Source organism: Algiphilus aromaticivorans DG1253 (assembly GCF_000733765.1).
Taxonomy (GTDB): Bacteria; Pseudomonadota; Gammaproteobacteria; order Nevskiales; family Nevskiaceae; genus Algiphilus; species Algiphilus aromaticivorans.
Window position 1 is genome coordinate 2787089 of record NZ_JPOG01000001.1, and the last position, 380412, is coordinate 3167500.

Sequence of the window (380412 nt, forward strand, 5' to 3'; positions counted from 1 at the left end):
GTGACACACGTCGAAGAGGGTTTCGACTTCCTAGGTTGGCATGCCCGATGGCTCCGCGAGGGACTGACGGTCGTGCCCGCCAAGCGCAATCGCGCAGTGTTCTACGGCAAGGTTCGGGACTCAGCACGAACTATGCGGACGGCTAAGCAGGAAGATTTAATCTCCCGGCTGAACCAGATCCTCCGGGGCTGGGCTCAGTACCATCAACCCGTAGCAGTTCGCGACACGTTCCGGCAGCTGGATCACCAGATCTGGTACGCCTTATGGCGCTGGGCGAAGCGGCGACACCCCAATAAGGGCCGCAGATGGATCAAGAAGCGGTATTTCTCGACCATCCACGGCCGTGACTGGAGGTTCGCCGTCGATGACCGTCAGCTTGTTCTTCTGTCCGCATTCCATTACCGAATGCACAAGAAGATCAAAGCTGAGGCCAACCCCTACCTGCCGCAATGGGAGTCTTATCTGCTCAGCCGACTCGGCTGGAGGATGGGCCAAACTCTGCGCGGCAAAGGGAAACTGCAGTGGTTGTGGAAACAGCAGGAGGGGCGCTGCCCCATCTGTCGCGCACCGATCACTCCGGACACTGGATGGCATCTACATCACAAGGTCCGGCGGGTCGATGGCGGCACGGACGATACGTCCAACCTGCTGCTACTCCACCCCACTTGCCATCGGCAGGTGCACTCGCGCTGGAACGGCGAAAGCACCGATGCGCTGAACGGGGAACCGGAAGGTTCTCACGCCGCCGCCCTTCTCAAAGAGCTGGGTTAGTGGCTGCTTGAGCCCAGTGCGCGGAAACGTGCACGCTGGGTTCTTAGGGGGGAGGGCGACCGCGAGGTCGCCCTCCTACCCGACTTACGACGAGGGTTCGATTCCCTTCACCCGCTCCAGATTCGGCCCGCGGCACCCGTCCTCAGGGGCAGGCCGCCGCCTCACCCTCCAGCCGGAAAGCAGAAGACACCCCCTCGTAGGCCCCGCCCGGCTCCGCTACACCACTGTGGCGGAGCCGGTAGCGCCCCGCCGGAGCATCCGCCGGTACATGCCAGACCGCTTCCAGCGTCGACGGCCCCGTCGGTGGCACGTCCAGTGGTAGCGGCACCGCAGCTGCGGGCTCCCAGCGGAAGCGCAGCTCCGGGTCGCGATCACGCGCAACGGTTTCCCAACTGCCGTCGGCGGCCTCGCGCTCGACAAGGACATAGCTGCCGCCCAGCCGCAACTCGTTGCGCGGATGTCCGGCCTGGAAGCGGGCGCGCACGATCTCTCCGCGCCCGGCCACCTCGGGAACGTCGGCCACCACGCTGCCGAAACCCTCACCCGCCGGCAGATCGGAGGCCACATAAGACGGCCGGCGCAGCACCGGCACCGGGCGCGGGAAATCCGGCCCGGCCGCGATATCGTCACCGTCGCGCATCGACAGCGCCAGCCGGCGCGTCTCCTGCTGCACGGCAGCGAGGCTCCAGGGGCCGTAGACCGTTGAGGCCCCCTCGTACTGCTGACTGGCGTATTCAGCGCGGGTCGTCAGATAGTGCGTGTAGTCATTGACCAGCCCGGCGACGACGACGCTGTCGACGCCGACCGGGGCCAGTGTTTCCAGCATCAGCCGGCGCAGGCGACGCCCGGACATGGTGGTCACTTCCCAGGGCAGCCCGAGGATGGCCAGATTGCCGACGCGCAAGATCTGGAAGGGCTCCACCGGCGTCTCGAAGTTGAGGCTGGGCCCCAGAAGCTCAAGAATGCGCTCCGGCAGGCCACCCGCAGACTCGCCGAGGTTGAGCGGCAGCAGCACCGGCTTCTCGGCGTGACAGCCCATGCCCAGCAACGGCAGCTGGTCGAGGTTGCAGAGCAGCAGCGCCGACACCGTCTCCAGCGGCAGCGCCAGCTCTGTCAGGCCGGCGAAATCCTCGGCGACGGCTTCCAGCAGAGCCGGGTCGGCATCGCACGACAGGCCCTCATCACTGATCGGCCCCGGCCCATCCTCGGCACCGGCCGGGAAGGAGACACCGAGAGCAGCGTTGCAGGTGCGCTTGTCGGCGCTGTCGAGTTCGGGCGGGTGTTCCAGCGCCGCGAGCACCGCCTCGTCGGTGACGGCAACATCGTTCATGCGCACGTGCGTAAAGCGGTAGTCGACCGGCCCGCGCAGCGGCGCGCCGCCGGCCTCCCACAGCTCTATGGCGCGCGCCAGATGCTTGGTGCCGGAGATGGCGGTCGACTCGTACACGGTCTCGCCGCCACCGCGCGCCGGGTCCGGATGCGGGAATTCCTCGATGAAGATGTTGGGCGAGGCATCGCCCGAATCAGCCTGGGCGAAGGCCGCAACGAAGGGCGCCTCGGCATCCGGCACGGCGGGACCGGCCCCCATCAGACGCTCGAAGCCCAGCGCTGCGAAACCCTTCATGTCCGGGCTGACGAGATCGGCTTCCGGTCCGACGATGGTCGGATGCACCGCGAACCAGTTGATGATGCCGGCAGGTGCGCCGTCGGCGCGGTGCAGGTTGAGCTGCAGCATGCGCTTGTTGACGTCGACCTCCTCGCCGCGCTGGTTGACGAAGGCAGCGCGCTCGGCCGCGCTGTTGCGCGCATAGGCGGGCTTGGAGCGGTTGATGTTGGTATCGCGCAGCGCACCGTCGGCCAGGTGGATGGGCGCGGGCTCCGGATGCGCTTCGATGTCGTCGTGCGCACGGCCGATGGCTGCCACGATGCCGTCGACGATGGTCTCGTGCACCAGCGCGTCATAGCCGAGATGCAGCGCATTGCCGGCCTCGACGTGCGCGTAGCCGGCCGGGCCGTTGTGCGTGTGTGTGGCCGAGAGCATGACGTTCTCGGCACCGTAGTGCGCGGCCAGCTCGGCATCGGCGGCCAGGGCGTCGAGCACGCCGCTGCGCAGCGAGCCCCACATCAGGCCGATATCGGCCGAGACGAAGACCGCGCGCTTGCCGTTGCAGGGTGAAGCGAAGACGAAAGCGCGTGCGAACTGGCGCTGATGAATGCCGCGCATGACCTGCGTCGGGTCCTCCCAGCCGGCACCACTCTTGTTCGCCGCCGGGCCGGTGATGTCCTGCAGGCCGCGACCGACGCGGAAGCGCGCGTTCTCGCGGCAGGCGCCGTCGGCCTCGCCGACCGGCGCCGGCGGCGAGACGTCCAGCGGCGCGCCGGGCGCGTCGCGCCCCGCTCCGACTTCACTCAGCGGGTTGTCCAGCACGCAGCGCACGGCAGTGCTGTCCAAGGACTCACCAACGCCGGGTACGTCACTGCCGCCGCAAGCGGCGAGGACAACAGCCGCCAGCGCGGCGATAGTAGCTTTGCGTAAATGGCTCATTTCTTTGGGGTCCGGACTATCGGGTGAGTCTATGCGGCGCGCCACGCAATGACAGTCGTCCTTATGCAGGAGCCTGTCAGCTTTCTGCCATGTTGTGCGGGCAGAATCTGAACAGCGCTGCGTAGTTGCCCGTGCGGCACCGTTATCGGCTAGGATGCGGAGTAGATAGAGGCCCCACGCCATGTCGTTACCATCGATACTGAAACTCGATGTCGGCGGCTTGCCGGTCGGCTGGATCGACTGGCAGACGGCCGCCACGCTCTATGCCCGCAACCGCGTTTGCTGGGAGACGGGTGAGGAGCGTTTTGTCATTCGCGGCGGCATCAATGCCGAGGGCGTGCAGTCGCGCCTCGAGATCGGTTCCATCGTCGCGGTCGCCGACCGCTCGCACCGCTTCGAGCGCGGCATACCGCTGCTCAACAATCGCACCCTCTTCCAGCGGGACGAGAATCTCTGCCTGTATTGCGGCAGGCAGTTCCCGCCCGGCCAGCTGACGCGCGACCACGTCGTGCCCGTCTCGCGCGGCGGCGACAACGTCTGGGAGAACTGCGTCACCGCCTGCCGGCGCTGCAATCAGGCCAAGGACGATCGCACGCCCGAACAGGCCGGCATGAAGCTGCTGGCGGTACCCTTTACGCCGAATCTGGCCGAATACCTGATCCTGCAGAATCGACGCATCCTCGCCGATCAGATGGACTTCCTGCGCACTTTCGCACGCCGCGCGCGCGATGCGCGCGGCCACTGACACCGGCTCCCGTCAGTCGCCGGCGCGACGCAGCGCCTCCAGGTCGCGGTCGAAATCGGCCAACGTGTCAGGCAGTACTGCGCCGATCTGCTCCAGCGCACGTTTGTAGCCACTGGCGGCCGCTCCACCAGCAAATATCGGCACGCCGGGCTGGAGCTGCGCGCGCAGCCGCAGCAACTGGGCCGGCAAGCGCGTGTCGTCGGCCGGGTAGGCAATGGACAGCGCCACCGCCCGTGCCCGCGTCAGATCGGCGGCGAAGGCGATCTCGTCGGCCGGCAACATGGGGCCGAGATACATCACCCGCCAGCCGGCGCGCGCGGCGATCACCGCCGCCATCAGAGCGCCCAGCTCGTGCGTCTGCGACGACGGTGTGGTCACGAGCAGGGCAGGCCCATCGCTGAGCGTGGAAGCCTGCGCCAGCACCTCACCGAGAAAGGAGCGCAGGTGCGCCGAGGCAAAATGCTCGTGGCAGGCGCGCATGCGCCCCATGCGCCAGCGCTCGCCGATGGCCGTCATCAGTGGCTGAATGACTTCCTCCATGACCACCGGCGTCGACTGCACCGCCGTCGCACGCTCCATGACCTGCACGAAGCCGGGCCCGTCCAGTCGCGCCACCGCGTCCATGGACAGCTTCACCAATTGCTCGACCGTGGGCGCCTCCAGCTCCGGCGGCTGCGCGACGCTGCGCGTACTCGGAATACCCTCATCCTTGAGCAGCTGCGACAGCTTCTCGTCGGGCAGATCGGCCACGTCACCGATGCGCCAGCCGGCCTCGGTGACGCGACGCAGCAGGCTCAGGCGATTGATCTCGGCGTCGGAGTACAGCCGCCGCGAGGTACCGGAACGCTTGGGCGCTACCGCCTGGTAGCGCTTCTCCCAGGCGCGGATGACATGCGTCGACAAACCACTCCGGCGCGCGGCGACTTGAATGGGGTGCTGGGGATGCTGAAGCTCTTCTTCCGTCATGACTGCGGGCTCTGTCTGACCAAATCGTTCGTTGCGAAATGTACCGACGGTGTTAGGGTTTCGTCGAAACTTTTCCGCTTTGTATCGGATACGTCCAGCTTCTTGTCAAATCCTAGTCGCGAGAGGAAGCGGCGACTGACCAGGATTGCTGACACCCTCCGAACTCACGCCATGCCACTGACTTGGATGCTCGGGCTCGGGGGGGGGATGCCGAGGGCAGCCGGAAAAGCCGGCGAGCTGCAATTGGCGGCATCAGTTATCCCTGCGCAGCTGGCCTGAAGCGCCGCCCGCGTGGCGGTAATCGCACGCGTTGGCACTGATCGGGCCCTTCGGCCTGCTTGATTCCATTGGTGCCGGGATCGCGCACCCTGGCCTGCACACCCCGGAGTGCCGGCTGCAGCGCCAGACCCTCAGCGCGGGCGCTTCGCGAAGGTTCGTTCCCCCGCGCCGGCTACTAGTACTCCACGATGCTCACAGCAACGCGTTGATAAGCGGCACGCTGGCCAGCGACAGAACGATGCCGACGCCGACGATGCGATTGGCCAACGCCGGCGCCAGGCCGTGCTGTTGCGCGAGAATGCCGGCGGTGATCATCGGCGCCATCGCCGCCTGCAACACGGCGACATCGGCTACCGGCGCGCTCACGCCGCGCCAGGCCAGCACGGCCCAGACCAGCGCCGGCGCCGCCAGCATCTTCCAGCTCAAACCGGCCGCCATACGCCCGACATCGCCCCAGGAGGCGCGCAACTGCAGCTGCAGGCCTACCGAGAACAGTGCCAGCGGCGTCAGTGTGTCTCCGAGCCGCGCCAGCACCGGTATCAGCAGTTCGGGAATATCCAGCGCCAATGCACGCAATACGACTGCCAGTGCGAGCGCGATAAAGGCCGGAAAAAACAGCACGCGTCGTGCAATGGCCGCCGGCGCCACGCGCGTGCCGGCGTACCAGGCCGCCACGACCAGCCCGAAGGTCGACAGCAGCAGGAAGGTGCCGAGCTGATCCGCGACCACGGCCACGCCCAGAGCCTCATCGCCACGAAGCGCCTCGATCAAGGGATAACCGACGAAGGCGGTGTTGCCCAAACCGCAAGTCAGCACCAGCGCACCAGTCTCGCCACGCGTCCAGCCGCAGAGCCGACCCATGCCCACCATCGTCAGCCAGGCACCGAAGAAGACCAGCCACATCGCCGCCGCCGGCCAGAGCAGTTCCACGGTCCAGCTCAGCGCCGTGACCTTCAGCACGATCAGCGGCGGCAGCGCAATGTTCATCACCCACCAGTTCAATCCCGCGACCAGACCCGGCGGATGCGGCAGGCGCACCACCAGGGCGCCGGCGCCGATGCAGACCACGACCAGAAGCAGCTCACTCACGACGCCGCCCGCAGCCAGTCGCCGAAAACCTTGCGCGCCGCGCACTCGGCAGCCGGCGCCCAGCGCTGCGTCTCGGCGCGCAAGGCGCACGTGTCGATGCCTTCGCGCTGCAGCTGACCGTGGTGGCCAATCAGCCAGTCCTCTATGGCCGACGCCGGCACCTCCAGATGGAATTGCAGCGCAAGCACCGGCTTGCCCGGCAGATCGAAGGCCTGGCAGGGGATCGCCTCGGTGGTCGCGAGCGCACGCGCGCCTTTCGGCAACGCGAAGGTATCCCCATGCCAGTGCAGCACCGACTGCGCACCGATGGCTGCCAGCGGGCCGCCGCCTTCGACAAGCTGCAGCGGCCACCAGCCAATGTGCTGTGCGCCGCTTTCGCGCACCGGCGCGTCCAGCGCCGCAGCCATGAGCTGCGCGCCCAGACAGATACCCAGCGTCGGCAGCCCGGCCGCCAATCGTGGGCGCAGCCCGTTGATGGATTCGGCAACACAGGGATGCGCCTCGCTGTCGCCGACACCGATGGGACCGCCGAGCAGCACCACCGGCTCCGGTGTCAGCCAGGGAAAAGCAGAGGCCGCGAGCGCCGGCGCGCGGTGATAGCTGTGCGCGAAGCCGAGCCCTCGCGCGACCTCGGCAATAACGCCGAGATCCTCGAAAGCGACATGGCGGATGGCATGCAGGCGCCGCATACGCGCCTCAGGTAGCCCGCCGGCGCGCCAATCGCCTGGCATGTCGAGAACATTCAGACATGTTCTTAGTCCAATATGATGCGGTGCAACAAGCAGGAAGGTGCCACAGCAGCCTCCGAGGCCCATGGCGACGGCATCTGACGCACATGGCCGCGCCGGAGGCTTTCGCGCGCAGCGGCATTAGATCATGCCATCGGCGCTTTGGGGGATTTACTTGCGAGCCATTCCCATATAATAGATCCAAACGGAATCACCACCAGGATTCACTGATGCAAAAGTTTCTTAACGAGCGTGTTCTGAGCGTCCAACACTGGAGCGAGGGCCTGTTCAGCTTCACGACAACCCGCGACCCGAGCCTGCGCTTCGAAAACGGCCAGTTCATCATGGTCGGCCTGCAGGTGGACGGCAAGCCGCTGATGCGCGCCTACTCGGTAGCCAGCGCCAACTGGGAGGAAACGCTGGAGTTCTTCAGCATCAAGGTGCCCGACGGCCCGCTGACTTCGCGCCTGCAGCATCTTCAGCCGGGCGACGAAGTCCTGCTGAGCAAGAAGCCCACGGGCACACTGCTGATCGACGACCTGCACCCTGGCAAGCGCCTCTACCTGCTGGCCACCGGTACGGGGCTGGCGCCCTATCTCGCCATCATCAAGGACCCGCGCACTTACGAGCGCTTCGACACCGTGATCCTCTGCCACGGCACGCGCCGCGTCGCCGATCTCGCCTACCGCGAGTATCTGGAGAACGAACTGCCGCAGCACGAACTGCTCGGCGAAACCATCCGCGAGCAGTTCCGTTACTTCCCCACCGTCACGCGCGAGGACTTCCAGCACCAGGGTCGCCTCACGCAGCTGCTGACCGACGGCACGATTCCCGAGGAGTTCGGCCTGCCGCCGCTCGACCCGTCCGAGGATCGCATCATGCTCTGCGGCAGCCCGGCCATGCTCGACGAGTTCCGCACGATCCTCGACGAGCGTGGCTTCCGCGCCTCGCAGCACATCGGCGATCCGGGCGACTACGTCTTCGAGCGCGCCTTCGCCGAGCACTAGTAAGGCTTGCCGACCTGGCGGCGTTCCCGCAGTCTCGGGGAATGCCACCGCGAACACCCGACTCCGCCGCCACACGACCTGCCCCGCCGGCCCTGCCCACGATGCTGCGGCTGGCTCGCCAGCAGCTGCGGCGACGATTGCGACGTGTCCACAACACCCAACCCGCCCCCGGCGCGTTCCGTCAGCGTCTGAGCAAGGCCGTCGAGAAGCTCGGCGACGAGGTGCACGCACTGCACTGGGCGGAGCTGCCCGCCGGCAGCGCGCGCTGGACGACGGTAACCACTCTGCCCGCAGGTAGCGAAGTCACACTGCTCGCCGCGGGCGAAGCGCGCCTGTCGCGCCTGCTCCGCATCGGCGCCGGCCCGAAGGCCGCGCTTTGGTACCGAATGGACGGCGGCGACGCGCACAAGATTGCCGAGAACGGCCATAGCCTGAAGCTCGATCACGACACCCGGATTGAGCTGATCGCCACCATACCCGGCGAGTTCGCCACAAAGGAAGGCGAGTTCGGCCCTGAAGTGCCGCGCGCCAAGGTCAGCGGAAAGCTGCTCGCGGCAGTGGTGGTCTGGCGCCGCGATGCCGAGACCGGCTTGCGCGCGGCACTGGCACACGAGCAGAGACTCTTCGCCGTCGCGGCAGCCCGCCCCGAGCGCGCCACACCCCCGGGCAACTGGCGCTACCTGTGGCGCCTTGGCGAAGGGCGCATCTATGGTCCATGCGACGAGGCACCCGAGGCGCTCTGCTGCCATACCGAAGCCGACGTCGGCATCCTCCAGCATCCGGTGTCGCTGCCGCTGGACGATAACCTGCGCCTGCGCTGGCAATGGCTAGCCGAACAGCTGCCCTCGACGCTGCCCGAGCACACCCAACCGACCCACGACTATCTCTCCATCGCCGTCGAGTTCGACAACGGCCTGGATCTGACCTATATGTGGAGTTCCGGGCTGGCCATCGACACCGTCTTCCAATGCCCGCTGAGTTGGTGGGACCAGCGCGAGACGCACTGGGTTATCCGCAACGACCCGAAGGAGCTCGGCCAATGGCTGAGCGAGGAGCGCCATCTGCTCGCCGACTACCACGCGGCCATCGGCGGCACGCCGCCGGAGCGCGTGGTGAGCGTATGGCTGATCGCGAACTCGCTCTTCCAGCGCGGCGTAGGCGCCTGTCGCTACCGCGACATCGCGCTGGTCGACGGCACCGACGCCGTCACGCCGGTACCCATCGGCTAGTTATTGCAAATAGAAATCGTTCTCATTATTGTGAGGTTCCGTCCTATGGAGCCTTGCCCATGTATTTCCTCTGCCGCCATCACCGCGAGAGCCTGATCCGCGACCACGACGCCGATCAGCTTCTGACACTGTGGTTCGAATGGATGAGCAACGGCGGCCTGCACTACGCGCTGGACAGCCTGCGCCAGGCCATCCCCTACATCGGCTGCGCCTTCGAACTGATGAGCGAGGCGCTGGGTCGGGAACGCGTCGCCGCGCGCGAGGCCGTGACCCGGCTGACGCTGTCCGGCATCTACCTGGCTGACAGCTTCGAGCGCTACGGCGACGCCGAGAAGGCCCGCTTCAGCCTCAGCCGCACCTTCCAGCAACTCGGCGGCCAGCTCGACGGCGAAGCCGGCCCCTGGGCCGAACAGTGCATGCAGCTGCTGCTGCGCCCCGAACGGCACGCCGGCTTCTTCCAGAGCTATCTCAACCTACCCATCGCCGGACGCGAGGATGCCGCCACTCGGCTGCACTGAGGGCGCCTCAGATTCAACGCTGCGCCAGCGCCTCCACCATCCAGAAACGATCACGCCCCCAGGTACTGAAATCGCCCCAGCGATAGCTGGGTACGCCCCACAGCCCGGCCTCGAAGAGGGCGCTGCGATTGATCTCGGCGGCCTCCAGGTCCATGCCGGCGGCGAGCTTTTCGGCCACGCGTGTCCAGGCGATCCCCGCCCGCTCGCAGACCTGACGCAGGCCGTCGTCGGTGGCCACGTCGATGGCCTCGGCCCAGACCGCGCGGCTGGCCGACACCAGGAAATCGAGCTGCTGCTCGACCCCCTTGGCGAGCTGGAAGACGGTCAGGCAGCGTTCGGCGCCTGCGCCAATGGGATCGGCGATGCGACCGAAGGGCAGGCCCAGGCGATCGGCCTCGCGCTTGACGTCGCGCACTATGTAGAGCCGCTTGCGCGATGGCACCTTCATGCCGCGCATGGCCATGGGCAACACCGGCCGCACGGCCAGCGGCGCGCCCAGCCGTGGCAGCGCCTCACGAAGCGCCTCTGCCGCCAGATAGGAATAGGGGCTACGGAAGCTGAAGAAGAACTCGATGGGCGCCTCGCCTTGCGGCGGCGCAGGCAGGCGGGCTTTTGTCGCGTCGAAGCCCAGCAACGGTGCCTCGCCTTCGAGGGCGCCGCGGGCGCACAAGGCCGCTTCCAGCGGCGCCATGCGATCCACACCCCAGAACCAGTCGCCGGCGAGCTGCCACATGCCGGGCAGATAGTGGCCGAGCCGCGCGCGGCGCTGGCCGTTGGCGGCTAGCAGGCGCTGGGTCTCTGCCTCACCCAGCCGTTCGCCAGTTGGCAGCGGCTGGCCGCGGAAGAGGGCGTCCGCTACCACCGCCTCGCGCTCGGCGAAGGCGCGCGGCTCAGCAATGCCGGCGAGCAGACGGGCAGCCTCGAAGCAGGCTTGTGGCGGCGGCATAGTGGCCGCCTCCGGAAAGTCCAGACCGTAGGCCAGCGCAATGCGCTCGGCATCGCGCAAGGCGAAGCCGCGCTGCTTGTCGGCTTCCGGGTAGAGCTCGGCCTCCGGCTCGCCAACCACGCGCACCGTCAGCGGCAAGCGCACGCGCTCAGCCAGTCGTGGCAGACACCGCGCGGCCAGATGTGAATGCGGGTCGCCGGGCTCGTAGTACAGCTCCAGCGTCGGCGGCCGGCCCAGCAGCGGATCGAGGCCGCGCGCACGCAGCCGCTGCAGCGGGCCGGGGCCTTGCACGAGCCGCTGGGCGACGGCCGCGCGCAGCCTTGTCCTTAGCGCGCTCATGCCGACACCCCCTGCGCGTCGATGGCCTCGAGGCAGCCCGCGGTCTCCAGCCAGGGCGCGATGCGCTGGCGGCTGCCTGCATCCAGGCCGGCGAAGGCCTCGCGCAGCGCGCTCAGGCACTTCACCTGATAGCGGAAGGGCGCCTGCGCGTAGCGTCGCCCGCGCAGCTGCACGGCCATTTCCTCCTCGCCGGCCTCCCAGGCACGGGCATTGGCCGCCAGGAAGGGCAGATAGTCGCGGCCCACCAAACCCAGCAGCGCAGCGATGGCTGGGGCGGGCTTTGCCCCGGACTCACGCCAGTCGCCTTCCACGCCGGAGGCATCGTCCATCGCGCGCAGCCAGACGTCCAGTCGCGGCGCCTTTTCGCGCAGGACCGCCTGCGGCGTCGGATCGGTGGCCAGCATCTTGAGCTGGCCGTAGAGCGCGAAGTCGGCCAGCGACGGCCGGCTGCCGAAGAGGAAGGCGGCGCCGTTGAGATGCGGCTCCAGCGCCGCGAGCAGATCGGCAAAGCTTTCCTCGATGATCGGCGCGTTGTCGGACGTGCAGCCCACCAGCGCCATGCGCCCCTGCTGGCGCTCACGCATATAGGCCATGGCCTGCGCACGGCGGTTGGCGTCGGCGCCCGGCTGGTGTTCGTCGACGATCCAGGCCTGCGCGAAGTCGGCGTCGGCCGCGTAGTACCAGCGGTAGTGGAACATGATCTTCGTGACCCACTCGTCGGCGAAGTCCTCGATCAGATGACAGAGAAAGGCGTCGGCGGAATCGGCCGGCACCACCGAGCGCGCGCCGTGGCGCGCCTCCAGCGCGTGCGCAAGCGGTGTCGAGTCGACGCGGTAGTCGGTCTCCTCCGGGAAGCGCAGCATCGGCACGATCTGCGGCTTGACGTGCGCGATCTCGGCCTCCACCGCCACCGTGCGCGGCACCCAGACGTGGGAAATGCGCCGGTAACGCAGCAGCGCGCGCAGCTTGTTGGAATAGGGCGAGGGCGTGCTGCCGATGAGGCGGTAGGGCGCGGTCATGCCGTCTCCTTCTTCGAAAAGGCTCAGTTCGAGGGGCGCAGATAGATGGGCGAGGACCAGGCGCGCTGGGCGGCAGGCGCCAGGCAGTCGTCCTCGGCGGGCGTGCGCGGGTCGCCGTAGCAGGGGTCGACCGCCACGCATTCGCCCGCGGCATTTGTCTCGCAGCGCAGGTTGGCGGCGTTGATGGTGGCCTGCTCGGCCTGCAGCGCGCGCACGTAGTAGATCGTCTCGCGGCCGGCCTCCGCATATTCCGGGTCGCTGAAGCGCACGGTGCAGCCCGTGCCGTCGCCGGGGCAGTCCAGCACCTTCCACGGGTCCTCGATCAGCTCGCCGACGGGTTCGTCGGGGTCGGTCTGTGGCCGAATGCGCACGACCTCGATGGCGGTGATGGGGTACCTGGTGTCGCCGGGGTGGTAGCACTCGCCCCCCGACAGCTTCTGCAATCGCTCGGCGCCGAGGCGCGCCACGACATCCTCCGGGCAGCCGTCGCGCTGCTCGAAGGCACCGAGCGCGCGCACCTCGAACTCGGGAACATCTCCGCGTCGCAGGATGCTGCCCATCGGCTGGCGCGCATCCGCCTCGATCAAGTCGAACCAGAGCAGGATGCGCGGTCCCGACGTGGCGTAGACCTCGCGCCGGTTGATGGCGTCCCAGATCGCCTCGCGGTCGCGCCCGATGCTGTGCACGGCCATCAGCCCGCCCGTGTAGAAGAAGGAAGCCTGGCGCTCGGACTCGTTGACCTGCAGGAAGTTGTAGGCGGCGTTGCCCGGGTCGAAGGCGCGCGAGCCGCCCTCGGCCGCGTCGGTACGCGCGGCGTCGACGAAGACCTTCTGCGCCAGCGGATTGTGCGCGCCGTAGGTGTCGGTGACGCTTTGGCGGTCGACCTCCTTGAAGCCATGGCCGGGGCGCGCGTTGTGGTCGTCGCTGGAGCCGACGAAGCCGAAGCGCAGCCCGAAGGGGTCGCCGTCCTCATCAGATTCGTCGAAGTTGCGCTTGGCGAGGATGTACTGCACGGAGCCACCCGGCCGGTGATTCAGCGGGGGCTGGAAGCAGTCGCGGCACTGACCGGCGTCCAGCCAGTCGGCCGCGTCTGTGCCCGGTACGACCAGATGCCCGGCACGGCCGGCCTGCACGTAGCGCTTCTGCGCGCGGGTGACTTCGGCCTCGCATTCGGCCGATTCTGGGGCATCGCAACGGCTGCGCACGATCTGCCCGGCGCGGCGGCAGCTCGGCAGATAATCATCGGTAGCCTCCGGACAGGCCAGCTCGCCGTCAGCGACGCGCGTGGCGGCACGCCAATCGCGGTAGGGCTCGGCGTTGCCGTGGCCGGAATAGACCTCGATGAGCTTCTGGCGCTCGGCGTCGGCGTGCTCGGGCACGATCTGCTTGTCCCAGTCATAGGCCGGCGGGGTGTAGAAGCCCCAGGTGGTGCCGTGCGGCACCACCTGCACCGGGAGATCCCAGTCGGCCAGCTTCGCCAGCAGCACCTCCGGCGTAGCGGCCAGCTCCATGCAGTCGGCGGGCAGCTCACGTACCGGCACGCCGTCTTCACAGGGCGACACCGCGCGCAGCTCGGCGGACTTGCGGCGCTGGTCGAACTGCCGCTGCCGGCTGCCGGGGCTCACCAGATAGGGCCCGATGTACTTCTCGAAGGCGGAGAGACTGTCCTGGCGCATGGCGTCGAAGGCGACACCGGCGGCAGCGATCGGCCGGGTCGGCGTACGGTCTTCGTCGTCGTGCAGCAGGAAGATGTTGCGGTGGCCGTAGTGCGTCTCGGCAGTATTGCCCATCTGCGTCCATTCCCAGCCGAGGAAGGTCACTAGATCGGGGTTCGCCGGGTCACCGGCGGCGGCATTGCAGGCGCGCACTGTGTCGCGGATCAGCTGCCAGTGCCGCGGCGTCAGGCTCTCGGCGTGGTCGGTGTGCGCCCAGAAGTCGAGCTGCGCGACGAAGCGCGCGTAATCGCAGGCGTCGGCCGGCGGGTGGACACCCTCGCCACCCAGCACGGGCAGGCTCCAGGCGAAGGCGTCCATCGAGAAGGTGGTGTGCGCGTGCACGTCGCCGAAGAGGATCTGTTTGGTAGCCGGCGCATCCAGCGTCTCGCGCGCTGATCGCTGCCGGGCTTCGGCCTCCGCCACGCCGACGTGCTGCGCTGCCGTGATGGTGCCGGCCTGTTCGGGCTCGCCGCGACTGTCGATGGCGATGAAGCCGAACGCGCCGCCCAGCAGCGCCCCCACGACCAGCAGCGCAATAATGAATCCCCGCATCGCGCACCTCCCCGTTTTGTTCTATATTTTTTACATCATGTCATATTCTAAGGCCATGTCGCCGTCCTGCTTCCGCGCAGCGCGATGACCGCAAGCACGAACAGCCCCCGCATGACACGCTGGCTGATCGTCGGGCTGATCACCGGCCTGGCCATCGCCATGATGGGCCTGATCCGGGAGCAAGCGCCAGCCCCGCTCCCCGAGGACCTCATAGCGCGCGCCGCCGGCCAGGACATCACGCGCACCGACTACGAAGCCGCACTGCGCGCTGTCGCCGCCGACAAGCGCGGGCCATTGACCGCGGCGGACCGGCGGCGCGTGCGCGAGCAGCTGGTCAACGAGGCCCTGCTCGTCGCCCACGGGCGCGATCTCGGCCTGGTCGAGCGCGTGCCGCGGCTGCGCGACACGCTGGTCGACGAGGTACTGGACAGCCTGCGCGCCGAGGCCGAGTCGGAGCCGGTCCTTGAGGCAACGCTGCGCGCCTACTACGCCGACAACCGCGCGCGCTTTGCCGGCCCCGATCTGCTGCAGCTGGATGCGTTGCGCTTCCCCGACGAGGCGAGCGCACGGGCTGCTTCCGAAGCGCTGTCCGAGGGCAGCGACATGGCCACGGTCGCGCGGCGCGAGGGGGGCACGCGCCTGCCCCTGCCCGACGGCCCGCTGCCGGCCGCCAAACTGCGCGACTACGTCGGCGCCAGCGCCGCCGAAGCCGCGACGCGGCTCGAAACCGGCAAGCCGAAGCAGATCGTCACCGAGGCCGGCACCCATCTGCTGCTGCGCCTGGAGGCGCGCCAGCCGGCCCCGGAGCCGGCCTTTGCCGACATCGCCGACAGCCTGCGTCAGGCCATCGTCCGCGATCGCGCCGAGGCGCTGATGGCCGAGCGGCTGGCTGCGCTGCGCGAGCGCTACCCGGTGCAGCGCAGCGATGACCCGGACTAGGCGGCTCGCCGGCGCGCTGCTGCTGAGCCTGCTGGCCGGCGCGGCCGAGGCCCACACGCGCAGCGTCTCGCACGGCTTCTGGGAGGTCACCGGCAGCAGCGTCGAGGCGCGGGTGGTCATCCCGCTGCTGGAGATCACGCGCATGGGCATCCGGCCGGAGACCCCGACAGGCCGCGCCCGCGCCGGCGAAGCGTTGATGGCGGCGCTGCGCGTGCACGACGCCGAAGGCGTCTGTGCATCGAGCGCCCGCCTGCCACCCGAGGTGCGCGACGGCAATCTCATCCACCACTGGCGCGTCGATTGCGCGTCGCCGCCGCGCATGCTGGCGAGTGGCCTCTTCGCGGGTAGTGCCATCGCGCATACCCACTTCGCCCGCCTGCAAGCCAACGGCGAAGAACCGGTAAGCGCCGTGCTGAGCCCGCGCCAGCCAGAGTGGCGGTGGCAGGCCAGCGCAAGCACCGCACCCGGCAGCTTCGGTGCCTTCGTCGCCCATGGCGTCAGCCACATCCTCACCGGCTGGGATCATCTGCTCTTCCTGCTCGTGCTGGTGGTACTGGCGCGCTCGCTGAAGGAGGTGGTCGTGCTGGCCACCGGCTTCACCCTCGGTCACAGCGCCACGCTGGCGCTGGCCGTGCTCGACATCGCCCGCCCCGCCGCGCCGGCCATCGAGGCCTTCATCGCGCTGTCCATCGTGCTGATAGCGCTGGAGAACGGCGTGCGTCTGGACACACGCAGCCGCGGCTTCGCGCTCGCCGCCGCGACGGGGCTGCTGGGGCTGGCCGCGCTGTCGCCGGTGATGGCGCCGACGGTGGTGGCCGGCCTGGCGCTGGCCGGGCTGTGCTACACGGCGCTTCTGGCGCGCGACGCGCCGGGGCTGCCCCTGCGGCTGGCGCTGACCGCAGCCTTCGGACTCTTCCACGGCTTCGGCTTCGCCGGTGAGCTCACGGCGCTGGATCTGGGGCCGGCGCTGCTGCTGCCCGCCCTGCTCGGCTTCAATCTGGGCGTCGAGGCGGGCCAGCTGCTGATGCTCACCGCCATCTGGCCGCTGCTTCTGCTGCTGCGCCGCGCGCGCCTGCCGGCTGCGGCTGCTGCCAGCAGCATGGCCGCCGGCATCGGTGTCTACTGGTTCGTGCTCCGCCTCTTCGGCTGAGCCTCAGCGCCCCGCCGCGCCGCTGGCATTCAGGACCGGCCCGAGCAGGCCGCCGGGCGCGCGTTCGGCCTGTTCGGCGGCGCAAGCCGCGAATATCTCTGCGGCATCGCCCCCGGCGGCCTCGAAGGTCGCGCGGCTGCAGTAGGTCGCCTGCGGGAAGTAGTCGCCCATCACCGCGTCCGGATCGGTCCCGCGCGGCACGTTGTGGATGGCCTCGGCGAAATCGTCGGCGGGCAGCATGTGCCGGTAGATCAGGATGCCGTCCTTGTAGATGCCGCCCCAGGGCAGCCAGGCGATACCGGCATCGGCCACCGCGTTCCCGGGCCGGTCGGCGGCATCCGACACCGCCACGGTGAAGAAGCCTTCCGCGTCGAGTGGCGCGTCGCGGTCGATGACGCAATCGACGAAACGCTGGGTGGCGAACTCGTTCTGACAGACCGACCAGTAACGCAGGTTGGGCCGCGCACCGCTGCTCGCCGCCCGCGCATCGCCGGGAAAGGTGGGCGCACGGGCGCGCAGCAGATAGATATCGCCGAAGGCACGATCGAAGCCCGTGGAGGTGTAGGCGTTGTGCACATTGCTGAGAAAGCCGCCGCCTCCTGCGGTCTGCTCGGGGAGCGCATCCGTCAGCGGCAGCTCGGCCGGCAGCAGGTTGCCCAGGACGGCCAGCGCGGTATCGGGCAGCCCGTAGAAGACGCGCGTGCTGGGCGGAGAGGTCGCCAGCGGCAGATTCAGCCCGAGGGCCTGATCCACGGCATCTGGGTAGTCGGCGCCGACGATGAGATCGTTGAGCGGCACGCCCGGCAAGAGCCCGAAGGCATTGGGCAGCGGCGCCTCCTCGCAAGCGCCCAGCGGCAACAGCTCGTTGCTGCCATCCGTGGTCTCCAGCGCAAGCTGAGGCAGTCCGACACCGCCCTTGAAGTCCTCGAAGTCGGCCGGCACATAGGTGCGGTAGAGCATGGCCGTCAGCGGATTGGGCAGCCCCGGGCCGAGATCGACCTGGCCGGAATAGATGCTGTTCGGCGCCGGCTGATCGGGCCGTCCGGTGAATTCGACGAAGGCCGTATAGCCCGCACCGGGTCCCGCGTCGGGATTGCGGAATGGGTTGCGGCCGGCCTCATCGGGGGCGATCTCGACGTCGGCAATGGCGTCGATGGGGCGCAGCAGCGGGTCGTAGACGTTGAAGGAGAAGTAGCGCGCATCCGGATAGCGCCCGTCGATGCGCAGCCGGGTGCCCGGAATGTTCGGCACCAGCGCGAGCCAGTAGCGCGCGCCGGCATCCGGAAAGGCGACATTCGTCGTCTCGATGTCCGATACCGCCAACCAGCTGCAGCCGAGACCGGCGCGCGGCTCGGTGCCGTCGGGCGGTGCCGAGGCGACAGGCGCGCCGTCGCCAGCAGTAACGGCGCTTCCGTTGCCGCAAGCGCTCAGCAACAGCGCCGCGGACAGCATCAGCGCAGCGCGCGCGATGGCAGTGAACATGCTCGCCTCCTCGTGTTTTCTTACATTCTGCCCAATTCGGACGTCGCCGGGAGCGGCCCGTGTCGACAGCGCGCTGTTCCGCCCCTTAAGCTCGCGCCATGCCACGCCAATCCTCAGAATCCGCGCGGGCCGCCGCCGGCGCGGGCCGCAAGCGCTCCTATCTTCGCCGCGGTGAGCGCAAGCAGATGCTGCTCGACGTTGCCGCCGGCGTCGTCGAGGCACAGGGCTGGACGGCGCTCAGCATGAGCGCGCTGGCGACGGCTGCCGGTGTCAGCCGGCAGCTCGTCTATCACTACTTCCCGAATCTCGAGACGCTGATCGCCAAGACGGCGTGGCACATCTTCAACGACACCATCGAGGGCACGCGCGCCTCCATCGCGGCACACCCGGGCAATCTGCGCGAAGCGGCCGAAAGCGCCGAGGCGGTGACGCTGGATCTGCCACCGGGCCGCGGTGACGCGCTCTGGCAGCTCATAGCCGGAACGGCCGGCGCTACGCCCGAGTTGGAGCGCATCCGCCGCGGCATTCGCCAGCTGGTCGCGGAAACCTGGCAGCCCTCGATGGAGAGCGAGCTCGGTCTTGAAGGCGAGGACGCCCGCGCCGGCAGCTGGATGATGGTCATGGCCTTCTGGGGCATGCGCCAGCTGGTACGCGACGGCGACCTCAGCCGCGAACGCGGCACGGCCATCTTCAATGCGCTGCTCGATCGTCTGACGCGGACGCCCGAAAGCTAGCGCGCTCAGTTCCGCGGTTGGCCGAGCAAGGCCACGCGCAGCGACTGGCGGTGCCGGCCGGCCGTCACCGGCAGCGGGGATGTCGCCGCCGTGCCGGGATCGATCGCCCCGTCGGCGTGCAATGCCCCCAAACCGCCGTGCGGCGCGAACAGCCTTTCGACGCGCTCGCGCGCATCGACATCGAGCGCGGCGAAGCGCTGCTGCAGCGCATGGCGGCAGGCAACGCGATAGTGATGCGTGACGGTGCCGCGAAGAGCAATGCTCGCTCCCTGCCAATCGAAGCGCCGCCGCCCATCGCGGAAGGCCAGCGCATTGGCGTGCAGATAGGGTAGGTAGTCGCCGGCGATGCGCGCCCACAACCGCTGCCATTCCGGCGCATCGGGCCACTGCCAGCGCGGCGAGTGTTCCGGTTGCGGTGTCTTCCACAAGCGCGCCAGCCATTCGGCGACTGCCGGCGCGCGCCGGCGCATGACCTCGGCCGGGTCCGGGTCGTTGCCGAAGTGCCGGAACATCGGCCCGCAGTAACCGAAGTCGGCGACGCTCGGCGTATCGCCGAGCAGGAAGGGCTGGCGCCGGAGCACCGCCTCCAGCAGATCCAGCTCCTCAAGATAGAGATCGCGCACGACCTGGGCATTGCCGCGATCCATACCATCGCCCCACAACCAGGTACGGCGCTGGCGCCAGGCGAAGAAGCGCGCAAAGGCTGCCTTCGGTACGCCCGGCAGGTCGACGCTCTCGGCGATGCGCCGGCCCAGCGCCAGGCGCGAGGGCATCGGCTCCCAACGCCACCACATCGCCGGGCGCCACAGCCATTCGTCGGCGTAATCCTCGATCAGCGCAGAGACAAAGGCTAGCGCCGGATCCGCCGGCTGGAAGCAGGGCGTCGGGTGCTGGACTTCCAGCCAGGCGATGGTCGGCGTGGTGTCGAAGAGCCAGCGGCCGTCGTGCAGCGCGACGGCCGGCACCTTCTTCACCCCGGTGGCGGCATGGATCCGCGCAAAGGCGCGCGCGTCGACCTCCACCGGCTCGTAGGCGATTCCCTTGGCGCGCAGATAGCACTCCAGCTTGCCGCTGAAGTAGGAGATGTCCATCTTGTAGACGGTATACGGCGCGCGCCCGCTCATTACGCCAGCTCGGCGCGCAAGCCCTTGCGCTGCAACGGCGGGCCCCAGTCGCGCGACAGCGCATCGGCCGCACCCTGGCTCGCCAGCCACGCATCGACCTGCCCGCGGGCGGTGTCGTCGAGGCTGCGATAGGCCGCCTGTACCCGTTGCATCATCCACAGCGCGTAGGGCATGGCGCCGCGTTCAAAGCTGGTCTCGCCCATCGGGAAACGCACCGCTTCCATCATGCGCGGCAAGCGCCCGCGCTCTATAGGCGGCCGTTCAGCGTACGCAGCCACCTGGTCGCGAATGCCCTCGAGCATGGGTAGAAGCTCCCGGAAGACGGAGGCGACGACCGGTGCCAATGTTTCCGGCAGCGCGTCATCGGCGAGCAACGCGCCACTGCCGGCTTCGCCGCCGTGCGCACGCGCGATCCAGGCCGCCAGCTCCGGGCGAGGAGCGATCAGTTCGCGCTTCGGCCACGGGTCGCGGCCGAGATGCGCATAGAGCGGGCCGGCCAGCGCGAAATCCGCAAGCGTCGGCCGCCCACCTAGAAGATAGTCGTGGCGCGTGAAATGCGCCTCAAGCGCGTCGAGCATGGCCTCGGTCCAGGCTTCCATGATCGGCTGCTGTGCAGGGGTGACACCGACGCCGGGCAGATAGCTCTTCAGCAATCTCGCCGAGCGCTGCGCCACACGCCGGCCGATGAAGGCCGGCGCCCAAGGCAGCAGCGCGCGACCGGCTTCGGTGAGGAAGAGCCGCTCGTTCTCGGGATAGGACCAGCGGTAGTGCATCGCCGGCGGAATCCAGTACTCGTCGGCCCACAGCTCGATCATCATCGCCGCCATCTGCTGCACCGGAGTGTCCGGCATGACGGGGAGCTCGGGGTGGCGACGCTCCAGCTGCTCGATGATCGCGGTAGTGTCCTGCAACCATTCGCCCTCGGGCGTCACCACCACCGGCATGGCCGTGGCGCCCGTCTTCTTCGGGAAGCGCTTCAGCAGCGTCCAGGCGTTCACCGCCACATCGTCGAAGGGGATGCCCTTGTAGCGCAGATAGGCGCGCGCCTTGCCGCTGAAGTAGGAGAGATGCCAACCGTAGAGGCGATAGGTGTTTTTCATGCTGTTACCGGAGGTTGTTCATGCCTTGATGCTTGGCTCCATTGGGGAGCGTCCCGCCCTCTTGCTCCGCGAAGCGGCTCGCAGAGGATGGCCTAAGAACCGTTTCGCTCGCGGGTTCCGCGCCTCGTAGCGACAGCGCTATCAGATGCAGCCGCGCGACTGGCGCGGGGTACTTTGGTTCCGGCCAAAGTACCCAAAGCCATGGTGCCCGCCGGGTGGCCTGCTCCAGCTTCGCCGAAGCAGGTACCCGAGGCGGGCGCCGTGCTCGGAGCACGCGCGAACAGGCCATCCCTGGCCTGGTCGCGCTCGCTCGGCATCCTTGCCTCGCGACTCCTGCGCGCGACGCCCGCCTCGGCCACCCTAAAAGGGCACGGATCGCACTGGCTCGCCGCTTCGCGGCGTCGCCATCGGGTGATCGCCGTGCAAAAAAGCGGCGCGCCCTGCGGGATTCATTTGCAGCATCGACAAGCATCACGAATCAGAAGGCAATCAGCGAATCAAAGAGGATCCCATCGTCTTCGGCCGGCAGATGCACCCATAGCCCGTCGGCACCAACCTCTACCCGCCCGTCGTAGGCATCGGCGACGCCTTCGAGGAACAGGCTCTCCAGCATCCGGCTCGGCAGCTGCGGAACGATGTGGTAGTAGACCAGCGCACCGACACCGGCCTGCTGCGCGATCTCGGCGGCCTCCACCGGGCTGGTGTGGTAGTCGAGGATGTCGCGCGTGATGGTCGCGAAACGGGCGTTGCCGGCCGCCTCGGCGGCCTCGGTAAGCACACCGACCAGCCCCGGATGTAGCGCCTCGTGCAGCAGTACATCGACGCCCTCGGCGAAGGCCGCCACCGTCGGCGAAGCCGTGGTGTCGCCGCTGATCACCACCGAGCGGCCGCGGTAGTCGAAGCGGTAGCCCACCGCCGGCTCGACCGGATCGTGGCTCACCGGAAAGGCCATCACGCGCAGCCCGTCGGCCGCGTAGACCTCGCGACCCGCCGCCTCCGGCATCGCGAAGGGCTGCGCAGTGGCGCCGGCTCCCGACGGCGGCACGACCGCCGTCCCGTGATGCGCGACGCGGTAGCCGAAGTCGTGGGCGTAGGCGGCGTTGAAGCCGTCGACGATGGGGGTCACGCCCTCGGGCGCGATCACGGGCAGCGGCGCGTCGCGCCCGCCGCCGGCCCAGCGCTGCAGCATCAACTCGCCGAGGCCGTCGATGTGATCGGAATGGAAGTGCGTCAGCAGCAGCGCGTCGATGGCGCCGGCCGGCACCTGCATCGGCCCGAGGTTGCGCGGGCTGCCCGAGCCGACATCCACCACCAGCAACGTCTCGCCGGCCTGTACCAGCACACAGGGGCCGGCGCGGCCGGGGTCGGGCAGGGGTGCGCCGGCGCCGCAGAGCGCGACGTTGAGGCCGCCGGCCATTTTCGCCAGACCCTCGCCCGCGAGCGCAGCCATGGCCTGGCGCTTCATGACGCCGCGCAGCAGCTGGTCGCCGAAGAAGTGAAGGCCGATCCCGGCGATCAGCGCCAGCCCCAGGATGCCGATGAGCAGCTTCTTGATCATGCGGGTTCTCCCTATATCAGCGATTCGCCGCGGCGCCGGCACGCGCCAGCGAGCGACGGAACAGCGCCGGCGCCCAGCGCTTGCCGAGATAGCCGGCGCGCGCGTCGCGGCCCACCACCAGCAGCGGACGGTCGGCAGCCGCGGCCGCCAACGCGCGGCGCGCTACCGTCTCGGGTGTGAGCTTATTGCGCGCGAACCACCGCGCGATGCCCTTGCGCGTGCGCGGGCTGTCCATGCGGCCGAAGAGCGCCAGCTTGTCCGCAATGGGCGTCTGCACGAAACCCGGGCAGACCGCCGTCACACCGATACCCAGGGCGGACAGCTCGGCGCGCAGACTCTCGCTGAGCGCCACCACCGCCGCCTTGGTGGCGCCGTAGGCGCTCATGCCGGGGAAGCCGACCAGACCGGCGGCCGAGGCAATGTTGAGGATGTGGCCGCCGCCCCCACCGGCCTCGGCGCGGGCGCGCATCGCCGGCAACAGCGTCTGCAGCACGCCCACCAGACCGAGGACGTTGAGCGCGTGCAGACGTTGCCATTCGGCCAGCGGCGTCTCTTCCAGCAACCCGGCGCTGACGATGCCGGCGCTGGTGACGACGAGATCGGCCGCCTCGCCCATCGCCGCTACCGCCGGCACCAGCCGCGCGCGATCGGCTTCCTGCGTGACATCGGCTGCGAGCACCGCCACCTCGGCTGCCCCCCGAGTGCGCAGCGACTGCGCCGCACGCTCGAGTGCGACCGGATCGCGCGCCACCAGCAGCAGGCGCGCACCCTGCGCCGCCAGCCGCTCGGCAATGCTGTAGCCGATGCCGCTGGAACCGCCCGTGATGACACAGAGCTTGCCCCCGAACGTCCCCGTCATCCCTCGTCTCCGAAAGCGGCCTCGGCGCGGGTCTCCGCCCTACTGGTACCGCGGAATCGGTAGCTTGCAATTATTTTTTACATGTTGTCAAATATAGGGCGTGCGCCTATGCTACTGCGCGTTTACATAACGTCCAATTTCCGGAATAGTGCTGGCAAGGGGAATGGCGGCTTGGCCGCACATGTGCCGGGAAACGGCCGGAGGAGACACAATGAGGCAATTGGGGGAGATCGCCGCGCGCCGTTGGAGCGTCCGGCTGCTACTCGGAACAGGGCTGCTGGCTGTGTCCGGCGCGGCACCGGCCGTGGACTGGCGGCTCGGCGAGGCAGAGTTCCGCCTGCAGGGACGCGTCGCCCTCGGCGCCACCTGGCGCACCAGCGACCGCGACGAACGGCTGCTCGCCAAGCTCAATGTGCCCGGTCAGGAGACGCTCTGCGACGCCGACGACTGTATCTCGCTCGCCGGCGACCCGGAGCCCAACCAGCGTCTGGTCGATGCCCGCGGCGGCTACAACGTCAACGGCGACGACGGCAACCTCAACTACGCGCAGGGCGACATCGCCTACGCCACCGCGCAGTACGAACCCGTCCTGACACTCGACTGGGGCCGGCTGGCGGCCCGCGTCTCCGGACTGGCCTTCTTCGACCCGGTCAACAGCAACTTCGACACTTTCAACCAGAACACGCTCTATCAGCCAAGGCACGTGCCGCGGCGCCACGATCTGGAAGCCGACCTGGGCAGCCGCTTCCGGCTTCTGGAAGCCTTCGTCAGTTTCCCGGTGCAGCTGTTCGGCAAGCCGCTGGGCCTGGCCATCGGGCAGCAGACGCTGCGCTGGGGCGAGAGCACCTTCCTGGTCTTCTCGAGCCTGAACCAGGTCAACCCGGTCAGCGCGCAGCTGCTGCGCCAGCCCGGCACGCGTCTGCGCAACGCCTTCGTGCCAGTACCGCTGTTCACGGCCGACTGGGAGCTCAGCCGCACCCTCGTGCTCGGTGGCTTCTATCAGCTCGATTGGGAGCCATCCGAACCCGATGTCGCCGGCTCTCTGCTGTCGATCAGCGATGGCGCCGGCGCCGGCCGCGGCCCAACCCACATCACCCTCGGGATCGGCCAGTACCCGGAGGACCCGAACCGGCAGTTCCGGCCGGCCGGCCTGGCGGGGACCTTCTCCAGCGCCACACGCACCACCTATCTGCGCGACGAGCGCTTCGGCTACCCGCGCGACTCGGGCCAGTTCGGCCTGCGCGCCGAGTACTACGCCGACTGGCTCAACGGTGGGACCGAGCTGACCGCCTACGGCATGAACTATCACAGCCGCCTGCCCTATCTCAGCGGCTTCGCGGCGGAGGAAAGCTGTCTTCGCGATCTCGATGCCGTCGACCCGCAGGGTCTGGCCGGCCTGCTGCCGCAGCTCGTCGGGACGCTGCCGGGCGGGCTGGACGGCGTCATCGACGAGACGCGCTTCGCGCAGGCGCTGATTGCCTGCGGCGGCTTCAACGGCAGCCTCAACGTCGTCAACGGCACCCTGCTGGAGGAACTCGCAGCGGCCGTGCCCGGAACCCCGGAGATCGGCGGCGAACCGACCCCGGTGGACACGTTCCAGCCCTTCGTCGACTACCCGGAGGACATCCGCCTCTTCGGCGTCAGCGGCACCACCAACATCGGCAGCTGGTCGGTGGCCGGCGAGATCGCCTACAGCCCGAACCAGCCCGTGCAGGTCCACACGCGCGACGTCGTCTTCGCGGGTCTGAATCCTGCCTTCCCGGCCGAGGACATCGGCGTGGCGACCGACACCGGTGCCGTGCTGACGATCCCCGGGGCGCGCGCGGCCGTACCCGACTACCTGCAGACCCGCTACCGCGACCAGCCGCTCGAAGGCGGCCAACGCTTCAACGGCTACGAGCGGCTGCAGGTCGGGCAGGCGAGCTTCACCGCGATCCGCGTCTTCTCCAGCAGCAACTACATCCGCGCCGACCAGATCCTGCTGCTGGTCGAGGCCGGCGCCACCGGCATCTTCGACCTGCCGCCACTGAGCGAGCTGCAGATCGAGGGGGCCGGCGCCACCAACACGCACTTCAGCCCCGGCGCGGACGGCAGCGGCAGCGGCGGCGAGCCGGACACGCGTCGGGCCAACCCCGAACAGGCCAACCCGAACATCTTCGCCGACGACTTCGCCTGGGGCTATCGCCTGCTGCTGGAGCCCAGCTATCTCAACGCGCTGTTCGGCTGGAGCATCTTCCCGCGCCTGCGCTTCGATCACGACGTGCACGGGACCTCGGCCTCGCCCATCCAGAACTTCGTTGCCGACCGCATCGAGATCACCGCAGGCTTCGCCACGCGCTTCACGCCGAATACGACGCTGACGATGGAGCAGACCGTCTATGCCGGCGCCGGCGATCGCAACCTTCGGCAGGACCGCGATCATTTCACCGCCGTGCTGACCTATGCCTTCTGAGGATGCCGCGCACGCCGGAATCCGCCGCCTGACCCGAGAACCGCTGCTCGTCTTCCTGCTGCTCGGCGCGCTGATATTCGCCGTCGACCGGATGGGGGTGGGGGCCGAAGCCGACACCATTGCCGTCTCCGAGGCGCGGCTGGGCAGCCTGCGCGCGGATTTCGCCGCCCGTGAAGGGCGCGCGCCCGACGCAGGTGAACTGGACACCCTGGTGGCGGACTGGGTCACCGAGGAGGCCCTCTACCGCCGCGCGCGCGAGCTGGGTCTGCATCGCAACGACCCGCTGATCCGCCGCCAGCTCGTGCGCAAGATGCGCTATCTCATCGAGGACGCCACGCCCCTGACCGAGCCGAGCCAGGCCGAGGCGGCAGCCTGGCTGGCCAAGCACCCGGAACGCTTCGGGACGCCGCCCCGCGTCAGCTTCGACCACGTCTTCATCGCGCGCGGCAGCAACGCCGAGGCGCGCGCCCGCGCCGCGCTCGCGCTCCTGCGCGACGGCGCGTCAGCCACCAACGGAATGGGCGATCCCTTCCCCGGCGGCGCGCGCGTCGACGACGCCACGCCACAGCAGCTCGCGCGCGACTTCGGTAGCGGTTTCGCCACCGAGCTCGGCGCCCTGGAGCGCCATCGCTGGAGTGGTCCGGTGGCTACGCGACTGGGCTGGCATCTGCTGCGCGTGACCGAACGCACGCCCTTCCAGGCGGCGACCGTGGAATCGGCCGGCGAGCGGCTGCGCGCCGACTACCGCAGCCATCAGCGCGAGCGCGCCAATGCCGAAGCCATCGAGACGCTTCGCGAAGGCTTCCGGGTCGAGCGAGCAGATCGGCAATGACCTGGCGCGCCCTCCTTCTGAGCTTCATGGTGCTAGCCCCGCCTGCGGCTGCGCACGAGCTACCCGTGGCCAGCGTGCAGCTGCAGTTGCAGGATACCCATCGGCTGAGTGTGGCGACCAAGGATCCGCTGCGCGGGGGCGAGCTGGTGGCGCCCATCGGACTGCGCTTCCAGCCCGACTGCGCCCGTACCGCCGCACCGCAAGTCGAGCGCACGGCGACGGCCGTTCTGCGCCGCTGGCAGCTGGAGTGCAGCCGGCCGCTCACCGAGACCCGCCTGACCGTCGAAGGTCTGGACCGCCAGCGGCCCGAAGCGATGCTGCACATCAGCCGCGCCAACGGTGACACGGAGTACACGCGCGTGGATCGCCTCGCTCCCGGCCTGGCGCTCGCCGGCGGCAAGGAAGCCGTCGGGCTGGACGCCTACTTCGGCATCGGCGTCGAGCACATCCTGCTCGGGCCGGACCATCTGCTCTTCGTGCTCGGGCTGATGCTGCTCATCGCCGCCACCGGCCGCGGCGCCGGCGCACTGCTGGCGACGGTGACGGCCTTCACGGTCGCGCACAGCCTCACGCTGGGGCTGGCGACGATAGGAGACATCACTCTGCCCAGGGGGGCCGTCGAGGCCGTCATTTCGCTGTCGATTCTGCTGCTGGCCGTCGAGCTGGCACGGCTGCGGCCGGGTGCGCCGCCGGCGACGCTGACGCAGCGCTTTCCCTGGCTCGTGGCCTTCGGCTTCGGGCTGCTGCACGGCTTCGGCTTCGCCGGTGCGCTCGCCGAGATCGGCCTGCCGCCGGACGCGCAATGGCGCGCACTGCTGCTCTTCAACCTCGGCGTCGAAGCCGGCCAGCTCGGCGTCATCGCGCTGCTCGTGCTGGGCGCGCGACTGCTGCACGCCACCACCCTGCTGGCCCGCGTCACGCGGCTGGCAACCACCGCCATCGGCGCCGTCGCCGCCTTCTGGCTGCTCGACCGCCTGCAACCCGTCGTCGGTCTGTGAGGACACCCGCCATGCCCATCAAGCCGCTGCTGCTCCTGCTCCCTCTGCTCCTGCTCGCCGCCTGCGGTGGCAACGCACCAGGCGCGGAAGCACCAGCGGAGGAACCGATCGTCGACGTACCGGTACCGGAGGACCCGTGCACGGACTTCCGCGCCGGTCACCGCAACGCCTACTTCGGCGATCTGCACACGCACACCAATCTGTCCATCGACGCCTTCTTCTTCAATTCGCTCAACGGCCCGCGCGAGGCGCTGCGCTTCGCCCAGGGCGAAGCCATCAGCCTGCCCGCCGGCGACGACCCGGATACGCCGGCGCGCAGCGTACAGCTGGACCGTCCGCTGGACTTCGCCGCGGTCACCGACCACGCCGAATCGCTGGGCAACTTCTTCAACCTCTGCACGGCCTTCGGCAACGCGCCGGCCGACTCGAACCCCGCCTGCGTCCTGCTCGGCAACCAGATCCGCGCCAATGTGCGCAGCTTCGTGGCCGGCGACACCAACGCGCTGCTGGCGCTGTTGCAGGGCGTGACCGCCGAACTGCCGACCACGCGCTCGGCCTGGCGCGACACCCAGCGCATCAACAACGAGGAATACGCGCCCTGCCGCTTCTCGACGATGCACGCCTACGAGTACACACCCAACGCCTTCGGGCAGGCGCTGCACCGGAATATCTTCTTCCGCAATGACACGGTGCCGGACAATGTCTTCAGCGCGGTAGGGGTGCTGAGCAGCTTTGCGCAGGACAACGCCAACATCGAGTGGGCGCTCTTCGACCACCTGCAGGCCGAATGCGTCGATGTCGACGGCTGCGAGGTCTTCACCATCGCACACAACCCGAACACCAGCGACGGCCGCTTCTTCCGGCCCATCGACCCGGCCACCGGCCTGCCACCGGCGCGCGACAACCAGCCGCTGAGCCACGCCGACGCCGAGCTGCGCGGCCGCCTCGAGCGCGGCTTCGAGGTCAGTCAGCACAAGGGCAACTCCGAGTGCGCGGTGGGCGTGACCTCGGATCTGCTGCAGGGCGAGGAGAGCCGCTGCGACTTCGAGAACTTCAAGACGGTCTGCACCGGCAGCATCGACGACCCGGCCGAGTGCGCGGACTTCTGTACCGGGGCCGACGACGATCCGGCCTTCTGCCAGCATCGCGATTCGCTCTATCTCGTGCAGAACTGCGACACGGTCGCCCCGGATGGGTCGGCCCCAGAGAACTGCACGACCTCCGGCGACTATCTGGTCGATGCGCTGACGCAGGGCCTGGCCATCCAGGACCGGCTCGACGGCATCAACCCCTACCGCATGGGGCTGAGCGCGTCCACCGACAACCACAACGGCACGCCCGGGAATGTGCGCGAGGAAGGCTTTACCGGCCACGGCGGCATTCTCGACGACGAGCCGGCCGAACAGCTCGGCGAGTGGCAGTGCCTGGAAGCCGGCGCGCTCGACAATGCCGACCCCGCCGATCCCGACAACTGCCCAGGCCGGCTCTTCGCCGATGTTTCCCGCCCCTTCAACCCGGGCGGGCTTGCCGGCGTCTGGGCGCCGCAGAACACGCGCGACGCGCTCTGGCAGGCCATCCGTCGCGGCGAGACCTGGGGCACCTCCGGCCCGCGCCTGCGCATGCGCATGCTCGCCGGATGGGAGAGCTTCCCCGCCGACATCGCCCAGCGCCTGGCCGAGGGTCAGGACCCCGATGCCTTCGCCGAACTGCCGGGCGTCGCCATGGGCGCCGACCTGCCGCCGCGCACGGGCGACGCGCCGCGCATCGCGGCCTGGGCCATGCAGGATCCGGAGGGGCATCCGCTGCAGGCGCTGCAGATCGTCAAGGGCTGGGTCGACGCCAGCGGCGAGCAGCGCATCCGCGTTTTCACGATCGCCGAAACCGGCGACACCGTGCGCGAACCGGCGCGGGATTCCTGCGCCGTCTTCGCCGGCGACCACCCGGCGCAACTGGCCGGGATCTGGCAGGACCCGGCGTTCGATCCCAACCATCACGCCTTCTACTACCTGCGCGCGCTGGTCGTGCCCAGCTGCCGCTACAACACCCACCTCTGCCTGACGAAGGACGTGGACTGCGGGCTGCTGAACCCGGACAACGGCATCTTCCCGGAGGCGACCGGACTGCAGGGCTTCGAGGGCTGTTGCCGCATTACCGAGGCGGAAACACCGGACGGCCCGCGCTTTGCCGGCAGCCCGGTCTTCCAGACGGTGGAGGAGCGCGGCTGGGGCTCGCCGGTCTGGTACAACGCGCCGCGTTGATTGACCTCGGAGGTCATTGTCGTGACGGGCGGCACGCCGAAGACTGGGGTCAGCCAGCCATCCGGAAACGAATATGACCCTGAATGTCGCCGCAACGCGCACGCGCGAGCCCCTCTTTGCCATCGGCCTCGCGCTGCTGCTCAGCCACGAGCTCGACGCGGTGAAGCACGCCGAATGGCAGGTGCTGCCACTGCTGCGTTGGCTGGATGACGCGAACGGCTATCCCGTCTTCGTGCTGGCCCACGTACCGCTGTTCGCGGTGATGCTCTGGGCGCTGGCGCATCGCTCGTCAGCCGTGCGCCGCAACACCCGCTTCGGCCTGGCTGCCTTCATGGTCATCCACGCCGGGCTGCATTGGGCCTTTCACGAGGACCCGCACTATCACTTCACGGGCTGGCTATCGCACGGCCTGGTCGGTGGCGCCGCGATCTTCGGCGCGCTCTATCTGGCGGCGGTGCTGGCAGCGAGACCTTCCAGCAGGGCCTGACTTTCGGCGTCGGCCGGGAAGAAGAGCTCCAGCCGCAGTTCGTCGGTCGTCACATCCAGGGGCGTGCCGAAGCTCGCCAGCATCGTGAACAGGCGCAGATCGGTTCCGCCCAATCGCAGATGCGTGGGCACCACCGGCAGGCGCGCGTCCTGCAGATCGATGCGGCGATAGGCTCGCGGCAGCTCGGGATAGGCCAGCACGGCGTCGAGCACGGGCTGGACTTCGGGATACTCCAGCGCCTCGCGCGCGGTGCGCGCCAGCACCAGCGGCGCCAGATCGTCGAGATTGACGATCATCGAGGCCAGCCCCTCCGGATGCAGCGTCAGCTGCAGGATGTTGCGTGGGCCGTCGCCGCAGACGCGCTGCCACATGGCATCGACATCGCCGGCCAGTCCCAGCAGCGCCTGCATGGCACGGTTGGCCTCCAGCAGATTCCAGGCGCGATCGACGACGACACCGGGATAGGGTTCCTGCTGGCGCAGCATGTGCTGCAGCGCCTCGCGCACCGGCCGCATGTCGGCGGCCTCGATGCTGCGCTGTGCGTACTCGCCCACGAAGCCGGCCGCATGCAGCAGGCGATTGCGCTCGCGCATGCTCAGATCCAGCGCCACGGCGAGCTGCAGGACCATTTCGCGGCTGGGCCGCGAGCGGCCGGACTCCAGACAGCTCAGATGCCGCTGCGAGACCTCGGCCTGCAGCGCGAGATCGAGCTGCGACAGCCGGCGCATCGCGCGGGCACGGCGCAACAGCATGCCGAAGGGCGGATGGTCGGAAACAGCTTCCATGGCATGCAGTGTGGCACGACGCGCCCGTGGCTCCGATGACCTCGGAGGTCATTGCGGGGGGCGTGTGCCATCCGCCTAATCGAATTCGTCAACCCCGAACCAGGACACCCCATGATGCCCACCGAGCTGCTCGCCGTCCTTGCTGCCCTGCTCTTCGCCATCGCCGCCATCACAATTGCACTGCGCGACTGTGAAAGCGCGCAACGAATCTGGCTGCTGCCGGCAGCGCTGTCTGCAGCGCTGCTCGGCTTCTCCCTGATCACCGTCGCCAGCGAAGGCCCCGTCGCGCTGTGGGAGGCCCATTCCAGGGATCTGTGGGCCAATCAGATCTGGTTCGACCTGCTGCTGGCCATCGGCACGGCCTGGGCGCTGATCGTGCCGCGCGCCCGCGCCCTGGGCATGCGCCCCCTGCCCTGGCTCGCTCTCATCGTCGGCACGGGCAGCGTCGGCCTGCTCGCGATGGCCGCGAGAATGCTCTACCTGCAGAACTCGACCGACAGAGCATAAGGAGACGCTAGCCGAAGATCACCATGCACTGCGTGCCGCGGGCCACCGCGTAGCCATCCGGAGCGAAAAGCGTCACGGTCTGCTGGGTATACCCGTCGTGGGCGGCGTCGAGCTTGACGTCAATGACCCAGTCGGCAAGCGGCTGATCATCAAAACGGTGCCCGGTGAAATTGAGCATCCAGGTCATCGTGCTGCCAGGCGTGAAGCGCTTCAGCCAGCTCAGCCCCACCGGCGGCGGGAAGTCGGTCATCGCCAGCAACTGTGGCAGGCCGGTGCGCTCGGCGTCGTCGTGCAGACTGATGCGATAGACGTGCTCGGTATCCGGCGTGCCGGAGCCTGGGAAGTGCCCCTTGAGGATGCGGGCGGAGAACTGCTTCAGGAAGGCTGGCATGCCCTCGAGAAAGGGCATCGCGTGACCTGCGCCACTGTCGATATCCGGCTGAACGAAATCGTGCGCAACCTCGGACTCCCGCGCGCGCCCGAAAATACCGACGAAGAGCGCCAGCACCGCCTCGCCGTCGGTGATGCGCGCCTCGACCTGCCGGGTATTGCCGCCGGCGCGCAGCAGCCGTGCCTCGATACGCATCGTGCCGGCCGGCACCGGCGAGCACAGGGTGGCCTGCAGGGTACGCATGGGCAACCCGTCGCTGTGCGGCAGCATCGCTTCGACGGCCAGTGCGGCCTGAATGCCGCCGTAGGCGCTGCGGCCCTGCAGCCAGTCTTCACTGACCTCGGCGGTCAGGCTGCCGTCGTCGTGGCGTCGGCAAGTGCCCAGCAGCGCACTGACTTTCTGGCGGACCGAACCTCCCGCCTTCTTGCTTTCTTCCATTAGCGATCCCTTGTCGAGTGCATGGCGTGCAATACCGGCGGCACCCACGTCCGCGCAAAGTTTACGCATTTCGACAGCCGCAACCCGACTCCCGCGCTAGGTCGTGGCTCGGCCAGGACGCGCTACGATCGTATTGTCTGATCTAGTTATCCACAGCGACCGGGAGATTCACCAGGGTGGAATGGTTACTGGAGCTGGAGCCTTTGGTCCGGCTGGGCGTGCTGCTCGGCGTGCTTGCGCCGATGGCTGCCTGGGAGATCCTGCGTCCACGCCGAAAGCTCCAGGTCGGCAAGGCATACCGCTGGGCGAACAACTGGGGCATCGTCGTTGTCGATACGCTGCTGACGCGGCTGCTCTTCCCGGCCGGACTGGTGGGAATCGGCCTTCTCGTCGAGAGCCGATCCTGGGGACCGCTGCAGGTGGTGGACCTGCCTGCCTGGATGATCGTGATCCTGTCGATCGTCTTCCTGGATTTACTGGTCTGGGCACAGCACGTCATGTTCCACGCCGTGCCTGCGCTGTGGCGCCTGCATCGCATGCACCACGCCGATCTCGACTTCGACCTGACCACGGGCCTGCGCTTCCATCCGCTGGAGATCCTGCTCTCCTTCGGCATCAAGGCGGGCGGCATCGTGATGATCGGCGCGCCGGCCGTCGCCGTGCTGCTCTTCGAGATCGTCCTGAGCTCGACCGCCCTGTTCAATCATTCCAACGTGAGCCTGCCGAAGCCCATCGACCGAATACTGCGGCTTTTCATCGTCACCCCCGATTTCCACCGCGTGCACCACTCCTGGCACCCGAACGAAACAAACTCCAACTTCGGCTTCAACCTCTCCTGGTGGGATCGACTGCTCGGCTCCTATCAAGACCAGCCGCGCGATGGTCACGACAATATGACCATCGGCCTCAACCTGTTCCGGAGCCCGCGCTGGGAGCGGCTGGATCGCATGCTGATCCAGCCCTTCGTGGGGCCGGCCGATAGCTACCCGATCAACCTCCGCGCGGAGGACCGGGAGGCGGAACGCGATGCATCGGATGATGCTGAAAAGCGCGACCGCTGAACGATGGCACCACGGCCGCAACCGATCGTGGTCGTTGGCGTGATGCGCGAAGCCGTCCGCTATTCGACCGTCACCGACTTGGCCAGATTGCGTGGCTGATCGACGTCGGTGCCCTTGAGCACCGCGACGTGATACGCAAGCAGCTGCAGGGGGATGGTGTAGATCAGCGGATGATTCAGGCTGCCAGCCACGGGCATGGCCATCATCTCGGTATAGGCGTCGCGCTCGAAACCGCCGGCGGCGTCAGCGAAGACGATGAGACGCCCGCCGCGAGCGCGGACTTCCTGCAGATTCGAGCGCAGCTTCTCCAGCAGGCCGGTGTCGGGCGCGACCGCAATGACAGGCATTTCCTCGTCGACCAGCGCCAGCGGCCCGTGCTTGAGCTCCCCTGCAGCGTAGGCCTCGGCGTGGATGTAGGAGATTTCCTTGAGCTTGAGCGCGCCCTCGAGGGCCACGGGAAACAGCGTGTTGCGGCCCAGGAAGAGTGCGTGATGCTTGTCCACCAGTCGCTCGGCAAGCTGCCGGATGGCCTCGTCGTTTTCCAGCACCTCCTCGACCGCGCGCGGCGTAGCTTCGAGCTGCGCGACCAGATCGGCTTCCGTAGCAGCATCCATACCGCGGCGACGCGCCATCAGCAGCATGACCAGCGCCAGCGCGGTGAGCTGGGTGGTGAAGGCCTTGGTCGAGGCGACGCTGCGCTCGGGGCCGGCGTGGGTCATCAGCACCAGGTCGGACTCGCGCACCAGGCTGGATTCCGGCGCATTGCAGATGGCCAGCGCGCCGGCCAGCTCAAAGTCGCGCGCGTGGCGCAGCGCTTCCAGCGTATCGGCCGTCTCGCCGGACTGCGAGATGGTGATGAAGAGCGTGCCGGGCTCGATCAGCGGCTCGCGGTAACGGAACTCGCTGGCCAGCTCGACGCGGCAGGGCACGCGTGCGATCTGCTCGAACCAGTAGGCAGCGACCTGGCCGGCGTGGGCCGAGGTGCCGCAGGCGACGATGTGCACGCGCTGCACGCTGTCGAGAATGCGACCGGTATCCGGACCCAGGATGGCGTCGAGCACGCGGCCGTCGCCGATGCGGCCTTCCAGAGTGTGTGCGATGGCGGTGGGTTGCTCGTGGATTTCCTTGAGCATGAAGTGGCGATACTCGCCCTTCTCCACCGCCGCGGCCGATTGCGTCGACTGATGCACGGGTCGCACGACGTCCTGTCCGTCGTGCAGCACGCGGTAGCCCTGCGGCGACAGCTCGGCGATATCGCCTTCCTCGAGGTAGACGAAGCGGTTGGTTACCGGCAGCAGTGCCAGCGCGTCGGAGGCGCAGAAATGCTCACCGATGCCGACGCCGATGGCCAACGGCGAGCCTTTGCGCGCGATCACGAGCCGGTCCGGCGCGCGCGCGCTGCAGACGGCCAGCGCGAAGGCGCCAGTCAGCTGTGCGACTGCGGCTTGCAGCGCGCCGAGCAAATCGTCGGCGCCAGCCAGTTCGCGGTGCAACAGATGCGCAACGACCTCGGTGTCCGTGTCGCTGAGAAAGGCGTAGCCTGCGGCGACTAGTTCCTGCTTCAGCGCGGCGTGATTCTCGATGATGCCGTTATGCACCACTGCCACATCGCCGGAGACATGCGGATGCGCGTTGTGCTCGGCCGGCGCACCGTGGGTGGCCCAACGCGTATGCGCAATGCCGCAGCGGCCGTCATGGCCGGCACTCTGCGCGGCCTGCACCAGCGCCTCGACCTTGCCCTGTGCGCGCACTAGCCGCAGCTGATGTTCCGCGTCGACGACCGCGAAACCGGCCGAATCATAGCCGCGATACTCCAGCCGTCGCAGCCCCTCGATAAGCACTTCCCGGATATCCCGCTGCGCCGTGGCGCCGACAATGCCGCACATCTGAGCGTCTCCTTGAGTGCACCGGGCGCGCCGGCAGCGCGCCGCTGGCCTACTTCCGCTGCTTGCCGGCGTCGCCCTTGGTGGGGCGCTTCCAGCCGACGATGGACTTCTGCTCGCGCGATCGTGCCACGGTCAGGGCGTCGTCCGGCGCATCGCGCGTCAGTACCGAGCCGGCGGCAATGGTGGCGCGATCGCCGACGCGCACGGGTGCAACCAGCGCGCTGTTGCTGCCGATGAAGGCATCGGCGCCGATCTCGGTTCGGTGCTTGTTGGCGCCGTCGTAGTTGCAGGTGATCGTGCCGGCGCCGATGTTGGCGCCGGCGCCCACCGTGGCGTCGCCGAGATAGCTCAGGTGGTTGGCCTTGGCGCCGGGGCCGAGCTGCGCCTGCTTGATCTCGACAAAGTTGCCGACGCGGCTGCCGGCGCCCAGCTCGGTGCCGTTGCGCAGCCGCGCGTAGGGTCCGACGACGGCACCCTCGCCGATGACTGCGCCCTCGATGTCGCAATGCGGCTCGACGCGCGCGCCCGCAGCAATCTCGCTGTCCTTGATCCGACAGAAGGGGCCGATGCGCACGCCGTCACCGAGCCGCACCCGGCCCTCGACGATGACATCCGGCGCAATGACGACATCGCTGCCAACTTCCAGGCTGCCGCGCAGATCGAAACGCGCCGGGTCCTCCAGCGTGGCGCCGGCGTGCATCAGGCTTTCGGCGGCGCGCTTCTGGAAGACACGCTCGGCGCGGGAAAGCTGGACGCGGTCGTTGACGCCCTCGACTTCGGCAGCCTCGCCGGCCGTCACCACGGCCAGCGGCTGCCCGGCTTCCGCGGCCATGGCGACGATATCGGTGAGGTAGTACTCACCCTTGGCGTTGGCGTTATCGACCCGTGCCAGCCAGGCACGAAGATCATCCGCCGGCGCACAGACGAAACCGGTATTGATTTCGTCAATGGCGCGTTGCTCGGGGGTGGCTTCCTTGTCCTCGACGATGGCGGCCAGCCTGCCTGCCGCGTCGCGCAGCAATCGTCCATATCCGCTGGGATCGACCAGGCGCGTACCCAGCAGCGCACCGTGCTCGCCGGCCGCCTCCAGCAACGCGCCGAGCGTGGCGGCGCTGACCAGCGGCACGTCGCCGTACATAACAAGTACCTGTGCGTCATCGGGAATGGCCGGCATGGCCTGCATGACAGCGTGTGCGGTACCGAGCTGCTCGGTCTGCTCGACCCAGCGCAGCGGCAGCCGCTCGCGCTCGGCGGTGGCCTGCCGGACGCGCTCACCGCCGTGGCCATGCACGACGTGGCACTCCACGGCGCCCAAGGCCTCGGCGGTGTCGAGCACACGCTCCAGCATGGGACGGCCACCAACGGGATGCAGCACCTTGGGCAGCGCACTCTTCATGCGCGTGCCCTGCCCGGCAGCCAGAACGACGATGTGCAGCGCGCGGCTCATGCGACAGATCTTACGACGAGCGGGCGCGCCGGCGCGCGTGGCGCTAGTGGCCTTCCTTCAGCTTGCGCACGAACTCCAGACGCGCAGTAGCCTCGACCAGTTCGGCCTGAGCGCGGGCGAGATCCGATTCCTCGGAAGCCCCCTCCATCGCCTTCTCAGCCGCCTTCTTGGCTTCAGCGGCCGCTGCCTCGTCGGCATCCTCGCCGCGCAGAGCGGTGTCGGCAAGCACGGTGACGCGATCGGGCTGGACCTCCAGTACGCCGCCGCCCACGAAGAAGCGCAGATGCTCGCCTTCGGGCGTTTCCACACGCATCTCGCCGGGCTTGATCGCGGTCAGCAGCGGCGCGTGGCGCGGCGCGATGCCGACCTCGCCCTGCGCCGCCGGCACTACCACCATCACGGCCTTGCCGGAGTGGATCTCGCCTTCGGTGGCGACGATGTCGAGCTGAATCTCTGCCATGAGCTAGCGTTCTCCGGGGGCCTCAGGCGGCCTTGGCTTCGAGCTTCTTGGCCTTCTCGATGGCTTCGTCGATGGTGCCGACCATGTAGAAGGCCTGCTCGGGAAGATGATCGTACTCGCCATCGACGATGCCACGGAAGGCGCGAATCGTCTCGGCCAGCGAGACGTAGACGCCCGGCGAACCGGTGAAGACCTCGGCGACGTGGAAGGGCTGCGACAGGAAGCGCTGGATCTTGCGCGCCCGCGACACGGCCAGCTTGTCGTCCTCGGAGAGCTCGTCCATGCCCAGAATGGCGATGATGTCCTTGAGCTCCTTGTAGCGCTGCAGCACACCCTGCACGTCGCGGGTGCACTGGTAGTGCTCCTCGCCGATGACGTTCGGGTCGAGCTGGCGCGAGGTCGAGTCCAGTGGATCCACGGCCGGGTAGATGCCAAGGCTCGCGATATCGCGCGACAGCACGACGGTGGCGTCGAGGTGCGCAAAAGTGGTCGCGGGCGACGGGTCGGTGAGGTCGTCGGCCGGCACGTATACGGCCTGGATCGAGGTGATCGAGCCGGTCTTGGTGGAGGTAATGCGCTCCTGCAGCAGGCCCATTTCCTCGGCCAGCGTCGGCTGGTAGCCCACCGCCGACGGCATGCGGCCGAGCAGCGCGGAGACCTCAGTGCCGGCCAGCGTGTAGCGATAGATGTTGTCGACGAAGAACAGCACGTCGCGGCCTTCGTCGCGGAAGTACTCGGCCATGGTCAGGCCGGTGAGCGCCACGCGCAGGCGGTTGCCCGGCGGCTCGTTCATCTGGCCGTAGACCATCGCCACCTTCGACTCTTCCATGTTGTCGAGCTTGATGACGCCGGCTTCCGACATCTCGTGATAGAAGTCGTTGCCCTCACGCGTACGCTCACCGACGCCGGCAAAGACCGACAGACCGGAATGTGCCTTGGCGATGTTGTTGATGAGCTCGAGCATGTTGACGGTCTTGCCGACACCGGCACCGCCGAAGAGGCCGACCTTGCCGCCCTTGGCAAAGGGGCAGAGCAGGTCGATGACCTTGATGCCCGTTTCCAGCAGCTCGGTGGCGCCGGACTGGTCCTCGTAGCTCGGCGGCGCGCGATGGATCTCCCAGCGGTCCTCCGAGGCGACCTCGCCCAGCTCGTCCTGCGGCTCGCCGAGCACGTTCATGATGCGGCCAAGCGTCTTCTTGCCGACCGGCACCGAAATGCCCTTGCCGCTGTTCGAGACGGAGAGCCCGCGCTTGATGCCCTCGCTGACGCCCATGGCGATGCAGCGCACGATGCCGTCGCCGAGCTGCTGCTGGACTTCCAGCGTCAGACCCGCCTCATCGACCAGCAGTGCGTCGAAGATATTCGGGATGGCGTCGCGCGGAAACTCTACGTCGATGACCGCGCCGATGACCTGTACGACCTTTCCAGAGCTCATCTTGATTCGTCCTGTAGCTTGACTGTTGCGTTTGGGTGGGCGGGATCGACTATTCGATCGCCGCGGCGCCGCCGACGATTTCGGCCAGCTCCTTGGTGATGTTGGCCTGACGCGCCTTGTTGTAGGCGAGCTGCAGGTCGTCGATGATCTTGCCGGCGTTATCCGTCGCCGCCTTCATCGCCACCATGCGTGCCGACTGCTCGCTGGCCACGTTCTCGATGACCGCCTCGTAAACGATGGACTCGACGTAGCGCTGCACGACCGTGTCCAGCAGCTCGGGGGCACTCGGCTCGTAGAGATAATCCCAGCCGTAACCGCCCTCGGTGGTCTCCGCTTCTTCCGGCGCCTTGGCCGGCAGCAGCTGCACGCGCGTCGGCTTCTGGGTCATCGTGTTGACGAACTCCGAGGACACCAGATACACGCGATCGGTCTCGCCGGCTTCGTAAGCCTCGGTGACCGCGTTGATGACGCCGAGCATCTCCGCGACAGTGGGCTTGTCGCCCAGGCCGCTGGTCGAGGCCAGCACCTTGCCGCCGATGCGACGGAAGTAGCCGACGCCCTTGCTGCCGATCAGCGCGAAGTTCACCTCGACGCCGTTGTCTCGATGCTCCTTCATCTCGCCCAGCACGCGGCGGAAGATGTTGACGTTCAGACCGCCACAGAGGCCGCGGTCGGAGGTGATCAGCAGATAGGTCACGCGCTTGACGTCGCGCTCCGCCATCAGCGGATGCGTGTAGTCGGAGGAGACCGCCGCCACGCGCTGCATCGTCTCCATCATCTTCTGCGCGTAGGGCCGCGCCTGCGCCATGCGCTCCTGCGCCTTGCGCATCTTCGACATGGCGACTTTTTCCATCGCACGCGTGATCTTCTGCGTGTTCTGGACGCTCTTGATCTTGCCGCGGATTTCCTTGGCTGCGGACACTTAGCGGGCCTCCATGGGAAGGGGGAGCTTCATCGGAGAATGGCTCAGACCGAGGCCTGCTGGACGTAGGCGTCCATGGCCTTGGTGAGCTCCGACTTCAGCTCGTCGTTCCAGTCGCCCTCGTTGAGCTTGGCGATGAGATCGCTGTGGCTGTTGCTGAGGAACTGATGCAGACCGGCTTCCCAGGCCAGGATCTTCTCGACGTCGACCTTGTCGAGATAGCCCTCTTCGACGGCGAAGAGCGAGCTGGCCATTAGGCCCACCGACAGCGGCGAGTATTCCTTCTGCTTCATCAGCTCGGTGACGCGCTGACCGCGATCGAGCTGGGCACGCGTCGCCGGATCGAGGTCCGAGGCGAACTGGGCGAAGGCCGCGAGCTCGCGGTACTGCGCCAGCGCCAGGCGGACACCGCCGCCGAGCTTCTTGATGACCTTGGTCTGCGCCGAGCCACCGACGCGCGACACCGAGATGCCGGCGTTCATGGCCGGACGGATGCCGGCGTTGAAGAGGTCGGTCTCGAGGAAGATCTGGCCGTCGGTGATGGAGATCACGTTGGTCGGCACGAAGGCGGAGACGTCGCCCGCTTGGGTTTCGATGATCGGCAGTGCCGTCAGCGAGCCGGTCTTGCCGGTGATCTTGCCGTCGGAGATCTTCTCGACGTAGTCCGCCGACACGCGCGCGGCGCGCTCCAGCAAACGGGAATGGAGATAGAAGACGTCGCCCGGGAAGGCTTCGCGGCCCGGCGGGCGGCGCAGCAGCAGCGACACCTGACGGTAGGCGACGGCCTGCTTGGAGAGGTCGTCATAGATGATCAGCGCGTCCTGGCCGTGATCCATGAAGTACTCGCCCATCGAGCAGCCGGCGTAGGGCGCGATGAACTGCAGCGCGGGCGACTCGGCGGCGGCGGCGGCGACCACGATGGTGTGGTCCATCGCACCGTGCTCTTCCAGCTTGCGCACGACGTTGGCGATCGAGCTGTTCTTCTGCCCGATGGCGACGTAGATGCACTTAACGCCGGAGTCTTTCTGGTTGATGATCGTGTCGATCGCCATCGCGGTCTTGCCGGTCTGGCGGTCGCCGATGATCAGCTCGCGCTGGCCACGACCGACGGGGACCATCGAGTCGACCGCCTTGTAGCCGGTCTGCACCGGCTGATCGACGCTCTGGCGCCAGATCACGCCCGGGGCGACCTTCTCGACCGGCGCCGTCTCGGTGGCGTCGATGGCGCCCTTGCCGTCGATCGGACGACCCAGCGCGTCGACGACGCGGCCGAGCAGCGATTCGCCCACCGGCACCTCGAGAATGCGCTGCGTCGACTTGACGGTGTCGCCTTCCGAGAGGTGCTTGTAGTCGCCGAGCACCACGGCGCCCACCGAATCGCGCTCCAGGTTCAGCGCCAGCCCGTAGGTGGCCTCGCCGTCGACACCCGGGAACTCGAGCATCTCGCCGAGCACGGCTTCGGAGAGGCCGTGGATGCGGACGATGCCGTCCTGCAGCGAGACGATCGTGCCGGTGTTGCGCGCTTCCGCCGAGGCTTCGAAGTTCTCGATGCGCGCCTTGATCAGGTCACTGATCTCGGATGGATTGAGTTGCATGGTTTGGGAATCCTCGGATAAATGCGGTTTAGGCGGTCAGCGCGTGACGCAGCTGATCCAGCTGGCTGCTGGCGGTCGCGTCGATGACCTGGTCGCCGGCACGGATGCGGGCGCCGGCGAGCAGCTCGGCGTCGACATCCCAGCGGACGTCGGCGCGGAGGCTCAGGTGGCGCTCGATGGCTTCGACCAGCTTGGCGCGCTGCGACTCGTCCACTTCGGTGGCCGTGGTCACGGTGACTTCGGCCGTGCCCTCGTGCTCGCGACGCAGCGCCTCGAAAGCTTCGAAGATGGCGGGCAATAGCCCCAGGCGGCGGTTGACGGCGAGCAGGCGCACGAAGTTGCGGCCGGCGCCGTCATCAATGCCGGCGGCTTCGCTAACGACATCGGTGAGCTGCTGTCGTGCCACGCCCGGCATGCCAAAAAGTGCGCGCGCATCGGCCATGCCGGCCAGCGTCGCGAGCGCTTGCAGGCGCTCGCGCCAAGCGGCCAGCGTGCCGGCATCGCGCGCCAGTTCGAAGACGGCGCGGGCGTAGGGGCGGGCGGAAGTGGCGGAGTCGCTCATGGCAGGGCCCTAGAGCTGACCGGCGACTTCGTCGAGCACTTCGGCGTGCTTGGAAGCGTCGATCTCACGCTTGACCACGCGCGCCGCGCCCAGCACGGCAAGCTCGCCGACGCGCTTGCGCAGCGCCTCACGGGCCTTTTCCGCCTCGCGCTCGGCCTCTTCCTCGGCCGACTTGCGGATGCGCTCGGCTTCGGTGCGCGCCTTGGACTGCGCGTCCTCGACGATCTGGCTCGCCTGACGGTTGGCGGCGGACAGAATCTCCTGCGCCTGCGCACGGGCCTGTGCCAGCTCCTCGTCGCGCTTGGTCTGCGCCTCGGCGAGAGCCTTCTGTCCCTTGTCAGCGGCAGCCAGACCGTCGGCGATACGCGCCTCGCGCTCGCTCATGGCCTTATGGATCGGCGGCCACACGAACTTGAGTGTGAACCAGACGAACACCGCAAAGGTGATCATCTGGACAATCAGCGTCGCATTAACTCCCACGGCCTAAGCCTCCGTGTTGCTGGATCGGATTACAGCTCGCACGCGGATAGCGCTTAGCCCATCTGGCCGAGCAGCGGATTCGCGAAGAGCATGAGCAGCGCCATGGCGACGCCGATGATCGCAACCGCGTCGAGCAGGCCGGCGATGATGAACATGCGGGTCTGCAGCATGCCGGCCATCTCGGGCTGACGCGCCGCACCCTCGAGGAACTTGCCGCCGAGCAGGCCGAAGCCGATGCCGGTGCCAAGCGCGGCCAGGCCGAAGATCAGGCCGATGGCGAGCGCGGTGTTGCCGATGATGAGTTCCATTGTGATCTCCAGGGTGTGATGTCGAAGTGGACGAAGGGGAAAGGGTGCCGGCCGACCGTCAGTGCTCGTCGTGGCTTTCGTAAGCCATGCCGAGATAGACGATCGTCAGCGTCATGAAGATGAAGGCCTGCAGCGGAATGACCAGGATATGGAAAACCGCCCAGGCGAACTGCAGCGCCATGTGGCCGAGGATCGACGCCCAGCCACCGACGCTGGTCAGCATCTCGGACATCGAGTTGCCCAGCGTGAACAGCGCGATGAGGATGAAGATCAGCTCGCCCGCATAGAGGTTGCCGAAGAGTCGCAGCGCCAGCGACAGCGGCTTGGCGAGCAGCTCGACCACATTAAGAATGATGTTGAAGGGCAGCAGCCATACACCGAAGGGATGGGTCAGCATCTCCTTGATGAAGCCGCCGAAACCCTTACCGGCGACGCTGTAGTAGAGGATCAGCAGGAAGACGCTCAGCGACAGCGCGAAGGTCGCGCTCATGTCGGCCGAGGGCACGATCTTGAGGTACTCGACGCCGCCGGCGGCGAAGATTGCCGGGAACAGGTCTACCGGGATGATGTCCATGATATTCCACAGCAGCACCCAGACGAAGATGGTCAGCGCCAGTGGCGCGATCAGCTGCGACTTGCCCGGGAAGGACTCGCGCACGGCGTTGTCGACGAAGTTGACCAGCAGTTCCAGAAAGGAGAGGAAGCCGCTGGGCTTGTCGGTCGTCGCCGCGAGGGCCGCGCGGCGGAAAAAGTAGAGGAAGCCCACGCCGAGCAGGATCGAAAAGAGGATCGTGTCGAGGTTGAGCGTCCAGAAGCCCTCGCCCACCGTCCAGTGCGTCAGATGGTGGGAGATGTAGCTTTCGGAGGTCGGCGCGTCTGCCTGGGCTGCCATCGCTTGCGTCAAGCTCCCTGATCTTTCGGATGTTCCGGGTCACCCCAGCGGAGCGCCCACAAAAATACCAACGACGTTGCGGCAAAGCTCGCGATCACCGGCAGGTAGGCCGTCGCGAACCAGCGCATGGCGATAACCAGCAGCGCCAGCACCAGTGCAATCTTCAGGGCTTCGGCAGCCAGAAAGCCGCGCAGCATCCCTGCAGCGTCATCCCGCGGCCGCAGAAACATCCGCGCCGCGAAGAAGCCATTGCCCGCCACTGCGATCGCCGCCCCGGTCAGCGCAGCCAAGCCGCTGTGGGCGCCCCCGCCGATACCCCATATCAGGGCGAGGAGGCTTCCCACTACGGCCTGTGCGGCCACCAGCCGCACCGGAATCGACAACTGCCCCCAACTCTGCATGGCGTCGATCATCTCTTCCGGCGCGAGACGGAAGCACTCGGCTTCCACCGCGAAAATCGCGGCGCGCAGTCTACCCGGACGGATAGGCGCGGGTCAACGAATTTGTGCCGCAGCGCAGCAAAACCGCGCCAACTCAGCGTGACAACCGCTCCAGCAATGCTTCCAGCTCGGCGCGATCACGAAAATTGATTGTAACCCGGCCACGCCCCTTGTCGGAGGCCCTGATCGACACCGGCAGCCCAACCTGCTCGGCCAGGCTGTCGGCCAGTCCGTCAATAGCCGGATCCGGCGCCGGCGCCGGGCTGCGCGCCGGCTTGTCACCGCTGGCGACCAGCGCCTCGGTCTGGCGCACCGACAGGCCGCGGCGGATGACCTGCTCGGCCAGCGGCATGCGCCGCTCCTCAGCCGCACCCAGCAGCGCGCGGGCGTGCCCGAAACTGAGTTCGCCGTCGCGCAGCATCTGCTGTACTTCGGCCGGCAGATCGAATAGCCGCAGCAGATTACTGATCGCAGCGCGCGAGCGTCCCACGGCCTCGGCGGCCTGGGCGTGGGTCAGCTCGCATTCCTGGATCAGACGCCGGATGGCGTCGCCCTCCTCCAGCGGGTTGAGATCCGCGCGCTGAATGTTCTCGACCAGCGCCACAGCCATGGCGCCCTGCTCGTCAATCTCGCGCACGATGACCGGCACTTCCGGCAGACCCGCGGCCTTGGCCGCGCGCCAGCGACGCTCGCCGGCGATGATCTCGAAGCGGCCCTGCCCCTGCGGCCGCACCAGCAGCGGCTGGATGATGCCCTGGGTGCGGATCGACTCGGCGAGCTGCGCCAGCGCGTCTTCATCGAAGTGTTGACGCGGCTGGTGACGCCCGGGGCGCAGCGCGTCCAGGCGCACGCTCTTCAGCGCGGCACGCGCGTCCTCGGACAGCTGCTCGACATCCTGGTGACCTTCGGGCGTGCTACCGAGCAGCGCATCCAGCCCGCGGCCGAGGCCTCTCTTCTTAGTGCTCATACTTCCTGTTGGTCTATGCAGCTCAGGCCGCGCTGCGGCTGTAGCCATGACGACGCAACATCTCGCCGGCCAGCGCCAGATAGGCGCGCGCGCCAGTGGATTGGGCATCGTAGACGAGCGCCGGCACGCCGTGGCTGGGCGCCTCGGCCAGCCGCACGTTGCGCGGCACGATGGTGCGGTAGACGCGGTCACCGAAGTGCTGGGTGAGCTGCGCCGAGACATCGTTGGCAAGGTTGTTGCGCGGATCGAACATCGTGCGCAGCAGACCGTCGATGGCCAGATCCTGGTTGATGACCTTGCGGATACGCTCGATGGTATCCATCAGCGCCGTCAGCCCTTCCAACGCGTAGTACTCGCACTGCATGGGCACCAGCACGCCGTCGGCGGCCACCAGCGCGTTGACCGTCAGCTTGGACAGCGCCGGCGGGCAGTCGAGGAAGATGTACTCATAGTCGTCGCGGATATCGGCCAGCGCCGACTTCAGCGCGAAGTCACCCACCGCCTGGTCGCGCAGCCGCACCTCGGCCTCGGTGAGGTCGCTGTTGGCCGGCAGCAGATCCAGCGCCAGCTTGTCGATGCGGATGGTCGCGCGCCGGGCGTCGCATTCCTCCAGCAGCACATCACGCACGGTGGGCTCGCAATCGTCCTTGTCGACACCGACCCCCATGGTGGCGTTGCCCTGAGCGTCGAGATCGACCAGCAGCACGCGCCGCCCGGCCGAGGCCAACGAAGCCGCGAGATTGACCGCGGTGGTGGTCTTGCCCACCCCGCCCTTCTGGTTGGCGACGGCGATCGTGCGGGTCATACCGCCCCCGCGGGCCGCGCCACCACGAGGTGGCGCGCCTCGTCGAGGCCGGGAACCTGCAGCGCTGTGATCTGCATGATGCGCACCCCCTGTTTACGGGCTTGGGCGACTTCCGGATCGGCCAGCTTACCCTTCATAGCCAGCCAGTAGCCATCAGCAGCCAGTGCCGCATGCGTGGAAGCGAAAAAGTCAGCCAGCTGACTGTAGGCGCGCGAGATGATGGCCGTGAAGGGGCGCTCGGGACGGTAGCGCTCGGCGCGCTCCTGCACGGTGGCGACATTGGCGAGCCCCAGATCGCGCGCAGCGAAGCGCATGAAGCGCGCCTTCTTGCCGTTGGAATCGAGCACCGTCACCGACCAGTCCGGCCGCGCCATCGCCAGCAGCAGGCCGGGCAGGCCGGCGCCGGCGCCGACGTCGAGCAGGCGCAGATCCTTGGGCAGCGCCAGCGCGTCCAGAACCGGCAGTACCGCCAGGCAGTCGAGCACATGGCGCGTGACCATCTGCTCGGGGTCACGCACGGAGGTCAGGTTGTAGGCGCGATTCCAGCGCGCCAGCAGCGCGATGTAGTCTGCCAGCGGAGCGGCCAGGGCCTGATCGAGCCCGAACTTGCCGAGCCCGCGCGCCAGCGCGTCAGCAATACCCCTTGTCTGCTTGGGCACGGCTTGCGCTAGACCACGAAGAAGTCGGGAGAATCGGGCACCGAGGTCGCCTCTAGCCGCTTGTGGTCGCCGCAACGGTGGACGATCTGCTCACGCTGTTGCTGTGTAGCCTTCAGTGCGAACTCGCCCCGGACCTCATGCGCCATGATCGTCGCCTCGAACATGCTCTTTTGCTCGCGCCAGTGCCGCTGGCAGCGCCGCGCATTGACATGAGATGGGTACACCAGCTGCCCCATCTGGCTCGTATCGCGGCCGACACGTGCCTGGCGGCCCTGCTGCGATGCGGCGCGAATCATGGCGCGGAAAACTGTGCACACATACAAGTGTACCGCCATGTTGCACCCGGAACAGTGGGGCGGGCGGAGCGCGGCGGATAGCGGCCGTTAGACCGCTAGTAGATTCCCCGTCTCTCCGGTGCCTCCAGGCGGCCGGCATCCACGAGCAGGTTGATCGTGGCCAGCGCATCGCCCGAGAGCGCGTCCATGCCATTGACCGCCTCGATGAAGCGGGTGCGTTCGGCGTCACTGACCAGATCCTTGGTGTAGTCCGCGAGCTTGGCTTCGTAGTCGGGGCGCTGCCACGGGGTGTCGCCACCGGGGTGGGCATTGGCGCGGGTCTTCTCGTCCGCCACCTCGGAGCCATCGGCGAGCGTCACGATCATGCGGCCGCCGTAGGCCTGCACGTTCGGGTCCTGGTCGTGGTAGAGGTCTTCCCAGCGCTGGTCGAACTGCGTTTCGATGCGGGCCATCAGCGCGCGTAGCTCGTCCTTTTCCGCCTGGGTCATCTGGTAGGCGCGGTCCTTGTGGAATTCGCCGGTCTGAATGCAGCGCGCGATGGCGAACATGATGCTGTGATCCAGCGTGCCGCGCGGCGAATCCGGGTCGATCTTCTGCGGGTCCTGCGCGTCGGTGCCGATCACGTGATGGGTGTGGTGGCTGGTCTCCAGCACGATCTTCTCGATCCGGTCGAGATCCACGCCGTCGCCCTTCTTCGGCAGTTGATCCCGCAGCTGCAGCGCGAGGTCGATGATCGCCTGACCCTGGTATTCGAAGGCGTGCTGCTTGGGATAGGTCTTCAGGATGTTGCGCAGCGGATCGACGCCCGCCTCCACCAGCGCGATCTTGTAGACGGCGTTCTCGTCGTCGCGGCCGTTCAGGAAGCGACGAATGATGCTGTCGACGCCTTCGTACACCGGATTGGGCCCCTTGAGCCCATGCATGGCGTGGTTCACGGCCTTGATGGCGATCTCCGCCGAGAAGCCGGGCACGAATTCCTTCTGCGCACCGATGTCGCCCTTGCGGGACTGGCGCGAGGAAATGGCGTTGTGCACGGCGAAGTTGATGGCGTGATAGGCCTGCTCGGTGCTCAGCTCCAACATGGAAGCGATGCCCGCAGCCGTGCCTGCGGCAATGTGGGTCATGTGATCGACCTTGTGCTTGTGCAGGCAGATGCCGGTGCCGTCGCCGGTGCCGACCAGCGCCACGTGCACCTCGTAGGCCACCACGATGCCGCGCAGGATGTCGGCGCCGTTCACGGCCAGATGCTGGCCGACCGCGATGATCGGGGAAATGTTGTCGTCCGGGTGCGAATACTCCGCCGCCAGGTAGCAGTCGTCGTTGTCCAGGAAGCGCACGGCCACTGCATTGGCAAAGGCAGCCGGCACGGGCGCAAAGCGATCCTTCAGCCCCCAGATGGTGGCCTTGCCGGTGCCCTTGGAAGCCTGCGCGTCGGCGCGCGCGACCTTGACCGCCATTTCATTCGCGGCACCCAGGGCGATCGCGGCGTTGTCGATGATCCGGTTCTTGGCCATCGCCACCGCGTCGGCGTCCTGCGGGGCATCCTTCGCCCGGGTCGCAAGCTCAGCCAGCTTCCATGCCAGTTGCTCCTCGCGGGCCAGGGCGCCGCTGGTTTTCTCTGCCTGAACGGAGTGGATCGTCGCGGTCATGTCGTAGCTCCTTCCTTTCAAAAATCCGGCCGACCCCAGAAGGAGACAGCGCCTGCGTCGGAACGCGATTTTATACGGTGTGGCGTGTCTCCCGGTTCCCGGCCCTTCTATCCTGGACCCTTTTCCAGGAATCGATAGGCTCGCGGAACCACAGCTCGGCAAGCTGCTAGATAACGGCCCTCGGATCGGCCCGGGCGGCGCCTCGGATATCGTCGCTGCTCATGGGCTGCCGCCTGTTACTGGTTGTGACCGGGGGTGAAATCCGCGCGCAGAATCCGCAAAGGCACGCGTCGCCCTTCGCCCGATTGGCCTAGGCGGCGGCCCCCAGCGCCGCGAGCAGCCGCTCGTGCACGCCGCCGAAATCGCCGTTGCTCATCACCAGCAGCACATCGCCATCGGCGGCGCCTGCGCTGACACGCGCAACCATCGCGTCGAGATCGCGCAGCACGGTGACGCGTTCCCCCAGCGAGGCCAGCGCGGCATCGGCATCCCAGTCGATGTCGGGCCGCAGATAGACGTAGCTATGGTCGGCATCGGCCAGCGAATCCGCCAGCGCGGCGGCGTGCGCGCCCATGCGCATGGTATTCGAGCGCGGCTCCAGCACCGCGATGATGCGCCCGGCGTCCAGGCCTTTGGCGGCGGCCAGCGTGGCGGCCACCGCCGTCGGGTGATGCGCAAAGTCGTCGTAGACCGCCACCCCGCGAGCGCGGCCGCGCAGCTCCATACGCCGACGCACCCCGCGGAAAGCAGCCAGCGCGGCCAGCGCATCTTCCGGATCGACGCCGACATCGGCCGCCGCTGCTACCGCCGCCACGGCATTGCTGCGGTTGTGCTCGCCGGGTTGAGTCAGCGCTAGCTCGCCGATGCAGCGCTGCGCTTGCCAGAGCCGGCCGTCGTCGTCGATGCGCCAGGGCTGCTCGGCGCCGAAGGCGATACTGGGCGTCCAGCAACCGGCCTCCAGCACGCGCGCCAAGCTGGCGTCGTCGCCGTTGACGATGAGCTGCCCATTGGCCGGCACCGTGCGCAGCAGGTGCGAGAACTGGCGCTCGATGGCACGCAGATCGTCGAAGATGTCGGCATGGTCGTATTCGAGGTTGTTCAACACCAGCGTGCGCGGCCGGTAGTGCAGGAACTTGGAGCGCTTGTCGAAGAAAGCCGTGTCGTACTCGTCGGCCTCGATAACGAACTCCGTGCCGCTGCCCAACGCCGCCGAGACGCCGAGATCCGCCGCCAACCCGCCCACCAGCCAGCCCGGGTCGCGGCCGCAGGCGCGAAGGATGTGGGCGAGCATGGCGCTGGTCGTGGTCTTGCCGTGGGTGCCGGCCACGGCCAGCACGTGGCGGCCGCGCAGCACGTGCTCGGCGAGCCACTGCGGACCGGAAACCAGCGGCTTGTCCTCGGAGAGCAGCCATTCGACGACGTCGTGGCCGCGCGTCATGACATTGCCGACGATGATGGCGTCGGGCTCCGGATCGCGCAGATGCGCCACCTCGTAGCCGGGCATGACTTCGATACCCAGCGCCTCCAGCTGCGTCGACATCGGCGGCCAAGCGTTGGCATCTGAGCCGGTAACGCGGTGACCGGCCTCGCGCGCCAGCGCGGCGATGCCGGCCATGAAGGTGCCGCAGATGCCGAGGATATGGACGTGCACTGGGGCCGTGGCCTAGCCCTGCGGGGCCAGCAGCATGCCGACGCCGCCGGCGACGATGTAGACCGTCAGCGCCAGACCCAGCGCGCAGGCGATGGCGAGCGCGTTACGGGCCTCCATCGCATTGCGGAAGATCCAGACCGAGACGGCAATGCTCCAGGCGGACAGGGCCACCGTCCCGGCCAGCGCCAGCCCCGGCACGTCCACCTGGGCTTCCGGATCCTTGGCGATGGCCTCCATGGCGGGAATCATCGGCAGCAGCAGGGGCACCAGCAGCAGCGAGAAGATGGCGTTGGTCATCAGCAGTGCGCTGGCTGTCTGCGGCGCGCGCTCGGGCGTGCCGCGCATGTTCAGCACGCCGGTGGTGAAGGCCCAGACCACCACCACCGCCACCACCGATTGCGCGATGGCCGCCAGCAGCGGCAGCGTCAGCTGGAACTGCACGGCTTGAACCACCACGGCCAGCATCACCGCATGGGCCACCGCCTGCGTTGCGGCGGGGAGATCCTGGGGGCCGGCACGGAAGATACAGATGCGCCAGGCGGTAGACAGCACGTTGAGCAGCATGAAATGGCCGGGCCTCGGCAGTGAATGCCCGGTATTCTACTCACCATGCAGCCGCAGCTAATCGCCGACGACGCCGCCCTTACCGCCCTGCTTCAGCGCCTGTCGAGCTCGGACTGGGTGACCGTCGATACCGAGTTCGTGCGCGAGCGCACCTATTTCGCCCAGCTCTGCCTGGTGCAGATCGGCAACGCCGAGGAGGTCGCCTGCGTCGATGCACTGACGGTGAACATGGCGCCACTGTGGGCGTTCCTGGCCGAGCCGGCGCGTATCAAGGTGATGCATTCGGCCTCGCAGGACATGGAGATCTTCGTCCAGCACACCGGCGACTGCCCGCGGCCGCTGTTCGACACACAGGTTGCCGCAGCCATGCTCGGCCTGGGCGATCAGATCAGCTACGCCGCGCTGGTCGAGCAGCGGCTGGGCGTGACGCTCGACAAGTCGCAGTCGCGCACGGACTGGTCGGCGCGACCGCTGAAGCCGGCCCAACTCGATTACGCCGCCGACGACGTGCGGCAACTGGGCAGGCTGTACCCCGAGTTGCGCGACGCACTGGAAGCCGCCGGACGCAGCGAATGGCTGCGCGAAGACTGTGAATCGATCTGCGAACCGGCCCGTTACCGGCCCAACCCCGATGGCGCCTGGCAGCGTCTGAAGGGACTGGGCCGGCTGGCGCCGGACTCTCAGCACGCCGCGGCGGCGCTGGCGCACTGGCGCGAGGAGCGCGCCCTGGCCAGCGACCGCCCGCGCCGCTGGGTGCTCGACGACGAGACGCTGCTCGCCATTGCCGCCGCCATGCCCACCGACGAGGCGCAGCTGCGTGCGCTCGAAGGCATCGCCCCGCGCAGTCTGGATCACTGGGGAAAGACCTGGCTGGAGCGCATCGCACAGGCGCCGAGAGAACTCGAACCACTAGTGGAAGATCTGCGCCCGGATGCCGCGCACAAGGCGCTGGTCAAGAAACTCGGACAGACCGTGCGCAGCCGCGCGGAGACGCTGGGGGTGCCGCCCAGCCTGCTGGCGGCGCGCGCCGGGCTGGAGCGGCTGGCGCGCGAGGGCGCGGGCAGCGCCATTCCGGCGCTGCAGGGCTGGCGCCGTCAGCAGGTGGGCGAGGCCCTGCTCGCCACCCTCGACAGCGCCTGAGGCAGGCCCTCAGGCGTTAACAGCCTGCTCGATGCGGCCGTAGATGTCCTCGATGTCACCGACACCCTTGACGGTGACGAGCAGGTCGCGCTCCTCGTAATACTTGAGCAGCGGATGCGTCTGGTCGCGGAAGACCTTCATGCGATTGCGGATGGTCTCCTCGGTATCGTCGGCACGACCGCGCTCCAGCAGACGCTTGACGATCTCTTCCTCGTCGGCCTCCAGGTGCACAACGCGATCCAGCGGCTTGCCCAACGCGATCAACAGCTCGTCCAGCGCCTCGGCCTGGGGCCGGCTGCGCGGAAAGCCGTCAAGAATGTAGCCGTTGGCGGCGTCCGGCTCATTGAGCCGCTCGCGGATCATGCCGATGACGACCTCGTCAGCCACCAGCTCGCCGGCATCCATCGCCGCCTTGGCCTTAAGGCCGAGCTCGCTGCCGGCGGCCACGGCCGCGCGCAGCAAATCGCCGGTAGAAACCTGGGGAATGCCGAGGCGCTCCATCAGCAGCGCACCCTGGGTACCCTTCCCGGAGCCGGGCGCACCCAGCAGAACAAGTCGTTTGCTCATAGTGAAGCGTTACTCGAGGGATCGTGTGGGCCGGGGCCCGGGGGCGAGCGCCACGCGGGCGACCGTAGAGCGGCGCAACGTTAATGCCGGCTAGCGGCGAGGTCAATGTTGCAGTGCGTCGTAAGGCAGCGCTTTTTTGTACCATAGCGCCCCATCGCCGCGACCCGACACGCCCGGAACGTCTACCGCATGGCCGAGCAACGCAACGCTTTCTACGCGCAGTCCGGCGGCGTCACCGCCGTCATCAACGCTTCCGCCGCCGGGGTCATCGAGGCCGCCCGCGAGCATCCCGAGGCCATCGGCACGGTCTACGCCGGCGCCAACGGCATCCTCGGTGCGCTGCACGAGGAACTGATCGATACCAGCACGCTGAGCGCCGATGACCTGCAAGCGCTCAAGCGCACGCCGGCCGGCGCCTTCGGCTCCTGCCGCCACAAGCTCAAGGGCTTCGACCGCAATCTCGCCGAGTACGAGCGCCTGATTGAGGTCTTCAAGGCCTTCGATATCGGCTACTTCTTCTACAACGGCGGCGGCGACTCGGCCGACACCTGCGACAAGATCAGCCAGCTCGGTGAGCGCATGGGCTACCCCATCCGTGCGGTTCACGTGCCCAAGACCATGGACAACGACCTGCCCGAGACCGACTGCTGCCCCGGCTTCGGCTCGGTGGCCAAGTACACCGCCGTGTCCATCGCCGAAGCCAGCCTGGACATCGCCTCCATGGCGCGCAGCTCCACCAAGGTCTTCATCCTGGAGGTGATGGGCCGCCACGCCGGCTGGACCGCCGCGGCCGGCGGCCTGGCCGCGCGCGAAGCCGACGACGGCCCGCAGATCCTGCTCTTTCCGGAGGTCGCCTTCGATCCCGAGCGCTTTCTCGCCAAGGTGCGCGAAACCGTCGAACGCGTCGGCTGGTGCACCATCGTCGCCTCCGAGGGCATCACCAACCCGGACGGCAGCCTCTTCGCCGAAGCCGGCGGCACCGACGCCTTCGGCCACAAGCAGCTGGGCGGCGTCGCGCCGCGACTGGCCGACATGATCAAAGCCGAGCTCGGCTACAAGCATCACCATGCCGTAGCCGACTACCTGATGCGCGCGGCGCGCCACATCGCCTCGGCCACCGACCTCGAACAGAGCTACGCAGTCGGCCGCGCGGCCGTAGAGAAAGCCGTGGCCGGACGCAGCGGCATCATGGTGACCATCGACCGCGAATCCGACAGCCCCTACCGCTGGAGCATCGGCGAAGCGTCGCTGGAAGCAGTCGCCAACAACGAGCGCATGATGCCGCGTGAGTTCATCAGCGAGGACGGCTTTCACATCACCGAGGCCGCCCGCCGCTATCTGCAGCCGCTGATCGCCGGAGAGGCCTATCCGGCCTATCGTGACGGCCTGCCCGACTATTTCCGCTTCAAGCCACAGCTGGTCGCTCCCCGCACCGGCCGGCGCTACGAAGCGGCCTGAATCATCCCGCGCGTGCACGCGCACGGCATTCCACTCTCAAGGGAGCAAGCACAATGAGTTTCAAGGACCTCGACCCGGGCAAGAAGGCGCCCGATGAATTCCTAGTCGTCATCGAGATCGCCGCCAACGCCGGCCCGGTCAAGTACGAAGTCGACAAGGACACCGGCCTGCTGATCGTCGACCGCTTCATGAACGTCGCCATGCACTACCCGGCCAACTACGGCTACGTGCCCGGCACGCTCTACGACGACGGCGACCCGGTCGACGTACTGGTGCTGACGCCGCATGACATCATCCCGGGCAGCGCCATCAAATGCCGCGCGGTGGCCGTGCTCGATACCGAGGACGAATCCGGCATGGACGCCAAGATCCTGGCCGTGCCGACCGACAAGGTCTCCACCGGCTACTACAAGGACATGAAGGACCTCGCCGACGTGCCGGAGCGCCTGCAGAACGAGATCCGCCACTTCTTCGAGCGCTACAAAGACCTCGAGGAAGGCAAGTGGGTCAAGATCTCCGGCTGGCGCGATGCCGCCGCGGCCAAGGGCGAGATCAGCAAGTCCATCGAGGCTTACAAGAAGAGCTGATGCGACCCGGGCGGCGGCGCATGGCTGCCGCCGCCTTCATCCCACGAGCAGGAGCGCCGCCATGAACGAGATCATCGAGGACCGCCCGACGCCGGGCAGCGAAGGCGGCGACCACGGCAACGAGGGCGAGCGCAACGTCGTCATCATCGCCTACATCCTGCACGCCTGCGCCGTCTTCACTGGCCTGACCGCCATCGTCGGCGTCATCATCAATCACCTCAAGGTCAACGACACCGACAGCGCCTTCATCCGTAGCCATCACCGCTGGATGCTGCGCACCTTCTGGTGGGGTCTGCTCTGGTCGTTGATCTGCGGCGTGCTGACACTGATCTTCATCGGCTTGATCGGCTACGCCATCCTCGCCATCTGGTGGATCTACCGCATCGTGCGCGGCCTGCTCGCCTTCGCCGAGCGGCGACAACTTCCGCTGCCGGACTGACGTGCACGGCGTAACCGCCGGCTATCTGCTGGCTGGCAGCCTGGCAGTGCTGGTCTTCTTCGGCATGGGCTGGCTCGTGCTGCCCCTGCTGCCGCTGTTACTGATCTGGCACGCGCTGCGCAGCCTGGGCGATCGCGGCGACATCGCGCACAGCCACGAAGCCTTTCTGCTGAGAAGCCATCTGCTGCTGGCGCTACTCCTGGTGCTGCTCTACGCGCTGCCGCTGGGCTGGGTGCTGAGCGCAATGGACCCGGATTCCGAGCTGGCCGCAGTGCTCGGCACGCGCGACCCGACGACTATCACGCACTGGCTGAAGCTGTGGCTAGCCGACCAGCTGCGCGAGCCCTCCGGCGCCTTCGCCTTACAGATGGCTTCCGGCTTCTTCTGGTTCACTTCGCATGCGCTGATCAGCATGGCGGTCGGCATCTACACCATGGTCCGCCTGCTGCGCCGCTTCCTGCGCTGGAGCGACCGCAAGCCCGCCTAGGCCTTGAGCGCAGCCAGTACTTCGGCCAGCTGATCCTCGACGGGCAGCATCCCGCTCACCACCAGCGTGCCCGCCTCGGCCGGTGCGAAGCGCGCCGCAACCTGCCGCACGAGCTTCGGCGTACGTTCCTTGGAGCTGTGCGCCTGGGCGCGTACACGCTGCTGCGCCGTGCGCAGGCTCACGCGCAGCTCCACCCCTAGCCAGCGTGCCCCGTAGGCCGCCGCCATACCCGCGGCGATGCGCCGATTCCCCACGGAAGCGAAGGTCATGCCATCGATGATGGCTCCCTGACCACCGGCAAGCATCGCGCGCAGCGCCTGCCAGAGCGCGGCGTTAGCCGCCGGCTTCTCGTCGACGCCGGACACATGCGCCGGGAACATCGCCGCGCGCATGGCGTCGCGGTCCAGTACCACCAAGCCGGTACGCGCTGCCAATTCTGCGGCCAGAGTCGACTTGCCGCTGCCAGGCAGCCCCATCAAAGCAACGACAGCAAAGAGCGGCGTCATCGTGTCACTGCCCTTCCAGTGGCCACAGCCACGCCGCGCCGCGCACGCCGGAGCTGTCGCCAAAGCGCGCCGGCACCAGCTTGGTATCCACCCGGTCCGAGAACACCCACTCCGTCCACAGCGCCGGGACGTGCCGGTACATCCGATCAATGCCGGACAGGCCGCCGCCGACGACGATCACCTCTGGATCGAGAATATTAACGATGCTGGCCAGCGCCCGCGCCAGCCGGTCCTCCCAACGCGCCAGCGTCGCCATGGCCTGATGATCGCCGGCCTCGGCCGCCGCGCAGATCGCCTGAGCATTCTCTGCCTGGCCACCACTGCGCTCGTGATCGGCGAGCAGACCTGGGCCGCAGCACCAGGTCTCGATGGAGCCATAGCGACCATCCCAGCCCTTCGGGCCCGGCACCTCATTCCATTCCGGTCGCGGCCAGGGCAAGGGGTTATGCCCCCACTCGCCAGCGATGGCGTTGGGCCCGGCCAGCAGCCGACCGTCGACAACAACGCCGCCGCCAACACCGGTACCGAGAATCACGCCGAAGACCGTGCCCCCACCAGCCGCTGCACCGTCCGTAGCCTCCGACAGCGCGAAGCAGTCCGCGTCGTTGGCAATGCGCACCTCGCGCCCCAGCGCCGCCATCAGGTCTTCGCGCAGCATCTGGTCATTCAGGCAGACGGAATTCGAGTTCTTCATCCGCCCCGTTGCCCGCGACACCGCCCCCGGCGTACCGGCCCCCACCGGCACGCCCGTCAAGCCCTGCTCACGCTCCACGGCCGTCACCATCTCCCGAACCTGCCGGATGATCGCGCCATAGTCACCAACCGGCGTCGCCTCCCGCCGCCGCGCAACGAACTCGCCCTCCGCATCGAGCAATGCGACCTCGATCTTCGTGCCGCCGAGATCGACGCCGATGCGGTAGGTGGAAGACATTGCAGAGACCATTAAAGAGGGGGCTTAGGAAGAGCGAACGTAATTCGTATCCTACTGGCGTCAGCGTCAGAACAGCTGACGAAGACTCCGTTCAACCCAGCGTGCGCGGGAGTTACTCAGCCCTGGAAGGCGCTGGCATCTAGCCACCATCAAGGGCGCGACCAAGCGACAAGAAGCCTGGTTGCAGAGCTTTCGACGCAGCGCCAAGCCCTGCATGGAGCGCAAGCGACATCGCGCGAGAGGAAGAGCGCGATCTGCTCAAGGATGAATAGGTCAGTGCCCGGGCAGGGACCTCCAGCGCACCCTGCTTTCGCGAGCGGCCGAAGCCGCGGCAGCCGTCGGAGGCTATTTACGGCACGTCTCGGACACCGAACCCGCAGCATACGCCTGCAGGAGAACGGATCCAACGACCGGTACATAGCTTCGCGCCCGCGGACGCGGGACCCAAAGCATATTGAAACAAGGCAACCAGCGCTTGAGTTCCTGCCGCCCGAAGAGCCATAAAATCCGACGACCAAGCACGTCTGCTGCGCACTCGCGGCGGCAATCATCTTTACGGCCCACTTGATCATGAGCACACTCGATCACCGTCTCACGCAAGAAACGACCGCGCATCATGGCCGAACGATCGCGCCGGGACGCGAACGAACCCCGATAGACGAAATTGCGATGCATGAATATGCCAAAACGCAGCCGCGGCCGGGCGACACCCTGATCGGGGGCGCGGTTATCGCCGCTTTTCTGGGGGTGCTGGCAATTTTTCTCGATGAAATCGGCGAGCCGTCATTCGCTTTCACCCTCGCAGCTGTTCTCGCGATCGCGGGCGCTGTGCGCCGAATCAGGCATTCCCCTCGGGACCCCAAGTAGCCCAAACGCTAAGCCGGAGAAAACGAAACGGTCGCCTCGCACCAACATTCGTATCCGCGCGCCTCACGACCAGCTCATCCCCGCGCCTGCGGGGAACACCTCTACGCCGAGCGCATCCACTACGACCCGGCCGGTTCATCCCCGCGCCTGCGGGGAACACTCAACATCGGCCACATCGTCGGCACGATCCTCCGGTTCATCCCCGCGCCTGCGGGGAACACCGAATAGACGACGCCGTCATCGTCGGTGGAGACGGTTCATCCCCGCGCCTGCGGGGAACACGCCGCACCGCCGAGGCTGTTTTCCAGCTGCACCGGTTCATCCCCGCGCCTGCGGGGAACACGAGCGCACGAAGGCCTTTCGCCGGCGAAAGGTCGGTTCATCCCCGCGCCTGCGGGGAACACACGGGCTCTGGCAAGAGCCTCATACTCGCCGACGGTTCATCCCCGCGCCTGCGGGGAACACCCGTGACGCAGGCCGCCAAGGGAGAGTTCGAGCGGTTCATCCCCGCGCCTGCGGGGAACACTGGCGGCTGCCGGTCGCGGGCCACAGCGCGATCGGTTCATCCCCGCGCCTGCGGGGAACACCCGTGACGCAGGCCGCCAAGGGAGAGTTCGAGCGGTTCATCCCCGCGCCTGCGGGGAACACTGGCGGCTGCCGGTCGCGGGCCACAGCGCGATCGGTTCATCCCCGCGCCTGCGGGGAACACTCGCCCAGGCGCCGCCAGATGTCCGGCATAGCCGGTTCATCCCCGCGCCTGCGGGGAACACATGCCGCCGGACCCAATGGAGACGACGGGGCACGGTTCATCCCCGCGCCTGCGGGGAACACTCAAGCCGCAGCAAAAGATAAAAGCTATTACCCGGTTCATCCCCGCGCCTGCGGGGAACACACGACACTAGCAACGTGCCCGTTTTGCGCCAGCGGTTCATCCCCGCGCCTGCGGGGAACACCCAGGCGGCGATACTCGGCGGCCAGGCGTGCGAGTTCGGTTCATCCCCGCGCCTGCGGGGAACACTGTAGTCGCGGCGCTCGGCGTGGTGGTCCTGGCGGTTCATCCCCGCGCCTGCGGGGAACACATCATTTCCGGGGGCCGGGGCGTCACCCACGCCGGTTCATCCCCGCGCCTGCGGGGAACACCAGTACTGATCGCGGAAGCGATCGGCGAGCTGCGGTTCATCCCCGCGCCTGCGGGGAACACAGTTTTTCCAGCTGGTCGAGGAGCATCGCGTGCGGTTCATCCCCGCGCCTGCGGGGAACACTACGACCGAGATGACACAAATCGGCGAGGAATCGGTTCATCCCCGCGCCTGCGGGGAACACCTCGATGATGCGGGACCAATAGCCATCCTGGCCGGTTCATCCCCGCGCCTGCGGGGAACACGGCGTTGGCGTGGCCGGATTTGCGGCGGATGGCGGTTCATCCCCGCGCCTGCGGGGAACACGTGATCGACGAGGTTTCTTTGTACGCCGGGCTTCGGTTCATCCCCGCGCCTGCGGGGAACACGGCTGGGTCGAGGTCAGCCGCAGCCCCGATCCCGGTTCATCCCCGCGCCTGCGGGGAACACGGCTGTTCGCTGGACGATCCCAAGTCGGTGACCGGTTCATCCCCGCGCCTGCGGGGAACACGTCTACGGCGAGATCGCGCACATCATCGCTTACGGTTCATCCCCGCGCCTGCGGGGAACACACCTGGTCAGGCGTTCGGCCGTCGAGCGCGTCCGGTTCATCCCCGCGCCTGCGGGGAACACCCGGCCGAGGTCGTCGTCATGATTGATTCGGTCGGTTCATCCCCGCGCCTGCGGGGAACACGCGTCAGGGTCATCGGTGACGTGGTGAGTGATCGGTTCATCCCCGCGCCTGCGGGGAACACCTCCTCCGGTGCGACACAGATTTTGCGTCGCTCGGTTCATCCCCGCGCCTGCGGGGAACACTCGATTCCAGCATCCACGACGTGGGCGGCGATCGGTTCATCCCCGCGCCTGCGGGGAACACGTGCGAGCCGTCGTTCTTCCGGACCTGGTGCGCGGTTCATCCCCGCGCCTGCGGGGAACACCAGGCACCAGGCCCGGAACAAATCCCAGATGTCGGTTCATCCCCGCGCCTGCGGGGAACACTCGGATTCCCGGTTACCGATATCGCCGACGCTCGGTTCATCCCCGCGCCTGCGGGGAACACGGTGAAGCGCGTGAGGCTGCCCGGGGTGCGGTCGGTTCATCCCCGCGCCTGCGGGGAACACGCCCTGCAGGCAGTTGAGCAGCACGAACAGGGCGGTTCATCCCCGCGCCTGCGGGGAACACTCGCGCGCGACGATGGCCGCATCCAGGTTCTCCGGTTCATCCCCGCGCCTGCGGGGAACACCCGACGCCCTCGGGGATCATCGTCGGGTCGACCGGTTCATCCCCGCGCCTGCGGGGAACACGTCTGGACCCGCTGCTGCGCGAAACCGAGGTGCGGTTCATCCCCGCGCCTGCGGGGAACACGCGCGGCGCGGCTGGCGGCAACTAAAGCCGTCCGGTTCATCCCCGCGCCTGCGGGGAACACGACGACCGGCCGACGCCGTTCAACCACAACGACGGTTCATCCCCGCGCCTGCGGGGAACACTTCTGCGCCTCGCGCGTCAGCTGGTGCTTGGTCGGTTCATCCCCGCGCCTGCGGGGAACACATGGTGAACGCCCTGCGCGTTGCGGCGCAGCGCGGTTCATCCCCGCGCCTGCGGGGAACACGCGGCTGATGTCGCCCAGGGTCTGCTCGAAGGCGGTTCATCCCCGCGCCTGCGGGGAACACCCAACGCCATCGGGGATCATCGTCGGGTCGACCGGTTCATCCCCGCGCCTGCGGGGAACACACGAGTCAGACTACCCGCTGCAGGGCATCCGTCGGTTCATCCCCGCGCCTGCGGGGAACACAAGATGCGCGTATCGCAGCGTCGTGCGGATATCGGTTCATCCCCGCGCCTGCGGGGAACACCCATCGACGCCCACCACCGGGACGATGCCGCCCGGTTCATCCCCGCGCCTGCGGGGAACACAGACCCGCTCCCAGCCGAGGGGGGATCTCGCGCGGTTCATCCCCGCGCCTGCGGGGAACACGCCGAGCGGAAACTCGCGCGTAGCGCCGAAGGCGGTTCATCCCCGCGCCTGCGGGGAACACACCTGCCGGCTCCATTCCAGCTCGCACAGCGTCGGTTCATCCCCGCGCCTGCGGGGAACACATCCGGTTGCCGGCGATGATGTCGGGCCGGCACGGTTCATCCCCGCGCCTGCGGGGAACACCTGCGCAATAGCCTCGCGCCAGTCGGTCGGGCCGGTTCATCCCCGCGCCTGCGGGGAACACCAGGTGAAGGGCGAGATCAGCGTCATCGACAACGGTTCATCCCCGCGCCTGCGGGGAACACGCGCTGCTCAAGGACGTGCTGCCCGGCCAGACCGGTTCATCCCCGCGCCTGCGGGGAACACTGAAGCCCGCCTCGAGCGGGCTCCTCATTCTTCGGTTCATCCCCGCGCCTGCGGGGAACACCGGGTCGCGGCCTTCCAGGACCTGCATCAGCGCGGTTCATCCCCGCGCCTGCGGGGAACACCAGAAGGAAGTCTCCCGGATAAAGGCTGCGCGCGGTTCATCCCCGCGCCTGCGGGGAACACACGCCGACGGCGGTCGCTGCTGGCACGCCGGACGGTTCATCCCCGCGCCTGCGGGGAACACCTCGGCTTCCAGCTGCCCGCGACCCGCGACGGCGGTTCATCCCCGCGCCTGCGGGGAACACTCTTCGCGTAACCGCCTGATCCATAAGGGCAGAAACTTGAAGGAAAATTCTACCGGCGATTTAGGCGACGTGCCGCCGGCAAGTATCCGGGTTGTTAAAGATCGCTGCGCCCCTCGCGAGGCAGAGCCGCTTCGGGCAGGAATTCAACCAGCGACACACCGTCGAACTGAACCGGCACCCGCCGATTCTCACCGAGTGTCTGAAAGCTGAAGCCAGCATCGTTGCCCGAATCGCGCCAGACGATGACCGCATTGCCTTCCTCGATCATCTCTTCCACTTGTTCCCAAAGATACTCGCGCACCTTCTTACCGTATTCCCCCACGTAAACCCCCGCACGTACTTCGAGCAGCCAGACAGCCAATCGACCGCGCAGTCGCGGCGGGGCATTCTCGAGGACGATGACGATCATTGGCTGCGGTGCCCGGGGTCGCCCAGGCTCTCCGGATTGGCGATGGCGGGGCCGACTTGCTCTGCGTGCGCTTCTGGCGGCTTGATCTCACCCGCCGCGAGAATGTTCTCGATGTCCGGGATGATGCGTTGCAACACCTTCGATTTTCGGAACACATCTCGGCATTGCAGACGCACATCCCGCTCCGGCTCGCGCCCGCGCTTCGCGGCCACCGAGAACGCAATGGGCACAACGGTTTCGAACTTGTAGAGGTCGGCGACGTCGTAAACGAAACTCAGCGGCTTGCCGGTATGGATGAAGCCGATAGCGGGGGCGTAGCCGGCCGCCAGCACAGCCGCTTCCGAAACGCCATAAAGGCAGGAGGTCGCCGCGGAGAGGCAGCGGTTGACGATGTCCGTGCCCTGCCAATTGTCGACGTCGTAGTCGCGGCCCGACCATTGCACCCCGAACTGCTTCGCGAGCTGCTTGTACATCTCGCGGACGCGTACCCCTTCGATCCCGCGCAACTGGTCGACGCTGCGGCGAGCCGGCGGCTCCTCCCCGAAGCGACGACGATACATCTCACGGACGACCTTGAGGCGAAGATCATCATCGAGCGCCAGCTTCGCCTGATAGAGCAAGCGGTCCGCACGCGCGCCACCGGGCTGCCCGGCCGAGTAGAGCCGAACGCCGCCTTCGCCGATCCACACGAGAAGCGTGCCCACCTGAGCGGCCAGCCGCACGGCCGCATGAGAAATACGCGTACCGATTTCCAGCATCAGGCAGGCAACGCCACCGACCGGGATGTGGGTGCGGACGCCATTCTTGTCGACGACTACAAAAGCGCCATCCAGCACGTCGAGCTGCCCCTTCTCGACGAAGAGAATCGACATTCGTTCCTTCATGGGAAGTGGCTTGAGGGGCATCCAACCTGATGAACTCGCCATCACAGCTCTCCGCAGATACGCAGCGTTTCACGGACCAGCGCGGTCCCCAGGAAGTAACCGCTCCCGCGCAGCTTGCGGACTATCGGAGCCACCTCGTCCAGCGAGCCGTGTCGTTTGGCCATTACGAGCACCCCCAATGTCCCGATCACGAGCACTTCGCAGTTGCGCGCGATTGATCTCGCCGCACGGTCATCCATCAATACCCATGCATCGCGCCGCAGCGCGACGCTGATAGCGGCACGCTCGCCCGCACCTAGCGGGAGGTCGGCCAGCCAAGGGTGCGTAGCGCTGGCGCATAGGCTGAAAGCAGCCTCCGTCTTGATGGCCTTGCGCAATGCTTTCGCGTCTTCGCGCGAAGGATGGTGCTGGCTCTCCTTCCAGACCACGCGCGGCACGAGGACTTGACCAAAACCGTTCGCCAACCACGCAAGCCCGTCGACCCGGGCAAGCGCCAGCAACGGCCCGGTGTCGGCAACAAGCAGCCGCTCAGTCGAGGCCAAGCCCCGTGAGCTCCTCGCGCAACTCGTCAACCGGGTAACCGGCTGCCGGTACGCGATGCCGAGCCATAAGATCCAGGAAATCGCTGCGGCTCATGCCGGCCAGCTCGGCGGCCACGCCTTGGCTGATGGTTCCGTCCCGGACAAGCTGCAAAGCAAGAGCCGTCCTGACGCCACCGGTAAGCAGACTCTCACTGAAGGGCACGGCGACAAAGAGCGGATTGCCCCGCTTGGATACCAGCGAGAGTTTGCCGGCTTCGGCGCCGCGCACCAGCTCACCGGTGCGCTCGCGTAAATCACGGATCGTGAAGTTTTCCATGTGCTTGTGCCTCAGCATGTGCCATCAAAAGATAGCACTTTGACTCAGGCCGGGCGCACCAGCAACAGGCCACAACCGAACGCTTTCGCGTGGCCGATACCCTGCAGAAGCGCCATCCGGAATCGCTCTACATCCTGCACTTCAAGCTCTCCTGAGAAATCCACCGTGCTGAGCTGAATGGCTTTACCGTTGGCCCGCTTTGGGGCTTTCTCAGCCACCCGGTTGTAGTTGTCTACGCGCAGACTGCCATCGATCACCGCGAATCCCGCCTGCTGGGCGCGACTACGCAACCACTGCCCGCAGACATTCGTGACCAGCTCATACAGTGGCGGCTTGTCCTCGTCGACCCAATCCTTCCAGCGTGCAAGTCCGCGCGCATCCAGCATCTCGCGCTTGGCGTGCATAACGACATCATCGCGGCGCGACTTGCCCTCGCGTTTATGCGTAACAACGGGATTCGCACGCAGCTCGAAACGAAGGCATGCGCCCTCCGCCACTTTCGGGTCGTACTCGCGCGACTGCACGTCCCAGCCGTCCATCGCGGGCGAAGGCCGGCGCGCGGAAACCACGTGATAACGGGGCATGCCATCGACATCAGAGCTGCGGAACAGGAAATCGCGCGGCGTGCCTTCCGGCGCTTCGAAGAATTGCCACAGCCATTGATGCTCGCGGTAGGGCCCTGTCGCGCGACTTGCCGCGGCATCGCGCTCGCGGCCCGGCTTTGGCGTGATCATACTGAAGTACATTTCAGCCCTCCGCTTCCAGAAAGGCGACATGCTCCACTCGATCGCCAAATTGCCATTTCCCGCGTGAGATGAGCCGGTCCTTGCGCATTGCCGTCAGGCTGGATTCGTCGACGCCAGCGTCAATGCTCTCGTCCCAGACGAGCCGTGACAGAGCGGGCAAAGCTTCCACTGGTGCATTGCCCCAGCGATCACGATTCGCTTCTCGCGCTTGGTCATGCTCTGCGGCGTATCCCGTGAAGGCTTCCATCGCCGAATCAGCCTGCAGCACCCTGGGGCACAGCGGAGCGTCGAGCGGACAGGATTTGCGGCCGAGATACAGCACGAACCGAGGTTGCGCTAGCGCGCTGCTCAGCTGATCCAGGGAATACGGCGCCTCGGCCTTCTCCTGAAGGGCGACCAACCAGCCGGCATTCTCGCGATAGTCGCGTTTGGAGATGATCGTGGTGAGCGCCGTTCGCGCGTGGGCGAGTTCATCGCGCCGTGTCGCATGAGGGCGCCCCTTCATCCGGGATTGGCTAGGCATCTGCACCGTGTGGTAATCGCGCATCAGTGTCCCGGTGGACAGGACACCGATCGCCAATCCGTAACCCTGCGCCAATCGATGGTGCTCAGCCTCCTGTTCGCGGCGAAGGCCAAGCGCAGCAGCCAGGAGTCCGAATACGCCGGATGCGCTGGGATAGATATCCGTACCGCGATAGTCGCCTACAGCCGTAGCACCCCAGGCGGCCAGCGACCCCTGCAGTTGGAAAACAAGGAAGGCCATGGCTTCAGCACCGCGCGACGAAGTCGACAAGCTCCTGCAGCGACCCCTCGCCACGCTCGACGTTCATGACGCGGTGTTCTTCCGCACAGCTGCCATAAACCTTGTCGAAATTGTCGCGACGGGTCTCCAGTGCCTGGACCGCGAGATCGAAGGTCCCTTTCTCTTCATTCCCGCGCACCGGCTTAAGGAAGGCCTGTGACAGTGACCGCGGCTGCTGGTCCCCGCACTCCGCCATGACATAGCTCGCATAGGCGCGGGAGGCATAGCTGTTCTGCATGCCGGTCGGCGAGATCTTGGTGACGGCGTGGAGCAAGGCTTGTAGCGCTTTCTCGGTGAGCGCATCGTCGCCATCCAGGTTTTCCGCCAGAAGCTCGCGATTGATGCACAGATAGAGGTAGAAGACGCCGGCACCATAGCCCCGCTCGCCAATATGACCGGCCCCCTTGTCCTCCAGCCCCTCGTTGAGGTCATCCACGGCGCTGAAGTAATCATCCTCCACCGCGCTCTTGTGGACGGTGAAGGCGTGTGCCACCTGCACCGCAGCGTCCATGTTGTGAGATGGCTCATCAGCCAGCATGCGGCCGAACATGGCGATGTCGACGGCGTGCTGCGGCCGGCGCAGGAGCTTCAGCTCATCATCGCTTGGCGCACTGCCACGCCCGGCGCAGGATTTCACGAGCGCGTCGATCGCATCGCGCTCGCCCGGGCTGACATGGGCGAGCTGCTCGATCTCGAGATCGTTCTGTGGATTCTCCTTGGACTCCTTCTTGCGCTTGCCGAAGCGTTCGGCAATCTTTTGCGCCCAGGCATGCGCATCCTTTTCCGATACGCCACGCTCCACGAGCGCCTCGTAGACGCGGATGCCCGCTTCTTTGGTGCGTGTGCCCAGCACGGTGGACACCTTGCCCCAGCGAACCACCGGCTCGCCCGCCGGATATGCCGATGCACCAAGCGCCTCACCGAAGACCTCTGAGGTGCGCCAGGCGCGCTTCAGGCTCTGGGAAGAAATGCGCAGACGCAATGCATCGCCGACCAGGGCGGTCTTCGGCCGACCGGTATCGTCGCGGTTGAGATTGGATGGCGGGTATTGCGTAAGGATATGCAACTGAATAAAGCGAGACATGAGGACTTCTCCCTTGATGGCATCGAATGGGATCGAATGGCGGAAGCCGAGCTACTCGGGCCAGTGGTAGCCGTAGGCCCAGGCCTTCCTGACGCCATCTCCCCAGAACAGAAGATCGTGGGCGAGGGCGATGACGTTCATCTTGTGATCAGTAAGCGGCAGGGCTCGACGCAGGCCGATGAAAAGGCTGTCGATATCCGGTGATTCCAGCAAGCGGACGAAGCGCAGCTTGCTGACGGCGGGTTGGTCATCACCGGCTGCACGCACGCTGAGGCGTTCGGGGACGCTGTCTCCGGGGCTATCGAATTTGACATGCGCAAGCAAACCGACTGCCGCCGCCAGCCGATCTCGCGAATGCACTGAACCGAATGACTCGTCGTAGTCCAGCAGACGGCGATAGCAGCGCTGATAGGGTGCGCTGATGCTGACCGCAGTGATGTCTGGCGCGCGCCGGAGAATCGCGCGATCCGCACGCCTATCGTCCAGCTCCTGCCACCATTCGAGTAGCGCCGCTCCGGCACCGTATTCACGCTTGAGACTTTTCATCCCTTCCCCCTCAGGCCGATGCGGACTCATGTTCTTGATAGGGGGCCTTGTCAGGCCCGGCGTCATTCTTCGGCAGCGCCAGGGCATCGCGCAGCTTGCGCCCATGAAGGCTCTGACGAAGACGTCGGTACGCGGCCGCCACGCGTTGTGGGTGCTGGCGCTCGACAGCACCCGCGCCGACAAAGCACTCATCGAACAGCGATGTGGCGGCATGCACCAGCGCCTGATGGAGTCGCCGCTTTAGAGCACCCGAATCGGCTTCCTTAGCCTGCCGCTCCGCCGTGATGACCGCCTGCAGGACGCCGTAGAAGCTGGCTTCGGTGGCCGACCAGAAGCTGGCATCGACCACACTGAGATCGCCACGCGCCTCGTGACCGAACCAGGCTTCCTTCACCGCGGTGCGCAGAAAATAGGCGGCCAGCTCGGCGCCGGACAGCCAATGCGAGACTTCGTTCTGAATGCGCTTGAGCGCGCCGGCTTCGCATTCGAGCAGGCCGTAAAGCGGCAGGGTGCTGTCGTACCAGCAACGCGCCTTCATGTTGTCCATGTCGAACCCGAAGGCACGCAGATGCAGCGGCGCGTGTCCAAGGGCCCGCGCCCGGCCCGACTCGAGCTGCGCACCGACGACCCTTGCCGCGCGCTGCCGCTTCTTCTCATCCTCGGTCCCCAGCACCCAGGCCAGCCAGTGGCGATACCCGAGCCCACCCGGCTGCGGGTGCATGGGCAGCCATCCCTCCTTGCTCTCGTAGTAGGGGGAAAGCGGATGCTCCCACGGGCCCTTGTAATTTAGCCCGTAGTTCTTCGTCACATACTGCGTAATGCACTGCTCCGACGAGCGCCCGCACACATCACAGTCACCGTGCTCCACTGCCGAAAAGTCGAGCCGAATGCGCCGCGGCATAGCCCAAAAGACGTGGGCAGGATGCACATCGATGGGTGCCAACGCGCCCCCATCCTTCTGCAGACTGGTCTGCGCGCTCATCCAGGGGAAGGTATAGAAGGACTCCGTCTTTTCCGGGTTTCCACCAGCCTCCAGAAAACGCGAGCGCTCCTGCACATTCAGCCAGAGGTCGTGCCACAGACTGCGCGCGGGCTGGCAAACCACCAGGGTCGTCAGCGGTCCGCCTCCGCGAAGCCCGGTGCGGTGCCCCGCCCCACCCGACGGTGCATTGATCTGTAGCGTGAGCAACGCGGCCGCAGCACAGCAAGGACACATGCCGGCAATCTGCCCGCGCTTGATGAAATGATCTCCATTGTCCTTCAGCGTCTTTCCGCCGGGCGCTTCGATCAACAGGGCCGCAATATCGTTGACCGTGCCTTGATCCGTTGTCAGCGTGCGATCCTGCATGAAGCGCGCGGCGTCGCCATCGAGCTCGAACGCCGCCTGCACGGGAGCGAACCAACTCTGCAGCGTGTCTGCATCCGGCGGCTCGCGAAAGCGCTTCGCCCAGTCGCGCGACGTCTCGATTGGCGCCGTCGTCTGCAGCAAGCCGATCGCGAACTGGAGAAGCGCCGCATTGAAATCCGCGCGTGGCGCATCAAAGCTGGCGACATCCGGATCGGCCAATTGGGCCGGACTGACCCAGTCGCGCGCACCGGACGAGCTGCGTTGCACCGGTAGCCATCTGTCAGAAAGCAAATTCACCAATCACCTCCATCCGGGATTAGACGACTGGGCGGGGGTGGAAGCCGCCGCACCCTTCCGTTTCTCAACGGCCAACGGACTTTTGGAAGGCCCGCAGTTGCCGAAAGGCGTGAAGAGCTGTCGAGCAGGTAACTTACCCCTATTTCATATCTAGTGTCAAAGTGGAAAGGTTCTCTGATATTATCCGACTTCGTCAGCAAACCGCGTTCCCCTGCGACAGGGGATGAACCGTGGAATGGTTCGCTGCCTGCCATGGAATGGCCTAGTTCCCCGCATGCGCGGGGATGTAAGGAGCCGGGGCTCACGACCCCGGCTCCACTTCATTCAAGCCAGTGAAGCTGCTGTAAAGCCATGTTCGATGACTTTCGCGCCCACGCCCCGTTATTCCAACTGCTTCCGCAACCCAGCCATCCTCGCGCTCTTCCAGCGGAAGCACGACGCTCCATCGCCCCTTGTCCGGCAGCTCTTCCAGAAGCGCCTCCAGCGCCCGCTTGCGCTCGGGATCGTTCGGCTCCGGGGTGCTGGCAATCAGACGCTCGGCCACGCGCAGGCTGCTGTAAGCCCAGGCGTGGCGCCGCGGGAAGTTGCCTTCCGCCCAGGGGATGAAGCGGCCGTCCGACCATCGCACCAGCACGACGGTATTGCTTGCCTCGCCCAGACGGGAGGGCGTCTTCGCCTCATCCCACCAATCAATCCCGCCACGGGCATACCCTCTTTCAAGCTTCACGGTGTTCTGCTGCGCCTGTGAGGCATCTGCAGAAACAGCCCCGGCGACCTTAAGCGCCTGGGCAGCCAGACCTTCCGGCAGTGCATCGTCATCCGCTCCGAAGACATCCTCGATAAAGCGCCGCGCATCCTCCGGCATCGTCATATGCCCCTGCCGCAAACGCTGAGCGGTGCGCCACAGATGACCATGGTGGGGATAGACCAGTGCCGATTTTGGGAAGGCCTCCTTGAACCAGTCTTCGCCTGGTTCCTCGTGCCATTCCGGTCCGTGCACCCACAAGCAGGGAACGCCGCGTTGATCATGGGCGGCTGCATCCAACAAGCGACGGCCGTGCGCATCGCGGACATGGCGATGCATGCGACCAGCGCGTTGGATGATGCGATCAATGGGTGCCAGATCGCTGATCAGCAGGTCCCAGTCGGCGTCCAGGCTCTGCTCCGCGACCTGCGTGGCGATCACCACGCGACCGGCGCGTTCCGACGTGCCGCTGTCCTTTCCGAAATTGTCGAGAATCTGCTGCTCGATCGCCAGGCGATCCTGCAAAGCGAAGCGGGCGTGGAAGAGCGTGACGGCGCTCTCCGGCACATACGCAGTGACCAGCGCTTGGGCTTCCAACGCATCGGCTACGGTGTTTCGTATCCAACACACGCAACGCCCCATTGCTACCGCCTCTCGAATCGCGTCAACGACCGCTTCCCGGCGCGGCTCGTAGCGCACATCGATACGACGACGCACAACGTCCCGGGTCGCCACCGCAGCTTCTTCCAGCAAAGCCGGCGCAACCCCCACCCAGGACGTCACCAATGGATAAGCATCGGAGTCGCCAAGCGGCGCGACCGACTCCCTGCCACGGGCGAAAGCCTTGAGCAGGGCCTGCTTCATGCGTCTGGGCATCGTTGCGGACAACAGGATGACACTGCCCCCGACACGCGCGTGAAACTCCAGAAGGGTTTCCAGCACCCGCTGCATGTAGGCGTCGCAGGCATGCACCTCGTCGACGATCAAGACCTTGCGGAACAGCCCGAGCAGGCGCAGTGACTGATGGCGGCTGTGCAACACGGCCAGCAGGGCCTGATCAATCGTCCCCACGCCGGCAGATGCAAGAAGCGCCCGCTTGTTGTGATCCGCGAGCCACGCTGTGCAGCGGGCGGACGCGGTTTGATCCTTCTCGTCACGATCGGGTCCACCCGGATCATTGGGCAGCACGGTGCCAGCGAAGGCCTCTACGAGATTGCGCTGACCGTGGGCGAGAACCAGGCTCGGGCGCCCGGCGAATAGCGTGCGGTAGACCTCCGCGATTCGCCCGTACATCGCATTGGCCGTGGCCATCGTGGGCAGACCGATGAAGAAGCCATCCGCCTCGCCCGCGGCCATGAGACGGTAGGCAAGCATCACGGCGGCCTCGGTCTTCCCTGCCCCGGTGACATCTTCGAGCATGTGGATCTGCGGCCCTTCGGCAAGCTCAACCGACATGGCCCAGTGCTGCAGCGGCGAGGGCATATCGATGCCAGGGAACAATTCGCTGAAAGAGCGCCCTGCCCGAGCAGCCTCCGGCAGAACGCCGGCCGAGTCCAGGGCCAGCTTCGCTCGATCCTGGGCACAGGACCAGTATTCATCCAGCGGACACGCGTCGTCGCAGTAGGGGAAGAAGTCGGTGTTCGAGCCCAGCCAATCCGACAGCACGGCAATACCGGCGACCCACCAGCTCACGGCACGGCTGACTTGCTCGAAGCCGTCGGGATCGGCTGCCGTCACGGCCTCAACGACGGAGGGAACGAGGAAGCGCTCGCGAGCCGCTTCCACGAATGCAAAGACCGCCTCAAGGTCATCGTGCCGGTCGAAATGCGATTCCCAGCTCTCGTGCGTATCACGCGGCGGCTGGCCGTGATGACCGGTGACGGCACGCGCCCAGGCATCGCAACCATCCAGTAGATCAATGCTCCTGGAGCCGAACCACCCCTCAGCCTCGATGCGGCTTGCGAGCGGCTCTTTCCAGAATAGAAAGCCGAGCGTGTCGTGCCGGGTCCCGTAAACTTTCGCGGCATTCGGCTCCCGCTTCCGCAACGTCAGGAACAGTTCCGGCTTCTGCGACTGGAAGGCCTCCGAGAATTTCCCCAAATCGTGAACCGCAAGCCAGAACGCCAGCCAGTTCTCCACAGTATTCGCATTCCATCCGAGCGCCTGTTCCAGGAGTTCTCGAACACTTCGAGCACGCCGCAAGTACTCCACCCCCACGGCGGCTACATCAAGGCTGTGGAATGGCAGCGGGTGGAACTGAGCGCCCTCATCGCCGTCAGGCCTCGCTTTCCCCCAGTAGCGGTAGAAGCCGGGAGACTCCTTGCTGATGTCGGCTTTTCCGGATTCCGCTTGTCTCATGGCCCCTCCCGCTGATTCCGCTTGTCGCGGGCACACAGACTGAGGCACGTCACCCGTGCTCGATATATGGATTCGCCCGCGAAAGCGCTCCTGTCACTGCCACCCTACCGGCAAAGAGGCTCATGAGGTGAGCCTGGAACGCAGGTTCTCGCCGCAACCTCCAAGGCCCCATCGATCAAGATTCGGGGCCTCCCAATCCCACGGCCTAGAAGATCAGGTGCTCGAGGCTTCTTCCATGGACAGCAGCAGATGGACCCGCCCGGTCGCTGTGAGCTTGTCGCGGTCTTCGCCCTGCCAGCAGTCGACGCGCACGGCGGCAATGCGACGGCCCTGGCGCAGGACTTGGCAGGCGGCGTGCAGCGGCTCGAGGCGGGCGGAGCGGAGGTAGTCCAGCGAGAAGTCGATGGGCTTGGGGAAGCGGTCCTGGGCTTCGTCGACGAGCACGGTCACCAGCGCGGCGGCCTCCATGAGCGCGGCCACTGCGCCGCCGTGGATGGCCGGCAGGCGCTTGTTGCCGATATGGTTGTCGCGCGGTGGCAGCGTGTAGATGGGGCCGTCGGCACCCGTTTCGGCGGCGATGCCGAGATGCGCCGTGTAGGGGATCACGTCGAGCATGCCCTGGTAATCGCGCTCGCGGCGAAGCCGCTCCAGCCCCTTGCTCGTCTGGCTCATGCGACTTGCTCCTTCTTCGCCGGCGGGCGCATGAAGCTGGCCGTGACCATTGCCGCCGCGTCCTCGGCGCCTTCGGCGCGGATATCGCAATGCACGAAGCCGACTTCGCGCGTATGGCGATGGCAGTGCGCGCGCACGACCAGCGTGTGCTCGACTGACACCGGCCGCAAATAGTCGATGCGCAGATCCAACGTCGCCACGGCGGTGAGCTCGTTGATGGCAGAGACATAGGCCACGCCCGAGGCAGCATCCGCCAGCGTGAGCAGCACGCTGGGGAAGTAGAGCTGCCGCTCGGGGTCACCGCACAAGGCGGGCTTGCCCGGCAGCCGCAGGGTCGCGACGCCACGTTCGATATCGACGACCTCGATACCGAGATCGGCGTTGTGCGGGACTGCCGCGACAAAGCGTCGCGCCATTTCCAGATAGGGGTTCTGCGTCATGGAGCCGCCATCCGCTGGCTGAGCATAAGTCAGCATTATCGCAGCGCCGCGCGTTGCAGTGCCCCGCTTGCCATGCGCCAATCAGCGGCGTATCAATGGGGCAGCTTCGGTAGCTGCATAGGAGACATGCCATGAACACGCACAGCCTGCCCGCCGGTAGCCTGACCCCATCGTGGGGAGTCCCGATGCTGCGCCCTCTGCATTGGCTGTGGCGCGGCGCCGCGGACATGCGGCACAGCCTTGGTACGAGCCTGATCTACGGCCTTATCGTCACCGCCATCGGCGCGCTCATTCTTGCGCTTGGCAACCATCCCAGCTTCATCGCCGCGACCATCACGGGCTTTCTGCTGGTGGGACCAGCGCTGGGAACGGGCCTGTGCGAGCTATCCCGGCGGCGCGAGCAGGGGGAAGCCATGGGCTTCGAGGCTTCGCTGTCACCGCTTGCGCGCCGGCGCAGCGCGCTGCTGGGGCTGGCGAGCGTACTCGTCGCCCTCAGCGCCGTTTGGTTCCTGCTGTCGACGCTACTGCTGCAAGGTGTCTTCGGCGCGCAGGTGCCGGTCACCTTCGGCGCGCTGTGAGGCGACGCGATGGCGCAGGCCAGCAGTGAGCAGCTCATCGCTTACGTCGCCAGCGGCGGCGCACTGGCAGCTCTCGTCTTCGTGCTATCAGTGGTCGCGGTGCCGCTGATCATTGATCGAGAGAGCACCACGACTGGCGAGGCCATGAGCGCGAGTCTTTCCGCCTGCATGCAGAACCTGCCGGCGGCAATCGTCTGGGCGGCGCTCATCACCGCACTGGTTGCAGTAGGCTTCGCGACCATGCTAATCGGCATGCTGGTGATCTTTCCGCTGCTGGGCCACGCCACCTGGCACGCCTATCGCGACCTTTCTCGCTAACCTGGCGGGAAACGAAAAGCCCCGCATCAGCGGGGCTTTTCGGATTCAGCAGCTGCTTCGCTTCTAGAAGCTGAAGCCGGCGCCAATACGCAGATCGTCAAGATCAAGGTCGTTGCCGCTGTCGCTCAGTCGCGTGACGCGGTAGTCGGCGAAGATGCTGACGCTCTCGTTTGCCAGAAAACGCAGGCCCACGAGGAATTCGGGGCCATCGGCATCATCGATCGATATGAAGCCGACGCTGCCGTGCACCATGAACTGGGGCGTCAGCATCGCTTCGGCGCCACCATGGATGCCGAAACCGCTTTCGTCATCGGAATCCAGAAAGGGGCCGTCCAGCTCGACCTGGATGAATTCGGCACGCCCGATCAGGTTCAACGCTGGGTTCACGGCCGATGTGAAGCCGACGCCGGCGCGAAGCTGATCAATCTCGAGCTCGGAATCATCAAGCTCGACCGCTTGATACTCGCCAGTGAAGAACAGCTGATCGGCGAAACGGGCGCGGCCTTTTACGCCAAAGCCGTCGCCGTCGTCATCGGCGGAAGCTCCGCCTTCACTGATCTCGAACTCGGCGCTCGGGATGTAATAGCCGTCGATGTAGCCCAGAGATGCCGACTGCGCCGGTGCCAGATAGGCGAGCGATGCAATGCCGCATGCCACGGCAGCGGCGAAAGATTGTTGCTTCATGCCTTCTCCCTTATTGGTAGCTTGGATGTCCCGCACCGGAATATTGCACCATCCAGGTGCAGACCGGAAGAGACTGGAAGCGCCTCAGCTGGGCGGCGCCACGCGCGCCGGAGGACCATACGCGTTTTCGCCCTCGCTGCCTTTCAGCACCATCATGACCAGCAGGATGATGCCGCCCACCAGCGGGATGAAGCCGATGAGGATCCACCAGCCGCTGCGGCCAGTGTCGTGCAAGCGCCGGATGGTGACGCCGATACCCGGCAGCAGCACCGCCAGCGTGTAGATCAACCCGAGCAGTCCCATGCCACCAAACATGTCGAAGGTGCCGATGACGGCATCGAGCACAGCCAGCGCAATGGCGATCAGCAGATTGAACAGAAAGAACATCCAGTACTCGCTGCGCCCTGCCCGACCGTCGAATACGGCGTAATCCTTGAGAACCGCCAGATACCAGCCCATTGCTACTCTCCCTAGTGCTTTGGCGCCAAAGCTATCCCGCGTGCTTCAGTGCGCCCATCCCCAAGACGCGGTACAGCCGGGGCGGTTCATGAGTCGCGAAATCAGCGAGCGGAAACCAGTGCATCCGCCGGAATCGCAGGCACGACGATGCTCGACGGCGTGTCGCCACCGCTGTGAACGCTGATGATGCCAAGCAGCTGATCGAGCAGGTCGGGCACCGGGGGCAGGCCGTGCGGAAAGTCGCTGGGACCGACAGTCACACGCAGGCGATGACCTTCGGGAATCACGAAGCTGGTCGGAAAGACCTCGACGTTGACCGGCACGATATTGCCGATGCCCGGGACATCCCGCGCCTCGCGCGTGAAGATATGCCAGGGCTGGATCATCTCGCCGTCCAGATAGCGCGCGCGCTCGGGGTCGACAGCGCGCATGGAGGCATTGAGCAGACCGTGGCTCAGCTCGCGCGAGGCACCGCTTTCGTCGACCAGGGTCACCCGCACATTGACGCCGGTATCGGGCGCAGAACTGCTCACCCAGAGATCGGCCTGAATCGGGCCGTTGACGACGTAGTCCTCCGCCATCGGCGGGGTCGTGTAGGTCACCTCGATGATCTCGTTGAGGCGATTATCCTGAGCACAGGGCGGAGTCACCAGGCCGAGGATGCCGGCAGTCCACTGCGAGGCGCTGGAGGAACAGAGCCCGTTGACCGGCAGCTGCAGCGTACGATCGATGCCGCTGTCCGCCGGAAGCTGTCTCGACAGCGTGCCGCCCGCCTGCAGATACCAGCGCTCGGCGCGCGCTTTCGGATGCGGCCAGCCGGTGGCCACCGACCAGCGCTCAGCACCCCAGTAGTACTGCGTGACTTCGGGCTGCGCCTTGGCACCGCTGGGCATGTCGCGCAGATAGTGGTCGAACCATTGCAGCGCCATCTGATCCATGCTGGGCAGGCCGGCCGCTTCGAGGCCAGCGCCGGAGGAACCGTCGAGGTGCTCCCACGGCCCGATCAGCAGCTTGGCGTCGGCGTTGCGCTGAATGGCCTCATAGAGCATCGGCTCGCCACGCTGGAAAATGTCCTTCAGCCCGCCGATGATGAAGGTCGGCGTGCGGATCCGGTCCGCCACCTCGATGGGTGAACGCGTGCGCCAGAAAGGCCCGTCCTGTGCGATCTCTCCGCCGAGCAAAGCCTGCGCGAGAATGGGCACCTGGAAGCTAGTGAGCGCCGCCAGCAGATTCTGCACCGCAGAGTTGACGTAGAGGCCCGGGTCCTGCACCAGGTCCGGCGTCGGCACGATGCTGAGTGCAGTGACCAGCCCCATCCACAGCGGGATGAAACCGACGTTGGTCTGCCCGCCACTGAAGACGATGTCACGGTAGGCATCGCCCATGGGTACGATCGCGAAGACCGCCTCGTGCGCAGGATGCTGCTGCGCCGCCGTGAACAACTGGGTGATACCCATGAAAGAGGCGCCCCAGGTGCCAACGCGGCCGTTGCTCCAGGGCTGAGTCGCCACCCAGTCCATAACCTCGGCATAGTCGGCCTGCTCGTTCTCACCAAAGGCTTCCCAGGCACCCTCCGAGCTGCCGGTGCCGCGCACATCGACCGAAACATGCGCATAACCGCGCTGCACGAGGTAGTCGTTGAAGGCGGGGATGACCGGCAGGCCGCGGTTGTAGCCGGTCTGCGTCAGCAGCACAGGGAAGGGGCCCTCGGCGGGCTCGCCGTCGGGACCGGCGGGCAGGCGCACCGCCGTGGCCAGGCGAATACCGTCGCGCAGCGTGATGGCCTGCGCCGGCAGCGTGGCCGAGCCGGCGTACTCGGCGGGCCGCTCATAGGGCGTCCATTTCGCGGCAACCTGCGCACTACCGTCGGGTGATGCGCTCTCGCCGCAGGCGCTGAGCAATCCTGCCGCGAGCAGCACGACAAGCAGGTGGCGTCCCTTCCACAGCAATGGCCTCATGCCAAGTCTCCGTCCAATTAGTTATTTACTGACAGCGGATTCTAGCCCGCCCCCACAAAATATTGACCCGCAATAAAAAACGCCGGCGACCGAAGCCGCCGGCAAGACCCCCAACACTAGTCTTGTAGCGGGCACGCGCTCAGCGCGCCTCACGTATCTGGATGACCTGCTGGAAAGTCGGCCGATTGGTCCAGTGGATGGCAGGCACTGGCAGGAAGGTGAGCGGCACATGCTCGACCGCATCGCACTCTTCCACCGTGCCACAGTCGCCCCCCTTGGCATAGGAATCGAGCTGACTGCCGTCCCAGCTGTCCATCGCCGCAATGCCGCCGAGATCGGTCAGCGCTGCGTCCAGAGCACTCAGCACGGCCTGCCGACACGCACCAGCGTCCTCGCTGCCGGCGCAGCGCAACGCGCGATAGGGCGTGTGCCCGGGCTTGTCCAGTGCCGTTTCCAGCAGCCGCTTCATGTGCTCGTACCAGCCGGACTGAAAAGCCGAGCCCTGTGCACGCGGCGCGTCATAACGGCCCTGCAGCACCGTCGGCAGGCCCTCGAACTGCGGCAGCATGGTGTCGATCAGCCGCTGATACCAGGCATCCATCAGCACCACTGCGGCGCGGTGATCGTAGGCGCCATCGTTGTCACGATCGCGGCGATAGGCGCCCAGGCCTTCGCCGCCGTCGATCCAGCTGCGCGAACCGTCGGCGATCCAGTCGCCCATCAGCGCGACGACCTGCTGCTGCGTCTCGCTCAGCTCTCCAGTCTGCATCAGATCCAGCAACAGCGGCAGCACGGTCTGACCGCGCAGATCGACAAAGGCGGCATCGGCCAGAATCTCGGTCAGCGTACCGATGTCGTGCTTGCGGCCAGCCGCGCGGAACGCTTCGAGGCGCTCGACCAGCAGGTCGATGCGATGCGTCGGCCCGTAGCTGCCATTGGCGTCGGATGCCCACCAGCCATCGGCCGGCGCATTGTTCCACTGCGCGATGAAGGGCTGGTTGAGTACCTGCGGATGCTCTTCCATCGACAGATAGCCGTCGAACTCGAAGTAGCCATCGCGCAGCGGATCGTTCTGCGCCACCGGCGTCGCAGGGTTCGGGAAGCTGATACCACCCTCGGAAGCCTTGCCACCGAAAGCATCGAAGAAACCGGCGTTGAAGGGCACGCTGGCGCTATCAAGCTGGCCCTGCCACTCGAAGCGGCCGTCGCCCCATACCGGCAACTCGGGATGATGCGCCGGGTCGCGCTTCGGATACAGCCCGCTGTGGAAAACGCCGGCATCCTGCGAATCGACGTACATCCAGTTGAAGGAGCCCGTCACGCTGTTGAAAAGCTTCCGGAAGCTGTCGAAATCCTCGACGATATTGCTGGTGGCCAGCGCAAAGGTCGGTGCGGTCTCCAACTCGCCGAAAAAGGTGGCTCGCTGCAGCGAGAGCGCGACGGGCTCGCCGCGCACGGTGGCAGTGGCGAAGACCGGCCCGTAGTGCGTGCGGGCGACTGAGCGCACCACGCGCTGCGGCGCCGGCGGGCCACCCAGGGCCACCGAGGCCACGGTGGGCAGCGCCGTCCATTCGTCGACGCGCTTGAAGAGTTCGCGGCACTGCATGCCCTGCCCGTCGCCGGCATCGACCAAGTAGCCGTCGGCAACCAGCATCCCCTGCTCGTCGGTCTCGCGCGTGGCAGGCGTGCCGTCGACGTTACAGAGCTTGGAAACGCGCACGTCGACCAGGTCGGAATTGCCCGAAGTCGCGCTCCAGGCAAAGTCGGCGCCGCGGCCGATGTTGATATAGGGCAGATCGCCGAAGACGACGCCGCGGCCGTTGAAATCCAGCGGCCCCGGGTTGTCGCCACCCGACTTGATGGCGACCTCCCACAGCAGCTGCGGCGCGAAGTAGCTCGCCTGCGGACCGAAGACGGCGATGGGCGCGCCCTCGCGCGTCTCCGACGCCGGAACGACCACGCCATTGGACATGGTCTCGGGCAGCGGCAGACCGGCAGCGGCCAGATGCTGGCGCGCGCTTTCACCCGGCTCGATTCCGCCGTTGAGCAGACGCGACTGCGAGGATCGCTGCCGCCCGTCACGCATGGGAGGATCGATGCGCGCGATCCGCGTGGCGGCGCCACCTTGACCCTCAGCACCGAGCATCAGGCAAGTCTCCAGCGCCGTGCTGCCGTCAATGAAGCAATCCAGAAGATCCTCCGCCAGAGGTAGATTCGGCAGCAACGGGAGGCTGGAGATGGCGTCGCCGCCGACACCACCGAGAACATTGCCGACCACCGCGCCCAGGGTCTCACCGCCGGATGCCGCGGCCGTGAGCAGGCTGGGCCGCGTCTCGAAGCTACCCGGGTCGAAGATGGCCGCGCCAGCCGGCAGATCCTGCGGGCACGCCTCGCTGACGCTGGCCGGTGACTGCGTAGCGAACTCGCGCGCGTTCACTGTCTTGTGCGCATACGGGTCCATGGCGTGACGCAGGTCGCGCCACAGCTCACAGGCGGCGGCCGGCACGGCGCCGCTATCCGGTCCGAAGCTGCCGTCTAGGGCCTGCAGCAGGCGCAGGTTCTGGTGCTCGCCGCCGCCGCCGATGGCGAAGATCGACTGGATCAGCGTCGCCGAGGCAACGATGTCGGTACGCGTCCAGTCGCGCGGTGGAAAGGCTGGCGGCACGCTGGGCAGATCGCCCACCTGCAGTGCCAGCGTGGCGTACTCGGGCGGGATATCCCCGGCACCGGCGCCGTTGAGCGTATCCAGATAGGCGTTGATGCCGGCGACCATATTGTCGACGTCCTGCACGACGAGATCGCCGAGCGACCCGAACTTGGAGCGCGCGCGCTCGACCATGGCCTCCAGCTCTTCCTCGCTATAGCCGGCGAAGTTGGCGAGATCCGCGTCGAAACCGAGCGTATCCGGCGCCGCGCCGAGGAACTCCGAGAAACGGCCGCGACCGATGGCGCGCAGCGCGTCGTGCAGCCAGAGCCGATCCTGCGCCGAGGCATAGCCGAAGCCGTACATGGCGTCAGCGCGCGTATCGCCCTCGACAAAGGGCACGCCCCAGCCATCGCGACGGATCGTCACCACGCCACCAGCGGACGTGTTCAGGGTCAGGCTCTCGGTAACCTGCTGCGGCTCCAGTCCGGCGTCCTTGTAGTAATTGCAGGCCTGATCGGAAACCGGCTCATGAGCGTCGATATCGACCGGCGGCTCGCAGGGCGCTGCCTTGAGATCTTCCTGCGCATAGGCGAGATTGCCGTAAAGCTCGAGCTGGTCGGCGAAATTGTCCGGATAGGACAGTACCGACCCGACCGGCGCGCCCACGCCGCCGGCGGAATTGCCGTTGTTGCCGGGCGGCACGGCACTCAGGAAGACGCTGCCTTCCGGCGAGGCACGATCACCGCCACCCGGAGCACCTGGGCCTCCCGGACCGCCGTCGTCAACCGTGTCGGGGGGATGGCTGCCACCACAGGCGGCGAGCAGAACAACGACAATAGCGGCGAGGCCGCGACTCACACGGGGGTGCATGCTGTCTCCTCTCTCCCTTGCTGCGCGATGCGATGCCGCGCCATGCCTCGACTATCCCCCATTCGGAAAGCCCGTGCCATCGTAAAAATGCAGGACATCACCACCCTCGCCGACCTGCCCGCCTCGGCCATGACCGATTTCCTCGCGCGCCACGGCATCGCGCTGGCGCGTGTCGCCGATGACGCCGAGATTCCGGCCAGCTACTGGGGCGCCCCGGAAGCCGGCGTCATCGGCACGACGCTCTACGCGCGCGCCGACACGCCAGTGCATTCGCTGCTGCATACGGCTGCCCATGTGCTGTGCATGGACGAGGCGCGCCGCGCAAGGCTGCACACCGACTGCGGCGGCAGCGATCTGGAGGAGGCCGCTGTCTGCTATCTGCAGGCTCTGCTCGCCGACACGCTCGCAGACTATTCGCGCGAGCGGCTCTTCGCCGACATGGATGCCTGGGGCTACAGCTTCCGCCTGGGCAGTGCCCGGGCCTGGTTCGAGCAGGATGCCGAAGACGCGCGCGCGCACCTGACGACGCTGCCGCTGAACGCCTCGGCGCGCACTCTGCTTCCCGCGGATTGAGAGGCCACGCTAGCCGGCCGCGCTCGCTCCGTCGTTGACCGAATCCAGATAGTGCCAAGCGCGGTTGCGGCCGGAGCTCTTCACGCGATAGAGCGCCGCATCGGCCTCCTCGATCATCAGGTCGATATTCGTCACCGGTTGCTCGCTGGGCAGAAGCGTCGTGGCACCAGCGCTGATGGTCAGCATCCCCAGCGGGGCGCGCGCGTGCGGAATGGCCGCATCCTGCACACAGCGGCACATGGCCTCCGCCACCTGTAGCGCGCCCGCAGCGTCGGTGTTCTGCAGCAGCACGGCGAACTCTTCGCCACCGAAACGCGCCGCCAGGTCTACGCCCCGGCGAGCGCTGTCCTTCAGGCATTGTGCGACGGCCTTCAACGCCTCGTCGCCGGCGCTGTGGCCATAGCAATCGTTATAGGGCTTGAAGTGATCGATATCGACGATGAGCAGCGACAGCGCCTGATTCTCGCGGCGCGCGCGCGCCAGCTCCTGCTCGAAGCGCTCCAGAAAGAAGCGGCGGTTGCGCAGCCCCGTGAGCACATCGTGGTAGGCCAGATAGGTCAGGCGCTCGTGACTCTCGACCAGGGCCTGCTCGCTGCGCACCTGTTCGTCGACATCGAGGATGGCGCCCACCACCTCGCGGATGGCGCCGTCCTCGGCGCGCACCACATGGCCGCGCACGTTGAACCAGCGGTAGTCGCCGTCGCGACGCCGAAGACGCGCCGTCACGTCGAAGAGTGAATCGGCCGCGAGCTGACTGGCCGCAGTTTCCGCGAAGCCCTCGCGATCGTCGGGATGCAGGAGGCCCAGAACCATGGAAGGCGCGTCCGCATCGGCCTTGTCCCAGCCGATCAACTCGCGGAAACGCGGTGATCCCCAGCTCTGCTGCGCACCCTCCAGGCGCCACCCCCAGGCGCCGACCTGCATGCTGTGCAGTACCAGCTGCAGGTATTCCTCACTGGAGCGCAAGGCCTGGGCGGCGACGGCTTCCCGCCCGAAGCGGCGTAGCGCGCGTGCGTAGAAGGCCAGGCTGTGCAGGAGGACGATGAAGACGGCATTGCCAAAGACGAGCCAGAGCAGCATGGCCGGCATGCCGTCGCGGCCGAGATCCAGGCCCGTGTGCCAATAGGCCCCCGAGACGACGACAGCCAGCTGGGCAACGTAGATGACCCACAGCCGCCGCAATCCCTCTCGGCTCGGCTGCAGCATGATCAAGCCGAGGTAGACGAAGAAGGTGAAGCCGAAGATGGGGCGGAAGGCGCTGAGTTGCTCATCCGCCATCGGCGGTCCCCAGACACTGAACATCAGTGGGGCCGTGTAGGCGGCCAGGATCAACGCGGACAGAGCATCCGACAGTCGCTTTCGCTCAAGCTCGCTAAGCGGTTTCAGCGCACGAAGGCCGACCAGGGCGCAGAGCAAGGCGACGACCAGCATGACAGCAGCCTCCAGCCGGTTACCCGTGCCGTAGGTCTGCAGAATGATGATGCCCGAGGCCGCGCTGACGCAGGCGAAAAGCGCGCTAAGCACCTGTGTGCGCTGTCGATGCGCCGCGATGTCGACAATGGCCGCGCGCAGCAAGGGCTGCTGCTCTTCCATGCGCTCCCCCGTGTATCCCCCGCACATCCCCGATTCCAGGCGCCGTTCCGTGGCGATGCGCCTGTCACGCGGGCGACCCGTCCGGCAGGACGCCTTCTACGGGAATGAAGTTACTGTCAGGTCACGCACCAGGTCAATTCCGGGCCGCCGCGACGCGGCGATGACTAGCCGCCCTTGGCTTGCGCAGCCACTGCCTCGGCGGCTTTCTTGGCGGCTTCCGGATCGCCCAGATAACGCGAATCGCGCACGCGCAGATCATCCTCCAGCTCGAAGAGCAGCGGAATGCCGGTGGGGATGTTGACCTCGGTGATGGCGTCGTCGGGCACGTCGAGCAGGTACTTGTAGAGCGCGCGCAGCGAGTTGCCGTGGGCGGTAACCAGCAGCGTGCGGCCAGCGGTCAGCTCGGGCGCCAGATGATCGTGCCAGTAGGGCAGCACGCGCTCCAGCGTCGTGGCCAGCGACTCGGTGGCGGGCAGCACGCGCGTGTCCAGGCCGGCATAACGCCGGTCGAAGCGCGGGTGGCCCTTGTCGTCGGCATCCATCGGCGGCGGCGGGATGTCGTAACTGCGCCGCCAGATCTTGACCTGATCCTCGCCGTGACGCGCGGTGGTTTCGGCCTTGTCGAGCCCCTGCAGCGCGCCGTAGTGGCGCTCGTTCAGCCGCCAGCTCTTCTGCACCGGAAGCCAGAGCTGGTCCATGGCATCGAGGGCGGTGTTGAGCGTACGGATGGCGCGCAGCAGCACGGAGGTGTGCGCTGCATCGAAATGCAGGCCCTCGTCGGCCATCAGCCGGCCGGCGGCCTCGGCCTCGGTTCTTCCTTGCTCGGTGAGATCGACATCCACCCAGCCGGTGAAGCGGTTCTCCAGGTTCCACTGGCTCTGGCCGTGGCGCAGCAGCACTAGCTTGCGAGTCATGTTGCTCCTTGGTCCTTCGAAGGGGAATCAGTTGCCGGCGTGGCGATTCTTTAGCCGCACATAGTGCGCGGCGGAGTAGCGCAGCGACTCACGCTCGTCATCGGTGAGCGGCCGGGCGGCCTTCGCCGGTGCACCGCGATAGAGCCAGCCACCTTCCAGATGCTTGCCCGGTGGCACCAGGCTGCCGGCGGCGAGATAGACTTCGTCGTCGAGAACGGCGCCGTCGAGCACCAGCGAGCCCATGCCGATGAGGCAGCGGTCACCGACCGTGCAGGCGTGCAGCGTGACGCCGTGCCCCACTGTCACATCCTCGCCCACCACTAGCGGGATGCCGCCAGGGCTATAGGGGCCGTCATGGGTCACGTGCAGCGTGCTGTTGTCCTGGATATTGCTGCGCGCGCCCACCGTGATGCGATTGACGTCGCCGCGCAGCACAGCCATCGGCCAGACCGAGGCGTCCTCGCCGAGCTGCACTTCGCCGCTGACGTGCGCTTGCTCGTCCACCCAGGCGCCCGCGGCGAGCTCGGGATGGCGGCCCTCAAAGGCGCGGATCATTCCTTCAGCTCGGTCGGCTCGTTCAGCGAGCGCGGCCTGCTGCGCTCCATCGGCGCCGGCGCGCTCGGGGTGGTGGTGGATGTGCCGGCCCGCTCGTCGACGAAATCGGCGATGTGATCAAGCACGTCGACACTGCCGCGGAACGGCCGCGACAAGGCGGTGATCGTGCAGGCGTGACTGCCCACACCGGGCGCGCAGCGGATGCGCTCGTAGAACACCGTGCTGACCGGCGCGCCGGCCTCGCGCAGCGCCTTGGCGAGATTCTCGGCGTTGTCGATCCAGACGGTCTCATCGTCCTTGGCGTGAATCAACAGCGTCGGCGGCGCGCCCGGACGCGCAAATTTGACCGGCTGCGACATGTCGTAGCGATCCTGCGGCCCGAAGATCTCGGCGAGGTCGGCGTCGCGGATGGGCAGGAAATCGTAGGCACCCGCCAACCCGATGAAGCCGGCCAGCGGCTCGCGCACGCCGGCATCGCGCAGGTAGCGGTCGTCCAGGGCCAACAGCGCCGCCATGTGCCCGCCGGAGGAATGCCCCATGACGAAGAGTTGACGGGGGTCGCCGCCGTACTGGCTGATGTTGTCGCGCGTCCAGCGAACGGCCTGCGCAGCGTCATCCATGAAGCCGGGCATACGCACCTCGGGATGCTTGCGGTAGTCGGCCACTACCGTGACGATGCCGCGCGTGCTCAGTGCCTCGCCGACAAACTTGTATTCCTCCTTGCTGCCGGCCGTCCAGCGCCCGCCGTGGAAGAAGACGACCACCGGCGCGCGCTCGTCGAGGCCGCGCGGACTGTAGATATCCAGGCGCCGTCCTTTACCGCTGGCATAGGCGATATTCGCAGCGGCTTCGTAGTTGCGGTCGGGGGTGACGGCGTTGATGACGTCCAACCCCGAGCAGCCGGCGAGAAGCAGGGCCGACAGCAACAGCGGTATCAATCGCATGGGCGTCTCGTGCAGAACAGTACGGATTAGGGACAGAATCATACCTTCCGCGACCCGGGGCTGAATCGGCTCCGGACGCAAGCAGGGGGAAGAAGAATGATCGGATGGGTGATATTCGGGGTCATCGCGGTGGTGGTGATCGGCTACACCATCGTCATCTACAACGGGCTGGTGCGCCTCAAGCACGCCGTGTCGCAGGCCTGGTCGAACATTGACGTGCTGCTGCGCCAGCGCCACGACGAACTGCCCAAGCTGGTCGAGAGCTGTCGCCAGTACATGCAGTTCGAGTCCGAGACACTGACGCAAGTGACCGAGGCGAGAAACCAGGCCGACCGCGCGCGGCGCGAGGGTGACGTCGCCGGTGTCGGTGGCGCTGAGAATCTCATGCGCGCCGGTCTCGGCAAGATCATGGCCACTGTCGAGGCCTACCCGGAGCTCAAGGCGAACGAGAGCTTCCGGCAGCTGCTCGACCGCATCAGCGGACTGGAGGACGCCATTGCCGACCGGCGCGAGTTCTACAACGCCGCCGTCAACGCCAATAACGTCCGCATCGAGCAGTTCCCGGATGTGCTCGTCGCGCGCGCTCTGGGCTTCGAGCCGGCCGAGCTGCTGGTCTTCTCCGAGGAGATGACCGCCGACGTCGACGTGCGCGACCTCTTCGCCGCAGGCTGAGGCCGTGGCCGAGCTACTGGCGCCGCTGCAGCAATGGGCAGCACGCGTCGACGCGGATGCCTTCTGGTGGATCTGCGCACTGCTGGCGGCGGCGGCGCTGGCTGGCGGCTGGCTCGGCTTCCGTCGGCTGCGACGCGCGCGACTCGTCGAAGACACGCCCACACAGCGCCTGCGATCCGCCTCGCAGGGCTACGCTGAGTTCGAAGGCACCGCGCGCTGGATGCCCGGCCCGAAGACGATGTCCCCGCTGACGCGCACGCCCTGCGTCTGGTGGTACTACCGCGTCGAGCAGCGCCGCCGCAGCGGCAAGGATTCGCGCTGGCACCGAATCGAAGGCGGCACCAGCGATGCCCTCTTCCTGCTCGACGACGGCACTGGCGAATGCGTCATCGACCCGGAAGGCGCGCAGGTCTATCCGGATCTGCGCCGCCAGTGGCGCGGCGGCACCCGCCGGCCGCTGCGCACCCCCAAACCGAACAGTGGCTGGCTCGGGAAACTGGAATTCGGCAACTATCGCTACACCGAGCGCCTGGTCAGTACCGGCGCACCGCTGCACGCCCTCGGCCAGTTCAGTACCGTCCGCGCCGCGCGCGCCGAGGACGATCAGAGCGCCGTACGCGAGCTACTCGCCGAATGGAAGCGCGACCGCGAGGCCCTACTGGCTCGCTTCGACGCCAACGACGACGGCGAGATCGACCTCGACGAATGGGAGACGGCGCGCGCCAAGGCGCTGGAAACGGTGCGCCGCCAGCACGCGGAAACGCTCGCCCAGCCCGACACGCATGTGCTGCGCAAGCCCGGCGACGGGCGTGCCTTTTTGCTATCCACCTGGCCGCAGGACAAGTTAGCGCGCCACAAGCGCATCTCCGCCGCGCTGATGATCACGGGTGCGGTGATCGCGGTCGTTCTGCTGGCCATCTTCCTGGAAGCGCGCCTGACGCTGAACTAGCGTCGAGGCACGGAACCCCGGGCCGCGGCGGCTGCCTACAATGCCGCCATGACGAATAACTCCGACAACGCCCACAATCCCCTGCTCGCCATCGCCGACGCCAGCGATGCCCTCCCCGACTTCGCCGCCATCCGTGCCGAGCACGCCGAGCCAGCACTGGACGCCGTGCTGGCCGACAACCGCGCGCGCATCCAGCAACTGCTCAAAGACGGCACCGACACCTGGGAGACACTGGCCGAACCGCTCGAGACACTGGAGGAGCGCGTACACCGCGTCTTCGGCCCGGTCGCCCACCTCTTCATGGTGTGCTCCACCCCCGAGTGGCGCGCCGCCTACAACGCCTGCCTACCCAAGCTCACTGACTACGCCATGGAACTGGGCCAGTCGCGCCCACTGTTCGAGGCCTGGCAGCGGCTGCGGGATTCCGCCGACTTCGAGCGCCTCGACACAGCGCGCCGCGCCACCGTCGTCCACAACCTGCGCGACTACCATCTCGCCGGTGTGGCCCTCGACGACGCGCCGCGCGCACGTTTCCGCGAGCTGTCGATGCAGCTCTCCGAGCAGGCCACCCGCTTCGAGGAGAACGTCCTCGATTGCACCCAGGCTTGGCATCTGCAGCTGCCCGACGCCAGCCGGCTGAACGGCATGAGCGAAGACGCCATTGCCGCCGCAGCCGCGCGCGCCAGCGACAAGGGAGAGACCGGCTATCGGCTGACGCTGGACTTCCCCAGCTTCGACGCCGTCATCCGCCACGCCGACGATCGCGCCCTGCGCGAGCAGCTCTATACGGCCTGGAGCACGCGCGCCTCCGAGCAGGGACCGCACGACCCGGCCAAGGACAACGGCCCGCTGATGGCGGACATCCTCGCGGCACGGCACGAACAGTCGCAGCTGCTGGGCTACGCCAACTACGCCGAGCTGTCGCTGGCCAAGAAGATGGCCGACAGCCCCGACACCGTCGAGGCCTTCCTGCAGGATCTGGCGACGCGCGCCCGGCCACGCGCCGAGGCGGAGCTGGCGCGCCTGAAGGACTGCGCTCGCGCCCATGGCGGCCCGGAAGAACTCGCGCCCTGGGATCTGCCCTACTACAGCGAAAAGCTGCGCGAGGCCGAGCTGGGCATTTCCGATGCCGCACTTCGCCCCTACTTCCCGCTGAGCGCAGTGCTGGAAGGGCTGTTCACCCTCATGGAATCGCTCTACGGCGTGCGCGCCGAGATCGCCTCCGGCGTGCCGCGCTGGCACGAGGACGTCACGGCCTACCGACTCTTTGAAGCGGACGGTGCGGCCGTGGGCCTGTTCTACCTCGACCCCTACGCGCGCGAGCACAAGCGCGGCGGCGCCTGGATGAACGACGGCCGCTCGCGCCGACGCCACCAGGGCGGGCTGCAGACGCCAGTGGCCTATCTGGTGGGCAATTTCACCCCGCCACTGAAAGGGCGCGAGCCGCTGCTGACACACACCGAAGTCCTGACCCTCTTCCACGAAGCCGGTCACGGCCTGCACCACCTGCTGACGCGCATCGACGTGGCGGCCGTGTCGGGTATCAGCAATGTCGCCTGGGACGCTGTCGAGCTGCCCAGCCAGTTCATGGAGAACTTCTGCTTCGACCGTGCCTTCGTCAAGCGCATGAGCCGCCACATCGACACCGGCGAGCCGCTGCCCGACGCGTTGCTGGAGAAGCTGCAGGCCGACCGGCGCTTCGGCGCTGGCCTCGCCACACTGCGCCAGGTCGAGTTCTCCCTCTTCGATCTGCGCCTGCATCGCGACTTCGACCCGGCGCGCGGCGCGCGCGTGCAGGAAACGCTGGAGGCGGTGCGCGACGAAGTCGCGCTGCTTAAACCGCCTGAGTGGAACCGCTTCGCCAACAGCTTCTCGCACATCTTCGCGGGTGGCTACGCGGCCGGCTACTACAGTTACAAGTGGGCCGAGGTGCTATCGGCCGATGCCTTCGAAGCCTTCGCCGAGGCCGGCACGCTGGATGCCGCCACCGGCCAGCGCTTCCGCGAGACCATCCTTGCCAGAGGCGGCAGCGCCGACGCCGGCCAGCTCTTCCGCGACTTCCGTGGCCGCGATCCGGAGCTGGCACCGCTGCTGCGCCAGGATGGCCTGCTCGACGCGGCCTGAGCGGGTTCCGCCCGGTTCTCAGGGCTCGGCAAAGACGACGCAATCGCGCCCGGCCGCCTTGGCGCGGTAGAGAGCGTCGTCGGCGCGCTTGACGGTGGCCTCCATCCCCTCTCCGGCGCGATGCAGGGCCATGCCAACGGAAACCGTGATCCGGCCGCCCTCACCCAGCTCCGGGAAACGCAATTCCGACACCGCCGCACGCAAACGCTCGGCGGTTGCGCGCGCAGCGGCTTCGGTGGTCTCCGGAATGATGACCAGGAATTCCTCGCCGCCGAAGCGGCCGACGAAATCGCCGTCACGGATCAGCGACTGCAGGGTTTCGCTGATACGACAGAGCACATCATCGCCGAGCTGATGCCCCCAGGTATCGTTGATGCGCTTGAAGTGGTCGGCGTCGATCACGCCTACGGCGAGCGCGTTCTGTTGCTGGAGGCGCCGCTCGAAGCGGCTGTGCTCGCGTGCGAGCTGCTCCATGATGGCGCGACGGTTCGGCAGGCGCGTGAGCGGATCGCGGCTGACCAGATCCTCCATCTTCGCCATGGCTTCGCGCAGCTCGCCGTTACGCCGCCTGAGCGTGCTGCGCAGGCCGGCGATGAAGCTGCCCAGCAGGGCCACGATGGCCAGCACCGCGACATAGGCGAAGACGATGACCACCTCCACCTGCAGATCAATGCGCTGAGGGGCCCATTGGTAAAGGGCCGCCAGCACGGCGAGATAGCCCAGCACGATGAAGCCACCGACGTGCAGCATGGCCCGCCGGTCGAGCGCGAACATGCCGAAGAGCAGCGCGCTGGTGGCCATCAGCAGGAAAGCCGTGCGCGCCTGCGGATCGGTCACGTGGTACATGATGTAGACGGTGGGCAGGGCGGGAAGCACGATCTGCGCCGCCGTCATGCTGGGGTCGCGCAGGCGCAGATTGAAACCGCTCTTCAGCGCCGCGACGAGGGCGCAGTCGATGGTCAGCCACGCGACCGCAAAAGCCAGCGCATGTACACCCGGCAGCATGCCGAAGCCGTAGAGGCCCAGCACGATCAGCAGCGTGCAGGACTGGTTCGCAAAGCCCCAGCGCATGCGCTGCAGCCGCAGCCGCTGCGCTTCGGCGATGGCGTCTCGCGTCGCTACGGTTGCCATTTCATTGCTCCCTCCCCGCGGCCCGGAGAACCGGACCTGCTTCTTCTTATGCGTGGCGCCCGACGTGCGGCGCTGCCGCGGCGCATGCCGGAAGATGCCAGTCCACAAGATGGCACGAAACGGGGGCCGGCAACAGCCGTGGCCGTCAGCTGCGCGCGCGTATCGCTGCCCTTATGGCCGGCAGCAGCCGCGCGTTGCGGGCCGCCGGCACGGTCTCGTCGAGGTGCGCCCGCAGCGTTTCCGCAGCCGGCGGTGCGCGCAGCAAGCGGCGCGCTTCGGGCAGACGCGCGGCGTGGAAAAGCGCAACCGTGAGCGCCATTCCCGCGGCCACGATGGCCAGCGTCGGCAGCGGCCCGGGGTCGCTCTGCAAGTTCTGGAGCGCGGGCAGTGCAGCGGTCAGGATCGCGGCTGCCACCAACAGCCAGCAGCCGGCCGCCGCAGCGATGCGCGCGCTCAAGCCGGCGCCAGCACCGTGGGCCAGGCGCCGCAACTCGGCAGCGGACAGGCTATCCAGCCGCCAGGCCAGCGCCTCGTCGACGTCGCGCGCCGACGGTGGCCGCAGATGCGCACCGGTGATCGGATCGGTGGCGGCCTCGCCGCGCGCATGCGCCGCCACGCCCTCGCGCACGACGGCGTGGCGCGCCTCGGTCAAGGGATACCACCACATGATGGACAGCCCGATAGCGTTGAGCGCCGCGGGTACCAGCGCGTGCATCGTACGGATGGTATCGACGACGGTCTCGGACTGGCTCTCGGCATTCGGGACGTAGCCCATGCCGCCGAGAACGGCCAGCGGCAGCGCCGCGCCCGGTACCAGCGCGAACTTGGGAATGATGCTCCACAGCGCGGCGTACTGGGCCTCGCGCCGGGCGCCGGTGAGCAGCTCGTCGTAGTCGACGACATCGGCGTGCATGGCACCACCGATGAAGAGCCACACGGCCGACTGCAAGCCCACCAGCATATGCAGGAAGAGCACGTTGCGCTCGTCGCCCGGGCCGGCAAAGTAGAGCGCCGCACCACCGACCACGGCAATGGCGGAGGCACAAAGCCAGACAAAGCGCTTGCCTTTGTGCTGAGCCACGATCAGCCACACCGGCAGCGCCAGCAGGCCGGAGAGCAGATAGGCGAGCAGGAAGTAGCCCACCCATTCGGCCTCGGCCTGCAGAACGTGCTCGGTGTAGAAGGGCAGCAGCGTCGCCGGGATGGCAATGGGGATGGCGGTGATGACGTGCGAGACGAACATGACGCGGAAGGGGCGGTTGCGCAGCGCCCGCCGCACGCCCGGCACCAGCGGCGTGCGTCCGCGCCGCTGGAACTCGGGTCGCTCGCGGATGCAGGCGACGAAGACGATATTGGCTAGCAGATAGGCTCCGGCGTAGATCGCGCTCTGCCAGCGCATCTGCGCGCGCGCATCCTCGATGCCTGCCGCGCCGAGGAAGTTGGGCATGAGCGCGCCAACAACGGTTCCGATGGCGACAAAGCCGGCGATGGCGGCGAACAGATCCTGGCGCCGGCCCTGATCCTGGGTCAGTTCCATGGCCAGCGCCTGGCGCGGCACGCTGGCGATCGTCAGGAAAAGGAAGGACAGCAGCAGCGCCGATACCGCCCAGCCCGCCAGACCGACTTCCGGCAGGACCTTGGGCGGATTGAGCAGCAGCACGAACATCGCCGCGTTGCCGAGTACGCCGACGACGATAAAGGGCATGCGCCGACCGAAGCGGCTGCGCGTGCGATCCGATATCCAGCCCATCAAAGGGTCGGTGATGGCGTCGAAGGCGCGACCGGCGGCGATGGCCACGGCCATGATCCCGGCCGGCAGCGCGACGACATCGACGTAGAACTTGGTCAGATACACGGCGATGAGCAGGGCCATCGCCGCGCTGACCGCGCCGGGAAGGCCGAAGGCGACACGCGTGCCGCTATAGGGCTCGGGCGCGCTCATGACTCAGCGTGCCTCCGTGCGCTCCGTCGTGTTGCGCTTGTCGCGCGTTCCGGTGCTCATGGCCCGTCATCGGCACCGGTCCGGGCCACGATCTCGGCACGGATGGCGCGCAGCTGCGCACGCACGGCCTCCGAATGCTCCGGCCCGATGCGCAGCAGGATCTTCTGCCCGGGTGAAAGCCGCTCCAGCTCCGGATCGAGGAAAGTGAAGAGCACGCGCGGCTGGCGCAGCGCGTAGCTTTCCCGCGCCGGCGGTGCCTCCAGCAGGTGATCGATTATCGCGATGACGCGATCGTTGAAGTAATCCTCTTCTTCGCCCAGCGCCGCGTAGGCCTCCTGCAGCAGCGGGTAGTAGCGGATGTAGAGATCCACCAGCGTGCTCGCGTCGGGAGTCGTGAAAACCCGAACATAAGCGTCGTAGCGTCGATGGTTGGCCGGCTTCCAGCGGAAGCGCCCCTCGTCGACACGCGCGACTTCGGGTACACCCTCGGCGTGTCGCATGGGCCACTTGCTCAATGGCGCCATGCTGCCGTCGAGACTGTTAAAGGTCACGACGAAGCGTTCGATCAGGCGCTCCGGCAACAGTAACGACTCCAGAGGCTCAGCCCCCGACAGCGCGCTCGCCTCCTCGCGCACCGATTCGTCGGAGGCTTCCAGCTCGGGCAGCGGCTTGCTTTCCACTGCCTCGGATTCCGACTCGGAGGGTTCCTCCAGCAACGGGTAGCGCGGCGGCGCCCGGCGCCCATCACCCTCCTCGTCGGCGCTTTCCGCCTCCGAGTCGGTGTAGTCGACGATCGTGACCGGCCCCGAGGCACTGTCATCGTCATCGCCCCCGTAGAACAGCCAGGCCAAACCGGCAATCAGCGCCAGCCCCGCGAGCAGCCCGATCCAGACAGCGCGGCTCACGCTACAGCCTCCCGGCGTGCCTGGGCCTGGAGCTCATCGATGAAGCGGTCCTTCTCGGCCCAGATATCGCTCACCCAGGCCTGAACGCGCTTGCGGAATTCGGCGTCTGCGGCGTAGTCGCCATAGAGAAAGTCCTCCGGCACGCGGATCTCGCGAACGCGCACGATGACGCGCTTCATGCGGCCCTCGAAAAACTGCCAGAAGCCACAGGCACCCTCCGGATAGACGATGGTCACGTCCAGGACCGACGCCAGCTTGCCGCCCATGGCCTGCAGAGCAAATACCAGCCCGCCGCTCTTCGGGCGCAGCAGGTGCCGATAAGGGCTTTCCTGTGCATCGTGCTTGGCGCGCGTGAAGCGCGTGCCTTCGAGGAAGTTGAGGATCATTACGGGCTGGTCACCATACTTGGTGCAGGCGCGCTTGGTGGCCTCAAGGTCCTGCGTCGCCAAAGCCGGATTGGCGGCAATGGCCTCGCGCGAGTGCCGTTGCATGAATGGGTAGTCCAGTGCCCACCAGACGGGGCCAAGAATCGGCACCCAGATGAGCTGCTTCTTGAGAAAGAACTTGAAGAAGGGAGCGTCGCGCGCGAAGGCCTTCATCAGTACGTAGATATCGTTCCAAGTCTGGTGATTCGAAGTCACCAGATATTGCCCGCGCATGTCCAGCTTTTCGACTCCCTCGATGTCCCACTGAGTCCCCAGCATGAAATCACCAATGAGCACATTCGTGCGGGCCCAGCGCTGCGCGGGCCCCGACATGATGATCGACACCCGATCACGCCCGCGCCCTGCCGGCGTGACAAGCTTGACCAGGATCATGGCGTAGACGGGAATGGCCCAGAGCACCAGATTGGCCACGAAGAGCAGGAACATCACGAGAGCGCGGATGGGGCGTGGCAGGAAGCGCAGCATGGATCGTCCGGTTGTCGATTCTGAGAATGGGGGGGGGCTGAGGCTATTCCGCGGCCGGCGGCCAGGAGGTGAGCAACGCCCCCTCGGGATCGCGGGCGTCGATACGGGCACGACCGGACAGCTCTTCCGGCAGGACGACCACCGCACAGGCTGAGGCACCGCGGGCCTCCGGGTCACCGCTAAGTCGACTCACGCGCAGCATTAGGTAATCGCCGCGCTTGACGGCTTCTCGCGCCACCGCCAGCCCACCGGCTTCCGCGTCCATCGCAACCACCGCGTGGCGCTTGCCGGCGACCCGATTCTTGGCCAGATGAGGGCGACCGTTTGACTCGGCCCAGCGCAGCAACCCCTCTGCCTCGGCGAAGACCAACAGCGAGGCTTTGTCGGCGGCCATGCCACAGTCGCTTGTGCCGGCAATTTGCTGGACGGTGATCACACGCGGCGTATCATCGCCCCACAATGGGGGCAAGCCGGAGCAGGCGCTGAGCACGCCCGCCAGCAACACCGGCAGCATCGGTCCACGGATCGCGCTCGACATGAGGTGGCTTCTTGTTGAACGAAAGGAAGAACGCATGATGCCAAATCCCGGGCCGCGGGCGCGCCCTTCCTGACCATCCGTTCACCCCGTAACGCTTCCGTCGCTCCAGGCGGGCGACAATATGGGCTCTGCGCCCGCAATCCGGACTCTCGATGCAACTCGCCACCTGGAACCTCAACTCGCTGCGCGTGCGTCTGCCGCACCTTCTGGACTGGCTGGCCGAACAGTCCGACAGCGTCGTCGGACTGCAGGAGCTCAAGATGGCCGACGAGGAGTTCCCCTTCGAGGCGCTGCGCGACGCGGGCTGGCAGGCCGTAACCAACGGCCAGAAGACCTACAACGGCGTCGCCCTGCTCGCCCGCAGGCCGCTGGAGGACGTCCAGCGTGATATCCCGGGCTTCGACGACCCGCAGAAGCGGGTCATCGCCGGCACGGTCGACGATCTGCGTGTCGTCTCCGTCTATGTCCCCAACGGCCAGTCGGTGGACTCGCAGAAGTATCACTACAAGCTGGACTGGCTGCAGCGCTTCGCCGCTTACCTCGCCGAGGAAGCCGAGCGCCACCCGCGGCTCGCCGTCGTGGGCGACTTCAACGTTGCGCCCTTGCCCGAGGACACGCACGACCCGGAGGCCTGGGAAGGGCACATTCTCTGCTCCGGCCCCGAGCGCGAAGCGCTGCGCGGCGCGATGGAAGCCGCCGGCCTTAGCGATGCCTTCGAGCGCGTGCCGACGCCCGAGCAGCGCTATACATGGTGGGATTACCGCGCCGCCGGATTCCGCCGCAACCTCGGTCTGCGCATCGACCACGTTTTGCTCTCGGCGCCGCTGAGCGAGCGCGTTGAAAGCTGGCGCGTCGATCTCGAGCCCCGGCGCCTCGAGCGCCCCTCCGACCACGCGCCGGTGGCTGTCACGCTCGCCTAGGCGAGCTGAGCCGGCTTGCGCGGCCCCGGCACCAGCTGAATCTTTGTGGGTCGGTCTGATGGAAGCCCGACCCACGGTGATGCAGGATTCCGGAGCATGACGGGCCCGAGCGACCGTCAGCCCTCACGGCTCTCCAATACGCAAGCCCACGCACAAGCTCAGGGTGATGAACGCGGTCGCACCACCTTGGCATCGCCGATCCCGCGCGGATCCGAGGCCGCCTCCAGCCGATTGCGGCGGGTATCCCAGTGGATCGCCTGCATGTTGCCGAAGCGCCGGGAGCTCGGCTCCAGCTCATGACCGCGCGCGCGCAGCTTCGTGCGCTGCTCGGCGGTAAGCGCCTCCGGCTCGAAGCTGATGCGATCGGGCAGGAACTGATGATGAAAACGCGGCGCCGCCACTGCCTGCTCCACGTTGAGGCCGTTGGTGTGCGCCAGCACCGACAACAGCACCATGGTGATGATGCGACTGCCACCCGGCGTGCCGGTAATGAAGACACCGCGCGGACCATCGACGAAGGTCGGCGTCATGCTCGACAAAGGCCGCTTGTGCGGCTGCACGGCGTTGGCTTCGGTGTGCACCAGCCCGTAGGCGTTGGGCACCAGCGGCGCGGTCGCGAAATCGTCCATCTCGTTGTTGAGTATCACGCCGGTCTCGGCTGGCATGTAGCCGGAGCCGAACCAGGTGTTGATGGACAAGGTCGCCGCCACGCGGTTGCCGTCATCGTCGATGATCGAGAAATGAGTCGTGTTCTCGCCCTTGGCGCGGTTCTCCTGCAGGCCTGCGATCTCCATCGTCTCGCTGGGCGTCGCCATGCGGCCGATGCCGGCCGCGAGCGTGTTGGCGTACTCCTGACTCATAAGCCGCCCGACCGGTACATCGACGAAGTCGCTGTCGCCGAGATAGACGGCGCGATCCCGATAGGCGCGACGCATCGCTTCGACAAGCTCGTGGCGAGCCGCAGTATCGTCGCCGCTGGGCCACTTCAGCGCGTCCAGCATGCCGAAGATCTGCGCCAGCGTGATGCCGCCGGCCGACGGCAGCGGTGCCGTAGTGATGCGATAGCCACGGTAGTCGATGCGCACCGGCTCGCGCTCCTTGACCCGGTAGCGCGCAAGATCGGCAAGCGACCAGATGCCGCCGTCACGGAAGACGCCCCCCTGCAACCTCTCGGCGAGTTCGCCCCGGTAGAACCCCTCGGAGCCGTGCTCGGCGATGGTCATGAGCGTACCGCCTAGGTCGTTCTGCACGAGACGGTCACCGGCAACCGGCAGTCCACCGTCCGGCAGGAATACGGCTTCGGCAGCCTCCGAGAAACGATGCGCCGAGGCGGCGATGCGCGCGGCCAGCTTGGCGTCTACCGGAAATCCCTCGGTAGCCAGCCGGACCGCCGGCGCGAGATTCTCGGCGAGGCTGTTGCGCCCGAACAGCTGGGTGATGTGCTCCAGTGCCGCCGGCGTACCAGGGATGCCCGCGGCCAGCGGTCCGTCGCGCGAAAGACTGGGCACCGGCTTGCCGTCGCGATCCAGATACATGTCACCGGTTGCGGCGCCCGGTGCGGTCTCACGGGCATCGACGAAGAAATCCTTCCCGTCACCAGCCCGATGCAGCAGATAGAAACCGCCACCACCCAGCCCTGATCCGTAAGGCTCGACGACCGCCAGCGCCGCCGTAACCGCCACGGCGGCGTCGAAAGCATTGCCGCCGCGCTCCAGGACCTTCAGCCCCGCTCGCGTCGCCAATGGATGGGCGCTGGCCACAGCATGGCCCGGCACATCCGGCAGCGAAGCGGCGCCGGCCGGCAGACCCAACAGCAGCAACATGGCGGCGAGCAGCGCTCGCCCGGGAAATCGCTTCATCTCCACAGCTCCAATCGATATACGGGATGGACCAACCATGCGCTCAGCCATGTGCTTTCCCATCAGGGGCAGTCAGGCGCCGGAACTTGAGGAGCAGTTCCTCGCGCGACTCTACGTTCTCGGGATCGAGCGGGATGCAGTCAACCGGGCAGAGCATGCGGCACTGCGGCTCATCGAAATGTCCCACGCATTCGGTGCACAGCGCCGGATCAATCTCGTAGATCTCCTCACCCTGGTAGATCGCCTCGTTCGGGCAGGCGGGCTCGCAGACGTCGCAGTTGATGCAGGCGTCGGTGATCTTCAGCGCCATCGCGCCTCCACCAAGCTAGCTCTTGCGGCCGAAGCGCGCCAGCAGCTCCGGCAGTACCGGCGCGGGGACGAACTTCTCCACCGGCGCGCCCATGCCGGTCAGCTCACGCACCAGCGATGAGGACAGATGCGCGTATGCCGGGGCCGGCGCCAGCATTACGGTGTCCAGCTCGGGAAAGAGATCGCGGTTCATGATAGCCATCTGCTTTTCGTAATCGACGTCCGTGCCGTTGCGCACGCCGCGTACGAGCACGGTGACGCCGTTGTCGCGCGCGAAGTCCACGACCAGCCCGTCGAAGGGCTGCACGCTGACGTTATCCAGGCCGGCTTCAGTAATAGAGGCCTCTATCAGCGCCACGCGTTCGTCGATGGAGAAGCGCGGATTCTTGGAAGGGTTCAGGCCCACCGCCACGATCAGCTTCGGAAACATCACCGACGCGCGCGCGATGATGTCCATATGCCCGAAGGTTACCGGATCGAAGGTGCCGCTGTAGGCTGCCGTCACGGACTTCATGCCAAATCTCCTGTCGATGGGGGCTCGCCGGAGGCAAGGCTCGCGAGGCCGAAGCTTACCTGAGACGCCGTCGATTCCCGGTGCCAGTCCAACGCGACGCCGAAGTCCGGCCTGGCGGAGCGCGGCCATTCGATATAGATGCGGTGTTCCGGCGCCATCCAGGCCCCCAGCCGTGGCAGCAGCGTCGCCCAGATGTCGGCGTTGTAGGGCGGATCGACGAAGGCGATATCGTAGCCGGCCTCCGCCGGCGGTCGCGTCAGGAAGAGTGCGGCGTCGGCCTGCGCCACCCGTGCCGAGGCGGCAGGAGCCAGCAGCGCCAGCGCGGCCTCGATGGCCGCTGCGGCGCGCCGGTCGCGCTCGACGAAGCAGACCTCGGCGGCGCCGCGCGACAGCGCCTCCAGACCCATGGCGCCGCTGCCGGCACAGACGTCGAGCACGCGCGCACCGCGGATGCGCGGCGCCAACCAGTCGAAGGTCTTCTGCCGAACGCGATCCGGCGTCGGGCGCACGGCTTCATGCGCAAAGCGGATACGGCGCGAACGCCAGTGACCGCCGATGATGCGCAGCTCACCGCGCGGGCGCTGTGCCATTCCGGCCCTAATCCGTTGCGGTGCCGCCGACGGTGAGTCCGCCGATGCGCAGCGTCGGCTGGCCCACGCCCACCGGAACGCCCTGGCCTTCCTTTCCGCAGACGCCGATGCCGGGGTCGAGCATGAGGTCGTTGCCCAGCATGTCGACCTGCGACAGCGCCTCCGGCCCGTTGCCGATGAGTGTGGCGCCCTTGACCGGGGTCGTCACCCTGCCGCCCTCGATGAGATAGGCCTCGGAAGTCGAGAAGACGAAGTTACCGGAAGTGATATCGACCTGGCCGCCGTTGAAGTTGACCGCGTAGAGGCCCTTGTCGACCGAGGCGATGATCTCGCCGGGATCGTGCGGGCCGGGCATGAGATAAGTATTGGTCATGCGCGGCATGGGCAGATGCGCGTAGGACTCGCGACGGCCATTGCCGGTGGCGGGCATGCCCATCAGGCGCGCATTGATGCTGTCCTGCATGTAGCCGCGCAGAATGCCGTTCTCGATCAGAACATTGCGCCGAGTGGGCTCGCCCTCGTCGTCGACAGTCAGGGAGCCGCGACGGTGCGGGATGCAGCCCTCGTCGACCACCGTGCAGAGTTCCGAGGCCACCTTCTCGCCGATCTTTCCGCTGTAGACCGAGCTGCCCTTGCGGTTGAAATCGCCCTCCAGCCCGTGACCCACGGCCTCGTGCAGCAGGATGCCGGGCCAGCCGGCACCCAGCACCACCGGCATGCTGCCGGCGGGTGCAGCCTCCGCGCGCAAAAGCACGCAGGCGATGCGCACCGCTTCGCGGGCGTAGGCCTCGGGCTTGTCGCCGTCGAGGAAGAAGGCGTAGCCGCTGCGCCCGCCACCGCCGGCCGAGGCCTGCTCGCGGCGGCCCTTCTCCTCCACCGTGACGCTGACATTGAGCCGCACCATGGGTCGGATATCGGATGTCAGCAGGCCGTCGCTGCGCGCGATCAGCACGGTCTTCAGCGTACCCGTCAGCGAGACCTGCACCTGCTGAACGCGCGGGTCGGCTACGCGCGCGGCGGCGTCAGCCCGGCGCAACAGCTCCAGCTTGTCGTCGGTGGACAGACTGTCCAGCGGACTGTCCACGCTGTACAGCGGCTGGTGCCGGCGCGGCTCGGGCACGGCCACCCGCCCCTGCTGACCCTGATTGGCGATGGCGCGCGCCTGACCGGCGGCGTCCATCAGCATGGGGGCGGTGATCTCGTCGCTGTAGGCCAGCCCGGCCTTGTCGCCTGAGATGGCACGCACGCCGACGCCGCGCTCACTGCTGTGGCTACCGCGCCGGACGATGCCGTCCTCGAAGAGCCAGGATTCGGACTGACCGTCGGAGAAGTAGAGATCGGCGGCGTCGATGCCGGGCTTCATCAGCGCGCCCAGCGCGCGCTCGATATCAGCCGGGCCGAGCGAACCCGGCGCCAGCAGCCGGCTCTCGGCGAGGGAATAGGTATCGGACATGCCCTCAGTGTACCGGCTAGCTATCGGCTCCCGCGGCGAATGACGGAAAAGGGGTCAGCCACAGATTGCGCAGATTCTTTTCAGTTCGGCAGCGATGTCGCGAAGCGACGAGCCGTTTTTGGAACGTGCCCTTTGAGGGCGGCCGGGCCGGGCGGCGCGCGCAGGGTCCGCGAGGCAGGGATGCCGAGCGAGCGCGACCAGGCCAGGGATGGCCTGTTCGCGCGCGTCCCGAGCACGGCGCTCGGCCCGGGAACCTGCCGCGGCGCAGCCGCGGCAGGCCGCCCGGCGGGCACACTGGCTTTGGTTACTTTGGCCGAAACCAAAGTAACCCGCGCCGGTCGAGCGGCGACGTCCGGTAGCGCCACTGCTATAAGGCGCGGAACCCGCAAGCACAAAGGGTTCTAATGGGGCCGTTGGCTGAAGCATGAAGATAACCAGAAAGTAATATTTTGAGAGTCCGTGCAATCTGTGGCTATCAGACAAAACGCCGATGCGTCAGCGCCGGGAAGCGACGCCGCAGCGCCGCCTGCGCGGCGAGATCCAGCTCCGCCACTGCCAGGCCGGGCGCGTTGTTGCATTCGGCCAGCAGTTCGCCCCAGGGCCCGACGATGCGGCTGTGCCCCCACGTCGCCCGCCCGTCGGCATGGGTGCCGCACTGGTTGGGGGCCAGCACGAAGCACTGGTTCTCGATGGCGCGCGCGGCCAGCAGCGGCGCCCAGTGATCGCGGCCGGTGGCCTGGGTAAAGGCCGACGGCACGGCCAGCCAGAGCGCGCCTTCTTCGACCTGCCGGCGATAGAGCTCGGGAAAGCGCAGGTCGTAGCAAACCGACAGCCCACCGCGGCCCCCAGGCCCGTCGCTGAGCACTGCGCGCGCCGGCCCCGGCGCGATGGTCGCGGACTCCCGGTAACTGCGGCCATCGGCGCCCTCGACATCGAAGAGATGCGCCTTGTCGTAACGGGCGCGCGGCCGCCCTTGATCGTCGTAGACGATACAGGCGGCGATGATGCGATGCGGCTCCTCCGGGTCGGCCAGCGCGATGGTGCCGGCAATCAGCCACATGCCGTGGCGCCGCGCCAACTCGGCGCAGGCCCCTTGGATCGGGCCCGAGCCCGGCCTCTCGGCGATGGCGAGCTTGTCGACGGCGCGCGCGCCCATGTAGGCGAAGTTCTCGGGCAGCGCCAGCAGGCGCACGCCTTCGCCGGCGGCGTCGGCGGCCGCCGCGCGCAGCGTCGCCAGATTGGCGTCGACATCATTGGCGCTGCACATCTGCAGCACGGCGGCGCGCACTCGGCTCATCGTCGCGTTTCCCTGTCAGTGGTGGCGATATTCTCGGGAATGATGCGCGGGTCGCTCCAGTCCCCCACCAGCCGGTACTCGATGCGCGTGGCCGCTTCGATGGGCGTCTCGAAGAGCTCGCGCGCCAGCAGCGCAATGCCGACGCCGATGGGCCCGCCGAGAACCGCACCGCCAAGCGTCATGCCGCCGGACAGGTCGGGGTAGATACTGATGCGCTGATCGTAGTCGCGCGCGGCCAACCCGACGCGGCCGCGCACGTCCACGCGCAGCGAGGGCCCTTCCAGGCTCAGATCCTCGGTGCGTGCGTCGCCGCCGCCGAGACGGAAGCTGCCTCCCAGGCGATCGAAGGCCAGTCCGCCCTCGGTGACGTCGCGGAAATCCAGTCCCAGGCGACGCGGCAGTGCAAAGAAATTGAAAAGCCCCAGCATGCGTCCGGCACCGGGCTCGACTGCCGCCAAGGTGCCCTCGGTGGCCTCCACCGACAGCCTGCCTTCAGCGCCCGCGAGCTGCGCCAGGCGCTCCATTTCCGACCAGCGCAGGCTGGCGCTGGCGCGAAAATTCCTGGCCGAGAGCGTACGGGCATAGCCCAGCGCACTGAGCAGCGGATCGATGCGCGCGGTACGCAGCTCGGCCTCCAGCTGCATGCGCGTGGCAGCGTCAGGCGCCGCATCGGGCCGCTGCCAGACACCGCTGCCTTCCAGATCAAGCACACCGTCAGCCACCCGCAGCCGCGACAGGCGCAGCCCGCCTTCGGTCGCCTCCAGCCGCATATCAAGCTGACCGAGGCGCAGATCGTCGAGCAGCAGATCGGCAACCAGCAGATCCGCCGACGGCAGCTGCGCGGGGTCGAGCGTTGCGCGCGTCATCGCATCCCTCTCACCCTCCGCGGCATCAGACGCAGCGTTGGCGGTCTCCGCGCGGGAACGACGCAGCCGCAAGCGCTCGAAGCGCCCCTCGAAATGCTTGCGGGCGTCGCCACTGATGCGCAGCTCGCCGCGCGAAGCGCCGTCGACCCACAGCTTCTGGCCCTCACCGTCATCCATCAGCCGCAGCGCGATGTCGGGGACCGCGAAGGCGCCAATGCGCAGCGCGTCGGTGGTCAGATCCAGTCCCTTCAGTCCCGTGACCTGCTCGGGACCGGCCATTGCCGGGTCTCCTCCGTCGGCCGCCGCAGCCTCGATATCGTGGCCCAGCGCCATCCACTCCGGCAACGGCAGCGCGTCGGCGTGCCCGCTCACATGCAGGCCGTCACCATCGCCATCGCCTTCCGGCATGCGGCCGGGGCCGAGATGCAGCTGCGTGTGGCGGCCATCGAGACGCAGCGCCAGGCGTCCCGGAAGGCGCAGCGCCATGCGCGCAACGCGCCCTTCGGCGAGTTGTGCGTCAACCCGGATCGGGTCGCGCACCGAATCCGGCCGCAGATCCAGTGGCGCCGGCAGATCCGCCGCCAGCCCGCGGCTATCGAGGGTCAGCGCCAGCTCGTTGAAGCCGTCGGTGGGGGCCAACGCCAGATCCATCGACAGCGGTACATCACCGCTCAGTCGCGGACGCAACCAACTCGGCAGCAGCCGCACCAGGCTTTGCGGATCGTCCATGTTGATTCGGCTTTCAGCCATCAGGTGTGGCACGCCATCGTGCGTATCCAGCCGCGCGCTGACATCGCGTCCGTGCAGCCGAGCCTCCAGCACCTCGGCGGCCACCGCCTCGTTGACGAAGTGGATGCGGCCCCGGATGTCGCGGAAGGTCGCGTCGATGGCTTCGACATCCAGCTCGGCACCGGCGAGGGTCACACTGCCTTCGGCCGTGGTGGCGGGCCGGTTCTTGAGCGGCAGGGTCAAGGCGAAATCAAGCGCCGCCTCGCCGCGCCCTCGCGTGCGCTCGGTCAGGCCTCTGAGGCGGCCAGCCAGCGGACTGTCGCGCAGCATCGCGTACCAATCATCCAGCGCCGCGCTGTGGCTCGCCTCGGCGCGCAGCACAGCCTCGCGAAAGTCGGTAATACCGACCCGCACATCGCGCAGCTGCAGCCCCGCCATCGTGGCGCGCTTGGCCGTGACGGCCATGCCGTCGGTGTCGATGGCTACGCTACCGGAGACAGCTTCGGCACGCGGCCAGTCGGGATGAAAGCGCATGGCGGCGTCCTCGACAACGAGGTCGATGGAGAGCTGGGTATCCGGCGCCTTCCACAGCTCCGGCGCCAGCCGCGCAGCGAAGTGGAGTCGGCCTTCCGGCACACGCGCTTGCTCGATGGCGCGTGCCAGATAATCGCGCAGCTCCGGCTTCCACTTGCGCGGCATGAAGGGCTTGGCGTGCTCGACGTCGTCGGCCCTCAGCGCCATGTCCAACTCCAGCGTGGGCGCGCCCTCGGGCAGGAAACGCAGCGCCCCCCCGCCCTCGGCACGCAGGCTGTCGATGGCCAGCGCGACGTCATCGAAGCGCAGCGTCCGGCTGCCGTCCTCCTCAATCTGCCAGACCAGCGCACCGGCAGCGCGGTCCATGCGCAGCGGCGCAAAGAGATGGGCGTTCAGCTCCACCGTGAGCGGCTGCTCTTCGAGCTGCAGGCGTCCTGTGGCGCCGTCACCGTTGACGCGTCCAGACAACCCCGCAACGCCATACGTCTCCCCATGCAAGGCGACATTCTCCAGACGCGCCTCAATGGTTTCCAGCACGGGATCGTTCCCTCCCCAGCTCAGCCGAAGCTGCGTCAGCGCCCCCTCCAGTCGAGGCCACTGCGCGCCGCCGGCGGCGCGCAGCACGGGCGAGACTACAGCCAGCTCCAAGCGTCGCGCGTGCAGACTGCCTCCGCCGGCCTCGGGCCGATAGCTCAGCTGCAGCCCCTCGCTTTGCGACTCGCCGGCGAGAGTCAGACGCTGGAGAGCGACGTCGAGTTGATCGTCGGCCAGATGTGCGTTGAGCACACCGTGCAGATCCTCAAGCCGATCATCCCCGCCGGCGCCGACGACATGCCTGGCGCGGGCATCCAGGCTCAGGATCCAACTGCCGTCATTGCCACGACCCTGGCTGCGCAACTCGGCACGCAAGCGGCCACCCTCTATGCGCCCCGAGGGGGCATCGGGGTATAGACGGCCGAGGCTGGTGGCGAGATCGTGCGAGCCGTCGAAGGCCAGCTGCCAGCTGTGTCGCCAGCTCGCCGGATCGGCCGGCTCACCGGAGACGACGCCATTGGCCGTCAGGCGGCCGCTGCGTTCGGCGTCGTGCAGGGTTGCACGCAGGCGCCAGCCGCCGCGCTCCGGGAGTAGCCGCGCCTCCTGCAGATGCGCACTGACTGGCAAGGCGCTGTGCAGGGGCAGCGCGGTGATCCCGAAGTCGCGCACGGTGATCGCCTCGAAGCGTGCGGCCAGGCGCTGCAGCGCCAACGGGTCGAAGCCGTCGCCGTCACCGCCACTGCCGAAGCGCCAGCCACTCTCGTCTTCCTGCAGACGTAGCTCGGAACCGGCCAGCTGCAGCCGGTTCAGCCGCAGGGCGCCCTCCAGCAGACCGCCCGGTGCCACCCCCAGCCGGGCGCGCGCCACACGCAGCTTGGCGTCGCCGGTGTCGCCCATCATCAGCTGCACATCGCGTAGTGCCAGTAGCGGCCGGAAACCCTGCCAGACGATGCGTGCCTCACCGATACGCGCCGGGGCGCCGGTCGCGTCTGCGAGCCGCGCCTCGATCATGGGACGCTGGGCAAGCAGCCAGGCGTTGGCCGCGGCCTGCAAGGCCACGGATACCGTCACGCCGATGAGCAGCGCCCATGCCGCCGTCACCCGCATGCGGCCGCGCTGGCGCCTGGCCGGAGTGCGCCGCATGGCTACAGCGGCACCACGTCGAATGCGTCCTGTAGATAGGCCGTCTCGGGCTGCAGGCGCACCGGCCGCGCCAGCTGCTCCTCCAGCTCGGCCATGCCCATGGACAGCTCGTCGCGCAGCTGCTCGACCACCTGCGGCGCGGCGATGACGAGAAAGCCCTGGGCCTCGAACTGGCGCGCCGAGCGCTGGATCTCGCGGAAGATCTCGTAGCAGACCGTGTCCACGGTCTTGATGTAACCGCGCCCCTCGCAGGCCGGACAAGGCTCGCAGAGGATATGGCCCAGCGATTCGCGCGTGCGCTTGCGCGTCATCTCCACCAGCCCCAGCGGCGACACCGGGCAGATCACCGAGCGTGCCGGGTCGCGCGCCAGGCAGCGCTCCAGCAAACGCGTGATCTGCTCGCGATGCGCGACATCCTGCATGTCGATGAAGTCGATGATAATGATGCCGCCGAGATTGCGCAGCCTTAACTGACGCGCAATGGCCTGCGCAGCCTCCAGGTTGGTCTTGAGCGCCGTTTCCTCAAGGTTGCGGTAACCGGTGTACGCGCCGGTATTGACGTCGATCGTCGTCATCGCCTCGGTCTGGTCGATGACCAGATGCCCGCCCGACTTCAACGGCACGCGCCGATCCAGTGCGCGGTTGAGATCGTCCTCGACGCCGAAGAGGTCGAAGATAGGCGCGGCGCCGTCGTAGTGCTCGATGATGTCGACGGCCTGCGGGATGAAGGTGCCGGTGAAGCTCTTCAGCCGCGCGCACTCCTCGGCGCTGTCGACGCGCACGCGGTCGACGTCCACGCCCAGCAGATCGCGCAGGATGCGCATCGCCAGCGGCAGATCGCCGTGTACCAGCGTGCGCGGCTCGGCGCGCGCGGCCTCGCCACTGACTACTTGCCACAGCTTGTGCAGGAAGGCCAGGTCCTGCGCCAGCTGCTCTTCCGTGGCGCCCTCGCCGGCGGTGCGTACGATGACGCCGAAGCGCGGATCACTGTTTGCCACCAGATCGGTGACCAGGGCACGCAACCGCTCACGCTCGGCGTCATCCTCGATGCGCGCGGACACGCCCACATGCTGGTCCGAGGGCAGCAGCACCAGATAGCGCGAGGGAATGGATGGCAGCGTCGTCAGCCGTGCGCCCTTGCTGCCCAGCGGATCCTTGAGCACCTGCACCAGTACCTTCTGGCCCTCGGTCAGCAGGCTCGATATCTGCGGCGGCGCGGCGTCGCCGGTGTCGTTCAGGCGCACCATGTCCGAGGCGTGCAGAAAGCCGGTGCGCTCCAGTCCGATGTCGACGAAGGCCGCCTGCATGCCGGGCAGCACACGCTGTACCTGGCCGACGTAGAGGTTCCCCACGAGCCCGTGTCGCAGGGCGCGCTGGACGTAGGCCTCCTGCACGACACCGCTTTCCACCAGCGCCACGCGCGTCTCCTGCGGCGCGATATTGACGAGAATTTCGGTGCTCAAAGCTGGGGGACCCCCGGGTGCACATCGAAGCGGGCCAGCAGCTCGATGGCCTCCACCAGCGGCAGGCCGATGACCGCGCTCACCGAGCCCTCCACGCTGCGCACCCAGCGCGCGGCATAGCCCTGGATGGCGTAGGCGCCAGCCTTGTCGGCCGGATCGCCGCTGGCCCAATAGGCCTCGGCGTCGCGCGGGGCGATCTCGGAGAAATGGATGGTGGTGATGGTCTGCACAATCTCCGGCGCGCCACCGTCAGCGGCCGCGGCCACCGCGCTGTGCACGCGATGGCTTCGCGCCGAAAGCGCTGCCAACATGGCCAGGGCATCGTCACGATCGCGCGGCTTGCCCAGCATGCGGCCGTCCAGCTCGACGTCGGTATCAGCGGCCAACACCACGGCCTCGGGATAGCGGGCTGCGGCGGCGCGCGCCTTGTCGCGCGCCATGCGCAGCGCGAAGTCAGCACCGGCCTCGCCGGCACGCGGCGTCTCCTCGATGTCGGGATCGCAGCTGTCGAAGACGAAGCCGATGTCGGCGAGCATGGCGCGGCGCCGGGGCGAGCGCGAGGCGAGAATCAGCGGGCGATGGACGGGCAAGGGGGCGACAGCCGGCGTCGAGAACGAAGCGGCATTGTCACACCGGCCGGCAGCGCTGTCAGCGTCGACCGCTCAGCCGGTGTCTTCGGGCAGGCGTCCGGCCTCTTCGCCCCACAGCTCGCGCAGGCGCGCATCGCGCCCACAGTTGAAGCGGTAGAACTTGTAACGCAGCGGATTCTTCTCGGCGTAGTCCTGGTGGTAAGCCTCCGCTTCAAAGAAGGGCGTCGCCGGCTCGATCTCGGTATGCACCTCGTCGAAACGCGCCGCGATCGGCTCCCGGCTCGCTTCGGCGATAGCGCGCTCCTCCTCGTTGCGGTAGTAGATGCCGCTGCGGTACTGGCTGCCGCGATCGCAGAACTGCCGATCCTCGACCGTCGGATCGATGTTGCGCCAATGAAAAGCCACCAACTCGCGATAACTGACCGTCTGCGGGTCGTAGTGCACGCGCACCGCCTCGGTATGGCCGGTACCGCCGCGGCTGACCTGCTTGTAGCTCGGGTCAGGAACATCGCCACCCATGTAGCCGGAGACGGCCTCGCTGACACCATCGAGCTTCTCGAAATCGGCTTCGGTGCACCAGAAGCAGCCGCCGGCGAAGTAGGCGACCGCTTCCTCCGCGCTCGCCGCACCGGGCAGCGCCAGCACCGCGGCAAGCAGAAGTGCGCGCATCATCCGGCTGCCGGTAGGCGTGCCTCGGGTAGCGCCTCGCCCCCCGGCACGAAGCGCAGCGCCAGACCATTGTTGCAGTAGCGCTTGCCCGTCGGCTTCGGCCCGTCGTCGAAGACATGACCCTGATGCCCGCCACAGCGCGCGCAGTGATACTCGGTGCGCGGCAGGATCATCTTGAAGTCGCGCTTGGTTTCTACGGCTTCCGGTAGCGTGTCGTAAAAGCTCGGCCAGCCCGTGCCACTGTCGTACTTGTGGTGACTGGCGAAAAGCGGAAGAAAGCAAGCCGCGCAAAGGAAGGTGCCCTCGCGCTTTTCATTATCGAGCGGCGAGCTGCCCGCTCGCTCGGTGCCCTCCTCGATGAGGATGGCGTAGGCATCGGGCTCGAGAACCTCGCGCCAGTATTGCTTTTCATCCTTGCTGAAGGCACCGACTCGCATGCTGATCACTCCCAAAGGCAGGGTCGCGGCGAGGGCCGCGATTAGATGGCGTCTTTCCATGGTGCGCTCCGGCGGATGGCAGAACTATGTGGACCGCCAAGACGCGGCCACGTTCTGCCTACTACGCGCATCCCGGACTCACGGACGCGCAAGATGGACGATCAGACACGCCCAGCCAACGATCAAGGCGACCCCGCCCAGCGGCGTGACCGCGCCCAGCACGCGAATGCCGGAGAGCGCCAGCACATAGAGGCTGCCCGAGAAGACCAGAACGCCCAGCGTGAATGCCACTCCTGAAGCCGTCAGCCAGGCACCGGCCGCCTGCCGGGCCAGCAGCCCGACCGCCAACAGCGCCAGCGCGTGCCAGAACTGGTATTCCACGGCCGTGCGATAGATGGCGAGCATTTCTTCGGACAGCTGCCCGCGCAGGGCATGCGCCCCGAAAGCACCCGCGACCACGCCGAGCAGACCATAGATCGCACCGATCAGCATCCAGGGACTGCTCACGCGGGCCTCCGTAGCAGCAGCGCCATTGCCAGCACCGCGCCGACCCATTCGATGGCGATGAAGGCGATGGCAAAGACCGGCGGCGTGCCGTCGACGAACACCGACAGCGTGCGGCCGACGGCCAAGCCACCGAGGAATGCGAGCAGCACGGCCAGGCCCGTGCGCTGCCATTCGGCGCGCACCGCCCCCAGCGCGAAGAGCAGCCCGATGCCCAGATGCATGCCGCCGTAGTTGGCACGCACCTCGCCGAGCCAACCCGGTGTGGCCAGCTCCAGCCCATAGGGCGCCAGATGGCCGACCGGGTTGAGCAGCCCGTTAAGGCCGAGCGCCACGAACATCACCGCCGTGATGCCCAGCAGCCAGCGCGCAGCCATGTTCAGCGCGCCTCGACGACGGAAAAGCGAATACCGATCGCATCCAGGCGCTCGCGCAGGGCATCGCCCATGGCCGCGGCCGGCGTCAGCTGGCCGGCACGCGCGGGCAGCTTGTCGAAGGCCGTGCACAGAATCGACTCGCCGAGCATGCGCGAAGTCTCGCCGTAGCCGGGATCGCCGCCGGTGACGTCGACGATCACAGAACGACCGCCGCCCTCGCCAAAGAAGCGCACGCGGAACCAGCCCTTGCGGCGCTGCGCCTCATTCGGCCCCTGGCCGGATTGCTTGCGCTTCATGAGCCAGTTGCGCGCCGGCGGAAGCTGTGCGGCTGCCATCAGCATGCCGGCACCGCCGGCCAGCTTCAGGACATTGCGCAGCTCGCGCACCTGCACATAGTGCCCGTACTGGAAGCTCGGTCCGTAGGCCTCGAGCATCCGTGCCGAGCGCATGACGATCTGCGGATCGACGCTGGGGAAGGGCAATACCCAAGTATCCAGACGCTTGTCGAAACGCGGCCGCATGGGGCGGCTGCCGACGCTGCGCGCGCTGGTTATCGTCTCGCGGCGACGGCGCTCGCGATGCGCGGCCGCGGCCTGCCGCAGCCGCGAAAAGGCCAGCAGCGCCGAGTGATAGGTGCCCGCCGAGAAGGTGCCACCGGCGCGCACGAAGCCCTCGACGCGCTTGGGTGCATCGTCCGGCAACTGCTGCACGGTGTAGAGGGCGCCGAGGTCGTGCGGAATGCTGTCGAAGCCGCAGCAGTGAATCAGCTTGGCACCGGAGTCCAGCGCGCTGCGGTGGTAGCGCAGCCACATGGTGTCAACGAATTCCGGCTCGCCGGTGATGTCGAGATAATGCGTGCCGGCCTGCGCACAGGCCGCAACCACGGACTCGCCGTGCACGACGTAGGGGCCGACCGTAGTAGCGAGCACGCGTGTGCTGCGCGCCAACTCCCGCATGCTGCCTGCGTCGCTGATGTCGGCCTCAACCACTTCCACCGCCTCGGCGGTCGGATTGACGCGCGCCAGATGCCGGCGCACGGCTTCGAGCTTGTCGCGGTTGCGCCCGGCGATGGCCCAGCGCGCGCCTTCGGGTGCGCGTTCGGCAAGATACTCCGCTGTCAGCCCGCCGGTGAAACCGGTGGCGCCCAGCAGCACGAAGTCATAGCGGCGCCGAACTCCGGAAGACTTGCGGGCTGTTGCCTTCTTCGCGGCAGACTTCTTCGCTGGCGCCTGCTTAGCCACCGACTTGCGGGCGGGCGACTTCTTGGCGGCGGCTTTTCGTGACGCCGTCTTCTTTGCAGCAGTCTTGCTGGCCGCCGCGCGCTTGCCGGCCGCTTTCTTGGCGGTGGTGCGCTTACGCGCCGGCGCGGTAGTGCTCTTGGGATCGTCCTCGGACATGAATCGCCTTTACGGGGTTGAAATGCGGGTCGGAACGCGCAGCCTACTCCGGGCGGCGCTGCAGCGGCTTGTAGATGTCGACCTTCAACGCTTCGCGCAGATCCTCGACGCGCTCGCGATTGGCACCGAAATCGTAGTAGCCGATGCGGCTCGCCGAGCGCAGCTGAACGATACCGGGCTCGTCGCAGAACCAGAGCTCGACATCATCGGTGTAGCGCATGATCGAGGAAGTGTAGGTCGCGTGCACATAGCAATCGGAGTTGGTCACGATCTCCGTGCGCGGCTGCGCCTTGATGTGCGCCACGGCCTTCTCGCGCGCTGCACGCGCGCTGCCCGAGTAGCGCAGCGGCTCGACGCGCCGCTCGGGATCGCCGGCCTGCGAGGAGACGCAACGTGGCGGGCCGTCGCAGTCGGCGAGATCGCCGCCGGACTGCTGCAGGCGCGCACTCCCCGCCCCGCAGGCCTGAAGAAGAAATGCGAGCAGCGCGAGACTAGTCGCTACGAGACAGCGTACGGATGTCGATGACGATGGCGTTATCAAGGGTGTACTCCCTGGGCAGATGCCGCGGACCGAAATCGTAGCGCCATCGCTGCCGATACACAGCCCGCTGCCCACGTTGCAGCTGTCTGCCGGTGGGATGATCGCGCCGCGAGGTGAGCAGCCGACCCACGACCTGCCGCGCATTCGGCTCGCCGCAGAGGGCGATCAACCGGTAAGCGGACCAGCCGAGGCGGGCCGCGTCGGGGCCGCAATCGGGCCGCTCCGGCGCACGGAAACCGTAGCCCTGGGTGTCGACGGTGATGACGCGGCCACCGCGCAAACGCAGTTGGCGCAGCAGACGCGAGCCGCCCTCGTTGTAGAACCAGACGGCACCCGCTGGCAGCGGCGGGGCGGCCGGCCAGGCCTCAATGTAGTCGGGCTCACCGCAACGACTGCGCACGCGCTCCGCGTCGTCGCCTCGATTCACAATGCCATTCGCACACCGCATACTCGACGGTTCAGCCTCGTTCGCAACCAGCAGGCCAGCCAGCAGCAGGCCGCGCATGCCGGCGGTACGGAACTTTTGTCGCCTGCCGCTGCTCAATAGGCGCGCCAGCGACAAGCTCTTCATGGACGGACCTGAAGCCGCATGACTGCACCCCAACATCGGACTCGTCTCCTCGCCGCACTTCTCGGGCTGCTAGCGGCTGGCACCAGTGTGGCGGCACCGGTGTTCACCGACAACGCCGAAGCCGAACTGCACGCGCGCAACACTCACGCCGTTCCCGGTGAGTCCTTCCGGGTCGCGTTGCGCCTGCGGCCGCAACCCGGCTGGCACACGTACTGGCGCAACCCCGGTGACTCCGGCCTGCCGACGCAGATCGACTGGCAGTTGACGGAGGGCGTGACTGCCAGCAACATCCAGTGGCAACCGCCCGGCACCTACCGGCTGGCCGATGTCGTCAACTACGGCTACGGCGAGCAGACGCTGCACATCGTCGATATGCAACTGCCCGCAGACTGGCCGCCCGGCCAAGCGCTGCGCCTCGACGCCGACGCGGAGTGGCTGATTTGCTCGGACATCTGCGTGCCGGAATCGGCTTCGCTCAGCCTGGAGCTGCCCACCGCCGCCGAGCCCGCCGCGCCCGATCCGGTGTGGGCACCCGATTTCGAGGCGGCCGAGGCGAGTCTTCCCGAAGCCGTCGACTGGCCCGCGACCATGGTGCGCGTCGACGAGGCCATCCGCCTGCAGGTACAGCTGCCCGCCGGGCTACAGCCCCCGGATGGCTTCACGGCCTTCCCCATCACCGAGGATTTCATCCATCACTCGGCGCCGCAGCAGCTGCAGCGCCGCGGCGACACGCTCTGGCTGACGCAGCCGCAGAGCCCCTACTTCGAGACGATGCCGGAGGCCTCGCGCTGGGTGTTGGTCGCCCACGACGGCAACGGCAGCACGCGCGCCTTCCGTCTGGAGGCGGTCGCCGGGGAGGTACCGGCACCTCCCGAAGGGGCCGAGAATGTTGCATCCGGCGAGTACGACGCCCCAGGGGTGAGCGCATTGCCGGAAGGGTCCGAGGCGCCGGCATCCGACCCCCGGGCACCCGACACCGACAAGGCTGGCCTTCCCGCTATGCTCGTCGCCGCCTTCCTCGGCGGCCTCATCCTGAATCTCATGCCCTGCGTCTTTCCGGTGCTCGCCATCAAGGCGCTCGGCATCGTCAGCGCCCAGGGCGAAAGCCGTGCGCACCAGCGACTGCATGGCCTCGTCTACACGGCTGGCGTGATGCTGAGCTGCCTCGCCGCAGCCGGCCTGCTGCTCGGACTGCGCGCCGGCGGCGAGGCGTTGGGCTGGGGCTTCCAGTTGCAGTCGCCGATCTTCGTCGGCGCGCTGGCCTATCTCTTCTTCGCCTTCGGGCTGTCGCTGTCCGGCGTCTTCACGCTGGGCACGCGCATCATGGGCCTGGGCCAGGGGCTGACGCAGCAGCAGGGCTTGGGCGGCTCCTTCGCCACCGGCGTGCTGGCGGTTGTCGTGGCCAGCCCCTGCACGGCGCCGCTGATGGGCGCCGCGCTGGGCTTCGCCGTCACCCAGCCGACGAGCGTGGCGCTGGCGGTTTTCGCCATGCTCGGGCTGGGGCTCGCCTCACCCTTCCTGCTGATGGGGCTGTTCCCGACCCTCGCGCGCTGGCTGCCGCGGCCCGGCGCCTGGATGGAGCACTTCAAGCAGGCCATGGCCTTCCCGCTCTATCTGTCGGTCGTCTGGCTGCTGTGGGTGCTGTCGCGGCAGGCGGGCAGCGAGGCGCTGGCTGCCGTACTCACCGGCATGGTGCTCATCGCCTTCGCCGCCTGGCTGTGGCACCGGCCACAGAAACCGCTGCTGGCCTTGCGTACCGCAGCGCTGCTGGGCGCCGCAGCACTGCTGGCGCTGCCCGTCATGCGACCACCGACCGAGCGTGCGGATGCCACCGAGATTACCGAGAACGCCTGGTCTCCCGAGCGCGTTGCCGAGCTGCGCGCCGAAGGCAGAACAGTCTTCGTCAACTTCACGGCGGACTGGTGCATCACCTGCCTGGCCAATGAGCGTTCGGTGCTGTCGCGCGAGGTGGTGCAGCAAGCCTTCGCGCGCGAGGACGTGCACTATCTCAAGGCAGACTGGACACGCAGTGACCCCACCATCACCAAGGCCCTCGGCGAGTTCGGGCGCAACGGCGTGCCGCTCTACATCGTCTATCGCGACGGCGGTGAACCGGAGGTGCTGCCGCAGCTGCTGACGCGCGACATCGTGCTCGGCGCCCTCGGAGAGCCCTGAGATCTCTCAGAGCAGCCGCAAGGGCGTCACCGGCTCAGGCAGCCCTTTCAGCATCAGCGGCGCGCTCAACGGCTCCAGGCGCAGCCCCTTGGGCCGGGAACCAACGCTTTCCGGAGCCAGCAGCACCTCGCCATCAGCCGCCTGCGCGCAAAGTCGGGCCGCCAGATTCACCGGCGTGCCCACCGCGGTGTACTCGCGCCGGGCACCTTCACCGATTAACCCGGCGGTGACAAGGCCGCTGGCCACACCGACTCCGACCCCCAGCGCCATGCCCTGCGCGCGCCATTCCGCGCTGAGACGGGCGCCGGTCTCGCGCAGGGCGCGTGCCATATCCAGGGCGTGGCGACGATGCTGCGGATCGGGCACCGGCGCGCCGACGAGAATAAGCACGCCGTCTCCCGCCTGGTCCTTGACGGTGCCGCCGAAGCGCGCCGCTACGCGACCTACTTCGGCGTAGTAGCGGCGCAGCACAACGAGCACGGCCTGCGAGTCGCTGTCGGCGGTGACGGCCGTGAAGCCGCGCAGATCCACTGCCACCACGCTGACGTCCAGGCGCGCCGGAGCCGTGGCGCCCTCAAGCCCCTGACGCCGGACCATCTCGGCGACCTGCGGAGACAGGAACTGCGCCATGAACTCGCCGCGCCGCCCCTGCTCGACATGGTATTGCACCGCCCCGATCAGGAAGACGAGCGCGCCCAGCAGAAGACTCACGACCGCCATCTCTTCGGGCAGAGCAAAGCTGGCACCGAACAGCGGAATCGCCAGCAGCATTGCCACCACGCGCCGCTGCTCGATGATGTCCGGTCGGCGGTTGAGCAGCAGACAGAGACCGGAGACACCGGTGAGCACGGCGACCAGCACCGGCACGGCGAAGAGCCAGAACATCGGATCGTCGAGGGCTACGCCCTCCGTCAACGCATTCAAGAATTCGTGGCGGCGCGCTTCCGGAGCGATCGTGCCGGCGACACCGTAGGCAATGCCGGCAGCCTGCCCCCATCGCACCAGGGTGTCGCCGCTACGGGTTTCCAGCGTGGCGGAGGGCACAGTGCGCCGGACATGCAGGATCCATTGCAGCAGGGCGACGATACCCAGCGCATCGACCAGCGCGAAGCCGCGTTCGAAGGTCGCGGGAAGCTGCAGATGCAGCGGCACCAGCGCGTGCAGAAAGAGCGAAGCACCGATCGCACCGAAGGCCAGCGCCAGCGCGCGGCTGCTGGGCGTCGCCCGGTCGGCGACATAGAAGCTGAGCCCCATGCCGGCGCAGACCAGTGCCACCAGCAGGAAGGGCAGCACGTTGCCGTCCGCCATCGTCATCCCTCGTGTCGATCGCTTGCACTATAGCGATTTGCGGAGCGCTAGACTTGAAGACTCTTCCGCTCCAACACGGCCTCGATGCGCTTCCTCCTCCCGCGGCCCCTTGCCGCCTGCCTGTTCGCACTCGCACTTCCGGTGGCTGCGGAAGAGGCGGCCTCGACACAGCAGCAGACGCCGGCGAGCAGTGATGGAAATGGCGTCCTCGGCTTCAGCGTGCGCAGCGAGGAATGGACGCTGATCGGCAATGCACGCGGGCTCTCGCTGCACAAGCCGATCATGATCTTCCCGGCCACCTACAGCCCGGACTACAGCGGCGAGGAAACGGAGTTCATCTTCCAGTTCAGCGCCAAACATCAGCTGCTGGGCACCAGCCTGTACTTCGGCTACACGCAGAAGTCCTTCTGGCAGCTCTACAACGGGGAGGACTCGCGCCCCTTCCGCGCAACCAACTACAACCCCGAGCTCTTCTACCGCTGGCAACCGGAATGGGCAAGACTGCCGGAGCTGGGTTTGGATTTCGGCTTGGAGCACGAATCCAACGGCCGCCCGCTGCCCACTTCGCGCTCCTGGAACCGACTCTACGCCGGCGTCTTCATGCCGCGTGGCAAGTCGCTCTATTACATCAAGGGCTGGTGGCGCATCCCCGAGCGCGACAGGCGCGGCCCCGACGACGCCGGTGGCGACGACAACCCCGATATCCAGGATTTCCTGGGCTACGGGGAACTTCACTACGCCCGCCAGATCGGCAAACAGCAGCAGCTCGCGCTTATGCTTCGAGGCAACCCCGCCACCGGCAAGGGGGCGGTATCGCTGAGCTGGAGCCGTCCGAACGCCTCCGGCAATTTCTTCTACGCCGTGCGCCTCTGGCACGGCTACGGCGAAAGCCTGATCGACTACGACCGCAGCATCACGCGGCTGAGCATCGGCGTCATGCTGTCGCGCTGAGCTGCGCCCCTGGCGCGCGCCGGCGCAGCGGCTCCACTCCACCGCTCATGCCGGCCACGCGCCGCGGGAAAGCGTCAGGCCGCTGCGGACCGGACGCTGCCGAGCTGCTCGCAGGTGGCGCGATATTCGGCAAGAAGCCGCTGGCAAAGCTCGCCGGCTGCCGGAATATCCCGGATCTGACCCGCACCCTGACCGGCGGACCAGATGTCCTTCCAGGCCTTGCCCGCGGAAAGCTCGGTGCCGAAGTCCACGCCCCCTTCCTTGGGCGCGAGGTTGTCCGGATCCATACCGGCTTTCTCGATGGATGCGCGCAGGAAATTCGCCGGCACGCCGCTGATGTTGGGTGTGTAGACGATGTCGGCGGCGTTGGCCTCGAGCAGCATCTGCTTGTAGGAATCGGGCGCATTGGCTTCCTGAGTGGCAATGAAGCGCGTACCCATATAGGCGAAATCCGCACCCAGCGCCATCGCAGCGGCGACGCCGTCGCCGCTGCTGATGCAGCCCGACAGCACGATGTAGCCATCGAAGACGCGCCGGATCTCGGGCACCAACGCGAAGGGGTTGACGGTGCCGGCGTGGCCACCGGCACCGGCCGCAACCGGGATGATGCCGTCGACGCCGGCCTTGGCGGCTTTCTCCGCGTGACGGGCGTTGACGACATCGTGGAAGACGAGGCCACCGTAACTGTGCACGGCCTCGACCACGTCAGCCGCCGCACCCAGCGAGGTGATCACCAGCGGCACCTGATAGCGCACCACCTGCTCCAGGTCGGCCTGCAGGCGCGGATTCGACTTGTGCACGATGAGGTTGACCGCGTAGGGCGCGTCCTTGTCGGTCAGGTTTCCGTGCATCGTCTCCAGCCATTCCACGAAGCCTTCGGTAGTGCGCTGGTTCAGCGCCGGAAAGCTGCCGATGACACCGGCGCGACAGCAGGCGGTGGTCAGCTCCGGATTGGAAACGAGGAACATCGGGGCGGCGATGATCGGTCCGCGGACGCGGCCTTCCCACTGCTTCGGCATTGCCATGTATGGGCTCCCTTAGTCGAGGATGGAGCGGGCGATGACCTCCTTCATGATCTCGGAGGCACCCGCAAAGATGCGATTGATGCGCTCGTCCTGGTACATGCGGCAGATGGGGGCCTCGTCCATGAAACCGGCGCCGCTATGCAGCTGCACGCCTTCATCCACCGCCCGACCATAGACTTCGCTGGCGAAGAGCTTGGCACGGGCGGCATGCTCGGCGCAGAGCTGGCCATCGTTGCGCAGTCCCACGCAGCGGTCGACGAAGGCCTGCGCAGCGAGCTTGAAGCCCGAGTTCTGCATCTTGCTCAGCGGCTTGCCGAAGACCCTGCGCTCGCGCACGAAATCGCGCGTGGGATCGACCGCCAACCGCACGGCGGGCACATTGCCGGCCGCCGACAGCAGGCGCTCCTTGGCCGGCGCGTGCGTCCGGTGATGGAAGCCGCGGTTGATCGCGCCGAGGACGTTCTCCTGAACTGAGCAAGCGCGAGCACCGACGATGACACCAGCCACATTGAAGCGCCTCTGTCACCGCTCACGCACCTCCTCCGGGAACGCCCTGGACAATCGAGCGATCATCAATCAATTTCGATACTTACAACCGTGAACCATTGAGTCCCGCGCTATGCTTCGCGGATGGAAGACGCGCTCAATCCGCTGGCCGTAGCACGACGCCCAACGCAGAAGCGTGCCCGGGAGCGGTTTGCCAACATCCTTGACGAAGCCGGGGCCGTGCTCATCGAGAAGGGACTATCCGGCTTCTCCATTCCGACCATCGCCGAGCGCCTCGGCTACACCCGCGGCAGCGTCTACGCCTATTTCCCGACGCCCTACGCGGTGCTCAACGAGCTCACTCGGCGCTACCTGGGCGAGCTTGAGGCCGAGTTCTTCTCCCACGCCGAGGCGTTGCGCCACGTCAGTTGGCGAGCTGGCATCGCCATGGTTGTCGACCAGGCGGTGAGCTTCCACAACGCCAATCCTGCAGCCTGCCTGCTGTTGCTCGGCGGTGCGGTCACCGACGACAGCTACCGCGCACAGGAACTCACCAATAAGCGCCTGGGCGACCTCGCCGGCCGAGTCTGGACGTCCAAACGTGTGCTTCCCGCGGCTCCGCCGGACGTCATGACCCTGTCCGTGGACATCGGCGTCGCCTGCTTTCGCCGCTCCTTCTTCGAGCACGGCGAGATCACGCCGCCCTATCGGGATGCCGCAATCGCGGCGATGATCGGTTTTCTCGCCCCTTACGCCGAGACACACGACGCAAACGAGTCGTGACTAGCGCAAGAGTATTGACGCTCACGGAGCGAACGCCGGTGGCCCGGCTGTGTCACCGCACAGCGATATCGCGCTGCTCGGCAAGAACTTGATGCACTGGATGATGGCCGACAGGAAGTGCGCGAGGCCGCGCGGAGAGTGGTCAACCTATCCGCCCCAGGCTTCCGCCCGCTGCGATCATCACCAACCAAGAAGGCGCTTCCTTCCGCGACACGCTAAGCACCAAGGCTACTCGCACGCTCCACACGATTGCGGCCCTCGCGCTTGGCGCGGTACATCGCCTCGTCGGCGGCTGCGATCAATTCGCGCAGTACTTCGCCGTCGTTCGGCTGGATAGCCACCCCCAGCGAGACCGTGATGGGCTCCTGCGACGGCTCCAGTCGCGCTTCAGCAACCGCGGCGCGGATGCGCTCGGCGCATTCGAGCGCTGCGTCTTGATCGGTATCGGGCAACAGGATGACGAACTCTTCGCCGCCGTAGCGACAGGGCAGGTCGGAAGCACGCAGTTGCGCGCGCATGATCTCGGCGAGCTCGCAGAGCACGCGATCACCCGCTTCATGGCCGTGGGTGTCGTTGATGTCCTTGAAACAGTCGACGTCGGCTGTGAGCACGGCGAGCGGGCGCGCGTGCCGCTGCGCCTCGGCCACCATGCGTACACCCACGGTATCGAGATAGCGGCGATTGAAGAGCTGGGTCAGCGCGTCGGAGGTGGCCTGCGCTTCCAGCGTGCGGCGAAGCCGCATATTGGTGATGGCCATGCCCAGGTTATGACTGACGCGGCCGAGCAGGAACTCGGCTTCCTCCCCCTCGCCGCCGGCTTCGTCCTCCGCGGTCATCGGCATGCGGCATTCCAGCCAGCCGAGATGCCCTTCACCGGAGCTGATGGGGGCATAGAACACCATCGGCGCGGACATCCCGCCGCCCATTCGCCAACGCCGCGGCTCGGCGCTGCGGGACGGCAGCCCATCGGGGGCACGATCCTGCAGAGCAGGAATCGCCGTTCCCCACTGCGCGTGCGTTCCATGCTTCCCCTCAGCTTCGATGCAGACGAGGCCACTGGAATCGGCGTAGATCTCGGGCAGATAGGTCGCCACCACTTCCGCCAACTGCGATTCGTCGCGACAGCCCGGAAGGTGATCGAGCATGCGACCAAGCGCCTGCAGCCGAGCGCTGCGCTGGCGCCAGCGCACGTTCGATACCTGCAGCTGCTCCGTACGCTCGGCGACCTCCGCTTCGAGCCGGCTCGCCGCCTCTTCGAGCGTGCGCTGGGCTGCCCGACGGTCGCTGATATCGGCGATGGCGGCAATGACGTACTCACCGTGCTCCAAGGGCAGCGGATTGAGGCCGATCTCCACCGGCACCGTGCTGCGGTCGGCGCGCACCGCAACCAGGTCGCGGCCACCCCCCATGATACGGCTCGACGGCTGCTCGAAATAGCCCTCGAGCAAGCCCTGATGATGGTCGCGCGCGCTTTCCGGCAGCAGGCGCTCCAGCGATGCGCCGGTAAGCGTCTCGACGGAATAGCCGAGCAGTTGCGACGCCTGCTTGTTGAGCTTGGCGATACGCCCGTCGCGACCGACCAGCAGCAGCGCCGTAGGCACCGCGTCGAAGGTGGCTTGCTGTGCGCGCTCGGCCTGCCGGCGCTGAGTGATGTCCAGCGCCGAGGTCACCAGATAACGCAGCCGGCCGGCTTGATCGAAGAGGGGACCGATGCTGCAGTCCACCCACATCGTGCCTTTGGCCGTGCACACGCGCAGATCGAGACGACGCGTCTCGCCAGCGGCCGCGGCGCGCGTGGCCACGGCGACGCGCTCGCGCATGTCTTCGCCATCCAGCCAGCCGGGCGCCTCGATGCGCTGCCCCAGCAGCCTCTCGCGGGCCTTGCCGAAGACTTCGACCACCGATCGGTTGACTTCCAGAATCGTCCCGTCCGGCCGCAGCAGCGACACGAACATCTGCGGCCCCAGACCGTCGAGCACGGCCTGCACGAGTTCGGCCTGCCGGCGCTGACGGTCAAGCGACGCACGAAGACCGATCCCCACCTGCCGGCGAAGCTCGACCGCGATCGCCAACAGCACGACCACAACGCAGGCCAGTACTTCGATGATCAGCGCCTGACCATCGCCGCCTCCCAGACCGGCCAGCCAGGCCGGGTCGCGCGGCATCACAATCAGCATGCCGAACACCGCCAGCGCGCAGACCAAGCCTACACGCGCGCCCCCCACCACGACGGCGTAGGCAACCGACATCGACATCGCCGTCATCAGCATGACGCTGCCGAAGAGGGAGTAGATGATGGCAGCCGTGGTCAGCGCCAGCACTGCCATGAGCGTCACATTGCGCACTGCCGCGCCGAGATTCAGAGCAAAGCCGGGCGGCGGATCGAGGCCCAGGTCCTCGACCGCACCGCCCGCAAGGGGCTCCGCCTGCTCCCTGCGTCCAATCATGGTGCGCGTATCCCCGTGGGGACGATGCGTTTCGTCATCTTCATTGCAGCCCTCAGCACCGTGCCGCGGTCAGCCGGGTCAAAAGGGGTCCCGTCACAGGCCGGCCTACAACCGCAACCAATGTGACAGGCATCGTATTCCGGCGGTGTTCCAGCAGCACAGACGTCCGTCATCAGCCGACCAACGCGCACTCATCCGACCAGAAGGCGGACAATCGGAAGCCCACCGCTCAATCCTCCCGCCTCGCATCCGCTCGCAGATACAAGGACGCAGTCGGACGAATCCCTCCGCACCGTTCAGAGAGTAGCGGCACGAGCGGCGTGGAAGGGGCCGCGCCGCAGCGCGGGGATCCTGGAGCAGCGAGCCGATGAGCAGGGGCCCCGCGCCGCGGGGATGCGACCGGCGAGACTACGCCGTCGCGAGTCGCTGCCCCTACAACCTAGCCTTCCCGCTTCGCGTTGGCCCGAAGGCGCAGCGCGTTGAGGCGGATGAAGCCCTCTGCATCTTTCTGGTCGTAGGCTCCCTCGTCATCCTCGAAGGTGGATAGCTTGGCGTCGAAGAGCGAGGCGCTGGAGCTACGGCCTTCAACGATGACATTGCCCTTGTAGAGCTTCAGCCGCACGCGCCCGCCGACGTGGCGCTGCGAGTCGTCGATGGCAGCCTGCAGCATGCGCCGCTCCGGGCTCCACCAGTAGCCGTTGTAGATCAGCTCGGCGTAGCGCGGCATCAGCTCGTCCTTCAGATGCGCGGCGTCGCGGTCCAGCGTCAGCGACTCGATGGCACGGTGCGCCTTGAGCAGGATGGTGCCGCCGGGGGTCTCGTAGCAGCCGCGCGACTTGATGCCGACGTAGCGATTCTCGACGAGGTCGAGGCGGCCGATGCCGTGGCGCCCGCCCAGCTCGTTGAGATGGTCCAGCAGCTCGTGCGGCCCCATGGTCTGGCCGTTCAACGCCACCGGATCGCCGCTCTCGAAATCAAGGGTGATGATCTCGGGCGCATCCGGCGCTTCCTCCGGCGATACGGTCCAGCGCCACATCTCAGCCTCGGGCGTGAAGTCCGGATCCTCCAGACCCTCGCCCTCGTAGGAGATATGCAGCGCATTGGCATCCATCGAATAGGGAGAGCCACCGCCGGCCTTCTTCTCGACGACGATATTGTGCTCGGCGGCATAGGCCAGCAGGCGTTCGCGCGAATTCAGATCCCATTCGCGCCACGGCGCGATGATCCGCAGATCCGGCGCCAGCGCGGCCACGCCCAGCTCGAAGCGCACCTGATCGTTGCCCTTGCCGGTGGCGCCGTGGGCGATGGCGTCGGCGCCGGTCTCGCGGGCGATATCGGCCAGACGCTTGGCGATCAGCGGGCGCGCGATGGAGGTGCCGAGCAGATACTCGCCCTCGTAGACGGCGTTGGCGCGGAACATCGGGAAGACGTAGTCGCGCACGAATTCCTCGCGCAGATCGTCGACGTAGATCTCGCGCACGCCCAGCGCCTCGGCCTTGCCGCGCACGTGCGAGAGATCCTCCTTCTGGCCGAGATCGGCCGTGAAGGTAACGACCTCGCAGCCGTAGGTATCGGCCAGCCACTTGAGAATGACAGATGTATCGAGGCCGCCGGAATAGGCCAGCACTACCTTGCGGACGCCGCTCATGGAATTGTTCGGGGACGGGGTGGAACCCCGCATTATAGAGGCGGTGCTAGAGTCTCGGCCCGACAACCGCCGGCCGCAGCACCATGCCTTCTCCCGACAACCGCGTCATCGCCCAGCGCTTCCGCGGCTTCCTGCCCGTCGTGATCGATGTCGAGACGGGCGGCTTCGATTCCGGCAAGGACGCCCTGCTGGAGATCGGCGCGGTCATTCTTTCCGTCGAGCCGGACGGCCGCGTCGTCCAGCGCGAATCGCTCTCGGTGCACGTGCAGCCCTTTGCAGGCGCCAATATCGAAGCCGCCGCGCTGGCCGTCAACGGCATCCGCGTCGACAATCCGCTGCGCATGGCCGTTCCCGAGCGTGAGGCCCTGGACCGCATCTTCCGACCGATCCGGCGCGCCGTGTCGGAGCTGGGCTGCCGACGCGCCATCCTGGTCGGGCACAACGCGCATTTCGATCTGGGCTTCATCAACGCCGCCATCGCACGCACCGGCTACAAGCGCAGCCCCTTCCACCCCTTCTCGGTCTTCGACACGGTAACCCTGGCGGGTGCCGCGCTGGGACAGACCGTGCTGGCACGCGCGCTGGAGGCCGCCGGCCTCGATTACGACGCCGAAGAAGCGCATTCAGCGCTCTACGACGCCGAGCGCACCGCCGAACTCTTCTGCCAGATCGTCAACCGCTTCAGCTCCGCATTCGCCGAAACCACGATGGGGAACTAGACGCACCGCGTTTCGGCAAGCGCCTCCCTCCGGACGCGGAGCCGGCGAAGCGCCCAGGCAACGCTGGCGCCGACCGTGACGAGCGCCGTTGTCACGATCAACAGCACGGCGTGCTCGCTGATCACATGCAGCACGGTATCGACGAGCACGGCCATCCGCCCGCCCTCCACCCCGTGCCGTAAAGCCTGTTCCGGCACGACGTGAGCCGACGCGACGGACACGGCGAGCATCGCGCTGCAGGCCATCATCCGGGCCACCAAGCCACTAAAACTCATTGCAGGACTCCCCTGTCTGATTCGCGCTTTTCCCGCTGCGCAGCGGGAAAGCACCGGCGATGCGCCGAGGTTGGGCGGGCTCGCGAGCCCGGCGTCTGGACGCGCGCGGACCAGCCTGCCCGCACCGTCACGGCTGCGATATGGGGTATTTGACGTAGGGCGTCGAAGACGCCCCGGCGGCAGACTGGGTCGGTAATCGCCGGATGCCATGGCACGGATCTTGGTTCCGGCGGAAGCACCCGCCCCGCGCGGGCCTGAAGCTCCCGAACGCCGCCATGGACAACGCCCTGCCCATCGAAGTCGCCACCAGGACCGTGCCTCCGCCGCAGCGCGCGGACGGCCGGCTGCGTCTGGGCTTCGGGCGCGACAGCGCGGGCATCAGCCGACTGCGCCACTGCTACCAGCACGCGCCCTGCCGGGTGCTCTTCCCGCACGGTGCCCCCGACGAGCCGCCGCAGGCCGTGCTGCTCACGACCACCGGCGGCCTGACCGGCGGCGACCGCCTCGACATCGCGCTCGATGTCGACCCCGGCGCCCACGCCACGCTGAGCACCCAGGCGGCGGAGAAAATCTACCGCGCCGCGCCGGACGAGTCCGCCACCGAGGTCCGCGTCGCACTCAAGGTGGGCGCCGACGCCTGGGCCGAATGGCTCGCGCAGGAGACGATTCTCTTCGAGGGCGCGCGACTTCGCCGTAGCTTCGACGCCGATCTCGCCGCCGGTGGTCGGCTGCTGGCGGTCGAGAGTGCGGTCTTCGGCCGCGGCGCCATGGGCGAGCGCATGCGCCACGGCCTGCTCTTCGACCACTGGCGCATCCGCCGCGAGGGCCGCCTGATCTGGGCCGACGCGCAGCGTCTGACCGACACCGATCTGGCGGTGGAGCGACCGGCATTCGGCCTGGGCGAGGCCCGGGCGATGGCGACGCTGGTCTATGTCGGCGACGACGCCGCCGAGCTGCTGGCGCCGATGCGCGCCCTGCTCGACGAGGCGTCGCCGGAAGCCGCCGCGACCTGCCTCGGCGAGGTGCTGATCATCCGCCTGCTCGCCGCCGATCCGGCCGCCATGCGCCGCTGCATCGTGAGCACGGCCGCGGCCCTGCGTCATGCCGCGGCCGGGCTGGCGCCCGTCCTTCCCCGCGTCTGGCACTGCTGAACTCCTTACCACCCGCAACCCGCCTTAATGACCAACTCGCCACAATCACCCGCCCTTTCCCCGCCGCCGGCTCCGCCCTCTCCCGCGAGCGGGAGTGGGGCTTTGGTGCTACTTCGGGGCCGGAGTTGCCGCGCATGAATCTCACACCGCGCGAAAAGGACAAGCTCCTGGTGGCCATGGCCGCGATGGTGGCGCGCCGTCGACTGGAGCGGGGCTGCAAGCTCAACCATCCCGAGGCTGTTGCGCTGATCACGGACAGTGTCGTCGAGGGTGCGCGCGACGGCCGCAGCGTGGCCGATCTGATGCAGCGCGGCGCCGAGATCATCGGCCGTGACCAGGTCATGGAGGGCGTGCCCGAAATGATCCACGACATCCAGGTCGAGGCCACGTTCCCGGACGGTACCAAGCTGGTGACCGTCCACAACCCCATTCGGTGACCGACATGATCCCCGGCGAGATCCTGACGCAGGACGGCGATATCAAGCTCAACGCCGAGCGGCCCACAGCCACGCTGGCGGTGGCCAACAGCGGCGACCGGCCGATCCAGGTCGGCAGTCACTACCACTTCGCCGAGGCGAATCCGGCGCTGGACTTCGACCGCACCGCGGCGCAAGGCATGCGCCTCGACATCCCGGCCGGATCGGCAGTGCGCTTCGAGCCCGGGCAGACGCGCGAGGTCGGGCTGGTGGCCTACGCGGGCGCGCGCCGTGTCACTGGCTTCCGGGGCGCGGTCATGGGCGCGCTGGACGCGCCGGAGGCGCGCTGACATGGCCTTCGCGATCGATCGCCGCAGCTACGCGGACATGTACGGCCCCACCGTCGGCGACCGCGTGCGGCTGGCCGATACCGGCCTCTTCATCCGCGTCGAGGAGGACCGCACGATCTACGGCGAGGAGGTCAAATTCGGGGGCGGCAAGGTCATCCGCGACGGCATGGGCCAGAGCCAGGTGACGCGCGCCGAGGGCAGCGCCGACACCGTCATCACCAATGCGCTGATCCTGGACCACTGGGGCGTGATCAAGGCCGACGTCGGCATCCGCGACGGCCGCATCAAGACCATCGGCAAGGCCGGCAACCCGGACACCCAGCCCAGCGTCGACATCGTCATCGGACCCGGCACCGAGATCATCGCCGGCGAGGGCATGATCCTCACCGCCGGCGCGGTGGACCCGCACATCCACTTCATCTGTCCGCAGCAGATCGAGCACGCGCTGTGCGCGGGTGTGACCACCATGCTCGGTGGCGGCACGGGCCCGGCGCACGGCACGCTGGCCACCACCTGCACGCCGGGGGCTTGGCACATCAGCCGCATGCTGCAGGCCGCGGAGGCCTGGCCGATGAATCTCGGCTTCTTCGGCAAGGGCAACAGCAGCCGGCCGGAGGCGCTGGCCGAGCAGGTGCGCGCCGGCGCCTGCGGCCTGAAGCTGCACGAAGACTGGGGCTCGACACCGGCAGCCATCGACTGCTGCCTGGGCGTGGCGGATGCCATGGACGTCCAGGCCATCCTGCATTCGGACACGCTCAACGAGGCCGGCTTCGTCGAGAGCACCATCGCCGCCTTCAAGGGCCGGACCATCCACGCCTTCCATACCGAGGGCGCCGGTGGCGGCCACGCCCCCGACATCATCCGCGTCTGCGGTCTGCCCAATGTGCTGCCGTCGAGCACCAACCCGACGCGCCCCTACACCGTCAACACGGTGGACGAGCATCTCGACATGCTGATGGTCTGCCACCACCTCGACCCGCGCATTCCCGAGGACGTCGCCTTCGCCGAGAGCCGCATCCGCAAGGAGACCATCGCCGCCGAGGACATCCTGCATGACCTCGGGGCCTTCTCGATGATGGCTTCCGACAGCCAGGCCATGGGGCGCGTCGGCGAGACGATCATCCGCTGCTGGCAGACCGCCGACAAGATGAAGCGCCAGCGCGGCAGCCTTCCGGGAGACGACGGCGAGGCGGACAACCTGCGCGCACGCCGCTACATCGCCAAGTACACCATCAATCCCGCCATCGCTCACGGCCTTTCGGAGCACGTCGGCTCGGTGGAAGTCGGCAAACTGGCGGATCTGGTGCTGTGGTCGCCGGCCTTCTTCGGCGTCAAGCCGGAACTGGTCATCAAGGGCGGCAGCATCGCGGTCGCGCAGATGGGCGACCCGAACGCCAGCATCGCCACGCCGCAGCCTGTGCACCAGCAGCCCATGTTCGGCGCGCACGGCCGCGCCAACACGCTGTCCGCGCTGCATTTCGTCAGCGCCGCAGCGGTTGCGAACGGCATCGGCGAGCAGCTCGGCCTGAGCCGCCCGTTGGCGGCGGTGGCAAACACCCGCTCCATCGGCAAGAAGGACATGCGGCTCAACGACGCCATGCCCGACATCGCCGTGGACCCCGAAACCTACGAAGTGCGCGCCGACGGCGAGCTGCTGATCTGCGAGCCGGCCGAGGTGCTGCCCATGGCGCAGCGCTACTTCCTGTTCTGAGCATGGCCACCGACATCCGCGCCACACGTGTTCTGCCCGCCGGCGAATGGCCGGCCGGGACCGCCGCCGACCAGCTGACGCTGGACTACGAGCAGCGTCACCGCCGGCGCTTCCGCTACTGCGCCGAAAGCGGCACCGCCTTCCTGCTCGACCTGCCGCGGGCGGTCGTCATCGGCGACGGCGACGGCCTGCTGCTGGAGGACGGCCGCCGCATCCTCGTGCGCGCCGCGGCGGAAAGCCTGCTGCGCGTCACGGCCGCCGACACCGCGACGCTGATGCGGCTGGCCTGGCACATCGGCAACCGGCATCTGCCGGCCGTGCTCACCGCCGATCACATCCTGATCCGCGACGACGCGGTCATCGCGGCCATGCTGCGCGGGCTTGGCGCCGGACTGGCTTCGACAATGGCGCCCTTCACGCCGGAGCGCGGCGCCTACGCCGGCACGCCCGCCCCGCATCACCATCATCACGACCATGCCTGAGGCACAGCTCCACCGGCTGCTGGCCTGGACCTCGCCGGCCTATCCGACGGGCGCCTTCAGCTACAGCCACGGCCTGGAGTGGGCCGTGGAGTCCGGCGCGGTGCGCGATGCCGGCGGGCTGACGGCCTATGTCGACGCCGTCATGCGCCGCGGCGGCGGATGGGTGGACGCGGTGCTCTTCGCGCACGCCTGGGAAGCCGCCGGCGAGCCGGCGCAGCTGGACGCCATCGCCGAGCTGGGAGCGGCCTTCCGCGGCAGCGCCGAGACCGCGCTGGAGTCCCACCAGCAGGGCCGCGCTTTCCTGCAGATCACCCGGCGCGCCTGGCCCCATCCCTGGCTCGAAGCCTTTGCCGAGCGCCAGGGCACCCATCCGGTGGCGCACGCCGTGGTCATGGCGCTGGCCTGCGCCGCCCACGGCGTGGCGCTGGTGGCGGCGCTCAACGCCTATCTGCACGCGCTGGCGGCGAATCTCGTCTCGGCCGGCGTGCGCCTGGTGCCGCTCGGCCAGACCGACGGCCAGATCGCCACCGCCACCCTTAGCGCAGACATCGGCGCCATCGCCGAGGCCGCGCTCGCCACCGGGCTCGACGAGCTCGGCACCGCTGCACCCGGCCTGGAGCTTTGCGCCATGCACCACGAAACCCAGTACACGAGGCTCTTCCGATCATGAACCTGCCGCTTCCCTCCAATGACCCCGGCAACGGGCCGCTGCGCGTCGGCATTGGTGGCCCTGTCGGCTCCGGCAAGACCGCGCTGACCGAGCGGCTGTGCCGCCTGCTGTTTCCGCGCGTGAACCTCGCCGCCATCACCAACGACATCTACACCCGCGAGGATGCCGAGTTCCTGACGCGCTCGGGCGTGCTGCCGGCCGAGCGCATCATGGGTGTGGAGACGGGCGGCTGCCCGCACACGGCCATCCGCGAGGACGCCAGCATCAATATGGCCGCCGTCGCCGATCTGCAGACGCGATTTCAAGGCCTGGAGCTGATCTTCATCGAAAGCGGCGGCGACAACCTCGCGGCCACCTTCAGCCCCGAGCTGGCCGACATCACCATCTACGTCATCGACGTCTCGGCCGGCGACAAGATTCCGCGCAAGGGTGGCCCCGGCATCACGCGCTCGGATCTTCTGGTCATCAACAAGATCGATCTGGCGCCGCTGGTCGGCGCCTCGCTGGATGTCATGCAGCGCGACGCGCTGCGCATGCGGGGCGATCGGCCCTTCGTTTTCAGTAATCTGAAGGAGGATCTGGGCCTGCAGGAGATCGCGGACTTCATCATCCGCGCCGGTGGGTTGACGGTGGCGCATTCGACGTAAAGGCGTCGGCGTGGAAAGGGAGAGCCACAGATTGCACAGAAGGACACCGACTACCCTTCGTAGAACCACAGATTGCACGGATGCGCGCGGATCGTCCTGTGAGGTCGCGCGGCGCCGCGAAGCGACGCGCTGTGCGGTGCCGACGCAAGGCGCCGCAGCATCATGACCGTCGCCCGACAGCGCATCGTCCGCGAGCGCCGGCAGTACAACAAGTGGGCCAACAGCCAGACGCTGGAGGACTACGCGCTGCGCTTCACCGCGCAGAAGGCGCGGCGCTGGTCGGCGGGACGCATCGCGCAGACGGCGCTGGGCTCCATCGCCTTTCTCGCCTGCGAGGCCATCGGCGGCACGCTGACGCTGGTCTTCGGCTTTCCGAACGCCGCACTGGCCATCGTGCTGGTCTGCGCGCTGATGTTCTTCATCGGGCTACCCATCGCCTATTACGCCGCGCGCTACGGGCTGGATATCGACCTGCTCACGCGCGGCGCCGGCTTCGGCTACATGGGCTCAACGATCACCTCGCTGATCTACGCCTCCTTCACCTTCCTGCTGCTGGCGCTGGAGGCCAGCATCATGTCGGTGGCGCTGCAGGTGGTCTTCGGCATCCCGCTGTGGCTGGGGCATCTGGTGAGCGCGCTGCTGGTCATCCCCATCGCCATCTACGGCATCCGCTTCATCAGCCGCATGCAGATCGCCACGCAGCCGGTCTGGCTGCTGCTGCAGATCGCGCCGCTGCTCTATCTCGCCTTCTACGCCGGTCCCGAACTGGCCGCCTGGAGCGCGTTCACCGGCGAGCGCGGCGATGGCGGTGTCGACCTGCTCGGACTGGCCTCGGCCGCCTCGATCCTGCTGGCGCTGCTGCCGCAGATCGGCGAGCAGGCCGACTACCTGCGCTTCCTGCCGGCGCCCGAGCGCAGCGGCAGGCTGCGCTGGTGGAGCGCGCTGCTGCTGTCCGGCCCCGGCTGGGTGCTTCCGGGCGGGCTGAAGCTGATGGCGGGCTCCTTCCTCGCCTACCTCGCGGTGTCGCACGGTGTGCCGGTCGCGCAGGCGCACGAGCCCACCGAGATGTTCCTGGTGGCCTTCGAGCGCATGCTCGGTCACCCGGGCCTGGCGCTGCTGCTCACCGGCGTCTTCGTCGTGGTCTGCCAGCTCAAGATCAATGTCACCAACGGCTACGCCGGTTCCATCGCCTGGTCGAACTTCTTCTCGCGGCTGACGCACGCGCACCCCGGCCGCGTCGTGTGGCTGGTCTTCAACGTAGTGCTGGCGCTGCTGCTGATGCTGGTCGGGCTGCTGACCGTCATCGAGAATATCCTGGTGCTCTACGCCAATCTGGCGGTCGCCTGGATCGGCGCGCTGGCCGCCGATCTGGTGATCAACAAGCCGCTCGGCTACAGCCCCAGGGGCATCGAGTTCAAGCGCGCGCATCTCTACGACATCAATCCGGTGGGCGTGGGCGCGCTGGCGCTGTCCATCGTGTTCTCGACGCTGGCCCTGACCGGCGTCTTCGGGCCCCTGGCCAGGGCGCTTTCTCCCTTCATCGGCCTGGGCGTGGCCTTCGTCGCGGCGCCGCTGATCGCCATCGCCACGAAAGGGCGCTACTACATCGCGCGCGAGCCGGAAGCCATGGACAGCCGGGACGGCGAGATCCGCTGCGTCATCTGCGAGAACCGTTTCGAGACGCCGGATGTGGCGCTCTGCCCGGCCTACGCCGGGCCGATCTGCTCGCTGTGCTGCACGCTGGAAACGCGCTGCAACGACCTCTGCAAGACCGACAGCCGCTTCAACGAGCAGGTCACGGCCGCGCTGCGGCGGCTGCTGCCGGAGCGCGCCGCGCGCTCGGTGCACAGCAGCACCGGGCATTTCCTCGGCATTCTGCTGCTCTTCGTCTTTGCCACCGGCTGCCTGCTGTCGATGATCTACATGCAGTACGCGGCCGTGGTGCCGGCGGCGCAGCAGACCATCGGCACGACGCTGTGGATCGTCTTCTTCAGCCTGCTCGTGCCCTTCGGCATCGCCGCCTGGCTGATGGTGCTCGCCCACGAGAGCCGCCGCGCCGCAGAGACCGAGACCGAGCGGCAGACTGGCATGCTCATGGAGGAGATCGCTGCTCACGAGCGCACCGATGCCGCGCTGCAGAAAGCCAAGGAAGCCGCCGAAGCCGCCAACGAAGCCAAGAGCCGATATGTCGTCGGAATCAGCCACGAGATTCGCTCGCCGCTGAACGCCATCTTCGGCTATGCCCAGCTGCTGGAGCGCGACGCGGCGGTCGGCGGCGGCAACGCCGTGAAGGTGATCCGGCGCAGCGCCGAGCATCTGTCGAACCTCGTCGAGGGGCTGCTCGATATCTCGCGCATCGAGAGCGGCCTGCTGCGCCTGAGCCGCGACACGGTGCCGCTGATCGAGCTGCTGGATCAGATCGTCGCGATGTTCCGCGTGCAGGCCGAGGACAAGGGCCTCGTCTTTCACTACGAGCGTCCCGAGACACTCCCCGAGTACGTGCATACCGACCAGAAGCGGCTGCGGCAGATCCTCATCAATCTGCTCTCCAACGCCATCAAGTACACCGAGTCCGGTGAGGTCGGCCTGCGCCTGCACTACCCGAGCAGCCAGATCGCCGAGTTCCGCATTCGCGACTCCGGCGTCGGCATCCGCGAGTCGGATCTCGACACCATCTTCGAGCCCTTCGAGCGCGGCAGCATGCCGGCTTCGGGCGGGTTGCCCGGCGCCGGGCTGGGCCTGGCCATCACCAAGGTGCTGGTGCAGATCATGGGCGGCGAGATCCGGGTCAAGAGCCGGCCGGGGGAGGGCAGCAGCTTCAGCGTGCGCCTGTTGCTGCCAGCAGCCACCGAAGCCAATCCGGAGCGCATCGCCCACCGGCGCGTCGTCGGCTACGCCGGTCCGCGCCGACGCATCCTGCTGGTCGACGACAACGTTGCCCACCGCGATCTGCTGCGCGAGATGCTGGTACCGCTCGATTTCCTTGTCGAGGAGGCAGCCGACGGTGCCAGCGGGCTTCGGCTGGCCACCGCGCAACCACCCGATCTCGTCGTGCTCGACATCGCCATGCCCGGCATGAACGGCTGGGAGGTCGCCCGCGCGCTGCGTGCGCAGCCGGCGCCGCCACGCATCCTGATGGTTTCGGCCAACGCCAACGACGGCAGCAACGGCGGTGCATCAGGCAGCGTGCACGACGGCTTCGTCATGAAGCCGGTGGATATCGACTTCCTGCTCGAGCGCATCGCCGAGCTTCTGGGCCTGGAGTGGCGCTATGAGGCGCAGGCGCTGCCGCAGCCGACCGCCGCGCCCGCCCCCGAGACCGAATGCGCGCCGCGCCCCTATCTCGACGCGCTGGAGCAACTCGGCCGCATCGGCTATGTACGCGGCATCGAAACCAAGCTGCGCGAGATGGAAGAGGCCGAGCCGGGCAGCGTCCGGCTGGCCGCCCGGCTGCGCGGCCTCATCGGCAACTACGACCTGAAGGGTTTCCTCCGGGTCGTGGCGGAGGCGAAACGCCGTGACTGAGCGGGCGCGCCGTCGCGACATCGTGCTGGTGGTGGACGACGCCCCGGACACCTTGCGTTTTCTTACCGACACGCTGGAGGGTGCCGGCGTGACGGTACTGATCGCCACCGACGGCGAGAGCTGCCTGGCGCTGGTCGACGAAGTGACGCCCCACCTGATCCTGATGGACGCGATGATGCCGGGCCTCGACGGCTTTCAAACCTGCCGACGACTCAAGCAGGAGAAGGGGCTGCAGCACGTGCCGGTGATCTTCATGACCGGCCTCAGCGACACCGAACATGTTCTGGAGGGCCTGCAGGCCGGCGGCGTGGACTACGTCGCCAAGCCCATCGTCGTCGAGGAACTGCTCGCACGCATCCGCGTCCACCTGGCCAACGCGCGGGTGACCAGCGGCAGTCAGATGGCGCTGGACGCAACCGGCCGCTTCCTGCTCGCCATCGACGGAAAAGGAATGCCGCTTTGGTGCACGCCGCGCGCCGAGCAGCTGCTCGCCGAAGTCTTCGGCGGCGAGGCCCCCGAAGCGTCGCTGCTGCCCCCCGAGGTCAGCGATCGGCTGCGTCGCATATGTACCGACGAGCCGGCCATGCAGAGCGCCTTCTTCTTCAACGTCGGCGAGCGGCGCCTGGAGCTGACCTTCATCAGCGCCACCGGCCCCGACGAGTTTCTGTTCCGCCTCGACGACCGCAGCCCGGGCCGTGAGGAGGCACTGCTGCAGGAACAGCTGGGTCTGACCCGGCGCGAGGCCGATGTTCTGCTGTGGATCAGCCGCGGCAAGGCCAACCGCGATATCAGCGCCATCCTCGACATCAGCCCGCGCACGGTGAACAAGCACCTGGAGCAGATCTTCGAGAAGCTGGGCGTGGATAACCGCGCCTCGGCCGCCGCGCGCGCCGTGCGGGCGCTTTCCTGAGCCGGCAGCGCCAACGCGCTACGTCAAATACCCCATACCTCGCTACCACCCCGCCGCCTAGTCTCGTTGTCGAGGGTGGATACCGCCTGCCGGCCACCGGCTGAGCGGCCCGCAAGAGGTCGTCCACCCCGCGCGACGGAGGAGAAGGCGCGGCCGGAGTTTCCGGTCGCTGGATGAATGCTTTCAGGGGGAAATCAATATGGGAATCATCGCAAGGGGAGGTCGACCAGACCAGACCACGCCCGAACTGAATCTTGGCTACGTCATCGAGGCCTTCGACGCGCGTGTCGCGCTGTTCTAAATCGATACCGGCTTCGACGAGCCGGCAGGCCCGGACTTCACGCAGATCGGACTCGGCCTGCAGATCCAGATGTAAACCGCGCTCCGCGCCGTTCCGTCAATCACTTCTTGGAGAGACTTTCATGACCCACATCAAACCCCTGCGCCTGCTCGGCGCAGCCCTTACCGCTCTCGGCCTGACCATGGGCAGCGCCCACGCCGACGACGACACCATCAAGGTCGGCGTGCTGCATTCGCTGTCCGGCACCATGGCCATCAGCGAGACCACGCTGAAGGACACCGTCCTCATGCTCATCGAGCAGCAGAACGCCAAGGGCGGCCTGCTCGGCAAGAAACTGGAGCCGGTAGTGGTCGACCCGGCCTCCGACTGGCCGCTCTTCGCCGAGAAGGCGCGCGAGCTGCTGGAGCAGGAGAAGGTGGACGTCATCTTCGGCTGCTGGACTTCGGTGTCACGCAAATCGGTGCTGCCGGTGGTCGAGGAGCTCAACGGGCTGCTCTTCTATCCGGTGCAGTACGAGGGCGAGGAGTCCTCGCGCAACGTCATCTACACCGGTGCGGCGCCCAACCAGCAGGCCATCCCGGCGGTGAACTACCTGATGAACGACGTCGGCGTCGAGCGCTGGGTGCTGGCCGGCACGGACTACGTCTACCCGCGCACGACCAACAAGATCCTCGAGCAATACCTCAAGGACAAGGGCGTGGCCGACGCCGACATCATGATCAACTACACGCCCTTCGGTCACTCCGACTGGCAGAGCATCGTCTCCGAGATCAAGGCCTTCGGCTCCACCGGCAAGATGACGGCGGTGGTGTCCACCATCAACGGCGATGCCAACGTGCCCTTCTACAAGGAACTGGGCAACCAGCAGATCGCTGCCGAGGACATCCCCGTGGTCGCCTTCTCGGTCGGTGAAGAGGAGCTGTCCGGCATCGACACCGGCCCGCTGATCGGCCATCTCTCGGCCTGGAACTACTTCCAGAGCGTCGACACCGACGCCAATGAAGCCTTCATCGAGAACTGGCGCGCATTCACCGGCGACCCGAAGCGGGTAACCAACGACCCGATGGAAGCGCACTACATCGGCTTCAACCTGTGGGCGAAGGCGGTCGAGGCGGCTGAGACCACCGAGGTCGACGCCGTGCTCGAAGCCCTGCCCGGCCAGAGCGTGCCCAATCTCACCGGTGGCACGGCCGAGCTGCTGCCAAACCACCACATCACCAAGCCCGTCTACATCGGCGAGATCGAGGACGACGGCCAGTACGCGGTGGTGTGGGAAACCGAGGAAGAAGTCCCCGGCGACGCCTGGTCCGACTATCTCCCGGAGAGCGCGAAGATCAAGGCCGACTGGGTCGAGCTCAAGTGCGGCAACTACGACACCGAGACCGGCGAGTGCTCGGGCACCGAGTACTGATGCCGGCCTGAAGCGAGCCCGGAGCCGGCGCGATACCGGCTCCGGGTTTTCCCGCCTGCGGGAGCCCACCAATGACCGAGGCCCGATTCATGACCGCTACTGGCCCCCTGGCCCGTCTGCTCGTGCTGCTGTCCCTGCTGATGGCGACGGCGACCGCGCTGGCCGCCGAAGGCGAGACCATGCCGGAGATGTCCGACGCGACCTTCGGCGAGGCCGAGGCGCGCTTTGCCGAGCGGGTCGAGGCGTTGGCCGACGCCAACTTCCGGGAGAAGCGCGAGATCGTCGACGCGCTGGCGGCGGAGGCGCATCCCCGAGCGCGGGCGCTGCTCACCGCCTTCGGCGACAAGCGACTCTTCTACCGCGAGGCCGACGGCCGCGTCTTCATTGCTCTTGAGGAGGGTGACGGCAGCCTGCGGCTGCAGGACGCGATCACCCACGAGGAGATCGGCGAAGTCGCCGACGACGGCTTCGATGATGTGCGCACCAACACGGCGCTGCGCAAGCAGATCCGCGGCGCGCTGGCGCGCCTGGATCTGAACGCCGCGGACCCGGCCACACGCATGGCAGCCGTCGCCGAGCTCAGCGGCGAACTCGACGACGCCAACGTTGCAGCACTGCGCAAGCGGCGCGCACTTGAGGAGGATCCGGAGATCCTGAAGCGCGTGGAGGTGGCCGTGGCACTGGCCGACCTCGCCTCCGAGGACCCCGCGCGACGGATGGAAGCCCTGCAGACGATCAGTGGCGAGCAGAGCCGCGTCGCCTACAACCGCATCAAGCTGCTGTTGCGCGACGACCTCGACGGCAACCCGGTGGAACCGGACCCGCGCATCCGCGAGGCCGCGGCGAGCTATGTCGCGCGCATCGATTCGCTGCGCGCCTTCTACGACGGGCTGGAGACCATTTTCTTCGGCCTGAGCCTGGGATCGGTGCTGGTGCTGGCGGCAATCGGACTGGCCATCACCTTCGGCGTCATGGGCGTGATCAACATGGCGCACGGCGAGCTGATCATGCTCGGCGCCTACACCACCTATGTCGTGCAGCTGCTGCTGCCCAACCACATCGGCCTGGCGCTGGTGCTCGCCATCCCGGCCGCCTTCGTCGTCTCGGGCCTGGTGGGCATCGCCATCGAGCGCGGCATCGTGCAGTTTCTCTACGGGCGGCCGCTGGAAACGCTGCTGGCCACCTTCGGCCTGAGCCTGGTGCTGCAGCAAACGGTGCGCTCGATCTTCTCGCCGTTGAACCGCTCCGTCACGGCACCGGAGTGGATGAGCGGGCTGATCCACTTCAACGATTTCTTCTCGCTGACGGCCAACCGGCTCTACATCGTCGGCTTCACCCTCGTCGTCTTTGCGCTGCTGATGCTGGTCATGCAGCGCACCTCGCTCGGTCTGAAGGTGCGGGCGGTGGCGCAGAACCGGCAGATGGCGCGCGCCATGGGCATCCGTACCCAGCGCGTCGACGCGCTGACCTTCGGGCTGGGCGCCGGCATCGCCGGCATCGCCGGCGTGGCGCTGTCGCAGCTGACCAATGTCGGTCCCAACCTGGGGCAGAGCTACATCATCGACTCCTTCATGGTCGTGGTCTTCGGCGGGGTCGGCAATCTCTGGGGCACGCTCGTGGGCGGGATGACGCTGGGCGTGCTCAACAAATTCCTCGAGCCATGGAGCGGCGCCGTGCTGGCCAAGATCCTGGTGCTGGTCTTCCTCATCCTCTTCATCCAGCGGCGCCCGCGCGGTCTCTTCCCGCAGAAGGGCCGCTCGGCGGAGGGCCAGTGATGCGTGCCGGCAAGGGCCCCCTTCTCGGCCGCCTGCTCGGCGACCGCGGCACCTGGATCTTCCTGGCGCTGCTCGCCGCACTGACCCTGATCGTGCCCGTGTGCAATCTGGCGCTGTCGCCGGAGCATCCGCTGTACGTATCGGGCTATCTGGTGGCGCTGCTGGGCAAGTATCTGACCTACGCGCTGCTGGCCGTGGCCATCGATCTGATCTGGGGCTACTGCGGCATTCTCAGCCTCGGGCACACGGCCTTCTTCGCGCTCGGCGGCTACGCCATGGGCATGTACCTGATGCGCCAGATCGGCGACCGTGGCGTCTACGGCCACCCCACGCTGCCCGACTTCATGGTCTTCCTCGACTGGGAGAAGCTGCCCTGGTACTGGTACGGCTTCGACCAGTTCTGGTTCGCCGCCCTGATGGTGCTGCTGGCGCCGGGCGCGCTGGCGCTGGTCTTCGGCTGGCTGGCCTTCCGCTCCCGCGTTACGGGCGTCTACTTCGCGATCATCACGCAGGCGCTGACCTACGCGCTGATGCTGGCCTTCTTCCGCAACGAGATGGGCTTCGGCGGCAACAACGGCCTGACCGACTTCAAGGAACTGCTCGGCTTCGACCTGCAGGCGCGCGGCACGCGCGCCGGCCTCTTCGTGGCCTCCGCCGTGGCGCTGGGCATCGGCTTCGTCATCGGCCGCTTCATCGTCACTTCGCGCGCCGGCCGCGTGCTGGAGGCAATCCGCGACGCCGAGAACCGCACGCGCTTCACCGGCTATCGCGTGGAGCTGTACAAGGTCTGGATCTTCACCGTCTCGGCGATGATGGCCGGTGTCGCGGGCGCCCTCTACGTGCCGCAGGTGGGCATCATCAATCCGGGCGAGTTCTCGCCCATCGCCTCCATCGAGGCGGTCGTCTGGGTGGCGGTGGGCGGCCGCGGCACACTCTACGGCGCCGCGCTCGGCGCCGGTCTGGTCAATTTCGCCAAGACCTGGTTCACGGCGAGCTTCCCGGAAGTCTGGCTCTACGCGCTGGGCACCCTCTTCGTCGTCGTCACCCTCTTCCTGCCGAAAGGCGTCATCGGCCTGCTCGGCTATCTGCGCCGGAGGCGCCCATGAAGCTGCCCGCTCCCCTCGACGCCTTTGCGGATCGCTCGCGCGTCTTCGACTTCGTGCAACGGCCGGCGGCGGCGCGCGCCGACCTGCGTCACGGCACGGTGCTCTACGTCGAGGACGTCACCGTGAGCTTCGACGGCTTCAAGGCTCTCAATGCGCTGACGCTCTACGTGAACGCCGGCGAGCTGCGCTGCATCATCGGCCCCAACGGCGCCGGCAAGACCACGATGATGGATGTCATCACCGGCAAGACCCGGCCTGACGCCGGCAGCGCCTGGTTCGGGCAGAACATGAATCTGCTGGCCATGGACGAGCCGCAGATCGCGCAGGCCGGTATCGGCCGCAAATTCCAGAAGCCCACCGTCTTCGAGAGCCACAGCGTCTTCGAAAACCTGGAGCTGGCCATGGCCGGGCCGCGCGGCGTCTGGCGCGTGCTCTTCGCACAGCTCAGCGGCGAGCAGCGCGATCACATCGACGAAACGCTGGCGCTGATCGGGCTGACTGCCGAAGGCGCCACCGTCGCCGGCGCCCTCTCGCACGGCCAGAAGCAGTGGCTGGAGATCGGCATGCTGCTGATGCAGGAGCCGGAGCTGCTGCTGGTGGACGAGCCCGTAGCCGGCATGACCCCGCAGGAGGTCGAACGCACGGCCGAGCTGCTGCTGCAGCTGGCGGGCAAGCGCTCGGTGGTCGTCGTCGAGCACGACATGGCCTTCGTGCGCTCCATCGCGAGCACCGTAACCGTGCTGCACGAGGGCAGCGTGCTCGCCGAAGGCCCGATGGCGGAGGTCCAGAACGACCCACGCGTGATCGAGGTGTATCTCGGTGAATAGCAAGGACAGCCTGAGCATCCGAGGCTTGAACCAGTTCTACGGCGGCAGCCACACGCTGTGGGACGTCGACATGACCGTGCCCGAGGGCGCCATCACCTGTCTGATGGGTCGCAACGGCATGGGCAAGACGACGCTGCTGAAATGCGTCATGGGCCTGCTCGCCGCACGCGGCGAGATTCGCTTCGGCGATACCGAGCTGACGAAGCTCGCCGCCGACCGGCGTGCCGGCATCGGCATCGGCTATGTGCCGCAGGGCCGGGAAATCTTCCCGCAGCTCACGGTGGCCGAGAACCTGCAGCTGGGCGTCTATGTGCGCCGCGACCGATCCACGCAGGCGCTGGAGCGCGTCTACGAGCTCTTCCCGGTACTCAAGCAGATGCGCGGCCGGCGCGGCGGTGATCTTTCCGGCGGTCAGCAGCAGCAGCTCGCCATCGGTCGCACGCTGGTCTTCGAGCCGCGCCTGCTCATCCTCGACGAGCCCTGCGAGGGCATTCAGCCGAACATCGTCGCCGAGATCGGCGACACGCTGCTCAAGCTGAACCGCGACGAGGGTCTGACCGTGCTGCTGGTCGAGCAGAAGCTGCCCTTCGCCCGCCGGGTCGCGGATGCCTTCCGCATTCTCGAAAAGGGGCGCCTGGTCGCGGAGGGCGCCATCGACGCGCTGTCCGACGAGCTGGTCAGCAAGCATTTGAGCGTCTAGGACGCGGCAGCCGCCACAAAAGCTTCATGCAGCTGTCACGAGTGGTCAACGGCGGCTTCATATGGTGCGCGCAATCCTGCATCCGGTTGCCCGCATGTCCGCACAGATCGCACCAGTCGATGCCCGCCGGGAACGCTTCTCGGTCTCCCTCGCCGCCAACGCCGCCGCCGTGGCCGAATCGCAGCGGCTGCGTTATCGCGTCTTCGCCGAGGAAATGGGCGCGCAGATCGACGACGGCGGCAGCGGCTTGGACCGCGACCGCTACGACGACCACTGCCGGCATCTGCTCGTGCGCGACACGACGACCGATGCCGTCGTCGCCAGCACGCGGCTGCTCGACGATCACCAGGCCGCGGATGCCGGCGGCTTCTATTCCTCGGGCGAGTTCGAGCTGGGCATGATCCACGCACTGCCGGGACGCGTGCTCGAGCTTGGCCGTACCTGCGTAGACGCCGATTACCGCAACGGCGCCACCATCGCTGCGCTGTGGCAGGGCGTGGCCGCGCTGATCACCGGCGAGGGCTATGACTACCTCTTCGGCTGCGCCAGCATCGGGCTGGACGACGGCGGCGCTCGCGCGCACGCCATGCTGACCACCATCCGCGAGCGCCACATGGCGTCACCGCATCAGCGCGTGCGGCCCTACCGCCCGCTGCCGCGCGCCGATGTCGACGCGGAGTCCCTGGCCGCTACATCCGTGCGCATGCCACCCCTGCTCAAGGCCTATCTCAGCCTGGGCGCGCGCGCCTGCGGCGAGCCCTACTGGGATCCGGACTTCCAGTGCGCGGATGTCTTCATGCTGCTCGACGTACGCGAGCTGAACCCGCGCTACGCGCGCCACTTCCTGAAGACGGACAAGCCCGGCAGCCGGCGCCTGGCCGCCTGAGGTGCGGCACCCGGCCGCGCTTGCCCGCGGCGTATGGCGGGCGCTCTGCATCGTGGTGCTGCTCGGTGTGGCGGGCTTCATGGCGCTGGCAGTGGCCGTCAGCCCGCGGCCACTGCCTCCCGAGCCCCTGACCGCCTGGTGGATGCGCCAGCTGCTGGGCGTGCTGCGGGTGCGGGTGCGCTGCTCCGGCTCACCCGCCGCGCCCGACGGGCTCGTCGTGGCCAATCACGTCTCCTGGCTCGACATCGCCGTCATCGCCGGCCTGCTGCCGGGGCGCTTCGTGGCCAAGAGCGAAGTGCGCGACTGGCCGCTGATCGGCGCGCTTGCCGCCGCGGCCGGCAGCTATTTCATCCGGCGGGGCAGCAATGCCACCCAGGCCCTGACGGACCGCATGGAGCCACGCCTGCGCGCCGGGGGCCGCATCGTGCTGTTCCCGGAAGGCACAACGACCGCCGGCGACAGCGTGCGCCGATTCCACCCGCGGCTGTTCGCGGCTGCGGCCAACGTTTCCGCGGTGATCCAGCCCCTGGCACTGCGCTATGGGCGGGCCCCGGACGGACGCAATGTCGCCCCCTTCGTCGGTGACGATGCCTTCCTGCCGCATCTATTGCAGCTGCTCGGGCTTCCCGGCCTGGAGGTCCAGGTCATGCTGGCACCCGCTTTCATCGCGAAGGAGGAGCGCGGCGCTCTCGCCCGAAGAGCGCGCGCGGCCGTGGCCGACGCGCTCGCAGAAACGCCTTCGGAGCCGTTCGCCCCCGCCGTCGCGTATGGCCGCGAGGTTGTCACCATTGCAGGACAGGGCATGCCGCCGCCGCGCGGAGCGCGTTAAACTACTCGGCTCATTTGCCAGGCGAGGCCCGTTGTGAGCTCAGCCGTCGAAACACCGCGCCGGCGCAGCGCCCCCATGGCGCCCGGCACCAAGATGAATGCCGCCGACAAGATGGCGCGCATCCCGGTCAAGATCGAGGCCACCACCCAGGCCGAGCGCAAGCCGAGCTGGATCCGGGCGCGCATGGGCAACGCCGCCGAAGTCGCGCGCATCAAGTCGCTGCTGCGCGAGCAGAAGCTGCATTCGGTCTGCGAGGAGGCCTCCTGCCCCAATCTGGGCGAGTGCTTCTCCAAGGGCACCGCCACCTTCATGATCATGGGTGACATCTGCACGCGGCGCTGCCCCTTCTGCGATGTCTCGCACGGCCGCCCCGAGCCGCTGGATCCGGAAGAGCCGCCGCATCTGGCCGATACCATCGCGCGGCTGAAGCTGAACTATGTCGTCATCACCAGCGTCGACCGCGACGACCTGCGCGACGGCGGTGCCGGCCACTTCGCCGCCTGCATCGACGCCATCCGCGCGCGCACCCCCGACACCCGCATCGAGGTGCTGGTGCCCGACTTCCGCGGCCGCATGGATCCGGCCATGGCGATCTTCAACGACCACCCGCCGGATGTCTTCAACCACAACCTGGAGACCGTGCCGCGGCTCTACCGCCAGGCGCGACCGGGCTCGGACTACGAATGGTCGCTGGACCTGCTGGAGCGCTTCAAGGGCGTGCACCCGGAAGTGCCGACCAAATCCGGCCTGATGCTGGGCCTGGGCGAGGAGATCGCCGAGGTCGAGCAGGTCATGCAGGATCTGCGCGACCACGGCTGCGACATGCTGACGCTGGGCCAGTATCTGCAGCCCTCAAAGCATCACCACCCGGTGGCGCGCTACGTGCACCCCGACGAGTTCGCCGAGCTGAAGCGCAAGGGCGAGGCCATGGGCTTCGCGCACGTCGCCAGCGGGCCGATGGTGCGCAGCTCCTATCACGCCGACGAACAAGCCGAGGGCTTGCTGCACAGCGTCTGAGCGCGGTCTTCCGGCTGTCACAGGGCTGTGCCACACAGGCAAGCGGATCGCCGAGGCAGCTTCCTTCGATGTTCAGCCTGGCCGCTAAAGGACGGAGGCACCCTGCGTCGTTTGCAGATACTGGCGCCAGCCACCGATATCGCTGATTTCGGTGGCTGCGTCGAGGACGTGCGACTCGCAGAGAAAGCCGTTGACGACGTCGCCCGACTCGAGTTCGACGCTGCCGATGGTGAGCGGTGCCGGGATGCGGTCGACAAAGCCGCCGAAAGCCGCGCTGGGAACCGCCCACACTTCGACTTCGATGCCCGTCCCCGCGGCATCGCGCACCATGCCAGGGCGCGCCGGCTCGAAGCCGTGGAGATGATAGAGCCGATAGCGGGGTGCGGTGCGCATCCGCCGCTGCAGATTGGCCCCAATGCCCGTCAGCTGATGATTGAGGGGCAGCCCCTCCATGTGCGCACCGCAGACTGCCAGCAACACGCTGTCCGGCGGGCGCACGCCAAGGGCGCCTTCCCCGGCAGACGATCCCACCGAAGGCGGCATCATCCGGTCCGAAGCACCCAGCGGCGTGCCGCCGGCCCGATGCAAGGCGGTGGCGATAGGGTACAAAACCTGCTCGTGGAAAGCCGGCGCGCTGAGTGTCACGCCGAAGGGCTGGCCGCATTCCAGAAAGCCCACCGGCACCGCGTAGGCGCAGAGATCGAGCAGATTCATGAAGTTCGTGTAATAGCCCAGGCGACTGTTGTAGGCGACGGGTTCGGCGGCGATCTCGTCGCGGCGATAGGTCGTCGGCACCGTCGGCGTCAGCAGGCAGTCGACGTCGCTCCAGAGCGCCGCAATGTCTCGCTGCAACCGCTTCAGGCGGTAGTAGGACGCGAAAGCATCGGCCGCCGAAATGCCCTGCCCGCGCGCGATGATCTCGGCCGTGGGTGACATCACCGAATCCGGATGCGCTGCCAGGAAGTCGCGCACCGACAGATAACGCTCCGCGATCCACGGGCCCTCGTAGAGCAGACACGACGCCTCTCGGAAGGCGCCGAAATCGATCTCGCGTGCCTCGCCACCGAGCGTTTCCAGACGGGCGACGGCGTCGCGGAAGCAAGCCTTCGCGCCAGCGTCTCCGAAGAACTCCAGATCGGCCTGGCGTGGCACCGCAAAGCGAAAGCTGCGCAACTGCTCCGGCCAGCGCGGAGCCTGCGGCGGCGACAGACGCCGTGCGAAGGGGTCCGCCTCATCGTATTCGGCCACGATGCGGAATACCGTTGCGGCGTCCTCGCCACTCAGCGCGAAGATCGAGACGCAGTCCAGCGAGCGACAGGCCGGGAAGACGCCGCGGTTGCTGACCGCGCCGCGCGAAGGCTTAAGGCCGACAAGGTTGTTCAAGGCCGCCGGCACACGGCCGGAGCCGGCCGTGTCCGTGCCCAGTGCGAAAGTCGCTGCGCCGCAGGCGACGGCGACGGCGGAGCCGGCACTGGAGCCACCGGCGATGTAATCCGGATTGCGCGGATTGCTGCAGGCCCCATAGGGCGAGCGCGTGCCCACAAGGCCGGTCGCGAACTGGTCGAGATTGGTCTTGCCGACCAATAGCGCGCCCGCCTCCATGGCCTTTTCCACAGCGCGCGCACTATGCTCAGGGGTATAAGCGAAATCGGGGCAACCCGCCGTGGTCGGCAGACCGGCCACGTCGATATTGTCCTTGACGACGAAGGGCACACCGAAGAGGGGTGGCAAGGGCGCATCGCCGCGCGCACCCAGCCAGGCATCCAGCTCCCTGGCACGCGCCAGCAGCTGCGCCTCCGGCACCCGATGGATCCATGCATTGCAGCCCGCGGCCCGTTCCGCTGCCACGAGGATCTCGCCCATCACGCCTTCGACGCTGAGCGCGCCGCTGGCATAGCCAATCTGCAGCTCGCCCATCAGCCGTGGGCATTGCCCTTCGTCGTTGTCCGCCAAGCCTGTTTCTCCCTGCCTTGCGCGCCGGATCCGCCGGGTGACGCGCTTCGAGTGGATTGCTCACCCGCCCGGAGGCAGCGTGATCGCTAGGCCGGAGCCCCTCTACGGGCCGGGCTGCATGGACGATTGCCGTCTGCCGGAGCGGCTATCCCAAAGCAAGCAAGAGCGGTGCCAATTGTATACATCCTTGTACGCGATCGGCGCAGAATGCCCCGAGGCCGCGCTTGCGCCGGGGAGAGAATCGGTGGATCGGCTGCCGGCTCGCTACATCGAGGCCTGCGGGCGCGCAAGCTGGCGCAGCGTGAGCGACTTCGCAAACTCCTCGCTGCGGGTGATGTGCGTGGTCATCAGGGCCTTGGCGCCTTCGAGATCGCGACGCAGCAGCTGCTGCACGATCTCGTGGTGCTCGGCATAGGTCCGGTCGATACGGTCGCTGTTGGTGAAATCGAGACGGCGGATGACGCGGATCTGGCTGTTGACCTGCTGCAGATAGTGCGCGAGTGCCTTGTTGCCGCCGCCCTCGGCGAGCGCGATATGAAAGCACTCGTCGCGCGCCTCCATCTTCTCCGAGTTGTCGGTACGACCTTTCTGCTCGACAGGATCCCAATCCTCAGCCAGCGCTTCCAACTCCGCATCGCCCATCTCGGCGCAGGCAACCTCCAGGGACAGCATCTCCAGCGCGATGCGCACGCGATAGTGCTGGGTGAGCTCGTCGATATCGATGTTGCGCACGAAACAGCCCTGCTTGGGCATGATCACGATGTGCCCCTCGTAGGCGAGGCGCTGCAACGCTTCCCGAATCGGCGTGCGGCTGACGGAGAAGCGCTCGGCGAGCTCTGTTTCGGTGATGCGGCTACCCGGGTAGAGCTCGAAGTTGAGAATCATCTCCCGGAGCTTCTCGAAGACCTCACCGTTGGTCGACTGCTTGCTTCTGGCCACTGCGTCTCCCTATGTTTCCCCGCGGGCCACACCGCGTCTTGTTACCGGATGTTTGTATCCATGACTGTATGCAGAGAGTAGCACCCGCGACTCGGCACGCAATACACGTATTTCCGGGACACCCGCATCTCCGACGCCCAGACTTGTGCCGAGGCGCCGGGCACGACAAAATGTGCACTACGTTGTATGCATTGAGCGCCCCACAATGAATCGCCCAGCGGCCGGCGCCGCCACGACTCCGCATCCCATGGCTACCGAGGCCGCCTGCCGCGTCCTTGCCGACGGCGGCACAGCCGCCGAAGCGCTGGTTGCGGCCGGCTCGGTGCTGGCGGTTGTTTATCCGCACATGGGTGGCCTGGGCGGCGATGCGGTCTGGATGCTGGTCGACGCCGACGGCGAAACGACCGTGATATCCGGCATCGGCCAGTCGGCTGCGGATATTCCGCAGGGGCCGGTACCGCTGCGCGGCCCCGGTTCGACGCTGACCGCCGCGGCTAGCGTCGACGCCTGGGAGCAGGCCTTCACGCACAGCCTCGAGCGCTGGGGTGGAAGCATGGACTGGGCCGCGCTGCTGGCGCCGGCAATCGCGCATGCCCGGGAAGGCACGCCGGTGAGCGCCTCGCAGCACTACTGGCACGGGCAGCGGCGCGAGATCCTGCGCGATCAGCCCGGATTCGCGGCCGTCTTCGAACCCGGCGGGCGCGTCCCGGAGGCCGGCACGCGCCTGGCCCAGCCACAGCTGGCGCGGACGCTGGAGATCCTCGCGCAACAGGGCGCGAGCAGCTTCCGCGAAGGCGAACTGGCGCGGCGGCTCGCCGATGGCCTCGCGCAGGCCGGCTCGCCCTTGCGTGCCACCGATCTGGCCGCCTGCCGGGCGCGCGTCGAGCAGCCCCTCGTCCTGCGCTATCGCGAAGGTGAGCTACTGGCGCCGCCGCCACCGAGCCAGGGTGCCGCTCTGCTCCAGATCATGGGCCTCTTCGAGCGCGTCACCGACGGCCCGGCGCCACCGGAGCGGGCAGCCAATTTCCATCTGCTGGCGGCCTGCGTCGCACAGGCCCTGGCCGAGCGCGATACGCGCCTCGGCGACCCGACGACATGGGACACGCCCGAAGCGATGGCCGCTTCGATGCTCGACGGCCCCTGGCTCGATACGCTGGCCGCCACCATCGGCGGTCACGCCGCCGACGCTTCCCCCAGCGCGATGCCGCAGGCCGACACGGTATGGCTGGCCGCTGCCGATCATCATGGCCACGCGGCCTGCCTGAGTCAGAGCCTGTACTTCGATTTCGGCAGCGGTGTCGTGGCCGGCGACACGGGCGTGCTCTGGCACAACCGCGGCGCCGCCTTCTCGGCGGAAGCGGCCTCCCCGAATGCGCTCGCGCCCGGTCGCCGGCCGCTGCACACGCTGGCGCCGGCAGCCTTTCGCCGTAAGGGTCGACTGGCGCTGCTGGCAGGAACGCAGGGGGGCAACGGCCAGGCACAGACCGTGGCGCAGCTACTCTGGCGCGTGCTCGATCTGGATCAGCCACCGGCCTACGCGCTGAGCCGCCCGCGTTTCCTGCTCGGCCCGGGCTTCGAGGACACGCGTGCCACGCTCAAGCTCGAGGCGGACTTCGGTGAAGCGCTTATCGGCGAGCTCGCGCGCCGTGGCCATCCCGTCGAGACCGTCGCCCCCCGTCATCGCATGATGGGCGAAGCGGGCCTGCTGCAGATTACCGGCGCCGGCCCGCGCGCCGCTCACGACCCACGCGGCTGCGGCACCGCCGCCCCCGCCTGAAGGACGCACCACACATGCCCGTCGAGCTTCTCTACCCCCTCATCGGTGTCGCCACCGGCCTCGTCGCCGGCCTGCTCGGCGTCGGTGGCGGCATCCTCACGGTGCCCGTGCTTGCTGCGCTCTTCGCGCTGCAAGGCTTGGCGCCGGCCCACACCATGCATCTGGCGGTCGCGACCTCGCTGTCGGTCATCATCTTCACGGCCGCCTCCTCGGCGCGCTCGCATCATGCCCGCGGCGCCGTGCTCTGGCCGATCGTCCGGCGCATGGTGCCAGGACTGATCATCGGCGCCATCGCCGGCTCGCTGCTCGCCGATATGGCGTCCACCACCGTGCTGGCGCGACTCTTCGGCGTCGCCAGTCTGCTGGTCGCCTTCCAGATGTTTCTCAACCGCCAGCCGCCGCCGGCGCGCAGCCTTCCCGGCACGCCGGGGCTGTTCGGCATATCGACGGCCATCGGTACCATCTCGGCATTGATCGGCATCGGCGGTGGCAGCCTGACCGTGCCCTACCTGGTCTGGTGCAACACACCGCCGGCGAAAGCCGTGGGCACCTCGTCGGCCTTCGGCGTACCCATCGCCGCCTTCGCCACGGCGGGCTACGTCGCCGCCGGCTGGGGCGAGCCGGCGCTGCCGGAATGGACCGCCGGCTATGTCTACCTGCCGGCACTGCTCGGCATCGGCTTGGTCAGCGTGCTCACTGCCCCGCTTGGCGCACGTCTTGCACACGGTATGCCGGCGGCCACGCTCAAACGCTGCTTCGCCGTCTTTCTCACCCTCGTGGGCCTGCGCATGCTCGTCGGCTGATCCGCGCACCCTTCATTCACTCTCCATCAGGAGATCCGACATGACAGAAAGCGAAGGCACCCCCTGCAACTATCGCGACATACCCACGGTCGAGGCCACACCCGAGAACATCGCCGACTACGGCGTCATGTTCGGCGAGCGCGCCCACAAGGCCGGCTTGCCCATTCCCTTCTACAAGGGCAGCGTCGAGGAAGGCGCCAATCTGGACTTTCAGTACCGCGGACGGGCGGTGGTGCGCATGGCGCGCATCCACCACCGCGCCCCCGAGATCATCTGGCTGGAACGCCATATGCACATGACCCAGCTCTTCGTCGGCCTCGGCGCCGCCCCTTACGCCATGGTGCTGGGCAAGCCCAACCATGACAGCGGCGCCGACAAGCCCGATCTCGACAACGTGGTCGCCTTCCGCATGCCGCCGGGGCACGGCGTCATGATCCACGCCGGCACCTGGCATGACTTCCCGATGGCCATCGACGAGTCGGTCATGGTGCTGACCATGAACTCCTCGGAGGTGGTCGAGACGCTGGCGGCGACACCGGAGCCGATGGAGCTTGACGACGGCGACGTCTACAAGATCGACGTCCGCGCGCGCACCGGCACGGTGCCGAAGGTGTCCTTCTAGCAATGCAGGTGCACGCGCAGCGCTTCTATACCCAGAGCCCCGCGGATGTCGCCGGACTTGAGGCGGCCATCGTCGCCGGCACGATCCCACCCCGGGACATCGTCGCGATCATCGGCAAGACCGAAGGCAATGGCGGCACCAATGACTTCACGCGCGAGCTGGCGACCGTGGCGCTGGCGCAGGTCTTCGCCCGCCACACCGGCGAGACGCGCGCCGAGATCGAGGATCGCCTGGTGCTCTCCTTTTCGGGCGGAACCGAGGGCGTGACCGCGCCGCACATGCTGGTGCTCTGGCGCAGCGGTGAGTCGCTGGCCTCGCCACGACCGGAGAAACGCCTGGCCATGGCGGTGGGCTACACCCGCGCCTTCTCGGCAACCGAGACCGGGCGCACCGCCATGGTTAGCGAGACCGCGCGCGTCGTCGGTGAGCTGATGCGCGAGGCGCGCATTGAGGCGCCCGAGGATGTGCATCTTGTCCAGGTCAAGGGCGCGATTCCGGCCTTCACACCGGAGGAGGCCGATGCCGCTGCGGCCGCCGGCGCGCCGCTGAGGAGCGACATGGTGCACTCGCGCGGTGCCTCGGCGCTGGGTGTGGGCGTGGCGCTGGGCGAAATCGACGCCGGCGCGGTGACCGATGCAGCCATCTGTCATGACTGGTCCCTGCATTCGGGCGTAGCCAGCACCTCCGCCAAGCCCGGCCTGCAGCGCAGCGAGATCGTTCTCTTCGGCAATTCCCGCTGGTGGGAAGGCGATCTGCACATCGCCCACGGCGTCATGCAGGACATCATCGACACGCCCGCCATCCATGGCGTGCTCGCCGAGCTGGGCCTGCCCTGCGAAGGACAGCTGACGCCCGATCAGACCGAGCGCGTACTGGGCATCTTCGCCAAGTCCGACGCCGACTATCGCCACCGTATCCGGGGCAGGCGACACACGATGATCACTGACGACGACATCAGCGACATGCGCTATTCGCGCTGCGTGGTGGCGTCGCTGCTCGCCGGCGTCACCGGCGAAACGGCCGTCTACGTCTCGACCCGGGCAGAGCATCACGGCCCGCCCGGAGGTGGCCCGGTGGCCATCATCGCGCGCCGCGACCAGGGCAGCTGATCGCGCCCTCACGTGCCGAACAGCGGCGCGGCCTCAGCCGATACCACTCCGGGGCATGGCGCAACGCCCCGCGGAGACCATCCCGCTCGCGCATTCTTGCTTCCCGCTCCCTGCCGCGACCACTCTGAATAAGGGCCGCGCAAGAGCGTCCGCAGTGCTCCCGCCAACGGGCAAGCCGTTTCGTACCGGTTCCCGGCACGCCCCTTGCGTAAGTATGGCCGATGTATACAACGTTGTAGAGATCCATCGGGGCGCCTGCGCCCCATCGTGCCAACGGGAGCCCCTTCGTGAACCGCATCGCCCGCTACTTCGAGTTCGAAGCGCTCGGCACCAACTTCCGCCGCGAGTGCCTCGCCGGGCTGACGACCTTCTTGGCGATGGCCTACATCCTCTTCGTCAATCCGGCGGTGCTGTCGCTTAGCGATGTGGGTGGCGATGCCGCCGCGCTCGGCATGCCGCGCGACGCGGTCTTTACGACCACCGCCCTGGCCGCGGCCTTCGGCTGCTTGATGATGGGCATCGTCGCGCGCTACCCCATCGCGCTGGCGCCGGGCATGGGCCTCAACGCCTTCTTCGCCTACACCGTCGTACTCAGCATGGGCATCCCTTGGCAGACGGCGCTGTGCGGCACGATGATCAGCGGCATCGTCTTCCTCATCCTGTCGGTGACCGGCGCCCGCGAGCGCGTGGTCAACGCCATTCCGCTGGAGCTCAAGCACGCGGTGGCGGCCGGCGTGGGACTGTTCATCGCCTTCATCGGCCTGAAGAACGCCGGCATCATCGTCGACAACGAGGTACTGCTGGTCAGCCTCGGACCCTTCGAGAACGGCGCCACGCTGCTCGCGATATTCGGCGTCATGGTCACCGTCGTCCTGCTGTCGCTGGGCATTCGCAGCGGTATCTTCCTGGGCATGGTGGCCACCGCCGTGGTCGGCCTGCTGAGCGGTCAGATCGGGCTGCCCGATCGCGTCGTGGGAGCGGTACCCGGCATCGGCGAAACCTTCGGCGTTGCCTTCACGCGCTTCGACGAACTGCTGAGCTGGGACATGGGCGTGGTCGTTCTGACCATGCTCTTCGTCGATTTCTTCGATACCACCGGCACCATCATGGCGGTCGCCAACCAGGCCGGCCTAACGCGCGACAACCGCCTGCCGCGGGCCGGACGCGCGCTTTCCATGGATGCCACGGCCACCCTGTTCAGCGGCATCATCGGCACCTCCTCGACCACCTCCTACATCGAGTCGGCCTCGGGCGTCGCGGCCGGCGGACGCAGTGGCTTCACGGCCGTGGTGGTCGGCCTGCTCTTCCTGGCGGCGCTGTGGTTCTCGCCGCTGCTGGCCGTGGTGACCGCGGCCGTCACCGCGCCGGCGCTGATCGTCGTCGGCGGCCTGATGGTGGCCTCGCTGAAGGACATCCAGTGGGACCGCTTCGAGATCGCCCTTCCCGCCTTCCTGACCATGCTGATGATGCCGCTGACCTTCAGCGTGGCTACCGGCATCGCCATCGGTTTCATGATGTACGCGGTCAGCATGCTGGCCGCCGGGCGCGGCCGCGAAGTGCATCCCGTCATGTACGTGCTGGCGGTGACCTTCCTGCTCTATCTCGCCTTCCTGCAGTAGACCGCCCCTCCTCCCTATCCCGACCCAAGGACTTTCCGCATGCCTGCCTTTCGCACAGTCGCCCGCGCCACCCTCTTGCTCGCTCTCGGCCTGTCGGCCGCCACCGTGACCGCCGCCGACAAGCGCAAGGTCATCCTCGACGACGACGGCTTCGGCATCGCCGAATGGATGGTCGTGCTGGCGCCGGATGTCGAGGTGCTGGGCGTGACCCAGGCCACCGGCAACGACTGGGTGAAGGTGGGGGTCGCCAACTCGCTGCGCGCCCTGGAGCGCGCCGGGCGCACCGACATCCCCGTGATCCCCGGCGCGACCTACCCGCTGCTCAACACCGAGAAGCGCACCGAGCTGTGGGAGCAGCTCTACGGCCGTCTGGTCTGGAAGGGCGCCTGGCACAAGGAATGGGTCGAGCCCACCGAACAGAGCCTGCCCGAATACCACGGCCCCGACGAAATGCCCGAGACGCTGCCCTGGGGCAAGCCGGAGACCGAAGCCGCCGACGAGATCGCCGCCAATTTCATGATCCGCAAGGTGCGCGAGCACCCGGGCGAAGTCACGATCATCGCCATGGGGCCGCTCACCAATCTGGCGCTCGCGCAGCGGCTCGATCCCGAGTTCGCCGGACTGGCGAAGGAGCTGATCTACATGGGCGGCAGCCTCAACCCGCAGCAGGAACTGGACAGCGTCGCCGCCGAGCAGTTCGCGCGCGAGTTCGTGCACTCGCCGCGCCGCGAGTTCAACATCCGCTTCGACCCGGAAGCCGCGGCCGTGGCCCTGCGCGCCCCCTGGAGAAAGATCGTCATGGTGCCGGTGGACCCTTCCACGGCCACTGAGCTCACGCCCGCCCTGCGCGACCGCATCTCGGCAGCCGACACGCCCGTCGGCGAGGCCCTGGCCGGAACCGAGACCGGCTTCCCGCTCTGGGACATCATCGCCACCGGCGTCTGGCTGGATCCGGCGCTGATCACCGGGTCCGAGGACGCCTTCGTCGACATCAACACGCAATTCGGCCCCTCCTACGGCGACATGATCTCCTGGGCGCCGGGTTACGAGCCGGGCCTCGACGAGCAGCGCCAGCAGGCCGTGCTCAAGATCGACGTCACCGGTCTGGAGGATCTGATGGCGGAACTGCTGACGCGCCCGACGCCGGGCGGAAAGTAACCGGCCGGCGCCGCATGGTGCGTTGTCGCACCAGCGCGGCACATTCTGCCCGGAGATTGTGCATACTTCGTTGCATACAATAGGCCGGGTCGCCGTTGCCGCGGCACGGAACTTGCGGCGAATGGAGGAAGACCGCGCGCACAATCTCCGCCCAGGCAATACCCCGCACGATGACCGCAGACCCGACAGCCACCATCCGCTTCCGCCTCGACGGCGAGACCGTCGCGGTACAGGACCTGCCCGCCACCACGACGGTGCTGGAATGGCTGCGCGAGCACGCCGGTCGCTGTGGCACGAAGGAAGGCTGCGCCGAGGGCGACTGTGGCGCCTGCACGGTGGTGCTCGGCAGCCGCGACGGCGAGGGCGTTCGCTACGAGGCCGTCAACAGCTGCATCCGCTTTCTGCCCACCATCGACGGCAAGGAGCTGGTGACCGTGGAAAGCCTGCAGGCCCCCGATGGCAGCCTGCATCCCGTACAGCAGGCCATGGTCGATCACCACGGCTCGCAGTGCGGCTTCTGCACGCCCGGCTTCGTGATGTCGATGCTCGCCCTCTATCTGAACGACCCGGCGCCGACGCGCGAGACGGTGCTGCAGAGCCTCGCCGGCAATCTCTGCCGCTGCACCGGCTACCGGCCGATCATCGAGGCGGCCCGCAGCATGGATGCCTACCCGACACCGACGCACTGGTCGCGCGCCGAGGCGGCGGCAACCGAGCGGGTCGCCGATCTCGCGACGCTGGCACGCGACGAGGGCCTGCGCCTGCCCGACCTCCACGCACCGCGCACGCTCGACGAGCTCGCCGAGGCCTATGCCGCAGCCCCCGACTCGCTGCTGCTGGCCGGCGCCACCGACATCGGGCTGTGGGTCACCAAGGAACTGCGCGAGCTGCCGCCGATGATCTATCTCGGCGAGGTCGCCGAGCTGCAGCGCATCGACAACGGGCCAGACGGCTTGCGCATCGGCGCGGCCGTGCCGCTTTCCCGCGCCTGGCCCGCCATCGTCGCGCAGCATCCGGCGCTGGCCGAGCTAGCGCAGCGCTTCGCCTCGCCACCGGTCTGCAACTCCGGGACGCTGATCGGCAATATCGCCAACGGCTCGCCCATCGGCGATTCCATGCCGGCCCTCATCGCCTGCGGCGCCGAGCTGACGCTGCGCCATGGTGCGCAGCGCCGACGCCTGGCGCTGGAGGCGCTCTATCTCGGCTACCAGCAGAAGGATCTGGCGCCGGGCGAATTCATCGAAGCCGTGCATCTCCCCCCCCCCACCGAGGATCAGCATCTGGCCTGCTACAAGCTCGCCAAGCGCTTCGACCAGGACATCTCGGGCCTGTGCGCGGCCATCCGCCTGACCGAGGCCGATGGCTGCGTCACCGAGGCGCGCATCGCCTTCGGCGGCATGGCAGCGACGCCGGCCCGGGCGCGAAACACCGAAGCCGCGCTGGAGGGCCGCGCCCTGAGCGCGACGAGCATCGACGCCGCCGCGGCGGCGCTGGCGCAGGACTTCACGCCGCTGTCGGATATGCGCGCCAGCAGCGACTACCGCCTGCGCGCGGCCGGCAATCTGCTGCGTCGCTACCATCTGGAGCGGACGCAGGCAGCAGACTGTCTGCGCGTGACGGAGGTCGAGGCCTGATGGCGGCGGACACCACCGCACCCGCCACCGTCACCGCGACGGCCGCGCGCCACGAGAGCGCGCATCTGCACGTCAGCGGCGGCGCGCGCTACTGCGACGACATTCCGCTGCCGGCCGACACGCTGCACGCGGTCTTCGGGGTCAGCGACTGCGCGCACGGCCGCCTCGACGCACTCGATCTGGAGGCCGTGCGCGCCGCACCCGGCGTGGCGGCGGTCATCACCGCCGGCGACATCCCCGGCGACAACAACTACGGCGGCGTCGTCAAGGACGACCCGCTGCTCGTCGAGGCCGAGATCGGCTACGCGGGCCAGCCGCTCTTTGCGGTGGCCGCCACCAGCTACCGGCAGGCGCGCCGTGCCGCCGCCCTCGCCCGCCCGTCGGTAACGCCCCTGCCCGCCATTCTCGGCATCCGCGAGGCCATCGCCGCGGAGAGCTTCGTCGCCCCCACGCGCCGGCTGACGCGCGGGCAGCCGGAAGCCGCCATGGCCGCCGCACCGAATCGCCTGGCGGGCAGCGTCAGCATCGGCGGCCAGGACCACTTCTATCTGGAGGGCCAGATCGCCGCCGCGCTACCGCAGGAGGACGGCGGCATGCTCGTCTACAGCTCGACGCAGCACCCCAGCGAGGTGCAGCACATCGTCGCGCACGCCCTGGGCGTGGCCTCCCACGATGTGGTCGTGCAGTGCCGCCGCATGGGCGGCGGCTTCGGCGGCAAGGAGAGCCAGCCGGCGCTGCTCGCCGCCGTGGCCGCCGTGCTGGCGCGCCGCACGGGCCGCCCGGTGAAGCTGCGCCTGGACCGCGACGCAGACATGATCATGACCGGCAAGCGCCACGACTTCCTGGCCGACTACGAGGTCGGCTTCGACGACGACGGCCGCATGAGCGGACTGGCCATCATGCTGGCGTCGCGCTGCGGCTACTCGGCCGACCTGTCGCTGCCGGTGAACGATCGCGCCGTCTGCCATCTGGACAACGCCTATTTCCTCGAGCACGTCGCCATCGTCTCGCACCGCTGCCGCACACACACGGTGTCGAACACAGCCTTCCGGGGCTTCGGCGGCCCGCAGGGCATGATGGTCATCGAGCGCATCCTCGACGACATCGCCCGCCACCTGGGGCACGACCCCCGCGACGTGCGCCGCGCCAATCTCTACGGCAGCGACGGCACGCGCGACACCACACCCTACGGCCAGACCGTCGAGGACAATGTGCTGCCCCGGCTCTTCGACGAGCTCGAGGCCACCAGCGAATACCGCGCACGCCGGCGCGCCGCCGCGGACTGGAACGCTGCGAACCCGGTCATCAAGCGCGGGCTGGCGATGACGCCGGTGAAGTTCGGCATCTCCTTCACCGCCACGCACTACAACCAGGCCGGCGCGCTCATCAACATCTATCGCGACGGCAGCGTGCTGCTCAATCACGGCGGCACGGAGATGGGCCAGGGGCTCTACACCAAGGTCGCGCAGATCGTCGCGCGCGAGCTGGGGCTGCCGCTGTCGGCGATCCGCGCCTCGACCACCGATACCAGCAAGATCCCCAACACCTCGGCCACGGCCGCCTCCTCGGGCAGCGATCTGAACGGCATGGCCGCCGCCATCGCCGCGCGCGAGCTGCGCGAGCGTCTGCGCGAGCATGCCTGCGAGCACTACGACGCCTGCGCGCACGAGGTGCGCTTCGCGGACGGCCGCGTGCATATCGGCGGGCGCAGCGTCAGCTTCGCCGAGCTCTGCGAGTCCGCCTATACAGCCCGCGTGTCGCTGTCGGCCACCGGCTTCTACCGCACGCCGAAGATCGACTGGGACAAGAACAGCTTCACCGGCCGGCCCTTCTACTACTTCGCCTACGGCACGGCAGTGGCCGAAGTGGCGATCGACACGCTCAGCGGCGAGACGCGGCTCTTGCGCGCGGACATCCTGCACGACGTCGGCAGTTCGCTGAATCCGCATCTCGATGTCGGGCAGATCGAAGGCGGCTTCCTGCAGGGTGTCGGCTGGCTCACCTCCGAGGAGCTGTGCTGGGACGAGGCCGGCCGCCTGCGCACGCACGCACCCTCCACCTACAAGATCCCCACCGCCCGCGACTGGCCCGCCGACACGCGCATCCGCCTGCTGGCCGACGCCGCCAACCGCGAGGAGACCATCTACCGCTCCAAGGCCGTGGGCGAGCCGCCCTTCATGCTGGCGATCGCGGTCTTCCACGCCATCCGCGACGCAGCGGCGGCCTGCGGGCCGGCCGGCTGCCTGCCGCCGCTGCGCGCGCCGGCCACCCCCGAGGCGGTGCTGGACGCGGTCGAGGCAGTGCGCACGGACCCGGCATGACGCGGGACTTCTGGCGCACCGTCGCCGCCCAGCTGAATGCCGGGACGCCGGCCTTCGTGACGCTGGTGGCCGCGCACACGCGCGGCTCGCCGGGCACCACCGGCGCGCGCATGCTGCTGCGGCCGGACGGCAGCCAGCTCGGTACCATCGGCGGCGGCATCATGGAGCAACGCCTGATCGCCGAGGCGATGGCGGCCTTCGACGCGGGGGAGCAGGCGCCGCAGCTGCAGGCCCTGCGACACCAGCGCCGCGACCCCGCAACCATCGGCCCAGGCGAGTCCGGACTGATCTGCGCCGGCCAGCAGCACAACATCACGCTGCTGCTGCACCCGGAGCGCGACCGCGCCGCGCCGGAGCGACTGGCCGAGCTGGAGGCGGAAGGCGGCGACGGGCGCCTGCGCATCGACGCCGGCGGCCTGCATGTCGAGAACACGGCGCCCGACCTCGCGGCCCCCGCCGCGACGCTGCACACCGGTGCCAACTGGTGCTACCGCGAGCAGCTGCTGCGGCGCCAACGCGTGGCGATCATCGGCGGCGGGCACTGCGGGCGGGCCCTCAGCCGGACCATGGCCTCGGTGGGCTATCACGTCACGGTCTTCGACAAACGCGCCGAAGTCGCCACCTTCCGCGACAACGCCGACGCCGACCGCCGCGTGGTCGTCGCCGACTACCGCGAAGCCGGCGCTACCCTGACCTGGCCGTCGCTGACCGACGTCGTGGTCATGACCACGGATTTCCAGTCCGATATCCGTGGGCTGCTCGGTTGCGTTGGCCACGGTTTCCGCTTTCTCGGCGTCATGGGCAGCACAGCGAAGATCCGCGCCATCGACAGCGCGCTGGCCGAGGCCGGCGTCGCGCCGGCCGAGCGGGCGCACATTCACGCCCCCATCGGCCTGCCCATGAAAAGCGACACCCCCGAGGAGATTGCCATCAGCGTCACGGCCCAGCTGCTGCAGCTGGCGCGCGAACGGCACCAGACGGACAAGCGCCTGACGGCACAGACCGAGGCGCCCGCCCGGCCCTGAGCTAATTCAGCGTCTTCGCGAAAGCGGCGACTTCGTCAGTGATCTTGCGCCACTCGACGGCGTGCGCGGCGCGATCGACGGTCGTGACGACGCCGTCGCGCGCGACGATGCGGCCGTTGACGATGGTGGTGTGGATGTCGCCGGGATAGGCCTGGAAGGCGATGGCGGCATAGGGGTCGTAGAGCGGCTGCATATTCGCCGAGCCGGTGTCGACGATGATGACATCGGCAAGCTTGCCGGCCTCCAGCGAGCCGATGCGGTCATCCATCTTGAGCGCCCGGGCGCCACCGATGGTGGCCATCTCGACCAGATCCACCGGCGTGAAGAGGGTGCCGTCCCTGTGCAACACGCGCGCCACGCGCGCGGCGTAGCCCATGACCGAAACGATGTCGATCTGATTGGAGCTCATCGGCCCATCGGTACCGAGGCCGACGTCGATACCCATCTGTTTCATGTCCCAGGCCGGCGACAGGCCGGTCAGGCCCTTGGTATTGGCCTTGGGATTGTGCGCGACGCCGACATTCCGCTTCTTCAGGATCGCCATGTCGGCCTCGTCGACCATGATGACGTGGGCGGCGAGCAGATTCGGACCAAGGAAGCCGAGCTCGTCGAGGTAGCCGACGATGCTCTTGTCGGCCGGCACGTCCGGAAAGCGCTCGCGGATCATCGCCTTCTCCTCGTAGAACTCGGCGAGATGCATCAGCATGGGCGCACCGTGCGCCTCGGCCAGCGCCTTGGTCTCCATCAGCTTATCCGGCGAGACCGTGTAGGGCGCGTGCGGCGCCAGCGCCGGCGTGATCAGCTCATCGTCGGCGAATGCCTCGAGGTAACCCACCGCGTAGTCGAGGCCGCCCCAGGGCTCCTCGGCATCCACCACCGGGAAGCCGATGATGCTCTGCCCGAGCACGCCGCGGATACCGACATCCTTGACCGCGTGCGCGACCTCGTCCTCGTGGTAGTACATGTCGGTCACCGTGGTGACGCCTGCCAGCGCCAGCTCGATGGCCGCCTGGCGCGAGGCCACACGGATCAGCTCGCGGCTCAGCAGCTCCTTCTCCAGCGGAAAGAAGAACTCGAAGAGCCGGTCCTCGACAGCGTATTCGCCCAGGCCGCGGAAGGCGATCATCGCCATGTGGTTGTGCGTGTTGATCATGCCGGGCATGACGATGTCGCCGTCCGCGTCGATGACCGTATCGGCCGCGTAGCGCTCGGCCAGCGCGGGCTCCCCCACGGCGGTGATCTCGCGGCCGGTGATGACCAGCGTGCCGCGATCGAGAACACGGCGCTCTGCATCCATCGTCAGGATGCGGGCGTTGGTGATGATCAGATCCGCCGGCTCGGGCGCGTCGGCCCGGGCCGTGGACAGAACGGCGCCGCAGAGCGCGGCGGCAAGCAGGAATACGACTTTCACGAGCTTTCCTTGTAGCCGGGGGTCGTCACGATCAACGGCCGGAGGCTTCGGGGGTGGGCCGGGTGAGCAGATCGACGAGCAGTCGCTCGAAGGGCGCCAGATGAATGTCACGCACGACGGTCTGCGGCTGCTCACCCAGGCCGGGCTGATGCCCCTCCGGCCAGGACAGCGTGTTGCCGTAACCGGCCGTGAAATTGGTGTCGACGTCGACGTAGAGCTGTTCCGATTCCTGGATCAGCGAGGGGTCCAGCCAGACGGCGATGCTCAGCTCGTCCCACATGGGCAGACCCGGCTCGACGTAGTCGGCGATGGCCCGGCCCAGTGCGGTATCGGTGTTGGTCATCTCCGCGATGAGCTCGGCGCGGAACTCGGTCTCGGTGGTGGGATCGATGGGCAGCATGGTGATCTTCTTCCACGGGGCGCGGAAGACGATGCTCGCGGCCTCGGGATCCCAGCGGAAGTTGAACTCCAGGCGCGGCGTGTTGGCGTACTCACGCGCCGAACGGGCTGCCGCCTCGCTGTCGCGCCGTTGCTGCGGGTTCAGGCTGCCTCCCATGTAGACGAATTCCTTCGCCTTGGCGGCGAATTGCGGATCGATCAGCTGCGCGATGGCGAGGTTGGTCAGCGGGCCGTTGGCAATGATGGTGATCTCGCCGGGGTGTGCGTTGACCTGCTCGACGAGGAACTGCGCGGCGACAGCATCGGCGGGCTCGGTTTCGGGAAGACCCTCGGTGAGCGGCGGCACGACGTCCGGATCGCTCGGCTCGTCGTAGCCTTCGGCGGCCATGACGGGCGGGCCGTCGCCCATCGCGCCCTTGAAGACCAGATCGCCGTAGAGCGACTCCCAGCGCTCGGTGGCCGCCTTCGAGTTGAGCATCGGATGTACCGCGCCCGGCACCACCGGGATGTCGGTACGGCCGGCGATCTCGAGCTTGCGCAGCGCGTGCGCGACGTTCTGGTCGTGCCAGGTGACGCCGCTGACGACGGTGAAGCCGAGCACATCGACATCGGCCTCCTGCAACAGGAGAAAGGGGCTGACATTGCTGAAGCCGGTGAAGTCGTCGTCGAGAATGACCTTGCGGCTCTCTCCGGCGCTCGCCGGTACCGACAGCGTCAGGCTCGCAGCCAGCACGAGCGTGCGCATCGGTCCGGCAGACAAAGAAGACATCTTCAACATGGATTTCCTTGGAAAGTGCGCGGCCTGCCGGCGACGGCGGGGCGTCGGATGCAAGCGACGCAAACGGGGCTAAGGGGGGATCAAGAGGCGAACAGGCGCCCGGCCTGTCGCCGGGCACCCGCCGCTTCCTCACACGACCTCTAGAACTGCATCTTGAAATTCGCGCCGATGATGCGCGGCTCGTTGACGAGCGCGGCCATGTTGTTGATGGCGACCGCACCCAGGGCCTCGACCTCGTCGGTGCAGTTGCGGCAGAAGCCGGCCACCTCGTACTTGCCGTAGTCCCAGGTGTAGGCGACACGCAGACCGGCCAGCAGCAGCGGGTTCGACTTCAGCTCGATGGACTCGGTGAGCCCGTAGTTGTATTCACCGGTGTAGGACAGATCGCCGAAGATGTAGAAGCCGTCACCGTCGCCCATCGGGATGTCGTAGCGGGCGGTGGTGTTGGCGATGTACTTGGCCGCTCTCGGCAGCGGGTTGCCGTCGATCAGGAAGAGCCCGTCGTCCGTCTCCGGATCGAGGTTCGTGCAACCGGCACTGCCGCAGCCGTTCACGGCCAGGTCGGGGTCGTCGAGCTCGGTGTCGTTGTAGCTGGCACCGAAGGTGACCAGCAGCTGCTCGGTGACATGCGCCCAGAGATCCAGTTCCAGGCCCTGACCGATGGTCGTGTCCGCATTGAGCAGCCGCAGGATGTTGTCCTCGGTACCGGCAGCGGTGAGCTGCTGGCCGTCGACCTCGTAGTAGTAGGCGCTGGCGTTCAGGCGCAGGCGATTGTCCAGCAGCTCGGACTTGAAGCCGGCCTCGTAGGAGATCATCTCCTCGGGCTCGGCGATGGTGATGGGCAGGTTCTGGTCGGGCGCGGCATAGCTCTGCGCGCGGAAACCGGTGGCGATGCGCCCGTAGGTCGTGACCTGCGGCGTCAGCGCATAGCTCAGGCTGGCATCCCAGCTCAACTTGCTGCTGTCGTCGCTGTCCGAGCGCGGCCCGACGAAATCGGTGTTGAAGGTCTCGTCCACCTGGAAACTCTTGTCGTTCCAGGTGTAGCGCGCGCCGAGCTTGGTCTTGAGGCGCTCGGTCAGCGCGATGTCCACGGCCGCGAAGCCGGCGAGCGACTGCGTCTCCTGCGTGTTGCGCGTGAAGTTGCTGACCGGCCCCGATGGCGAGCCGTAGGTCCGGCCCGTACCGGTCACCGATTCGTCGAAGTAATAGATGCCGGCCTGCCAGTCGAGGAAGCCGCCGTCATTCGAGGCGAGGCGAAGCTCCTGCGTGATCTGGCGCAGATCGTCCACCTGGCCGGAGGTTTCCACCGGGAAGGCCGTCGCCCCCTCCTCGCCGTTCGAGAAGCCGCCGTCGATATCGCCGCGGCTGAAGTAGTGGTTGATGCCCTCGTAGCCGGTGATCGAGTACAGGGTGACATTGTCGAAGTCCCAGCTCATACGCGCGTTGGCGCCGAGGCTCTTGAGCGCCTGCTCGTTGCGGGCATCCATGGCGACCTTCTCGATATCGAAGCCCGGCGCCAGATCGTTGCTGCCCGGCAGGACCGTGAAGGCGCGGAACAGACGCGCGGTGCCGTCGAGGTCCCGACCGTGAACATTGAGCAGCGCGCGGAAGCCGGAGTCGGCCGGATCGTAGAGCAGCTGCGTGCGAAAGGCGCGATCGGCGTAGCCGCCGTACTCGTCCTTCACATCCTTGAAGGTGTCGTCGACCCAGTCGTCGCGGTTCTGCGAGATGGCCGAGAAGCGCACCGCCATGTCGTTGCCGATGGGGGCGTTGTAGACCATCTCGTAATTGTTGCTGTTGTAGGTGCCGGTGGACATGCTGAAGTAGCCTTCCTGAGTGCCCAGCACCGGCTTGGCCGATTCGAGCTTGACGACACCCGCCGGCGTGTTGCGCCCGAAGAGCGAGCCCTGCGGACCACGCAGCACCTCGATGCTGGCCAGATCGAAGGCCGGAAAGCTCTTCAGCGCCGGATTCGACAGCTGGATGTCGTCGTAGACCAGTCCGACCGGCTGCGAAGCGAAGGTCGAGAAATCCGTATTGCCGAAGCCGCGGATGTAGAAGCGCGGCAGGCTTCGGCCGTTGGAGGATTCGACCACCAGGCTGGGCGTGCTGCCGGAAAGATTCCGGATATCGCTGCCATCCGAGCTCAGTGCCTCGATCTGCTGCTGCGGAACCGTCGTCACCGAGATCGGGACTTCCTTGACGCTTTCCTCGTTGCGCGAGGCGGTTACCGTCATTTCCTCCAGCTGCGAGCGAGCCGGCTGTTCCTCGGCTTCCGGCGCACTGGCACCGTCTTCCTGCGCCATCGCCACATGCAGCGGCATCGACATGCCTGCAAGCAATGCCAGGAGCGCACCATGAGTGAGGAAGCGCCGTGCTCCACGAGCGGCCAAGCGCGATGCCCGTCCGATTTCGGACACGGCAAGTTCGCAGCCGAAACTGCCGTCCTCGCTACCGGTGGATCTGCCGCTTCCGCTACTTCTGCCGATCTGCCCCATTGGATTACCCCTTTCCGTGCCCGAGTTGTTGGGAATGTTTTATCGCTACACGTTCGGGAAGCAACAGCCATGCCATATTTCAAGCTGTTGATTTTTATGGTTTTGTTAAAAAACTCGGCTGCCTTCCGGCGGTGCATCGCCTCCTATGAATGCAACGATGCATACATGTAGTGCCGGCAAGGCGCGCTGCATCGCCGCACCGGGCGACACCCCATCGGGCGTTCAAGCCGCCGACCCCGGAAAGCGATCAGAAGTCGGCGCAGACAGGCGCCGATACCAGCAGCACGGATTGCTGCGCGAAGCGCTCGCGATAGGCGGTGCGGACATCGGCCAGCGCCGCGGCCGCCTCCCGCGTGTCGGCCCGTAACACGACAAGCACGCGCGAGGGCTGGCGGATGATGGCGCCGCCGTCGCGATCACGCCACTGCCCGCGTGCGTCGAGCACGGTCAGGCCTTCGGGAAAGCGCGGCGTGACCTCGCTGGCGAGGAAGTCGCGCCATTGCGCATCGTCGATACGCTCGCCACCGCGCTGCGTGAGGCCGAAGTACAACTCGTGCTTCTGCATGGCCGCGCCGGGTGAGCAGGCCGGAAGCTCGTGACCCGGCATAGCGCTGCAGGCGGCGAGCATGCCGACGACAGCCATCAGCATCACCGTCCGGCAACAACCGGCGGCAGGCTTCACGCCCTTACTCCTCTGCAGAAGGCAGGCTGTCGCGGTAGCGCGACCAATCGGCCAGCAGGGCCGACACGACCTGGTTGCCCACCGCGAAGGCGGCTTCGAGACTGGGGAGGTAGGCGGAATAGCCCTCCTCGTCACGCGCGAGGTTCTGCGCGGCGCTGAGATCGCTCGGCTGCACGGTGAAGTTGCTGCCGGTGCGCAGGATCAGCACGCGATCCGCATCCACGCGTCCGGCGCGGTCGAGATAGTCCAGTGACTGCATCGTTCCGGAGTCCTCCATCGCCGAGGTCGCGAAGCGCGCCTGTCCGTCGCTCCAGTAGGCGATCCACTCGCGCGCCCAGCGGTTGAGCAGCGCGCCGTGCCAGTAGGAAGTCGCCGAGAGATTGGCTCCGACCGTCACCGAAGGGGCGCCGCGCGCCGCCTCGTGACCCTCGTGGCGGTAGCGGCTGCGCAGCGCCTGCATCGCCTCGGTATCCTGCAATTCGGTGTCGCGGGTCAGCGCGTAGGCCCATTCGAGAAGCTGCGGATTGAGCTGCCAGACTCGGGCCTGATCGTCCGGCCGGGGCGGCTCGAACGGCACATCGCGACCGTAGGGGATCGTGCCGGTCGACCAGTCGGAGGGAATCTCGCGGGCGTCGATGCGATAGGCCAGATCGCCGTCTACCACCCAGTCCGTCCAGACCGCACTGCCCACTGTGGTGACGGCGGGATCGACGCCGGAAATGCCGGCGATCAGCCAGTAGGCCTGCGACAGATCGAAGCGCGGGTCACTGCCAAGCGCCATGATGGAGGCCGCCGCACGCGCCGTGCCCTGTCCGGTGACGGTGGCGATCACGCCCGCATCGGGATCGGCAACGACATCATGATGTGCCGCCGGCAGCGGATAGACCGTGTCGAGACCGAGGCGCTGCTTCCACAGCTGCAACTCGCCCGGCGTGTCGCCGCTGTCGGCGCCGACCTCGAACATGCTGACGATCACGAGCTTGACCGGCATCGGCTCGGTGGCGCCCGCGGACCAGGCAGACGGCACCGGGATCGACAGGCAAGCCAGAAGCAGTCCCACGCGCGCCCTAGTCATCGGTTGATCCCCTATCTCCCGGCAATGCGTCGCGATAGCGATCCCAGTCATCGACGAGGACTTCGACCACCCGGCTGCCGACACCGTGGGCGGCTTCCAGCGCAGAGCGCATGCCCGAATAACCGGCCTGCTCGCCGGCCAGGCTCTCGGCCGCATCGACCCCCGGCGGTCCGAGCGTGAAGTTGCTGACCGTGCGCAGCACGAGCAGGCGCTGCGGGTCCACCAGCCCGGCCTCGCCGAGCCGGCTGAGCGCCAGCGCCGTGCCGGTATCCTCCATTGCCGAGGTCACGAATTCGCCTTCGCCGCCACTCCAGTAGGCAACCCAGTCATTGGCCCAATCGTTGAGCAGCGGGCCGTGCCAGAAGGTCATGGCGGCAAGATGATCTCCGCGCATGACGCGCGGTGGCCGGCGCGCGGCCTCCTGATCGAAGCGCTCGCGAAAGGCGGCCATCGCCTCATCGTCGGGGATGGCGACATCCTTGGTCAGCGCATAGGCCCAGTCGACCAGCCCGGCGTCGAGCCGGAAGTGCTGGTTCTCGGCCATATTCTCCTCGGGCTTCGGCGTCTCGTAGGGCTCGCTCGCGCGCAGCGGTACGTAGCCGGTGGGCCAGCTCTCCGGGATCTCGCGCGCATCGAGCTCGTAGGCGAGATCGCCATCGACCAGATGATCGGCCCAGACCGCCGAGCCGAGCGAGGTGTCCGCCGGGTCGCCACCCGAGATGCCGGCGACGAGCCAGTAGGCATTGGACAGGTCGAAGCGCGGATCCAGACCGAGGGTGGTGATGGTGGAGACGGCGTTCGCCGTGCCGATGCCGGTGATCACGGCGATGAGGCCCCGCTCCGGGTCCGCATGCACATCGCTGTAGGCGGCGGGCATGGGGTAGACCGTGTCGAGCCCTTCCCGCTCCTTCCAGAGCTGGAATTCGCCGGGTTCGTCGCCGCCGAGATCCCCGATCTCGAACATCGTCACGACCACGGCGCGGACCTCCAGCGGCTCGGCCTTCCCGTCGGTGGCGTCGCCACCCCCGGCAGGCGCTTCCGGCGTGCCGCAGCCCGCCAGCGCGAGGGACAGCGCAGCCGCCCATGCCAGGCGACGACAAGACGTTGGGCAGGCGCGCATCAGGCCACCTCCCCGAGCTCGGCGTCGAGGGCGTCGAGCTGGGCATTGAAACGCACGCGCAGGGCGCGTTTCTCGCCGTCGTCGAGCCAGCTGCCGTCGACCGATTCCAGGCAGAAGCGGCGAACCTGTGCCGGGCCATAGTCGAGGGCCGTGCACAGATCGACGAACTCCTTGCCGATGTCGGTATGGAACATGGTCGGATCGTCGGAATTCAGCGTCACCCGCAGGTCGCTCGCGACCATGCCGCGGATCGGGTGCGTACCCAGATCACGCCAGCCGTAGACGGTGGCGGTGGCCGTGGGACAGCAGGTGAAGACCAGCCCTTCATCGCGGGCGCGCGCCACCAGCGCCGGATCATCGAGGATGTGATAACCGTGATCGATGCGCTCGCAGCCGAGCAGGTCCAGGCAGGTACGGATGTTCTGCGGCGGTGCGTCCTCGCAGGCATGACTGGTCAGGCGCAGCCCGCCGGCGCGGGCGGCGCGATAGGCTGCGACGAAGCGCTCGGGGGGATCGGGCGCCTCCGCACCGTCCATGCCCAAGCCGATGAGCTCGTCGGGCCGATGCGCCAGCACCTGCTCGACCATCGCCAGGGCCTCGGCCGGATCGTCCTGGCGATAGACATCCGCAATGAGCCGGCAGTCGACGCCGAGATCGTGTCGCGCCTGGCGGATACCGTCGACGATGCCGTCGACCACCGTCTCGTAGGCGATGCCGCGGCGCGTGTGCAGCGTCGGGTTGAAGAACATCTCGCGGTAGACGAGGTTGCCCAGGCTCTGGCCGTCGGCCAGGGACTCGTAGGCCACGCGCGCGAAGTCGTCGCGATCGATGATGGTGGTCGAGACGAGCCCGAATATCTTCAGGAACTCCTCAATGGTGTCGTACGCGTAGAGTGCGTCGACCTCCTGCGTGGGCAGCGCCACGCCGTGCTTGCGGGCCAACTCGGCGAAGGTCGCCGGCCGCACCGTGCCTTCGAAATGACAGTGCAGCTCGGCCTTGGGAACGCGTCTCAGGTAATCCTCGTAGCGCACAGCTCTTCTCCGCATGATGTGAGGGAGTCGCCACAACCTCCTGCCGGCAGAGGGCGCGGGATCATCGAGCACGGGGAGGGGGCACAGAATGGGCGTGGAGAGGGACGCCGTGTCTGACCGGGGGCTGCCGATGCCCCCACCCCGCGCTTCATGATCCGGCGTCCTCCTGCCGGCGTTCGACGTGAGCGATCCATTGCCGGGCGCGCTGCGCCGTATCGCCGTAATCGGCGGCACGCCGCATCGCCTCCAGGCCCTGATCAAAATTCTCGCGCTCGACATGCGCCATGCCGAGCAGCATCCAGGCGCGACCGGGCGAATCGAGCCCGCCGCGGTTCAGCGCCGCCTCGGCGCTGCGCGCGACCTCGGCCCAGGCGTTGTCCTCCATGTAGAGACGCGCCTGGCGCAGCTCGTACTTGCCGCTGCCGGTCATCTCGGCGAGACGCTGGTAGGTGGCGATCGCCTTGTCGCGCTCGCGGGCACTGGCCCAGGCCTCGGCCAGCATCTCCAGGTTGCGCGCCGTCTCGGGAATGCGTCCGGCCGCCATCTCGTCTTCCAGCACGCGCGCGGCGTGGTCGGGAAGCTCGATGCTGAAGGCGAGACGCACCAGATTCATCAGCTCGTCTTCCTCCTCGAGCAGACCGCGGCGGTGCGCCACCCGGAGGATCGCGTGCGCCTCCTCGTGCCGATCGAGATTGATGTAAATGCTGGCGAGCTGCTGCCAGTAGTTCACCTTGTCCGGCCAGAGCCGCACCATGCGCTCCAGGGTGCTCGCGGCTTCCGAATAGCGCCCGGCTTCGAAGTAGAGCGCGAGCAACAGCTGGTAGTAGGACTCGTTGGCTTGGTCCTCCAGCTCGATGGCCTTGCGCAGCGCCTCGATACCGGCGCCGTATTCCTCGAGCTGGGCGTGGATGTTGCCGAGCAGCGCGTAATCATCGGCACCCGGCGAATCGGCCCCCTCGAACCAGCGTCGCAGCGTGTCGCGCGCCTCGCGCAGCCTTTCCTCGCCCGCATAGAGACTGGCCAGCGTGCGAAGCACCTGTTGCTGGGGTTCTTCCGGCAGGATCTCCAGCGCCAGCGCTTCGCGAAAGCTCTCGATGGCCGCGCCGTAGTCATTCTTGCCCAGGTGGGCATAGGCCATGGTCTGCAGCGTCACCGCGCGATCGTAGTCGCGGTCCTCAAGCCCGGAGAGCAGCTCGCGCATGGCCTGCAGCGCGTCGTCGTAGCGGTCCTCGCCCATCTGCTCGCGGGCATCCGTGAGCGTGTTGTAGGTGGACTGCGCCAGCTTGGGGGCTTCGTCATCGGACTGCGCGTGGAGGTGCGTGCCCGGCAGCAGCAGGACAAGCAGCAGGGCGTGCCGCAGGAAGGTTTTCCGCCGACAAGATCTCTTCATCGGATCTACTCCAGATTGAAGCGGATGGTCTGACGCGCCCGGCGCGCGACCTTCTCGCCACCCACGGACTTGGCCTCGAATTTCCAGCGCGACAGGGCGTGCACCGCCGAATCATTGAAGATGCGCCCCGGCTCGGCATCGACGACCTCGATGTCGGTCACCGAGCCGTCCGCGCGGATCGTGAACTCCATGGTCACGTAGCCCTCGAGCTTCGCCTGCCTGGCACGTCGCGGGTAGTTCGGAGGCACCCGCACCGTGGCAACCGCCTCGGTGTCGATGCCACCCATGCCGGATCCGCCGCCGGCGGCGAATTCACCGAGGTAGGGGCCGCCGTCGATGTTGGTGGGGACATCCACATTCGGCATATCCATCTGCGGCATGTTGGCCTGAGGTTGATCGACAACGGAGGCCGCGTCATCGGGTGGCGGCGGCGGGTCGTCGGGCGGGTCGGGCTCGTCGGGCGGCTCGCGTCGATCGCGTGTACGGGTCTCCTGCTGATCGCGGTCGAAGCGGATGAAGTTGATCGAGGCCTGTTCGTCGGCCTCCTCCAGCCCTGCGTCGTGCGAGCTGATCATGGTCATCATGATCAGGAAGAGCGCACAGGCGACGAAGATCCCGCCCGCGACGGGCAGAAGCCCGCGTAGGAAGTTCTTTCTATTCATTTTCCGCGGCGATCGAGATGTTGCTCGCGCCGGCAAGACGCGCCTGATCCATGGCCTCGATGAGCGTGCCGGTATCCGCTGCCCGGTCCGCGACCACGACCACCCCGGCCTCGGGGTTCTCCGCGAGCATGCGCTCGACACTGGCGCGCACGGCCTGGACCTCCACCTGCCGCCGGTCGATCCAGATCTCGCCGTTCTCGCGGATACCGATGAGGATGTTCGCCTTTTCCTGCTGCTCCGCCGTGTCGGCAGAGGGGCGAATCACCTCGATACCGGTCTCCTTGACGAAGGAGGTGGTGACGATGAAGAAGATGAGCATGATGAAGACGATGTCCAGCATCGGCGTCATGTTGACGTCAGCTTCTTCCTGCTGAGAGGTGGCGCTGTAACGGCTACGCATTGGAAGTCTCGTCGAAGAATGAGATGCGGTCGGCAACGATCTGGGCCCGGAGGTGGGCCTGGCGCTCCAGGCGCACGCTGAAGTAGAGCCCGGAAAGGGCCGCGACCATGCCGGCCATGGTGGGAATCGTCGCCGCGGAGACGCCGCTGGCCATGGCCCTGGGATTGCCGGTACCCATCACCGCGAGCACGTCGAAGACCTGGACCATGCCCGTGACGGTGCCCAGTAGCCCGACCAGCGGCAGCACCGCGATCACCGTCTTGAGCAGCGGGATGAAGCGCTGGAGATCCAGCTCGATCTCGGAGATCCAGGCCTCGCGGATGCGGGTGGCGTACCAGGAGCGCTTGTCCGCGCGCTCCCGCCAGGCCGCCGTCACCTGCTCCAGCTGTCGCGGATGCTGGAAGCGGAAATACCAGATCCGTTCGAAGATCAGCGCCCAGAGCAGGCCCGTGAGAAAGAGGATCACCCACAGGACATCACCGCCGGCGGCCATGAAGTCCTGCATCCGGGAGATGAGGAGGTTCAGCTCATGCATGGCCGTGCGCCTTCTCCGCATGCTGGGCGACGATGCCGCTGGCCTGATACTCCAGGGTCTGGATGAGCTTGCGGCTGCGCCCGGCCAGGATGCTGTGCAGGAGAATCAGCGGAACGGCCACGACGAGGCCGAGCACGGTGGTGACCAGCGCCTGCGAGATGCCGCCGGCCATCAGCTTGGGATCGCCGGTGCCGAAGAGCGTGATCGCCTGGAAGGTCGCGATCATGCCGACCACCGTGCCGAGCAGGCCGAGCAGGGGCGCCACCGCGGCGAGGATCTTGACCGTCGACAGCCCGCGCTCCAGCGGCGGGGCATCGGCGAGGATCGCCTCGTCGAGCTTGAGCTGCAGCGTCTCGGTATCGACGTCCTGGTTCTCGTAGTAAGCCGTCAGAACGCGGCCGAGGGGGTTCTCGGTGTTCGGATGCTCGATGTCCTTGCGCTGCAGGCGTATGCGCCGCTCGATGCGGCCCAGCGACACGAAGCGCTCCAGCGCAATGAGCAGGCCCACGAGGCCGATGAAGAGCACGACATAGCCAACCAGCTTGCCCTGCTGGATGCGCTCCAGCAGATTCGGCTTCTGGATCAGCAGGCCGAGCACGGCGCCGCGCGAGGGGTCGACGACGCCGCTGACAAGGCGCGTACCAGGGTCGGCTTCCGCGACATTCCCTGCGAGCGACTGCCAGCGACCGTCGGGCTGGCGCGGCAGCATCGACAGCTCCTGTGTCTCGGGCGTGAACTGCAGGAAGCGCTCGCCGACCATCGCGTTGAAGGGCCCGACGCGGGTCACGTCGGCCTGGGTGGCCTCACCGTCGGCCTGGATGATCTCGGCCTCGTAGCTGGCAACCTCGCTGGTGGCGACCATTTCTTCCAGCATGGTCGTCCACAGCCAGTCGATCTGCCCGATGGAGGGCAGCCGGTCACTGCTGGCCAGCGTCTGCAGGCGTTCCAGGCGCTCCGGATACTGGCTCGAGATCAGCGAGGAGCGAATCGTCGAGCGGGCATCGCCGGCAACCTGGCGGATGACGCCGAAGACCTCGCCGAATTCGCCGGTACGTTGCTCGAGTTCGGTCTCCAGCTCGGCCAGCGATTCCTCGTTCGCGTCAAAGGCTGCCTGAAGCTCGTCCCGACGGGCGCGCGCAGCGTTGCGCTCGGCGACCGCCTGGTCGCGCATCGCCTGTCGCTCTTCCGTGCGCTCGAGGAATTCCTCGATGCGCTCGCGATCGCGCTCGGCTTCCTGCGCCCGAGCCTGACGCAGCTCCTGCAGGAGCGTCCCCATGCTGCCCTCCTGGGCCCGGGCTGAGGAGAAGGGGGTGGCGGCGCTGGCGAGAACGGCGCCTGCGAGGAGCAGACAGGAGGAAATGCGCATGGCGGAAGTCTTGCGGGGGAGGATTGGGTGGCGGCTCATTGCGATGCCTCCGGCACGGAAAGCGGCACGCGCAGCAGATCCGGTGGCGCCTGCTCGGAAGCGATGCTCAGCCCCTGCTCCATGGCCGCGCGATAGTCGCTCTCCAGGGGCTCCCAGGAATCGCTCATCGGATTCCAGCGGCCGGTGCGCTGGCCGTCGAGGGTCTGGTACATCAGAGCGACCCGACCGACGCGCAGGAAGCGCACGGAGCGTTCGCTGCCGTCGAGTTCGAGCTTGCCGCGATAAGTCTCGATGGTGCGGCCGTACTCCATCTCGTCCTGATAGGTCGCCATGATCTGGCGGAAACGCTCGGCGGTGGAGACATCCGCGCGGTCCATCACCTCACGCAGCTCGGCGATATCGCTCTCGCGCTTCTCCGGCAGGAAGGGAATATCGCGCTCGACGAAGGTCTCGAGGGCATCCAGTGCGCGCAGCATCAACGGAACGAACTCCTGCTGCGTCTCGTCGATGGTGCCGATCTGCTCCTGCATCGATTCGATCTCTTCGCTCTGGGATGCGACGAGGCGCTCGAGCTGATCGTTGTAGGTCTTCAGGCTGCGCGCTTCCTCCCGCGCGTTGCGGTACTCGGAGAGCATGGCCTGCGCCTGCTCCGACAGCTCGTCGATGCGGCGCTGCGTCTGCTGCCCCGCGTCGTCGATCGACTCCTGCATGTTCCTGGCGCTGTCGAGGTCGTCGGGGAAGGCCGGCCCGACGGCAGCCGTCGCGAGAACGACTGCCGTGAACGGCCGGATGATTGATTGGATGCCTCTGGGAAACCGCACGATGGAGGTCCTCCTGTAGTGGGGTGACGATCAGCCGAAGTCGTAGCGAACCCGGAACTCGAAGGTCCGCGGAAGCTCGGGGAGCACGACGACGTCGCCGAAGATGTCGGGGAAGAGCGAGCGGAAGTAGCGCTCGTCGAGGGCGTTGTTGACGGTGGCCTTGGCGCTCCAGGCGCCCCGTGTGTAGCCGACCGAACCCGTCACCAGGTAGGCCTCTGGGAGCTTCACGGTCTTGCCGGCACCGGAGAAGGTGTCGTCGTAGTAGCTGACGCCCAGCGATCCGTTCCAGTTGTTCCAGCGATAGTTGCCGAACAGGCTGGCGACGTACTCGGGCACGCCGACGCGCTCGCGGGCGATCTCGCCGGTCAGGGTGGTGCCGATCGTGCCGCCGTACTGCTGAGCCGGATCGAAGCCGCTCAGCGCCGGGCTGGCGAAGACAAAGCGCGGATTGGCCGGGTCGTAGACCGTCTCCTGCTTGGTCAGCGCGCCGGTGAAGCTGAGGTTGTCGGTGGGCACCCAGCGCACTTCCAGCTCCTGACCCGTGCCCTTGGTGGCCAGCACCGTGAGCGTCTGGGTGCTGAAGCTGCTGCGCTTCTGCTCGTAGTCGGCGAGGCTCATGTAGAGCCGGCCATTGAAGAAGCTGCCCTTGATGCCGAACTCGCGCAGTGTCGAGTCGTCCAGCGCGCCCGATTCGATGGCATCGGGCGAGACACCGCCGGTCTGGTTGGTGATCAGCGTGCTCTGCTCCGAGGCCGTGAAGTAGGGGCGCAGGCCGAAGGGCAGGTCGTAACTGATGCTGACGTTGTAGGAACCCGCCTTGTACTCGTCCTGAAGAAGGCGCCCGCTACCGTCGGGCAGGCCGTCGCCATCGGCATCGACACGCTCGTCCTCGACCGCTTCCAGGTCGATGTAGTCGTAGCGCCAGCCGAGGAGCACATGCAGATCGTCGAAGAAGGTCAGATCCGTGAGCAGCGCGACGCTCGGATTCCAGAAGGTCGAGGTGTGGAAGTTGTTCCAGGGATTGACCGAGGAATCATTCAGCGAAGTAACCACGCGGTCGTTGGGCGTGCCTTCCGGCAGGGTCAGGTCGCGCCGATCGAGGTACTCCCACTCGGTATCGCTCTTGTCCTCGGCGCGATAGAAGCGCACGGCCGGCGCGATGGCGCTGCTGGCGCTCATCCAGCCGAAGTCGGCGGTGTGCTCCAGGATGAACTTGTTCTCCACCGACAGCGCGTTGTTCTCCTGCGAGAAGGCGTAGGAGGCCGTCTTGCTGCGGTTGAGATAGTCGACGAAGGTCTTGTTCTTCAGCGTCAGATTCGGCGACAGATTCGTGATGATGTCGAAGAAGAAGGCCGCGCTATCCGACTCGATGCCGTCGTCGACATCGACCAGCACCTGATGCGGCGACAGCTGCACCTCGCGCACGGTCGCCGGGTCCAGCGCGAACTGGGGTCCGAGATCGCCGCCATTGCCGCAGCAGGGGCTGAAGGCGAAGAGGTTGCCGGCGTCAAGAATCTCCTGCGGCGTCATCGCGTCCCCGGAGGCGATCTGCACCTCCGGCTGACCGGCGAGATACGTGCCGTTGTCGATCAGGTCCTGGGTGATGCGGTTCCAGCCCGCGATCTCGGTCCCTTCGTAGCGCTGGTACTGCTGACCGAAGGTGATGCGGGTGCGCTCGGAGATGTCGAAATCGAAGGTCGACTGCAGGATGATCTGATCCTGGAAGCTGTGGCGGTAGTAGCTTCCCGAATCCTCGACCATGCCGTAGACGAAGTAGCCGCCGGTGTTGCCGGCCACCGTGACCGGGCCGCCGACTTCGGCGCTGGTGATGAACTTGCCGTAGGAGCCCAGCGTCGTGGAGAGGCTGCCCGCCGGATTGTTCAGATAGCGTCCGGTTTCGGCGCGGGCGGATTTCGGGATGAAGTTCAGATAACCGCCGACCTTGCCCGGCCCGAAGATCGGTGACGACGGGCCGCGCACGACATCGACGCGATCCGAGGCCGCGATGGGGGTCGGGTAGTTGCCGGGATTCTCGATGCGCTTCATGCCGCGGAAGTAGGTGTCCGCGGGCGAGCCGCGCACGTCGAGACTGCCGGCGACCCCGAAGAAGGAGCTGGTGTAGGTGCCCGGCGAAAACTTCACCAGGTCGTTGATGTCCTCGGCGCCGTACTGGTCGAGCAGCTCGGCGCTGATGGAAGTCGCCGAGCGCGGCGTTTCCAGTAGCGACTTGCCCGTTCCGAAGATCGAGTCCACCGGCTCGCTGGGAATGATGCTCAGATCGTCCTGCACCTGCTCGGTGGTGACGTATTCCTGCATCTCGCTGACATCCTCTTCACCTTCTGCTTCTGCCTCGGCTTCCTGGGCTCCGGCGGCGAAGGGCAGCGCCAAGAGCGCCGTCAGAAGGAATCGCTGCACCGCCCCTTTGCGGCCTCGATGGCCGTGTATCCGTGAAATCCCCATTTCGTACCCCTGTTAGCTGATAGTCGAGCTGCACCATCGAGCGCCCGTGTCAGAGACGGTGAGTGACGGTGTCCGGGGTACTAGAAAGCAACGGCCGTGCCAGATGCTCATCCATCTGTTTTAAAAGTATTTTTTCGGATTATTACTGCGTTGCAGCACGAAAGAAGCACCGTTGTGTTCAACGTTGTGTGCAATTGCACAAGGAATGTGCAGCGCTGCTTCGGATTGGAGCCGGGACAGCCGAAAAGATTGACGCTGGCGTCAACATCGGTCTTACGCAGAGCGCCGGTGGTGCTGCGACCAGGAGCGACGGCTCCGAGACCTCAGTCTGTCGCCGTCCGAAGCGATCGGACAGCGGCCAGGGGATCGGCGGCCCTGCGGCGCGGCATGAGCGGCGAGCCCGCATGCCGCGACGGCGCGCTAGGGCATCCTCTGCACGCGATCGCGATCCGGCACTGCGCGTGGAGCTTCGGCCCGCAGGTAGGCGGTAACGGCCTCAATATCGCCGGGGCCGCGAGCGAGACGGGGTGCGGCCTCCAAGACCTCGAAGCCGTCACCACCGCCGGCGAGGAAGCTGCTCGTGACAACCCGGTAGCGCGCATCCTCGCGCAGCGGCTCGCCGCCCACCCGGATCGAGCCAGGGATCAGCGCATCCGCCGCATCGGCGTTTCCGCGCCAGGCATATTCCAGACCGCGCGAGACCTGCAGCAGGTGCCGGCTGCCGTCGGCCCGCCATTGCCGGGCGAGCAGCGCGCGCAGTTGCGCAGCCGTCAGTTCCAGGAGCACGACCTGATCACCGAAGGGCAGAACCTGCTTCAGCGCACCGAAGCGGACAACGCCGGACGCCCCCACCAGCAGATCATCACGGATGCCGCCGGAGCCGAGCACTGCGAAGTCCGGGTCATGGCCGGACATCGCGGCCAGCAGCGCATCCGCAATCAAGGCGCCAAGCGACGACTGGCCAGCGTCGTCGGTCGCGCGCGTCAGATCGCCCGCGACGCGTCCGACCTCGCGCTCGACGATGGGCGCAGCCAGATCCCGATAGCGCGCAACCAGCGCGCCGACTTGCGGATCGGCCGCAGCGGCCAAGAAAGGGGCCGGCACCGGTGCCGTGTCGTTGATGACCGGAAGATTCTCGGCCTGGCGGGACAGCACGCCTCCGCTCAAAGGATCGACCTGCAGCCGGATACGGGTCAGCAGGCGTCCGTAGGAACCGGCACTGGTGAGCAGCCGGCCGTTGCGCTCGCAGACGTAGCGCTCGTGTGTGTGCCCGGAGATGACGATCTCCACGGCCGGGTTCAGCGCGTCGAGAATGGGCACGACGGCGCCGCGCAATCCCGGGCAGGCGCCCCCGCCTTCCGCCTCGGCTTCACCACCTTCGTGCAGCAGCGCCACGATCAGATCGGCACCCTTGGCTTTCAGCTCCGGCACGAGGGCATTCGCAGTGGCAGCCTCGTCGGCGAATCGCAAGCCAGCCACGGCCTCCGGGTTCACGATCTCGGGGGTACCTTCGAGGACGAGGCCGATGAAGGCGATGCGCAGACGCTCGCCGCCCCCCAGCGGCACCGTCTCGATGGCATAGGGCGGGAAGAAGCTGTCCTCGGCCCCCTTCTCGAAGACATTGGCCGCGAGGTACTGGAAGCGCGCGCCCGCGAAATCACCGTCCACGCAGCTGCGCTTGTCCGGCAGATCGGCGCAGCCGCCCGACTGCAGGCGGCGCAGCTCCGCCGGCCCCTCGTCGAACTCGTGATTGCCCACGGCGGCGTAGGCCAGCCCCATCAGATTCAGCGCCTCGATCGTGGGTTCGTCGGCGAACAGCGCCGAGATCATCGGCGAGGCGCCGACCATGTCACCGGCGGTGACCAGGAGGCTGCGCACATGCTCGGCACGCAGGCTCTCGATCGTGCCGGCCAGCCAGGCCGCGCCGCCGGCTGGCAGCGATACGGTCGCACCCGCGTTGCCGGGATCGGGCAGCGTCAGCGCGCCGGGCGGCTCCAGGTAGCCGTGGAAGTCGTTGAAGGCCAGCAGCTGAACCGTCACCGGCTCCGCATCAGTCGAAGGGAGTGTCTCGCGCGCGGCGCATCCGGCGATCAGCAGCGCGACCAGCAGCAGCGCGCCCCGGCGATGCCCATCCCGAACCCTCACGACCCGGTCAGCGCCTCATCCAGCAGCGCGGCCAGACGGCGGCCGGCGCGCTGAAGCTGCACCACTGCGATCGACTCGGCCTGCCGGCGATAGCCTTCCTCCAGCACATAGATGCCGTCGGCGCCGGGCGCCGGGAGGCTGCCGTAGGCCGCACCGCGGCCCAAGGCGTAGGTCTGCTCCGCCCAGGCGCGCGGGTCCGTGCCGAGCACATCCTCGCCGTCGACGACCGCGTCCTCGGCAGCCAGCACATTGGCGAGCGCGCTCGGGCCACCCTCGATGGCGGGCACGAAGACCGTGTCCCAGTAGTAGTGCAGCGGCGCCGGCTCGCCGCCGGGCAGCCGGGCGATCTTGTCGTTGCCGCCGCGGTCGCCGTCATCGGCCGAATGCAGCGGCTGATGCAGATCGCCGACGAAGTGCAGCAGGAACTTGAGGGCGAGCCGTCGCTCGCGCTCCGGCACTTCGGGATCGGCCAGCTCGGCGCGGAACTGCGCAATCTTGTCGATGACGCAGGATTCGGCGGGCGCCTCGGAGGCCCACTTGCCTGCGGGCACGGGTGGATGCCCATGGCAGGCGGCTTCGATGTCGGGCGCATCGATGTCGATATTCGCGAAATGCCAGCTGAAGCTGTGCGCCCAGCGGTCGTCTTCTTCGTCGTCGCGCACCTTGTCGGCCCAGGTTGCAGCCGCCACGAGACCGGCCTCGTCGGTATCGAGGAGCGCCTTCGCGGCCTCCAGTGTCTCCGGAGCCATCGCCTCGACGGCAATCCACACCACGGTCTCGTGCCCGAGCTGCCCCCATGCCGCCGCGCCTTCGCAGAGCAGCAGGAGCAGGGGAGTGGCCAATTGCCGCTTGCCGAAACGTCGCATGCCGATCACCAGAAGAAGACGCGCTCGACGACCCAGTAGACACCGGTCAGGCCGATGAGCAGCGAGCCGGGCACGACGACGTAGCGCCGGTAGCCGGAGCGATGACGCATCCAGCCCACGGCCAGCCAGGCCAGCGCGAGCACGGCGAGCTGCCCCACCTCGACGCCGACATTGAAGCCGAAGAGGGCCGGCAGGAACTCGCCGCGCGTCAGCTCCAGATCCATGAGCGCACCGGCGAAGCCGAGACCGTGCAGCAGCCCGAAGCCGAAGACGACGGCGAAGCGCCATCGGCCGCTCTCGCGCCCGAGCAGATTCTCGAAGGCGACGTAGACGATGGAGGCCGCGATGAGGATCTCCACCCAGCGCGCGGGCAGCGAAACCAGGCCGTAGAGCGCCAGGCCCAGGGTCAGCGAATGCGCCAGCGTGAAGCCGGTGACCTGTCCCAGCAGCGGCTTCCAGCGCGCGCTGTAGAGGAAGAGGCCGAGCACGAAGGCGATGTGGTCGAGACCCAGCGGCAGGATGTGGATGAAGCCCTGGTGCAGGAAACGGCCGATGACCGTGGTGACCGGGTCGCTGCTGGGCAGCGCCGCCCCCGCTTCACCGGCGCCTTCGGCCGCCGCGCCGGCCACCCCGATCGGCACCGGATCGCTGTCCTCGCCGTAGGTCAGCCAGCGCGTTCGCTGATGGCCGGCGGCGGGATTGCGCGTGACCAGCACCAGCGGATAGCGCAGCGTCAGCTCCGGATCCACCGACAGATTGAAGTGCTCGGCGCCGCGCGGAATGATCCCCTGCAGCTCGAAGCGCGTGCGCTTGCGCTCCCAGTAATCGCGGAAGCCTTCCAGGTCGAGCTCGGGAAATCGCACCGCCTGCACCACCGGCGCCACCTGCTGGCCGTCGAAGCGGAAGGCGATGCCCTCGAAGAGCTCCGCGCGCAGCGCCGCGCGCGCCGGATCGCCCGCCTCCGCCTCGGCGAGGGCATGGTAGGCCTCGGCCGAGCCCACCACCGAGGTGAGGTCGCTGCGGAAGACGGCGGTCCAGGTCTGACCCGGCCCGAGCGTGACCTCCAGATGGCTGTAGTCGAGCGGGTGGGCCGCCACGACCGCCGGTGCCATCAGCAACAGCACCGCGGCCGCCCGGCGCCACAATCGCGCCAGCCGCTGCCGCTTGCCGGGGGTATCCGTCGTCAGCATGACGCTCCGCTCAGAAGGAGATGCCGAATTCGCTCTCGCCGTAGGTGTAGGTCTCCGCCTGCACCGACGCCAGCGGGCTCTGCCAGTCGCTGCCGCCGTAGCGCTGCTCGAAGGCCGCGACTTCGCGGGCGTAGTCCTCCAGCATGCGCTGCTTCACGGGCTCCGGAGCGAAGGAATGCTGCAGGCTGTTGTGGCCGAGCTGCACGACCTCCTTCCAGCTGAGGTCGAAGTAGGTGACCGCCGTGTAGTACTCGTCGGTCATGTTGGTGTCCCACATGCCACGGTCGTCGGTGTTGAGGTTCACCGGGATGCCGGTACGCAGATATTCCGGGAAGGGATGGACCGACAGATCCGGCGTGTATTCCAGCAGCTGATTGCTGATCAGCTGGATCTCGACCATGTAGGGGCCGTGCCGCATCAGCAGCATGGTGTCGTCGTCGGTGATGAGATCGACACCGTGGCCGATGCGCTTGGCACCGAGCAGCAGCGTCTGGCGCACATGCTCCGAGGGCTCGTCGACCTCGCCGGCGTGGATCGCCAGATCCACGCCACTGTACTTGCGGCGCATCTCGCGATAGGTCTCGAGGAAGCGCAGCGGGTGCCCCTTGTCGTTGTCCTCGCGCCCGGCCATGTTGATGCCCACCCAGAGATCGTCGTACTTGTCGACGAAGGCGTAGGTATCGCGCAGATCCTGCTCGGCGTCGGGACGATAGCGGCCGATGGTGTAGAGAAAGCGCACCGTCACTCCGGTGTCCCGCGCGTCGGGCTCGGCCATGCGGTCGCGGTACATCTGCACGACCTCGGCGGGCGGAATGGGCTCGCCCTCGGGGGTGACGAAGCCGCGCGCGCTCGCCTGCAGCTCAAGATAGCGCACGCCCTCGTGGCCGAAGCGCTTCATGTTCTCGACCAGCATCTCGGTGACGATATAGGGGTTGCGCCGCAGGTCGGCGATGCGCTCGCCGGTACGCTCGAAGAATTCCCAGCGACCCTCGCCCTCCCGGTCCAGGCGCAGGCTCGACAACCATTCCCGCTTCTCGTCCTCGTCGAGCTCGGCCAGCCGCTCGTACTCGCTCTTCCGACAGTCGCTCAGCGACTCAAAATGCGAGGCCTGGATGGTGTGGTAGTAGATCAGGTAGGGCTCGCCGGGATCGACCGGCTGGCGCATGGCTTCGCGGCAGTCGGCGATCGATGTCTTGGTGTAGTAGACATAGCCGCCATTGCGCTCGGTGTCGACGGCCACCTCATGCCACCACTCGGCCCGGTTCGATCCGCCGAGATGGTTATGCAGGTCACCGCCCTTGGGCAGGTCGTAGAGGAAGCGATAGAGCTGCTCGGCGCTGGCCGAATCCTTGATGACCTCGAAGCGTTCGGCGAAGTCCGGGCTTGGCGTGAAGCCACTGCCACTGGCGGCAGCGGCGTCGGTCGCGCTTGCTTCGTCGCTGGCACTGGCGGCGGGTGGCTGCTGTGCCGCCTTCTCGGCATCGCCGCCCGATGAGCAAGCCGCCAGCGCGGCGCCGAGAACGACGAGGCCGATACAGCGCCGCAGCGGATACGACGAAATCGAATGGGGCATGGATGGCTCCGGATGGCGCGACGTGGGCCGCATGTCAGGGAAAGCTCAGGCCGAAGACCCGCTCGCCGTAGGTATAGGTTTCGGGCTCGACCCGCTGCAGCGGCGCCTGCCAGTCGCTGCCGCCGTAGCGCTGCTCGAAGGCCGCCAGCGCCGCGTCCAGCTCGCGCAGCATGCGTTGCTTCTCGGGCTCCGGCGCGAAGGAGTAGGCGATGCCGTTGCGCGTGATCTCGACGACCTCCTCCCAGCTCAGATCGAAATGCTTGATGGCCGTGAAGTATTCGTCGGTCATGTTGGTGTCCCACATGCCGCGATCGTCGGTATTGAGATTCACCGGGATGCCCGTGCGCAGATATTCCGGGAAGGGGTGCCTGGAGAGATCCTCGGTGTACTCCAGAAGCTGATTGCTGATGAGCTGGATCTCGACCAGATAGGGACCTTCCTGCATCAGCAGCATGGTGTCCGGATCGGTGATCAGGTCGACGCCGTGACCGATGCGCTCGGCGCCGAGCAGCAGCGTCTGACGCACGTGCTTGGAAGGCTCGTCAACCTCGCCGGCATGGATGGACAGGCGCACGTCGCTGTACTTGCGCCGCATCTCGCGATAGGTGTCGAGGAAGCGCAGCGGGTGGCCCTTGTCGTTGTCCTCGCGCCCGGCCATGTTGATGCCCACCCAGCGATCGTGGGCGTCGACGAAGGCATAGGCATCGCGCAGATCCTGCTCGGCGTCCGGCGCGAAGCGCAGCACCGTGTAGAGGAAGCGCACCGTCACGCCGGTATCGCGGGCGTCCTTCTCGGCCAGCCGGTCCTCGTAGTACTGCACGCCCCGCTCCACCGGAATCGGCTCGCCCTCGGGCGTGACGAAGCCTTCGGCGCCGGTCTGCAGCTCCAGATAGCGCACGCCCTCGTCGCCGAAGCGCTTCATGTTCTCCACCAGCAGCTCGGTGGTGATGTGGGGGTTGCGGAAGAGCTCGCCGATGCGCCGCCAAGTCTTCTCGAAGAACTCGTAGCGACCCTCGCCTTCCTTGTCCAGACGCAGGCTGGACAGCCACATCGCCCTTTCCTCGTCGTCGAGCCCGGCCATCGGCTCGTACTCGGCCTTCTGACAGTCGCTGAGGTCCTCGTAGGTCGATTCCTGGATGGTGTGGAAGTAGATGAGGTAGGGGTTGCGCGGATCGACCGGCTCCGAGCGCGGCCCGGGACAGTCCTCGATGGCGGTCTTGGTGTAGTAGACATAGCCGCCGTTGCGCTCGGTGTCGGTCGCGAGCTCGAACCACCACTCGGCGCGGCTCGATCCGCCCAGATGGTTGTGGATGTCGCCGCCCTTGGGCAGGTCGTAGAGCAGACGGTAGAGCTGCTCGTCGCTGGCCTGTTCCTTGATCGTTTCGAAGTGCTCGCCGAAGTCGGCGGCCTGCGCGGCACCGCTCAGCCAGAGGGCGGCAAAAGCGGCGGAAGCGGTGGCGAGGAAGCCACCGGAAGACTTGCGGAAATGCATGAGGTTTCTCGCTCCTTGAAGGACTGCGACTCAGGATTCGTCCGCGGGCCAGGCCACGGAATGCGTCTCGCCGGTGATGAGGTTGATGAAGCCGTCGGGATTACCCTCGTAGGGCGCCACCAGCACCCACTTCCAGGGCGAGGCGGTGAGGAAGGCGGCGATCATGCGATGCGGCCAGCCCGGGTTCTCGCCGTGCCACTCCATGCGGTCGGCCTGGTCGTACATGGCCTCGATATCGGCGGCGACCTCCTGGGCGGGCCGCTGCGACATCAGGCCGCCGATCTCGTAGCGCACCGAGGCAACGACCTCGTGCTCGCGCACCAGCGCACAGCCACCGTCCATCTCGGCGACCTTGTTGGTGGCCATCGCCATCGCGCGGTCGCTGCTGCCCACCGACCAGATGTTGTGCAGGTCGTGCGCCACCGAGCAGCTCGCCGCCGAGCCCGGGGTCGTCGGCCCGATGTTCTGCCAGAACATCGCCGATACCGCACCCTTGCCCTGATAGCGGTCGGTGAGACCGACCTTGCTGATCGACTGCGCCTCGTCGCGCAGCACGTTGCCGTCGGCATCCACGGCCAGCGTCGCGGTCATGAAATCGTCCTCGAAGTAGAACGGTTCCAGCAGCGCCACGGTAGCCTCGTCCGTGCCGGCCGGCACGCGTACCGCGAAGTCCTCGGCGACGATCTCGCGGCCCACGTTCATGGTGTTGTGCGCCCAATCCGGATACTCGATCTCCGGAATCGGGCCGACATACTTGCCGTCGTCACCGACCAGCTCGCCGTCCGCGTAGACGTCGGTGATGGCGACCTTCTCGGGGTCGCTGAGCAGCACGATGTCGGCGGAACGCCCCGGCGCGATCGAGCCCACCTGGTCCTCGATGTGCCAGTGGCGCGCCGGGTAGTAGCTCGCCATGGCATAGGTCGCCTCCAGCGGCGCACCCGCGCGCAGCGCCACCTTGATGTTGTAGTCCATCGTCCCGAGCTTGAGCGAGGCGAGCGCATCCCGGTCGTCGGTGGTCACGGAGATGTTCGACCAGTCCTGCAGGCCCTTCTCGAGGAAATAGGGAATGGACACCTGCAGGGCATCCGGCTTGAGCTCGAGGAAGACGCCGCGGCCCATCTTGTCCCAGGCTTCCTCGGCGAGCCGGATGGAGTGATCGCTGGACAACCCCGCAGCTGCGAAGCCGTTGATCTCCGGGAGATCGACGAGCCCGCTGCCGTGACCCTCGATGACCGCGCGCGCATCGCGCGTGGCCTGCATGGTCTCCCACAAGCGCTGGTACCCGGGGTTCTCGGGGTCCCACACCGCGGGCCAGTCCATGACCTCGCCGAGACCGGCGACGCGCCGATCCTTGGCCAGCATGTCCTCGACCTCGTCGTAGCCGTAGTAGCCGCCGCCGACCTCGTAGGCGGTGGGCGGCGTCGCCGAGCCGATGGCGGTGTAGACCTTGAGCGGCGAGCCGGCATCGCGCGCCATCTGCCAGAAGTCCGCGTTCTGCGGACCGGCCACGTTGGAGAACTCGTGCGAGCCCTCGGCGATCCAGGTGGTGCCCTGCGGCAGCACCATCGCCGCTTCGTACTCGGGCGTGACGTGGCTGCTCTCGATGTGCTTGTGCGACTCGCCGAAACCCGGCACGGCCCACTCGCCCTCGGCATCGACCGTCTTCGCCGCCTTGCCGCCCCATTCGCCGCTCGGACCGACCCACGCGATGCGCCCTTCGGCGATGACGATGTCGTGGTTCTCCATCCACTGCAGCGTGTAGACATTGAGGACCTTGGCGCCCTTGATCACGAGGTCCGCCGGTTCCTTCTCCAGCGCCACCAGCACCAGCTTCTGCCGGGCCTGCGTCTCGGCGTCGAAGGTGAAGGGCTCGGGCTTGTCGTACAGCGTCACAGTGCCGGCGTCCTGGGCGGTGGCAGCGCCCGTGGCTGCCGCCCCCGCCAGCATGGCCGCCATCAGCGCGGCCGGGGTCTTTCGGTTCGTCGTTCGCATCGTCGTTACTCCTAGCGTGCTTGCCGGCACGCGCGGCTGCGCATGCCCGTGGTGCTTCGATTGGTGTGCCGCATCTACTCGGCCGGCCAGGCCACCGGGTGCGTCTCGCCGGTGGCGACATTGACCAGCCCTTCGGGATTGCCCTCGTAGGGCGCCACCAGCGCCCATTTCCACGGCGATGCCGTGAGGAAGGCGAAGATCATCCGCTTGGGCCAGCCGGGCGCTTCGCCGAGCCATTCCATTTCCTCGGCGGCGGCATACATGGCGTCGATCTCGTCGGCGACTTCACGCGCCGGCCGCTGGGTCATCAGGCCGCCGATCTCGTAGCGCACGGATGCGGCGACTTCGTGCCCGCGCACCAGCGCGCAGCCGCCCCCCATCGCGGCCACCCGGTTCGTCGCCATGGCCATGGCGCGATCGCTGTTGCCCACCGACCAGATGTTGTGCAGGTCGTGCGCCACCGAGCAGCTGGCCGCCGAGCCCGGCGTCGTCGGACCGATGTTCTGCCAGTACATCGACGAGACCGCCCCCCTGCCCTGGTAGCGATCGGTCAGGCCGATCTTGCTGAGCGGCTGATCCGGGTCGAGCTGCACCAGGCCGGATGCGTCGACCGGCAGCTGCGCGGTCATGAAGTCCTCGCCGAAGTAGAAGGGCTCGAGCACCGCCACGGTCGCGGTCTCGGTGCCGGCCGGCACGCGAATGGCGAAATCGTCGGCGGTCACCTCGCGGCCGACGTTCATGGTGTCGGTGGCCCACTCCGGATACTCGATGTCGGGGATCGGGCCGACGTACTCGCCGTCGTCGCCGACCAGCATGCCGTCGGCGTAGACATCGGTGATGACGACCTTCTCGGGGTCGCTGAGCAGCACGATGTCGGCATAGCGCCCCGGGGCGATGGAGCCGACCTGATCCTCGAGGTGCCAGTGGCGCGCCGGGTAGTAGCTCGCCATGGCGTAGGCCGCCTCCAGCGGCGCGCCCGAATCGAGCGCCACCCTGAGGTTGTAGTCCATGGTCCCGAGCTCCAGCGACGCCGAGGCATCGCGGTCGTCGGTGGTCACCGAGACGTTCGACCAGTCCGCCAGTCCCTGCTCCAGGAAGTAGGGGATCGCGACCCGGATGGTGTCCGGACGCAGCTCCAGGAAGATGCCGCGTGCCATCTTGTCCCAGGCCTCCTTGCCGACCTGGGTCTCGTGGTCGCTCGACAGGCCGGCCGCGGCCATGCCGTTGATCTCGGGCAGCTCGGTAAGACCGCCGCCGTGACCCTCGATCACCGCACGCGCATCACGCGTGGCCTGCATGGTTTCCCAGAGCCGCTGGTAGCCGGGGCTTTCCTTGTTCCAGATGGCGGGCCAGTCCATCACCTCGCCGAGACCCGCCACGCGCCGGTCGCTCGCCAGCATGCGCGCGACCTCGTCATAGCCGTAGTAGCCGCCGCCGACCTCGTAGGCGGTGGGCGGGGTCGCCGAGCCCAGCGCCGGATAGATCTTCAGCGGCGAGCCGGCGTCGCGCGCCATGAGCCAGAAGGTCGCGTTGTGCTCGCCCGAGACATTGGAGAACTCGTGCGAGCCCTCGGCGACCCAGGTGGTGCCCTGCGGCAGCACCATCGCTGCTTCGTACTCCGGCGTGAGATGACTGCTCTCGATGTGCTTGTGCGACTCGCCGAAGCCCGGCACCGCCCACTGGCCCTCGGCATCCACCGTCTTCGCCGCCTTGCCGTTCCACTCCCCGCTGGGCCCGACCCAGGCGATGCGCCCCTCGGCGATGACGATGTCGTGGTTCTCCATCCACTGCAGCGTGTGCACGTTCAGCACGGTGGCACCGCTGATGACCAGATCCGCCGGCTCCTTCTCCAGCGCCACCAGCACCAGCTTCTGCCGGGCCTGCGTCTCGGCGTCGAAGGTGAAGGGCTCGGGCTTGTCGTACAGGGTGACGGTCCCCGGCTCGGCGGCGCCGGCGGGCGGCGCCAGCATGACCGCGCAGAGCAGGGCCGCTCGGGCTGCGGTTGGCGTCACCGTTCTCATCGATCGCATCGTTCGTGCTCCTGGCAGCGTTGTGGCCCGCGCGCTGCGCGGGTGAGTCGTTGATCGGATGGTTGGCCGGCTGCCCGCTATTCGGCGGGCCAGGCCACCGGATGCACTTCGCCCGTGACCAGATTGACGAAGCCGTCCGGGTTGCCCGCATAGGGGGAGACCAGCACCCACTTCCGCGGCGAGGCGGTCAGGAAGGCCGCGATCATCCGCCGCGGCCAGCCGGGGGTCTCGCCGTGCCATTCCATGCGGTCGGCCTCGTTGAACATGGCCTCGATGTCGGCAGCGACCTCCGCCGCCGGGCGCTGCGTCATCAGCCCGCCGATCTCGTAGCGCACCGAGGCGACGAGCTCGTGGTCGCGCACCAGTGCGCAGCCGCCGTCCATCGCCACCACCTTGTTGGTGGCCATCGCCATCGCGTGATCGCTGCTGCCGACCGACCAGATGTTGTGCAGGTCGTGCGAGACGGAGCAGCTCGCCGCCGAATCCGGCGTCTTCGGCCCGATGTTCCGCCAGAACATCGCCGATACCGCGCCGGTTCCCTGATAGCGATCGGTGAGACCGACCTTGCTGATGGACTGCACGTCGTCGCGCAGCACGCTGCCGTCGGCATCCACCGCCACTTCGGCGGTGAGGAAGGGGTCCTCGAAGGTGTAGGGCTGACGCAGCGCAACGGTGGCGCGCTCGGTACCGGCCGGCACGCGGATGGCGAAGTCGTCGGCGACGACCTCGCGGCCGACGTTCATGGTGTCGGTGGCCCACTCGGGGTACTCGATCTCGGGGATCGGGCCGACGTACTCGCCGTCGTCGCCGACGAGCTTCCCGTTGGCGTAGACATCGGTGATGGCGACGGTCTCGGGGTCGCTGAGCAGCACCACATCGGCATGGCGTCCCGGGGCGAGCGACCCCACCTGATCCTCGAGATGCCAGTGGCGCGCCGGGTAGTAGCTCGCCATGGCATAGGCTGCCTCCAGCGGTGCGCCCGCGCGCAGCGCCAGCTTGACGTTGTAGTCCATCGTTCCGAGCTTGAGCGAGGCCAGCGCGTCGCGGTCATCGGTGGTCACCGAGATGTTCGACCAGTCCTTCAGCCCCTTCTCCAGGAAGTAGGTGACGCCCGCCTGGATGCCGTCGTACTTGAGCTGCAGGAAGATGCCGCGCTGCATCTTGTCCCAGGCCTCCTGGGGCAGGCGCACCTCGTGGTCGCTGGACAGCCCCGCCGCGGCCATGGCGTTGATGTCGCCCAGCTCGACGAGGCCGCCGCCGTGGCCCTCGATGACGGCGCGCGCATCGCGCGTGGCCTGCATGGTCTCCCACTGGCGCTGGTAGCCGGGGTTGTCGACGTTCCAGATCGCCGGCCAGTCCATGACCTCGCCGAGGCCGGCGACGCGCCGGTCGCTCGCGATGAGCGCCGCCACCTCGTCGTAGCCGTAGTAGCCGCCGCCGACTTCATAGGCGGTGGGCGGCGTCGCCGAGCCCAGCGCCGGGTAGATCTTCAGCGGCGATCCGGCGTCGGCTGCCATCAGCCAGAAGTCGACGTTGTGCTCGCCCGAGACATTGGAGAACTCGTGCGAGCCCTCGGCGATCCAGGTGGTGCCCTGCGGCAGCACCATCGCTGCTTCGTACTCCGGCGTGAGATGACTGCTCTCGATGTGCTTGTGCGACTCGCCGAAACCCGGCACGGCCCACTCGCCCTCGGCATCGACCGTCTTCGCCGCCTTGCCGCCCCATTCGCCGCTCGGACCGACCCACGCGATGCGCCCTTCGGCGATGACGATGTCGTGGTTCTCCATCCACTGCAGCGTGTAGACATTGAGGACCTTGGCGCCCTTGATCACGAGGTCCGCCGGTTCCTTCTCCAGCGCCACCAGCACCAGCTTCTGCCGGGCCTGCGTCTCGGCGTCGAAGGTGAAGGGCTCGGGCTTGTCGTACAGCGTCACAGTGCCGGCGTCCTGGGCGGTGGCAGCGCCCGTGGCTGCCGCCCCCGCCAGCATGGCCGCCATCAGCGCGGCCGGGGTCTTTCGGTTCGTCGTTCGCATCGTCGTTACTCCTAGCGTGCTTGCCGGCACGCGCGGCTGCGCATGCCCGTGGTGCTTCGATTGGTGTGCCGCATCTACTCGGCCGGCCAGGCCACCGGGTGCGTCTCGCCGGTGGCGACATTGACCAGCCCTTCGGGATTGCCCTCGTAGGGCGCCACCAGCGCCCATTTCCACGGCGATGCCGTGAGGAAGGCGAAGATCATCCGCTTGGGCCAGCCCGGCGAATCGCCCAGCCATTCCATGTCGTCGGCGGCGGCGTGCAGCGCGTCGATCTCGGCGGCAACCTCCTCGGCCGGCCTCTGGGTCATGAGCCCGCCGATCTCGTAGCGCACCGAGGCGACGACCTCGTGCCCGCGCACCAGCGCGCAGCCGCCGTCCATGCTCGCCACCTTGTTGGTGGCCATGGCCATGGCGCGATCGCTGTTGCCCACCGACCAGATGTTGTGCAGGTCGTGCGCCACCGAGCAGCTCGCCGCCGAATCGGGCGTCGTCGGGCCGATCTCGCGCCAGTACATGGCCGAAACGGCCCCCTTGCCCTGGTAGCGATCGGTGAGACCGATCTTGCTGATGGGCTGCTCCGGATCGAGCTGCACGACGCCCTCGGCGTCGACGGGCAGCCGCGCGGTCATGTAGTCCTCCTCGAAGTAGAAGGGCTCCAGCAACGCGACCTCGGCCGTCTCGGTACCGGCGGGCACCCGGATCGCGAAATCCTCGGGCACCAGTTCGCGGCCGACATTCATGGTGTCGGTGGCCCAGTCGGGATAGTCGATCTCGGGGATGGGGCCGACGTACTCGCCCTCGTCGCCCACCAGGGCGCCGTCGGCGTAGACCTTCTCGATGGCCACGGTCTCGGGATCGCTGAGCAGCACGATGTCCGCGTAGCGCCCCGGCGCGATGGAGCCGACCTGGTCCTCGAGGTGCCAGTGCCGCGCCGGGTAATAGCTGGCCATCGCGTAGGCGGCCTCCAGCGGTGCGCCGGACTCGATGGCCACGCGCAGGTTGTAATCCATCGTGCCCAGCTTCAGCGAGGCCGACGCGTCGCGGTCGTCCGTCGTCACCGAGACATTGGTCCAGTCCTCCAGCCCCTGCTCCAGGAAGTAGGGAATGGCGACGCGGATCGTGTCCGGGCGCAGCTCCAGGAAGATGCCGCGCTCCATCTTGTCCCAGGCCTCCTTGCCGACCTGCGTCTCGTGGTCGCTGGACAGACCGGCGGCGGCCATGCCGTTGATCTCGGGCAGCTCGGTGAGCCCGCCACCGTGGCCTTCGATGACGGCGCGGGCGTCGCGGGTTGCCTGCATGGTTTCCCAAAGGCGCTGGTAGCCGGGGCTCTCCTTGTTCCAGATCGCCGGCCAGTCCATGACCTCGCCGAGACCGGCGACGCGGCGGTCGCTGGCGAGCATGCGCTCGACCTCGTCGTAGCCGTAGTAGCCGCCGCCGACCTCGTAGGCGGTGGGCGGGGTCGCCGAGCCCAGTGCCGGATAGATCTTCAGCGGCGAGCCGGCGTCGCGCGCCATCAGCCAGTACTCAGCGTTGTGCTCACCGGCGACGTTGGAGAACTCGTGCGAGCCCTCGGCCACCCAGGTCGTGCCCTGGGGCAGCACCATCGCCGCCTCGTACTCCGGCGTGAGATGGCTGCTCTCGATGTGCTTGTGCGATTCGCCGAAGCCGGGCACCGCCGACAGGCCTTCGGCATCGACGGTCTCCTCGGCCTTGCCGCCCCACTCGCCGGCGGGGCCGACCCAGGCAATGCGCCCTTCGGCGATGACGATGTCCTGCGCGTCCATCCAGCTCAGGGTGTGGACGTTCAGCACACGCGCGTTCTCGATGACGAGATCGGCCGGCGCCTTGGCCAGCGCCACCAGCACCAGCTTCTGACGGGCCTTTGTTTCCGCATCGAACTCGAAGGCCTCGGGCGCGCCATGCAGCGTCACCGCATCCGTGGCTTCACTCTCGGTGTCGCCGCCGGAGCCGCCGGAGCCACCGCAGCCGGCGACGCCGAGCATCGACGCAATGACCAGCGCGCCCAGAACGACCGGGGCCGTCCAGGCGCGGCCGAACGCTGCCTCCTGCGAGTCCGCTGCTGTTGTCGCTTGCAATCTCTTCACTGCGTCAATCTCCGTATGAGGGCGCGATGCTCGGGGTAGCGGGCGACCAGCTCGTCGCGCTCGGCGAGCTCGAAGTCGGCGAAATCGAAACCGGGTGCGACGGTGTTGCCGACGAGGGCGAATCCGTGCTCCGGGGAGTCAGCAAGCTCCGCGCCAAACCAGACCCCGTGCGGGACGGCGGCCTGGAAGACCATGCCTTTGTCGGGCTCGGGTCCGAGCACAAAGCTCTCGTGCCGGCCGTCGGGGTGCAGCATGTGCACGCGGAGCGGGTCACCGGCGTAGAAGTGCCAGAGCTCGTCCGAGCGCAGGCGGTGCAGCGCCGAGACCTCGCCCTCGGGCAGAAGAAAGTGAATGGCCGTGGACACGGGTCGCGCGCCCGCAAAGCGCTCCGGAAGCGCCTCCCGGGCCAGCTCCTCCGGCGCCGTGTAGGTGCGGCGGTAGTAGCCGCCCTCCGGATGCGACTGCAGCTGCAGATGCGCGATGTAGGCCTCGGCGCCCGCCGGCGCTTCCGCGCTTGCAACAGCGGAAGCGCCGGTCGCGGCAAGCAGTGCCAGAAAGATCGCGCTTGCCAGCCGCACGGGCATCAGGCGCTGGCCGTGGCGCCGGCCAGCAGCGTTTCGAGCACTTCGTTGACCTTGATCGACTCCGTGGTCGCGCCGAAGATGCCGCCCTGCATACTGATCATCGTGATGGCGGCGTCGCGGTGGCGCTTCTCGGTGGCGCCCGTGCAATCGGTCAGCAACAGGCATTCGAAACCGCGGTCGTTGGCCTCGCGCATGGTGGTGTGCACGCAGACATCGGTCGTGATGCCGGTGAGGATGAGATGCGTGATGCCGCAGGTGCGCAGGATGTGCTCGAGATCGGTGGCATAGAAGGAGCCCTTGCCGGGCTTGTCGATGACAATCTCGCCGGGGGCCGGCTGCAGTTCCGGCACGATCTCCCAGCCCGGCTCGCCGCGCACGAGAATCCGCCCACAGGGGCCCGGCTCGCCGATGCCCGGCGAGACCTGCTTGCTGCGCCAGACCTTGTTCTCCGGCAGATCCACCAGTTCCGGGCGGTGGCCCTCGCGCGTGTGAATGACGGTCATGCCGGGGATCTGCCGCACCAGCGACAGCGTCTTGGCGATGGGGGCGACTGCGCAGCGCGTCAGATCGAGGTCGTAGCCCATGCAGTCGACGTAGCCACCCTTGCCGCAGAAATCGGTCTGCATGTCGATGACCACGAAGGCCATGCGCTCGGGCGGCACGGAGCCGTCGAAGGGCCAACTGTAGGGATCGGCGGCGACGCTGAAACCGCTCGTGCTCTCACTCATGTCGAAACCTCCTGTTGATCATCGGAATCCTGCGCCGCGGCCTCCGCCGCGAAATCGAGCCTGCCCGTCCAGTGGATGAGCACCAGGCAGCCCTCGGGGCTGGAGACGGAATGCGCGCTGCCAGCCGCATTCCGGACATAGCTGCCGGCCGGATAGCGGCCGGCCTCGTCCTGCTGCGCGCCTTCGAGCACATAGACATGCTCGTCGCCCAGATGCCGGTGCCGCGGCACGGTGGCACCCGGCCGGTAACGCAGCAGCGCAATGCGCTCGCTGCCGTCGGCGCTTTCCTGAAGCACGCGGATCTCGATGCCCGGCCGCAGTGGCGCCCAGGCGCGCGGCGCTTCGCTGTCGGCGATCAGGCGCGCGCTGCGCGCATCGCCCTCGACCGGAGTCTGCCGGCCCAGCTCAGGCGCCATGGCGCGATCCCCCGACTGCGCCACGTGCGTCGTCGACAAAGCGCGTCGCTCCCGGGGCGGCAATACCACCGGCGAAACGATGTGACCGGAAATTCCCCCGCGCTGTCTGCATGCCTGCCGCGACGCGTGCTTGCGTCGGCTCCCTGGTGGATCTGCCCTTCAGAGACGCAACAGCCATGCCAACAGGCGTTATTATTTATTTTCAATTACTTATATGCGATCCACAGTCGCGCGCAAGGCGCGCGCACTTTTGACATGCAACGTTGCATACATTTGGTGCGGGGCGAGGCGCTGCGGTGTCAGCGCGCCTTTCGCCGTCCGGCGCTACTCCGGCGCGCCGGTCCCGGCGTTGTAGATCGCGCCACCCTCCGCCGCATAGCGAGCGAGCAGCGCCGCGGCAGCCTCACGCTCCACGGCGGTGTCCACGGCGATGCCACGGCTACGCAGAGCGTTCTCCCAATCGGCCGGTTTGTGGCCCTCGTCGAAGCCGGCGGCGCGCGCATCGGCGTCGGCCGCGCCGCACACCAGCGCCGTTACGCCCGACCAGGGGATGGCGCCCAGGCACATGGCACACGGCTCGGTGCTGCTGACGAGTTCGTAGCGCCGGGCGCCGCCGGCAAGGTCGAAGCAGCCCAGTCTCTGCTGCGCTCGACTCAGCGCGACGATCTCGGCGTGCGCGGAGGAGCAGCAGCTGGGCATCACGAGATTGACGCCGCTGGCGAGCAGCTCGTGGCTGTCGCGGTCGAAAACGGCTGCCGCGAATGGCCCTCCCGTTGCGCGATCGATGTTGGCCGTCACCAACTCCAGTACGAAGCGCATGCGCGCATCCACATCCCGCATCGCCACCGGCTCGGGCTCGGTCACCTCGACCAGCCACGCCGGCAGATCCCAGACGATCCGCGTTGCTGCACTGCTGGACTCCGATGACGCCATCCTTCTTCTCCGTGGGGGTCGCGACACGCCGCGACGCGATCAGTTGCCGGCCGGGTCGAGGCGGTGCCGCAGGGCATCGAGACGCTCCGGTGTCCCGACATCGTGCCACTCGGCCCGCGAAAGCTGCCCGGCCAACCGCCTCTCCTGCGCCGCATCTCGCAACAACGGTGCCAACGGAAAGGCCCCGCGGCCAGCGCCCAGGATCGCGGGGCGCAGCACGGCCAACCCTGAATAGGTCCAGCGCGGGCCCGGCTCGCAATCGACACGCCCGTCGACCAGACCGAAATCGCCTTCGGGATGCTGCGGCGGATTCGGCACGAGCACCAGCCGCCCGAGATCCTCCGGAGCGGGCGCCTCGGCCAGCCCGGCGTAATCGATGTCGCTCCAGACATCGCTGTTGATCAGCAGGAATGGCGCATCACCGAGCAGGGGCAACGCGTTGCGGATGCCGCCGCCGGTATCCAGCGCCGGCCAGCCTTCGTGCGACCAGGCGATGGATACGCCCCAAAGACTGCCGTCACCCAGCACTGCCGGCAACTGCTCGCCGAGCCAGCCGGTATTGACGACGACCTCGGTAATGCCGGCGACCGCCAGCTTGCGCAGGTGGTGCGCGATCAGTGGCTCGCCGCCGACTTCCAGCAGCGGCTTGGGCGTCGTGTCGGTGAGCGGGCGCAGGCGGGTACCCCGCCCTGCCGCGAGAATCATTGCCTTCATGCGCGCGGGAGCACGTGGCGCTCCAGCAGCGCCGCCAGCGGCTGCAGCTCGGGATAGTGCGGCGCTACCTGCATGACGTAATCGACGAAGCGCTGTGTATCGGCCAGATACTTGGACTTGCCGTCGCGCAGGCTCAGCCGCGCGAAGATGCCCAGCACCTTCAGGTGCCGCTGCAGCCCCATCCAGTCACAATCGGAGAGGAAATCCTCGCGCTGCTCCGGCACAGGGATGCCGGCGGCGCGCGCCGCATCGTGGTATCGCTCCAGTTCCTCGCGCACCAGATCGGCGGGCCAGCTCGCGAAGGCATCACGGTAGAGCGAGATGACGTCGTAGCTCACCGGGCCGAGCACTGCGTCCTGGAAATCCAGCACGCCCGCCTGCTCGTCTCCGTCCATGAGGTTGCGCGGCATGTAATCACGGTGCACAAAGACCTGCGGCTGTGCCAGTGCGCGCGCCGCGAGTCGGCGCTCGACCTCGGCCAGTGCCGCGGCCTCATCGGCATCCAGCGTCACGCCGAGGTGGCGACCCAGATACCACTCAGCGAAGAGCCCCGTCTCGCGCAGCAGCAGAACCTCGCTGTAGTCGGGGAGCACGCCGGGCCGCGTGGCGGCTTGCCAGCGCAGCAGCGCGGTACGCGCGCGGCCGAAATACGCGACGGCATTGTCGGCGTCCATGACCTCGAGATAGGTGCGAGTGCCGAGATCGCTGAGCAGCAGGAAACCCTGGCCCAGATCGGCAGCGTGAACCTCCGGCACGCGCAGGCCGGCCTCGCGCATGAGCAGGGCGACCTTGACGAAGGGGCGGCTGTCCTCCTGCTCGGGCGGCGCGTCCATGAGGATATAGCTGCAACCGTCTAGGTAGATGCGGAAGTAGCGCCTGAAGCTGGCATCGGCGGATGCGGGCGCTGCCGCCTCAAGCACACCGCGACCCTGCGCGGCAGCCCAGCGCACGGCCGCAACCGAACGCGCGTCCGGAAGCTGGGCGAAGGGGTCGTCGGACACGGAGGCTTCGGGAGTATCAGCTGTCATGGCGGCAAGCCTAGGGACGGTCGCGGCCAAGCGCAATTGCACCAGATGGGGGTGACAGCCATACTTGAGAATTCCTCCACTATTGCCACGAAGGGATTTCATGCTCGGGTTGCGACGGGCGGTCCTCGCGGCCCTGTGCCTCATCAGCTGCGCCACGCCATCGCTCGCCGCGCCCGGGCAGTGTGCCCAGCCGCTGCCACCGGATGCGCCGGAGCTGGACAGCAGCACGGAAGGCATCGAGCTCAACGCCGACGAGGCCGATCTGCTGCGCGAGGGGTTGTCCTCGCTGTCGGGAAACGTCCGCGTCACCGACGGCTCACGCGCCTTTGCCGCCGAATCGCTGCGCTTCGATACCAGCCGGCGCTTGGTCGAGATCACCACCGAGAGCCGCTATCGCGAGGAAGGGCTCTTCGTGCGCAGCGGCGGCATGCGCTTCGATATCGACGCCGAAACCGGCGACTTCGACGATAGCGAGATTATCCTGCAGGACGCGCAGGCGCGCGCAGGCGCGGACAAGATGCGCCTGCGCCGCTCCGGCGCTGCCGAACTGAGCCGGGTCTATTACACGACCTGCGGCCCCGGCGACAACGCCTGGGCGCTGCACGCCTCGGACATCAAGCTCGACCGCGAGGCGGGCCTGGGAACGGCTCGGCACGCGCGTCTGCACCTCTTCGGCTTGCCGCTGCTCTACGTGCCCTGGTTCCAGTTTCCGCTGGATGACCAGCGCCGCACCGGCCTGCTTTACCCACGCGTCGGTTCCTCCTCGCGCAACGGCTTTGATGTGACCTGGCCGATCTACGTCAACCTCGCGCCCAACTACGATCTGCAGATCGAACCGCGCTGGCTGTCCCGCCGCGGCCTTCAACTCGGAAGCACCGCGCGCTATCTCGGCAGACAGCAGGAAGCCGAGCTGCGCTACGAGTACCTGGCGAGCGACCAGCGCCTCGGCGAGGACCGCGCCTTCGGCGAGTTATCACAGCGCGGCATGATCAACGATCGGCTCTCGCTGGCGATCGACTACGCAGAAGTCAGTGACACAGCCTATTTCGACGATCTCGGCACCGATCTAGACCGCAGCGCGCTCACCTTCCTCCCGCAGCAGATGCGGATGGCCTACACCGCGCCCTCGGCCTACTCGGCCTCGATGCGCGTCTCCAGCTTCCAGGTCCTGGATCCGAGTCTGCTCAATACCGAGCGCCCCTACCGGCGCCTGCCGCAGATCAGCTTCGAGGCACTGACGCCGGACAGCCTGCTCTTCACGCGTGCAGGGCTATCCAGCGAGTTCGTAGCATTCGACGCCGACAATGTCGTTGAGGGACGACGCTTCCACGTCAATCCTTTCCTGCGCAGCTTCGTCGACCGCAACGGCTGGTTCGCCGGCGCGCGCCTGGATTGGCGCTACACGGCATACGACCTCAGTGGCCAGCCGGCCGGAGCGCCGGCCTCGCCCACACGCGACCTGCCCAGCTTCAGCGCCGAGGGCGGCTTGCGCTTCGAGCGGCTCACCGATGGCGGCAACCTGCAGACTCTGGAGCCACGCGCCTTCTATCTGTACACGCCCTTCCGCGACCAGAGCGATATCCCGATCTTCGACAGCGGCGAACCCGATTTCGATATCGTGCAGCTCTTCTCGCGCAACCGCTTCACCGGCATCGATCGCATCGCCGATGCCAACCACTTGGCGGGAGCGCTCACCAGCCGCCTGCTTGACCGCGATACGGGCATGGTGCGCTGGAGCGCCACGGTCGGCCAGCTGCTGCGGCTGGATCGCTCCGAGGTCACGCTGGATGGCAGCGAGGAAGCCAGCAGCGGCGTCACCGACTTCATCGCCGGCTTCGAGTACCGGCTTTCGCGACGCGTCAGCGCCAGCGTCTCGACGCTGTGGTCACCGGATGAGGAGCGCTTCAATCGCACGCTCAGCCGCCTAAGCTATCGCGACGGCCGGCGCCGCGCGAGTATCGGTTACCGCTACCGGCGCGATCAACTCGAGCAGAGCGATATTTCCGCTGGCTGGCCGATCGGCGGCAACTTCTCGGTCGTCGGGCGCTGGCGCCGTGCCATCCGCGAGCACCAGAGCCTGGAGACCCTGGCCGGTGTCGCCTATGAGAGCTGCTGCTGGACCGGCCGACTGACCTATCGTCGCTACATTGCATCCACCGACGGTGAGTACGAGTCCGGGGTGCTTCTGCAGATCGAGCTGCGCGGCCTGGGTGGCCTCGGCGGCAGCAGCGCGCAACAGATCGACGACTACACCTACTAGTGTCCTGCGCCGTAGCAAGGACTGCGGGACACTTTCGCAACACCGCCAGACGTGGCGAGATGCCGCGTGCAATGCGAGAACATCTGCGTAACCGGAAACTAGGGACAAAAGGTCGGAACACCGCTGCTCATGCTACTGTCTGAGCCTTCCCCTACCGCTTCTTCCGCCATGGTTTCACGCCTTGTAGCCGCCGCCGTTGCGCTCGCCACGGTGCTGTCCGCCCACGCCGCCACACCCGTCGACCGCATCGTCGTTGTGGTCAACGACAGCATCATTCTGCAGAGCGAGCTGGATGCCGCGATGGACAACGCCCGCCAGCAGCTTTCGCAGCGCGGCGTGCGCAACGTCTCGCCCAGCCAGCTGCGCGATCAGGTGCTGGAACGCCTCGTGCTGCAGCGCGTCCAGATGGCACGCGCCCGCGAAGCGGGCATCCGCGTCGACGACCGCGAACTCAACGATGTCGTCAGTGATATCGCGCGCCGCAACGGCATGTCGCAGGCCGAGTTTGCGCGCCAGCTCCGCCGCGAAGGCCAGGACTACCTGGCGGTACGCGAGCAGATCCGCGACGAGATCATCTCGCAGCGCCTGCGCTCGCGCGAGCTGGAGTCACGCATCAGCGTCAGCGAGGACGACGTCGACGCCTACCTCGCGCGCGAGCAGGATCTAGGCGACAGCGAGGTCCGCTTGTCGCACATCCTCATCAGCGTCGGCGACGGCGCCAGCCCGGACGAACGCCAGGCCGCTCGCGAACGGGCCGAGAAGCTGCGGCAGCGCATCGCCGAGGGAGAGGAGTTCTCGGCCATCGCCGCCAGTCATTCGGACGGACAGCAGGCGCTTGAAGGCGGCGACCTTGGCTGGCGCCGCCTCGCCGACCTGCCTCCGACATTCTCCGAAGCGCTCAAGGAAACGAAGGACGGTGAGCTCGCCCCGGTGATCGCAGCCACCAGTGGTTTCCACATCCTGCGCGTCGAGGGCCGGCGCGGCAGCACCGAGCAACAGATGATCACCGAGACGAAGGCGCGCCACATCCTGATTCAGCCGGACGAGCTGACCAGTGATGAGCAAGCACGCGCCAAGATCTTCGACATCGCCCGCCGCCTGGAAGAGGGCGAGGATTTCGCCGAACTGGCACGTCAGCACTCCGACGACCCCGGCTCGCGCAACGAAGGCGGCGAATTGGGCTGGCAACCGCCGGGGCAGATGGCGGATGCCTTCGAGCAGCAAGTGGACCAGCTCGACCCCGGCGAGCGCTCGCGCCCCTTCCGCAGCGAGTTCGGCTGGCATATCGTCGAAGTGCAGGACCGGCGTCAGCGCGATGCAACCCAGGAACTGCGCCGGCAGCGCGCACGCCAAGCGATCGGCGAGCGACGCATGGAGGAGGAGTACGAAATCTGGCTGCGGCGCCTGCGCGACGAGGCCTATATCGAGTACCGCCTGCGTGACGACGCCTGAGGTAGCCGGGACGCTCTTCGTCGTCACGCCGGGCGAGCCGGCCGGCATCGGCCCGGATCTCGTCATCACCGCCGCGCAGCGGCCCGACCGCGCTGCCACGATGGTTGTGGCGGCCGATCCCGACGCGCTGCGCGAGCGCGCAGAGATGCTCGGCTTACCACTGCGCCTGCAGCCCTGCGATCCCGACCAGCGGCCAAAGGCAGCGGCCGAAGGCACGCTGCGCATCTGGCCCGTGCCGCTGTCGCAGCCGGTGCGCGCGGGCGTCACCGATGTCGGCAACGCCAGGCATGTGCTGGCGGCCCTGGACCTAGCCGTAGCAGCCTGTCAGGCAGGCCGTGCCGACGCCATGGTGACCGGGCCGATACAGAAATCAGTCATCAACGAGGCGGGCCACGCCTTCAGCGGACATACCGAATACCTCGCCGAAGCGACCGGCGCGCCGCTACCCGTGATGATGCTGGTGGCGCCCGACGCGCAGCCCGCACCGCTGCGCGTGGCGCTGGCCACCACGCATCTGCCGCTGCGCGCGGTGGCCGACGCCATCAGCGTCGACAAGCTCTGCCTCACGCTACGCATCCTGGACGCCGGCCTGCGGCGCGATTTCGGCATCGCCGCTCCATGCATCCGCGTCTGCGGGCTCAACCCGCACGCCGGCGAAGGCGGGCATCTCGGGAACGAGGATGCCGACATTATCGCGCCCGCTATCGCCCAGGTCCGCGCCGAGGGCATCGACGCCAGCGGCCCACTGCCCGCCGACACACTGTTCACGCCACGGCACCTCGAAGGCTGCGACGCCGTGTTAACCATGTTCCACGATCAAGGGCTGCCGGTGCTCAAGCACGCAGGCTTCGGCCGCGCGGTCAACGTCACGCTCGGTCTGCCCATCGTTCGCGTGTCGGTGGATCACGGCACGGCGCTGGATCTGGCCGGTACGGGCCGCGCGGACGCAGGCAGCTTCGACGCCGCACTACGTGTGGCCGCCGAGATCTGCTCCGCACGGCGGGCATGAGCACCGAGGCTGGCAGCGTGCTGCGCGCCGACAAGCGCTTCGGGCAGAACTATCTGCACGACCAAGGCGTGCTGACGCGCATCATCCGCGCCATCACACCGCGCGAGGACGATCATTTCATCGAGATCGGCCCCGGCGAAGGGGCGCTCACCGCGCCACTTCTCGAATCCGGCGCACGCGTCACGGCCATCGAGCTCGATGCCCGTCTGCTGCCGGGGCTGGAGGCACGTTTCGGCGACACGACCCGCTGCCGCCTGATCCAGGCCGACGCACTGAAAACCGATATCACGGCGCTCGGTGCCGGCGACACCGCCGCACTGCGGCTGGTCGGCAACCTGCCCTACAACATCTCCACGCCGTTGCTCTTCCATGTACTGAGCCACAGCGCGGCGGTGCGCGACATGCATTTCATGCTGCAGCGGGAAGTCGTCGAACGCATGGTTGCCGGCCCCGGCAGCAAGCGCTACGGCCGTCTGAGCGTTGCTTTGGCGGCGCAGGCCCGTTGCCAATCGCTCTTCGACGTCGCTCCTGGCGCCTTCCGTCCGCCGCCGAAGGTGACCTCCGCCATCGTGCGACTGACGCCGCAGGCACCGACCCCGCCGCTGACGGCACCGGCGCGCTTCGACAGCCTGCTGCGCCACGCCTTCGCACAGCGGCGCAAGACCCTGTCCAATGCGCTCTCCGGCCAGTGTACGGCCGAGCAGCTCGCCGGCTGCGGCATCGACCCGCGCGCCCGCGCCGAGACGGTGCCGGTGGCGCAGTGGATCCATCTGGCGAACCGGCTGGCGGAGGGCTGATCGCTGGACTTGGCGCGCGGGTCGGCCTGGGGCACCATGCCGGAAGACTCGTCAGGGGAAGGGCATGGAAGAGTACCGGCATGTACTGGCAGCGGTGGAAGCGCGCGAAGCAGACGGACCGCGCGTTCTGCGCCACGCCCAGGGCCTCGCTCAGGCCTTCGGCGCGAAGCTGTCACTGGTGCACGTGGTGGAGTATCTCCCGATTGACCCTGCCGGCGACGCCCTGCTCGCCACCCCGCTGGATCTGACGCACGACCGCCGCGAGCAGGCGGAAGCAACACTGGAAGGCTGGTGCAGAGAAGCCCACATCCAGCCGGCCGGCATGTGGGTCACCATCGGCAGCATCACCCAGGAAATTCTGCGCGTGCGCGAGGAGTCCGGTGCTGATCTCATCGTCATTGGCCATCGCTCGCGACGCGGCCTCGCCGCGTTGTTCAGTTCGACCGAGGACGGCGTCATCCACCATGCCAACTGCGACGTGCTGGCGATGCATCTGGACTAGAAGCGTGAGGCTGCGGGCCTTAAAGCGGTAAACCAAGCATTTCGCGGATCGACACAGGTTCTTATTGTTGCTGGGGAGGCAACGACGGAGTCAGCGCTCACCATCAGGTGATCCCATCGAATCTGTGAGATCTGTGACTAGCGCGACAGTCCTAGCAAGGTTTCAGGCCTTGCGCTGCTGCTCGCCCTGCGCCGGCTCTTCGCCGTAGTAGATGTGCGCGCGATCGCGGCCAGCCTTTTTGGCCAGATACATCGCGCGATCTGCCTGCGAGAGAATGTCCCCGGGCTCCACCGGATCCTGCGCCGCGCCACGAAAGACGGCGACGCCGAGACTAGCGGTAATGCCGACGCGCTGCTCACCGACGACGATCGGCGCATTCAACAGGCCGCGCAGCCGATCCGAGAAGGCCTCGACCTGGTCGCGGCCGCTGCTACCCGCAAAGAAGACCACGAACTCATCCCCCGAGAGCCGAGCCGCGAAATGCCCTTCACGGACAATGGTATCGAGGCGCTGAGCCACCTCACGCAAGACGGCGTCACCGGTCTCGTGGCCGTAGCGATCATTGACGCGCTTGAAGTGATCGAGGTCGAAGAAGATCACCGCAAGGTCCTCACCGCGCTGCACGGCCGAGCGCAGATGTTCGCGCAGCGCGTTCATCGCCGACGGCCGGTTGGCCAGCCCGGTGAGGTCATCCTGCATCGCTTGGCGCGCGAGTCGGGCCTCAGCCGATTCGCGTTCGCTGCAATCGGTGGCCATAGCCATGAAGACGGGGGGTTCCTCGGCGCGTGAGTAACTGAGCCGCACCTCCACCGGATAGCCACTGCCGTCCGCACGCCGGTGGCGTGCCCGGTAATGGACGTGCTCGGTCTGCCCGCTGCGCAGGCGCAGGTAGTAGTCCTGCAGCGCCTCAGCCTCGATACCTTCGGTGATCATCGCCGGTGTCATGCGCGCGAGCTGACCGTCCTCCATCTGCAGGTTGCGCTGCGCAGCGCGATTGACTTCCGTGAAGTAGAGCGATTGCGCGTCGAAGACGTAGATCTCCTCGGCAGCGTGATCGAAGAGACGCCCCATGCGCAGCGAAAGGTTGTCCTTGCGCAACTGCTGCGTGAGATCGCGCAGCACGAGCACCTGCTGCGGCGCGTCGCCGTCCTCAGTAGCCGCCAGCGTCTGCGTCTGCAGATCCACGGGGAATGTCGTCGCATCCCGCCGCCAGCCGACCACGCGCGGCAGGCGGCCACGCGTCTGGCTGTCGCTGTAGTCGCTGTAGTCGCTGACGCGAACATCCGGCATGTTCAGGAAGGGCACCGGCATGAGCTTGGTTACGGTGGCACCAACCAGTTCCTCGCGTCGATAACCGAACATGCGGGCCGCGCGCGCATTGGCGAAGGTGATGACACCGGCTTCGTCTGTGGTCAGCACGCCTTCGTCAAGATGATCAACGATGTCCTGCGTGCGGCGAGCGTCGGCACGCAGTCGCTCGACGCTCTCGCGACGCTCGCCGATATCGTGGAAAAAGAGTACCGCGCCTTCCGCCTGCCCGGCCGAGTTCTCGAGCACGGCGGCGACCATTTCTACATGGTGGATGCTGCCGTCTCGAGCGCGCAGCCGACATTCCTGTGCCGGCGTCTCGCAGCGCTCGCGCACCGCCGTTTCAGCTGGCGTGGTCAACGGCTGGTCGTCGTCGGCCAGCGGGTGGAAGACGGAGTAGACAAGGCGGCCGACGGCGTCGTCGCGCGACCAGCCAGTTAGCTGTTCGGCGACGTGGTTGATATCGCGGATCCGAATGTCGGCGTCGACGATGATGACGCCGCGCTGCAGCCGATCCAGGGCCTGCGCCGCACGGCCTTCGAGACTGGCTGGCTCGGGTCCGCTGCGCCGCGGCGCGTTCACACGCTCGCCGCGCACGCGTTCCTTCAGATCGGACGTCGCCGGCGGCGGCATGGGCCGCATGACGGTCCAGGCACCAATGCCGAGCAGCAAGGCGCCAGCCACGATCTGAAGCCAGCCCTGCAGCTGCAGCTGGCTCACGGCATCGGTGCGCACCGCCTGCACCGCCCCGGTCGCAGCGATGTACTCGACGCGGGCGACTTCGCGGCCGTCGCGACGGAGATCGAAACGCCGGCGCTCGCCGGACTGCTCCAGCATCAGCGCACGCAGGCGCTCGACGTAGACCGGCGAGATCATCGGCACGCTGAGATCGTCGTAGGCGCCCGCCTCCGCTACCTTGGTGCCACCGGGCACGCGAATCGACAGATAACGCAGCCCCATGGCGCCGCGCGTGACCAGTGCGCGGACATAAGCCTGCAGGCCGTCCGAGCCTTCCGCTGCCAGCCGCGCCTCCAGCGCACCGCGCAGTTGCCGCTCGGCCTGCTCGGTGCCGAGCGCAGCCTGCAGGCGCCCCGCCTGCACCAGCACGGCGAGCCCCCAGAGCAACAGGACAAGCCCGACCACCAGCCAGGCGAGCACCGCGCCACGGCCGACCGGGAACCGCCCACCTCTCTCCAAAAGTACCCGCATACCGATCAGTGTAGTCGTCGGCGCGTGCACGCGCGACGCGTGCTCAGCCGCCTCTTCTGGTAGTCACGATGCGTGGGCGCTCGATCTGCATGTCGACCACCGTGACATCGGCGCCAGCCAGCGAGACCCCCAAGTCGGCGAGCACCGGCTCCAATCCGTTGATCAGCTCATCGCTGAGCGCATCGACGAGGGCGCTCTGCAGCAGTGGTCGCAACACCGCCAAGAGGTTGCCGAGCACCGCGTTCAGACCGCCCCCGAGCGCCTCCCCCCCGGCCAGGCTGAGCTCGATCTGCAGCTGGTCGCTGAGCAGGCTCTCGACACCGGAGGAGAGCGTGTTGGACAGATCCGACCCCACGCTGTGCGGCTCTGCCGGAAAAGGCCCGGGCACCCAGCGCTCATCGTTGGCGCTATCCACCAGCTCCACCGGCGGCAGAGTGATGCGCAATTCCAGCAGGGGGTTCTCGGTCAGCAACTGGCACAGATTGCTGCCCAGTGACCCGAGGCCGCCCAGTAGGGTGCAGCTCAGGTTGCTGATCCCCCCGAGCAGATTACCGAGTTGCGCGTTCGACTGACCGAGTCCGGACTGCAACTCGGCAAGCGACAGATTCACGCTCACCGGCTCGATACCGACGCGGGCGACGCTGGTTTCGGTGCGCACGCGTGCCTCGCTGCGCGGCTGTCCGGCGCGCGGGCAGCGCACACCGGTCACCGTCGCGCGCGCACCAGCGGACTCGACGAAGAGGGTCAGCTCGGTGCCGGTTGGCAACAAGTCACTGAGATCCAGGCCGCTGCTGACGCGAACCTGGGCGGTTCCAGCCGAGGTACGCTCGTCCCCCTCGGGAGTCTGACCGGGCGGGCCGAAGGCGGGCTGCGCCACCTCGCGCAGAGCTACCGCCACCTCGCGGCCACCACCGAGCTGAATGAGAGTCTCGAAGACGCCATCGATCAGCACCGACTGCAGCGCTGCCTCGACCAGGCTACCCGCCGAGAAAGTCGCACCAGTGAGCAATGGGGTAATCGTGCTGTCGATATTGATGAGATCGCCCGGAATCAGGGTCTGCGCCGTGCTGCTGGCAGCCGATAACGCGGCAACCGCAGCCGCTGCCACACTGTCATTGGCGGCGAGCAGCGCCGCAGCCAAGGCGTCCAGAAATGCCGGCAGCGTGGTCTGCTCACTCAGAAACTCGGTGAGATCACTCACCGAGCCCGGCTGCAGGTCGCCAAGAGAGACTTCGGCGTCGACCAGCGCGGAATAATCCAGCGCGGTGATACTCACGCCGACAGGCAACGCCGCGAGCAGCGCACCCGGTGCCGTCGGCGAGACACGGGCGCCATAACTGCCAACTTCCAGCGAGACATTGTTCTGTGCCTGCGCTGTCGCCGAGGCGCGCATCCGCTGCACCTCCCCGTTGTCATCGCTCCCGCTACGGAACAGATCGGGCAGCAGCCGCCGGGGCATGGGCCGCTCCAAGGTGACCTCGGCAGCGAACCCAAGTCCGATGTCGCCGGCCACGAAGACACGCTCGCCGCTACCGATGGTGATCATGCTTCCGAGACGCGGCGGCTCGGAGAGCCAGGACACCGGTTGGTCGTTGCGCTGCAGCGCCGCTCGCGCCGCCGTGTTGACCGCCTCGGCTTCGTCCTCCGGGGCCGGGCCGTAACAGCCGCTGCCTACACGCACGGCGTCGAGCGCCGCCAGCGATGCAGCATTCTGCAGATCACGCTTGGCGAAGTAGAGGCTACCGATGTCGACTACGAGCGCGAGCGCCGCCAGCAAGGCCGTCAGCGCAATAGCAGCGAAGACCGCCGCGGCCCCCTGCTGACGACGGGGTCCGGACACGACTTTAGTTACCGCCTTCCACGAAGCCTTCGCGCTCGAAGCGCTCGGGGATGGGGTGACTGAAGCTCTCCACATAGCGCTGCCAGACGCGCTCGGCAATTTCTCCGGGCATACCGTCCGGGCTGCGTTCGGCAGCATCGCCGCTCACCTGGAGGTCGACCCATTTGCGAGCATCCTCGCCGAAGGTCTCGCGCTCGGCGGCATGGGCCAGCGCTAGCGGTGCCGTCAGGCAGACGGCAAGAACAAGGGACTGGAATGGCAGATGTTTCATGGTCAACCTCCCGACGATGTCGGACGAATGAGAGCGCGCAGGCGCTCGGACTGCGAACGCAGTCGGTTCAGCTCGGATTCCTCGATCCCGGCGGAGGCAGCGAGCTCTTGCGCGCCCTGCCTGTCGCCATTGATCATCATCAGCATGATGAGGTTGCTGCGAGCGCGCTCGTTCTCCGGCGCAAGCTCGAGTGCAGTGGCGAGTTGCAGGCGCGCGTCGCTGAAACGCCCCGCGCGCAGCAGCGCAAAGCCGAGATCGTTGCGCATCGCGATATTGGTCGGGCGTGCATGTACGGCGTCTATGAAGTATTCGGTGGCGCGAGCGAGATCGCCATCGCGCGCGGCGATCAGGCCCAGGCCGTGCTGCGCCTCGCCCCGCAGCGGGGTATCGCGCAGCTTCAGGAACAGCGCCTTGGCCTGACCATCCAGCTCCAGGCCGTAGAGCGCACGCGCCTCGTAGAGCGTCAGCTCAGGGGTGCCACCACCGTCGCGCTTGTACTCCTCAATGTGGGCAAGCGCGGCATAGTGCTTGTCCTGCGCCAGCAGGCGCGCGATCAGATCGCGGTAAACGGCGTCTTCGCTGTCACGCTCGTCGCTCATGCGCGTATCGCGCTCGACCTCGTGCACGAAGCCGCTCGATGAGCAAGCTGACAGCCCCAGACTCCCGGCCACAAGAAGCCCGGCCGAAACAAGCCAGCGCGCCGGCCTATCCCGCGACATCGCCCAGCGCCTTGATGATGGAGACGAAGGCCGGCCCGGCGACGAAGACGAGCAGCGCCGGGAAGAAGAAGAGCACCATAACCACCGTCATGCGCCCGGAGATCTTGTTGACCTTCTCGCGCATGGTCATGCTGCGCCGCTCCTCCAACACTTCGAGAGCTTCCAGCAGCGGGCCGCGGATCTCGCCACCGTAGCGGTCCACCTGGCGCAACACCCCCAGCACATTGCCGAGCTCGCTGACGTCGAGAGCTTCTTCCAGATTGCGCAGAACCTCGCTCGAATCCGCTCCGGCTTCCAGCTGGCGGATGACCACGGCGAGCTCGCGGTTCAGCTCGGGCAACGTGCCTCGGCCTTCACGCACCAGGCTCGCCAGCGCCTGACGCGTCGACAGGCCCGCTTCGAAGAGCAGCACGAGCAGATGGATGAACAGAGGCACTTCGCCCGCGATCCGTCGCTGCCGGACTTCAGCCTTCTTGCGCAGCAGGAAGCGCGGCGCCAGCAGGCCAGCAAAGACGCCCATCAAAAGGTAGACGATCAGCTCAATGCCGGTCGCGGCCTCGCCTCCAAGCAGCCAGACGAGCACCGCCAAGCCCCCCGCCAACAAGGGGAGAAGCAGCTGAGCGATGTAGAAGTAGCTGCGCTGCGCAGTACTGCGCCAGCCGGCCTGCACCAGCAGGCGCGGGGTTTCGTTATCGGTGTCGACGAGGCGCTCGACGGCACGGCCGCCAGCCTCCATATCCTCGAGCCAGCCACTGGCGGCTGCGCGCTCCTCGCCCCTATCCGGCGCGTCGTGCATCAGTCGCCCACGCAGCTGGCGTTCGGCGCGCGCGCGCATCGCAAGCATGACGAGCAGCCCCAGCGCCATGACGGCCAGAAACAGTGCACCGGCAACGATGAGGGGCAGAAACTGGCCGCTCATGCTTCACCGTCCTGGACGCCCGCGATCATGCGCCAGATCACGACGACGCCGGCCACCTGCATTAGCGCCGAGCCTATGAGCATCATTCGACCGCCAGAGTCGGCCCACATGTCGCTGTAGTACTCCGGGTTACGCGCCAGGATATAGAGCATGAGGCCAACGGGAATCACCGCCAGAACGACTGCCGAGAAGCGCGTCTCGGCGGTCAGCGCGCGCAGCTCGCGCGCCGCCATATCCCGCGAGCGGATCGCCTGCACAAGGCTGCGGAAAATGTCGCGCAGACTGCCGCCGTAGCGGCGATTGATGGTGGCCGCCATGGCCATGACCTGCAGGTCACGCAGGCGGTGGATTTCGGCCATTTCGGCAAGCACCGCGTCCACCGAGGCGCCCAGCCGGATCTGGCGGCCGACGCTTACGAAGAGCCCGCGCAGCGGATCGTGGGCTTCCTGCGCCGAGGCGATCAGCGATTCTTCCAGGGAATTGCCCGCCGAAAGCACGCGCGAAACGCTTTCCAGGAAATCGGGAAGCTGGTCGATGATCTGCGCACGCCGGCGCGCGGCCTGACGGGCGAGCACGGCCCAGGTGATGGTCAGCACGATGAGAATCGCCACAAGCCCGGCCAACCAGCCCATGAGTACGATCGCCACCGGCACCAGCAAAACGAAGGCGATGAGCCAGCGCGCGATCATGCCCGGATCGGTGTCGGCGCCAGTGCGCCAAACAAGATGACAGACCCAGCGCAGCAGCGGGTTCTCGACTCGCTGCACCTCGCCACCGATACCGGCGAGGCCCGCCGCGTCGGCACCGGCGCGCAGACGCAGCAGGACCTCCTCCTGGCGCTCGCGGGTGCGCGCCCGGGTCCACAGCAGCATGGCAACGACCATGGTGAGCAGCGCCAGCGCGAAAACGAGGATGGCCGCAATCTGACTCATGCGGCCTCCTGGTCGCGCAGGTCCTCAATGCGATCGCTATCCGCGTCGAAACGAAAAAGATCGCGAATCTGCACCTCTCCGTCCTTCAGCCCGGTGATCTCCGAGACCGCCATAACGCGGCGCGCACCGTGAGGCAGCCGGCTGACGTGAACCAGCAGCTCAACGCCTGAGACGATCTGACCGCGCAGCGTGACCTCACTGCCGCTATATCCGGCGAAGCCGGCCAGCATTTCCAGACGGTTGATCGCGTCGTTGATGCCGTTGGCGTGAATGGTGGTCATGGAACCGTCGTGGCCGGTGTTCATGGCCTGCAGCATGTCCAGCACCTCGTCGCCACGCACCTCACCGACGATGATGCGGTCGGGCCGCATGCGCAAGGCATTGCGCACCAGATCGCGCGCCGATACGGCGCGCTCGCCTTCGAGATTCGGCGGCCGGGTTTCCAGACGCACGACGTGCGGGTGCTCCAGACGCAACTCAGCGGCATCTTCCACCGTCACGACGCGCTCGGCCTGCGGTATCCACTGCGAGAGCAGATTCAGGAAGGTGGTCTTGCCAGAGCCGGTGCCGCCGAGCACGATCAGATTGGTGCGCCCCGTCACGCGCTCGGCAAGATAGTCGAGCACTTCGCGTGTGGCACTACCAAAGCGGATGAGATCCTCGGCAGTCAAAGCCTGCTTGCGGAACTTGCGGATGGACAGGCAGGGCCCGTCCAACGCGATGGGCGGAATGATGGCGTTGACTCGCGAACCGTCGGGCAAGCGCGCGTCAACCATGGGCGTGGATTCGTCCACGCGCCGGCCCAGCGGGGCGAGGATGCGCTGAATGACGCGCAGCACGTGGCGATCGTTAGCGAAGCGAATCGGCACCGATTCGAGCACGCCGTCGCGCTCGACGAAGACCCGAGCGGGCCCGTTGACGACGATGTCGTTGACGCTGTCGTCGTCGACCAGCTCCTGCAGCGGTCCGTAGCCGACCAGCTCGTCGTGGGCGTCACGCGCCAGCCATTCGGTCTCGCGTGCATTCACCGGCAGGCGCTGCTCGACGACATAGCGTCGTACCTGCTCGGTCACAAAGCGCTCGATGCGCTCAGTGCTCCAGCTGTCAAAGTCGATGTCGCGTTCTTCGATCAACTGGATGAGATGGCGATGCAGCTTGGCCTTCAGATCCTGATATTGATCCGAAAGCCGAAAATCCTGCTGCGTGGCCGCTTCGTGCTTCATGACCGACCGAATATCCGGGACAGCATCCCGCTGGATTTATCCTTCGCACCGCCGGCACCGCGGCCGAGAAGTTGCTCGGCGAGCGCGACGATCTCCCGGAGATAGGGATCGCGCGGAGCCACCGTCGACAGCGGCTCGCCGGAGTTCATCGCCTGAACGCGATTACCCGGCTGACAGCTCAGCGTGGCGGCCAACGGCAACTCCAGCAACTGCGAGAGATTGTCAGCGTCCAGGCCGAGCCGACGCTGGTAGCAGTCCACCACCAGCCGCGCATGATTGAGGGCGACATCGCTGAGGCGCAGCTCGCGCAGCAGATGCTTGTTGTGCCGCGAGCGAAGGATCGACTGATCGGTAACCAGCAGGCTGTGGTCGGAGATGCCGATGACCCCGGTGAGGAGATTCGTCCCGGCATGACCATCCGCTGCGACGACCACGAAGCCGAAAAGCGTACGCAGCACCTCGATCAGACGCACCAGTTCGTCGCCGTCGATGTCGGGAAAGCCGAGTGTCTCTTCCGGCAGACTAAGCACATAAAGCCCGCTACCGTGACGCGAGAAAGCCGTGTCGACTAGCGTCTGATCGCAGCGATAGACGTCGTTGACTGCGTCGAGCAGGCTGTAGGACGGGTTCAGATTGAGGAAGACCGCGCTCGCGCCCGGCGGCGCCGAGAGGTCCAGCAGCAGCCCGCGCTCGGCTTCGCTGCGCGACTTCAGAAGCTCCAGCGCCAGATGCTCGGCGCAGAAGGCGACCCCCTCGTAAGCCGTCGCCGAGAACAGCGTCAGCACCCGACCCTGCTGGGGCAGATTGCCACCTCGGCTGGTCCCGCCGCTCACGGAACGACGCAGGACCTTGGAGAGCAGATCGGGTAGATGCGTGTCGTCGCGTTGCAGGACAAAGAAGTCGCGCGCACCGCTGCGCATCGCCGACAGCACCAGATCCTGGGCGGCGTCGGCGCCGATGCCGACCACCGGCACATCCGGATAGCGCTCCAGGAAGCCCTCGATGAGCTTGCTGCGCGCCTGCTGGTTGTCGGCCGTGAACTCGAAGAAGACAACGTCGAAACGACCGATGCTCGCCAGCCGGTCGACCAACTCGTCGGCATTGGATGCGCGCAGAAGCGAGAACTCGGCCGCACTGCCCACGCCCTTCTGGAGCCAGTTGACGAATACCGGATCGTCGGCGACCACCACGCCTTGCGTCTTCATCAGCGAGTCCGCTCTAGCGCGAGAAGCCGAAGCTGGACTGGTCGAACTCGCCCCGCTCCTGGAAGATGAACTGATCGAAGCGCGGGTCGTACTCGTCCTCGTCGACGCCGGGAAGCCTTGGCATATCGGCGTTGCGGCCGATGGGACGCACCAGATGCGGCGTCACCACCATGATCAGCTCGCGCTCCTCGCGCGAGCGCTCGGCGGACTTGAAGAAAGCGCCGAGAATGGGAATATCTCCCAGCCAAGGTAGCTTGCTCAGATCATTGATCTGATTGGAGCTGACCAGCCCGGAAATCACAAAGCTCTCACCATCACCCAGCTCTACCGTGGTGTCGGTGCGCCGCGTGGTCAGAGCGGGGACGGAGGTACCGCCGACCTCGATGCCGGCAGTGAAGTCCAGCTCGCTGACCTCGGGGGCCACCTTCAGTGCGATGCGGTCGCGCGAGAGGACGGTCGGCGTCAGATTCAAGCGCACGCCGAACTCCTTGAACTCGACGGTAATGCCACCTGCGCTCGCGCCGCCCTGCGCGACCGGCACCGGGAACTCGCCACCGGCCAGAAAGCTCGCCGTCTGGCCGCTGGTCGCGGTCAGACTCGGCTCGGCCAGCGTGCGCGCCATACCCTTGGATTCGAGCAGGCTGAGAACGCCGAGAATGCCGTCGGTGGCGTCACCGAGGACCAGGTTGAAGGCGTTGTTCAGCGGAACAATATTGGACTCAATGGTAAAGCCGTTTGCCTGACTGCCGTCGATCCCGCTCAGCGAGCCGGGCGAGAAGACACCGCCGGTAGTGTTGGCAATGTTGCGCGCGAAATTGAAGCCGTAACGCTGGGCCGTACGCCGGCTCACCTCCGCGATCTTGATCTCGGTAAGAACCTGCGTCTCCATGGCCACGACGCTGTCGTCGACCACCTCATCACCACCCGCGCGCGCGCGACTCTTGGCCCGGCGATGTGCCATGAGATTCGGCAGTGGCCCGCGCAGGCCCTGGCCGGGGCTGATGGTTGCCTTGGCGAGATCTGGATCCGGCTCCTGCTCCCCGAGCGACTGCGGCATGACTTCCAGCCGCAGCCGCTCGGGAGCGCCAGCGCCTTGCGGCCAGATGAGCAGGCTCGTCTCACCGACACTCTTGCCGGTAACGAGGAGCTCGCGCCGGTTGATGACGTTGACCTCAGCGAGCTCGGGGTTGCCCACCGCTACGCGCACCACGGCCCGCTCGCGCCGCAGGAGCTCGTGGGTCCCGCTCTCCACGCGCAGCCGGTTCTCCGTTGCGGAGGGCGCCTGCGCTCCCACTGTGGCGGTCGCGCCAAGCAACAGAACCGGGAGAGCGAGAAAAACGGAAACGCGGTGAATCAGGTGTCGCTTCTTCATGACGAATCCTTGCGCGGAGCGGGCACGGCGGCTTTCGGGGCGCATCAATCGAGAACCGTATTCACGTCGGCACCGTGATAGACGTAGATCCTGTGGCGCGGCGGCCGATTCGACTCCTTCTTGGGTGTCTCCACTTCGGAAAGCTTAGCGGCGGTCAACGGGGCATCGTCGTCGTCCGTGTCAGCGTCACCGGCCTTGTTCTCAGCAGCCTGAGCGAGTTCGGTGTCCGATATCGGCTCGACGTCGTCGTCAGCGAGCGCGTCGAGACCCGCTGTTTCCGGCTTCTGGCCGTGCATGGCCAGCCGCACCTCGCCGATGCTTGAGCCGAGCATCAGACGCGTGACTTTGTCATCCGGAACGGCGAGCACAACCGTGCGCTGACGTCGGCGGCGCTCCTGCTCCTCCTCGTCACCCAGCCCCTCGGGTCGATCGATGATGCGATTCTCCAGCGCAAGCACGCGTACCGATGGCAGCAGCTGCCTCGCCTGCACGGCCTCCACACCCGACCCACTGCGCAGATAGACGAGCACGTCGACGGTATCCCCAGGCTTCAGGAAACCGCCAACTGCGATGACATCATTGACCTCCAGGGAGACCGCCTTGTGCCCCTCCGGCACGATGCGCGCCAGCGGATTGGATGCCTTGAAGTAACGGCCCGTCAGCGGCGCGCCCGGGTCGACATCAACCAACGGGATGCGGTTGATCACATCCTCGACGCTGCTGAAATGACCATCCGGCTGCACAGCCACCGGCGCGACGCGCACCTGCTCGGCGCTGATCGGCTCGTTCGCCGCCAGTGGCGCAATAGCAACCACGGCGCGCGGCATCGATTCGGTGGGATCGGCAGCAGCTTCGGCATCCCCCTCAGCGCTGGTGGGCTGCTGTTCCGCGACGGAATAGCTTCGGGTCATCTGGAAAGCCACCACGGCCAGCACGATAGCGAGCAGGACCGTGACGGCGGCGATGATCTTCAGAGCGTTGCTACTCATTGTGACCCCCAGGCAAACGCGGCGGGCGCGTCAATTATCAGATTAGCGCAATGGCGGAGGCCCGCATGCGCGCCGGCAGCGGCGGCACCTCGCCGACAAGCGGAAGCGTAATGATGGGGAATATGGCCGGCGTCGACTCACTCACATCGAAGTCGAGCTCCACCCGAACTGCGCGCATACCGTCGACATCCTCGAAGCTTACCGTGCCGATGGCCTCGCCCGCGCTGTCTGCGAAACGCGCCCGCTGGCTGGCCGGCATCCAGTCCAGGATACGGCTGGCCGTGCTGCGCACCGTGCTTGCCACCAGCGTTTCGTAATCCTCCGCCGCCGGATCGACGCGAATGGCCGACTCGGCCGCCGTCTTCGCTGCGTAGTGGATCGATTCGTTGATCACGAAGACGTAGCTGTAAACGATCGTCCCGTAAATCAGCATGAAGAGAATCGGGAAGACGAAGGCAAACTCCACCACTACGCTGCCGCGTTGGTGATGGGCCCGCCTGGAATCGGAACGGCGCATTATTGAGACCCCTTAGCGCGCCATCAGCCAGAACGTCAGCGTGGCGCTGAGGAAAAGCGATGGCACGGCCGGCTGGCGCCGCAAGGTGCCGGTCAGCCGCGCGACAAGACTCCAGAGCCCGAGCAGCAGCCCCCAACCCAGCAGCAGCGGCAACACCAGCGGCCAGCCTACAGCAAAGCCGCTGGCCGCCACCAGCTTGACGTCCCCGCCCCCCAGCGCGCCCAGGGCATAGCCTGGCAAGGTCAGCGCCGCACCCAGTCCCAGCCCCGCCAACGCGCTGGCCCAGCTGGAAGCCGGGCCGGCATCAGGTGCGACGAACTGTGTGACGATGGCGATAGCCATGATCAGGCCGGGCAGGAGATGAGGGACTTCGCGTCGCCATAGATCCCAACCGGCGGCGACTCCGAGAAGCAGGCTCATCGAAAGCAGGTACATCCGACTGCCTCCCGACAAGCCGATCGCTAATGGAATCGGGAGCCTGCACCGTATGGGCTCCGATCAGGCGTCCTCGCGCCGGGGCTAGCCCGCACCTGCAATCTTGCTCGACGCCGTCTCGAAGAGCGTGTTGAGCCCCGTACCGATATTGGTCAGCACGACGATCAACACCACCGCAATCAGGCCGATGATGAGGCCGTACTCGATGGCGCTGGCGCCCTCGTCGTCCGACAAAAGAGACTGAATCCAAACCGAGAGATAGGTAAACATTAATTGGCGCCCTCCTGGGCTATGAACGAACAACTTCCGTTGCGGCGAATCCAGATTAGGCGCGAGGCGGTTCGGGTGTCAAAGCGCTTTATCCCCGTACGCACTACCTTTCGTCGGCTTCGCCATGACGACCACGGCACGTATCGCGCTGTCGATACCGATAACGGACAACATAGCCGCATACCCACCAAAGCACCAGAGAGAACAGGATGCCCGCATAGCCGTCGACGGCGTAGTGCCAGCCAAGATGCACTGATCCGACAAGAATGCAGAGAAGGAATGCGGCGCCGCAGGCTCCCGCCAAGGCACCTCCGAAGCGCCAGGCGAGGAGCGCAATCAGGGTGGTGGTCGCGAGATGCATGCTCGGCATCGCGGAGATGGCGCTCGTCAGCCCGCCATCGCCGGAACGATAACCCTCCCAGAGCAGCGACTGGACATTCAGCGCCCACACCGGCCATGCGGCATCCGATGCTTGCAGCTGCGCCAGCAGGGGGGCGTAGGGGTCGGGCAGACCCACTACGAACCCGTAATAGCAAGGCCCGGCCGACGACATGGTGATGGCGAGCGCGGTCCCCATGACGACCCATGAAGCGTAGAAAGCAAGCAGGAATTGCGCGCGTAGCTCGGGGCGCCGCCTGTTGAATGCCACCCATACATAGGTGAAATGCATCACGAAGAACCAGAGGTGGTAGACGACGTTGATCGCCGCCGTGAGAAACGGCGTATGCAATGCGCGATGCAGATGCACCCAGGGATCCGTTCCGCCGTGCATCCAGCGATCCAGACGAAACAGGCGCTCATCCCAGGAGAAGGGTTGTAGTTCGGGAATCATCGCCTTCCACGCCGAGAACAAGCTGGTAAAGATCACCAGAAGCACAAGCAGCCAGATGCCGCCATACAGAGGCGCTGGCGAACGCACATGGGTGCGGACATCTCCGACGATATGGGCGAATGGAGAAGGCGGCCGGACGACCGCGACGACGCAGATGAGGTAGAACATCAGGGCCCCACCTCCTATGGTCGCTGCCGCGAAGGGAAGGTGGCTCAGGAAGCCCTGGCGCACTGCCTCGCCGAAGGAGCGTCCCTGCAGCAGCAGAACCAGCATGAGCGCCATGCCGTAGCCGGCGACCAGAATCGGCAAGATTGGATCCCGCGCCACGGGATCGTGCACGTGCCTCGCCCGGGTTGCCTCGTCCCCGGCAATGGTCGGCTCCATCACAGCGTCACGCCACAGCCGGCCCGAGACGCATTGCATGCACCCTGGTGGCAATGTGACCGGAAAGCTTCCAGACAAGCAGCGTCAACGGAATGGCGATATACGCATCGACGGCGTAGTGCCAGGCGAGGTGCACCGACCCAATGACAATGCCGATGAGGAAGAACAGGCCGGCGACTCCGGCAAGCCTGCCGTAACGGCAGGCGAGCAGAAAGACGAGGGTCGCGGTCGCCACATGCATGCTGGGCATCGCGGAAATGCCGCGACCGACGGCCAGTCGCCCGTCCTGATAGTCGGCCCACAGCATGGCCTGGACATCCAGCGCCCAGACCGGAAAGCGTGCATCGGCCGCTCGCAGATATGCCTGCAATGCTGCATAGGGATCGGGTTGCCCGGTGACCTCGGCAAAGTAGCAGGGGCCGGCGGAAGCCATAAGGGTCGCAAGGAAGCTGCCCAGAAGAATCCACAGCAGGAAGAAACTGATCATGAACTGCGTCCGAAGCACGAGGCCACGAATCGCAAAAGCCTGGCTGAAGAAGACGAAAAGGATCACGAAGAGCCAAGCATGGTAGAGCGCGTTGATGGCACTGGTGACCAGGGGAATGCCGAGCGCGGGTTGCAGCCAATGCCACGGGGCGCGTCCGCCATGCAAGCGCAGGTCCCAGGCGTGAAGGGTCGGATCCCAGGAGAACGCGTTCAGCTCCGGAATCATCATCTTCCAGGACGAGTAGACACTCATCAGCAATGAAAGAAGCACCGTCGCTACCAGACCGGCCATCACCCGCTCCGGCACGGCGGCATGACGCGCTGCCTCGACGGCGCTCCGCAGCGGGAACCGGGGACGCTCCATGATGACGATGCGCAGCAGCCAGCCGACCGCGAAAAGCGTGAGGTAGGCTGCCATCGTGATCAGCACGTCTTCGCCGTAGAGCGCCATCACGACGGCGCCATCCAGCCCATGCTGCTTCGCCAGACCGATCGCAGCGAGACCGTATGCGACGACGAGCACGCCCAACAACACCTGTTCCCGGGCAATGGCGGCTATGGTCATGCGACCATTCGTTGCCGTAATGAGGAGCTCCTTCCTTGACGACAGAGAACCGGAATCCGGCGAGCGGACGCTGCCACCGCAGTTGGCATAGCCGAACGGACGCTGGGCCATGCACGCCCTCGCTCCGCTCCTCCAGGCGCCAACGACAGCGACGACAACTCGCTGCAGCAGGATCACAATGACGACCTGGATCATAGGCGATCTGCAAGGCTGCCACGAAAGCCTGCAGTCCCTGCTTGCGGACATCGGCTTCAACAGTGCGCGCGACGAGCTGATCTTCGTCGGCGACCTCGTCAACCGCGGGCCGGATTCGGAAGGCTGCCTGCGCCATGTGCAGCGGCTCTGTGAAGCGGGCAGCGCGCGAACGGTGCTGGGCAACCATGACCTGCATCTGCTGGCGGTAGCGGCCGGGTTGCGCAAGCCCAACCGCGACGACACCCTGGATGCGATTCTCGCCGCGCCCGACCGCCGCGCACTGCTCGACTGGCTCGCGCGGCAGCCGCTGATGTTGCACCTCGACGACGATGCCGTGACCCATGCCGGGCTGCACCCTGATTGGGATATGCGGACCGCCAGCGACTGCGCCGCCGAGCTACAGACTGAGCTCTCGCGGCCCGATCGAGAACGCTTTCTGGCGCGCATGTACGGCAACGAGCCGGCGCGCTGGGCGGCGTGCCGGGACGACGAGGGACGCCAGCGCTTCGCGGTCAACGTGTTCACGCGCATGCGCTTCCTGCGCACCGCCGATCACGCGCTGACACTCAAGGCCAAGGGCAGCGCCGAGCAGCCGCCCGAGGGCTGCCTGCCCTGGTTCATGCTGCCGCACCAGCGTCCGGCCCACAGCCGTGTCTTCTTCGGGCACTGGTCGACACTCGGCACCGTGGCCTGGCCAACCTACGGCGTCTACGGCCTGGATACCGGTTGTCTCTGGAACGGGCGACTGACGGCCTGCGACCCCGAGAGCGGCACGCTGCGCAGCGTGCCGACAGCGCCCGGCGAAGGCCGCTCTCCGTCTTGACCGCGTCGGATATGCCCGCTTGTCGGAAGATGGACGCTGCTCGTCGAGCCCGAATTGCCGTGAGGTGACGGGCAGTTCAGGATGATGAGCGAGTTCCACCGGAGCATCACGTGTTCTCACGCAAAAGACGCATCGCGGCCGAGCCGCTGGAAAACGAGGCAAGCGGGACCTATCTGCTGGCGCTGGACGGTGGCGGCGCTACCGCCACCGAAAGCCAGCGCGATCTGCAGGCGGTCATACCCGAGAACGCGCGATGCGCGCTGCAGGACGCCGATTCCTTCCGCCCACGCGAAGCGGCACGGGCACGTTTCGTGCTCTGCCTCTTCGCCTCCGAGGCAACGCTGGATCAGGTGGCCGACGCCGTGCTGGAGGCCCGCGCCGACGGCGCCACCACCACTCTGATCGTGGCCGTGCGCCCCAACGCACTTGTGGCACTGGGCCGGTGGCTGAGTCGACGTGCGGAAGCGGAGCGCCTGGCGGGCACCCGGCTGATGGTGGCCACGGATATCGCCGACGTCACCCGTCAGCTGCCCGACCGGCTCACCCCCGTCAGCGAAGACAACGTCATCCGCATGCCGAAGAGCACGGAAGTCGAGGATTCGGCGAAGACGACCTTCTTCACGTTCAGCCCGCAGATGCACGCACTGGTGGCGCGCATCCGCGCCTTCGCGGATAACGGCATCGAGCGCGCCTACCTGCTGGGCGGACCCGGCAGCGGCAAGACCTCGCTTGCCTACTACTATTACCTGGCGCGTGGCAAAGGTCGCTTCGTCTCGGTCAACCTTCTGGCCGAGGACACGAACGACAAATCCGCCATCAAGTCGCTGCTCTGTGGCCATGTACCGGGCGCCTTTCCCGGCGCCGGCGCGCGCGTCGGCAGCTTCGATATCGCACGGGACGGCGTCTGCTTTCTTGACGAGAGCCATGGCGTCATGGGCTCGGTCATGGAAACGCTGATGGAGGCGCTCGACAACGGCCAGTACATGCCTTACGGCGCCGCGGCCAAGCGGCCACTGCAATGCGCGCTGGTGTTCGCCACCAATCGCAGCTGGGACCACCTTCTGGCGTCGGTGAATATCGACGAGTTCACACGGCTGGGCGCCGCGACGCTGCAGGTGCCGGAGCTGTCGGGGCGCGAGGAGGACATGATCGCCATCACCGCGACCACACTCGCGCGTCTCAGTGCGCCCTGCACGTCATGGGAACCGCCGACCGGTCTCGACACCGCCGCATGGCAGCGCATCCTCGAGTGCCGATGGCACGGCAATGTACGCGCACTGATCCGCGTACTGGAAGCCGCTTTCGTCGAAACCGCCAGCGGCGGCGGCGCCGGCAGGGACCTTATCGGTGCCGATGCGATCGAAGCCGGCATCCGGCTGTGGGAACCGGCGGAGCATCACAGCCACGCGATTTTCGCGAGCAGCATGGACGAAGCAGCCCCCGGGGCTTGAATCGGCCGCTTCATTGCAGCGCTCCGGCCGGCAACGGGATCGTCGCTGTACCCGCCGCGGCGGGCGATGATCGCTCGCCGACGAACAGCTGCCACATGTTACCGGCCTGACACGCAAAGAGGCGCCCGTAGGCGCCTCTTTGCTTGAGGGCATGGCCAGCGCCTCGCGCGGCCTGCCTTTGTTGACGCATCAACCCTCCAGCGGCACCCGTCCCTCGCGCTCGGCCTGCTCGGCTTCCTTGTTCAGCGGGAGCACGAAGCGGCACAGCGCCGGACAGAGGATGACCGCGCCCAGCATGTTCGCGGAGAACATGAAGACCAGAAGCAGGCCCATGTCCTTCTGGAACTGTAGGTCGGAGAACAGCCAGGTCGCCACGCCACCGGAGAGACAGACGCCGGTGAAGACGATCGCCTTGCCGGCCTGACGCAGCGTGGCCACATAGGCGTTGCGCAGCGTCTTGCCGTTCTGCACGACCTCGCGCTGGATCACGTCGTAGATATAGATGCCGTAGTCGACACCGATACCCACAGCCAGCGCGACCACGGGCAATGTCGCCGTCTTGAGACCGATGCCGAAGAGGGCCATCAAGGCGTTGGCGAGGAAGATGGCCATCAGCAGCGGCGTCACCACCGCAACCACCGCAGCCAACGTCTGATAGGGAAGCAGCAGGAGATGGTGATCGTGACGTAGACCCAGAAGATCGTCTGGAACTCGCGCTGGTGCACCACCTCGTTGGTTGCGCCCATCACACCGACGTTGCCGGACGCCAGCGCGAAGTCGACCGGACAGGTCTTGTCGTACTCGGCGCACGCCGATCTAAGCCGTCCGCAGAAGCGGGATAGAACACGATTGCGTCGACTCTCGATAGTCAGAATCATCCGCCGTGCAGGCGGAAAACCTGGCCCCTGCCCGACGTCTCTGTAACCGCTCCCGCTGCCCGCAGTTTGGGCCGCCAATGGCTCAGTGTGCCAACGCGCCCCGACACGAAGTTGACACTCTGGCAGCGTTTGGCGCTCGCCCGCTAACTCCGACGCCAGACTTCGAATCCATGCAGGGTTTCGATCAATCTATAGTCCCGCCACGCTTCCGCGAAGCGTGGATCCTGTTGAAAGAACGCCAGGTAATCAAAGTCCGTCCCGTCGAAATAGGTCTTGCGCGATCGCACATCCACGATAACCACCTGTGGGCGACCTTCAAGAAAATCCTCGATCGTCGAGGTGCGCGCAAAGTCGAGAACCCCGAGGAGCGCCTCACGACGATCCTCGGGAACCGGCTCTTCTTTCGACAGTTGCCGGACGGCTCCTGGAATGAGCCAGAGTGCGGAATACCGAGAAGTGACCTCGGCATCATGCGTATTAGCCATCGGATAACTGCCCCATACATGGGCGCCAAGAAAAACAAAGCTGCTTTGCGATCCGTCCGTGGCAAGGAATCGACCGAAGACCTGCGCCATCTGGGAGTGGTAGGGGCCGCGCAGAGCAGGTGACAACGCAACCATTGCAGCGAGCGCGAGTACTAGCACACGCGGGGCCTGCTTCTTTGGGCGCGGCGAGGCACTGACACACAGCCAGGCGATCAGGATTCCCAAGTAGATGTTGACCGGGATGAACTGATACACCCAGCCTTTCCCCTGCCACAGGTACGCGAGCAGCGTCGCGGCGACCACCACCAGCAAACTTTCCGCTGTTTTACGTTTCTCCTCGCATGGAAAGCGGGATTGAATATAGGCAAGCGTAGCGAGCAACGCCCCTATCACCGCAGACACCTGCAGCACCTGCTCGAACGATGCCCGGTATGCGTCATACACGAGTCGCCCCATCGGTACGATCGTTTCCAGATAGCGCGGGTGCAACAGGGCAATCGCGAGCAGATACGCCAGACAACCTAGCCCGATCGCCACGTGCTCTGCCCTCAGAACGCGCCCTGCGCCTCGTGTTCTCACAAGATCGTGGCTCACCAGGAACAACGGGATCACGAGGAAGTAGGGCTTGAGCGCCAAGCCAAGCATGGCATAAAGACCAAGCAACACACGCTCCCACCTCCCGCAATCCGCGTTGAGGGCAACGGCAAGCACGTACGGAAGAGAGAAGACGGCCATGAGGTGTTCGCGTTGACCGAACACCGAGATCGGGGTCACCAGGAAACCCGCTGCTACCGCGCCCAACATGACGAAGTGCACGAGAGGGCCCGTCGTCTGGATGAGAAGCCTCCGAGCCCAGAGCAGCGAAACCATACATATGACAGCCATGAAAGCTGCGTAGGCGGCCTCGTGAGTCAACCCACTGATCGCCTTGCTCAGCCAGATGGAAGGAGCGGTCAGGTAGAAGGCCAGTGGCGGATTGATCTCCATGATGTCGCGGTAGAGAGTCGCACCGTCCAGCCACCTTGCGGTTGCAATGAAGTACCAGCTGGTATCGTGATTGAAGGTCGTTCCCGCGTAGAAGCAAAAGGCGATGCCGACCGTAGCGACCAAAATCGCAATTTCCAGCCATCCGCCAGGGGAACCTGTTTCTTCGGGGCGAACCTTGAACGCATAGAACCGTGCGATCACGTAGTTCACCGGTGGCACTAGCACCGCAACGAGCGCCAGCGCACCAAACAACGGCAGCCCGAATCGCTCACATACGATATGGACAATGGCGGAGGACAATGCGAGCGTGGCCACCGCGAGCAATGCGAAGCGCCCGATGCTCGATACATGCGCGGTGCGCGCGGCGAAGGTCCAGTAGAAATTGCCGAGATACCCCCATGCCGTCGCCACCACAAAGCCCGAAAGATTCGCCGCAGCCGGAGACAACCTCAGGCTGGTCCCGGCGATTGCTCCAATGCAAACATGCAACAGAGTTGCCATCAATCCGATGGCTACAAAGCGCGGGATCGTCCCGTCCAGAGCCTTCAATCCTGTATCGCCACAACCGCGTAGATTGAAAGACCGAAGGGGAATGGCAACCATCCAAGGATATAGCGCTCACAACCAAAAAGAACGGCGAAGCACTCGTTCAACCATTTCGGTAATGGTGGATTCGTCGGAATCGCATCCCGATAACTGCCAGTACGCAACCAAATCCGGTGCATCAACGCCAGAGGGAACAGCAGTGAATTGAAATAGCCGATGCGGATCACATCCATACCAGCCGCGCTAATGGCGGCCCGAAGACTGGCTACCGTGTATCGGCGCTTATGGTGGTGGAGCACGTCATGCCCGGACCACAGCCAGCTATAAGCCGGAACCGTCAAAATAAGCCGACCATCCGGCGAGAGCCGTCGTCCTAGCGCTGTAAGCGCGGCCACATCATCACCGACATGCTCCAGCACATCGAGGAGCGTTATCAACTGATAACTCTCCGCCAGACGGTCAAGCTCGTCAGGGAGGCGGCCCCGGAACACCCGCGCCGACGTGACGCGAGCAGCCATCCGGCATGCACCCGCGTTCGGCTCGAAGGCATCGACCTCTCCGAACGTCCCGAGAAAAGCCAGATTCCCGCCGGTCCCACAGCCTGCATCGAGAATGCGCAGGGAGCGATTACCAAACCTCTGACGGTGAATCAGCGCTGAAACAACAGCCCGACGACCTCGATACCACCAGTAACCCGCTTCCTCAGCGGCCAAGGCCGCGTACGCAGCCTCTTCCATCAGTCATCACCCTCTGTCGCATCGTCGAAGCCGAAGCTCGTCTCTACGACATACAGGGGGCGCCGCTTTACTTCATGAAAGATGCGACCGATGTATTCGCCGAGTACGCCCAAAGCGATCAGGTTGATACCACCGAGCACAAGCACAACGGTGATCAGCGATGCGTAGCCGGGAGTTGTGCGACCGAACGCCAAGGTGCTGACGACGATAAACATCGCGTAGATGAAGGAGGCGAGAGCGATGGCTGCCCCGAAATAAGTCCAGATGCGTAAAGGTACGGTGGTCGAACCGGTGATGCCGTCCAGGGCAAAATTCCACAGTCGCCACATGCTCCAGTTCGTGCGTCCGGAAGCCCTAGCTTCCCGCGTGTAGGCAACTTCTGCTGCTTCATAACCGGTCCACGTATAGAGGCCCTTCATGAATCGGACCCGCTCCGGCAGCTGACGAAGGATATCGACAATCTCCCGATCCATCAGCCGGAAATCACCAGCCTCAGCAGTAATAGGCACGTCGGCGAAGCGGTTGTAGATGCGGTAGAACAGCGATGCTGAGAATCGCTTCAGGAAAGTATCGCTGCTGCGATCGGCACGAACACCGTTGACCAACTTGGCGCCACCCAGCCACTTCTTCACCATCTGCACGATCACTTCCGGGGGATCCTGCAGATCGACATCCATCGGAATAACGGCACGCCCGCGACTCACGTCAAGGCCCGCCGACAAAGCGACATCCTTGCCGAAGCTGCGAGTGAGCGAAACAATTCGCACCCCCTGGAAGCGACGACTCGACTGCACCAAGGCCATCAACGTCGCGTCCCGGCTACCATCATCGACGAAGATGATCTCGCGGGTGGACACCTCAGGAAAACGCGCCGCGACGTCAGCGAGGCTCGCATCAAGTCGCTCCAGGAAGGGCATGATCGCCTCCTGCTCGTTGAGCACCGGCACAACCACGCTCAGACACGGTCGATCCGATGTCTCCACAGTGGAAAGACGACGCAGGAACTCCGTTCGATCAACGATCAAGGTGCGCTCCATTGCTTCGGAAGTGGAGCACGACATATTCCAGTGGAACCCGCTCGACCATGCCCCAATCGCAACCAAGTCCGCGCAATGCCTCACCGTCCGCGCGGAAGTGACGACAGAGCTCACGCGTCAAACGCATCGTCTCCATCAAGAATCGTACCCCCTCCGAGGCGTCGAGCAAGCGACCTTGGCTGCCCCAGCACAGGCATGCTGCCCCAGCCGGGAACAACCCCGCATTCACGCGAATCTTATCGTCGATGGCGGGAGGGTTGGTGGCGAACGTGTTGCCCGGCTGCGAATGCGGGCCGAACGTGCACGCGGGCTGGGGCGACGTAGGGGCACAGTGCCGCCAGAGAGCGTCAGCCTGACCTGGTGGCGCGGGATCTCCGCGCTACAGCCCCGAATCCGCTGAACGTCGCGGATACACCTAGATCCCGGTTTTCGTGACTATGCCGAACAAAAGGCACCCGCACCGGTCGCGCGCCAGCTGCCGATAACGCCGTCAATGTGAAGCGCGGAGCACGCGATCAGAACGGAGCAAGGACCTGCCTTGCAACGGCAATCTCGCCATAAAGGAAAAACATGCAAACAACCTCTAAGGAAGCGGCTACTCCAGACCGGAAACACGAAGAGGCGCCCGAGGGCGCCTCTTCGTTTGCTTAGTGGCCGGCACGGACGCCGGCCCGCGGCTTCTCGATCAACCTTCCAGCGGCACCTTGCCCTCTCGCTCGGCCTGCTCGGCTTCCTTGTTCAGCGGGAGCACGAAGCGGCACAGCGCCGGACAGAGGATGACCGCGCCCAGCATGTTCGCGGAGAACATGAAGACCAGCAGCAGGCCCATGTCCTTCTGGAACTGTAGGTCGGAGAACAGCCAGGTCGCCACGCCACCGGAGAGACAGACGCCGGTGAAGACGATCGCCTTGCCGGTCTGACGCAGCGTGGCCAGATAGGCGTTGCGCAGCGTCTTGCCGTTCTGCATGACCTCGCGCTGGATGACGTCGTAGATGTAGATGCCGTAGTCGACGCCGATACCAACCGCCAGGGCCACGACAGGCAATGTCGCCGTCTTGAGACCGATGCCGAAGACGGCCATCAGCGCATTGGCCAAGAAAGTGACCATCAGCAGCGGCGTCACCACCGCGATCACCGCCGCGGTCGTCTGGTAGGAGATCAACAGGAAGATCGTGATCGTGACGTAGACCCAGAAGATCGTCGCGAACTCGCGCTGGTGAACCACCTCATTGGTGGCGCCCATCACACCGACATTGCCGGATGCCAACGCGAAGTTCACCGGACAGGTCTTGTCGTACTCGGCGTGTGCCTGCTCAGCCTCTTCAATACGCTTCTGCTGCGCCTGGTAACGATCGGTTGCCTCCATGTCGACCTCGGACATTCCGGTCGCGCCCATCTCGACCTTCATCTGGACAAGCTGCTGCTCGCGACGACCGATCTCGCGGCGGGCCTCGGTACGGGCGTCACAGTACTCGGCGTCGACGTCGTGCTCGGCCACTTCGAAATAGGCCTCCGCATTCTGCTTATCGAAGGTCTCAACCGCCTGCAACACGCGGTCGATGGTGGTGGCCTTGTGATCCTCTGTGAAGATCAGCACGGCCATCGCGGAGCAGTCCGGATTCAGCAGACCGGAGGATGTCGGAACCGGCGTGATGGCCTGCACCATGGTGTAACGGTTGCGCGGCAGCACGCTGTACATAGGGTTGGCCTCAGAAAAGGCCGCGTTTACCTGTCGCGCGACCTGCGGCAGAGACACCGTCGACTGCACACCGTCGACGTTGCGCATATGCCAACCGAAGCGGTCGATTTGCTCCATGACGTCGTACTGGATGCAGGCCTCCGGATCGGTCTCTGCGATGACGCGCAGGATGTCGGTCCCCATCTCGAAGTTGTTCGCGATGGCGCGCGAATCCTGGTTGTAACGCGAATCCGGTCGCAGCTCGGGGACACCCGCGTCGGCGTCACCGATGATGCGGTCGCCCTGCAGATGCCAGGAGGCGCCGAGCACCACGGCAGCCAGCACCAGCAATGCCGCGGCGATGGGCGTCTGCGTTGTGATCGTCAGAGGCCGCCACAGCTTGTCGCTGGCCTCCATCTTCTTCTGACGCTTCTCGCCCCATTTCTCGGGGTTCTTCAGCGTGACGTACGACAGCCAGATCGGCAGCAGCACCTTGTTCGTGATGATGACGGCGAACATGCCAAAGGCGGCGTTCCACGACATCTCGCGCACGATGTCGATGGGCACGAACTGGATCGTCAGGAAGCCCGTCATGTCGGTGATCAACGCGATCGTGCCGGGGATGGCCAGACGCCGGAATGTCTCGACCGAGGCGTCGTAGCTGTTCATCCCCTTCAACACCTGGTCGGCCCAGGTGTTGGTGTACTGCACACCGTGCGAAGTACTCACCGCCAATATGAGGAATGGCACCAGAATGGCGAAGGGATCGAGCCCGAAGCCGAAGCTGTGCAGCAGCCCGAACTCCCAGATCACGGCGATGATGGAGGCGACCAGCGAGATCGTGGCCAGCATGCCGCTGCCGGTGTACCACCAGAGCGCCAGCGCGGTGCCGAACAGCGCGAGCAGGAAGAAGCCGATGACTTCCATGGTCGCGTCGGTGACGTTGCCGACCACCTTCGCGAAACCGATGATGTGGACATCGATGTCCTCATCCTCGTACTTCGTCCGGATTTCCTCAAGAGAATCGGCAACCTCGGAATAGTTCAGCTTCTCGCCGGTGACCGGATCCGTCTCGATCAGCTCGGCGTAGATCATCGCGCCGGACTGGTCCTCGGTGGTGTAACGGCCGACGATGCCAGCACGTGCAACATTGTTGCGCACGGTCTGGAACATCTCTTCGGTCGGCTGATAATCCGCCGGAATAACGTTGCCGCCCTGGAAACCGCCCTCAACGACTTCCAGGTAACGCACATCGGGAGTGAACAGCGAGGACACCCGGGATCGGTCGACCCCCTCCAGGAAGAAAACCTCGTCCGTCACCTCCTTCAGGGTGCCGAGGAACTTCTCGTTATATATGTCCTTCTCGCCATTCTGAATGAGGGCAACGAGCACCTGGTTAGCGCCGCCAAACTGCTGCTCGTACTGCTTGTACACCTCCATGTAGGGGTGCTCGAGCGGGATCGACTTGTCGAAGCCCGCATCCGGACGGACCTGCGCGGTCTGGTACCCGAAGAAAGCCGTCATCAAGAGCAGCACAATGCCGATCAGGACACGGGGGCCATAGATGATGGGGACGAGAAAGTTGAGGATCTTCTCGGTGGTGGGGTTGCCCTGCGATTCGGCGGCCATGTTCCGGGATCCCTTCTAGACTGTTTATGCGGTTACAGGTGGAGGTGCGCTGACCGTCGCTCAGCGCAGGTCGATGTGCTCGATGCCGCCTTCGCCGACCAGCAGCAGATCGCGTTCAGGGCCGAGCTGTGCGCCGGCGAGCGGGCTCTCGCTTTCGGTGCGACGCGCGTCGCGCAGCGTGCCATCACTGTCGAGCCGTACGACCTGCCCGTTGAGGCCGACCAGCGCGAAGCCGCCCGCCTCGAGGGCGACGCCACCGAAGAAGGAATTGGTCGTGCCGGTGGCCACCGGCTCCCAGCCGGCACCGGTAAGTTCCACGCCGCCGGTACCGAGTACGGGATCGAAATCCGGATCGATGTCGGGGACCAGCATCAGATTGCGGGAAATGAAGGCGTTACCGCGCAGCCCGTATATGAGCGCGCCGCCGCCGTCGAGCGGCAGGGCTCCGAAGAGCGAGCTGGAATAAGGCGGCTGGAGCCGTCGCCATTCGCTGTCGAGATCGTCGGCTACCGCCAGCAACCCGTACTCGCCCACGATCATCAGGCGCCCGTCGGTCAGCCGGATGATGTCGTTGAGATGAAATTCGTCGCCGCGAACCGCCGGCGCCTCCAGCTCGGACCAGCTCTGGCCACCGTCGCTCGTGTGATAGGCGAGCCCGTAGGCGCCAATCGCCACGCCGCGCTGCAAGTCGAAGAAGAGCACGTCGTGGAAGGGCTCCTCCAGTTCCGGCTCGAAGTTTTGTATCTGCCAGTTTTCGCCGCCGTCGGTGGTGTGGAGGATGACGGCGTCGTGGCCGACCGCCCAACCGTTCTGCGAGTCGACAAAGTGCACGGAGGTCAGCGCCGCACGCACGGGCACATTCACCTGCACCCAGTCGCGCCCCGCCTCGGAAACGAGAACATGGCCACGGTCACCGACGGCCAGATAGCGCTCACCGGTCCAGGTGATATCGAGTGCCAGATCCTTATCGGCTCTCGGCATGATTTCGGCCGGATAGGGCTGTGGCGGCAGAGCGTCGTAATCAACCTTGCCGCCCGCCTGCGCGTGCGCAGCGCTCACCCCCGCCATCAGCAGAACGGGACCGAGGAGCCGCACCAGCGGCCCGGAGAATGCTCCTGTCATGTCTCCACCTGTATGGGCCGGCTCAGGGCCGACCGCTTGTCGGAATAGTGCGAACAGCTCCCCGGATTAGAACTGATAACCGAGGAAGAACTGGATGTTGTCGCGATCACGTTGGAGGTCGCGCTTACCGCCACCAGTGAACCAAGTGTAGCGCAGCGACCCCTGAAACGCGTTCAGGAAATCGAAGGAGGTACCGGCAATGATCTGGCGCCGCCCCTCGATGAAGTTGCCGCCGATGCCGGGCGTCGTGCCGTGCACGTCATGGAAGAACGCCGCAAGGAAGCTGACGTTGGCACCGAAGAGCAAATTGTTGTAAGTCGGCCGGATGACGGCGCGATAGCCGTAGGAAAGATCCGTGCCGAAGGTGCTGCGATCGCTGATGGCGGTCGGGTTCTGGCGGCCACGGCGCTGGAAGTTGTCCGGATTGTCCGGGTCACCCGGCTCCGTGCCACGCAGATCGGGCGGCTGGATGCCGCGAGTGCCGTCGGCGCCGTGCGAGATATGCGTATCGGCCTGCCCGCCGTTGAACTGAAGCTCGTCCAGCCCCGGCATGTCGATGACGTGCTGCAAGCCCACCTCAAGCAGCAGAACGACCTGAGACGCCCCGAAGGGATTCTGGCTGCCGCCGAGGAAGCGGATGAAATTCAGATTGAGCTGCCCTGTCTTCAACTCCTCGTAGCCGCGAATGTACTGATTCGGCTCGATCGTCTCGCCGCGATACTGGGAGATGAAGTCCGGAACCGCAGTGCGCCGCCCCGGCAGGGTGGCGATGCCGACGTTGTAGTCCTCTTCCGGAAAGGCGGGCTGCAACGCCGCGAAGACGAGATCGGTGGAATGGATCTGCGTCGGCAGATTCGGACGGTAGGCGTACTCGCCGGAGAAGGCCGTGCCGCCGATGTTGGTGTTGAAGGACAGGCCGTAGAGCTGGATGTCCTCCGGATACTCCAGGAAAACGCGGGCGGTATCCAGCGGCAAACCCTCGCGCCCAGCCGGCTGGAAGTCACCCGCGCCGGTCGCAGCCGCAAGATTACCCAGCGGCACCTGACAGGACGCCACCAGACTGGCGATATTGGTCAGGGGCGCGGTCGGCAGCCCGCCCAGCGGCGAACTCGCCAGACCATCGAGGATCCCGGCGACGAGTTGGTCGTCCGCCGGCTGCCCCACACAAGTTGCGTCCGCGGCACGCGCGCTCACCACTGGGAAACGGTTGTGGTAGTTCGCAAAATAGAGGCCGACCTCGGTACCGCCGACGAAGTCCGGGAAGAACTGCCGCAGCGCAACGCCGTACTGGCCGCCGTCGTCCGGCTCGCGACGATTCTCTTCCTCGTAGTCGCGCAGCGCGGCACGCGAGGAGGTGGAACCCAGGATTGCGGCCGGGTCTTCCGGGTTGCGATAGGGCTCATAGAGCTGCATCGGATCTTCCGGCGCCTTGCCGAAGGCGAGCATGGCCACTTCACCGCCGTCGCCTACGATGTCGCTCTGCGAGAAGAAGCTACCCACCGGATCGGTGACGACCGGGCGAAACTCGTACTGGTAGAAGGCCTCCAGCGACAGATCTCCGAACAGCCGCGTCTGCGCCTTCACCATTCCCTGCGGGCGCAGCAGCTCGGCGATGTCGAAGCCGGGCACGCGCAGCAGCGCCTGATTGGGCGGGTTGATGAAATTCAGGCTGTTCGACACCAGGAAGGCCGACTCGCCCCAGTTAATGACCTGGCGACCGACGGTCAGCGTCAGCTGGCGGTCACCGATGAAGGGCAGATTGGTCTTGACGAAGCCGTCGAGAATCTGAGAACTGGCGCCGAGGCGGCTACGCGCGGCGCTGGACAGCGCGCGCCTGGGCGGCAAGTGCGTCGTGTCCGGATTGGTCTCGTCGAAGTCGACGTAGTTCTCGTCGAAGAGGAAGAGCGTGCGCGCAAAGAAATCGAAGTCGATGCCGCCGACATTCAGATTGAAGCTGATGTCCGACTGCAGCTTGGCGGCAGCGCTGACGATGTCGTACTGGTCGAAGTTGGTGTTGCCGTTGTCGGCGTTGGGACCAAAGGAGCCCGGCTCCTGCACGTAACGTTGGTTGGCGTCGCCAAACTGGGGATCATCCTGCGTCGAATTGCAGGTATCCCCCATGAAACTGCGGCCCGGCCCGTCGAAATCGCCCGACACCCGCTCGACGCAGATGCCCGGATTCAGCGTCGACTTGCTGACCAGTGACGGATCGCGCTTCTGCATGCGCCAAGCGGCACCCGCTGTGAACAGGTTCTGGAAGGAGATCGTGGTGATGTCCCCCACCGGAACCTGGATTGCCCCTGCGGACGTGCTGATCAGGCACCCCGCGACCCCCGAAACGAGCAGCGCGCTCCGAAGCGCACGCACGCCATAACCCCCGATGCTTGCAGACATTCTTGCTCCGAACTCTGTGAGCCGATCGCTGCGCTTCCATCGCGGCGTCACGGCGTGGTCTGTTGTCTCTCGTCGCACACTCTTCCCTTGCGAAGGGTTGTAGCAGATGGCTACACAGCACCGCAAGGCAACAACGACGCTCAGCCCGCGTCGCGCCGGCGCCAGATCAAGGCAGCCATGCGCCCGCAACGGCCGTCCCGGCGATGCGAGAAGAAGCGCTGCGCATCGGCGGCCGTGCACAGGCCGCTGTCATGCACGGCGACGCCGTGCGCGCCCAGACGCCGGGCAGCGATCGCAGCCAGGTCCGCGTGCCATTGACCATCCCCTGCTTCGCGGAACGCGAAGACGGCATCCGGAAAGGCTGCCAATACATCCTCGCGCACGAGAAAATGCGCCGGACCGATGCGCGGCCCGAGCCAGGCCAGCCAATCCTGGGAAGCGCCGGGTACCGCCGCCAGCGCCGTCTCCAGCACACCCGCGGCCAGGCCGCGCCATCCGGCGTGCACCGCAGCGACCGCGCCGCCGTCGCGACGCGCGAGCAGCACCGGCATGCAATCGGCGGCGAGCACTGCACACACCGCGCCGGCCGCGCTCCAGCCGCCGTCGGCTTCGGGCGGTGAGCCGCCCGCCGGCATCTCGTCGAGGGCCACGATGCGCCGGCCGTGTACCTGCCGGAGCCAGGAGGGCTCGCCGGGCAGCGCGGCCGCGCGCCGCAGGCGCTCGCGATTGTCCTTTACAGCGGCCGGGTCATCCTCGGTCAGCGCTCCCAGGTTCAGGCGCGCAAAGGGTCCCTGGCTGACACCGCCGACACGCGTGCTCATGCAGGCCTGAACGGCCTGTGGCGCCGACCAATCCGGCCGGATGAGCTCAATGCCAGGGTCAGTCCCCACGGTCGGGAGAGTCGTGCTTGAGCTGCGCCAGCAGCGCTGCCAGATCAGACGGCAAAGGTGCCTCGAAGGCCATGACAGCATCGCTAGTCGGATGCTTCAGCTGCAGGCGGCGCGCGTGCAGGGCCTGGCGAGGAAAGGCGGTGAGCGCCTCGCGCAGCGTTTCGGGAATGCCGCGGCCGTGGCCGCGCCGCCCGCCGTAGCTGTCGTCGCCGATGATGGGATGCTTGATGTGCTGCATGTGCACGCGAATCTGATGGGTGCGGCCGGTTTCCAGCGTCACGCGCAGATGGGTGTGCCAGCCGAAACGGGCGTGGACGCGGTAGTGCGTGACGGCCTCGCGCCCACCGCGCGTCACGGCCATCTTCAGCCGCGAGCGCGGGTCGCGGCCGATGGGCGCGTCGACGCGCCCACCCGATACCAGTCGCCCCCAGACCAGCGCGTCATACTCGCGGCCAATGTCGCGCGCCTGCAGCATGCGCACGAGCGCGGTGTGCGCCGTCGGCGTGCGCGCCACCACCAGCACGCCGCTGGTCAGCTTGTCGAGGCGGTGAACGATGCCGGCGCGCGGCAACGCCGCAAGGTCCGGAAAGCGATGTAGCAGCGCGTTCTGCAGCGTGCCGTCCGGCGCGCCGGCGCCGGGGTGCACGGTCAGCCCGGCCGGCTTGTCCAGCACGATGATGTCGTCGTCGGCGTGCAGCACATCGAAGGCGATGTCCTGCGGCTGCATGGCTGCGGCCTCCGGCACCGCCAGCTGCGCGCTGATGCAGAGCCGATCACCGGCCGCCACGGCGTCGCGCGGGCGGACGGCGGCCTGCCCGTTACAGGTGAGTGCGCCCTCTTCGATCCAGCCGCGCAAGCGCGCCCGCGAGTGGTCGGGGAACAGACGCGCCGCCACGGCGTCCAAGCGCTTACCGGCCAGTGCCTCAGGCACCTCGGCTTCCTCCGATATACTGCGGGATTGCTCCATCAAAGCGGCGCCATTATGAAGTTCTCGACCCTGCTACGGAGTGCCCGCGGCTGCATCTCCTTATTGTGCATCAGCCTGGCGCTCGTCGGTTGCGCCAGCGACGGCAACACGCCGCCCAGCGTCACCGACAACCCCTTCCGCGAAGACGACCGGCTCAGCCAGCGCGAACTGCGCATGGAAGCCGACGAGATCTATCGCGACGCTCGCTCGCGCCTCGACAGTGGCGACTACATGGGCGCACAGGAGCGCTACGACCGCCTGCGCAGCCGCTACCCCTTCTCGGATTTCGCCACGCAGGCGCAGTTGGAGAGCATCTTCACGCTCTATCGCAGCTTCCAGCCCGAGCAGGCGCTGGCCGCGGCGGATCGCTTCATGCGGGAACACCCGCGGCACGAGGCGATTCCCTACGTGCTCTATCTGCGCGGCATGATCAATTTCGAGCGCAACAAGAGCTTCTTCGACGGCTCCGAGCTGGTGGACACCACCAAGCGCGATGTCGGCCCGCTGCGGCGCGCCTTCGACGACTTCTCGCAGCTGATCGGGCGCTTTCCGGACAGCGAATACGCCGCCGACGCGCGCCAGCGCATGGTCTATCTGCGCAACCGCATCGCGCAGAACGAGATGCACGTCGTGCGCTACTACTTCGACCGCGGCGCCTGGCTGGCCGCGGCGCGGCGCGCCGAGGACATCGTCGCCACCTATCCGGGCGCTCCGGCAGCGCTGGACGCCATCGAGATGCTGACACGCTCCTACGCCGAACTGGGCCTGCGCGAGCAGGCGGAGAAGGCGCGCGAGCTGCTCGCGCGAGTCGAGCCCGTGCGCGCCGAACGCGTGCCGGTCGAGCCCAGCCGTCCCTGGTGGCACTGGCTGTGGCCCTTCGGCGGCGAAACACAGGAACTCCAGGAAGATCCCAGCGAACGCGCGCGTGCTCCGCAGGCGCTGCCCGCCGATGCGGCGGATCAGAGCGCGTCGTAGCTCGCGGTAATCGGAAAGCGCCGGTCGCGCCCGAAGGCCACCGGCGTCACCTTCGGACCGGGCGGCGCCTGCCGGCGCTTGTACTCGGCACCGCGCACCAGGCGCGTGACGCGCTGTACGATCTCGACCTCGAAGCCGGCCGCGACGATGGCGTCCGGCGCCAGCTGCTCCTCCACGTAGAGCCGCAGGATCTCGTCGAGCACCGCATAAGGTGGCAATGAATCCTCGTCGATCTGGTCAGCGCGCAGCTCGGCGCTGGGTGGGCGCTCGATGACGCGTTCGGGGATGACCTCCTCCGCACGGTTGCGCCAGCGCGCCAGCCGCCAGACGTCGCACTTGTAGACATCCTTGAGCGGCGCGAAGCCGCCGCACATATCGCCGTAGAGGGTGGCATAGCCCACTGCCATCTCCGACTTGTTGCCGGTGGTGAGCACCACCTTGCCGAACTTGTTGGACAGCGCCATCAGCAGCGTGCCGCGAATGCGCGACTGCAGGTTTTCCTCGGTGACATCGGGCGAGCGGCCGGCGAAGCTCTCGGCCAGCATGCCGCTGTAAGCCTCGAAGGCGGGCTCCACCGGTATCACCTCGTGGCTGCAGCCCGTGCGGCGCGCCTGCTCGGCGGCATCGCTGTTCGACATATCCGCCGTATAGCGCGACGGCATGGCCACCGTGTGGACGCGCTCCGCACCCAGCGCGTCCACCGCCAGCGCCGCCACCACCGAGGAGTCGATGCCACCGGACAGGCCGATGATCACGCCCGGGAAGCCGTTGCCGTCGACGTAGTCTCGTACCGCGCGCACCAGTCCGCGCCAGAGCACCGCGATGCGCTCCTCGCCTTCCCAGATGAGGCCACTCAGCCGACGGCCGTCGAAATCCAGCGCATAAAGATCGTCGACAAAGGCCGGCGCCTGGAAGCCGGCACGGCCATCGCCGTCGACCGAGCGCGACGCGCCATCAAAGAGCAGGTCGTCCTGGCCACCCACCAGATTGGCGTAGAGCAGCGGCAAACACGTCTCGCGTGCACGGGCGTGCAGGATCTCGCCGCGCTGCTGCGCCTTGCCGCCCGTGAAGGGTGAGGCATTGATGCTGACGATCAGCTCGGCGCCATCGGCCTTGGCCTGCGCCGCCGGCCCCGGAACCCAGAGATCCTCGCAGACCAGCAGGCCGATGCGGTGCCCGCCGCAGTCGAAACAGAGCGTGTGCTCGCCCGGCGTGAAGTGCCGCTTCTCGTCGAAGACTCCGTAATTGGGTAGCGCCTGCTTGTAAGTCCGCCCGATGCATTCCCCGTCGCGCAGAACGCTGGCGGCGTTGCGGCAGCTGCCGTCGGCCTCGAAATGCGGGTGACCGAGCACGATGCTGATGCCCTGCGCTTCCGCCGAGATGCGCTCCAGCGCCGGAGGCACCCGCGCCGGCAAACCGCTGCGCAGCAGCAGGTCATCGGGCGGATAGCCCACCAGCGCCAGCTCAGGGAAGACGACGAGCTGCGCGCCGAGCGCATCGCGCGCGCGCGCAGCCTCGGCAATAATGATTCCGGCGTTGCCGTCGACATCGCCCACCCGGAAGGGGCGTTGCGCGACGGCGATACGCAGCGGCTCGCTCATCGGCGGATGCGCTGCGGCGCTTTCTTCAGACGCCCAGCTCCTTGGCGATGGCGCTGCCAAGGTCGGCCGGGGAACGTACGGTGGCCACGCCCGCGGCTTCAAGCGCGGCGAACTTGTCGTCGGCTGTGCCCTTGCCGCCGGATACGATGGCGCCGGCGTGGCCCATGCGCTTGCCGGGCGGCGCGGTAACGCCGGCGATGTAGGCGACCACGGGCTTGCTCATCTCGGACTTGATGTACTCGGCCGCTTCTTCCTCGGAGGTGCCACCGATCTCGCCGACCATGATGACGGCCTCGGTCTGCGGGTCCTTCTCGAACAGCGCCAGGCACTCGATGAAGCCCATGCCGCGCACCGGATCGCCACCGATGCCGACGCAGGTGGACTGACCCAGCCCCTTCTGCGTCGTCTGCCAGACGGCCTCGTAGGTCAGCGTGCCCGAGCGCGAGACGATGCCGACGCGGCCCTGCTGGTGGATATGACCGGGCATGATGCCGATCTTGCAGCTGTCCGGCGTGATGATGCCGGGGCAGTTCGGCCCGATGAGCACCGTATCCGGGTAGGCCTTCAGCGCCGCCTTGACACGCACCATGTCGAGCACCGGGATGCCCTCGGTGATGCAGACGATGATTTTCACGCCAGCGTCGGCGGCTTCCAGGATGGCGTCGGCCGCGCCCGCGGCGGGCACATAGATCATGGAGGCCTCGGCGCCGGTCTCACGCACCGCATCGTGCACGGTGTTGAACACCGGCTTGTCGAGATGCGTGCCGCCGCCCTTGCCGGGGCTGACGCCGCCGACCAGATTGGTGCCGTAGCTAAGCGCCTGCTCGGAATGGAAGGTGCCCTGCTTGCCGGTGAAGCCCTGGCAGATGACCTTGGTCTTGCTGTCTACGAGAATGCTCACGGCTAGCCTTCCTTCTTCGCGAGGGCGACGACCGTCTGCGCCGCCTCGGTGAGATCGTCCACCGGGGTGATCTTGAGCCCGCTGTTACGCAGCAGCTCCTGCCCCTTCTCCATGTTCGTGCCCTGCAGGCGCGCCACCACCGGCACCTTCAGGCCGACCTGCTTCACAGCCTCGATGATGCCCTCGGCGATGAGGTCGCAGCGGACGATACCGCCGAAGATGTTGACCAGAATCGCCTGCACATCCGAGGAGCTGGTGATCAGCTTGAAAGCATTGGTCACGCGCTCGGCCGTCGCACCGCCGCCGACGTCCAGGAAGTTCGCCGGCGCACCGCCGTGTACCTGGATGATGTCCATGGTCGCCATGGCCAGACCGGCACCATTGACCATGCAGCCGATGTTGCCGTCCAGCGGCACGTAGTTCAGATCGTGCTGCAGGGCGATGCGCTCGCGCTCGTCCTCCTGGCTGGGATCGCGCATGGCGGCGATGTCCTTGTGCCGATAGAGCGCGTTGTCATCGAAGTTGAGCTTGGCGTCGAGGGCGCGCAGATCACCGCCGTCGGTGACGATCAAGGGGTTGATCTCGACCAGGCTGGCGTCCTGTTCGATGAACATGCGGTAGAGCCCGTCCATGATGCGCGTCAGCTGGCCGACCTGATCCTTGTCCAGCCCGAGGAAGAAGCCGAGCTCGCGTGCCTGGTAGGGCATCAGGCCGGCGGCCGGGTCGACCTGCACCGAGCGGATGCGCTCGGGGGTCTTGTCAGCGACCTCCTCGATGTCCATGCCGCCATCGGGCGAGGCCATGAAGACGACCCGCTCGGTGCCGCGATCGACCAGCGCCGACAGATACAGCTCGCGGGCGATGTCGGAGGGCTGCTCCACCCAGACGCTGCCGATCGGCAAGCCGTCGGCGCCGGTCTGCGGCGTGACCAGCCGCTCGCCGAGCATCGCCTGCGCGGCGTCGGAAGCGGCCTCGGGGTCGTCGACCAGCTTGACGCCGCCGGCCTTGCCACGCCCCCCGGCGTGCACCTGGGCCTTAACGACAACGCGGCCGCCAAGTTCCTTGGCGGCCGCGCGTACGGCATTGGGTTGATCAGCGAGCTTGCCCTTGGGCACCGGAACGCCGTAGCGCTCGAAAAGCTCCTTGGCCTGGTATTCGTGCAGATTCATGCGGATTCCCTGGTTCTGTGATGCACCGCGCCTCGCGCGGCATCTGCGGATTTTCACGACAATCACGCAGCGCGCACAATACCCGAATTATCTTCAGCCTTCCCTCGTCATGCTCCGTCTTGCGCTGTTCCTGATCATCGGTTATCTCATTTACCGTGGCGTCCGCTCACTAATCCCGCAGCGGGAGCCCGTGCGCGACGAGCGCGCCGAGGGGGTCACCGATCTGCGTGCCTGCAGCGGCTGCGGCACCTTCGTCGAGCGCAACCAGCTCGACGAAAGCCTGCGCTGCCGCGCCTGCCGAAGCACCGATGGCAGCGACTGAGCGCAGCGCAGACGACTGGCGCATCCTGCGCGCGCTGTGCGGCTACCGGCTCGTGCTCGCGCCGGTGCTGGCCGCGGTCTTCTTCAGCGGACTGGCGCCGGATTTCGTCGGCCTGCGGCAACCGGCCCTGTTCCAGGCGATGACCTACGCCTGGTTCGCGGCGGGCAGTCTGCTGATGATCGGCTACGTCGCACGCCAGCCCGCCTTCGAGCATCAGCTGAGCCTGCATCTGGCCTCGGATCTCGCTGCGGTGGGCGGACTTCTGGTGGCGAGCCACGGCATCAGCGGCGGCCTGGGCATGCTGCTGCTGGTGCCAACCCTCGGCTACGCCATGCTGGTGAAGCCGCGGCTGGCGGCACTATCGGCGGCGCTGGGCACGCTGACCCTCTTCGGCACCGAGCTGTGGCGGCAGTACCCGCAGGACTGGAATGCGGCCACCCTCAGTCAGGCCGGCGCCCTGGGTGCGGTGCTCTTCGTCGTAGCCATCGCCGCCAGCACCGTGTCGGTCCGCGCGCGGCGCAGCGAAGTGCGCGCCGCGCAGGCCGGCTCGGCGCTGTCCGATCTGTCGCGCATCAACGACACCATCGTCACCACGATGCGCTCGGGCGTACTTGTCGTCGACGAGGCCCTGCGCATCCGCACGCTCAATGACGCCGCGCGCGCGCTGCTGCCCGCGCCCGGGCCGCTCATGGGGCAGGACCTGCGCCAGCTCGCACCGACGCTGGCGGCCGATCTCACTCGCTGGCGCAGTGGGCAGTCCCCGGCAACGCCACTACGCGTCGGCGATCGTGAGCTGATGCTGCGCTACACCGCGCTGGGCCGCGCCGACGACGCGCCGGTGCTGATATTGCTGGAGGACGCCCGCCGCGCCCGCGACGAAGCGCAGCGGCTGAAGCTCGCCGCCCTCGGCCGGCTGTCGGCCTCCATCGCGCACGAAATCCGCAACCCGCTGTCGGCCATTACACAGGCCACGCAGTTGCTCGAAGCCAGCCGCGACAGCGAGGAGGCGGCATCGCTGCGCAACGTCATCGAGCGGCACACGACCCGCATCGACGGTATCGTCCGCGACGTGCTGGAGATCGGGCGCGGTCAGGCACCCGAGCCCGACAGCCGTCCGTTGCGCGAACTGCTGCAGCGCGCTCAGCGTCATTTCCAGGAAGGGGACAGCGACAGCGCCCGACGCATCCGGCTGGACATGGATATCGACTATCTCGACGACAGCACGCTGGTGCACTTCGACGGCGAGCACTTCTGCCGCATCCTGCACAACATCTGGCGCAACAGCGTGCAGCACGGGGCGCGCAGCATCCGCGTGCGCGCCCAGCCCGCCGGCGGCCAGGTGCTGCTGCACCTGCACGACGACGGCCCCGGCGTCGCCGCCGGCATGGCCGAGCAGATCTTCGAGCCCTTCTTCACCACGACCACCCTGGGCACCGGCCTCGGCCTCTATCTGGCGCGCACGCTCTGCGAAGCCAACGGCGCCCAGCTCAGCCTGCAGGGCGAAGGGAGCGGCAGCGGCGCCCACTTCGTCATGCACATCCCCGCCTCCACGCGGGGTGTCGCCGCATGAGCCGGGCCAAGGTGCTGGTCGTCGACGACGAGCAGGACATCCGCGAGCTTCTGGGCGTGGCGCTGGGCCGCATGGAGCTCGAGGCCATCACCGCTGAGACCCTCGCCCAGGCGCAGACCAGACTGGGCGAGCAGACTTTCGCGCTCTGCCTTACCGACATGCGGCTACCGGACGGCAACGGCATCAGCCTGGTCGAGCACATCCAGCGCCACCATCCGCACCTGCCTGTAGCCGTCATCACCGCCTACGGCAACGCCCAGGCCGCGGTCGACAGCCTCAAGGCAGGGGCCTTCGACTTCGTCAGCAAGCCGCTGCAGCTGGAGCAATTGCGCAAGCTGGTCCTCGAGGCGCTGCGCCTGCCCGGCGACACCCCGGCCGCAGGCGGCGACAACAGCGAGCTGCTGGGCGAAGCGCCAGTGATGCAGGAGCTGCGCGCGCTCATCGCACGCGTCGCGCGCAGCCAGGCGCCACTGCACATCAGCGGTGAATCCGGCGCCGGCAAGGAGCGCGTCGCCCGCCTCGTGCACCAGCAGAGCAGCCGCGGCGACGGCCCCTTCATGCCAGTCAACTGCGGCGCCATCCCGGCCGAACTCATGGAAAGCGAGCTCTTCGGCCACGTCCGCGGCGCATTCACCGGTGCGACCCGCGACAACCCCGGCCTCTTCCGGCAGGCCGAGGGCGGCACCCTCTTCCTCGACGAGATCGCCGAGCTGCCGCTGACCATGCAGGTCAAGCTGCTGCGCGCGCTGCAGGAGCGGGTCGTGCGGCCGGTGGGCGCCGGCGAAGAGGTGCCGGTCAACGTCCGCATCATCTCCGCCACCAATGTCGACCTCGGCCAGCGCGTCGCCGACGGCCGCTTCCGCCAGGATCTCTACTACCGTCTCAACGTCGTCGCCGTGCACACGCCGGCGCTGCGCGACCACGCCGACGACATCCCGCTGCTTGCCGAGCGCATCCTCGACGATATCGCGCGTCGTCACGACGTCAGCCGCCCACCGCATATCGAGCCCGAGGCCATGCAGAAGCTGATGACGCACGACTTCCCCGGCAACGTGCGCGAGTTGGAGAACATCCTCGAGCGCGCCGTCACCCTCTGCGAAGGCGAGCACATCACCACAGCCGACCTGCAGCTGACACCCACGGCCCCCCCGCACCCAGCCCCGCGCCGAGCGCGGCAGAGCCGGCGCCTGCCGCCCCGCCAGCGGCTCCGGACAGCACCCCGGCAGCCGACAACGGCCAGTCCCTGGAAGCCCGCATGCAGGCCCTCGAGCGCCAGGCCATCGTCGATGCGCTGGAAGCCACCCGCTGGAACCGCACCCGCGCCGCCGAAAAGCTCGGCCTGAGCTTCCGTCAGCTGCGCTACAAGATCCGCAAGCTGGGGATCGAGTAGCCCGTCACCGGCAACATTGATGCGTGTGCAGACGCGGCTCGCATCGGTCACTGTAGCGCGCAGAGCCATAGCGCTTGTTACAGCTCAGCACGCGTTATCAGCCTGATACGCCGCTATTATCATTTATTCACCCGGCTCCGCGTAACGTATAAAAACCTTGCCGGTGGGGGAAAACGGCACCGCAAACTGGTGCGTACCGCTCGTAACGTAGACATCCCCCACAAAGTTCCCGCTATCGGTTCTGCTAAAAGCGAACGCTTGATCAAAGCGTTCAGGCTCGGTGTGCACCACCATATAGGCGGACTCCTTCGGGATATCCATGAATGCGACGCCTCCACCTTCCAGGTCGGTCAGCCACCCGGCGTGATCCGTTTCCGGCATCGCGACCTTTGTAGATTTCACCGAAAAATCTTCCGCTAGAAACGTGATCACTGGAAGAAACATGGCTGACGCCGGAATCATGCCCCCCATGCCGCCGGGAACGAACATGCTCTTAACGCGTATTCTTCTTCCCCGCGCAGCCGCCGGTATCCGAAAAGCCGAGAAAAACGACTTGCCGTACGAAAACGCATAAGCCGGGCTCCCCTCACCCAGCTCAAAGGTAACTCCGCTCCCAGCGAAATCCTCGTACTCGAAACCTCTGTAAGAGTTACAGCAGGACTCAGCGGCCTCATATTCTGCATACGAGCGCTCGAGGAAGTTCTCTCGTTGTTCTTGCCATATCGTTGCGCACCCACCAGACATAAACGCAACCAGCAGCACCCAACATCTCATCTGTTATCCCATTCTTGGCGCGACAGCTATCGATCTAGATAGCGCTATGCCATAGCACATAGGCTTCGTCGCGTTTGATATGTAAAGCACGCCGGGCTTTGCTAATGCTTGGCCAATGCGACGCCCCGCCACTTTCGACGGAGACCAAAAAGTGGAGCTACTACGCGGCAACGGCCAACTGCTCGGCAAATAGTGACGTTTTGCTCTCATAGATCCCTTGCCTCATCAAGGGCAATAAGGTCGATGCCTCTATTTCTGGGTAAGCCAGATTTTACATAACCCGGACACTCACGCTTAGTATGCGCGGTAGCATCCGTTCCCTTCAGAAGTAGCGGATACCACTCGAAGGTGCCCCGCTTCTGTCGGCGTCAGCTCCAGAAACACATCACAGACGCGGACACCGTCCTCGACCTTATAGCTTTTATAAGCACCGTACACATGTAGCAAATTGCCATTATCGAGCTCCTTTACTTCATCGGGGTGGCGCCCATGAAGAAACCGACCTGGGCAACAGCTCAGCTCCTCAATAGTTTGACCAACAGTCAGACGGAGGTCTTCTTTGAATACCGCTTGCATTCTATACATCGGCAACGGACATCCGACGAGAATGGCCGCAAGTAAAAGACCGACCACCAGGAAATACGACTTATTATTCATAGCGGCATCAAGGTCGCGTGTGCGTAATGTATTGCCAAGCCTCGGGACTCGACTCCCAGCCCCGAAAGAGGGCACCTGGTACAGCTGCTGCGCTTACGCCGTACGCGGGCAGCATGGTTCCTGCGTTAGATAAACTAGGATTCACGTTGAGCCACGTATCGTGGAGATGACTGGTGGCCTTTCCAAACGGCAGCGCGTAATTTACGGTTCTGCCTACAAGGCCGCCCTGCTTCAACCAATTCCTAGGATGTAACCAAGAACCATCGAGGTTCGTATTGAACCCTGAGACGTCGTACTGAGGGCCGGGAGGCCTACCTGATGCATCCGGTCGGTAGCTGCAGCAGTTTCCGGCTTCGTCGGTATAGCCTTTGCGACCAGGAGCTATATCAGCGTCATACCCCACTGTCCGCTTGAAGTAGTCAGCGGCGGCCACCGACGTTGCAAGAAACGCAGCGGAACTAGCACCATTCGCAAACTTTCCACCCCCAAGTTCCGCAACAGTACCGCCTACTACTGCAGCCGCAGCAACCTGACCGGCCGGGCCGGTTCCCAGCCGCTGCGCAGCTGAGGACAGCCTCGGCCCTAGTGTTATTGCGGCACCCGCACTCAGGAAACCTCTCTGGAACTTCCCGCCCAGCGCACTCGCGCGCGCACCACCGACGATACCGTGCGACACGACATGCAGGACCCGTTTGCCGAGTCGGCCGCCGACCGCGGCGGGCTTGAGCGCAGCAAAACCTTTACCAATCCCGAAGGTCGCTGCTCCGGCTGCCGCTCCGATCAGCGCCGCTTCGAAATCGCCACCGCTGGCAACGAAGCCGGCGGCGAAACCTCCTGCCGCGGCCCAGCCGGCCGCCACCCAGGCGCTGCTGGCCCCCGCCGCAGCGCCACCAGTTACCACGGTAATCGCCACCGCCGTGAGCGGTCGCCAATTGTCCTCGAGAAAGTCCCAGGCACCGCCTAACGCATCGCCTACTCCATCGAAAACGTCACCGAGGGAGAAAAAGCCGCTGGGATCGACATAGCGCATCGGGTTATTCAGAACATAGCTGTACCGGTTGTAGGCCTGCGTATTGCCTGGAAATTGCACATGCGGGTCGGCCCCAAGAAAGCGGCCAAGCTCCGGGTCGTAGACCCGACCGTTCATGTGGATCAGCCCGACGTCGTGCAGATGCTCGTGCCCCGTATAGCCGCGCGTGGTTTCGAAGCTCATGCCGCCTGGCAGGTCCCCGTCCCAACTCGCCGGACGCGGCATGCCGAAAGCGTCGAAGCTGAGATTCTGGAGAATCTGGCCCTGCTCGCCAGTGAGCACGTCGACGCTTCCTTGATAGTCACGCAGCAGATAGCGCGTATTCGTGACGTTGCCAAAGGCGTTCGTATCGACGATGGCTGCTACACCTTCAGGTGTATCGATGAAGTGCTTCTGGACGTTGCTTAGCAGCCGTTTGTGGACTTCGTAGTGAGCACCATAGTAGTCCGTCGTCAACCCACCCGCGCGCTGCCGAATCCGCTGGCGCTCGGGTCCGTAATGCATTCTCACGGTGGTCAGTCCCTGCCGAATGCGGTCAGGCAGGTCGAAGGACGTATACCGGTAGGTGCGCTCGCCGTCGTCCACCACGTTGCCGTTCGCGTCGTAGCTGTAGCTCTGTCCATCGACGGCACTGACGGCATGGGGTCGAGAGTTGGTGTAGCTGTAGCTCTTCCCTGATTTGCTCCGAATGTTGCCCCAGGCGTCGTAGTCGATTGCCATCGTGGTGGCGGCACCCCCGACGCCCGGTACGCCATGGAGCTGAACACGTTCCAGACGGTCGAGCTGGTCGTAGTCGAAGGTCTCGCGAAGGTTGTTCTGGTTGAGGTCAACCCGCTCCGTCAGATTGCCGACCGGATCCCAGCTATAGCTAAGTCGCTGGGCCTGAGAGCCACCCTGCAAACCGCTGAAGACGTCTCGCACGTGTCCTCGCGCCACATCGCGGCCGACGTACCGCTCGATCCCGTTACCGTAGCGTGTTTCGCTAATACCCCACTTGTCCCATTGCTGGGCTCGCCAGTAGGTCACGTCTGTCGTGGGACTGGATACTTCGTCCAGCGCACCGTACTCGTTGTAGTGGTTCGTCTTGACGAAGCCGGAGGGAAACTCGGTGTCTACCAAGCGCCCATAGCTGTCGTACTCGTAAGTCGTGCTGCGGAATCCAGCAAGTCCGATGCGGACGCTCTCCTCCGCGACGAGGCCACTTGGGTGATAGCTGTACCTGCGATCATAGCGTGGACCACCGGCCAGCAGCCCTCGTGGGCGGTAGGACACTTCGCTTGGCGCACCAATACGATCTTCGTCATACACCCAGGTGGTGACGGCATCATCTTCTTCGCGCCGAATCTCGCGGCCGATGGCGTCGTATTCGATGGTCGTCGTCTGGCCGCGTGCATCGGTCTGACTGACAAGTTCGTCGAAGACGTTGTACTGATAGCTCCATTCGCCCTTGTCGGGATCGTCCATCACAACTTTTCGGCCGCGCACGTCGTAGTCCATCGTGATCACGACATCGGATTCCGCCGGTGCCGACTTGACCGTTCGCACGAGATTCTCGAAGCCATCATATTGATGCGTAACGGTGGTGCCCTCGGCGTCTTGGACTCGCTTCAGGCCACCCAGCGCGTTCTTCCAGCGCGTGGTCCGGTGTCCGCGTTGATCCGTTTCGACAAGCCGGAGACCATCGTATTCATAGGCTTTCTCGCAGGTAGCAGCGCCGTTATCCCCGCACGGCGATGTCTCCGCAATAACCCGCCCCATCGCGTCACGGAAGTACCGCGTCCAGAAGGCAGGAGCTCCATCCGCAACGCGGAACGGCTTGCTAACCCGTCGGACTTCTCCGGTTTCAGTGTATTCAGTCTGGACGGCGATCCAGTCCCCGCCACCATTGCGCGTCTTTCGCACGACCTCTCGCTCGCGTTGGTCGTAGACCACAAGCTGGGCATCTCCAGTACTTGTCGTTGTACGAACATAGTGACTCCACACACCATCCTCCGGAGCGCAGACCGCTTGATCGTTGACGCACCACCCTCTCTCTGTATGCTCCGTCACAGATAGGCCCGGGGCGCTTTCAGTACGCGACACCTCACGACCGAAGTCATCGTAGGTGAAGCTTGTTTGGTCTCCGTTCGGGTCGGTGGCCACCAGCGGTTGGGCGAACCTCGGCTCGAATGAACGCGTTGCACAATGGCCGAGCGCGTTGCAGGACTCCGTTTCGACACGACCGAAATGCGGAGCGGAGAGCTCGAATGAGGCCGTGCTGACTCGGTCTTCGACATCCGGTCCGCTGCGGCGCGTCTGTGTGATGTTGCCGATCGAGTCCCGCTGATAATCCGTTCTGAACTCCCGCGAAGTGCCGGGCTGAACAGTCTCTGCCGAGAGCAGCCCTGTTACCGTGTTGTACTCGAATGTAGAGACACGGGTGGTGGGCGTCAGGCCGGGGGCGGAGCGTGTCACTTCGCTGCGAGTCAAACGGCCGAGATGCCACTGTGAAAGATCATTCTCATATTGATGAATGGATTCCGTCGTATAAGCCGGGGAACCAAAACTTCCTTCGTAAACGGTTCTTTCGCTGTATGTCAAATTACCGTAGAAGGCTCCGGCGGGCTCACCGTATTCGTTGACCTCGTTTGTGATGCGATAAATCTCCCCACCATCGAGTGTGCGCTCGTACTTGGTGCGCGAGGCCATATACGGGAAAATCGCATCGGGGGATGCTTCATAGCTAGTTCTCAACCCATATGAATAGATCTCCAATTCGACCTGACTCTCCCCAATGAACACCCCTGAAGATACAGGCATCCCCGTCAATGGAAAATATTGGGCATACTCGGTCAGCTCCGTAGTATTCGTTGATTCATCGTAAACAGAGCGGGTCTCCGGCCCCAAAAGCCCTCTTCCGGTAAGGTCTGCTCGGAAATCGGTGTATGAGTATTTCACTTCGCGCATTTCGGTACTCTGCGCAATCTCGAAGACGCGATGCGCGCTCACCACTTGTGTGCCTCCGCATAAGACACGCGTGGGGTATCCGCCGCATACAGCGCTTGCTTCGTAGACATCCGGATCGGACAAGGTGCTGCTTAGACTCAATAACCAAGTGCAACACCCACCTCTGATGCAGATACGGTGTTGCGATGACAAGAAGAAGCTACCGCCATCTCTCGGCGGAGGAACGGGCGGCGATCATGCTCTTGGCTGAGCAGAAGGTTACGACGCGAGAGATCAGCCGGCGGTTGGGGCGCTCGCCGTCGACGATATCGCGCGAGTGTCGGCGCAATGCGTTGGCCGGCAAGGCGTACGACGCCACGGCAGCGAGTGCGGCCTACCGGCAGCGACGACATCGTTGCGGGCGGCATCGGAAGCTGCAACCCGGCATGCCGCTGTGGCAGTACGTCCACGACCGCCTGATCTATTTCGCCTGGTCGCCGGAGCAGATCGCCTGCAGACTGGAACGCATGTTTCCCGACGAATCTGACTGGCAGATCAGCCACGAGACCATTTACGCGGCCATCTACGCGCACCCCAAGGGGGCGCTGAAGAAGGCCATGGTCGAGGCGCTGCGCCAGCACAAGCCGCAGCGCGGCCAGAAACGGCGTACCGCCGCCGGCAAAGGCGGCATGGTGGTGCCGGACGATCTGCGCATCGTTCATCGCCCCGAGGATGTGACGCAGCGCAAACTGCCGGGCCATTGGGAAGGCGATTTCATCAAGGGCGCCTACAACCGCTCGGCTGTCGGCACCGTGGTCGAACGCAAGACGCGCTTCGTCGTGCTCTGCAAGATGGCCGACTGCAGCGCCGATGCGGCGCTGGAGAGCTTTACCCGTCAGATGAAGAAGGTCCCCGCCTTCATGCGCGAGAGCTTCACCTACGACCGGGGCAGCGAGATGGCGCGTCATGACGAGCTCGCCCGACGCCTGAAGCTCGACATCTGGTTCGCCGACCCGTACGCGCCTTGGCAGCGTGGCAGCAACGAAAACATCAACGGCCTGCTGCGCCAATTCCTGCCCAAGGGCGCCGACCTTTCCTCGGTCAGCCAGACCCAGCTCAACGACATCGCCCGCCTGCTCAACGGGCGACCACGCAAAACCCTGGACTGGCAAACGCCTGAAGAAGTCATGGCCCACGAAATGGCGAAATTTCACGAAAGCGTTGCACTTGATTCTTGAGACCAGCCTGTAGTGGATCTGGATAAGAGAACTCATCCCGTTTACGATGTCGGATACGCGCCCCGGCAACCCATCTCCGCGTCGCACCAGCGACAACCTCGCACCCGATCCGTCTATCCGCGTAAACGCAAGATCGGATTGTGCATTACCACTCATATCTAGCGCGTGAACGATGGTCGATGCGTTATTGCTTCCGACCTGTCGTTCCGACCCCTCAATCAGCGTACCGTCCGGACGGCCATGGATGACCCAACTGTGCGTGACACTGCCAACCGTTCGGTAGAGCACCACGTCACCAAGCCCATCTCCGTTGATGTCGCCCGCGCTTATACGTCGCTCCCCGGCCACGCCAATCGTGCCTGAATCGGGGGCAATGGTGCTGTGCGTCGGGGCGGCGAAACTACCATCGCCCCGCCCAAGGAATACGCTTCCTATGTTGCTGGCTCCGCCTTCCCGGAAGGAGACAAGGTCGACATTCCGGTCTCCGTTGATATCGGTGAGAGCGAAATCTCGCAAGGCCGTTCCGCCTTGGGAACTATTTGGAATACTCCCTGTGAATGCAACCTCAAATATTTCCCCACCATCATCGTAACCGCTGGCGCCCTGATTAAGGTACGCACTTACGTAGAACCCTGAAGATCCGTCATAACCGGCTTCAATATAGTCCGCCAACCCGTCGCCATTGATATCGAGCAAATACGCCTTTGTATCGTCCGGGGTCACAGGTGGAGCAAAAGGCGGACGATAAAGGGATCCGACACTAGATTCAAAGCCGCCATCACCATCGCTGATAAGCGCTAGATAGGACTGATTGTAGGCAAACACGATATCCCGCCTTCCGTCTCCATCAATATCTGCGGAGAACTCGCGCGCATTGACCACAGTTAAGTCTGTCGGCAAATTGTCGATGTTTGTCACTCGCCGAGAGGAAAATCCGTCGTCGCCATCAGCGAGATAAGTGCGTACTTCGATGCCGCCACCGCTGATGCGCGCTACTGCGACATCTGTTCGCCCATCTCCGGAATAATCCGCCGCAAGTGCGCGCCAGTTACTCGAATTCCATACCGTAGAATCCAGCACAAAATTGCTAAGAATAGGCGCCTCCCCGCCTGCGCGCCCCTCGAATATACGGACGCTCGCGTAAGAACCATCGAGCCGCACCGCGTACACATCGTTAACACCGTCAGCATTCCGATCCCCTGGAAACTGGTAGTAGGCGCCGTTAGGGAATGTCTGATCAAAGTCGGATGAGTGACCGCGAAGACATTGCAGGCTGCACACCGGGTGAAATGAAGGCTGTTTCGGGGGCTTCAGCCTCTGCAGAAGCCCGATTTCGTTGTCATTGGACGCACCTATCCTGCCGCCAGCAGCTGTCTTCGGGCCGCCACGAGGTTGGCCATGGCAAACAGGCTGTGCAGGTGCGCGGTGTTCTTGGTCAGGCCGCGATAGCGGACCTTGGTGTAGCCGAACTGGCATTTGACAATCCGAAACGGATGCTCGACCCGGGCTCTCAGAGACGCCAGACGTCGGTTGGCGGCGCGCTGCCATTCCAGCAGCGCCTTGCCGGCACTACGCACGTAAGGCGTGACGATGCGCGGTCCACTATCGGGCGCCGGGGCATCCAGGCTGCGGCCCGTGCGTCGATAGCCGGCATCGCCCAGCACGATGCGTTCTTCGCCGTGCAGCAGGGCTTCGGTCTGGGTGATGTCGGCGACTTTGGCCGTTGTGCCGATAACGGTGTGCACGAGGCCACTGTGGGCATCGGCGCCGATATGCGCCTTGCAGCCGAAGTACCACTGGTTGCCCTTGCGCGTCTGACTCATGTCGGGATCCCGCGTACCGCTCTGGTTCTTCGTCGAGCTGGGCGCGTGGATCAGCGTGGCGTCCACCAGCGTGCCTTCGCGCAGCATCAGGCCCCGCTCGCGCAGGTGGGCATTGACCTCGGCAAAGATCTGCTCGGCCAGCCCGTGCCGCTCCAACAGCCGCCGGAACTGCAGGATCGTGCTCTCGTCAGGCACCGCCTCATCCGTCAGCGTGATGCCGGCAAAGCGGCGCATGGCATCGGAGTCGTAAAGCGCCTCTTCGGCGCCTGGATCCGACAGCCCGTAGAACTGCTGCAGGCAGTAGATGCGCAGCTTGGTGGCCAGCGACAGCGGCCGGCGCCCCGGCTTGCCCGCCTTGGGCTTCGGGTAGTGCGGCGCAATCAACGCCTCCAGGCGCGACCACGGAATAACCGCATCCATCTCCGCCAGAAACTTCTCGCGGCGCGTCACCTTCTTCTTGTGCGCCTGCTCAAGATCCGCGAACGTCCGCTGCTTCATCGACTGGCTCACCATCGTCTCCGTGCCCCGGCATCATCCCAGATCGGGGCGATTGATCAGAGTTTCCCTAGGAGCCGACGAGCTAGTGACCCGATCCCCGGGCAGAAAACCACTAAGGTCACCCTCCCAAGAGAAACGGGTAGGCAATAGACAATCGCTATCGGAAGCCATACTACTAGCGCATTCCCGCACTGAATCCAGATGTTCACGGCTTGACAGACCGCGCACTCCATAGTCGAAACGATATTCTTTAACGACCTCGTTCTCTACGTAAGTCGTGAGCTTATCTAGGACCTGGGTCTTAGACTGCTTGGTGCCCAGAAAATACCCCCGGGACTCAGCCCCCGCAGTATCGCGGTACTGGAACTCGACCTTGGCGAATGGCGACAGGCCAGCCTGGTCATTCCCGGTGTAGTGAATGGAGACCGGAAGGACTTCGACGCCCGACCCTGTATCGAAATCCCGATAGCAGAACTCCATCCAGTTTCCGGAAGTATCTTCAACGCGAGAGAGAAGCCATAGCTGGTTGACTTCGTCAATCTGCAAATACCCTGGCCGTATGCCGGTAATGCGGCTTGCCTCTGGTTGTGAGCACGCTCCAATGCTTGCACGCGAGCCGTAGGTCATCGTCAATCCGGACTTAGTTCGGACGGTCCATTCCTTCGGGTCAAGATTTGCTTCATAGGTTGCCCGAACGTCCCGGAACTCCTCCACCTCCGTCCTGAACCGCTGCGAGCCTGGTCCACTGCTTACCAAACGCTTCCCGTCAAGACAATATCTACTATTGATTTGCTGCTGGAAAATGACGGGCTCATATAAACCGTCCTGCGCAAGCGTCGCCGGACAGCGGTTTATCTGCGAGAGACCCGCGATTCGGAAGCGCGGACCAAGAAAGGAGACCCCTGCAGTCGAATCGAAAATTATCGACAGATCCGGCTCCACCCCGCCCGCGCCTGGAGACACATCAATTGGAATGCTGTATTGCGCCGCGCCTTTAGCCGTTGCCTGGAAGGTCCCTTGCGTCGTTCCCACTGGAGATTCAAGCAGCGCCTGAGCCGATGCTTGCCCCAGGAGGCAATAAATACTTACGAAGAAAAGCGTTGCTATGCAACGCGAGAAGGATCCCCTTGCTTTCATGGCCTGCCCCCTTGCTTCAGCCGACTGCGATTAGCTATGTCTCCATGGATAACGCGCCCGAAGAGCGCAACATCAGCGCAGTCCACCTACGGAGGTGAAGCGCGCATGAGACAACAGCAGCTGCCATCGCCTTCAGCCAACTTTGCTGAAGAGATGCGCTGACACTGCAGAATGCGAAGGGAATGGCTCGTACGGGCGGTGCAGTAGTAGCACCGCGCGGAGCGTCGTTAGATAACTGACCTGGCTTTTTTACGGACCGGCCAAAAGGACTGCAATGAGGCGGGATACTGCGCTGGCGCTCGCGATACGCGAGTGCGCGCTGGTAATCGTTGTGCTCCCACCCCCGCCGCAACATCCCTACCCCGTCTATCCTTGACAGTTCGCAAATTTTCTTGCTGGCTACTTTTCTATCACTACATGCGCCCCACCGCAATAGCAGAACGGTGAAGGAAGCGCTCCGGGGATGGGCCACGGACACCTCCCGCAGTGCCTCGACTACAGCCCCTCCACCCCGAGGCTCCGCGACCGGAAGACACCAGCCTGCGCATTCGACGGAGAGCGGTCCGCATCCGCTTCACTGCAGACCCCATCGAACAAAGTACCGACTCAGCGCGTAGCCGGGAATCCCTTCGTACTCCATGCCAGCGCGGCATGCGCCGGCAGCCAGAGGAGCAGGTGGTGCAGATTCGCCTGCCAGATCGGCGCCAGCGCGCCGACCAGCGCCACGGCCGGCAGTAGCAGCATGAAGAAGCGTTGCCACGCCGTCGGCGCGCGGCCGCGCGCGGCCGCCCACAGCGCCGGGAAGGCCAGCCAGGCCAGCGGGTTGTAGAAGGCCATGGACAGGTTGTACCAGCCGGCCCAGTGGGCGGTGGCGAGGGTGATGAAGACCATGATCAGCCCGGCCGCGCCGGCGAGCAGGAGTTGCAGGCCGCCGAGCAGCGCCCAGAGCGGCCGCGCGTAGCGGCGCGCCAGCAACAGCAGCGCGCTCCAGAGCAGGCCGGCGAGCAGGAACCAGCCGGCCAGATGCGGCGGCTCGTCGGGCGGCTTGGCGGCGGCGCGCGCGTCATCGCGTGCCACCAGCACGCGCTCGGCGGCCACCAGCGAGCGGGTGGCAGCTTCCTCGGTGGCGGGCAGCGCGACATCGCGCAGCGCGGCTTCCAGCACTTCGGGCACGAAGGCCTCCTCCCAGCGCGTGCGCGGGAGATCCGCCGCCGGGCCGAGGATCAGATCCAGGCCCAGCATCACCGGCAGGTCCGGCGCGGCGAGGCGCAGCACCTGCCCGCGCAGCGTCAGCCGCGCCGGACGCTCCTTGAGAACCTGCAGCGCGCCGTCGGTGACGTCGTCGAGGGCGTCGCGCAGCTGGGTGGAGCAGGCCTGCAGAAAGTAGTCGTAGCGATAGGCGGCATTCTCGGGCCGGGCGTTCCACTCGAGGAAGTCCGCCAGCTCGCGCGCCTGCGCGGGGCGCAGCTCGAGCTGCTCCTCGCGCACGGCGCGACCCTCGCGCTCGTAGAAGTAGAGGGTGCGCGCCAGCGTGTCGGTGGCCAGCCGGTACTGCATGCGACCGAAGATGAAGTTCGCGAAGAAGTTGTCCTGCGCGAAATCGAAGAAGCCGTAGTTGTAGACCGTACCGCCGCCGGGGCTACCGTCGCGCACGAGCAGCGCGTTGTGGCCGAAGCGCTGCCAGTAGACGGTGCCCGGATCGAAAGTGAGCAGGCTGATGCGTGGCGCCGGCGGCTCGCTCTCGGCGGCGGCCGGCGCGGTCAGCGCCAGACCGAGGAGCGCGCCCGCCAGCAGCAGGGCGGACCCGCAGCGGCGGGTCATTCCTCGTCCGCCGCCAGCGTGACCTGCAGGGCGTGCACGCGGCGCGAGTCGGCGCGCTGGACGTTGAAGGTGCAGTCGCCGATACGCACGGTCTCGCCGCGGCGCGGCATATGCCCGAAGTGATGCGCGACCAGGCCGCCGACCGTGTCGAACTCCTCGTCCGAGTAGCGCGTCGCGAAGTACTCGTTGAAGTCCTCGATGGGCGTCAGCCCCTGCACGATGAAGCGGCGCTCGTCCTGCTTCAGGATCATCGCGCCTTCGGCCTCGTCGTACTCGTCGTCGATCTCGCCGACGATCTGCTCGATGACGTCCTCGATGGTCACCAGCCCGGCGACGCCACCGTACTCGTCGACGACGATGGCCATGTGATAGCGCCCGGAACGGAACTCCTGCAGCATGATCGACACGCGCTTGGATTCCGGCACGAAGACCGCGGGCCGCAGCAGCGCGGCCGCCTCGAAGCCGGGCGCATCCGAGCGTGAGAAGCGCAGCAGATCCTTGGCGAGCAGGATGCCGACGATCTCATCGCGCGAATGGCCGACGACCGGAAAGCGCGAGTGGCCGGACTCGACGACGATCTCCAGCACCTTGTCGAGGTCCCAGTCGTCCTCCAGCACCACCATCTGCGCGCGCGGAATCATGATGTCGCGCGCCTGCAGGTCGGCGGTTTCCAGCACGCCCTCGATCATGGGCAGCGCCTCACCCTCGATCAGGCCCTCCTCGGAGGCTTCCGTCAGGAACTCGAGAATGTCGCTGCGACTGCGCGGCCCGCCGGCAATGGACTTGCCCAGGCGACGGAACCAGCCGCCGCCGTCGGTGCGCTCGCTGCGTTCGTTGCCGTTGCCGTTGCTACTGTCAGAGTCGTCGTTCATGCGGATGTGCCGCGGCCCCCGGCCGCGATGGAATCGCCCTCAGTATGGATCAGCAAAACCGAGGCCGGCGAGGATACGGCGCTCGGCCGCCTCCATGACCCGGGCCTCGTCGTCGTCGATGTGGTCGTGGCCGCGCAGATGCAGCACGCCGTGCACCACCATGTGCGCCCAGTGCGCCCGCGGGCTCTTGCCCTGCTCGGCGGCTTCGGCAGCGATGACCGGCGCGCAGAGCACGATGTCGCCCAGCTCGGGCTCCTCCACCAGCGGCGAGGCCGCCGGAAAGGAAAGCACATTGGTGGGCCGGTTCTTGCCACGGAAGCGATGATTCAGTGCGCGCGACTCGTCGGCGTCCACCACGCGCAGGCAGAGCGCGCCCTCGGCGCCGGCGGCGCTCGCGAAGGCGCGCAGGCTGACAGGTGCCGGAATACCGCGCGGCGGCACGCGGCGCTGCACCAGGATGGCGCTCACTGCCCGCTGCTACCGCCATGCTCGCCGCTTTCCTCGTGCGTTTCGTAGGCCTCGACGATGGCCTGCACCAGCGGGTGGCGCACGACGTCGGCGCGACCGAAGTAGGTGGTACCGATGCCCGCCACACCCTCCAGCACGCCGAGGGCATGGCGCAGCCCGGACTGCAGATGCCGCGGCAGATCGATCTGCGTGATGTCGCCCGTGACCACGGCCACCGAGGAGAAGCCAATGCGGGTCAGGAACATCTTCATCTGCTCGGGCGTGGTGTTCTGCGCCTCGTCGAGGATGACGAAGGATTCGTTGAGCGTGCGCCCGCGCATGAAGGCCAGCGGCGCGATCTCGATGACCTGCTTGTCGATGAGACGCGCCACGCGCTCGAAGCCGAGCATTTCGTAGAGGGCGTCGTAGAGCGGGCGCAGATAGGGATCCACCTTCTGCGACAGATCGCCGGGCAGAAAGCCCAGCTTCTCGCCGGCCTCGACGGCCGGACGCGTCAGCACGATGCGGCGCACGCGGTCACGCTCCAGGGCGTGCACGGCGCTGGCCACGGCGAGATAGGTCTTGCCGGTGCCGGCCGGGCCGATGCCGAAGTTGACGTCGTTGGCGACGATGGCCGACAGATACTCGCGCTGCTTGGCGGTGCGCCCGCGCACGATGCCGCGGCGGGTGCGGATGACGACCTCGCTGCCCGAGGGTGCCGGCTCACCGCCGGCGTCGTCGCCGAGCGCCTCGGCGGCCTCGCCCTGGTCGTCCACCAGCGGCTCCACCGGCTCGGCGTCCAGCGCTTCGGTCAGCGCCAGATGCACATTCTCGGTGGTCAGCGTTTGCGACTCGGTCTGCTCGTAAAGCCGACGCAGCACGTCCTCGGCGCGGGCAATGCCGTCGTCGGGGCCGAGCAGCCGGAAGCGTGAACCGCGGTTGCGGATCTCCACGCCCAGGCGCAGCTCCACCTGGCGCAGATGTGCGTCGAAGGGGCCGTTGAGGCTGGCGAGCCGGCGCGCGTCGTCCGGCGCCAGCTCGATGTCGAGACTGCGCATGGGGGTGCTCACGCGGTGGCTTCCGCCCCAGCCAGCCGGCCGCGCAGGGAATTGCTCAGCGCCTCGCTCACGGTGACGTCGACGAATTCGCCGACCAGGCGCTCGTCGCCGTCGAAATTCACCCAGCGGTTGTTCGACAGCTTGCCGGCCATCTGGCCGTTGCCGCGCCGGGAGGCGCGCTCGACCAGCACCGGATAGGTGCCACCCACCAGCCCGCGGCAATATTCCATGGACAACTGCTGGATGCGCGCCTGCAGGATGCTCAGGCGCTGCTTCTTGACCTCGGGCGGCACACCGTCGCGCAGGTTTGCCGCCGGCGTGCCCGGCCGCTCGCTGTAGACGAAGGAGAAGGCGCTGTCGCAGCGCACCTCCGCGATCAGGTCCATGGTCGCCTGGAAATCGGCGTCGGTCTCGCCCGGGAAGCCGACGATGAAGTCCGAGGACAGGGCGATGTCCGGACGCGCGGCGCGCAGGCGGCGAATCTTGTCGATGTAGACGTCGGCGGTGTGGTTGCGCTTCATCAGCTTGAGCACGCGGTCGGATCCGGACTGCACCGGAAGATGCAAATAGTTGGCCAGCTTCGGCTCATCGGCGAAGGCCTCGATCAGGCCATCGTCGAACTCCAGCGGGTGCGAGGTCGTGAAGCGGATGCGCTGGATGCCGTCGAGGCGGGCGACGTAGTGGATCAGCAGCGCCAGATCACAGGTGCCGCCACCGCGCATGGCGCCGCGATAGCCGTTGACGTTCTGGCCGAGCAGCGTGATCTCGCGCACGCCGGCCTCGGCGAGCTGGGCGCATTCCACCAGCACATCGTCCAGCGGCCGCGAGACCTCCTCGCCGCGTGTGTAGGGCACCACGCAGAAGCTGCAGTACTTGGAGCAGCCCTCCATGATCGAGACGAAGGCCGTGGGGCCGTCGGCGCGCGGCTCGGGCAGCGCGTCGAACTTCTCGATCTCCGGAAAGCTGACGTCGACCGCCGGCCGCCCCGTGGCGCGCGTCGTGCTGAGCAGCGCGGGCAGCCGGTGCAGGGTCTGCGGGCCGAAGACGACGTCGACCAGCTTCTCGCGCTGGGCGATGGCCTCGCCCTCCTGCGACGCCACGCAGCCGCCCACCGCCACCTGCCGGCCCGGTCGCGCGCTCTTCCACTCGCGCCAGCGGCCCAGCTCGGAGAAGACCTTCTCCTGCGCCTTCTCGCGCACCGAGCAGGTGTTGAGCAGCAGCAGATCGGCCTCCTCGGGCTGATCCGTGCGCGTGTACCCGTCGGACGCAGCGAGCACGTCGGCCATCTTGGCCGAGTCGTACTCATTCATCTGGCACCCGAAGGTGCGGATGAAGAGCTTCGGCTTCGGGGTCTGGCTGACGGCAGCGCCGTCCGGCAACTCGGATGTGGCCATGAATGCGGGCTCGCGCCCGTTACCGCAGGATGGGCAAAAATTGTACAGCAGGCATCGGCGCGTCAACCAATCAAGCGGTTCATGCGATGCGCGCCAGCCAATCCTCGGTGCCCTGCTCGATCAGCGCCAGGGCCTCTTCGAAGGCCGCGCGCGGGCGACGATAGGGATCGGGCACCTCGGCCGCGTCGCGCCAGTGCAACCACAGGAAGCTGCGGCCGCGCAGCTGAGGATGCTGGCGATGCAGCCAGTCGAGGTGGCTGCGGTCCATGGCCAGCACCAGATCGGCGCGCGACAGCACCCCGGCCGTGGCCTGCTGCGCGCGGTGTGGCGAAAGGTCGATGCCCTTCTCGTCCATCAGCTCGACGGCGGTGGCATCGGCGCCGTGACCGACCAGCGCGCCGATGCCGGCCGAGTAGACCTCGCTGAGCTTGTCGCCGGCGCGCGCGCGCAGCAGCGCCTCGCCCATCGGGCTGCGGCAGATATTGCCGGTACAGATCACGCAGACGCGCGAGAACATGCAGTTTCCTGGTTGCTTGCGCGCGGCGCGCGGCTACGGAAGGAGCGCGATCTTGCCGGTCACACGCCGCGCGCGCATGTCGGCCAGCGCCTTGGCGGCATCCTCCAGCGGATAGGTCTTGGAGATATGCGGCCGCAGCTTGCCCTCGCCAAACCAGGCAAAGAGCTGCTCGAAGTTCTCGAAGTTCAGCTTCGGCTCGCGCGCGACGAACATGCCCCAGAAGACACCGACGGCCGACGCGCCCTTGAGCAGCAGGCGGTTGGCGGCGATCTCGGGAATATCACCGGCGGCGAAGCCGATGATCAGATAGCGCCCGCCCCAGTTGATCGCCGACAGGCAGTGCTGCGCCAACTCGCCGCCGACCGGGTCGAAGATGACGTCCGCGCCCTGGCCCTTGGTGCGCTTCTTGACCTCTTCCTTGAAGCTGCCGTGGCTGTAGTTGATGGTCTCGTCGGCGCCATAGTGGCTGGCCAGGGACAGCTTGTCCTGGCTGCTGGCCGCAGCGATGACGCGCGCGCCCATCAGCTTGCCGATCTGCACCGCTGCCAGACCGACGCCGCCGCCGGCACCGAGCACGAGCAGCGTCTCGCCGGCGGCCAGCTGGCCGCGCTGGCGCAGGGCGTGGATGACCGTGCCGTAGACCAGCGGGAAGGCCGAGGCGTGCGTGAACTCCATCTCGTTCGGGATGGGCATCACCGCCTCGCCGGGCGCGACGGCCTGATCGGCGAAGCCGCCCACCTGCACCAGCGCGGTGACGCGATCGCCAGGGCGCACATGCCGGATCTTCTCGCCCACCGAGATGACCTCGCCGGCGACTTCCGAGCCCGGCACGAAGGGCGGTTCGGCCTGCAGCTGGTACTTGCCCTCGACGATGAGGGTATCCGGGAAATTCACGCCGCAGGCGCGCACCTTGATGCAGACCTCGTTCGCCTTGGGCTCGAGGTCGGGACGCTCTTCGACGACGAGATCGTCGGGCGGGCCCAGGGATTGGCAAACGACGGCGCGCATGGGGGGTCTCCTTTTCTGGAAAGCTGTTTCGGCGCGAGTGTAGCCAAATCGGGGCGCCACGGTCCGGCAATGACGGCAGCGATACAATGCGAGCCCTTTCGCGCCCGGAAACGCGCCTTGGCTTATCCGCCGCTGCACTTCCGCATCCAGCTCGCCGATCCGCAGGCGCATCGGTTGCGGCTGCAGTGCCGCATCGCGGAGCCCGATCCGCAGGGCCAGGTGCTTCGGCTGGCGAGCTGGACGCGCGGCAGTTACCTGGTGCGCGACTTCGCCCGGCACCTGATGTGGCTGCGCGCCGAAAGCCACGGCCAGCCGGTCTGCTGGCAGCGGCTGGACAAGCGCAGCATCAGGTTGGCGCCCTGCGAGGGTCCGCTGCTGGTGGACTACGAACTGCATGCCTTCGACCCCAGCGTGCGCAAGGCCTATCTCGACAGCGAGCGCGGCTTCATCAACGGCACCTCGGTCTTCTGGCGCGCCGAGGGCGTCGACGGACCGGTTGGCGTCACCGTCGAGCCGCCGGCGATGGAGGACTGGCATCTCGCCACCACCATGACCGTCAAGGACACCGACAAGCGCGGATTCGGCGACTTCGAGGCCGCCGACTGGGAGGAGGTCGTCGACCACCCCTTCAGCTTCGGGCCGCTGCGTCGGGTGCGCTTCGCCGCCGACGGCATCGACCACGAGCTGGCCTTCACCGGCAGGCTACCGCAGGAGCTCGACGAAGCGCGCCTGCGCGAGGATCTCACCCGCATCTGCGAGGCCGAGCGCGCGCTTTTCGGCGGCGAGCCCAAGCTGGCCTGTTACCAGTTCCAGACCGCCGTCACCGCCGACAGCTACGGCGGTCTCGAGCACCGCAGCAGCTGCGCGCTGGTCTGCGCGCGCGACGACCTGCCCCGCAAGGGCGAGACCGAGCGCAGCGCGCGCTACCGGGGCTTCCTCGGGCTGTGCAGCCACGAGTACTTCCACCTGTGGAACGTCAAGCGCATCACGCCGGAGGCCTTCGCCGCTTCCGACCTCGGCACCGAGGCATATACCCGCGACCTCTGGGCCTACGAGGGTGTCACCAGCTACTACGACGACCATCTGCTGCTGCGCGCCGGCTGCATCACGCCACAGCAGTATCTGGACGGCGTCGCGGAGACCATCACCCGCCTCAATCGCACACCGGGCCGACACCTGCAGAGCCTGGCCGAGTCCAGCTTCGAAGCCTGGACCAAGTTCTACCAGCCCGACGAGAACCTGCCCAACGCCACCGTCAGCTACTACGGTAAGGGCGCGCTCGCCGCGCTGGCCCTCGATCTGCGTCTGCGCCGCGATTCGGATGCAACGCTGGATGACGTCATGCGCCGCCTCTGGGCCGACTTCGGCGCCACGGACACGCCGGCGCCGGAGGGCGCTCTGGAGGCCGTCGCCTGCCGGCTGTCGGGGATCGAGGATCTACCCGCAGATTTCGAGCGCTGGCTACGCGGCACCGGCGAGCTACCGCTGGCCGAGCTGCTCGCCGACTTCGGCGTCAAGCTCGAGCACGAAGTCGACCCCAAGCATCCCGAGCGCAGCGCCCGTCTCGGCCTGCGTCTGCAACCGCAGCGCAGTGAGCTAGCCGGCGTCGTCGAGGACAGCCCGGCGCAACGCGCCGGCCTCGGCGGCGGCGACGAACTCGTCGCCATCGACGGCGCCCGACTGACCGCCCACAATCTCGACGCCCGCCTCAACCGACTGCGCCCCGGCGAGACCGTCGTGCTGCACTACTTCCGCGATCACCAGCTGCGCGAAACCACCATCACGCCCGAAGAGCCCCTGGCCGATCGCTGCCGTATGAAGCTGGACGAGGAAGCCGACAGCCCGGCGCGCGCGCGGCGCGCCGCCTGGCTAGGGGAAAGCACGGCGTGAACCCGACGCTGGCCATCCTGCTCACCGTCGCCGGCGGCTATCTGCTGGGCACCGTACTGGGTGGCGCCATCATGGCGCGCCTGCGCGGCGTCGACCTGCGCGCCAGCGGCTCCGGCAATGTCGGCGCCACCAACGCGCTGCGCGCCGGCGGCGCGCGCATGGCCGTCCCGGTGCTCGTCATCGACATCGGCAAGGGTATTGTCGCGGTAACGCTGCTGCCCTGGCTTCTGGGCGCCTACGCCGAGCCTCGCCAGCTCGCCTACATCGCCGGCGTCGCCGCCGCACTCGGCCACTGCTACCCGGTCTGGACCGGCTTCACCGGCGGCAAGGGCGTGGCCACGCTGGCCGGCGTCTTCGCCGTACTGCTGCCGGCAGCCACGCTGGCCATTCTCATCGTCTTCCTGCTCTGCGTGCTGACCACCGGCTACGTCGGCGCCGCCAGCATTCTGGGCGCGCTCACGGCCGTGGCCTGGGTGCTGCTGGCGCCCCTCGGCCCGCTGCCGCCGGGCACCGCGGCATTCGTCATGGCCATGGCCGCACTGGTGGTCTTCAAGCATCGCGACAACCTCCAGCGCCTTGCCGAAGGCACCGAAGTGCGCATGGACAAGCTGGCAGTGCTGCGGCGATGGTGGCTCGGCAGCAGGCGCTGAGGCCGCTGCTCGCCGCCCTGGCCGACGGCCAGTGGCATTCCGGCGAGCAGCTGGCGGCCGAGGCCGGCTGCTCGCGCGCGGCGCTGGCCAAGCGTGTGGCGCATCTGCGCGATGACTATCGACTCGACATCGCCGCCACCGCCGGGCGCGGCTATCGGCTGGAGCAGCCCCTCGATCTGCTCGAGGCCGACGCCATCCGCGCCGCCGTCGGCCCGCAGGCCGGACGCGTCACGGTGCTCGACAGCGTTGACTCGACCAACCGCTGGCTGCTCGATGCGCCGGCGGCCGAGGACCCCCAGCTCTGCACGGCCGAGATGCAGAGCGCCGGCCGCGGTCGGCGCGGACGCGCCTGGGCATCGCCCTTCGGCCAGAGTCTGTATCTCTCGGTGTCCTACGGCTTCGCACACACCGCCGCCGCGCTGGGCGCGCTGCCGCTGGCCATGGGGGTCACGGCCGGCGGTGTGCTGGAAGCCTTCGGCGCACCGCAGATCGGCCTGAAGTGGCCCAACGACCTGGTCCACGACGGCGCCAAGCTCGGCGGCCTGCTCTGCGAAGCGCGCGGCGAGATGGGCGGCAACTTCCGCGTCGTGGTCGGGCTGGGCGTGAATGTGCGCCATCACCCGGCGCTGGACGGTCTCGACCAGCCTGCCACCAGCCTCGAGCGCCTGGGCGCGACGGTGTCGCGCAGTGCGCTGGCCGGAACGCTGGGCGCGGCACTGCTGGCCGCCTGCGAGCGTTTCGCCGCGCAGGGCTTGGCCGCCTTCGCCGAGGATTTCGCCGCGCGCGACGCGCTGCGCGACCGCAGCGTGACGGTGCAGGAAGCCACGGCCTGGCAGGGCATCGCCCGCGGCGTCGATGCTGCCGGCGCGCTGCAGGTGCAGACGGCCGACGGCGGGCTGCGCGCCGTGCACGCCGGCGACGTCTCTGTGCGCGCAGCGTCATGAGCACGATCTGCATCGACATCGGCAACACGCGGCTGAAGTGGCGCGCCGCGGACTCCGGAAGCGTCGAATCGGCGATGCACGACGGCGAGCCGGCGACGCTGCTGCGCGAACTGGATGCGCTGCACGATCGTCCCGTGCGCATCAGCCAGAACCACGGCACCGAGGCCGAGCCGGCGCTGCGCGCTGCCGCCGAGGCCGCCGGCGCCCGCGACATCGTCTTCGCACGCACCGAAGCCGAGCGCGACGGCCTGCGCATTGCCTACGACGATCCGGCGCGGCTCGGCGTGGACCGCTTCCTGGCCATGCTGGCGCTATGGCGCGAGCGGCGCGCCGGCTTCCTCGTCGCCGGCGCCGGCACCGCGCTGACGCTGGATATCGTCGACGACAGCGGCCGGCATGTCGGCGGCTACATCGCACCGGGGCTGCACAGCATGCGCACGGCCGTGCTCGATCGCACGCGTTTCCCCCACGCCTTCGATGCACCGGCCGTGGACGCCCCCGGCACCAGCACCGAGGGCTGCGTTGCCGAGGCCGCGCTGGCCACAGCCCTCGGCCTGCTGGAGCGCGGCCAGCACCGCTTCGGCCTGCCCGGCTACATCGGCGGCGGCGACGCCGCCACGCTGATGGCGCATCTGGCGCCGGAGCACTGGACGCTGCGCGAGCATCTGGTGCTCGACGCGTTGGCGCAGGAGGTCGGCCCGCTGGCCTGACGCGCGCCGCGGCAGCGCCGCCGAATACTCCGGCGGCCAGTGCAGACGAGGGGCGCCTGCGCGACGACGGCCGGCGCTATGAGCGGGCCTGATCCGTTACCGCGAGCCGCGGCGCCTCTTTCAAGGCCCGTCGTAGAGACGCGCCATGGCCTGATCGGAATCGCGATCGAACCAGGTGACGAGGAAGTCTCCGTTTCCGCCCATGGCAACCAAAGCCGTCTCCGCGCCAGGGTCCACAGTGAAGTTCACACCCAGCGCACCGCCACCGCGGGCGTGGCGTTGTACGTAACCCGCGCGGTTATCATCGGTCCAGTCGCTCCAGCCGATGACGAAGTTTCCGGCCGCATCCATCGCCGTGTTCAGTGCCGAGCTCTGCTTCAAGCCGGCATCGTTGACCTGGAATGCGGGCCCGGCAAACCCGAAGGCGGGATACACGCGTGCCGATACGTTGCGCGATAGATCGTCGGGGTCGCTGGAGCGCGTCCGGTAGGCAACCACATAGCTGCCATCGTCGGCCATCGATACCGAGGGGGTCGACGTGCCGACGCGTTCCATGCCCGACAAGGATACGACCTGGCGAATGCCGGGCAGACCAAGGGCGCTGAATCGCTGCACATAAGTGCCATCGAACAAGTGAATCGCTGCCGACCCACCGTAAACGTTCCAGGCCGCGACGAAGGTTCCGTCCGGGGCCATATCCACGTCGACGCTCCGGATGTCGCTGCCGCCAACCACGCCCGCGATCAGCGAAACACGGTACTCGGCAGAACGGGCCAGTGTGCGCGTCCGCTGCGCACGCGTGCCGCCCCGGGTATAGCGCCGCAGCTTGACCTTGTAGTCGTCCAGCTCCACACACAACCCGCGGCCGACGACGCAAGCCGTGGAGCCGCCGAACTGGCGCTGCTGCCCCTCTGACCAACCCACCACGAAATCGCCCTCTGCGTCCACAGCAACCGAACAGCGGCCTCGTGAAACCTGCCCAAAGCGCGGTGCATCCGGGCCACCAACGAACATTTCATCGCCGAGTGGCACACCTTCCGATGTGAAACGGCGCGCGTAGACGCCCAGTGCGCCATCGGGGCCGCTCTGCAACCAGCACGCGACGACGTCACCGTTGTCGCTGATGGCGATATCGCCGTTTGCAGATACGCCATTGATCGGGAAATTGTCCGTGCGCGGCGTACCATCGGCGGCGAACACACGCGCCAGCAGACGCGAATCTCCGGAGAGCAACGCCACAAAATCGCCGTCGCGACTGCTCGCGACCGAAATGACGCCAGCGGTTTCGCCGGGATCGGAAGACACCGTGAAAGCAGGTCCGAGCGGATCACCCGGCGCACCGCTTGCGCTATTGGCCACCAGCACGAAAAGGCCACCGAAAAGAACACGGCGGGACCAGGCGGATACGAATTCCGTAGCGGACATGTCGGCGTCTCCCAGCTTGTTTTTTGTCCACCAACGACTGTACACGGCCCCAATGAAGGCTGAAAGTCAGCGGGAGCAACAGAATGTAAGTGCGATTCGTCTTTCGAAGGCAAGCTGCCCCCCGATAACGATCCCGCACCCAGGCGGCTTGTACGCGCACCAGCAAGGCGCGGCTTAGCGATGCCGCAGGTCCGTGACCGACACGTCTCAGCCGATCGACCATACAGCTTGAATGGTCGCGGACTGCGGGCGGCTGCCGCTCAGCCAGCGGCCGCGGGGCCGGGGCATGATGGGCGATGCCGGGGGCGGCGGCACCGCCCCACCGGCAACCACCACGGCGCAATGAGGAAAGCCCGGCAATGAGCGTTCTGCATCACCCCCAGGCCGTACCACGCGTTCTGCTCTTCGACTGGCACGCCACGCTGGTCGACACCATGGACGCGATGTACCACGCCGTCGACGACGTGCTGCCGCGGCTGGACGAGCTGGGGCTGGTCGAGCGCCTGCTCAAGCCCGAGAGTTCCAAGACCGTCGAGGATGCCAAGCTCGTCAAGTACGTGCGCAAGCATGCGCGGCTGCATCCCAAGATCCGCGCCGAGCGCAAGATCTCGCGCACGGACATCTTCGAGGTGCTCTTCGGCGACGACCAGGAGGCCAAACGCGCCGCACACAAGGCCTTCGACACCAGCTACGCGAAGGTCTTCGGCGAAGTGCACCCCTTGGAGGACGGCGCCCGCCAGAATCTTCAGGCGCTGCGCGACGAAGGCATGCAGCTCGGCGTGCTTTCCAATCGCAGCCGGACCTTCATGGCGCACGAGCTCTTCGCCATCGAGGGCGTCGGCTGGGTCGATCTCTTCGACACCATGGTCTGTGGCGACGACGTCGCCCATCGCAAGCCGGCGCCCGATCTCATCCTGAAGGCGCTGGAGAATCTGGAGATCGCGCCGAGTCTCGGCTGCTGGTACATCGGCGACAGCACCACCGATGTCATCGCCGCGGCCGAGGCCGGGGTGACCCCGGTCTTCTACAACGGCGCCGGCTGGGACCAGGACTGGATCGACCACATATTCCCGCGCACCGTGCGCCATCCGCACTTCCCGCACGCGGTGGTACGCGACCTGCCCGAGCTGCATGGGCTGGTCCACGAGTACCGCCATCTCGGCGAATGAGGCCTCGCCCGAAGGTCGGATTGTGACGTCTGCGCCGCGTGCCATAATCGGGCCACCCCTGTCGCGAGGCACGCCTTGAAGCTCGTCGCGCCGATGCCGGAAGTCACCACGCTGGACGCCCTCGCGCGGCCGCTGCGCGACCTGCGTATCTCGCTGACCGATCGCTGCAACTTCCGCTGCACCTACTGCATGCCGCGGCACGTCTTCGGCCCGGATCACGAGTTCCTGCCGCGCGCCGAGCTGCTCGACTTCGACGAGATCGTGCGCAGCGCGCGCATCTTCGCGGAACTGGGTGTGCGCAAGCTGCGCATCACCGGCGGCGAGCCGCTGCTGCGCCCGGATCTGGAGACCCTGATCGAGCGCCTGGCCGCGCTGCCGGGCATCGAGGACATCAGCCTGACCACCAACGCCTCGCGCCTGACCGCCGAGCGCGCGCGGGGGCTGCATGCGGCTGGCCTGCGCCGCCTGACCGTCAGCCTCGACGCCATCGACGACACAACCTTCCGCCGCATCGTCGACGTGCAGACGCCCGTGGCCAGAATCCTGGAGGCCATCGACCACGCCGTCGACGCCGGCCTGGCGCCGGTCAAGATCAACGCCGTCATCAAGCGCGGTCTCAACGACGATCAGATCGAGCCGCTGGCCCAATACTTCCGCCACAGCGGCTGCGTGCTGCGCTTCATCGAGTTCATGGACGTCGGCGCCAGCAACGGCTGGAAGCTCGACGCCGTGGTGCCGGCCGCCGAGATCGTGCAGCGGCTGCAGGCGCGCTGGCCGCTGGCGCCGCTCGACCCGAACTACGCCGGCGAAACCGCCAACCGCTGGCGCTACCGCGACGGCGCCGGCGAGATCGGCGTCATCGCCTCGGTCAGCGAGCCCTTCTGCGGCGGCTGCAGCCGTGCGCGCCTATCGGCAGAGGGCAAGCTCTACACCTGCCTCTTCGCCAGCCAGGGCTTCGATCTGCGCGCGCTGCTGCGCGACGGCGCCGACGACGAGATGCTACGCGCGCACCTCGGCACGCTCTGGGGGGCGCGCGTCGACCGCTACTCCGAGCTGCGCACGGCGGAAACGGCCGCCACCCGCAAGGTGGAAATGTCCTACATCGGCGGCTGATGCCCGGCGCGCCATGAAGGAGCTCATGAACACGGCCGAGGTGGCGCGCTACCTCGACGTGCAGCCACGCAAGATCTACGAGCTGGTCGGCAAGGGCGAGATTCCCTGCAGCCGGGTCACCGGCAAATGGCTGTTTCCGAAGAGCCTGATCGACCTCTGGGTGCTGCAGGGCAATATCTACCCGCATCCGCTGCCCGCCGCACCACCGCCGCCGGTGATTGCCGGCAGCCACGATCCGCTGCTGGCCTGGGCCGCCGGCGAATCGGGCTGCGAGCTTGCGCTGCTGAGCCAGGGCAGCCGCGACGGCCTGCAGCGGCTCGCCGCACAGCAGGCCGTTGTTGCGGGCATGCACCTGCTCGACGCCGACAGCGGCGACTACAACCTGCCGGCCGTACAGCAGACGCTGCGCTCGCGGCCGGTCGTGGTCATCCACTGGGCCTGGCGCCGACAGGGCCTTCTGCTGCCGCAGGGCAATCCGCGCGGCGTCACCGGACTCGCCGATGTCGCCGACCGACAGTTGCGCTTCGCGCACCGGCAGGCCGCCGCCGGCAGCCGCTTGCTGCTGGAGCAGCTTCTCGCCAAAGAAGGCCGCACGCCGGAGTCGCTGGAGGGGCTGGCGCGGCCGGCGCACAGCGAAACGGAAGTCGCGCTGACCGTGGCCGACGGCCGCGCCGACGCGGGGCTGGCCATCGAGGCCGCTGCGCGTCAGCAGCGGCTCGACTTCCTGCCGCTGTGGCGTGAGCGCTTCGATCTGGTGCTGACACGTCGCGACTACTTCGAGCCGCCCTTCCAGACGCTGCTCGCCTTCACGCGCACGCCCGACTTCGCCGAGCGCGCGAGCGGTCTCGGCGGTTACGACGTCGCCGAGACCGGCCGCGTGCTCTATAACGCGCCCTAGAACTCCAGCTGAAGCCGGGCCTGCACGAACTGCGGCTCGTCGCCGTCGGAAGCACCGCCGTCCACCTCCAGAACGCGACCGTAGTTCAGCATCGCGCGCAGATAGGCGTTCGGGTACCAGCTCAGCCCCAGCGTCATGCTCTGCTGTTCGCCGCCGATGACGCCGTCGTCGCTGAGGTCGATGCCGCTGTAGCGCGCGGTTACCTCCCAGGCACCGGCATCGGCACGCGGCGTGATGGCGCCGAACTTGCCGCCGGCGCCGGAGTAGGCCGCAGCGCGCGACTCGCCGGTGAGGAACCAGCCCGCCTGCAGGTAATGCCCCGAGAATCTCGGCTCGGCAGCGCCATTGTCGGCGTCGGTGCGGGCCACCATGTACTCGCCCTGCAGGTGCAGCGGACCGTGGGCCGCGGCCAGCTCCAGCGCGGCGCTGGAGCGCGCGTCGACATCGCTGAGGGCACCGCTGTCCACCAGACGAACACCCGCGATGTTGGTCTCCGGGCGGGTGCGGTAGCGCGCGTCCAGACCATCCGGAAGCTGGCGGTAATGCAGGCTCAGCCCGAGGTGCAGCAACGCCGCTGCGCTGTGAACGGGAGCGTGGGTGGCGCGACCGGCCAGCGAGAAGCCGCTGTCGGCCTCGCCGGGCGCCTCGTTGCCCTCGACGGTATCGCCGAAGGCGCCGATCGCCGTGCTCCAGTTGGCGCCGCCCGACAGCAGCGCAGCCCCGATTCGCCGGCCGGGCACGAAGGCCTCCTGCAGCAGGCTGCGCTCGATGAAGCTGACGTACTTCGAGCTGGTCATATTGTCCAGCGAGAAGGGCTGCTTGAAATTGCCCACGCGCAGCGTGCCGGCGGAGAAGCCGCGATAGTCGATGTAGCCATCGCGGATGTGATTGCCGCTGCCGGCGAAGTCCATCTGCAGCTTGTAGCCCCAGTCGCGCAGGATCTTCCCGCTGACGAAGACGCGGCCGCGCCGGATCTTGGTGCCGTTGCCCAGCGCAGCAACATCCTCGTCGTAGAATGCGCCGTCAGCCTGGATGCGGCCGCCCAGGCGGGTGCTGAAGCTGCCGTCGCTGGCCGCGAGGCGCAGGCCGCTGTCGCGGCTGAGGCGCAGCTCGATCGCGTCATCGGCCATGGCCACCGTGCCGATCGCCATCAGGCCGGCGATGCTCATTGCTTGCAGTGTCTTGCGCATGCTGCTGTCTCCCTTGTAGTTGTTCATTGCTTGCCAGCCCGCTTCAGCGCGCATCCGGGGTGAAGAGCTGCTGCCCCTGCAGCCGATAGGCACCGATCGCCGCCTGGCCGTCTTCGGAGAGCAGCCAGTCGATGAAGGTCTGCGCTGCGGCCTTCTTCACCGAAGCGCAGTGCTCGGGATCGACCATGATCACGCCATAGGGATTGAACAGACGCTCGTCGCCCTCTACGAGCACTTCCAAGCCGGCACGGTTGCCGAAGCTGATCCAGGTGCCCCGATCAGCCAGGATGTAGGCTTCCATGCCGCGCGCCGTGTTGAGCGCCTCGCCCATGCCGGAGCCGGTCTCGCGGTACCAGGCGCCGGCGGCCGCGACATCCACGCCGGCGGCTTCCCACAGCGTCAGCTCCTTCTTGTGCGTGCCACTGTCGTCGCCGCGCGACACGAAAGGCGACTCCGCCTCGGCGATGGCGGCGAAGGCCGCCGCGACGTCGGCTTCGTCGCCGATGCCGGCCGGGTCGGCGGCCGGCCCGATCAGCACGAAATCGTTGTACATCAGGTGATGCCGCTCGACGCCGTATCCGGCATCGACGAAGGCCTTCTCGGCTGCCGGGGCGTGCACCATGACGACATCGGCGTCGCAGCGCTGGCCGTACTTCAGCGCCGCGCCGGTGCCCACCGCCACCACGCGCACCTCGATGCCGTGCTCGGTTTCGAATTCGGGAAGAATGGCCTCGAACAGCCCCGAGGCTTCCGTGGAGGTGGTCGAGGCCACCGTGATGTAGTCCGCCTGCTCGGCGCCGGCTCCCGCGCTGACAGCCAGCGCCAGAGCCGCCGAGACCCACCGCAGCGTCGGCTTGAGAGTCTTGCTTGCTTGCATGCCGTGTCTCCCTTGTCGTGTGTTGACCGCGGGCGACGCCTAGACCGGCAGCCGCCCCTCCAGATAGGCCGCCGCCTCTGCCGAGGCCGGCCGCTCGAAGAAGTCCGTCGCCGATCGCTGCTCGCACAGACGGCCGTCAGCGAGAAAGAGGACCTCGTGCGCCAACCGGCGCGCCTGCCCGAGGTCGTGCGTGGTCAGCACCACGCGCGTTCCCGCCGCGCAGATCTCGCCGATGAGCTGCTCGACGCGCAGCGTGCTGCGCGGATCGAGGCTGGCGCAGGGCTCGTCGAGGAAAAGCACGCGCGGCCGCTGCACCCAGGCGCGAACAATGGCCAACCGCTGGACCTCGCCGCCGGACAACTTCGGCGCCGGCCGATCGGCCAGCGCGGTCAGCCCGCCCTGGGCGAGCGCGGTGGCGATTGCCGCGGGGCGTTCGCGGCGGGGCACGCCGGCGCGCGCCAGCGCGAAGGCGATATTGGCGCGCACCGAGCGCCGCAGCATGACGGGCTTCTGCAGGACCAACCCCAGCGCGGATGCGGCCTGCTGGGGGCTGCGCCCATTCCAGTCGACCCGGCCCGCATCGGCCGCGCGCAGCCCCAGCAGCACGCGCTGCAGCACGCTCTTGCCGGCGCCGTTGGGCCCGAGCATGACGCTGATGCCGTCGCCGCCGAGGGTGAAGTCCAGCCCGCGCAGCACCGACTGTCCGCCCAGATCCAGCCGCAGCCCTTGCACCTGCAGCGGCAGCAGCGGATTGGCCGCGGCCGTGCAGCTAGCCGTATCGGCGGGCGGCGACATCGCGCACTCCCATGGCGGCGAAGTTGATGGTCAGCGTGATGGCGACCAGGATGATGCCCAGCGCCATGGCCGTGGCGAGCTCGCCCTTGGCGGTTTCCAGGGCGATGCTGGTGGTCATGACACGGGTGACACCATCGATGTTGCCGCCGACGATGAGCACCGCCCCGACCTCGGCAACGGCCCGCCCGAATCCGGCAAGCACCGCCGTCAGCAACGAAAAGCGCGCATCCCAGAGCAGCGCGCGCATCATCGCGAGTCGGCCGGTGCGCAGGCTCTGCAACTGCTCTCGGTACTCGGCGTCCAGGTCGGCGATGGTCTGGCGCGTCAGCGCCGCGATGATGGGCATGACCAGGATGGCCTGGGCGACGATCATCGCCGCCGGCGTGAAGAGCAGGCCCAGCTCCCCCAGCGGGCCGGCGCGCGAGAGCATCAGATAAACCACCAGTCCGACCACCACCGGCGGCAGCCCCATGAAGGCGTTGAGCAGCGCCACGAACAGCGGCCGTGCCGGGAAGCGATAGAGGGCGACGGCCGCGCCCAGCGGCATACCGATCAGCGCGGCAATGAACGTGCCGGCCAGGCTGACCTGCAGCGACAACCCGACGATGCCGTAGAGCTCCGCGTCCAGCGCGCCGAGCATTCGCAGCGCCAGTGCGAAGGCTTCGGAGAAATCGCTCACGCTGACCGCGCTCGGATCGCCATGCGCCGAGCTTAAGTGCGCTTTATGTCCAGGCCAACGCTTCTATGACGAAATGACGACGAACAAGAATCAAAAACATACAGAAACACACAAATGCAGCTACAGCGCAGGACCCGCTGGCCAAGGGGTCGCACTCCCGCCGCTGACCGGCGGAATCAGCGCCAGCCGATCTCCCGCCTGCAGCGCGTCCTCGCGCGCGATCAGCGCGTCGCCACGCGCCACGGCCGTTCGCGCCAGATGCGGCTCGGCCGCCGGCACGCGCGCGGCCAGCGCGTCGAGCGCGGCCGCCACGTCGGGGCTGTCGCCGGCGACGTCGAGGCGCAGCTCGGCGCCGCCGCACAAGCTTTCGAAAACGCCGTAACACTCGACAAGAATCTGCATCGGGCTCGCGCCCTCCGGTGACCTGATGCCCGTCTTATGCCATAAAGCCGGCAGCCATCGCGATCACGACAAGGAGACTGCCATGGACGAGGACCGCTTCAACCACAGCCTGCGAAGCTTTCTCAAGCAGGTGGGCGTGACCTCCCAGCGCGAGCTGGAGAAGGCCGCGCGCGCTGCCGCCGACAAGGGCGCGCTGCCCGCCGGCGGGCTACCCGTGACGATGACGCTGCGCTGCGAGGCGCTCGGCGTCGAGCACGTCGTCGAGGCAAAGCTCGACACCGACTGAGGTCGCGGCCTCAGCCGTTCCAGACCGGCTGGGCGAAGGGCTCCACGGGCACCTCCTCGCCGGCAGCCACATCGCCGGTATCAGCTTCGAGGAAGACGAAGCAGTCGGCCGCGCTCATCGAACGCAGCACGCCCGAGCCCTGATGGCCCAGCGGCTCGACCGCCGTGCCACCGTCGACCAGGCGCGCGCGCTGGAACTCGGCGCGGCCCGGCTTCTTGCGGATGGGCCCAGCCAGCGGCAGGCGCACGCGCAGCGGTGGCGCCGGCCGGCCGCCGGAAAGCTTGACCAGCGCCGGCCGCACCATCTGCAGGAAGGTCACCATCACCGACACCGGATTGCCGGGCAGGCCGAAGAAGTGCGCATCGCCGACGCGGCCGAAGGCCAGCGGCCGGCCGGGCTTGATGTTGACCTGCCAGAAACCGACATCGCCGCGCTGGCGCAGCACCTCCAGCACGTAATCGGCCGCGCCTACCGAGACGCCACCGCTGCTGATGATGGCGTCGCAGCCGGCGGCGGCGTCGAAGGCCGCCTCCAGCGCCTCGGTGGTATCGCGGACGATGCCGAGATCGACCAGCGTCACGCCCAGCTCTTCCAGCATGGCGCGGATCGTGTAGCGATTGCTGTCGTGAATCTCGCCGGCATCCAGCGCCGTGCCCACCGGCTGCAGCTCGTCACCGGTGGAGAAGAAGGCAACGCGCGGCCGCCGATGCACCGCGACCTCGGCCGTGCCCACCGACGCCAGCACGCCCAGGTCAGCCGGGCGCAGCCAGTGGCCGGGTGACAGCACCGTATCGCCGCGCGCGAGATCCTCGCCGGCCTCGCGCACATTGCTGCCGGGTTTGGGCGCGTCATGGAAGACCACCGTCTCGCCGTCGGCTTCGGTGCGCTCCTGCATGACCACGGCATCGGCGCCGGCGGGCAGCACCGCGCCGGTCATGATGCGCACGCACTGGCCCACATCGACGCGGCCGTCGAAGGGATGCCCGGCGAAGCTGTCGCCGATCAGCCGCAGCTTCGTGCCCTTGTCGGGGATGTCGGCCGCGCGCAGCGCGTAGCCGTCCATGGCCGAGTTGGTGTGCGCCGGCACATCGACGCCGGCCGTGACCGGCTCGGCCAGCACGCGGTGCAGGGCCTCGGGCAGCGGCAGGCGCTCGGTCTCGGCCAGCGGCGCGACAGCCTCCAGGATGCGGGCGCGCGCCTCGTCCAGCGCCAGGCCAGGACTGTCGTGACCGCCGCCGCAGCCTGCGACTTCTTCTTGTTTCACGATGCGTTCTCCATGGCCGAGGCCAGCGCTTGCAGCTCCTCCGGCGTATTGATGTTGGCGAAAGGATCGGCGGCGGCGCCGAAGTCGACGGCGACCCAGCGATGGCGCCGGTACCAGGCCATGACCTTGCGCTCACCGTCTCCGATGGCCGCCGCGAGATCGTCGACCAGCGCGCGCCGGATCAGCGCGTGCACCGGATGCAGCCGGCCCTCGGCCTCGACGACGGCGATGTCGGCGCTCTGCGCCTCGACGGCCATGCCCAGATGCAGCGCCAGATCGGTGGGCAGCAGTGGCGCGTCGCAGGGGGCGCACAGCACCCATTCGGTGTCGGCAGCGGCGAGCACGGCGTGGATGCCGGCCAGCGGGCCGGGATAGACCTCGCCACCCCAGCCGCTGTCGGTCACCACCGGCGCGCCCAGGGCACGGTAGGCGTCGAGCGAGCGATTGGCGTTGACCAGCTGCGCGGCCGTCTGCGCGCGCAGCGCGTCCAACACATGCGCGGCCAGCGGGCGGCCGGCCAGCTCCAGCAGGCCCTTGTCGATGCCGCCCATGCGGCTGCCGGCGCCACCGGAAAGCACCGCGCCGGTGATGGCAGCGCGCTCAGGCATCGGTCGGGGCGGCCGCGCCGCTGCAGAAGTGCTCGTAGTCGATGTAGCCGGGGAAATCGCGGCCCGGCGCGCAGTAGGCGCAATCCGGGTCGGCCACCAGATTGAGAATGCGCGCGCGGCTGCGGCGGGCGTCGAAGAGCATCAGCCGGCCGGTCAGTGGCTCGCCGAAGCCGATGATGAGCTTGAGCACCTCCAGCGCCTGCAGCAGCCCGATGATGCCGGGCACCACACCCAGCACGCCGGCCTCGCTGCAGGGCGGCGCCAGCGCCGGATCGGGCGGCTCGGCGAAGAGGCAGCGATAGCAGGGCTGGCCGCCGGCGCCGAAGACCGCGACCTGCCCCTCGAAACCCTGCACGGCGCCATAGACATTGGGCAGGCCGAGCTTGATGCAGGCGTCGTTCACCAGATAGCGCGTCGGGAAGTTGTCGGAGCCGTCGACGACGATGTCGTAGTCGACGAGCACCGACTCGACGTTGTCGGCGGACAGCCGCAAGTCATGGGTAAGGACCGTGATCTGCGGGTTCAGCGCCTCCAACGTGGCGCGCGCCGAATCCACCTTGGCCTGGCCGACGCGGTCGTCGCGGTGCAGCACCTGCCGGTGCAGATTGCTGCGGTCGACACGATCATGATCCACCAGCCCCAGCGTGCCGACGCCGGCCGCGGCGAGATACAGCGCCGCCGGCGAGCCCAGCCCGCCGGCGCCGATGAGCAGTACGCGCGCCCGACCCAGCTTGGCCTGGCCGGCATCGCCCAACTCGGGCAGCACGATCTGGCGCGCATAGCGCTGCCGCGCGCCGGTGTCGACCAGCTCGGGCAACACCCAGGGCAGGCCCTCGTCCTTCCAGCGGTTGAAGCCGCCCGCCACCGAGCGCACATCGGCGTAGCCCAGCCGCGTCAGATCGTCGGCCGCCAGCAGAGAGCGGCTGCCGCCGCCACAAAGCAGCAGCAATGGCTGCTCGGCGTCGGGGGCGAGGTCGGCGATGCGCAACTCCAGATAGCCACGCGTGAGCTGAGCAGCACCCTCGGGACTGCCCTGCAGAAGCTCGTCGGTCTCTCGGATATCTATAAGACGGACGCCCTGCTGCTGCAGCTCGCGCGCTTCCTGTGGCGAAACCTCGGCGATGCGCTGGCGCAGCGCCTCCAGATGCTGCTCGACGCCCATGGCTAGCCGCCCGACACCGAGGCCACGACCAGCAGCACGTCGCCCTCGGCGAGCGGCGTGTCCAGCCCCTGGGCGGCGCGCAGGTCGCGCTCGTTGAGATAGAGATTGACGTGCGGGCGCATGCCCCCGCCGCGATGCAGCACGCGGTTGACCAGCAGCTCGTGCCGCGGCCGCAGCGCACCCAGCGCCTCACCCACCGTCGCGCCTTCGGCGGCCACGGTCGGCGTGTCGCCGGCCAGCGGCTGCAGCGCTTCGGGAAGCTCGATACGAATCTGCGCCATGGCGTGCAAGGACTCCGTCGTAGCCTTCGACGCTATCACAGCGCCTGCCGTGTGATGACCCCGACCAAGGGCGCATCGTCCTCGCCCCCGCGCAGGCGGGTCAGCACCACGCGCTCCAGCCGCGGGCCGGCCGCCAGCGCAGCGCGCGCAGCGGCTTCCGCGGCTTCGCGCCGCGGCGCGTCATCCACCTGATTGATAACCGGCACCACACGCATGCCCGCGGTGTGCTGCAGGCCGCCGTTGTTCGCCGCCAGCAGCGCACCGACATGCGCGGCGGTGAGCACCTCCCCCGGCTGCATCTCCAGCAACGCCGCCAACTGCTCGGGGCGATGCACGTGCTTGTCGTCCAGCGGCTGGCCGATGACGCCGGCCGAGACCAGCACCAGCACGCAGGCCGTTCCCGGCGGCAGCAGCGGCTCATCGGCCCTGGGCGCCTTGATGCCGCGCATGCGCGCGCCGTCGGCCTTGACCAGTGTCGTGTCGAAACCACCGGCGGCGTGCAGCCGGTCGACATCGGCCGGCGCCAGCCCGGCCAGCCGGCCCGGCTTGTCGGAGGGCTGCGCGAAGCCGAAGGTGCCTGCGCCCCGCACGGCCACCGCCAGCGCGATCAGCGTCTCGGTGGCGGCGACCTGCATGCGGATGCCGGCGGCGCGCGGCGGGGGCGCGGTATGCGCCGTCGCGGTCCAGGCGACCCGACCCGGCAACTCGCGCGCCAGCGCCAGCAGCAGGCTCTTCTTGCCACCGGCGCCGACGGCGGCGACGATGCCGCCGCGCAGGCCCAGCGCCTCGGTCAGCGTCATCGCGCGACCGAGCCGGCGTCGACGCTGAGCACCGGCGGCAGGATGGCCGGCAACGGCAACCAGTGGTCGCCACGATCGCGGCTGTGGAAGACATGGCCGCTGGAAGTGCCGAAATACAGGCCGAGCGGATCGAGGCCGTCGCCGGCAAGACCGTCGCGCAGCACCGTCACGTAGCAGTGGCGCTGCGGCAGCCCCTCAGTCAGCGCCTGCCAGTGCGCGCCGGCATCCCGCGTGCGATAGACGCGCAGCCGCCCGTCGACCGTGGCGCGGAAATCGCTGGAATCCTCCGGGATGGTGAACAGCACGTCGGGGTCAACGGGGTCGATGGCCAGCGCGTAGCCGAAGTCGCTGGGCAGGCCCTCGGTGATCTCGACCCAGGAGCGCCCGCCGTCATCCGAGCGCCAGGTGCCGGTGTGACTCTGGCGGTAGAGCCGATCCGGATCGGCCGGATGCATGCGCAGCGTGTGGTCGTTGTGGCCAGCCACTGGCTCGGCCTCGGGCAGATAGGGCGCGCGCACCCCCTTGTTGCAGGCCTGCCAACTCGCACCGGCATCATCGGAGCGATAGACACCGCCGGCCGCCAACGCGCAATAGAGACGCTGACCGTGCACATGGATGGAATGCACCGCGCAGCCGCCCTTGGCCGGATGCCAGTGCTCGGCCGCGGGCTGGGTATGGAAGGCGTCGAGTCGCCGCCACCCTTCGCCGCGATCGGTGGAGACGAAGAGGCCGGGCGGTTCGATACCCGCATAGATCGTGTCCGGCGACTCCGCCGGTCCGGGCGCCAGGCTCCAGATCGTGCGCAGGCTGTCGGCCGTGTCGTCGTCGCCGTGGCGCGGCACCTCGGCGAGCGAATGCCAGCTGCGGCCGGCATCCGTGCTGCGATAGATGTGAATGCCCCACACCGGGTGATGCGCCGCCGCATAAGCGACCGTGCCGCCATGGCGCGGATCCAGAAAGGCGCGCTGAATCTCGTACCCGGCCAGATACGGCCCCTCCAGCGCGAACTGCTCGCGCTTGGGGTTGGCGCGCGCGACGAAGAGGCCCTTGCGCGTTCCGATCAGCACGGCGATTTCGGCGAGCTTCATCTTCCCAACGATCCGTTATCAACCGAAGCGCGACTATACGCAGGGGCGACCGGCCAAGTCTGCGCCGAAAGTCGAAACCCGGAAGGGCCGACACGCCGCGTACACTCGGGCGAAGATTCAAGAGATGCTTGGTGCAGGCGGCACGCTATGGCAGCGTGGCCGGGCATCGGGTTCCTGACACAACACATGCAACGGAGGCGGCGGAAGGATTCATGAGCGATACGCTCCGCAAGCAGGTCGAGGCCACCATCAACGGCTACGAGGATCCCGTCTTCGACGCGTCGCTACAGAGCGCGCGCGAGCTGGCGGATCTGCAGATCGACGGCGACCGCGTGCAGGCGCGCCTGCGCTGCGGCTTTCCCACGCGCCGGCACGGGCCGGAGCTGGCCGCCGGCATCAAGGCCGCCGTCGAGGCACTGGACGGCGTGACACATGCCGACATCACGGTGGAGACCGTCATTGCGCCGCGCGCCGCCCAGCAGGGCGTGCAGCGTCTCAAGAACGTCAAGAACATCATCGCCATCTCCTCGGCCAAGGGCGGTGTCGGTAAGTCCACCGTCGCCGCGAATCTGGCGCTGGCGCTGGCCGCCGAGGGCGCGGCCGTGGGCATGCTCGACGCCGACATCTACGGCCCCAGCCAGCCGCGCATGCTGGGCGTCAAGGGCAAGCCGGACTCCGACGGCAAGAGCTTCGAGCCCATGCGCAGCTACAACATCGAGTCGATGTCGGTGGGCTATCTCATCGACGAGGAGCAGCCCATGGTCTGGCGCGGGCCGATGGTCACCCAGGCGCTGCAGCAGCTGCTCAACGACACCAACTGGCACGACCTCGACTATCTCATCGTCGACATGCCGCCGGGCACCGGCGACATCCAGCTGACGCTGTCGCAGCGCGTGCCCGTCTCCGGCGCGGTCATCGTCACGACCCCGCAGGACATCGCCACCCTCGACGCGCGCAAGGGTCTGCAGATGTTCAACAAGGTCAATGTGCCGGTGCTGGGCATCGTCGAGAACATGAGCATCCACGTCTGCTCGAACTGCGGGCACGAGGAGCACCTCTTCGGCGAAGGCGGCGGCCAGCGCGTGGCGCAGGACTACGGCGTGCCGCTGCTGGGCGCGCTGCCGCTGGAGATCGCCATCCGCGAGAACGCCGACAGCGGCCGTCCCAGCGTCGTCGCCGATCCGGACGGCGCGGCCGCCCAGCGCTTCCGCCAGGTTGCGCTGCGCATGACCGCCGCGCTGGCGTTGCAGGCGCGCGACTACAGTGCCGCCTTCCCCGATATCGTGGTGGAAGAGGACTGAGCATGGACAAGCACCCGCGCCGCTGCCTCAGCCTGCTGTTGCAATACAGCGGCCGCGGCTGGCAGCTGATGGGTGCCGTGCCAGAGCCCGAGGGCGCGCCCGTAGGCCCGGTGCGCGAGTTGGTCCGCGACGCCGCCGACGCGCGCCTGGTGCGCTGGAGCGGCTTTCCGCTGCAGCTGCACCCCGACGGCTGCGACGACTACTGGTTCAATGTCACCAGCCGCCAGCCGCTGCTCTTCGTTATGTGTCAGCCCGGCGACGACGGCGAGCCCCTTCCCGTAGGCGTCAGCGCCGATCAGGAGGACGGCGTGGCCGCCAGCGAGGTCGAGGGCATCGTCTTCGAAACCCCCATGCCACCGCCGCTCGTTCTGTGGGTGCGCGACTACGTCGCCGCCTACTGGCAGCCCGGCCCGCGCAAGAACAAGCGCAAGCCGCAGGAGGCCGGACAGTGAGCGAACAGCGCGATTACGAGGAAAGCTTTCTCGCACGCTGGTCGCGCCGCAAGCTCGGGCAGCAGGAGGACGACGCGGAGGCCGGGGAGCGCGCCCTGTCCGAAGGTGCCGAGCCGGAACCACCGGCCGAAGAGGCCGCGCAGCCTGAGCCACCCGGCGACGCCGACATGCCACCGCTGGAGAGCGTCGACGCCGGCGGCAGCGTCGAGCCCTTCTTCTCGCCGCGGGTCAGTAGCGGTCTGCGCCGGGCAGCGCTGCGCCGCCTGTTCCGGCGGCCCGAACTCAATGTCATCGACGGCCTCGACGACTACGCCGCGGACTACCGCCACTTCACCCCGCTGGGCGACATCGTCACCGCCGACATGCGCTACCACCTGGAGCGTGCGCGCGCCAAGCTGGCCGAGCAACTGCAGGCCGATGACGCGCAGCAAGCGGAGGCCGCCGAAAGCAAGCGGCCCGACAACATTGATAACGACAAGGAGACGGCCGCCGGCCCCTCCGATGGAGGCGACAACAATGACCCCGAGCGAGGCAGCCACGAGGCTTGAGCCCGACACCCTGCCGGCCACCGGCACTGCCGGCGAGGCGCGGCGCGCCGCACTGGCGCGCCTGCCGCCCGAGCCCATGCCGCAGTCCTGGGTGGAATACGCATCGCGCGGCGCGCTGCTCATCATCGGCCCGGCCGACGCAGCCTGGCCGGCGGCGACCCGCCTGCGCGAGGAACTCGACTGCTGGGTACTGGCGACCGCGCGTCCGACCGAGCCGCCAGAAGCCCCGCCACCGGCGCCCACCGCCTGGGGCACGCCCATGGATTGCACGGGGCATCTCGGCGCCTTCGCGCTGGGCATCAGCAACGAGAGCGGCGCCCTGCTGACAGTGGGCGAGGCCTTCGGCCGCGAGCGCAACGACTTCGACCTGATCCTGGATCTGCAGGCAACGCCGGCCATCGGCCACGAGATCCCGCCACCGGGCTACTACCGCGGCCGCGGTGCCGACGCGTCCGAGCGCGCGCTCGCCGAGCTGCCGCAGATGGTCGGCACCTTCCAGAAGCCGAAGTACTTCAACTACGACCCGTACATCTGCGCCCACGGCGCTCGCGGGCTGGCCGGCTGCCGCAACTGCCTGGATGCCTGCGCCACCGGCGCGGCCATCAGCATCGGCGAGAAGATCGAGGTCGACCCCTATCTCTGCCAGGGCTGCGGCAGCTGCGCGACGAGCTGCCCCACCGGTGCCATCGGCTACGCGCTGCCCACCGCCGCCGAGCTGGTCGACACGCTGCGCCGGCTGATCGCCGACTACCGCGCGGCCGCGCCGGAGGCGCCGGCGCCCTGGCTCGTCTTCCACGGCCCCGAGGACGGGCTGGCTGTGCTGCAGGCGCAGGCCGCCGGGCTGCCCGAGCACTGCCTGCCGGTGCCGATCGAGGATGTAGGTGCGGTCGGGCCGGACGCCTGGCTGTCCGCGCTGGCCTTCGGCGCGGCCGGCGCCACGATGCTGACCGGCGCGCAGCCGGCTGCCAGGCTGGCCGCGACCACGCGCGAGCAGATCGACATCGCCACGGCCGTGCTGGAAGGCCTCGGCGACGCGCATGCGACGCGGCGCCTGCAGCTCGCGACCGACGCGCTGGCGGCGCCGGACGAGTTGCCCCCGCTGGTCGCGCAGCCAGCCACCTTCGGCGGGCTCGGCAGCAAGCGCGAGATCATGCAGCGCGCGCTCGCCCACCTCTGGGAGCAGGCCGGCCAACCGGCGGCGGCCGAGCTGCCGAAGGGCGCGCCCTTCGGCGCCATCGACGTCGACCGCGAGGCCTGCACGCTGTGCATGGCCTGCGTGTCGGTGTGCCCGGCATCGGCCGTCACCGGCGGCGGCGAGGAGCCCAAGCTGCTCTTCCGCGAGGACCGCTGCGTGCAATGCGGCCTCTGCGCCACCGCCTGCCCCGAGGACGCCATTGCGCTGCAACCGCGCATCGACTTCGCCGCTCACGCCGAGCCAGCCGCGCGCGTGCTCAACGAGGAAGAACTGCTGCACTGCCTCGACTGCGGCCAGGCCTTCGCCACGCGCAAGATCGTCGAGCGCATGGCGGAAAAGCTGGCCGGCCACTGGATGTTCCAGGACCCCGCCGCCCGCGAGCGCCTCTACACCTGCGAGGAATGTCGCGTGAAGCGCGTGCTCAACGACGAGAACGCCATGGCGCAGCAGCGTGAGCGCTGAGCGCTGAGCGCTGAGCCACAGATCGCACAGATGGTTACGGATCCGGGTTCGGTAGAAACCGCAGATTGCGCAGATTCTTCTGGAATCACGCCGAGCCCTAACCGCGATGTCGCGGAGCGACGAGCCGTCCAAGCCCCCTTGGAGGCGCGCCGCCAGCCGCCGGGATTTTGGCTCGCCGAAAGGCGAGCCGAAGGGCCTCCACGGGGCGCCCTCTCTTTGGTTCCTTTCTCTGGGCGAGCAGAGCAAGGAACCCGCGCCGGTCGCGCGGTAACGATCGGTAGCGCCAGTGTTTCAGGGCGCGGAACTCCTGTGCGCCGCCGGTCCCAATTCGAAGCACGTGGTGCCAACGCTCGACGTCCGCTTGGCGCTTGCTCGGGCAACGAGCCTGAACGCCGCATCACGACGCAACGCCTAGCAGCGCTTTCTGGAAGCTCTAGTGCTCCATCTGCAACCCGCAGCATAAGCCCCATTAGACCTTCGTCGACCTCCCTTTGACCGACTCCTTGCGCCGGAGTATGTTGCTAGTGAGGAGGCGTTCCTTATGACGCGAGGCGAGACAAGACGGCCACAAGGTCGCCGGCCCGCGATGCGCAGCAAGGCGCAGGCAGTGCGCTGATGCGTACCGTGGCCGACCGGGATGCGCTCGACGCGACCGCGTTGCAGCGCGAGGCGGCAGAGCAGGCGCGGATTGATGCCTACCTGCTGCTCGCCGCCATGTTGCGCGGCGCACCGGCGGCCCAGTTGCTGGAAAGCCTCGCCGCGATGAGCGTCGACGCCACCGAAGACGCGCCCCCGCTGGCGCTGGCCTGGCGCTATCTGCGCGACGCGGCGAGCACCGCCGATCTCCAAGGCATCGACGACGAGTTCCACGCCCTGCTCATCGGCGTCGGCCGCGGCGAACTGCTGCCCTACGCCAGCTGGTATCTCGCCGGCTTTCTGATGGACAAGCCGCTGGTGACGCTGCGCCGCGATCTGGAGCGCCTCGGCATCGAACGCAGCCCCGGCACGCGGGAGCCGGAGGACCACGCCGCCGCGCTCTGCGAAACGATGGCGCTACTCGGCGAGTCCGGCAGCCCGACCAGCGCCGGCGATCAGCAACGTTTCTTCGAATCGCATCTGGGCTCCTGGATGCCGCGCTTCTTCGCGGACATGCAGACAGCCGAGAGCGCCGATTTCTACCGTGCCGTCGGCCGGCTGGGAAGCGCCTTCATGGAAATGGAGCGCACCTGGCTGCGACTACCGGCATGAGCACCACGGAGGCAAGCGATATGCGCAAGCGCCCGAGCACCCCGAAACCCGTCAACGAATCCCGCCGCCGACTGCTGGGCAGCGCCATCGGCGCTGGCGCCGCGGCCGGCCTCGGCTTTGCCACGGTCAGCGCGCAGGCTGCGCCGACCGCGGGGGCGGCGCCGACCGAGAACAAGAAGAAGGGCTACCGCGAGACCGAGCACATCCGCCGCTACTACCAGACCGCCGACCGCTGAGCACGCCGCCGTAGCGCTGCTGGATGGAGGAGACACGATGAGACTGATCCGCAAGAACTACGATTTCGATGCACCGCTGGCCGGCCTGGGCGACGCCCTCGACCGCCGCGACTTCCTCAAGCGCTCCGGGCTGACCGCCGGCGGTGCGACGCTGGCCGGCGCCATTCCGGCGGCGATGATGCAGCGCGCCGAGGCCAAGGACACCGCGCCGAAGGAGGATGTCGAAACCGAGATTCGCCGCTCGGTGTGCACGCACTGTTCGGTGGGCTGCGGCGTCATCGCCGAAGTGCAGGACGGCGTCTGGACCGGCCAGGAACCGGACTTCGATTCGCCCATCAACCTCGGCGCACACTGCGCCAAGGGTGCCTCGCTGCGCGAGCACGGCCACGGCGAGAAGCGCGTGAAGTACCCGATGAAGCTCGTCGACGGCAAATGGAAGCGCATGAGCTGGGACGACGCCATCCAGGAGATCGGCGACAAGCTGCTCGCCATTCGCGAGGAGTCGGGCCCGGACGCGGTCTTCTGGTGCGGCTCCTCCAAGGCCAGCAATGAGGGCAGCTATCTGCAGCGCAAGTTCGCGGCCTTCTGGGGCAGCAACAACATCGACCATCAGGCGCGCATCTGTCACTCCACGACGGTTGCCGGCGTAGCCAACACCTGGGGCTACGGCGCGATGACGAATTCCTACAACGACATGCACAACTCCAAGGCGATGATCTTCGTCGGCAGCAATGCCGCCGAGGCGCATCCCGTGGCGATGCAGCACATCCTGCGCGCCAAGGAGAATGGCTCGAAGATGATCGTGGTGGACCCGCGGCTGACACGCACGGCCGCCCACGCCGACCAGCACATCCGCATTCGCCCCGGCTCGGACGTAGCCTTCATCTGGGGCCTGCTCTGGCACATCTTCGAGAACGGCTGGGAGGACGCCGAGTACATCCGTCAGCGCGTCTACGGCATGGACGAGATCCGCGAGGAGGTCAAGCACTGGGATCCGGCCACCGTCGAGGAGGTAGCCGGCGTGCCGGAAGCCGAGATGTTCCAGGCCGCCAAGACGCTGGCCGAGAACCGCCCCGGCACCATCGTCTGGTGCATGGGCGGCACCCAGCATCACATCGGCAACAACAACACGCGTGCCTACTGCGTGCTGCAGCTGGCGCTGGGCAACATCGGCGTGGCCGGCGGCGGCGCCAACATCTTCCGCGGCCACGACAACGTGCAGGGGGCGACCGACGTCGGCCCCAACAGCCATACCCTGCCGGGTTACTACGGGCTTGCCGAAGGCTCCTGGAAGCACTGGGCGCGGGTCTGGGATATCGACTTCGACTGGCTGAAGTCGCGCTTCGACAACGCCGAATACGACGCCGGCAGCGGCACGATGGCGCACCCGATGAATATCGAGGGCATCCCCGTCTCGCGCTGGATCGACGGCATCCTTGAGGATCCGGAGAACCTCTCGCAGCGCGACAACTTCCGCGCCGTCTTCTTCCAGGGCCACGCCGTCAACAGCCAGACGCGCGGCCCCGAGATGAAGAAGGCGCTGGAGAAGCTGGAGCTGGTCGTCATCTCGGACCCCTACCCGACGCATATGGCGGTGATGTCCGACCGCCAGAACGACACGTACCTGCTGCCGACCTGCACGCAGTTCGAGCAGGCCGGATCGGTGACGGCCTCCAATCGCTCGCTGCAGTGGCGCGAGAAGGTCGTCGAGCCGCTCTTCGAGTCCAAGCCCGACGCCGAGGTCCTCTACCGCTTCGCCCAGAAGTTCGGCTTCGCCGAGGAGATGTTCAAGCACATCAAGGTCGAGGACAGCATGCCCTCGCCCGAGGACACGCTGCGCGAGATCAATCGCGGCCACTGGACCATCGGCTACACCGGCCAGTCGCCGGAGCGACTCAAGCTGCACACCGAGAACCGCCACACCTTCGACACCACCTCGCTGCTGGCCAAGGGCGGCCCCTGCGACGGCGACTACTACGGCCTGCCCTGGCCCTGCTGGGGCACGCCGGAGATGGGCCACCCCGGTACGCCCCTGCTCTACAACACGCACGATCCGGTATCCAGGGGCGGCCTCACCTTCCGCGCCCGCTTTGGCACCGAGCACGAGGGTAACGACATTCTGGCCGACGGCTCCTATTCCAAGGATTCGGAGATCGACGACGGCTATCCGGAATTCACTTACGGCATCCTGCGCGAGCTCGGCTGGCACAGGGAACTGACACCAGCCGAGCTGGCCACCATCGCCTGGGTCGCCGGCCAGCGCGACAAGCCCGGTGATGCCGTATCGGAGGACGACGTCGCCGAGCTGCGCAACTCCGAAGCGCTGGACGGCGTCAACTGGAAGACCGACCTCTCCGGCGGCATCCAGCGCGTAGTCATCAAGCACGAGTGCGCGCCCTTCGGCAACGCCAAGGCGCGGGCCATCGTCTGGACCTTCCCGGATCGCGTGCCGGTGCACCGCGAGCCGCTCTATACCTCGCGCTACGACCTCGTCGAGAAGTACCCGACCTACGAGGACCGCAAGGCCTACTGGCGGCTGCCGACGCGCTACGAGTCCATCCAGGCGACGGATTATTCCGGCGACTACCCGCTGATCTTCACCAGCGGCCGCCTCGTCGAGTACGAGGGCGGCGGCGAAGAGACGCGCTCGAACCCCTGGCTGGCGGAGCTGCAGCAGGAGATGTTCGTCGAGATCAACCCCGCCGACGCCAACGACCGCGGTCTCCGGGACCACGCCTGGGTCTGGCTGGAGGGCCCGGAAGGCGGTCGCATCAAGGTACGCGCGATGGTCACCGAGCGCGTCGGCCGCGGTGTGGTCTGGACGCCCTTCCATTTCGGCGGCTGGTTCCAGGGCGAGGATCTGCTGGCGAAGTATCCGGAGGGCACCGCCCCGCACGTGCGCGGCGAGGCCTGCAACACCGCTACCACCTACGGCTACGACTCGGTGACCCAGATGCAGGAAACCAAGTCCACGCTCTGCCAGATCAAGGCGGCCTGAGCCCCGCGAGGAGACGACCATGGCAAGAATGAAGTTCCTCTGCGACGCCGACCGCTGCATCGAGTGCAACGGCTGCGTCACGGCCTGCAAGAACGAGAACGAGGTGCCCTGGGGCATCAACCGTCGCCGGGTGGTCACCCTCAACGACGGCAAGCCCGGCGAGAAGTCGATCTCGGTGGCCTGCATGCACTGCTCGGACGCGCCCTGCGCAGCCGTCTGCCCCACCGACTGCTTCTACACCACGGTCGACGGCATCGTGCTGCACGACAAGGATCTCTGCATCGGCTGCGGCTACTGCTCCTACGCCTGCCCCTTCGGCGCACCGCAGTACCCGAAGACGGAGGCCTTCGGCGCGCGCGGCAAGATGGACAAGTGCACCTTCTGCGCCGGCGGCCCCGAAGAGGACAACAGCGAGGCCGAGTACGCCAAGTACGGCGCCAACCGCATCGCCGAGGGCAAGCTGCCGGCCTGCGCCGAGATGTGCGCCACCAAGGCCCTGCTCGCCGGCGACGGCGACCTGGTCGCGGATATCTACCGCAAGCGCGTCATGCAGCGCTCGGGCCGGCCGCAGACCTGGGGCTGGGGCAAGGCCTACGGCGCGGAGCTCTAGGCCATGCGCCGCCTGCTGCTGGCCGCATCGCTGCTCGCACTGGGCCTGGCGGGCTGCTACGAGTCGACCGGCGTCACCATGCACGAGCCGGGCGAGTACAAGGGCGCGCAGGACCCACTGCACGACAAGCTGGCCGACAAGGCGCATCGCGAAGAACTCGATGCGCGCTTCGACGGCCAACGGGATCGCTGACATGCGCGCCGCCCGCCTGCTCGCCCCCTTCGCCCTGCTGACCGCCCCGCTGCTGGCCGGCTGTTTCGAATACACCGGCGACCCCTGGGTGCGCGGAACGCAGGCCGAGCAGCTCGAGGGCGAGCGCGCCCGCGATCCCGCCACGATCGAGCAACTGCGCGACCGTCAGATGCGCGTGCAGTCGGACCGATAGGAGGCCCACCATGGCCCGTAGCGAAGCAACGCAACCCCGGAAGAAGTCCCGCCGCTGGCGGAGCATGGTGCTCAGCCTGATCGTCATCCTCGCCGGCGCCATGATCGCGCCGCTGGGCGGCTATCTCTACGTCGGCATCGCCGGTGCACAGGAAGAGGAAGCCGCCGGCGGCTGGCAGGGAGAGTCCAACCCGCGCTCGGAGTACTGGCGCCAGGTGCGCGAATCCAACGAAGGCGTAACCACGGCTTCCGGCCCGGAAGCCGGCGTGCTGATGCAGGACGGCGGTCAGAACTGGCGACAGCTGCGTAACGGCCCCATTGCCGGCATCGGCGGCTGGTTCCTGCCCATCGTGCTGCTTCTCATCGGCGCCTTCTTCCTGATCGTTGGGCGGAACAAGGTCGAGAAGCCCCTGTCCGGAGCGCGCCTGCAGCGCTGGACGCTGGCCGAGCGCACGCTGCACTGGATCACGGCCGGGCTCTTCATCCTGCTGGCCATCACCGGCCTCAGCCTGCTCTTCGGCCGCGCCGTGCTGATCCCGCTGATGGGCCCCGAGGGCTTCGCGGCCTGGGCCGGCGCGGCCAAGCTGCTGCACAACCTGGGCGGGCCCTTCTTCGCTGTCTGCATTGCGCTCATCATCATCGCCTGGATCCGCCACAACATCCCGAACCGCACCGATCTGGATTGGTTCAAGGCCGGTGGGGGCATGACGGGCAAGCACGCCTCGGCCGGGCGCATGAACGGCGGCGAGAAACTCTGGTTCTGGTTCATTGCCACTGTCGGCACGGCCGTCTGCGTGTCGGGGCTGGTGCTGGACTTCCCCAACATCTTCGTCGAGCGCGGCACCATGCAGTGGGCGAACGTCATCCACGCCATCCTCGCCATCGGCTGGATCGGCCTCTTCTTCGGCCACGCCTACATCGGCACGCTGGGCACCGAGGGCGCGCTGGAAGGCATGACCACCGGCACCGTCAGCGCCGAATGGGCCGAGCAGCATCACGATCTGTGGTATCGGGAAGTCAAGAACCAGGGTGGCGGCGCGGACGCGCCCGCGACCGGTTCGGCCGAACAGCAGCGGCCGTCGACCAGCTAACGCTCAGACGCCGGGCAGGCCGAAGAAGCGGGCGAGCGGGACCGACTGCTCGCTCGCGTCCAGCGACAGCCGCAGCGCGCCGTCGTCGGCGAGGCCGACCAGCGCACCGGCCACCTGCTCGCCGTCGGCCAGGCGCAGCGCCATCGGTGTGCCGGGTTCCGGCAAACGAGCACTAAAGGGCCGTAGCAACGGCGCCAGCCCCTGCTCGGCCCAGCGGTTGAGCTCGGTGAGGAAATGCCGCGCGAAGCCGCTGAGCAGGTCTTCCGGCGTCAGCTCCGGCACGCCACCCTCCTCGCGGATGCTGCCGGCAGCTAAAGCCAGCGCCTCGGGTGTGGTCTCCACATTCGCGCACAGCCCCAGCGCCAGCCAGCCCGCCTGCGCATCGCCGCGCAGCTGCAGACCGGCCACCTTGGCGCCGCCCAGCAGCAGATCGTTGGGCCAGCCGAAGCGCAGATCGGTCATCGGCACGACGCGCTCGGCCACCGCCGCGCCCAGCGCAGACAACGCCACCAGCGCGACCTCGCCGGCGCGTGCGAAATCGAATTCGGGCCGCAGCAACAGGCCCGCGTAGAGCCCGCCCGGCGGGGATACCCAGCCACGGCCCTGGCGGCCACGGCCATCGGTCTGCGCCCGCGCCCAGACCAGCGTGCCTTCCGGCGCACCGGCCTCGGCGCGACGCCGGCATTCGGCGAGCACATCGTCGATTTCGTCCAGCACGACGGGCTCGTAGGCCGCAGGCAACTCGGGAATGGACGCCGTCATCAGTGCAGCTTGGAGGCATCGAGGCTGTCGAGCTGCCGGCGCAGCTTCTGCACACGCGGCGCGATCATGCCCAGCGTGCCTTCGGCAGCCGCCAGCGTCTCGACCAGCAGCTCGCGCGCCGCCTGCTGGCGCCCGCTGTCGCGCAGCAGCGCCGCGAGCAGACACACCGCATCGATGTGCTGGCTGTCCGTGCCCCCGGTGACCTCGGCCGTGACATCCACCAGATGCGCCAGCAGCGGCTCGGCCAGCTCGGGCTTGCCGCCGTCGACGTAGAGGCGCGCCAGGCCCTGCAGCGACATCAGGGTGTGCGGATGCTCGTCGCCATAGAGCCCGCGCCAGGTCTCGACCGCGGCGCGGAACAGCGGCTCGGCGTCGGCCCAGGCACCGCGCCGGCCAAGCAGCTCGGCCAGATTGTTGAGGGTGGTGGCGAAGGCCGGGTGCTGCTCGCCCGTGACCGCCTGCCAGATGTCGAGCGCGCGGCGATAGAGGCGCTCGGCCTCGTCGAGGGCATCGGTGGCGTCCAGTACCGCCGCGAGATTGTGCAGGCTGGTGGCCGTGTCCATATGCTGCTCGCCGAATACCTGCTGGCGGATGGCCAGCGCCCGGCGGTGGCAGTCTTCGGCCTCGCGGTAGCGCTGCAGCGCGTCGAGGCAGGTGCCGAGATTGTGCAGCCCGGCGGCGGTGGCCGGATGCGCCGGGCCGAAGCCGGCCTCGGTAATGGACAGCGCCTCGCGATACAGCGTCTCTGCGCGTTCGTAATCGCTGCCGGCATAGGCGCAGCCGGCGAGATGGTCGCAGCAGGCCGCCGTCCCCGGGTGTCGCTCGCCCAGGCCTGCACGCGCAATGCGCAGCGCGCGCTCGTAATGCGGCAGCGCGGCTTCGAGTTGCCCGGCGCTGGCCAGTGCGGCGGCCAGATTCGACAACCAGGGGATCAGTGCCGGCGCGTCATTACCAAGACGCTGCGCACGCGCCTGCAGACCCGCCTCGTAGTGCGTGGCAGCACGCCGAAGATCGCCGCGCGCCTCAAAGTGACAGGCCAAGCGGTGGCGCGCGCCCTCGACGGCACCCGCACCGACGTCCTCCGCCTCCAGTCGCAGCGCCAGCGCGCGCTCCAGTGCCGCCTGCGCGGTCTGCGGTTCACAGTCCGGATGCGTGCCCACGGCCTCCAGGGCGCGCGCATGCTGTGCAGTGTTTCCCGCGGCTTCGGCGAGCGCGCCGGCGCGTTGCAGCCAGGCCAGCGGCGGTGGCTCGTCACCGGCGATATCGAGCAGATGCGCTGTCCCCAGCAGCACTTCCGGGGTGACCTCGCGCGCCTCGGCGACCGTGCGCAGGGCCTCGCCCTCGGCGATTCTGCGCCACAGCCGCAGGGTTTCGAATGCGTGCACGGCATCGTTCATGGCCGCCAGCCAGGCCGGCGACAGCAACAGTGCACGCAACGTGTCGGCGCGGCCGGCCGCGCGCCAGTGCCAGGCCGCCAATCGCTGCGCCTGCAACTCCGTTCGGCTTGAGAAGTGGGCGGCCAGCCGCTCGTGCAGCTGCTGACGGGTGCCGTGGGCACTCAGCAACTGGCGCGCGACGCACTCGCGCTGCCCGGCGTCGGCGAGCAGCCAGTGGCCGTCGCCTTCCTGCACGCAGTCGCCCGCGGCAGCACGCGCCGCCGCCGCGTCCGCCATCACCATCGCTGCGTCCTCCGGCGTCAGGCCGCCGCGCGCGACCCAGAGCAGTGCCAGCAACTCGCGGGCGCCGGCGTCGTCGGGCAGCGAGGGCGCGGCCTGATCGCTCTCGGCCTCTTGAAGGCGGTCGGCGTGCGTGCGCAGCAGCTGCGCAAACGGCGTGGCGGCCGCGCCCACGACGATGGATACTCCCTGCGGCAGCCAATCCGGCAACCAGGCGAAGCCTTCGTCCTCTATGTCGTCGCGCAGGCAGTGGGCATCCGCCACCGTCAGACAGAAACCGCCGCCAGCGGCCGCGCGCGCCAGCCAGTTGGGCAGGGTCTCGCGCATGGCAGCAAAGCCCAGCGGCACCGGTTCGGCGATGGCGAAGCGCTGCTTCAGCGCCTCCATCCAGCGACGCAGCAGCAGTTCGGGATCGTCGCTGTCGCCACCGAGGCCGGCGTGATGAAAGGCACCGTAGCCGGCCATGCCGGCCACCATGCGAGCGTTATCGGCGCCCACTACCAGCGTCAGGCCGGAATCCGGGGCAGCCCCACCGCCCGCCTGCCCGAAGGCGGCCATGACGCGGTCTTCGGGTGAGACGATGCGGCTCACCGCGTGGCGAAGAACTGGATCAGGCCAGGCATGAGCGCCGTCAACGCGCCCTCGGCGGCTTCCACCTCCCCGGGGACCGTGAGCAACAGGCTGTCCCCGACCATGCCGGCAATGCCCGACTCGAGCATGGCCACCGGCCGGCGGCGTTGGCCGTAGGCGCGCACCGTCTCCATCAGGCCGGGCATCTCGACGGAGATCAGCGGGCGTAGCGCGTCCAGCGCATGGTCGGTGGCGGCCGTACCACCCGCGACGACAATCAAGGCGCAACCGGCATCGTGCGCATCCATGACGGCCTGCGCCAGCGACTGCGCACCATCGCAAAGGTGGCGGTCCACCGGGTCGAAGCCCGCAGCCTCCAGCGTTTCGAGCACCGGCTCGCCGATACCGGCGAGATCGAGGACGGCCGCGGCGCGCGGTGCAGGCAGCCGACGCGGGAAGTGTGATTTGCCGCCCGTCTTCTCCAGCAGGCGGGTATCGGTAATCGCGAGCTCGCTCTGATCGACGTAGGGCTTGAGCATGTCGTAGAGGCACAGCGCCGTGACGCTGGCGGCGGTCAGAGCCTCCATTTCGACGCCGGTGGGCGCGATGGTCTGCACCTCGGTGGTAATGACGACGCGGTCCGCACCGAGCTCGTAGTGCACTTCGGCGTGCTGCAGCGGCAGCGGATGGCAGAGCGGCAGGATCTCGTCGGTGCGCTTGGCGGCCAGAATGCCCGCAACGCGCGCTGTGGCCAGCGGGTCACCCTTCTCGGTCTCGCCCGATTCCAGCATCGGGATGCAATGCGCGGGTACCAGGATGGTTGCCGTGGCGCGGGCACTGCGCAGCGAGTCGGGCTTGGCACCGACATCCTTCATGCGCCGTGCCCCTGCTCTTCGGCTTCGTGATGCGAGACCAGCGAGCAGCCCTCCAGATGCGCGCTGCTGCCGTCGCTGTAGCGCTCGTGCTTCCAGATGGCAACGCGATGCTTCAGCGCCTCCACCGCGTAGCGCGCCGCCTCGAAGGCCTCGCCGCGATGCACCGCGCGCACCACCGCATAGACGCTGACATCGCCCACGGCCAGCTCGCCGACGCGATGTACGAGCCTGCAGTGGCGCGCGTCGAACTTCTCCAGGGTCTCGGCCTCGATCTCGGCCAACGTCTTCTCGGCCAACGGCCCGTGCGCGCTATAGGCGATATCGACGACCTCGCGACCATGATTGTGCCGGCGCACCGTGCCGCCGAATACGACGAGCGCGCCGCACTCGGCATCCTCGGTAGCGGTCAGCAGCGCATCGAGGGAGATGGATCCGTTACTGATTGCGGCCATGCCTTTCCTCCACTGAAGTCCGCCAAGCGTAATCGGGCTGCGCGAGCGACGTCCATCCGCGCCGTGGGTGCGCCTGTACGCCCCGAAGGCATGCCCCTAGACTGAAGGCCCAATGGCGCGTCCGGAAAGGCAATGTCGCTCGGCGTCCACGCGACACGCACCCCGCTCGTCCGTAGCATCCGGGCGCAGCCGGCAAAGGCGCGCACCACCCTGATCCGGAGTGCGCGAACGCCTGACGCGCGTCGGGCATGGATGGCGTGAGGAGCGAGTAGTGGGCACGAATGCGGACGGCAACAACCAGCGCCAGGCGCTGTTCCGGCACGTCAGTGCCGAGAAGAGCGCGCAGTACCGCGCTGTCATGGAGTGCTTCGCGGCCGCCAAGCGGCAGTTCCGACTGCATCTGCGACCGGACGAAGTCCGCACTGAAGCGGCCTGGCCAGGCGAGCCACCGGCACCGGAGGAGGTGCAGCAATTGCTCGCGCAGCTGGTCGACTGGGGTAATCTGCTGTCGCAACCCGACACCTCCCGCATGCAGACGCTGGAGGATTACTACCGCCGGCACTTCCTGTATCGACTGTCGCACCCCGGAGAGGCGGTGGAGAGCGGCCTGACGGCCTACGAGCATGCACTGCAGCAACGCGGCGAGCTGCAGTCCGTCGCGCTGGAAGACATTGCCAGTCGTCTCGACGCCCTCGAGCGGCTGGCGGCTACCGAGCCACCGGATGCCGCCAAGGTGCATGAAACCCTGCGCGACCTGACGCACGTGCTGGCAGGCCTCGCGGAAAGCGCCCAGGCATTCATGAGCGACATGAGCCGGGCGACCGCCCTGCAGCAGGGCGATCTGGCCGCGGTCATGCGCTACAAGTCGCGCCTCGTCGAGTACCTGGAACGATTCATCGGCGACCTCGTCAGCCGAACCGGCCGCATCGCCGAGCAACTGCAGCGCCTGAACACCGATATCGAGCGCCTGCTGACGCTGGCCGCGCAGCGTGAGGCTCGCGACTCGGCGCCCGACGAAAGCGCAATGGCGGACGCGGCGACTCCCCGCCTCGCCGCCTGGCGCGAACGCTGGCAAGGCCTGTTGCGCTGGTTCCTGAGCATAGACGGCGAGCCCTCGCAGGCCGAGCGTCTGCGGGCCGCCGCGCGCTCTGCCATCACGCAGCTTCTGTCGGCCGTGGCGACGCTTAACGAGCGGCGTGCCGGCAAGAGCGACCGCGCACGTGATTTCCGCATGCTCGGCGTCTGGTTCGCGCAGTGCGCAGACAATGGCGAAGCACATCGCCTGTTCCGAGTCGCTTTCGCGCTCGCCCCGTGCCGCCACCTGAGCTTGATCAACGAAGCAGAGATCTCGCCAGCCACTTCATGGTTGGACGCACCTACCCTCGCCATCCATCCGCGGCTGCGTGAACGCGGTCGCATCGAGACACGTGGCACACCCCCACGAATGCGCGACCGTAGCCGGGAGCGCGCGCTGCTCGCGCGCCAGCTGGCCGAAGAAGAAGCGCGCCTGGATGCTGCCCGCAAGCGTTTGGCCACCGGCAAGACGCAGTTGCTCTCAGAGATCGGACACTTGTCGGCAAGCGAGCTACGTGTGCTGCTGTCGCTGCTGGGCGAGCTGCTGGCCGAGCAGGATGATCCCGATCGACCGGCTGCCCGCACCAGCGCCGACGGCACGCTGACGCTACAGCTGGAACCGCAGGCGAAGAACACCCACGCACGGATCGAGAGCGAGCTGGGGACGCTACACGGTCGCGAGCATCTCATCACCATCACCCCGACCCATCCTGGATGAGCGAGGCAGCCGTACAGGACGCGTTGTCGCAGCAACGCCGGGAAGAGCGAGAGCGCGCCATCCGTGCGCTTCTGCGTCGTCCGCTGCTCGGCAGCGAAGACGAGGCGCTACCAATCGTGCGGCGACACGCTGACTGGCTTCGCCCTTGGTTCCAGCGCGAAACCGGCTGGGTACTGCACGTCGAGCGCGAATGCGCCCGCCTCTACAAGCGCCCCGCCGATCTGCTGGATACCAGCCGCGGTGCGCCCGGCTTCGACCGTCGCCGCTATGTGCTGCTCTGTCTGGCCTGCAGCGTGCTGGAGCGCGCCGGCCCGCAGATCAGCCTACAGGACCTCGGCCGCCGCGTCCTGGATATGGCCGCCTATCCAGAACTGGACGAAGTCGGCTTCCGCTTCTCTCTCGACTCGGCAAGCGAGCGGCGCGAGCTGGTGCATGTCTGCCGCTGGCTGCTCGATCAGCGTGTTCTTTGCCGCATCGTAGGCGACGAGGATGCCTATGTCTCGCAATCCGGGGACGCGCTTTACGACATCCATCGGCGCGTGCTGAGCCTGCTACTGGCAGTCACTCGCGGGCCTTCCAGCATAGATCCCAAGAGCGCGCCGCGAACGCTGGACGAGCGCCTGCATGCGCTCGGCGACGAGCTCGTTCCGGACAGCGCAGAAGGTCGACGGGGCGCGCAACGCCACCAGGTTGCGCGCCGGCTGCTAGATGATCCTGTGGTCTACTTCGAGGACCTCGACGAAGGCGCGAGAGAGTATCTGGCGGCGCAGCGCGGCCCCCTCGCCGCGCGTCTGAGCGAAGGTTGCGGACTCGCCCCCGAACAGCGAAAGGAAGGTGTGGCGCTGGTAGATCCGGACGGCGAACTGACCGATCGACGACTGCCAGCCGAAGGCACCACCGCGCACGTCACGCTGCTTGTCGCCGGTCACCTCGGCGAGCAGATGCGAGGCGAGCGAGATGTCAGCGTGGCGCGCAGCGCGCTCGCAGCCTACGTGCGCAGCGCCGCCCACGACTACGGACGCTACTGGCGCAAGCAGGCGCGTGAGCCGGGGGCAGAGCACACTCTCGCCGAAGAAGCCATTGCTGCGCTGGCGGCTCTGGGCCTGGTGCGCATCGACGGCGATGCGGTGATTCCACGCCCCGCACTGGCACGCTTCAGCGCAGGGGCTCCGGAGATCCGCCAATCAGGGCTCTTCGACACATGACGACGTATCAGGAAAACGAGCACCAGCTGCCAGAACCGACGCGCGAACGCTGGCAGCCGCTGCGCATCGGCCTCGTCGAGCTATATCACTACGACTGCGAGGAGTTCTGGTTCCACGATGGACACCTGCTGCTGCGCGGCAACAATGGCACCGGCAAGTCCAAAGTGCTCTCACTGACCCTCCCCTTCCTGCTCGACGCGCAGCTCAGCGCCGCGCGCGTCGAACCGGGCGGCGAGCGCAACAAGCGCATGGAATGGAATCTGCTGATGGGCGGAAAGTACGAGCGCCGCATCGGCTACAGCTGGATCGAGTTCGGCCGGCGCGATGATGACGGCACGGCGCATTTCCTGACCCTGGGCTGCGGCCTGCACGCAGCGGCCGGACGCAGCCGGATCGATTCCTGGCACTTCCTGACCGAGCAGCGCATCGGGCACGACCTGCAGCTCGTCACGCCGGAAGGCTCCGTGCTGTCTCGCGAGCGGCTGTCGGACGCGCTCGCCGGGCAGGGCCAGCGCTTCGATACAGCGCGCGACTATCGCCGGGCTGTTGACGAGCGTCTGTTCCGGCTGCGTGAGGAGCGTTACGACGCGCTAATGGACACCCTCATTCAGCTGCGCCAACCGCAGCTTTCCAAGAGCCCGGATGAGCGCGCGCTCTCCGACGCGCTAACCCAGGCGCTTCCGCCGCTGCCGCAGCCCCTGCTTCAGGAAGTCGCTGAAGCGCTCACCCAGCTCGAAAGCTATCGCGATGAGCTTCGCGAGCTGGAAGCACTGCGCGGTGCCATCGCCGATTTCAGCCAGCGCTACCAGCAATACGCGGCCATCCAGGCCCGCCGTCAGGCACGCGCGCTGCGCCAGTCCCAGACCGAACTGGACAATGCCGCCCGCGCGCTGAGTGCCGCCGAGCAAGCACGCGATGCGGCACAAGCCGAAGCTTCCGAGCAGGCTACAAGCGTACGGCTTATGCAGGAGCAGCTCGAGCAGGAGCGCGCCGCGCACGGAGAACTGGCTGCGGATCCGTTGATGCAGGACGCGCGCCGGCTGGAAGACCTCCAGCGCCAGGCCCGCGAACGCGCCGAGACCGAAGCCGCCGCCCAGGTGCGGCTGAGCACGGCCCAACAGGCGCTCGCGCGCGAGCAGGACGAGACCCAGCGGCGCGATACCGAAGCGCGGCGCTGCCGCGACACCCTGGCGAAAGTGCGTGACGGCGCCGAGAAGATCGCCGAGCGCGCCGGTGTGCGCGTCCGGCACGACCAGGCTCTTGGCGCCATCCCGGGGGATGATCAGATCGGCGCGCTGGACGCGCAGGGCCTGCAAACTCTGAGCACGAATCTCGACACCATTGTCGACGGCCGGCGGGCGCAGATCACGCAACTACGCAAGCGGCTCCGCGAGCTGGATCAAGCCTCCGGGGTGCGTGAGCGCGAACAGACCAAGCGCGACAGTGCCGCCGAAGCCGCCGCACAGGCAGATGGCGCGGCCGGGCAGGCAGCGACCTCGCTGCGCGAGGCCATCGACCAGCACCACGCCGACTGGCAAGGCTATCTACAAACGCTGCGGGAGATCCGGCTTACCGTCGAGGAAGCCGACACCAACGCCCTGCTTGAATGGGCCGAATCGCAGCACGGCGCGCATCCACAGAGTGCACGCTTGCAGGCGGCTTCTCAGCGCGCCTGGGAAGCCCTGGCCTCCGACCGTGCCGCGCTGGAAAAGCAGCAGCTGGCGATCGAAGATGAGCGCCGGGAACTGGCAACCGAGCGTGATGCCCTGCTGGCAGGCCAGCACGCGCATCCGCCGGTTCCACCTACACGCGATGAAGCGGCGCGCGCCACACGCGAAGGCGCACCGTTCTGGCAGCTCGTCGAATTTCGCGACGCGTTGTCGACTGCGGATCGCACGGGGCTCGAGGCTGCCCTGGAAGGCGCCAGCCTTCTCGATGCTTGGGTCAACCCCGACGGGGCGCTGCTGGACCCGCACACGAAGGACGTCTGGCTGCGTCCGCGCACAACTGTTTCGCAGTCGCTGGCGGATTGGCTCGAGCCAGCGCAAGACGTCACCGTCGCGACCGGAACCGTAGCCTCTGTGCTAGCGGGGATCGGCTGCTCGCCTGACGACGACGGCAGCACGGAGGCCTGGGTGGCTCCCGACGGTCGCTTCCGCCTGGGTCCGGCACATGGAGCCTGGCACAAGGAAGCCGCAGCCTATATCGGCTTCGCCGCACGCGAGGCCGCGCGACAGCAACGGTTGCAGGAGATTGACGAAGCGCTGATCGCGTTTGATGCGCGCCTGGCCGACTGTGCCGAACAGCACGATCAGTTGCAGGAGCGCCAGACTCGGCTGCGCGCGGAACTGGATGCCATGCCCGACAGCGAGGCACTGGCCCGGGCCCACGCTGAGTCATCGGCCGCGGAGCGGACTCGGCGCGCCGCCAAGCAGACGCTAAGCGAGGCGGACACGCAACTGCAGAAAGCCGAGAACGCTTGGCGCCAGGCTTGGGACAACGCGGCAATGGATGCCGAGGACCTACAACTCCCAACCACCGCCGAGGCCCTCGCTGACGTCGAAGCCGCGCTACTGGACTACCGCCAGCAGACACGCGATCTGCGCCACGCACTGGACAATGCGCGGCGCGCGCAGCAGGAATCCGATGCCCAGCGTGAGCGTTTGCGTGAAGCCCAGCAGCAAAGCAGCGAGCTGGAGACCGAACACGCTGGCGTGCGAAAGGCCGTCCGCGACGCCAACGCGCGCGTCGAGGCGCTGCGCGCGCAGGTCGGCGAGGACGTCGACCGCCTGCAGCGACGGCTCGGCGCGCTCACCGAAGGCATCCGCAAGCACGAGTCGGAGCTGCAGACCGCCCGAGAACGCAATACCGAAGCGCAGCGCCGGGAAGCGGCGGAACAGCAGAAGATGGAGGACCGCGAGGCGCGGCGCGCAGCCGTCGCCCAGGAGCGCCAGCAACAGGCCGAGCGCATGGAGGCCTTCGCTGAAACGGGGCTGCTCGCGGTGGCCGTGCCCGATCTGGAGCTGCCGCAGCGCTGGAGCGTGGATCCCGCGATTAACATCGCACGCCGTGTAGAACAAGCGCTGGAGAATATCGACGCCGAAGAGGATGACTGGAACCGCGCCCAGGCGGCCGTGTCGAGAGATTACAACGCCCTGCAGCAGTCGCTATCGGCGCAAGGGCACCGCGCCGAGGGCACAACCACCGACTTCGGCTTCGTCGTCAGCATTCTCTATGGTGGCCGCCCCGAACCGCCCAACCGCCTCGAGCGCAGGCTCGACGACGAGATCGCCAGCCGCCGCGAGGTGCTGACGGCGCGCGAACGCGAAGTTCTCGAAAGCCACCTCGAGCACGAGGTCGCGCAGCATCTGCAGCGGCAACTGCGCGAGGCCGAGGCGCTGGTCGGGCGCATCAACAAGGAGCTGCAAGCGCGTCCAACCTCCACCGGCGTGCGCTTCAAGTTGGAGTGGCAGGCGCGGCCCGAAGGCGACGAAGGGGCACCGCCCGGGTTGCCCGCGGTGCGCGACCGACTGGTGCGCCGCAGCGCCGACGCTTGGTCGGCGGAGGATCGCAGCAAGGTCGGCGCCTTCCTGACCGCCTGCATCCAGGCCGAGCGCGAGCGCGACTCCGGGAGCAGTCTCCAGGAGCACCTCGCGCGCGCCCTGGACTACCGCCGGTGGCATCGATTCCGGGTGCGGCGCTTCGCCGGCGGCAACTGGGGCGCGCTCTCCGGACCGGCTTCCAGCGGCGAGCGAGCGCTGGGGCTCACGGTGCCGCTGTTCGCCGCCGCGTCCGCCCATTACGCCAGCTGCGATGCTCCTACAGCGCCTCGACTTGTGTTGCTCGATGAAGCCTTCGCCGGCATCGACGACGAAGCGCGCGCGCATTGCATGGCGCTAATCCGCGAGTTCGACCTCGATTTCGTCATGACCAGCGAGCGCGAATGGGGCTGTTACCGGGAATTGCCAGGCGTGTCCATCTGCCACCTCGTCCGGCGCGAGAACATCGATGCCGTCTTCGTGTCGCGCTGGTACTGGGATGGTGAGCGGCGGCAACGGGATGGCGGGCCGCCGCGCCCAGAGCCCACTCCCGATAGCTCGGAATGAGCGCCGAGAGCCAGCGCCTGCAAAGCCTGCTGGGCGGCGATGCGTTGGCCGGCCTGCGTAGGCGCCTGGCGCGCCGCTGCCTGAAAGCCAATGCCGACGCGTTCACACTGGGCGGCCTCAGCGATATCGAGCGAAGCGCCATGGAGGGCCTGCTAGGGCGGCCGGCTCGTACCGCCTCCTCGATGCGGCTATCGCTGTCTGCCCTGGATGAAGCGCTTGCCCGCGCCGGCCTAGCGACTGACCTGCGCAGCGCCCTGGAAGCACTGGACGGGCCCCTGATCGATCCAGCAGCGCAACGCCTGGCCGAGGAGCGCCTCTGGCAGAAGGCCTTCGAGACCGTTGTGCAGCCACAGCTTCGCTCGCTTTGCGCCAGCGCGAAGGGGCGCCGCCTGATCAAGCGGCTCGCGGACGGCCCCGACAGCGCCGCTACCCTGCTGAAACGTGCCGAAGCCGTGCTTGCCCGGCTCCCCGAGCAAGGGCTACCGCTGGCCCGACTAGCCGCCGAAACGCTGGGCGACGCGCACGCCCTCGACAATGGGCGCCCCGAAGCGACGCTGGTGCTCGGGGCCACTCTCCCTGCCGAAGAGCAGGACGAGGACGCGCGCGCCCGCGACCGATGGGCGCGCCTCGGCGTAGCGATGAACGCGCTGGCCCGCCCGGTACTGGCGCTCAACCTGCCGGCAGCTTCCGATACCCCGTCGGGCGCCATTGCAGATCGCGCGCGCGAACTCGGCGAGCCCATTCACCTGAGCCTGCGCGGCCTGTTACGCTGCCCGCCGAACTGGCTGGTCGCCGGTCAAGCCGTTTACGTCTGCGAGAACCCGAGCATCGTGGCCATTGCGGCCGATCGCTTCGGCGACCACGCTCCGCCGATGTTCTGCACCGACGGCATGCCGGCAGCCGCCCAGCGGACGCTGCTGCGCCAGCTCTCGGACGCCGGTGCCGGGCTGCGCTACCACGGCGACTACGACTGGGACGGTCTGCGTATCGCCAATTTCGTCATCGACCGATTCGGCGCCCGTCCCTGGCGTTTCGGGGCCGTGCACTATCGGCCCAGGGAAAGCGGGCGCGTCCTGGAAGGCACGCCCGTCGTCGCCACATGGGACACGGAACTCGCTCCTGCCATGCAGCGAGCAGGAAAAGTGCTGGAAGAAGAAGCCGTCGTCGACGACCTTTTGGATGGTTTGCTCTAGCAGCGCCACGAATAGCTCGACATCTCCAGGCGAAGCGAACAACCCATCTCTCTCAAGGCACCTCAGAAGACCGAAGTTCCGTTGACAAGAATCCGGGTGAAGTCGTGCCGACTACAGCATCATCGCGCCAGCCGACAATGCCAAAGCTCGGCACCACCAAGCGCGCGCCGCATTCCCGGCAGGCAGTACCCCCCCCCAACGATGAGGCAGAGCGTAGCGATGCGCTGGAGTGGTCATGATCGCTGCCGCGCAGCCGGCCATCGCCTCGCCGCATGTAGAACTCGCAAGATGCGCACTTGCCCGCTCGTAACGTCGTACACCGCGATGTAATTCTCGTGGACGACCAGCTCACGGGTTCCCGCGACACGGCCGGGGCGACCAAGGTCGGGGTGATCGGCCAAACTGCTGGCCTTCGCCGAAATCTGCTCATCGAGCGATAGCGCCGCGCTCGGATTGTCTTGCGCAATGTAAGCACGGATCTGGGACCTGTCGGCAGCGGCCTCGCGCGTCCAAACCAGCTTCACGACGCCGCGCTTTTAGGCTTGCGCCGCGTTTCCTCCCGCCAGGCCACTGCTTCGGATTCGACATCCTCAGCCGACACCAGGTTGCCCGCGTCTGCTGAATCCCGGCCGATCTGGACTTCACGGCGGAACCAGTGCTCATGCATGGCGGCTTCGTCCTGCTGCCGTACGAAGTCCCGCATAAAGTCCCGCAACAGCTGCGCTCCGCTACGATCCCGAGCCTTTGCTGCTGCGGCGAACTGACCCTTCAGAGACTCATCGACCCGAAAGGTGAACGTGACGTCGTTCATGGCGCCGGCCTCATGTGTTACGTGTTAATGCAACGGTAACACATCCAACTAACCTGACCACGGCTCGCTGCTTGCGGTGCCCGAGTGCAATCCCAACTCAACGTGAGGGCATCAGATTGACACCCTCCCGCGTCGATGCCCCAGGGGTGCGATAGCCAACTTCGGATACTCACAGACTTACCCATGCCCTACCAATCCCTACTTGCACGGCGTCCTCTCGCGCTGCCGCTACCCCCTCAACACCAGCGTTGTCGCGGGCCTCAACAACACCATCAAGGCCATCAAGCGCCGTGCCTACGGCTAGCGCGATCGGGACTGCTTCTTGCTGGGAATCCGCGATGAACCAAGAGTGGGTGGTGGTCACACCCGCCCTGTCACTGGGGAACCTGCAGCAGGAATTTGCCGCAGCGCATTTCCAGCGGAGGGGAAACGCCGCCAAGTCGTTGATTTTATGGTGCCGGCGGAGAGAATCGAACTCCCGACCTTCGCATTACAAGTGCGAGTCCAGGGGCTTTTTGCCGCTTCTCAAATCGCCTAAATCACCAAAAATCAGCGCCTTGCGATCACCCCCGATCACTGCGGATCACCGGGGATCACTCGATTTTCGGAAAACCTGCAGCAGGAATTTGCAGCAGGCCGTCTTAGGGTAGCGCCAGCCAGCCGCGACGGGAAGGCCCCTCCCCAGGAAGGCAACGCCTCTGCCTTCAGAGCTAATACTTGCCTCGCGCGGTCTGCACAGTAAGCTGGGCGTCGTCACAGCGACCGGGCAATCCGATGACTGGCGAAGACTTCTCACTGATGATCATGGCGGCCGCCATGCCCATTGCACTGCTCGTCGCCATCGCGATCGTCGGGCTCGTAATCTGGCGTGATACCCGACGCGAGAGAACAAGTTCCGATGAAGCGCAGCCTGGAGGCTTCGGCAGCCACTAGGTGACTTCGGCGCCAGTCTTGCTTGGTCCTCGACACCAGAAGGGGCTACAGAGTTGCGCTTAGCCGGCAGGAAGCGTTGATCTACTTCTAGCGGTGCCCCACGCGCTGACGACTCACGGCAATCGCCATTGCTTGCGCAGGTCGGATGCGATTGCTTGCCCGTCTGTGGCGGCGCCAGGGATCGGCGCGTTTACGCCAGTAGTGACGCGCCAAGCATGAGAACCAAGTAGTGAGCGACGCCCGTAGTTGCATACATGCGAACCAAGCCGATCATCAATCGAACACCGCGCTCTAACTGGACAGCGTGTGCTGGTGGCCCCAGTTTCCGCTTGTTGCCTCACCTTCAAGCCACTTCGGAGGGCACTTCGTCTTCGGAAGGGAGAGGTTAGCAGAGAGAGTTGCGGCCGAGAAGGCAATTATTGCTCTCAGCAGCCACCCCCTGCGGATGCAGATGCGGAGGCTTACACAGGCCGTGCTCGTGAAAGGCGGAATCGGCGATGGACTCAGGCTGAGGCGACACTTACGCCTTCGCCGTTCTCCATCGCCAAGTCGCCTGTCGAGCCCGAAGAAGCGCCCCCAGTCGGAACGACTGGGGGCGCCGACAGGCTAGAGCCTGTTCACAGCGTCGCTACTGCCCCCGGTAGGTGTCCTTCAGCGGACTGGGAGCCTTGCGCGGTTCGTCATCCACCTCCTCGTCCGCCCGAAGCATATCGAGCAGCGACGGGCTCGGGGCGCTGGGCCGCTCGGTCTCGTGCTCGTTGCCCTGCAGCCGCAGGAAGGGACCGAGGTGGTGGCGAACGCAGTACTGGCAAAGGTCCGCCTGCAACTCGTCACCGTCGTAGTAGACGCGGTTGCTGTACCCCGCAAGGTACTTGAGGCGAAGAAACTCCGCGCGCTCGAAATGCGTGCGGGAATCGTTCCCCTCGGCTTTGAAGTGACACCGGTCGCAAACCACGCCGATGACTTCCTCGTTGCCGTACTGATCGATGCGTGTGATGTCCATATGACTATCTCCTAGACACAGTTCACCCGCCGGGATGGCAGGTTCCATGGAATAGGTGTCATCTGGACACGATAGACAGACTACAGACAGAAGTGCGCTGCGCCAAGACCTCCGGCCGCTTGGAATCCAATCAGCACGCGGCTCAAGCGAAGCCGCCGCTCTCTGCATGATCGAGGAAGGCATGCACACGAGAAGCTCTGCCTTCCTTGACCAGCGCTTCGGCGGTCCGCCCGCCAAACTCGGAAATGGGCTGGGCTCTGTAGTAGGCGTAGGCAATTACGGCACTACCAGCCAACGGCTCCAGGCGACGCAGTATTTGCTCAAACTCCCTTAGCCGGGACCGCGAATTGCTCGAAAGCCCCGCTGGCCCTTTTGACAGAGCGGTCCTCGGCAAGCCTAGAGTCGCCGCAAGATCCCTACGGGTAGTGCGTACGGCCGCACACAGCGGTCCGGGCATAGCGTCATGCTCAGTCATGTCGCGATGATAACGGTCCGACAACCGAAGCTGGCATGAATCCTTTCTTCACTAGTCGAGCGTCCAGTATGCGCCAAATCCGGACATGCGCCACTCACCAAAATTCGGCCGGTGGGGGCTGACTAGCGTCAAATTGCCGCACACAACGACAGAATCGTGATGCAGCGCGATGAATGCTAGTCTCTGAGGATGGTTTTCGGTTTAGCTAATCGCCCCGTCTTGGTGCCAGCGGCAGTCTGCTTGGTCATCCTGGCGCTCTTGGGCAGTAGTTTTCCCGAAATAGAGGTGCACAGCCATTCGGACACTATTACCGCTGAAGTGGCAGCGGACGATGTGCACCACGAGGGCGCCGACGTGTGGGGTGACCGCGACGGTCTCCACATTCACGCCTGCGCCTGTGTGGCGCACTGCTCAGCCTTCCCCACGACCACCGGCGATACCTGGATAGGCCGCCAGTCACCGGCCGCATCCGCTGAGCTAGCCAGATTGTCATCCGGGGTGATCGCTCCCCCCTTCCGCCCACCAATCGCCTGACATCTCCATACCGCTCGGTGCGTCGAAGCGCGCCGATGTCTTTAGATATGAATGGAGATGTCCATGGCATTACGCCATTGCCTGGCCGCGTGTGCGCTCGCTGCTGCACTGTTGCAGCCTGCGCACGCTGGCGGCGGCCTCAGCCTTATCGATGCTGTTTCCCGCGCGCTCGCGGAAAACCCCGAGTTGGCTCTGCTAGAGCAGCAACGTCGGTCGAAAGCAGCGCTCAGCCGCGAAGCTGCACAGCCACCACCGCTGGAGTTGGGCGTCGAGCTGGAAAACTTCGCCGGGACAGGCGGCAGCCGAGCCCTGTCAGGCGCTGACACGACCCTGACGCTGTCACGCGTGCTGGAGCGCGGCGACAAGGCCCTGCGCCGAGAAGCCGTCGCTGACGAACGCCGTGCCCTCGTACGCACAGAAGCGGATATCGCACGCCTCGAGCTTCTGGCACGCGTCGCCACGCGGTTCATTCACGTCGTTCGAGACCAGCGCCTGCTCGAAGTAGCTGAGGAAGCCGTCGACCTTGCTGAGCAAACGCACCGACAAGCCCGCGAACGCGTCGACGCCGGAGCCGCACCGAACAGCGAGGCGGTTCGCGCCGAGATCGACCTCGCCAACGCCGAACTGGAGCTTGAGCACGCCGAGCACGAGTTGAAAGCCACGCGGATCAGCCTCGCCAGCCTTTGGGGTGAGCGAGACCCTCGCTTCAGCCGTGCCGTAGCCGACCTTGAAAAGCTCCCGGCTCTCGACGCGATCGATCCCGTCATGGCGAAGCTGAAGCGCAATCCTCAGCTTCGCAGACTCATGGAGGAACAACGCGTAGCGGATGCGCGCTCTCGGCTGGCTCGCTCGAAGGCGTTTGCTGATGTGCGCGTCTCCGGTGGCGTGAGGCGTCGCGAAGCCTCCGACGATACGGCCTTCGTTGCCGGCATCACGATTCCGCTGGGCAGCACCGAGCGCGCCCAACCTGGTCGAGAGGCAGCTCGCGCTGAGGCACGAGCGGGTCAGCACGCCATCGAGGCGGCGGAACGCGAGCTCTATGCAGTCCTCTACGGGCGTTACCAGGAGCTCCAGCACGCCCAGACGGAATTCGACGTCTTGCGCGAACGCATTCTGCCCGCTGCCGAATCCGCTCTGAGCGATATCCGAAGCGGCTACCAGCAGGGCCGCTACAGCTACCTGGAGTTGGCCGACGCGCGGCGGCAGCTGATTACGCAGCGTCGCCGGAGTATCCGGGCAGCCGAACGCTATCACCGCCATCTCATTGAAATCGAGCGGCTGACGGGAAGCGCCGTCGCCGTCCCGAACTAGGAACCGACCCATGTCCCATCATCACAATGCGCTTGCATGCCTCGCCCTGCTTGCAGTCACAGCATTCGGAACCGCTCCGCTCCATGCAGGCGGCGGCCACGGTGCAACAAGCGCGACAAGCAGTGACGAGATCGAAACCGGCGAGCACGGCGGCCGGATCCTTCGCAAGGATGACTTCCGCCTCGAACTCGCCATCGCTGAAGGCAATGGCCTGCCAGCCGAATTTCGCGCCTGGGCGTGGCGGGATGGTCAGCCCCTAGATCCCGCGATGCTCGATATCGAAGTCCGCCTGCAGCGTCTCGGTGGGCGAATAGACGTTATCGACTTCGAACCCACGGGCGATTTCCTGCGGGGGCGCCAGACCATCGCCGAGCCCCACTCCTTCGACGTGCGCGTCGAGGCCCGTCACGACGGCGACAGCTTCCGCTGGAGCTATGCCAGCCACGAAGGCCGCACACGCATTCCGGAGGCGATTGCCACCGATGCCGGAGTAGCCACGGAAGCGGTGGGCCCGGCGACGCTGAACCAGACGCTCACATTGACAGGCCGCGTCCGCGCCGCTCCCGATGCGGTCGCTCGTGTGGCAGCACGCTATCCGGGCGCGGTTACAGAAGTCCATGCTGACTTGTACGAGCGCGTTGACGAGGGCGACGCCCTGGCAACGGTGGTAGCCAGTGAGAGCCTCCAGACCACGGTGGTTCGCGCGCCTCGCAGCGGCATGGTGATCGAGCGTTCAGCCGCCATCGGCCAGCAAGCGGGCAGCGAAGCGCTATTCGTCGTCGCCGATCTAAGCCGGGTATGGGTGGAACTCGATGCGTTTCCCCGAGACCTCGCCGAAATCCGTGCCGGCCAGCCGGTCTCGGTGCATGGCCTGGATGGCACTGCGCTTGCCGAAGGAAGCATCAGTCGCATCTCCCCGACCAGCGGTCCGCGTCAGAACGTCCACCTTGTGGTTCCAGTCAACAACGCCGAAGGCGCGTTGCGCCCTGGCCACTTCGTGCGCGGACATATCGTGGTTGCCAGGAAGGAGGTCGCGCGCGCGGTACGTCGACGCGCCCTGCAGCGCTTCCGGGACTTCGATGTGGTCTACGCGCGCTTCGGCGACACCTACGAAGTCCGGATGCTGGAGCTTGGCGAGCGTGACGACACCTGGGTGGAAGTAAAGGCAGGCATCGCGCCTGGAACCGAATACGTCTCCAGCAACAGCTTTCTGATCCGCGCGGATATCGAGAAATCCGGCGCCAGCCACGATCACTGACAGGGGCCGGACAATGCTCGATCGAATCATTGCTGCGGCCATCGCCCAGCGCTGGCTGGTGCTGCTGGCCATGCTGGGAATCGCCGGCCTGGGTTTCTACAGCTATCAGACACTGCCAATCGACGCTGTGCCGGACATCACCAACGTCCAGGTCCAGATCAATACCGAGGCACCGGGCTACACCCCGCTCGAAGCCGAACAGCGCATTACCTATCCGATGGAGACCTTGCTGGCGGGTCTACCGAAACTCGACTACACCCGTTCGCTATCTCGATACGGTCTGTCACAGATCACGGTGGTCTTCGAGGAAGGCACCGATATCTATTTTGCGCGCCAGGTCATCAGCGAGCGTCTGGCCGAAGCGCGTGACGTCATTCCCTCGGGGCTCTCCCCCAGCCTTGGACCTATTGCCACGGGCCTGGGCGAGATCTTCATGTACACGGTCACCGCCGAGCCCGGCAGCGGCTACGACGCCGCCGATCTACGTACGATCCAGGACTGGATCATTCGCCCGCAGATGCGGCTGACCGAAGGCGCCACCGAAGTGAACACCGTCGGCGGCTATGAGAAGCAATATCAGGTCGCGCCGGATCTAGAAAAACTCATCGCCTTCGGCTTCGGCCTCGACGATCTGATTCAGGCGCTGGAAGCGGGAAACGACAACGTCGGCGCTGGTTACATCGAACGGCACGGCGAGCAGAACCTCGTCCGTGTACCGGGCCGTCTCGGATCCATTGCGGACATCGAAAGCCTGATCGTGGGTGAAGTCGATGGCGCCCCCGTGCGGATAAGCGATGTTGCGGCCGTCACGGAATCCAGCGCACTGCGAACCGGCGCAGCCACACAGGATGGCCAGGAAGTCGTGCTCGGCACGGTGATGATGCTGATCGGCGAAAACAGTCGCGTGGTCGCCGAGAATGCGGGCAAGCGTCTTGAACAGGTGCAGGCATCGCTACCGGATGGCGTGCGGGTCAATCCGATCTATGACCGGACGTCGCTGGTCGATAAAACCATCGCCACGGTTCAGAAGAATCTCGCCGAAGGCGCTCTGCTGGTCATCGCCGTGCTGTTTCTTCTGCTTGGCAATTTCCGTGCTGCACTCATCACGGCTGCCGTCATCCCGCTGGCCATGCTTGCCACCATGACGGGCATGGTCCAGGCCGGCGTCAGCGGCAACCTGATGAGCCTTGGCGCGCTGGACTTCGGCCTCATCGTCGACGGCGCCGTGATCATCGTCGAGAACTGTCTGCGCCGGCTGGGAGAGGCGCAGCGCCAGGCAGGCCGACTGCTGGGGCGCGAGGAGCGCCTGGACGTACTGCGCTCGGCGTCCACCGAAGTGATCCGGCCCGCCACATTCGGCGTGCTCATCATCCTCGTGGTGTACGTGCCGATTCTCACGCTGACCGGCGTCGAGGGGAAGATGTTCCGGCCCATGGCGCTTACGGTCATCATGGCGCTGTCTGCGGCCCTCATCCTCGCGTTGACCTTTGTTCCCGCCAGCCTTGCCGTGCTGATGCGCGGAAAGGTCGCGGAGAAAGAGGGGCTGATCATGCGGGGCGCGCGGCGCGGCTATCAGCCGTTGCTGCAACTTGCTCTGAAGGCGCGTATTCCCGTGGTTTTGACCGCGCTCCTGCTCGTGCTTGGCGCTGCGTGGCTCGCCACGCGTCTGGGAACCGAGTTCGTCCCACAGCTTGACGAGGGGGACATCGCCATGCACGCGCTGCGCATCCCTGGAACCAGCTTGAGCCAGTCGGTCGAGATGCAGAACGACCTCGAGGCGCGGCTCAAGCAGTTCGACGAGGTGTCGCATATCTTCAGCAAGATCGGCACGCCGGAAGTGGCAACGGATCCCATGCCGCCTTCCGTTGCGGATACCTTCATCATGCTGAAGGATCGCGCCGACTGGCCGAACCCGGAGCGCAGAAAGAGCGACCTGGAGGACGAAATCCAGGCTGCCGTATCGCAAGTTCCCGGCAACAAGTACGAATTCACGCAGCCCATCGAGATGCGTTTCAACGAACTCATCTCCGGCGTCCGCGCTGACGTGGCGGTGAAGATATTCGGCGATGATCTCGAGCGATTGCTCGCGCTTGGCGAAGGGGTCACCGGCGTTGTCGGCGGTGTTGACGGAGCCACCGACACCCGCATGGAGCAGGTCAGCGGGCTGCCGGTGCTGAGCGTTCAACCGAATCGGGAAGCGCTCGGGAGATACGGGCTTCAGGTAAGAGACCTGCAGGAGTCCGTGCGTACCGCCCTGGGCGGCGCCGTTGCCGGCGAGATCTATGACGGCGATCGTCGCTTTGAGCTGGTGGTCCGGCTGGACGACAGCAAACGAAGCGACGTGGACGCGTTGCAGAGGCTGCCTCTCTCCCTGCCGGGGTCGGACCCCGGATATGTCCCACTGAGGGAAGTTGCTGACGTTGAGCTTGTGATCGGGCCGAACCAGATCAGCCGCGAGAACGCCAAACGCTTTGTCACCGTCACCAGCAACGTGGGTGATCGCGATCTCGGTTCCTTCGTGGCGGATATACGGTCCGCAGTATCGACTCAGGTCGACATCCCCAGCGGTTACTGGACGGAGTACGGCGGGACTTTCGAGCAACTGCAATCCGCCAGTCAGCGACTGAGTATCGCGGTCCCGGTAACGCTCACATTGATCCTCGCTCTCCTCTTCGCGGCCTTCGGCTCTCTTCGGGATGCCCTGTTGGTTTTCACCGGCGTTCCTCTGGCACTGACAGGTGGCGTTGCTGCCTTGTGGCTGCGAGACATGCCGCTCTCCATCTCGGCGGCTGTCGGCTTCATTGCCCTGTCAGGCATCGCCGTCCTCAACGGAGTCGTCATGCTTTCCTTCATCCGGCAGCGCTACCACGAGGGAGAACCGCTGCAGGAAGCCATTATCGAAGGCGCCCTGACCAGGCTTCGGCCGGTTCTCATGACTGCCTTGGTCGCCAGCCTCGGCTTCGTGCCCATGGCCTTGAACGTGGGCACCGGAGCGGAAGTTCAGCGGCCACTCGCAACGGTCGTGATCGGCGGCATCCTATCCAGCACGCTCCTGACTTTGCTGGTCCTCCCCGCCCTGTACCGCCTTACTCACCGCGCGCGGCGGGAATAAGCCGACCAGACCTGTGTATGCCCTGAGCAGATCCCGGTTAGGGAGCCTGATCGCCAATGCGACACGGACTCGCCTACTAGGGCTGTTCAGGGCTGCAGGGGCAGCACGACCTCGATTCAGCGCGGCGGCGGCGCCTCCATCGACAGCAGGACTCGTGCTTTGGGGTTGTTCCTGGTGCCCGAAGTGCTCGCTATGCGCCAGAAGCGAACTTCTGCCTAACGGCAGGGCAAAGCGGCGACGGAGTGAAGCCGATGGGGCCAAAAAGCAGCGCTTTCTGGCGTCCGCTTGAGCCCTTTGTTAGCCCAATGCCTCCCCATCACTGTGTAAATGCCCAAAGCACGGCTGCAACCATCATCACCCCGAAGCCAACCCGTATTGCGCGGCTCTTGCCCGGAGCTCTCATAAGCGGGCCAATCAGGCTCCCCAAACACAACCACCCAAGATCGACGGCCGCAGTAACCACAAGACAAACTAGCCCGGTAACGACCAGGGCCAGGCCCGTTGGAGAAATAGGCAACAAGAAGTTCGAGAAGATGGCCAGGAATGCGGCGTAGCCCTTTGGATTCAGGACACTTAGCAGGATTCCGTCGCGTATCTTGGGCGCTCCAGCAGAGGCAACGTTCGCTGGCCCCGTCGATGCAGTGGCTATTTTCAGTGCCAGATAACAAATGTACACCCCGCCCAGGATCTTGAGAGCCAATTCGGCACTGGGAAAGGCAGTGAAGAGCGCGGCCATCCCTGCACTCGCCGAAACGAGCGCAAAGGCCAGGCCCAGGAGGTTCCCCAAATAGAATGGAATGCCAGACCGAATACCAAAACTTGCGCTTGTTGCTGCTAAAGCGAGCGGTGCCGGGCCAGGAGATCCGACCAAAAGCAAAGTTCCGATAATTAACGCTGCCAATGCTTCACTCATCTCGTCTTCATTTCCTCAAAACTCAAAACGCATCTACGCGGCCCCTTCTGTTTCCGAGGCGATCGCTTTTGTTCATCGGTGCCCTTGTAGCGCAGCAAAAATGGCATCGGGTGGCGCCCAACGCGGCGACCCCACGCTGGTTCCGTGCCGACGCCCAGGCGCCCGGTTGGCTCTCCCGGTTGAACACGCTGTTGGAAGGGCCCAGCGGACTATTGCCGCTGAATGCAGCCGCCTCGCTCATTCGCTGGGAGCGGCCCGCATCACCCTTCTTCGCACCGTCTCCGCTGTCGCGGCAGATGTCGGCGGAGTGCGGCGAGATAGCGCCCCTGTACGCCTGGGAGCGTGTCGCACAGATCGCCGACAACGGCCCAGCGACTGAGGTCCTGCGGGATTTGGGCAAGGCATTCGAGGAACCAGGCACCTTGACCGCTCAGGTAATCACTTCGAATGTCACTAGCCGAGGTGGCATCGATGGGCGAGCCGTTTGGCGGGAGCGAAGCGGGTGAGGGGCAGAGGGCTATTGCTATATGCCAATAGCCGTCAGTCGACACAGATCGTGGTCTGTTCTCCAGTCGCAGTCCCATCAGTTGCATCCACCGTCCGACCTGCGGGCACTAAGTCCGCCGCGCTCAGCCCGGAAGCGTCCCGGGCTCGACACCCACCACCTGAATGCTGCGATCGGCGCGCTGTTCGATATGCCATCGCATCGTCTGGCCAACAGACAGCCCGATGAGTGCAGCGCCCAGCGGGCTGACTACCGAAATCCGTCCAGCCGCGACGTCAGCCTGACAGGGATAGACGAGCTGGATGCGGCGCACGGCGCCGCTGTCGACTTCGCGGTAAGTCACCCAGGATCCGAAGCGCACCACATCCGCCGGCATCCGATCGCTAGGAACCGGCCGCGCACGCGACACTTCTTCGAGCAGGTATTCGCCTACATCGGGTGCGGTTTGGGTGGCCTGTTCGGCCAGGCGATAGAGGTAGTCGTAGACCGCCTCGTCGATGATCAGCGGCGGATTTTCCTGGATGGTGGACTGACGGTGGTGCATCACGTACTCCTGCGGGGAAGGGCGCGCCCGACGGGTCGATGCCCTGAAAAGAGAGCTCGGCGGCGACCGCGCGCGCGAGAGCGCGGCAGCGGTTCACCGCCAGGAGGAAGTCACAAGATCAGGCGCCCCGGACCGGGGCGCGATGCCGCAGCCCGGGGCCTAGGAGCCGGAGATGAGATGCGCCGCGCGTGGGCGCGGCGGCTGCGGACTGGTTACTTGCTGCATAGCTGGATAGTCAGCCTTTCCCGGAAGCCTGTCAATGGCCGGGTCGCCGCTCGGTGAGATGCCCTATTCCGTCCGGCGAGACTCGAGGACACACCACGGTTCACTTCCGCCTTGTGCCAATAGCGGACTTCTGCTTGAGGCCCGCTTTGCCGGCCGCTCTACTTTTGCGGCGCGCACCCAGCGTGCCGGTGGCTCGAGCACGAGGCTGACCGGTCTACACACCCCGGATCTGATCCCAGTACGAGAAACTAGGAGCTGACTTGCGCGCCAAGGGCAAAGTCTTTTAGCGATGGAACGCGAAGCGCACCGATGTGCTTGATGCCGATGACTACTCGTCTCGACACCCATCAGTACCTTCTGAGAGGGCGAGCGCGACCGCTCGGCCCAGGGACGACGCACCCCCTCCCTTCTACGACTACCTTGCATCGACTATCAGGCAAGAAACTGCTATAAAAGGTATCGGCAACTCGTTGTGTTACTGGAGGTTGCTTGTGGCTGACTCGCAAATTGAATGGACTGATTCCACATGGAATCCCGTTGCCGGGTGCTCGCTCGCCAGCGCCGGCTGCACAAATTGCTATGCAATGAAGATGGCCCGGCGCCTAGAAGCAATGGGTGTAGAAAAATACGCGGGCCTCACTCAAAAGCATGGCAACGCCGTCACATGGAACGGTGTAGTTAGAGAAGACCATGCTGCCCTGGAAACACCCTTGCGCTGGCACAAGCCACGCAAGATCTTCGTGAACTCCATGAGCGATCTCTTCCATCCTGATGTAAGCGATGGATTCATCCTTGATGTATGGCGTGTTATGGAAGAAACGCCGCACCATAATTATCAAATACTAACCAAACGCCCTGAGCGTATGAGTGAGCTCGTCGCTCGATCGATTAAAACAGTATTGCCTAATGTGTGGCTCGGTACGAGTGTCGAGAGTCACGCGGTCGCCAACCGAATAGTCGACCTTACGAGCACCCCTGCGGAGATAAGATTCATTTCTTTCGAACCGCTGATTGCTCCTGTGGGGGCAATTGATCTATCGGACATACACTGGGCTATAGTGGGAGGGGAAAGCGGCCCTGGCGCGCGACGTATACGCGAAGCATGGGTGGATGAGATCCATGAACAGTGTGTGGCACAGAATACTGCGTTCTTCTTCAAGCAATGGGGCTCATGGGGAAGCGATAACAAAAAGCGCTCTAAGAAAGCAAACGGACGGAAATACCGTGGTCGCACATGGGATGAGATGCCGATAGACACTCTTCCCGCATAAGGTCTATGGAGGGAGGCGCTAATGCCAAAAAAAGATTTTGAATGGGAGAACGGCGTCCTACTAAAAGACCATACGCGGAAGAAGCACGCGATCCTTCGCGCATATTTTTCCGAATACCTTCACACACGTTGCCAGAATCGCCGTCAAGAGCGGTTCAGACTTGTCGTCGTCGACGGCTTTGCGGGCGGAGGATTATACCAATGTGGCACACCTGGATCCCCGATAATATTCTTAGATTGCCTTAGAGAATCTGTAGCACGCATCAACACGCAACGCTTTGAAGAAGGCTTCAACCCCGTTGAAATTGACTGTCTTCTGCTGCTCAATGAAAAAGACAGCGCCGGTCTAGAGCTATTACGGAGAAACATCACCCCCTACGAGCAGGCGACGAAGGGCACCGAAGGTCTAAATTTATGGATCGAGTATTATAATCAACCATTTGACAACGTCTACCCTATAATCAAGAAGAGAATACTCGGAGCCAAATGCAAGAGTGTTTTCTTCAATCTTGACCAAAGCGGTTACTCCCAGGCAACCGAAGAGCATGTGCGCGACATCATGTCCTCTTGGCCTAGGGCAGAAGTCTTGCTGACCTTTATGGTTAGCACGCTTTTGGCATTCATATCTCGCGATACCACGAAATCCAGGGTTCCACTGGATCCTACATTGCAAGAAAGCGTCAAGGCAGTCCTGAATGATAATAGCCTTATGGCGAGATCCGAATTTCTAGGGGCTATAGAAAAAGTTGCCTACGAAAACCTCAAATCCTGCGCGCCTTTTGTAAGCCCATTTTCGATCAAAAACCCAGCCGGTTGGCACTACTGGTTAATGCATTTTGCGAACGTGGCGCGAGCACGCCAAGTCTACAATGATGTACTGCATATGGACGGAAACACCCAAGGCCACTTTGGACGGTCAGGGCTGAAGATGCTTGCCTACGACCCAGACAAATATACTGGGCAGATTTACTTGTTCGATAAAGATGCCCGGCAGCGTGCCTTGGACGAGCTTTATGACGATATACCTCGATTCGTTGCCGAGGAAGGCGACGTGATGAGCGTAGGGCGTTTCTACGAAGCAGCTTATAGCGAGACACCTGCGCACAGTGACGACATCCATCGAAGCATGATCGATAATCCAGATGTCGAAGTTCTCACACCCAATGGTGGGTCACGCAGGGAAGCTAAGACAATAAGGCCGGAGGACGTCATCAAGCTTAAGCCACAGAAGAGCTTCTACTTCGGGTTCTAATGCACCAGAAGGAACCGGAAAACTTACGAATAAATAGTGAATGGCTCCTTTGTGCCTCCGCTGGGCAGCCTAATTCTGACCATGGTTTCACGTCTGCCTTGTGCCAGAAACCGTCATCACCAAGAAGCCTTATTCTCCCTTTACCGTTCTCCAATCACCACAAAACTCGCACTGCTACTTGAGCAGCCAAACAACTAAAGTGATCATCCCTGCAAGTGCGGTGCTGGTGATGGCAGTTGCTCGCAGGGTAGCCAATACCGTCTGGCGCTGCATGGATCGGTAAAAGGAGTCGACGCTCTTGCGCGACATGCCTTGGTTTAGCATGTCGGCTTCAAATCGCACCGTCCTTCCGGAGAGCATGGCAAAAACAGCAATCGCCACCAAGATGTAAGTGAAACCAAATATTGCGATATACAGCATTTCATCTGCCCCGCTAGACCCGAGATAACGCCACCCAAACCGGCGGCAAATTCTGCATAGAGTTTAGCGCCAGGCTCAGCTTGTAGCCCCCATACTCATGGTGTTCTAGATGTTCGCGGATTATAAATACCTCTTGGTCACATATTTGGCGCCTTTACAAGGGGCCAACCATGGTTTCGCTTCTGCTTTGTTCCAGTAGTCGCCGCCCCACAGAGGGCGTGATATGTAATCTATTGCTTTCTACCTGCAATATTCATTAACCATTCTTCCTATAACCCGCTTAACCCGCTTATAGGAATTTGGAAGATTTTTGTGTGGGAGGGCCCTAACCACATATGAAATGTTCTCAAGTTTTTTGATCTGCTTCTTCCTTTTAACCAGAAGTTCTTCTGGCACCCTCTTGGCCTCTGGAACGCCGAATCTCTCAAACAGCATTCTACGGGCCGTATCCGACTCGATAAGATCCATCTCAAGACTATAACGCATACATATGATCTTGTACGGTTCAAGAAGATCCATCGCTCTGCTATGATTAGTCCGTAGGAGGCCGAGCAATCGATCTCTATCTTGACTTCGAGGAACAAGGTCTTGAACAAGCCGATGATCCTTATAATCGAACCCATAATAAGGGAACCCTCGTGCGGATCTGCTAGCGTCGAGCGAATCCTTTCGGTACGGCACAAAACAATCTTTATCTACGATTAAGAGGCGAGGGATAGCAAGACTGTCCAGAAGATGAAGCGGATACCTAAGATTGTCGACGCTGTTCATATTGAGGACAGTCACACCTTGCAATTCAAGGTCGACAGAATTCTGCTCTAGGAGCTGTCTAACAATTGCTGCATCGATGCTACCTTCGCACATAACCACGAACCGGCTAAATAGAAAATCACTATTGCGCTGGGAATGAAAGTTGTAGTATCTCTCTTCTTGAAGACCGTGATCCTCGAAGAAGCTATCTGATATCTGATTAACAACTGTTTTAAACCCGCGCTTTGCTTCTTCAACTTTACGGACGAGAATGAGATCTTCGTGCGACACCTGATCTACTAGCACAGGCGAGTGGGTGGTGAAAAGAAGCTGCATTTTTGTTCCGGTAGCCCTTTTCAAGGCAGAGAAAAGTTGGCGCTGAGCCTGTGGGTGAAGATTAATTTCCGGCTCTTCAACACCTACCATCAAAGAACAATCTCGCAACGACGCAAGAAGTCGGTAGAGGGCGATAATCACCAAGCTCTGAACGCCCGTTCCACAATCAGAAACATCGAACTTGGCAGCCCCCTCAACCACGTTAAACCTAATGCCATCAAGGAAGTCCTTGTAGGTCAGGCCATCCGAAAACCCAATTTCGAAGCCCAGCCCGGCGCTTATTCCTACCAGCCCCCTTAGTTCTTTCGCGACTTTCGCTAGAGCGTTTCGTTCAATAGAGGCTGTAGCCTCCTTGAATCGAGGGGTAACTGAATCTCTGCTTTTGAAATGACGCTCAAGGTAGGCAACAACCACCGCTTTTAGAACAGCGGCTTCCTGCCACCGGAGCTTTTCGGCATCTCTGACGGACGGTATCAGGACAAAGTCTAGATGACATTTAATGACATCCAGAACGCTCAAGTCGCATGGGTTGTATCGGCCCTCTTGCAGTGCGTGCAAAGAGCGAGTATTAGATGAATGATTATACGTCAGTCGTATGGTTAAATAATCACCGTCAGAATAATCGTCCAGATCGGCGAGGCCTTCAACGCCAGAAAACTCGATCTCGATGCGTGCATGGGTGCGCGGCGCATATTGATGCTGGCCTAATCGAAAAGCATCCTCTTCTTCGTGAAAATGGAAAAAGCTATTTAGCGCTCGCAGCACCGCAGACTTTCCGGAGTTGTTCTCTCCAACAATCGCAGAAACTTCTGAAGCGCGAATAGTTGCGCCTTCTACAGACCGAAACTTCTTAATTCTTATCTTTGTAATTTTCATCCCGCCCCTAAAAAATGGTCTGATTAATTCCAAGAAGTGATGGCGAACTTATATTGCACAATTAAATACTTCTTCTCTACTCCACGGGTGGCGGAATAGCAGTTAGGCGCACCAGCACCGAGATTTACCCCCACTTTGCCTTTTAGGCCGCCGCCAATAAATCAATTCCGCGGACTCGCCTATATGTCTGCACGTGCGAGATGCTCAATGGGCGAGCGCCTCTCATTCCGAAGACTTCCGCTATGGGCTGATACCGGTCAACTTGCAGCAACCTGAACCGCTCGTCAAAAACTCTGTTGCTCGCCCTCGTCGTCGCCTTTGAACGGCGTGGCTCGCGCCAGCCCCATCCATGTGCTGAAGTCGAGTCCCGTGTTCCGCTGAGCGGCTTCCCGCGCAAGGCATAAAGCACCCTCCTTCTCGATCCAGACGCCCCATGGCTCAGGAACTTCGTTCGCCTCCCCCACCCCCGCAGCGAGGACGAAGTAGCAGCGGGCACTCAGCGCTTCGTAGGCGGCTCGTTTCTCCGTTGCGCGCAGCTCGCTCAGCAGATCGGACCGCCGCACCTTGATTTCATGAACTTCCGGGGCGAGACGATCTTCCCGGCTGGTGCGGCGAATCGAGAACAGGTCCGGGCGTACCCGGTTCCACCCGGACTCGAGGCGCGCTCGCAAGGACAGCTCGCTAAAGCAGAGGCGTCCTCCGACCATCAATTGCTGGCCCATGCGTTCGATCAGCGCAGCGTGTCCACCGAAGGCGTTCTGGTTGGACTTGCGCTGTTGGGCCAGTGCCTCGATTCCTGCCTCGGTGAGATGCACTGTGTCGGCACCCTCACTCCGCTGAAGCAAGCCGGCGGCGAGCAGATCTAATTCGACAGGGTCGAGATAGGGCCATCCGGCCGAGCGGTACATGCGACGGAGGCGCTGCCAGTGGACGCGGGTCAGTGCCTGGTGGGCGCCATCGGGGGTATTTCCGTCATCAGCCACGGCCTATCTCCGTCGCGCGTGGCGCAGGCCTTCCATGTCGTGGAAAGGCAATGGCGGCCGTCCGAAGAAGACCATCACAGCCATCCACTCCGGGCCGTGTGGCTCGGTGGCCTTCGGCAGATACCAGTCGACCACGAGATGCGCCACCTCGTGCGGAATGGTCTGCTGGATCATGCGCACCGGGTATCGCACGAGGAGCTGCGGATGGACACGGATCCATTGCTCGGCTTCACCCAGGAGGCTGCGCTCCGTCACCGCCATCCCGGCGGTCGCGCCGCGCAAGTCGAATACGGTTCTCGGCCTCGGAATGGGCGGCGCAAGCTCATCGAAGCCGGATATCGCTCGCGCCTGCTCGATCCAGTGGTCCACGGCCTTCTCCAGGCGAGCCCGGACGCGGTCGGGATTGCGGCGCCTCGCACCCTTCTCCCACTCGATGCCGTGCTGGTCGCGCTCCAGTGGCACGTCGGTCCACGGCGCGGTCAGCTTCTGATCCCAGAAGCCCTCTTCCAGTAGCGAGCGCCTGGTCACGGGGAATTGGCGCCGAACGCTTCAACCAGGCCCGTATCGTCATTGCTCGGGCTGTTCACCCGGCGGGAGACCGGATGGGCGGCGATGGCGTCGAGCCGATTTCTCTCCAGTAGTTTGCTGAGCGCCGCCTTGTCATGCTGCTCGGGGTCGGCCCAACGGATTGCGGCATCGCCTTTCAGGATCACGGGCATGCGGTCGTGGACCTCTGCGGCAGGACCTTTCGCCGCTCCGGTGATGATGGCCACGGTCAGGGACGCGCCGGTACGCGCATCGGCGCACTCGGAATACAGGCCGGCGAAGAGCAACAACCCCTTGTCCGGCGCATGCAGGAAATGCGGCTGCTTGATGGTCTGGACTTCGCCGGTCTCTGTATCGATGTGCTCGCGCTGCGCCCACTCGTACCAGCCCAGGGCCGGTATCAGGCAGCGGCGCTTTGCGAAGGCATCGCGCCACATCGGCTTGTCGGCGGCAGATTCGACGCGCGCGTTGATGGTACTGCGCGGCTCTTCGTCCTTCTTCCACCAGTGCGGGATGAAGCCCCAGCGGGCGGTGTCCAGCGTGTAGCCGGGTTCGCTGTCGCCAAGCAGCACGGGCACCGCCATAGTCGGGGCGGTATTGAAGCTCGGCTTCCAGAGCAGGCCGCGCTTGCGGCCGACCTCGACCGCCCGCTCGATGGCGGCTTCCTCAGGGGATACGAAACGTCCGCACATGTTCTGACGATACGACCTGCTGCTGGCGATGGGGAGTCAGCCGAAGATGGCCTCGACGGCATTGACTGTATAAATGAATGGGGTATCCGCTTAGCTCCACAATTTCGAGCACTGTACATAACCCCAGTAGTGGTACTGTACACAAATGCCCGAAGCAAGCAAGGACTATCCCGGCAACTGGCGCGAATTCCATGCGTGGTTCGCGACAGAGCAGGCCTGTATCGAGTACCTGGAGAAGGTCCGCTGGCCAGAGGGCTTCGTCTGCCCGAGCTGTCAGGAGCATGCCGAGCCCTATCGCGTCAGCCGGTCTCGGCTCGTGTGCAGGGCTTGCCGCTATCAATGCACCGTCACGGCCGGCACGATCTTCGAGAAAACGCGCACGCCACTACAGGTCTGGTTGGCAGCTGCGTGGTACATCACGAATCAGAAGCAAGGCGTCAGCGCCTTGGGGCTGCAGCGCGTGCTGGGTCTAGGCAGTTATCAGACCGCATGGACGATGCTGCATCGATTCCGACGCGCCATGGTGCGTAGTGGCCGTGACAAGCTTCAGGGAACGGTCGAGGTCGATGAGACCTACGTGGCAATCACGGACCGAACGGTAGGTCGTTCAATTAAAGGCAAAAAGAGCCGGACCGGCCATGCATTCGTTGCCGTAGCGGTGGAGATCATCGAGCCGAAAGGCTTTGGTCGCATTCGGCTACAAAGGCTGGAGAGAGACTCTGCCGAGCACGTTGAGCCGTTCATCAAAGGCGCCGTAGCGCCTGGCTCGATCGTCAAGACCGACGGGTCTGCCGCCTACCGGTCACTTGCCAGTCTTGGTTATGACCATCGTCGGTCTGTGATGCTCGGCGCTGATGTGCCAGCGCACGTCTCGCTCGCCGGCGTTCACCGCGTGGCGGCACTGCTCCAGCGCTGGTTGATGGGAACTCATCATGGCGCTGTGCAACCTCGCCACCTTGACGCCTACCTCGACGAATTCGCCTTTCGGTTCAATCGCCGAAAGTCAGGTTCACGAGGAATGCTCTTCTATCGCTTGATGCAGCAAGCGCTGGAAACCGCTCCATTGACCTATGAAAGCGTCGTTTCGACTCAGTCGAAAACAGCTCAAGCGTAGGTGGAGCTAAGTGGATACCCCTTATAAATGAACAGCCCCAGCATAGCAGCGCCCTCCGACGCTGAGCACCTCCTTGCCCGACATCCGCCTGCCTTCGCCACTGCCACGCGGTCGTGGCCACCCCTGGACCGCGATTCCGTCTCCGCGACGCGGTCTGCCGAACATCGCCGCCTTCTACCGGCCAACCGCCGAAAGCCGGCGCCAGCGGCTGCCCTACGTGCATTCCCCGGCACCGCAGGCGGGCTTTCCGAGTCCGGCGGCCGACTACGTCGAGGACACGCTGGATCTGCACACGCTGATGGTGCGCAATCCGCCGGCGACCTTCTATGTCCGTGTGCGTGGTGAGTCCATGAAAGATGCCGGCATCCACGACCAGGACATCCTGGTAGTGGATCGCTCCATCGATCCGGCGCCGGGCCGCATCGTGGTCGCGGTGGTGGACGGCGATTTCTACGTGAAGCGCCTTGCGAAGCTGGCCAGCGGTGTCATGGCACTTGCCTCGGAGAATGCCCAGGACGCGGAGCAGTATCCCGACATCCGGCTCGACCGGGTGCAGGACTCGACCATCTGGGGTGTGGTGACCGGTGCGCTCCGCCAGTTCTGAGCAGCGCTTCGCGCTGGTCGACGTCAACAACTTCTATGTGAGCTGCGAGCAGCTTTTCCAACCGAAGCTTGTGGGAACGCCGGTGGTGGTGCTGTCGAACAACGACGGCTGCGTGGTGGCGCGCTCACCGGAGGTGAAGGCGCTGGGCATCCGCATGGGTCATCCCTGGCACCAGCTCAAGCGGGAGACGCGCGAGCACGGCATCAAGGCCTTCTCGTCCAACTACACGCTCTACGCGGACATGTCGCAGCGGGTGATGGCCATCTTGGGTGACATGTGCCCAGCGCAGGAGGTGTACAGCATCGACGAGTGCTTCTGCGACCTCACAGGCATCGGGCATCCCGCCGAACACGGTCGAGCGATGCGGCAGCGCATTGGTCAGTGGACGGGGCTACCGGTGTGCGTAGGTATCGGCAGCACGAAGACGCGTGCCAAGCTCGCTAATCACATTGCGAAGAAGAATCCCGAGCATGGTGGGGTGTTCGATCTGGAAGCCCTCGATGCGGCAGAACAAGCGGCGTGGCTCGATGCAATTCCCGTGTCGGAAGTCTGGGGCATCGGTGGCCGGATGACCGGGTATCTGGAGACCATGGGCATCCCCACCGCTAGAGCACTGCGGGACGCCGATCCGACACATATCCGCCAGCGCTTCAATGTTGTGGTCGAGCGCATCGTGAAGGAGCTGCGCGGCGTCTCATGTCTGGCGCTGGAGGAAGTGGCACATGCCAAGCAGCAGATCATGGCCAGCAGGAGCTTCAGTCGGGCCGTAACCGTGAAGCGGGAGTTGCGTGAAGCACTACTTACCTATGTCACCCGCGCAGCCGAGAAGCTTCGTGCACAGGGCAGCCTGACCGATGCTATTCAGGTCTTTATCCGCACGAACCCCTTCAAGGAAAGCGTGCAGTACGCCAACAGCACCACCATCCGGCTGCCGTTCGCTACGGATGACACGCTCACGCTTGGGCGCTTCGTGGCACTGGGGTTGGAGCGGCTTTACCGGCCTGGCTTTGCCTTCCAGAAGGCCGGCGTCATGCTCATGAATTTGCGCCCGCGCGCCCAGCGCCAAGCCGGACTGTTCGACGACGTTTCGGCCATCGACCGGCGTACCAACTTGAACGTCGCACTGGATGAGGTAAACCGACGATTCGGGCGGGGTGCCGTCTCCCTCGCGGGAGCCGGCATCGAACAGCCATGGCAAATGCGTCGCGGAAACGTGACGCCGGCCTACACCACAAACGTCGAGCAGCTCCCCTTGGCCAGCTAGTCGATTCGTGAGCCCCAAGCGCAGAAGCAACACGAAAGTACCGCTAGCGACGGCGCGACTGGCTAGGGCCTCCGGGCCCCAGTGCTTTCCCGGCTGCGTTATCGTCGCTCCAGCGTACAACGCGGGAGGGACGCCCCTACCTCGGTAGCGGGCTATGCATGGACAAGCGCGAGCTAAGTGAACGCGACATCTGCACCAAGTACATCACGCCCGCGCTTGAGCGCGCGGGATGGGACCGCATGCTGCAGATGCTCGAAGAGCATTCCTTCACCCAGGGCCGCATCATCGTGCGCGGCAAGATGGTGTCGCGCGGCAAGGCCAAGCGCGCCGACTACATCCTGCAGTACAAGAAGAACATCCCCATCGCCGTCATCGAGGCCAAGGACAACAAGCACAGCCTCGGCGACGGCATGCAGCAGGCGCTGAACTACGCCGAGACGCTGGATGTGCCCTTCGTCTTCACCTCGAATGGCGATGGCTTCGTCTTCCACGACCGCACCGGCACCAGCCCGCAACGCGAAACCACGCTGAGCCTCGACGAGTTCCCGTCACCGGAAGAACTATGGGCGCGCTATCGCACCTGGAAGGGCTTCAGCCGAGAGGCGGAATCCACGGTCCTGCAGGACTTCCACGACGACGGCAGCGGCAAGGCGCCGCGCTATTACCAAATCAACGCCGTCAACAAGGCAATAGAGGCCATCGCACAGGGGCGCGACCGCATCCTGCTGGTGATGGCCACTGGAACCGGCAAGACCTACACCGCCTTCCAGATTATATGGCGACTCTGGAAGGCCGGCCGGGCCAAGCGCGTGCTCTTCCTCGCCGATCGCAATGTGCTCGTGGATCAAACCATGGTCAACGACTTCCGGCCCTTCGGTGGCGCCATGGCCAAACTCTCCACCAACGCCAAGACCATCGAGCGCGACGACGGCAGCAAGGAAGATCTCACACTGGCGTTCGACAAGAAGCGCCGAATCGATAGCGCCTATGAGGTCTATCTCGGCCTCTATCAGGCCATCACCGGCCCCAATGAGCAGGACAAGATCTTCCGGGAGTTCTCGCCCGACTTCTTCGATCTCATCGTCATCGACGAATGCCATCGCGGTAGCGCCGCCGAGGACTCCGCCTGGCGCGAGATCCTCGAATACTTCTCGGGCGCCACGCAGATCGGCATGACCGCGACACCGAAGGAGACCAAGTACGTCTCCAACACCGCCTACTTCGGCGACCCGATCTACACCTATTCCCTCAAGCAGGGCATCAGCGACGGGTTTCTGGCTCCCTACAAGGTGGTCAAGGTGCACATCGACCACGATGTCGAGGGCTACCGGCCGCAGAGGGGTCAGCTCGACCGGGAAGGCCAAGAAATCGAGGACCGCCTATACAACCGCAAGGACTTCGACCGCGAGCTGGTCATCGATGACCGCACCAGCCTGGTGGCACAGAAGGTCACCGCCTTCCTGCGCGAAAGCCGCGACCCCTACCAGAAGGCGATCGTCTTCTGCGTCGACCAGGAGCACGCCGCGCGCATGCGCCAGGCGCTGATCAACGAGAACGAGGACCTGGTCGCCCAGAATTCTCGCTATATCATGCGCATCACCGGCGGCGACGCCGAAGGCAAGGCGCAGCTCGACAACTTCATTGACCCGGAATCCACGTACCCGGTCATCGTCACCACCTCGCGGCTGCTCTCCACCGGCGTCGACGCGCAAACCTGCCGCCTCATCGCGCTGGACCGCGAAGTCGGCTCCATGACCGAGTTCAAGCAGATCGTCGGGCGCGGCACCCGCGTCCACGCGGACACCGAGAAGTACTACTTCACCCTGCTCGATTTCCGGGGTGCCACGGCCCACTTCGCCGACCCGGATTTCGACGGCGATCCGGTACAGATCTACGCCCCCGGCGCCGGCGACCCCGTCGCACCGCCGGACGAGCCCCCCAAAAATGAGTTCCGCGACGACGCCGGAGACTACGACGCGGGCGAAGGGGAAACCGTCGTTTCGGGCGGCAGCGAGGGCGGCCAGAAGCCCGAGAAGCGCCGCAAGATCTACATCGACGGCGTCGGCGCCAGCATCATCGCCGAGCGCGTCGAGTATCTCGACGAGCAGGGCAAGCTCGTCACCGAATCGCTGCGCGACTTCACCAAGCGCTCGCTGCGCAAGCGCTTCACCAGCCTGGACGATTTCCTGCGCCGCTGGAGCGCTGCCGAGCGCAAGCAGGCCGTGCTCGACGAGCTGGCCGCCGAAGGCCTGCCGCTGGACCCCATCCTCCAGGAGCTGGGCAGCGAGCTGGACCCCTTCGACCTCATCTGCCACATCGCCTTCGACGCCAGGCCGCTCACCCGTAAGGAACGCGCCGAGCAGGTCAAGAAACGCGACATCTTCAGCCGCCACGGCGACACCGCCCGCAAGGTACTGGAAGCCCTGCTCGCCAAGTACGCTGACGAAGGCGTGCTCAACCTCGACGACCCGCGCGTGCTCAGCATCCCACCCATCAACCACCTCGGCACGCCCATGCAGCTGGTCAAGGCCTTCGGCGGCAGGCCCGGCTTCGAGAAGGCCGTCCACGAGCTGCAGGACGCGCTCTACGAGCAGGCGGCCTGAGCCTAATTACCGGGCTTTCGTATAATCACGCGACGCGTTACTATCCCTCATGATTCGGTCTTTCAAGTGCCGGGAAACCGAAGCGCTCGCTCACGGCAAGCGCAGCCGACGCTTCACTGCCATCGAAGCAGTGGCGCGTCGCAAGCTGCGGCAGCTGGAAATCGCCGGGCAGCTGGAGGATCTCCGGGTGCCGCCGGGAAACCGGCTGGAAGCGCTCAAGGGCGACCGCTCGGGTCAGCACAGCATCCGAATCAACGATCAATGGCGTCTTTGCTTCCGCTGGAGCAAGGGCGCCGCCGAAAACGTCGAGATTGTCGACTACCACTGAAACGAGGTGCGTCATGACTGACCTCCCACCCGTAACGCCCGGCGAGCTCCTGCTGGAGGAGTTCCTGAAACCCATGGGCATCAGCCAGTACCGGCTGGCCAAGGAAATCGGCGTCCCCGCCCAGCGCATCGGCGAGATCATCCACGGCCGCCGCGCCATCACGGCGGACACCGACCTCCGCCTGTGCCGCTTTTTCGGCCTGTCGGATGGCTACTGGCTGCGCGCACAGGCCGCGCACGACACGGAAGTCGCGCAACGCGACATGAGCGAGGCACTGGCCGCCATTACGCCGTGGACGAACAACAATCAGGCTAGTTCGAGCGGCAAAAGCGCCCATGGCAGCGCGGGGGCGCAGCGCCGCTGATGAGTGTTCGCAATCTCGTCAAAACCATACAGGACATCATGCGTCAGGACGCCGGCGTGGACGGCGACGCCCAGCGCATCAGCCAGCTCTGCTGGATGTTCTTCCTCAAGATCATCGACGACCAGGATCAGGAGCTGGAGATGCTGCGCGACGACTATCGCTCGCCCATCCCCGAGCAGCTGCAGTGGCGCAACTGGGCGGCAGACCCCGAGGGCATGACCGGCGACGAGTTGCTGAGCTTCACCAACGGCACGCTGTTTCCGGTGTTCAAGGAGCTGACGCCCACCGGCAAGCCGGGAGACCGCCGCCGCGTCGTGCGCGACGTCTTCGAGGACGGCTACAACTACATGAAGTCCGGCCACCTGATGCGGCAGGTGATCAACAAGATCAACGGCATCGACTTCAACAACCTGAGCGAGCGCCAGCACTTCGGCGACATCTACGAGCAGATCCTCAACGATCTGCAGTCCGCCGGCAACGCCGGCGAGTACTACACCCCGCGCGCGGTCACCGCCTTCATGACGCAACAGATCGACCCGCGTCCGGGCGAAACGCTGTTCGACCCGGCCTGCGGTACCGGCGGCTTCCTCTCCTGCGCCATCCGTCACATGCGCAGCAACTACGTGAAGCGGCCCGAGGACGAGGCCACCATGCAGAACGCGCTGCGCGCAGTGGAGAAGAAACCGCTGCCGCACATGCTCTGCGTCACCAACATGCTGCTGCAGGGCGTCGAGGACCCCAGCTTCGTGCGCCACGACAACACCCTGGCGCGGCCCTACATCTCCTGGAGCCAGTCCGAACGCGTTGATGTCGTGCTCACCAACCCGCCCTTCGGCGGGCGCGAGGAAGACGGCATCGAGGCGAACTTCCCGCAGCACTATCGAACGCGGGAAACCGCCGACCTCTTCCTAGCCCTGATCATCCGCCTGCTCAAGCCCGGCGGCCGCGCCGCCGTAGTGCTGCCGGACGGCTCGCTCTTCGGCGAAGGCGTCAAGACGCGGCTGAAGGAGCACCTGATGGAAGAGTGCAACCTGCACACCATCGTGCGCCTGCCCAACTCCGTCTTCCGCCCCTACGCCAGCATCGGCACCAACCTGCTCTTCTTCGAGAAGGGCGCGCCCACCACTGAGACCTGGTACTGGGAGCACCAGGTGCCCGAAGGCCAGAAGGCCTACTCCATGACCAAGCCCATCCGACTGGAGCATCTGGACGACTGCGTAAAGTGGTGGGGCGGCCCCAAGCGCGAAGGCCGCGAGGAAGGCCCGCGCGCCTGGAAGGTCAGCGCCGAGGAGATCAGGGCCCGCAACTACAACCTCGACATCAAGAACCCCCACACCGTCGCCGAAGACCACGGCGACCCGGAAGAGCTGCTCGAAGATCTCAACAACGCCGAGGCCGAGATCCACGCCATCCGCGACCAGCTCAAGGCCATCCTGGGCGAGGCGCTGACGCGATGAAGGCCGAGCGGCTGCTGGAACTCTACGACCGCATCAGCGAGGCGCCGGATGCCGTCAGTAGATTGCGGCGATTCGTGCTGGATCTGGCCGTGCGGGGGAAGCTGGTGGAGCAGAATCCGGACGAACAGTCGGCGGCTGAGCGGCTACCAGCCAAGGTGAAACCGCATCCCTCGCCTCACCTTCCAACAGGGTGGGAGCAAGCAAAGATTGGGCAGCTACTCGAATTCCAATACGGAAAGGGACTGAAGAAGAGCGAGCGCCTGGACTCCGGCCCTGTCCCAGTATTCGGGTCTAACGGAATTGTCGGATACACCGATACACCTCTTACCTCAGCGCCTTCAATAATCGTTGGCCGAAAAGGCTCTGCGGGCGCCCTGAACGTCTGTGATGGTCCTTCATGGACCACGGACGTCGCTTACTACGTAGAGGCACCTGAGTTCTATGTGTTGCGCTTCCTCTACGTTGCGCTTTCTACGCTCGGCTTGGATGGCCTAGGGAAGGGCGTGAAACCTGGGCTATCCCGTGCCGATGCTTACGAGCTGTTATTGCCAGTTCCCCCCACAGGGGAGCAACACAGCATCGTCGCCAAGGTCGACGAGCTGATGGCCCTCTGCGACCGGCTGGAGGAACAGCACGGCACCCGCGAAGCCACGCGCGACCGGCTGACCACCGCCACCCTCTCCCGCCTGACCGCAGCCGACACCAACGAGCAGAGCTTCCACGACCACGCCCGCTTCGCACTCGACACTCTCCCCGCTCTCACCGCGCGCCCCGATCAGATCCAAGCCCTGCGTCAAACGCTGGTTGATCTCGCGGTTAGCGGGAAACTAACGAAGTCAGTTGGTGAAGAAGCAACAGTACAAGGTCGGACGCCCGAAGCTAAGCCCGAATCGATTGGCAAGCCGCACCATTTGCCAGAGACTTGGAAGTGGGCGCCCGCCAGTAGGCTCTGCACGGATGTTGTTGACTGCCCACACAGCACACCTAAGTTCGAGCAAACCGGCGTCCTTTGCCTAGACACCAATAGCTTCAAGGACGGAAAACTGGTCGCGCATCGTCTGCGCTACGTGTCCGAATCCACATATGCAGAACGTATTCGACGGCTTGTGCCTCAGCCTGGCGACGTCGTTTTCGCGCGCGAAGGAAGCGTTGGCGAGTCTGTGGTCGTGCCCGATGATCTCCGTTGCTGCCTTGGTCAAAGGGTGATGCTCTTCCGCCCCGGACCTGAGGTTATCCCTGAATATTTTCGGCTAGCAGTTTCCTCCCCTCAGGCTCTAATCCGGCTTCTTTCGCTTCACAAAGGTATCGGTGCTAAGCACGTCAACGTCAGAGACATGCGAGAAACCCTAATACCCACGCCCCCGATAGACGTACAGCAGCGTATCGTCGCCACACTCCAAGAGCTCATGGCGCTCTGCGACCACCTGGAAGCCAGCCTCAAACAAGCCGACGACAAACGAGCCCGGCTGCTGGATTCGCTACTCGCCGAAGCGCTGGCACCGGCCGAAGAGGCACTGGAGGCCGCCTGATGCCGGTCCGCAATGCCATCTGGAAGGTCGGCGAGGAACCACAGCCGCTCGCCGAAGGCCGGCTGCCCAGCGAGCGGACGCTGGAGGAGATGATTGTCGCGGCGCCCAGCATCCTGTCGGACGAGTGGATGCTGATCGGCCGCCAGGAGCAGACCGGTACCGGTGGCATCATCGACCTGCTCGCCATCGCGCCCGACGGCACGCTGGTGCTGATCGAGCTCAAGCGCGCCCGCACGCCGCGCGAGGTCGTTGCCCAGGCGCTGGACTACGCCTGCTGGGTGGAGACGCTGAAGGCCGAGGATATCGCCGCCGCCTATGCCCGATTCCGGCCCGGTGGCAACCTCAGCGATGACTTCGAGGCCCGCTTCGGCTATCCGCTGGACGAGGACACGCTCAACGACAGCCACCAGATTGTGGTGGTGGCGGCCTCGCTGGACAGCAGTACCGAGCGCATCGTGCAGTACCTCAACGCGCGCGACATCCCCATCAACGTGCTCTTCTTCCAGGTCTTCGACAACGGTGCTGGCGAGCAGCTGCTCTGCCGCACCTGGATGATCGACCCCGGCGAAACGCAGGTGAACGTCGCCGCCGCCGGACGCGGCGACAAGGAACCCTGGAACGGCGAGTTCTACGCCAGCTTCGGCCACGGCCAGGGCCGCGACTGGGAGGAAGCCCGGCGCCATGGTTTCATCAGCGGCGGTGGTGGCACCTGGTACAGCAACACACTGAGCCTGCTGGGCACCGGCGACCGCGTCTGGGTGAAGGCGCCCGGCTACGGCTTCGTCGGCGTCGGCGAAGTCACCAGCCCGCGCCAGTCCATCAACGATTTCCAGATCGACGGCCGCCCAGCCATCGAAGTGCTCAGCGATGCCCACTACCACCGGGAGCACGCCAATGATCCGGACCACTGCGAGTACTTCGTGCCGGTGAAATGGCTACAAACGGTCCCGCTGGACCAGGCCATCGACGAGATCGGACTGTTCGGCAACCAAAACACGGTCTGCAAGCCACGTACGCCCAAGTGGCGGACGACGGTGGAACGACTTAGAGCAGTGTTCCCACAGCAGTAGGCGGGACAATGACCGCTGCCCCTCGCCGACTGCGAGTTGCGTCGGTTGGGGGCAGGCTCAATTGATTGCTCATGATCCGAAACACGCTTCGAGGAGCTAGCACTCCGCTCGCGCGCAGCGCGCTTCCATGAAGCCCTCGAGGAAACCGATCAAGAACACTGCCTTATCGTGGCTAAGCTCCTGAAGCTTCTCCGCGAGATCATGGAACTCGTAAGGAATCTCCGCGTTATCTCCTTTAGGAAAGCCCAGATGGAAACCGAATTCTTCGTGATCGGCGAAAGCGCTCTCGATCTCGGCTGCCATACAATTCGCCAGGTAACCAGGCAGCTCCGCCATGACGGTGGGATCCGGAAGCTCCAAATTACTCATCCCGACGATGAGAAGATGCAGCTGGCGCTCCGAAAGGCCTGTGAAGTTGGTTGCGACATTGAGTTCGGTTGCGAAATACGACATATATATCTCCTAAAATAATGAAAAGTGAATAAGGCCCCGGCGAAAGGCCATGGCGATGAGACAGGTCACAATTTTTGACCTAGCTTGCTCAGCCACAAGAAGCCTTTCAGGCCCACCTTTGTTGTGCGCTAAATCACCTCTGCTGCTCTTTGATTTGCGCCTAATACTATTTTCACCAGAATCTTCCCGCTTACAAGCCCCCTCATCTTGAATTCACGTAAGATCTTGTAACGTATGGAGAAAATGCGCCGAGTGTGCGGTTATCCCCAGATGCTGGCCGGACGGCGAGTTACTCTAAACGACTGAAAAAAGATGCAATTTCGCTCTTGTGGCGATGTTGTTAGAAGAGGTTTATGTAACAGATTCGCGTGACCGGCTCCCGAAAGACTGGTCCGGCCAGAAGTGGCGCGATCAGCCGTGCTGGCCCGGTTGGGATATGGGGAGACGATATGAAGGAGTCGCGATGTATCGAGTAACAGGTTGTCCATGCGCGGAGCAGGCGGAATTGGGCATGGCACTGGGCGAGGTCTACCGCAAGGCCAGTGTTCCCGAGGCGACTTTCTATAACTGGCTCGAGAAGTTCGGTGGACTCGGACCATCTGAGCGATAGCAGCACCGGTAGCTCAAGCAGCTGCCCGCTGATCTCATCCTGGATAAGGCTGTGCCTGCAGGACGTCGAGTAAAAAAGCATGGGGCCAGCCAAGGAGACACGTGCTGGTGGGGCGGTTGCTAGTGGGGTATCTGGGTCAGCGAACGGCGCGGCTGCTCGACCGAGTGCTGGACCACAATCACATCGTGCAGATCAGCGGCGAGCGCTTCCGCCTCGAGAACAAGCACAAGGCCGAACACTTGCGACGGACCGCCGCAAAGCACTGCTTTCGATCCCACGCTGCCGCATCTCCCGAGGACGTCGTCAATGCTCTTGGCAGCGGACGGATAATCTTGTCATCCCATTGCGGCGGTGAGACATCACGGCCGTCGTCCGTACGCCGATGCTGGTCTTCAGGAAGAGGCTTCATGTCATCGGTAACCGCGTTGACGAAGGACTGGCGTCCCGCCAACGGGACAGTGGCGATGAGCATCAGCATCAATGTCTTGCAAGTCACAACGACGCCTGTAATCGAGCGCGGTTCTCCGAAGGCTTGGGCCGTCAGAGCCTCATGAGATGAGACCGGGCGCTCGCTCACGCAAATCCAGAAACAAGTCGACCTGAGGCACGGCTACTCGTCTGGCACTCGCTCCAGCAGATCGCTGACTTCGCAACCGAAGTAAACGCAGAGACGGTCGAGGACAACCAGATCCAGCTTCTTCAGCTTGTCGTGGTAGAGCTTGCCAACCGTCGTTCGATCAATTCCGGTGTCGCGAGCTACATCAATGATCTTCTTCCGCTGCTCAGCCATGCGAACTGCAAGATGACTTCGGATCACTGCTGCGTCCTCTCGGTTGCCTATCGAAAGAGTGTAGTCACACCCCCTTGCGCCTGCCACGAACCGGGGCCAGAATGATGCTTGCAGCATCTTTACGCTGCTTTACGCAACACAGGAGATTGTCTATGAGCATCAGTTACACCGCTAGCACCCGGTTCGCAGAAGAAGAATCCGAGAACTTCGTTCTGCACCCCATGCGGGTGATGAGTCTTCCTCGGATACACCCGGCAGCACCGATGCGGGCGTACTCGGTACACCTCGGCACGCTGGATGAAAACTTTCACGGATTGATCGAGATCCCCGATGAGCTGGCGGCTCGCATTGCGAGCGGGGATGTCGTGCTGGTCAACGGATGGCGGCTTGACGACGAGTTCATTCTGGCTGACTTCTTCGGCGAGATTCGCGATGTCGCCCCCTGGCATCAGGTCCGCATTGGCTCCATTCCGAAAGGTGTCAATTGTGAAGTGGGGGAATGCGCTGCACGGCAGATCCTCCAGCTGATCGACGAGGAGATTGCGAACCCGGTGGTTGCGCAGGCCGTGCACGCCCAGCTCGCGCGCAGCGACTTCTACGCCGGCTTTTTCGCCGCCCCCGCTTCGTCCATGGCACATCACGACTTCCCCGGCGGGCTGGCCTTGCACAGCTTGGAGGTCGCGCTGATCGTCGCTCGGATGCCTCGCTCATCCTTCACCAATGCGATTGGGCGCGACATCGCCCTTGCAGCGGCCCTGCTTCACGATATCGGGAAGGTCGAGTACGTCCTGAGCGGCTACTGTTGCCACGGGACGGGCCACGAGACGAGGACGATTGCTCTGCTCGGCCCTATCCTCCACTGGCTGCGCGAGAATGAAGACAGCAGCGTTGCCGAACTCCTGCTGTACCTGCTGTCACAGGACGGCAAGGCCGCACACGCCAGCTGCCCCGAGGCCATCGCCGTCCGTTTCGCGGATCGCATGAGTGCGACGGCGAATGCGAGCCAGCAGGCCTTCGCCTCGGCGCCGAGGCACTTCAAGTACGCGAAGCGCAAGCTGGGCGGGCCGCTTGCGGACAAGACGTACTACCGCGCGTTGGAGTTGCACCAGCACGCCGCTGAGTAGATAGCTCGCCTTGCGAACTCGACGCTATTGGAGGGGCGTCGCGTCATCAACAAGCGGCCTGGTCAGCCGCTCTTTTTGCTCCGGGTTCGCTGCCGCTCCCTCGAACAGTGAGACCTGGACGAGGACAACCCATCATTCTCTCTGGGGGCTGAACACACGGATCCAGCTGTAGCCGCTGATGGGACCGATCCCGTCTTCGATCTCGAAGTCCTCGCGCATGACGCCATCCATGTAGCGCTGGTCCGGCCAGTGACCGTCACCTTTGACGTAGAGATTCTTGCCTCGATATCCGGGTGCCGCATAGAGAATCATGAACCGAGCAGCCTCTTCCCTCGTTCGCGCACGCACGTAGCCTTCAACATCGTCCCCTAAGCAATGCCCTGTGCAATAGAACACCCGTTCCGGCAAGGTATGTGTGTAAGTTGGCTGGCCGTACTCATCTTCCCGAGCAACATGGTCATTGTTGGGATTGTGCTCGGGGAAGTCGGCAACACAGGCGACAACTGTTTCGTTTTCAAAGCTCATTGGTTGGTTCTCCACATCATTGGAGCCCCCTCGGTATCCACCCTGTTCACCTCGCGCGCTGACACCCTTATTCAGGGGAAAAGGCACCTTGGCCGCTCGATGCAGAACGAGAACGAGATAGGGGCGGATGCGGAGCGACAGGAAGAAGAGGCCCTCCCTCATGGAGAGAGGGCCGTGAACACCTACTGCTCGCGGAAGCGGAGGCGCAACTCCTTGACTGCACCATCGCCATCGTAGCGAGCCCCGATGTCGACAATGCACTCAAAGTAGGCACTTTCCGCGACGGCAATCGCAGGGTCAAAGGCATCAGCCGGATGCCCGTAGATGCCCGAGAAGGTGTGCATTGCATGGGCGCTGGGCACCACACCGGTGAACACAGAAACGCCATCGTGTTCCCCCTCGCACTCCGGGCAGAGCGCGGAGAGACGGGCGGGATCGAAGAGCACGATGCGTCCGGATTCCAGGTTGATCGTGCCCATGTGGATGAACTTCTTGTTGCTCATGTTTGCACCTCGTAATGCGGAATGAGCCCCTTCGGTATCCAGCATTCTCAAAACCACCTGAGCACCTTCATACCGCCCAGCCCGCACCGCTTGCTTGCCCCCCACAGAAACTGATGAATTAGGGAGCCGCCCCCAAAAGTGGGGCGGCTGAATTCCCGAGCATCAGGCTCGGGCTGAATAGGCCGTAGTCGGCGGCCTGCCGGTCACAGATGCGCTGTGACGCCGCCTGCGTTGGTTCAGGTGCAGATTCCTGATGCGATGTTGTACATCGTTGCCTCCTTGATCGATTGATTGATTACCCGACTACCGTCGGGCACGTTCGCCCACTGCGGGCACAGCAGCGGCACCACCCGCCCACTGTGCTGACCCGGCACCACCCGCTGGTCATGCTCCGCAGAGACTTCACTACCACTCGACTGCCGTACCACCGGCAGCTACCTTTTCGACCGCTGGTGACTTTCGTACCCGAGTTGCCTCGGTACATCGGGGTACTTCGACTGCATCGATCCCGATGTCCGCGTTTCCGCGCTCCTACTCATCTCCGCTCCTCGCTGCTGGGCTGATCCGGGCACCACGCCCGGCACCAACAGCGTTTTCCCGCGTTCCTCCATACGAGTCTTATTGCCTAGCCACTGGCGTCACGATGGCTGCTAGGTGCTGAGCACCGCACCGATGCATAACATCGGCTATCCGAGGACCGAGATTCCCAAGCATCTCTCGTACTCACAGCATCGTTTCCCGCCTGCAGTCACCGCCCACTTGAGGGGCGGCGATGGCATCAGCAACATCGCAGATGCATCTCTTGGAGAGATGCAATTACACCCTTGAGCTATCACAGACCCCGCCAGCTTTCGCCGCCGGGTGCCTTCTCACCGCGCACCCCCTTCGGGGCTGTCCGTGAGATCTGAAGACTTATAGGCCCGTGGCCCTTTCGTCGTCAGCGCGAACCCAGGTGCTGCGCACACGTCGTACCGTCACCGGCACCCCGTGGAGTGGTCTGGTTACCACTTCCTCGTACGGCAAGGGTTTCGGTCGGGATGATCCCGACCTAGCCGACACCCACTCGCTTGCTTGCAAGGGTTAGCCAGCGCCGGATTGCTCCGGCTCCCGTTCCCGCGTCGCCCAATATCTGCCAGCCCGTTCGTGAGCCAACCGGAGTGGGTCGTGGCGGGGAGTTACACCCCACCGCTCCCGTTGCAGCCGGACGAACTCAATTACGAGATATCCGGCTACGGCGGTCTGCCGATTGGTTAGATCGGCGTGGTCCCTACCGGGGCCAGGTAGCGTCGAGTGCGGGGCTGGTCACCCCGGTACTGCGTCATGGCTGCGGATTGGTGGCCCGCAGTTGCTCCATGACTTACGGCTGGTGCCGCAACGGTGGTGAACCGTCCCCGAATCCATCGAGGCCATGCCTTCGGTATCCGGAGATTTCAAAGAGGCCGCGCTGGCGCGCGCACATGCGATGACTCCCTCGCCGGCTCGGGAATCTCTCATCGCATGTGATCTTCTGAAGCCTGCCCCTTAGTAACTGCGCATCCTCGTCCCCGCCCTCAACCCAAACAGCCCGGATACCGGAGAAGCTCCAGCCGCTTCCGGAGCACCCGATGTTCGATCCCAATATTCACGCCACCGTCACCGCCACGATGCGTACCATCCAGCGTTACGTGGCCTACGGCTTCCTGTTCTACGTCACCGGCGAGGTCGCCGCCGACCGCGCACCTGCGCTCTTTCAGAAGCTACACGAGCGCTTCGACCTGATCATGACCGACTCGCAGCGCCGCCATGCCCGCAAGCGGGGAGAGGCTGTTTTTCGGCTCGTACTGTTGCCGCTGACGGGGACGACCACCTTCCGCTGGTGGCTATTCCGAACGGAGGGTGAGCATCCGCTGCTTAGTCTCGAAACCTGGCGCGATGCGCGCCGGGAACGCATCCAGTGGCCATGGGTTTTCGAGCTTGCGCAGATGCCCGTTCCGCCACAGCTGCGCAAGGCCTACACCAGGAAGAGCGGCCGGATCGCGATCAAGCCCGTGACCTGGACCTGGCGCATCAACCGAGAACAATTCGAACGCTACCGAGCCGACATCAGGCACTACGCTCAGGTCAACGACAACCGGATTCAGGGCCTAATTCGCTCCCTGCACAGTGCCCCCGGTTTCCGCCAGCTCCGGGATGACGTCTTCAGACTCGATGCCTACATCGTCAAGCAATACCGACGCAGGAAGAGGCCGCCGCCAGAGCTGCCCCCGTTGCCGCAACCGGTGATCCGGAGACGTGGGCGCCAGGACGTGGTCTACCCGCTGTCATTTCTTCTGCGCCGACTTCAGCGGGGTTGCAGCACTTGGTTTCCGAACCGCTGAAATCAACGGATACCGAGGTGACGTAGCCATCAACGAAGAGGAAGCCATGCTGCTCAATCAGCCCAAGCCAAAAACCCGAAAGCGCCTCCCTCTGCAGCTTGAAGAGAAAGACTGGGACCGATTCGAAGCCGTCAAGAAGCGCGCCAAAGAGGCCGGGATGCAGATTGACGTTGAAGGCGCCCTATCAGCCTACTTATTGCGCCAGATCGAGCGCGCAGAACGGACGCTCAAGGACGTCAAACCGGTGACGCCTGCCGACACTGAGCAGGCCTCCTGAGGGGCTGAGATGAACCAGCATTCCGGCAAGCGCTCGCCACTGGGCAGGCCCGGCAATGATTGCCGGGCGGCTGCTGAGCGTGATCGGCATGCGCCGGGCGCCGCGCTTCAACCACCGCTCGTCGCCGCACCTCCAACGCAGCTCGCACAAGACGCCGCAGTGCACCGACGAGCCACTGCGTGGCCCGGTCGGGCGATGGTTGACCCGCCCGTTTCACCACCCGCCCGGCAGCGCTGCACGGGCCGGGCTGAACCCATTGAACTGAGCGAGCACCGCCAAGCAAACTTCAGTAGCGAGCCACTCATGGGTGCCAAATTTACCTTCCTCGATACGGAACAACTTGCCAAGATTCTGGGCTATTCCGGACGCTCAGCCATCCACATGCGACGCGCACGCGGGCAGTCCCTGCCACCCGCCACCCGATTTCCGGGGTCCCGCCGATTGATGTACGAACTTTCCGACGTCGAGGCCTGGTTGGCGGAACAAAAAGAAGCCCCGAATACGCTTTCGGACTAACCGTGGCGGCACCGGAGAACCTCCAACGCAAGCCGGGGCAGCCGCTTGAATGCGCGGCGGACCGCTGTTGCGACTTAAGAAACGTCGAGGCCCAACTACGCACCGTTGGAAGAGGGCGAAGCGTTTGCGAGAGATCCAGCTTTGGCAAGACGATCGCGCGTCACCCGCAGAGCGTCGCCCCTTCTGTCGGACAGGATTGCCCGGCAGCCCATTGCTGCCGCCACCTCTCCAGTAGTGCCCGATCCGCAGGTCGGATCGACCACGATGTCGCCGGGCTTGCAGGTCATCCTGAGCAGCGGCTCGATGACCTTTCGCGGCTTCTGGGCTGGATAACCCGTTTGCTGGCTTCGGTCGATAAAGCCGCTTAGTAGCGGAGCTTCGATCACGGAGAACGGGGTCATTTTGTATTCCAGACGGTTGCCTTTGGCGGCCTCCTGATGGCGCGGGTCGTAGAAATGCTCCGGGTAAATCGGGGCGCCACGCCGACTCAGATGCAGACATACCTGCTGGGATGGCCGCCAGCCCTTGCTCCGGCTCGCCGCGTTTTTGAACCACCACGTGATCCAGCCACGCATCTGCAACCGGAATGGCCAGTGGTCCACGAGGCGGCTGACGTGCTCGGGAAATCCCCAGATGAAAATGTGCTGTCCAACCCGCGCAGCGAGTTCCAGGAGCGGCACCATCTCGGCCAGATAGGCGGATCGCCCCTGGCCGCTCTTCGCCCGGTACCAGGGATCCAGAACGACCGCGCGTGCGGTGACATCGGCCTCATGCAGGGCCTGTAGAGCAGATGCTGCCTCACACTGTGGCATCAAGTGGACCTGCCCGGACTCGGGCACGCGCACGGCTTCCGGTGGAAGCCGTTCCTGCGCTCTCGGCTGCGGCTTCGCTGCGCGCAGCAACGCATCCACTTCGCCGACGAGCGACAACGGGATCCGCCGGGACACCGTAGGCTCGCCGTAGCGACCGGTTCCGGATGGACGTCCCGCGCCCGGTCGATGACCGCCTCTGGCCATGCACACCTCAAAGCGATTCTATGATTCCTGCGCAGGAATCCTACAGGAGCTTTCCGACGCAACTCTTCCAGAAGGCGGTCACCAGTGAGCGGAGCTAGATCGAGGCGCCCCGCCGGCGAGGCGAGGCTCTCCAGGGCGATCAACACTCAACCCTGCTGCATGACTCGACTTGCGGGTGGTGAGCGTCTGCTGAGTCTCGGCACAAAGAGCGAGCCGGGCCGCCTCCCGGCACCGCTCGTCGAGCTGCGCTCCGGAGTCAGGGCCAGCGGAATGACGTGCGCAGGTGACGCAGCGGGCGCAAGGGCGGCGGTGGCTTTCCGGCTCGCGTGGCGAGACTCTGCAGGCGCTCCGGATTTGGCAGCGGTGCTGGCCGGAACCAGCTCCAAGTGCGGCCAGGATTTGCCAGATGCGCAAGCCTATTCCCTGCAGGCCGCCAACATCTCATTCGGGTGAAAAATACAGAGTCTCGCCACACTGCACACACACGTGCGCACGCGTAAACGTACGATTCATCAGATTTCGAACGGTTATGCGATTACTCCCGCAGACCGCGCATTTCACCCGCCCATCGGAGCGCTTGCAACTTGGGTTATTGGCGACGTACCACTCGTAGTTGCAATTGCGCAACCGCATCCAGAAGCCGACCTGCATGAAGCAGTAGATCGCGATCGCCCCGACCACGATGAATCCCCACCATGCGTAGGGAACACTCTCGTTCCCTGTTATCGCAGCAACAGCCATCTGCAGAAACAGGAAACAAAGTACTAGAGCAGTCGCCAGGCTCAATAGCGCTTTAGCGATGTACATGGGTGCCAGATGCCAGAACGAGTGATCGCCCCGAGTCGGATTTCAAGAGCGCCCTCACTCACGTGTTCAGGTAACTTCGCTTCTCCAGTGCGCGCTTAGTAACATCGTCCGATCGCCATTGCATGCGGCTCGCCGTTACTGATCCGGGAGGCCACGCACTGCCATTGCCTGCGATTGAGCTGCTGGAACCGGGCATTGGTCTTACACATGCCTTCCAGCGCCCCCGGGTGTGACGGCAGGCCCTGAGCCGCAGCTGCACGGGGCGAGAGACGGCTCAGCGCTCCCACGCAACCAGCGACATCTCCAGGATTGCCGCTGCCTCCGATCACGACTTCGTTGTTCGGCGAACCACCGAGTTCAACCTTGAACGCGTAAACCGGCCCGACCATGGGCACTGCTACGGCCATCGCCAGTAGGAGGGAAAGATGCTTCATCGTGAATCTCCTCTTGCTTATTGGATCACTCCGGCGTCGTTACCGACGTGTCCGCATCGCATTGATCACGCAACGCAACCTGTCGCGGGGACGCCGGAAACCCTTGGAGTTGGCCCCTACTGAACCTCTTCGGCATACCAGCCGTCCGAGGTCTTCGTGAACCGCATCCGCTGCGTGTGCTGTTCGCCCATCACCGCGTATTGCGGGTTGTAGGTGGTAGTGACCAAACACTCATAGCTGCTCTCTCCCGTGCGTTCGCAGCCGTCGCGGGAGACCGCGTGAATGACCTCCTCGGGAGGTACTTCGGGCTGACCTTCCTGCTTGATGAATGCCATCCACTGCGCCATGGAATCGAGCACGATCGCCTCGACCTCGGCATTGCTCGGTGGCCCTGAGCAGCCGGCCAAAGCAAGCGCTGTGATAATCCACAAAGCTCCAAACCGGGCTTTCATCGAGTTCATCCGCCTTCCCCCTTTCAGCGCTTCAGCACTAACGTGCCAGCCATGACGTCGTGCAAGCCCTGCTTGCGCTGTGTGAAAGCAATCATCAGGAAACCGACGAAGAAGACCAGGGCAGAGATGATCTTCCCCCAGTAGCGGCCGTTAGCCTTGCCGAAACCAATGCGTTGCCCATCGGAGCCGGTCACCTTCATGCCCAGGGCCCGCTTGCCGATAGTGGCCTGTAGCCCCGAGGCCTCCATGACGGTGAAATAGATCCACTGGATCAGCACGCCGACGATCATGCCGACCCCGCCACCCATGAGTTCGGCCTGTTCCGGGCTCACTGAATTGGCAGTTACCACGCCCAGCGAGAACGACAACGGCACGACCACCATGATCGCGACGATCTGGGTCAGCACGATGTCGATGACGTACGCCACAGCGCGTCGCCAGAACCCCCCATAGCCAGCAGTGGCTGAATCACTACCCTGCGCCGCGTTCGCAACGGCAGACTCCTCCATACCCACACTGCTCATGTCTTCCTCCCTTGTTGCAGATCGTCGTTTGAACACCGTGTGTTCGTCCTCCTGATGCACCCACTTCGTCCCATACGGACGCTGCCGTAAGCAGGGTCGCGAGCTGAGCACCACGACGATTGCCACTTTTTCAGATGGGCGAATCTACGCTAGCACAAATGGTACTCATAGTGCGTGGCCTGATAATAGGCTCGGTCATACCGTGCCGAGATGGCCTCCCACCCACAGCTCGTGCTTCTCGGAAAGCAGCTGCGAAAGCTCCGCGAGGCGCGCGGCTTTTCGCAGGAAGCTTTCGCGTGGGAGGTCGGGCTGGCGCGCAGCTACTACGGGGGCGTGGAGCGCGGCCACCGCAATGTCGCCGCGCTGAACCTGATCCGCATCGCTAGGGCACTCGGCGTGGAGGTCGGTGAGCTGTTCCCACCGGCAGCCATGCTGGCTGAGGCGTCGCTGCAGCCCAACGAGGATGGGAGCGCAGAGCCAAGGTGAAGGGCAGCCGGGTCTCGCCATGGCGCAGGCCGGCACGACCGGTCAGGCCGCCTTTCTATGCTCCCGCTGGATCCAGTATCCCTTAGGCGGCTTGCGCACTCCGAGGCGCTTACAGGCGCGATGCACGGCGACGTCGGAGATCCCCATGTCCTCGGCGAAATCGCGAATGGGCATCGACCAGACAGCCTGCTCCAGAAGATCAGTGCAGTCCCGGAACCTGCGCCAATCAGGATTCATCCTTATGGCAATCGCCCTAGGGCGCCGCTTCGCGCTTGCCGGCTTGTAGCTCCAGTTTTCACCTTCGGCCCTGGCGAACTTTTCAGCGACCTTGGACTTGTTGAGGTTGCGCGAGTAGTGCCACAGCATCTCCGGAGAGTCGTGACCGGAAATACCGGCAATCTCACGCTCCGTTAACCCAAGGTCGAGATCCTCAAAAAGCCTACAGATCCCCTCGAACCGGAGATCGTGAAAACGGATCGTCTTCAGATTGCGGGCCAGCACAACCTTACCCGCGCTCTGCAAGATCTCGGCTGCAAGCGCACGTGTCTTGCGCCACGCCCGCGAGATCGTGGAGGGAGCCGCCCAGACCCTGCCGGAGTCACAGGGAGACAAGCGCTCAAGCATCCTCAACGTCGACCCGCGCAAAGGCACGATCCGACTTGAACCGTTCTTGGCGTTGCGCACCAGGAGAGTGCGGCGGTCCCAATCGATGTCTTCCCAGTCGAGCTTGGCGAGTTCGCCACGCCGCATGGTGGTATCCAAAGCCAGGCGAATCAGACTCGAGAACTCAAGGCAGGTCCGCCGCTGCGCACGCAAGATTTCGGCGGCCTCAATCAAGGCTGTTTCCTGTTCGCTATCCAGACGCTGATAGATGAAGGAGTCCGGATCCCCCGGCTTGGGCACCGGCATCCACTTCGCTTCCAGCGCGACGTTCCGTAGCTCGCGGTCGCCGTGTGTCGCAGCCCACTCGAATGAAGTCGAGATTCTGGACAGGAGACCATTAATGGTCCTCGGTGCTTCACCCACTGCCTTGCGACGCTCCACGAGCTTCTCGATATCGCGGACCAGGATGTCCCGCATCCTGAGCTCGGCCAGTTCAGGGGCCTTCACGAGCACCTGACGCAAGGCCGACCGCGCCTGTGCGGCACTCTTCTCCGAGCCTTGGATCTCGTCCAAGCGCTTCTCGACGACTTCGCGGAGCGTGAAGCGTCTTGTCGCGACGATCTCATCCAGGAGATCCGGCCGACGGACGCCCACCTGCATGTCTTTGAGGTATTGCTCCGCTGAACCCTCGTCGCGGAAGGTCTCGGTGTAGCGCTGACCATTGATCATGATCTGCGCCTGGTACTTGCCATTGCCCCGGCGGCTCACGTAACCGGTCGGGGTGGGACCACGCTTCTTCTTCTGCACGGTGAAACTCCTTTGCCAGGAGTGCCACCGGTATCCGCGCGTTTCAAAGAAGGGTGGTCGAAGCCCCCCTGCCACAGAAACCTGCAGCAGGAATTCGCCGCAGCGCGTTCCCAGCGAAGGAAAAACGCTGCCAAGTCGTTGATTTGGTGGTGCCGGCGGAGAGAATCGAACTCCCGACCTTCGCATTACAAGTGCGCTGCTCTACCTGCTGAGCTACGCCGGCGTCGGGCGCCATTGTAGCTAAGCCGGCCTGGCGACCAGATGTTCGCGCAGAAAGGACAGCGTCCGCTCCAGCGCTTCGCGGGTGGGTTCGCCTTCTTCGTCGATCAGGTGCTTGGTGAGCACGCTGTGGGCCGGCTTGGGGCCTTCAGGGTTGGCGTGGGCGTCGTCGATCTCGATGGCTTCGAAGGCTGCGCCGAACTCGCGCTTCAGTCGCCGGAAGCGCGCGGCGGGACAGGTGGGGTCGCCCTTGAAGCGCAGACCGAGAATGGCCGCGCCCTCGTTATCGATCTTGCTGTGGGCGGCGTCGATTTCCTCGTCGGAGGCGTGCAGCGCCTGCTTGCGCTCACGGCCCAGGGGAAAGGGCAACGCGGGCTGCGAGAGTACCGGGGCGATGACCGGGGCGTCCAGCATCATGGCGAGGCCGAAGTTGCCGGTGATGCACATGCCGACGGCGCCGACACCGGGTCCGCCGTGTTCATCGTGCGCATGGCGCGCCAGCGCGCGCAGCCAGTCGACGATGGGGCTGGATTGGTGCGCAGCCAGCACGTGGAAGGTCTTGCTGATGCAGATGCGCGACAGGGTGCTGGCCATGTAACCGAAGGAGAATTCGCGCATCGGTTCGCCGAAGAGCTGCGGCAGATAGACGCTGAATCCGGCGTCGCGCACGCGGCAGGCAAAGCTGTGCACTTCGGGCGTGATACCGGGGACCTCGGTCATGACAATGACCGCCGGCCCGTTGCCAGCACGGTAGACGGTCCGGGCTTCGCCCTCGTGGCTGAAGCGCTCCGCGCTGAAGCCGGGCACCTCCTGACTTTCACCCATCGCATGGCCTCCCTGATCGTTCGTCCTGCCCGCTCACTCTAGGCGAGGCGGGCCGGCAGCGTCAGGCCGTGCCGCGAGCTGCCGCTCCCGTTTCGCCTTCGCGCGCATCCTCGGGGGCTTCGGACTCCCACAGATAGGCTTCGGGATGGGCGCGGGCGTCGACAATGGCCTGCCAGGCCAGCGGGATGTAACGTCGCCGCTCGGGTACGAGGCGCAGGACCAGGCGCAGCACGCGCCGCATGGCGCCAAAGGACCAGGCGTCCCAGCGCGACCAGCGCAGCTCGAATCGACTCCGAAACCGCCCGGGCAGCGTGCCCACGACCATGCGCCGCGCACCGGGCGCGATCAGGCGCAGCAGCAGGCGCCAGAGCGGATCCGGCAGGCGCGAGCCGGGCGGCTTCGGCGTCTCCAGGAGCTGGCGCTCGTCGAGCAGGTCGGAGGCGACCTCGCCCATGATCAGCCGCTCGTCGATCATGCGGTTGAAGTGGTGCCAGTACCCCGCCTCGGTCTGCGGAATGTCGGCCTCGCGCAGGCCGAGAATCCGCCCCAGCCGCTGCCATTCGGCGAACATGCGCTGCCGCTGGCTCGCGTCGGCTGGCCTGCCGAAGAGCTCGTGCATGCGGAGGCTGGCGTCGAAGCCCGTCATGTGCACCCAGCCGTAGGCTTCCGGGTCCAGCGCGTGGTAGCGCTTGCCTTGCTTATCGACTCCCTTGATGGGGCGATGGAACTCGCGCAGGGCAACGCCATTGGCGATGGCGGTTTCGGGGCGAGCATAGACCACCGGCCAGAGCATCTTGGTGGAGCGCTCGGCGCGGCCCCAGGGGTCGGTCTTGTAGACCGAGTGCTCACCCACCCCGGCGTCGATAACCGGATGCGCGACCTGCAGCACGAAGGCCTGCGGCAGCATCAGATGGAACATGTAGGAGCCGAAGTCGCGCCAGGTGCAGGAATCTGGCCCGAGCGGGCGCGGCGCCTCGGCCCGGCTGGTTCCTCGCTCGGCAGCAATGCTGGCATGCGGCATGGCGGCACCTCCCCCGGCACGGGGGTCAGGAAAATCTGCGTCCAGCATAATCCAAGTATTTGCTCGGTTATACTCGGGTTCCGCGTAGCGTGACCGCGCTAAAGCTCGAGTCCTGCAAATGGTTGACTATGAACCGAAAAATCGCCCTCGCCAGGCGCGGTCGCGAGCGACTTTCGGCGCCATTCTGGATGCGACGGCTCGGATTCTGGTCGCCGAGGGTTACACCGGGCTGACCACCAACCGCATCGCCGACGTCGCCGGCGTGGGCATCGCCAGCGTCTACGAGTATTTCCCAGGCAAGGAGGCGGTGGTCGCCGCGCTGGCGGAGCGCGAACTGGACGCCTTCGTCGAGCGCATCGCCGGCCATCTGCCGGCGGTGGTCGCCAAGGGCGGTCGCAACGGGTTGCAGCACCTCTTCGAGGTCACGGTCAGCGAAGTCGCCGCGCAGGCCGCGCTGTATCGCGTCCTGCTGCGCGAAATTCCTTTCGTACCGACTCTGCCCGGCGTGCTGCAGCTCCAGGAGCGCGCCTTTACCTACGCGCGCGCGGCCAGCGCCCAGGCGCAGCCGGCCATCCGGCTCCCCGATTTCGAGCGCGACACCTGGCTGATCTGGCAGATGACCTACAACACGCTGCTGGAGATCGGGTTCGGGCAGCACGCCGAGTCCGAACGCGCCGCACTGGTCAATGGGCTCGTGCGCCTGGTCGCGCGCATGCTGTACCCCGGCAGCGCCGAAGTGCCGCCGGGCCAGCCATGAACCAGAATCAGCCGTTGGCCGCCATCGGCGCCATGTCGCGCACGTGCACATCCATCTGCGGATAGGGGATCTCGATGCCCTCTTCGTCGAAGCGCAGCTTGATGCGCTCAATGAGGTCGCAGCGCGTTGCCCACCACTCGCCCGTGGTGGTGTGGCCGCGCGCCGCGAAGTCGACGGAGTTGTCGCCGAGATTGGTCACCACGACCGTGGGCGAGGGGTCTTCCAGCATGCGGTCCTCGGCAGCCAGAATCTCGTGCAGCAGCGCCTTCGCGCGCTTCAGATCGGCGGCATAGGAAATGCTCACCAGCAGGTCGACCCGCCGCGTGGGCAATGCGCTGTAGTTGGTGATGACACCGGACCAGACCGCGTTATTCGGAATCGTCACCAGCTGGTTGTCCAGGGACTTCAAGGTGGTGATGACGATCTTGATGTCCTCGACCGTACCCATCTGCCCGGCGACTTCCACGAAATCGCCGACCCGGAAGGGGCGGAAGAGGATGATCATGACGCCGGCGGCGAAGCTGGAGATCTGCCCCTGCAACGCCAGACCGACGGCCAGCCCCGCGCCGGCGAGCAGCGCGGCGGCGGAGGTCGTATCCACACCCAATCGGCCGAGAGCGGCGATGACAATGACCGCGAGCGCCAGGCCGTAGACGACATTGCCCAGAAAGCGCACCAGCGTCGGATCCATGTTGCGCTTCTGCGCGTTGCGCTGGACGACGTCGATGACCTTGCGCGCCACCCACTTGCCGATGAAGAAGACCAGAAGGGCGGACAGGACATTGACCGCCAACGGCAGCGCCAGATTCACCAATGCCACCGGGTCGGTGAAGTTCTCAAGAGAGATCGCCATGAAAAGGTTCCTTTGGCTGTTGCGATTCCAGACGATGCGCAGTGTAGTCTGCGCGGCTGACGCCGCACCACGACCGCGCCATGCCCGCCTCCCCAAAGCCGTTCTTCATTGATCGCGACGGCCAGCGCCTCGCCCTGCTCCAGCTCGGCCAGGGGCCGGAGGTTGTGCTGCTGCACGGCTTTCCCGACACCGCCTGGGGCTTCCTGCCGGTAATGCGGCATCTCGCCGACGCCGGCTACCGCGCCACGGCGGTCTTCCTGCGCGGATATGCGCCCAGTAGCCTGGCGCCGGACGATGACTATCGTCTCGACGCGCTGGCCGCCGACGTGCTCGGCGTCATCGACGCGCTGGACGCGCCGCGTGCGGCCGTGGTTGGTCACGACTGGGGCGCGGTGGCCGCCTACGCCACAGCCCAGCGCGCGCCGGAGCGCATCGACGCGCTGGTCACCGCCGCCGTGCCGCATCTGCGCCGCTTCCTCGCCGCGCTGGGTTCGCGCCAATTGTGGCGCTCGCGCTACATGCTGCGCTTCCAGCTGCCCGGCGCGCCGGCGCGCTTCGCGCGCGGCGATGCGCTGGAACGGCTGGTAACGGAGTGGTCACCCGGCTGGGCCTTCACGCCCGAGGACCTCGCCCCCGTGCGTGAAAGCCTCCGTGAGCCGGCACGCGCCCGCGCGCTGCTGCGCTACTACCGGCAGCTGCCGGACCAGCTCGCCCACGCGCCCACGCGGCGGCGCTTGCTCGCCCCGGTGCCGGTGCCGGCCACCGTCGTCAGTGGCGCACAGGATGGCTGCATCGGCGCCGAGAACTTCCGCGGGCAGGAGCCGCTGTTTCCGGCTGGCCTGCAGCTCGAGCGCATGGCCGACGCCGGCCACTTCATGCACTGCGAGCGACCGGAGGCCTTCGCGCGCATCGTGATGGCAGCGCTCGCCCGCGCGTCGATCTGAAGCGCGCCGCGCCGCGACAGCGCCGGCACGCCGCGGACGTCCGCGGCGAGGCTGGCAGAATGCAGCCGTGAGCAACGCAGCCTTTCCCCTCAAGCGCGACCTCGCCGGCCTGCAGGACGCGCGGCGCTTTGACGTGCTGGTCGTCGGCGGCGGCATCTACGGCGCGTGGGCGGCCTACGACGCGGCCAGTCGCGGGCTGCGCACTGCACTCATCGACGCCGAGGACTGGGGTGCCGGCACCTCCTCGGCCTCCTCCAAGCTGATCCACGGCGGGCTGCGCTATCTGGAGAACTTCGAACTCGGGCTGGTGCGCCACGCGCTGACCGAGCGCCGCGTGCTGGCGCGGCTGGCGCCGCACATGGTGCGGCCGATCAACTTCGTGCTGCCGGTCTGGCAGGGCGCGCGCGTCGGCATGGCGCGGCTGCGCGCCGGGCTGATGCTCTACGACACACTGGCCTGGGGCCGTCAGCCCGTGCAGCGGCACAAGCGCTTCAACCGCGAGCGCCTGCTGCGGCGCTACCCCTTTCTGGCCGACGCCGGCCTGCGCGGCGGTTTCCGCTACGGCGACTGCCAGGAGGACGATGCCCGACTGGTGACGCTGGTCGTGGCAGCGGCCCAGGCCGCCGGCGCGGTCTGCGCCAATCACGTCCGTGCCGAGGCGCTGCAGCGCGACAACACCGGCACCGTCACCGGCGCCACGCTGCGGGACACCCTGGGCGACGCGCGCTGGACGCTGCACGCCGGGCACACCGTGGGCACTGTCGGCCCGTGGGTGGAGGAGCTGACCGGCGCGCAGTCCCCCGCCGTGCAGTTCGTCAAGGGCACACATCTGGTCATGTCCGGGATCCCCGACTGCCACAGTGCCTTCCTGCTGAACGCGCCGCAGGACGGCCGCGTCTTCTTCGTCATCCCGTACTACAACCGCACGCTAGTCGGCACGACCGAGGTCTCGGTTAACGCACCGGCCGACGCCCGTCCCAGCGACGAGGAATGCCGCTACCTGCTCGCCGCCGCCCACGCCTGGATGCCCGGCCTGCCCTGGCGCGAGGAGGACATCATCCAGCGCTTCGCCGGCATCCGCACGCTGGCCGCGCAGGGCGCCGGCTCGCTGTCCAAGGTGTCGCGCGAGTTCGAGATCACCCAGCCGGCGCCGGGGCTGACAGTGCCGGTCGGCGGCAAGTACACCACCGCGCGCCTGGACGCCGCCGAGATCATCGACAGCGTCTGCGGGCATCTCGGTGTGAAGGCGAAGAGCGTGACAGACCGCGCGCCGCTACCCGGCGCACCGCCAGCCGACAACAGCCTCGGCGACTGGCTGGAAGACGCCCAGCGCCGCCTGTGCGCGCTGGGCCTCGACGAGGCCGCCGCCATGCAGGCGGCGCTGCGCCATGGCACGCGCGTCGACACGCTCTGCGCGCGCCTGGAAGCCGATAAGGGTTTGGCCACCCGCATCCGGCCGGATTGCCCCTTCGCGCGCGTCGAAGCCGCCGTCGCGATAAGCGACGAAATGGCGATGACTGCCGAGGATGTGCTTCGCCGCCGTCTGCCGCTGGATCTGCTCGACACCGACCGCGAGGCGGCGCGCACGAGCATCGCCGATCTGCTGCCCTAGGGCCGCCGACAACACCCCGATCCGCCAGTCAAACGGCCGGAAGCGCCGTTCGACGGACAGCACCCTGTTTGTGCGCCACCGCACAGTCCACGACGTGCGCTTTGAGCGTACGCTTGGGGCTCGGTTAATGGGTAGCAGGCGTCTTGTCGCCTCGGGGATTTCCTGAAGCAGGGTAAAAGCCGATACCACTGCGCGACAGCACTCCTGGTCACCGAAGAGACGCGGCAGCTTCCGGCATGTCGCGCCCTGCGAGCGATGGAGACAAGCATGCGCAAGATGTGGGTATGGCCGCTGACCGCGGCACTAGCGGCGCTCAGCCTGACCGCCTGTGACCGCACCGATGACGCCGAGGACGGCGGCATCCCCAAGGGCAATCTGATATCGCAGTTCGAGCCCACCGCCGGGACCGTGCCCTTTCCCTTCGACGGACTCTTCTCCGGATTCTCCGATCCGACGCTGAACATCCCGCAGGATGCGGCGCCTGCGCAGGCGGCGAACCAGACCGACGGCTGGTCAACCACCGCCAGCATCTTCACCGACTTCATCGGTTTCGTGGACTTCGACACCACCGCTGAAGGCCTGCGCGTCATCGCACTGCCCGAGGGCGGAGCACCACAGGTTCTCACTGAGGGGGTCGACTACCAGATCAGCGACTACCCCGCCACCGGTACGATTCCGGGCACGGACATCGTTGCGCCCATCAACAGTTTCCGCACGCGCCTGCTGATCGAGCCGCTGAAGCCACTGCAGGCCTCGACACGGCATCTCGTCGTTATCACCGACGCGCTGCGCGACATCAGCGGCAATCGCGCCGTTGGCTCGACGCAGTGGCAGGTCGTGCGACGCAGCCAGCCGGTGTCCGAGCAGGACGACCTCTACGTGCAGGGCCTCTCGCCCCAGGCCGTCGCGACGCTGGAATCGCTGCAGCAGCAGATCGTGGGGCCGACGCTGGATGGCGTCTCCGCCATCACCGGCCTGCCGCGCGAGCGCATCGTGCTGGCCTGGCCCTTCACCACACAGTCCATCGGCGAGAGCCTCGGGCGCCTCGCCGAGCGCGCACCGGCGCGTGCAGCCGCCGGCGCTGCCCAGCCGCTGCAGATCCTCGCGGGCCCTTCGGGACTGACGCTGGCCAACATCGGCGCCCCGAATCTCGCCGACATCTTCGTCGGTGCCGTCGATCTGCCCTACTACCTGGAAGCGCCGGGTGACGGCAACGCCGACGCCATCGTCAACCAGACCTTCTGGGCGGCCGACCCGGCCCAGCCCAATCTGGGCACGCAGGAAAACCCGACCACCTTCCTCGGTCAGGTGCCCTGCGGCGCCTTCGCCGCCGGTGCCATGGGCCTGTCGCCCAGCACCAGCACGACGCGTTGCTTCCCGGTGCCGGTGGAGCGTGGCACCGAGCGTGCGCCGCTGCTGCTGACCGTACCGAATCAGGTGGCGAAGCCGGAAGCCGGCTGGCCCATCGTCATCTTCCAGCACGGCATCACCTCCGACCGCAGCGCCTTGCTGGCACTGGCGCCGGCGCTGTCCAGCGCCGGCTTCGTGACCGTGGCCATGGACCTGCCGCTGCACGGTATTCCACCGGCAGACTGCAGTGCCGAAGGCGCCGATGCGCTATGCGGCGCGCGCCAGCAGCTGCGCGGCGCCAACGCGCTCTTCGGCGCGCGCGAGCGCACCTTCGACGTCGATCTGGACGGTCAGCCGGGCCCGGACGGCTCAGGCGCCAACTTCATCAATCTGCCCAGCCTGCTGACTTCGCGTGACAACAACCGCCAGGCCGTCGCCGATCTGCTGCATCTGCGCGCGTTGACGACACGGCTGGATTTGAACAGCGACGGCGCGCCGGACATCGACCCCGCACGTGTCTACTTCGTCGGCCATTCGCTGGGCGGCATCACCGGTAGCACCTTCGTCGCCCTCGACGAGCAGGTGCGCGCCGCGACGCTGGCCAACCCCGGCGGCGGCATCGGCAAGCTGCTCGATGCCTCGCGCAGCTTCGGACCCGTCATCGCGCAGGGCCTGGCAGCGAACGGGGTTGTCGAAGGCACCGACGCTTACGAGACCTTCCTGCGCTTCGCCCAGCACCTCATCGACCCGGGCGACCCGATCAACTACGCTCAGCAACTCGGCGATCGCCGCATCCACTTCATCGAGGTCGTCGGCGATCTGGTAGTGCCCAATACTGCGCCGCGCAATCCGCCGGCTGGCGAGGAGGGCAACGACCCGCGCCTCGACCGCGTCACTGTCGCCGGACCGCTGTCGGGGAGCACGCCGCTGATCGAGCAGATCGGCCTGGAGGTCGCCGTGATCGACGACCTCGACGCGCCGGCCGATGTGCGCCTCGGCGATGACGCTCCAACGGCAGTGCGCTTCACATCGGGCAGCCATAGCTCCGTGCTGATCCCGGCTACCGACCCGGTGACGCAGGAGATGCAGCGCCAGATCGTCAACTTCCTGGCCAGCGACGGCCAGTGTCTGCCGCTGCGCGGGAGCTGCCAATGAACAGCATCGAACGGCAAACCACCCTTCATCGCGATCCCGGCCAGCAGGAGTCCGTCATGCCGACCACCTTCATTCTTCGCGGCGCCTGCAGCCTGGCGCTGGGCGCCGCATTGCTGGCCGCCTCACCAGCACAAGCGATGCGCACCAGCATCGGCGACATCGACATGTCGCTGCAGAACCGCATCAGCTTCGGCATCGCCTTTCGAACGGAAAGCCCGGACAGCGACCTGCTGGGTATTGCCAACGGCGGCGAAGCCTTCTCCACCAACTTCGATGACGCCAACCAGAACTTCGACAGTGCCGGCGAGCCCTTTACCGCACCACTGAAGCTGCTCAGCGACTTCAGCGCCGACTGGAACGGCTTCACGCTCTTCGCGCGCGGTGGCTTCGGCTTCGACGGCGTGTTGCACCGGCGCAACAACTTCGACCGGTCGGACTACGGCCCCGGCAAGGAAGCCTCCCTCGCCGAGCTCGAGCGCAAGAACGATGGGGTACGCAGCGAGGTCGGACGCTACGCCGAGTTGCTGGACCTGCATATTTCGGCCTCGCATCGCTTCCTGGGCCGCTCGCTCAGTTGGAAGCTCGGCCGGCAGATCATCAACTGGGGCGAGTCGACCTTCATCCAGAACGGCCTCAACGCCATCGTCGCCGCCAATGCCAATCGCGCCGGCGTGCCCGGCGCCGAGCTGGAGGAGGTCTTCGTGCCGACGGCCAACCTCTGGGCGGCCATGGATCTCACCTCGCTCATCTCGGCGGAGGCCTGGTACCAGCTGCAGTGGGAGCGCACAGAGCCCTTCGCATCGGGCACCTTCTTCTCCACCAACGATTTCGTGGCCGCCGGCGGAACTCGTGCCAATCTGGGCTTCGGGCGCGTGACGGAGAACAGTCCGCCCGGGACGCCCTGCGCGGCACCGCCCTTCCCGGGGAATCCCTGCGTGCCCTTCGGCTCCTCGATCCCGCGCACGGGCGACGACGAACCGAGCGATTCCGGCCAGTTCGGCGGCGCGCTGCGCTTCTTCGTACCGGCGCTGGCCGGCGCCGATATCGGCCTCTACGCCACGCGCTATCACAGCCGGCTGCCGCTGATCTCGGGCATCTCGCGCACCGATGCCACCGCCACCTCGCAGACGGCGGCCTTCCGCATCGACTACCCCGAGGACATCCAGATGTTCGGCGCCTCGGCTTCCTTCCAGGGCCCCTTCGGAACCTCGATCCAGGCAGAGTACAGCTACAAGATCGACCAGCCCCTGCAGCTCGACGACGTCGAGATCCTGCTGGCAGGCCTCGGCGCCCCCAACCAGATCGTCGACAACACGCCGCTGCCCACCTCGTTGGGCAATCAGTACATCCGCGGCTGGCGGCGGCACGACGTCCATCAGGCCATCCTTGCCTTCACCCAGCTCTTCGGACCGAACACGATTCCGGGCAGCAGCCAGACGGTCTGGCTCTTCGAAACGGGTTACACCCGCGTCAACGGCCTGCCCGACAACGACGAGCTGCGCTACGAGGCGCCGGGTACGCCACTGCCCGGCAATGCCGCCATCGCGGCCTCGCAGGGGCTTCCGGTCGAAACAGGCCAATTCGCCACAACCAGTTCCTGGGGCTATCGCACGGTCGTGGCCTCCACCTACAACAATGTCCTGGGCGGCATGAATGTCACACCGAGCCTGCGCTTCGATCACGACGTCAATGGCATGACGCCCTCGCCGCTGGGCAACTTCGTGGACGGGCGCAAGCAGGTAGCCACGAACCTCAAGTTCGACTATCTGTCGACCTGGCAGTTTGATGTCGGCTACACGATGTTCTTCGGCGGCGGCAAGCAGAATCTTCTGGCGGACCGGGACTTCGTGCAGCTGGCGCTGCGCTACGCCTTCTAGCGCGGCGCGGGGCGCCCGGCGGCGAGCAGCTCCTCATCGGGCTCGTCGCCGGGCAGGCGCTCCGGCTCGCCGACAAAGCGTGGCTCGGTGCGCAGCACGAAGAGGTCGAGAATCGCCTTGACGCGCGCGAAGACTTCACGCACCGGATGACGGTTCTTTGTGCCCGGCGCGATATAGGCCACTGCCGGCACCTCCATCTTGCGCGCCAGAAAGACCGCCCGATAGGTGTGGTACTTCTGCGTGATCAGCGTGAAGCGCTCCAGCCCGAAGACGCGCTTGGCGCGCGCCACCGAATCGAAGGTCCGGAAGCCGGCGAAGTCCATGGTCAGCGCGTCCTGCGGCACACCGGCCTTGACCAGCTCCTGCCACATGCGGCGCGGCTCGTTGTAGGTCGCGTCCGGGTTGGCGCCCGAGACGATGATGTGCCGGATCTTGCCGGCCTCGAAGAGCTTGACCGCGGCCTCGATGCGCCCGGCGAAATCGGCGCTGCGCCCACCGCCGCGCACGTAGGGGCTGGTACCGAGCACGATGCCGACACGGTTCTCGGGCAGCAGGCCGATGTTGTCGTGGATGTAGGAATCGGTGCTGTTGATGACCCAACGGTTGCCCAGCAGCACGAGGAGCGCGAAGGCGAGAAAGCCGAGCGGCAGCCAGCGCTTGAACAGTCTCTTGGCACGCAGGGTCATGTTCGGCCGGGCTCCTCTGCTCGCGGGACGGTGTGCTTCGGCGCGCAGCACGAGACCGGCGAATGCCGCCCGGGCTCGGACGCTGCGTGTCGCGACAACTTGCCGTGCAATCTTACTTGGTCAGGCGCCGCATGGCGGCGTCGAGACCTGTCAGCGTCAGCGGGAACATGCGGTCGTCGCCGATGAGCTGGCGCGTGATCTGCACCGACTGCGAGTACTCCCACTGCGACTCCGACTCGGGGTTGAGCCAGACGAGGTGACTGTAGGTATCGATCAGCCGCTGCATCCACGCCGCCCCGGCTTCTTCGTTCCAGTGCTCGACGCTGCCCCCCGGATGCGTGATCTCGTAGGGCGCCATCATGGCGTCGCCGACGACAATGACCTTGTAGTCCGGCGGGAAACGGTGCAGCACATCGAAGGTACTGATGCGCTCGGCGTGCCGTCGGCGATTGTCCTTCCACACGGACTCGTAGAGGAAGTTGTGGAAGTAGAAGTACTCCAGATGCTTGAACTCGGTGTGTGCCGCCGAGAACAGCTCCTCGCAGACGCGCACATGCGGGTCCATGGAGCCCCCGACATCGAGGAAGAGCAGTACCTTCACGGCATTGTGGCGCTCCGGCACCATCTTCAGATCGAGATAGCCGGCATTGCGCGCCGTGCTGCGAATGGTGTCGTCGATATCGAGCTGGTCGGCCGCGCCCTCGCGCGCGAACCGACGCAGGCGGCGCAGCGCCACCTTGATGTTGCGCGTGCCGAGTTCGAGGTTGCTGTCCAGATTGGCGAACTCGCGCTTCTCCCAGACCTTGGCGGCGCGCTTCTGGCCGCCTGCGCCGCCGATGCGCACGCCTTCCGGGTTGTAGCCGCCGTGGCCGAAGGGCGAGGTACCGCCCGTGCCGATCCACTTGTTGCCCCCCTCGTGGCGTTCGGTCTGCTCCTCCAGGCGCTTCTTCAGCTCCTCCATGAGCTTGTCCAGCCCGCCCATGGCCTGGGCCTTGGCCATTTCCTCGGCGGTGAAGTGCTTCTCGGCCATCTTGCGCAGCCAGTCGTCGGGAATCTCGCCGAAGAGCTCCTCGCCGGCAGCCTGCACACCCTCGAAATAGGCAGCGAAGGCGCGGTCGAAGCGGTCGAACTGCGATTCGTCCTTGACCAGCGCGGCGCGCGAAAGATGGTAGAAATCGTCCACATTGAAGACGACCAGCCGCTCGGACATCGCCTCCAGGAGCATTAGGAACTCGGAGAGCGAGGGCTTGAGGCCGGCGTCGCGTAGCGCGAAGAAGAAGCTGAACAGCATGGGAGCCTGATGGATCAGCGGGATCAAAGTGTATCGGCTCGCCGGGGGCCACCGCATGCGGTGGCGCAGGCGCATCTGGTGGCAGCCGACGAAGTGATGGCCGACCTGATTGCACGGCTGGGCGACTGCACGCTGTGGCATACGCCGCGCGAAGCCTTTCCAACGCTGTGCAGCGCCATCATCGGCCAGCAGATCTCGACGCGCGCCGCGGCCACGGTCGAGGCGCGCCTGCGCGAAGCGCTGGGCGGGCAGCTCGAAGCGCGGGCGCTGCTGCGCGCCGACGAGGCCACACTGCGTGGCGCCGGCCTGTCCACCGCCAAGGCGCGCTACCTGCGCGCGCTGGCCGAAGCCCGGGACACGGTCACCGTCGATGCGCTGCAGCCGCTGGACGACGCGGCGGCGACGAAGCAGCTCACCGCCATCCACGGCATCGGTCCCTGGACGGCGGAGATGTTCCTGATCTTCGTGCTGCAGCGCCCGGATGTCTTCTCCATGGGTGACGTCGGCCTGCGCAACATGATCAACCGCCTCTACGCCGGCGGCGCCAAGCTCGACGCGCGCGCCACGCGCGCCATCACCGAGCGCTGGGCGCCCTGGCGCTCCATCGCCTGCTGGTATCTGTGGCGGCTCACCGACGGCGACGACGGCGTGTGGCAGTAGCCGGCTTGCGGCGCTAGCATCGGGGACCAGACAGCAGCGGAGCGCAGCGCATGGCGGGCGGCTGGACCAACGACGGCGCGGTACAGGATCAGATCGACGATTCGGTCTCCGATGCTGTCGAGCGCGCGCGCAGCCAGCTGGGCAACGGCGCAGCCCGCAGCCACTGCGAGGAATGCGGCGAGCCGATCCCCGAGGCCCGGCGCCGTGCCGTGCCCGGCGCCCGCTGCTGCATCGCCTGCCAGGCTGAACGCGACGCGCGCCGTGATGGCGCCGGCGGCGTCAACCGGCGCGCCAGCAAGGACAGCCTGCTGCGCTGAGGCGGCGTATCAGCCGACGAGACCGAGAACGCCGTTGACGATCAGATAGCCGGCAACGATGTAGTTGAGCAGCCGCGGCATGGCGAGGATGGCGATGCCGGCGGCGAGCGAGACGACCGGCACGAGCGTGGCGGCGGAAATGGTAAGTGTCATGGCAGTCTTCTTTGAAGTGGTCTGCAAAGAATGGTTGCTGGCCACCGCGCACGCAACGCCAGCGCGTCCGCCGCCTGCGCACCGTCCAGGAGAGGGCTTCAGCGTTGCGCGTCGAAGAAGCGCATCAGCGCACGCGCACCGGATTCGGGAAGCTCGGCCTGCCAGAAATGGCCAGCGAAGGGCAGCAGCTCGGGCCGGGCGTCGTCGCCGCCCAGATCCTGTGCGAGGCGCACCGCCCAGGACACGGGCAGGAAGCGGTCCTGCGCGGCCCACAGCACGTGTGCCGGCTTGTCCCAGGCGCGCAGGGTCGCTTCGGCCTCGATGGTGTAGCGCGCCGATTGCGCAGTGACGTAGCCGATCCAGGCATCCAGCGCCGGCCCGCCTTCGTCCAGCGCACGAAACCAATCGCGCTTCAGGGCCTGCGGGATACTGCCGCGGAAGACCGTCCAGGGCAGCACCATGCCCAACGTTGCCTGCATCAAGCGCAAACGGGACAGCCACGGCACCCAGCCCCAGCGACCGAGCACAGCGGAAAAATCAATGACCGGCACCGGCCAGTTGTCGTAGCAGACGCAGTTGGTGAAGGCCACAGCTGGCACGCGCGCACCAAACCTGCGCAGGAATTCCATGCCATGCGAGCCGCCCTGGTCGTGGAAGACGGCGAAGCTCTCGTCGATGCCGAGATGGTCGAGCAGCTCGGCCAGCATCGCCGCCTGCCCAGGGCTGGCCTGGTCGGCGCCGGCTGCGGGCATCGATTGCCCCAGGCCCAGCAGATCGGGAGCGATGCAGTCGTAATGCTGGCCGAGGATGCCCATGAGCGGCTCCCACAACCGCGACGAGGTCGGTATCCCGTGCACGAGCAGCAGCGGCGGGCCGCTGCCGTGACGCAGATAGGCGACCCGACCGCAGTCCAGATCGGCGAACTGACGGGGCAGCGAGCCCCAGGGCAGCGGTGGCGGCTCGGGTGCGAGCGCGCGTTCCGGCGCACGACGACGGGTCAGCATGGGGTGCTCCTCAAGGCTAGCGGAGCCCACATTGTGGCCGCAGCGTCGCGCCAGCACAGCTACCCGGGCGGGTTGTGAACACTTGTTGACATCCGGAGTCGGCGCGGCTAGGGTGTGCACATATGTTCACAACCGGAACCACGAACATGCCCGCATTCGCCACACCTCAGAACGCCCAGCGCCGGCTGCAGCCGATCCTTCGCTCGAAGTTGATCGCGCGGCTGACAACGCCGCACGGCGTCGACCGCTATCTGGAGCAGATCGACCCGCTGTGGTCGGCCTTCGAGACGCGCGCCCGCGTCACAGAGGTTACCCGTCAGACGGCGGATACCGTCACCCTGCGCCTGCAGCCCAACGCCAACTGGCAAGGCTTCGTGCCGGGCCAGTATCTGCAGCTGAGCGTGGACATCGACGGTCGCCGCTACACGCGCTGCTTCTCGCCGGCCAACTCCTGCCACGCCAAGGACGGCCACATCGAGCTGACCGCGCGTATCAACCCGGAGGGCACACTCACGCGCCACCTGCGCGACCACGCCCACGCCGGCATGATCGTTGGGCTGTCGCAGGCCGCCGGCGACTTCGCACTGCCCGCGCAACGCCCCGAGCGCATTCTGCTGATCAGCGGCGGCAGCGGCATCACGCCGGTGATGAGCATGCTGCGTAGCCTCTGCGACGAGGGCCACCGCGGCCCGATCACCTTCCTGCACTACGCACGCAGCAAAGAGGACCAGCTCTACACCGAGGAGCTCGAGCAGTTGGCTGCGCGCCACGCCAACGTCACGCTGCTGCGCAGCTACGAGCAGGGCGCCGGCGAGCTGTACGGGCGTTTCTCGCGCGAGCAGCTCGAGTCGGCCGCGCCGGACTATGCCGATGCCACGACCTTCCTCTGCGGCCCGCCGCCGATGATGGCCGCGGTCGAGGCCGTCTGGGCCGCCGATGGCCTCAACGCCCAACTGCACCGCGAGCGCTTCGTCGTCGCCGCCTCGGCGCCGGCGACCGCCGAGACCACCGGCGGCGAGCTGCGCTTCGTCCGCAGCGAGCGGCTGGCCGTCAGCGACGGCGCCACGCTGCTGGAGCAGGCCGAGGCCGCCGGGCTGCGCCCCGACTACGGCTGCCGGATGGGCATCTGCCACGCCTGCAGTTGCCGCAAGACGACAGGGCGCGTACGCGACATCCGCGACGGCCGCCTCAGCGGCGATGGCGAAGAAGACATTCAGCTCTGCGTGAGCCAACCGGTCGGCAGCGTGACGCTCGAACTCTGAGCGCACGGCCGCCCCTTCACAACCTATTTCCGGAGATTGACCCCATGAGTATCTACGACACCCTGAGCCCCAAGGACTTTGAAGCCATCGGCGCCGAGTTCGACGCCATCCGCGAGGATGTGCTCGCCGATCTGGGCAGCCGCGACGCGGACTACATCCGCGGCATCATCAAGCGCCAGCGCCAGCTGGAGATCGGCGGTCGCGCGATGATGATGCTGCCGCCGACCTGGTTGGCGGGCATCGGCGCGCTGTCGGCCTCCAAGATTCTCGACAACATGGAGATCGGCCACAACATCATGCACGGCCAGTACGACTGGATGAACGATCCGGCCGTCTCCTCGCGCCACTTCGACTGGGACACCGCCAACAGCGCGGAACAGTGGAAGCGTACGCACAACTACGAGCACCACACCTTCACCAACGTCGTCGGCCGTGACCACGACGTCGGCTACGGCCTGCTGCGCATGTCCGAGGACCAGCCCTGGGAGCCGCGCTTTCTTTTCAATGCTCCGCTGGCGGTGATCCTGCACCTCTTCTTCCAACACTTCGTGGCCATCCAGAACCTCAAGCTTGAGGACTACCTGGTCTACAAGACGAAGACCCGCGCCGAGCTGCGCGAGGAATTCCGGCCGATGTGGAAGAAGATGCGCAAGCAGCTGGCCAAGGACTACGCGCTGTTCCCGGCGCTGGCCGGTCCGCTGGCGCCGCTGGTCTTCGTCGGCAACGTCGCGGCCAACGCCACGCGCAACGTCTGGGCCTGCGCGGTCATCTTCAACGGGCATTTCCCGGAGCAGGTCGAGCAGTTCGACGAATCGGTGGTCGACAACGAGACGCGCGGGCACTGGTACGTGCGTCAGCTGCTCGGCTCGGCCAACTTCGAGGGCAGCAAGCTCATGCACATCATGAGCGGCAACCTCAGCCACCAGATCGAGCACCATCTCTTCCCGGACCTGCCGGCACATCGCTACGCCGAGATCGCGCCGCGCGTGCGGGCGGTTTGCGAGCAGTATGGCCTGCCCTACAACACCGGCAGCTTCTGGAAGCAGACGGCCTCGACCTGGAAGCGCATCCTGCGCATGTCGCTGCCCAGCAAGCGCCAGCCGGAAGCCGCGCCGCAGCAGCCGGCAACGACCGAGGCCCGCCTGGCCGCCTGAGACAGGCGGCGTCGCCCTTGCCGCGGCCGCCTGGCCGCGGCAGCCTGTAGGCCATGAGCGAGAAAGAGCCCGAGCTTCCACCGCCACCGATCAAGCCGGACAGCAGCGAATGCTGCAAGTCCGACTGCAGCCCCTGCATCCTGGAGCAGTACGAGGACGAGTTAGACCGCTGGAAGCAGGAAGTCGCCCGCATCAGGGCGCGCCACGCTGCCGACGATCAGTCGTCGTAGATGCCCTCAGGCAACTCCGCCAGCGAGCGGAATGCGGCCTTCGCGAAGTAGAAGCCCTGGAAGAGCTCGATGCCGAAGCCGCGCAGCGTGCGCAGCTCCTCGCGCGTCTCGATGCCTTCGGCAATCACCCGGATGCCGAGGTCACGGCAAACCTGCAGGATGCCCCGCACGATGGCCTGCCGCGTCGTATCGGCATCGATGCCGCGGACCAAGGCCATATCCAGCTTGATCAGATCGGTGTGCACCTCGGCGAGCAGATTCAACCCGGCGTAGCCGGCGCCGAAATCGTCGATGGCGGTCGTGAAGCCGCGCTTCTTGTAGTGCGTGACGATCTCGCGCAGATGCGGAACATCGTCGACGCGCTCGGCTTCGGTGATCTCGAACATGATGCGCTCGATCGGAAAGCCGTAGGCATCCGCCGCGTCCAGCGTGGTGCGGATGCAGCGCTCCGGCACGTAGACGGCATTGGGCATGAAGTTGATGCTGAGCAGCGAGCGAATATCCAGCTCGGCGGCCAGCTGCACGGCCTTGACCCGGCAGCACTGATCGAATCGGTAGCGATTGGCGTCGTTGACATGGGCAAAGACGCTGCCTGCGGACTCGCCATTCAGCCCGCGCACAAGGGCCTCTTGCGCGAAGACTTCGCGTCGCTGCATATCGACGATGGGCTGAAAGGCCATGGCAAAATCGAAGCCGAGGTCAGCGCCCTTCAGGCACTCGCGGCAGCCCATATCACGGAAGTTCTGCTGTGGTTTCATGCGGCCACTTCGTCCCCGGAAATGCGCACGACCATAGCTGCCGCGCAGCGCAGGCCCTACCCTAGCAGTCGAGAGCAGAGGCGCGACACGGCGCCCGGTCCATTCCAGGCGCCACCGAGAAGCGCGCCGCGTCCCAGGAGCGCATCCATTGGCTGAACCACAGAGCAGCACCGCCGCCTTCCGCATGAGCGACACCACCGCAGCCACCCGCGACGCAGCCACGCTGGTGCTGCTGCGCGAGGGTGACGACGGCCCCGAAGTACTGCTGCTCGAGCGACACCTGCGCTCGGATTTCGCCGGCGGCGCGCTGGTTTTTCCCGGCGGAACCGTCGATGCACCCGACCGCGCGTTGGCACCGGAACGCTGGAGTGGCCGCGAACCTTCCGCCTGGCAGGGGCTGCTCGGCGCCGACAGCCCGGAGGCGGCTCTGGGATTGATGGTGGCTGCCATCCGCGAAAGCTTCGAGGAAGCCAACATCCTGCTCGCGCGGCGCCGCGGCCAGCCGATCACCGACGCGGAACTGGCCAGCGCCTCCTTCGTAGAAGCGCGACGCCGTCTGAGCAGCCGCGAGGAGCGCTTCGACTGGCGCGAGTGGCTGGCCGCCGAAGAGCTGGTGCTCGACCTCGGGGCACTGGCGCCGTGGGCCTGGTGGGTGACACCGAAGGGGCCGCACAAGCGCTTCGACACACGCTTCTTCGTGGCCTCGCTGCCCGCGGACCAGTCAGGGCGCTGCGACGACGTCGAGACGACGGCGCTGCGCTGGATTTCTCCCGAGCAGGCGCTGGCCGCACAGCGCAAGGGTGAGGCCACGGTCATCTTTCCGACGCGGCGCAATCTGGCCGCGCTGGCCCGCTACGACAGCGCCGCGGCAATCTGGCGCACGGCCGACGCCGGCGACAGCGATATGCGCCGCATCGAGCCGGAGGTCGTCATGGTCGACGACGAGCCGCGCGTGCTGCACCCCGACGACAACGACCCCGAAGCCGTCTGAACCGCCGCCCGCTATAGCGACTGCGGAACAACGGGCTTCGCGACCACGCCGCGTCCGCCACAATTGCACCAAGTTCACCGAGGGTATTCGTAGTGAGCAATCTGGAAACGCGATTCCGGGAGGCCGTCGAGGAGGTACGCAACGCGCCCAGCGACGGCCCCTACAAGCCGAGCAACGACGACAAGCTGCGCATGTACGCGCTCTACCGTCAGGCCACCGATGGCGACGTGCAGGGCAAGCGCCCCGGCATGCTCAATGTCATCGAGCGCGCTAAGTACAACGCCTGGGCGGCGATGCAGGGCACGCCGCGCGACGAAGCGATGCAGCGCTACGTCGACGAAGTCGAGGCCGTGCGCAAGCAATACGGCTGAACAAGCGAAAGCGGCGGATCGCCGCGCAGCGCCACACTCAGGCTTTTGCGTCGGCGACTGCCATCACCGCGCGCGCGATCTCCGGCCCCTTGTGCTCCTCGACGAAGTGGCCGATGTCCGGGTGGACCGTCGTACGCGCCACCATCTGCGGCAGCGCCTCGTGCCACTGCTGGATTACGGATTTCTTGGCGCAGGGGTCCCAGGCACCAAAAATGCCGGCGGCCGGAATCCCTGCTCCCTTCGGGCCCCAGGCCGCCGGCACGGTCTGCTGCATGCGCCGATAGAAGGCGTGGTTGTCCTGCCGCCCGTGGCGCGGATCGTCATAGCTATAACCGTGCCCCCAGTAAGGGGTCTGCAGCACGTTGCGCTTGGAGCTGCGCGCGTTGGCGCGACTGCGTAACGCCTCCGAGAACACGCGGGTGGCGGGGTCCGACGCCGGAACGCCCAGCGCGAAGCGCGCCTGGTAGGTGAGCATGCGCCCATAGAGGCCGGCGAGTGGCCCGGGATTGCCGTGCGCCAGCACGCAGCCCGCTATACCGCCCCAGGCGCGGTCGGGCACCACATGCGGCGTGCGGCACCACGGCAGGAAGCGCCACGGCCAGTTGGCGTAGGTGGCGCCATCGGGAGGCATCGGAAAGATCGTGCTGTTGAGCACGACCAGGCCGCGCACGCGCTCGGGCTCCTCGGCGAGCGCACCAACGCCGATGGGCCCGCCCCAGTCGTGCACGACCAGCACGATGTTGCGGAGATCGAGATGACGCACGAGCTGCATCAGGTTGGCGGCGTGATGCATGTCGACCATCTCGAAATCGGCCTGGTCGGAGATGCCGAAGCCGATGTGATCCGGCGCAACCAGCCGCAGCGGTGCGCCTTCGGTGATCAGGGCATCGCGCACGAAACGATAGGTGTAGGAGCACTCCGGATTGCCGTGCACGAAGAGCACGGTCGCCTCCGGCGTGCCATCGCCAATGACGTGGTCGTAGTAGAAGAGCTGCTTGCCGGCATCCAAGCCGTCGGGAATCGTAAACCAGCGCTCGGCGCCGGGCGGCGCGTAGTCCTCAGGGACCGCACGTAGCGGCGTGTTGCTGGCGATATCGATGCTCATTCCTTCCTCCGGCTGCGCCACGCACCGACACGCGCTCAGTACTGGTACTTATTGAACTCATCGGCACGCTGGTCGCGTCTAGGTGTGATGTCGCGATTGGTGTTGCCGTCGCACGCCGGTCATCGGCCGAGCGCGCCTGCGAAGGTCCGCCCTAACGATAGTATGGTCCCCCCTCACCGCTATGGATTTTAGCATCGCTGGATAACTAGGTTACAAGCGAAGGGGAGACAGCAGATGGATCAACGCCAGCGAAGAATGGTCGGGCACGGGGCGGTCGTCACTCTCATTGCCCTCTTGGCGGGATTCGGGCTGCTCATCCGCCTGATCGGCGGCGTCGAACTATTCCCCGGCTACATCGTGGAATTTCAGATCACCGGTGACAGCGCCGCCTGGGCGCGCGCCCACTCCGGTGGCCTGTTGAACGGCCTGCTCGTCTTCGCCGGTGCCCTGCTCCTCTACGCCATGCGTCTGCCCGAGCGCACGGCCTTCCACCTGTCCTGGATGTTCGTCGGCACCGGCTATGCCAATACGATCTTCTACTGGGGCGGGCTGCTCGCGCCCACGCGCGCGCTGACTTTCGGCGACAACCGCTTCGGCGAAACCAATCTCGCCGGAGCGATCGGCCTGGTACCGGCCTTCGTCTTTGCTTTCGTGGCGATTGCGGCGATGGTGATCCTGATATGGCACGCCTTCGGCAACGCGAGTGAGCACTGACAGCTTCTGAGCGCAAGCACGGGGGCGACAACCTCGGGATGCGCCGGCAAGAAGACATCACGGACTACCTCATCGTGGGCGCGGGCGCCATGGGCATGGCCTTCGCCGACGTGGTCTTCTCCGAGCGGCCCGACGCGCAGATCACCATCGTGGACCGCCGGGCGAAACCGGGTGGGCACTGGAATGACGCCTATCCCTTCGTGGCACTGCACCAGCCTGCTGCCTTCTATGGCGTAACGTCCGCCCGGCTGGGTGCGGGCGGCGCCGATCTCGCCTCGCATGCCCAGATCCTGGCCTATTACGAGCAGGTCATGAACCGCTTCCTCGCCAGCGGACGCGTGCGCTTCCTGCCCATGTGCGAGCACCGTGGCGGCGGCCGTGTCGTGTCGACGGTGGACGATAGCTTCACCGTGGATTTCACGGTGCGGGAGCGCACCGTCAACGCGAGCTACATGAATGTGGCGGTGCCAGCCACGCACGGGCCGCGCTATGAAGTCGACCCCGAGGTCCCGTTGGTGCCACCCAACGGCTTGGCACACATCGGCCGAGCCTGGCGTCGCTACGTCGTGATCGGCGCCGGCAAGACGGGAATCGACGCCATCCTCTTCCTGCTGGATCACGGCGTCGAGCCCGAACGAATCCACTGGATCGCGCCGCACAGCGCCTGGCTCTGGAATCGCGCGGTGCTGCAACCCGGCAACGCTGCCACCGAGTTGTTGAGAGAGGCGCAAGCCATCGTCGACGCCGACAGCGTCGATGACTTCTTCCTGCGCCTGGAGCGCCAGGGCAGCGTGCTCCGGATCGACCCGGAGGAGCTGCCTGAGAAGTGGCGTTGCGCCACCGTCAATTGGCGTGAGCTGGAAGCACTGCGCAGGATCCAGCAAGTGGTGCAGCTCGGGAGAGTGCAGCGCATCACGGCGAGTGAGATTCAGCTCGAGCGCGGCAGCGTGGCCACCGACGCGCAAACCCTTCACATCGACTGCACCGCCGATGGCCTTGCTCGGCTGGAAGCCAAGCCCTTGTTTTCGGAGACGGAGATCACGCTGCAGTCGCTCTTCATGTGCCAGCAGGTCTTCAGTGCCGCGCTCACCGCCAAGCTGGCGCTGTTGAATCTTAGCGACGAGCAGCGCAACGCGATCTGCGAGGTCGTCCCTCATCCGGAATACAAGGAAGACCTGCCCACCTGCCTCACCGCCAGCCTGTCCAATGTCGTGAAAGCGCACCGGCATGCGCCGTTGTGGTTGCGCCGTTGCCGGCTCAACTTCCTGAGCCACGAATCGCTGGGCAGTTACCTTCGGTCGGCCTATGTGGCGCGTAGCGTGGTGCCGAAAGCCCAGCTCGCCGTGAAGCGATTGCTCGACGACGAGCCCTGCCGCGACCACGCGACACCCCAGCCATGAGGCGCCCCCGCGTACCAGGCGTATGCTCGGCTGCAACCTGAAACCCGCGCTACCGACGTGAGGCGCTCGCGTGGTTGCGAATGCGGAACCGCTGGCGCAGACGCGGCAGAGCTTGTGGCTAACCGGCCGCTAGCGCCGGGTTCTCCAGCAACAACGCCGCGCCCAGCCCGCCGCCAGCGCAGGTGGAGACCACCGCATAGCGCGCGCCTTCGGCCGCCATGCGCTGGCCGGCCGTCATCAGAAGACGCACGCCGGTGGCCGCGAAGGGATTGCCCAGCGACAGCGAGCCGCCCCAGGCGTTGAGACGGTCCAGCGGGATGTCGCCGTGCGGCACGCCCTCGCCGTGACGGCTGCGTACGAAATCGGCCTCGGCCATGCAGTCGCGGTTGATGAGAATCTGCGCGGCGAAAGCCTCGTGCAGCTCCCAGACGCCGATGTCGGCAAAAGCAAGGCCGTTGCGCGCCAGTAGCGGCGGAATGGTCATGGCCGGGCCGAAGAGCATCTCGTCTTCCAGGCTATCGACGCCACCCAGCAAGTAATCGCGCACCACCGCCAACGGCTGCAGGCCGTGCCTGGCGGCGGCCTCGCGGCTGGCGATGACCAGCGCGCCGGCGCCGTCGGTGAAGCGCGATGCGTTGCCGGGAGTGATGATGCCGCTGTCGCGATCGAAGGCCGGCTTCAGCTTGGCCAAGCGCTCGGGCGTGGCGTCGGCGCGCGGACCGTCGTCCTCCTCCACGCACTCGCCGGCCTTGTTGCTCACCGGCGTGATCTGCTCGGAGAGTTGGGTGCGCGCGGCAATGGCGCGAGCATGGCTATCGGCGGCAAAAGCGTCGGAGGCCTCTCTGGTACCACCGAAGCCATTGACCATGCGCTCGCAGGACACGCCCATGGTCATGCCGGTGGTGTAGTCGATGCCCTCCGGAATGTCGAGCTTGAGATCGCCCGGGCGCAGGCTGGCGAGCACCTTCAGGCGCTCCTTGGTGTCGCGGCTCTGGCGCAGCTTCATGAGGCTGCGTCGAATATTCTGCGACAGCCGCACAGGCACATCCGAGAAGTTCTCCGTGCCGCCGGCGATGCCGAGCTGCAGGCGGCCGAGCGCAACCTGATCGCAGAGATTCATGACGCCCACATTCGGCGAGATGCCGGCCATGGCCACCGTGTAGGCCGGCGTGCGGCTGGGCATGCCCGCGGCCAGCATGGCCTCGCGCGCCACGTTGGTGGTCTCGATCTCGTGCACGACGGTGCCCATGATGACCATTTCGGCAGCGTCGGCGGGCAGGCCCGTGCGCCCCAGCAGACCTTCCAGCGCACGCGCGCCGAGCTCATAGCTCATCAGGTCGGCATAGGCGCCGGCGCTTTCCAGAAAGGGCGTCCGCGCGCCGGCGGCGATGACCGGCAGGCGCTCTTCCGGCAAGGGGGCGACCTGACTCATGCTTTGCCTCCGGCGGGAATATAGCTACCGACCTGATAGACCGTGCCAGCGTCGTCGATCAGCCGTAGCGCGTAGCGGCCTTCTTCGTCGGCGGTGGCGGCAGTCTGGATGGAGAGCTGCGGGCTGGGCAGCGGCAGTGCGTTGATGAAACGCACCTCGATGTCCGCGATGTCCACGCCAGCGCTTCGGATGGTCTCGAAAACCTGCGCGAAGGCGCCGTAGCCGTGCATGATGCAACCGCCGAAGCGGGTGCGACGCGCCACAGCGGGCAGCGTGTGGATGGGGTTGAAGTCGCCGGTGAGCTTGAAGAAGGTCACGCCCTCATCAGCGGCGGCCTGCCAATGGCCGACGGTGCGGTAATCGGGTTCGGCTGCGGTCTTCGGCTTGCTGCCGGGGCGCTTCTTCAGCGGCACGGCGGCAAAGGCGTCGATCAGCAGGGCTTCGGGCTGCTCGGCCGTGCCCATGCGCAGCGCGCTGTGGATACGCGCGCGGTAGCCGTCGTCGCTGGCGTCGGCGAGCTGGCCGCGCAGGGTGATGCGGCTGCCGCGCGGCAGCGGCGCATTCATGCGCAGGCGCACGCCCTGGTTGAGCACCGACAGCAGCGGATAAGGCGCCTGAGCGGTCAAGCGCGAGATCATGGCCAGTGCCATCTGGCTGACCGCGAAGTGCGGCGGGATCCGGTCGCCGAAGCGCTCCGCGTCGACGCCGGCCCAGGTCAGATAGGCGTCAAGCAGAGCGGCGGGCGGCGGCGCCATGGTCTGGCTCTGTTCCCGGCCCGGCTTGCCACGCAGAAGCGGCACGTAGGAACGCAGGCCACCGGTGGCCATGGCCAGCATATTGGGCAGCTGATGGGGCAGTTGTGTCAGGGGAATCTTGACCGCGGTCATGGGCTTTACGTCGTAAATGGCGAAGACGAAAAGCTTAGCAGCGCGCCCGCAGCTGGCGCGCGCCGGAATCCTGGATTACTGACCGCGCCGCGCCATGAAGGCCAGCCGCTCGAAGAGATGCACATCCTGCTCGTTCTTGAGCAACGCACCGTAGAGTGGCGGCAGACTTTTCTTGACGCTGGATTCGCGCAGCACATCGGGGGAGATGTCGTCGGCCACCAGCAGCTTGAGCCAGTCGAGCAGCTCGGAAGTCGACGGCTTCTTCTTCAGCCCGGGCAGCTCGCGCAGGCCGAAGAAGGCTTCCATGGCTTCCTTGACGAGATTCTTCTTGATGTCCGGGAAGTGCACATCGACGATCTGCTGCATCGTCTCTCGGTCCGGGAACTTGATGTAATGGAAGAAGCAGCGGCGCAGGAAGGCGTCCGGCAGCTCCTTCTCGTTGTTCGAAGTGATGATGATGATGGGCCGGTGCCGGGCGCGCACGGTCTTCTGCGTCTCGTAGACGTAGAACTCCATCTGGTCGAGTTCGCGCAGCAGATCGTTGGGGAACTCGATGTCGGCCTTGTCGATCTCGTCGATGAGCAGCACCGGCTTGACGTCGGACTCGAAGGACTCCCAGAGCTTGCCCTTGACGATGTAGTTGCTGATGTCGTGGACGCGATCGTCGCCGAGCTGCGAGTCGCGCAGCCGCGAAACGGCGTCGTACTCGTAGAGACCCTGCTGCGCCTTGGTGGTGGACTTGATGGCCCAGTCGTAAACCGGCGCGCCGAGGGCGCGCGCGACTTCCAGCGCCAGCTGCGTCTTGCCGGTGCCGGGCTCGCCCTTGACGAGCAACGGGCGCTCCAGCGTCACGGCCGCGTTAACGGCCATGGTGAGGTCATCGGTGGTGACGTAGCTCTCGGTTCCTTCGAAACGCACGGGCGGAATCCTTGCGACAGTTGCGATCAAGCTGCGCAGTCTACCGATGCGGACGCCAGGATGTGACTGTTCAGCCCTTCACGGCTGCGCTATCGTCGCGGCTGTCTCCACGGAGTCCATCATGAGCGACGGTGCCCAAAGCAAGGCCTTCGAGCCTCTGAAGATCGCGGTGCTGACCGTATCCGACTCGCGCAGCATCGCCGACGACCGCTCCGGCGATGCGCTGCAGCAGCGCCTGGAGGCGGCCGGCCACCTGCTCGCCGCGCGCGAGCTGGTACCCGACGACATCTACCGCCTGCGCGCGGTGGTTTCCGCCTGGATCGCGGACATGGCCGTGCAGGTGGTTCTGGTCACCGGCGGCACCGGCGTCACCGGCCGCGACAGCACGCCGGAGGCCCTGACACCGCTCTTCGACCGGCACATCGAGGGCTTCGGCGAACTCTTCCGCTGGCTGTCCTTCGAGGAGATCGGCGCGTCGACCATCCAGTCGCGCTGCACGGCGGGCGTGGCCAACGGCACGCTGGTCTTCGCTCTGCCCGGCTCCACGGGCGCCTGTCGCACGGCCTGGGATCGCATCCTCGCCTCGCAGCTCGACGCTCGCACCAAGCCCTGCAATTTCGTGTCGCTGATCCCGCGCATGCGCGAAACCGCCCCTTCGCGCTAAGGCGCAGCGAGGCAGCCGCGGATTGCCTCAGCCCGCCGCGCGCTCTTCGAGGATGCCCACTGCCGGCAGCGTCTTGCCCTCCAGGAACTCCAGGAAGGCGCCGCCACCCGTGGAGATGTAGCTGATGCGGTCGGCGACCCCGAAGGTATCGATGGCGGCCAGCGTGTCGCCGCCGCCTGCCAGAGAGAAGGCGTCGCTGTCGGCGATGGCATGCGCCAGGATGCGCGTGCCGGCGGCGAAGGCGTCGTACTCGAAAACCCCGACGGGGCCATTCCAGACGATGCTGCCGGCGTTGCGCAGCGAAGCGCCCAACGCGCGCGCCGATTTCGGGCCGATGTCGAGAATCATCTCGTCGTCCAGGACGTCGCCCACCTGACGCACCTCGGCGCGCGCTTCGCTGGAGATCTCGGTGGCCACAACGACATCCTCAGGCAGCGGGATATCGCCGCCGTTGGCGCGGATGCGCTCGTGGATGGCGCGCGCGGTGTCGAGCATGTCGGGCTCATGCAGCGACTTGCCCACCTTGAAGCCAGCCGCAGCGAGGAAGGTGTTGGCAATGCCGCCGCCGACGATGAGCTGATCGGCCTTGTCGGCCAGATTGGTGAGCAGATCCAGCTTGGTGGACACCTTGGCGCCGCCGACGATGACGACCTGCGGCCGCTTCGGATTGGCCACGGCCTTGCCCAGCGCTTCCAGCTCGGCCGACAGCAGCGGGCCGGCGCAGGCGACCTTGGCGAAACGCGCCACGCCGTGCGTGGAGGCCTCGGCGCGGTGCGCCGTGCCGAAGGCGTCGTTGACGTAGATGTCGCACAGCTCAGCCATCTTGCGCGACAGCGTCTCGTCGTTCTCCTTCTCGCCGGCGGCAAAACGGGTGTTCTCGCCGAGAGCGATCTGGCCGGGGGCAAGCTCGACGCCCTCGATCCAGTCCGAGACCAGCGGCACGACGCGATCGAGCTGCTCGGAAAGCCAGGCCGCAACCAGCGTCAGCGAGTTGTCGGGATCCAGATGCCCTGGCTTTGGGCGGCCCAGATGCGACAGCACCAGCACCGAGGCGCCGGCTTCCAGCGCCTGCTTCAGGGTGGGCAGCGCCGCGCGCAGCCGCGCGTCGGAGGTGATGTACCCGCCCGAGATCGGGACGTTGAGGTCCTGCCGGATCAACAAGCGCTTGCCGGCAAGGTCCAGATCGCTCATGCGCAGGATGGCCATGGCCGTACTCCGCTCAGCCGGCCTTGGACAGCGCGACGCTGGTATCCAGCATGCGGTTGGAGAAACCCCACTCGTTGTCGTACCAGGCGCAGACCTTGACGTTGCGGCCGATGACCTTGGTCAGGCTCGGATCGTAGCTGCTCGATGCCGGATCGTGGTTGAAGTCGCTGGACACGAGCGGCCCGTCGACGATGTTCAGGATGCCCTTGAGCGGGCCGTCGGCGGCCTCGCGCAGCAGCTTGTCGATTTCCGCGACGCTGGTATCGCGCTTGGCGATGAAGCCGAGATCGACCATAGATACGTTGATGGTGGGCACGCGAATAGCGTAGCCATCGAGCTTGCCGTCCAGCTCCGGCATGACCAGGCCCACCGCCGCGGCAGCGCCGGTCTTGGCGGGAATCATGTTGTGCGTTGCCGAGCGCGCGCGACGCAGGTCCGAGTGGTAGACGTCGGTCAGCACCTGGTCGTTGGTGTAGGAGTGGATCGTCGTCATCAGACCCGACTCGATACCGATCCCGTCCTGCAGCGGCTTGACCAGCGGCGCCAGGCAGTTCGTCGTGCAGGAGGCGTTGGAGATGACGGTGTCGTCGGCGGTCAACGTGTCGTGGTTGACGCCGTAGACGATGGTCTTGAGATCCTTGCCGGCCGGCGCCGAAATGATCACCTTCTTCGCGCCGCCCTGGAGGTGCGCTGAGGCCTTGTCCTTGCTGGCGAAGAAGCCGGTGCACTCCATGACGATCTCCACGCCCAGCTCGCCCCAGGGCAGCTTGGCAGGGTCGCGTTCGGCCAGCACCTTGATGCGCTTGCCGTTGACCACGAGGAAGTCGCCATCGACGGCGACGCTGCCTGGGAACTTGCCGTGGGCGGTGTCATAGCGCGTGAGGTGGGCATTGGTCTCGGCCGAGCCGAGATCGTTGATGGCGACGATCTCGATGTCGTCGCGGCCGGATTCGAAGAGGGCGCGCAGCACGTTGCGCCCGATGCGACCGTAGCCGTTGATGCCTACCTTCACTGCCATGTGAGACCCCTTGCCTGAGCTGTTGCGGCGGCCTGCACCGCCCGTGTGGTGAACTTGTGCGCGCTAGTTTAATGCGCGCGACGCGACGAGCCCGCTGGCGGCCTCAGCCGAGCAGCGCGCGTAGCCGTGCCGCGACGTTGTCCTGGTCGAGACCGAAGAGCGCGTAAACGTCGGTCCAGGGCGCCGATTCGCCGAAGCGGTCCACGCCCAGCACGTCGCCATCCAGCCCGACGAAGCCCCGCCAGTACTGCGTCACGCCGGCCTCCACGGCCAGCCGCTTGCGCAGTGCGGCGGGCAGCACGTGCTCGCGGTAGTCCGCGTCCTGGGCGAGGAAGCGCTCGACGCAGGGCATGGAAACCACGCGCACCGCGCGGCCTTCCTGCGCCAGCGCCTCGGCCGCGCCCAGCGCCATCGGCACCTCCGATCCGGTGGCGATGACCACCGCTTCCGGCGCCTTCTGGGGCTCGAAGAGGATGTAGCCACCGCGGCGGATGTCGCCCACCTGTTCGGCCGCGTGCGGCAGCGCGTCGACATTCTGGCGCGTGAAGAGCAGCGCACTCGGACCGTCGGCGCGCTCGATGGCCGCCTGCCAGGCGACGGTGGATTCCAGCAGATCGGCCGGGCGCCAGACATCGAGCTGCGGGATCAGCCGCAGCGCCGAGGCGTGCTCTACGGCCTGGTGCGTCGGACCGTCCTCGCCGAGACCGATGGAGTCGTGCGTGTAGACGAAAATGCTGCGCTGATGCATCAGCGCCGCCATGCGCAGGGCGTTGCGCGCGTAGTCGGAGAAGGTGAGGAAGGTGCCGCCGTAGGGAATGAAGCCCCCGTGCAGCGCCAGCCCGTTCATGATCGCGCTCATGCCGAACTCGCGCACGCCGTAGTGCAGGTATTCGCCGTCCGGCTGCGTCGGCGTGATGGCGCGCGCCCCCTTCCACTGCGTGCCATTGGAGGGCGTCAGGTCGGCAGAGCCGCCCAACAGCTCGGGCATCTGCGGACCCAGCGCGTCGAGGACGGCGTTGGAGGCCTTGCGCGTGGCCAGCGGCTTGTCTGCGGCCAGGCCCTGCTCGACCAACTGCGCCACCATCTCCTGCCAGTCGCCCGGCAGTTCGCCACGCAGGCGGCGCTCGAGTTCGGCCGCGGCCTCGCCGTGCTCTCCGCGATAGGCCTCGAAGGCCTCCTGCCAGGCGCGCTGCGCCTTGTCGCCGGCGGCGCGGGCGTCCCAGGCGCTGTAGACCTCGTCGGGGATCTCGAAGGGAGCGTGCGTCCAGCCAAGCTCGGTGCGCGCGGCGCGGATCTCGTCCTCGCCCAGGGGCTCGCCGTGCGCCTTGGCCGTGCCCTGACGATTGGGCGCGCCGAAGCCGATAACCGTGCGGCACTGGATCAGCGTCGGCTGGCCGGTCCCCTCGCGCGCATTCTCGATGGCCGCCTGCACCTCGGACTGACTGTGGCCGTCGACATTGCGGATAACGCGCCAGCCGTAGGCCTCGAATCGACCGACGGTATCGTCGGCGAACCAGTCTGCGCACTCACCGTCGATGGAGATGCCGTTGTCGTCGTAGAAGACGATGAGCTTTTCCAGCCCGAAGCTGCCGGCCAACGAGCAGGCTTCGTGCGAGATGCCCTCCATGAGGCAGCCGTCGCCGATGAAGCAATAGGTGTAGTGGTCCACCGGCGTGTGTGTATCGCGGTTGTAACGCAGCGCCAACAGCTTCTCGGCCAGCGCCATACCTACCGCGTTGGTCAGCCCCTGTCCCAGCGGACCCGTTGTGGTCTCGACACCCGGCGTGATGCCGTTCTCGGGATGGCCCGGGGTCTTGGAATGCAGCTGGCGGAAGTTGCGCAGCTCGTCCAGCGGCAGCTCGTAGCCACTCAGATGCAGCAGCGAATAGAGCAGCATCGAGCCGTGACCATTGGAAAGCACGAATCGGTCGCGGTCGGGCCAATGCGGATCGCGCGGGTTGTGCTTGAGGAAGTCGCGCCAGAGCACAGTGGCGATATCGGCCATGCCCATCGGCATGCCCGGGTGGCCCGACTTGGCCGCCTGCACGGCGTCCATGGACAGGGCGCGCACGGCGTTGGCGAGCAGATTATGGTCAGTCACAGTGTGATTCCTCGGCGGCGCGTGTAGCGCCGCGGGCACAAGAAAATGGAGGCAGTCCGCTATTTTCGCCCGCCGCGCGCTTGCGCGGCAAGCCGCAAGGCTCAGTTCATGCCGTGGACGAGACGCGCCAGCGCACTGCGCGAGCCGACGCCGAGCTTGGCGTAGGCACGGTAGAGGTGGCTGGAAACGGTGGTCGGCGCCAGCCCCAGCTCTCGCCCGGCTTCCTTGTGTGACAGCCCCCGGCTCACCGCGTAGACGACTTCCCGCTCGCGCGCGGTTAGTCGATCCAGCGGCGTCTCCTCCCAGATGCGCAGCAGATAGAGATCTGCCAGCGGCTCGATCTGCACGCAGAGATCGCCGACGGCGAAGCGCGCCTGGCCGCCGATGCCGGCGCTGACGGCCTGCGGCAGGTGCATACCCTGCCAGTCCGGCATGTGTTGCGCGAGTAGCGCGATGAACTCCGGCTGGGCCTCGTGCAGCACGCCCTCGCAGTCGACGACGGCGGCGGGGCGGTCCGAGCCCTCCGAAGCCGGGCGCGCCAGATGCAGGAAGTAGTTGTGCGAGCAGGCGTGCACCAGATGAAAGCCCGCGACGCGGAAGTTCTGGCGGTCGCGCCGGGAAAAGGGGCGGTCGCGATCGAAGCGATAGAGCGACAGCAGCGTATAGAGCCCGCAGCGTGGATCCATGTGCCCCGAGCTGAGGATGCGCTCCACACCGAAGGGCCGGAAGCAGTTGCGATAGATACGGCTCTTGTAGAAAACCTCGTCGCCCTGAACGTCGCGCATATCCACCGGTGCGCCGGGGTTCTCCGCCAGCTTCGGGTAGATGGGGTTCTCGCCCAGCCAGCGTTCCAGCGCGTTTGCGTAGTCCTGATCGACCCCGAAGACCTTGACGTTATGAAAGCGCCCGCGCTCAGCGTGCCCCATGCCCCAGACAGCGGCGTCGTGGGGAACGATCACCTTCAGCTGCTGGAGCGCCCAGCGCTGGAAATCTTCGGCGGGGCGCTCGACGCCGGCGCGATAGAGCCGGCTGACGAAACGCTGCAGCGCGTCCATGTCGCTCAAGCGCAGCTCACGCGGCGCGCCATTTGATGTTGCAGCCCATGCTGGGCTGCTGCGGCTCGGGCGGATTGGCACCGGCCAGCATGGCGTCGAGGGCGGCGCGCAGGTCGGCCCCGTCGTTGGGCGCATCGTTTCCGGGCGTCGCGGCGTCGAGGCGGCCGCGGTAGAACAGCTTCAGCTCTGCGCCGAAGCAATAGAAGTCCGGGGTGCAGGCCGCCTGATAGGCCTTCGCGACCTCTTGGCTGGCGTCATGGAGGTAGGGAAAGGGAAAACCGTGCTGCCGCGCTTCGGCGGCCATCTTCTCCGGCGCATCCTCCGGATAGTTCTCCGCGTCGTTGGCCGATATGGCCACCACGCCAACGCCGCGCGCCTGGGCTTCGCGCGCGAAGCGGATCAGTTCGTCCCGCACATGTTTCACATAGGGGCAATGATTGCAGATGAACATGACCACCAGGCCGCTGGCGCCGCGCGCATCGTCGAGCGACACGGTGTTTCCGGTCAGCGGCTCGGGCAGCGCGAAGGCGGGTGCCGGCGTGCCCAGAGGCTGCATGGTTGAGGGGGTTAGCGCCATCTCAAGGATCTCCTGTTCGTGGCTTGCGCACCAGTTTATCTCGCGGGCGACTAGCGCGGCAGGGGGAGAATGAGGTAGAGTATCCGCTTATCCGCATAAGCGATAACAGCAGGAGAAACCAGTAGTGAGAGAACACCTTTTTACGTCGGAGTCCGTCTCCGAAGGCCATCCGGACAAAATGTCCGACCAGATCTCGGACGCCGTTGTGGACGCGATCCTCGCGCAGGACCCGCACGCCCGCATCGCTTGCGAGTCGCTGGTGAAGACCGGCATCGCCATGCTGGCCGGTGAGGTCACCACCACCGCCACGGTCGATTTCGAGGAGTTGGTCCGCAAGGTCATCAACGACATCGGCTACACCTCTTCGGCCGTCGGCTTCGACGGCGACACCTGCGGCGTGCTGAACGGCCTGGGCAAGCAGAGCCCGGACATCGCGCAGGGCGTCGACCGCGCCAAGCCTGAGGATCAGGGTGCCGGCGACCAGGGCCTTATGTTCGGCTATGCCTGCGACGAGACGGACAGCCTCATGCCGGCGCCGATCCAGTTCTCGCACCGCCTGGTCCAGAAGCAGTCGGAACTGCGCAAGTCGGGCAAGCTCGGCTGGCTGCGCCCTGACGCCAAGTCGCAGGTCAGCATCCGCTACGACACCGAGGGCAAGCCCTCCGGCATCGACGCCGTGGTGCTCTCGACGCAGCACGATCCGGACATCTCCCAGAGCGACCTCAAGGAAGCCATCATGGAGGAGATCGTCAAGCCGGTGCTGCCGGCCGACTGGATCAACAAGGACACCAAGTTCCACATTAACCCGACCGGCAACTTCGTGATCGGCGGGCCGGTGGGTGACTGTGGCCTGACCGGTCGCAAGATCATCGTTGACACCTACGGCGGCATGGCACGCCACGGTGGCGGCGCCTTCTCGGGCAAGGATCCGTCTAAGGTTGACCGCTCGGCCGCCTATGCCGGCCGCTACGTCGCCAAGAACGTCGTCGCCGCCGGCCTGGCCACCAAGTGCGAGATCCAGATCAGCTACGCCATCGGCGTCGCCGAGCCGACCTCGGTCTTCGTGACCACCTTCGGCACCGGCAAGATCGACGAGGCCAAGATCGAGCAGCTTGTTCGCGAGCACTTCGACCTTCGCCCCTACGCGATCCAGAACATGCTGAACTTGCTGCACCCGATGTATCAGCTGACTGCTGCATACGGGCACTTCGGCCGCGAGCCGAAGGAAGAGACCTACCGCTATACGGTCATCGAGAACGGCAAGGAAGTCGAGAAGAAGACCACATTCACCAGCTTCCCGTGGGAAAAGACCGACAAGGCCGACGCGCTGCGCGCTGCGGCTGGCCTTTGATCGCATCCCCCACTGCAAGCAACCAAGGAGTAACGCAATGAACGCATCCGTATCCCCCATCAACAAAGAGAACTTCTCTGACTACAAGGTCGCCGACATCGGTCTGGCCGACCTCGGTCGTCAGCGCATCCGCATGGCCGAGGAGGAAATGCCCGGCCTGATGTCGATCCGCGAGAAGTATGCCCCGCAGAAGCCGCTCGACGGCGTCCGCGTCACCGGCAGCCTCCACATGACCAAGGAGACCGCCGTTCTGATCGAGACCCTCGACCAGCTTGGCGCCAGCGTCCGTTGGGCTTCCTGCAACATCTTCTCCACCACCGATGATGCGGCCGCTGCCATCGCTTCTGCCGGCATTCCGGTCTTCGCCTGGAAGGGCGAGACGCTGATGGAGTACTGGGAGTGCACGCTGAACGCGCTGACGCATCCCAACATGGAAGGCCCGCAGCTGATCGTCGACGACGGCGGTGACGCGACCCTGCTGATCCACAAGGGCGTCGAGATGGAGAACGGCGACACCTGGTGTGACAGCGAGGGCGGCAACGAGGAAGAGCAGTGCGTCAAGGCTATCCTCCGCCGCACGCGTGACGAGCGCCCCGGCTTCTGGAAGAAGGTCGCCGAAGGCCTGCGTGGCATCTCCGAGGAGACCACCACCGGCGTGCACCGCCTCTACCAGCTCGCCGAACAGGGCAAGCTGCTGGTGCCGTGCATCAACGTCAACGATTCGGTCACCAAGTCGAAGTTCGACAACCTCTATGGCTGCCGCGAGTCGCTGGCTGACGGCATCAAGCGCGCCACCGACCTGATGATCGCCGGCAAGACCGCCGTGATCTGCGGCTATGGCGACGTCGGCAAGGGCTCGGCGCATTCGCTGCGCGGCCTCGGTGCCCGTGTGGTCGTCACCGAGATCGACCCCATCAACGCTCTGCAGGCCGCGATGGAAGGCTTCGAGGTGAAGACGGTGGAAGACGTCCTGCACGAGGGTGACATCTACGTCACCACTACGGGCAACAAGGACGTGATCACCTTCGATCACATGTCGAACATGAAGAACAACGCCCTGGTCTGCAACATCGGCCACTTCGACAACGAGATCCAGGTCGAGAAGCTGAACGAGGCCAAGGACGTGAAGCGCGAGACCGTGAAGCCGCAGGTCGACCGCTACACCTTCCCGAACGGGCGCAACATCTACATGCTCGCCGAAGGCCGCCTGATCAACCTCGGCTGCGCCAATGGCCACCCGGCCTACGTCATGTCGAACTCCTTCTCGAACCAGACGCTCGCGCAGATCGAGCTCTGGAACAACAAGGACAAGTACGAGAAGACGGTCTACCGCCTGCCGAAGAAGCTGGACGAAGAGGTTGCCGCGCTGCACCTCGGCCAGATCGGCGTGAAGCTGACCAAGCTGTCGAAGGAGCAGGCCGACTACATCGGCGTGCCGGTGGACGGGCCGTACAAGCCCGATCACTACCGCTACTAATCCGCCCACGGCTTTTTAAGCCGTAGCGGTTTCGGGGCGCGGCGCGCTACCTGCGCACCGCGCCCCTTTTTTATTGTTGAGAGAAAAAATGGCTACAACACCCTATTCCTTCGAGCTCTTCCCGCCGAAAACCGAGGAAGGCGCCGAGAAGCTCAAGCTGGTGGTCAAGCGACTCGCGGAGCGCAAGCCCGAGTACTTCTCGGTCACCTTCGGTGCCGGCGGCTCCACCCAGGAAGGCACCTTCGAGACCGTCCAGATGGTGATGCAGGAAACCGGCTGCGAGGCCGCCCCGCATCTCAGCTGTATCAGCTCGACGCGCGAGCGCATCCGCGACCAGCTGGCCCGCTATCGCGAAGCCGGCGTCAAGCGCATCGTCGCGCTCCGCGGCGACCTGCCCGCAACGGCGACCAGCCACAGCAGCGCGCCGGGCGAGCTGCACTACGCCAACGAGCTCGTCGAGTTCATCCGTGACGAGCATGGCGATCACTTCGAGCTTGAAGTCGGCGCCTATCCGGAAATGCACCCGCAGGCACCGGATATCGACACTGATTTCGCCAATTTCAAGCGCAAGATGGACGCTGGCGCCGATGCCGCGATCACGCAGTACTTCTTCAACATCGACGCCTTCGATCACTTCATGGAGCACTGCACCGCGGCCGGCATCAAGCAGCCGATCATTCCGGGCATCATGCCCATCGTGAATTTCGAGCAGATCGTACGCTTCTCCAAGGCCTGCGGCGCCGATGTTCCGCGTTGGCTGCACTACGGCATGGAGCGTTACAAGGACGACAACGACTCGCTGCGCGACTTCGGGCACGACGTCATCACGCGCCTGTGCAGCAAGCTGATCGAGCGCGGCGTGCCTTCGATCCACTTCTACACGCTCAATCAGTCGAAGCCAACGCTACGCCTGGTGGACAGTCTCGGCCTCAGCTGAGGCAATCCCGGCTAGTGGACGGGGGGAGCAAGCAGGAGGCATAATGAGAATGTTTCCCATTCTTGGTGTTTTCCATGCGCTGGCTTGCTCTCCTCGTCCTCGGTTCAACCGTCGCAGTTGGCTGCTCGTCGCAGAATGAGAGCGGCAGCGGCGACGAGCCGCTTATCGTCTATTCCTCGCGCAACGACCAGCTCATCCGGCCGGTCTTCGAGCGCTACGAGGAAGCCACCGGCGAAACAGTCCGCTATCTCACAGACAGCGACGGCGCGCTCATAGCGCGGCTGGAAGCTGAGGGCGCGCAAACGCCGGCGGATGTTCTGATGACGGTGGATGCGGGGAATCTCTGGCGGGCGGCAGAGCTCGACCTCCTGCAGCCTCTGGACTCGGAACTCGTGGCTTCCGCGATCCCCGCGCCTTACCGAGACAGCAAGGACCGCTGGACCGCCCTGTCTCTACGTGCGCGCACTATCGTCTACAGCACCGAACGCGTTGACGCGGATCAACTGTCGACCTACGCCGCATTGGCCAACGAGCACTGGGCGGACCGCCTCTGCTTGCGCACGTCGAAGAAGGTTTACAACCAGTCCCTGGTAGCCAGCATGATCGAACGGCTGGGATCCGAACGCACCGAAACCATCGTGGAAGGCTGGGTCGCCAACCTGGCGCAGCCGCCCTTCGCAAATGACACCGCGGTGATTGAAGCCATCGTCGCCGGTGATTGCGACGTCGGTATCGTCAACAGCTACTACTTCGGCCGCCTTGAAAGGGAGCGGCCGGAGATCCCCGTTGCGCTGTTCTGGGCGAACCAGGACGAAGGCGAGTCCGGCACGCACGTCAATGTATCCGGCGCCGGCATCACGAAGCATGCCGACCATCCCGAGCGGGCGCGCGCACTCATCGAGTGGCTCAGCCAGGGTGAAGCTCAGGCGCTGTTCGCCGAGCTCAACATGGAGTTCCCCGCCAACCCCGAGATTCCTGCCGCGAAGCGCGTACGGGCCTGGGGCGATTTCCGGGCGGACGACATGCCCATCGAGCGCGCGGGAGCGTTGCAACGGCAGGCGGTGCAATTGATGGACCGTGCCGGCTATCGCTGAGGCACCCGCCTACCGAGGCACGCACTGGCGAAACGGTCGTCTGTTACCGCTGGCGGCCGCACTTCTCTGTCTGCCCACGCTGATTCCCCTGGGTGCAACAGCGTGGTCATGGACTGCCGTCGACGTGGACCTGATCGGGCATCTGCTGCGGCATGTGCTGCCCAACGCTACGGGGAACACGCTGGCGCTGATGGTCGGGGTGCTCGCTGGCGTTTTGCTGCTGGGGGTCAGCACCTCTGCGCTAGTCGCGCTCACCGAATTTCCGGGGCGGCGCCCTTTCGCTCTCCTACTTCTGCTGCCTCTGGCACTGCCAGGCTATGTACTGGCCATCGCTTTTCTGGGGATCTTCGAGGGCGCGGGGTCAGTGTGGGCGGAGACCTTACGCATCTCCGGCTTTCGTGGCCTTGCCGGGCTCGTTTTCGTCCTCAGCGCCGCGCTCTACCCCTATGTCTTCCTTATCGCCCGCGAAGCATTTGCCACCACCGGGTTACGCGCCATCGAGGCAGCCCGTAGCCTGGGCCTGACACCAATGCGCGCCTTTTGGCGTGTTGCGCTGCCGTTGGCGCTGCCATGGATCGGGGCCGGCGCCAGCCTGGCACTTATGGAGGTGCTCGCCGATTTCGGCACCGTCGCAGCCTTCAATTACGACACCTTATCGGTGGCGATCTACAAAGCCTGGTACGGGCTTTTTTCCACCACGGCGGCACTGCAGATCGCCAGCGTGATGCTGATTTTTATTGTCGCCCTGCTCAGCCTGGAGTCGCTCGCGCGCCGACGCATGCGCTTCGAGAGCGTCGGCGTAGACACGATCCGCCGCCTGCCCCTAGGGCGGAAAGCGCGCTGGGCCGCGACCGCATGGTGCTTCCTCGTCTTCCTTGCCTGTTTCGCACTGCCGGTAGCCTGGCTGGCCTGGCGGGCCAGCGGTCGGCTAGACCTGGTTGATGGGCGCTTTATCGGATGGATTCGCAACAGCGCAACGCTGGCGCTCGCAGCCGCGGTGATCATCGTTGTGCTGGCGTCGCTGCTCGCCAGCATCGCGCACGCGCTGCCTACGCGGCTTCTGCGCACAACCCAACGCGTTGCCACACTGGGCTACGCCTTCCCGGGCGCCCTGCTGGCGGTGGGCCTCTACGTGCCCCTCAGCCATTTCGGCAGCCTTGCCGGAGGCGGTATGGCGACGGCGCTGGCCGGTGGCGGCGTCGCGCTGCTGCTGTGCGGATACGGCGTGCGCTTTCTTGCCGTGGCCCACGCACCAATCGCCTCCAGTACCATGCGGATTCCGCGCAGCAGCCTCGACAGCGCGCGACTGGCCGGTATCCCTCGCCGCGGCATCCTGCGGCTGGTCTACTTGCCAGCGCTGCGCAGCAGCATGGCAGTCGGGGCGCTATTGGTCTTCGTCGATGTCATGAAGGAAATGCCGATCACGCTCATGATGCGCCCCTTCGGCTGGGACACCCTCGCTATCCGCATCTTCGAGTTCACCAGCGAGGGGCAGTGGCAGGCGGCGGCAGTACCGGCGATGGTTCTCGTAGTCGTCGGCGTACTGCCCATCTGGCTACTGCAACGCCAGACCGGCCGGGGCTGAGCGCACGTGCTGGAGCTACGCAGCATTGCCGCAGGCTACGGCGACACTCCCGTGCTGGAGGACATCGGCTTCACACTGGCACGCGGCGAAAGCGCAGCCCTGCTCGGCCCCAGCGGATCGGGCAAAACCACGTTGCTGCGCCTGCTCGCCGGCTTCGAGGCCCCGACTGCTGGCAAGATTTCCTTCGAAGGCGTGTCCTTGAGCCGAGCCGGCGAAGCCGTTCCGCCGGAGCAGCGGCGCTTCGCGATGGTCTTCCAGGACTTGGCGCTGCTACCGCACCTTTCGGCTCTGGACAACGTCCGCCTCGGCCTGTACCGCATGCCGCGTGCGAGATCGCGTGCCCTGGCCCAGGAATCCCTTGCGATGGTCGGGCTCGGCAATCTAGGAGCCCGACGACCGCACGAGCTTTCCGGCGGGCAACTGCAGCGTGTGGCGGTCGCCCGCGCCATCGCCACGCGACCGCGGCTGTTGCTAATGGACGAAGCATTTTCCAGCCTTGACGAAGGCCTACGCCTCAGCCTGCGCGAAGAGCTACGCGCGCTGTTGCGGCAGCTCGGCATCACTGCTCTTCTCGTCACGCATTCCCATCTCGAAGCATTTGCCTTCGGACAATGGGTAGGCGTTCTGGATGCCGGGCGCCTGCAGCAATGGGATACGCCCTACAACCTCTATCATCGCCCCGCTACCCGCTTCGTTGCGGGCTTCGTTGGGGAGGGCGTCTTCATTCGCGGCGAGCTCGGTGGCAACGGCAACTACGCCACTACCGAGCTGGGGCGACTGCCTCTGTCACCGGGTCAGTCACCCAACGGCCCCGAGGTCGATGTCCTGCTGCGGCCCGATGACGTACTGCACGACGACGACAGCCCCTGGAAGGCCCGCATCCTGCACAAGAGTTTTCGGGGCGCCGAGTTTCTCTATGAAGTCGAGCTCGCCTCCGGAACACGCGTGCAGTCATTGGTACCGTCGCACCACAACCATCGCGTCGGCGAGGCAATCGGTATCCGCCTGAATCTCGAGCACGTCATCTGCTTTGATGCCAGGAGCACGGAATAGCGCGCACAAAAAAGCCCGCATAAGAGCGGGCTTTCTATTCGACGATACCAACAGCAGCTGGTGGCCAGGGACGGAATCGAACCGCCGACACGGTGATTTTCAGTCACCTGCTCTACCGACTGAGCTACCTGGCCGCGACGCTTATTGTAATCTCGACGGCGCCGGAAAATCGAGCGCCTGAAACAAAAAGAGCGCCCCGCGATGCGGGGCGCTCCGGGTTAAGAGCCTGGCAGTGTCCTACTTTCACACGGCGAGATCACCGCACTATCATCGGCGCTGAGCAGTTTCACTTCGGTGTTCGGGATGGGAACCGGTGGTTCCTGCTCGCTATAGCCGCCAGGCAAACTGGCTGAACACCTGCCTGGGCAGGTGTTCCAAATCGATCTGTAGTCGAACAGCTGTAAGCGTCAATGTCTTACAGAATGCTTGAGGTTATATGGTCAAGCCTCACGGGCAATTAGTACGCGTCAGCTTCATGTGTTGCCACACTTCCACATCGCGCCTATCAACCAGGTAGTCTTCCTGGGCCCTTCAGGGGACTTGTGTCCCGGCGAGATCTCATCTTGAGGTAGGCTTCCCGCTTAGATGCTTTCAGCGGTTATCCCTTCCACACATAGCTACCCGGCGATGCCACTGGCGTGACAACCGGAACACCAGAGGTGTGTCCATCCCGGTCCTCTCGTACTAAGGACAGATCCTCTCAAATCTCGAACGCCCACGGCAGATAGGGACCGAACTGTCTCACGACGTTCTGAACCCAGCTCGCGTACCACTTTAATCGGCGAACAGCCGAACCCTTGGGACCTGCTACAGCCCCAGGATGTGATGAGCCGACATCGAGGTGCCAAACTCCTCCGTCGATGTGGACTCTTGGGAGGAATCAGCCTGTTATCCCCGGAGTACCTTTTATCCGTTGAGCGATGGCCCTTCCATACAGAACCACCGGATCACTTAGACCTACTTTCGTACCTGCTCGACGTGTTTGTCTCGCAGTCAAGCTGGCTTATGCCTATGCACTCAAGAGCGCGATTTCCGACCGCGCTGAGCCAACCTTCGCACTCCTCCGTTACTCTTTGGGAGGAGACCGCCCCAGTCAAACTACCCACCATGCAATGTCCCTGACCCGGATAACGGGCCTAGGTTAGAATTCCAAATTTATCAGGGTGGTATTTCAAGGTTGCCTCCATGCGGACTGGCGTCCACACTTCAAAGGCTCCCACCTATCCTACACAAATAAATTCAGAATCCAGTGCAAAGTTGTAGTAAAGGTTCACGGGGTCTTTCCGTCTTGCCGCGGGAACACTGCATCGTCACAGCGAATTCAATTTCACTGAGTCTCGGGTGGAGACAGTGGGGCGATCGTTACGCCATTCGTGCAGGTCGGAACTTACCCGACAAGGAATTTCGCTACCTTAGGACCGTTATAGTTACGGCCGCCGTTTACCGGGGCTTCGATCAAGAGCTTCTCCGAAGATAACCCCATCAATTAACCTTCCGGCACCGGGCAGGCGTCACACCCTATACGTCCACTTTCGTGTTTGCAGAGTGCTGTGTTTTTGATAAACAGTCGCCACCCCCTCTTCACTGCGGCCCCCATCTGCTCAGGACGCGAAGTCCATCACATACTAGGGGCGTACCTTATCCCGAAGTTACGGTACTATTTTGCCGAGTTCCTTCACCCGAGTTGTCTCATACGCCTTAGGATACTCTCCTCGCCCACCTGTGTTGGTTTCGGGTACGGATTTCTACAACCTGAAGCTTAGAGGCTTTTCCTGGAAGCTTGGTATCAATCACTTCGGCCCCATTGGGGCCTCGGCATCACGTCTCAGCATTGATCCTCCGGATTTGCCTAAAGGACCTGCCTACACGCTTGAACCGGGACATCCAACACCCGGCTGACCTAACCTTCTCCGTCACCCCATCGCAGTTGTAAAAAGTTCAGGAATATTAGCCTGATTTCCATCGACTACGCCTTTCGGCCTCGCCTTAGGATCCGACTCACCCTGCGCCGAAAATCGTTGCGCAGGAAACCTTGGGCTTACGGCGTGCAGGTTTTTCACCTGCATAATCGTTACTCATGTCAGCAT

General features: G+C 66.4%; 336 protein-coding genes, 2 tRNA genes, 2 rRNA genes, 3 pseudogenes and 1 CRISPR repeat array (2 of these 344 only partly in view). Of the genes and pseudogenes, 134 read left to right on the top strand and 209 right to left on the bottom strand.

The genetic code is table 11. From position 1 onward, the window contains the following. On the top strand, positions 1–771 hold the end of the coding sequence (ltrA, locus tag U743_RS13005) for a group II intron reverse transcriptase/maturase (protein ID WP_052368134.1). Its footprint begins 927 nt before the window's first position; 771 of the gene's 1698 nt are visible here — the last part of the coding sequence; its start codon lies off the left edge, out of view; it ends in the stop codon at positions 769–771. Positions 772–913: 142 nt separating this feature from the next. On the opposite strand, the gene U743_RS13010 is transcribed toward ltrA, so the two are convergent. Beyond that, a complete protein-coding gene (locus tag U743_RS13010) occupies positions 914–3316 on the bottom strand; it encodes a neutral/alkaline non-lysosomal ceramidase N-terminal domain-containing protein (RefSeq protein ID WP_198022033.1) in 2403 nt (800 codons plus the stop codon). A gap of 181 nt (positions 3317–3497) precedes the next feature. On the opposite strand from U743_RS13010, the gene U743_RS13015 reads away from it, so the two are divergent. Then, positions 3498–4061 (top strand): HNH endonuclease, encoded by a 564-nt coding sequence (locus U743_RS13015; protein ID WP_043768846.1) that lies wholly within the window; start codon positions 3498–3500, stop codon positions 4059–4061. A gap of 12 nt (positions 4062–4073) precedes the next feature. On the opposite strand, the gene U743_RS13020 is transcribed toward U743_RS13015, so the two are convergent. The 3 genes from U743_RS13020 to U743_RS13030 form a co-directional block, all read right to left on the bottom strand. Next, positions 4074–5027, bottom strand: a complete 954-nt coding sequence (locus U743_RS13020) for a MerR family transcriptional regulator (RefSeq protein ID WP_043768848.1) — start codon at positions 5025–5027, stop codon at positions 4074–4076. A gap of 471 nt (positions 5028–5498) precedes the next feature. Further along, positions 5499–6395: an AEC family transporter gene (locus tag U743_RS13025; RefSeq protein WP_198022034.1), complete on the bottom strand. Its 897-nt coding sequence runs from the start codon at positions 6393–6395 to the stop codon at positions 5499–5501. After that, on the bottom strand, positions 6392–7126 hold the full coding sequence (locus U743_RS13030; RefSeq protein ID WP_052368137.1) for a glutamine amidotransferase-related protein: 735 nt from the start codon (positions 7124–7126) through the stop codon (positions 6392–6394). The genes U743_RS13025 and U743_RS13030 overlap by 4 nt, the downstream gene beginning before the upstream one ends. Positions 7127–7350: 224 nt before the next feature. Here U743_RS13030 and U743_RS13035 point away from each other — a divergent pair, with 224 nt between their 5' ends. From U743_RS13035 to U743_RS13045, 3 genes are all read left to right on the top strand, one after another. Continuing rightward, entirely contained in the window at positions 7351–8130 is a 780-nt protein-coding gene (locus tag U743_RS13035; RefSeq protein WP_408607404.1) for a ferredoxin--NADP reductase, read from the top strand. A gap of 101 nt (positions 8131–8231) precedes the next feature. Continuing rightward, a complete protein-coding gene (locus tag U743_RS18210) occupies positions 8232–9359 on the top strand; it encodes a DUF3047 domain-containing protein (protein ID WP_052368139.1) in 1128 nt (375 codons plus the stop codon). 59 nt (positions 9360–9418) lie between these two features. Next, positions 9419–9877 carry a hypothetical protein gene (locus U743_RS13045; protein WP_043768852.1) on the top strand — a complete coding sequence of 153 codons (459 nt, stop codon included), beginning with the start codon at positions 9419–9421 and terminating at the stop codon, positions 9875–9877. Positions 9878–9890: 13 nt separating this feature from the next. On the opposite strand, the gene U743_RS13050 is transcribed toward U743_RS13045, so the two are convergent. From U743_RS13050 to U743_RS13060, 3 genes are read right to left on the bottom strand one after another with little or no spacing between them, the layout of a single operon-like run. After that, positions 9891–11162, bottom strand: a complete 1272-nt coding sequence (locus U743_RS13050; RefSeq protein ID WP_052368140.1) for a DsbA family protein — start codon at positions 11160–11162, stop codon at positions 9891–9893. Beyond that, on the bottom strand, positions 11159–12181 hold the full coding sequence (locus tag U743_RS13055) for a glutathione S-transferase C-terminal domain-containing protein (protein WP_043768853.1): 1023 nt from the start codon (positions 12179–12181) through the stop codon (positions 11159–11161). Before U743_RS13055 ends, U743_RS13050 begins: the two co-directional genes overlap by 4 nt. Before the next feature lie 23 nt (positions 12182–12204). Next, positions 12205–14448, bottom strand: coding sequence for a DUF3604 domain-containing protein (locus U743_RS13060; protein WP_043768855.1), 2244 nt, complete (start codon positions 14446–14448; stop codon positions 12205–12207). A 111-nt stretch (positions 14449–14559) separates the two neighbouring features. Here U743_RS13060 and U743_RS13065 point away from each other — a divergent pair, with 111 nt between their 5' ends. Continuing rightward, on the top strand, positions 14560–15387 hold the full coding sequence (locus U743_RS13065; RefSeq protein ID WP_198022035.1) for a peptidylprolyl isomerase: 828 nt from the start codon (positions 14560–14562) through the stop codon (positions 15385–15387). Beyond that, positions 15374–16537, top strand: coding sequence for a HupE/UreJ family protein (locus U743_RS13070; protein ID WP_043768858.1), 1164 nt, complete (start codon positions 15374–15376; stop codon positions 16535–16537). Before U743_RS13065 ends, U743_RS13070 begins: the two co-directional genes overlap by 14 nt. Before the next feature lie 3 nt (positions 16538–16540). Here the strand turns inward: U743_RS13070 and U743_RS13075 are convergent, their stop codons facing one another. After that, positions 16541–18019, bottom strand: a complete 1479-nt coding sequence (locus U743_RS13075; protein ID WP_043768860.1) for a hypothetical protein — start codon at positions 18017–18019, stop codon at positions 16541–16543. Between the two features lie 98 nt (positions 18020–18117). On the opposite strand from U743_RS13075, the gene U743_RS13080 reads away from it, so the two are divergent. Next, positions 18118–18753: a TetR/AcrR family transcriptional regulator gene (locus U743_RS13080; RefSeq protein WP_043768861.1), complete on the top strand. Its 636-nt coding sequence runs from the start codon at positions 18118–18120 to the stop codon at positions 18751–18753. Positions 18754–18758: 5 nt separating this feature from the next. Here U743_RS13080 and U743_RS13085 read toward each other — a convergent pair whose 3' ends face one another. From U743_RS13085 to U743_RS13100, 4 genes are all read right to left on the bottom strand, one after another. Further along, entirely contained in the window at positions 18759–19877 is a 1119-nt protein-coding gene (locus tag U743_RS13085) for a glutathione S-transferase family protein (RefSeq protein WP_043768863.1), read from the bottom strand. Next, the gene (locus U743_RS18215; RefSeq protein WP_052368143.1) at positions 19877–20977 is read right to left on the bottom strand and encodes a glutathione S-transferase family protein; all 1101 of its coding nucleotides are present in this window, start codon (positions 20975–20977) and stop codon (positions 19877–19879) included. The genes U743_RS13085 and U743_RS18215 overlap by 1 nt, the downstream gene beginning before the upstream one ends. Positions 20978–21455: 478 nt before the next feature. After that, positions 21456–22535, bottom strand: coding sequence for an MBL fold metallo-hydrolase (locus U743_RS13095; protein ID WP_043768864.1), 1080 nt, complete (start codon positions 22533–22535; stop codon positions 21456–21458). A 16-nt stretch (positions 22536–22551) separates the two neighbouring features. Then, positions 22552–23394, bottom strand: coding sequence for an SDR family NAD(P)-dependent oxidoreductase (locus U743_RS13100; protein ID WP_043768866.1), 843 nt, complete (start codon positions 23392–23394; stop codon positions 22552–22554). A gap of 211 nt (positions 23395–23605) precedes the next feature. Here U743_RS13100 and U743_RS13105 point away from each other — a divergent pair, with 211 nt between their 5' ends. From U743_RS13105 to U743_RS13125, 5 genes are all read left to right on the top strand, one after another. Continuing rightward, positions 23606–25846, top strand: a complete 2241-nt coding sequence (locus tag U743_RS13105; RefSeq protein WP_198022036.1) for a DUF1302 domain-containing protein — start codon at positions 23606–23608, stop codon at positions 25844–25846. Continuing rightward, complete coding sequence (locus U743_RS13110; protein ID WP_043768870.1) at positions 25836–26678, top strand: peptidyl-prolyl cis-trans isomerase; 843 nt, start codon at positions 25836–25838, stop codon at positions 26676–26678. Before U743_RS13105 ends, U743_RS13110 begins: the two co-directional genes overlap by 11 nt. Beyond that, positions 26675–27676, top strand: coding sequence for a HupE/UreJ family protein (locus U743_RS13115; RefSeq protein WP_043768872.1), 1002 nt, complete (start codon positions 26675–26677; stop codon positions 27674–27676). Before U743_RS13110 ends, U743_RS13115 begins: the two co-directional genes overlap by 4 nt. A gap of 11 nt (positions 27677–27687) precedes the next feature. Then, positions 27688–29934, top strand: a complete 2247-nt coding sequence (locus U743_RS13120) for a DUF3604 domain-containing protein (protein ID WP_043768874.1) — start codon at positions 27688–27690, stop codon at positions 29932–29934. Positions 29935–30007: 73 nt separating this feature from the next. Continuing rightward, positions 30008–30421, top strand: a complete 414-nt coding sequence (locus U743_RS13125) for a DUF6713 family protein (RefSeq protein WP_052368145.1) — start codon at positions 30008–30010, stop codon at positions 30419–30421. Here the strand turns inward: U743_RS13125 and U743_RS13130 are convergent. Continuing rightward, a complete protein-coding gene (locus tag U743_RS13130; RefSeq protein WP_043772185.1) occupies positions 30376–31173 on the bottom strand; it encodes an MmyB family transcriptional regulator in 798 nt (265 codons plus the stop codon). The genes U743_RS13125 and U743_RS13130 overlap by 46 nt on opposite strands. 144 nt (positions 31174–31317) lie before the next feature. On the opposite strand from U743_RS13130, the gene U743_RS13135 reads away from it, so the two are divergent. Beyond that, positions 31318–31713, top strand: a complete 396-nt coding sequence (locus tag U743_RS13135) for a hypothetical protein (RefSeq protein ID WP_043768876.1) — start codon at positions 31318–31320, stop codon at positions 31711–31713. A 7-nt stretch (positions 31714–31720) separates the two neighbouring features. Here the strand turns inward: U743_RS13135 and U743_RS13140 are convergent, their stop codons facing one another. Then, on the bottom strand, positions 31721–32542 hold the full coding sequence (locus U743_RS13140) for a thioesterase family protein (RefSeq protein ID WP_052368148.1): 822 nt from the start codon (positions 32540–32542) through the stop codon (positions 31721–31723). A 176-nt stretch (positions 32543–32718) separates the two neighbouring features. Between U743_RS13140 and U743_RS13145 the strand changes: the two genes are divergently transcribed. Further along, positions 32719–33603, top strand: a complete 885-nt coding sequence (locus tag U743_RS13145) for a sterol desaturase family protein (protein WP_043768878.1) — start codon at positions 32719–32721, stop codon at positions 33601–33603. 59 nt (positions 33604–33662) lie between these two features. Here the strand turns inward: U743_RS13145 and glmS are convergent, their stop codons facing one another. The 18 genes from glmS to U743_RS13235 form a co-directional block, all read right to left on the bottom strand. Further along, positions 33663–35489 (bottom strand): glutamine--fructose-6-phosphate transaminase (isomerizing), encoded by a 1827-nt coding sequence (gene glmS / locus U743_RS13150; protein WP_043768879.1) that lies wholly within the window; start codon positions 35487–35489, stop codon positions 33663–33665. Between the two features lie 49 nt (positions 35490–35538). Continuing rightward, entirely contained in the window at positions 35539–36936 is a 1398-nt protein-coding gene (gene glmU, locus U743_RS13155; RefSeq protein ID WP_043768881.1) for a bifunctional UDP-N-acetylglucosamine diphosphorylase/glucosamine-1-phosphate N-acetyltransferase GlmU, read from the bottom strand. Positions 36937–36979: 43 nt separating this feature from the next. Next, complete coding sequence (locus tag U743_RS13160; RefSeq protein WP_043768882.1) at positions 36980–37396, bottom strand: F0F1 ATP synthase subunit epsilon; 417 nt, start codon at positions 37394–37396, stop codon at positions 36980–36982. A gap of 22 nt (positions 37397–37418) precedes the next feature. Continuing rightward, entirely contained in the window at positions 37419–38831 is a 1413-nt protein-coding gene (gene atpD, locus U743_RS13165; protein WP_043768884.1) for a F0F1 ATP synthase subunit beta, read from the bottom strand. A gap of 49 nt (positions 38832–38880) precedes the next feature. Then, positions 38881–39753, bottom strand: a complete 873-nt coding sequence (atpG, locus tag U743_RS13170) for a F0F1 ATP synthase subunit gamma (RefSeq protein WP_043768886.1) — start codon at positions 39751–39753, stop codon at positions 38881–38883. Between the two features lie 44 nt (positions 39754–39797). Beyond that, positions 39798–41348, bottom strand: coding sequence for a F0F1 ATP synthase subunit alpha (atpA, locus tag U743_RS13175; protein ID WP_043768887.1), 1551 nt, complete (start codon positions 41346–41348; stop codon positions 39798–39800). 28 nt (positions 41349–41376) lie between these two features. Next, positions 41377–41910, bottom strand: a complete 534-nt coding sequence (locus U743_RS13180) for a F0F1 ATP synthase subunit delta (RefSeq protein ID WP_043768889.1) — start codon at positions 41908–41910, stop codon at positions 41377–41379. A gap of 9 nt (positions 41911–41919) precedes the next feature. Beyond that, positions 41920–42390, bottom strand: coding sequence for a F0F1 ATP synthase subunit B (locus tag U743_RS13185; RefSeq protein ID WP_084191542.1), 471 nt, complete (start codon positions 42388–42390; stop codon positions 41920–41922). 53 nt (positions 42391–42443) lie between these two features. Further along, positions 42444–42698 carry a F0F1 ATP synthase subunit C gene (gene atpE / locus U743_RS13190; RefSeq protein WP_043768892.1) on the bottom strand — a complete coding sequence of 85 codons (255 nt, stop codon included), beginning with the start codon at positions 42696–42698 and terminating at the stop codon, positions 42444–42446. A 58-nt stretch (positions 42699–42756) separates the two neighbouring features. After that, complete coding sequence (gene atpB / locus U743_RS13195; RefSeq protein WP_043768894.1) at positions 42757–43590, bottom strand: F0F1 ATP synthase subunit A; 834 nt, start codon at positions 43588–43590, stop codon at positions 42757–42759. An 8-nt stretch (positions 43591–43598) separates the two neighbouring features. Further along, the gene (locus U743_RS13200) at positions 43599–44039 is read right to left on the bottom strand and encodes an ATP synthase subunit I (RefSeq protein ID WP_156966442.1); all 441 of its coding nucleotides are present in this window, start codon (positions 44037–44039) and stop codon (positions 43599–43601) included. Positions 44040–44124: 85 nt separating this feature from the next. Further along, positions 44125–44997, bottom strand: coding sequence for a ParB/RepB/Spo0J family partition protein (locus U743_RS13205; protein ID WP_043768898.1), 873 nt, complete (start codon positions 44995–44997; stop codon positions 44125–44127). Between the two features lie 22 nt (positions 44998–45019). Beyond that, a complete protein-coding gene (locus U743_RS13210; RefSeq protein ID WP_043768900.1) occupies positions 45020–45802 on the bottom strand; it encodes a ParA family protein in 783 nt (260 codons plus the stop codon). Beyond that, positions 45799–46461, bottom strand: a complete 663-nt coding sequence (gene rsmG / locus U743_RS13215; protein ID WP_043768902.1) for a 16S rRNA (guanine(527)-N(7))-methyltransferase RsmG — start codon at positions 46459–46461, stop codon at positions 45799–45801. The genes U743_RS13210 and rsmG overlap by 4 nt, the downstream gene beginning before the upstream one ends. Before the next feature lie 8 nt (positions 46462–46469). Further along, positions 46470–46796, bottom strand: coding sequence for a hypothetical protein (locus U743_RS13220; RefSeq protein ID WP_043768904.1), 327 nt, complete (start codon positions 46794–46796; stop codon positions 46470–46472). A 56-nt stretch (positions 46797–46852) separates the two neighbouring features. Further along, positions 46853–48568 carry an MmgE/PrpD family protein gene (locus U743_RS13225; RefSeq protein WP_156966444.1) on the bottom strand — a complete coding sequence of 572 codons (1716 nt, stop codon included), beginning with the start codon at positions 48566–48568 and terminating at the stop codon, positions 46853–46855. A 148-nt stretch (positions 48569–48716) separates the two neighbouring features. After that, on the bottom strand, positions 48717–50057 hold the full coding sequence (gene mpl, locus U743_RS13230) for a UDP-N-acetylmuramate:L-alanyl-gamma-D-glutamyl-meso-diaminopimelate ligase (protein WP_043768908.1): 1341 nt from the start codon (positions 50055–50057) through the stop codon (positions 48717–48719). Between the two features lie 12 nt (positions 50058–50069). After that, on the bottom strand, positions 50070–50621 hold the full coding sequence (locus U743_RS13235) for a hypothetical protein (RefSeq protein WP_043768910.1): 552 nt from the start codon (positions 50619–50621) through the stop codon (positions 50070–50072). Positions 50622–50645: 24 nt separating this feature from the next. Between U743_RS13235 and rnd the strand changes: the two genes are divergently transcribed. Next, positions 50646–51761: a ribonuclease D gene (gene rnd / locus U743_RS13240; RefSeq protein ID WP_232226785.1), complete on the top strand. Its 1116-nt coding sequence runs from the start codon at positions 50646–50648 to the stop codon at positions 51759–51761. Between the two features lie 9 nt (positions 51762–51770). Here rnd and U743_RS13245 read toward each other — a convergent pair whose 3' ends face one another. After that, on the bottom strand, positions 51771–52328 hold the full coding sequence (locus U743_RS13245) for an adenylate kinase (protein ID WP_043768911.1): 558 nt from the start codon (positions 52326–52328) through the stop codon (positions 51771–51773). Between the two features lie 189 nt (positions 52329–52517). Here U743_RS13245 and U743_RS13250 point away from each other — a divergent pair, with 189 nt between their 5' ends. From U743_RS13250 to U743_RS13265, 4 genes are all read left to right on the top strand, one after another. Beyond that, a complete protein-coding gene (locus tag U743_RS13250; protein WP_043768913.1) occupies positions 52518–53786 on the top strand; it encodes a 6-phosphofructokinase in 1269 nt (422 codons plus the stop codon). Positions 53787–53839: 53 nt separating this feature from the next. Continuing rightward, entirely contained in the window at positions 53840–54373 is a 534-nt protein-coding gene (gene ppa / locus U743_RS13255) for an inorganic diphosphatase (RefSeq protein WP_043768915.1), read from the top strand. A gap of 61 nt (positions 54374–54434) precedes the next feature. Continuing rightward, the gene (locus U743_RS13260) at positions 54435–54812 is read left to right on the top strand and encodes a DUF4870 family protein (RefSeq protein WP_084191543.1); all 378 of its coding nucleotides are present in this window, start codon (positions 54435–54437) and stop codon (positions 54810–54812) included. Position 54813: 1 nt separating this feature from the next. Then, positions 54814–55299 carry a hypothetical protein gene (locus U743_RS13265; protein ID WP_043768917.1) on the top strand — a complete coding sequence of 162 codons (486 nt, stop codon included), beginning with the start codon at positions 54814–54816 and terminating at the stop codon, positions 55297–55299. On the opposite strand, the gene U743_RS13270 is transcribed toward U743_RS13265, so the two are convergent. Both U743_RS13270 and U743_RS13275 read right to left on the bottom strand, forming a co-directional pair. Beyond that, the gene (locus U743_RS13270; RefSeq protein WP_043768919.1) at positions 55296–55805 is read right to left on the bottom strand and encodes an AAA family ATPase; all 510 of its coding nucleotides are present in this window, start codon (positions 55803–55805) and stop codon (positions 55296–55298) included. The two genes, U743_RS13265 and U743_RS13270, sit on opposite strands and share 4 nt — an antisense overlap. Before the next feature lie 4 nt (positions 55806–55809). After that, entirely contained in the window at positions 55810–56736 is a 927-nt protein-coding gene (locus tag U743_RS13275) for an ROK family protein (protein ID WP_043772194.1), read from the bottom strand. Between the two features lie 570 nt (positions 56737–57306). Between U743_RS13275 and U743_RS13280 the strand changes: the two genes are divergently transcribed. Beyond that, complete coding sequence (locus U743_RS13280) at positions 57307–57603, top strand: hypothetical protein (RefSeq protein ID WP_156966445.1); 297 nt, start codon at positions 57307–57309, stop codon at positions 57601–57603. A 70-nt stretch (positions 57604–57673) separates the two neighbouring features. Then, positions 57674–61367: direct repeats of the CRISPR family, unit length 29 nt; unit sequence CGGTTCATCCCCGCGCCTGCGGGGAACAC. Between the two features lie 94 nt (positions 61368–61461). On the opposite strand, the gene cas2e is transcribed toward U743_RS13280, so the two are convergent. The 12 genes from cas2e to U743_RS13340 form a co-directional block, all read right to left on the bottom strand. Further along, positions 61462–61776 (bottom strand): type I-E CRISPR-associated endoribonuclease Cas2e, encoded by a 315-nt coding sequence (gene cas2e, locus U743_RS13285; protein ID WP_043768923.1) that lies wholly within the window; start codon positions 61774–61776, stop codon positions 61462–61464. Next, the gene (gene cas1e, locus U743_RS13290) at positions 61773–62702 is read right to left on the bottom strand and encodes a type I-E CRISPR-associated endonuclease Cas1e (RefSeq protein ID WP_198022155.1); all 930 of its coding nucleotides are present in this window, start codon (positions 62700–62702) and stop codon (positions 61773–61775) included. Before cas1e ends, cas2e begins: the two co-directional genes overlap by 4 nt. Beyond that, the gene (locus U743_RS13295) at positions 62702–63202 is read right to left on the bottom strand and encodes a DUF3368 domain-containing protein (RefSeq protein ID WP_043768926.1); all 501 of its coding nucleotides are present in this window, start codon (positions 63200–63202) and stop codon (positions 62702–62704) included. The genes cas1e and U743_RS13295 overlap by 1 nt, the downstream gene beginning before the upstream one ends. Beyond that, positions 63189–63536, bottom strand: a complete 348-nt coding sequence (locus U743_RS13300; protein ID WP_198022037.1) for a type II toxin-antitoxin system prevent-host-death family antitoxin — start codon at positions 63534–63536, stop codon at positions 63189–63191. Before U743_RS13300 ends, U743_RS13295 begins: the two co-directional genes overlap by 14 nt. A 26-nt stretch (positions 63537–63562) precedes the next feature. Beyond that, complete coding sequence (gene cas6e, locus U743_RS18220) at positions 63563–64264, bottom strand: type I-E CRISPR-associated protein Cas6/Cse3/CasE (RefSeq protein WP_052368150.1); 702 nt, start codon at positions 64262–64264, stop codon at positions 63563–63565. 1 nt (position 64265) lies between these two features. After that, on the bottom strand, positions 64266–65027 hold the full coding sequence (cas5e, locus tag U743_RS13310; RefSeq protein ID WP_043768930.1) for a type I-E CRISPR-associated protein Cas5/CasD: 762 nt from the start codon (positions 65025–65027) through the stop codon (positions 64266–64268). Between the two features lie 4 nt (positions 65028–65031). Continuing rightward, positions 65032–66150, bottom strand: coding sequence for a type I-E CRISPR-associated protein Cas7/Cse4/CasC (cas7e, locus tag U743_RS13315; RefSeq protein WP_043768931.1), 1119 nt, complete (start codon positions 66148–66150; stop codon positions 65032–65034). A gap of 51 nt (positions 66151–66201) precedes the next feature. Beyond that, positions 66202–66696, bottom strand: a complete 495-nt coding sequence (gene casB, locus U743_RS13320) for a type I-E CRISPR-associated protein Cse2/CasB (protein WP_043768933.1) — start codon at positions 66694–66696, stop codon at positions 66202–66204. 10 nt (positions 66697–66706) lie between these two features. Further along, positions 66707–68341, bottom strand: a complete 1635-nt coding sequence (casA, locus tag U743_RS13325; RefSeq protein WP_043768934.1) for a type I-E CRISPR-associated protein Cse1/CasA — start codon at positions 68339–68341, stop codon at positions 66707–66709. A 301-nt stretch (positions 68342–68642) separates the two neighbouring features. Continuing rightward, complete coding sequence (locus tag U743_RS13330) at positions 68643–71444, bottom strand: CRISPR-associated helicase/endonuclease Cas3 (RefSeq protein ID WP_084191547.1); 2802 nt, start codon at positions 71442–71444, stop codon at positions 68643–68645. 213 nt (positions 71445–71657) lie between these two features. After that, positions 71658–72116, bottom strand: a complete 459-nt coding sequence (locus U743_RS13335; RefSeq protein WP_043768936.1) for a PaaI family thioesterase — start codon at positions 72114–72116, stop codon at positions 71658–71660. After that, on the bottom strand, positions 72113–72556 hold the full coding sequence (locus tag U743_RS13340; protein WP_043768937.1) for a PaaI family thioesterase: 444 nt from the start codon (positions 72554–72556) through the stop codon (positions 72113–72115). The genes U743_RS13335 and U743_RS13340 overlap by 4 nt, the downstream gene beginning before the upstream one ends. A gap of 227 nt (positions 72557–72783) precedes the next feature. On the opposite strand from U743_RS13340, the pseudogene U743_RS19515 reads away from it, so the two are divergent. Further along, positions 72784–73452 (top strand): annotated as a pseudogene (locus U743_RS19515) (DUF2189 domain-containing protein). A gap of 63 nt (positions 73453–73515) precedes the next feature. On the opposite strand, the gene U743_RS13350 reads toward U743_RS19515, so the two are convergent. From U743_RS13350 to U743_RS13365, 4 genes are all read right to left on the bottom strand, one after another. Next, positions 73516–74136 carry an outer membrane beta-barrel protein gene (locus tag U743_RS13350; protein WP_043768939.1) on the bottom strand — a complete coding sequence of 207 codons (621 nt, stop codon included), beginning with the start codon at positions 74134–74136 and terminating at the stop codon, positions 73516–73518. An 84-nt stretch (positions 74137–74220) separates the two neighbouring features. Then, positions 74221–74595: a DUF805 domain-containing protein gene (locus tag U743_RS13355; RefSeq protein ID WP_043768940.1), complete on the bottom strand. Its 375-nt coding sequence runs from the start codon at positions 74593–74595 to the stop codon at positions 74221–74223. A 101-nt stretch (positions 74596–74696) separates the two neighbouring features. Then, the gene (locus U743_RS13360) at positions 74697–76553 is read right to left on the bottom strand and encodes a CocE/NonD family hydrolase (RefSeq protein ID WP_043768942.1); all 1857 of its coding nucleotides are present in this window, start codon (positions 76551–76553) and stop codon (positions 74697–74699) included. A 139-nt stretch (positions 76554–76692) separates the two neighbouring features. Beyond that, positions 76693–80070: a penicillin acylase family protein gene (locus tag U743_RS13365; protein ID WP_043768944.1), complete on the bottom strand. Its 3378-nt coding sequence runs from the start codon at positions 80068–80070 to the stop codon at positions 76693–76695. 87 nt (positions 80071–80157) lie between these two features. Between U743_RS13365 and U743_RS13370 the strand changes: the two genes are divergently transcribed. Further along, a complete protein-coding gene (locus tag U743_RS13370) occupies positions 80158–80643 on the top strand; it encodes a hypothetical protein (RefSeq protein ID WP_052368157.1) in 486 nt (161 codons plus the stop codon). 9 nt (positions 80644–80652) lie between these two features. Here U743_RS13370 and U743_RS18235 read toward each other — a convergent pair whose 3' ends face one another. From U743_RS18235 to U743_RS13390, 4 genes are all read right to left on the bottom strand, one after another. Continuing rightward, positions 80653–82236, bottom strand: a complete 1584-nt coding sequence (locus U743_RS18235) for a GGDEF domain-containing protein (protein WP_052368160.1) — start codon at positions 82234–82236, stop codon at positions 80653–80655. Positions 82237–82400: 164 nt separating this feature from the next. Further along, positions 82401–83150, bottom strand: a complete 750-nt coding sequence (gene gpmA / locus U743_RS13380) for a 2,3-diphosphoglycerate-dependent phosphoglycerate mutase (protein ID WP_043768946.1) — start codon at positions 83148–83150, stop codon at positions 82401–82403. Between the two features lie 27 nt (positions 83151–83177). After that, the gene (locus tag U743_RS13385; RefSeq protein ID WP_043768947.1) at positions 83178–83705 is read right to left on the bottom strand and encodes a gamma carbonic anhydrase family protein; all 528 of its coding nucleotides are present in this window, start codon (positions 83703–83705) and stop codon (positions 83178–83180) included. Beyond that, positions 83702–84649: an alpha/beta hydrolase gene (locus tag U743_RS13390; RefSeq protein WP_198022040.1), complete on the bottom strand. Its 948-nt coding sequence runs from the start codon at positions 84647–84649 to the stop codon at positions 83702–83704. Before U743_RS13390 ends, U743_RS13385 begins: the two co-directional genes overlap by 4 nt. A 96-nt stretch (positions 84650–84745) precedes the next feature. Between U743_RS13390 and U743_RS13395 the strand changes: the two genes are divergently transcribed. From U743_RS13395 to U743_RS13405, 3 genes are read left to right on the top strand one after another with little or no spacing between them, the layout of a single operon-like run. Continuing rightward, positions 84746–85321, top strand: a complete 576-nt coding sequence (locus tag U743_RS13395; protein ID WP_043768949.1) for a LemA family protein — start codon at positions 84746–84748, stop codon at positions 85319–85321. 4 nt (positions 85322–85325) lie between these two features. After that, the gene (locus U743_RS13400; RefSeq protein WP_052368163.1) at positions 85326–86270 is read left to right on the top strand and encodes a GIDE domain-containing protein; all 945 of its coding nucleotides are present in this window, start codon (positions 85326–85328) and stop codon (positions 86268–86270) included. A gap of 48 nt (positions 86271–86318) precedes the next feature. Continuing rightward, positions 86319–88394 (top strand): M3 family metallopeptidase, encoded by a 2076-nt coding sequence (locus tag U743_RS13405; RefSeq protein ID WP_043768950.1) that lies wholly within the window; start codon positions 86319–86321, stop codon positions 88392–88394. Positions 88395–88412: 18 nt separating this feature from the next. Here the strand turns inward: U743_RS13405 and U743_RS13410 are convergent, their stop codons facing one another. From U743_RS13410 to U743_RS13435, 5 genes are all read right to left on the bottom strand, one after another. Then, positions 88413–89525: a GGDEF domain-containing protein gene (locus U743_RS13410; protein WP_043768952.1), complete on the bottom strand. Its 1113-nt coding sequence runs from the start codon at positions 89523–89525 to the stop codon at positions 88413–88415. A 145-nt stretch (positions 89526–89670) separates the two neighbouring features. After that, entirely contained in the window at positions 89671–91467 is a 1797-nt protein-coding gene (locus U743_RS13415; protein WP_043768953.1) for an MFS transporter, read from the bottom strand. Positions 91468–91523: 56 nt separating this feature from the next. Then, complete coding sequence (locus U743_RS18240) at positions 91524–92372, bottom strand: DUF3014 domain-containing protein (protein ID WP_052368164.1); 849 nt, start codon at positions 92370–92372, stop codon at positions 91524–91526. Continuing rightward, on the bottom strand, positions 92369–93283 hold the full coding sequence (locus U743_RS13430) for an acyltransferase (RefSeq protein WP_043768958.1): 915 nt from the start codon (positions 93281–93283) through the stop codon (positions 92369–92371). Before U743_RS13430 ends, U743_RS18240 begins: the two co-directional genes overlap by 4 nt. 43 nt (positions 93284–93326) lie before the next feature. Next, positions 93327–93821 (bottom strand): hypothetical protein, encoded by a 495-nt coding sequence (locus U743_RS13435; RefSeq protein ID WP_043768959.1) that lies wholly within the window; start codon positions 93819–93821, stop codon positions 93327–93329. A 152-nt stretch (positions 93822–93973) separates the two neighbouring features. Here U743_RS13435 and xth point away from each other — a divergent pair, with 152 nt between their 5' ends. Beyond that, a complete protein-coding gene (xth, locus tag U743_RS13440; RefSeq protein ID WP_043768960.1) occupies positions 93974–94741 on the top strand; it encodes an exodeoxyribonuclease III in 768 nt (255 codons plus the stop codon). A gap of 158 nt (positions 94742–94899) precedes the next feature. Here the strand turns inward: xth and ggt are convergent, their stop codons facing one another. From ggt to U743_RS19140, 16 genes are all read right to left on the bottom strand, one after another. Continuing rightward, positions 94900–96600: a gamma-glutamyltransferase gene (ggt, locus tag U743_RS13445; RefSeq protein ID WP_043768961.1), complete on the bottom strand. Its 1701-nt coding sequence runs from the start codon at positions 96598–96600 to the stop codon at positions 94900–94902. A 43-nt stretch (positions 96601–96643) separates the two neighbouring features. Further along, on the bottom strand, positions 96644–96910 hold the full coding sequence (locus U743_RS13450; protein ID WP_043768962.1) for a YfhL family 4Fe-4S dicluster ferredoxin: 267 nt from the start codon (positions 96908–96910) through the stop codon (positions 96644–96646). 15 nt (positions 96911–96925) lie between these two features. Beyond that, complete coding sequence (gene coaD, locus U743_RS13455) at positions 96926–97423, bottom strand: pantetheine-phosphate adenylyltransferase (RefSeq protein WP_043768963.1); 498 nt, start codon at positions 97421–97423, stop codon at positions 96926–96928. Then, positions 97420–98013, bottom strand: a complete 594-nt coding sequence (rsmD, locus tag U743_RS13460) for a 16S rRNA (guanine(966)-N(2))-methyltransferase RsmD (RefSeq protein WP_043768964.1) — start codon at positions 98011–98013, stop codon at positions 97420–97422. Before rsmD ends, coaD begins: the two co-directional genes overlap by 4 nt. Positions 98014–98020: 7 nt before the next feature. Further along, positions 98021–99466 (bottom strand): metalloprotease TldD, encoded by a 1446-nt coding sequence (gene tldD, locus U743_RS13465; protein WP_043768965.1) that lies wholly within the window; start codon positions 99464–99466, stop codon positions 98021–98023. Between the two features lie 475 nt (positions 99467–99941). After that, on the bottom strand, positions 99942–100763 hold the full coding sequence (locus U743_RS13470; RefSeq protein WP_043768966.1) for a carbon-nitrogen hydrolase family protein: 822 nt from the start codon (positions 100761–100763) through the stop codon (positions 99942–99944). After that, a complete protein-coding gene (locus tag U743_RS13475) occupies positions 100760–104569 on the bottom strand; it encodes a YhdP family phospholipid transporter (protein ID WP_043768968.1) in 3810 nt (1269 codons plus the stop codon). The genes U743_RS13470 and U743_RS13475 overlap by 4 nt, the downstream gene beginning before the upstream one ends. A 2-nt stretch (positions 104570–104571) precedes the next feature. Continuing rightward, the gene (gene rng / locus U743_RS13480) at positions 104572–106032 is read right to left on the bottom strand and encodes a ribonuclease G (RefSeq protein WP_043768970.1); all 1461 of its coding nucleotides are present in this window, start codon (positions 106030–106032) and stop codon (positions 104572–104574) included. After that, positions 106029–106622: a Maf family protein gene (locus tag U743_RS13485; protein WP_232226786.1), complete on the bottom strand. Its 594-nt coding sequence runs from the start codon at positions 106620–106622 to the stop codon at positions 106029–106031. Before U743_RS13485 ends, rng begins: the two co-directional genes overlap by 4 nt. Before the next feature lie 72 nt (positions 106623–106694). After that, complete coding sequence (msrA, locus tag U743_RS13490) at positions 106695–107294, bottom strand: peptide-methionine (S)-S-oxide reductase MsrA (protein ID WP_043768972.1); 600 nt, start codon at positions 107292–107294, stop codon at positions 106695–106697. Continuing rightward, complete coding sequence (gene msrB, locus U743_RS13495; protein ID WP_043768973.1) at positions 107291–107788, bottom strand: peptide-methionine (R)-S-oxide reductase MsrB; 498 nt, start codon at positions 107786–107788, stop codon at positions 107291–107293. The genes msrA and msrB overlap by 4 nt, the downstream gene beginning before the upstream one ends. Positions 107789–107866: 78 nt before the next feature. Then, positions 107867–108235 carry a DUF423 domain-containing protein gene (locus U743_RS13500; protein WP_232226787.1) on the bottom strand — a complete coding sequence of 123 codons (369 nt, stop codon included), beginning with the start codon at positions 108233–108235 and terminating at the stop codon, positions 107867–107869. Then, on the bottom strand, positions 108232–108609 hold the full coding sequence (locus U743_RS18245) for a DUF4345 domain-containing protein (RefSeq protein WP_052368166.1): 378 nt from the start codon (positions 108607–108609) through the stop codon (positions 108232–108234). The genes U743_RS13500 and U743_RS18245 overlap by 4 nt, the downstream gene beginning before the upstream one ends. Positions 108610–108611: 2 nt before the next feature. Continuing rightward, positions 108612–110006 carry a saccharopine dehydrogenase family protein gene (locus U743_RS13510; RefSeq protein ID WP_084191552.1) on the bottom strand — a complete coding sequence of 465 codons (1395 nt, stop codon included), beginning with the start codon at positions 110004–110006 and terminating at the stop codon, positions 108612–108614. A gap of 43 nt (positions 110007–110049) precedes the next feature. Next, the gene (locus tag U743_RS18835) at positions 110050–110547 is read right to left on the bottom strand and encodes a DUF1499 domain-containing protein (protein WP_198022041.1); all 498 of its coding nucleotides are present in this window, start codon (positions 110545–110547) and stop codon (positions 110050–110052) included. Then, positions 110498–111154 (bottom strand): DUF2845 domain-containing protein, encoded by a 657-nt coding sequence (locus U743_RS19140; RefSeq protein ID WP_156966446.1) that lies wholly within the window; start codon positions 111152–111154, stop codon positions 110498–110500. The genes U743_RS18835 and U743_RS19140 overlap by 50 nt, the downstream gene beginning before the upstream one ends. 63 nt (positions 111155–111217) lie before the next feature. Here U743_RS19140 and U743_RS13525 point away from each other — a divergent pair, with 63 nt between their 5' ends. After that, a complete protein-coding gene (locus U743_RS13525) occupies positions 111218–113293 on the top strand; it encodes a protein-disulfide reductase DsbD family protein (protein ID WP_232226788.1) in 2076 nt (691 codons plus the stop codon). 6 nt (positions 113294–113299) lie between these two features. Here the strand turns inward: U743_RS13525 and U743_RS19655 are convergent, their stop codons facing one another. After that, entirely contained in the window at positions 113300–114601 is a 1302-nt protein-coding gene (locus tag U743_RS19655; protein ID WP_043768979.1) for an adenylate/guanylate cyclase domain-containing protein, read from the bottom strand. 84 nt (positions 114602–114685) lie between these two features. Here U743_RS19655 and U743_RS13535 point away from each other — a divergent pair, with 84 nt between their 5' ends. Continuing rightward, entirely contained in the window at positions 114686–115552 is an 867-nt protein-coding gene (locus U743_RS13535) for a phospholipase A (protein WP_052368174.1), read from the top strand. A gap of 74 nt (positions 115553–115626) precedes the next feature. Here the strand turns inward: U743_RS13535 and U743_RS13540 are convergent, their stop codons facing one another. After that, entirely contained in the window at positions 115627–116577 is a 951-nt protein-coding gene (locus U743_RS13540) for an NAD(P)H-dependent flavin oxidoreductase (protein ID WP_043768981.1), read from the bottom strand. 12 nt (positions 116578–116589) lie between these two features. After that, positions 116590–117084, bottom strand: a complete 495-nt coding sequence (locus U743_RS13545; RefSeq protein ID WP_052368176.1) for an acyl-CoA dehydrogenase family protein — start codon at positions 117082–117084, stop codon at positions 116590–116592. A 123-nt stretch (positions 117085–117207) separates the two neighbouring features. Here U743_RS13545 and U743_RS13550 point away from each other — a divergent pair, with 123 nt between their 5' ends. After that, positions 117208–117846 (top strand): TetR/AcrR family transcriptional regulator, encoded by a 639-nt coding sequence (locus U743_RS13550; RefSeq protein WP_043768983.1) that lies wholly within the window; start codon positions 117208–117210, stop codon positions 117844–117846. A gap of 215 nt (positions 117847–118061) precedes the next feature. Here U743_RS13550 and U743_RS18255 read toward each other — a convergent pair whose 3' ends face one another. Together U743_RS18255 and U743_RS13560 are read right to left on the bottom strand one after the other, a co-directional pair. Next, on the bottom strand, positions 118062–120293 hold the full coding sequence (locus U743_RS18255) for a sensor domain-containing diguanylate cyclase (protein ID WP_052368178.1): 2232 nt from the start codon (positions 120291–120293) through the stop codon (positions 118062–118064). A gap of 439 nt (positions 120294–120732) precedes the next feature. Beyond that, positions 120733–121941: an argininosuccinate synthase gene (locus U743_RS13560; RefSeq protein WP_043768985.1), complete on the bottom strand. Its 1209-nt coding sequence runs from the start codon at positions 121939–121941 to the stop codon at positions 120733–120735. Between the two features lie 83 nt (positions 121942–122024). Here U743_RS13560 and rnt point away from each other — a divergent pair, with 83 nt between their 5' ends. Then, entirely contained in the window at positions 122025–122660 is a 636-nt protein-coding gene (rnt, locus tag U743_RS13565; RefSeq protein ID WP_043768987.1) for a ribonuclease T, read from the top strand. On the opposite strand, the gene U743_RS13570 is transcribed toward rnt, so the two are convergent. Then, positions 122657–122935, bottom strand: a complete 279-nt coding sequence (locus U743_RS13570) for a hypothetical protein (protein WP_043768989.1) — start codon at positions 122933–122935, stop codon at positions 122657–122659. The two genes, rnt and U743_RS13570, sit on opposite strands and share 4 nt — an antisense overlap. Before the next feature lie 275 nt (positions 122936–123210). Between U743_RS13570 and U743_RS13575 the strand changes: the two genes are divergently transcribed. The 17 genes from U743_RS13575 to lipA all read left to right on the top strand — a co-directional run bounded on the left by U743_RS13575 (position 123211) and on the right by lipA (position 141649). Continuing rightward, positions 123211–124086 carry an urease accessory protein UreD gene (locus U743_RS13575; RefSeq protein WP_052368180.1) on the top strand — a complete coding sequence of 292 codons (876 nt, stop codon included), beginning with the start codon at positions 123211–123213 and terminating at the stop codon, positions 124084–124086. 134 nt (positions 124087–124220) lie between these two features. Next, positions 124221–124523 carry an urease subunit gamma gene (locus U743_RS13580; protein ID WP_043768991.1) on the top strand — a complete coding sequence of 101 codons (303 nt, stop codon included), beginning with the start codon at positions 124221–124223 and terminating at the stop codon, positions 124521–124523. 5 nt (positions 124524–124528) lie between these two features. Continuing rightward, entirely contained in the window at positions 124529–124852 is a 324-nt protein-coding gene (locus U743_RS13585) for an urease subunit beta (protein ID WP_043768993.1), read from the top strand. Between the two features lies 1 nt (position 124853). Continuing rightward, positions 124854–126563 carry an urease subunit alpha gene (locus tag U743_RS13590; RefSeq protein ID WP_043768995.1) on the top strand — a complete coding sequence of 570 codons (1710 nt, stop codon included), beginning with the start codon at positions 124854–124856 and terminating at the stop codon, positions 126561–126563. Positions 126564–126565: 2 nt separating this feature from the next. Next, positions 126566–127045: an urease accessory protein UreE gene (locus tag U743_RS13595; protein WP_043768997.1), complete on the top strand. Its 480-nt coding sequence runs from the start codon at positions 126566–126568 to the stop codon at positions 127043–127045. Then, complete coding sequence (locus U743_RS13600; RefSeq protein ID WP_043768999.1) at positions 127038–127715, top strand: urease accessory protein UreF; 678 nt, start codon at positions 127038–127040, stop codon at positions 127713–127715. The genes U743_RS13595 and U743_RS13600 overlap by 8 nt, the downstream gene beginning before the upstream one ends. Then, positions 127712–128362 (top strand): urease accessory protein UreG, encoded by a 651-nt coding sequence (gene ureG, locus U743_RS13605; protein WP_043769001.1) that lies wholly within the window; start codon positions 127712–127714, stop codon positions 128360–128362. Before U743_RS13600 ends, ureG begins: the two co-directional genes overlap by 4 nt. A 162-nt stretch (positions 128363–128524) precedes the next feature. Then, positions 128525–131887 (top strand): hybrid sensor histidine kinase/response regulator, encoded by a 3363-nt coding sequence (locus tag U743_RS13610; protein WP_043769002.1) that lies wholly within the window; start codon positions 128525–128527, stop codon positions 131885–131887. Then, positions 131880–132797 carry a response regulator transcription factor gene (locus U743_RS13615; RefSeq protein ID WP_043769004.1) on the top strand — a complete coding sequence of 306 codons (918 nt, stop codon included), beginning with the start codon at positions 131880–131882 and terminating at the stop codon, positions 132795–132797. Before U743_RS13610 ends, U743_RS13615 begins: the two co-directional genes overlap by 8 nt. Before the next feature lie 422 nt (positions 132798–133219). Continuing rightward, complete coding sequence (urtA, locus tag U743_RS13620; RefSeq protein WP_043769006.1) at positions 133220–134509, top strand: urea ABC transporter substrate-binding protein; 1290 nt, start codon at positions 133220–133222, stop codon at positions 134507–134509. 71 nt (positions 134510–134580) lie between these two features. Next, positions 134581–136284, top strand: coding sequence for an urea ABC transporter permease subunit UrtB (urtB, locus tag U743_RS13625; protein WP_232226789.1), 1704 nt, complete (start codon positions 134581–134583; stop codon positions 136282–136284). After that, positions 136284–137390, top strand: a complete 1107-nt coding sequence (gene urtC, locus U743_RS13630) for an urea ABC transporter permease subunit UrtC (RefSeq protein WP_043769008.1) — start codon at positions 136284–136286, stop codon at positions 137388–137390. Before urtB ends, urtC begins: the two co-directional genes overlap by 1 nt. After that, a complete protein-coding gene (gene urtD, locus U743_RS13635; protein ID WP_043769010.1) occupies positions 137387–138217 on the top strand; it encodes an urea ABC transporter ATP-binding protein UrtD in 831 nt (276 codons plus the stop codon). The genes urtC and urtD overlap by 4 nt, the downstream gene beginning before the upstream one ends. Beyond that, complete coding sequence (gene urtE, locus U743_RS13640) at positions 138210–138917, top strand: urea ABC transporter ATP-binding subunit UrtE (protein WP_232226790.1); 708 nt, start codon at positions 138210–138212, stop codon at positions 138915–138917. Before urtD ends, urtE begins: the two co-directional genes overlap by 8 nt. Positions 138918–139011: 94 nt before the next feature. After that, complete coding sequence (locus tag U743_RS13645; RefSeq protein WP_084191802.1) at positions 139012–139803, top strand: GNAT family N-acetyltransferase; 792 nt, start codon at positions 139012–139014, stop codon at positions 139801–139803. A gap of 1 nt (position 139804) precedes the next feature. Continuing rightward, complete coding sequence (locus tag U743_RS13650; RefSeq protein ID WP_052368181.1) at positions 139805–140632, top strand: lysophospholipid acyltransferase family protein; 828 nt, start codon at positions 139805–139807, stop codon at positions 140630–140632. A 75-nt stretch (positions 140633–140707) separates the two neighbouring features. Beyond that, entirely contained in the window at positions 140708–141649 is a 942-nt protein-coding gene (gene lipA / locus U743_RS13655) for a lipoyl synthase (protein ID WP_043769012.1), read from the top strand. A gap of 84 nt (positions 141650–141733) precedes the next feature. Here the strand turns inward: lipA and atzF are convergent, their stop codons facing one another. Both atzF and U743_RS13665 read right to left on the bottom strand, forming a co-directional pair. After that, positions 141734–143602, bottom strand: a complete 1869-nt coding sequence (gene atzF, locus U743_RS13660) for an allophanate hydrolase (RefSeq protein WP_198022043.1) — start codon at positions 143600–143602, stop codon at positions 141734–141736. 264 nt (positions 143603–143866) lie between these two features. Next, on the bottom strand, positions 143867–144541 hold the full coding sequence (locus U743_RS13665; RefSeq protein WP_043769014.1) for a GntR family transcriptional regulator: 675 nt from the start codon (positions 144539–144541) through the stop codon (positions 143867–143869). A 205-nt stretch (positions 144542–144746) separates the two neighbouring features. On the opposite strand from U743_RS13665, the gene U743_RS13670 reads away from it, so the two are divergent. The 9 genes from U743_RS13670 (at position 144747) to U743_RS13710 (ending at position 156609) form a co-directional block, all read left to right on the top strand. Beyond that, positions 144747–146318, top strand: a complete 1572-nt coding sequence (locus U743_RS13670; RefSeq protein ID WP_043769016.1) for a gamma-glutamyltransferase family protein — start codon at positions 144747–144749, stop codon at positions 146316–146318. A gap of 14 nt (positions 146319–146332) precedes the next feature. Further along, positions 146333–147121 (top strand): sulfite exporter TauE/SafE family protein, encoded by a 789-nt coding sequence (locus U743_RS13675; RefSeq protein WP_043769017.1) that lies wholly within the window; start codon positions 146333–146335, stop codon positions 147119–147121. 40 nt (positions 147122–147161) lie between these two features. Then, entirely contained in the window at positions 147162–147743 is a 582-nt protein-coding gene (locus tag U743_RS13680) for an ureidoglycolate lyase (protein ID WP_052368183.1), read from the top strand. Between the two features lie 2 nt (positions 147744–147745). Next, positions 147746–148852 (top strand): cyanuric acid amidohydrolase, encoded by a 1107-nt coding sequence (atzD, locus tag U743_RS13685; RefSeq protein ID WP_043769019.1) that lies wholly within the window; start codon positions 147746–147748, stop codon positions 148850–148852. A gap of 296 nt (positions 148853–149148) precedes the next feature. Continuing rightward, positions 149149–150471: an NCS2 family permease gene (locus tag U743_RS13690; RefSeq protein WP_043772238.1), complete on the top strand. Its 1323-nt coding sequence runs from the start codon at positions 149149–149151 to the stop codon at positions 150469–150471. Positions 150472–150510: 39 nt separating this feature from the next. Beyond that, positions 150511–151629: a nucleoside hydrolase gene (locus tag U743_RS13695; RefSeq protein WP_052368184.1), complete on the top strand. Its 1119-nt coding sequence runs from the start codon at positions 150511–150513 to the stop codon at positions 151627–151629. A 170-nt stretch (positions 151630–151799) separates the two neighbouring features. After that, on the top strand, positions 151800–153263 hold the full coding sequence (gene xdhA / locus U743_RS13700; RefSeq protein ID WP_043769020.1) for a xanthine dehydrogenase small subunit: 1464 nt from the start codon (positions 151800–151802) through the stop codon (positions 153261–153263). Next, on the top strand, positions 153263–155584 hold the full coding sequence (gene xdhB, locus U743_RS13705) for a xanthine dehydrogenase molybdopterin binding subunit (RefSeq protein WP_043769022.1): 2322 nt from the start codon (positions 153263–153265) through the stop codon (positions 155582–155584). Before xdhA ends, xdhB begins: the two co-directional genes overlap by 1 nt. Next, positions 155581–156609, top strand: a complete 1029-nt coding sequence (locus U743_RS13710; RefSeq protein ID WP_043769024.1) for an XdhC family protein — start codon at positions 155581–155583, stop codon at positions 156607–156609. The genes xdhB and U743_RS13710 overlap by 4 nt, the downstream gene beginning before the upstream one ends. Before the next feature lies 1 nt (position 156610). Here the strand turns inward: U743_RS13710 and U743_RS13715 are convergent, their stop codons facing one another. From U743_RS13715 to U743_RS13725, 3 genes are all read right to left on the bottom strand, one after another. Continuing rightward, entirely contained in the window at positions 156611–158020 is a 1410-nt protein-coding gene (locus U743_RS13715) for an amidohydrolase (protein WP_043769025.1), read from the bottom strand. 31 nt (positions 158021–158051) lie between these two features. Beyond that, a complete protein-coding gene (locus tag U743_RS13720; protein ID WP_408607405.1) occupies positions 158052–159188 on the bottom strand; it encodes a nucleoside hydrolase in 1137 nt (378 codons plus the stop codon). Positions 159189–159337: 149 nt separating this feature from the next. Then, positions 159338–161527, bottom strand: coding sequence for a TonB-dependent receptor (locus tag U743_RS13725; RefSeq protein WP_198022045.1), 2190 nt, complete (start codon positions 161525–161527; stop codon positions 159338–159340). Positions 161528–161554: 27 nt separating this feature from the next. Between U743_RS13725 and U743_RS19325 the strand changes: the two genes are divergently transcribed. Further along, on the top strand, positions 161555–161866 hold the full coding sequence (locus U743_RS19325) for a hypothetical protein (protein WP_198022046.1): 312 nt from the start codon (positions 161555–161557) through the stop codon (positions 161864–161866). A 76-nt stretch (positions 161867–161942) separates the two neighbouring features. Here U743_RS19325 and U743_RS13730 read toward each other — a convergent pair whose 3' ends face one another. The 26 genes from U743_RS13730 to U743_RS13855 all read right to left on the bottom strand — a co-directional run bounded on the left by U743_RS13730 (position 161943) and on the right by U743_RS13855 (position 193066). Further along, entirely contained in the window at positions 161943–162377 is a 435-nt protein-coding gene (locus U743_RS13730) for a DUF3574 domain-containing protein (RefSeq protein ID WP_156966447.1), read from the bottom strand. Between the two features lie 4 nt (positions 162378–162381). Then, positions 162382–163452, bottom strand: coding sequence for a purine nucleoside permease (locus U743_RS13735; protein ID WP_043769031.1), 1071 nt, complete (start codon positions 163450–163452; stop codon positions 162382–162384). Beyond that, positions 163445–164572 carry a purine-nucleoside phosphorylase gene (locus U743_RS13740; protein ID WP_084191557.1) on the bottom strand — a complete coding sequence of 376 codons (1128 nt, stop codon included), beginning with the start codon at positions 164570–164572 and terminating at the stop codon, positions 163445–163447. Before U743_RS13740 ends, U743_RS13735 begins: the two co-directional genes overlap by 8 nt. Beyond that, positions 164572–165603, bottom strand: a complete 1032-nt coding sequence (gene add / locus U743_RS13745; RefSeq protein WP_052368186.1) for an adenosine deaminase — start codon at positions 165601–165603, stop codon at positions 164572–164574. The genes U743_RS13740 and add overlap by 1 nt, the downstream gene beginning before the upstream one ends. Before the next feature lie 148 nt (positions 165604–165751). Then, a complete protein-coding gene (locus tag U743_RS13750; protein WP_043769034.1) occupies positions 165752–166993 on the bottom strand; it encodes a tetratricopeptide repeat protein in 1242 nt (413 codons plus the stop codon). Positions 166994–166998: 5 nt separating this feature from the next. Then, a complete protein-coding gene (locus U743_RS13755) occupies positions 166999–167655 on the bottom strand; it encodes an energy transducer TonB (RefSeq protein WP_052368187.1) in 657 nt (218 codons plus the stop codon). Continuing rightward, positions 167648–168055, bottom strand: a complete 408-nt coding sequence (locus tag U743_RS13760) for an ExbD/TolR family protein (RefSeq protein WP_043769036.1) — start codon at positions 168053–168055, stop codon at positions 167648–167650. Before U743_RS13760 ends, U743_RS13755 begins: the two co-directional genes overlap by 8 nt. Next, positions 168048–168590, bottom strand: coding sequence for a MotA/TolQ/ExbB proton channel family protein (locus U743_RS13765; RefSeq protein ID WP_043769038.1), 543 nt, complete (start codon positions 168588–168590; stop codon positions 168048–168050). The genes U743_RS13760 and U743_RS13765 overlap by 8 nt, the downstream gene beginning before the upstream one ends. After that, entirely contained in the window at positions 168583–169866 is a 1284-nt protein-coding gene (locus U743_RS13770; protein ID WP_198022047.1) for a MotA/TolQ/ExbB proton channel family protein, read from the bottom strand. The genes U743_RS13765 and U743_RS13770 overlap by 8 nt, the downstream gene beginning before the upstream one ends. 125 nt (positions 169867–169991) lie before the next feature. Next, entirely contained in the window at positions 169992–170777 is a 786-nt protein-coding gene (locus tag U743_RS13775) for a DUF3450 domain-containing protein (protein WP_198022048.1), read from the bottom strand. Positions 170778–170807: 30 nt separating this feature from the next. Then, complete coding sequence (locus U743_RS13780; protein ID WP_052368189.1) at positions 170808–173192, bottom strand: TonB-dependent siderophore receptor; 2385 nt, start codon at positions 173190–173192, stop codon at positions 170808–170810. Positions 173193–173657: 465 nt separating this feature from the next. Next, on the bottom strand, positions 173658–175382 hold the full coding sequence (locus U743_RS13785) for a bifunctional metallophosphatase/5'-nucleotidase (RefSeq protein WP_052368191.1): 1725 nt from the start codon (positions 175380–175382) through the stop codon (positions 173658–173660). Further along, on the bottom strand, positions 175379–176248 hold the full coding sequence (locus U743_RS13790) for a S1/P1 nuclease (protein ID WP_043772254.1): 870 nt from the start codon (positions 176246–176248) through the stop codon (positions 175379–175381). The genes U743_RS13785 and U743_RS13790 overlap by 4 nt, the downstream gene beginning before the upstream one ends. Positions 176249–176253: 5 nt before the next feature. Further along, positions 176254–177438 carry a HupE/UreJ family protein gene (locus U743_RS13795; protein ID WP_052368195.1) on the bottom strand — a complete coding sequence of 395 codons (1185 nt, stop codon included), beginning with the start codon at positions 177436–177438 and terminating at the stop codon, positions 176254–176256. A gap of 10 nt (positions 177439–177448) precedes the next feature. After that, entirely contained in the window at positions 177449–179011 is a 1563-nt protein-coding gene (locus tag U743_RS13800; protein ID WP_052368198.1) for an adenosine deaminase family protein, read from the bottom strand. A 34-nt stretch (positions 179012–179045) separates the two neighbouring features. Further along, positions 179046–180503: an adenosine deaminase family protein gene (locus U743_RS13805; RefSeq protein ID WP_043769042.1), complete on the bottom strand. Its 1458-nt coding sequence runs from the start codon at positions 180501–180503 to the stop codon at positions 179046–179048. Between the two features lie 30 nt (positions 180504–180533). Beyond that, positions 180534–182495, bottom strand: a complete 1962-nt coding sequence (locus tag U743_RS13810; protein ID WP_232226792.1) for an adenine deaminase C-terminal domain-containing protein — start codon at positions 182493–182495, stop codon at positions 180534–180536. 74 nt (positions 182496–182569) lie between these two features. Beyond that, positions 182570–184525: an adenine deaminase C-terminal domain-containing protein gene (locus U743_RS13815; protein WP_198022049.1), complete on the bottom strand. Its 1956-nt coding sequence runs from the start codon at positions 184523–184525 to the stop codon at positions 182570–182572. A gap of 77 nt (positions 184526–184602) precedes the next feature. After that, a complete protein-coding gene (locus U743_RS13820; RefSeq protein ID WP_198022050.1) occupies positions 184603–186558 on the bottom strand; it encodes an adenine deaminase C-terminal domain-containing protein in 1956 nt (651 codons plus the stop codon). Between the two features lie 74 nt (positions 186559–186632). Next, positions 186633–188663, bottom strand: a complete 2031-nt coding sequence (locus U743_RS13825) for an adenine deaminase C-terminal domain-containing protein (RefSeq protein ID WP_232226793.1) — start codon at positions 188661–188663, stop codon at positions 186633–186635. After that, positions 188660–189247 (bottom strand): cupin domain-containing protein, encoded by a 588-nt coding sequence (locus tag U743_RS13830; protein WP_084191560.1) that lies wholly within the window; start codon positions 189245–189247, stop codon positions 188660–188662. Before U743_RS13830 ends, U743_RS13825 begins: the two co-directional genes overlap by 4 nt. Next, positions 189247–189975: a biuret amidohydrolase gene (biuH, locus tag U743_RS13835; protein WP_043769045.1), complete on the bottom strand. Its 729-nt coding sequence runs from the start codon at positions 189973–189975 to the stop codon at positions 189247–189249. The genes U743_RS13830 and biuH overlap by 1 nt, the downstream gene beginning before the upstream one ends. Continuing rightward, positions 189972–190391, bottom strand: a complete 420-nt coding sequence (locus tag U743_RS13840) for a cupin domain-containing protein (protein WP_084191561.1) — start codon at positions 190389–190391, stop codon at positions 189972–189974. Before U743_RS13840 ends, biuH begins: the two co-directional genes overlap by 4 nt. Positions 190392–190715: 324 nt before the next feature. Next, positions 190716–191324, bottom strand: a complete 609-nt coding sequence (locus U743_RS13845; protein ID WP_052368199.1) for a nucleoside deaminase — start codon at positions 191322–191324, stop codon at positions 190716–190718. Between the two features lie 39 nt (positions 191325–191363). Next, on the bottom strand, positions 191364–192038 hold the full coding sequence (murU, locus tag U743_RS13850) for an N-acetylmuramate alpha-1-phosphate uridylyltransferase MurU (RefSeq protein WP_043769047.1): 675 nt from the start codon (positions 192036–192038) through the stop codon (positions 191364–191366). Next, the gene (locus tag U743_RS13855; RefSeq protein ID WP_043769048.1) at positions 192035–193066 is read right to left on the bottom strand and encodes an aminoglycoside phosphotransferase family protein; all 1032 of its coding nucleotides are present in this window, start codon (positions 193064–193066) and stop codon (positions 192035–192037) included. The genes murU and U743_RS13855 overlap by 4 nt, the downstream gene beginning before the upstream one ends. Before the next feature lie 100 nt (positions 193067–193166). Here U743_RS13855 and U743_RS13860 point away from each other — a divergent pair, with 100 nt between their 5' ends. The 5 genes from U743_RS13860 (at position 193167) to U743_RS13880 (ending at position 199086) form a co-directional block, all read left to right on the top strand. Then, positions 193167–195326 (top strand): LPS-assembly protein LptD, encoded by a 2160-nt coding sequence (locus tag U743_RS13860; RefSeq protein WP_052368200.1) that lies wholly within the window; start codon positions 193167–193169, stop codon positions 195324–195326. Positions 195327–195494: 168 nt separating this feature from the next. After that, positions 195495–196778: a peptidylprolyl isomerase gene (locus tag U743_RS13865; RefSeq protein WP_043769050.1), complete on the top strand. Its 1284-nt coding sequence runs from the start codon at positions 195495–195497 to the stop codon at positions 196776–196778. Next, the gene (pdxA, locus tag U743_RS13870) at positions 196765–197787 is read left to right on the top strand and encodes a 4-hydroxythreonine-4-phosphate dehydrogenase PdxA (RefSeq protein WP_043769052.1); all 1023 of its coding nucleotides are present in this window, start codon (positions 196765–196767) and stop codon (positions 197785–197787) included. The genes U743_RS13865 and pdxA overlap by 14 nt, the downstream gene beginning before the upstream one ends. Continuing rightward, positions 197784–198584: a 16S rRNA (adenine(1518)-N(6)/adenine(1519)-N(6))-dimethyltransferase RsmA gene (gene rsmA / locus U743_RS13875; protein WP_043769054.1), complete on the top strand. Its 801-nt coding sequence runs from the start codon at positions 197784–197786 to the stop codon at positions 198582–198584. The genes pdxA and rsmA overlap by 4 nt, the downstream gene beginning before the upstream one ends. 64 nt (positions 198585–198648) lie before the next feature. Continuing rightward, positions 198649–199086, top strand: a complete 438-nt coding sequence (locus U743_RS13880) for a universal stress protein (protein WP_043769056.1) — start codon at positions 198649–198651, stop codon at positions 199084–199086. A gap of 162 nt (positions 199087–199248) precedes the next feature. Here U743_RS13880 and U743_RS13885 read toward each other — a convergent pair whose 3' ends face one another. The 15 genes from U743_RS13885 to U743_RS13955 all read right to left on the bottom strand — a co-directional run bounded on the left by U743_RS13885 (position 199249) and on the right by U743_RS13955 (position 214673). Beyond that, positions 199249–201552: a sensor domain-containing protein gene (locus tag U743_RS13885; RefSeq protein WP_043769058.1), complete on the bottom strand. Its 2304-nt coding sequence runs from the start codon at positions 201550–201552 to the stop codon at positions 199249–199251. A gap of 94 nt (positions 201553–201646) precedes the next feature. Next, complete coding sequence (locus U743_RS13890) at positions 201647–203443, bottom strand: pilus assembly protein TadG-related protein (RefSeq protein WP_043769060.1); 1797 nt, start codon at positions 203441–203443, stop codon at positions 201647–201649. A 4-nt stretch (positions 203444–203447) separates the two neighbouring features. Beyond that, a complete protein-coding gene (locus U743_RS13895) occupies positions 203448–203714 on the bottom strand; it encodes a DUF3613 domain-containing protein (RefSeq protein ID WP_043769062.1) in 267 nt (88 codons plus the stop codon). Between the two features lie 2 nt (positions 203715–203716). Then, complete coding sequence (locus tag U743_RS13900) at positions 203717–204433, bottom strand: tetratricopeptide repeat protein (protein WP_084191564.1); 717 nt, start codon at positions 204431–204433, stop codon at positions 203717–203719. Further along, complete coding sequence (locus U743_RS13905; protein ID WP_043769064.1) at positions 204420–205352, bottom strand: type II secretion system F family protein; 933 nt, start codon at positions 205350–205352, stop codon at positions 204420–204422. Before U743_RS13905 ends, U743_RS13900 begins: the two co-directional genes overlap by 14 nt. Then, positions 205349–206284, bottom strand: a complete 936-nt coding sequence (locus tag U743_RS13910; protein ID WP_043769066.1) for a type II secretion system F family protein — start codon at positions 206282–206284, stop codon at positions 205349–205351. The genes U743_RS13905 and U743_RS13910 overlap by 4 nt, the downstream gene beginning before the upstream one ends. Then, entirely contained in the window at positions 206281–207507 is a 1227-nt protein-coding gene (locus U743_RS13915; protein ID WP_043769068.1) for a CpaF family protein, read from the bottom strand. Before U743_RS13915 ends, U743_RS13910 begins: the two co-directional genes overlap by 4 nt. Then, on the bottom strand, positions 207504–208712 hold the full coding sequence (locus tag U743_RS13920) for an AAA family ATPase (RefSeq protein ID WP_043769070.1): 1209 nt from the start codon (positions 208710–208712) through the stop codon (positions 207504–207506). Before U743_RS13920 ends, U743_RS13915 begins: the two co-directional genes overlap by 4 nt. A gap of 13 nt (positions 208713–208725) precedes the next feature. After that, complete coding sequence (locus U743_RS19660) at positions 208726–210084, bottom strand: type II and III secretion system protein family protein (protein WP_043772280.1); 1359 nt, start codon at positions 210082–210084, stop codon at positions 208726–208728. 44 nt (positions 210085–210128) lie between these two features. Further along, positions 210129–211073 (bottom strand): Flp pilus assembly protein CpaB, encoded by a 945-nt coding sequence (gene cpaB, locus U743_RS13930; RefSeq protein ID WP_043769072.1) that lies wholly within the window; start codon positions 211071–211073, stop codon positions 210129–210131. 37 nt (positions 211074–211110) lie between these two features. Beyond that, entirely contained in the window at positions 211111–211590 is a 480-nt protein-coding gene (locus U743_RS13935) for a TadE/TadG family type IV pilus assembly protein (RefSeq protein WP_084191565.1), read from the bottom strand. A 12-nt stretch (positions 211591–211602) separates the two neighbouring features. Next, complete coding sequence (locus U743_RS18260; RefSeq protein ID WP_052368202.1) at positions 211603–212025, bottom strand: prepilin peptidase; 423 nt, start codon at positions 212023–212025, stop codon at positions 211603–211605. Between the two features lie 84 nt (positions 212026–212109). Then, a complete protein-coding gene (locus U743_RS13945; RefSeq protein WP_043769076.1) occupies positions 212110–212295 on the bottom strand; it encodes a Flp family type IVb pilin in 186 nt (61 codons plus the stop codon). Between the two features lie 103 nt (positions 212296–212398). Further along, positions 212399–213436, bottom strand: a complete 1038-nt coding sequence (locus U743_RS13950; RefSeq protein WP_198022051.1) for a phosphatase PAP2 family protein — start codon at positions 213434–213436, stop codon at positions 212399–212401. Positions 213437–213518: 82 nt separating this feature from the next. Next, entirely contained in the window at positions 213519–214673 is a 1155-nt protein-coding gene (locus U743_RS13955) for a phosphatase PAP2 family protein (RefSeq protein ID WP_232226794.1), read from the bottom strand. A 67-nt stretch (positions 214674–214740) separates the two neighbouring features. On the opposite strand from U743_RS13955, the gene U743_RS13960 reads away from it, so the two are divergent. Both U743_RS13960 and U743_RS13965 read left to right on the top strand, forming a co-directional pair. Then, positions 214741–215580 (top strand): symmetrical bis(5'-nucleosyl)-tetraphosphatase, encoded by an 840-nt coding sequence (locus tag U743_RS13960; protein WP_043769078.1) that lies wholly within the window; start codon positions 214741–214743, stop codon positions 215578–215580. A gap of 110 nt (positions 215581–215690) precedes the next feature. Beyond that, complete coding sequence (locus tag U743_RS13965) at positions 215691–217031, top strand: sigma 54-interacting transcriptional regulator (RefSeq protein WP_052368205.1); 1341 nt, start codon at positions 215691–215693, stop codon at positions 217029–217031. 189 nt (positions 217032–217220) lie between these two features. Here U743_RS13965 and U743_RS13970 read toward each other — a convergent pair whose 3' ends face one another. From U743_RS13970 to rluD, 10 genes are all read right to left on the bottom strand, one after another. Next, positions 217221–217658, bottom strand: coding sequence for an efflux RND transporter permease subunit (locus U743_RS13970; RefSeq protein WP_198022053.1), 438 nt, complete (start codon positions 217656–217658; stop codon positions 217221–217223). Further along, entirely contained in the window at positions 217655–217909 is a 255-nt protein-coding gene (locus U743_RS19330) for a hypothetical protein (RefSeq protein ID WP_043769082.1), read from the bottom strand. Before U743_RS19330 ends, U743_RS13970 begins: the two co-directional genes overlap by 4 nt. Positions 217910–218052: 143 nt before the next feature. After that, the gene (locus U743_RS13980) at positions 218053–219930 is read right to left on the bottom strand and encodes a GtrA family protein (protein ID WP_043769084.1); all 1878 of its coding nucleotides are present in this window, start codon (positions 219928–219930) and stop codon (positions 218053–218055) included. Then, entirely contained in the window at positions 219927–220664 is a 738-nt protein-coding gene (locus U743_RS13985) for a class I SAM-dependent methyltransferase (RefSeq protein WP_043769086.1), read from the bottom strand. Before U743_RS13985 ends, U743_RS13980 begins: the two co-directional genes overlap by 4 nt. Continuing rightward, positions 220664–221689, bottom strand: coding sequence for a glycosyltransferase family 2 protein (locus U743_RS13990; RefSeq protein ID WP_198022054.1), 1026 nt, complete (start codon positions 221687–221689; stop codon positions 220664–220666). Before U743_RS13990 ends, U743_RS13985 begins: the two co-directional genes overlap by 1 nt. Before the next feature lie 697 nt (positions 221690–222386). Continuing rightward, entirely contained in the window at positions 222387–225008 is a 2622-nt protein-coding gene (locus U743_RS13995; RefSeq protein WP_052368207.1) for an efflux RND transporter permease subunit, read from the bottom strand. Positions 225009–225068: 60 nt separating this feature from the next. After that, a complete protein-coding gene (locus U743_RS14000) occupies positions 225069–226130 on the bottom strand; it encodes a WD40/YVTN/BNR-like repeat-containing protein (RefSeq protein ID WP_052368208.1) in 1062 nt (353 codons plus the stop codon). Between the two features lie 66 nt (positions 226131–226196). Continuing rightward, positions 226197–228524 (bottom strand): DUF1302 domain-containing protein, encoded by a 2328-nt coding sequence (locus tag U743_RS14005; protein WP_084191570.1) that lies wholly within the window; start codon positions 228522–228524, stop codon positions 226197–226199. A gap of 140 nt (positions 228525–228664) precedes the next feature. Beyond that, the gene (gene pgeF, locus U743_RS14010) at positions 228665–229345 is read right to left on the bottom strand and encodes a peptidoglycan editing factor PgeF (protein ID WP_232226795.1); all 681 of its coding nucleotides are present in this window, start codon (positions 229343–229345) and stop codon (positions 228665–228667) included. 58 nt (positions 229346–229403) lie between these two features. Beyond that, on the bottom strand, positions 229404–230381 hold the full coding sequence (gene rluD, locus U743_RS14015) for a 23S rRNA pseudouridine(1911/1915/1917) synthase RluD (protein WP_043769091.1): 978 nt from the start codon (positions 230379–230381) through the stop codon (positions 229404–229406). Positions 230382–230396: 15 nt separating this feature from the next. Here rluD and U743_RS18265 point away from each other — a divergent pair, with 15 nt between their 5' ends. Beyond that, positions 230397–231356, top strand: a complete 960-nt coding sequence (locus U743_RS18265; RefSeq protein ID WP_052368209.1) for an outer membrane protein assembly factor BamD — start codon at positions 230397–230399, stop codon at positions 231354–231356. Here the strand turns inward: U743_RS18265 and U743_RS14025 are convergent. The 3 genes from U743_RS14025 to sucC are packed head-to-tail and all read right to left on the bottom strand — an operon-like array spanning position 231341 to position 235027. Further along, entirely contained in the window at positions 231341–232957 is a 1617-nt protein-coding gene (locus U743_RS14025; RefSeq protein ID WP_043769092.1) for an NAD+ synthase, read from the bottom strand. The genes U743_RS18265 and U743_RS14025 overlap by 16 nt on opposite strands. A gap of 25 nt (positions 232958–232982) precedes the next feature. Beyond that, complete coding sequence (sucD, locus tag U743_RS14030) at positions 232983–233858, bottom strand: succinate--CoA ligase subunit alpha (RefSeq protein ID WP_043769094.1); 876 nt, start codon at positions 233856–233858, stop codon at positions 232983–232985. Between the two features lie 2 nt (positions 233859–233860). Next, positions 233861–235027, bottom strand: a complete 1167-nt coding sequence (gene sucC / locus U743_RS14035) for an ADP-forming succinate--CoA ligase subunit beta (protein WP_043769096.1) — start codon at positions 235025–235027, stop codon at positions 233861–233863. A 109-nt stretch (positions 235028–235136) separates the two neighbouring features. Here sucC and U743_RS14040 point away from each other — a divergent pair, with 109 nt between their 5' ends. The 3 genes and pseudogenes from U743_RS14040 (at position 235137) to U743_RS19790 (ending at position 238309) form a co-directional block, all read left to right on the top strand. Next, on the top strand, positions 235137–235349 hold the full coding sequence (locus tag U743_RS14040; protein ID WP_156966452.1) for a hypothetical protein: 213 nt from the start codon (positions 235137–235139) through the stop codon (positions 235347–235349). Continuing rightward, positions 235336–236919, top strand: coding sequence for an ATP-binding protein (locus U743_RS14045; RefSeq protein ID WP_043769099.1), 1584 nt, complete (start codon positions 235336–235338; stop codon positions 236917–236919). The genes U743_RS14040 and U743_RS14045 overlap by 14 nt, the downstream gene beginning before the upstream one ends. After that, a pseudogene (locus tag U743_RS19790) lies at positions 236916–238309 on the top strand (sigma-54-dependent transcriptional regulator). Before U743_RS14045 ends, U743_RS19790 begins: the two are co-directional and overlap by 4 nt. Before the next feature lie 123 nt (positions 238310–238432). On the opposite strand, the gene U743_RS14055 reads toward U743_RS19790, so the two are convergent. Together U743_RS14055 and U743_RS18270 are read right to left on the bottom strand one after the other, a co-directional pair. Then, on the bottom strand, positions 238433–239071 hold the full coding sequence (locus U743_RS14055) for a hypothetical protein (protein WP_156966453.1): 639 nt from the start codon (positions 239069–239071) through the stop codon (positions 238433–238435). 676 nt (positions 239072–239747) lie between these two features. Continuing rightward, entirely contained in the window at positions 239748–243758 is a 4011-nt protein-coding gene (locus U743_RS18270; RefSeq protein WP_156966454.1) for an RHS repeat domain-containing protein, read from the bottom strand. A 143-nt stretch (positions 243759–243901) separates the two neighbouring features. Between U743_RS18270 and U743_RS14075 the strand changes: the two genes are divergently transcribed. Beyond that, positions 243902–244933 carry an IS30 family transposase gene (locus U743_RS14075; protein WP_084191256.1) on the top strand — a complete coding sequence of 344 codons (1032 nt, stop codon included), beginning with the start codon at positions 243902–243904 and terminating at the stop codon, positions 244931–244933. A gap of 297 nt (positions 244934–245230) precedes the next feature. On the opposite strand, the pseudogene U743_RS19795 reads toward U743_RS14075, so the two are convergent. The 10 genes and pseudogenes from U743_RS19795 to U743_RS14120 form a co-directional block, all read right to left on the bottom strand. After that, a pseudogene (locus tag U743_RS19795) lies at positions 245231–246214 on the bottom strand (FG-GAP repeat domain-containing protein); the annotation flags it as partial. A gap of 71 nt (positions 246215–246285) precedes the next feature. Then, entirely contained in the window at positions 246286–247254 is a 969-nt protein-coding gene (locus tag U743_RS14080) for an IS5 family transposase (RefSeq protein ID WP_043770774.1), read from the bottom strand. Positions 247255–247287: 33 nt separating this feature from the next. After that, positions 247288–248391, bottom strand: a complete 1104-nt coding sequence (locus U743_RS19145) for a SpvB/TcaC N-terminal domain-containing protein (protein WP_156966455.1) — start codon at positions 248389–248391, stop codon at positions 247288–247290. 606 nt (positions 248392–248997) lie between these two features. Beyond that, positions 248998–250212, bottom strand: a complete 1215-nt coding sequence (locus U743_RS14090) for a lipoprotein N-acyltransferase Lnb domain-containing protein (protein WP_043769111.1) — start codon at positions 250210–250212, stop codon at positions 248998–249000. After that, a complete protein-coding gene (locus U743_RS14095; RefSeq protein ID WP_043769113.1) occupies positions 250209–251084 on the bottom strand; it encodes an HlyC/CorC family transporter in 876 nt (291 codons plus the stop codon). Before U743_RS14095 ends, U743_RS14090 begins: the two co-directional genes overlap by 4 nt. Positions 251085–251123: 39 nt before the next feature. Then, the gene (gene ybeY / locus U743_RS14100) at positions 251124–251552 is read right to left on the bottom strand and encodes an rRNA maturation RNase YbeY (RefSeq protein WP_043769115.1); all 429 of its coding nucleotides are present in this window, start codon (positions 251550–251552) and stop codon (positions 251124–251126) included. Then, the gene (locus U743_RS14105; protein ID WP_232226798.1) at positions 251549–252601 is read right to left on the bottom strand and encodes a PhoH family protein; all 1053 of its coding nucleotides are present in this window, start codon (positions 252599–252601) and stop codon (positions 251549–251551) included. The genes ybeY and U743_RS14105 overlap by 4 nt, the downstream gene beginning before the upstream one ends. Next, positions 252598–253983 carry a tRNA (N6-isopentenyl adenosine(37)-C2)-methylthiotransferase MiaB gene (gene miaB / locus U743_RS14110; RefSeq protein WP_052368211.1) on the bottom strand — a complete coding sequence of 462 codons (1386 nt, stop codon included), beginning with the start codon at positions 253981–253983 and terminating at the stop codon, positions 252598–252600. Before miaB ends, U743_RS14105 begins: the two co-directional genes overlap by 4 nt. Positions 253984–254062: 79 nt before the next feature. Then, positions 254063–254500 carry a low molecular weight protein-tyrosine-phosphatase gene (locus tag U743_RS14115; RefSeq protein WP_043769117.1) on the bottom strand — a complete coding sequence of 146 codons (438 nt, stop codon included), beginning with the start codon at positions 254498–254500 and terminating at the stop codon, positions 254063–254065. Between the two features lie 33 nt (positions 254501–254533). Beyond that, positions 254534–255508: an NADPH:quinone oxidoreductase family protein gene (locus U743_RS14120; protein WP_043769119.1), complete on the bottom strand. Its 975-nt coding sequence runs from the start codon at positions 255506–255508 to the stop codon at positions 254534–254536. Positions 255509–255625: 117 nt separating this feature from the next. Here U743_RS14120 and U743_RS14125 point away from each other — a divergent pair, with 117 nt between their 5' ends. Genes U743_RS14125 through U743_RS14140 form a run of 4 tightly spaced genes read left to right on the top strand, consistent with a single transcriptional unit; the run spans position 255626 to position 259702 of the window. After that, positions 255626–257398: a M61 family metallopeptidase gene (locus tag U743_RS14125; protein WP_052368212.1), complete on the top strand. Its 1773-nt coding sequence runs from the start codon at positions 255626–255628 to the stop codon at positions 257396–257398. Continuing rightward, positions 257395–258048 carry a glycerol-3-phosphate 1-O-acyltransferase PlsY gene (gene plsY, locus U743_RS14130; protein ID WP_043769121.1) on the top strand — a complete coding sequence of 218 codons (654 nt, stop codon included), beginning with the start codon at positions 257395–257397 and terminating at the stop codon, positions 258046–258048. The genes U743_RS14125 and plsY overlap by 4 nt, the downstream gene beginning before the upstream one ends. After that, a complete protein-coding gene (locus tag U743_RS14135) occupies positions 258024–258992 on the top strand; it encodes a biotin--[acetyl-CoA-carboxylase] ligase (RefSeq protein ID WP_043769123.1) in 969 nt (322 codons plus the stop codon). The genes plsY and U743_RS14135 overlap by 25 nt, the downstream gene beginning before the upstream one ends. Next, on the top strand, positions 258989–259702 hold the full coding sequence (locus U743_RS14140) for a type III pantothenate kinase (protein WP_043769125.1): 714 nt from the start codon (positions 258989–258991) through the stop codon (positions 259700–259702). The genes U743_RS14135 and U743_RS14140 overlap by 4 nt, the downstream gene beginning before the upstream one ends. A gap of 120 nt (positions 259703–259822) precedes the next feature. Here the strand turns inward: U743_RS14140 and U743_RS14145 are convergent, their stop codons facing one another. Continuing rightward, complete coding sequence (locus U743_RS14145; RefSeq protein ID WP_156966456.1) at positions 259823–261067, bottom strand: hypothetical protein; 1245 nt, start codon at positions 261065–261067, stop codon at positions 259823–259825. 419 nt (positions 261068–261486) lie between these two features. Here U743_RS14145 and U743_RS14150 point away from each other — a divergent pair, with 419 nt between their 5' ends. The 3 genes from U743_RS14150 (at position 261487) to U743_RS14160 (ending at position 264307) form a co-directional block, all read left to right on the top strand. Continuing rightward, entirely contained in the window at positions 261487–262296 is an 810-nt protein-coding gene (locus U743_RS14150; RefSeq protein ID WP_043769129.1) for an HAD family hydrolase, read from the top strand. Positions 262297–262389: 93 nt separating this feature from the next. Then, entirely contained in the window at positions 262390–263409 is a 1020-nt protein-coding gene (moaA, locus tag U743_RS14155; protein ID WP_043772307.1) for a GTP 3',8-cyclase MoaA, read from the top strand. A gap of 25 nt (positions 263410–263434) precedes the next feature. Next, complete coding sequence (locus U743_RS14160; protein WP_198022056.1) at positions 263435–264307, top strand: helix-turn-helix transcriptional regulator; 873 nt, start codon at positions 263435–263437, stop codon at positions 264305–264307. Here U743_RS14160 and U743_RS14165 read toward each other — a convergent pair. The 5 genes from U743_RS14165 to U743_RS14185 form a co-directional block, all read right to left on the bottom strand. After that, positions 264304–265497: an OprO/OprP family phosphate-selective porin gene (locus U743_RS14165; protein WP_198022057.1), complete on the bottom strand. Its 1194-nt coding sequence runs from the start codon at positions 265495–265497 to the stop codon at positions 264304–264306. The two genes, U743_RS14160 and U743_RS14165, sit on opposite strands and share 4 nt — an antisense overlap. A 43-nt stretch (positions 265498–265540) precedes the next feature. Next, complete coding sequence (locus tag U743_RS14170; RefSeq protein WP_052368214.1) at positions 265541–266374, bottom strand: substrate-binding domain-containing protein; 834 nt, start codon at positions 266372–266374, stop codon at positions 265541–265543. A 39-nt stretch (positions 266375–266413) separates the two neighbouring features. Further along, positions 266414–267169, bottom strand: a complete 756-nt coding sequence (locus U743_RS14175; protein WP_052368215.1) for an energy-coupling factor ABC transporter ATP-binding protein — start codon at positions 267167–267169, stop codon at positions 266414–266416. Beyond that, a complete protein-coding gene (locus U743_RS14180) occupies positions 267144–267848 on the bottom strand; it encodes an ABC transporter permease (protein WP_043769133.1) in 705 nt (234 codons plus the stop codon). The genes U743_RS14175 and U743_RS14180 overlap by 26 nt, the downstream gene beginning before the upstream one ends. Positions 267849–267968: 120 nt before the next feature. Beyond that, positions 267969–268250, bottom strand: a complete 282-nt coding sequence (locus tag U743_RS14185) for a MoaD/ThiS family protein (protein WP_052368216.1) — start codon at positions 268248–268250, stop codon at positions 267969–267971. A gap of 82 nt (positions 268251–268332) precedes the next feature. On the opposite strand from U743_RS14185, the gene U743_RS14190 reads away from it, so the two are divergent. Continuing rightward, positions 268333–268536, top strand: coding sequence for a DUF6494 family protein (locus U743_RS14190; RefSeq protein ID WP_043769136.1), 204 nt, complete (start codon positions 268333–268335; stop codon positions 268534–268536). A 10-nt stretch (positions 268537–268546) separates the two neighbouring features. Here U743_RS14190 and moeA read toward each other — a convergent pair whose 3' ends face one another. The 6 genes from moeA to U743_RS14220 are packed head-to-tail and all read right to left on the bottom strand — an operon-like array spanning position 268547 to position 273739. Next, positions 268547–269800 (bottom strand): molybdopterin molybdotransferase MoeA, encoded by a 1254-nt coding sequence (gene moeA / locus U743_RS14195; protein WP_043769138.1) that lies wholly within the window; start codon positions 269798–269800, stop codon positions 268547–268549. Next, on the bottom strand, positions 269797–270408 hold the full coding sequence (mobA, locus tag U743_RS14200; RefSeq protein WP_043769140.1) for a molybdenum cofactor guanylyltransferase MobA: 612 nt from the start codon (positions 270406–270408) through the stop codon (positions 269797–269799). The genes moeA and mobA overlap by 4 nt, the downstream gene beginning before the upstream one ends. Further along, entirely contained in the window at positions 270401–271570 is a 1170-nt protein-coding gene (gene moeB, locus U743_RS14205) for a molybdopterin-synthase adenylyltransferase MoeB (protein WP_043769142.1), read from the bottom strand. The genes mobA and moeB overlap by 8 nt, the downstream gene beginning before the upstream one ends. 2 nt (positions 271571–271572) lie before the next feature. Then, positions 271573–271851, bottom strand: a complete 279-nt coding sequence (locus U743_RS19150) for a MoaD/ThiS family protein (protein ID WP_043769144.1) — start codon at positions 271849–271851, stop codon at positions 271573–271575. Between the two features lie 35 nt (positions 271852–271886). Beyond that, entirely contained in the window at positions 271887–272651 is a 765-nt protein-coding gene (gene yqeC / locus U743_RS14215) for a selenium cofactor biosynthesis protein YqeC (RefSeq protein WP_043769146.1), read from the bottom strand. Beyond that, a complete protein-coding gene (locus U743_RS14220; protein WP_043769148.1) occupies positions 272648–273739 on the bottom strand; it encodes a WD40/YVTN/BNR-like repeat-containing protein in 1092 nt (363 codons plus the stop codon). Before U743_RS14220 ends, yqeC begins: the two co-directional genes overlap by 4 nt. 212 nt (positions 273740–273951) lie before the next feature. Between U743_RS14220 and apbC the strand changes: the two genes are divergently transcribed. The 11 genes from apbC (at position 273952) to U743_RS14275 (ending at position 284264) form a co-directional block, all read left to right on the top strand. Further along, complete coding sequence (gene apbC, locus U743_RS14225) at positions 273952–275040, top strand: iron-sulfur cluster carrier protein ApbC (protein ID WP_043769150.1); 1089 nt, start codon at positions 273952–273954, stop codon at positions 275038–275040. Between the two features lie 2 nt (positions 275041–275042). After that, positions 275043–275492, top strand: coding sequence for a DUF3305 domain-containing protein (locus U743_RS14230; protein ID WP_043769152.1), 450 nt, complete (start codon positions 275043–275045; stop codon positions 275490–275492). Beyond that, complete coding sequence (locus tag U743_RS18275) at positions 275489–276040, top strand: DUF3306 domain-containing protein (protein ID WP_052368217.1); 552 nt, start codon at positions 275489–275491, stop codon at positions 276038–276040. Before U743_RS14230 ends, U743_RS18275 begins: the two co-directional genes overlap by 4 nt. After that, complete coding sequence (locus U743_RS14240) at positions 276009–277697, top strand: 4Fe-4S binding protein (RefSeq protein WP_052368218.1); 1689 nt, start codon at positions 276009–276011, stop codon at positions 277695–277697. The genes U743_RS18275 and U743_RS14240 overlap by 32 nt, the downstream gene beginning before the upstream one ends. Before the next feature lie 615 nt (positions 277698–278312). Continuing rightward, on the top strand, positions 278313–278945 hold the full coding sequence (locus U743_RS14245) for a TorD/DmsD family molecular chaperone (RefSeq protein WP_198022058.1): 633 nt from the start codon (positions 278313–278315) through the stop codon (positions 278943–278945). Then, entirely contained in the window at positions 278942–279181 is a 240-nt protein-coding gene (locus U743_RS14250) for a hypothetical protein (RefSeq protein ID WP_232226800.1), read from the top strand. Before U743_RS14245 ends, U743_RS14250 begins: the two co-directional genes overlap by 4 nt. A gap of 37 nt (positions 279182–279218) precedes the next feature. Then, on the top strand, positions 279219–282179 hold the full coding sequence (locus tag U743_RS14255; RefSeq protein ID WP_043769154.1) for a molybdopterin-dependent oxidoreductase: 2961 nt from the start codon (positions 279219–279221) through the stop codon (positions 282177–282179). 19 nt (positions 282180–282198) lie between these two features. Then, positions 282199–282789, top strand: coding sequence for a formate dehydrogenase FDH3 subunit beta (gene fdh3B / locus U743_RS14260; protein ID WP_043769156.1), 591 nt, complete (start codon positions 282199–282201; stop codon positions 282787–282789). 3 nt (positions 282790–282792) lie between these two features. Further along, entirely contained in the window at positions 282793–282981 is a 189-nt protein-coding gene (locus U743_RS14265) for a hypothetical protein (protein ID WP_043769158.1), read from the top strand. Then, positions 282950–283174, top strand: coding sequence for a hypothetical protein (locus tag U743_RS14270; protein ID WP_156966458.1), 225 nt, complete (start codon positions 282950–282952; stop codon positions 283172–283174). Before U743_RS14265 ends, U743_RS14270 begins: the two co-directional genes overlap by 32 nt. A 10-nt stretch (positions 283175–283184) precedes the next feature. Continuing rightward, the gene (locus U743_RS14275; protein WP_043769161.1) at positions 283185–284264 is read left to right on the top strand and encodes a formate dehydrogenase subunit gamma; all 1080 of its coding nucleotides are present in this window, start codon (positions 283185–283187) and stop codon (positions 284262–284264) included. A 3-nt stretch (positions 284265–284267) separates the two neighbouring features. On the opposite strand, the gene U743_RS18280 is transcribed toward U743_RS14275, so the two are convergent. Genes U743_RS18280 through U743_RS14295 form a run of 4 tightly spaced genes read right to left on the bottom strand, consistent with a single transcriptional unit; the run spans position 284268 to position 288599 of the window. After that, positions 284268–285026 (bottom strand): biotin--[acetyl-CoA-carboxylase] ligase, encoded by a 759-nt coding sequence (locus tag U743_RS18280; RefSeq protein WP_052368219.1) that lies wholly within the window; start codon positions 285024–285026, stop codon positions 284268–284270. Then, the gene (locus U743_RS18285; RefSeq protein WP_156966459.1) at positions 285026–287293 is read right to left on the bottom strand and encodes a tetratricopeptide repeat protein; all 2268 of its coding nucleotides are present in this window, start codon (positions 287291–287293) and stop codon (positions 285026–285028) included. Before U743_RS18285 ends, U743_RS18280 begins: the two co-directional genes overlap by 1 nt. Continuing rightward, on the bottom strand, positions 287290–288147 hold the full coding sequence (gene moaC / locus U743_RS14290; RefSeq protein WP_043769163.1) for a cyclic pyranopterin monophosphate synthase MoaC: 858 nt from the start codon (positions 288145–288147) through the stop codon (positions 287290–287292). Before moaC ends, U743_RS18285 begins: the two co-directional genes overlap by 4 nt. Then, positions 288144–288599: a molybdenum cofactor biosynthesis protein MoaE gene (locus U743_RS14295; RefSeq protein WP_043769164.1), complete on the bottom strand. Its 456-nt coding sequence runs from the start codon at positions 288597–288599 to the stop codon at positions 288144–288146. The genes moaC and U743_RS14295 overlap by 4 nt, the downstream gene beginning before the upstream one ends. Before the next feature lie 271 nt (positions 288600–288870). On the opposite strand from U743_RS14295, the gene U743_RS14300 reads away from it, so the two are divergent. The 4 genes from U743_RS14300 to U743_RS14315 are packed head-to-tail and all read left to right on the top strand — an operon-like array spanning position 288871 to position 296895. Next, the gene (locus tag U743_RS14300) at positions 288871–290391 is read left to right on the top strand and encodes a TIGR02677 family protein (protein WP_198022059.1); all 1521 of its coding nucleotides are present in this window, start codon (positions 288871–288873) and stop codon (positions 290389–290391) included. Further along, on the top strand, positions 290388–291596 hold the full coding sequence (locus U743_RS14305; RefSeq protein WP_043769166.1) for a TIGR02678 family protein: 1209 nt from the start codon (positions 290388–290390) through the stop codon (positions 291594–291596). Before U743_RS14300 ends, U743_RS14305 begins: the two co-directional genes overlap by 4 nt. After that, on the top strand, positions 291593–295702 hold the full coding sequence (locus U743_RS14310; protein WP_043769168.1) for a TIGR02680 family protein: 4110 nt from the start codon (positions 291593–291595) through the stop codon (positions 295700–295702). Before U743_RS14305 ends, U743_RS14310 begins: the two co-directional genes overlap by 4 nt. Then, on the top strand, positions 295699–296895 hold the full coding sequence (locus U743_RS14315) for a TIGR02679 family protein (protein ID WP_043769169.1): 1197 nt from the start codon (positions 295699–295701) through the stop codon (positions 296893–296895). The genes U743_RS14310 and U743_RS14315 overlap by 4 nt, the downstream gene beginning before the upstream one ends. 233 nt (positions 296896–297128) lie before the next feature. On the opposite strand, the gene U743_RS14320 is transcribed toward U743_RS14315, so the two are convergent. Both U743_RS14320 and U743_RS14325 read right to left on the bottom strand, forming a co-directional pair. Beyond that, the gene (locus U743_RS14320; protein WP_043769171.1) at positions 297129–297419 is read right to left on the bottom strand and encodes a type II toxin-antitoxin system RelE/ParE family toxin; all 291 of its coding nucleotides are present in this window, start codon (positions 297417–297419) and stop codon (positions 297129–297131) included. Further along, positions 297416–297706, bottom strand: a complete 291-nt coding sequence (locus tag U743_RS14325; protein ID WP_043769173.1) for a CopG family ribbon-helix-helix protein — start codon at positions 297704–297706, stop codon at positions 297416–297418. The genes U743_RS14320 and U743_RS14325 overlap by 4 nt, the downstream gene beginning before the upstream one ends. Positions 297707–298480: 774 nt before the next feature. Between U743_RS14325 and U743_RS19155 the strand changes: the two genes are divergently transcribed. Continuing rightward, positions 298481–298639, top strand: coding sequence for a hypothetical protein (locus tag U743_RS19155; protein ID WP_156966460.1), 159 nt, complete (start codon positions 298481–298483; stop codon positions 298637–298639). Positions 298640–299267: 628 nt separating this feature from the next. Here the strand turns inward: U743_RS19155 and U743_RS14335 are convergent. Beyond that, positions 299268–299642 carry a hypothetical protein gene (locus U743_RS14335; protein ID WP_043769175.1) on the bottom strand — a complete coding sequence of 125 codons (375 nt, stop codon included), beginning with the start codon at positions 299640–299642 and terminating at the stop codon, positions 299268–299270. A gap of 1072 nt (positions 299643–300714) precedes the next feature. Between U743_RS14335 and U743_RS18855 the strand changes: the two genes are divergently transcribed. The 3 genes from U743_RS18855 to U743_RS14355 all read left to right on the top strand — a co-directional run bounded on the left by U743_RS18855 (position 300715) and on the right by U743_RS14355 (position 306332). After that, entirely contained in the window at positions 300715–301962 is a 1248-nt protein-coding gene (locus U743_RS18855) for a TolC family protein (RefSeq protein WP_198022060.1), read from the top strand. A gap of 268 nt (positions 301963–302230) precedes the next feature. Further along, positions 302231–303220, top strand: a complete 990-nt coding sequence (locus U743_RS14350; RefSeq protein WP_198022061.1) for an efflux RND transporter periplasmic adaptor subunit — start codon at positions 302231–302233, stop codon at positions 303218–303220. Between the two features lie 13 nt (positions 303221–303233). Continuing rightward, complete coding sequence (locus tag U743_RS14355) at positions 303234–306332, top strand: efflux RND transporter permease subunit (RefSeq protein WP_043769180.1); 3099 nt, start codon at positions 303234–303236, stop codon at positions 306330–306332. A 316-nt stretch (positions 306333–306648) separates the two neighbouring features. Here the strand turns inward: U743_RS14355 and U743_RS14360 are convergent, their stop codons facing one another. Continuing rightward, positions 306649–307245: a LysE family translocator gene (locus tag U743_RS14360; protein WP_043769182.1), complete on the bottom strand. Its 597-nt coding sequence runs from the start codon at positions 307243–307245 to the stop codon at positions 306649–306651. Between the two features lie 629 nt (positions 307246–307874). Next, entirely contained in the window at positions 307875–308294 is a 420-nt protein-coding gene (gene rnk / locus U743_RS14370) for a nucleoside diphosphate kinase regulator (protein WP_043769186.1), read from the bottom strand. Between the two features lie 716 nt (positions 308295–309010). On the opposite strand from rnk, the gene U743_RS18860 reads away from it, so the two are divergent. Together U743_RS18860 and U743_RS18865 are read left to right on the top strand one after the other, a co-directional pair. Beyond that, positions 309011–309790: a phage Gp37/Gp68 family protein gene (locus tag U743_RS18860; protein WP_084191575.1), complete on the top strand. Its 780-nt coding sequence runs from the start codon at positions 309011–309013 to the stop codon at positions 309788–309790. Between the two features lie 21 nt (positions 309791–309811). Continuing rightward, positions 309812–311041, top strand: a complete 1230-nt coding sequence (locus U743_RS18865) for a three-Cys-motif partner protein TcmP (RefSeq protein WP_043769189.1) — start codon at positions 309812–309814, stop codon at positions 311039–311041. 174 nt (positions 311042–311215) lie between these two features. Here U743_RS18865 and U743_RS14385 read toward each other — a convergent pair whose 3' ends face one another. From U743_RS14385 to U743_RS14400, 5 genes are all read right to left on the bottom strand, one after another. Then, positions 311216–311461, bottom strand: coding sequence for a hypothetical protein (locus tag U743_RS14385; protein ID WP_043769191.1), 246 nt, complete (start codon positions 311459–311461; stop codon positions 311216–311218). A 240-nt stretch (positions 311462–311701) separates the two neighbouring features. Beyond that, positions 311702–313423 carry an ATP-dependent nuclease gene (locus U743_RS18870; protein WP_084191576.1) on the bottom strand — a complete coding sequence of 574 codons (1722 nt, stop codon included), beginning with the start codon at positions 313421–313423 and terminating at the stop codon, positions 311702–311704. Positions 313424–313707: 284 nt separating this feature from the next. Beyond that, on the bottom strand, positions 313708–314406 hold the full coding sequence (locus U743_RS14390) for a hypothetical protein (RefSeq protein ID WP_052368224.1): 699 nt from the start codon (positions 314404–314406) through the stop codon (positions 313708–313710). A 3-nt stretch (positions 314407–314409) separates the two neighbouring features. Beyond that, positions 314410–314934 carry a SprT family zinc-dependent metalloprotease gene (locus U743_RS18305; protein ID WP_052368225.1) on the bottom strand — a complete coding sequence of 175 codons (525 nt, stop codon included), beginning with the start codon at positions 314932–314934 and terminating at the stop codon, positions 314410–314412. Next, on the bottom strand, positions 314931–315644 hold the full coding sequence (locus tag U743_RS14400; RefSeq protein ID WP_052368226.1) for an SOS response-associated peptidase: 714 nt from the start codon (positions 315642–315644) through the stop codon (positions 314931–314933). The genes U743_RS18305 and U743_RS14400 overlap by 4 nt, the downstream gene beginning before the upstream one ends. A 145-nt stretch (positions 315645–315789) precedes the next feature. On the opposite strand from U743_RS14400, the gene U743_RS14405 reads away from it, so the two are divergent. The 9 genes from U743_RS14405 (at position 315790) to U743_RS14445 (ending at position 325977) form a co-directional block, all read left to right on the top strand. Further along, positions 315790–316758 (top strand): IS1595 family transposase, encoded by a 969-nt coding sequence (locus tag U743_RS14405; protein WP_043765129.1) that lies wholly within the window; start codon positions 315790–315792, stop codon positions 316756–316758. Positions 316759–316831: 73 nt separating this feature from the next. Next, positions 316832–317362, top strand: a complete 531-nt coding sequence (locus tag U743_RS14410) for a LexA family protein (protein ID WP_198022062.1) — start codon at positions 316832–316834, stop codon at positions 317360–317362. Further along, entirely contained in the window at positions 317343–318626 is a 1284-nt protein-coding gene (locus U743_RS14415; protein WP_043769193.1) for a Y-family DNA polymerase, read from the top strand. The genes U743_RS14410 and U743_RS14415 overlap by 20 nt, the downstream gene beginning before the upstream one ends. Before the next feature lie 158 nt (positions 318627–318784). Then, positions 318785–321229: an EcoAI/FtnUII family type I restriction enzme subunit R gene (gene hsdR / locus U743_RS14420; protein WP_043769194.1), complete on the top strand. Its 2445-nt coding sequence runs from the start codon at positions 318785–318787 to the stop codon at positions 321227–321229. Positions 321230–321278: 49 nt separating this feature from the next. Further along, on the top strand, positions 321279–321557 hold the full coding sequence (locus tag U743_RS14425; protein ID WP_043769196.1) for a type II toxin-antitoxin system RelE/ParE family toxin: 279 nt from the start codon (positions 321279–321281) through the stop codon (positions 321555–321557). A gap of 13 nt (positions 321558–321570) precedes the next feature. Then, on the top strand, positions 321571–321921 hold the full coding sequence (locus U743_RS14430) for a HigA family addiction module antitoxin (RefSeq protein ID WP_052368227.1): 351 nt from the start codon (positions 321571–321573) through the stop codon (positions 321919–321921). Next, complete coding sequence (locus U743_RS14435) at positions 321921–323378, top strand: type I restriction-modification system subunit M (protein ID WP_043769198.1); 1458 nt, start codon at positions 321921–321923, stop codon at positions 323376–323378. The genes U743_RS14430 and U743_RS14435 overlap by 1 nt, the downstream gene beginning before the upstream one ends. After that, a complete protein-coding gene (locus U743_RS18310; RefSeq protein WP_052368228.1) occupies positions 323375–324907 on the top strand; it encodes a restriction endonuclease subunit S in 1533 nt (510 codons plus the stop codon). Before U743_RS14435 ends, U743_RS18310 begins: the two co-directional genes overlap by 4 nt. Beyond that, on the top strand, positions 324907–325977 hold the full coding sequence (locus U743_RS14445; RefSeq protein WP_043769199.1) for an endonuclease NucS domain-containing protein: 1071 nt from the start codon (positions 324907–324909) through the stop codon (positions 325975–325977). The genes U743_RS18310 and U743_RS14445 overlap by 1 nt, the downstream gene beginning before the upstream one ends. Before the next feature lie 96 nt (positions 325978–326073). On the opposite strand, the gene U743_RS14450 is transcribed toward U743_RS14445, so the two are convergent. Then, positions 326074–326430, bottom strand: a complete 357-nt coding sequence (locus U743_RS14450) for a hypothetical protein (RefSeq protein WP_043769201.1) — start codon at positions 326428–326430, stop codon at positions 326074–326076. Positions 326431–327650: 1220 nt separating this feature from the next. Continuing rightward, the gene (locus U743_RS14460) at positions 327651–327857 is read right to left on the bottom strand and encodes a helix-turn-helix domain-containing protein (RefSeq protein ID WP_043769203.1); all 207 of its coding nucleotides are present in this window, start codon (positions 327855–327857) and stop codon (positions 327651–327653) included. Positions 327858–327982: 125 nt separating this feature from the next. On the opposite strand from U743_RS14460, the gene U743_RS14465 reads away from it, so the two are divergent. Further along, positions 327983–328954, top strand: coding sequence for an HD domain-containing protein (locus U743_RS14465; RefSeq protein ID WP_043769205.1), 972 nt, complete (start codon positions 327983–327985; stop codon positions 328952–328954). A 132-nt stretch (positions 328955–329086) separates the two neighbouring features. On the opposite strand, the gene U743_RS19160 is transcribed toward U743_RS14465, so the two are convergent. Both U743_RS19160 and U743_RS14475 read right to left on the bottom strand, forming a co-directional pair. Continuing rightward, positions 329087–329479: a hypothetical protein gene (locus tag U743_RS19160; protein WP_156966461.1), complete on the bottom strand. Its 393-nt coding sequence runs from the start codon at positions 329477–329479 to the stop codon at positions 329087–329089. 182 nt (positions 329480–329661) lie between these two features. Then, positions 329662–329982 (bottom strand): hypothetical protein, encoded by a 321-nt coding sequence (locus U743_RS14475; RefSeq protein WP_043769208.1) that lies wholly within the window; start codon positions 329980–329982, stop codon positions 329662–329664. A 1604-nt stretch (positions 329983–331586) separates the two neighbouring features. On the opposite strand from U743_RS14475, the gene U743_RS14480 reads away from it, so the two are divergent. Genes U743_RS14480 through U743_RS19165 form a run of 3 tightly spaced genes read left to right on the top strand, consistent with a single transcriptional unit; the run spans position 331587 to position 333132 of the window. Then, positions 331587–332339: a hypothetical protein gene (locus tag U743_RS14480; protein ID WP_043769210.1), complete on the top strand. Its 753-nt coding sequence runs from the start codon at positions 331587–331589 to the stop codon at positions 332337–332339. A gap of 46 nt (positions 332340–332385) precedes the next feature. Beyond that, positions 332386–332616 carry a hypothetical protein gene (locus tag U743_RS14485; protein ID WP_043769212.1) on the top strand — a complete coding sequence of 77 codons (231 nt, stop codon included), beginning with the start codon at positions 332386–332388 and terminating at the stop codon, positions 332614–332616. 9 nt (positions 332617–332625) lie between these two features. Next, positions 332626–333132 (top strand): helix-turn-helix transcriptional regulator, encoded by a 507-nt coding sequence (locus U743_RS19165; RefSeq protein WP_156966462.1) that lies wholly within the window; start codon positions 332626–332628, stop codon positions 333130–333132. A gap of 95 nt (positions 333133–333227) precedes the next feature. On the opposite strand, the gene U743_RS14495 is transcribed toward U743_RS19165, so the two are convergent. From U743_RS14495 to U743_RS14505, 4 genes are all read right to left on the bottom strand, one after another. Then, complete coding sequence (locus tag U743_RS14495; RefSeq protein ID WP_043769216.1) at positions 333228–334079, bottom strand: site-specific DNA-methyltransferase; 852 nt, start codon at positions 334077–334079, stop codon at positions 333228–333230. 971 nt (positions 334080–335050) lie between these two features. Beyond that, positions 335051–335389 carry a hypothetical protein gene (locus U743_RS19170; RefSeq protein WP_156966463.1) on the bottom strand — a complete coding sequence of 113 codons (339 nt, stop codon included), beginning with the start codon at positions 335387–335389 and terminating at the stop codon, positions 335051–335053. A 116-nt stretch (positions 335390–335505) separates the two neighbouring features. After that, positions 335506–335841, bottom strand: coding sequence for a hypothetical protein (locus tag U743_RS14500; RefSeq protein ID WP_156966464.1), 336 nt, complete (start codon positions 335839–335841; stop codon positions 335506–335508). A 23-nt stretch (positions 335842–335864) separates the two neighbouring features. Beyond that, positions 335865–336365 carry an RDD family protein gene (locus U743_RS14505; RefSeq protein ID WP_198022064.1) on the bottom strand — a complete coding sequence of 167 codons (501 nt, stop codon included), beginning with the start codon at positions 336363–336365 and terminating at the stop codon, positions 335865–335867. Positions 336366–336575: 210 nt separating this feature from the next. Between U743_RS14505 and U743_RS14510 the strand changes: the two genes are divergently transcribed. Continuing rightward, positions 336576–336851, top strand: coding sequence for a helix-turn-helix domain-containing protein (locus U743_RS14510; RefSeq protein WP_043769220.1), 276 nt, complete (start codon positions 336576–336578; stop codon positions 336849–336851). Between the two features lie 42 nt (positions 336852–336893). Here U743_RS14510 and U743_RS14515 read toward each other — a convergent pair whose 3' ends face one another. From U743_RS14515 to U743_RS14530, 4 genes are all read right to left on the bottom strand, one after another. Continuing rightward, positions 336894–338261: a tyrosine-type recombinase/integrase gene (locus tag U743_RS14515; RefSeq protein ID WP_043769222.1), complete on the bottom strand. Its 1368-nt coding sequence runs from the start codon at positions 338259–338261 to the stop codon at positions 336894–336896. 147 nt (positions 338262–338408) lie between these two features. Further along, positions 338409–338484, bottom strand: a tRNA-Thr gene (locus U743_RS14520). A gap of 17 nt (positions 338485–338501) precedes the next feature. Next, entirely contained in the window at positions 338502–339305 is an 804-nt protein-coding gene (locus tag U743_RS14525) for a dienelactone hydrolase family protein (protein WP_043769223.1), read from the bottom strand. 61 nt (positions 339306–339366) lie between these two features. Beyond that, positions 339367–340326: an oxygenase MpaB family protein gene (locus U743_RS14530; protein WP_084191581.1), complete on the bottom strand. Its 960-nt coding sequence runs from the start codon at positions 340324–340326 to the stop codon at positions 339367–339369. 118 nt (positions 340327–340444) lie between these two features. Between U743_RS14530 and U743_RS18315 the strand changes: the two genes are divergently transcribed. Further along, positions 340445–341083 carry a TetR/AcrR family transcriptional regulator gene (locus tag U743_RS18315; RefSeq protein WP_052368229.1) on the top strand — a complete coding sequence of 213 codons (639 nt, stop codon included), beginning with the start codon at positions 340445–340447 and terminating at the stop codon, positions 341081–341083. Positions 341084–341090: 7 nt separating this feature from the next. On the opposite strand, the gene U743_RS14540 is transcribed toward U743_RS18315, so the two are convergent. Next, positions 341091–341936 carry a mechanosensitive ion channel family protein gene (locus tag U743_RS14540; protein ID WP_084191582.1) on the bottom strand — a complete coding sequence of 282 codons (846 nt, stop codon included), beginning with the start codon at positions 341934–341936 and terminating at the stop codon, positions 341091–341093. Positions 341937–342016: 80 nt separating this feature from the next. Between U743_RS14540 and U743_RS14545 the strand changes: the two genes are divergently transcribed. From U743_RS14545 to U743_RS14560, 4 genes are all read left to right on the top strand, one after another. Next, positions 342017–342880, top strand: coding sequence for an alpha/beta fold hydrolase (locus U743_RS14545; RefSeq protein ID WP_052368230.1), 864 nt, complete (start codon positions 342017–342019; stop codon positions 342878–342880). Between the two features lie 67 nt (positions 342881–342947). After that, on the top strand, positions 342948–344492 hold the full coding sequence (locus U743_RS14550; protein ID WP_043769224.1) for a glycerol-3-phosphate dehydrogenase/oxidase: 1545 nt from the start codon (positions 342948–342950) through the stop codon (positions 344490–344492). Positions 344493–344759: 267 nt separating this feature from the next. After that, entirely contained in the window at positions 344760–346997 is a 2238-nt protein-coding gene (locus tag U743_RS14555; RefSeq protein ID WP_043769225.1) for a hypothetical protein, read from the top strand. Further along, on the top strand, positions 346994–348874 hold the full coding sequence (locus U743_RS14560; protein ID WP_052368231.1) for a DUF1302 domain-containing protein: 1881 nt from the start codon (positions 346994–346996) through the stop codon (positions 348872–348874). The genes U743_RS14555 and U743_RS14560 overlap by 4 nt, the downstream gene beginning before the upstream one ends. Here the strand turns inward: U743_RS14560 and U743_RS14565 are convergent. Together U743_RS14565 and U743_RS14570 are read right to left on the bottom strand one after the other, a co-directional pair. After that, positions 348871–349560, bottom strand: coding sequence for a SanA/YdcF family protein (locus U743_RS14565; RefSeq protein ID WP_052368232.1), 690 nt, complete (start codon positions 349558–349560; stop codon positions 348871–348873). The two genes, U743_RS14560 and U743_RS14565, sit on opposite strands and share 4 nt — an antisense overlap. Positions 349561–349672: 112 nt before the next feature. Continuing rightward, on the bottom strand, positions 349673–350851 hold the full coding sequence (locus U743_RS14570; RefSeq protein WP_043772372.1) for a vWA domain-containing protein: 1179 nt from the start codon (positions 350849–350851) through the stop codon (positions 349673–349675). Positions 350852–350929: 78 nt separating this feature from the next. Between U743_RS14570 and U743_RS14575 the strand changes: the two genes are divergently transcribed. Both U743_RS14575 and U743_RS14580 read left to right on the top strand, forming a co-directional pair. Continuing rightward, positions 350930–351511, top strand: a complete 582-nt coding sequence (locus U743_RS14575; RefSeq protein WP_232226802.1) for a DNA-3-methyladenine glycosylase family protein — start codon at positions 350930–350932, stop codon at positions 351509–351511. A 50-nt stretch (positions 351512–351561) separates the two neighbouring features. Next, positions 351562–351828, top strand: a complete 267-nt coding sequence (locus U743_RS14580; RefSeq protein ID WP_043769227.1) for a DksA/TraR family C4-type zinc finger protein — start codon at positions 351562–351564, stop codon at positions 351826–351828. 9 nt (positions 351829–351837) lie between these two features. Here U743_RS14580 and U743_RS18880 read toward each other — a convergent pair whose 3' ends face one another. After that, positions 351838–351981: a DUF3096 domain-containing protein gene (locus U743_RS18880; RefSeq protein ID WP_084191584.1), complete on the bottom strand. Its 144-nt coding sequence runs from the start codon at positions 351979–351981 to the stop codon at positions 351838–351840. A 98-nt stretch (positions 351982–352079) separates the two neighbouring features. After that, positions 352080–352985 (bottom strand): alpha/beta fold hydrolase, encoded by a 906-nt coding sequence (locus U743_RS14585; RefSeq protein WP_043769228.1) that lies wholly within the window; start codon positions 352983–352985, stop codon positions 352080–352082. A gap of 146 nt (positions 352986–353131) precedes the next feature. Between U743_RS14585 and U743_RS14590 the strand changes: the two genes are divergently transcribed. Genes U743_RS14590 through U743_RS18885 form a run of 3 tightly spaced genes read left to right on the top strand, consistent with a single transcriptional unit; the run spans position 353132 to position 355631 of the window. After that, positions 353132–354247: a ferredoxin reductase gene (locus U743_RS14590; protein ID WP_043772374.1), complete on the top strand. Its 1116-nt coding sequence runs from the start codon at positions 353132–353134 to the stop codon at positions 354245–354247. 44 nt (positions 354248–354291) lie between these two features. Then, positions 354292–355401 (top strand): fatty acid desaturase family protein, encoded by a 1110-nt coding sequence (locus U743_RS14595; protein ID WP_043769229.1) that lies wholly within the window; start codon positions 354292–354294, stop codon positions 355399–355401. A gap of 53 nt (positions 355402–355454) precedes the next feature. Next, entirely contained in the window at positions 355455–355631 is a 177-nt protein-coding gene (locus U743_RS18885) for an oxidoreductase-like domain-containing protein (RefSeq protein WP_084191585.1), read from the top strand. Here the strand turns inward: U743_RS18885 and U743_RS14600 are convergent. Then, positions 355619–356389, bottom strand: coding sequence for an EAL domain-containing protein (locus U743_RS14600; protein ID WP_043769231.1), 771 nt, complete (start codon positions 356387–356389; stop codon positions 355619–355621). The genes U743_RS18885 and U743_RS14600 overlap by 13 nt on opposite strands. A 148-nt stretch (positions 356390–356537) precedes the next feature. Here U743_RS14600 and U743_RS14605 point away from each other — a divergent pair, with 148 nt between their 5' ends. Together U743_RS14605 and U743_RS14610 are read left to right on the top strand one after the other, a co-directional pair. Further along, complete coding sequence (locus U743_RS14605) at positions 356538–357380, top strand: NUDIX hydrolase (RefSeq protein ID WP_052368234.1); 843 nt, start codon at positions 356538–356540, stop codon at positions 357378–357380. A gap of 92 nt (positions 357381–357472) precedes the next feature. Then, entirely contained in the window at positions 357473–357751 is a 279-nt protein-coding gene (locus U743_RS14610) for an acyl-CoA-binding protein (RefSeq protein ID WP_043769233.1), read from the top strand. 37 nt (positions 357752–357788) lie between these two features. Here the strand turns inward: U743_RS14610 and U743_RS18320 are convergent, their stop codons facing one another. Then, positions 357789–358856, bottom strand: coding sequence for an alpha/beta fold hydrolase (locus U743_RS18320; RefSeq protein WP_052368235.1), 1068 nt, complete (start codon positions 358854–358856; stop codon positions 357789–357791). A 234-nt stretch (positions 358857–359090) separates the two neighbouring features. Here U743_RS18320 and styC point away from each other — a divergent pair, with 234 nt between their 5' ends. Both styC and U743_RS14625 read left to right on the top strand, forming a co-directional pair. Then, positions 359091–359570 carry a styrene-oxide isomerase StyC gene (styC, locus tag U743_RS14620; protein WP_043769234.1) on the top strand — a complete coding sequence of 160 codons (480 nt, stop codon included), beginning with the start codon at positions 359091–359093 and terminating at the stop codon, positions 359568–359570. Between the two features lie 38 nt (positions 359571–359608). Beyond that, positions 359609–360970, top strand: a complete 1362-nt coding sequence (locus U743_RS14625) for an NAD(P)/FAD-dependent oxidoreductase (RefSeq protein ID WP_052368236.1) — start codon at positions 359609–359611, stop codon at positions 360968–360970. A 118-nt stretch (positions 360971–361088) separates the two neighbouring features. On the opposite strand, the gene U743_RS14630 is transcribed toward U743_RS14625, so the two are convergent. The 3 genes from U743_RS14630 to U743_RS14640 form a co-directional block, all read right to left on the bottom strand. After that, complete coding sequence (locus U743_RS14630; protein ID WP_043769236.1) at positions 361089–362402, bottom strand: thiolase family protein; 1314 nt, start codon at positions 362400–362402, stop codon at positions 361089–361091. Next, a complete protein-coding gene (locus U743_RS14635) occupies positions 362399–363289 on the bottom strand; it encodes a MaoC/PaaZ C-terminal domain-containing protein (RefSeq protein WP_043769238.1) in 891 nt (296 codons plus the stop codon). Before U743_RS14635 ends, U743_RS14630 begins: the two co-directional genes overlap by 4 nt. A gap of 75 nt (positions 363290–363364) precedes the next feature. Next, positions 363365–364159, bottom strand: a complete 795-nt coding sequence (locus U743_RS14640) for an AAA family ATPase (protein ID WP_408607406.1) — start codon at positions 364157–364159, stop codon at positions 363365–363367. 169 nt (positions 364160–364328) lie between these two features. On the opposite strand from U743_RS14640, the gene moaB reads away from it, so the two are divergent. Next, complete coding sequence (moaB, locus tag U743_RS14645) at positions 364329–364871, top strand: molybdenum cofactor biosynthesis protein B (RefSeq protein WP_043769242.1); 543 nt, start codon at positions 364329–364331, stop codon at positions 364869–364871. 27 nt (positions 364872–364898) lie between these two features. On the opposite strand, the gene U743_RS14650 is transcribed toward moaB, so the two are convergent. From U743_RS14650 to U743_RS14670, 5 genes are all read right to left on the bottom strand, one after another. Next, a complete protein-coding gene (locus U743_RS14650) occupies positions 364899–366077 on the bottom strand; it encodes a phosphoglycerate kinase (protein WP_043769244.1) in 1179 nt (392 codons plus the stop codon). 13 nt (positions 366078–366090) lie between these two features. After that, the gene (gap, locus tag U743_RS14655; RefSeq protein ID WP_043769246.1) at positions 366091–367095 is read right to left on the bottom strand and encodes a type I glyceraldehyde-3-phosphate dehydrogenase; all 1005 of its coding nucleotides are present in this window, start codon (positions 367093–367095) and stop codon (positions 366091–366093) included. Positions 367096–367198: 103 nt separating this feature from the next. Further along, positions 367199–369196: a transketolase gene (gene tkt / locus U743_RS14660; protein WP_043769247.1), complete on the bottom strand. Its 1998-nt coding sequence runs from the start codon at positions 369194–369196 to the stop codon at positions 367199–367201. A 101-nt stretch (positions 369197–369297) separates the two neighbouring features. Continuing rightward, positions 369298–370251 carry a helix-turn-helix transcriptional regulator gene (locus U743_RS14665; protein WP_043769249.1) on the bottom strand — a complete coding sequence of 318 codons (954 nt, stop codon included), beginning with the start codon at positions 370249–370251 and terminating at the stop codon, positions 369298–369300. Positions 370252–370267: 16 nt separating this feature from the next. Beyond that, positions 370268–370828: a thioredoxin family protein gene (locus U743_RS14670; protein ID WP_043769252.1), complete on the bottom strand. Its 561-nt coding sequence runs from the start codon at positions 370826–370828 to the stop codon at positions 370268–370270. Positions 370829–371006: 178 nt separating this feature from the next. Between U743_RS14670 and metK the strand changes: the two genes are divergently transcribed. The 6 genes from metK (at position 371007) to U743_RS14700 (ending at position 378325) form a co-directional block, all read left to right on the top strand. Next, on the top strand, positions 371007–372179 hold the full coding sequence (gene metK, locus U743_RS14675; RefSeq protein ID WP_052368237.1) for a methionine adenosyltransferase: 1173 nt from the start codon (positions 371007–371009) through the stop codon (positions 372177–372179). 37 nt (positions 372180–372216) lie between these two features. Then, positions 372217–373656, top strand: a complete 1440-nt coding sequence (gene ahcY / locus U743_RS14680) for an adenosylhomocysteinase (RefSeq protein ID WP_043769255.1) — start codon at positions 372217–372219, stop codon at positions 373654–373656. 88 nt (positions 373657–373744) lie between these two features. Further along, a complete protein-coding gene (gene metF, locus U743_RS14685) occupies positions 373745–374593 on the top strand; it encodes a methylenetetrahydrofolate reductase [NAD(P)H] (RefSeq protein WP_043769257.1) in 849 nt (282 codons plus the stop codon). Positions 374594–374667: 74 nt separating this feature from the next. After that, on the top strand, positions 374668–375687 hold the full coding sequence (locus U743_RS14690) for an extracellular solute-binding protein (protein WP_043769259.1): 1020 nt from the start codon (positions 374668–374670) through the stop codon (positions 375685–375687). Beyond that, the gene (locus tag U743_RS14695) at positions 375671–377272 is read left to right on the top strand and encodes an ABC transporter permease (protein ID WP_156966465.1); all 1602 of its coding nucleotides are present in this window, start codon (positions 375671–375673) and stop codon (positions 377270–377272) included. The genes U743_RS14690 and U743_RS14695 overlap by 17 nt, the downstream gene beginning before the upstream one ends. Positions 377273–377278: 6 nt before the next feature. Next, positions 377279–378325, top strand: coding sequence for an ABC transporter ATP-binding protein (locus tag U743_RS14700; RefSeq protein WP_043769261.1), 1047 nt, complete (start codon positions 377279–377281; stop codon positions 378323–378325). Positions 378326–378383: 58 nt separating this feature from the next. On the opposite strand, the gene U743_RS14705 is transcribed toward U743_RS14700, so the two are convergent. From U743_RS14705 to U743_RS14715, 3 genes are all read right to left on the bottom strand, one after another. Further along, positions 378384–378459, bottom strand: a tRNA-Phe gene (locus tag U743_RS14705). 90 nt (positions 378460–378549) lie between these two features. Beyond that, positions 378550–378666, bottom strand: a 5S ribosomal RNA gene (gene rrf, locus U743_RS14710). A 95-nt stretch (positions 378667–378761) separates the two neighbouring features. Beyond that, positions 378762–380412 (bottom strand): 23S ribosomal RNA (locus U743_RS14715) (it continues 1232 nt past the right edge of the window).

Bases quoted from the DNA above. Each gene is read 5' to 3' on its own strand.
- U743_RS13720 (WP_408607405.1), bottom strand. From the start codon at position 159,188: ATGTCTTCTTTGTCTGCCGGACCGATGCGCACGCTCGTGCTGGCTGCG.
- U743_RS13105 (WP_198022036.1), top strand. From the start codon at position 23,606: ATGAGGCAATTGGGGGAGATCGCCGCGCGCCGTTGGAGCGTCCGGCTG.
- U743_RS14190 (WP_043769136.1), top strand. From the start codon at position 268,333: ATGGACGAGGACCGCTTCAACCACAGCCTGCGAAGCTTTCTCAAGCAG.
- U743_RS14315 (WP_043769169.1), top strand. From the start codon at position 295,699: ATGAGCGCCGAGAGCCAGCGCCTGCAAAGCCTGCTGGGCGGCGATGCG.
- U743_RS14240 (WP_052368218.1), top strand. From the start codon at position 276,009: ATGACCCCGAGCGAGGCAGCCACGAGGCTTGAGCCCGACACCCTGCCG.
- U743_RS13860 (WP_052368200.1), top strand. From the start codon at position 193,167: ATGCTCGGGTTGCGACGGGCGGTCCTCGCGGCCCTGTGCCTCATCAGC.
- U743_RS14095 (WP_043769113.1), bottom strand. From the start codon at position 251,084: ATGAACGACGACTCTGACAGTAGCAACGGCAACGGCAACGAACGCAGC.
- cas2e (WP_043768923.1), bottom strand. From the start codon at position 61,776: ATGATCGTCATCGTCCTCGAGAATGCCCCGCCGCGACTGCGCGGTCGA.
- U743_RS13350 (WP_043768939.1), bottom strand. From the start codon at position 74,136: ATGAAGCAACAATCTTTCGCCGCTGCCGTGGCATGCGGCATTGCATCG.
- U743_RS13430 (WP_043768958.1), bottom strand. From the start codon at position 93,283: ATGCTGCGCTTCCTGCCACGCCCCATCCGCGCTCTCGTGATGTTCCTG.
- U743_RS18255 (WP_052368178.1), bottom strand. From the start codon at position 120,293: ATGATTGGACGCAGGGAGCAGGCGGAGCCCCTTGCGGGCGGTGCGGTC.
- rnt (WP_043768987.1), top strand. From the start codon at position 122,025: ATGCCTTCTCCCGACAACCGCGTCATCGCCCAGCGCTTCCGCGGCTTC.
- U743_RS13075 (WP_043768860.1), bottom strand. From the start codon at position 18,019: ATGTTCACTGCCATCGCGCGCGCTGCGCTGATGCTGTCCGCGGCGCTG.
- U743_RS19660 (WP_043772280.1), bottom strand. From the start codon at position 210,084: ATGAAGAAGCGACACCTGATTCACCGCGTTTCCGTTTTTCTCGCTCTC.
- U743_RS13535 (WP_052368174.1), top strand. From the start codon at position 114,686: ATGCGCTTCCTCCTCCCGCGGCCCCTTGCCGCCTGCCTGTTCGCACTC.
- tldD (WP_043768965.1), bottom strand. From the start codon at position 99,466: ATGTCCGATACCTATTCCCTCGCCGAGAGCCGGCTGCTGGCGCCGGGT.
- U743_RS13360 (WP_043768942.1), bottom strand. From the start codon at position 76,553: ATGAGGCCATTGCTGTGGAAGGGACGCCACCTGCTTGTCGTGCTGCTC.
- gap (WP_043769246.1), bottom strand. From the start codon at position 367,095: ATGGCAGTGAAGGTAGGCATCAACGGCTACGGTCGCATCGGGCGCAAC.
- U743_RS13280 (WP_156966445.1), top strand. From the start codon at position 57,307: ATGAGCACACTCGATCACCGTCTCACGCAAGAAACGACCGCGCATCAT.
- U743_RS13585 (WP_043768993.1), top strand. From the start codon at position 124,529: ATGATCCCCGGCGAGATCCTGACGCAGGACGGCGATATCAAGCTCAAC.
- U743_RS18265 (WP_052368209.1), top strand. From the start codon at position 230,397: ATGAAGTTCTCGACCCTGCTACGGAGTGCCCGCGGCTGCATCTCCTTA.
- glmU (WP_043768881.1), bottom strand. From the start codon at position 36,936: ATGAGCCGCGCGCTGCACATCGTCGTTCTGGCTGCCGGGCAGGGCACG.
- U743_RS13600 (WP_043768999.1), top strand. From the start codon at position 127,038: ATGCCTGAGGCACAGCTCCACCGGCTGCTGGCCTGGACCTCGCCGGCC.
- atzD (WP_043769019.1), top strand. From the start codon at position 147,746: ATGCAGGTGCACGCGCAGCGCTTCTATACCCAGAGCCCCGCGGATGTC.
- U743_RS13840 (WP_084191561.1), bottom strand. From the start codon at position 190,391: ATGGCGCCTGAGCTGGGCCGGCAGACTCCGGTCGAGGGCGATGCGCGC.
- U743_RS13670 (WP_043769016.1), top strand. From the start codon at position 144,747: ATGAATCGCCCAGCGGCCGGCGCCGCCACGACTCCGCATCCCATGGCT.
- U743_RS14555 (WP_043769225.1), top strand. From the start codon at position 344,760: ATGCGCAAGATGTGGGTATGGCCGCTGACCGCGGCACTAGCGGCGCTC.
- U743_RS14175 (WP_052368215.1), bottom strand. From the start codon at position 267,169: ATGTCGCCGCCCGCCGATACGGCTAGCTGCACGGCCGCGGCCAATCCG.
- U743_RS18235 (WP_052368160.1), bottom strand. From the start codon at position 82,236: ATGGAAGAGCAGCAGCCCTTGCTGCGCGCGGCCATTGTCGACATCGCG.
- U743_RS13740 (WP_084191557.1), bottom strand. From the start codon at position 164,572: ATGCGCGCCTGCCCAACGTCTTGTCGTCGCCTGGCATGGGCGGCTGCG.
- U743_RS13845 (WP_052368199.1), bottom strand. From the start codon at position 191,324: ATGGCGTCATCGGAGTCCAGCAGTGCAGCAACGCGGATCGTCTGGGAT.
- U743_RS14350 (WP_198022061.1), top strand. From the start codon at position 302,231: ATGCTCGATATCGAAGTCCGCCTGCAGCGTCTCGGTGGGCGAATAGAC.
- U743_RS18310 (WP_052368228.1), top strand. From the start codon at position 323,375: ATGAAGGCCGAGCGGCTGCTGGAACTCTACGACCGCATCAGCGAGGCG.
- U743_RS13805 (WP_043769042.1), bottom strand. From the start codon at position 180,503: ATGCATTTCCGCAAGTCTTCCGGTGGCTTCCTCGCCACCGCTTCCGCC.
- U743_RS14170 (WP_052368214.1), bottom strand. From the start codon at position 266,374: ATGCAAGCAAGCAAGACTCTCAAGCCGACGCTGCGGTGGGTCTCGGCG.
- cpaB (WP_043769072.1), bottom strand. From the start codon at position 211,073: ATGAGTAGCAACGCTCTGAAGATCATCGCCGCCGTCACGGTCCTGCTC.
- U743_RS13205 (WP_043768898.1), bottom strand. From the start codon at position 44,997: ATGAGCACTAAGAAGAGAGGCCTCGGCCGCGGGCTGGATGCGCTGCTC.
- U743_RS13910 (WP_043769066.1), bottom strand. From the start codon at position 206,284: ATGAGTCAGATTGCGGCCATCCTCGTTTTCGCGCTGGCGCTGCTCACC.
- U743_RS14625 (WP_052368236.1), top strand. From the start codon at position 359,609: ATGCGCCGGCAAGAAGACATCACGGACTACCTCATCGTGGGCGCGGGC.
- U743_RS13220 (WP_043768904.1), bottom strand. From the start codon at position 46,796: ATGGCGGTACACTTGTATGTGTGCACAGTTTTCCGCGCCATGATTCGC.
- U743_RS19140 (WP_156966446.1), bottom strand. From the start codon at position 111,154: ATGTTGGGGTGCAGTCATGCGGCTTCAGGTCCGTCCATGAAGAGCTTG.
- U743_RS14400 (WP_052368226.1), bottom strand. From the start codon at position 315,644: ATGTGCGGACGTTTCGTATCCCCTGAGGAAGCCGCCATCGAGCGGGCG.
- cas7e (WP_043768931.1), bottom strand. From the start codon at position 66,150: ATGTCTCGCTTTATTCAGTTGCATATCCTTACGCAATACCCGCCATCC.
- U743_RS14310 (WP_043769168.1), top strand. From the start codon at position 291,593: ATGACGACGTATCAGGAAAACGAGCACCAGCTGCCAGAACCGACGCGC.
- U743_RS13115 (WP_043768872.1), top strand. From the start codon at position 26,675: ATGACCTGGCGCGCCCTCCTTCTGAGCTTCATGGTGCTAGCCCCGCCT.
- U743_RS14635 (WP_043769238.1), bottom strand. From the start codon at position 363,289: ATGACCGCGGTCAAGATTCCCCTGACACAACTGCCCCATCAGCTGCCC.
- U743_RS14540 (WP_084191582.1), bottom strand. From the start codon at position 341,936: ATGGCGATCTCTCTTGAGAACTTCACCGACCCGGTGGCATTGGTGAAT.
- U743_RS18210 (WP_052368139.1), top strand. From the start codon at position 8,232: ATGCTGCGGCTGGCTCGCCAGCAGCTGCGGCGACGATTGCGACGTGTC.
- lipA (WP_043769012.1), top strand. From the start codon at position 140,708: ATGGCGCCCGGCACCAAGATGAATGCCGCCGACAAGATGGCGCGCATC.
- U743_RS13120 (WP_043768874.1), top strand. From the start codon at position 27,688: ATGCCCATCAAGCCGCTGCTGCTCCTGCTCCCTCTGCTCCTGCTCGCC.
- U743_RS14505 (WP_198022064.1), bottom strand. From the start codon at position 336,365: ATGAGCAGTGTGGGTATGGAGGAGTCTGCCGTTGCGAACGCGGCGCAG.
- U743_RS13355 (WP_043768940.1), bottom strand. From the start codon at position 74,595: ATGGGCTGGTATCTGGCGGTTCTCAAGGATTACGCCGTATTCGACGGT.
- casB (WP_043768933.1), bottom strand. From the start codon at position 66,696: ATGAAAAGTCTCAAGCGTGAATACGGTGCCGGAGCGGCGCTACTCGAA.
- U743_RS13710 (WP_043769024.1), top strand. From the start codon at position 155,581: ATGACGCGGGACTTCTGGCGCACCGTCGCCGCCCAGCTGAATGCCGGG.
- urtA (WP_043769006.1), top strand. From the start codon at position 133,220: ATGACCCACATCAAACCCCTGCGCCTGCTCGGCGCAGCCCTTACCGCT.
- U743_RS13960 (WP_043769078.1), top strand. From the start codon at position 214,741: ATGACGACCTGGATCATAGGCGATCTGCAAGGCTGCCACGAAAGCCTG.
- U743_RS13895 (WP_043769062.1), bottom strand. From the start codon at position 203,714: ATGAAACATCTGCCATTCCAGTCCCTTGTTCTTGCCGTCTGCCTGACG.
- U743_RS13795 (WP_052368195.1), bottom strand. From the start codon at position 177,438: ATGCTGACGACGGATACCCCCGGCAAGCGGCAGCGGCTGGCGCGATTG.
- U743_RS13435 (WP_043768959.1), bottom strand. From the start codon at position 93,821: ATGTCGAGCGCGATCCGTGGACCGATGCTGCCGGTGTTGCTGGCGGGC.
- moaB (WP_043769242.1), top strand. From the start codon at position 364,329: ATGAGCGACGGTGCCCAAAGCAAGGCCTTCGAGCCTCTGAAGATCGCG.
- msrB (WP_043768973.1), bottom strand. From the start codon at position 107,788: ATGGAAAGACGCCATCTAATCGCGGCCCTCGCCGCGACCCTGCCTTTG.
- U743_RS14525 (WP_043769223.1), bottom strand. From the start codon at position 339,305: ATGGGTGAAAGTCAGGAGGTGCCCGGCTTCAGCGCGGAGCGCTTCAGC.
- U743_RS13335 (WP_043768936.1), bottom strand. From the start codon at position 72,116: ATGAGCCAGACGAGCAAGGGGCTGGAGCGGCTTCGCCGCGAGCGCGAT.
- U743_RS13370 (WP_052368157.1), top strand. From the start codon at position 80,158: ATGCAGGACATCACCACCCTCGCCGACCTGCCCGCCTCGGCCATGACC.
- U743_RS14080 (WP_043770774.1), bottom strand. From the start codon at position 247,254: ATGAAGCAGCGGACGTTCGCGGATCTTGAGCAGGCGCACAAGAAGAAG.
- U743_RS13820 (WP_198022050.1), bottom strand. From the start codon at position 186,558: ATGCGAACGACGAACCGAAAGACCCCGGCCGCGCTGATGGCGGCCATG.
- U743_RS14545 (WP_052368230.1), top strand. From the start codon at position 342,017: ATGCCCGCCTCCCCAAAGCCGTTCTTCATTGATCGCGACGGCCAGCGC.
- U743_RS13135 (WP_043768876.1), top strand. From the start codon at position 31,318: ATGATGCCCACCGAGCTGCTCGCCGTCCTTGCTGCCCTGCTCTTCGCC.
- apbC (WP_043769150.1), top strand. From the start codon at position 273,952: ATGAGCGATACGCTCCGCAAGCAGGTCGAGGCCACCATCAACGGCTAC.
- cas1e (WP_198022155.1), bottom strand. From the start codon at position 62,702: ATGGCGAGTTCATCAGGTTGGATGCCCCTCAAGCCACTTCCCATGAAG.
- U743_RS13245 (WP_043768911.1), bottom strand. From the start codon at position 52,328: ATGAGCAAACGACTTGTTCTGCTGGGTGCGCCCGGCTCCGGGAAGGGT.
- U743_RS14430 (WP_052368227.1), top strand. From the start codon at position 321,571: ATGACTGACCTCCCACCCGTAACGCCCGGCGAGCTCCTGCTGGAGGAG.
- U743_RS14405 (WP_043765129.1), top strand. From the start codon at position 315,790: ATGCCCGAAGCAAGCAAGGACTATCCCGGCAACTGGCGCGAATTCCAT.
- U743_RS19655 (WP_043768979.1), bottom strand. From the start codon at position 114,601: ATGGCGGACGGCAACGTGCTGCCCTTCCTGCTGGTGGCACTGGTCTGC.
- sucC (WP_043769096.1), bottom strand. From the start codon at position 235,027: ATGAATCTGCACGAATACCAGGCCAAGGAGCTTTTCGAGCGCTACGGC.
- U743_RS13800 (WP_052368198.1), bottom strand. From the start codon at position 179,011: ATGCCCCATTCGATTTCGTCGTATCCGCTGCGGCGCTGTATCGGCCTC.
- U743_RS13560 (WP_043768985.1), bottom strand. From the start codon at position 121,941: ATGAGCGGCGTCCGCAAGGTAGTGCTGGCCTATTCCGGCGGCCTCGAT.
- atpD (WP_043768884.1), bottom strand. From the start codon at position 38,831: ATGAGCTCTGGAAAGGTCGTACAGGTCATCGGCGCGGTCATCGACGTA.
- atpA (WP_043768887.1), bottom strand. From the start codon at position 41,348: ATGCAACTCAATCCATCCGAGATCAGTGACCTGATCAAGGCGCGCATC.
- U743_RS14135 (WP_043769123.1), top strand. From the start codon at position 258,024: ATGGTGGCTCGGCAGCAGGCGCTGAGGCCGCTGCTCGCCGCCCTGGCC.
- ahcY (WP_043769255.1), top strand. From the start codon at position 372,217: ATGAACGCATCCGTATCCCCCATCAACAAAGAGAACTTCTCTGACTAC.
- U743_RS13550 (WP_043768983.1), top strand. From the start codon at position 117,208: ATGGAAGACGCGCTCAATCCGCTGGCCGTAGCACGACGCCCAACGCAG.
- gpmA (WP_043768946.1), bottom strand. From the start codon at position 83,150: ATGACTCGCAAGCTAGTGCTGCTGCGCCACGGCCAGAGCCAGTGGAAC.
- U743_RS18870 (WP_084191576.1), bottom strand. From the start codon at position 313,423: ATGAAAATTACAAAGATAAGAATTAAGAAGTTTCGGTCTGTAGAAGGC.
- U743_RS18280 (WP_052368219.1), bottom strand. From the start codon at position 285,026: ATGACGGCGTCCATTCCCGAGTTGCCTGCGGCCTACGAGCCCGTCGTG.
- U743_RS14265 (WP_043769158.1), top strand. From the start codon at position 282,793: ATGCGCCGCCTGCTGCTGGCCGCATCGCTGCTCGCACTGGGCCTGGCG.
- U743_RS14650 (WP_043769244.1), bottom strand. From the start codon at position 366,077: ATGGCCATCCTGCGCATGAGCGATCTGGACCTTGCCGGCAAGCGCTTG.
- U743_RS13100 (WP_043768866.1), bottom strand. From the start codon at position 23,394: ATGACGGGGACGTTCGGGGGCAAGCTCTGTGTCATCACGGGCGGTTCC.
- U743_RS13830 (WP_084191560.1), bottom strand. From the start codon at position 189,247: ATGCCCGTGCGGCTGGCAAGCGCGATCTTTCTGGCACTGCTTGCCGCG.
- U743_RS13905 (WP_043769064.1), bottom strand. From the start codon at position 205,352: ATGAGCGGCCAGTTTCTGCCCCTCATCGTTGCCGGTGCACTGTTTCTG.
- U743_RS19165 (WP_156966462.1), top strand. From the start codon at position 332,626: ATGAACCAGCATTCCGGCAAGCGCTCGCCACTGGGCAGGCCCGGCAAT.
- U743_RS18260 (WP_052368202.1), bottom strand. From the start codon at position 212,025: ATGTACCTGCTTTCGATGAGCCTGCTTCTCGGAGTCGCCGCCGGTTGG.
- U743_RS13130 (WP_043772185.1), bottom strand. From the start codon at position 31,173: ATGCTGTTGCGCCGTGCCCGCGCGATGCGCCGGCTGTCGCAGCTCGAT.
- U743_RS13030 (WP_052368137.1), bottom strand. From the start codon at position 7,126: ATGCCAGGCGATTGGCGCGCCGGCGGGCTACCTGAGGCGCGTATGCGG.
- ppa (WP_043768915.1), top strand. From the start codon at position 53,840: ATGAGTTTCAAGGACCTCGACCCGGGCAAGAAGGCGCCCGATGAATTC.
- U743_RS14255 (WP_043769154.1), top strand. From the start codon at position 279,219: ATGAGACTGATCCGCAAGAACTACGATTTCGATGCACCGCTGGCCGGC.
- U743_RS13065 (WP_198022035.1), top strand. From the start codon at position 14,560: ATGACACGCTGGCTGATCGTCGGGCTGATCACCGGCCTGGCCATCGCC.
- cas5e (WP_043768930.1), bottom strand. From the start codon at position 65,027: ATGGCCTTCCTTGTTTTCCAACTGCAGGGGTCGCTGGCCGCCTGGGGT.
- U743_RS14425 (WP_043769196.1), top strand. From the start codon at position 321,279: ATGATTCGGTCTTTCAAGTGCCGGGAAACCGAAGCGCTCGCTCACGGC.
- murU (WP_043769047.1), bottom strand. From the start codon at position 192,038: ATGAAGGCAATGATTCTCGCGGCAGGGCGGGGTACCCGCCTGCGCCCG.
- xth (WP_043768960.1), top strand. From the start codon at position 93,974: ATGCAACTCGCCACCTGGAACCTCAACTCGCTGCGCGTGCGTCTGCCG.
- U743_RS13955 (WP_232226794.1), bottom strand. From the start codon at position 214,673: ATGGCCCAGCGTCCGTTCGGCTATGCCAACTGCGGTGGCAGCGTCCGC.
- U743_RS13935 (WP_084191565.1), bottom strand. From the start codon at position 211,590: ATGCGCCGTTCCGATTCCAGGCGGGCCCATCACCAACGCGGCAGCGTA.
- U743_RS13810 (WP_232226792.1), bottom strand. From the start codon at position 182,495: ATGCGAACGACGAACCGAAAGACCCCGGCCGCGCTGATGGCGGCCATG.
- U743_RS14580 (WP_043769227.1), top strand. From the start codon at position 351,562: ATGGCGGGCGGCTGGACCAACGACGGCGCGGTACAGGATCAGATCGAC.
- rsmA (WP_043769054.1), top strand. From the start codon at position 197,784: ATGAGCACCGAGGCTGGCAGCGTGCTGCGCGCCGACAAGCGCTTCGGG.
- U743_RS13985 (WP_043769086.1), bottom strand. From the start codon at position 220,664: ATGGAAGAGGCTGCGTACGCGGCCTTGGCCGCTGAGGAAGCGGGTTAC.
- U743_RS14305 (WP_043769166.1), top strand. From the start codon at position 290,388: ATGAGCGAGGCAGCCGTACAGGACGCGTTGTCGCAGCAACGCCGGGAA.
- U743_RS14150 (WP_043769129.1), top strand. From the start codon at position 261,487: ATGAGCGTTCTGCATCACCCCCAGGCCGTACCACGCGTTCTGCTCTTC.
- U743_RS13085 (WP_043768863.1), bottom strand. From the start codon at position 19,877: ATGAGCGGGCGCGCGCCGTATACCGTCTACAAGATGGACATCTCCTAC.
- U743_RS14185 (WP_052368216.1), bottom strand. From the start codon at position 268,250: ATGCAGATTCTTGTCGAGTGTTACGGCGTTTTCGAAAGCTTGTGCGGC.
- U743_RS14165 (WP_198022057.1), bottom strand. From the start codon at position 265,497: ATGCGCAAGACACTGCAAGCAATGAGCATCGCCGGCCTGATGGCGATC.
- U743_RS18315 (WP_052368229.1), top strand. From the start codon at position 340,445: ATGGTTGACTATGAACCGAAAAATCGCCCTCGCCAGGCGCGGTCGCGA.
- U743_RS19145 (WP_156966455.1), bottom strand. From the start codon at position 248,391: ATGAAAGCAAGGGGATCCTTCTCGCGTTGCATAGCAACGCTTTTCTTC.
- U743_RS13390 (WP_198022040.1), bottom strand. From the start codon at position 84,649: ATGCGATTGATACCGCTGTTGCTGTCGGCCCTGCTTCTCGCCGGCTGC.
- U743_RS14475 (WP_043769208.1), bottom strand. From the start codon at position 329,982: ATGAGCAACAAGAAGTTCATCCACATGGGCACGATCAACCTGGAATCC.
- U743_RS13570 (WP_043768989.1), bottom strand. From the start codon at position 122,935: ATGAGTTTTAGTGGCTTGGTGGCCCGGATGATGGCCTGCAGCGCGATG.
- biuH (WP_043769045.1), bottom strand. From the start codon at position 189,975: ATGAGTGAGAGCACGAGCGGTTTCAGCGTCGCCGCCGATCCCTACAGT.
- rnd (WP_232226785.1), top strand. From the start codon at position 50,646: ATGCCCGGTATTCTACTCACCATGCAGCCGCAGCTAATCGCCGACGAC.
- atpE (WP_043768892.1), bottom strand. From the start codon at position 42,698: ATGGAACTCATCATCGGCAACACCGCGCTCGCCATCGGCCTGATCTTC.
- hsdR (WP_043769194.1), top strand. From the start codon at position 318,785: ATGGACAAGCGCGAGCTAAGTGAACGCGACATCTGCACCAAGTACATC.
- U743_RS13070 (WP_043768858.1), top strand. From the start codon at position 15,374: ATGACCCGGACTAGGCGGCTCGCCGGCGCGCTGCTGCTGAGCCTGCTG.
- U743_RS13595 (WP_043768997.1), top strand. From the start codon at position 126,566: ATGGCCACCGACATCCGCGCCACACGTGTTCTGCCCGCCGGCGAATGG.
- U743_RS13725 (WP_198022045.1), bottom strand. From the start codon at position 161,527: ATGTCGATGCCGCTGCATGTGGCGATGGCGCAGGAAGACGGTGCCAGT.
- U743_RS13865 (WP_043769050.1), top strand. From the start codon at position 195,495: ATGGTTTCACGCCTTGTAGCCGCCGCCGTTGCGCTCGCCACGGTGCTG.
- U743_RS19155 (WP_156966460.1), top strand. From the start codon at position 298,481: ATGACTGGCGAAGACTTCTCACTGATGATCATGGCGGCCGCCATGCCC.
- U743_RS13945 (WP_043769076.1), bottom strand. From the start codon at position 212,295: ATGTTTACCTATCTCTCGGTTTGGATTCAGTCTCTTTTGTCGGACGAC.
- U743_RS18880 (WP_084191584.1), bottom strand. From the start codon at position 351,981: ATGACACTTACCATTTCCGCCGCCACGCTCGTGCCGGTCGTCTCGCTC.
- U743_RS13260 (WP_084191543.1), top strand. From the start codon at position 54,435: ATGAACGAGATCATCGAGGACCGCCCGACGCCGGGCAGCGAAGGCGGC.
- U743_RS14040 (WP_156966452.1), top strand. From the start codon at position 235,137: ATGCTCCGTCTTGCGCTGTTCCTGATCATCGGTTATCTCATTTACCGT.
- metK (WP_052368237.1), top strand. From the start codon at position 371,007: ATGTCCGACCAGATCTCGGACGCCGTTGTGGACGCGATCCTCGCGCAG.
- U743_RS13575 (WP_052368180.1), top strand. From the start codon at position 123,211: ATGGACAACGCCCTGCCCATCGAAGTCGCCACCAGGACCGTGCCTCCG.
- U743_RS14480 (WP_043769210.1), top strand. From the start codon at position 331,587: ATGTTCGATCCCAATATTCACGCCACCGTCACCGCCACGATGCGTACC.
- U743_RS13475 (WP_043768968.1), bottom strand. From the start codon at position 104,569: ATGCGGCGCACTCCGGCCAGGCGCCAGCGCGGCCGCATGCGGGTGACG.
- U743_RS13180 (WP_043768889.1), bottom strand. From the start codon at position 41,910: ATGAGCGACTCCGCCACTTCCGCCCGCCCCTACGCCCGCGCCGTCTTC.
- rsmD (WP_043768964.1), bottom strand. From the start codon at position 98,013: ATGGCACAGCGCCCGCGCGGTGAGCTGCGCATCATCGGCGGTCACTGG.
- U743_RS13235 (WP_043768910.1), bottom strand. From the start codon at position 50,621: ATGCTGCTCAACGTGCTGTCTACCGCCTGGCGCATCTGTATCTTCCGT.
- atpB (WP_043768894.1), bottom strand. From the start codon at position 43,590: ATGGCAGCCCAGGCAGACGCGCCGACCTCCGAAAGCTACATCTCCCAC.
- U743_RS13405 (WP_043768950.1), top strand. From the start codon at position 86,319: ATGACGAATAACTCCGACAACGCCCACAATCCCCTGCTCGCCATCGCC.
- U743_RS14000 (WP_052368208.1), bottom strand. From the start codon at position 226,130: ATGACAGGAGCATTCTCCGGGCCGCTGGTGCGGCTCCTCGGTCCCGTT.
- U743_RS13470 (WP_043768966.1), bottom strand. From the start codon at position 100,763: ATGAGCCGAGTGCGCGCCGCCGTGCTGCAGATGTGCAGCGCCAATGAT.
- U743_RS14630 (WP_043769236.1), bottom strand. From the start codon at position 362,402: ATGAGTCAGGTCGCCCCCTTGCCGGAAGAGCGCCTGCCGGTCATCGCC.
- U743_RS13330 (WP_084191547.1), bottom strand. From the start codon at position 71,444: ATGAGACAAGCGGAATCCGGAAAAGCCGACATCAGCAAGGAGTCTCCC.
- urtC (WP_043769008.1), top strand. From the start codon at position 136,284: ATGCGTGCCGGCAAGGGCCCCCTTCTCGGCCGCCTGCTCGGCGACCGC.
- U743_RS13900 (WP_084191564.1), bottom strand. From the start codon at position 204,433: ATGTCGCGGGATAGGCCGGCGCGCTGGCTTGTTTCGGCCGGGCTTCTT.
- U743_RS13080 (WP_043768861.1), top strand. From the start codon at position 18,118: ATGCCACGCCAATCCTCAGAATCCGCGCGGGCCGCCGCCGGCGCGGGC.
- U743_RS19170 (WP_156966463.1), bottom strand. From the start codon at position 335,389: ATGAAGCATCTTTCCCTCCTACTGGCGATGGCCGTAGCAGTGCCCATG.
- U743_RS18245 (WP_052368166.1), bottom strand. From the start codon at position 108,609: ATGGCTGCGCGCTGGCTGCTGGGCATCACGGCGGTGATGTTCGTGGCG.
- U743_RS13110 (WP_043768870.1), top strand. From the start codon at position 25,836: ATGCCTTCTGAGGATGCCGCGCACGCCGGAATCCGCCGCCTGACCCGA.
- fdh3B (WP_043769156.1), top strand. From the start codon at position 282,199: ATGGCAAGAATGAAGTTCCTCTGCGACGCCGACCGCTGCATCGAGTGC.
- xdhA (WP_043769020.1), top strand. From the start codon at position 151,800: ATGACCGCAGACCCGACAGCCACCATCCGCTTCCGCCTCGACGGCGAG.
- U743_RS13020 (WP_043768848.1), bottom strand. From the start codon at position 5,027: ATGACGGAAGAAGAGCTTCAGCATCCCCAGCACCCCATTCAAGTCGCC.
- U743_RS14435 (WP_043769198.1), top strand. From the start codon at position 321,921: ATGAGTGTTCGCAATCTCGTCAAAACCATACAGGACATCATGCGTCAG.
- U743_RS13880 (WP_043769056.1), top strand. From the start codon at position 198,649: ATGGAAGAGTACCGGCATGTACTGGCAGCGGTGGAAGCGCGCGAAGCA.
- U743_RS13770 (WP_198022047.1), bottom strand. From the start codon at position 169,866: ATGGGGACGCTCCTGCAGGAGCTGCGTCAGGCTCGGGCGCAGGAAGCC.
- msrA (WP_043768972.1), bottom strand. From the start codon at position 107,294: ATGATGCGCGCACTTCTGCTTGCCGCGGTGCTGGCGCTGCCCGGTGCG.
- U743_RS13095 (WP_043768864.1), bottom strand. From the start codon at position 22,535: ATGATCAAGAAGCTGCTCATCGGCATCCTGGGGCTGGCGCTGATCGCC.
- U743_RS14590 (WP_043772374.1), top strand. From the start codon at position 353,132: ATGCCCGCATTCGCCACACCTCAGAACGCCCAGCGCCGGCTGCAGCCG.
- styC (WP_043769234.1), top strand. From the start codon at position 359,091: ATGGATCAACGCCAGCGAAGAATGGTCGGGCACGGGGCGGTCGTCACT.
- U743_RS14640 (WP_408607406.1), bottom strand. From the start codon at position 364,159: ATGGCCGTTAACGCGGCCGTGACGCTGGAGCGCCCGTTGCTCGTCAAG.
- U743_RS13580 (WP_043768991.1), top strand. From the start codon at position 124,221: ATGAATCTCACACCGCGCGAAAAGGACAAGCTCCTGGTGGCCATGGCC.
- U743_RS13210 (WP_043768900.1), bottom strand. From the start codon at position 45,802: ATGACCCGCACGATCGCCGTCGCCAACCAGAAGGGCGGGGTGGGCAAG.
- U743_RS14335 (WP_043769175.1), bottom strand. From the start codon at position 299,642: ATGGACATCACACGCATCGATCAGTACGGCAACGAGGAAGTCATCGGC.
- U743_RS14045 (WP_043769099.1), top strand. From the start codon at position 235,336: ATGGCAGCGACTGAGCGCAGCGCAGACGACTGGCGCATCCTGCGCGCG.
- U743_RS13735 (WP_043769031.1), bottom strand. From the start codon at position 163,452: ATGACTAGGGCGCGCGTGGGACTGCTTCTGGCTTGCCTGTCGATCCCG.
- U743_RS19330 (WP_043769082.1), bottom strand. From the start codon at position 217,909: ATGATTCTGACTATCGAGAGTCGACGCAATCGTGTTCTATCCCGCTTC.
- U743_RS14530 (WP_084191581.1), bottom strand. From the start codon at position 340,326: ATGCCGCATGCCAGCATTGCTGCCGAGCGAGGAACCAGCCGGGCCGAG.
- U743_RS13510 (WP_084191552.1), bottom strand. From the start codon at position 110,006: ATGTCCGAGGACGATCCCAAGAGCACTACCGCGCCGGCGCGTAAGCGC.
- U743_RS14115 (WP_043769117.1), bottom strand. From the start codon at position 254,500: ATGTTCTCGCGCGTCTGCGTGATCTGTACCGGCAATATCTGCCGCAGC.
- U743_RS14560 (WP_052368231.1), top strand. From the start codon at position 346,994: ATGAACAGCATCGAACGGCAAACCACCCTTCATCGCGATCCCGGCCAG.
- U743_RS13855 (WP_043769048.1), bottom strand. From the start codon at position 193,066: ATGACAGCTGATACTCCCGAAGCCTCCGTGTCCGACGACCCCTTCGCC.
- U743_RS14600 (WP_043769231.1), bottom strand. From the start codon at position 356,389: ATGAAACCACAGCAGAACTTCCGTGATATGGGCTGCCGCGAGTGCCTG.
- U743_RS14075 (WP_084191256.1), top strand. From the start codon at position 243,902: ATGACAAGAAGAAGCTACCGCCATCTCTCGGCGGAGGAACGGGCGGCG.
- U743_RS18215 (WP_052368143.1), bottom strand. From the start codon at position 20,977: ATGAAAAACACCTATCGCCTCTACGGTTGGCATCTCTCCTACTTCAGC.
- U743_RS13450 (WP_043768962.1), bottom strand. From the start codon at position 96,910: ATGGCGCTGAAGATCACCGACGCCTGCATCAACTGCGACGTCTGCGAG.
- U743_RS13755 (WP_052368187.1), bottom strand. From the start codon at position 167,655: ATGAATAGAAAGAACTTCCTACGCGGGCTTCTGCCCGTCGCGGGCGGG.
- U743_RS13045 (WP_043768852.1), top strand. From the start codon at position 9,419: ATGTATTTCCTCTGCCGCCATCACCGCGAGAGCCTGATCCGCGACCAC.
- U743_RS14005 (WP_084191570.1), bottom strand. From the start codon at position 228,524: ATGTCTGCAAGCATCGGGGGTTATGGCGTGCGTGCGCTTCGGAGCGCG.
- miaB (WP_052368211.1), bottom strand. From the start codon at position 253,983: ATGGCCACATCCGAGTTGCCGGACGGCGCTGCCGTCAGCCAGACCCCG.
- U743_RS18885 (WP_084191585.1), top strand. From the start codon at position 355,455: ATGAGCGAGAAAGAGCCCGAGCTTCCACCGCCACCGATCAAGCCGGAC.
- U743_RS14565 (WP_052368232.1), bottom strand. From the start codon at position 349,560: ATGACCCTGCGTGCCAAGAGACTGTTCAAGCGCTGGCTGCCGCTCGGC.
- rluD (WP_043769091.1), bottom strand. From the start codon at position 230,381: ATGGAGCAATCCCGCAGTATATCGGAGGAAGCCGAGGTGCCTGAGGCA.
- U743_RS13410 (WP_043768952.1), bottom strand. From the start codon at position 89,525: ATGGCAACCGTAGCGACGCGAGACGCCATCGCCGAAGCGCAGCGGCTG.
- U743_RS14570 (WP_043772372.1), bottom strand. From the start codon at position 350,851: ATGCTGTTCAGCTTCTTCTTCGCGCTACGCGACGCCGGCCTCAAGCCC.
- U743_RS13995 (WP_052368207.1), bottom strand. From the start codon at position 225,008: ATGGCCGCCGAATCGCAGGGCAACCCCACCACCGAGAAGATCCTCAAC.
- U743_RS14510 (WP_043769220.1), top strand. From the start codon at position 336,576: ATGGCCTCCCACCCACAGCTCGTGCTTCTCGGAAAGCAGCTGCGAAAG.
- U743_RS13645 (WP_084191802.1), top strand. From the start codon at position 139,012: ATGTCCGCACAGATCGCACCAGTCGATGCCCGCCGGGAACGCTTCTCG.
- mobA (WP_043769140.1), bottom strand. From the start codon at position 270,408: ATGCCTGAGCGCGCTGCCATCACCGGCGCGGTGCTTTCCGGTGGCGCC.
- rnk (WP_043769186.1), bottom strand. From the start codon at position 308,294: ATGCACCACCGTCAGTCCACCATCCAGGAAAATCCGCCGCTGATCATC.
- yqeC (WP_043769146.1), bottom strand. From the start codon at position 272,651: ATGACGCTGACCGAGGCGCTGGGCCTGCGCGGCGGCATCGTCGCCGCC.
- U743_RS18320 (WP_052368235.1), bottom strand. From the start codon at position 358,856: ATGAGCATCGATATCGCCAGCAACACGCCGCTACGTGCGGTCCCTGAG.
- U743_RS13140 (WP_052368148.1), bottom strand. From the start codon at position 32,542: ATGGAAGAAAGCAAGAAGGCGGGAGGTTCGGTCCGCCAGAAAGTCAGT.
- moaC (WP_043769163.1), bottom strand. From the start codon at position 288,147: ATGAAGGATGTCGGTGCCAAGCCCGACTCGCTGCGCAGTGCCCGCGCC.
- U743_RS14295 (WP_043769164.1), bottom strand. From the start codon at position 288,599: ATGGCCGCAATCAGTAACGGATCCATCTCCCTCGATGCGCTGCTGACC.
- U743_RS13415 (WP_043768953.1), bottom strand. From the start codon at position 91,467: ATGAGCGCGCCCGAGCCCTATAGCGGCACGCGTGTCGCCTTCGGCCTT.
- U743_RS14360 (WP_043769182.1), bottom strand. From the start codon at position 307,245: ATGAGTGAAGCATTGGCAGCGTTAATTATCGGAACTTTGCTTTTGGTC.
- urtD (WP_043769010.1), top strand. From the start codon at position 137,387: ATGAAGCTGCCCGCTCCCCTCGACGCCTTTGCGGATCGCTCGCGCGTC.
- U743_RS13750 (WP_043769034.1), bottom strand. From the start codon at position 166,993: ATGAAGAGATCTTGTCGGCGGAAAACCTTCCTGCGGCACGCCCTGCTG.
- U743_RS19325 (WP_198022046.1), top strand. From the start codon at position 161,555: ATGAGTGAGGAAGCGCCGTGCTCCACGAGCGGCCAAGCGCGATGCCCG.
- ureG (WP_043769001.1), top strand. From the start codon at position 127,712: ATGAACCTGCCGCTTCCCTCCAATGACCCCGGCAACGGGCCGCTGCGC.
- U743_RS13915 (WP_043769068.1), bottom strand. From the start codon at position 207,507: ATGAAGCACGAAGCGGCCACGCAGCAGGATTTTCGGCTTTCGGATCAA.
- metF (WP_043769257.1), top strand. From the start codon at position 373,745: ATGGCTACAACACCCTATTCCTTCGAGCTCTTCCCGCCGAAAACCGAG.
- U743_RS19150 (WP_043769144.1), bottom strand. From the start codon at position 271,851: ATGGCGCAGATTCGTATCGAGCTTCCCGAAGCGCTGCAGCCGCTGGCC.
- U743_RS14120 (WP_043769119.1), bottom strand. From the start codon at position 255,508: ATGCGCGCCGTCGTTTGCCAATCCCTGGGCCCGCCCGACGATCTCGTC.
- U743_RS13760 (WP_043769036.1), bottom strand. From the start codon at position 168,055: ATGCGTAGCCGTTACAGCGCCACCTCTCAGCAGGAAGAAGCTGACGTC.
- U743_RS14385 (WP_043769191.1), bottom strand. From the start codon at position 311,461: ATGCTGTATATCGCAATATTTGGTTTCACTTACATCTTGGTGGCGATT.
- U743_RS13010 (WP_198022033.1), bottom strand. From the start codon at position 3,316: ATGAGCCATTTACGCAAAGCTACTATCGCCGCGCTGGCGGCTGTTGTC.
- pgeF (WP_232226795.1), bottom strand. From the start codon at position 229,345: ATGAGCACGCGTGTCGGCGGTGTCAGCCAGGGACCCTTTGCGCGCCTG.
- U743_RS14485 (WP_043769212.1), top strand. From the start codon at position 332,386: ATGCTGCTCAATCAGCCCAAGCCAAAAACCCGAAAGCGCCTCCCTCTG.
- U743_RS14270 (WP_156966458.1), top strand. From the start codon at position 282,950: ATGCGCGCTTCGACGGCCAACGGGATCGCTGACATGCGCGCCGCCCGC.
- U743_RS13125 (WP_052368145.1), top strand. From the start codon at position 30,008: ATGACCCTGAATGTCGCCGCAACGCGCACGCGCGAGCCCCTCTTTGCC.
- U743_RS13060 (WP_043768855.1), bottom strand. From the start codon at position 14,448: ATGCGGGGATTCATTATTGCGCTGCTGGTCGTGGGGGCGCTGCTGGGC.
- U743_RS13695 (WP_052368184.1), top strand. From the start codon at position 150,511: ATGCCTGCCTTTCGCACAGTCGCCCGCGCCACCCTCTTGCTCGCTCTC.
- U743_RS13055 (WP_043768853.1), bottom strand. From the start codon at position 12,181: ATGACCGCGCCCTACCGCCTCATCGGCAGCACGCCCTCGCCCTATTCC.
- U743_RS19160 (WP_156966461.1), bottom strand. From the start codon at position 329,479: ATGAGCTTTGAAAACGAAACAGTTGTCGCCTGTGTTGCCGACTTCCCC.
- ggt (WP_043768961.1), bottom strand. From the start codon at position 96,600: ATGAAGCGATTTCCCGGGCGAGCGCTGCTCGCCGCCATGTTGCTGCTG.
- U743_RS13920 (WP_043769070.1), bottom strand. From the start codon at position 208,712: ATGAAGACGCAAGGCGTGGTGGTCGCCGACGATCCGGTATTCGTCAAC.
- U743_RS13590 (WP_043768995.1), top strand. From the start codon at position 124,854: ATGGCCTTCGCGATCGATCGCCGCAGCTACGCGGACATGTACGGCCCC.
- U743_RS13160 (WP_043768882.1), bottom strand. From the start codon at position 37,396: ATGGCAGAGATTCAGCTCGACATCGTCGCCACCGAAGGCGAGATCCAC.
- U743_RS13815 (WP_198022049.1), bottom strand. From the start codon at position 184,525: ATGCGATCGATGAGAACGGTGACGCCAACCGCAGCCCGAGCGGCCCTG.
- U743_RS13765 (WP_043769038.1), bottom strand. From the start codon at position 168,590: ATGCATGAGCTGAACCTCCTCATCTCCCGGATGCAGGACTTCATGGCC.
- U743_RS13610 (WP_043769002.1), top strand. From the start codon at position 128,525: ATGACCGTCGCCCGACAGCGCATCGTCCGCGAGCGCCGGCAGTACAAC.
- U743_RS14445 (WP_043769199.1), top strand. From the start codon at position 324,907: ATGCCGGTCCGCAATGCCATCTGGAAGGTCGGCGAGGAACCACAGCCG.
- U743_RS14245 (WP_198022058.1), top strand. From the start codon at position 278,313: ATGCGTACCGTGGCCGACCGGGATGCGCTCGACGCGACCGCGTTGCAG.
- cas6e (WP_052368150.1), bottom strand. From the start codon at position 64,264: ATGTACTTCAGTATGATCACGCCAAAGCCGGGCCGCGAGCGCGATGCC.
- urtB (WP_232226789.1), top strand. From the start codon at position 134,581: ATGACCGAGGCCCGATTCATGACCGCTACTGGCCCCCTGGCCCGTCTG.
- U743_RS14500 (WP_156966464.1), bottom strand. From the start codon at position 335,841: ATGAAAGCCCGGTTTGGAGCTTTGTGGATTATCACAGCGCTTGCTTTG.
- U743_RS13015 (WP_043768846.1), top strand. From the start codon at position 3,498: ATGTCGTTACCATCGATACTGAAACTCGATGTCGGCGGCTTGCCGGTC.
- U743_RS14665 (WP_043769249.1), bottom strand. From the start codon at position 370,251: ATGGACGCGCTGCAGCGTTTCGTCAGCCGGCTCTATCGCGCCGGCGTC.
- U743_RS13790 (WP_043772254.1), bottom strand. From the start codon at position 176,248: ATGCGACGTTTCGGCAAGCGGCAATTGGCCACTCCCCTGCTCCTGCTG.
- U743_RS13385 (WP_043768947.1), bottom strand. From the start codon at position 83,705: ATGATCCGCGCCTTTGAGGGCCGCCATCCCGAGCTCGCCGCGGGCGCC.
- U743_RS13250 (WP_043768913.1), top strand. From the start codon at position 52,518: ATGGCCGAGCAACGCAACGCTTTCTACGCGCAGTCCGGCGGCGTCACC.
- U743_RS13300 (WP_198022037.1), bottom strand. From the start codon at position 63,536: ATGCTGAGGCACAAGCACATGGAAAACTTCACGATCCGTGATTTACGC.
- U743_RS14250 (WP_232226800.1), top strand. From the start codon at position 278,942: ATGAGCACCACGGAGGCAAGCGATATGCGCAAGCGCCCGAGCACCCCG.
- U743_RS14450 (WP_043769201.1), bottom strand. From the start codon at position 326,430: ATGTCGTATTTCGCAACCGAACTCAATGTCGCAACCAACTTCACAGGC.
- U743_RS18865 (WP_043769189.1), top strand. From the start codon at position 309,812: ATGCCAAAAAAAGATTTTGAATGGGAGAACGGCGTCCTACTAAAAGAC.
- U743_RS13365 (WP_043768944.1), bottom strand. From the start codon at position 80,070: ATGCACCCCCGTGTGAGTCGCGGCCTCGCCGCTATTGTCGTTGTTCTG.
- U743_RS13540 (WP_043768981.1), bottom strand. From the start codon at position 116,577: ATGGCAATGCCGAAGCAGTGGGAAGGCCGCGTCCGCGGACCGATCATC.
- U743_RS14025 (WP_043769092.1), bottom strand. From the start codon at position 232,957: ATGAGCGAGCCGCTGCGTATCGCCGTCGCGCAACGCCCCTTCCGGGTG.
- U743_RS13270 (WP_043768919.1), bottom strand. From the start codon at position 55,805: ATGACGCCGCTCTTTGCTGTCGTTGCTTTGATGGGGCTGCCTGGCAGC.
- U743_RS18855 (WP_198022060.1), top strand. From the start codon at position 300,715: ATGGCATTACGCCATTGCCTGGCCGCGTGTGCGCTCGCTGCTGCACTG.
- U743_RS14160 (WP_198022056.1), top strand. From the start codon at position 263,435: ATGAACACGGCCGAGGTGGCGCGCTACCTCGACGTGCAGCCACGCAAG.
- U743_RS14275 (WP_043769161.1), top strand. From the start codon at position 283,185: ATGGCCCGTAGCGAAGCAACGCAACCCCGGAAGAAGTCCCGCCGCTGG.
- U743_RS14325 (WP_043769173.1), bottom strand. From the start codon at position 297,706: ATGAACGACGTCACGTTCACCTTTCGGGTCGATGAGTCTCTGAAGGGT.
- U743_RS14355 (WP_043769180.1), top strand. From the start codon at position 303,234: ATGCTCGATCGAATCATTGCTGCGGCCATCGCCCAGCGCTGGCTGGTG.
- U743_RS13675 (WP_043769017.1), top strand. From the start codon at position 146,333: ATGCCCGTCGAGCTTCTCTACCCCCTCATCGGTGTCGCCACCGGCCTC.
- U743_RS14140 (WP_043769125.1), top strand. From the start codon at position 258,989: ATGAGCACGATCTGCATCGACATCGGCAACACGCGGCTGAAGTGGCGC.
- U743_RS13395 (WP_043768949.1), top strand. From the start codon at position 84,746: ATGATCGGATGGGTGATATTCGGGGTCATCGCGGTGGTGGTGATCGGC.
- U743_RS13680 (WP_052368183.1), top strand. From the start codon at position 147,162: ATGACAGAAAGCGAAGGCACCCCCTGCAACTATCGCGACATACCCACG.
- moeB (WP_043769142.1), bottom strand. From the start codon at position 271,570: ATGGGCGTCGAGCAGCATCTGGAGGCGCTGCGCCAGCGCATCGCCGAG.
- U743_RS14585 (WP_043769228.1), bottom strand. From the start codon at position 352,985: ATGCTGACCCGTCGTCGTGCGCCGGAACGCGCGCTCGCACCCGAGCCG.
- U743_RS13050 (WP_052368140.1), bottom strand. From the start codon at position 11,162: ATGAGCGCGCTAAGGACAAGGCTGCGCGCGGCCGTCGCCCAGCGGCTC.
- U743_RS14670 (WP_043769252.1), bottom strand. From the start codon at position 370,828: ATGGCGCTAACCCCCTCAACCATGCAGCCTCTGGGCACGCCGGCACCC.
- U743_RS14690 (WP_043769259.1), top strand. From the start codon at position 374,668: ATGCGCTGGCTTGCTCTCCTCGTCCTCGGTTCAACCGTCGCAGTTGGC.
- U743_RS14595 (WP_043769229.1), top strand. From the start codon at position 354,292: ATGAGTATCTACGACACCCTGAGCCCCAAGGACTTTGAAGCCATCGGC.
- U743_RS14230 (WP_043769152.1), top strand. From the start codon at position 275,043: ATGGACAAGCACCCGCGCCGCTGCCTCAGCCTGCTGTTGCAATACAGC.
- xdhB (WP_043769022.1), top strand. From the start codon at position 153,263: ATGGCGGCGGACACCACCGCACCCGCCACCGTCACCGCGACGGCCGCG.
- coaD (WP_043768963.1), bottom strand. From the start codon at position 97,423: ATGAAGTCCGTGACGGCAGCCTACAGCGGCACCTTCGATCCGGTAACC.
- moaA (WP_043772307.1), top strand. From the start codon at position 262,390: ATGCCGGAAGTCACCACGCTGGACGCCCTCGCGCGGCCGCTGCGCGAC.
- U743_RS13275 (WP_043772194.1), bottom strand. From the start codon at position 56,736: ATGTCTTCCACCTACCGCATCGGCGTCGATCTCGGCGGCACGAAGATC.
- glmS (WP_043768879.1), bottom strand. From the start codon at position 35,489: ATGTGCGGCATTGTCGGCGCCACGGCGCAGCGGGATATCCGGGAAGTG.
- U743_RS14090 (WP_043769111.1), bottom strand. From the start codon at position 250,212: ATGACCCGCCGCTGCGGGTCCGCCCTGCTGCTGGCGGGCGCGCTCCTC.
- U743_RS13340 (WP_043768937.1), bottom strand. From the start codon at position 72,556: ATGACGCAGAACCCCTATCTGGAAATGGCGCGACGCTTTGTCGCGGCA.
- U743_RS14220 (WP_043769148.1), bottom strand. From the start codon at position 273,739: ATGAAGCTCGCCGAAATCGCCGTGCTGATCGGAACGCGCAAGGGCCTC.
- U743_RS14465 (WP_043769205.1), top strand. From the start codon at position 327,983: ATGAGCATCAGTTACACCGCTAGCACCCGGTTCGCAGAAGAAGAATCC.